Origin of the sequence: Cobetia sp. QF-1 (genome assembly GCF_002213105.1) — a bacterium.
In the GTDB taxonomy this organism is placed as follows: Bacteria; Pseudomonadota; Gammaproteobacteria; order Pseudomonadales; family Halomonadaceae; genus Cobetia; species Cobetia crustatorum.
This window is the reverse complement of sequence record NZ_NBVS01000002.1, coordinates 1-461,373: the sequence shown is the minus strand read 5'-3', so window position 1 is coordinate 461,373 and position 461,373 is coordinate 1. Positions and strand designations below refer to the sequence as shown.

Sequence of the window (461,373 nt, the reverse complement as noted above, 5' to 3'; positions counted from 1 at the left end):
TCGTTCCGCAAGGGTGCGACCAAACTGCACCTGACCCAGCCCTCCATCTCGGACCGCATCAATCGTCTGGAAGCGACCGTCGGCGAATCACTGCTGGAACGCTCTACACGTCCCATTCAGCCCACCTTGCGAGGGCGTGAATTCTTTGCGCATGCCGAGCGCCTGCTAAGTGGCCGTGAAGAAGCCATGCGCCTGTTTCAGGAAGAAGGTGCCTTTTCCGGCACCCTGCGTCTGGGCGTGATCGAGACGATCGCCAACAGCTGGTTTCCTGCCTTCATGCGCCAACTGGCAGAACGCTATCCCAAGTTGACGCTGGAAATGACCGTCGATATCTCGCCCTTCCTGCATCAGCGGCTGGCCGAGAACGATCTCGACATGCTGTTTGCAATGGATAGTGCTGCCATGGGGCCCTATGCCACTCAAGCGCCGTTGTGCACGTTCGAAATGGGCATGTTCGCCTCCCCTGTGCTGGCTCAGCAGCTAGCGGAAGGCACCAGTCGCTTTGCCAATACACCCTTCATTTCCTTCAGCAAGCAGGCACGCCCCTACAGTGAGCTGGTCAGTTATCTGTCGCAGCTAGGCATCAAGCAACCCAAGGTGCACTGCACCAGCACGCTGATGACGATTCTACGCATGAGCAGCGAAGGGCTAGGTATCGGCGTACTACCCGTGGCCACCGTCGAGGATGTCATCAGCCACGGCGAGCTGGTGCGCCTGCCGCTGGATACGCCACTCCCCCCGATGATCTACGAGGCTATCTGGCGCAATGCCAACTACCCTGATTTTTGCGCCAGCGTCGCTCGTCTGGGCCGTCAATGTGCCGAAACCTATGCCCAACAACATGCCATCGTGCCAGCAGAGCCATCTGCTGAAACATGACCATGGTGGCGTGTCGTGTTGACACATCACTTGCCGACCTTTGACACGCCATCCAATCTGCCAAGAGGCGGCAAATGACTCGTAAATCCACCAACAGCCTTATTCGACCAAGGTCTATAAATATCAACAAAGTCTTTCATTACCCACAGCAATGAAAGGTTTTAGCGATACTGTGAATCAGAATTAACGATTGGACTGAACCGGCTGTCGCTTGAAGAATGAAATTGTCTGCCGAGAACTTTCAATAATAATGAGGAACGAGACATGCGTAAGCCCAACTCTTTCGTATGGCTGGCCGCCGCGGGTGCACTGGCGTTCAGCGGCACTACTCTGGCTGCCCAGTGGAACCTCGCCACCCCCTATGGCGATGCCAGCTTCCACACCAAGAACACCAAGCAATTCGCTGAAGAGGTGACAAAAGCCACCGATGGTGAGTTGACCATTACCGTTCACAGCGGTGGTTCATTGATCTCCCACGGTGAAATCAAGCCTTCCGTGCGTCGCGGTACCGTCCAGGCCGGCGAGATCTTCCTGTCGATTCTCTCCAACGAATCGCCGATCTATGAGCTGGATACCCTGCCCGGGGTCGCTTCCAGCTATCCGGAAGCCATTGCGCTCTGGGAAGCCTCCAAGCCTGACATTACCAAGCTTTTCGCCAAGGAAGGTCTGTTGCCGTTGTACGCCGTCGCATGGCCAGCGCAGGGTATCTACACCGATTTTGATCTGACTGACGTGTCTCAGCTCAAGGGGCTGCGTATTCGCGCGCCCAACATCAATACCCAGCGCTTCGTCGAGAATGTCGGCGGCAAGCCCACCGAGACCGAAGAAGCCGATATCCCGACGGCCTTCAGCACCGGTCGCGTCGACGGCATGATCACCTCAAGCTCCACCGGCAAGTCCATGTCGGCGTGGGATTACGTCAAACATTACAACGACGCCAAACTGTGGCTGCCGAAGAACATCGTCTTCGTCAACAAGCGTGCCTTTGATCGTCTCGATGAGAGCAGCCAGCAGGCTGTGCTGGACGCCGCCAAGGCCGCCGAAACGCGTGGCTGGGAAGCCAGCAAGGCTGACGCGGCAGAAAGCGCCAAGATGCTGACGGAGAAGGGCTTCACCATCACCGAGCCGGATGCCAAGCTCGCTGAAGACCTCAAGGCCGCAGGCGACAAGCTGTTCCAGGATTGGAAATCACGTGCCGGCGAAGAAGGCCAGCAACTGCTTGAGCGCTATCAGGCCGACCTGAGCTCCTGATCGTCAGACGTTGAGCCTTGCCACTGGCAAGACAATGCTCGCGAGTCAGCAGTCTGTCCCTCTGTCTGTCCCCGCCACGCGGTAGCGGTTGCAAGTCACCCGTATCGCGTGGCCACCCTCACCTTCCCTGTGAGCGCCCGTCATGACCTACTTCTTCGACAAACTCTACCGCCTTGGTGCGTGGGGTGCGGCGGCCTGCATGCTACTGATCTGTGCTGTTGTCAGCCTGCAAGTCTTCCTGCGCCTGATTGATGCCATCCTGGTGACGTTCGGTGCCGAGCGTCTCGGCTTCGAAATCTCCGGTGTCTCGGAAATGGCTGCCTTCCTGCTGGTCGGTGCCACCTTCCTGAGCCTCGCTTACACCTTTACGCATCACGCCCATATCCGCGTGACGCTGGTCATCAACCGCCTGCCGGCTGCAGGCCGCGTATGGATCGAAAGCCTGGCGCTACTGATCGCGCTGGCATTGAGCGTATTGATCACCCATGAGCTGGTCGCCCTCGTCGGCGAAAGCCTTGAATATCACGATATTTCTTCCGGACTGCTGGCACTGCCGCTGTGGATTCCGCAGAGCGTGCTGGTGGCCGGTACCAGCCTGTTGTGCCTGGCGATTCTCGAGACACTGATCGCCACTCTGCGCACCGCCTTCACCGCGCCCTCACGCTACGTGGCGCCTGAGCCCGAAGACGGAGCCGAATGACATGCTGACACTCATCCTCGTCACCCTGCTGACCCTCGCCCTGCTGTTGGGCGGTGGCGTGTGGGTCGCCTTCTCGCTGATCGGTACCGGCTGGATCGTGCTGACCTTCTTCTCGACCTTCGATACCGGCCCGATCCTGGCCTCTGATTTCTGGGGCGCCAGCTATGGCTGGGACCTCACCGCTCTGCCGATGTTCGTGTGGATGGGCGAGATCCTGTTCCGCTCAGGACTGGCCGACAACATGTTCCGTGCCTTGGCACCGTGGCTCAATCGTATGCCGGGGCGTCTGCTGCACTCCAACATCATCGGCAGCGGTCTGTTCGCCGCCGTCTGTGGATCCTCTGCCGCCACCTGTGCCACCGTCGGCAAGATGACACTGCCAGAGCTTGAGCGGCGTGGTTACGACAGCAACCTGGCCATCGGCACCCTCGCCAGTGCCTCGACCCTTGGCCTGCTGATTCCGCCGTCGATCATGATGATCGTTTACGGCGTGGTCACCGAGCAGTCCATCTCGCGTCTGTTCATTGCTGGCGTATTGCCGGGCCTGCTGCTGCTGGCACTGTTCATGGGCTACCTGGCGATCTGGTCCAAGGTCATCGGCGAGCCACAGGGCCGCGCCGGGCATGATGAGCCGCACATGAGCTTCATGGCCAAGCTGCGCAACAGCGCTCAGCTGATTCCGCTACTGGCGTTGATCGGCGGTATTCTGGGCAGCATCTATGGCGGCCTGGCATCGCCGACCGAAGCGGCTGCTGTCGGCGTGGTGCTGTCACTGATCATTGCGCGCCTCAACGGCCACATGAGCCTCAGTACCTTCAAGACCTCGCTGTTCGCGGCGCTGCGCACCTCGTGCATGATCGCCTTCATCATTGCCGGTGCGTCGTTCCTGTCTTCCGCGATGAGCTTCACCCAGATTCCGATGCAGTTGGCAGAAGGCATTGCCGCGCTAGGACTGTCACCGACCATGCTGCTGGTGGTACTGACACTCTTCCTGCTGATCCTGGGCTGCTTCCTTGACGGTATCTCACTGATCCTGCTGGTGACGTCCATCATCATGCCGGTGATCCAGGCGGCCGGTTTCGACCTGATCTGGTTCGGTATCTATCTGATTATCGTGGTCGAGATGTCTCAGATCACGCCACCCGTTGGCTTCAACCTGTTCGTGATCCAGAGCCTGACCGGCAAGGACATCATCACCATCACCAAGGCAACACTGCCGTTCTTCCTGCTGATGATCTTCTCCATCGTGTTGATGCATATCTTCCCGGAGATCGTGCTGTATTTGCCGCAGGCCATGAATGGCAGCTAGGCCAAGCCTTGCTGTACTCGGCTGACAATATGAAATTCTCTTCAAGGCCTCCCACTCGGGAGGCCTTTTTTGTACCTTCACCTGACCGAGCCAAGTCGTTAGGCTTGTCGACAGCTCATAGCCCTCTCACCTCGCCGGACGACACCGTGCCCGATTCCCGCCCTGCTGCCTCATCGACTTCTCGCGCATCCCCCGAGATGACGGGCACCCTTACCTCGCCTGCCACTGCCTGGCGCCACCGTCAGCGCCAAGGCGCCAGATGGCTGTGGGTCATTGGTGTGCTGGTCGTGCTGGCCTGCCTGCTGGATATCAGTCAAGGCAGCGGCCAGTTGACGCTAGCACGCCTGCTACCAGCGTTATGGCAGCCGCAGGCCGCTGATCCGCTCGCACACGTCATCCTGTGGCAGTTGCGTCTGCCGATCGCGCTGATGGCGGTCGTGGTCGGTGCCGCGCTGGCGATGGCCGGTGCCCAGATGCAGACGCTGTTGCACAATCCGCTGGCCGATCCCTTCACGCTGGGTGTCTCAGCGGCGGCCAGCGTCGGTGCTGGGCTGGGGTTAATTCTACATTTCGACCTGATTCCTGCCGGTCTTGCACCGCTGACCTTCCTCAACGCCGCCGGGCTCGGCGTGACGCTGAATGCCTTCGTGTTCGCGCTCACCGCATCACTGATCCTGTGGAGCGCCCAGCGCCTACCGGGAGTGGGTGTGCAGACGCTGGTGCTGCTGGGTATCGCGCTGATGTTCTTCTTCAATGCGCTGCTCGGCGTACTGCAGTTCGTTGCCTCACCGGAGGCGTTACAGCAGTTGATCTTCTGGTCAATGGGCAGTCTGGAACGCAGTAGCTGGCCGCGTTTGGGCGTGCTATCGGCAGTGATCCTCGTGTGCGGAGTGATCTTTCATCGCCGTCGCAGCGAATTGACCGCACTGAGCCTCGGCGAAACACAGGCTCGCGCGCTGGGAGTGGATGTACGTCGCCTGCGCCTGACCGGCCTGCTGTGCACGGCACTGCTGACCGCCACCGCCGTCTCCTTCGTCGGTAGCGTCGGCTTCATCGGCCTGGTCGCACCGCATATCGCACGTCTACTGGTCGGCGAGCAGCAGCAACGCTTTCTGCCCCTCTCCGCGCTGCTCGGTGCACTGTTGTTGTCATTGACCTCGACTCTCAGCAAGTCGCTGATACCGGACGTACTGTTGCCGCTAGGCATGATCACTGCCCTGATCGGTCTGCCGTTCTTCGTCAGCCTGATACTCAAGCGCCGAGGACTGGACGGATGATTGAGGTGAACGCTGAAGGCCTTGAAATTCGCGACTTGAGCGTCAGCCGTGGACGTACTCGGATACTGGACAGTCTGCCCGAGCTACGTGCGAGACGTGGTGAGCTGACCGCGCTACTCGGCCCGAACGGTGCAGGAAAATCGACGCTGTTACAGGCGATTGCTGGGCTGTTACCGACTGACGGTGAACTATCTCTCGACGGCAAGAGGCTGAATGAGCTGTCCGCCCGACAGCGTGCCGCACGTATCGGCTATCTACCGCAGCTCAGTGAGGCGGGGGCAATGCTTGAGGTATTCGAGTCATTGCTGCTCGCACGCCGTCTGGCAGGCCATCACGATGACGATGCCAATCTGGCCCACTGCGAGCAGCTCGTCGAGGCACTCACCCTTGCGCCACTCGCCTCACAACGGCTGGGTCAGCTGTCGGGAGGACAGCGTCAGCGCGTGGCGATTGCCCAGGCACTGGTGCGCGAGCCGACACTATTGATGCTCGATGAGCCGACGAGCGCGCTGGACCTCCACTTTCAGCTATCCGTACTCGAGTGGTTGAGCCGCGAAGCCCGCGAGCATCAGCGCGTGGTGATCGTGGCGCTGCATGACCTGAGCTTGGCGGCCCGCCATGCTGCGCATGTCTGGCTGCTTCACACCGGGCGACTCGTGGCCTGCGGTAGCCCACGTGAGGTATTGACGCCCGCAAGATTGCGCGAGGTCTATGCCATCGAAGCACGTGTCGAGTGGCCGCTAGACGGCAGCCCACCGGCGATCATTGCACTGCATGCGCTCTAATCAGCCCCCTCCCAGTCATCTTGCAGACACAAAAAAGCCGCCCTCTACTCGAATCGAGCAAAAGGCGGCTTTTTCACTTCTCGCGAACCTGAATGGCGATCAGGAAATGCTGGCGACCTGTGCTGTGGCAGTGCTATCCAGCATGGCGTGCGGCTTTCCACCACCATGACCGCCGCCGTGCCCATGACCATGGCCGAACAGGCCACAACCACTCAGCGCCAAGGTAGCAGCCACGAGGACAATCGCAGGAATCAATGATGTTATACGCAAGACTTTCTCCTTGAAGTGGGTAAGGGCCGCTGTCTGTGGTCTGTCAGCAAGCCCTCACTATCAAACACCACTTTACTCCCGGGAAGCCTCAACGTTAATCCTGCATCCTCCCATTCCTTGTTTGCTGCACAGCTTGTCAAAGACTGGCGACAGGGACTGTCGTTGACCACGCTAGATGTCAGTACTGATCTCTAGCCCCGACTGCACCTCGTTCCCCGACGCATCCGGCTGGGTATGGTCCTTGCCAGCATCGGGATGATGATAAGGATCATTGGTCGCACTGATCGTGGGCTGGACGGACACCTCACGTCCCCCGCAACCTGACAGCACTACCAGGCTTCCCAACGCCAGGATGATCAATAGCTGCTGGTTCCCTCTGGATATGATACGTGAGGCATTCATCATCGAATTGTTCCTTATCAAGAGAGATGGTCAGTACTGACATCGACCCGGACTGGCACAGGCCAGTAGCAGCATAGTCACTTCAGAGGACACCCATTTCCAGCAAGCGCGACCCATTGGCCGCGCCAGACGCGCATGTGTCACCTCAACGCGTCTTGAGACCGCGCATGTGCGCCGGAATCACCATGCGCTCGAACAGCTCGAATAGAAGCTCTGCACAGATGGCGAGCAAGGCTGCCGGAATCGCGCCATACAGCACCAGATCATAGTCATTGAGCGACAGCCCCGTCACGATCGGCTCACCCAACCCGCCAGCACCGATAAAGGCCGCCAACGTCGCGGTACCGATATTGATGATGGCCGCCGTTTTGATACCGGTCAGCAGGTTCGGCGTCGCCAGCGGCAGGATGACGTGCCGCAGCTGCTCGCGGCGCGTCAGGCCCATGCCGCGCGCCACCTTGACCAACAGCGGGTCGACCGTCAGCAATGCCGTGATGGCAGAACGGATGATCGGCAGCAGCGAATAAACGAACAACGCGATCACCGCCGGTACCACACCGATGCCGAACAGCGGGATCATCAGCGCCAGTAGTGCAATCGACGGAATCGTCTGCAACAGACCGGTCACGTAGAGCACCACGCGCGACACCTTCGGGTTGCGATATACCAGCAGCGATAACGGCAAGCCGACCAGACATGCCAGTAGCAGTGCCGACAGCGTCAGCTGCAGATGCTCGATCAGATTGGTACCCAGCTTGTCCCACTTGGCGCCGCTGACCACGCGCTGCTCGCTCGTGATGCCCTGCTCCTGAATGAAGCGACTGGCCACCTGCGCGAAGCTCTTCTCATCGGTGGAGACCTCGGCATTCAGCGCCTGCATGCTGTCCTCATCCAGACTGCCCGCCAGCTGGTTGAGCGCCGCGACGGCCTTCTCGGGCAAGGCGGCATTCACGAAGGGCACCGCCAGATACTCCGGGAAGTAGCCCTTGTCATCTTCCAGCAGCACGAAGTCGAAACGCTTGATGTCGCCCTCGGTGGAGTAGGCGTCGGTGCCATCGATCTTGCTCTCGCGCAGCGCCTGATAGGCGATGCCGTGCTCGATACCTCGCGGCACCTGCGGCAAGTCATAGGCCGCCGCCAACCCCGGCCAGCCATCCGACCGCTTGACGAACTCATGTGACATCGCCAGTGACAATTCAGGATGCGCCGCCAGATCACCGATAGTGGCGATACCGAGCGACTCGGCCTGATCGCGGCGCATACTGATCGCATAAGTATTGTTGAAGCCCAGCGGCTTGAGCACCTTGAGGCCGCGTTCGCGACTCAGTGCATCCAGCTTCTCAAGTGAAGGCACGTTATCCAGCTTGAGAATGGCGTGCGCCAGCGTACCGGTGTACTCGGGATAGACATCCAGCTCGCCTTCCGCCAGGCCCTGATAGGTGATGATGGTCTGCCCCAGCCCCAAACGACGCTCGACCGTGTAGCCAGCGTCCTCCAGCACCTGCGCAAACATCTCGCCCAACAGATACCCCTCGCGATCCGCCTTGGAGCCGATCACGATGGGCTTGTCAGCCGGCCATTCGGCCACCTCTTCTGCGGCCATGGTAGCGGGGCTTGCCAGCAGCGTCCCCAGGCTTGCCATCAGCAGGCCGACGATCAGCAGCATATTGGTCAGTGCAGCGCGTGCACGCAGAGGAATCGAGGTCATCATGCGCGTGCCTCCAGCAGTCGGGCCACACGCTCATCCGCAGGCGCCTTGGCAATGATGTCGGGGCTGGCGGCCTGCAACACCACGCCGGGCGCCATCACCACCATGTGATCGGAGAGACTCAACGCCTCATTCATGTCATGCGTCACCATCACCACGCTGCGTGGCTCCTCCTGCTGCATGCGCTGGAACTGGGCATGCACCTCGATGCGCGTGATTGGGTCCACCGCCGAGAACGCCTCATCGAGCAGTAGCAACGGTGGCTCCAGCATCATGGCGCGGCACAGTCCGACACGTTGTGCCTGGCCACCGGAAATCTCATGGGGATAGCGGGTCAGTAGGGCCAGATCGAGATCCATCATCGCGAAGAGTCGCTCGATGCGTGCCTTGACCCGCGATTCCTCCCACTTCTCTCGATCAGCAAGAATGGCAATGTTGTCGCGCACGCTGAGGTGCGGAAACAAGCCAATCTGCTGCACGGCATAGCCTATCCGGCGCCGCATCACGGGCAGATTGGTGTAATCCACCGCCGCGCCGAACACCTCGACCTTGCCGGCGTCCGGGCGAATCAGCCCATTGATCAATTGCAGCAAGGTCGACTTGCCGCAACCACTGGCACCGACTAGTGCAGTAATGCGATCTCGCGGCAACTCAAGGTCAATGCCTTCAAACAGGCGCTGACCGGAAAAGCCCTTATGCAGGTCGCTAAAGCGAACCGCCGGGGCACTGTCATCACTCATCGGGAAGGTCCTTCTTGCAGGTGAGAGGCAGGCCGAGGGAGGAAAGATGCCTGAAGGTTGTTTTACGAACATGAACACCAGATTACCAGTCGACCGATTATCAGGCGAAAAAAGTGTACGTCATCATGACAACAACACAGCGTCTTCCATGACAACAGCATAGTGCCGTGCGACCTTGGTCAAAGCAGGCGACTATAACCTTTACGTTAACGTCAACTTTGACCTAGAGTAGATTAATGCACTGCACTATCGCCAAACCCTCAGCCTCTCAAGACAGGAATCCTGACCATGCACAGCCTCTACACGCCGCTGGACTTCGGACTCGACGAGACTCATACCATGCTGCGCGAGCAGGTCAACGCCTTCGCACGTGACGAGATTGCTCCGCGAGCGGCTGAGATTGATGCCAACAACGACTTCCCCGCGGACCTGTGGCAGAAGTTCGGTGACATGGGCCTGCTGGGAATCACTGTTCCAGACGAAGATGGCGGTAGCGGCATGGGTTATCTGGCCCATTGCATCGCCATGGAAGAAATCTCGCGGGCCAGCGCCTCGGTAGCCCTCTCTTACGGCGCGCACTCCAATCTGTGCGTCAATCAGATCAAGCTCAACGGCAGCGCGGAGCAGAAGGCTCGCTATCTGCCGAAACTGATGAGCGGTGAACATGTCGGTGCCCTGGCGATGTCCGAACCGGGCGCGGGGTCTGACGTCGTCTCCATGAAGCTCAAGGCCGAGAAGCGTGGTGATCACTACGTGCTCAACGGCAACAAGATGTGGATCACCAACGGCCCAGACGCCCACACCCTGGTGGTGTATGCCAAGACTGACCCGGATGCCGGCTCCAAGGGCATCACTGCTTTCATCGTCGAGCATGACTTCCCGGGCTTCTCCACCGCCCAGAAACTCGACAAGCTCGGCATGCGCGGCTCCAACACCTGTGAGCTGGTGTTCCAGGACTGTCAGGTGCCCGCCGAGAACGTGCTCGGCGAGGTCAACCGCGGCGTGAAAGTGCTGATGCGTGGACTGGACTTCGAACGCACCGTGCTGGCCGCTGGCCCCATCGGCATCATGCAAGCGTGCATGGATATCGTGGTGCCCTATCTGCATGAACGCCGTCAGTTCGGGCAGGCAATCGGTGAATTTCAGTTGGTGCAGGGCAAGGTGGCCGATATGTACACCACTCTGAATGCCTGCCGCGCCTATCTTTATGCCGTCGCCAATGCCTGTGACCGCGGCCAGACCTCACGCAAGGACTCCGCCGGCGTCATCCTATATTGCGCCGAAAAGGCGACCCAGATGGCACTGGATGCCATCCAGTTGCTGGGCGGCAACGGCTACATCAATGAGTACGCCACTGGCCGCCTGCTGCGTGATGCCAAACTTTATGAAATCGGTGCGGGCACCAGCGAGATTCGCCGCATGCTGATCGGACGTGAGCTATTCAACGAGAGTGCATGAGGCATCGCCTTGCCTCTCTCATGTCTGTTGTTCCCTTGATGTCCGACGGCTGGGCAGCCTCTCCTGCCCACCTGTTTCCCTGTTCACTTATTCCACTGAGGGAGCCGCCACATGGCCATTCTGACGTCCCTGATCAATCCGCGTAGCGACCAGTTCCGCGCCAACGACGCAGCGCTGCGGGCCGAGGTCGAGCGTCTGCATGCGCTGCTGGAAACTGTCGCGGCGGGCGGTGGCGACAAGGCCCGCGAACGTCACGAATCGCGCGGCAAGCTGTTCGTGCGCGAGCGTATCGATCACCTCATCGACGAGGGCTCTCCGTTTCTTGAGCTATCGGCACTGGCAGCACATGAGGTCTATGACAGCTCAGTGCCCGGTGCGGGATTGGTCACCGGTATCGGCCGCGTCAGTGGCATCGAATGCGTCATCGTCGCCAACGATGCCACCGTCAAGGGCGGCACCTACTTCCCGCTGACGGTGAAGAAGCACCTGCGCGCGCAAGAAGTGGCCCGCAAGCATCGCCTGCCGTGCATTTACCTGGTCGATTCCGGGGGCGCGCACCTGCCTCATCAGGATGAGGTCTTCCCGGACCGCGATCACTTCGGCCGCATCTTCTACAACCAGGCCACCCTGTCTGCCGAAGGCATTCCGCAGATCGCCGTGGTGATGGGCTCGTGTACCGCAGGCGGCGCCTACGTGCCAGCCATGGCCGATGAATCCATCATCGTGCGTGAGCAGGGCACCATCTTCCTCGCCGGCCCCCCGCTGGTGAAGGCCGCGACGGGTGAAGACATCAGTGCCGAAGCCCTTGGTGGTGCCGAGGTGCACTGCAAGATCAGCGGGGTGGCTGATCATCTGGCCGACAATGATGCCCACGCCCTGCAGCTGGCACGCCGCGCCGTGTCACGCCTCAACTGGCAGCGCAAGGGACAGCTCGCACTGCGGGAATCGCGGCCGCCACGGCTCGATCCGCGCGAGATCTACGGCATCGTCGGCACAGACCTCAAGAAGCCTTTTGATGTGCGTGAAATCATCGGTCGTGTTGTCGATGACTCCGATTTCGATGAGTTCAAGCGCTACTACGGTGAGACCCTCGTCACCGGCTTCGCCCACATTCATGGCCACCCAGTGGGCATCATCGCCAACAACGGCGTGCTGTTCTCCGAGAGCGCCGTCAAGGGTGCTCACTTCATCGAGCTATGTGCCCAGCGCAAGATTCCGCTGGTCTTCCTGCAAAACATCACCGGTTTCATGGTCGGCTCACGCCATGAGCACGAAGGTATCGCCAAGCACGGCGCCAAGCTGGTGACGGCGGTGGCCTGCGCCAAGGTGCCCAAGTTCACCATCCTGATCGGCGGCAGCTTCGGGGCTGGCAACTATGGCATGTGCGGACGCGCCTATGATCCGAATCTGCTGTTCATGTGGCCCAACGCACGCATCTCGGTCATGGGCGGTGAACAAGCCGCCAACGTGCTGGCACAGGTCAAGCGCGAGCAACACAGTCGCGAAGGACGCGAGTGGCCACAGCAGGCTGAGGAAGACTTCAAGGCGCCGGTGCGCGATCAATACGAGCGTCAAGGGCACCCCACCTATGCCAGTGCACGTTTATGGGATGACGGTGTGATCGACCCTCTGCAGACTCGCGACATCCTTGGCCTGTCACTGGCGGCCGCGATGAATGCCGAGATAGAAGAGAGCCGCTTCGGTGTATTCCGGATGTAACCAACCCCACGAAATACTAGTCGTTAAAATCGATCTATTTCTCTATCCATGATCTTTTTGCTAACAAGGTGGATAAAGTCGCGATGAATACCCACAGCCAGTTCAGCCGACTCGAGATCGATGCACGCGGTGTGGCGACACTGACGCTGACGCGCCCTGACGTGCATAACGCTTTCGATGACATTTTGATTGGCGAGCTGAATCGCCACCTCGAGACGCTGCATTCACTCGCCTTGTCAAACGAGGTACGCATCGTCGTGCTGGCCTCTGAAGGCAAGAGCTTCTCCGCCGGTGCCGACCTGCGCTGGATGCAACGCATGGTCGACTATTCGCTGGAAGATAATCTGGCTGACTCGCGTGAGCTGGCGCGCCTGATGCAGTTGCTCGACACCCTGCCTTGCCCGAGCGTGTGCCGTGTACAGGGGGCCACTTTCGGCGGTGCCGTCGGTCTCGCGGCCTGTTGCGACATCGTGTTGGCTGCCGAACGCGCCCGTTTCTGTCTTTCCGAGGTACGTATTGGCCTGGCACCGGCGGTAATCAGCCCCTATGTGCAACGCGCGATTGGCGTCCGCCAGATGCGCCGCTATGCGCTGACGGCTGAGGTCATCGACTCCGCGACCGCGCATCATCTCGGCCTGGTGCATGAGATCTGCGCGGGAGACACGCTCGATACACGTCTCGACGAGATGCTGAACACGCTATTGGCCACGTCGCCGCAGGCCAGCCGCGCCACCAAGGCGCTGCTGGCTGAGGTCGCGAGTGGGTCACATGACGATGATGGCGCCGCCCTACGCGAACGCTGCTGCCAGACGATCAGCCAGCTGCGTGTCAGCGAGACAGGGCAAGCGGGGCTGGCGGCATTCTTTGCTGGCACGCCAGCCCCCTGGACGTCGTCATGACGCCAAATGACCCGCTCGCTTCTTGACCGGCTTGATGACCTGAATTGATGGCGTTTTTGATCATCGCCTCTATCTATCGACTCTACCTTCACCTTCGCCACGGGATTTTGCCATGAACGCCAACCGCGACACTGAACAGCACCTGCCCACCGGTTGCGGCGCGATCCGCAAGCTACTGATTGCCAATCGTGGCGAGATTGCGGTGCGCGTGATACGCACTGCACGTGCCATGGGTATCAGCACCGTGGCGGTCTACTCCGACGCCGATGCCAATGCCCTGCACGTTCGCGAGGCGGATGAAGCAGTACGCCTTGGCCCGGCCAGCGCACGCGAGAGTTATCTTGATGTCGACAAGGTCATTGCAGCCGCGCGCTTGAGTGGTGCCGACGCCGTGCATCCCGGTTATGGATTTCTCTCCGAGAACGCCACCTTCGTACAGGCATTGCATGCCGCCGGCATCATCTTCGTTGGCCCGCCGGAAAGCGCGATTGCCGCGATGGGTGACAAGTCCGCCGCCAAGGCGCGCATGCAAGCCGCGAGCGTGCCACTGGTGCCGGGCTACCACGGTGACAATCAGGAAGATGGGCTGCTCAAGTCAGAAGCGGATCGCATGGGCTATCCGGTGTTGATCAAAGCCTGCGCCGGAGGAGGCGGCAAGGGCATGCGGGTGGTGGAAAACACCGTCGACTTCCAGGCCGCACTGGAGAGCTGCCGCCGTGAATCGCGCGCCGCCTTCGGTGACGACCGCATGCTGATCGAGAAATACCTGACGCAGCCGCGTCATGTCGAGGTGCAGGTGTTCTGCGATGCCTATGGCAGCGGCGTCTATCTATTCGAACGTGACTGCAGCGTGCAGCGTCGCCACCAGAAGGTGCTGGAAGAAGCGCCTGCCCCCGGCCTGACCTCGGCGCTACGTCGTGAAATGGGCGAGGCAGCTGTGCGTGCCGCACGTGAAATTGGCTATGTCGGTGCCGGTACCATCGAGTTTCTGCTCGATGCACCCGACGCAGGTAGCGAGCAGCACGGCGCCTTCTATTTCATGGAGATGAATACCCGCCTGCAGGTCGAGCACCCCGTCACCGAGATGATCACCGGCGAAGACCTCGTCGAATGGCAGCTACGTATCGCGCGGGGCGAACCCCTGCCTCGCCAGCAGGATGAGCTAAGACTCGAAGGCCATAGCTTCGAGGCGCGTCTTTACGCAGAAGATCCGGACAACGACTTCCTGCCGGCGACCGGATTGCTCGAACGCTTCCACCTGGATCTCGCCGGTGCTGGTCTTGATGCCAGCCAGGTGCGCCTCGATTCCGGTGTCGCCGAAGGCGATGAAGTCTCGATGCACTATGACCCGATGCTGGCCAAGTTGATCACCTTCGGGCCAACGCGTGAGCAGGCGCTGGAAGTTCTGCTGCGCGCATTGGCCGCGCTCGAGGTACGTGGCGTTACCACCAATCGCGCCTTCCTGACTCGCCTGGCGGCGCATGAAGATTTCCGCACTGCCAGACTGGATACCCGCTTCATCGAGCGTCACCACGCGAGCCTCTTCCCTGTCGCTGAGCTTGATCACATTACCGTGGCTTCCAGTGCGCTACTGGCACTTTCACGCCTCGCGGAACAAGCATCGAATGAAGGTCACAGCGAGCAACCCGCTAGCCCGTGGGCGCGCCGTGATGGCTGGCGTAATGGCACTCGCCAACAGATACGCCTCGCGCTGTGTCTGCCCAACGATGCGGATGCCGATGAGAACAGCGACAAGGTGGCTCACGTCATCGCACGACGCCCCTATGCCAGCGCAGCGTCTACTCCGCCAAGTCAGTGGCAGATTGAAGTGACCACTCACTTGTCCGGAGAGGCAACAACTACAACACATGAAGGTCATCTCGACCCTCTCTCGGGCAATGCGATTGCCGTAACACTGGATGGACATCGCCGCCGCCAGCAGGCCAGCCACGTATCTGCCACGGGTGGCGAGGTATTGGTGCTGGCAAGCCCGCACGGCGAATCACGCTTGCTGTGGCGCCGCGCCGATGCGGTCAATCACGCTCAACACGAGACCCAGGCCACCTTGAACGCGCCGATGAACGGCACTGTGGTCGCTCAGCTGGTTGAGGCCGGTGTCAGCGTGACGGCAGGCACGCCACTGATGGTGATGGAAGCGATGAAGATGGAACACACCATGAACGCGCCGGCCGATGGTCAGGTCGCACAGTTCCACTTCAGCGCCGGCGACAGCGTCACCCAAGGCGATGTACTGCTCGAATTCGTCGCTGATACAGATGCTGCTGATACAGATGCTGCTGACATCGACGCTACTGACAGGAGTAAGTGAGCATGCACTTCCCTGAAAACGTACGAATTGTCGAGGTAGGCGCGCGTGATGGCCTGCAGAATGAGCCAACCCCGGTCGATACCGCGACCAAGTTAGCGCTGATTCGCAAGCTCTCGGAGAGTGGCCTGCGTCATATCGAAGCCGCCAGCTTCGTATCGCCCAAGTGGGTGCCGCAGATGGCTGATCATCGCGAGATCATGCAGGCATTGGCGATAGAGGGCGAAAAGTCAGTAACCACTTACTCCGCCCTCACACCAAATTTGAAGGGACTTGAGGCTGCCCTGGAGTGCGGTGTTCGCGAGGTGGCGGTATTTGGTGCCGCCAGCGAGTCCTTCTCGCAGCGCAACATCAACTGCTCGATTGCCGAGTCGCTGGCACGCTTTGCGCCGGTGATGGAACGCGCGCTTGAGGCCGGCGTACGCGTACGCGGTTATGTCTCCTGCGTGATGGGCTGTCCCTATGAGGGAGAGATCTCGCCTTTGCAGGTCGCCGCTGTCGCGCGCGAACTGAGCGACATGGGCTGTTACGAAGTTTCGCTGGGCGACACCATCGGCACCGGCACGCCGCTCAAGGCCAAGCGCCTGCTGGAAGCCGTCACCCGTGAAGTGTCTGTTGAACGCCTCGCTGCACACTTTCATGACACCTATGGGCAAGCGCTCACTAACCTGTACACCGTTATGGAAGAAGGGATCGCGGTCATCGACAGTTCCGTAGCAGGCCTGGGGGGATGCCCTTACGCCAAAGGCGCCTCGGGCAACGTTGCGACCGAAGATGTGATCTACCTGCTGGAAGGATTGGGGATCGACAGTGGCGTGAATCTCGCTCAGCTTGCGCGCACCGGCGACTGGATCAGTCGTCAACTGGGCCGCGCCAATGGCTCGAAAGTCGGCCAGGCCCTGATGGCAAAGTACTGATGGCAAAGTACTGATGGCAAAGTGATGATGTCCCGGTATTGACGGCCACCGTTGCGACCAAGGGCCGCAGTCCATGGATGCTACCCGGCAATCGGTGTAGGCTTGCCGGCGTTCGCGCACCGCTTGAGCTCGATGCGTGCCTTCTTCCATTACGTCATCCGCCTCGGCGGACCGCCAAGGAAACCGTCATGAGCGCCCTCCCCCATTGCCCGGCCTGCAATTCCGAATTCACCTACGACGACGGCATGCAGTTCGTCTGCCCTGAGTGTGCCCACGAGTGGTCAAAGGAAGCCGTTGCCGAAGAGACGGGTCCGGTGTTCCGTGATGCCAATGGCAATGAGCTGGTCGATGGCGATACCGTCACCGTGATCAAGGATTTGAAGATCAAGGGCACCTCTTCCGTCGTCAAGGTTGGCACCAAGGTCAAGAACATCCGTCTGATCGAAGGGGATCACGATATCGACTGCAAGGTCGATGGCGTTGGCCCGATGAAGCTCAAGTCCATCTTCGTCAAGAAGGTCTGATTCGTCGCGAATTCACCTCTCAGCAGTACACTGAAAAGCGCCCCACCGGACATTGCCCGGCGGGGCGCTTTTCATTCTGACAGTTCCTGAACACACTCAGTCCAGACTTCACCTGAAACACGCACAAGGGCTCCCGCATGACACTCACGCACTCCCCTCGGAAAGTGGCCTACATCACCGGCGGCGCACAAGGCATCGGGCGCGGCATCAGCGACCACCTACTCGCCAACGGCTGGCAAGTGATGGTGGTGGATATCGACCATGAGGCTGGCGAGCAATACCTCGCCGATCAATGCAAGGCGCAGCAAGAAGACAGCAACACACGCCTGAGCTTTCAGACTGTCGATGTGTGCGATGAATCCGCCGTCGCGGCCAGTATCGCGCAGACGGTTGAGGTATTTGGCCGACTGGACGCCGTGATCAACAATGCCGCGATCGCCAATCCCTTTCAGGGCGCACTGGAAAGCCTGTCGCTCGACAGCTGGCACCGCGTGCTGGATACCAGCCTGACCAGCAGCTTTCTGACCGCCAAGCATGCGGCGCGTCATCTGCGCGAGCATGGCGGCAGCATCATCAACATGGCCTCCAGCCGCGCACTGCAATCAGAACCAGACAGCGAAGCCTACGCCGCCAGCAAAGGTGGCATCGTCGCCCTCACCCACGCCATGGCCATGAGCCTGGGGCCCGAGATTCGCGTCAATGCCGTCAGTCCCGGCTGGATTGACGTCTCAGACTGGCAGAAGACGGCACAGCCAGAGACGCTGAGCGCGCAGGACCACGCCCAGCATCCGGTGGGTCGCGTCGGTCATGTCGAGGACATCGCTGCGCTGGTCGCCTTCCTGATCTCGGACAAGGCCGGCTTCATCACTGGCCAGAATCACGTCGTCGATGGCGGCATGACACGCAAGATGATCTACCAGGAGTAATCAGGCCACTGCGAGGTGAGGTCTCCTCAGACAGTGTGCGGTGCCAGCCACTGCTTGAGCTGCCCTACCTGCATCACGCCGGCCTGACGTGCTAACTCCTGCCCCTTCTTCATCACCATCAGCGTCGGAATGCTACGGATGCCGAAACGACCCGCCAACGCCTGTTGGGCTTCGGTATCGATCTTGGCGAAGCGCATCCGGGTGCCCATTTCAGCGGCGACGCCATTGAAGATCGGTCCCATCGTCTTGCACGGACCACACCAGCTGGCCCAGAAGTCGATCACGATCGGCAGCTCGCTGCGCACGACCAGTGCCTCGTAATTGGCACTGGTCAGCTCCAGCGGCGCCTCAGGCAACATGGCACTGCTGCATTTCCCGCAACTGGGGTTGTCATTCAAACGCTCGGTGGCCACGCGATTGAGGGCAAGACACTGCGGGCAAGCCAGCACAAGAGATTTGGACATCATCGGACTCCAGGAGAAGAATAGGCACTGAGCGCTCCACTGATGGCACAGAGCGCCCCACTGAGAGAGCCGCCCCGACCACGCGTCAGGCGCAGGTTGAAGGTGATCATACGACTCGTGGGCCAGGAAGCAATTGACGCGGTGCATCGGGGTGATCAGCTCTCTATATGAGTACTTGCTGCGCCGTCTGTAGCCCCAATGAGACGAGCCCTGCCAATGATGGCAGGGCTCGTCTTGGCAACATCAATGGGATCAGATGCTCGCCAGTCCGAACTTGATGCACAGCGTGACCAGCACCAGCAGGAAGACGGTCTCGAGCACCATCAGGATGACGGGCTTCCAGCCCACCACTGCCAGCTTCTGAAACGACGTCTTGACGCCCAGCGCCGCAATGGCCGCGACCAGACACCAACGTGACATGTCAGTGAAGCCATCCACCACGACAGACGGCACCCAGCCGAGACTGTTGATCAATACCAGCACCACGAAGGCAATCAGGAAGGTGGGGAACATCGGCACCTTGCCACCTTCATCACCATTGGCCTGACGCGCATTGCGGAACAGCAGCATGAAGACCATCACCGCTGGCACTAGCGTCGCCACGCGCAGTAGCTTCACGAAGGTGGAGACATCGCCGGTGTGCTCGGAAATGATATAGCCCGCCCCGACTACCTGCGCCACATCATGAATGGTGCCGCCGAGGAAAATACCGGCTTCGGCATCGTCCAGCCCCAGCACTCTCACGATCAGCGGATAGGTGATCATCGCGATGGTCGACAGTGTCGTTACACCGACCACCGTCATGATGGTGTGACGCTCACTGGTGGCGTTGCGCGGCATCACCGCCGACAGCGCCAGTGCCGCAGAAGCGCCACAGATCGCGACCGAACCGCCCGTCAGCAGGCCCATCTCACGGTCCAGCCCCATCAGTCGCGCCAGCAGTGCCCCGAACATGATGGTGGCGACCACGCCAAGAATGACTGTGATGACGGGGCCCACACCGAGACTCGCCACCTGCTCAAGCGTGATGCGGACGCCCAATAGCGCCACGCCGATGCGCAGCACCGTCTTGGAGGCAAATTCGATGCCGGCGCGACATGGCCCGTCTTCGGATAGAAAGTGCAGCGACATGCCAAACAGCAGCGCATACAGCAGCGTGGGGCCGCCGTAGTGATCAGCAATGAAAGTGGTGGCAAGCGCAATGATGATGCAGATCAGCAAGCCGGGCATGACGGCCCGCACGCACGCTTCCAGCTTGCGCAGAGGCGCTGACGATGTGTCGGTCACCGTCGGCTTGTCGAGCAATGAAGATGAATTATCGTTATTGGCCACGCTAACACCTCATAAAAACCTGAATTCAGGAAGCAATGAACGCCTGATAGCGGCGCTGAATCGCGTTAGCTGGCTTTGGCCATCTCGAGCTGGGCAGCCTTGATCATGTCCGAGGCTTTCTCGGCGATCATGATGGTGGGCGCATTGGTATTGCCGGAGACGATGACCGGCATGATCGAGGCATCAACCACCCGCAGCCCTCTCAGTCCGTGCACGCGCAGTTCATCATCGACCACCGCCAGCGCATCATTGCCCATCTTGCAGGTGCCCGCCGGGTGATAGATGGTCTGGCTGAACTGGCGCGCGGCTTCCAACAGCTCTTCATCGCTCTGGTACTGGGCTCCAGGGACATACTCTTCACTGATGACCGCCGCCAGCGGCGCTGCCTGAGCGATACGACGTGCCACCTTGACGGCATCTACCACGACACGGCGGTCTTCCTCAGCGCTGAGGTAATTGGGCTGAATGGAGGGATACACGCTGGCATCGGCGCTGGTGATGCGCACATAACCACGGCTATGGGGACGCAGCTGGCACACCGAAGAGGTAAAGGCAGAGAAGGGATGCACGCCATCTGCCGGCTTGTCGGCACTCAATGGCTGCATGTGGAACTGGATATCCGGGCGTGTCAGTCCTTCACGTGACTGGGTAAAGGCACACACCTGACTGGCCGCCAACGTCAGCGGCCCCGTACGCGTGAAGAGGTACTGGGTGCCGACCGCCAGCTTCTTGAGCGGACTTCTCACCTCATCATTCAGCGTGCGGCATTGGGTCTTGAAGACCAGTCGCACCTGAAGGTGGTCTTGCAGATTCTCGCCAACCCCCGGCAACTCATGCAGACATTCGACCCCGACACTGGCCAGGTGCCTTGGATCACCGATGCCGGAGCACTGCAGAATCTGCGGGCTGCCAATGGCACCACTGGAGAGCACGACTTCACGCTGTGCCAGTGCGCGTGACACCTTGCCTTTCACTTCATACTCCACGCCGATGACATGCTTGCCCTCAAGCAGCACGCGTCGGCAATGGGCATGCTTGGCCAGCGTCAGGTTGCCGCGCGTCAGCGCTGGACGCAAAAACGCCTTGGCGGTGCTGCAACGCAGGCCCCTATGGGTCGTCTGCTGGAAATAGCCCACTCCCTCCTGACGCTCACCATTGACATCTTTATTGAGCGGAATACCCGTCTGAATGGCCGCCTCGATGAATCGTTCGGCGATCTCACGCTTGAGACGCAAATCCGATACATGCAGCGGCCCATCAGTGCCATGCCATTTATCAGCACCACGCGCCTGACATTCCGACTTGCGAAAATACGGCAGCACCGACTTGAAATCCCAACCCTGATTACCTGCCGCCGCCCAGTCATCGTAATCCTCGTGCTGACCGCGAATGTACAACAGGCCATTGAGTGAACTGGAACCCCCCAAGACCTTGCCGCGCGGCCATTGCAGGCGACGGCCATTGATTCCCGAATCAGGATCAGTGAGATAGCACCAGTCCGTCGCCGGATTGTGCATGGTCTTGAAATAGCCGACTGGCACATGAATCCATGGATTCCAGTCTGAACCACCCGCTTCAAGCAATAACACCTTGATTGACGGGTCTTCCGTAAGGCGATTGGCGACCACGCAGCCGGCAGAACCTGCACCGATCACGATGTAGTCGTAGGTGGCTGTGACGTCTTCGTTGGCATAACGTATTGTTTTCATTATTTTCTCAACCATATTGAGACATTTTGTCTCGTAATAATGGTATCGAAAACAAAATTCGTCAAATACGAAACGTATTGTCTCGATAATTTTGCCAAATCAAGATAACTGCCCTACATTGAGATTTGTCTCGTTGCTAAAGCGCGATGTACGGCTAGAGAGTTAGCCAAAAGTACACACGCATAGCACAGCTCGAAAACGCCAAGAAAAATGCTGAGACAACGCCCGTGACGTGACGCCACGGAGCATCAGCAAGACCTGCATCCCACCACAAAAGCAAACACAACACCGGGAGCACTACCATGCCTACGCCACTCAGCAAGCTGTCTCGCCGTGACTTTCTCAATATCTCTGGACGCTTCGGACTAACCTCGACCCTCTTGGCCGCATCAGGTCTCGGAGTGGGTCTGACCGCCTCCACACTGGCTCGCGCCGCAGATGAGCAGCAGCAGAAACGCTACAAGACCGCGCCCAAATTCCAGCTGCGCTTCGGTGCTTCAGGCTTCAACGAGCGCAACCTCGATATTCAGAAGTCTGGTCAGCTGTTCTTCGCGCGTGATCTGGAAGAGCGCACCAATGGCGCCATCCGTGTCGAATTCATGGGCAGCAACGAAGTCTGTAATCAGCTCGATTGCGTAGGCAAGACGCAGCAAGGCATCGTCGATATCTATTCAGCCTCGACCCAGAATTCCTCCGGCAGTGCGCCCTATCTGAATGTGCTCGATTTCGCGTACATGTTCCCGACCGTCGCCTCCATGTTCCACTTCTTCTATCACAAGAAAAGTGAGCAACTGCTACGCCAACCGCTGCGCGAGCGCCATAACCTGCAATTCCTGTTCACCCACTGTGATCTACGCGGCATCATGCTCGGCTTGAAGTGGCAAGACCGCCCGCTCGTCACCAGCATCGATCAGCTCAAAGGCACCAAGAACCGTGTGACCGGCACCCAGATGGGCCGTATCGCCATGGAGCAACTGGGCCTGAATCCGGTACCGGTCGCATGGGAAGAGACGCTGGATGGTCTGCGTCAGGGTCTGCTGGATGGCGCCGAAACCTGGATGAGCGCCGTGGCCTATGCCGGCATGGCACCGGTGGTGTCACAGGCTGTCGATTTGCGCTTCTTCGCGGGGACTGAGCACACCGGCATGAACCTGGACAAGTTCAATAGCCTGGGGGCAGAGCTGCAGGACCAGGTGATGGAATCCGCCTACTGTGCGCAGATCTTCACTCAAGGCATGAACGAGGCAGGTCGCTTTGAAATCGTCGGCGCCACCGAGCATCCTGCGGCTGGCACCGTGTTTGCCGAGAACAATGTACGTGTGGCGCCGCTTTCCGATGCTGAACGTGCACGCGCCGAACAGATGTGCGCGCCAGAATTCAATCCTGAACCGTGGGAGCAGTGGCGTGAACGCCTCAATGGCTGGTCGGGTGGGCTCGACATCTATAAAGAGATTCACAGCGTCGCGCGTGAAATCCCCCGCGACATGGCCGCCGTCAACGTCAAGCCGCAGCGCTGGTGGAGGGGGTAATGGGCAATACCACCATATTCAGCCGTCCCTCGACCAAGCCCTCCCTCAAGAAGGCTGCCCCCTGGGCACGTCCCTTCCTGTGGCTGGATGCCCATCTGGAACAGGTCATCATCCTGGTCGCCTATTCCGGCATGGCCGGCATCATCTTCGTCGAAGTCATTCGCCGCTTCTTCTTCGGCCTGCAGGCTCCCTGGAGCACCAGCATTCCCGTACTGCTGTTCCTGTGGCTGACCTGGTTCGGCGCCTCACTCAACGTCAAGAAGCGCACACACCTGAGTCTCAACGAGATCCGCATGAAGCTGCCGCGCGGCGGCCAGTTCGCCTGCCTAATTCTTGATGCCGTGCTGTGGATTGGCTTCGGCATGATGGTGATCTACTTCACCACCACTCAGGTCGAGCTGGCCTACAACAACTACGCGATCGTGCCGGGCACCGATAACGTCATGCAGTGGTGGTTCTACCTCGCCACGCCACTGGCCTGGATTCTGATCATCTATCGCGTGCTGCAAAACCTCTACGCCGACTGGTTGACGTATCGCCGTGGCGAGTCCTTCAACCTCCAACCGTCCATCATGGATTAAGGAGATCATCATGGCTGACAGTATCTGGATCTCCCTCATCACGGCAGGCGTGACGGCCTTCTTCCTGCTGGGCGTGCCTATCTTCCTCGTCATTGGCTTGTGGGTCGTTGGCGTCAGTCTTGTCATCGACTTCACCTTGGCCAACGTCGGCGTCACTCTCTTCCAGGGACTAAGCTTCTTCGGCTTGCTGGCCCTGCCACTGTTCATCCTCACCGGCGATTTGATCAACGCCGCAGGGATTGCCAAACGACTCTCCGACTTTTCCTACTCCACACTGAGCTGGATACGCGGTGGCATGGGCATGTCGACACTGGGGGCCTGTGGCCTATTCGCGGCGATTTCCGGCTCCAATGCCGGCACCACCGCCACCATCGGCTCGATCATGCAGCCGGAGATGGTCAAGAACGGTTATGACGAGCGCTTCGCGGCGGCGACGGCAGCTTCCGGCGGCACGGTGGGCATCATCATCCCGCCCAGTATCATCTTCATCGTCTATGGCTTCATGATGAACCTGTCGATCAGTGACCTGTTCATCGCTGGCATGCTGCCAGGTGCCATGATGGTGATCGCGATGATGGTGGCCTGCTATCTGGTGGCGCGTAAAAATGGCTGGGGGCAGGTTCAGCCCTTCAAGATGGGCGTCAGTGCCACGCTGGCACGCAAGGCTTATCTGGGCTTTGCCACCATTGGCGTGGTCATCTATGGCATCTATTCCGGCAAGTTCTCACCGACGGAAGCTGCCGCCATCACGGTCGGTTTCACCATGATCGCCGGGCTTTTGATCACGCGGGAAATCAGCCTGAAGAAACTGCCCACCATCATGCTTCGCTCGGGTCAGATTGCAGGAATGCTGGCACCGCTGATCGCCATTTCCGTCGTCATGCAGCAACTGCTATCAGTACTCGGTGCGGGTCAGGCACTCAGTGAACTGCTCAGCGGAATCGACAACTACTATCTGACGCTAGGCACCTGCATGCTGATCATCCTGCTGGCAGGTATGATCCTTGAGAGCCTGCCAGTAACGATCATTCTTGCGCCCATTCTTGCGCCTATCGCACAACAGGCAGGCGTTGACCCAATCCACTTCTCGGTCATCTTCCTGGTCGGTGCGGCGATTGGTTTCGTCACACCGCCCTTCGGACTGAACCTGTATGTTGCCAGTAGCATCACCGGCATCTCCTACGTGCGACTGGTGAAGTATGTCATTCCCTACTTCATCGCCCTGATGGCCTGTTGGCTGGCTATCTGCCTCATTCCATCCCTTTCCCTGTTCCTCGTAAACCTGTAACACTAGCGTTATCGACAGCCCCGCAAGGGGCTGTTTGCGTCCCCTCAGCAGCTTGCGTCTCGCCATTCTTGCGAGAACGATGAAAGAGGGAACGTCACCGAATTTGGCTACCCGGGCACTGATGCGTGACCTGGATGAACGACACTGATGAATCGATGCACTCAATGCCGCCCGATACCTGACGGCCTTGGATGTCCCGACAGGCAGGAAGAGGACACTTGATGAGCAAAGACACTCCCACGAATTCGACGCTCTTCCGTGCACTTGGCTTGCTGGAAGAGGTGGTCACGACTCCACACATGATCACCGCTGCTGATCTCGAGAAGCGTTTCGACATCCCCAAACCGACCATCCATCGTCTGCTCAAGCAGCTGGAAGAACAGCAGTTGATCAGTCGCGACCTGGACGGTCGTCACCTGCTGCCCGGTCAGCGTTTCCGGCGCATGTCGTTGGGTGCACTGGCCAACGAAGGCCTCAAGGCTCCGCGTCGCGTATTGCTGGAGCGACTGGCGAAGGAAGTCGGCGAGACCTGCAACCTGACCCTGCTCGATGGCCACGAAGTGATGTATTACGACCGCGTCGAGACCAACTGGCCGGTACGTATCCAGCTGGCACCCGGCTCGCATCTGCCATTGCACTGCACCGCCAGCGGCAAGCTGTTTCTGGCGCTGATGCCGTTGCATCGCCGCCGCGCGCTGCTGGCAAGCCTGGCACTTGAAGCGCATACCCCGTGCACGCTGACTTCTCAGACAGCACTGGAAGGTGCGCTCGGTGTCATCGCGCGCAATCAGCTCAGTACCGATGACGAGGAATTCATTCAGGGCATGGTGGCTATCGCCGTGCCAGTGTTTGATGAAGTCGGCCAGATTCAGGCTACCCTCGCCATTCACGCCCCGCGCCTGCGCCACTCCATCGAATCACTGCTGGAATGGGCACCCTTGATGCGCCAGATCGCTTCGGAGCTGGAAGGCACGCTTTAACGCCTCGTAGTGACAATATTCCGGACTCACTGCCGCTTGAGAACAGCGCTTGATAGAAGACGAAAAGCCCGCCTCAGCAGAAATACATCTCTGCTGAGGCGGGCTTTTTTGGGCTCAACCAAGTCTGATATCAGGGCGTGGGTACCACCACTACTGGAATGCTGGAACGCTTGATCACGCCCTTGGTGACCTTGCCCGCGTAGGACGCCACGAAGCCACGCTTGTTGGTCGCCATGATGATCATGTCGCAATCATGGCGGGTGGCGTAACGGATGATTTCCGAGGCCGGATAGCCTTCCACTACGTTCAATCCGGCAATGGCAGGACGTGGATCACCGTTATCATGTGTCTTCCAGAAGGTGTCCATCATGGACTCCAGATTGACCTTCGCCTGATCAATCCGCTGCTGTATCAATCCTTCCAGGGTCGGTTTGTGTCGGATATTGACCTTCAAGGTATTCATCACATCATCTGATAGCGACTTGACCGCGTGCAGCACATGCAGTTCTGCCCCTGTCGCACCCGCCAGCCAGACGGAACGTGCCAGTACCCGTTCGCAGTCACCGCGCAAGCCCACACAACACAGAATTCGTCTGACTTCCGGCATGGTCTTCTCCTCGAGCGTGTCGTCAGTAACCCATCAATCTGGGTAGCCACAGCGAGATTTCTGGCACGTAGGCAATCAGGAAGATAGCCGCGACCGAACCTGCTGCAAAGGGTAATGCCTTGACAGAAATCTCTTCGATGGAAGCCCCGCCAATTCCCGAAGCCACGAAAAGGTTTTCCCCCAATGGCGGCGTCTGGAAGCCAATCGCCAGCGCACATACGATGACAATACCCACATGCACGGGGTCCATCCCCAGCATATACATGATCGGCAACAGCACTGGTGTCAGAATCATTATCGCGGCCAGCGTCTCCATGAACATACCGACGAACAGCAGGAAGACGATGATCATCGCCCAGATAAGATAGAGGTTATCCGTCATCGCCAACATGCTTTCCGCGATATGCGCTGGCACGCGCTGCTCTACCAACAAGCGCCCGAATACTGTGGCAGTAAATAAAATCAGTAGTACGCGCCCAGTAATCCAGGTGGTGGTTTCCAGTGTGCGCAGCGTCGGCTTCCACTTGAGTTCCTTGTGCAGAAATATCCCGACGATCAATGTATAGACGATAGCGACGATGGCAGATTCCGTTGGGGTGAACAGGCCACTGTAGATCCCGCCCAGAATGATAAAGGGAGCCAACATCGACCAGACACCCTTCTTCAAGGTGGCGCGAATATGCGTCCATGACCAGCTATTGGTCAGTCCGCGATAACCACGTTTCTTCGAGATGACATAGTTGATCAACAGCAGGAAGCTGGCGATCACGATGCCCGGCATGACGCCTGCAATGAACAACTTGGGAATCGAGAGAGTCTGGAAGTCACCGTACATGGCCACGGCTTCAGGGGGTGGCTGAAGCCCCATGCCCGAAATGCCGAAGATCACCATCGGGATCGATGGCGGAATCACCACACCCAGACCACCAGAGGAGGCCGTGATGGCCGAGGCATAACCACGATCATAACCACGGTTGGCCATGGCCGGGATCATCAGCATTCCCACGGCTGCCGTGGTAGCAGGACCGGAGCCGGAAATCGCGCCGAAGAACATGCAGGCAAACACCGTGGCGGCGGCAAGTCCCCCGGTCACCGGGCCAGCAAAAGCTTCTGCAATATCGACCAGTCGTCGTGAAATCCCAGCGGCTTCCATCAACGCCCCCGCCAGAATGAAGGCCGGCAATGCCATCAGCGGAAAGGATCCCACCGAGGTAAAGGCGATCTGCACGAAGGCCATCGGATTTTCATCGATGCTCAGATAGGTCGCCAGTGCTGCCACCCCCAGAGACACCGTGATAGGCGCCCCCATGACCAACAACAGGAAAAATACGCCAAACAGGATATAGATGATGGTGGAGTCAATCATGGTGTCCCGCTCCCGCGCTTTTCGTCATCATTGACGGATGATCCTGCCTGCTTCAGCTCCTGCATGGCCTGGGAATCCGGGTCCACGATATCTTTCTTGCGCACGAACTTGAGGTAGTTGTTTTGCAGAATACGTACCGACATGGCGGTAAAGGCCAGCGGAAGAATCAGGTAGAAATACTTCATCGGTACGCCCAATGTCTGTGACTTCCAGAACAGATTCATCTTGTTGAAGACAAAATCGTAGCTGTAATAGATAAAGACGGCATTGAACGCAATCCAGATGATATCCGTCAGGACACCACATGACGTTTCCACCCAGCGTGGCAAGAACCTGAATTGGAATGTCACTCGGTTATGCGCCGACATGCGCGTGGCATATACCGCGCCTAGATAGGCGAACCAGATAAAGGCATAGGTGGCCAGTTCGTCTCCCCAGGGAATTGAATAACTGAAAATATTGCGCAGCATGATTTGCAAAAAAAGGATAATGACAAATAGCACCAGCAAGCACTGGCACATATAGTTTTCAACATTATCCAGAAACTTCCCCACTCCCTTCATGGATAACCCTTTCATGGACACGTCTCTCCTGACATCAACACGATTACCGAATCAGCACCCCGCCTTCCCTGCCCATTACATCAACAGGCAGGGAAGGTCGAGCGGGCATGAGAAGCCTCAGTAGATCAGTGCTGACTCAAGGTGCAGACGCTGGATCACGCCCCAGCACCTCGAGCACTTCGACCAGCTTGTCACGACCGCCAATGCTGTCGTAGAAGTCCGGCCAGATACTGGAGGCCTGAGCGATCCACTCTTTCTCGTCATTGGCAGGTTCAGTGATGGTCATGCCGTGGTCTTCCACCAGCGACTTCTTGATGGAATCTTCGGTGGCCAGCAGATAGTCATAGCTATGTGCGGTAGCCTCTTTGGCGGCGTCCAACACCAGCGTTTGATTGGCCTCACTCAGGTCCTGGAAGGCGCCTTCACCCATGATCAGCGGTTCCAGCGAGAAGACGTAACAGCTATCGGTCACGTGATTCTGTACTTCATAGAACTTCATCGCATCGATGGTGATGTAGGGATTGTCCTGACCATCCACGACACCCTGCTGCAGGGCAGTAAAGGTTTCGGACCAGGCAAGCGGGTTGGGATTGACGCCCCAGGCCTGATAAGAGGAAATCATGATTTCGTTCTTGGGCACGCGAATGACCATGCCTTTCAGGTCTTCCGGCGAGGCCACCGGCCCCTTGGAATTGGTCAGACGACGACAGCCGGAATAGGCCCAGCCCAGTATGCGAATACCGGCATCCCGCAGGGTATTGTCGCGCAGTTCATCACCAATCTTGCCGTGGGTAAGCGTCTTGGCATCTTGTGGGCCATGAATCACATACGGCAACGTCAGCACCCCAACGCTTGGCGAAAAAGGCGTCAGGTTATTGATGGCCACCACTGACAGGTCAACAAGCCCCATGTTGGCGTTGTTGACGGTGTCCTGCTCACTGCCCAGCTGGCCATTGGGAAACATCTCTACCTTGATGTCACCTGCGGATTTCTCTTCCACCAGACGGGCAAAGGTCTGGCCCAGTTCGTACTGGGTGCCGCCGGCTGCATCGCCCAGCGCCATCTTCCAGGTGGCTGCCGAGGCATGAGACACGAGGCCAAGACTGGTCGCCGCCATCGCGATCGCCAGCGAGCACTTGAGCCCTGAGCGATTGAAACCTGAGCGATTGAAACCTGAGTGCTTGAGTCCTGAATGTGCCAGCCCTGAATGCTTGAAGTCGATCATCGTGGTGTCCCGTGATTATTGTTGTAGCGGGCTTCTGACGATTGCGCGTGGAGTGCTTCTACGCCATCTCAGAAGAGGGGTCGAGCCGCGCTGTACTTGCGTTTTGCTTGCCTAGTCACTTTCTGCCCCTGTGTCAGCCATCGATAGAACCAGTCAGATGTCATCGATAGGTCCAGCTGAGCACGTCACTTGCCCTCCTCCTCGCGGTCTGCCTCAATGCAGGCATACTCTGCTTGAGTCGTCATATGCAGCCCGGGATAGCTAGCGCCAAAAAGAGCGCGCATTTCAGGCACATGAAGGCTTCAGGTATAACAATGCATTAAATACAAAAACATAACGCAGACATCCCCACCGGGAGCTGTCGTCACATATCTGCCGTTATATCCATCGAGAACATGCATGAGTCATCCGCTGTTTCACCTTGATTCCCGCCGCAAGGAAAGCCTGCAGTTCCAGATTCGCGAGCAAATATCACAGGCCATTCTGGCAGGCCATCTACCACACGACGTGGCGCTGCCTTCCAGTCGCAAGCTAGCGAAAGAGCTGAATGTGGCGCGCAATACCGTGATGCTCGCCTATGAACAGTTACTGGAAGACGGCTTTCTGATCGCCCGCGAACGTAGTGGCTATTTCATCAATCCCGAGATTCTCAAGGGCCGTGCCGACACGCCGGTACGTTTGAATGATATTGATGCCGATCGTCTCGATTGGGATGAACGGCTCGCGCTCAAGCCGTCTCGCCAGCGCGCCATCGACAAGCCGGGCGACTGGCATCAGTACGACTATCCCTTCCTTTATGGTCAGCTTGATCCGGAATTCTTTCCCACTCAGCACTGGCGCGAGTGCAGCCGCGATTCGATGAGCGTGCCGTCTATTCGCAGCTGGTCGGTAGACCACCTCAATAATGATGACCCGCTGCTGGTGGAGCAGATTCACCAGCGCCTGCTGCCTCGGCGTGGCGTGTGGGCCAGTCCTGAAGAGATCCTGATCACGGTCGGCGCTCAGCAGGCGCTGTGGATCAGCTGCATGTTGCTGCTCAAGCAGGGGCAGCGATTCGCAATGGAGAATCCCGGCTACGTCGACATGCATAACATCGCGCGCACCTTCACCGACAACATCCAGTTGATGCCAGTGGACGAGCAAGGCATGCAGCCCGATGCGTCGCTCAAGGACTGCCGGCTGGTCTATGTCACACCAAGTCATCAATCACCGACCAGTGTCACCCTGCCACTGGAGCGTCGCCGCCAGTTGCTTGACATGGCCGAGACAGACAACTTCCTGATCATCGAGGACGACTACGAGAGCGAGAGCAACTATGCCGATAATCCGACGCCTGCACTCAAGAGTCTTGATCGCCATCAGCGCGTCATCTATGTCGGCAGCCTCTCCAAGACCCTCGCCCCCGGCCTGCGACTGGGCTACATGGTCGCGCACCCCACGCTGATTCGAGAGGCGCGCGCCCTGCGCCGCCTGATGCTGCGCCATCCGCCGACCAACAATCAGCGTGCCGTGGGACTCTTCATCGCGCGGGGCTATCACGACAGCCTGCTCAGTCAGATGCACCAGGTGATGCAGCGCCGCTTTCTGATCATGCGCGAGGCCATCCTGCGCTATCTGCCCATGATGAGCACACCCTCGACCTACGGCGGTTCCTGCTTCTGGATGTACGGCCCTGACACCCTGGATGCAGAGATGCTAGCGAGCCTTGCGCGTGAACAGAGCATTCTGATCGAGGTGGGGGATCTGCACTTCTTCTGTGGCCGCGACGCGCATCGTCACTACTTCCGTCTCGGATTTTCAGCGCTGCCGGAATCACGTATCGAGGCTGGCATCATGAAACTGGCGGAGCTGGTTCCGCTGGCCATTCGCCAGCATGAAATCAGCTTAGGCAACGAAGTATAATCTATATAAATTATCTTTTAGATAATAATAACGCTCCTGCATCTGCCATTTATCGTTGGCAGATACAGGAGCGTTTGCATCGCGACGAAGCGATAGTCGTGACAGAGCAATCGTCGTCACGGAGCAATGGCGGGTGTCTTCCTTCGCCTTGTTACTTCGCCTCATCCTTCATCGCATACCAGCGGTACAGACAACGCTGCCCAGTCCGCCGGAACGGCGCGAAGATGGGTGACTCGATCTTCTCCAGCACATTGGGATACGGCAGGCGCGACTGGAAGATAGGCAACACCAGGTCCGCCGCATCCTTGGCGATCCACTGCGCCAGACGCTTGCCCGCCTGGGCGGAATACATCACGCCATTACCGCCATAACCCATCGCGTAGTAGATGCTCTGCTTCGGGTCCGGCTGATGGATACGCGGCATCATGTCGTGACTGACATCGACCCAGCCCCACCAGGAATAATCGACCTCGATACCGGTCAACGCCGGAAACTTGCGATGCAAGTCCGCGATCAGCTGGTTTTCGTATTGCGCCTTGGGGGCATCCTTGCCGGCCACGGCACTGCGACTGCCGATCTGCACGCGATTGTCTGGCAGCAGCCGATAGTAGTGGCGCAGCACACGGGTATCGGTCAGTACCTGAGTGGTGTGGAAGCGGGTTGCCTCTATCTCCTGCGGCGTCAGCGGACGTGTCACCAGCGAGTTGGACAGCACCGGCATCAGACGATTGCGCAACTCCGAATGCATCTTGCCGGAGGTATAGCCGCCAGTCGCCATGCCGACCGAACGCGCCTTGACCACGCCCCCTGGCGTCTTCAGATAATGCACGCCATTGCGGGTCTCCCAGCTTTCCACCGGGCTGGCAGGATGAATCTTCACCCCCAGACGCCGTGCCTTGCGCAGATAGCCGAAGGCCAACTTGCCGGGATGCACGCCGATGCCTTCCGGCTCGTGCAGCGCGCCGCAGGCCTCTTCATCACCGACCCATTCATTGCGCACCGTCGCGCCATCGAGAATGCGTGCATCGTAGTTGAAGGTCTCGCGCAGCAGGCGCGCTTCCTTCTCCAGCCCCGGCATCATGCGATCACGGTGCGCGATGTAGAGATGCCCTCCCGGCTGTGGATCACACTCGATATCCTTGATCAGCGCCTTGAAGTTCTCCATGCCCTCGACACATTCGCGGTGCAGGCCAAGCGCCGTCTGCAGGCCATAGCGCTCTATCCACTGCGAACGCTTGAGCCGCCCGGAAGCACACTGCGCCTGGCCGCCATTGCGCGTCGAGCAGCCCCAACTGACACGATTGGCTTCGAGAATGGTCGCCTTGATGCCGTACTTCTCGGCCAGCACGATGGCGGTGGTCAGGCCGGTAAAGCCCGAGCCGACGATCACCACGTCCGCATCGATATCGCCCATCACCGGGCCATCATCCTGCGGCGGCTCACCAGCGGTCGCCACCCAATAGGTCGGCGCATATTCACGGCCACGGCCAGGTGTTGCACTGACCAGCGGATCATAGGCCGGATCATACGGCTGGGACGGTGGTGTCGCCTGTTGCTGGCCAGACTCAGTACCTGCCGCGGTTGGCCGGGCGCCGTGTTGCACGAAAGCTTCCATCTCGAACACCTCCTCTCACCCCCAAGGCACAGGTTGCGCCGTAACACCTCGGGGCAAAGACAGCTTCAGAAACGTCTTTCCTCATCAACTCGCCAGTGGCGTTCAGACGTTGACGGGCGGACGGTTCTTGCGGAAGGCATTCTTGATCGCGATCTTGCCATCACGCAGCGTGAAGGCATCGATCATGCGCGCTTCGCTACGCGCGCCATCGGCGGTGGTGCCGGTGTAGGTGCTGATGACGAAGCCACGCTCGCCATCGGCGAAGATTTCCGCGTCGATCCACTGGGCATCCGGAGCATTCTTCCAGGCAGCGGAGAGTCCGGCGCGCACTTCATCCTGCCCGGCAAAGGTCTTGCCCTGCAGCTCGGTACCGCCGACGGCGAGGAATTCGCAGTCATCGGTCATCATTGCCAGACAGTCGTCGATGTCGTGACGGTTGAGGGCATCACAGAAGGCAGTCAGCAGTTCAATGGTGGCTTGGCTCATGGGTCGGGCTCCGCGGATGGATATTGTTGTTGGTCGTCTCGGTGTTGATCGTGCCGGGCTTCAGCAATCGCTGCGCCATGTCCCGAGACTACGCCCACACCCGCGCCACCCTTTAGCACCAGTTGGCAGCCGCCTATTGGGCCAGTTGATCCTATTGCTAGCTGACCCTGTTGCTAGCTGACCCTGTTGACAGCCGGTCTCGTCAACCGGCGAGCGCCGCCTTCCTCTCCACGCCCGGCGGCGTGAAGGCCTGAGCCGACATGAAGCTCTCGCGACCCAGCAGGAGGTCACTGAGCAGACGGGTGGCGGCGGGCGCCAGCACCAGGCCATTGCGGTAGTGGCCCGCATTCACGTAGAGGCCGTGAAGCCCCGGCACCGCGCCGATGAAGGGCGTGCCGTCCGGTGTGCCTGGGCGCAGGCCTGCCCAGTGATGCTCCGGCGCCAGCTCGCTGAGTGCTGGCAGAATGCTCGCGGCGCTGGCATGCAACGACTCGCGCGCCTCCGCAGTAGTGCTCTTGTCGAAGTCTTTATGCTCCAGCGTCGAGCCGATCAGAATCCGCCCATCGCCACGCGGAATCAGATAGCGGCCATCGCACAGCACCACGCGGGACAACAGCGGGTCTTCCACGCGGCAAAGCCCCGCCGCCACCGGATTGAACACCATCATCTGGCCCTTCACCGGACGTACCGGCAGCAGTACGCCGGCCTCGGCGAGCAGCTTGCCGCTCCAGGCACCGCCGCAGACCACGACTTGCCCTGCCTTGATGACGCCCTGGGCTGTCAGCGTACCTGCAACGCGCTGATCATCGCCGATCATCAGCCGCTGCACGTCACAGCCTTCGCGCACCTCGACACGCGGGTGCTGTATCAAGCAGGCACGCAGCGCCTGCCCGAGACGCGGATTACGAATGCTGCCCAGTGTCGGCATCCACAGCGCCTCGTGGTGACCCGTCGCCAGATGCGGCTCGCGTGCGTAGAGCGCCTCCTGCCCGATCACCTCCAGCGGCTTGTGCTGAGTACGCGCCCAATCCAGCGCCAGTGCCTCGTCCTCCACCCGCAGGTAGATCAAGCCCTTCTGGCGATATTCAGGGTCAATCCCTGTCGCCTCGATAAGCGCCTCGGCCAAGCGCGGATATTCACCTTCTGACCAACGCGACAGCGATGAGATGGCGGTTGAGTAGCGCCACGGATACAGCGGCGAGACGATACCGCCGCCGGCCCACGACGCCTCGAGCCCGCACTGGCCACGCTCCAGCAGCGTCACGCGTTGACCGGCATCTGCCAGTTGCCACGCCATCATCATGCCAATCACACCGCCACCAATGATCAGGGTGTCACTCATCTGCCTTGCTCCTGCCAGGGAATGAATAAACACAAATCTCATATTTCGGTACAATTTGCATTGTTTTTAGAAACAAGGCTATATTCGGAGCCTTACTGCTGCCCATGACACGGGGGCAACAGGGTCGATTCAATCGCCCCTCTTTTCAGAATGCCCGATGGAGATCACCACATGAGTGACGCCAGCCCGTTAGATTCTCGTCCGCTCGATCAAGACAGCGATCACGGCGCCCAGCCGCTGCCCGCCGGCCAGATGCAGCCGACCGAACTACGCGGCGTGCGCGAGCTGTTCGGCATCGACAGTGATCTCAAGGTGCCGGTCTTTCTGGAGCGCGACGCCCACGTGCCGGAAATCGATACGGCCTATCGCTTCAATCCCGATGTCACCCTCGCCATCCTCGCCGGCTTCACCAACAACCGCCGCGTGATGGTTCAGGGCCTGCATGGCACCGGCAAATCGACCCATATCGAGCAGATCGCCGCGCGCCTCAACTGGCCGTGCCTGCGCGTCAATCTCGATGGCCATGTCAGCCGGCTGGATCTGGTCGGCAAGGACGCCATCGTGATTCGTGACGGCGTGCAGGTCACCGAATTCCAGGAAGGCATCGTGCCCTGGTCACTGACTCGCCCCATCGCGCTGATCTTCGATGAGTACGATGCCGGCCGTCCGGACGTGATGTTCGTCATCCAGCGCATTCTGGAGCGCGATGGCCACTTCACCCTGCTGGACCAGAACCGCGTGATTCGCCCGCACCCGCAGTTCCGGCTGTTCGCCACCGCCAATACCGTCGGCCTTGGCAATCAGGATGGGCTCTATCACGGCACCCAGCTGCTCAACCATGCGCAGATCGACCGCTGGAACATCGTCGCCAAGCTGGATTACCTGCCGCGTGATGAGGAAGTGAAGATCGTGCTGGCCCGCGTGCCGGCCAAGGACAACGAGCGTGGCCAGGCGCTGATTCGCGCGATGGTCGCGGTGGCGGACCTCACCCGCAAGGGCTTCGCCAATGGTGATCTGTCGAGCCTGATGTCGCCGCGTACCGTGATCACCTGGGCGGAGAACTGCGAGATCTTCCGCAACCCGGCGCTGGCCTTCCGCCTCTCCTACCTCAACAAGTGCGATGAGCATGAGCGCCCGCTGGTCGCCGAGTTCTATCAGCGCTGCTTCGCCAAGGAGCTTGAGGAATCCGCGGCGCTGATGGAGAGCGATCTGATGAGTGAACAGGACATCGACAAGGGAGCCCGGGCATGAGTGCGGCCCAGCAGGTACGCCGTCGTCAGCAGTATCTCGAGGAGCTTGCGGCTGCGAGTCTCGGGGCACTCAGCGGTCAGGCCGGCTGGGCCTATCGGGGGCGGCGCCTGAGTCGGCATGCTCAGGCGCTGCCATTGCGCACGCCGCATCTGCGCCTTGAGGAGGATGACTGCACGCTCGACAACTATCGCGCGGTCAGCGATGCCATCGCGCTGCGCCTGCTCCACACCGACGAGACGCTGCATCTGACGGCGCGTCCGGCGCTGCCGGAAACCCGCCTGATCTATGACCTGCTGGAGCAGCTGCGCGTCGAGGCGCTGGTCGATCCTGACATGCCCGGCGTGAAGGAGAATCTGGCGCGGCGCTTCACCGACTGGTGCCTGGCCTTCTATCACGCGGGCCTGACCGAGACGAGCAGCGGCATCCTGATCTACAGCGTCATCCAGTCGTGCTGGTCGCGCCTGATGGCCTGTGCGGTGATCCACGAGACGGAAGATTACATCGAGACGACGCGCGCCTCCTTCTATCAGGCGCTGGGCGCTGACATGGCGGGGCTGAGACGCACGCGTTTCGATCAGGCGGCCTATCAGCAGCATGCGCTGAACATCAGCCTGTGGCTGGAGCAGGAACTGGCCGAATCGCTGGAGGAGCAGGACGGCGAGGAAGATGACGACTCCGATGCCAGACAACGCTTCGCGCTGTTTCTGGAAAACGAGGATGAGGAAGCGAGCCTGCTGGAGGAGCAGGCGGCATCGCCGCTGCCGAGTCACCGACGTGGCGCGCCGGAGGAATTGCTGCCCTATCAGGTGTTCACCACGGCCTATGACCGCGAGCTGGAACCGGCCAGGCGCATGCGCGCCGCGCTGCTCGATGAGTATCGTCAGGCGCTGGATACGCGTCTGGCGGAACAGAAGATCAACGTGCGACGCCTGGCACGTCAGCTGGCGCGGCATTTCAGCTCGCCACAGCGTGAGGGATGGCACTTCGGGGAGGAGGAAGGAATCATCGATGGCCGGCGGCTGAGTCAGGTGATTTCCTCGCCGGCCGAGCGGCGGGTCTTCCAGCGCGAGCGCTGGGTACCCGAGGCCAGTGCCCAGGTCAGTTTCCTGATCGACTGCTCCGGTTCGATGAAGGTGCATGGCGAGGCGGTGGCGATGCTGATCGAGATACTCACCCGCGCGCTCGACATGGCCGGTGTGCCCACCGAGGTGCTCGGCTTCACCACTGGCGCCTGGAATGGTGGCCGCGCGCTCAAGGACTGGCGACGCGCCGGCAAGGCCGCACGTCCGGGCCGCCTGAATGAAGTGCAGTATCTGATCTTCAAGCCCGCCTCACTGGCGTGGCGACGTGCGCGCCGCAACTTCGGCGCCCTGCTAAAGGCCGATCTCTACCGCGAAGGCGTGGATGGCGAAGCCGTGCAATGGGCCTGCTCACGTCTCGCCGACCATGCCTCTGCGGGGCCAACCGGAGCCTCTGCCGATAAAGGCGCACGCCGTCTGCTGGTCGTCATCTCCGATGGCAGCCCCTGTGACAGCGCCACCAACACCGCCAATGATGAGCACTACCTCGACAGCCACCTCAAGCAAGTCGTTGCGCAACAGACCCGCTCCGGCCGCCAGGCCATCCTCGGCCTCGGTGTCGGGCTGGACCTCAGCGCCTACTACCCCAACCAGCTGATCATCGACCTCGAACGCACCCTCGACAACGCCCTCGCCGATGAAATCGTCTATCACATGGCGCTGGCGTGTCGACATCAGGGGATGTGAATGTATAGCTCTGTTCTACATTCCCTTTAGCCCCCATATTAAAAATAAATTGAGATCCTTCAACTAAGGCACCAAGTTACTAGCTCATCAATATAATCTTTATCCCTTACTGCTTCATCTAACGATGTCGTGGTAATCTTTTGTTTGAATCTAAACCATTCACCTGTACTCTTAGCTTCCAAGCATAAATGCGGTTCTATTGCGCCAGAAGACCATATCCATATAGACCTTTCAATAAAGTAAGACCTTAAATCATCAATATAACGTTTAGATCTATCATCAGCCGCAAGGATTTCGAATATATCAGCTGCAGTAAAACCATTACCACCAGAGGGATTTCCACCATTTAAAACAAATTTATGCTCAGGCTGTATTTCGACCAATAAATTCAAGCAAGATTCAAGTGAGGGATGCTCCTTCTCAATCAGACGTTGTTTTTTAGCCACAGTGAAAGCAAAATCTAAATCTGCCAAAGCTTTAGCAGGTATATTCATCTCCCTCAGTATAGCCAGCATCCCGGGAATGTTATTAGATCCACTTGCAATGACTAGTGCAAGCTTTGACTCGCCTAGAGTTTTGCCTGAAAACTCTTTAAAGAGTGTAGGAAGTATCTGTTTCTCAGTATCGCCCTCTGCGATTATCACGGAGTTAGAAAAGAGTATTTGACCCAAATTATAAGTCTCAAATAGCAACCTAGCTTGAGCGTCATGATCTCCAATAACTTTATCAACTGCCTCTTTCAATCTAACTTCAACCTTAGTTCCTTCTTCCTTTTTCCTAACCACATTTGTAATAGGCATATCTTCCTGGTCGATCATAAATGGGGAGTGAGTGGAAAATATCACTTGATAACCACTACTTGACAACTGCTTTAACGAAGCCCTAACCAGCTCTATTGCTTGTGGATGTAAGAATAGTTCTGGTTCATCAATTAACAGTAGATTTGTTTTACCTTCTTTCGCAACATCTTTTGTTATCTCGGCCAAATGCCTAATCAAGGTCATTTGTATAGCTCGTTGCGCTCCATGCCCCATTTCCTTAAACTCTGATATTTGCTCTACACCTTCTTCCTTTACTTTAACTGTGCCTTGTTTGAAGAGATCAGAGATATCTGGAGTAGGTATATCTATATTGAGAGACAAGCCTGGGAAAAAGTCGCAGATTTTACTATTAACAGCATTATCAAAAGAAGAAAACTCTTCTAGTCTTTCAGCTCCGTTAAGATTAAGTTTCCTGCCAACACCTTCTAAGACTGCATTAATCTCTTCCCCCTTAACGCTTAGTATCTCTTTCTGCAGAACCTGTATTAACTTGCCTATTGTATTTCCAGCCTTGAATTTAGATACATCTTCCGCGGAATCTTCCATAGAATTTATAAAAGTAGGTTCTGGAAACAGAGTCGTAACGGCTTGTGACAAACCGTTAGGATTGCTCCACTCGCCTTGTGCATCAGAAGGTTTTCTTATACCTAACACGGCAGATTTAGAGCCAGCACCTGGCTTTTCTTGATAAAACCTAACTTGAAGGGCTCCATCTTCAATATACGGTAGCAAGCTAGTTTTTTGCTGAGCTGAAACATGAGCCAACGAATGATCATCTAAGCCTTCAAGTAAAGCTATTATTTCTATAGGCGCAGCTGGATCATTAAAAACAGATATATCTTGTGCCTTACCCCTAACCAGTATATCTATACATTTTAGTATGTTCGTCTTGCCAGCGTTGTTATACCCAACTAATGGTGTGAACGGTTCCAACTTGATAGTTGTTGAAACACAAGATCTAAAGTTGGCGATACTAAGTTCCGATAGCCTATGCATATAAACCTCCTTGTTAGCTATGCACTAAATATTTCATAGAAAAGATTCAAAAATCAAGTTAGCACATAATTAATTGCATATCCCGCCTACAAAGAACTATATTTTTAATGAGAATTACTGGCCCCTCAAAAACATATGCACAGATATTACCCAAGACCAATGGATAACTACCTATTGACTAAAGGCAGGCTTTCGCCTGCCCTATCCGCCGTGAGCGGCTAACAGAAGGAAAAGAAGGAGAAATCAGTCTTGCGGGGAGCGCTGCTGTGCCTGAACGACAGTGACCGCAATGACATTGAGGATGTCGGTGGTGGAGCAGCCGCGCGAGAGGTCGTTGGCGGGTTTGGCGAGGCCCTGGAGCAGCGGGCCGATGGCTTCGGCACCGCCGATGCGTTCGGCAAGCTTGTAGCCGATATTGCCGGCTTCCAGATTGGGAAACACCAGCACGTTGGAGGTGCCCTTGACCCGTGAGGTGGGCAGCTTGCGCTCGGCGATTTCCGCCACGATGGCGGCGTCGAGCTGCACGTCTTCATCGATGGCGATCTCCGGGCGTTGCTCCCGCACGCGATGCGCGGCCTGTACCACCTTGTCCACCGAGGCGTGATGCGCGCTGCCATTGGTGGAGAACGACAGCATCGCCACCCGTGGGTCTTCCCCGAGCAGGGCCTGGGCGCTGTCGGCGGCGGCCAGCGCGATCTGCGAAAGCTCTTCCGCGTCGGGGTCGATCACCAGCCCGCAGTCCGAGAAGATCATCCCGCCCTTCAGGTTATGGAACGGCTTGCACAGCATCATCAGAAAGAAGCTGGAGACCAGCTTGCTGCCCGGTGCCAGGCCCAGTAACTGGATGGCGCTGCGCACCACATCGGCGGTGGTATTCACGGCACCGGCAACCGAGCCATCCGCCAGTCCTTCACGCACCATCATGTTGGCGAACGTCAGCGGATCACGAATCTTCTCGGCGGCCTGCTCCACCGTCATGCCCTTGGCCGCGCGATGGGCGTGCAGTGCCTCGGCAAGCCTGGCGGTGTGCTCGGAGGTGGCGGGGTCGATCAGCTCACACCTTCCCAGCGAGCCATCCTCAAGCCCGGCTTCTCTGGCAGTGGCGGCGATGACGGTCGGATCACCGACCACAATCACCTTTGCCAGCCCTTGCTCAGCGGCCATCACGGCGGCCTGCAACACACGCACATCCTGCCCTTCGCAGAGCACGATACGTCGCGGGTCAGCCTTGGCCCGCGCCAGAATATTGTCGAGTGCCTTCATGGAGATCTCCTGGCGACCCTGATGAGTCGCCGACACACGGAAAAAGCCCCGGACATCGAGAATGACCGGGGCAAGGGAGAGACTTTCAGTCTTGCTTGCGCGTAGCGCTCTATACCCGCTCTACCACTTGTCTTTCAACAGCGGCCCAGCGATGGGCGTTACACGTAATCCTGATATTTCTCGAGCATGCGCACCGGCTTCTTGAGGGCGTCACGGCGGAACGGGTCGCCTAGTTCGCGGGTACACATCACCTCGATGACGCAGGTCTTGCCTTCGTTCATCTGCATGTCGACGGCTTTCTTGAGCGCCGGGCCCACATCTTCCAGACGGTCGACGGTGATGCCTTCAGCGCCCATGGAGCGTGCGATCTCGGCGAAGCTCTGGTTGTCCAGCTCACCGGCGACGAAGCGACGGTTGTAGAACTCGACCTGGTTCTTCTTCTCGGCGCCCCACTGACGGTTGTGGAAGACGACGGCAGTGACAGGAATTTCGTGACGCACGGCAGTCATGATTTCCATCAGGCTCATACCCCAGGCGCCGTCACCGGCGTAGGCGATGGCCGGACGTTCCGGCGCGGCGGTCTTGGCACCCATGATGGTGGGCAGGGCGTAACCGCAGTTGCCGAAGCTCATCGGGGCGAAGAAGCTGCGCGGCTTGTCAAAGCGCAGATAGCTGTGCGCCACGGAGTTGATGTTGCCGATGTCGGTGGACACCATGACATCTTCCGGCATGGCCTTTTCCAGCTCGCGCAGGACCTGACGCGGGTGCAGGTATTCGCCGCCGGAGAACGGCTTCTCGTCCTTGGCTTCATCGATGGCATCAAGGCTGAATGGGTCCTTTTCGTGGGTCCAGGCATCCAGTTCAGATTCCCAGGCAGCCTTCTCGTCACGAATCTGGGTCAGGCGCGCATCCTTGGAGGCGTCACATACCAGCGTGCGGCCGGTCAGGCGCTCGGTCAGGGCGACAGCGGCTTCACTGGCATCGCCACAGATACCGACGGAGATCTTCTTCACCAGCCCCAGCATCTTGTGGTCGGCATCAATCTGAATGATCTTGGCGTCCTTCGGCCAGTAGTCCATGCCGTGCTGCGGCAGGGTACCGAACGGCCCGAGGCGCGTGCCCAGCGCGATGACGACATCGGCCTGCGCGATCAGCTTCATGCCCGCCTTGGAGCCCTGATAGCCGAGCGGACCACACCACAGCGGGTGGCTGGCCGGGAAGGAATCATTGTGCTGGTAGCTGTTGACGACTGGCGCGCCGAGACGCTCTGCCAGTGCCTTGCACTGCTCAACGCCGTCTGCCATCACCACACCGCCACCGGAGACGATGACCGGGAACTTGGCGTTGGCGATCAGCTCAGCGGCTGCGTCGAGGCTCTTGCTGCCACCGGGGCCACGATCCACACGGGCCGGCAGCGGAATTTCGCATTCGATCTCACCGTAGAAGTAATCGCGCGGAATGTTGAGCTGGGTCGGACCCATTTCAGACATGGCGCGGTCAAAGCAACGACCGGTGTATTCCGCCATGCGTGACGGATGCGTCACGTGGCCCTGATACTTGGTGAATTCCTGGAACATCGGCAGCTGCTTGCATTCCTGGAAGCCGCCCAGGCCGATGCCGGTAGTGCCGGCTTCTGGCGTGATGATGACGACAGGGCTGTGTGCCCAGAAGGCCGCGGCGATGCCGGTCACGCAGTTGGAGATACCCGGACCATTCTGGCCGATGACCATGCCGTGACGACCGGAGACGCGAGCATAGCCGTCTGCCATATGAGCAGCGCCCTGCTCGTGAACGACAGGTACGAGGCGAATGCCGGCTGGCGCGAAGATGTCCATCGCGTCCATGAAGGCGGAGCCCATGATGCCGAACATGTCGGTGACGCCATTGGCGACCATGGTTTCCACGAAGGCTTCCGATGGGGTCATTTTCTGCATGCCCTGCACGACCTTGCGGTTGTCTGCGCTGTCTTGAGTGCTCATGGCGTCTCCGACTATCGAGTTATTTTGATTTATTGGTACATTTAGTTCCGATTACCGAAACATGTGACCAAAATTAGCCGTCATGAGACAGGCCGTCAAGCCTGATTTCAAAAAATGATAGAATTCACCTCTTTTTTAGAAACTTTGTGCTTTTGATAGCGTACTGTTAAGCCAAGCACTGCCGCCCCAGGGCTACGCAATGGAGAAATGCTGCATGAACAACGTCACAGACCAGGACATCCGCCTTCACGCCAGTGCGCTAGACAGCCGCGCCCAAGACAACGGCCCGCAGGATGTCAGTAAAGAGAGCAGCAAGGACGTCAGCAAAATAGAAGGCGATACGCCGGCGCAGCGCCTGCTCGCGCTATTGGAAGTCATCGCTGCGAAAGACCAGTTCTTCACGCTGCAGGGGTTGGTCGAAGAAACTGGCCTGCCCAAGCCGACCATGCATCGCATGCTGCAGCAGCTGGAAACCTCCGGCATGTTGCAGCGTGAGGCCGACAATCGGCATTACAGCAAGGGGGGGCGTCTGCGCCGTCTGGCAGAGAACCTGCTGCTCAACGATACCGTGCAGGGTGCACGTCACGGCGTGCTCAGTCGGCTGATGGAGGAGGTAGGCGAAAGCTGCAACATCACCGCGCTGTCGGGCAGCGAAGTGCTTTATCTGGATCGCGTCGAAACCCAGGCGCCGCTGCGCTTCTATCTGCATCCCGGTTCACGGGTGCCGGTGCATTGCTCCGCCAGCGGCAAGCTGTTTCTGGCCCAGATGCCGCCCGCCCAGCGCCGCCGCCTGCTCAAGGGCACACCGCTGAACGCGATGACGCGCAATACCCTGACCGACATCGACTCCGTCGAGGCCGAGATCGAGCAGGTCCGCCGGCAAGGCTACGCACTGGATGATGAGGAATTCCTGCCGGGGTTGGTGTGCATCGCGGTGCTGGCACCCAACCCGGATGGACCTTCCAATATCGGCGTGGCGATTCAAGCGCCCGTGATGCGCCAGTCGCGTGAAGACCTGCTCAAGTATCTGCCCGCACTGGAACAGGCCGCACGCGATATCGCCGCGATTCAGCGGGGTGCGATTCCAGGCTGAACCGCACATGAGCAAGACTGTGGGAGCATCAATTGAGAGAAGACGACGAGAAGGCACAAGATCGTGCTTCACGCCATGGGCGAGAGCGATTAGCCTGATAGCCCGTCTTTCTCTACCCAGTCGAGATCACCATGTCCCCCAGCGATGCCCTGCGTCTTGTTCTGCTTTCCACCCTGTGGGGCATGTCTTTCATCTTCATGAGGGTGGCAGCACCAGAGTTTGGCCCAGTCACGCTGATTCTGTTGCGGATGGGCATCGGGGCGCTGGTATTGGCGCCACTGCTGCTGAGGGCAGGCCGCCTCAAGATGGTGTGGGATCATAAAGGCGCGTTGATGATACTGGGCCTGACCAGTCAGGCACTGCCCTTCTGCCTGTTGGCACTGGCCACCACCCAGCTGGAGGCCGGCTTCACCTCGCTGATCAACGCGACCACGCCGCTGTTCACCGCACTGCTGGGCATGGCTTTCTTCGCCACGCCCATCCAGAAGCAACAATATCTGGGGCTGGCGCTGGCCTTCGGCGGTGTCTATGTGTTGTCGAGTGATCGCCTCGATTTCCAGCTCGGCGGCGATGGCTGGTTCATCCTGGCGGCACTGGGCGCGACCTTCTGCTACGGCTTCGCCTCCAATTTCTCACGGCAGCGCTTGAGCCATCTGCCCGCACCAGTCCTGGCGGCAGGCAGCTCCACGATGTCATCACTGGTGTTGCTGATTCCCGGCCTATGGCTGTGGCCAACCACCAGCGTCAGCCTGGAAGCCTGGGGCAGTGCGATTGCGCTGGCCGTACTCAGTACCAGCCTCGCCTTCCTGATCTTCTTCCGCCTGCTGGCCAGCGCCGGTGCCACCGCGACCACCTCTGTCACCTTCCTGGTGCCGGTCAGCGCCTTGCTGTGGGGCAATGTGCTGCTGGGTGAAGTGATCGACGCCCGTATCCTCACCGGCATGGGCATCACGCTGCTGGGTACCGCCATCGCGACACGTCTGATTCGCCTGCCAACGCGCAAGACGGCAAGCTAGCCCCTCTCACGCGCGGGTAATCTTGTCAGGCAGTGCTCAGCACGCGGGTTCTTCGGCGACATCCGCCAGCGCCTCAAAGACACGCGCAACCGCCTCTGCACCCGGGTCATTATGGCCAGCCAAGTGCTCTGCCGGTACGTAAGCGGAGCGCCCTGCGCGCCCTGTCGTCATCTCGGCAGTGGCATCCGCGCCCTGCCTGGCGGCCTGTGCCATGGCGGCCCAGTCAACACAGCCTGATGCGGTATCGAGGACATCCAACGCCGGTAGCAAGGCATCCAGCAGGGTACGATCACCGCGTGCGGCCCCTCCGTAATGCTGCATGCGTGCCACGCCGTGCGTCAGCGCCGCGTGCCAGCGCTGCTTGACCGGATGGCCATCGCCCTGCTCACGCCAGCGCGTAGCCGCTGCAGTAAACAGGATCGACAGCAGCACACCACTGGAACCGCCCATGCCACGCGCCAGCTGCTGTCCGATACAGTTCATCAACTGGCCAGCATCACCGCAGGCAAGTTCGCAGCATTCCATCGATTCAAGCACCGCGTTGGCACCACTGGCGAAGGTACTGCCGGTATCGCCGTCACCGCTGATGGCATCAAGCCTATCCAGCGCGTCTTCGCTGGCCAGTAGTGTTTCCAGCACGGCATTCAGCTTCTGCTCGACCTGCGCATCCCCCGGCAACACTGCATCTGCACGCTGACCGTCAGACACCGGACCATTGTCATCATCAGCCTTGGGGTCCGAGTGGGCCTGTGTTGCAGGCTGCACAGAAACCGGTGCAGAAGGCCGAGACTCAACATGCTCGAGATTCAGATAGCTCAAGGGCTTGACGCGCTGCACGCCCGGCCAGGCGACTGGCCCACACTCGGCAACCAGCGCCGATTCCAGCGACTCATCAAGCGGCAACAGCGTCAGCGAGAAGCCTTGCATGTCCAGCGATGTCATCAGTGGCTGCGGCCCCACCACGGCGTGAATGCCCAGCGCCTGCAACGAAGGATGTGCCAGTGCCTCCGACAGCAATACGCCACGTTCAAGGGCTGAACAGCCACCGAGATCATTGATCATCAGCAGATGACCATTGGCGGGAAGCTCGCGGGCGGCTTCCTTGCGGGCATGACCATCCAGCAGCGCCGTCACCACCATATCCATCATGCTGTGCGCCTCGCCGCCGGCAGGGATGGTGCTCATGTCGAGCATTCTGGCACCCGGCTCACCATGAATGCCCAGACCCAGTTCTGGCGCGCGCTGTTCACGTGCCTTACCGGGATGACGCCCGATGGTGAATGCCATGCCCAGTGTCGAGCAGCTGTCGGCGACACGACGCGCCACGGCCGCCACTTCCGTGAGGCTGGCACCGCGGGCCGCCAGCGCACCGGCAATCTTGTGCACCAGCAGTGTCCCGGCCAGCCCGCGCGGTTGCGGATTGTCAGGCAGCGCCACGTCATCCGCGACGATGACCATCTCGACCTTGAGCCCTTCCTGGCGCGCCCGTTCCGCTGCCAGCCCGAAGTTGAGGCGATCCCCAGTGTAATTCTTGACGATCAACAGCGCGCCCGCCTCGCCCGTGACCTCTCTGAGCGCTGTCAGCACGGCGTCTACCGTCGGTGAGGCGAACAGCTCACCACAGACAGCTGCCGTCAGCATGCCCGTACCCACGAATCCTGCATGCGCAGGTTCGTGGCCAGAGCCACCACCCGAAATCAGCGCGACATGTTCACGCCGCCAGTCATCACGGATGATCAGTCGCATGCCACTGGCGGGATCAGATAGCCGTACACCACTGCCATCCGGATGACAAAGCCGTGCATGACCTGCCAGCGCCTCCCCGACGATCTGGCGCGGCTGGTTGGTGAACTGTCGCATACCATCAGAGCTGAACATCCCTGTCTCCTTGAGGCTTGGTGCCCCGACTGATGAAAATTGTCATTCAAGAAATCGATTGGTAACCACCATGCCAGATTCGGATGACAAACGGTGGTGACAAACGGGGGTGACAACCGCTGATCACTTCTTGTCACCATGAATGTCGATATGACGCAGCGATGGATGACATCAATATAGAGTGTGGTGCATGCGACATGAAAAGACCCTCGGCGCCTGACGCTCGAGGGTCTTTTCATGGAGTTCATATCACTCGCGACAGTCACTTGCTGACAGTATCAATCTTCAGACCTGTGGGTGTCAGCGCCGAGACAAGTTTCGGCTCAGTCCCTCGTGAAGATGTCCGCTCGAGCTCCTGTAATGCCACTTCTGCATCACGGGACAATGGCACCGTATGCACCACGCGCTCATTGACCACTTCCTCTGACAGCGCTGACGCGCCAGGACGATGGAAGTTGACCCCATGCTTGCCATTGCGCTTGATGTAATACATGGCCTGATCGGCATGCTCTAGGGCGGTATTGAAACTGCCGTCGGCATCGCGCCCGAAACAGGCGCCAATACTCAGGCCGATACACACCAGCCCACCATTGATTTCAAGAGGTCGCTCGAAACGCTTCAGCCAGCGACGCGTGATCATCTCAACCCGCTCCGGGGTCATGCGCGGCAGCTGAAACAGGAATTCATCACCGCCATAACGGGCCGAAAGATGATGGTGAATACCCAGCTGGTGAAGCTCATCGTTCAGCCCATGCGCCAGCAGTACCAGCACTTCATCACCCGCGCGGTGGCCGAGCTGATCATTGACCTGCTTGAAGCCGTCCAGATCGATGAACAACAGCACGCTATCATCGGCCAGCGGCCGTTTGCGCCAGCCATTGATGGCTTGGCGATTGGCAAGCCCCGTCAGGGCATCGGTGCTGGCCAGCGCGTTGAGACGCGACTCGTAGTCCTTCTCATGGCTGATATCGACATGCGTACCCAGCAGGCGGAGGGCATTGCCGTTAGCGTCGCGTTCGACCACGCGGCCTCGGTCTGCCACCCAGGTAACACTGCCATCGCGGGCCAACATGCGATGCACCACCTGATAGACCTCGGTGCGGCCGCTGAGATGGTCGTCCAGATTGGCGAGTACTTCGTCGCGGTCTCCCGGGTGAAGATGATCACGCCAGACGTCGAACTGCGCATTCAGCTGGCCGGGCTGGTAGCCCAGCATGCGGCCCCAGCGGTAGTTGAAGATGGTGAGCTTGCCACTAGACACATCCAGTTGCCACAGGCGCAGACCGGTACCGTCGAGGGTCGCGGAGAGCTTTTCCTCCAGACCTGACAAGCGGCGCTCAAGGCGTGCCTTGTCGCGCTTCATCTGTTGGATGGTGGCCTCCAGCGATTGCTCGCGCAGACTCTTGCGTGTCATTGCCAACGCCCTCGGTGAACTCCTTGTCAAACATCCCTTTAAGCTCATCTACTCCAAAAATAAGCTCCGCTACAACTGGCCTGTTCAGACAGCTGCTGTCTGTTGTCAGCTTCCTGCTGACGACTCCCCATTAACCACTGCTTATTATCAACTATCCGCTAACGACCCCTGTCAACGACTGCCAGTGCTGCTCTCGATCAGCGACACTGACAACGCTGTTACATCGAAAATTCGCCGCCCTTGGCCACTGCCCGCTGGTAGGCCTCGCGCTCACGAATGCGCGCCAGCCAAGCTTGAGTGTTCGGATAACCGTCAAGGCCCTGACGTGATGCCATGACCTGAACCGGGAAACTCATCTGGATATCAGCGCCCGTGAGATGCTCGCCGCACAGCCAGTGACGCCCTTCAAGACAGGACTCCAGGTAGGCCTGATGTGACTTCAGCTCTGGCGTAATGAAGTTGCTGTTCACACCCTTGGCCAGCAGACGCGCAATCGGACGAATCAGCCACGGTACCGGCTTCTTGTCGAGACGCGAGAACACTAGTCGCATCAGCAGTGGCGTCATTGCGGAGCCTTCAGCGAAATGCAGCCAGAAGCGATAATCACGCTCTGCCTGGGTACCAGCAGCAGGCCGCAGGTGCGCTGTATTGCCTGCGCCCTGTGCGGCGTAGAGATCTACCAGATATTCGATGATGGCACCGGACTCGGCCACGACGACCGGCTCGGCACTCTCCCCCGCCAGCGTGGTGTCGGTGATGACGGGAGACTTGCCCAGCGGATGCACTTCGCGTAATGCCTTGGGCGCACGCATGCTGTTGGCATCACGCGCGTAAATCTCCAGCCGATATTCGAGATTCAGCTCTTCCAGTAACCACAGAATGCGCTGTGAACGCGAGTTTTCCAGATGGTGGACCGTGATCATATTGTGCTCCTGATAGCATGGCGCCAGTGAGTCGCGGCACGCCGATATCGCATATTGATACATGTCCCACGCGGATAACCCGCGCGAGATCGGCGATTTAGCGCGTAAAAATGCTATCACCCAGGTCGTCGATGGTCCGCCGTGCCTTGAGCAGGGTGAGCTCTACCGCGCCTTCTTCTGACGGTACGGTATCGGAGCGCTCAAAACGATGCTCCAGCATCTCACCGCCGCCCTGCGCAACATCGCTGCCATCAGACTGGTTGCTCTCCTCACTGCCATTCACTAGTAACGGCTTGCGAATCAGGCCAGATACCCGATATTGCCCGTCATGCTTTTGCGGCATTGGGACAATCAGGTAGCCATTATATTCGGTGGCTTCCGGTTCATTGACGGGCGCAGGTTCGCCTGCGGAAAACAACTTCTTGAGCATTCCCAACATGATGAATATCCCTTGCATGGCACGGTAACAGTGTCACCGGCAAAATCATTATGAAGATGGTGATAATAATAAGGAGTTGCTGTCTGACTGATGACGGCGAACAGGTTAAACGTTTGAACAATAATAGTGATCATCAGCATGGCACGCCCGAATGACCATGAAAAGCGACTCACCAACAAGACAAGTCGACTGCATGTCACCAATGCGAAGCACCCCACATTCGTCACACAGCACAGCACGGTATGCTAGATAGCATGACGCCGCCCCCTCCGGCAGCGGCAATGCTGAAAGAGGGGGCGGCGTCATGATGGCCCGATATGCTGGCTATCGAGTCAGATGAGCCCTCGCCATCGACTGGCCAGTCTCATCGCGCGGACAACCTGCGTTACCCGACGTCTTGCTCGACTGTCTTACTCGATGCCGCGGCCCTTGCTGGCTGCGATACGCAGACGCAGAGAGTTCAGCTTGATGAAGCCGGCAGCATCTTTCTGATCGTAGGCACCGGCGTCGTCTTCGAAAGTCGCGATGGACGCATCGAACAGTGAGTCTTCGGACTGACGGCCGACGACGATCACATTGCCCTTGTAGAGCTTGAGACGCACGACGCCGTTGACGACTTTCTGGGACTCATCGATGGCCGCCTGCAGCATGCGACGCTCCGGGCTCCACCAATAGCCGTTGTACACCAGCTCTGCGTACTTGGGCATCATCTCGTCTTTCAGGTGTGCGGCTTCGCGATCCAGAGTGATGGATTCAATAGCACGGTGAGCACGCATCATGATGGTGCCGCCCGGTGTTTCGTAGCAGCCACGCGACTTCATGCCGACATAACGGTTCTCGACGATGTCGAGACGACCGATACCGTTGGCGCCGCCAACCTTGTTGAGGTACTCGAGCACCTCGTGAGCCGCCATTTCCTTGCCGTCGATGGCAGAGATATCGCCCTTGACGTAGGTCAGGTCGATATAGGTCGCTTCGTTCGGCGCCTGCTCCGGGCTGACGCTCCAGCGCCACATCTCTTCTTCGCACTCGGTCCACGGGTCTTCCAGCACGCCACCTTCATAGGAGATGTGCAGAAGGTTCGCGTCCATGGAGTACGGAGACTTCTTCTTGTTCTTGGCGTAGTCGACTTCGATACCGTGCTCTTCACAGTATTCCATCAACTTCTCGCGGGAGTTGAGGTCCCATTCACGCCACGGTGCGATGACCTGGATGCCCGGCTTGAGTGCGTAGGCGCCCAGCTCGAAACGCACCTGGTCGTTGCCCTTGCCGGTCGCGCCGTGGGAGATGGCGTCGGCGCCAGTCTCGTTGGCGATCTCGACCAGACGACGCGCAATCAGCGGACGTGCGATGGAGGTGCCCAGCAGGTACTCGCCTTCATAGATGGCGTTGGCACGGAACATCGGGAAGACATAATCGCGAACGAAAATCTCGCGGAGATCCTCGACGTAGATTTCCTTCACACCTAGCGCTTGCGCCTTGGCGCGTGCCGGCTCGACTTCCTCACCCTGACCGAGGTCAGCAGTAAAGGTCACAACTTCACAGTTGTAGGTTTCCTGCAGCCACTTGACGATGACTGAAGTGTCCAGGCCGCCGGAGTAGGCGAGAACGACCTTTTTCACGTCGGACATGCTTGACTCCTGAGTTGATGCTTGTAATGCCCGTAGCAACCTCGTCAGAGATCACCGCAGGTGGGATGAGATCGTCCGGTCATGACAGACAGTCAGCACAATGCCACCACTGTCCATCCACCCGATTCACGATGTGGGGCCGATTATAGCGAGGCTGGCACCTCACCGATACTGCCCACTCGGGCGGATATTGGACAGCCATCCTCCATCAGCCCGCCTGTGCCGCCTGTTGTCGCATCGTCTGGTGGTGCCGTCGCCATCGCCCTGCTACCCACGCCCTGCTACAATTGCCCCCTTTGAGCGTCGACAACATGTACGGCGCAGCACGAGATGCAATGACAGGATTGGAGATCTTGATGACCCAGGCGAGCGAGCGCACGCAGATGGCACAGCGCTTCCGTGGCTATCTGCCGGTAGTGATCGACCTTGAGACGGGCGGTTTCAATGCTGCCGGTGATGCACTGCTCGAGATTGCTGCTGTCACGCTGACCATGGATGAACACGGCAACATGGTGCCGGATGCCACCTATGCCTTCCACGTGGCGCCCTTCGAAGGTGCCAACGTCGAGCAGTCAGCATTGGACTTCACCGGCATTGATCTGGACAACCCGGTACGCAAGCAGGTTGCCGTGGTCGAGAGCCAGGCACTGGGCGAGATCTTCAGTCCCGTCCGCAAGGCCATCAAGGCCCACGGCTGCACGCGTGCGATTCTGGTCGGCCACAATGCCGCCTTCGATCAGGGCTTTTTGAATGCGGCGGTGGAGCGCTGTGGCATCAAGCGCAATCCCTTCCACCCATTCTCCTGCTTCGATACTGCGTCACTGGCGGGTCTGGTCTATGGCCAGACAGTATTGGCACGCGCCTGTCGCGCGGCAGGTATCGAGTTCGACAATGCGGCGGCTCACTCGGCGCGTTATGACACAGAGCGCACTGCTGAGCTGTTCTGCTCAATGGTCAATCGCTTCAAGGACCTGGGCGGCTGGGATCTGGCGATGAAAGAACAGGGCATGAACGAGCCGGTCGTCGATAGCGAAACGCCTGCGCCCTGATGCTGCCAATGCCAGACGTAGTGCTACCAGCAGCATGAAATCAGCGACAAGAAAAACGCCCCCACAGCGATGCTGTGAGGGCGTTTTTGATTCTGCCATTGGAGCTTGTAGCCGTATGACAGTAGCAGCCGATTACTCGCTATCGGTCGCAGCCGCCTGGGCAGCCTGCTTGATCAGCGGTTCCAGCTCGCCGCTCTGGTACATCTCGACCACGATGTCACAGCCGCCGACTAGCTCGCCGTTGATCCACAGTTGCGGGAAGGTCGGCCAGTTGGCGTACTTCGGCAGTTCGGCACGGATATCCGGGTTGTCGAGAATGTTGACGAACGCGAAGCGCTCGCCACAGGACATCACGGCCTGAACTGTCTGGGCAGAGAAACCGCACTGCGGCAGCTGCGGAGAGCCTTTCATGTACAGCAGGATGGGGTTGTCGCCAATCTGCTTCTCGATCGATTCGATGGTGGTGCTCATGTGCAATCCTCGGACGGTGGGCGCATGCCCGTGAGTGTCATTCCCTCATTCTACTGGGGGTGAGCCATGAATTCAGCCCCCGATATTGCCTCAGGCAAAGATCGCTGTCTGCCCCCCATGCACCTGCACACCTCATGAAGGGAGACAAGATGGGGGATACAGCGTTGCGCGCGCCCGCTCAGCTGGCTAGGATGACTCTTTTGACAGGCAGCGCCAATCAGGGCGTCGTGAGAGTCGGTTATTGGTTTCCACCGACGCATGGCGCCTTTTTCGATGCCGCTGTCCGAGACCCTGACAGGAGCCCGCTCGATGGCCACCCGGCACTTTCTGACTTTGCTTGATCTTTCTCCGGAAGAACTCGACTACCTCATCCAGCGCGCGATCACCATCAAGGACGGGCTGAAGAAGGAAGGCCCGGTGTACACGCCGATGGCCAATCGTACTCTGGCGATGATCTTCGAGAAGTCCTCCACACGCACACGTGTGTCTTTCGAAACCGCCATGGCTCAATTTGGTGGCCACGCGCTATTTCTATCCTCACGCGATACCCAGCTGGGTCGCGGCGAGCCAATCGGTGACACGGCGCGCGTACTGTCCGAGATGGTGGATAGCGTGATGATCCGTACCTTCGCCCATTCCGACATTGAAGCCTTCGCCGATGCCTCAAGTGTGCCGGTCATCAATGCGCTGACCGATGACTATCACCCCTGCCAGCTGCTGGCCGACGTGATGACGTGGACCGAGTGTCGTGGCTCCGTCAAGGGCAAGACCGCCGTGTGGATCGGTGATGGCAACAATATGTGCCATTCGTGGATCAACGCCGCGCGTCAGTTCGACTTCACCCTGCGCATCTGCTGCCCGGAAGGCTACGAGCCGGACAGCGAAATCGTTGCCGCCGCGGGTGGCCGTGTCAGCATTCACCGTGACCCGCAGGAAGCCGTGCTAGGCGCGGACCTGGTCACCACCGATGTGTGGGCTTCCATGGGCCAGGAAGAAGAGCAGCTCAAGCGTGAAGCTGACTTCGCCGGGTATCAGGTCAATGAAGCCATGCTCGACAAGGCCTCTGATGATGTCATCTTCCTGCACTGCCTGCCGGCACACCGCGGTGAAGAGATCAGCATGGGGCTGCTGGATGATCCGCGCGCCGTGGTCTGGCAGGAAGCGGGCAACCGTCTGCATGCACAGAAAGCCCTGCTGGAATTCCTGATGCTGGGCCGTCAGGACTGACGCCTTCTGCACGGGAATCCACTGACATCCCGTGCCCGCGTCAGCGCTTCAATGCTGGAGCCAACGTAACCGTCTGCATCCCTGCCGGCGGTTACGTCGTATTGACCATGTACATGCTGCTGGCCGAACCTTCTCGTCAGCAGCATCGCGCCAGCGGCGCCTCCCCTGTCATCAGCGTCCGGATTGATTTGCCATCATGCAACCGCTTCTTCAGATCGACTCGCTGGAATGTCGTTACGACACTACCGTGGTGACGCGCGACATCAGCTTTTCCCTCAACAAGGGGGATATCGCCTGCCTGCTGGGCCCCTCTGGCTGCGGCAAGACTACACTGCTGCGTGCCATCGCTGGCTTCGAGCCGGTCGCGATCGGAGAGATACGCCTGGAGGGAGAAGTCCTCTCCAGCGCAACGCATCTCACGGCTCCCGAACAGCGTCAGGTCGGCATGGTCTTCCAGGACTATGCGTTGTTTCCTCACCTGAGTGTCGCAGACAACGTGGCTTTCGGGGTGCGTCGCATGCCCAAGGCAGCACGTCACGAGAAGGTCGCGGAACTGCTGGCGCTGGTCGGGCTTGGCCACCTTGGTGAGCGCTTCCCGCATGAGCTGTCCGGTGGACAGCAACAGCGTGTGGCACTGGCCCGCGCCTTGGCACCGGAGCCACGCATTCTGCTGCTGGATGAACCGTTCTCGAATCTGGACGTCGAGCTACGCCGCCAGCTGAGTCAGGAGGTGCGGCGCATCCTCAAGCACCTCGGCATCAGTGCGGTGTTGGTCACGCATGATCAGAACGAAGCCTTCGCGATGGCAGACCAGATCGGCGTCATCCATGCCGGACATCTGCAGCAGTGGGATACGCCATTCAACCTTTACCATGAGCCGGCCACCCGCTTCGTCGCCAACTTCATCGGTCAGGGCTATTTCATCCCCGGCACGCTGGCGGACAACGAGAGCGTCTCCACCGAGCTCGGGGTGATCCGCGGCAACCGTGCCTATCCGTATGAAGCCGGGACACCGGTGGACGTGCTGCTGCGTCCGGATGACCTGGTGCTGGCCGAAGGAGAGGCGGAAACCAGTGATCTCAAGGCGCGCGTCATCAGCGCGACCTTTGCGGGTACCAGCACCCTGTATCGCCTGGCCTTGCCGTCAGGTCGTGAGGTCGAGGCGGCCTTCAACAGCCATCACGACTATCACCCCGGTGAACATGTCAGCCTGCGCATCCAGGCCGATCATCTGATCCTGTTCGAACGCCTCGAAGAAAACGCGACGCTGGCCTGACACTTCAAGCGCGTCAAGCCAGCGGTCTGCAGAATAAAGACTGGCAAAGCAAAGATTGATAGAGATACGCGTCCCCTCCGCTGACTGGGCGAGGGGATTTTCTATTGCCAACACGCCTTTTCATGACCAGCACGTCGCGTCGTTCTCGTCAGTAGAGAAGATGTCGTGAGCACAAAAAAACGGCCACCCCGAAGGATGACCGTTTTCTAGAATTCTGGTGGAGCCTAGCGGGATCGAACCGCTGACCTCAACACTGCCAGTGTTGCGCTCTCCCAGCTGAGCTAAGGCCCCGAATCAAACTGCCTTTTCTGATATTTTCCTCAGAATACACGACAGCATTATCATGAATCAATCACGTCACTCGTATGGGTGATCGTGGTGGAGCCTAGCGGGATCGAACCGCTGACCTCAACACTGCCAGTGTTGCGCTCTCCCAGCTGAGCTAAGGCCCCTCTTCACAATGCAGCGCATGTTACAGAGCGCAGAATACGTCGTCAACCTCTTATTTTTGCTGCGCTTTGTGCATTTTGCACATGCTGGATAGCCGATAGACAAGCAGTCTCGCGCATGACTTCTCCCGAGGGAGTTCAAGGATAGACAACACCCTGGCTATCACACTTCAATGACAGCATTTCAATCATGTATCTCTTAAGGAGTGGTTATCTTGCATGCGACGCACGGGGTAACGGTGGGCATCGACAAGCCCATTCTCAATGGGTACATTAAAAGCCGAACTCACCCACTTGCTTGTTGACATCTTTACTGGAGCCGCCTTGATCAAGGTTCTTGTCGCTGACGACCACCATCTGGTGCGTACCAGCATCGTCCGTACCATTGAGCTCGAGGAAGGGCTCAAGGTGATTGCAGAAGCCTCGGATGGCGAAACCGCGATCAAACTCTGCCGCGAACACAGCCCGGATATCGTGCTGATGGATATTCGCATGCCTGGCGTTGATGGCCTGGAAGCCACACAGAAGATTGTGCGCAGCCTGCCGGATGTCAGAGTGATTGTGCTGACCGCCTATCTTGAGGAATCCTTCGCCAAGCGTCTGTTGGAAGCGGGAGCTTTCGGCTTCATCTCCAAGGGAACGCCCTTCGACGAGATGATTCGCGCTATCCGCCAGGTCGCCCGCGGAGAGCGCTATCTGTCACCCGAGATTGCTCAACGCCTTGTGTTTTCCGGCATGGATACCAAGTGCAACAATCCCTTCGACCAGTTATCCAGCCGAGAGCTTCAGGTGGCGACAATGATCGTCAACTGTCATCGCGTCAGCGAGATATCAGACCGTCTCCATCTGAGCCCCAAGACCGTCAACACCTATCGCTATCGCATCTTTGACAAACTCGCGGTGGCCAGTGATGTGGAGATGACGCATCTGGCGATGCGCCACAAGCTGCTGGACGACTATGCACTGGATCGCCCTAGCGATTCCTGAGCACAAGGCAGCAACTGAAAGCGGTGTAGAACATCTTTTGCAAGCGTCACACAACGCCACCCTTTTCAGGGTGGCGTTGTCGTTATGGCCTGACCGTTATGGCCTGACCGTTATGAACTGGCCGTCATGGCCCAGTCATCATGACCCGCATGACGAGATGCCCATCATCTTTGATAGACTCGTGGCATTGCCAGATGAGGAGCCACATGGCCAAGCAGCCCACCGATACCCGCCCGCCCGATGTCGTCAGCGACACTTCCCCCGATGTGTCTCACGATGCACATGAGGTCTCGCCCGCCGAGGACACTCTGCGTCAGCAGCATGACCGCGAGCGCAATGATGCCGCGCGGGTTTCCAGCCGTCTGATCACCAGTGATGCTGACAGCACGCTGCTGGAAGGCAGCGCAGCGACCGGTTTCGATTCACGCCATTTTCTCAAGCATGTCAGTGATGCGCCCGGTATCTATCGCATGCTGGATACGGCCGGTGAGGTGCTGTACGTCGGCAAGGCCAAACGGCTCAAGGCGCGTCTATCAAGCTACTTCCGTAATACTGGCTTGAATACCAAGACTCAGGCGCTGGTGGGGCGTATCGCCGATGTCCAGATCACGATTACCCGCAGCGAGACAGAAGCGTTGCTGTTGGAACAGACCCTGATCAAGGAGCTGCGCCCGCCCTACAACATTCTGCTGCGGGACGATAAGTCATACCCCTATGTCTTTATCAGCCACCATCACGACTATCCAGCGCTGGAGTTCAAGCGTGTCCGTCACAAGCGTAATGATGGTCGCTATTTTGGCCCTTATCCCAGCAGTGTCGCGGTGCGTGAGTCACTGACATTGATGCAGAAGATATTCCGACTGCGTAATTGTGAGGACTCGGTGTTTGCGCATCGCGAGCGTCCTTGCCTGCAATACCAGATCAATCGTTGTACCGCGCCCTGCGTCGATTACATCAGCAAGGACGATTATCGTCGTGACATGGAACATGCCGTGATGTGCCTGAATGGGCAAAGCGACAAGGTCACCGATGCACTGAGCCAGTCGATGGAAGACGCCGCCATGCGACTTGAATTTGAAGAGGCTGCACGCCTGCGTGATCAGGTCGCGCAACTCAGGCGCATGCAGGAAAAACAGTATGTCGATACCGGCACCGGCAATGCCGACATTCTGGCCCTCGCCGAGCGACCCGGCGGGCTGTGCATCAGCGTGGTCTCGGTACGTCAGGGCCGTATGCTCGGCGCGCGCCATTTCTCGCCAGGTAATGGTCTGGATCTGACCAGTGGCGAGCTGCTGACCAGTTTCGTCAGCCAGTACTATCTGGGGCAGGACAGGGAGATGCCGGATGAAGTGCTGACGTCTCTCGCGCTCGAGGATGCCGACCTGCTGGAAGGCGCCTTGAGCGAGAAAGCCGAGCGCCGGGTGCGGGTCGCCCATCAGGTGCGCGGGCATCGTGCCCAGTGGTTGACGCTTGCACAGACCAATGCCGAGCAGCATCTTGCCACTCAGCTAGCCAGCCGCCAGCAGCTTTCCAATCGCTTCCTGTCACTACGTGATGCGCTGGGACTGACGGAGGTCCCCAAGCGTCTTGAGTGCTTTGATATCTCTCACAGTCATGGTGAAGCGACAGTCGCCAGCTGCGTGGTCTTCGATCACGAAGGGCCGATCAAGTCCGATTATCGCCGCTTCAATATTGAAGGCGTGACGGCAGGCGACGATTACGCCGCGATGCAGCAGGCATTGACACGCCGCTTCAAGCGATTGCAGGACGGTGAAGGCAAACGGCCAGATATTTTGCTGGTGGATGGCGGCAAAGGGCAGCTCAACATGGCGCGCAACGTGTTCGAAACGCTGGGCGTGACCGGCATCATTTTACTGGGGGTCGCCAAGGGCACGACACGCAAGGCGGGTCTCGAGACACTCTTCATCGAGACGGTCCACGATACTCTGGATCTCGACAGCCACTCGCCAGCACTGCACCTCATTCAGCATATTCGCGATGAATCACACCGCTTTGCCATTGCTGGCCATCGCGCCAAGCGCGACAAGGCACGGCGCACTTCAAGTCTTGAAGGCATTGCCGGGGTTGGCCCCAAGCGTCGCCGCGAGCTGCTCAAATTCTTCGGTGGACTGCAAGGCGTGAAACAGGCCTCGAAACTGGAGCTGGCACGCGTACCTGGCATCAGTGAATCGCTTGCTGAGCAGATTCATCAGGCCCTGCACGGCTAGGCATCACCGCTCTGCACTGCGGATTGAGGTCAGTAATGACAACTTCATGACCGAATATCACACGCAATGGCATGGCTGAATGTGTCACCGGCAGGCTAGAATAGGCGACTTGTGCGGCGCTATCGGAGAGGCTCTCTTGCAACTTACTGCAATTACCCGTCCTTCATTTCGCCCAGCCACCTACGCTTCATGCAAGGACTCGTGCCGTCACGATGAGCATTCCCAATATCCTGACTCTGATCCGTATCCTCTTCATTCCGCTGCTGGTGGTGTGTTTCTATTTGCCCTACGCGTGGAGCCTGCCGATCACTGCACTGCTCTTCGCGCTAGCGGCGATCACTGACTGGTTTGACGGCTATCTTGCTCGCCGCTGGAATCAGACCACCCCGTTTGGTGCCTTCCTGGACCCCGTGGCTGACAAATTGATGGTCGCCGTGGCACTTGGCCTGCTGATCGAACGCTACGATAGCCTCTGGATGACCATTCCGAGCTTGATCATCATCGGCCGTGAGATTGTCATTTCTGCACTGCGTGAGTGGATGGCTGAGCTAGGCAAGCGTGGCAGCGTCGCCGTTTCCTGGGTCGGCAAGCTCAAGACCGCCGCTCAGATGCTCGCACTGTTCATGCTGCTGTTCTTTACGCCGGGAAGCGCGGGCGGAGACGCTGGCCTGTCACTCCTCTATATCTCAGCCGCACTCACGTTGTGGTCAATGATCAGCTATCTGCGTGCTGCCTGGCCGGAGTTGGTGCGTTCGGTCTAGCCCGCTCGCACACCGGTTTTTACACGACGCCCACAGCGCTTTCTGCCTGTGGGCGTTTTGGTGACGGTCTACCAAAATACCTCGTTATCGCTGACAGACGACCTTGCGAAAGGCAGCACTCCCTCTCACACCCGCAGCGACAATCTCGAGAGATGGATTTCCATTAACTGTTTGACAGCATGGGAATTATCCGTATAATTCGACCTCGAGTTCAGCGGGAATAGCTCAGTGGTAGAGCACAACCTTGCCAAGGTTGGGGTCGCGAGTTCGAATCTCGTTTCCCGCTCCAGTGAAACAGGTAATGTAACAAGATCAGCCAGAAGCTCTAGTTGATCTCGATTCATTCACTACTTCACGACTCATGTTTCTACGCAGTATCAGTAGAAACTCCTCGGATCAGACGGCAGCACAGCCTGTCATCATGATCATTGAGGCTGGATGGCAGAGTGGTCATGCAGCGGACTGCAACTCCGTGTACGCCGGTTCGATTCCGACTCCAGCCTCCATTTCAGATAACGAAACATCCTCTGTTTCGCTCTGGAATGGCATAGACACCCTTCCTTCATGGGTCGTCAATTTCCCACTGCTCTATAGATTCATTCCATTTGTTCTTCTAAATTACTGCACTTCATCCTTTTGGATATCTTTCACTTATCCACACCACTCCATCCGCTTGATTGCTGATGTTTCGTCGTGCCCAATGTTATTCAATCGTATTCTGCCAAGCGTCAAATATATTGCAGAACAACCAGTTAGCCTGTGCTTTCTGCGCATTAAAGTTGACCTTGATCTGAAATATGATAAGTTATGCGCCAGTCTGCGCGGCCATGGTGGAATCGGTAGACACCGGAGACTTAAAATCTCCTGCCTTCGGGCGTGCCGGTTCGAGTCCGGCTGGCCGCACCAGATAGTGTCAATATCGAGAGCACCAAATCGAGCAGCACCCAGATTCAAGAGCGCCGCCTCATCTCACGATGGAGCGGCGCTTTTTTATATACAAAATTTATCAACCAACCTGCACCAACACGCTTGCCATAAACCTTTCATTTAAATTCCTTTCCTCTGCCCCAACATGTGCTCTTCTAGAAAGACCTTCCACGCACCACTCACGAGAATAGAGAGAAAAGCTACATGCCCCCTTCCTCACAACGTCCCCCCGCGCAATTCATCGCATCACACGATGTCGCCCAGGAGATATGCAAGGAAGCATGCGAGCACATTCATACTCTCTCTGCCCCTCGGATCCTGGTGCTGGCCATACTCGGCGGCGCCTTCATCACCATGGGTGCATTGTTCTCGATACTGCTCTCGACCGGCGTCGAAACTCACGGACTGCAGCTTCTCTTGCAGGGGCTCGGGTTCTCGGTTGGCTTCTTCTTGGTCATTCTGACCGGAGCGGCCCTCTTTACTGAAGCCAATGTCCTCCTACCGGTCAGTGCACTCAATTGTTCGCGGACCGACATGCTACGGCGCGGAATCAAGTTCTGGGTACTGGCATGGGTGGGCAACCTGATCGGTACCATGCTGACCGGCTGGGTCGTCTCCCTCGCGCAGGTCTATTCGCCGGAACACTATGAGCTCCTGAGCAGCGTGGTGGCCAAGAAGATGCACTATCAACAAGTAGGGGGCGCCGAAGGCTGGTTCTCGCTGGTGCTGTCAGGAATGCTCGGCAATTGGATGGTCGGCATGGCTGCCTTCCTGGCCGTGATGGGCCGCACCATCATCGACAAGTTCGTGCCTATCTTTCTGGCGGTCAGCCTGTTCGTGGCCGGTAACTTCCAACATAGCCCCGCCAATATGGCTTACTTCTCGATGATCATGCCGACAGGTGCCGGTCCGGGCTGGTGGGACGCCATGCGTTGGAGCATCATCCCCGCCGGTATCGGCAATATTCTGGGCGGTAGCCTACTGGTCGCACTACCACTGTGGTACGGGCTACGTCCTTCACGCTGCGAATAACGCGCAGTCAGCATCTTGTTATGACCGACTTGCCAGAGCCGACCAACTGTCAGCGCGACAGACGACTACACTGAAGGGGTAGCGATGCGCTATCGCTGTCCCATTTATCAGGAGTAGGAGCCCATCCATGCTGACACTGCTCAAGAGTCCCGCTGATCACGTCGTGGCACTCCGTTTGGAAGGTAATATTGATCAGGCCTCGCTGACGCCCGTGATCAAGGAATGTGATGAGCGGCTCGCGCGTCATGGTCGCATCTCGCTACTGGTGGAAATCGAACGCTTCGGGCTTATCACTCCCGCCGCTCTTCTCAACGATATCGGCTATGCACTGCGCCATCTCGGTGATTTTGAGCGAGAAGCCATCATCAGCAAAGCCGACTGGCTGCGACATGTCACCGAGTTCAGCAAGCATTTGGTCCGCTCGATGGAGGTAAAGCACTTCTCACCCGCTGAGCGAGAAGCGGCCTATGCCTGGGTAGCAGAGCTGCCACGTAAAGGCGCTCCATCGGGCAAACCTGCGGCAGCGGAAAAGTCGACTCATTAGCCACACTGCAACATCGCTCTCGATCACCTCGCCAAACTGCCCTGCCGATCAAGGCAGGGTACGTGTCAGCACCAATCCCGCCAGTAACATCGCTCCCATCGCCATCGCCCATAGCGTCATCGCTCGCTCTACTGCGGGGCGTTCTGGTACTCGCAATAGCTGAAACACGGTAATGAGCGGCAGCATGTAGCGTGTCTCGATCAATTCTCGTGAGCAGATCATCAACGCAAGCATGAGCAGCAGCAGCCCGCCGTTCCCCAACCTGAGCGGTGCGCGCAACCACCATAGCGCCACACTTGAGCACAGCAACATGGTGACCCACAGCCCCGCAGGATGATCTCTCAGCCACAATAGCCAGCGATTGCGGATGGTCCAGAGCTGGAAGTTATAGTCATGAGTCACGCCGTAGGTGGTGGCGAGTATCAGTGTCATGCCCAGCAAAGCCACGAGGCACCATGGACGCTGACATACCAGCCGCCACTGACGGGGCAGATCTGCCAGCCATAGCGGCAGGAAGACCATGCCGATCACACTCAGGTAATAGCCGACATTTCCGGTATGCCAGCCCGCCTGATGTCGTGAGGTATCGCCCATCGCGATGCCACCATTCCACTCAAGGAAGACCAGGAAGGCGAGCACGGGGATCAATGCCACCCACCACCAACGCTGAGTCAGGGACCACCAGGTCGCCAATCTCCTCAGCGGCGAGTGAAAGGCCCCACAGCCGTCATCACTCAAGGCTGCCTGCCATGCTTGCTGATGAGTTAAAAACAGCAGCAGGCCACCCCACAGCCCCAGCAGCACGATGCTGTCTTGCCTTAGCCCCAAACCAGCGAATATCAATATCAGCAGCAGCACTCTGCGCTGCAGTATCAACATCGCCAGCTGCAACGCTACCAATGCGATGATCCACGGATCGGTATAGACCAACGCCAGATACGGAAATATGATCGGAAGCCAGACCCATTGCCAGCATTGCCGACTCGCCTCGCGACGTGCCTGGGGAAGAGGTAACGCATGATCCAGCCGCTGATAAGCGCTCGGCAATAGGCGCCATACCAATGATGCCAGCAACACAAAACCTGCCAGCGATACACCACGCGCCCAGTCGACAGAGGGCATTCCTGGCCAACGCCCATCGGGCAATGCCGCCGCCAGTGGCAAGTGCAGCCACTCGCCTAGCGTCTGCAAGCCGAGCAATACAAGAGTCAGCGTGGCGTGGTAAAGCGTCAGGGTGGTCAGCTTGGGGTGCTGATTCCAGTCACCCTCCAAGAACTGACGGATCTGAGCGAAATGCACACCTTCATCCACGAAGGGAAGAATCAGGAAATGACTGACCAACGCCAGCGAAACCATCAACACCACGCCCAAGACGCCGCAGAACAGCCACGTCAACCATCGTCCAGTCCGCTTATGCCGCCTTGCACCGTCCCGCTCGTCACTGCCCTGCACGTGCTCGTCATGAGAAAGTGCCGCGCGTCCCTCGCGGTGCCCGAATGACTGCATGAGTGATTCTCCTGATCCATTGCCATCCAGCCGGTGCGCTGAATCGCGCCGTAGGTAATACGCGTAACACCCTTAGCTTTTGCGCCTTTCACCATTATTGATAGGCGACTTTTGTGGTTACCTGACACCGCACTTTGCCCCTTAAAGGCTCGCGGCAGTACAATGCGCCTCAGTCTGCTTCGCCAATACGTCTTCACAAGGCGCACCGAAGCCCTGCCTGTTCATGTTCCGCCGCGGCGGAGCGTACCGATCAAAGCGACAAGTCGAGGGATCGCTGAGCCCATGCGTGCCAGTCAACTGCTGATTTCCACTCTCAAGGAAACCCCGTCCGACGCTGAAGTCATCAGCCACCAGCTGATGCTGCGTGCCGGCTTCATTCGTCGCCTGACCTCCGGCCTCTACACCTGGATGCCGCTGGGCCTGCGCACGCTGCGCAAGGTCGAACGCATCGTCCGTGAGGAAATGGACCGCTCTGGGGCTCAAGAAGTCTTGATGCCGGCCATCCAGCCTGCCGAACTGTGGCAGGAATCCGGCCGCTGGGAACAGTATGGACCGGAATTGCTGCGTGTCGTTGATCGTCATCAACGTGATTACTGTGTCGGCCCGACTCACGAAGAAGTCGTCACTGATCTCGCGCGCCGTGAATTGAACAGCTACAAGCAGCTGCCGGCCAATTTCTATCAGATCCAGACCAAGTTCCGTGACGAGATTCGTCCGCGCTTCGGTGTGATGCGCTCACGTGAGTTCATCATGAAGGATGCCTACTCCTTCCACCTCGGCGAAGCGTCCCTGAAAGAGACCTACCAGGTGATGTACGACACCTACGTGCGTATCTTCACGCGCCTGGGCCTCGACTTCCGCCCCGTCATCGCTGACAACGGCTCCATCGGCGGCGAAGGCTCTCACGAGTTCCACGTGCTGGCCGACTCTGGCGAAGATGCCATCGCCTTCTCTACTGGCTCCGATTTCGCCGCCAACATCGAGAAGTGTGCTGCACTGCCAGCACCGCTGGATGAAACACCTGAGCGCGCGGCTGCCACACAAGAGATGACGCTGGTCGATACTCCCAACGCCAAGACTATCGCTGCACTGGTCGAGCAACATGGCCTGGATATCGTGAAGACCGTCAAGACGTTGATCGTCAAGGCTGCCGAAGGCGTCGAAGGTGGGTTGATCGCGCTGATGGTGCGTGGCGATCACGAGCTGAACGAGATCAAGGCCGAGCACCTGCCGCAGGTGGCCGCACCACTGACCATGGCCAGTGATGAAGAAGTGCGCGCCGCCGTTGGCGCAGGCTTCGGCTCTCTCGGCCCGGTTGGCCTCAAGATGCCGATCATCATCGATCGCAGTGTCGCACTGATGAGCGACTTCGGTGCCGGCGCCAATATCGAAGGCAAGCACCACTTCGGCCTGAACTGGGAGCGTGATCTACCGCTACCGGAAATCGCCGACATCCGTAATGTCGTGGCTGGCGATCCGTCGCCGGATGGCCAGGGTGTCATCGACATCGCACGCGGTATCGAGGTGGGTCATATCTTCCAGCTTGGCACCAAGTACTCCGAAGCCATGAATGCCACCGTGCTCGACGAGAATGGCAAGGCACAGCCGCTCTCCATGGGTTGCTATGGTATCGGCGTGACACGTGTGGTGGCGGCCGCCATCGAACAAGGTAATGACAAGGGCGGCATCGTACTGCCGGAAGCCATCGCACCGTTCCAGGTCGCTATCGTGCCGATGAACGCTCACAAGTCCGTGCGCGTCAGTGAGACTGCCGAGCGTGTCTACCAGGAGCTGACCGCTGCGGGTTACGACGTGTTGCTGGATGACCGTGATCTGCGCCCGGGCAACAAGTTCGCCGATGGCGAGCTGCTGGGCATTCCGCATCGTCTAGTGATCGGCGACCGTGGCCTCGATAACGGCGAGTACGAGTACAAGGGCCGTCGTGATGCTGAAGCGACCATGATCCCCGTCGATACATTGATGGAATTCCTGGTCGAGCGCAGCACCCTCTAACGTCTCTGTTCGGATTTCTGCTCGCAAGAAGACGAATGGCTGTCAGCAGGTTCATGACGGTCGTAAAGACAGCCCGCCTCCTTCGTCGGAGGCGGGCTGTCGTCGTTGAGGGCTCACATGTCATTCATTTGAAGCACACTATTCAAAACCCTCAATAGTGCACGCCGAGTCATTAACGTCAACGCCACGGAAGCGGCATAATATGGCACTGACATACACGCAGGGACTGCGCATGACCTCATCAACGACTGCGGCGGACACTTTACCTCGTTCGCCTCACTCCACACTTCAGCAGCGTCGTGCTGACACTCCCTCAGCGCAGGGTACTGACGGAGGCCACCATGCTGCGCCCAGGGTCGCATGGCAACGCAGGCTGCGCACTGCACTGGGGGCTCTCTTGCTGCTAGTGGCTTGCCTGGCGGGCACGCTGCTCAGTGGGCCGGCACGCGCGGCGGCCGCGATTCCCGAAGAGGGGCTTTCACCCGCACTGCGTGACAGTCTGCGTGAGGCGCTGGAGGAGCCAGAAGGCTACGAAGATCCCATCGATACCCTGCACTGGGTGCTCAGCATGCAACAGCGTCTTGAGCGCTACATGCCAGACCGCGCAGCGCGTATCGACCTGCTACGTAAGGTACGCCGCGAAGCGACACGTACTGGACTTGCACCTGAGCTGATTCTGGCCGTCATCCAGGTGGAGAGCGCCTTTCGACCTGTCGCAGTGTCTCACGCTGGTGCACGCGGCCTGATGCAGGTAATGCCGTTCTGGAAGCGTGAGATTGGCGAGCCGAGCGACAACCTACTCGATCAGGACACCAGCCTGCGCTACGGAGCGACGATACTCGCCCACTACCTAAAGCGTGAGAAAGGCGATATTACCGACGCGCTCGCGCGCTATAACGGCAGCTTAGGCAAGACTTGGTATCCAGAGCGCGTCATGCGTGCCTGGACCACTCGCTGGTGGTATCAAGCGCCTGCCCCCTTTGTTGTTGAAGACGCTCACACCACTGAAAAACAGCGCTCAGCGGATGATGCACTCGATTCACCGGCTAGCCGCTCACTAGCCGTCGGGGGTAGTCCTTGAGAGCATCAGCGGTAAATATCTGCGCCATGCACACTAAAACGCCCCGTCCGGGTTTCCCGGACGGGGCGTTTTCATTCAAGTGACGCTGTTGCTACACGCATATCATGTGCGCATCAGACCAGTGTCGGGCCTGCGGCAACGATAGAAGCATCCACACCCGCAAACTTCTTGAAGTTCTCGACGAACTTGGCTGACAGATCACGTGCCTTGCCGTCATAGGCCGTGCGGTCCTGCCAGGTATCACGCGGATCGAGCAGCTTGGAATCAACGCCCGGCACACGCACCGGTACATCGAGATTCAGCACGTCAATGTGACGGGTCTCGATATCCGCCAGTGAGCCATTCTGGATCGCGCTGATGATGCTGCGTGTGGTCGGAATGGAGAAGCGCGAGCCGCCTTCGCCATAGGAGCCACCGGTCCAGCCGGTGTTAACCAGATAGACGCGTGAGCTGAACGCCTCGATACGCTTGATCAACAGGTCCGCGTACTCACGTGCCGGACGCGGGAAGAACGGTGCGCCGAAGCAGGTGGAGAAGGTTGCTTCAAGGCTAGAGGTAGAGCCCATCTCGGTAGAGCCGACCTTGGCTGTGTAACCAGACAGGAAGTGATACGCCGCTGCCTGCTTGCTCAGCACGGAAACCGGCGGCAACACGCCAGACATGTCACATGTCAGGAAGACGATGGCATTCGGCTCGCCAGCGCGGTTTTCCGGCACACGCTTCTCGATGTGCTCAAGCGGATAGGCGGCACGCGAGTTCTGACTCAGACGGTCATCGCCGTAATCAGCACCACGACGGTCATCCAGCACCACATTTTCAAGCACGGCACCGAACTTGATCGCGTCCCAGATGACGGGCTCGTTTTCCTGGGAGAGATCAATGCACTTGGCGTAGCAGCCGCCTTCGATGTTGAAGACAGTCCCTTCGCCCCAGCCATGCTCGTCATCACCGATCAGGTAACGCGACGGGTCAGCGGACAGCGTGGTCTTGCCAGTACCTGACAGACCGAAGAACAGCGTCGTCTCGCCGTCGTCACCGACGTTGGCAGAGCAGTGCATCGGCAGCACATCTTTTTCCGGCAGCAGGAAGTTCTGTACCGAGAACATGGCTTTCTTCATCTCGCCGGCGTAACGCATGCCGGCCAGCAGTACGCGACGGCGCGCGAAGTTGATCAGTACGATACCGTCAGAGTTGCTGCCATCACGCTCCGGTTCACAGACGAAATGCGGGGCATTGAGGATGGTCCACTCGCTCTTGTCCTTGGCGTTGAAGCTGTCCGGGCGCACGAACATGGTGCGTGCAAACAGATTGTGCCAAGCGGTCTCGGTGGTCACGCGGATAGGCAGGTAGTGCTCAAGATCTGCACCGACATGCAGCTCGGAGACGAAGCTAGTGCGCTCGCCGAGATAGTCCTCGACTCGCTCCCAGAGTGCATCGAAACGCTCTGGATTGAACGGACGATTGACGTTGCCCCAGTCGATGGCGTCAGACGTGGACGGCTCATCGACGATGAAGCGATCATTCGGCGAGCGGCCACTGCGCTCGCCTGTCTCGACGACCAGTGCGCCATTGTTGGCCAAACGACCTTCACTGCGGGCTACCGCCAGTTCGATCAACTCGGCGCTGCTGAGATTGGTGTGAGTGGTCACCGCACTATCTTGATGCTTGCTCATTCGCGTCTCCGCGGCTCAGGGCCGCCCTCTCTCTTGATGGCTGAAGCCAGGTGCCTGCAGTACATGCCGCAGGCTTATTTTATGTACCGACTGCTGCTGCTCGAATCCGGCATGGCTCAGCGCCATGTCACCACTCACAGAGCATCCGGCCCTGTGCTGGCAAGGCATTATCGCAAAAAGGCACTCAAGCGGAAACGCCCATTGATGCAACACTTTCTCGCAGGGGCCATCTCATCCTTCACGAGGAAATGTCAGACAAATCACTGCATCTGCGCCCGCTTGAGCCTTTATCCTCAATGCCTGCCACCTCCCCTTCAGTGAACGACCGGACTACCGGCGTCAGGGTCTTCGATGATGGACTCGATTTCGGCGGCACTGAACGAATACCGGGTGTGACAGAAGTGGCACTGAGTCGATAGCTCACCCTGGTCTGCGACAATCTGGCGCAGCTCTTCAGCCTGAATGCTGTGCAACGCGGCACCCAGACGCTCACGAGAGCAAGTGCAGCCGAAGCGTAGTGCCTTGGGGTCAAAGATACGCACCGTTTCTTCGTGATACAGGCGATGCAGTACATCCTGCTGATCGAGCGTCAGCAGCTCTTCTTCCTTGAGCGTCTCGGCCAGATGTGTCACACGCTCCCAGGCATCCGGGTCTTGATTGGAGGCATCATTGGGCAGCTGCTGCAGCATCACGCCACCGGCACGATGACCGTCCGCCATTAGCCACAGGCGCGTCGGCAGCTGCTCGGACTGGCTGAAATAGCTTTCCAGACAGCCAGCAAGATTGTCTTGATCAATCGCCACGATGCCTTGGTAACGCTTGCCGTCACGCGGGTCCAGCGTAATGACAATCTGGCCCTGACCAATCAATTCCATCAGCGACGCTTCGTCTGTCGGCAGCACGGCTTCATCGCTGAGACGCGCGATGGCACGCAGCTCGCCACCCGGATTGGACTCGGCCATCAGCTGGCGCACCACGCCATTGCCACGCACTTCTAGCGTGAGGGTGCCATCCAGCTTGATCGTTTCAGTCAGCAGCGCCGCGGCCGCCAGCATCTCACCCAGCTGGCGAGAGATCGCCTGCGGATAAGAGTGGCGGTCCAGCACTTCGGCATAGGCCTTGTCGAGCGCGACGATTTCACCGCGCACGTTGGTCGCATCAAACAGAAAGCGCTGAATCTGATCAAAAACGGGCACGTCAACCTGAGTGTCGGCATCTTGCTCGGTATCTTGCATGTCGGTGTCTTGCATATCGTGATCACTCATAAAGGGGTCCTCGAGCCAGTTGCCATCAGCCGTCAGTAACGACGAGTAACGATGCTCAATCTCTACCGGCAACGACGTATGCCTGACCCATCAAAGAGCTGAGAGGTCAGACACATCGCAATGAAATTGGGGGAAGTGGACGTATTACAACCGCACTAGTGCCTGCCATCTATCCAACGGTGCCAAACTAGCTGTCGGCATCCTGGCGCTGGAAGCGGTGAATGCTGCGGCGCTGCTTCTTGTCAGGACGCCCCGGCGGCGGACTCATGCCCTGATTACCGAGACGCCGCGTTTCCGCCTCACGCTCTCGACGAACACGAGAATCTTCCGTCTCCTGATAAAGCTTCTGCGCTTCCGATGCGCCGCGGCGCTGATCGCTCAGCGTCAGCACTTCGACAACGAGGCGATCCCAGCCCTGTGGAACCTCGACAAGAGCGCCAATCTCGACCATCTTCGACGTCTTCACCCGCCCGCCGTTATAGTGGATCTTGCCCCCTTCGATGGCCTTCTTGGCCAGTCCTCGTGTCTTGAAGAAACGGGCAGCCCACAGCCACTTGTCAATGCGTACCTGCTCGCTCATCCGTTCTCCTTGTTATCTCCGCCCAGCGTTTTCTCGATGCCGCCACCAGCCGTCAATACTGCAAAGCCATCAAGGCCGTGCACACGCTCGAAATCACGTGGCGGTTGTTTGGAATCCGGCTGACGCACACCCAACAGATGCGCAATACCGTAAGTATGGGCGCTGTTCAGCACCTGAGGGTTGTCATCGATGAACAAGGTGCGCGCTGGATCAAAAGGCTCGATCTCGTTGAGCTTGTGCCAGAAAGCCTGCTCTTCCTTGGCGTGGCCAAGGTCCGCTGACGACACCACCGCATCAAAATACTCACCCATACCGGTCAGCCCGAACTTGAGCTCGATACCGTGACGATCGGCATTGGTCGCCAGCACTACGCGCTGGGGTTGATCCCTCAGCCAGGCGAGGAAGGCTTCGGCCTCATGGCGATAACCGATGAGATGCTGCACTTCTCGCTTGAGCGCCACCACATCCAGCTCAAGCTCCCGACTCCAGTACTCCAGACTGTACCAGTTGAGTGTGCCGGATTCTCCGATGATCCGCGCCTTGAGATCGGCCTGCAGCGCAGCATCGAGACGGTGCAGTTCACAGTAGCGACGCGGTAGGTGCTCCAGCCAGAAATGGCTGTCGAAGTGCAGATCGAGCAACGTGCCGTCCATGTCGAGCAGCACGGTATCGATAGTGTTCCAGTCAATCATCAGTGTCAGTCAGCCGGAGGGGAAATGGGGGCTCATAGTGTAAAGCATGGCATGTGCCTGCGCATGTCTGGAGAGCATCGTTACCGTGCCCACACAGGCGCTACGCACCAGCCAGAGCTTGCGTGCCAACCTGATCAAAAGACATGATCTTCCCGTCTCAGGAAAAGCGCCTCATTTTCAGTGGAACAGCGATTGCTCCACCCTCGGAGGCCTGCCACGATAGACAGTAATGTCAGCATTTCTTTATTACTCGAGGACTCACGATGGACGATGCTTCGCGCTCCAATGGCTTGACGGGCGATGACCCGTTTGCTGCCAGTGACATGATTCCACCCCGTATTGATTCGCGGCGAGAAGTTGCACGCTCACGTCTATTTGCCGTCGAAGCACTGGAACTGACCTTCTCCAACGGTGCTACGCGTAGCTTCGAGCGCCTCAAGAGCGGCGGTCACGGCGCAGTGATGATCGTCGCCATGCCAGACCCGGACCACGTACTGCTGATACGTGAGTATGCTGCTGGCCCCGAGCAGTACGTGCTGACGCTCCCCAAAGGCTTGATCGACCCGGGTGAAGATCCCGTCACGGCAGCCAATCGTGAACTGATGGAAGAATGTGGATATGGTGCGCACGACATCGAGCCATTGGCCGAACTCAGCCTTGCGCCCAACTACATGGATCACCGCATGAACGTGATGCTGGCGCGTGATCTATATGAAAAGCGCCTACCGGGAGATGAGCCGGAGCCGCTGATCGTCGAGCGCCATCGCCTCGATGAACTGCCCGCCCTGCTGGCGCGCGAGGACTTCCATGAAGCACGTGCAATCGCTGCGCTATTCATGGCTCGCGAGCGACTCCTGGCCGGCGAAGAAACCCACAGTCCGCGTTGGTGGTAACGCTGGCGTTGATCGCTGATGCGAAGCCGCCTGTCTCTGCACATTCTACAGACCAAAACGCCAGCTCCCCGCAATGCGGAGAGCTGGCGTTTCACTGTAGAGCTAGAAAACCGAGTTGTACTGGCAACTCATGCCATTACCCAGCCCTACCGATCATCTTTACAGACAAACCTTCCCGAGGGAGGGATTTACTGCGTTTTCATACTGCCATCATCGGTGTTGGCAGAGCCAGACTCCGGGCTGACACCCATGTGGTCCTCATCTTTATCCATCACCTTGCCATGCTTGGCAGACTCTGACTCCGCAGAATTACCTTTCACCATCATGGAATCTTCTTTGGTGTTGGCAGAACCGCTATCAGTGTTCATCTGAGTATCGTCTTTCACCTTGCCACCTTCGTGACCAGCAGCAGCTCCTCCCTCTACCATGGTGGAATGAGCTTCGGTGTTGGCAGAGCCAGTGTTGCTGGACTCATGGTGTTCGGCATAGGCCGCAGCAGCCGGTAGCGTCAGTGCAGTCGCCAGCAATACAGTCGTTAGCTTCTTCATGATCCATTCTCCAGTTGCGGTCTAGTACAACAGGCCGGTAGATACTCTACCCGGCTGTTGATGATGAGCTTGGGTCTCTCCAACACTGACGTGCTTTTGTCAGTCAGGAACCGGCTCAGATAAAGTCAGGCAATACATCGCCTGCGCCTTTTCGTGATTCAGTAGCAGTTAAGATCAAAACGTAGTAGCGGAAAAAGCACTACCGAAGTTATATCTTCACCGTACATCGGTAGGCTTGGCAACACTCATTTCTGCTAACTCACCTCGATCTTCGCTGCGCTTGTGCTTAAAGATATGGAACCATCGACAGAGACTTTCAAGCGATCGCTTTGAAAATTCTTCATGGAACGCAAGAATACCTATACACAAATGACACAGAGCAGGCGCGTTTATCCAGCGCAAGCAATGGTGAATCCCGCAGCGTTCCTTGCGTGCGAGCATCTGAATAACAGGGAAGTGATCGTCATCTAACAAAAATTCGCTTGCGTTACTTTACCCAAAAAAACATATTGCAACAATAAGATACTAACGCAAAGCGGCAGCAGGTCTTTCCCCCTGCAAGACTCAATACTCAAAATGGCAGGAGAGCAACATGAATGAGGTCCTTATCGGTGGTCTTGCAGGGCAAGGCCCGCAAGGTCACGTCACGCTTGCTGGCCGACTCGCCAATCGTCATGGCCTGGTCGCAGGCGCTACCGGCACAGGCAAGACAGTCACCCTGCAAGTGCTAGCCGAAGGATTCTCGCGCATGGGAGTGCCTGTTTTCACAGCGGATGTGAAAGGCGACCTTTCCGGAATTGCAGTCGCAGGCACACCACATCCTCGTGTCGATGAACGACTCGCGAGTCTTGGTATCAATGATTGGCAGCCACAGGCCTCTCCCGTCCGATTGTGGGATCTTTACGGCGAGAGTGGCCATGCCGTACGCGCCAGCGTGGCTTCCATGGGCCCGGATCTCATGTCGTCGCTACTAGAGCTCAACGAGACGCAAGGTGGATTGATGCATCTCGCATTTGATCATGCCGAACGCGAAGGACTCGAGCTGATCGACCTCAAGGATCTCATCAGCCTGCTCAAGCACATCGAGCGTGAGCGCGACAGCTTCGAGGAGCGCTATGGCCGCGTCAGCCCACAAAGTCTGGGGGCCATGCTGAGACGCGTGCATGTACTGGCCACTCAGGGCGGCGAGCGTTTCTTCGCCGAGCCCGCTCTCGATATCAATGACATGCTGGCGACCGTGGGAGAAGGTGAGCACACGCGTGGCTTCATCAATCTACTCGACGGACGTGAGCTGATGCAGAGCCCGCGCCTTTATACGACCTTCCTGTTGTGGTTCCTGTCGACGCTATTTCGCGTCCTACCGGAACGCGGCGATGCCGAGAAGCCAGTATTAGTATTCTTCTTCGATGAGGCGCATTTGCTCTTTGATGCAGCGCCCAAGGCGCTATTGGAGCGACTCGAACAAACGGTGCGTCTGATTCGCTCCAAGGGTGTCGGCGTCTACTTCGTGACCCAGTCACCGGCAGATATTCCCGATGATGTACTCGGCCAGCTGGGTAATCGCATCCAGCACGCACTGCGTGCCTTTACTCCACGTGATCAAAAAGCCGTCAAGACAGCGGCTGACACTTTCCGTCCGAACCCCGCACTCGACACCGCACAGGTGATTACCGAGCTGGGCGTCGGTGAAGCGTTAGTCTCAGTATTGGATAACAAGGGTGTACCGACGCAGGTAGAGCGCACGTTGATCGCGCCACCACGCGGACGGATAGGTCCATTGACCGACACCGAACGGACAGAGGTTTTAGCCAGCTCTTCGCTGACTGGACGCTATGACGAGCGGATCGACCGTGACTCTGCTCATGAGCGCCTCGAAGCACGCCTGACTTCACAGGCCGCAGCCGTCAAGACAACGACCTCACCCATGCCTGAGGCAGCAGGCTCTTCTACCAGCGACTCAGCCTACACGGATGCATCGACCACTGTGCCAGGTCCCGTTACATCGCATGCCCCGCCATCGAACTCAGACTCCTCACGTTCCAAATCATCAAGTTCTGGCGGGCGCAAACGCCAGGGAGCGCTAGAGACACTGATCAAATCGGTCATGCGCGCGCTAGGTTCTCAGCTGGGGCGCTCATTGATTCGCAGCCTGATTCGCTCATTCACCAAGCGCTAACTCCCTCTACTTGATCTCAGGGAAAACACGAAAAAAAGCAGGACATCACCCATGAAAAAATAACCATGGGTGATGTCCTGCTTTCGCTATCTCTACACGCTGACATCAAGTCATCGTGCAATCCTCCCTCGCTGCTTCCTATAACACGCCATACTAATGCTTGCTGCTGATCAGCAGTGCACCATCACACTCACTGGTTTGCCAATACTCTTGGGGAGACTTGACGATGTGTATGAGCAATGAGGCGTTGGAACTCTGGGTGGACGATAACTGGTTCACCATCGAGTTGGCGCTGGAAGCACTCGACTCCGAAGAACAACCAGCCCTTTTGCTGGCTGAAGCCGCCTAAGCCTAGCCACTAGCGCTGAGATAGCTCGCATCAGGCTGCTCGTAACCGACATACGAACTACAGCAGCCAGCATGCGAGTGACGGTAGGTAGCGACTTCACGACTTCGCAGTAACAGCAACGGCCACCCCTGAGGGTGGCCGTTGTCGGTATGCATGCTGCTTGCCCTGCTGATTCAGCGTTCTCGAATCAGTCCAGCTTGCTCAGATCGCGCACTGCACCTTTATCGGCAGAGGTCGCCAGCAATGCATAGGCCTTGAGCGCCGCAGAGACACGGCGATTACGCTTGACCGCCGGCTTCCAGGCATCCTTGCCTCGTGCGTCCATCGCTTCACGACGAGCATGCAGATCAGCATCGGACAGCTGCACATTGATAGCCCGATTGGGAATGTCGATAAGAATGGTATCACCATGCTCGACCAGACCAATCGCGCCACCCGCTGCCGCTTCAGGCGAGGCGTGTCCAATGGATAGCCCAGAGGTACCACCGGAGAAGCGGCCATCAGTCAACAGCGCACATGCCTTGCCCAAGCCCTTGGATTTCAAGTAGGACGTCGGATAGAGCATTTCCTGCATGCCCGGCCCGCCCTTCGGCCCTTCATAACGAATGATGACGACATCACCCGCCTTGACCTTGTCTGCGAGCACGTCGGCTACCGCTTGATCCTGAGATTCACACACATAGGCGCTTCCCTCGAAGACCAGAATCGAGTCATCGACACCGGCGGTCTTCACCACACAACCATCCAGCGCGATGTTACCGTAAAGCACAGCCAAGCCGCCTTCGGTGGAGAAGCAGTGCGCATAGTCACGGATACAACCATTGGCACGATCACCATCCAGACTCGGCCAACGCGCACTCTGGGAGAAGGCCGTCTGGGTCGGAATACCACCAGGACCTGCCCGATAGAATTCGATCACCGCATCGGTAGGCGAGCGCATGATGTCCCACTCTTCGAGTGCGGCAGAGAGTGAATCGCCATAGACCGTCGGCACCGAGGTATCAATGACACCGGCACGATCCAGCTCACCAAGAATCCCCATGATGCCGCCGGCACGATGAACGTCTTCAATGTGGTACTTCTGCGTATTGGGCGCGACCTTGCACATCTGTGGCACTTGGTGGGACAGCTGATCGATATCAGACAGCGTGAAGTCGATCTCTGCCTCCTGCGCTGCTGCCAGCAGGTGCAGAATGGTGTTGGTGGAGCCACCCATCGCGATATCCAGCGTCATCGCATTGGTGAATGCGGCCCGCGAACCAATCGCGCGCGGCAACAGATGCGCTTCATTACCTTCGTAATAGCGACGTGCCAGCTCAACGATACGGTGGCCTGCATTCTCGAACAGGCGACGACGGTCAGAGTGGGTCGCAAGCACAGTACCGTTACCCGGCAATGCCAGACCCAGTGCTTCCATCAGACAGTTCATGGAGTTGGCAGTGAACATGCCCGAACAGCTACCACAGGTCGGGCAGGCGCTGCGCTCAATCTCGGCGACCGTTTCATCATCGACGCTGTCGTCGGCCGCGATAACCATGGCATCCACCAGATCAAGACCGTGATCCAGTAGCTTGGTCTTGCCGGCTTCCATCGGGCCACCGGAGACGAAGATGACCGGTACGTTGAGGCGCATGGCAGCCATCAACATCCCAGGGGTGATCTTGTCGCAGTTGGAGATGCACACCAGTGCATCAGCACAGTGAGCATTCACCATGTACTCGACGCTGTCAGCGATCAGGTCACGCGATGGCAATGAATACAGCATGCCATCGTGACCCATCGCGATACCGTCATCGACTGCGATGGTATTGAATTCCTTGGCGACACCGCCGGCTTTCTCGATTTCACGTGCGACCAGCTGGCCCATGTCCTTGAGATGGACATGGCCGGGTACGAACTGCGTGAAGGAGTTGGCCACCGCGATGATCGGCTTCTGGAAGTCGTCATCCTTCATGCCGGTGGCGCGCCACAGGGCGCGAGCGCCGGCCATGTTACGACCCGCGGTGGTAGTACGAGAGCGATACTCTGGCATGGTGTCCTCGTCAATGCTTGGCCGCTCTCCTGAAAAGGGAGGAACTGTCCCAACGGGAGCGGCTTCTGTTTTGGTCAGTCACTAGTGACTGGTGTCCAGTGGTGACTCGCGGCGCGAAGGCCAAGCGAGATCTACCTGATAGCAATTCTGTCACGCTACGCCCCTATTTGCCTACCAGAGAGCGCCATCAATGACACCTGAAATCTGCGTGGCTCATGACGCAACACAAGAATGATGGCCAGGATCGTTGAATCACTCGCTTGCAGCATCAAGTCGTGGCGATACGCTCTATACAGCGAATTCTTTCCTGCAGGCACATGCTTTCAGGCGCGGGGACGCCATATATTCCACAAGGAACAGGAGTCACACATGGCCGGAAAATTTGTCATCACGCGTGGCAAGGACAACAAGTTCTACTTTGCCCTCAAGGCCGGTAACGGCGAGCAGGTTCTCCAGAGCCAGGGCTACGCCGACAAGCGTGGCTGCCTGAACGGGGTGGAATCTGTGCGCAAGAATGCCATTGAAGAGAAACGCTTCACGAAAGAAATCGCCAAGGACGGACGCTTCTACTTCACGCTGCTGGCAGCCAACAGTCAGCAAATTGGTCGCAGTCAGATGTATAAGTCAGAATCAGGTCGCGATAACGGCATCGCCAGCGTCGGCCGCAATGCCGCCGATGCCGCGATACTGGAACAGCTAGATCCGGTCTAAGCTGTCCAAGCAAGCCCTGAAGCTTGAAGCACTTAAACATCTGAGACCTCGCTCGGCGCATCTCATGCTCCCGCTGATGATGCCTGTCGCGCCCAGACACACAAACCCCGCCAAATGGCGGGGTTTGTGTGTCTGGGCAGTTACGAGACGTCAGAGAGACACTTCGCATATCCGATCAGTGACGCATTCCGGTGGAAGCACCAGTATCAAAGGCTACCCGAGCGACATCTGCATAGCGGGCGGCGAAGTGCACGGTCATGCCTTCCTTCAGATAGTCCGGCAGCTCGTCATAGTCGCGCTGATTGGCCTGCGGCAGAATCAGTTCAAAGATATCGCTACGTCGTGCAGCAATCACCTTCTCGCGTATTCCTCCGACTGGCAGCACCTGCCCCGTCAGCGTCAGTTCGCCTGTCATGGCCAGTCCCTTGCGCGGCGCTTGATGCTTCGCCAGTGACATCAAGGCAGTCGTCATGGTCACGCCTGCACTCGGGCCATCCTTCGGTGTGGCGCCTTCAGGGACATGCAGATGGATGAAGGATTCATTGAAGAAACCAGGCTCAGCATCGTATGCCGCCAGATTAGCCAGTGCATAAGAATAGGCGATATTGGCCGATTCCTGCATCACTTCGCCCAACTTGCCGGTCAGCTTGAGGCCTCGTGTCAAACCGTGCACTCGCGTCGCTTCAATAGGCAAGGTGGCACCGCCCATACTGGTCCAGGCGAGACCAGTGACCACCCCTTCGCCCGCCATTACCTTTTCTTTACGGAATATCGGAGCACCAAGGAATTCCTCAAGATTCTTGACCGACACCTTGACGGTATCCAGCTCCTCCTCAAGCAACTTGACGGCGGCCTTGCGCACGATGCGGTGCAACTGTTTCTCCAGCTGACGCACCCCCGCCTCACGGGCGTAGCCTTCAATCACCTGACGCAGCGCTGCGTCGGAAAGATTGATGCGTTTCTTGGGGATGTTGTCGCGGGTCAGCAGTTTCGGCCACAGGTGATGCTTGGCAATCGCCACCTTCTCTTCAGCGATATAACCCGAGAGGCGGATCTGTTCCATGCGATCCAGCAAAGGGCTGGGAATGCTATCTAGCGTATTGGCAGTACACACGAACAGCACCTTGGAGAGATCCAGGCGGACATCAAGATAATGATCGAGGAAGTCGACATTCTGCTCAGAATCAAGCACCTCAAGCAACGCCGAAGCTGGATCGCCCTGGAAGGACTGACCGAGCTTGTCGATCTCATCAAGCATGATCACGGGATTCTCGACCTTCACTTCCTTGAGTGCTTGAACCAGCTTGCCCGGCATGGCACCGACATAGGTGCGACGATGGCCTTTGATCTCGGACTCATCACGCATCCCCCCTACCGAGAAGCGATAGAACTCACGACCCAGTGCTTGAGCGATGGATCGGCCAATGGAGGTCTTGCCAACCCCGGGCGGGCCGACCAGCAGCAGAATAGAACCGCCAACGTCGCCCTTGAAGGTTCCTTCAGCAAGAAATTCAATAATCCGCGATTTAACATCTTCCAGGCCATCGTGATCACGGTTAAGCACCGTGCGCGCATGAGCCAGGTTCAACTGATCGGTCGAGGTAATGCCCCACGGCAATGAGGTCAACCAATCGAGATAGTTACGCGTCGTACCATATTCCGGTGAGCCGGTTTCCAGCACCGACAGTTTGTCGAGTTCATCGTCAATTCGCGACTGCACCCGCTCCGGCACCTTCAATTCCTCGAGGCGACCGCGGAAGGTATCCACATCGTTCTCGCGATCATCCTTGGAGATGCCCAATTCGCGTTGGATAACCTTGAGCTGCTCGCGCAGGAAGAACTCACGCTGATGCTTCTCCATCTGTGCGTTCACTTGCTGAGAGATTTCGGTCTGTAATTGAGCGACCTCAATCTCCTTGCGCAGCAGTGGCAACACCTTCTGCATACGCTCCATCACCGGTAGGGATTCCAGTACCTCTTGTAGCTCCGCCCCTTTCGCGGAAGTGATGGCAGCAGCGAAGTCCGTCAGCGGACCCGGCTCATGTGGACTGAAGCGATTGAGATACTGCTTGAGCTCCTCACCGTAGAGCGGATTGATCGGCAACAATTCCTTGATGCCATTGATCATCGCCATCGCGTAAGCACGTGTCTCATCACTTTCGGTGTCCACCGCCTCACGCGGATAGGTCACTTCCACCAGATACGGCGGCTTGCGCGACAACCAGCGCGTGATACGGAAACGCCGCAATCCCTGGGCGATGAACTGTACCTGCTCCTGGCCGTCTTCAGGCTTGTGCACTCTGACTGCCGAGCCAATTTCGGGGAAGCTTTCGACCTCCAGCTCATCGACTTCAACATCGCCGACAAAGACGAGGCCCACGGCGTGATGCGGCGTGTTGCCGACCAATTGCATGGTCTCTGCCCAACGCTGCTTGTTGATGACCAGCGGCTGTACTTGAGCGGGAAAGAAGGGACGATTATGAATAGGCAGCAGATAGAGGCGCTCAGGTAACTGATCACCACTGGGCACCAGGCCGCCAGTCATCGGCTGGTCATGTTCCTCGGCCTGGCCATCATCTTCGAAGCCAGAGAGAATATCGTCGTGATCGGGAGTCTTTTCGTGACGTGACATGCAACCCTCTTGAAACCGGGCCTCGGCTGAGGCGATTAACGACTGCAATGCGGCCAACTGCATGCTTTATCAAGTCCATCCATAAATTGGGGATGCGGAAACGACGATGCCCGCCAAGAGGCGGGCATCGTCGTGATATCACACAGCGTGCTTGCTGAAAGGTTCTGACGACAGCATTGCTGCAGCCTCAAGACCAACTCAGCAGAGACTCAATAGATAGGTGTGCCATTGACGCTCAGCTTGTCACCTTCAATGGTCAGCACAACATTCTTGTCAGTCGCTTCCGGCGAGAGACCTGCCATCAATGCAAGCATCGGCGGCACATTGCGGAATTCGAAACGCCCACTCATGCGGTTGAGGAATGCCTGCTGACCTTGTGTGGTCTGCAACTCAGCAACACTCAAATCAGTGGCGTCTGTTCCGTCCAGGATCAGCTGGCCATCACCACTCATGTCGACCCCAAATACCTGGCTCTTGGCTTCGAATGATTCAAGCGTCAAGCGCGGAGAGGTACTCAGCATGGTGAACAGCGGCGCTTCAACCTTCTCAAGCATGGCGACCTGCTCACTCTCACTCAGCTCTTCAAACGGCTTGCCAGCTTCTTCCAACAGTCCCTGCAGCTGGGTGATGAGATCATAAACAGCCGCCCCCTGCAGACGGTCAATCGACAGTGCCAACTTGCCACTGGCCATTTGCTGATCACCTGCGCTCACGTCCTTGACAGCCAGCTTCATCAGATAACGCAGCTCCGTCGGATCAAGGCGCGTCTCACCGGCGTAGCTGATATCCGTCGCGACAACTGGCGGTTGACCCATACCATTGTCGATAGTCAGGGTATCGAGCGTAATGTTGTCATCCTGACGGAAATCATTATCCGCACCACGATAAAGCCCATTCAGGCTCAAGGTGCCGACACTGATCGTTTCCTTATCATTCATGATGTCAAAGGGTGTGATCTCGCCTTCCACCTTGATCTCAGGTGTGTCACTACCATCATGAGAAGCGGTCATTTCGCCGCCCTTGAAATCAAAGCGCGTGCCGCTCTCAGGATCCTGCCATTCAAAGGCCGGTAGTGTCAGGGTCGTGTCGCTGGCACCGCTGAAGTTATCGACACTGCCCTCAAAGGCGATCGCCTTGCCATCACCGACGACATCAGAGAGCACATCACGCGCCGGCTTACCCAGCAGCAGCTTGACGTTGCCCTTCATGCTGGTAGACAGCAGACCGTGACCGGCTTCATAAGGCAGTACCATGCGCACAGGGCCTTGCTCTGCGCCAGTCGCCAGCTCCATCTCAACGCGACCGGTAGAGTCGAACCAGCCACTCTCAACGTCGGTACGGCTCGCCTTGATATCAGAACTCTTGTCGAGCTCCGCCACCATGCGCGCCATTTCTTCGTCAAAACGCTGACTGGAGTAAGCCACACCACCAACATAACCAGCAGCACCGATCGCGACAACTACTGCCGCAGTTACAAGTCCCTTGCCCATCATTGTTATCCCTTGTGTATCGTTATTTAAGCATTGCACCGTCTACGCAGTGCGTCATATGTCGCGTAATGAAGCCATCAACGCCGATGAATCTGTCGGCAAAACCAGAGTCATCAGTGAAACCACAGCCAGAGGTGCATCGTCGACCAGGCAAAGATGCCCGCGAAGACATCATCCAGCATGATGCCGAATCCGCCGGCGACACGTCGGTCAGCCCAACGTATCGGCCACGGTTTCAAGATATCGAAGACTCGGAAAACGACAAAGCCCCACAAGGCAGCCTGCCATGAGAACGGTACGGCCACCATCGTAATCCAGTAACCGACAAACTCATCCCAGACGATACCCGAGTGATCGTGGACACCGAGATCCTTGGAAGTACGATCACAGATCCAGATACCGACAATGGACGCCACCAGCACTATTGCAAGATAGGGCCATAGACTGAGGCTGGCCATCATCCAGTAAAAGGGAATCGCAGCGAGTGTCCCGAAGGTACCCGGCGCAAAGGGTGCAGTACCGCTGCCTAACCCGAAGGCTAGAAAGTGGACGGGCCGCCGCCATACACTGGCAGGTGCACGATTCATGAAGACACCTCCGCAGTCGTGTTCGCCGGAAAATGCTGCCAGCTTTGTCCTGTCGCTATCTGCTCGACACCAGCCTTCAGCAACGACACACGATGAACCTCTTCCTGTGTCGTGTGCATACGGCCAATAACCGTCAAGGACAGATGACTGGCACGCAATACTGCTCTGGCAGCGTCAAGATTGGCCTCAGGAAGCGTCAGCAACAACTCATAGTCATCGCCACCATTGAGCACCGCCTGCTGCGCACCTTGCTCACCCAGTGCAGCGATCAACTCAGGCGCCAGCGGCAGCTGATGCAACTCGATAGCCGCCGACAACTGACTCGCACGACAGATATGTGACAGATCCCCCATCACGCCGTCGGAGACATCCAATGCGGCGCTCGCCAACTCACGTAGCGCCATTCCGGCATCGATACGCGGTTCAGGACGCAGGTAGGCGGCAAGGCAAGGATCAAGTACGTCACGCTGACCGGATTGCCATGCCTTCAGTCCCGCATGTGCCAGCCCCGGCTGTCCCGTGATGACGACAAGATCGTCCTCACTTGCGCCATCGCGACGTAGAATCGGCTGCGACACGCGATCAATGGTACTGGCAGCATTCAGCACTAAAGGCAGCTCTCCATGCACAGTAATCGTGATCGAAAGCGGCCCTCGCGTGACATCGCCACCCACCAGCGCAATGCCGTGTCGATCCGCCAGCGCGTGGAAACCGGCTGCAAATCCATGCAGCCAATCTTCATCGACGTCTGGCAGTGTCAGCGCCAACAGCGCCCAACGCGGCGTGGCGCCCATGGCGGCGAGATCAGACAGATTGACCGCCAATGCCCGATGACCGATGGCAGACGCCGGTGCATCTAGCGGAAAGTGCACACCCGCCACTGAGGTATCGACACTGACTGCCAGCTGCATGCCATCGCTGGGCGCGAGCAGTGCACAGTCGTCACCCGGCCCCAACAATACACCCGGCGCTGCGGATAGATCGCGATGGAAGTAGCGGGCAATCAGCTCGAATTCACCCGGCATGTCAGCGCAGGCGAGCCTGGGTAACCTCGGCACTGCGCAGCCTGACTGCCAGCTTGTCGAGGATACCGTTGACGTATTTGTGCCCATCGGTGGCACCAAACGTCTTGGCCAGTTCGACCCCTTCATTGATCGCCACGCGATACGGCACATCCATGCGCTTGGACAGCTCATAGGCACCAATGCGCAGAATGGCGAGCTCGATCTCGTCGAGATCCTGCAGGCGGCGATCAAGTAGCGGACTGATGCTGGCATCCAGTTCTTTCTGGAAGCGCGGCACGTTGTGCAGCAGCTCGTGGAAGAGTGCCTGGTCGGCGATTCGCATCACCTCGACCCAGTTCTCATGCAGCTCAACGTCGTCATCGATCTGCTGGCTACGGAACTCAGCCTCGATGGTCGTCATGTTCTTGCCAGTCATCTGCCACTGGTAGATGCCCTGCACTGCCAGCTCACGCGCGGCACGGCGTGCCTGTTGCTGCTTGGACGGCGCGCGCTCGTTCCGCTCTTTACGTTCGCTCACGCGTCACCTCCCAGAGCCTTGAGCAGCGAGACCATTTCCATCGCGGCCATGGCAGCTTCAGTACCCTTGTTGCCGGCTTTAGTGCCTGCACGTTCAATGGCCTGCTCGATGGAGTTGACCGTCAGTACGCCATTGGCAACCGGTGTATTGAATTCGAGCTGCAAACGCGACATGGCGGAATTGCATTCACCGGCCACATACTCAAAATGCGGCGTACCGCCACGAATCACGGCGCCCAGCGCAATGACAGCATGCGGCTTGACCTTGGCCAGCACCGCCTTGACGGCCAGCGGAATTTCCCAGGCACCCGGCACATGAATCAGATCAATGTTTTCCTCATCGACGCCGTGGCGCACCAGAGAATCGACCGCGCCTTCCACCAGGCTGTCGACAACATGGTGGTTGAAACGCCCGACGACGATGACGTAACGGCCATCGACATTGGTGAAAGTGCCTTCGAGTTGAGCAATCGGTTGCATGGTCAGTCCACAAAGCTAGCGCCCCGGAGGACCGGGGCGGGGATATCATTCATACCGGGAGTGACGGCCGGAACAAGGCTACCACCCCCGCCATTTGGGGGTCACCGGAGCGCTTACGCGCCCTCGGTCTCAACACCTGCATCAGTCGCCGCATCATCACTGCCGACCAGCTCGACCACTTCAAGGCCAAAGCCGGACAAGGCAGAGAACTTCCACGGTGAGCTGAGCAGACGCATCCGGCCCACACCAAGATCCCGAAGGATCTGAGCGCCAGTACCGGTCGTCAGATAGTTGCCCGCACCATCGGATTCGTTGGTGCGCGGCGCACGGCATCTTCCGAGGAAGACGTCGAGACGATCCTTGTAATCCATCTGGTCGCTGCCGGTATCCAGTAGGACCAGCACGCCAGCATCAGCGGCGGCGACTTCACTCAACGCATCATTGAGCGCCCAGCTACTGCTGCCCGGCTGACGCAGTGTCAGCAGGTCACGCATCGGGTCCTGCACATGAACGCGCACGGTGGTCAGTGCATCAGCGGTCGGCGTACCCTTGACCAGTGCCAGGTGGTGACGGCCCTGAATGCGATCACTGAAGCAATGCAGTGTCAGCGGACCAAAGGCCGTCTCGACCTCCTCGCTATCCTGCACTTCCACGGTCTGCTCGTTATGGATGCGGTACTCGATCAGATCGGCGATCGTGCCGACCTTGATGTCGTGCTGCACGGCGAACAGTTCGAGTTCTTCACGACGTGCCATGCTGCCGTCATCGTTCATGACCTCGCAGATAACGCCCGTCGGCCCAAAACCCGCCATCTCAGCCAGATCACACGCAGCTTCAGTGTGGCCTGCGCGACGCAGAACGCCACCCGGCTCTGCCATCAACGGGAAGATATGTCCCGGCTGCACGATATCCGCGGGACGCGCGTTACGTGCGGCAGCAGCCTGTACGGTGCGAGCGCGATCAGCGGCCGAAATACCCGTGGTCACGCCCTCAGTGGCCTCGATGGACAGCGTGAACTTGGTGCCAAAACCAGACCCGTTGGCCTGCACCATCAGCGGCAGCTTGAGCTGCTCGCAGTGTTCACGCGACATCGGCATGCAAATCAGACCACGTGCATGGCGAGCCATGAAGTTGATGTGCTCAGCAGTCACGGCCTCGGCGGCGACAATGATGTCACCTTCGTTCTCACGATCCTCATCATCCATGAGGATGACCATCTTGCCGTGCCGGATATCCTCGACGAGTGCTGCGATGCCTGATAGCGCCATGCTTGCTCCACTTTACGGGCCGCGCCGGCCCTTGGAAGGCCCACGCGTGTTATCAAAAAGTCGGGCGTCAGGGTACCCCGCCACCCCGTTTTGCGCCAGCACCCCGCGACGCCACTGTCGCCAGACAGCGGCAAGTGCATGCGTAGGCTGACAAAATCACTCGTTTATCATGTCACCAATCTTCAACTGATCAGCGCTCTGTTCTCGCATGGAGTCCAATGTTTCGTCAGCCATCTCAGCGGATGACGAGGCAACAGGAATCGCCGTGATACGCCAGTCGCGACCTATCGCACGAATCTCACGAATCTCAAGGCGACGCTGGTTAGCCATGTTGTCCAAGCCGGGCAACGCCAATAGCGGACGGGCATCACCGCCCAACAGGGTCGGCGCCATGAACAGCTGCATCTCATCGACCAGCCCTGCACTCAGCATGGCACCGGCCAGCACTGCACCGGTTTCCAGTAGCACTTCATTGGCTTGCTCATGTTCTGCCAGATATGCCATCAGTGCGGGAAGATCCACGCGTCCATCCTGCCCAGCGGGCAGCGCCAGTACTTCGGCACCTGCAGCTTCCAACAGTGTACGCCGCTCCTGAAGCGCCGGAGTCTCATCTGCGACACAGACCAGCAGCGTCCTGCCCGTCTGTTCAAGAATGCGCGCCGCCAGCGGCAGGCGCAGACGCGAATCCACCACCACACGCAGCGGCTGATGAGCGACCAGTGCCTCGATGCCCAGCGGATGATCCTCAAGACTGAGCTGATCAGCACGCACGCTGAGACGCGAATCATCGAAGATGACTGACTCAATGCCACTCATGACGACACTGGAGCGAGCGCGAAGTCGCTGGACGGCACTACGCGCTTCAGGGCCGGTAATCCATTGGGATTCGCCAGAGGCCATCGCGGTGCGTCCATCCAAGCTCATGGCCTGTTTGAGACGCACGAAAGGACGACCTCGCTCCATGCGTGATAGGAAACCGGGATTGAGCGCGCGCGCTTCTGTCTCCAGCACGCCAACCGTCACAGCGATACCGCCACCTTCAAGCAGCGCAATGCCTCGCCCCGCCACCTGCGGATTCGGATCGCGCATGGCGATCACGACGCGTGAAACGCCTGCTGCGATCAAGGCCTTGGCACAGGGGCCAGTGCGTCCTGTGTGCGAACAGGGTTCCAGCGTGACATAGGCCACTGATCCCAACGCTCGCTCACCGGCCGCCGCCAGTGCATTGACTTCAGCATGCCCTTCCCCGGCGCGCGCATGAAAGCCGGTCGCGATGACGCTATCCGTATCTGAATCCACCAGCACGCAACCGACGCGCGGATTCGGGTGAGTCGTGTAGCTACCTAACCGCGCAAGACGTAAAGCGTGCGACATATGGGCGATATCGCGGGATTCGATAGACATGCAAATCCTTGGAGACATGAACGAGGTCAGTAAAGGCCACCGGTGCGGCCGTACTAGTGAATGTCGCCCTTCAAAACTGGCTCTCAAGACCGACCTTAAAACTGAATATTCAGCCGCGATTCAGCATCAGGACTGATCCTCTTCGCCAGGCAAAAAGCTTGGCTCCTGAGCAAGACGATCAATCTCGGCGCGAAACTCATCGAGATCCTGAAAACGGCGATAGACGGAGGCAAAGCGGATATAAGCCACTTGATCAAGGCGCTTGAGCTGCTGCATGACCTCATCACCGATACGGCGTGCTTCTATCTCACGCTCGCCAGTCGCGCGCAGGCGCTGGCGAATACGCTCGACGGCTGCCTCGATAAGCTCCGACGACACCGGACGCTTTTCAAGAGCCCGCAACATGCCGGCGCGCAATTTGTGCTCATCAAAGCTCTCCCGTGAACCATCGCCCTTCACCACCCGAGGCATGACCAACTCGGCCGTCTCATAGGTCGTGAAACGCTCACCACAGGCTGCACACTGCCGACGCCTGCGCACCTGATCACCTTCGACCACCAGTCGTGAATCCGTGACCTTGGTTTCATGAGTTCCACAGAAGGGACAGTGCATTGTAAGGGGCCTGCTTGGGTGCGAGGCGGCTGCGTCCTGTACCGAGGGACAAAAAGACAATGGACAAAAGACAGCGATGCCGAGAGAACATGGAATGACGACTATTGTAACCGCTAAGACGCTTGCACGGGAGCCTATGTCGGTGAGATCACTTCTGCGCTAGCCTTGGAGAGCGAACTTGAAATTCGCCTGTCTGATCTAAAGATTGGATAGCTGGCGACAGGGTCTCACAAGGGCGATCGCCTTCAGCGTGAAAGACCTTCACGACCACGATACTCACGAATGACGCAAGGAGACGCGACATGGGAATCATTGCCTGGATCATATTTGGACTTATCGCCGGCATCATCGCCAAGGTGATCATGCCCGGCAAAGACCCCGGTGGCATTATCGTGACCAGCATCATAGGTATTCTGGGTGCTGTCATTGGTGGCTGGATCGGTACCCAGATGGGGTTTGGACAGGTGACGGGGTTCAATCTGGCCAGCTTCATCATCGCCGTGGCTGGTGCCATCATCCTGCTGATTCTATATCGGGTAATTCGCAAATAGTTGCTGACAGCCTGATGGCTGCTCCTCCTGTTCTGCTTGCCCTGTAAAAGCCTTCTCATGAAACAACGGCCAGTCGGCACATGCAGGCTGGCCGTTGTCTTGCATGGTCAAGTGACCTGCCCTGATGCTTTCGAGGATTGCTTATGCCCGATGCGCCGCCTGCGACTCATACTCCTGTCACCCACTCGACTGCGCTGCATTCTCTCTGCCAGCCACTATCACACGATGCCTTTCTTGAACATGCGCGCCAACTGCTCACTCGGCTGTATCCCGAGCGCTACGAAGAGGTGCTTCGGCGAATGGAGACACTGCTTGATTTCCATCGCCCGCAGCTCGCCCCTCGAATTCCTGCCGGAGAAGTACTCTGGAGCGAGCGCGATCAGTGGCTGATTACCTACGGCGACAGCCTGCAGCAACCTGATGAAGCGCCACTGGCCACCCTCAACGACTTTCTCGCCAGCCATTTGGGCGAATGCTTGTCCGGCGCTCACGTACTGCCCTTCTTCCCGTGGAGCAGTGACGATGGCTTCAGCGTGGTGCACTACCGCGAGGTCAATCCAGCGCTGGGAGGTTGGCAGGACATCCGCCGCCTGAGTGAGCAGCGTGATCTGATGGCTGACCTCGTCATCAACCACTGTTCTCGTGAATCATTGTGGTTTGCCGATTATCTGGCCGGTGTACAGCCTGGTCGTGACTATTTCATCGAGATGGACCCCGAGACCGATATCTCGGCAGTCGTGCGCCCACGCCCTTCTGCGCTGCTTACACCGGTGCATACTCGGCGCGGCCTGCGCCATCTGTGGGCGACCTTCTCGGATGACCAGATCGATCTCAACTTTGGCAATCCGGATGTGCTGCTGGAATTCATCGGCATCCTGCTTTACTACCTTGAGCAGGGCGCGCGCATGATCCGACTTGATGCGGTGGCTTTCCTATGGAAGCGCCTCGGCACCTCGTGCATTCATCTGGAAGAGACTCACGCCGTGGTGCGTCTGCTACGCGCCATCGTCGATCACCTCGCGCCTGGTAGCCTGTTGATCACCGAGACCAACGTGCCGCACACCGAAAACATGTCCTACTTCGGCCTGGACCGCCTTGTAGAGGCAGAACAAGAGGGTGGCAAGTCTGTTGCACAGGCGGATGAAGCCCACCTGATCTACCAGTTCACGTTACCGCCACTGACGCTGCACACCCTCACCTCGGGTGATGCCAGCGCTCTGACCGCCTGGGCCAACAGCCTGCCGACACTGCCAGCAGGCTGCAGCTACTTCAACTTCACTGCCAGCCATGACGGTATCGGAGTTCGTGCCTTGGAAGGACTATTGCCAGACCACGAACGCGACACGCTGGTGCGACTGGTGCATGACTTCGGCGGCTACGTCAGCATGCGTGCCAATCCGGGCCACCCCGACACACCCTACGAGCTCAACATCAGCTACTTCGATGCTCTCAAGGGCACGCGTCGTGGACGTGATCCGTGGCAGATCGAACGCTTCATCGCCAGCCAGACACTGATGCTGAGCCTGCAAGGTATCCCGGGGCTCTATATCCACTCATTGACGGCGACCCCCAATCACCAGGAAGGCGTCGAGCGCGACGGTCATCTGCGCGCCATCAACCGCCGCAAGTGGCATCGTGATGAGCTGGAGGCACTCCTTGCCAGCCCCAATACTGCAACGCACGAAGTCTTCCATGCCTTGAAGCGCCGCATGGAACTGCGCCGTGAAGAACCCTGCTTCCACCCGGATGCCCAGCAACACGTCTTCGACATGGGGCCAGACTTTTTTGTCTTCGAACGCGTCAACCATGAAGGCCGTCGTTTGCTGTTCGCCCTCAATGTGACCGATCAACCGCGCGTGTTGCCAGTGCCGGAGCATTGGCAGAACATGTCGCTGACCGACCACCTCTGCCATGACAAGGCCTTTGACCCCGACATGGCACGACGTCCCTATCAGGCTGCCTGGTTGATGGAGCAAACCGTACGCGCACCCGCCATTGAAGTCGTCTGACACTCACGAACAGACTCCTGACATCGATAAAAACGTGGCCTGATATCCACGAAAAAAGGGCTGCCAATGGCAGCCCTTTTTCATACCGCCATGAACTCATGCTTATCACATGACGCCTTGCCGCATATCTTCATCTCATGCCGAGTCGCTTACTGATTATCCAGTTCGACTGCCTCGTGCATACGCTCGAGCAAATCCGGCACGGCAGCCTGCACGCGGTTCCAGCTGGGGATAAACGGCTTGTCGCGTGGATTCTCGAGGAAGGCAGCCCCGGCATCCATGATATTGCCAGCGAATAGCTCCACAGCCGCCTCTTCACTGTGACGATCGACCGTCAGCCCATTCATCAGCGCATCGTTGTAGTAGGTCTCGATAAGATCCAGCGCGATGCGGTAGTAGGTCGCCTTGATGGTGCGGAAGGTTTCGCCATGAATCTCGACCCCCAACGTCGCCAGCTTGCGATACATCGCCTTGGCGATATCGAGGCTCATGCGATTGAGGCCGCCGAGGGCGTCCTCCTCCGACAATGGCTGGTGCTTGTGGTCATAGGCATCAGCGATATCGACCTGACACAGGCGCTTGGTGGAGTAATTGCGATGCACTTCCGAGAGCACACCGATCTCCAGCCCCCAATCGCTGGGGATGCGGATATCCGCCAGCACATCGGTACGCATCGAGAACTCACCCGACAGCGGATAGCGATAGCTGTCGAGATAATCGAGATAGGGTAGCGGCCCATAGACCTTCTTGAGCGCACGAATCAGCGGCGTCACCATCAGGCGTGCCACACGGCCATTCAGCTTGCCCTGGGCGATGCGCGAGTAATAGCCCTTGCAGAATTCATAGTGGAACTGTGGATGTGCGACCGGATAGATGAGGCGCGCCAGCAGGCTGCGGTCATAGGTCACGATGTCACAATCGTGCAATGCCACCGCCTCGGCAATACCGGAGGACTGTACATAACCAGAGCAGTACCAGACATTGCGTCCCTTGCCGGGTTCCATCGGCGCCAAGCCATGCTCGGCCAGCTCGTCATCGAGCGCGCGCAAACGCGGACCGTCATTCCACAGGATACGGTGATGCTGTGGCAGATGTGAGAAGAATTCCTTGGCATGTTCAAACTGGTCACGGTCGGCGCGGTCCAGCCCGATCACGATCTCGCTGAGATAAGGCACCTTGGCCAGCTCATCGACGATATGCTTGAGCGCCGGCCCTTCGAGCTCGGAGTAAAGCGACGGCAGGATGAGGCTCATCGGTCGCTTGCGCGAGAAGCGCATCAGGTCTGCCTCGAGGTCCTCTACCGGCCGATCGGTCAAGTTATGGAAGTTGGTGATGATGCCGTTCTGATAGAAATCGCTCATGTCAGCTCCTCGTGGCGTAGTCGTGATGCGTGAATCCATTCGCTAACCAGTGAGACAGCCCTTCGACCCATCCCGCAGGCCCCGGGGCGCTCGCGCGGTAGCAACGCCGCTCATCTTCCAGTCCGGGAAAAGCTGCCAGCTCGCAGTCACGCTGCGAGGTATCGCCAACGCCCGGAATCAACACGCCGTTATCCACCGCCGCCAACAGCGGCAAGTCATTGGCACCATCGCCAAATCCCAGCGTCCACGGGCGGGTGCGCTCACACAGCCGATAGCGGGCAATCAAATAGCGGGCTGCAACGCCCTTGTCTGTCAGGCCAGTGACATGATGAAAACGGCCGCCACGCGTCAGACGAAGATCATTGGCCGTCAGACGCGCCTTGAAAGCCTCTAGCCGCTCAGGAGTGTCGTTCCAGACCAGCGGCTCGCTGGCATCGCGACATGCAGCCAGAGCCCCCTCTTCTGGTGCCAGCCCCGTCAGCGCACAGATGCGTTCGACACTCATGGCAGCAAAGCCTTCGAAGGAAAATTCCGTCGCCAGCGTCTCAAGCACTTCCAGAATCGTGTTGCGTGGCGTCGCCACGGCCACACGGCACAGACCATGCTCGTCCGGTGCACTGGCCTCTTGCAGGGGATAGGCGGCAAGCCAATGTGCGGGCAATGCCACCACACCACCGTTTTCTGCAATCCACGGCTGACCGGCAAGCCCCAGAGACTTCATCAACGGCGCGAGCTCTGCTGCGGTCTTCGAGGTGTTCGGCACTACCCAAGCCCCGCGAGCGCGCAGACGTGTCAGCCAGGCACGCGCTGGGCCAGGCGAGTAATCGTGATGATCCAGCAATGAGCCATCCAGATCGGTCAGCAACAGCAAGGGCGGTTGTACCTCGGACATGAGTGCTCTCCTTATAAGGCGCCTCTGCATCTCAACCCCACATCTCATTTCGACATGCGTAGCGAGAACATTGCAGGGAATGTGCCACTCTGGTGCACCTGTAACGGTAGCCCACCTATATTATCCTCAGTAGCGCGAACATGACGCCCTGAACGCACCATCGTGATGCGTTAAAACACTGATTACTCATGCCGTGCAACATTACAGCGCAACCAAAAACGCCCTCGCGAGAGCGAAGGCGTTTTGAGTCAAGACTGACTATTCAATAAAGCCTGAATCAGTCAATAAGCACTAGACCAACCATAGCGATAACTGCGGCCACAGTAACAACAGCGCCAACACGCACAGCTGAATGGCGATGAATGGCAGCAGCGATACGAAGATATCCTTGAGGCTGATACCTTCGGGCGCCACACCTTTGAGATAGAAGGCGGCAGGCCCGAAGGGAGGCGACAGGAAGGACACCTGCATATTGACCGCAAACAGCACGCCGAACCACACCGGGTCGTAACCGAGCTGAATGATGATCGGCACGAAGATCGGCAAGGTCAGCATCGCGATGCCGATCCAGTCGAGGAACAGCCCCAGCAGCAGCAGGATCGCCATCATCACCATGATGATCGCCAACGGCGGAATATCGAGGCCGAGAATCATGCTCGACACGAAGCGATTGCCCCCCATCAGGTTGTAGACCCCGACCAGTGCCGCCGCCCCGATACCGATCCAGATGATCATGCCGCAGGTGTTCATGGTCTGGGACAGCGCACGCTGCATCAGCGTGATGGAGAATTCACCACGCAGCATCACCGCCACCAGCACGCCGAAGCTGCCCATCGCCGCCGCCTCCGTCACCGAGGCCACTCCGCCATAGATGGAGCCCAGCACCAGTCCCGCGATGATCGCCGGCACGCCGACGGCCTTGAGCAGCTCACGCTTGCTCTGGAAGCTGGCACGCCGCTCCTCCTCGGGCATCACCGGCCCCAGCGCGGGATTGCGCAGGCAGCGGATCAGCACATAGAGGATATAGCTTGCCATCAGCACAATAGCCGGGGTGATCGCGGCGGTGAACAGATCGGCAATCGACTGGTTGGCGATCAGGCCATAGATGATCAGCACGATGGAGGGCGGCATCATGGTGCCCAGTGAACCACCGGCACACACCACGCCGATGGCGATGTGCTTGTCATAGCCGAGCCGGAGCATCTGCGGCAGCGCCAGAATCCCCAGCAGCACGATCTCGCCGCCGATGATGCCGGACATCGCAGCCAGGAAGAACGCCACCACGATGGTCTGGATCGCCACGCCACCCGGCAGACGTCCGGCCATCACGCGCATGGCATTGAACAGGTCCTTGGCGATGCCGGAACGATCAAGCAGCGACGCCATCAGCACGAACATCGGCACCGCGACCAGCGAGTACTCAGTGATGAAGCCGTAGACACGACTGGTGACCAGCGGCAGTGCCATCGGTCCGAACCAGCCAAAGGTATAGCCCAGCGCCACCAGACCGGTGACGAACGCCAGTGGAAGGCCGGTAACCAGCAGCGCGAAGATCGCGCCTACCAGCAGCATCGTAGCCGTTGCGATATCCATCAGCGCTTCTCCTCATCAATGCGAACATCGCTGTGCGAGTCCGAACGCGGGAAGAAGGTCTGATAGAGATGCCACAGCGCCTGCAACGTCATCACCGCTAGCGCAAACAGGATCACGCCCTTGGTCATCGCCGGAAAGGGCGGATTCCATGAAGTGCCGGAGCGCTCCAGTTGCCACGCGCCCAGCGGGCTGTGCGATGCACGCCAGAACATGACCCACGCCGCGTAGCTCATCGCCACACAGAACACGAGTGTCATGATGTCGTTGAAGCGATCTAGCCACTGACGGAAGCGCTCGCCCACCATGTCGTACAACACGCGCACACGAATGTGGCGGTTGTTGGCCAATGCGGCAGGCCCGCCGAGCGCGAAGCTGGTCGCGACCAGGAAGATCACCGTCTCGTGGACCCACGAAGTCGGCGAATCCAGGCCATAGCGCATCACGACCTCGAAAACACTGATCCCCATCGCCAGCAGCACTATCCATGCCGCGGCACGTGTGCCCTTGCCGACCCAGCGATCAAGCGGCGTGCGGGTACCGAGATCGGGATCGTGGTCGTCTGACGCTTCCGGCAAGCCGGGTGACGCCACATCATGTTCTGCCATATCGAATTCCTTGCTGACTCACTGCAGTGATTACCGACGTCTTGTGAACGACGACCGGCGTGCCCTCAGAGCACACCGGTCGTCATTGCTGCGCCTTGAAATACAGAGGGGAGCGCATAGGGCAGGCTTACATCAGATTGCGCTCGGTCAAGAAGCTGACCACGGATTCGTAGACCTTGCCGGTCAGCTCGTTCTTCTCGGCCCACACCTTCCACTCTTGCTGAGCGATACGACGGAACTTGGCGCGCTCTTCCGGTGCCATGTCGATGACTTCGACATCCGGATTGGCACGTGCCGCACTGACAGCCTTGAGATCACGCGCCTTGAGCGTGAAGACCATGTCGTAGGCCATCGAGTCGGTGGCCGTTTCCATGATCGCCTTGAGATCCGCCGGTAGGCCGTCCCAGATTCCCTTGTTCATCGACACCGCCACCATCGGAAGCGAGTGGAAGCCCGGGTAAGACGGATACTTGGCGAAGCTGTGCAGGCCCTGATCATCGTTGGTCGCAAAGACGGTGTAATCAGCCGCATCGATCACGCCCTTCTCAAGCCCGGTATAGACCTCAGAACCCGGCAGATTGACGGGTGCGGCACCCGCCTTCTGGAAGATGTTGTAGACCATGCCTTCTGGCGCGCGCACCTTGAGACCCTTGAGATCATCGACAGTACGAATCGGACGCTTGGAGACAAACGACTCAAGGCCGGTCGCGCCCGCGCCGATCAGATGCACGCCGTAAGGCTCGACCAGCTCGTTGTAGAGCTCCTCGCCACCGCCATGCTGCATATACTCGAGATACTCAAGCGGATCGCCCCAGGCACCGACCAGATTGCCCAACATGCCAAAGGCCGGATTTTGTCCAGAGAAGTAGGATGGATCAGTCAGGTGGCCCTGCAAAATACCGGAGCTGACCGCATCCAGCGTCTGATTGGCTTGCACTACGGCATTGACCGGCAATATCTCGATGGCGATGCGGCCATCTGACATGGTCTTGATGTTGTCGGCCCAGGCCTTCTTGACCTCAAACTGCGGTTCACCCGCGGTTTCGGAGGTCTGGAAGGTCCACTCATACTCAGCGGCCCAACTTGGCGACGCCATCAGAGTGGCTGCTACAGCGGTCGACAACATTAGCGTGTTGAGAGAGAAACGTGACGGCATGGCGATGGAAAGCGGCATGGTGAAGCTCCTGGCTTGTTGTTATGACGTAGCATTTTGGAGTGCTGTTTGGGTGTTAGATATGCAGGTTCAGATTCAAGCTCGCACAGAGATTCAGCCTAGCGGGGCTGACAGACTGGGCAACTGACCGAAGCGGCGCAGTAGCTCAAGCGGCTCCTGGGCGCGCCCTGGATTAGTGATGCTCTCGGGCGATGCCAACCCCAAATCACGTGCAGTACGGTCCAGCACACTCAGTGTCGCGGCGTGTGCAGCTTCAGGCTGGCGTAAGCGAATCGCCTCCATCACCGCCCGGTGACGGCCGAGGCTATCGCCCAATTCCGAAGCATTGTGATTGGAGGTAGCGACCAGCAGGCTGATGGACGGTTTGAGCACATGACCCAGCTGCGCCCAGATGACGTTGTGCGTCGCGGCGAAGATGGCGTCATGAAAGGCGATGTCGGCGGTATCGAATTCGGCCATCGCACTGCCACCGCTGACGGCAGCAGCCATGCCGTTATAGGCCTGCTCGATGGCCGAGAGGTCTTGAGCGGTCGCTTCCGTTGCGGCCAGTGCGGCGACAAACGGTTCGATGGAGACACGAAAAGCATAGATATCGCGTGCCAGCTGCGGGTGCGGCATTGCGTAGCGTGTCATCCACCCCGTCACGCGCGGATCAAGAAGGTGCCACTCACTAAGTGGATTGACTCGTGTCCCCTGCCCCGTCGTGCGAGTGAGAATACCGGCGTTGACGAGGCTCTGGATGGCGGTGCGCACCGTGGCACGGCTCTGAGCATGTTGATCGCAGAGATCAAGCTCACGGGGGATCAGGCTGCCAGGCGGGTAGCGGTTCTCAAAGATGGCCTGAGCCAGCCACTCGGCAACATCGATGCGCGTGGCTGTCGGCGACTCCGTCGAATGCGGACGACTGGCGTCCGAGCGAGAAGAGGTCATGGTGTGGCATCCCTTGATGGCGTGGCGCGATTGTTGTTTGAAGTGGTCCTTACCCTCGAGGTTTTTACTCTCAAGGACTTTGCTCTCAAGGTCTTTGTTCTCAAGGTCTTTGATTCTCGAGAACTTCGCTTCAGCGCGCTCTTGTCCGTCAAGGAATAGCTCATGTCTGACATGACAACAAGTCAGCTTAGACCAACGACGGGCCCCGACTTTGGTCACGCATTTTTGCAACCGCATGTTGCAAAAGGGCTTTCTCAGAATTCATGCCAAGCGTTTTCATGGCCTCCTCTCTCCTCCTTTTACTGTCACTTGCCTCTATTCGGCTTGAACTCACAACATTTCACTCAATAATTCGCACAGCGATTGAAACCGAGTGATAGGAGTGCAGGATGCTTTCATGCCTGACGACAATGAGTCTTGTGTATATTTCAGGAAAGTGATTCAATCCTCGGCCAATATTTATTGCCAATGAGAAATAGAATAATGAATTCAAAATACACAGAATATAAAGTGTCGCATATTGCAGAAGGCGGTTGTGGCACCGTTATTTTAGGAGCTTCGGGTATTCCACTGAAGCGGCTGGAAGCGGAGCTTAATTTGCAAGCTGCGGATGGCTGGAATGTCGTTTTCCAACTCGTCGAGAAAAAGCGTTTCTGGTTGTTCTGGACACGCGAAGCTATCGTTATTACTTTTGGTCGTTGATCGTTTGAAAAAATTGATACTCTTTTTAATACAGCGTTATCGCACGACAGGCGGCAGCAAGCGGTGGTTCGGAATTGAATGTAATTTCGAACCCACGTGCTCACTTTACACATATCAAGCCATTGAAAGATTTGGGGTCTGGGCGGGCATCAAGATGGGGTTCAATAGAATAAAGTGCTGTAACCAAAGAGATATTGCCTGTAAACACCAAGATCCTGTACCCGAGGAATAGCCCTTTGCTCAACAAGGCAGCGGTATCACTGGAAGAAGAACGCCTACGCAGTGAAATCAATCAGCTTGATAGCGAGCAGCGGAAGGAATTCTACTCAAAGGCCAAAGAGCGCCTCAAGGATCCCGATACCTACGCAGTACTTAGCTGGAGTGCAGTGCTGGGGCTGCATCATTTCTATCTAGGGAAATGGCAGCGTGGCGTGTTTGACATATTAGCCATGTGTCTTGGTCTGTATCTTCTATTCTACCTTGAATCGTGGCTAGGGTTGGCGATCATTATCATTATTTTCATCTTCGAATTATGGCAGTTGTTCCGGTCCCAAGTCATCATTCGAGATTGGAATAACACGATATATAGACACATACTCATCGAGATACTCAACAAGCACACCAGCTCGCACACACTCAAGATAGATGAATAATTTACGCTCTGACGCAATTCACATCACCGTGCCTCATAAGGTGCTGTCGGTGGCCATCAAAGCGTCGATATTATGCAAATCGCACGCGCCCGACACTCACCAGATGTTCGGCGCCACTGTCAGCGACAACTGTCTTGACCAACTTTTCCCCCGCCTCACCGAAGCTGCTGGACAACTCAATCTGATTCACGCCCTGTGCGACTAGCTCGCTGACCAGCCGCTCAGCGGCCCTGAGTGAACTCAGCGTAGCCACTGACAGGCGCACTACACCGCTGCCCTGACTATTCAGGGAGGTATTGCCACTACTCTCGACCAGAATCAAGAACGCGTAATGCTGCATGCTGGCCATGGCAGCCTCCTTGCAAGAAGATAAAAAGTACTCAGTGTGAGACTAGCCTGTTGGGTAGCCAATGCAGGCTGACTTTTCTGAGCCAGCGGCCACGTGATAACTGATACAGAAGAAACGTACATCGCCCATGAAAAAACGCCTGCCGCGAAAGCGACAGGCGTTTTTTCATGCCTGACCTTGAATCCGCCCACGTGAATAATCAGGCGGACTCATGTCCACGCGTTTACGCGTAAACCGGCAGACGTGCACAGACGGTAGAAACCTTGGCCTGTACTTCAGCTTCGACAGCGGTGGAATCGCCCGCCACCATTGCGTCGAGGATGTCGCAGATCCAACCAGCCAGCTCCAGACACTCTTGCTCATTGAAGCCACGAGTCGTGACCGCCGGGGTACCGATACGCAGACCAGAAGTGACGAACGGCGACTGCGGATCACCCGGGACGGCATTCTTGTTGACGGTGATGTGGGCACGACCCAACGCAGCGTCAGCATCCTTACCCGTCAGGCCCTGCTTGACCAGCGACAGCAGGAACAGGTGGTCTTCGGTACCGCCGGAGACGACTTCGAAGCCACGTTCGATGAATACGGATGCCATCGCCTGAGCATTCTTGACGACCTGCTTCTGGTAGGTCGTGAAGGCCGGGTCCATCGCTTCCTTGAAGCAGATCGCCTTGGCCGCGATGACGTGCATCAGCGGGCCACCTTGGCCACCCGGGAAGACAGCAGAGTTCAGCTTCTTCTCGATAGCGGCATCACCTTCAGCCGACAGGATCAGACCGCCACGCGGACCGCGCAGAGTCTTGTGCGTAGTGGTGGTGACGACGTGCGCGTGGGGCAGCGGGCTCGGATAGATACCCGCCGCAACCAGACCGGCCACATGTGCCATGTCGACCAACAGGTAGGCACCGACTTCGTCAGCGATCTTGCGGAACTCGGCCCAATCGATGATCTGGGAATAGGCGGAGAAACCGGCGATGATCATCTTCGGCTTGTGCTCACGCGCCAGACTCGCCACTTCGGCGTAGTCGATCAGGCCGTTCTCACCCAGACCATACTGTACGGCGTTATAGTGCTTGCCGGAGAAGTTAGGGCGTGCGCCGTGAGTCAGGTGACCCCCCGCATCCAGACTCATGCCCAGAATGGTGTCGCCCGGCATGACCAGTGCCTGGAAAACAGCACTGTTGGCCTGGGAACCGGCGTGCGGCTGAACGTTGGCATAGGTGGCGCCGAACAGTTCGCAGGCACGATCAATGGCCAGCTGCTCGACCTTGTCGACGAACTCACAACCGCCGTAGTAACGCTTGCCCGGATAGCCTTCAGCGTACTTGTTGGTCAGCTGAGTGCCTTGTGCCTGCATGACCCTGGGGCTTGCGTAGTTCTCGGAGGCGATCAGCTCGATGTGAGCTTCCTGGCGAACGACTTCGTCGTCCATGGCGCTCAGGAGCGCATCATCAAAACCGGCAATCTGCATGTCACGGGTGAACATCGGGTGTCCTCGCCTGAAGGGTGATGACGACAGCGATTTCCGGCTCCGCCGGTTCGCTATCTAGGGATAAGATCAGGACCAGCATGATACCTCAGCCAGCGGTCTGATTCACATGAATCGGCATCATTGTTAATGCAAAGCGGCCTCACGAACAAAGGAACGTCCATGAGGCCGCAAGACAGGCTATTCACCCCTGCGCGAAGGTGTCATTCAAGGTGTCATTGCAAGGCGCGCAGACCCGCCATCGGGGGCTGACGCCGTACTTCGCGTGACAGCCAGAAACCCAGTCCACCGACCAGCAGTGCCCCCAGCAGTGGCAGGCTGATCCATAGCCACGGATGCAACGCCACCGGCAATCCCAACCAGCCGGAATAGAGCCCGACCGCCGCCCCTTCGGCCAGCATGGCCCCTAGTAGACCACTGAGCCCACCCAACAGCACGAATTCTGCGGCTTGAAGGCGAGCGAGCAAGCTCTGGCCTGCGCCAAACACCTTGTAAAGCGCACCTTCGTGCTCGCGCGCCGGACGGCTTGCCACCAGCGCGGCATACAGCACGCTGGCCCCTGCCAGCAGTACTAGCCCCAGAATCAGCTCCACCGCCCGTGAGACTTGGGCGATCAACTCCTGTACGCGTGTGAGAATCGCGTCGATATTGATCAGCGACACGCTGGGATAGTCACGCACCAGCGGTGCCAGCTTGCGCTCATCCTCGAGATGGAAGGCGGTCATGTAGCTGTGCGCAAAGTCATCCAATGCTCCCGGCGGGAAGATGACATAGAAGTTGGGCTGGAAGCTGTCCCAATCGACGAAGCGTGTATTGACCACTTGCGTCTTCACGACCTCACTGCCGACGGTAAATGACAGCGTATCGCCCAAGGTGAGCCCCATGCGCTCCGCGAGGTCCTCTTCCATCGAGACGGGTACGCCCTGCTCATCAGCAATGGCAGCACGCTGTGTCTGATTGGCATCCGCAAAGGTTTCCAGTGGCGTCCAATCACCAGTCGTCAGTCGGTTATGAGACGGCAGATCACGATGCCAGGTCAGGTTGAGTTCACGCTGAGGTACACCCTTGTCTCCATCGCCCTCGGCGCCTTCCTGCATGCCACCCGCCGCCTGCCCTTCGCTCCTTCCTTTGCCCTGCCCTTCACCCGCGGCAGCATTTTCCAGTGCACGCTGCTGTGAACGGCCCAGCAAGGAGTCTCCCTTGAGTGCCGTGATACGTCCTCGCACCATCGGGTAAAGCTCGTTCTGGCTGTCACCGGCCTGTTCGTCAACAAGAGTCGTCAGCTGCTCACCGAAGGCCTGCTGCTGACCCGGTTGAATGTTGATGGCGAAATGATTGGGTGCATTGACGGGAATCTGCGCCTGCCAACGGCTGATAAGATCTCCGCGCACCAGTGCGATCAAGGCTACCGCCGCAAAGGTCACGGCAAAGGCGACTAACTGACCGAGACTCGCGCCACGCCGTCTGGCCAACAGACCACCAGCAATGCGAATTGGGCGACTCCAGCCGCCCTGGCCTCGCATGCGCGCCACGATGCGCACCATCAGCGCCAGCAACAGATGACCCACGACCAGCAATACACCTAGCCCGATGATGCCACCGACCAGCAAGCCAGCCGCCAACACCAGGTCCCCTGAGTAGAGCCACATCAGCGCGCCGAACACCAGACTCGCCATCGCCACGACGATCCACGCCGAAGCCGGCATCGGCGCCAATTCACGCCGCAGCACCTTGAGCGCACTGACCTGACGCAAACGCAGCAGCATCGGGCCTGCAAAGCCCACCAGCACCGCTAGTGCCGTCAGAATGCCCAGCGCCAACGGCAGTGGGCCCGGTGCAGGCAGTTCCAGTGGCAAGAAGCGCTCCAACAGGGCCACCAGACCCATCTGGCCCAGCAGACCAAGCACGGCACCTGCAGTACTCGCCAGCAATGCCAGCCAGCCCAGCTGAGCGGCAAACAGACGTGACAGTTGACGCTGGGAGGCACCAAAGCAGCGCCATAGTGCGGCACTGTCCAGATGACGCTCGACATAGCGTCGCGTCGACATCGCCACCGCAACACCCGCCAACAACACTGCCACCAGACCCGCCAGGCTCAGATACTTGTCGGCGCGCTCCAGCGAGCGCCCTAGTCGTGGACGATCTTCACGCACATCCTTGAGACGCACCTCAGCGTTGTTGGCGCTCGCCAGCAGTGGCGCAATGGCCTCACGCGCCTGCTGCACCTGAGCCGGGTCACCGGCCGCCAACAGGCGATATTCCCTCCGCGAGCCAGGCTGGATCAGTCCGGTAGCATCGAGATCGGCCATATTGAACATCAGTCGCGGGCTGAACTCAGAGAAACCGCCCTGCTGGTCCGGCTCGCGCGTGATCAAACCAGTCAGTGTCAACTGCTTGCGGCCCACGGTGAGGGTATCGCCAAGCTCCAATGACAGCGCCATGGCAAGGCGCGGCACGACCCAGGCCTCACCTGGCGGTGGAATCGCCGCACGGGCATCTGATGCTTCATCGTTCGCCGCGTCTGTCTGACCAGCACCGGCATTCGGCTCGGCATCAGATTCCAGCTCGACATTGCCCATCAGAGGGTAGCCCGACGACACCGCCTTGAGACTGGAGAGCACGAAGTTGTCACCCTGCGAGGCCATCGAGACCATACCCAGCTGCGGCGACATGGTGAGCCCAGCCTCTTCAAAGGCTTGCGTAAAACGTGGATCGAGCGGATTGCTGGATTCCAGCACCAGATCACCGCCCAGCAACTGACCTGCCTGACGCGTCAGACCGCGATCAAGACGATCCAGAAAAAAGCCAATCATGGTGGTCGCGGCAACCGCCAGCATCAATGCCAGAAAGAGTGCGCGCACATCACTGGCACGCAGATCACGCATCAGACCCCGCAATGCCAACGGCAAGCGTGCAGCACGAGAACGTCGTGATCGAGTAGAAGACGTCGCAGTGGCTTCAGACATCCTGTCCTCCTTGCAATGGTGCGACAGCGGGCGCACTCGTACCGTCCTGCCACTCAACCAGATTGCCGGCTTCGAGATTCAGGCAACGATCACAACGCCGCGCCAGCGTCAGATCATGTGTGACCAGAATCAGTGTCGTGCCGCGTTCACGATTGAGCGTGAACAAAAGGTCCGCAATTCGATCACCCGTCGCGGTATCCAGATTACCGGTCGGCTCATCGGCAAACACCAGACCCGGCCCCGCGACGAAAGCCCGTGCGATCGCCACGCGCTGCTGCTCACCACCAGACAGATGGCGTGGCAGGTGGTCCATGCGCTCCGCCAGCCCGACACGACCCAGCCAGTCACGCGCCTTGGCCTCGATATCGCCCTGAGGGGCTAACTCCAGCGGCATCAGCACATTTTCCAGTGCGGTCAGAGTCGGTAGCAGCTGAAAATTCTGGAACACGAAGCCGACCTGCCCCGCGCGCAGCGCCGCACGTCCATCTTCATCGAGCCCGGCAAGCGAGGTGCCAAACAGGCGAATATCCCCTTCCGTCGGGCTATCCAGGCCCGCCAACAGTCCAAGCAACGTGGACTTGCCAGAGCCGCTGGCACCGATGATCGCCACGCTCTCACCGGCATTCACGCATAGCTCGAGCTGTTCAAGGATGGTCAAGCGACCTTCCCTACTGGCAACACGTTGCGCCAGCCCCGTGACTTCCAATACTGCCTTGGGCGCCGAAATATCCGCGCCTGACTGCGTGTCTGATGACGCATGATCCGACGTGAGCGGCACGTCGTTAATGGAGACGTTATGTGACATCGTGTCTGCTCGCTTATGGTAGAGAGCGAATCGGGCCTGGGCCCTGGCTCAAGAGATGATGATCGAAGATGGCAACCTGAAAGTGTATCTACCTACCTGCATACAATGTGTCTGAAAAGACAGCTCGGACAACGCCCGATGAAGACGGAGATGATCAATGCGAATACTGTTCGGATGGCACCTGGCCCGCGTGTACAGAAATACTCCCTCGCGCCGCCTTCTGCCGACGCTGAGAAAGACGCTCGCCCCCGCCATGTTGGCCAGCCTGTTGATGCTGAGCCCACAAGCCGCGTTTGCTACCGCTGAAGGTCCGTGGCTGGTGGTGGGCGATTCCATCTCGGCCGGGTATGGCATTGACAGCAGCCAAGGCTGGGTCGCACTGCTCGACGAGCGCCTCGACGAGGCTCTGGGCGAGGATGCACCGCAGGTCATCAATGCCAGCATCAGCGGCGACACCACCGAAGGTGGACTCAATCGTCTGCCAGCCCTGCTCGACAAACATCATCCGTCACTGGTGATGATCGAGCTGGGCGGCAACGATGGACTGCGCGGCCTACCTCCTACCCGCATGCAAGCCAATCTGGCCAGCATGCTGGAGTCGGTCAAGGATAGCGGCGCCCAACCGGTGCTACTGGGCATCGAGATACCGCCCAACTATGGCCCGGCCTATACCGATGCTTTCCGTCAGGTCTACCGCACGCTGGAAAGCGAATACTCGGTACCGCTGGTGCCCTTCATCCTCGAGGGCATTGCTACTGCGCCGGCCAGTCAAAAGCTGATGCAGCAAGACCGCATCCACCCCACCGCCAAGGCTCAACCGATGTTGCTGGATATCATCTGGCCAACACTGGAACCTCTCGCGGAATGATCATGCCTCATTGCCGAGCCGTCCATGCGCCATGCTGACAGCCTGCACGCACCAACCTTGCCGCGAGATGACAAGCAAGAGATGGCTATCTACTGCGTGTCGCGACCGTTTTGGCCTCCCCACCAGAGAGCAACGCCATGAGCAAAGCTGACAAGCACAAGAGCGACAAGAAAAACGACAAGAACACCAGCAACTCCAAGCAGAAAGACGTCCTCAAGGGCCCACGCATGACACTGGGGCCAGTCTCCAGTGATGCCTATCCCTATGACGAGCGCCTCAAACGCAAGCTCTACAAAGCCGAAAAGCGCGCGCTGCAGATCGAACTGCTCAAGGTCCAGCATTGGCTGCGCGACAGTGGTGAGCGACTGGCCATCGTCTTTGAAGGTCGTGATGCTGCGGGCAAGGGCGGCACTATCAAACGCTTCATGGAGTACCTCAATCCCCGCTTTGCGCGCATCGTCGCATTGGACAAACCCAATGAGACGGAAAAGGGTCAGTGGTACTTCCAGCGCTATGTGACGCGCTTTCCGACCAGTGGCGAGATCGTGCTGTTCGATCGCAGCTGGTACAACCGTGCCGGCGTCGAGACGGTGATGGACTTCGCCACACAAGAGGAAGTCGAGCGCTTCCTCGTACAGGTGCCTCAACAGGAGCGTCTGTGGGTCGAAGACGGCCTGCACCTGGTAAAACTGTACTTCTCGGTATCCCGCGAAGAGCAATCCAATCGTTTTGCCAAGCGCGCCGCAGACCCGCTGACCCATTGGAAGCTATCACCGATGGACGCCGTGGCGCAGGAGAAGTGGGATGAGTACACCAATGCCGCCGAGGCCATGTTCGCGCGCACCCACAGCCGACACGCGCCCTGGACACTGATTCGTTCCGACGACAAACGCCGCGCCCGCATCGGCGCACTACGTCATGTGCTCAGTCAACTCGACTACCCCGGCAAGGACAGTAAGCTGATCGGCACACCGGATCCGCTGATCGTGGTGGATGCCGAGCGACTGATCCTGCCAGACGACGACAAGAAAAATGGCTAGATCTCTAACGATGTAGCTCTAGACTTCTAGCGGTGCGGGCGTTTTCTGTAACTGTTGCAGACCCAATCCGGCAAGTATCAGTATCAATCCAGCAAGGGTCGAGGTGAGGATTGGCTCTCCGACGATGAAGTGCAGCAGCGTCAATGAGATGGGCGGTGACAGGAAGATCAGATTGGACACCTTCGCGGTGCGCGACACCTTGTGAACTGCCATTTGCCACAGCACGAAGGCGATGCCCATCTCACACAGCCCGACATAGACGCCCGCCGCCAGCGCCTGCGGATTAGCACTCTCGCCGATGAAATTACCGAACCCCGGCCCTATCGCGACCAACACTGTCAGCACTGGCACCGCGACGCTGAAGTTTTGCCACTGAGCCACCAACGGCGCGCGCGCATCACGCGCATTTAGTAGCCAGTAAAGTGCCCATAATAACGTCGAGCCCAGCGCTAACCCGACACCTAGCGGATCAGCGAAGGCCACGTTGAACACCTCGCCACGGGTGGCGATGGTCCACACACCGGCGTAAGCGATCAGCCCTGCTGCGACATCGATTCGCGTCAGCCGCTGCGCCAGAATCGGTACCGCGAGAAAGGCCATCGCCAGCGCCCAGGTATAATTCAGTGCCATGGCCTCTTGCCCCGGCAGGCGTGCATAGGCACCGAACAGCACCAGATAGTAGCCGACCGGATTCATCAACCCCGCCCATAGCGCCGTACGCCATCCTCCTCGCCACCCTGTCGTAAGCGCTTCACGCAACTTGCCCTGGCGCCACATCAGCACACCGATCAGCAGCCAGGAAACCAGCGCCGCCAACCACACCAGCTCCAGCGGCGTCATCTGCACCAATGCAAGCTTGAAGGCGGTCGCGACGGTCGACCACAAGCCAACCGCACCGAGCCCGTAAAGCATGGCTTCCCTGTCCTGACTCATGGCATCCTTCCTCACATTTCTGGTATTGCCTTCCTGGCAACGATAATGACAGCTGCCATGGCGCTCTGGCGACAAGCTCGAGCATGGCGCGCCCTGCCTACCGCTGCAAGCGGGGCCATTGAAAGGAATCTCGTGAATGACTCCTGTAACTGATCCGCAGGCACTACCTGCTCAAGACCCGCCCACTACAGCACTGGTTAGCGCCTATCGCCTCGATGGCAAGGGTGGCGGCACCTTGCTGGATGACGCAGAGTTACGCCGTGAATGGCAAAACCCCGAGGCCCTGATCTGGATGCACCTCGACTACACCCGTGGTGACGTCAACGACTACCTCGAGGGTATTGCCCAGTTGGATGACCCCAGCATCGAGGCGCTGACTGAACTGGATACCCGCCCTCGCGTGGCACGTTTCGGAGGAGGCATGGTCACGACGCTGCGCGGCATCAACCTCAATCCTGGTGCTGCACCGGAAGACTTACTCTCGCTGCGCCTGTGGATGAATCCAACACGACTGATCACCCTGCGTCGGCGCCCTTTTCAGTCAATCACCCAGGTACGTGAACAGCTGGAAGCGGGGCAAGGTGCCGAGAGTATCTCCTGGCTATTGGCGATGATCAGTGACGCACTGGTGGACCGCGTGGCTGAACTCAGCCATCGCCTCGATGAGCAGCTGGCCGTCATCGAGGAGGATCAGCTCAATGATGTGGATATTGATCCTGATGACATCACCCGCCTGCGCCGCCCGCTGATCACCTTGCGCCGTTTCATGGGCCCACAACGTGACTGCCTCGCCCAGCTCGCGCAGGGGCCGCTATGGATCGATGAGTCAGCACGGCTCGACCTTCGTGAGATTGCCAACCAGCTATCGCGCTATGTGGAAGATTTCCAGGCCATGCAAGAACGCGCGTTGATCATTCACGAGCAGCGCACGAGTGAACACAACGAGCAGCTCAACCAGCGCATGTATCTGCTGTCCGTCATCACTGCCGTCTTCCTGCCGCTGGGTTTTCTCACCGGCCTGCTAGGCGTCAATGTCGGCGGCATTCCCGGCAGCGATAGTCCGTGGGGCTTCACTATCTTCGCCGGCATGATTCTCGGCGTGGTGGCGATGCAGATGTGGCTGCTCAAGCGCAAGAAATGGTGGTGAAACCGTTCAAGACGAAGTGGTGCCCTGTTCGCGGCTGGCACGGTCGATATGACCGAGATCGCGTTCAGGGTCGAGTACATCGCGCACACGCTGCTTGAGATCACGACTGTCAGGGAAGCCTCCCTCGCGCTTGCGCTCCCACAGTACCTGCCACTCGGTATCGGGAGATGCCTGACAGAGCACTTCGAAATGGCCGCCATGACTGGGCGCGAGGGCAACCTCGCCAAGGTCCTCCCCGAAGGTGGAGAGTAGCTCCTGTGCATACCAGGCGGCCCTCAACAGCCAGTTGCAGCCAGTGCAATAGTGAATACGAATCTTGATAGTGGATGAGTGTTCCATGAGTGCATGCTTTCCTGTCGTTGGAAAATGGGGCGCTGCGCTCACTTCACTGCAGTGATACCGCAAGGTCAATGCCCAGTTGCCAGCCCTGCACTGGGCATTGATTGACTGACGCATGATAATGGCGTCTCAGCCGTCGATCTGCGGAGCCTCTCATGCAAGACCCCTCGCCTGTTTCTGCTTCTGCTTCTGCTTCTGCTTCATCAAGTGCCGCACAGAGTCGCTTTTTCGAGCGTATGACGGGCGATGAAGACTCGCGCATATGCAAGGATATTTCTGAAGATGCCTGCCATCAGCAATCCGGCAACTTCATGCGTCACCTGCTGGCCTCGCTGGGCACCAAACTCGCCGACGAGCTGGCTAGCGCACGTCTGGTACTGCCGTGGCTATTGGGCCTGATCGGTGCACCGATATGGATGGTCGGCCTGCTGGTACCGATTCGAGAAGCCGGTGCCCTTCTGCCGCAATTGCTGGTGGCGGGGTTTATCCGCCCACTGCCTCAGCGCAAATGGGTGTGGGCCGCAGGGGCTACGTTACAAGCATTGATGGCGCTTGGATTGGTCATTCTCACTCTGCTGGCCGAAGGTGACTCACCATCTCGTCATGGCCTGGACGGCACCTTGGCAGGCAGCCTGATGCTGGTACTGCTGGCCATACTGTCTCTGGGACGTGGTGTGGCCTCGATCGCGACCAAGGATGTGCTGGGCAAGACGATCGCCAAGCAGCGCCGTGGCCGCTTGATGGGCTGGAGCGGCAGCGTGGCCGGTGCAATGACACTGATTGCGGGTGGGTCACTGATGCTGATGGGGCAGCAGCCCGGACAACAGGTGCTAGCCATCCTGATGACCATCGCCGCGCTAGGCTGGACACTCAATGCCGTGTGCGCTGCGCTGATTCAGGAAGATAGCGGCGCGACGGGCGGCGGCGCCAATGCTTGGGATACCGTGCGCGAAGGATTCAGCCTGCTCAAGCATGATGCCGCTTTCCGTAACTTCAATCTGGCCCGCGCTCTGCTGCTGTCCAGCGCATTGGCGCTGCCCTACATCGCTCTGCTGGGCCAGAAGCAAAGTGGCGAGAGCCTCGGCGGGTTGGGCGTACTGGTCGTGGTCTCCGGCCTTGCTGGCATGGTCGCGAGCCCTATCTGGGGCAAGCTTGCCGACACTTCCAGCCGACGTGTGATGCGCAATGCGGGTGCAGGCGCCGCGGCCTGCTGCGCCGTGGCCGGCAGCATGATGTGGTGGCCTGACACACTGTCCAACAATGTCTGGAGCTACGCACTGGTGTATGGCGCACTGGTAGTGGCGCATTCTGGCATCCGACTCGGTCGCAAGACCTATGTGGTCGACCTCGCCAGCGCCGATAATCGCGCGCTATATGTTGCACTCTCCAACACCTTGACCGGCGTGCTGATGTTGGTACTGGGACTGATGATCGGCGGGCTGGCACAATGGCTGGGCAGTGAATGGCTACTACTGATTCTGGCGGGTGTCGCTGCCTGCGCCGCTCTCTATGCCCAACGATTACCCGAGGTGGAAGATGATTGAGCCTGGCCGCGGCGCGCACGCCTGACAACGCCATCACATTAGCGGCTGTGATTGCATAAGCCACTGAGCCCCGCCATAGTAAACCCATCAAGGTGCTGCAAGGTTCAAAAGCACGGACAAGCGCCCATTTATCCAGTTTTCTCAGGCTCGGTCCTGGTGGCCGGGTCCTTCTGCCGCAAGGATCAGAGTCAGATGAAAAGACCTCACATGATCAGCCCCGAGCTGCTCGAGAGAGTCGTGAATGCCTCGGATGATGGCATCGTGGTGGCCGAGCAGGAAGGCGACGAGAACATCCTGATCTACGTCAATCAGGGCTTCGAACGTCTCACCGGTTACAGCGCCGACGAAGTGCTCTATCGCGACTGCCGCTTCTTGCAAAATGATGATCGCGATCAGCCACAACTGGATCGCGTGCGTGATGCACTACGCGAAAAGCGCCCATGCCGAGAGATCCTGCGCAACTACCGCAAGGATGGCAGCCTGTTCTGGAACGAGCTTTCCATGACGCCCGTCTTCGATGAACACGACAATCTGCAATATTTTATCGGGGTGCAGAAGGATGTCACCGACCTGATGACCGCCCATGAGGAGCTTGAGCGCCTGCGCGCCGCTCAAGGCATCAGCGCCGACTGAACACGTAGGCATTACACGCAGGCATTGATATACGACAACGCCCACCCTTTGGTGGGCGTTGTCGTATCCACTCATCATGATCGAAGCCGATAGCGCATTTATAGCCGAGTCTGTACATGCGACGAGAACCCACATCTCACGTGAAAGACTTGTCATCGTCTGCCGTGGACGCTATATAGCGAATGAGCCCTCGGCACGATGCCGGCGGCGGTGTCTGACGACTGTCGTTGGGCAGCCTGTTTCATGATCGGGAGGTCCGCCCATGGCCCGCGAGCAATTCCTCGACGATATTGATGCTACCGCATTGTCCGAAGATGTCCCAAGTGAGGCCGATTTAGAGCTTCCCATCACCCGCGCTCAGAGCAAGTCCGCACGCAGCGACTCTCGCCAACGCCTGGAAGCACTGATGGAGGAGCGCGCATTGGCACGCGCCATCCGTGAAGGCTGGGATGAAGAAGCGGACGATGAAGAAGTGCTGGACGCCACTGATTGGGGCGAAGAGGAATAATTTCCTTTTCTGGCAGCGTTTGATGCGGTGCTTTCATCGATAAAGGCAAGTGATGAAGGGAATGACATACATGCTACTCGACTGGTCAAGCGTGTCGGCGGGCACTATCATCAGCGCGTCATTCCATTCTCCAACCTAATTGGAATTCCATGGCGCAATACGTCTATACCATGAACCGGGTGGGCAAGGTCGTCCCTCCGAAGCGCGAGATCCTCAAGGACATCTCGCTGTCCTTCTTCCCGGGTGCCAAGATCGGTGTACTCGGTCTCAACGGCTCCGGCAAGTCCTCGCTGCTGCGCATCATGGCCGGCGTCGATCAGGACTATAACGGTGAGGCTCGTCCCATGCCGGGCCTGAATGTCGGCTACCTGCCCCAGGAGCCGGAGCTCGATAATTCCAAGAACGTACGCGAGTGCGTCGAGGAATCGCTCGCTCACATCAAGAATGCCCAGAGCGAGCTTGATGAGGTCTATGCTGCCTACGCCGAACCGGACGCCGATTTTGATGTCCTCGCGTCGCGGCAGGCCAAGCTGGAAGATCTGATTCAGGCCTCCGACGCTCACAACCTCGAGCGCAAGCTGGAAGTGGCTGCAGAAGCGCTGCGCCTGCCACCGTGGGACGCCAATGTCGGCGTGCTGTCCGGGGGTGAGCGTCGTCGTGTTGCGCTGTGCCGCCTGTTACTTTCAAGCCCGGATATGCTGCTGCTGGATGAGCCGACCAACCACCTGGACGCCGAATCCGTCGCCTGGCTGGAACGCTTCCTCCACGACTACGCTGGCACCGTGGTCGCGATCACCCACGATCGCTACTTCCTCGACAACGTCGCAGGCTGGATTCTCGAGCTTGACCGTGGCCAAGGCATTCCCTTCGAAGGCAACTACTCCTCGTGGCTAGAGCAGAAGGATGCTCGTCTACAGCAGGAAGCCAAGCAGGAAGCTTCGCGCAACAAGGCTATCCAGCAGGAGCTCGAGTGGGTTCGCCAGAATGCCAAGGGCCGTCAGGCCAAGAGCAAGGCACGTCTCAATCGCTTCGAAGAAATGCAGTCCGGTGATTTCCAGAAGCGTAACGAGACCAACGAGATCTACATTCCGCCGGGACCGCGCCTCGGCGACAAGGTTATCGAGCTGCACAATGTCACCAAGCGTTTTGATGACAAGCTGCTGTTTGATGATCTGTCCTTCACCATTCCGCAGGGTGCCATTGTCGGGATCGTCGGCGGTAACGGTGCGGGTAAATCGACACTGTTCAAGCTGGTAACGGGCAAGGATACGCCGGACAGCGGTGAAGTCGTGTTGGGCGAAACCGTCAAGATTGCCTATGTCGAGCAGCTGCGTGATGGCCTGGAAGATAATCAGACGGTCTGGGAAGCGGTTTCCGGCGGTCAGGATATCCTCAACATCAACGGCCATGAAGTCTCGTCGCGCGCCTATGTAGGCCGCTTCAACTTCAAGGGGACTGATCAACAGAAACGCTTGTCTGATCTCTCCGGCGGTGAGCGCGGTCGCCTGCAGCTGGCCCAGACCCTCAAGCAAGCTGCCAACGTGCTGTTGCTGGATGAGCCGTCCAACGATCTGGACATCGAGACCCTGCGTGCACTGGAAGAGGCCCTGCTGGCCTTCCCGGGCTGTGCGCTGGTGATTTCGCACGATCGCTGGTTCCTGGATCGCATCGCGACCCACATCCTTGCCTATGAAGGTGAGTCCAATGTCGTGCTCTTCGAGGGCAGCTACTCGGACTACGAGGCGGACTACCATGCCCGTGTCGGTAACGATGCGCCCAAGCGCATGAAGTACAAGCGTATCGATGCCTGATCAGCAGGTTTGATCAGTTCATCTGAAAAACTCGCTTGATCTAGACGCCTCCACTGGCCTATCGGTGGGGGCGTCTTGCCATCCCGCGCCCTTGCAGTTGCCGACGTGACAGGTCATAACGGTCATAACATGCCCTATGGCGCCTCGTCTCAAGGAAGACTTCATGATCAGAAAGAGCTTATGACCAGGAAAAGCCCATGATCCGCTGGATACAGCAACCTCTCATGTGGGTACGTGCCTACACCACCAGCATTGCCTATTTGCCCAGCTTGCTGGCCACGCTTTACATCACATTGGGGCTATTGTCGGTATTGCCTGCGGGGCTACTCGACCCGTCCTCATTACCCGGCAGTGACTTGCTGAAGGCGCTGACCTTCAAGGAGCACGATACACCTCGTACCTTGCTGGCAGCATTGGTTGGCGGGCTCATCTCGCTGATGGTGTTCAGTTTTACCATGGTGATGAGTGTTCTCACTCAGGCTGGTGCGCAGTTCTCCCACAAGCTATTGCTAGGACTCGTCACTGAGCGTCATCATCAGCTGGTACTCGGCCATTATCTGGGCAGCCTGCTGTTCCTGTTGATCAATTTGATGGTGCCCAACGAAGGCGATGCTCCCACACTGTGGCGTTCACTGGCGGTCTACCTCGGCGTACTGATGATGGTCAACTGCCTGGGCATGTTCATCTATTTCATCCACCAAGCCTCACAGTCGGTGCAGATCAACGCTGTTGCGCGCCGGCTGGCCGGGCGCACTCGGGCCTCTCTCTCACGCCTACGTGAACGTAACCGCGGCAACGGTTATAGCGATCGTGAGGTCACTCGCAATGATGATCACTGCCAACTGCTGCGTGCCCGCCGCCGGGGTTATGTACAGCAAGTGGATTTCGCCGCCTTGCGCGCACTCGCCATCGAGCATGACATGGTGGTGCATCTGGACTTCGCACTCGGTGCCTTTATCGTCAGCGGCATGCCGTTAATGCGCATCGAATGGCCAAATGGCCTGCCGCAGGACTTACCACAAGGTAGTAGCGCCGGAGATGAACTCGATGAGGCTCAGCAGGCAGAGCTGATCAAGAAACTGCGCGCGGCGCTGGGCTATCTGGATGGCGAGTCCGTCGATGACCTTCACGAGCATGGCCTCACCCAGCTGATGGAAGTCGCCATCAAGGCGCTATCCCCCGGCATCAATGACCCTGGCACTGCCCGCCTGTGCCTGCATCAGCTTACCGAGCTGCTCAGCGAGCGCATGCTGTTGCCCTCTTGCAACTGCTGCGTCGATGATCAAAAGCGCGTCAGAGTCAGTTGGGCAATGGAGTCATTCGACAGCCTTCTCTATCGCTCTATCTCACCGATTCTGCACTATGGTCGCAATGATCTCTCGATCTGCCTGGCATTGCTGGAACTGCTCAAGACGCTGTCATTGCTAGGTGCAGAACCCGGCCATATCGCGCTACTGCAGCAACATGCCGACAAGGTAGTCGATGCCATTCTTGCCCAGGCAGATTTCGAGATAGACCAGCGTTTCATCGAGCAGAGCCTCAAGGCTGGCCATCATCAGCTATCGTTGCCTAGCACGCCTTGGTAAACAGCACATCTGGTTAGAACAGCCGCAACTGCAAACACGAACGCCCGCATCGGTTTATTACCGTATGCGGGCGTTCGTGTTACAGGGAAATCTGGATGGATCAGGGCTTGCGGCGTCCTTTAAAGAACGACACCAAGAACAGAATCAAGAAGATGACGAACAGTACCTTGGCAATGGTCGCCGCCGTGCCTGCGATACCGCCAAAGCCAAGAACCGCAGCAATGACAGCGACTATCAGGAAAATAATGGCATAGTTGAGCATGGCAATTCCTTATGTCATGTGAGCAGAAAAAAGCATTACTCACTCATAAGCGAGTAAGTGAAGCCTCATGTACAGATGGCTAATCACTACAATCCATGCATGTGAATATCGTAATAAAATGAAGCCTTGTCAAGGTAACGTTATACTCTCGTTAAGGATATGACCTACTTTTCACTCATAGGGTTGAAAGCATCCTTCGTAAGCCGCAGGTAGTGTAGTAGGCACGCGACAGGTTGCACTCGGTTGACCGCACGCATGCAAGCTCGGACAAGTGGCGTAACTTGTCGAGTGCCGCCCTCCAAGCAAAAAAGCCCCGACAGGCATCGCCTGTCGGGGCTTTTTCATGACAATGAAGACGTGAGTTACAGTGCCGCGATCAATGCCTCGGCATAGGCGATCAATTCCGGCTCACTCATTACTTCAACGCGGTTGAGGCCACTATCGCGACTGGCTGGCTGGCCGTTGCGCACCAGCAAAGTACGCGGATAGCCAGCACCACCAATACGCTCACTCAGTTGCGCATGGGCATCGCTCAGGTAGACATCGCGCACCTTCTGCACACACACCGTGACCAGCGGCAAACCACCACGCGCCAATGCAGCATCAAAGGCTGCCAGGGCAGGACGTTGACGCACTGTGCAGTCAGGGCACCATTCGGCAATCTGATTGAGTACGAAGTTATCCCCTGCCGCAAGACGTGCCTCGACGTCAGTTAGCGTAGCGCGGGAGGACAGATCAATAGACATGAATCACCTCAATACAGGGACGGATCGGTTTTTTCGGGGCGTGTCTTGAAGCGCCGGTGCAACCACAGATACTGCTCGGGATGCTTACGAATAGCCTCCTCGATAAACGCATTGATGCGCGTAGCATCTGCCACTTCATCACCGCTCGGGAAGTTTTCCAGCGCCGGCAGATACTCAAGTGTATAGGTCCGGTTATCCGGATTACGATGAAACATCAACGGCATGACAGGCGCTCCCGTCATGCGTGCAATCTTGGCCGTCAGCCTGATAGAGGCAGCATCGATACCAAAGAAAGGGGCAAAGACACTGACATCGCGCCCAAAATCCTGGTCCGGGGAATACCACACGTTGTGACCGCTCTTGATACGCCGCACCACGCCACGCAGGTCATGGCGATCAATGGCAGCGCCAAAGAAACTATTGCGCCCACGTGTCATGAAGCGCTCAAACAGCGGGTTATCATGCGGGCGATAGACAGCATCAGCGGGGAAGAATAGCGAGTGCAACGCCCCACCGATATCCAGCGTCGAGAAGTGGACACCAACGATCAGCGCTCCCTTGCCCTGCGCCATCGCGCGCTCCATGTGCTCCTGGCCCTTGAAGGTCACGCGATCTCGCATATGCTCAGGATCGCGACACCAGCCGGTGGCCGTCTCGAAGATACCGATGCCATTGGCATGGAAGGTCTTGCGTACCTGACGTTTACGCTCGGCCTCACTCCATTCGGGAAAACACAACTTCAGATTGGTATCAGCGATATGGCGGCGACTCTTGGCAAAGCGCCAGGCCAGCTCACCGATACCACGCCCCAGCCACAGCTTGGCACACCAGGGAAGAAAGGCGGATACCTTCATGGCCCCGATGCCTAGCCAGGCCGACCAGTAGCGGGGATGTGCGAAACTTTCGGGGTAAGTCTTCTTGGCCATGACTCTCTCGTTCAGCGGGCAACGGCCGCCATTGTAGACCGTGCAAGCCTCGCCGTCAGGTCAGGCGTGTGTACTACTGGCCTCGACACCACTCTCTGCGACCACGCTCAACCGGCCACCGTGATAGAACCTGGGCACTCGCGGCAACACGCCCGTCAACAGGGTATAGCTGATGGTATCGCAGCTGGCAGCGACGCGATTGACATCAAGCCCCATTCCCCACAACACCACGCGGGAGCCAACCTCCGCCTCAGGAATGCCGGTGATGTCCACTGTCATCATATCCATCGACACCTTGCCCGCCAGAACAGTCTCCTGCCCATCTACCAGTACTGGTGTGCCATCCACGGCATGGCGATCGTAGCCATCACCATAGCCACAGGCGATAACCCCAATACGCGTGGGGCGCTTGGCCACGAAACGGCCTGCATAGCCCACCGGCTCACCGATGGCGATCTCACGCACGGCGATGATGGCGGTAGACAGCGTCATGACGGGCTTGAGACGACGACTGGCTTCATTGGCCCCTTCCAGAGGATCAGCTCCATAGAGCATGATACCCGGTCGATTCCAGGCACCGTGAGCTTCTGGACAAGCCAGTGTCGCAGGAGAATTGGCCAGGCACAGCGGAAGCTCGAGTGACTCGGCAAGCCTCTGAACCGCTGCCAACTGCTGCCGGAAATAATCCGGCGTCAGACTATCGGCAGTCGCAAAATGCGTCATCAGATGCAAATCTCGCGCCTTACCGCTCGCTTCAAGACGCGCCTTGGCCTCAATTGCTTCCGGCGCAGTGAAACCCAGCCGGTGCATACCGGAGTCAAATTTTATCCAGCAGGACAGCGGCACAGACAACTCGGTCGCTTCCAGCGCGGCCAGCTGCCATTCACTGTGAATAGCACACCAGAAGTCATGCTGAGCTGCCAGCGTGTACTCTGCGGCCTCAAACACGCCTTCCAACAGTACCACCGGATGCGTAATCCCCCCTTCGCGCAGTGCTAGTGCCTCTTCGATGGTCGCCACGGCAAACGCTGGCGCGAGATCTGCCAATGCATGCGCACATGCTACCGCGCCATGGCCATAAGCATCTGCCTTGATAACAGCCAACGAGCGCGAGCGCGGCGCCAGATCACACGCGAGCTGATAATTGTGACGCAAGGCATCCAGATCAATATCGGCACGCAACGGGCGGGACATGGAGAACTCCTGGGCAAGAGGTAGGGAGGATAGGCAGTAACACCTGATGGCAACGCATGACGCCCGTAGAAACGTAGTGTCTTGCGGCACTCAATTATTTTCTATTGTTGCGCCAAGGTCACGCCATAAAAAACCAAACTAATACCAATAAGTACAACTAAAAAACTACTTTTATATACGAATACAATAATTTCAACTATTGACGCACCATGATACGAGAACGATGATCCCGGCGAGTGGAGCAACCCAAGGGAAACGCCAATACTCCCTCGGCTATCGAGCGCCGCAGAGTGGAAGCTCTCCAAACGCATGCTCCCCTGCAGGCAAGGCCAGCAGGGGAGCATGAGAATCAATCAACGTCATAAACTGCCGATAGTGACAGGCGCCGATCAGGGAGTGCTTTCCAGCTCTTCGCTGTCTTCATCATTCAGGACCAGTGACACCTGACGATCGCGCTTGAGGCTCTCGTTCAGATCACGTACGGCATTGACGTCGATGATACCCGCTGCCTGACGCAGATTGAGCAGGTCCAACACGTAGGTGTAACGCGAGGAAGCGTAGTCGGCCAGCGCCTGATACAGAGTCTGCTCAGCGTCCAGCACATCGACAATGTTACGTGTTCCGACTTCATAGCCTGAGCGCGTCGCTTCCAGGGCGCTACGGCTAGAGACAATCGCCTGCTTGCGCGCCTTGACCGTCAGGACATCGCTGCGTACCTGACTGTAGAGCGAACGCACGCTCTGGGTGGTGGAACGCTGCTGATCGAGCAGGTCAAACTGGCTCTGTTCCAGCAGGTGCGTGCTCTGGCGTACCTGCGCGGAAGTGCGTCCACCGGTATAGATCGGCAATGACGCCTGGATACCGATCTGGTTGTATTCCTGATACCCCCCGGAGGATGCGACGTCGGTTTCATCATAGGAGTAGGTCGCGAAGGCACCGACTTCCGGCAGATGCCCGGCACGCGAGGTATTGACGTCACCCTTGGCGACATCGATACCCTTCTGCGCGGCGCCGATCAAGGGGTTGTTGACCAACGCCATCTCGACCCACTTGCCACGACTGGCGGGCACCGGCGCTTCGATGGCGAGATCCTCTTCCAGCCCATCGATGGAATCGTACTGCTGCCCGGTCAGCTGCTGGAGTGCCTCGAAACTCACCTGCAGGTCTGCTTCAGCCGCAATGCGCTGAGCGCGTGCATCATCGTAGGAGGCCTTTGCTTCCTGAACATCCGTGATCGCAATCAGCCCGACTTCAAACTGCTGATTGGCCTGATCCATCTGACGGGAAAATGCCTTCTCCTGAGCGATACGCGCATCGAGAATGTCACGGTTGTTCAGAATGGTGAAATAGGCCGATGCCACGTCATACAGCAACTGCTGCTGGTCAGAATCCAGCAGCAGTTTCTGCTGCTCGGTACTGTCCTTGCTGGTCGCCAGCTCATACCAGTCGGCAGCGTCGAACAGCTGCTGATTCACGTTGAGCACGATGTTGCTGTCGGTGTAATCCCCTTCCACACCGCTCTGGGAATTGCCCGTGACATCGGTGCGTGACACGGTGCCGGTGGCCGAGATCTGTGGCAGCAGATCCGCAAGCTCGATCCGCTCGTTGTCCTCGACGCTCTGATACAGAGAGCGAGAGGACGATAGGCTGGCATTGTGGGTCAGCGCATCACGGGTAATGTCGAGCAGATCGGCAGCCTGGGCCTGGGTCGCGAAACCCATCGCCAGCACCAGTGGCAGTATGCGTATGTTGGCCATTTATGCGTATTCCTGATCGATGACAGTCGTGACCTGCATGATGCACAAAAGGCACCAGAGCAAGGTGAAAGAAAGTGTTTCACGAACCGGCTGATTACCTGCATCAGCCCTGCTCAAGCGGGTCGTGGAAAAAGTGAGCCTCAGTCTAATCGTCGCTCTGCAAGGCGTCCAGTTAGTTGGCTAACTTTATGCACGATACAGCGTTTCCATACGGACAACAGTGAGACGCGTGCTATCGCGCAGAAAACAGGACTGCCGCATGCCAAGTAGTAGTGACACTTGTCATGAATCAATTTTTGATACCAGTGACCTTACCTGAATAATAATCAGGAAATATGAAAACGGCCCGCCCAAGTTCAGGGCGGGCCGTTTCAATGATGGCCGTCACAGATTAGAAGGCAAAACATCACCGGTTCACTCGAAGATTGATTCCAGCGACAATCCTTGCTTCTCGAGCATGCGTCGCAATTTCTTGAGCGCCTCGACCTGAATCTGACGCACCCGCTCTCGCGTCAGACCAATCTCCTCGCCCACCTCTTCAAGCGTGGCTGCTTCGTGGCCACGAAGGCCAAAGCGGCGTACCACCACTTCCATCTGTTTTTCGGTCAGCTCCGCCAGCCACTCATCAACATGTGCCTTGACGTCGACATCGACCAGACTGGACTCGGGGCTGGTATCATTTTCGTCTGCAATGGTCTCAATCAGTGGCTTATCGCTTTCGCCACCCATAGGGTAATCGACCGAGGAGACACGCTCGTTAAGGCCCAACATTTTCTTGACCGTGGCCACTGGCTTGTCGAGAAAATCTGCAATCTCTTCGGCCGTCGCTTCGTGATCAAGCTTCTGAGTCAGCTGACGCGCTGCCCGCAGATAAATATTGAGTTCCTTGACGACATGGATAGGCAGGCGAATGGTACGCGTCTGATTCATCAATGCTCGCTCGATGGTCTGACGAATCCACCAGGTCGCATAGGTCGAGAAACGGAACCCGCGCTCGGGATCAAACTTCTCCACGGCACGAATCAACCCGAGGTTACCTTCCTCGATAAGATCAAGCAGCGACAAGCCTCTGTTCAGGTAGCGCCGCGCAATCTTGACCACCAGGCGCAGATTCGACTCGATCATGCGCTGACGACCGGCGGGGTCACCCGCCTGCGCCAGACGCCCGAAGTAGACTTCTTCCTCGGGCTTGAGCAACGGGGAGAAACCAATCTCATTGAGATAGATCTGAGTCGCGTCCAGGCTTTGGTAGTGCTTGCGCTCCTCACGGTTCAAGGCACGCTCAAATGCGGCCTCTTCCGCCTCAGCCTCAAGCGTATCGTCTGCCTCGACATCATCGAGAGACAACTCCGCCTCAGCCTGGTCGATATCCTTTTCCAGCATGCTCATGTCGATACCCCGTTGTCTCTGGTCTGATGCCAGGAACTTGTTGTTGTGGCAGCGGCGGGAATCAGCGGTTGGGCAAGAACTTCAGTGGGTCTTTCGGCTGCCCATCCTCGCGAATCTCAAAGTGCAGCTGCGCGCGCTCGGCGTCAGTCGCTCCCAAGGTGGCAATCACCTGTCCGGCCTCGACGACATCATTCTCCGATACTCGAAGACTGTCATTGTGGGCATAGGCACTCAGGTAACGGTTATTGTGCTTAAGGATGATGAGGTTACCGTAGCCGCGCACCCCACTGCCTGCGTAAACCACAATCCCCGGCCCTGCTGCCTTGACAGGTTGCCCCTTTTGACCAGCGATATCAATGCCACCCGTTACACTCTTGGACTCACCGAACTTGCCGATGATTTCGCCTTGCGTAGGCCACTGCCAGTTAACGTTTTTTACAGGAACATACGTTTTCTTGGCCGGAACAGCCTTGGGCGTGGCGCCAGCGACATTCGTACCTTTTTCAACCGTATCGTCGGTATTTTTCACGCTAGCAGCGGCCTTCTCACGCGCCGCTTGTGCGGATGCAGCAGCCTGATCTGTCTTTTCCTGTGCTGCCTTGCGCGCTGCGGCCTGAGCAACTGCTGCACTACTGCCGGCGCTGTTGGACACATTAGAGGCAGCAGAATCTGCAGCCGCTGTATTGGAAGCGACCGTGTTAGAGGCAGTAGAACTGGCCTGAGACACGGACTCATTAGCAGTGCGGGCAGTTTCTGCAAGCGCCTCTTCACTGCCTTCCTGATAGATCGGGCCTGGCGCCGTTCCCGCTGCTGCGGCAGCTCCTGTAGCTGCTGAAGAAACACCACCAGCACCCGTGGTCAATGACTGAGCCTGGCCTGAGCGTTGTTTCTGTTGAGCGATCGCGGATTCATCCGGCGCCAACCAATCCGGCACTTCCGTGCCTGTAATATTGCCGTTATCACCACTGCCTAACCCCGTTGCGACCACTCCGGTACCCGCCGCCACATTGGCGGTACTGGTACCACTAGCGTTCGCTGGCAATTGTGCCTTGGGATCCAGACGTAGCGTTTGACCCGGCTGCAGGGTGTAAGGCGGATTCAAGCCATTCATCCGCGCCACGTCACGGAAGTCCTGCCCACTCTGCCAAGCGATGCCATACAGCGTATCGCCACGCTGAACGGAATAGGTGTTAGACGTGATACGAGCATTGCCACCGGTAAGATCCTGAACCTGTGGCCGCGTGGTAGCCGTACTGCAAGCCGCCAAGGCTCCTAACGCCAGACCTGCCAGAGTCAGCCTGATTCCCTTGTTCATCCTGTCATGCATGTTCCTGCTCCTTGCGGGAATTCTTGGAAGAGTCATCTGGCCCGGAGCGCTCTCCGGCAAACCAGACCAGCAATATGCCAGCCAGCATCACAGCGAGCGCGGCCCATAATTGGGCAGGCTCTCCCGTGATGCTGGTATAGGTGTCCGGCATCATGAATTGATAGTCCAGCGGTACCTGCTCACCCTTTGGCCCAATACGATAATCGCTAATCGTGCGCCACGGCCAGAGTACCGGCAGCGACCCGAGGATAAAGCCGGTCAAGAGCATCAGTGTCGCGGTGTGATGGTGGCGAAACAACCATGACAATACACGCGAGAAGGTAAAGAGGCCTATGGCACAGCCACTGCCAAACAGCAGGATGAGCTGTACATCGAAACTTTTGATGCCCGTCATCACGGTGCCGTATAGGCCCATGGTCAATAGCAGGAAGCTACCGGACACACCTGGCAGCAGCATTGCACTGATGGCAATAGCGCCCCCTGCCACCAATACCCAGGAGCCATCAGTCGCGGCAGGCAGCAGGCTTGGCAGCTTGCTAGCCAGTACCAGCCCCAACGCCAACCAGATCAGATATCCCGCCTTGAATTCGGTAATGCGCCGCGCCACGATCACACCGGAACACACGACCAGCCCGAAGAAGAAGGCATTAAGCAGTAGCGGCTGAGTATCCATCAACCAGGTGACCAGGTGCGCCACCGTGATCAGACTGGCAAAGATACCGACGACCAATGGCAACAGAAATGCCAGATTCAGGTGTTGCCACAGCGCCTTGAAACCGTCCTTGCGCCATACGCCAATGGCAGAAGGCCCGAAGCGCTTGATGGTATCGATCAATTCTTCATAGATGCCGGTTACAAAAGCAATTGTGCCGCCGGATACCCCAGGAACCGCATCGGCGGCGCCCATGCCGACCCCCTTGAAGAACACACTCAATGCTCGTTTCACCTGATCACTCCTTCGAGCAACGGCACGAAACGTACTGCTTCGAGCCGCTGAATATCCTGAGTGTCGCCGACGTGGCGCACTCGTGTCAGCCATTGGCGATCACTATCATCTTCGGCCAATGGCACAATCATCACACCGTCCGGTGCCAACTGCTTCAACAACGCCTGAGGTAATATGGAGGCACATGCCGTCACCACTATCAGGTCAAAGCCTTCTGCCAGCCCTTCCCATCCGTGGCCACCATCGGCATGGCGCAGTTCCACGTTATCGAGCCCGAACCAGTCAAGCCGCTGCTGAGCGCGCAGGTGCAAGGCAGCAATACGTTCAAGCGATGCGACATGACCCAATAACCGCGCCAGCAGCAAGGTCTGATAACCCGAGCCAGTACCGACCTCAAGCACGCGGCATTCCTTTGATGGACGCGGCGAAGCAGCCAGTGCCAGCTCCGTCATGCGCGCATGCATATACGGCTGGGAGAGTGTCTGTCCTTGCCCCAGCGGCAACGCAGTGTCTTCATAGGCCCGGTGCGCCAGCGCCTCATCGAGAAACAGATGGCGTGGCTCTTTGGTCATCAGTGTCAGCACTCGCTCATCATGAATCCCGGCGTCTTCCAGACGCGCCACCATGCGATCGCGAGTCCGTTGCGACGTCATGCCAATACCGCTGAGCTGTGCCGTGTCCGGCCGCCTCAATCGCAGTACACCCTCACCGTCGAGCGAATGCCCTGGCATTGTGTCTGACTGCGAATGAGGAAAACCGTTCTGATACGCGTCCTTCATGGCATCCATTTACATCCTGTCGGCCGACGCCCTGGCGCCGGGTTCTCTGATCATTCTGTGGCCAAGTGCTCTTTATCGGCGCTAATCACTGCCCCTGCCAGCTAACCCTTTGCCGAAGCGGTTCAACAAAGCAACGCCTCAGGTCAGCGCTTCAAGCCACTGTTCAACGTCATGTCGCGCAGTATGAGAGGTCAGGTCCGTCATCAGTGGCGTGATGGAGACATAGCCGGCGGCCACCGCAGCGAAGTCAGTGTCATCGCCATCATCGATGCCCTCACCTGCCAGTGCTATCCAGTAACGCGTGCGCCCACGTGGATCATGCACGGCAATCGGTGCCCCTGCTGGCCCTCGGTGACCCTGTCGCGTGACGCGGAAGCCACGAATCTCGCTCCACGGCAGATCCGGCACATTGACGTTGAGCAGCGAGCGAGGCGGCAATGCCAATGTTTCGGAGGCACCGACCAGACTTGCCGCCACGCGCCCTGCCGTCTCGAAATGGGTCTTGCCGCACAGTGACATCGCAATCGCCGACATACCGAGCGAACGCCCTTCCATCGCGGCAGCCACGGTACCGGAATACAATACGTCGTCACCCAGATTGGCACCGTGATTGATCCCTGAGATCACGATATCCGGCTTTTCATCCCAGATACCATTGACCCCCAGATAGACACAGTCGGCCGGCGTGCCATCGACGCTATAAAAGCCATCATCCATCGCCGACAACATCAATGGACGACTGAGTGTCAGCGAGTTACTGGCCCCAGAGCGATCACGATCCGGGGCCACGACGCGAATACGCGCCTGCCCCACCAGCGCATCATGTAACGCCTTGAGGCCTGGGGCATGCACACCATCATCATTGGAAAGCAAAATCTTGCGCATCATCTCGCCCTTTGGTGATCGTATCGGTATCGATTGATCGTCACGAGGCCATCACGACTGATCGAGATAGCCTCGTGACTGATGCTACTGACTGACATTACAGCAACGGATGCGCGATCAGCTCACGTAGCAGACCGGTCGCAAAGCTACCGCGCGGCAGATCAAAGTACAGCCAGACACTGGCATCACTGCCGGCGTCACTGGCCTGAACAGGCGTCACATCCCATTCAAGGCGCGACTGACTCGGTATAAGACGCAGCGGACGGCGCTCCGTCTTGACCCCAGCCTGCTCAAGCCCGATACATAGTTGCGGCCAGCATTTCGGTAGCGCCTGTTCAAGCTCAGCTACCTGTGAGTGAGTCTCAAGACGCCCGGTGCCCCAAAGTGGCCCAGTGGGATGGATATCTCCACTCGCCAATCGCGCCGTCAACGTCTCGGCAGACTCACTACCGTCAGTCACGAAACGAGAGCCGGTACCGTTGAGCGAGAACACCTCGCCTGTCAGCGCCGTGGCCCAGCAGCGTGATTTTATCCGCGCGGCTAGTACCTCGTTGAACAGGAAGCTACGCGCGGTCGACAGCAGCATGCCGCTACGATCATCACGCTTGCGCCAGCCTCTCACCAGCACCGCTCGGGCGCGCCCGAGGTTATGGCCTTGATGGCCAAAGCGCTGCGGACCGAAATAATTAGGCACACCCTCACGAATCAAGGTCTCCCAGCGTGTGATGAAATCAGGATGCGCTATCGCCTCGCCACTGACTTTCAGCGCAAAGCGATTCCCACGATGCACGCCACGCTTGAGCTTGCGCGGGTGACGCACACTGGCAAGTACCCGTACACCGAGCTCAGCCAGAGCATCGGTGAGCGAAGCCGGCGCCTCACGCCCGGGCAACCATACCGATACCCACTGCTGCGTCACAGCCAGCTTGTCCTTGAGGCCCGCAATACCGATATCACGCGGCGCAACCTCACACAGATTCGCCAGGTGACGGCAAAGATCATCAGTGGTCAGACCGCGTTTCTCGACCCACAGCCACTGATGCTCACCGTGACCTTCAGGCACGAAATCCATCAGCTCGGTGACCTGGAAGTCCTCCGGCGATTGACGAAAATGTCCCGCGCCCAGCGGGCCACCATGAGCATGTGGCCAACGCTGCATCAGCTCAGCTTCCTTGACCCACGCCTCACTGCCTGCTGATTGAAGCTCGGCGAGTGCCTCCGTAAAGAGCGCCTCAGACATGCTGGCCTCCACGCTCAGTCGGCAGTAGACCCAACAGCACTACGGCCTCGGCAGCAATGCCTTCCTTACGCCCGGTGAATCCCAGCTGCTCGGTGGTAGTGGCCTTGACGTTGACCACCGCCAGTGGCACACGCAGATCTTCAGCGATCACTTCACGCATGGCCTGTATATGCGGCGCCATCTTGGGGGCCTGTGCCATCAATGTCAGATCGACATTACCCACACCGAATCCGGCCACATTGACGAGGCCGACCACGTGACGCAGCAAGCCGCGGCTGTCAGCCCCCGACCACTCACTGTCGGTATCCGGGAAATGCTTGCCGATATCTCCCATCGCACACGCACCCAGCAGGGCATCGCACAAGGCATGCAAAAGCACGTCACCATCGGAGTGCGCGACAAAGCCGTGCTCGTAGGCAATCTTCACACCGCCGATCATCAGGTGGTCGCCCTCGCCAAAGCGATGCACGTCAAAGCCATGCCCGATACGTAGCGCCATGGGTACATGGCCTGCATGCGTAGCAGGGATAGAGGATGGCTGTGCAGAGGGTGTCTTGGCAGAGTCAGTCATAGCGTTGCGGTCAGTCATGTCAGGCAGGCGTCCGGGAACTGTTGGCAAGTGCCTCACGCGCCGCCAACAGCAGGCGGGCCATGGCGAGGTCTTCTGGATGGGTGATCTTGAGATTGTCACGGGCACCAGCAACCAGCAGTGGCGACCGGCCACAGGCTTCAAGTGCTGATGCTTCATCGGTGATGAACGAAGGATTCGTGCTCAGGGCGTCGCGCAGCGCCGTGCGCAGCACTCCCAGCGAGAAAGCCTGTGGCGTCAGTGCATGCCATAGGTTTTCTCGTGATTCAGTGTGCGAGATGTGAGGGCTCTCTACTACCGTGCTGGCCACGGCACGCTTCATGGTATCGCTGGCTGGCGCCGCCAAAATGGCGCCGTCACGCGTCTCACGTGCGGCAGCCACCAGTGCACGAATATCCTCTTCACGCACACAGGGGCGCGCGACATCATGCACCAACACGAGATCGTCTTCGCTTGCGACCTCGCTCAAGCATTCAAGGCCTGACAACACACTGTCTGCACGCTCACTGCCGCCATCAGCGCGCAACCAGTCCTGCCACGGCACCATGGATGGCAAGAAATAGTCATCGTCTGCCCCCAACACCAGACACAGGCCGGCCTCGGGTAGCGCACGTTGCAGGGTGGCAAGCGTCGCCTCAAGCACGCAGCAGTCTGGTGCTAGTTCAAGATACTGCTTGGGCCGATCAGCCTGCATACGACTGCCAACCCCCGCGGCAGGTACCAGGTACCACACGCGCGCTACCGGAGCAGAGGCACTCAGCGTCATTGATTGAGCACCTTGGGCAACCCGTCTTCCAGTCCCTTGCCTTCCAGCGCGCCCTCAGCCACCTCATCAGGTGACGGTGCCTTGCGCTCGGGCACTGCAACATTGGGTACCCACAGGAACTGCTCGTCCTTGCGCACCATGCCGAGGTCGTTGCGCGAACGCTCCTCGATCGCCGCCAGACCATTCTTGAGGTCGACCACCTCGGCGCCCAAGCGCTGGTTGCGATTATCCAGCACCGCATCTTCCTTGGAGAGCTGTTGCACACGCGCCCGAATATCGAATAATTCGGTGATGCCATTTTCGCCCCACCACAACCGGTACTGAAGCAGCACCAGCAGTAATAGCAGTGAGATATTGATCCATTTGAGCATGGCAGTGTCCTTGGCCGTTGCAGCGGGCATTATGCCATCATCATGGGACGCGGCGTAGGCTCTGCTCGCGCAAGCATCACGATCATCCGCTCACGGTCTTGAGAGAGGAACCCGACATGTACAAGCTGGCTTTCTTTGTTCCCCAAGACGCATTGGAAAGCGTCAAGGAGGCGGTCTTTGCGACCGGTGCAGGACGCATTGGCGACTATGAAGCCTGCTGCTTTGAAACCTATGGCCACGGGCAGTTTCGCCCACTGGCGGACGCTAACCCACACATCGGCACTCGCGGTACATTGGAGCGCGTCACGGAGATCAAGGTAGAGCCGGTATGTGAAGATGACATTATCGCCACCGCCGTGGCCGCACTGCGCCTGGCGCATCCTTATGAGGAAGTCGCCTTCGATTGCTGGCGACTGGAAACCACCTTCTGACAAGCTTCCAAACCCGTCATTCTTCGCGGTTAAATCACGAAAACAGCTGCGACACATCAAGACTCAGGCAGATACGTGGTGGCGAAGAAACGCTCACGGGTTTCGAGATCGATCTGCTCGGTATGCATCGGATAAGTCGCTGCAGTACCTGTCGCACCCAGCGCTTCACGCGCTCGATCTTCAAAATAACGGCGTAACGTCACTTCCATGGTCGGAAAGGCCAGCGACTGCCAGGGAATTTCGTCTTCCGCAAACAAGGCAACTTCAAGGCTTTCAAAACCGGCAGAAAAGTCACTGATCAATGTGGCCCGAAACAGCATGTAAACCTGATTGATGTGCGGTAGATCAATCAAGGTATAGAGGCCCTTTAGTTCAACCTCGGCACCGGCTTCTTCACGGGTTTCGCGCGCGGCGGCTTCTGCTGTCGTCTCAGCATTTTCCATGAAGCCAGCAGGCAGCGTCCAATAACCCAAGCGCGGTTCTATGGCACGGCGACACAGCAGCACCTTGCCATCCCGCACCGGCAACGTCCCGGCGATGATACGGGGGTTCTGATAATGAATAGTGCCGCAGCTATCACATAGATAACGCAGGCGATCATCGCCTTGTGGTACTGCCAGACGCACCGTCTCGCCACAGTGACTGCAGTAATTCATCCGCTCTCCCGTGAAGCCCTTTGGCCTCTGCTGATGGTGTAGTGCTGGTCATGGTGACCATCATGACGCTGATCATCCTGCTGACCACGCTATCGGCCAAGATATCCACCATTATGAGGTATCCGCATTCGCCTTGACCGACGCGACGCTAGCGCCACAAGATGGAGACCACAGAGGAATCGACATGCTAGAAGCCCTGCGCCAGCGCTTGCAAGCTCATGACCCGCACATCTCGACGACCAACGACCAACCGCGTGCTGCAGTGCTGATCGCGCTGATCGATCGCCCAGAACCCACGCTGCTACTCACACGTCGTGCCAACCACCTTACCCAACACCCGGGCCAGGTCGCCTTCCCCGGCGGCAAAGCCGAGCCTCATGATATCAGCCTGATGGCGACTGCGCTGCGCGAGGCCGAGGAGGAAGTCGCGCTCCCGCCGAGTGAGGTCGATATCTTCGGCCAGCTCAGTGAGGTGATTTCTCTGCACGGCATGGCAGTCACGCCCTTCGTGGGACGCATTCCGGCAGACCTGCCACTGCGAGCTGACCCCGGCGAAATTGAACGAATTTTCGAGATGCCGCTGAGCATGCTGCTCAGGGATGAGCGAGAACACACTGATGTCATCACCGTGGGCAATGAAAAGTGGTACGTGCCCAGCTATCGGGTAGCTGACCAGGTGCTATGGGGGCTATCGGCGATGATGCTGGTAGAGCTGATGGCGATCGGCTTCGGTCATACCATCAGTCTGCAGGTACCGCCACCAGCCGGTGCACCGCTACGCCATCTACCACCGCGCCCTCAAGCCCCACTTGGCTAAGCCGCCGACCGTGGTCTAATTAGCGGGTAGTTGATAAATAGACGGCCCGCGCGTTGCGTAGATATGCGCGCTCCTCTATAACTCCTCGCCCATGCTATCCATCTTCGGAGCGCACAATGCCTGCCGCCCCCGCCTCTCTGCTGGACCCTATCGCGTTAAATTGTCTGATCGACGAGCTGGTCGAGCATGGCTATAGCGTGCGCCCGAATTTTTTGCCGGCGCACTTGACTCGTCAGTTGAACGGTGAACTGCTGGCACTGGAAACGCAGCAACGCTTGACCGCAGCGGGCATCGGCCGTGGGCACGAACATGATCTTCGACCTGACATTCGCGGCGATGCCATCCGCTGGCTAGATCGCGAGTCACGTGCGCAACGGGCCTATCTAGAGGCGATGAATGTACTCAAGGATGAACTGAATCGTGCCCTTTACATGGGTCTGTTCGAGTACGAGGCGCACTTCGCTCACTACCCCGTCGGCAGCTTCTATCGCAAGCACCTGGATAGCTTTCGCGGGCGTGGCAATCGCCTGATCTCGAGCGTGCTGTATCTGAACGAGCAATGGCCAGCCGATGGCGGTGGCGAGATAGTGCTGTATGACCCACAGGATGACAGCCGAGCACTTGCACGTGTCACGCCCGAGGCAGGCACCTTCGTATGCTTTCTATCGGAACAGATGCCCCACGAGGTGCTGCCTACTCACCAGTCACGCGCTAGCGTGACTGGCTGGTTCCGACGGAATGCATCGCAGGGCAATCTGGTCGATCCATCGCGCTAGTCCTGCAAATCAGTCACGCAAATCAGTCACGCAAAGACATCGTGGATTTTTCATGAGGCGTCTACCCCTTTTGAAGGTGCTGCTCATCAAGCGCCTGCTGGCCCTGCAGTACCTGTGCTTCCTTGACCTCGATCTCCTCAAGGCTGTCCAGCGATGTCTCGGTGATCAACTCCGGCATATCGGCCACTAGCTCACGCGTGACCTCAACCAACGGGTCATTCGCCTCAGCATCGCGCAGGTGCTCTTCGGCGGCTTCAAGCAACTCAGGCCCGACAGCAAGCTCGGTACCCAGCGGCGTCTGCGGCGCATGCGTCTCGAAAGGTGCCAATGGCTGGGGTGCCGGGCGCATCACTCGGCGCCAGACGAAGAAGGTCAACATCACACCACCCATCACCGCCAGACTCAGTGCCATGCCGGGCATCGCGCCCATTCCTGCCATCGGCAGCGAAACGATTGGCGGCGACAACGTCGAACCCACTGCATTGATCAACAGCAGCCCTTGGCTCATGCGTACCAATGCGCCTGCAGGCGCGCGGTCCGCGGCATGACTGACGGCGACCGGATAAAGCGTAAAGGCGGCACCACCCAGCATGAACAGGGTCACCAGTTGCGCACCACCTTCGCTTGCAGGCCCCATCAGTAGCCCTGCCAGTACCACGATGGCGACCGACAGGATGATCAACACCTGCTGACGATCATGACTATCTGACCAGCGGCCAATGGGGTATTGCAGCAACATTCCACCCAATACGACCAAGGCCATTCGCTGACCGATCTCAGCAGTCCCCAGCGCCACCTCTCCTGCCGCGACATCGCTCAGTGCCAGCGGCAGCAAGCTGTAAAGCACTGCCACTACCACTCCCGACGCCAGGCAGCCAAAGACCCCTGTCGGCGTGATACGAATCAGACGCCATGGACTCAACGGTTCGGACTGCTCGATCAAGGGTGAAACACGCGGCAACAGTACCAGCGGCAGCACCGAAGCGGCCGCCAGCATGGCGACCAACATGAAGGCAGACTCCAGACTCAGCACTGCCGTGACGCCCAGCAATAGCTGACCCAGTACGCCTGCGCCGTAGAGCACGATCATGTATAGCGCCAACAACCGGCCACGTACGGCAGGGTCTGATGCACTCAACAGCCAGCTTTCAATCACCAGATAGACACCCACCAGCGACCAGCCAATCATCATCCGTAGCAAGAACCACACGACAGGGTGATCACTCAAGCCCATCGCCAATGCCGCGACTGCGACCAACGAGGCAAAACAGGCATACGCACGGATATGACCGATGCGCAGGAGCAGGCGATCATTGATCAATGCTCCGAGACCAAGCCCCAGGTAATAGGCGGAACTGATAAGTCCGATCGCTTCACTGGACACCCCTCCTGCCGAGAGGCGCAGGGGCACCAGCGAGGTCAGCATGGCGTTGCCGATCCCCAGTAACGCAAGGCCAAGCAAGGGAGCGAGGGACATCAGTAGCAGGTGACGGGGCATGACCATTTCCTCGGCCGTACGCCGAAGCGCGGCCAACCTGTAACGCATTGCGCGAAAAACAACGGGAAGGTAAATCCACCCTACGAGAATACGTCAGGGCGCCGGCAATATAGAGACAGTCAGCGTCAAAAACCAAGCCTTTTTGCATCATTCTTGCCAAGCCCTATCGCAGCACCATCGCGTGCTGGCGACGCAATCACCTGGCATGCTCGTGCACCGGTCAGCACTGAAGGTCAGGAAGGCGGAAAATAGTGCAATCCGACGCGACCTGCTGATACTCCAGGCCGTGCTCGTTGGCTAACCACTGAAAGGTCGCCGGGCTGAACAAGCAGACGTGAGTCGGGTCACGTAGATAGTGCCAGCGCCTCAATGCCTCATGATCGTCAAAGGCCGGTTGCGTCATGACACCCAGCAAGCCACCGGGCTTGAGACACTTCAGCCATTGGCGAAATACTGCGCGTGGATCATAAAGGTGCTCAATGACCTCGGTGGCCACGATGAAGTCATGCTGGCGAGCCAAGGGCGTGGGATCAGCATGGTAATAGAGGTCGTACAGCGCCATCGGATGGCCCACCTCTACAAACATCCGGGCCAGTGCAGGCCCGGGACCACAACCGAAATCCAGCCCACTGGCCTCTTCCGGGAGACGCTCGCGCATCGGGGAAAATAGCCGAGTGAGAAAGCGACGATAACGCGGATCATCCGGATCATTTTCGTGCTGATCGTAAACATCCCGTTCAGCCTGAGCATCCAGCCGCTGCGACGGCGCAAGATAAAGCAGATGACATACATTGCAACGCAGATAATCTCTTTCATCTGCCGAGGGGCGCTTGCCCGTCAAGGGGCAGGGTTTGCGGCGCTGCACCAGATGCAGCACATGCTCGCTCGCCGTGTCATCACACAGCGGACAGCAGTGATCAGCAGCAGAAAGTGTGGCGTTAGGGGATGACATCAAGACTCCGCGGCGGTTACCAGAGATATCGACAGATAGGCTGTCAGACAAAAAGCACGAAAGATAAACGCCGGCGGGCAAGCCAAACGCGACCATTACAAGAGAGACAGCGACAAGAGAAACAATTGCAAAAGGGACACATAAGCGAATGCGCGTAAGCTGATAGCCATTCATCACTGATCACCACACGCGCTTTATCTAAATAATACTGCCTGCTGGAATTGCGCGCACGACTCGAGTCGCAGCGTATTGGCAATTCTGCTTTGTTGATGCCTGCAGCCCGCATTACCCTCTGGCACAATGGTTGCCATCGGGCAGCGAAATAGCCGCGGGTCTGATGCCACGGCTCAATGCTCTGCAGACTGACAAGCGCGATATATCACGCAAGACCACCGGAATCTCATGTGTGACGATGGAAAAAACTCTCAAGCGTTTTGAAAAGATCATGGAACAGCGCCTTTCACCTCTCAAGGCCAACGCCGTGGCGTGGCTCTGGAAGCGTCTTTCAGGTTTGACGACACCCCAGCTGTGGTGCATGGCACAGCCATTGGCACGTGTAGTTCAACTCCTCAATCCTCGTGAGCGCAGGGTTACGCGGCGCAATCTTGGCCAGGCATTCCCTGCTCTGGATAAAGGCGCTCGTGCACAACTTGTGACCGAGAGTCTTGCTCACTCCACTGCCACCATGCTCGAACTGGGCAAGGTGTGGCTGGGAGACGAAGACGCCGTACGTGACAGCATCCTCGAAGTGCACGGGCGCAATCTACTCGATGACGCACGCGCCGAAGGCCGTGGCGTAATCGTGTTGGCACCTCACTTCGGCAACTGGGAAGTCCTCAACTTCTGGCTTTCCAGCCACTTCCCGTTCACTGCCATGTATGAACCACCCAAGTTCGAACGCCTCGACCCTATCATTCGTCATGGCCGCGAACGGATGGGTGCCAGTCTAGTGCCTACCAACTCGCGCGGCGTAGCGGCTTTGCTCAAGGCGCTAAAGCGCACTGAAGCCATTGGCATCCTCCCTGACCAAGAACCCGGACGGGGCAGTGGCGTGTTCGCAGACTTCTATTGTCGGCCAGCCTATACCGCCACCTTGCTTCCCAAGCTGGTTGCTCGCACCGATGCGCGCGTCATCACGGGAGTTGCCCAGCGGCTTGAAGATGGTCACGGTTTTGCCATTCACTTCCTCGCGGCAGATGAAGGCGTGTATGACGAAGATGAGGCAACATCAGCGCGCGGTGTGAATGCTTCAGTGGAAGCTGCGATTGCTCTGGCACCTGCGCAGTATCAGTGGGAATACAAGCGCTGGCGCAAAAGCCCGGAAGAGATAGCAAAGCAGTCTGGCTGGCGCGAGAAGCGCTTCTATCCTCGCGATGACTCATGGCTATCTCTCAAAGGCTGGCGGCGTCATCTCAAACGGCGACGCCGCAACGCCTCCCAAGACTGATACCGCACTGGCGCGATGATCGGCGGGCTTCCAGACTGACCACGATACCGTGATGCCTTGAGGAGACTGGAATGCCGATAGATACACGCAAGCCCAACAACTTCGGGTCACTCACCAACCCATTGCCGAGTGGCCCGTTAACAAGTGCCCTACTGCTGAGTGCTTTGTTGATCAATGCTCTGTTGATCACCACGAGCGCGCTAGCTGACGCATCCTCACCGACTTCCTCGTTGACACTCCATACTGCCGTCGATGCCCCCGAGGGCTCTCCTTCCCTCAAGTTGCCAGCGGGCGCCAGGCTCAGTCACCTGGCCGCACTCGATGGCCCGCGCATGCTGCATATCACCGCGCAAGGTGAGCTGCTGATTGGCTCCAATGCTGGCCGGGTATATCGCGGCCAACTTGCCGATGATGGCAGCCTCTCATCACTGGAAACATTGGTGAGACTGTCCAGCTACCCTCACTCAGTCGTCGTACGTGACTCCACCTTGTATGTAGCCACCACGAATGCGTTGCTGGCAGCCGACTATGCGCCGCAACGCACGCTGTCTGCGCAGGATTTTCGTCACGTGATCGAGATCCCCGGGGGTGGCGGCCATAATTCGCGCACACTAAGCACCGGGCCAGATGGTGCGCTCTATCTGGCACTGGGCATACAGGGTAACTGTTCTGATCAATATCTCGCCGGTACCGCGCCTCACTACCCTTTCAGTGAGCGGCGTGGCGGTGTGATGCGCCTTGACGAGCACAGTAAGGACCAGCCCAGATGGCAGCCTTGGGCGAGTGGCCTGCGCAACCCGGTCGGCTTGGCCTGGCAAACACTACCCCGCGGCGAGACACGCTTGCTGGCCACCAACAATGGCCCGGACCACTGGGGATATGAGCACCCGCATGAATTGCTGGTCGCCGCCACCCAACAAAGCTTTCATGGAATGCCATGGTATCAATGGAAAGATGGCAAGCCGCAGCGCGATGCCTGCATCGAGAGTGTCTCGCCACAGCCGCTGCAAGAGATATCCCGACCTCTGGCCGAGATGCCAGCACGCAGCGCCCCGATGGGTATTGCAGTTGTTCCTGAAGGACACCCGCTCTCACCTAACATGGATGTCGTGATCGCCATTCATGGTAGCTGGGGAACGGCGCCTGACGGCAAGGCATGGGGTGATCCAGCCAGCCGCCGAGCACCGCGTCTGCTGGGAGTGAAGCTGGCATCTGGCAATGAGCAGACCCAGGAACAAGACCAAGAGCAACAACACTCCGCTCTGACACCCCTGCTGACAGGGCTGCAAGACAGTACCGATGGAGCGCGCTGGATTCGCCCACTGGATGTGGCGTTTGGCCCGAACGGTGATCTCTACATGACTTCCGATACCGGCGCATCAGGTCTGTATCGCATTACGTTCCCATCACCTCATTCTGCCAATTGATCACAGCCTCCTCACATGTAGAGAAACGAGGGTTCATGCACAGCGTTTATTGTTCGATGAAGCGTTGATCGAGCGTTCTACCGTTCTGCATCCAAGCTGCTGGCACTTGCGTATGCTGCATATACAACGCCATCGCCGGAGCCTGCGCCATGACCCAGCAGACACCCTCAAGCCTGACCTCAGCAGCGACCTCTTCCGCAAACGGAAGCCACTATCCGACACGTGCACCGTGGCTGAGTATCATCATGCCGGTGCATAACGAGGCTGAGGGTATCGTGCCGGCGCTTATCGCCTTGAGTCGTCTGCGTGCAGGAGGAGATTGCGAGGTCATCGTCGTGGATGGTGGCTCGACAGATAACACTCGTGCGATGGCGGCGCCGCTCTGTGATGCCTGCCTCAGCAGTGAATCGGGACGTGCGGTGCAAATGAATACCGGGGCAGCGAGAGCGCGTGGTAAATGGCTGCTATTCCTGCATGCCGATACTCGTCTGCCAGACAACGCGCTCGCAGTGTTAGCCAACGCAATTGCCACTCATCGCCGCTGTGATTGGGGTCGCTTCGATGTCGCGATAGAAGGAGAATCTGCTTGGCTGCCACTGATTGCGCGCATGATGAATCTGCGCTCTCGCCTCACCAGCATCAGTACCGGCGATCAAGGCCAGTTCGTGCAACGCTCGACCTTCGAGGCCATTGGCGGCTTTGCCGAAATCCCGCTGATGGAAGACATATGGCTGAGCGCACAGCTCAAGCTACTGACGCCGCCGTTGAATCTTGAGTCGCAGGTAAAGACCAGCGGACGGCGCTGGGAGACACAAGGCGTCTTGCGCACCATCGTCAAGATGTGGGGCTTGCGCCTGGCGGCATGGTGTGGCGTTTCTCCTACGAAGCTGGCACGCATATATGGCTATCGCGCAGCAGCGCTGGCCAGTGACCAGCGCCAACTGCCTCATGCTTGAGTTCATCCCGTCGTCGCTGCCTGCCAGTGAAGAGGCATCAACGATGTCACACGCCACAGCCTGCCAATCTGCATGCTCGTCATTGGCGCAACCGACACTGATCATCTTCGGACGCCTGCCGGTGCCCGGTCAGTGCAAGACCCGCCTGATTCCAGCACTGGGAGCACAGGGGGCAGCACGGCTTTATTCACGCATGCTGATGAGAATGCTCAAGGAAGCGCAAGCGGCACACCTGGGCAATATCGTGCTGATGCTCACTCCGCCTCCGCAGGCGGCGCGCCTGGAAACTTCTCTCGCACCACTGATGGCTGAACTGGATCACACGCTAGAACACGAATTGATGCATGACCCTCAAGCGGCCCGCATCAAACTTGAAGCCCAGCCCACAGGGACATTGGGCGAGCGCATGCAGCAAGCCATGGCCCGCTATCTATCCCATGGTCCAGTCATGCTGATGGGGTCGGACCTGCCAGCACTGGACCGCCAGCGACTCCGCGATGCGGCGCACGGATTGGCATCACATGATGCTGTCTTGCAACCGTCAAAAGATGGCGGCTATGGCTTGATCGGATTGAATCAGCCCTGCCCCGAAGCTTTCGCATTGACTCATTGGAGCCATGCGGATGTATGTGCTGAAACGCTCACTCAGCTCACTCATGCCAAGCGAACCACCCACTGCCTGCCGGTCAGTTGGGATGTCGATGAACCTGAAGACCTTGAACAACTCACACACGATCTCCCGGCACTTATGGCGCAACTCCCTCCTGTTTCGTTGACAAGTTAAGCCCGCCAGCAGCCTCCCAAAGTCGTATATAGATCATCGCCATTTCCCCTTCCCGTAAGACGTCAGACTGTTACACTCGAGCCATAGCTTGACGGGGTGCCGGTAAACCGGCTGAGATGTCATATGCAAATACCGATAGCACTTTCGGCCTTGCATGAATGACGAGCCCGCCGAACCTGATCCGGCTAGTACCGGCGTAGGAATCAAGCGAGAAGGAACGCCGCCCGTCTGCCAGTACCCACTGGATAACTGCTTCCTTCCCGCCTCCTTCCGGTATCAGCCCGCTTGAGCGAATGCACCGCAATCACCCACAAAGGGGTAGCGGAATGCTCACAGAGGGACACGTCGATGCCTAGCTTCAAAGACCTGACCAACGCCTGCGCTGATGAGTGGTACGACTACTTGCAGCACGATTTCGTGCGTCAACTGGGTAAAGGACGCCTGCCAGAAGATGCCTTCCGTCACTATCTGCAGCAGGACTATCTGTTCCTGATCCACTTTGCTCGCGCCTGGGCCTTGGCAGCCTACAAGAGCCGTAGTCTTTCCGAACTACGTCAGGCTACCGCTAGCCTCGATACCATTCTCAATACTGAGCTTACGCTGCATATTGGCTATTGTGCCGAATGGGGTATCAGTGAGGATGACCTGAGTGAGCTTCCCGAATCCCGTGCCACACTGGCCTATACACGTTACGTTCTCGACTGTGGTCAGCGCGGTGATCTGCTTGATCTGCATGTTGCTCTTGCTCCCTGCCTGATTGGCTACGGTGAAATTGCCGAGTGGTTGCTGGATCAAGACAGTACGCTGATCGAAGACAATCCTTACGCAGACTGGATCGCGATGTACTCAAGCGATGACTTCAAGGCTGCCATGGAGTCTGAACGCGAATGGCTGGACGCTCGCCTGTCAGAAGTTTCAGAGCGACGCTTCGGTGAGTTGGTCGATGTCTTCCGCGATGCGACACGTTTGGAAATCGATTTCTGGCAAATGGGACTTGATCAAGACTGAAGCATCCTTTGCTCCCAGAGATGCCAAGAACACGACGTGAATGTTGAGAAGAGCAATGAACAGGGTGTCAGTTCCTGAATGGCAAGGTGTCTTTCGCGCGCGAAAGCTCTCTTGGCATTGAATATCTGAAGACGCTTGACGGGGTGCCGGTGGAACCGGCTGAGATCCTGCATGCAACACCTCACTGCCCTGACGGGTGAGGGTTGTCAGCAAGGGGTCCCGTGGAACCTGAACCGGTTAGGACCGGCGTAGGAATCAAGCTGATGGCATGCCGCTCCATGCGGCGCTGTCGCCTCGTATCTCATGACAGTCTTTATGACAGGTACTGGGCTAAACAGTCGTCATCCCTTCCCTACGCACGGTCTTCCCATGATGACGTCCCATGACGTCGCCCCTATGAGGAGACCTGCATGAACACTGCCCAACCTACACAAGACAAGAACGCTTATGACAAAAGTGCACCCAAGGCTCGCGCTCGTGCTGGCCGCAAGGATGGCAGCCGTCACCTGGCGCGCGAAGCGCGTGTCGATGAAGCCGCCATTGCCCCTTTGAGTGGTTCGCGCAAGATCTATATAGAAGGCTCGCGTCCGGACATCCTCGTCCCCATGCGAGAAATTTCTTGCTCGCCAACCCAGACAGCCAACGGGCTGGAAGAGAATCCGGCGATCGTCGTCTATGACACCTCCGGCCCCTATACAGATCCGGCGGTCGACATCGACATTCGCCGCGGTCTGGCTCCCCTGCGTGAACACTGGATCGAAGAACGCGGCGATACCGAGCAGCTCACGCAATTGAGCAGTGAGTACGGCCGTGTTCGCCAAGCGGATTTGCGTCTGTCTTCACTGCGCTTCGAGCTAGATCACCATCCTCGCCGTGCGCTCCCGGGCAAGAATGTCACTCAGCTCCACTATGCACGCCAGGGCATCATCACTCCCGAGATGGAATACATCGCCATCCGCGAGAATCAGCGCCGTATTGCCATGCGTGAGGAATATCAAGGTAGCGAATCTGTGGAAGCAATTCTTGGCCACCAGCATCCCGGCCATAGCTTCGGCGCCAGCCTGCCTGAAGAAATAACGGCAGAGTTCGTACGCGAGGAAGTCGCTCGCGGGCGGGCGATCATTCCTGCCAACATCAATCATCCGGAAAGCGAGCCGATGATCATCGGGCGCAACTTCCTCGTGAAGATCAACGGCAACCTGGGCAACTCGGCAGTCACCTCTTCCATCGAGGAAGAAGTCGACAAGATGACCTGGGGTATTCGCTGGGGCTCCGATACCATCATGGATCTCTCTACCGGTGCCAACATTCACGAAACCCGTGAGTGGATACTGCGCAACTCACCGGTACCCATCGGAACGGTGCCCATGTATCAGGCACTGGAGAAGGTCGATGGCGTCGCGGAAAACCTCGACTGGGAAATCTTCCGCGATACCTTGATCGAGCAAGCCGAACAGGGAGTGGACTATTTCACCATCCATGCCGGCGTATTGCTGCGTTATGTGCCGATGACCGCCAGCCGTGTAACCGGAATCGTCTCGCGCGGCGGTTCGATCATGGCCAAATGGTGCCTCGCTCATCATGAGGAGAGCTTCCTCTACACCCACTTTGAAGATATCTGCGAGATCTGCAAGGTCTACGATATCAGCCTGTCACTGGGCGATGGTCTGCGCCCGGGCTCGGTGGCGGATGCCAACGATGCTGCCCAGTTCAGTGAGCTGGAAACGCTCGGCGAGTTGACGAAAATCGCCTGGCAGCACGATGTGCAGGTGATGATCGAAGGGCCGGGGCATGTGCCGATGCACCTGATAAAGGAAAACATGGACAAGCAGCTCACCGAGTGTGACGAGGCGCCGTTCTACACACTTGGCCCACTGACCACTGATATCGCACCGGGTTACGATCACATTACATCAGGCATCGGTGCCGCGATGATTGGTTGGTTCGGCTGCGCCATGCTCTGCTACGTCACGCCTAAAGAACACCTAGGCCTACCTAACAAGGATGACGTCAAGACGGGCATCATCACCTATAAAATAGCCGCACATGCTGCTGACCTGGCCAAAGGCCATCCAGGCGCGCAGCGTCGCGACAACGCGCTCTCCAAGGCACGTTTCGAATTCCGCTGGGAAGACCAGTTCAATCTTGGATTGGACCCAGATACCGCACGCAGCTTCCATGATGAAACGCTGCCCAAGGACTCTGCCAAGGTCGCACACTTCTGCTCCATGTGCGGGCCGAAGTTCTGCTCCATGAAGATTTCTCAGGAAGTCCGAGACTATGCCAATGAACATGGCCTGACCGGCGATGCAGATAGCGTGATGACTGGCATGCAGGAGCAGGCCGAAAAATTCAAGCGTGAAGGCAGTCAGCTATATCAAGAGGTCTGATGACCAGAGACTAAAGCGCTTTTCATAACGCAAAACGCCCTCGACCAATCATGGCCGAGGGCGTTTTGCTACTGTCTTGCCAACCAGTTACCAAAGGTCAAACGACCCAAGGATCAAGTGCGGCTGGTCACTTCCAGCAGGTGGTAACCGAACTGGGTCTTCACCGGGCCTTGCACGGTATTGATAGGGGCACTGAACACCACCTCATCAAATTCCTTGACCATCATGCCCGGACCGAAAGCTCCAAGATCGCCGCCGCTACGGCCGGACGGGCAAGAGGAATGCTCACTAGCGGCATCAGCAAAATCGCGACCGTTCTCGATTTCGGTCTTGAGAGCTGCACACTGTTCTTCACTGGAAACGAGAATATGACGTGCTGTGGCCTGTGCCATGACTATCACCTGTCACTGATCAAATGGTACCGCGCAAAGCGGCATGGCCTACCATTGTGGCGCAAGGTGGCGCTCGCCGCTAGCGTCCGGCACACACTCGACGCTGATATTGAAGCGCATCCAACGTGCCATTCCCGAGCAAGGCTGCCGTTGCTGCATTACATTCGGCCTCTGCCAACTGATCAGCACCCGACACCTCAGCCCATTGAATATTCCCCACGCTGGGGCGATAACCCAATGCTGCGTTACAGGTCATACGCGTGAGGCTAGCGTGGCGTTGTGAAGGCAAGGCAGGTGGATTAGCCGTCATTTCCTGACAGGATGCTGAAAATAGCTTACTGGCCGCCTGACTGCATCTTGTATGCAGCGTTGCGTTCTGGATTTTTTCAGCACATACCGAGTCATCGATCACTCGCCAATGGAGAGTATCAAAATCAACACTCTGCCCCTGATACTGCATTTCAATATGCTGACGCTGGAGTCCAGCGGTATCCGAAATATGGCTAGTAGCACCTTCACTCAATTGACCGCTCACCCCAGCCACCGTATCCATAAGCGCAGCAAAAACAGCACTGATAGGGTCCATTGCACACTCCCTGTGTCAAGACTCTCAGTATCAAGAAGACGCTTAATGTTAGCTCTTCTCATCAAATTCTGATCACGAGATGATACGTCTATTGGACAATAGCGTAGTCACTCAAATACCAGACACACAAACACCCACCCGGAAGACCGGATGGGTGTTTTATACAGCTCCCTCAATCGAGAGCTGTTGAGCAGATGTCGCTTACTTGGCGGACTTCTGCATGGCCTCAGAAGCGGACTTGGCATTGGTTTCAGCCATTTCCTGCCCTTTCTTGGCATTGGTTTCAGCCAGCTCTTGGCTCTTCTTGGCGAAATCCTGATTCAGTTCGACGACTTTCTGAGTGTCGTTCTGCAGGCGCTCACCAAGCGTCTTGACGGTTTCCTGCTGTTCCTTGACAAAGTTTTGCAGGCCTTCGCTGTCCTTGACTTCAAGCAAGGCACGCGCCTGTGCCATGGAGGCATCAGCATAAGACTTGGTCAGTTCCATCTGGGCGCCAATCAGCTTTTCGCTGTAATCAATGCTTAGAGCACTGAAAGCGCGCAGCGGGGACATGAACATATCATCGAACTGCTTGGTGGACTTATCGAAATTGGCATTGAACATGTGGCACCCTCCAGGGTTTTGGCATCACGCTGAAATGAATCCGGAGCTATGCTCCTTCGGCTATCAGGATTGAACCAAGCTTGTGCGCTATTGCGACCGAGCCATCACTATCAAGCCTTCACTGATAAATAGTGCTCTCGACCAGGTTCCATCCTCGCTGCAATGCAGCATAAGCCACTATTTGCTGCACCGCAACATTATGATGCCAGTATTTCTGTATCCGCGATGTTTCGTCTTCCCCTGATCTGATCCTTGCCAAGAATCAATGCCCTCCCTCATACCTGCTCGCGGCAACGCTCACATAGTAATCGTCCGTCCAACATCTCGTTCTGACCCGGTTGCTGGCATAGCGCGATGCTGTCATTGGACAGCCAGCGACGACACTCATCACAGCGCGGCAGTCCTTCAACATCCTGTGACGAATGTTGCAGATGCTTGGCATATGAATCAGCGCCCTCGAGGGCATCGATATCAGAATGAGAAGACTGCCGACAGCGCGCCGCTTGAAGCCCACGAGCCCCAAGGGGGTGCAGTTCAGCTGTTCTCGGTATCGATGAAGTAGGCTTGAGTGGAGATACCGGTGAACCTGCAAACTCTTGCCTGGGCTTGATGTCTCGATCGGCAGGCTGTGCCGCTACCGAGTCGCTACGTTCACTGGAAGGCTCATTCAAAGCAGCAGGCGTCCAACGATACTCAGAAGCCACATCATTAGCGCGCGGGCCAATCGAGGAGTGCTGCTGGTCTGGCGTCAAGCCAAGCCTCACCGGCCAATCAATCGTTGAGGCGACATGCTGGGCGGCAATCGCATGCCCCAGACGTCGTAAACGACGCTTATCAATACGATGCGTAAAACTACGCAAACGTGTGATAGGAGCCGTCCGGCCACTCACCTGCAGACACTGCTGCCTGAGGCGCGACAGCGACACCAGCGCACGGCTATCAACAATATCTTCTGGAGGACGACTTGCCTGAGCCTCTTCTGCGATCACGACCCGGTACAGCAGCTGAGGTTGGAGCGTCATTCCCATGCGTAACGGCAACAGACCGCACGCTTCCATCCAATCCCGAAAGACGCGACGCTGCTCTGCAATTGCCAGCAGTGGAGAAGGCGTTAAAAGTTGCTCCTGAGAGTCACTAGCAGCGTCTTCACCTTGACTCACCTCGTCATTACCTTCGGTGTGCGCCAGCAGCTCACCAAATGAGGTAATGGCAAGCTGAAGATCAAAGCACGATGCATCCAGCACCCAAGCCTGCATAAGGCAATTGACGAGCAGGTGATCGATCTCGATCACATTATCGCCATGCCCAAGCCTCAAATCATGTAATACGACCCAGTCATCGCGCGCCCCAAGCAGTGAATCCAGCTGCGTAGCAAGCGTACGGCGGCGAGTCTGACGAGCACGCATCATGCGTAGCGTCTGTAATACCTGACAGCGCTCACTGACAGTAAGGGCAGCATCCTGAGCCAGCACCTCAAGTACCAGGACGTCATACTCCCTTGAATCACATTCCTTGATCAGCATGGGAGCCTCTGAAATTAGAATATTAAGATATAACTCAGTATAGCTCCCCATCAGCAAACTTTCTTGCCTTGCAGCAGGCCGACAATATCGACTCGGCATTAGATGAATCGAGTCATGTCAGCGTACTGCCACCTCGATGCAAGGAAACTCAAGGGATAAAATCTTGATCTACGCTCGTTTTATCGAACCAACACTGCCCTTATCGACTAGCAACTCATCTTGTCGGTAAGGCAGCATATCGGTCACCTGCTGACGTGCCTTGGCTATCCAGCGCACTTCCTCTTCGACAGCTTCCGTCACTGCTTCTTGTAGGCCCGGGTGGGCCAGCCAGTGCAATGACCAGGTATCGTAGGCTGAAAAGCCACGACTTATCTTGTGCTCACCCTGCGTACCAGGATCAAAGCGCGTCAGCCCACGCTCCAGACAGAACTCAAGCCCCTGGTAGTAACAGACTTCAAAATGCAGACAGTCAGCCTGAACCTCACTGCCCCACCAACGCCCATACAAGCAATCACTGCCGATCAGACACAGCGCTGCGGCGACAGGTATCCGTGTTTCATCACGCGCCTGAATCAGCAACAGTGCCTCAGGCATGCTGCGTCTGAGTTGGTGGAAAAATTCAATAGGCAGATAGGGACGCTGCCCGCGCTCCATATATGTCATGCAGTAACAGCGATAGAAGGCTTCGAGATCAGCTTCGCTTATCTGCTCACCCTCAAGGCGCACCACTGAAAAGCCTTGATCGGCCACCTTGCGTCGTTCACGACGAATTTCCTTGCGACGCCGGGAACGCAAGCCATCCAGGAAAGCACTGAAGTCCTGCTCGCCCCGTGACTGCCAGTGATACTGCATGCCTGGACGCCGAATAAGATGCGGTACTGCTGCTTGCCAATCGTTGCACTCTTCCTGCTCGGCAAATAGCAGATGGAAGCCACTGTGCTCAAAGCGCCGCAAGGAACCGCCAACGTCAACCGAAGGCGCTGCACCAGCCTCAAGGTGCGGCCATAACCACTTCAACAGTGCACGCCGTGACGGCGCACCATCTCTCGTCACTAATCGCGGGCCAGCGCTCGGCGTAAAGGGAACAGCCGTCAGTTGCTTGGGATAGTAGCGTCCGCCAGCTCGCTCAAGCGCCTCAGCCCATTGTTGATCAAAGACATATTCACCGCGTGAGTGCAGCTTTAGATAGCGTAGCAATCCAGCCATCAGGCGCCCGCTTTCATCGCGTATCAACAGATGTGCCGGATGCCAACCTGTAGCAGCGATAGCCGCGCCACAGGCTTCAAGGGCCACAAGATACGCGTGTTGCAGAAAGGGGTAATCGCCACCGGCCAGGCTATTCCACTCCCGAGCAGAGATATCGCTGATAGAAGTCAGAATCTCTAGCCGCCAGCCACCCGTCTTCTCTGTGGAGTCATCAGATACCATCAAACTATCCGGCATTTCCCGCTGGGACGCATGCTTATCCACCCCATCCTCTGCTCGCCATTGCCCTGTCACCACACTCTCCTCTTGTTCTCCCTGGGGCAGACATGCCGCCCGTCCCAGGACATGCTAGTGTGTCGACATGATGCAGGACAACGAGACCGCCATGACAGACACATCGACGCCCCCCGAAGAATCATCTGCTGATCAAGCCACAAGACAGCCCTATACGCCCACACCACCCGCCCAGGATACCCATGCCCGGACCAATGCCATGGCACTGGTCGCGTTTGCATTGAGCGTACTGGGATGTTTGCTGGCGCCTGCGGCACTTGGAGCCGTTGTCTGTGGCCATATCGCACGCAGCCAGATTCGCAAGACCGGCGAAGCAGGCGACAGCTGGGCACTCGCAGGGCTAGTGCTTGGCTATCTGCTGATCGCTCTATCGCTGGCCGGCCTGCTGATATTCGGCGGGATGATGATGACCATGTTCGGTATCATGGCCTTTAGTAGCTGAGTGTCATTTGCTGACCGCGGGTTGCCAGATATCTGCGATTCAACAACCGTCTCAGCTCGTCAGCGAGCCCACCTAGCTTTCGACTCTATCTCCCGTGCCAACGGGACATGCTTGCCTTGAAGCAAGACCTGTCCCGTCAGCAATTCCGGTTCATCCGAGCCGCCTTACACTTGAGCGAGCCTCGATGTTGCACTCGATTCTCGATAACGACTTTTACAAGTTCACCATGCAAAATGCGGTGGTGAAGCTATTCCCCTATGCCCGTACCCGCTACGCCTTTATCAATCGAGGCGAGCACGCTTTTCCGCCAGGTTTTGGCGAAGCACTGCGTGTAGCAGTGGACAATATGGTCCATCTTGCACTGACAGCGGAAGAGAAAGCCTTTCTCGAGCTCCACTGCCCGTTTCTCGACCCCACCTATCGCGACTTCCTGGCCGGCTTCCGCTTTGACCCCGCCGAAATAACCATCACCCAGACCGGCGATGCGCTGGATGTGCATCTAGAAGGTTACTGGTATCGCACTATCTTGTGGGAAGTTCCGCTGATGGCACTGATCAGTGAGCTCTGGTACCAATTGGGTGGCGATCAACGTGATAACGACCAGGTGCTGCACGACAATACGCAGGCCAAGATAGAGCACTACAAGCGACTTGGTATCCGCGTCGCTGAATTCGGCACGCGTCGTCGGCACTCTTACGATGTGCACGACAAGGTTGTCGCCACACTCAAAGAGCAGGGTCGTGGCTGCTTTATCGGCACCAGCAATGTTCACATGGCACAGCGCCATGGAATCAAGCCGATTGGCACCCATGCCCATGAGTGGTTCATGTTCCATGCTGCGCGCTTCGGCTTCAAGATGGCCAATATTCTGGCGCTGGAAAATTGGGTCAAGGTCTACCGGGGAGATCTCGGTATCGCCCTATCGGATACCTTTACCAGCCGTGCCTTCTTCCGCAGCTTCGACAAGAAGTTTGCCAAACTGTTTGACGGCGTGCGCCATGACAGTGCCGATCCGATTGAATTCGCTGAAGCCACCATCCGTCACTATGAATCGCTAGGCATTGACCCCAAAACCAAGACCATCGTGTTCTCCGATGGATTGGATACTGACAAGGTCGATCGTATCGTGCGCTACTGTGCCGGACGCATCGGCATGTCTTTTGGCATCGGCACCAATTTCACTAATGATGTAGGACCGCAGCCAATGAACATGGTCATCAAGATGACCGAAGCACGCCCGGAAGGACAAGACTGGGTGCCCGTCATCAAGCTCTCCGATGTCTCCAGCAAGCATACCGGTGATCCAGATATGATTCGGCTTGCCCACCAAGTGCTCTCATTGAAAGAGCTGGACTGAATATCGATCTGGCCCTACCGATGCAAGCACGGTATATCGTGCCAAGTGCTTTACATAAACTTGAGCGTATCTACGTAAAAAGCCCACTCGGAGCAATACCGGGTGGGCTTTTGTCATTTCAAGACTCTGCCATCTACAACTCAGGCGCGCTCAGGGCTGCGGCGACGTCTTCGGAGACTTGAAGACTTCATTGAACAGGTTGAGCATCACCTGCCATGACGCTGCATCGGCTGCTGCATCATAGGCCAGCGGGAGATCGTACTTGGCTCCCTTGGCGTTGGACTCCGGATTGGTGAACGCATGCTTGGCGCCGGGATACTGAATCAGCGTTGCACGTGTATTCAGCGACTTGAAGGTCGCCAGCAAACTGTCCAATCCTTCTTGAGGTACAAGAGAATCAGCCTCGCCATTCTGAATGACGACACGGCCCGCGAAAGCCTTGGGGTCTTTCACCGCGATGCCAGGACTACCGTGGAAGCTGACAACAGCCTTGAGCGGTGCACCACTGAGCGCCATATTAAGCACTACCCCACCGCCGAAGCAGTATCCGATCGCGGCCATGCGCTCTCCATCCACCTCTGGACGTGAACGAAGCACTGCCAATGCTGAGTTGACGCTCGATTCTGCTTTGGGCCAATCGCCCATCACCGCACTGGAAAAAGCCTTGGCATCCTGCGGATGTTCCGCTGTACGGCCACCGCCATACATGTCTACCGCCATCACGACATACCCCAGTCCTGCCAACTGTTCGGCACGTTTGCGGGCATAGCTATTCAATCCCCACCACTCGTGCACAAGCAAGATGCCCGGACGACGCCCCTTTGCCTTGGCATCCCGCGCAATCAGACCGACGTGCTCTTCACCGTTAGCACGGTAGGTCACTGTTTCGGTGATGACTTGCGGGCCTTCCAGACGATTGATCAGTGGCTGATCTTCCGCAGCCAATGCCTGCCCTGCAGAAAACACCGATTGTGCAAACAGCAGAGTGCCGGCGCACCAGGTATGTAACATTCGCATCGCCTACTCCTTGTACGAGACTCTAAACACCGGCGACAGAACCCAAGTCAAGTATGCCGGCATTCCTCAATTGTCCTCGCTCCTTGCCTGCGATGCCAGTATCACCCGGTTGCGGCCACTGCGTTTGGCACTGTAAAGCGCCATATCAGCACGATGAAGATAGGCCTCACGGCTTTCTCCAGGCTCCGGCGATGCCACGCCCATACTGATGGTGCATCTCAGTTTCAGTGTCTTGAATCTGAATTCAAGGGCGGCAATTTGCTGACGCAGGCGCTCTGCCATGCTGACGCCGGTAGCAGTGCCGGCGTCAGCCAGCAATACGGCAAACTCCTCACCTCCCAACCGCGCAAAACAATCATCGCGGCGTAGCTGCTGACGACATGCCTCTCCCAGGTGCGTCAACACCTGGTCACCGGCAGCGTGGCCATGGCCGTCATTGATTCTCTTGAAGTGATCAATATCAAACAGAATCAATGCCAGCTGCTCTCGCGAGGACGAAGCCAGCAGCGTATCTAGCGTTTCGAAGAAACAGTCGCGTGTCATAGCTCCTGTCATGGCGTCGGTCATCGCTTCATGCTCTCGACGCTGCTCAATCAACTTACGCTCATGAATATTGCGTGAAACCGACAGCACCCGCTCGTAGCGCCCGGTGCCAGGGTCCATTGATGGTGTGGAGATCGACTCAAACCACAGGGTGTGGCCGTCCTTGTGCTGAATTCTAAAATCAACCCGAAATACTTCGCCAAGACAGGCCGATCGATGAACCTCCTTAGCGACACGCATCATGTCATCAGGATGAATCATCTTCTTTATCTCTTGCCCGCAAATTTCCTCGACACGGAATCCACACAGTTTTTCCACCGACGGACTGATGTATTGGCAGATTCCATCGGAGCCCTCGATGCTGACCAGATCACTCACTGAATTCAAAATGAAGCGATAACGCTCCTCGCTCAGCCGCAAGGCGCGCTCAATACGATGACGGGCCGTCACATCATCACAATAGCCATTCCAGGTGATACTGCCATCCGGTACATCCGTAGGCTGTGGCAATGCAACACAGGCCAGCCAGCGCTCTTGTCCATCGGGATGCTCATAGCGCAACTCCAACTCCATAGGAGATTGCTCACCTGCACTGCAACGTGCCGATGCCAATAGCTCAATGCGGTCCTGATCAGATATACGCGAAAGAAAGAGAGAGGGATCCGCGAGTACTGTCTCGACCTCCAGCCCTAACAATTGGGCCGCGACCGGCGACAGGTAGGTGTAGATAAAAACATCATCACGACTCAATTTGCACTGGAAGATGACACCGGGCATCTGTTGCATCAGATGCTCCAACTGACGTCGACTCGCTTCACCGCGACTGACATCACTAAGCTGGCCCAGTACCTCAGTTACCTCACCGTCTGAGGCATAGCTCAGATGCATATCATCCTGAAAATAACGCTGCCGACCATCCACATGACGGAAGGCATAACAGAAACTCAAACCGGTCAGCCGGTCACGAATCGCAGCAGCGAAACGCTCTCGGCAATCGTCAAGCTCATCCTGATCCATTCGCGTCTGCCAGATACGCGGACTGGCCAGCAATAGATCACGCGACAATCCCGTCAGGATCTCACTGCCAGCAGAGATGAACTGCAACTCTTCCGGCGGCCATTCTCCGCGAGTGGCATATCGCGTTCCAGGAGTATCATGGACCTGCTGAACAAGACGGCTCTGTTGACTGATAGCCTGCTCAAGACGCTGATGGACAGCACTGATATCGCGCGTCATGACGGCAACTTGCTGGACTCCATTGCTCGGGGATCGCCCCAGACTGATCAGCTGCACCGACAAACGACATTCCCCGCGTGGCAGTGACAGGCTGATATCACAATGCCGTGGTTCTGCACTATTCAGACAACGCATGACGTGCGTGAAATACAGACGATCCAGCGACTTCCCCGCATGAATATAGGCTGCATCGTGGTAGAGGTGCCAAGCAGGATTGGCATGCTGGAGGGCCAATGTCGTCTCATCCAATGACAGAATCGCCATGGGGTCACGGCTACGGATCATCATCAGCCGATAAGCCTTCAACTGTTGACGTTCTTCTTCAGCTTCCTGCTCACGCCGAGTAATGTCGGATGCCCTTCCGCAGACAGGGTGCCCATCACCGGATGCCCACAAGCACTCTTCAAACAGCAATACCTGCCCACTACGATCCCGTATCTGGTAGCTGATACGCTCAACCCTACCCACAGATGAACGAAAATGACTCAGCCGCTGACGATCTGCTATCGATACCAACGACAGCCACAACCCGGGCTGTTTAAGAAAATCACGTACCGAATATCCCAACAAGCGTTCAGCAGCAGCATTCAAGCCGATGAAGCGCTGACCATCAGCGCTCAACGTGAACATGATATCTGCGACGACAGCGTGATGATGCAGCAGCAGACGGCTGTCGGTGAATGACTCAGGCAACGTGAACCCCTTCTTCATGCGATTCTCTTCAGAATGCCCCATCCAGCACTCCCGCAGCCAGAAACATTCACCAACGTTGGCCGCTGATGATGCCATGCCGTGAGAAAACGACTACAAACACGAAAGCCCGGAGCAAGGCTCCGGGCTTTCATTATCGGCACTACCTAGGCATGGCCATCAAGCTGCATGTGCGATTCACATGGAATGAAGATCGGCCGCGGACTATCCCTGCGCAGAGCGCTGAATAGCGTCATCTGTCGTAGTAGAGGAAGCAACATCTTTCTGAACAGCATGCTGACTATCGCGTGAAGGCGTCGCCTGCCGGGAATCACTTCGTGCCTTTTCCTTCCCACGAGGATCCTTGGTACGCGAATCACTGGAGCGCTTGTGGCTGGTACTTTTATGACGGGAGTTCTTGTGATGGGAACTCATATCCGGAGTACTGCTATCCGGAGTACTGCTATCCAGAGTACCTCGCTGCGATGGAATGCCCATACGAGCACGGAGGTGCTCCATCAGCGCCCGAAAGTCATCGGGTTCCATCGCTATTCGTTCAGCAGCAGCGCTTTCCTGCCATAGAACATAGATAGCCGGCTGCTCACGTCCAAGATCCATGCCCACGACTTTCCCCTGACGTTGAGTACGCGGGTCTCGTAATGTGGCACCAATCAGTTCATGAGCTTCGCGGATGGCATCGTGCATCTGAGACAGCCTGCTATGGAAGTCGAAGATCTGCCGGATAATTAAGCGGCAGTGCGGCAATACCTTCCCTGCATTGCACACAAGACGTAAACACTCGCAGGCCGATACAAACTACCTGCATGAATCGACACTAAACACGCAAGCGACTCATTCTTGAGCATTGCGGCATGTCAAGGTCAAAGTGTAACACACCAGCGCAGATTCGCTAATCGTTGCACTTTGCTTTCGACGAAGCCTGCATGATGGTGATTATTAGCTGCATTTTGCCGCACGTTATACCACCTGACTTTCAAACCTGTCGCCATCTTCAGAAATCCCGTCGCACATAAACCACCCTTCTGGCGCCGGCTAGCGACATGTTTCGATAAAATGGTCAGGAATAGCGATATGTTCTCTTGCCACGTGCCACCCCTCAGGCGAAAAAAAACCTCCCCATAAGGGGAGGTTCAAAGAGTGGATGACGCGATGTCATTCCGAGCAGCATCGATAGCCGGTCTTGGCGCCAACCCTGACCGACAGCCGATTCAAAGGGGACGAATGGCATTGCCTTGTCCGTGGAGCCTATGCGCGACGCGAGAATCCTCGGGCCATTCGTCCTCACCTGTTGAGAGTGCCACCTCAAGGACGGCACTCTCCTTAATTCATGTTGCAGAGTCGCGTTAGTTTGCTGCTTGCATCGCCAGCGCAGTATCGAGCATGCGGTTGGAGAAGCCCCACTCGTTGTCATACCACGCCATGACCTTGACCAGACGGTCATTGCTGACACGAGTGTGATTGCTGTCAAAGGTAGAGGAATGCGCATCGTGATTGAAATCGATGGACACCAGCGGCAGCGAGTTGACAGCCAGCACACTGGAACCTTCAGCAGCACGTGCGACGATCGCATTGATCTCTTCAACAGTTGTATCGCGAGATGCCGTAAAGGTCAGGTCAACCAATGACACATTGATGACCGGCACACGAATCGCCAGACCATCCAGCTTGCCATTCAACTCCGGCAGCACCAGACCAACAGCTGCTGCAGCACCCGTTTTGGTCGGGATCATGGAGTGGGTAGCACTACGGGCGCGGTACGGGTCGGAGTGGTAAACATCCGACAAGTTCTGATCGTTGGTGTAAGCATGGATGGTCGTCATCAGACCATTCTCGATACCCACCTCAGCGTTCAATGCCTTGGCAACCGGCGCGAGGCAATTGGTGGTGCAAGAAGCATTGGACACGACCTGATGCTCAGCCGTCAGCACGTCTTCATTGACACCAAAAACGACAGTCGCATCAGCATCGCCACTCGGTGCGGAGATCAGCACACGCTTGGCACCCGCCTCAATGTGCTTGGCAGCAGCAGCACGCTTGGTGAACAGACCAGTACATTCCATGACCAGGTCAATATTCAAGCTCGCCCACGGCAGCTTGGACGGGTCACGCTCAGCCAGAATGCGGATCTTGTCGTCACCGACGAATAGATTCTCTTCGTCATAAGAGACTGTTTCTGCGAAACGACCATGCACGGTATCACGGCTCAACAGGTGAGCGTTGAGCTCCGGGGCGCCCAGATCATTGATGGCAACCACCTGGATACGATCGTTGTATTGGCCTTCATACAGCGCACGCAACACATTGCGACCGATGCGACCAAAACCGTTGATGGCGACGCGTAATGTCATGACTCAACTCCTGTGGCGTATGGCTCGTGCAGGACAGCACTTGGGATCAGAACGACGGGTAAACAAATGCGTTCCATGAAAGTATCCTACACGCTTTTGCCATAATTTGGCCGAAAGTCGTCCAGTCTTCAAGCAGTTTTTTTGCTAAATTTACCGAATATTCCGAACAAATGCGTTTTTTGGGGTCCATGAAGCGGTAATGTAGCCTGCTCCCGATAAGGTAGCGGTACCGAGAGACTTTACACCGCTGCCACCACTGGATAGCGTCGCTCAGAGTGAGCACGCTTACAGTGCGAAAAATGCCTATTTATTCGCCAGCCTCGGCGCCCTGCGCCGCCTGACCCATGAGGTAAGAGCATGTCAGTCAACCCGACCGTCGAGCGCGTGACTCAGCGCATCATTGAACGCTCCAGCGAGCGCCGTGCCGCCTACGAGCAGCTGATGGAAGCGCAGCAGCGACGTGGTGTGCACCGATCAGAGCTATCTTGCGGCAATCTGGCGCACGGCTTCGCGGCCTGTGGCGAGACCGACAAGAATCGTCTCAAGCTGATGAATTCTGCCAATCTGGGCATCATCTCGGCATATAACGACATGCTGTCGGCACATCAGCCTTTCGAGGACTATCCGCGCATCATCAAGGAAGCGGTACAGTTCATGGGCTCTACCGCCCAGTTTGCCGGCGGTGTTCCGGCGATGTGTGACGGCGTGACCCAAGGCCAGCCAGGCATGGAGCTGTCGCTATTCTCCCGCGACCTGATTGCCATGGCGGCAGCTGTCGGCCTGTCTCACAACATGTTCGATGGCGCACTGTTCCTTGGCGTTTGCGACAAGATTGTGCCGGGCCTGTTTATCGCAGCCGCGCGCTTTGGCCACCTACCTAGCCTCTTCGTGCCTGCTGGCCCGATGCCTTCCGGTCTTCCCAACAATGAGAAGGCACGTGTTCGTCAGCTGTTCGCTGAAGGCAAGGTGGATCGCGATGCGCTACTCGAGGCCGAATCTGCCTCCTACCATAGTGCGGGCACCTGTACCTTCTATGGCACCGCCAACTCCAACCAGTTGATGGTAGAGCTGATGGGTCTACACCTGCCGGGTGCCTCCTTCGTCAACCCGGGCACGCCGCTGCGCGAAGCTCTGACGCGCCATGCTGCTGAACAAACCATCCGCAACAGCGAAGTTGGTGGCGATTACCGCCCCTTCTATCGTCAGATCGATGCGCGCGCCATTGTCAATGCCATGGTTGGCCTACTGGCCTCCGGCGGCTCTACCAACCATACGCTGCACCTCGTTGCGATGGCGGGTGCTGCTGGCGTCACTATCACTTGGGATGACTTCACCGAGCTATCAGCAGTCATCCCGAGCCTGACGCGCATCTACCCGAATGGTCAGGCCGATATCAATCACTTCCAGGCAGCAGGCGGCATGAGCTTCTTGATTCGCGAATTGCTCAACGCTGGCATGTTGCATGACATCACCACTCAGGATGGCGGCACGCTCGCCAACTATATTCGCGAGCCCTTCCTTGAAAACGGCAAGCTGGTCTGGAAGGACGGCCCGACGGATAGCCTCGACGAAGATGTGCTACGTCCAGTGGCCAATCCGTTCGCCCCCACCGGTGGCTTGACCGTCTTGGATGGCAATATAGGCCGCGGCGTCATCAAGGTATCTGCCGTCAAGGCCGAGCATCGTATTGTCGAAGCGCCAGTTCGTCTGTTCAGTGATCAAGACGAAATGAAGGCAGCCTTTGAAGCCGGCGAGCTTGAACAGGACATGATCGCGGTCGTGCGCTATCAGGGACCGCGTGCCAATGGCATGCCAGAGCTGCACAAACTGACGCCGTATCTGGGCATCCTGCAAGACCGTGGCTACAAGGTGGCACTGGTCACCGATGGCCGTATGTCTGGCGCGTCCGGCAAGGTGCCTGCCGCTATCCATATGACACCGGAAGCACTCGATGGCGGACCACTGGCCCGTCTACGCGAAGGTGATGTTGTCCGCCTGGATGCCAATGCTGGCACACTTGAAGCGCTGGTCAGCGAGAGCGAATGGGCTAGCCGTGATGCTGAGCACGTTGCCCGTGACATCTACCATCATGGCTTGGGTCGCGAGCTATTCTCCGGCATGCGCTCCCTCGTAGGTGGCGCGGAGGAAGGCGCCTCCAGCTTCGCAGGCTACGGCGACCTACCGGGCAGTGGTCACGATCGCGACACGCACTAAAGGCGCCCGGCTCATGACTACTGAAACGCCGCGTCGCTTTGCTCTGGTCGGCGATATCGGTGGCACCAATGCCCGGTTGGCACTTGTCCAGCCGGGCAGCCACACGCTGCATGATATCCAGACGCTTGCCTGCGCCGATCATGTCGGCCTGGTGGATGCCATCCAGACTTATTATCAGTCGCTAGGCCTCACGCTGGAGGACCAGCCAACGGAAGCTTGTCTGGCTTTCGCTTGCCCCGTGCACAATGAGCACGTGCGGATGACCAATAATCACTGGGAATTCGGCAAGTCTGATGCACGCGCTGCACTCAGCCTTGAGCGCTTCAAGTGCATTAACGACTTCACCGCCATGGCGCTGGGCGTGCCGTATATCTCAGCCAATGAGCGCATCGCTATCGGCGCTGACATGACCGAAGGTAGCGGAGACGACGCTTCACCACGGCTGGTAATTGGCCCGGGGACGGGGCTTGGTGTGGCCGGACTGGTTCGCGGCGCTCACAACTGGATTCCACTGGCAACCGAAGGTGGGCATGCTGGCTTTGCGCCAACCGATGACGTCGAGGATGGTCTGCTGGCCATCTTCCGCCGTAAACATGGTCGCGTATCAGTCGAACGCCTGCTGTGTGGCCAGGGAATGCTAGAGATCTATCAGGCACTCGGCGAGCTACGCGGCTTGCCAACACCGCTTGAGAGCACTGCCTGCGTCAGCCGAGCAGCACATGCCCGACATCATCAAGGACAGCCGGATGACCCACTGGCCTTCGATGCGGTACTGCGCTTCATGAAGATCCTTGGCAACGTGGCCGGTGATGCTGCGTTGACATTAGGTGCTCGTGGTGGCGTTTATCTCTGCGGTGGCGTGTTACCACGTAATCTTGACCTGCTGACCCAGAGTGATTTCCGGCGCGCCTTCACCGACAAAAACCGTATGAGCCGTTACAATGCCGCGATCCCCACCTGGGTGGTAACCGCGCCGTGGACCGGCCTGCTGGGCGCCGCCGAGGCACTGCACAATGAAGAGGTGGCGTGACGCATTAGCGTCTGCCCCTCCTGAACCGTCGAGGTAGCCCGAGATGATTCCTGAAAGTCTGCGCGCATTGGTCGATGCCACCACCGGCCAACGCAATGTCGAGTGGCAGGGGCGCACCCTGCTCATCATCAACCAGCCCTGGGGTGAACTGGCCGTCTGCCATCAGGGCGCTCAGGTGTTGCACTATCAGCCAGCAGGCGACTCGCCATGGCTGTGGGTGACCGCAACACCTGCGGCACTGCCGGGCAGTATTCGCGGTGGCATCCCCTTGTGCTGGCCATGGTTTGCCGATGAGTATCCTGCAGGTGAAACTGAACTTCACGGCCCGGCACGCAAAGCTGGTTGGCGTATCGATGCCGTCGACGAAGATGAGGAAGGCGTCGAAGTGCATGCCTCTCCCGAGACAACGCTGCATACCGCACTCACACCTCGCGTGGTGATCTTTGCGGGCCGACGTTTCCTCAAGGTCGAACTGATCACCGAAAACAATGGTGATGCACCGATCAAGATGACAGCCGCCCTGCACACGTACTTTGCCGTGCCGGATGCTTTCGCGTGTCGTGTGACCGGCCTCGCCGGCGCCAGCTATCTGGACAAGCGACAAGACTTCTCGCGCTTTGATCAACAGGGCGAGCTGGGTGTGCGCGGACCACTGGACCGCATCTACCAGTCCAGCAAGATCCAAGTGCTGGAAGATGGTCAGCGCCGACTGCGTATCGCCAAGCAGGGCTCCGACTCGACCGTGGTATGGCATCCGGGCGATACGCCACCGGCCGACACCAGCGTTGAGGATGCGCGCGGCTTCCTGTGCGTCGAAACAGCCTGCACGCGTCTTGACCCGGTGTGGCTGCCGCCAGGTGCTCAGCATCTATTGGTTCAGCATATTTCGCCGCTGACGGATGATGAAACCAGCAACAACTGACTGTCTGCTTGCCATGCTATCCATACCGGCATGGCAGGTATCTTGGCTAACAGCTTGCTTGGCTGGTCATGGACTGAATCGTGTCATTCATTATCGTCACGTGAGTTAACGACACCTCGCCTGAAAACAAGGACGCGTTGCTTGGCCACAGAATGCCGCTCACGCCAACGATTGATATCCAACAACCAATACGATGGACACACCCATGCTGCAATTGACTCGTAGTGTTTCCTGGCAGGCGCTGACCCAATTGGGTGAAGTGACCCGCAACGACCGTATCCGCGACTATTTTACCGCGGACCCCAAGCGCTTCGAAAAGATGAGCCTGCGTGTCGGCGGTCTATTTCTCGACTATTCAAAGCACCATATTTCTGACGAGGTGCTCACAGCCTTGATCGAGCTGGCAGAGCATTCTGCTCTCGTCCAGCGGCGAGCTCAGATGTTCTCCGGCGACATCATCAACGTGACCGAAAATCGTCCGGTGCTGCACACCGCACTGCGCAGTCAGGCGAACATGCCAGTCATCGTCGATGGCAAGGACGTGACGCCAGAGATCCAGAAAACGCGCGAACAGATTCGCGCCTTCTCTGAAGCCGTGCGCAGTGGAGAATGGAAAGGCTATGACGGTCAGCGGATTCGTGACGTCGTCAATATCGGTATTGGCGGCTCAGACCTCGGCCCCAACATGGCATGCCGCGCCCTGCTGAAGCATCGTCATCCGGAGATCAACTTCCACTTTGTCTCCAATGTCGATGGCAACCACATCCAGAAAGTTCTCAAGCGCCTTGATCCGGCGACCACGCTGTTCATCGTCTCCACCAAGACCTTCTCCACCCAGGAAACCCTGCTGAACGCCAAGACGGCGCGTCGCTGGTTCCTGGAGCAGGCAGGTCAGGATGCCGATGTGGGGGCCCACTTCGTGGCCGCCTCGACCAATCGCAAGGCTGCCAAAGAATTTGGTATCCGCGAAGAGAACGTCTTCGAATTCTGGGCGTGGGTCGGCGGTCGTTATTCCATGTGGTCATCCATCGGTCTGCCCATCGCACTGTCCATCGGCTATGAAGGCTTCATGGACCTGCTCGAAGGCGCCTACGAGATGGACCAGCACTTCATCGATGCGCCGATGGAAAGCAACATGCCGGTCCTGATGGCGCTGATCGGCATCTGGTACATCAACTTCATGGGGGCTGAAACTCAGGCTATCGTGCCTTACGATCAGGCGCTGCATCAGCTGCCCGCCTTCCTGCAGCAGCTGGACATGGAATCCAATGGCAAGTCGGTCGATATCTTCGGTCGCCCTGTCGACTACAAGACTGGCCCGATCGTATGGGGCGAGACAGGCTCAAACGGTCAGCACGCCTTCTTCCAGTTGCTGCACCAAGGCACGCGCTATGTGCCGATCGACTTCATTGCCTCTCTGAAGCCGGAGCCGGGTACCGAAGAACATCACTTCGCGCTGATCACCAACATGCTGGCGCAGGCGAACGCCTTCATGGAAGGTAGCCAGGATGGCAGCAATCTTGATCCGCACTACAGCTGCCCGGGTAATCGTCCGTCGAGCACCCTGCTGCTGGATGAACTGACGCCGCGCAACCTGGGCGCCTTGATCGCACTCTATGAGCACAAGGTCTTCGTGCAGGGCGTGATCTGGAACATCAACTCCTTCGATCAGTGGGGCGTGCAGCTCGGCAAGCGTATTGCTGGAGAAATCAGTGCGCGTATCGACACCGACGTGCAGGCGTTCGATCCGTCCACTCAAGGACTACTGGCTCTGGTACGCGAATACTTCCCGGCCGGTGGCGAGAACTCCAAGCCTGATACTGTCTCCACGACAGGCGATGATGTCGCCAAGAATCGCAAGGGCGCGAAAGCCGCCACTTCCTCCAATACCAAGGGAGCCACCTCCTGATGACCCCTGTAATCGCGTTTGGTGAAGCGCTGGTCGACATGCTCTCCAACAAGCTTGGCAACCAATCCGTCGAGCAAGAGACCTTCACTCCTTACGCTGGCGGCGCGCCGGCCAACGTTGCCGTCGCCTGTGCACGCCTCGGCTTGCCCAGCTACTTCGTCGGCATGCTTGGCCAGGATAGCTTCGGTGATTTCCTTCACGAGGAGCTGACGGCACATGGTGTACGCATGGGATACGTCAAGCGCACCAGCGAAGCTCGCACCGCACTTGCTTTCGTCTCACGCGATGACGACGGCGAGCGCCGCTTTGACTTCTACCGCCCACCGGCTGCCGACCTGCTGTTTCGTCCGGAACATGCAGGTCCGGAACTCTTTGCGACGCCGGCGATCTTCCATCTATGCAGCAACAGTCTGACCGAAGCCCCCATCGCGGACACCAGCTTCGTGCTGGCAAGTCGAGCACGTGCGGCAGGCTCAATCGTCAGTGTCGATGCCAATCTTCGACACAACCTGTGGCCGAACCAGCAGATTGATGTAGCGCTGGTCACTCGCCTACTCGACAACGCCGACATCCTGAAGCTGTCGCAGGAAGAAGTGGATGCACTGACTCAAGGACAGGAAGAGTCAGCATGGCTACGAGCGCGCCTGACGGCGGGTGTGCGTCTTATTGTACTGACAGACGGCCCTGGTGCTATCCGCGCCCTGGTGCGCAAACAGAGCGGTGAGACACAGGCCGTCAGTGTCACTCCGCCCGTCGTCAAGGCAGTAGATACGACGGCCGGTGGCGATGCCTTTATCGGTGGCTTCCTATCCGCTATCAGTGAAGCAGCCATCAATGCAACACAGCTGGCAGACTGGTGTGAAGACGACGCCAACTTGCAGGCTGCTCTGTCACGCGCCGCAGCGTGTGGGGCTTTTACCGTGACACGCCCAGGTGCCTATGCTGCACTGCCGATGCGGGAAGATCTGGTTAATCTTATCTAGAAACCTGCCTGCTTTACGCAAAATGGCATGAACAAAAAGCCCCGATAATCGGATGATTATCGGGGCTTTTTGTTCTTTAGCGTCTGTCGGAAAGCATATACCTCAGTTCGCACAAACAGGAATAATAGTCCGAGGAACACGGCAATATGACGCCACAGGTAAAACTCATGACGTAAAAAAGCCGGCCCCTAAGGACCGGCTTTCGTTAGCTTGCTAGACGATAAGAGACGTCTTAGAAGCCGTAGTAGATGCCGACAGCAGCGCCGTCGCCATCATCGCCAGAACGATCGTACTGAGCGTATTCAATGTAGGTGTACATCGCAGAAGAGATGTTGTAAGTCACACCCAGGTTGAATTCATTGAAGCTGTCATCGCCGCCATTATCGGTAGCAACGGCAGAGTTAGACTCAGCATCGACATACTGGTAGGCACCGTAGACGTCGCCCATACCGTAGCCGTAACGTGCACCGACACCGTAGAAGTCGACGTCAGCATTGTCTGCATCTGCAGCATAACGCTCGGCCTTGACGGCAATGCGCAGTGCATCAACGGTGTACTGACCGGTGATACCATACTGCTCGCCGATGTCACCCTGGCCATTACCAGTACCGTCATCAAGACCGTCGAACTGGCCTAGGTCGTCATACACAGCAGCGATGGAGAAACCACCAATGGTGTACTTACCACCAGCGTAGAAGGACGCCTGGTTGGAATCAGTAACGTTCTCGCCTTCGGCATCACCTTCGAAGTTAGAACCAACAGCGAACTGCATGCCGCTCATGACCGGAGACATGTACTGCAGCTTATTGCCTTCACGAGTCTGGCTGTCGCCAATGATCTCGGAGCTGGAATCGCTCAGATCAAAGTATTCGTTGTTGGACAGCGGATCCTGGACCCAGTCATCAATCAGCTGATCCCAAGAACCGATGCGTGCGTCACCGAAGGAGCCTTTAGCACCGACGTAAGACTGATCACCGTCGTTCAAGCCGTTGCCGCCGCCCTTGGATTCGTCAGCGTCGTATTCCCACTCGGCCTTGAAGTAACCAACGATATCGTCGTTGATCTTGTGCTCGCCTTTGGCACCGAAAGTAGAACCGTTATCAGCCAGTTCACTTTGAGCATCGCCGCCCAGCTGGTCGATATAGGTGTATGCCAGCTGCACGTTACCGTACAGATCCAGCTTGGTGCCGTCCTGGTTGTAGACGGTAGCAGCAGATGCAGAAGTAGCAGCCAGAGCAGCAGCGCCGGCAATGGCAGTAGCCAGAAGTGTCTTTTTCATCGCGATAATTCCTTAACTAGCGTTAACTGTTCGATCGTGTCTGCCGGTGGCAGTGGCCGGGGTTCCGGGCGCTTGATGACGCCTCTAAAACCCTGTGGCCTTGTTATTATCCAATGCTCGCAGGGAAACCATATACCGGGCTTTCAGGATGTGCAACAGAAAAAAACACTGTTTTCGATCACTAGTCCTGAACCTATACGCCGGTCGATTGTCTGGCGTGCCTACACTTTAGCCCCGGAGAATGAAGGATTCATGACAACCACGGCTTTTCTCAAGGGTTCTCGATCCATCACATATGACAAATGCTTACCTTGCGACATTCGGTGGCAGAAACAGCTGATCACGACAAAAGTAGTACGTCATATAGCGATAAATCCATCACCTCATGAGCCGTAGATCATGAAACCTTTCCACATTCCTCCTTTCGACATTCACTTCTTTTGTTACTTAAGATTTTAACCGAGCGTATTTACCCTTTTTGATCTGCTTTCTCCTCACCTCAATGTCGCGCAAGAGCATATGAGAAATGACATTTGAGAGAGGGGCCTAACAAGAAGTCCCCCGACCGCTACATCAAGCGGCCGAGGTACGTACTTGGTGTTAAGGACTGAGATGTCACCTGGAACGAAAAAGTTGATCAGTCTGCTCTACTCAAAATGACGGCTAGCTGCTCAGTAAGTTGGGTAGAAACAGCGAAATAGATGGCACGTAGGTAATCAACACCAGGAACAGCAGTAGCAGTGACAACCAGGGCAGTGCAGCCCGTATGACCCACGTCATCGGTTTGCCGGTAATGCCGGCTGTCACAAAGAGATTGAGACCCACTGGGGGTGTCAGCATGCCGATCTCCATATTGACGACCATGATGATGCCCAGGTGGATGGGATCGATCCCTAGCTGAGTGGCAATCGGGAACAGGATAGGCGCCATGATAAGCAGGATGGCCGAGGGCTCCATGAAATTGCCTGCCGCCAGCAACAATAGATTCATCACAATCAGGAAGCCCCACGCCGGCAACCCCCAACCAATGATGGTCTCAGCGATAGTGTGAGGAATGCGCTCGGTCGTCAGCACGTGAGCAAACAGCATCGCGTTGGCAATGATGAAAAGCAGCATCATCGAGACTCTTGCACCATCCAACACGACCTTATTGACTTCTTTGTCCGTGAACGAGCCAATCAGCCCTGCCGGCACCTGCCAAAGGGCGCGCAGCCCCGCCACACTCCAAGCCTCACCCCCTCTTCGCCATGGCACGCCTTTCAATGGCCCCATGTCACGATATCCCACCACCGCAATGAACCAGGCGTAGACCGTTGCAACTGCGGCAGCCTCGGTCGGACTCGCTACGCCGCCGTAGATCGAACCCAGTACGATCACGATCAGCATCAGGCCACCAAGGGCTACGATGCCCGAGCGAGCCAGTGCACGACATCCCGGGAACGGTTGTGACGGCAGCTTCTTGATACGCGCCGCAATATAGATAGCTACCATCAAGATACCGCCCATCAGCAACCCCGGAATCAGGCCCGCCATGAACATCTTGGCCGCAGAGACTTCCGTGGCAGCCGAATACACCAGCATGACGATGGAAGGAGGAATCAGGATACCCAGCGTGCCAGCATTGGTAATCACACCAGCGGCGAATGACTCGCTATAGCCTTGGCGCACCATGCCCGCGATGACGATGGAACCAATGGCCGCGACCGTCGCCGGAGACGAGCCAGAGACAGCCGCAAACAGCATACACGCCAATACCGATGCCATTGCCAGACCACCACTCACGTGGCCAATGGCATCGGTGGCAAAAGTGATCAAACGACGCGCCACGCCACCGGTCGAGAGAAAGGTACTGGAGAGTATAAAGAAGGGAATTGCCAGCAAGGTGTAATGATGCGACAGCGCCTCGAACAACTTGATGGCCACCGAGCCCAGTGAGTCACTCGAGAACAGCAGAATGGTCGTGACGCTGGAGAAGCCCAGGGCAAAGGCGATCGGCATGCCGAGGAAAATACCGCCAAACAGCAGCGCAAATAGTGTGGCTATAGTCATCGCGGCGTTCCTTGATCACTGTCAACACTGCCTTGATCAGCAGCAACGTCCGTTTGAACCAGATGCATGCTGTCTTCACCTTCATCATGAAAACCAAAACCGCTAGCCTCACCGCGAATCACCTTCCAGCCCAGCACGGCGAAGCGCAGCATCAGCAACAGCAGTGCGATGGGAAGAATGATCAAGGCATACCATTTGGGGATCGGAATATCGTCCAGTTCAATACCTATCAACTGCATCAGCGAGATGTATTCATAGCTGCCCACCAGCAGCATCACGCAGTACGCCATGCACACCACCAGCGCAATCAGCGTCGTAATGCGCTGCCACAGCATCGGCATCAGTTTCACCACAACGTCCACGCCAATATGCGCGCCCTGCTTGACGCCCCACGACACACCGACCAGCACAAACCAGCCCGCGAGATACAGCGTGGCTTCCTGTGACCAGCTGATGCCGGTATTGAAAACGAAGCGCAACACCACCTCGACAAAGACCAGTAGCACCATCGCTACCAGCAGCAGGGAGAACAACGTCTCTTCTGCCTTGTGAAGCCATCTTAGTTTCATGGCACTGTCCTCATGCCGCCTCTCTCTCGACTAGACATCGGGAGAATGGCGTCACTTTCTATGTAGGTGCAGATGTAGGTACAGATAGAGGCGGACGAGACACGCCAGCCCTGTCCATCCGTCAAATACGATTACCCCACCTGAAAAGTACCTTTACATCGGTACCTCTCAGATGGGGCAAGCGGATTACTGGTTAGCGGCTTCGGCAGCGTCAACGATGTCCTGACCAATATCCTCAGCAAATTCACCCCACACCGGCTTCATGGCATCTACCCATTGCTGGCGCTGAGTATCGTCGAGCGTGACGATCTCGCTCTGTCCCGAATCGATGATGGCCTGCTTGGCCTCTTCGTTCTTGGCTTCAGAAAGCTCATTGCCATAGATGATGGCTTCATCAAGCGCAGACTTGACCTCACCCCGTACATCGTCCGGCAAGCCATCCCAGAAGCGCGCTGAGGAGACCACCATGTAATCCAGCACACCATGATTGGACTCGGTGATGTATGGCTGCACCTCGAAGAACTTCTGTGAATAGATATTGGAGTAGGTATTTTCCTGGCCATCGATGGCTCTGGTCTGCAGCAGGATAAAGACTTCCGAGAACGGCTTTTTCAACGAGATGGCATCAATGGCCTCAAACTGTGCCTCGAGCACATCAGAGGTCATGATGCGAAATTTCTTGCCATTGGCATCTTCCGGCACCTTGAGCGGCGAAGAGGCAGACAGCTGCTTCATGCCGTTATGCAGATAGCCCAGCCCGACAAGCCCCTTGGATTCAAGCGATGTCAGCAGTGATTGGCCCGTCTCGCTTGCCTGAAAGCTCTCCACTGCTGCCATGTCCTTGAACAGGAAGGGAAGGTCAAAGACTTGCAACTGATCGGTATATTTCTGGAACTTGGATAGTGACGGCGCGGCCAGCTGGACATCACCCAGCAGCATAGCTTCCAGTACCTTGTCATCACCATAAAGCTGAGAGCTGGGATACAGTTCGACATCCACCTTGTCGCCAAGACGCTCTTCTACCAGCTGCTGGAATTTTTTGGCCATCTGGCCCTTGGGCGTATTCTCGGCCACCACATGCGAGAACTTGATGGTGATCGGGTCAGCCATGACCGTCGTGGAGGCGAATAGAATGGCGGCGCTCAGTGCGGTCAAGGCAGGCTTTAAAAGACGCATGGCAGTTCCTCTTGGGCATTGTTGTTGATCTTGTCGTTATCCCGTCTGCGTGCTGGTCACTCTATACACCTTGCCTTCGCCATCCAGGACGGAGACAACGCGAGAGACCATGGCAGACCTGATGCGCGAGCATGGATACCCAACAGCAATGCGAGCACTACGCCACTTACACGCGGTTATTAACATTTACTTTTTAAATCAGTATGTTGCGGCGAAAAACGAATATTTCCTTTCCAGTGATACCCGCATGAATCGCCGCACTGTGTGGGTTTCCGCCCATTAACGACAAAGCCCCTGTGCGGAAATCCGCACAGGGGCTTTGCTCAATTCAGCGATTAGCGACTTGTCACTTGCTCGCAAGAAAAACCAGCAACAAGCGGGTAACCTGAATATCCATACTACGGCCGATTCTTGGCCATCAGCTCACTGAGCTTGTGACTGATACGCTGATCGGCTGCTTGCTCTTCACGTGCCTTCTGCTGACGAGTCAACTCATCCAGCTGCTGACGCGCATGCAATGCTTCGTCTTCTGTCACGGCACCGACAGACTGCCCTTCGAGGTCAACACGCTGAGTGCCCGCCCGCACCGCTTTGAGATAACGCGGCAAATGCACATAACCCGCCAACGCGCGACGTACTAGCTTGTCATCCCACTGCTCATTTTCCAGCAGTTCGACGTGAATACCGATCTTCAGTGGCCGTGTATGGCCCTTGAAGAAGGTATCCGGATAACGTCGATACCATTGTTTGAGCAGCGCCTGAGGTGACGGCTGCGTGCTGGAGGCCGGCGTGTCAGAAGGTGGCGTAGTCGTCGAAGGCGCCAAGTCTTCAGTAGACGCAGTGTCTTCTACTGTATGGCTAATGTCAGCGTTCTCGCTCGACGAATCTTCCTGCTGCGCTGAAGACTCCTGTTGCGAGGCCTGACTGACATGCTGAAGTGACTCTGGCGCCGGTGTCAGTTCCGTTTCAGTCGTCTGCGACATCACAGGCGATACAGACGCTTGGCCTACCGCCAGCTGCTCGGTAGCGGCTTCTACATCCGCCAGCGCACGTTGGTCAGTCTCGGCCTGTGCGCTGATGCGTGCGGTCTGTGCAGTTTGCAGCGCATCACGCAATTGCTCACCAAGTTCATGCAACTCAGCGTCACGTGCCAGCAATGACTCATGCAGACTACGCAGCTGAGTCTGCTGCTCCTGCACTTGCTGCCGAGCGCCTGACAGCTGCTCGTTCAGCGCTGCATACTCACTGCGCAACGCAGCAAGTTCGGCATCAGCCTCGCCTGCCAGCGATACCTGTTGCTCCAATCGCGCCAGCGACTCACGTAGCTGAGCATTTTCCGACTCCAGTGCCGCACGGGCCTGGCGATTACCGTCACGTTGCTGTCGCTGTGTGTCGGCTTCATTTTCAAGCGCAGAATACAGCGCTTCGAGGCGATCCATCGTCAAGGCCTGAGCCTCCCTTGCACGCTATGAGCAGTTCCGTTTGGCACCAGTCTGTGTCAGCACCCGCTGACTGTAAAGCGCCCGCAGAGCAACCATCGCTGTTAGACGTCGCTACGCTCGTAACGCACGAAGTCATAAGCTGGCATACCCTCGCCACTCTCACCCGGTACGCGCTGCGCTTCTTGCCAGTTCGCATCAAGCATCGGGAAGTGAGCGTCGCCTTCAATCTCGACCGCCACTTCAGTGAGATAAAGACGTGTCGCGATCGGCAGAGCCTGGGCATAAATCTGCCCACCGCCGATGACCATGATCTCATCGACACCTTCAATCATGGCGTGATTGTCTGCCATGTTCAGCGCTGCCGCCAAGTCATGACAGACACGCACACCATCATGAGCGAAATCAGTATCACGCGTCACGACGATGTTGAGGCGATTGGGTAAAGCACGACCGATGGACGCGAAGGTCTTGCGCCCCATGATCACCGGCTTGCCCTGAGTCACATACTTGAAGAACTTGAGATCTTCCGGCAGGTACCAAGGCAGTTGATTCTCGACGCCGATCACACGATTGACTGACATGGCAGCAATCATCGCCACCGGTACGACAGTGTCGGCACTTGCCCCAAGCGGTACGAAGGCTGAATTGCTCATACGGCCACCTTTGCCTTGATATGCGGATGGGATTCATAGCCTTCGATAGCAATGTCATCGAAGGTGAAATCGAACAGATCAGTGACATCAGGATTCAGCACCAGTTGCGGCAAGGCCAGCGTTTGACGACTGAGCTGCTCACGCGCCTGCTCCAGATGATTGCTGTAAAGGTGCGCATCGCCAAGCGTATGAATGAACTCGCCCGGCTTCAGGCCACACACCTGCGCGACCATCTGGGTCAACAGTGCGTAGCTTGCAATGTTGAATGGCACACCGAGGAAGATGTCAGCGCTGCGCTGATACAGCTGGCAGGATAGTCGTCCGTCTGCCACATAAAACTGGAACAGTGCATGACACGGCGGCAAGGCCATTTCATCGACCAGCGCCGGATTCCAGGCAGACACCATCAGACGGCGAGAATCGGGATTGGTCTTGATCTGCTCGATGACAGTGGTGATCTGATCGACACTGCCACCTTTCGGGTTCGGCCAGCTGCGCCACTGATAGCCATAGACCGGCCCGAGATCGCCATTCTCATCGGCCCACTCGTCCCAGATGCGCACACCATTTTCCTTGAGGTAGGCAATATTGGTATCGCCCTTCAGGAACCACAACAGCTCGTGGATGATCGAACGCAGATGCAGCTTCTTGGTCGTCACCAGCGGAAAGCCTTCCGCCAGGTCAAAGCGCATCTGGTGGCCGAAGACACTCAGGGTGCCGGTACCGGTGCGATCGCCCTTTTGCGTACCGTTTTCCAGCACGTGGCGCATCAGATCTAGATAGGGTTGCATGGTATCGGGTCCGTACGGCGTAACAGGCTTGCGCTGCAAATAGCACAGGCCTTCATGAATTCGGATTTATTTGCTCAGCGATATTTTCAGCCGCCAGATACGCAAAGACGCAGCCATTGGGCCGCGTCTTTGCGTATCTGGCGATGGAATTCTACACCACCGAATCGCCTTTTTCTTCATCCATTCACGAGGCGCCTATCACCGGCGGCTGCGCCACTTGCTGACTACGTGACCAAGCCATCAGGAACAGGCCGAACAGTACCATCGGTAGCGATAGCAGCTGGCCCATGGTCAGCCAGTCGAAAGCGATGAATCCGAGCTGGGAATCTGGCTGACGGAAAAATTCGGTGATGAATCGGAAGCAACCATAGAACAGCAGGAACAGACCAGAGATCAGCCCCTTCTGACGTGGCTCACGCGAGGCGAACCACAGGATGGTGAACAGCGCCACGCCTTCCAGCGCAAACTGATAGAGCTGCGACGGATGGCGCGGTTCTGGTCCGTACAGCGGATAGACCATCCCCCAGGACACATCGGTGATACGTCCCGGTAGCTCCTGATTGATGAAATTGCCCAGACGCCCGGCTCCGAGGCCAATCGGCACCATTGGCGCTATGAAATCAGTGAGTTGGAAGAATGTCAGCTGATGACGACGCGCGAATATCAGCATCGCGATCAACACCCCAAGCAGGCCGCCATGGAAACTCATGCCGCCGTCCCAGACCTTGAAGATCCACACCGGGTCAGCCAGCAGCTTGTCAAAGCCATAAAAGAGCGCATAGCCGAGACGTCCGCCCAGCACCACGCCCAACGCGCCAAAGAAGATCAGGTCACCGACGGCATCCTGACTCAGGCCAACCCGCCCACGTCGTGCGCGCGCCAGTCCCCAGGCAGCCGCAAAGCCAATCACATACATCAAGCCGTACCAATGGATCTTGAAAGGCCCGAGCGCCAGCGCCACGGGATCAATCTGAGGATATTGCAACATGTTGAAACCTTGAATGAAGAAGTCGATCAACGCTGAACAAGGCAGTGAGTCACTCGCAGTCAGCATACTAGTCCAAGCATACCAGTCAGAACATGAATGCCACCTGCCCACGGCAGTGTCAGTCAATTAGCCGAACAGAAAGCGCAAGCCGACAACGGCCAGAATCAGCGCAAACATTCGCTTAAGCAATAATACGGGTAGCGCATGCGCCAGACGCGCACCGACTCGTGCAAAAGGCACCGAGACCAGCACGATCCCGAGCCAAGCGCCCCAGTGAACGTATCCGAGGGTGTGCTCAGGCAAGCCTGGTGCCTGCCAGCCCACCACGATATTGGTCAGCGCTGCCACCAGTGCTATCGGAAATCCTGCAGCGGCGGCCGTACCTACCGCTTCGGTCATACGTGCCTGCCAACTCGTCAACATCGGCACCATCACTGTCCCACCACCAATACCGAACAGCGCTGACACCATGCCAACCGAGCCACCACCGACAAACTGGCCAATCCGTCCAGGCGCCTGCGCCATCTGACCAATGCGCAGATTCAATCCCATCTTGAGTGCTACCAGCAACACAAAGCATCCAAACAACAGCTCAAGCACTTCACCGCTCAGCGCACTGGCCAGCACCACACCCAGCCCCGTGCCGATCATCAGTCCTGGCAGTAATCGCTTGAGCCAGTCCAGCCGCACGGCACCTCGTTCATGATGTGCACGCGCCGACGAAAGAGAGGTCACCACGATAGTGGCCAGTGAAGTGCCGATAGCCAAATGCATCAGCACGTCAGGCGCGACGCCCTGCAACACAAAGGCCGCTGCCAGTACTGGCACAATGATCAACCCACCACCAATACCGAACAGCCCGGCAATCAAACCTGCCACTGCCCCCAGCAAGGGATACCACCACCACATGTTCAGCTCCTCATATTCGTCAGGTCACTATCCACACCTCTGGTCGTGACACTCTTCAGGCTGCTTGGCAGGCGTAGCATTCTGCTCTTACTGTCGCGGTGAAGCATCTTCATCCGGAGGAGTCTCACTGCCAGGCGATGCCAATGCGATAGGCGGTGTCAGCACTACATCCGGCAACCACATGTGTACCTTGTCGATCAGCGCCTGAGGGCGATAAGGCTTACCGAGGTAATCATCCAACCCCGCTGAGAAGAAGCGCTCGCGATCTGTCTCACTCGCATTGGCAGTCAGCGCAATGATGACACTGCGACGATCGCTGCCAGCCACTACCTCCCGTTCACGCCAGTACTGCGTAACGCTGACACCATCCATGCCCGGCATGAAGATATCCATGAACACCAGCGCATAGAAATGCTGCGTACGAGCCGTCAATGCCTCTTCACCACTACTGACGGTATCCACCGTAAGGCCCTGGCGTCCAAGCACAGTGCGCGCCAGCATGGCATTCACTGGCCCATCATCGACTACGAGTATGCGTACCTCGGCGGGATTACCCGGCCATGTCAGTGGCAGCATAATTTCCAGCGCTTCATCTTCGCCAAGGTTTATCTGGCGATAACTGCCGTCCAGTTCATCAACAAGACGCCGCGCCATGATGAGACAGGAAGGCGCCTTGCGTCCGATATCGAGTCCACAGTGAGCACTAAATTCCAATCTCAGACAGCATTGTGTCGCTTGACCCACCGGCTCTGCCTGGTCGACAGACGGCTGATCGGAGGACTGGCGAGATACCAGCACGCTATGCGGTTGCTCAATCACCTCGACAAACAATCGATGATGGCCGGCATTCTGACGACGGCAACCATCGTCTGACAGATGCTCGAAAAGCTGTGCAAGGCGCCGTACATCACCTTTCAAAGTGTCAGGTAGCGACCCCAGCTGCCATTCAAACGGTGAGCCACTATCGTGATAGCGCTGCTGCATATCATCCAGTAACGCGCTGAATGTCGTGGCAGGAGAGAAGGGGTTTTCCTCAAGCGGCGTGCGCACCACTTCATCACGCTCAGTCAGGGCATCCAGCAGCTGTGCCACGCTATCGAGGCGTCCTTGCAACAGGCTCAGTTCAGCATCTTCAAGGTGGCGCTCGCGGCGCAACTGACCCAGCTTACGTACCAGTCCTTGCAGCGGCGGCGTCAGCTCGGCATGCAACATGTCGAGATAGTCGCTCTTGAGGCGTGCCTCTTCACGGGCCCGATCACGCGCGACCAATAGCTGCTGGCTGGCCTGATCATGCTCCGACTCATCAATCATGACTCCCAGCACTTGGGCAGGGTCATTATTGAAGCGACACAATTCCAGTCGAATACGGCGCATGCGGCCTTCGGCATCATGTACGCGCAACTCGCGGCTACTGGGCACGTTGGGATTGGGTTCCAGCATCAGAAGGCTGCCGACCGAGCGACCCAATGCTTCGTGCAGCACCAAGCCAAACATCTTTTCAAAGGCCGGATTCGCCATGGCCAACAAGCCGTGACGCATCACGAAGGCTGGCAGTGGCAAGGCATCCAACTCATGACCACGTCCTCGCCGCAGTAGCGCCACTGCCGCCCGGTGACGCCGTAGCAGGTCATCAGCAGGATTCCACTGACGCCTTGAAGTCGGATACTCCTCCATGATTTCGCCACATTCGAGACGCTCACTCTGCCTCGCCAGCCACTCCAGTGGCTGCCCAAGACGCTGATACAGTCGACGCAAACGCCATTGCAAAATCAGCATGCTGACAGCAAACACCAGCAACAAGGCGCCGAGGCTCCCCATCAACAAGGCCTTCAAGGGGATCTCGCTTGGCACTTCGAGGCGTGTCTTGGCGATCAGGCGCCAGCCATTGATTGTTAGCGTGTCCCACACCACCACATCTCCGCGATCTCCCTGCAGACTCACGCCGCGCAATCCAGAATCCAGTACGCTCGCGACCTCGGCAGGCAACTGCCGTGGCTGACTATCGCTGGTGTTGGTACTCGCCGCCCATACATCGAGTCCGTTGCCGACCAGCCAATAGGATTCTGCTCGTCCATGCCCGGGCAGCACCAATCGTGACTCCATCTGCGGCAGAGCCAGATCGAGCCCCACACGCGCTTTTTCACCGCTATTGAGCGTGACTTCCACTAGCGCCGTGATCTGTGTCAGTCCCGCTGGCCCAGGGTGCGGTGGCAGCCAGACCACGCTGGGTGCACCACTGTCCATACTTCGAGACAGCTGACGCACCGTTTCGGGCAGCACTCCGGTATAAGGCATGTGCTTGGCACCCGGCGCGAAAACGTCCAGAACATTAAACCAGGGGTACAGCATGACCATGCTGTTATCGAGGCTGACAAATAAGCGTGAGATTAGCGGGTCTGATGAGTAGAGGTCCGACAGTAACCACTGCATCTGCATCAACCGCTGCCCGGCTTCACGATCATTCTCGGTCAATGCACGGTGGAATTCGCCATAAAGTGCGGCGCCTCCACGAGTAATCGGCCGAAACAGCTGGCCCTGTTCAGTCAACGTGAACTGGCTCAAGGGGCCATCATCGACCCCTTCGCCAAAATCAAGATGCCGTCGAGTGTAACGAGCGAGAATCTGTAGCCTGCGCTGCTGGGTCTCGAGACGCTCGCTGACTAACGCCGTGGCCAATGCATGCTGCTGACGCAACCCGCTCAATGCCGTATCCAGGGCGCCGTGACGCGCGCTATCCCAAATCACGATGGCACCAACCAGACAGCTGAGGGCTACCACCAGCTCCGCTAGCAATAGCGGACCAACGGTCAGACGAATCATTTGCCGCCAAACCTTATCCATTCCGCTGGCAGAACGCTCGCCATGGGTGCCGGATGACGGCTTAGCTGGTGACTCGACAGGAGGAACACGGCGCGAGAACATGATCTAAAAGCATCCTGTAGGTGAAGCCGTCGGTATGGAGTCAATGGTGGTGTTGCAGAGCGTGTCGCTTCATTGCCAAGTCACCATGACCGGATCTCGACTCCAACGACCGGCAGACACAAGTCGTCGAGAGAAAACAGCAGCATACGCAAGCCGCTGGCAGGCGTCATGCGACGCGTACATTACTCATCTCTGTATTTGACCCTGATATCCCTTGTCGACGGAGTCGCGATATGTGCCTGATGGCGTTTGACTGGCAGCCGATGGCTGCACAAGGCGAGTGCCTGATTCTGATTGGTAATCGGGATGAATTTCATCACCGCGCCACCACTGGCCTATGTCATTGGCCAGACGACACTCTGTGTGGCGGACGTGATTTGGTCGCGGGAGGTGGCTGGCTGGTCATGCATCGTAGTGGTGCACTGGCCACGCTGACCAACGTCCGTCAGCTGGACCGTCAATCACCCGCTGCCAGGCATAGCCGGGGACGACTAGTCACGGCGGCTGTGCGGCAAGCGATTCCTGGCGCTCCTGGCTTGGCACTGAAAGACTGGCTTGAAGCACTGGTGGCAGGAAAGGCTGTCTCGGCGGCATTGGAAGCGAATGATGCGCAGCAACGCTTCTCCATGACATTGGCCGAGCTGGACTGGTGCAATCTACTGGTCTGCGATGGTCATACTCTCTGGCAGCTGCATCATGGCCCTGAAGGTAACCAACTAATGTGTCTGCCAGCGGGTATCCATAGCCTTTCCAACGGGCATCCTGACACCGCGTGGCCCAAGCAACAGCGACTCAGCCAACGATTGGCTGAACTCAAGGCACGCAAGGCGCACGTCAGTGACAAGGAGTATCTGGATATTCTGAAGGATGAATGGCGCCCGGCTACCGCATTACTGCCAGCCACAGGCTTGGACTGTGCACGAGAAGCACTGCTCTCCAGTCCCTTTATCACCAGTCCTGAATACGGCACACGTGCCGCGACCCTGGTGCGCTGGCAGCGTGATGGCACTCAGCAAAGCCTCAAACTTCACGAGCGCCGCTTCAGTCCCGACGGTGACTGCGTTGCCAGCCGTATAGGCATTTCAAATCACTCTGACGCGACACAGGGCTGGCAACTGAGCTGAAGCAACGAGGAGCTGGATTGCTGAGCGACCAAACCGCCGAGGCATCGAGTCGCCGAAACGGTCAGGCTGAACTAGCGGCAGTCGGAATGACCGGTGCATGGTCGCGGGGCGGCAGAAGGTGTGCCAAGTCCCACGACTGCAAACGGCTTAGCAACAGTGCATGCACCTCACCCGCCGTCGGCTGGCACAACACCTCGCTGACCAGTCCTTGAGCGGCGGTCAGCGAGACGCGCCGGATGGCAGCCCTCACGCGGGGCAAGCTGGGCGCGTTCATCGACAGACTCTCGAACCCCATACCGAGCAACAACAATGCTCCCGCCGGATCACCCGCCAATTCACCGCAGACACTGACCGGCACGCCAAGGCGCAGGGAATCCTCCGCGAGACGCGCCAACGCCCTCAGTACCGCCGGATGACAGGCATCATACAGACTGGCCACACGCGGGTTATTGCGATCAACCGCCAGCAGATACTGGGTCAGATCATTGGAGCCTACCGAGAAGAAATCGACGCGAGTGGCCAGTGCCTCCAGCTGATAAAGCGCCGCGGGCACCTCGATCATCACCCCGACGCTCGGCCGCGAGACATTGACACCATCTTCTCCCAGCTCGATCAGAGCACGATTGATCAGCGCCAGCGTGGCATCTACCTCTTCTATCCCTGAAATCATCGGTAGCATGATACGTAAGTTGTCGAGACCTTCGGCGGCTCTCAGCATGGCCCTCAACTGCACCATCAACACTTCGGGGTGATCCAGCGTGACACGGATACCACGCCAGCCAAGGAAGGGATTAGCCTCCTTGATCGGAAAATACGGCAAATCCTTGTCACCACCGATATCCAGCGTGCGCATGGTCACGGGCAGTGGTGCAAAGCCGCTCAGCTGTTCACGGTACAGACGCGCCTGCTCCTGCTCACTGGGAAAGCGGTCACTCATCATGAAAGGCACTTCGGTGCGATACAGGCCCACTCCACCGACACGCGTCTTGAGCGAGGCCACGACATCCAGCGCAAGACCGGTATTCACCATCAATGGCATGACATGGCCGTCAGGCGTCACACTCGGTAAATCCTGCTCTTGCTCCAGCAGCGCACTCAAGGCATGTTCCTCCTCGATCTGCCGTGAATAGTGGGCGCTGAGTTCTGCTCCCGGACGTACCACCAATCGGCCGCGGTGGCCATCAAGAATGACCGGCGCACCGCCGAGCCGCGATAATGGTAGATCCACCATCCCCAGCACGGTGGGAATGCCCATCGCGCGCGCCAGGATGGCGACATGCGAGGTGCTGGAGCCACTGACCGCGACTAGCCCCTTGAGGCGCTCGCGAGGGACTTCTCCCAAGGTGGCCGGGCTGATCTCGTGCCCGATCAGGATGGTGTTTTCGGGATACTCGATCGGACCGCTGTCACCTTCTTCCTGAAGGTGTGACAACACGCGCCGCCCAAGATCACGAATATCCGCCGCGCGTTCGCGTAAATAATCATCATCGACACGCTCGAGATACTGAACATGTCGACGCACGATATCGGCTAGCGCAGCAGGAGCCCACTGCCCTTCACGAATGCGTTTCTCGACTTCCTGGCCAAGCGCTGCATCTCCCAGCATCTGCTGGTAAACCTCGAACAGCGCATGTTCCTGAGTGGAGATCCGGCTGGCGAGACGCTCCGCCGCAACGCGGATTTCCTCGCGCACCGCGTTGATCGCCTCCTTGAGGCGCGCGATCTCGAAATCGATATCGGTAGGAATCAGGTCTGGCACGGAATCCAGATCAGCCGGAGGCGACAGAACAAACGCCTTGCCGATGACCACTCCGGGAGAACCAGCCACGCCAGAGAAAATCGCCTGGCCACTCGTGCCCGCCAGCTTGCCCAGCGCACCCGTGGCCAGCGCATGCGCCAACACACCCGCCAACTGTGCTCCCAGCGTGACGAGAAACGCTTCCTCACCCTCATCAAAGCGACGCTTTTCGTGTTGCTGAACCACCAGCACACCCAGCACTCTGCGCTGATGGATGATGGGCACCCCGAGAAAGCTGGAGAAGCGCTCTTCGCCGGTTTCCTCGAAATAACGAAACTGGGGGTGTGCGGGGGCATCCTCGAGATTAAGCGGCTCCTCGCGCAGCGCCACCATACCGACCAACCCTTCACCGCGCGCCAGGCTAACCTGCCCTACTGAAGAAGAGCGCAGCCCTATGGTGTCCTTGAGCACGAAGCGATCGGTCTCAGGGGCCAATAGATAGACAGAACAGACGTCCGTCTTCATGGCCTTGCGAATACGCAGCACCATCGTCGCCAGCGCCGCGTCCAAAGAACGCGCGCCATTGACCTCCTGAACAATACGACGCAGTACCTCGAGCATGGGGGGCGCCCTTTGCAAGTGATGAAGCCCGGGCTCAGCCGGGAGAGTGGCGGTCGTACCCAGCGGCGGAGTCCGGCGCGCTGTCACATGGGCCGCGTGAATCACGTGAGTCGCGAGAGAAAGCCTCCTCCGGCGCCATGGGTATCATGTCATGCTCGGTATCTACCAGTCGCTGCAAACGAGGCGCCAGCTCACGTAGAGCGCGTCGATAGACCTCTCGCTTGAAAGCGACCACCTGTCCTAATGGATACCAGTAGCTTACCCAGCGCCAGCCATCGAATTCTGGCTTGGGCGTCGTATCTACACTTACGCGGCTATCCTGGCAGCGAATCTGTAGCAGGAACCACTTTTGCTTCTGACCAATACAGATTGGTCGGGAGTGCGTTCTAACCATGCGTCTGGGTAACCGGTAGCGCAGCCATCCTCGAGTGCAGGCCAGTATCTCGACATCTTCAGCTTTCAGGCCGATCTCTTCTTCGAGTTCGCGATACAACGCCTGTTGCGGTGTCTCGTTTGGCTTGATGCCCCCTTGAGGAAACTGCCACGCATTCTGTCCTACCCGGCGCGCCCAGAGCAGCTGGCCCTCACAGTTGGCAATGATGATGCCAACGTTGGGGCGAAAGCCGTCAGCGTCGATCACGGATGTCACCTTTGATTCGTTAATTGAAACCATTCTTCCACAAAGGCTGAAAGCGCTTCAATACACGGTTTGGCGGTGTGAAAGCCGGAGCACGTCTGCAATAATCGCATCTACCATCGTATTGCAGTGCAACACAGTCGCCGAAAAAACATCCTCGGCCTCCGTACACCCGCGTAAACACTGGGCTGGCACCATGCCACGCCAGATTGTCTGCGTCTGTTGCCCGCCGTTTACAGGCTGGGCAGAGCAAGGAGTTTTCCGTGAGTCTGGCCATCTTTGATCTCGACAATACCCTGATCGCCGGGGACAGTGATCATGCCTGGGGCGAATTTCTGGTCGAGCAGGGCGCTGTCGACGCCAAAATATACCGTGAAGCCAACGAGCGCTATTTCCAGCTTTACCAAAGCGGCGAGCTGGATATTCACGAATACCTGGCCTTCTCACTCAAGCCATTGGCCGAGAATAGCCCTGAACAACTCGCCGCTTGGCATCAGCAATTCATGGCTGCCAAGATCGAGCCGATCATCTTGCCACGCGCCGAAGAGCTACTGGCTCGCCATCGCGCCCGCGGCGACACGCTCCTGATCATCACAGCAACCAACCGCTTCATTACTGCGCCGATCGCCGAGCGCCTTGGCGTGGATGAACTGATCGCCATCGAGCCCGAAGTCATTGACGGGCGCTATACCGGCCGAGTCAGCGGTGTTCCCAGCTTTCAGGCGGGCAAGGTGACGCGTCTCGAGGAATGGCTGTCCGAACGTGACCATACACTCGACGGCAGCACCTTCTACAGCGACTCAATCAATGATTTACCGCTACTCGAGCGTGTCGATACTGCCATCGCAGTAGACCCAGATGAGCAACTACGCGCTGCGGCCCAAGAGCGCAACTGGCGAATCATCTCGCTAAGAGATCAATAACCTACTGTTTAATATGGATTTTATAGACATATAAGGCGATACAGACTCAGCTATAAGGTTTTCATGTGGTTACAAGCCTTCACCATAAAGTCGACCTTATTTGCTAAATCATTTCGCTGCAGATGTGTCTATAATGTTTATCCATCGAACCGTCGAGCCTGACGGGGCACATGTTGCCCTGCCACGGCAGGACGGCCCCCGGTAGCCCGGTCGGGCTTCGGGGGATGTCCCTCACCAACCTTGAGCGTGAGCAGCCATGTCCTCAACGACATACGATGTCCTGATTGTAGGTGGCGGCGTGTCCGGCACCGCCCTTCTCTATGAACTCGCCCGCTATACCGATCTCAAATCGGTTGGACTTGTGGAAAAATACGACCACGTCGCGATCGTCAACTCGCACGGCCGTAACAACTCCCAGACCATTCACTGCGGCGATATCGAGACCAACTACACGGTCGAGAAGGCGCGCGTGACCAAGCGCACCGCAGGGATGGTGGTCAATTTCTCCACCAAGCTTGCTGCTGAAAAGCGCGACCATATCGTCTACAAGTACCCGAAAATGGTACTGGCGGTCGGGGCCAAGGAATGCCAGTTCCTGCGCAAGCGCTTCGATACCTTCAAAGAACTGTTCCCGAACCTCAAACTACTTGAGCGCGACGATATCGCCGTGCAGGAACCGAAGGTGGTCGAGGGTCGTCGTCCGGACGAGGAAATCGTCGCACTGGGCTCTACCGACGAATATACCGCCGTCAACTACACCACTCTGTCTGAAGCCTTCGTCAGCGAAGGTGAGAAAGCAGCGGCAGACAAGGGCATGAACTTCGATGTACGCCTGTCTACCGCAGTGGAAGACATCCGCAAGGAAGGCGATGTCTATAAGGTCAAGACCGACAAGGGCGAACTCACCGCACGTTACGTCGTCGTCAGCGCCGGTGGCCACTCTCTGCTGTTCGCGCACAAGATGGGCTACGGGCTGGACAAGTCATGCCTGCCGATGGCGGGCTCCTTCTACTTCACACCGAAGGTGCTCAACGGCAAGGTCTATACCATCCAGAACGAGAACCTGCCGTTTGCTGCCGTTCATGGTGACCCGGATGTGCTGGTAGAAGGCAAGACTCGCTTCGGGCCGACCGCCTTGATGCTGCCGCTGCTTGAGCGCTACAACGGCAAGACCTTCTGGGAGTTTCTCAAGGTACTGCGTTTGGACCGTAACGTCGTCAAGGCCCTATGGGACCTGATGAAGGTGCGCGACATTCGCAACTACATCTTCAAGAACTTCATGTTTGAAGTGCCAATACTGCGTGAGCGCCTGTTCCACGGCGACATCAAGAAGATCGTACCGAGCCTGGAAGTCAAGGATGTCAGCTTCGCCAAGGGCTTCGGTGGCGTTCGTCCGCAGTTGATCGACAAGAGCAAGCAGAAGCTTGTCATGGGCGAAGCCAAGATCAACCCGGGCACCGGTATCGTCTTCAACATGACGCCGTCACCGGGGGGTACCAGCTGCTTGGGCAATGCCGAGAAGGACATGTTCCTCGCCCAGGAATTCCTGGGCTTCAATATCGACATGGAAGCCTTCGAGCGCGACCTGCTGACCGGCGAAATCGAGCTGACCGAGCTTGAACGTCCGGAAGCCTCCTCGCTGATGTAACTGTAGCTAGCGTTCGTCACGATGAGCACCATAAAAAAACCGCCAGCAAATGCTGGCGGTTTTTTTATAACTGCAAGGTACGCGCGAGACGCATGGCGCTGCGTATTGATGTCAGGCCACTGGCTGCTGACGCGTCTGGCATGCCGGTTCGTGTACAGCGTGCAGACGCTGAATCAGTTGGTCTTCCAGCGCGAAGCGCTCAGTCAGACCTTCCTGCAGTCGTGCCAGCCATTCCGGCAGACGTGCACGATAGTGCTGACAACGGGTCGGGCTAGAGAAATCCTCATCGAAGGACAGTACCAGCTCAGTGGAAGGCTCAAGACGCAGCATCAGCTTGTCAGCCACTGCCAGCGCATTCGTATCCTCAAACACGCGCCCCTCTTCCTTGAGCTGAGGATAAACCTCGAAATGTCCTGCCGAGATGTAATCCATCAACAGCTCAATGAAGCGATTGACGCGCGTCATGTCGAGCTGATCAAGGTCACTCACACAAGCCTCGTGCAGGTCCATGAAGCTGACCAGCATTTCGCGGCGCTGGTCCAGCCAGCGATCTATCAGCTGATGAACGCCACGAAAGCGTTCCGCCGCAGTGGTGCATTCCTCCAGCATGGGCGCCTCCTCTGGCATAACCCGATCAGGATAGGCCTGCCGCTCTCGGCCAGACCCGCTGCCAACCCACTATCCTCTATGCATTCAGCGCTGCCAACCCCCCACCATGATGTCAGGGTGTGTGGCTTCAACGGCGAAAGCTGCTCCACAGCATCGCCAGCGGCACCAGTGCTAATCCGCAGAAGCCCATCAGCGACCATTCGGGAATCGACAGCCCAAGTAGCTGACCACTGATTTGAGCGCATTCCCCGGAAGCATTCAACACCTGGGTAATCACATCCCAGACCGGCAACACTTCCAGCATGTAGTTCAGGCCCGGGCCACAGCTCGGCACTTGGTCCGGCGGCAGCGACTGCAACCAGACATGGCGGCCTGCCAGCACGATAGCGCCGATAGTCCCCGCGAGGGCACCTAGCGCGTAGATACGTGTGCCGATACGCCCGGGGCCATGCAATGCCCCCAGCAGGAAGAATGCGCCCGCGACGGCCACTGCAACGCGCTGGAAAATACACAGCGAACACGGCGCCATTCCAAAGGCAAACTGCAGCACGAAGGCGACACCGAGCAGCAACGCGCACCCCAGCGCTCCCAGCAGGCACCACTGACGCCCGTTCCAATGTGCCAGCCCTCCCTTGCTACCCGCCGCCTGCTGCCCTGAATCATGTTCCGTCTGTGCCATTTGCTGTCCTTGCTTGTCTGGACTCCGTCAGGAGTCGTGATGAATAAGAGAGAAACGAGAGATCTGATCAGTGTATCGGGACATTCTCAAGGCTGGATACGCTACCGGCGCCTCCAAAAGAAGGCGCCGGTAGCGGTACGTCCATGACCTGACACCAAGTCATGCCACCATCAACAGATACACCCCATCATGCCTTGGCCTGATGACCTGAACATGAATTGGCGTTGCGCCTGATAATCAAGCGGGTTGCGTGGCGTGAGCAGAGGCAAAGTACTCGGCCATGAAGGTATCGAAGTCCTGATGGTCACCTGCCTCGATATCCCCCTGCTGCTGCAGGGAGGTCTCAACCAGCTGGTCCAGCAGATAACCGCGCGCGCGCTCCATTGGCTCAGCCTTGAATTGCTCGGCCTGACCGCGCGCCAGCCCCATCACCTCATCGACGAAATTGCTGCCATTGTCGATCATGCTGGTCAGCAAGCGACCAGAGGGCGTGCTGTCCGGTTGATCGAAGCGCGGCGCCAGTGCCGCGAGAGCATCACGGTGCGCACTACCCGCCTTGTCATCGCCATCCAACAGGCCAGCGACTTCGCCCAGCTCATCCATGACATTGGCGGCAATCTCACGCAGCTTGCGCTCCTCGCCCTTGACGTTGAGAGTCAACGACGGATCACGACCCGCCTCGACAACACGACGCTTGCTGTTATCGAGATTCGCGCACTCTTCATCATCGATCCACGGACTTTCCGTCAGCAAACACCAGATGAGGAAGGTATCGAGGAAACGAATCTGAGTCTCATCGATGCCCAACGGCAGAAACGGGTTGAGATCCAGACAACGTACTTCGATGTACTCGACGCCACGCCCTTCCAACGCCTGACTCGGTGTCTCGTTCTGCTTGGTGACACGCTTGGGACGAATATCCGAGTAATATTCGTTCTCGATCTGAAGAATACTGCTGGAGAGCTGCGACCAGCTGCCATCTGTCTGCTTCACTCCCAGCTTCTCGTAATCCTTCCACGGCGTGACGATGGCGTGACGCAGCGTCCCGACGAAGTTGTCCAGAGAGTTGAAGCAGATCTTGAGCTGAGCCTGCACCTTGTTTTGATACCCGAGATCAGACATCCGCAAGCTGGTCGCGTATGCCGAGACCAGACTGCGGTCCGCCTGACGCTTGAGGCGATCATCGTTACCGCCATCGAGGAAACTCTCGTCAACCCCCGGTGAAGCACCAAACAGATAGAGCAGAATCCAGCTATGACGGCGGAAATTGCGTATCAACTCGAAGTAGCGACGCGAGCGAAAATCACGTGCATCCTCCCCCTCTGCACCTTCAAGGCGCTGTAGCAGCACCCAGAAATCATCCGGCAACGAGAAGTTGTAATGAATTCCGGCAATGGACTGCATGATGCGTCCGTAGCGGACATCCAGACCCTTGCGGTAGATATGTTTCATGGTGCCGCTATTGGAGGTGCCGTAGTCGGCAATCGGCACACTGTCGTTACCATTCAGACGCGGCGGCATGCTCGCTGGCCAGATCAGCTCATCACCCAGATTGCGGTAACTGAAGCGATGCAGGTCCGCCAGAAACTCCAGCGAATCCTTCGGGCGGGTAAACACTGGCGTGATGTATTCGAGCAATGACTCAGAATAATCCGTGGTGATATACGGGTGAGTCAGCTTGGAGCCTAGTGCACGCGGATGCGAAGTCTGGCTGATCTGACCGTCAGCGTTGACCCGCAAGCCTTCCTTCTCGATACCACGACGCAGGCGCCCGAAGAGTCCCTGACGGGCGGGGGCCTTGAGTCGCGCAATGGCGGACGCGAGTTGCTCGGACAAGGTATTAACCCTTTCGCATGGGGAGAAGCCCAGCCTCTCCGGTCGAATTGGATGACCATGGCTCGCGTCATGCGCTGTATGCCATGCAAGACGCGAACGGCAGTCACCGTTCGCGTCTGTCAGTATGCCCACATTATGGGCGCGTAAAAAATGCTTTCAAGGCTTATGATTTCGGTTTGCGAGCATTGAGCAGTGCGGCAGCCATTGCATTGTTGGCTGGTGCTGCTCCGCCACCAGCCTGATTACCGCCTGCATTTCCGCTGCGATTCTGGCCACCAGTCGTTTGGCGCCCACGACTACCATTTGCACCATCCCCTCCACGACGCCCTTCGTTACGGGATTCCTTGCTGCCTGGGGTATCACTCATGCGCATGCTCAATGCGATACGGGCACGCGGAATATCGACTTCCATCACCTTGACGGTGACGATGTCACCCGCCTTGACCACTTCACGTGGATCAGACACGAACTTCTCTGACAGCGCCGAAATATGTACCAGCCCATCCTGATGCACACCGATGTCGATAAAGGCACCGAAATGGGTAACGTTGGTCACAACACCCTCAAGCTTCATGCCCGGCTCAAGATCCTTGAGTTTCTCGACGCCATCCTTGAACTCGGCGAAGCGGAACTCAGGACGCGGATCACGCCCGGGCTTGTCCAGCTCGCGCAGGATATCGGTGACTGTCGGCAAGCCGAAATTTTCGTCGATGAATTCGGCAGGCTTCACGGTACGCAGGAAGGAGCTGTCGCCCAGCAGACTGGGCAGATCACGACCATGAATCTTGGCGATACGCTCGACCAGCGAATAGGCTTCGGGGTGAACGGCGCTGGCATCGAGAGGATTGTCTCCAGCGGCGATGCGCAGGAAGCCAGCACACTGCTCAAAGGTTCGCGGCCCGAGGCGGCTTACCTTCAGCAACTCCTTGCGTGAGCCAAAGCGGCCATTGGCATCACGGTGTGCGACGATATTCTCGGCAAGCGTCGTATTAAGGCCCGCCACACGAGATAGCAATGCACTGGACGCCATGTTGAGGTCAACACCGACGCCGTTGACGCAATCCTCGACGACTGCCTCCAGGCTACGTCCCAGCTGTACCTGGCTGACATCATGCTGATACTGACCGACCCCGATGGACTTGGGCTCAATCTTGACCAGCTCGCCGAGTGGGTCCTGCAAGCGGCGTGCGATGGAGACCGCGCCACGAATGGTCACATCCAGATCCGGGAACTCGCGCGCGGCATATTCTGATGCCGAGTAGATGGAGGCGCCCGCCTCATTGACAATCACCTTCTGCAAACGGCGCCCGGTCAGGCGCGTCAGTACATCTGCCGCCAGCTTGTCGGTCTCACGAGAGGCGGTACCGTTGCCGATCGCGAGTAGCTCGACGTCATGGCGCTCGACCAGACGCACCAATTCAGCCACTGAAGCATCCCAACGATTATGCGGCGGGTGGGGGTAGATGGTGGCCTGATCCACATACTTGCCGGTGGCATCCACTACCGCGATCTTGACACCGGTACGCAGGCCAGGATCCAGGCCCATCGTTGCCTTGGGCCCCGCAGGCGCAGCGAGCAGCAAGTCCTTGAGGTTATCGGCGAATACCTGAATGGCCTCCAGCTCAGCACGTTCACGCAGGCGACCGACCAACTCACTTTCCAGATGGGTATAGAGCTTGACGCGCCAGGTCCAGCGCACCACCTCTTTCAGCCAACGATCTGCTGCACGCCCGTGATCTTCGATAGTGAAGTGATGCGCAATAGCACCCTCCATCGGGTGGCGCGGCAGCTCATCTTCATCCGGCAACTTGAGTGCCAGGCTCAATATGCCTTCGTTACGCCCACGCAGCATGGCCAGCGCACGATGTGACGGTGCCTTGTGCAGCGCCTCATCATGCTCAAAGTAATCAGAGAACTTGGCGCCCTCCTGCTCCTTGCCCTTCATCATGCGTGCGCTAAGGATACCGTCATCCCACAACCGCTGACGCAGACGCCCGACCAGTGCGGCATCTTCCGCGAAGCGTTCCATCAGAACCTGCTTGGCACCGTCCAGCGCGGCCTTGGTATCAGCGACGTCTTTCCCTGCATCAACATACCTTGCGGCTTGCGCTTCGGGGTCAAGCGTCGGATCTGCCAACAGTGCATCAGCCAACGGCTCGAGCCCTGCCTCACGTGCAATCTGGGCCTTGGTGCGACGCTTCTTGCGATAAGGCAAATAGAGATCTTCCAGCCGCTGCTTGCTATCAGCTGCCAGGATATCGCGCTCCAGCACCGCATCCAGCTTGTTCTGCTCAGCAATGGACTCCAATACCACCTGACGGCGGTCTTCCAGCTCACGCAGATAGCGCAGCCGCTCTTCCAGAAGACGCATCTGGGTGTCATCAAGCCCGCCAGTCGCTTCTTTGCGGTAGCGAGAGATGAACGGCACGGTGGCACCGCCATCCAGCAGCTCGACAGTGGCACTGATCTGTTCTTCACGTACGCCAAGCTCGCCGGCCAGCGCTTGCTGGATACGACGGGCAGTGGTGGCAGGTGAAAGCGTCGGTGCAGGGCGGGAGGTAGTGGCGTCAGTAACGGTAGCGTCCATGAAACGTCGGTCCCTTCACAGCAGGATTCATTCGGCAAAAATGCAGACGGCCCGGTCGTCGAATCGACCGGGCCGTCTGCATCACGATGCTGTCACGTTACCACAAAGCGCCAATATTGCTTTAGCCACACACTCAGCGAGCGATTGGCATCGGATCAGGCCGGCACGAAACGCAGCGCTACGCCATTATTGCACCAGCGCAGCCCTGTCGGCTTCGGGCCATCGTCAAAGACATGACCTTGATGGCCACCGCAACGTGCACAGTGATATTCGGTACGCGGCCACACCAGGCCGTAGTCAGTCTTACTCAATAGATGACCATCAATATGAGTAAAGAAACTCGGCCAGCCGGTGCCCGATTCAAACTTGGCCGCGGACGTGAATAACGCGAGATCACAGCCGGCGCAATGGTATTCGCCCTCACGGTGCTCATTGTTGAGGGCACTGGAGCCTGAACGCTCAGTGCCCTCTTCACGCAGCACCCGATACTGCTCGGCACTCAAGCGCGAACGCCACTCTTCGTCACTCAGCGACAGCTCGGTGATATCGGCCGAGCGCTCGAGCTCAGGGTCAGGGCGTGCGGCTGCCAATTTCGGCAGCGCCAGCATCGCTCCCCCTCCCAGTATCAGCCCCATGAATTGGCGACGTTGCATGACGAGACTCCTTGTACGAAATGAACCGTGATACTCACCATACGCATTACAGCACTTTTCGGATGCATGACCGACCTCATCGTCCATCAAGCGCAATCATCTCGGCTGATGAAAGCATTGAGATGAGCTACACCGAAAACCCAAAAGCCTCCACGACCATGGAGGGTCGTGGAGGCTTTCAGATACCGCACTTTCGATTCATGTACCACGCAAAGCAGCCAGAATCGTGACGATCAGATGCGTAGACCGCCATCACACTCAATCACACGACCGGTGAAGTAGTCATTATCAAAGATGAACGCCACGCTGCTCGCAATATCTTCCGGACGCCCCAAGTCCCGCATCGGAATACCACTCTTGATCTTGTCGAGCATCTCCGGCTTCATGCCAGCCGTCATCTCGGTGGCAATGAAGCCCGGCGCCACGGCCCCGACACGTATCTTGTAACGCGCCAGTTCCTTGGCCCAGGTCACGCTCATGGCCGCCACACCGGCCTTGGCAGCAGTGTAGTTACTCTGCCCCATGTTACCGGCACGTGAAATGCTGGAGATATTGACAATCACCCCCGGCTGGCCGGCTTCGATCATCTGACTGGCGGCCTCACGGGTGCACAGAAAAACGCCCGTCAGGTTGACATCAATCACCTGCTGCCAGCTCGACAACGACATTGTCTTTTCCACCACTCCGTCACGTGCCTTGACCAACAGACCATCGCGAGTGATGCCAGCATTATTGACTAGCCCGCTTACCGGCCCCAAAGACCCCTTGATGGCCGAAAAGGCCGCCGTCACAGACGTCTCATCAGCCACATTGGCCACGAATCCCTGTGCCTTGACCCCTGCCGCCTCCAGACTCGCGACAGCGTCATCCAGTGCGCCTTGCTCAATATCCAGTAGTGCCAACAAGGCACCCTTGTTGCCCAAGTATCGCGCCATCGCCAGGCCCAACCCACGTGCACCGCCTGTAATCGCGATGACCTTGTCGTTAAGCTCCATTTCTCCTCTCCCCTGATTAGCTATCGACATGTCCAATGTGACTGCCGAAGGTGATCGCCGCATGCCGTGCGATGATCACATTGAGTGTCGATTGTCCCGAAATCATAAACGTGATCAATTTCGCCAATAATCACATGGTGCAGTGCAACAGGTTGGCGCGTGTCGTGCCTCAACGCTTGAAAAACTGACCAACGAAGAGACTCACTTTTCTCAACGTTGTGCCCTCGTCACGCTATTGGCACGCGCTCGTCACTCCATGCCGAGAGTGACACCAGGATATTTATGGTGCACCGCAGCATAGCATGGCACCCCACACCCTACTGCGCCAGCGTAGACCGCACTGAGCTCATCCTTATCAGGCCAGTAACCGCATTCTGCGACTGTTCCCCGCTCGGCGGCTGGTTTACCCTTATGGGATTGGCATGCACTGCCGCTTACGTGATCCGGGAGACATAATGCCCATACTGCTAGTGATTACCCTGTTCGGGTTGCTGGACTTTGTAGTGCTGTTCAGCCTCGGCAGCCAGATTGGACTATTACCCACGCTTGCCATGGTACTGATTACCGGTGCCGTCGGTTTGCACCTGATAAAGCGTGAAGGACGCGCCACGCTGATGCGCGCGCAAGAGCGTCTGCAACGCGGGGAAATGCCGTCTGGTGAGCTGATGGAAGGCGCAGCTCTCATCTTTGGTGGTGCGTTATTGATGGCGCCAGGCTTTCTGTCTGATGCACTCGGGCTGCTCTGCTTGCTACCCGCCTCGCGAAGCCTGCTGACACGCAGTTTGAGCGGTAATAGCCCGCTGGCGCGTTTCTTCAAGAAACGCTTCAAGGCATCGCGTCCGTCACAACAGACACATGCCAGCAGCTGGGGAGCGTCAGCAAGCGACTCCAGTGGCAGCACGTCTCATACAGAGCATGACAATCAGCGTACCGGCGACCAGCAAGGCCAAAATCACCACAGCGACGGCCAACCACTGGAAGGCGATTACATCAGCCGTGACGAGCCCCGCCTCTGATCCACTGCCAGTGCCTCTGGCCGTCTGCGAAATGATGCCAGTTCCAATGCCGATCTCGCCTCCCAAGCGAGCGAGCTTGTCTCATGACGACTTCTGCCAATGCCCTCTATCACCAGTGCAGATTAACGCTGCGCTGGTGATTTATGATGCAGTCGTGAACGGCATGATCGGCGACTGACTCTTGTACCAATGGACATTCTCTGCGCAGCACATCTGAATGATGTGATGGCTGCGCTCAGATACACTCAAGTCCTTGATTCATCATGAAGACCCACCTGATATTGTGTCGTCCTGCCAGGTGAGTAGCTTTTGTGCGACGCAGTAAACCTTCGAGTTTGAATTTTTTTTATGATCGCCTACTTGAAAGCTGTCATCTCGCCACCATAAATGCGAAGCAATGGATAACGGCCAAGCCTTGGCGGCGTGGCTGAACACTCGGTAGGCAACCCCATTGAACGTCAGATTGTCCGGCAAAGACCGGCTGCTGACGGGATTTACCATCAGGAGAACGTGAGCAATGAACATCCGTCCCTTGCACGATCGCGTCATAGTCCGTCGCGTGGAAGAAGAACAGAAGACTGCAGGTGGCATCGTTCTGCCCGGCAGCGCCCAAGAAAAGCCGACCCGTGGCGAAATCCTCGCTGCCGGTAACGGTCGCATCCTCGAAAACGGTGAAGTTCGCCCGCTAGACGTCAAAGTCGGCGACACCGTGATCTTCAAGGATGGCTACGGCGTCGAGAAGCAGAAAATCGACGGCGAAGAGGTGCTGATCATGAGCGAGAGCGACATCCTCGCCGTGGTGGAAGGCTGATTTCCGGCGTTTCCGGTTCAAACGCTTCGACTTACTGATTAAAGGTAGAGATAACAATGGCTGCAAAAGACGTTCGTTTCTCCGATGATGCCCGCAAGCGCATGGCGCGTGGTGTCAATGTCCTGGCTGATGCCGTCAAGACCACCCTCGGCCCGAAGGGTCGTAACGTGGTACTGGAAAAGTCCTTCGGTTCACCGACCGTGACCAAGGATGGCGTGTCTGTTGCCAAGGAAATCGAGCTGAAGGATCGCTTCGAGAACATGGGCGCACAGATGGTCAAGGAAGTCGCTTCCAAGACCTCTGACGTCGCAGGCGACGGTACTACCACTGCAACAGTGCTGGCTCAGTCCATCGTCAACGAAGGCCTGAAAGGCGTGATCGCCGGCATGAACCCGATGGATCTCAAGCGTGGCATCGACAAGGCTGTTATCGAAGCCGTCAAAGCCGTGCGTGCGCTGGCTGTGCCGTGCACCGACACCAAGGCCATCGCTCAGGTCGGTACCATCTCCGCCAACGGCGATGCGCGTATCGGCGAGATCATCGCTGAAGCGATGGAGAAAGTCGGCAAGGAAGGCGTCATCACTGTTGATGAAGGCCGTGGCTTTGAAGACGAGCTGGAAGTGGTCGAAGGCATGCAGTTCGACCGTGGCTACCTGTCTCCGTACTTTGTCACCAATCAGGACACCATGACGGTCGAGCTCGAAGACCCGTACATCCTGCTGGTTGACAAGAAAATCTCCAACATCCGCGAGCTACTGCCGGTGCTGGAAGGTGTTGCCAAGTCTGGCAAGCCGCTGGCGATCGTCGCTGAAGACATCGAAGGCGAAGCGCTGGCGACTCTCGTCGTCAACACCATGCGCGGTATCGTCAAGGTTGCTGCCGTCAAGGCGCCGGGCTTCGGTGATCGCCGCAAAGCCATGCTGCAGGACATCGCTGTTCTGACTGGCGGCACCGTGATTTCCGAAGAAGTCGGCCTCAGCCTCGAGCAAGCCAACCTGGATCATCTGGGCACCGCCAAGCGTGTGACCATGTCCAAGGAAAACACCACCATCATCGATGGCGCCGGCAACGAAGGCGATATCGAAGCACGTGTTTCCCAGATCCGCGCTCAGATCGAGGACACCTCCTCTGATTATGACCGCGAGAAGCTGCAGGAGCGTGTCGCCAAGCTGGCCGGTGGCGTTGCCGTCATCCGCGTCGGTGCTGCTACCGAAGTCGAGATGAAAGAGAAGAAAGCCCGCGTCGAAGATGCGCTGCACTCCACTCGTGCCGCTGTCGAAGAAGGCGTCGTGCCTGGTGGCGGTACCGCACTCGTGCGTATCCTGAACCAGCTCGTCGATCTCAAGGGCGACAACGAAGACCAGACTCACGGTATTGCCATCGCGCTGCGCGCCATGGAAGCACCGCTGCGTCAGATCGTTGCCAACGCTGGTGAAGAAGCCTCTGTCGTGCTCAACAACGTCAAGGCTGGCGAAGGTAACTACGGTTACAACGCTGCCACTGGCGAATACGGCGACATGTTTGCCATGGGCGTGCTGGACCCGGCCAAGGTCACGCGTACTGCACTGCAGTCCGCAGCTTCCATCGGTGGCCTGATGATCACCACCGAGTGCATGATCGCTGAAGACCCGGAAGACAAGTCTTCTGGTGGCGGCGGTGACATGGGCGGAATGGGTGGTATGGGCGGCATGATGTAAGCCAGCTCTACCCCACGACGTATTCGTCGTGGATCGAACCGCTCCTGCGCAAGCAGGGGCGGTTTTTTTGTGCCTGTCATCCCCTCCTCATGTGACCTGACGCATTCCTCGCGCCGCGCTACACTAGATGCCTTTTTTCCGGCACCGCGCCACATGGTCACTGCCGACCGATCACTGCTCGCCCAGGATTTCCCCATGACAGACACTCCTACCTCTCCTCAGGCCACCACCCTCCTCGACAATCTGCGCGTCGTGCTGGTACAGACCTTCCACCCCGGTAATATCGGCGCCACAGCACGTGCCATTCTGACCATGGGCATCAAGGATTTGGTGCTGGTCAATCCGCGCTGCTTCCCTGATGAAGAGGCGACGCGCATGGCCAGCGGCGCATCTGAGCTATTGGAGAACGCACGTGTCGTCGAAAGCCTTGAGGAAGCGGTCAGCGATTGCCAGCTGGTCGTCGGGGCCAGCGCTCGCCTGAGAAGCTTACCGCTGCCACACTTCGATGAGCCGCGCGAGATGGCCACACAAGCTATCGATACCGCGCGCGACGGCAAAGTCGCACTGGTCTTCGGGCGCGAGCGTTTCGGCCTCACCAACGAGGAAATCGCCTGCTGCACGCACCAGGTGTCGATTCCCACCAATCCGGACTACGGCATTCTGAACGTCTCTCAGGCGGTCCAAGTGCTAGTACACGAATGCCGCAGTGCATGGCGCCTGACAATCTCAGACACGCAGGAGCAGCCTACTGCGCGCCGTGAGGACGACCAGTTACCAACCCGTGAACAGTTGGGCTACTTCCATGAGCACCTCGGCCGCGCACTGCGTGGCTCCGGCTTCCTCAATCAACCGCACTCACAGACCGAAGAACGTCTGCGCGCCCTGTTTTCACGTGCTGAGCCGACGCGTCGTGAGCTATCAATCCTACGCGGAATGCTGGCTAACCTGGAGCGTCAGACCGCCGCGGCGCAGGATAACGACAGAAACGAAATCACGTCCGACAGCAACGATTGAGTCGAGAGCGCAATGTCATCTTCCTGACACGGATCAGGGCGCAGTCTTGAGACTCCGCTACGCTAGATGGGCAGTAACCTCTAGCTGAAGAAGTGACAGGTAAAGGCTCCCGAGCATGCAGGCACACGCGGCGTGCCAAGGCATAAGAGAAGAGCCAACCCTGATCCTACTCGTGTACACAAGATTCACGGAGCGCCTCACATGACTCAGAAAGCCACACACACCAGCCATACCGAACATCTCACTGAAGAGATAAAGCATCTTGAAGGGCGTCTTCAGCAGACAGATCCAAACCAGGATCCGACGCTGTATCGCAGCCTGTATTGCATGATTTCTCTGCGTCAGATGCAGATAATGGCCCATGCCAGCTCCCAGGCCGAGCAGCAGCGACGTCATGTTGGCTAGCACATGCTAGCTAGTCCACGCTGGAATCCGTGGAGTAGACACAAAAAACCGCCACCCCAAGGGGTAGCGGTTTTTTTCGTTCCTGTATATGGCCAAGGCCTCATGCAGGATACCGATTCGGAGACAGAGGTGCGCTAGACAACGTCTGACGCACCTCTGTAGATCCGGACAGCACTCTCACGAGGAGAGATGCTGTCTCGGGATCACTCCTGACCCAGCTGCTGCTTGATCAGGTCACCGATGGTCGTCGGGCCGTTGCTCTCGACTTCCTGGGTACGCGGCTTGGCTGCATCGCGACGCGGTGCTGCTTCAACCTGGTCCTTGGACTTGACGGACAGGTTGATCAGGCGACTCTTGCGATCCACACCAACGATCTTGGCTTCGACAGCATCGCCGACGCTCAGGACGTTGCGCGCGTCTTCGACACGGTCAGCGCTGATTTCAGAAGCCTTCAGGATAGCGATGACGTCAGTCGCCAGCTCTACCTGAACTTCCTTGGCATCGATGTCGACAACACGACCGGACACGATAGCGCCCTTGTCGTTGACAGCCAGGTACTCGGAGACCGGATCGCTCTCGAGCTGCTTGACGCCCAGAGAGATGCGCTCACGTTCCGGATCGATGGACAGGATGACCGCTTCAGCTTCTTCGCCCTTCTTGTAACGACGCACGGCTTCTTCGCCAGCTTCGTTCCAGGAAATGTCGGAGAGGTGAACCAGGCCGTCGATGCCGCCTTCCAGACCGATGAAGATACCGAAGTCAGTGATTGACTTGATGGTACCGGAGACACGATCGCCCTTGTTATGCTTGCCGCTGAAGTCTTCCCACGGGTTGGTGGTGCACTGCTTGATACCCAGGGAGATACGACGACGTTCTTCGTCGATATCCAGAATCATCACTTCCACGTCATCGCCGACATTGACGACTTTGGACGGGTGGATGTTCTTGTTGGTCCAATCCATTTCGGAGACGTGGACCAGACCTTCAACGCCCTCTTCCAGCTCGGCGAAGCAGCCGTAGTCGGTGAGGTTGGTGACGCGTGCGTTGATCTTGGCACCTTCCGGGTAGCGCGCCTTGATGTTGACCCACGGATCTTCGCCCAGCTGCTTGAGACCCAGAGACACACGGTTGCGCTCGCGGTCGAACTTCAGCACCTTGACATTGATCTCGTCGCCGACAGCAACGATCTCGGACGGATGCTTGATGCGCTTCCATGCCATATCGGTGATGTGCAGCAGGCCGTCAACGCCGCCGAGGTCGACGAAGGCGCCGTAGTCGGTCAGGTTCTTGACGATACCCTGAATCTGCTGACCTTCCTGCAGAGTGGCCAGGAGGGCTTCACGCTCAGCGCTGTTCTCGGCTTCGAGGACGGCACGACGAGACACGACAACGTTGTTGCGCTTGGCGTCGAGCTTGATGACCTTGAAGTCCAGTTCCTTGTTCTCGAGGTGGGCAGTGTCGCGCACAGGGCGGACATCGACCAGAGAACCCGGCAGGAAGGCGCGGATGGTGTTGATATCGACGGTAAAGCCACCTTTGACCTTGCCGTTGATCACGCCTTTGACGATCTCGTCTTTCTCGAAGGCTGCTTCCAGCTCTTTCCACGCTTCGGCACGCTTGGCCTTCTCGCGGGACAGGCGGGTCTCACCGAAGCCATCTTCGACGGCTTCCAGTGCGACCATGACTTCGTCGCCGATGCTGATGGACAGCTCGCCGTTTTCGTCACGGAACTGCTCAGACGGAATCTGACCTTCAGATTTCAGACCGGCATTGACAGTGATCCAGTCGCCATCGATGTCGACGATGGTAGCGGACACGATTGCGCCCGGCTCCATGTTGATGTCCTGGAGTGACTGTTCAAATAACTCAGCAAAGCTCTCGCTCATGGTATTCCTACAATGATCAACGTTTGGGGCGGCTTGCACCGCAGTCTCCGTACCACCAGCAAGCACGGGCCATATCTACATATCCCCGGGGGTGTTAACGCTGGTTCGAGATACACCGGCTTTCAGCTTGCCGCCAATGCACCCCATGACACCTGGCCGGGGGATTGATGGCACTAGCGCACCATCTGGGTTCAGCTATGTTCATTCGTTCACAAAGTGAACGAAATCTGCCACTGCTTAAGCCAGAAAGGCTTTCATGCAGCAGCAGATAGTCAGTCGATTGTCCTGACAGATTTTCAGTTTAGCGCGCGGCTACCAAGCCATATTCGACCAGTAGCTGCTGAATGCGTGCGACCACCTGACTGATATCAAGATCCGTCGTATCGAGGACCACGCCATCATCGGCAGGCTTGAGCGGAGCAATTGCCCGACCCATGTCACGTGCATCACGCGTCTGTATTTCTGTCAAAAGGCTCGAAATATTAGCATCGACACCCGCTTCCTGCAACTGGACGTGACGTCTGCGCGCCCGTTCCTCGGCTGATGCCGTGAGGAAAATCTTGAGCGGCGCTTCGGTAAATACCACCGTCCCCATGTCACGACCATCCGCCACTAGACCCGGCTCGCGCGCAAACGCGCGCTGACGTGCCAGCAGAGCAGCACGCACGCGCGGCTGAGACGCGATGATGGAAGCATTGTTGCCGACCGTCTCGAGGCGAATATCACGCGTAACATCCTCACCTTCAAGAATCACCCGCGTGGCATCACCCTCGGCATTGAACTGCACGTCTAGGTATTCGGCGATGGTCGCTACGGCATCTTCATCGTTCAGCGCCACGCCGTGACGCTCAGCTGCGAGTGCGGTCAACCGATACAGCGCACCAGAGTCCAACAGATGCCACCCAAGACCTGCGGCGACCAAACGACTGATGGTGCCCTTACCTGCCCCACCGGGACCATCAAGGGTCAATACCGGCGCGTTGCAGATCTGGCTGTGATGTGGCGTCGCTTCACCGCTCATGAAGCCTCCTGTCCGGGCGCCACGGCACCGAGACTCTCGACCTGCATACCCACTTCTGTCGCCAGCGCCACGAAGTTCGGGAAGGAAGTGGCCACATTGGCGCAGTCGTCGATCAGGATCTCGCCCTGAGCGCGCAGCGCAGCCACGCTGAAGGCCATCGCGATACGGTGATCACCATGGCTGTCGACCAGACCGCCACCGTAAGCACCACCACGGATGTCGATACCATCGGCGACGACTTCGTGCACGATACCCAGTTGCGCCAGACCGTCCGCCATCACCTGGATGCGGTCGGATTCCTTGACGCGCAGCTCTTCGGCGCCACGCAGACGTGTCATGCCTTCGGCGTTGGCGGCCGCGATGAACAGCGCCGGGAATTCATCAATCGCCAGCGGCACCTGATCTTGCGGGATGTCGATACCCTTGAGCGGAGCATAACGGATATGCAGGTCTGCCACCGGTTCGCCGCCGACTTCACGCTCATTGAAGACGGTCAGGTCTGCGCCCATCGCCTTGAGGATGTTGATCACACCGATACGCGTCGGGTTGATGCCGACGTGCTCAAGCACCAGATCAGCACTCGGCGTGATCGCAGCAGCGACCAGGAAGAACGTCGCGGAGGAAATGTCGGCCGGCACGTCGATCGGACAAGCGCTGAGGCTACCACCGCCGTTCAGCCATGCCTCGGCACCTTCGCGCTCGACCTTGTAGCCGAAGCCATTGAGCATGCGCTCGGTGTGGTCACGCGTCGGTGCCGGCTCAATGGCCCGTGTCTCACCTTCAGCGTAGAGACCGGCCAGCAGCACACAGGACTTGACCTGTGCGGACGCCATCGGCATCTCGTAACGAATACCCTTGAGCGGCTGGCTACCGTGGATGCGCAGCGGCGGACGGCCATTCTCGGCGGTATCAATCACGGCACCCATCTCACGCAGCGGATTGGCGACGCGGTCCATCGGACGCTTGGTGAGCGAAGCATCGCCCGTCAGCTCGCTATCGAAGGCCTGGCCAGCCAACAGACCCGCAAACAGGCGCATCGCCGTGCCGGAGTTGCCGACATACAGCGGACCCGGCGGCTGCTTGAGGCCATTGAGACCAACACCGTGAATGGTCACGCGCCCCTGGTGCGGGCCTTCAATGACCACGCCCATGTCACGGAAGGCCTGCAACGTCGCCAGACTGTCTTCACCTTCGAGGAAACCCTCGACTTCCGTCACGCCATTGGCGAGTGCGCCAAGCATGATGGAGCGATGCGACATTGATTTGTCACCCGGCACACGAATGCGCCCCTGAACCTGCCCGCCGGGCAGCGCACGGTACCGCACGTTCTGCTGTTCCATGGTCTGATAGCTCGTCTGTTTCAAAAGGGTATTGAAGTAGTGTCGGGCATGGCTGGCGCGGGTAAAGATGCCCAGCATCGCCTCGCCATCGCCCGTGGCCACGGCAGCACGCACGCGTGCGACCCCAGCTTCGAATTCATCCAGCGCCTCAAGCACCGCATCGCGGTTGGCCAGATAGACATCGCGCCACATCAGCGGGTCACTGCCCGCAATGCGCGTGAAGTCACGAAAACCTCCAGCGGCATAGCGGAAGATCTCCAGTCGCTCATCCTGACGCGCCAGACTGTCAACCAGCGAGAATGCCAGCAGATGCGGTAGATGGCTGGTACGCGCCAGTACCTCATCATGGCGCGTCACGCTCATCTCCAGAAGCTCAGCACCGCAGGCTGCCCACAAGGCGGAGACACGCGCTACCGCCTGCGGATCACTGTCCGGCTCAGGCGTCAGAATCACCTTGTGATCGCGATAGAGCTCAGGATTGGCCGCGGCCACCCCACTCTTCTCGGAGCCAGCAATGGGATGCCCCAGCACCAGCCAAGGTGGCATGCGACCAAACACCTGAATCGCCGCATCGCGAATCGCACCCTTGGTGCTGCCGACATCGGTCACGACAGCATCTTCATCGAGTAGCGGGGCCAGCTCTGCCATCACGCCCTGCATGGCCATCACGGGCACGCACAGCACCACGAGAGAGGCACCCGGCACCAGCGCCGCAAGACGCGTACTGCCGCCATCGATCAGCTTCATGCGCTGGCCGAGGCAGATCTCGTTGGAATCGCGATCACAGGCCAGTATCTCGCCACGATGACCCGCTGCACGCAGCGCCGCTGCCAATGAGCCACCGATCAAGCCTAATCCGACCAGCAGAATGCGCCGCTCGCTCGCAAGCAACGCGGGCTCAGCGAGAGGGGCAGCCTCACCCAGCTTCTGATCTTCAGCACTCACCAGAGCCTGGCTCACAATACACCGACGGGGTAAGACCCCAGCACCTTGACGTCCGCTGCACACTGGCGCAGCGATTCAAGCGTCTCACTGATGAGCGGATCATCACGATGACCGCGGAAATCGATGAAGAACACGTAATTCCAGGCACCTGAGCGAGACGGACGTGTCTCGACGCGCGTCAGGTCGATCTGATTCTTGTGGAATGGTGCCAGCAAGTCGTGAAGCGCGCCCGGCTGGTTACGCATTGCCACGACAATGGAGGTCTTGTCGTCGCCGGAGGCCGGTACTGAGCTATCACCGATGATCAAGAAGCGCGTGGAGTTATCGGGGCTGTCCTCGATCTTCTCCTCGACCTTCTCAAGCTCATAGAGCTTGGCCGCCATGTCACCGGCAATCGCTGCGCTGTGCCACTCGGTACGCACCTGACGCGCCGCCTCCGCATTTGAGGACACCGCAATGCGCTCGGCATGCGGGAAGTGTGCATCCAGCCACTTGCGGCACTGAGCCAGCGACTGCGCGTGGGAATAGATGCGTGAAATCTTCTCGCGACGGGTATTCGGCCCCACCAACAGATGATGGTGAATGCGCAGTACCACCTCACCGGAGATCTTGAGCTGAGAGCCCATGAACGAATCCAGCGTGTGATTGATGACGCCTTCGGTAGAGTTTTCCACCGGCACTACACCGTATTGCACAGCCCCCGCTTCCACTTCGCGGAACACTTCATCAATTGCCGCCATCGGCTTGGTGACGGCACTGTCACCGAAGTGCTTGATCGCAGCCTGCTGGGTAAACGTCCCTTCCGGACCAAGATAGGCCAGGCGGATCGGCTGCTCCAGCGCCAGACAGGCCGACATGATCTCGCGGAACAGGCGCGCCATCTCCTCCCCCTTCAGCGGGCCGGGGTTGCTCGCCATGATACGACGCAGCACCTGGGCTTCACGCTCGGGGCGATAGAACTGCACTTGGCCATCTTCACCCACATCGCCTGCTGCCAGCTTGACCTCAGCGACCTGCTGCGCACACCGCGCGCGCTCGCTGATCAGGTTCAAGAGTTCACAATCGATGGCATCGATACGCACGCGCAGATCATCCAGCGTGACCTGCCCCGCACTACCCCTGGAATCCGACATCTGCCCTCTCCCTTAGCCGTGACGGCGCGCGAAGTCGCCCATGAAATCGACCAATGCCGTGACCGCAGCTTCCGGCACTGCGTTATAGAGGCTGGCACGCATGCCTCCCACGCTGCGATGACCGGCCAGATTCAGCAGCCCCGCCGCTTCTGATTCGGCCAGGAAGGCCGCATCAAGACGATCATCAGCCAACACGAAGGGGACGTTCATGCGCGAGCGGTTCTCGATCACGATCGGATTGGAGTAGAAATCATTGCCGTCGATGGCGGCATACAATGCCTGCGCCTTGCGATCATTGATGGCGTTCATCGCTGCCAGACCGCCCACCTCATCCTTCAGCCACTCGAACACCAGGCCAGACAGATACCATGCGTAGGTCGGCGGCGTATTGAACATGGAATCGGCTTCAGCAGCCGTCTTCCAGTTCAACATGGTCGGGCAGTCCTTGCGGGCACGATCCAGCAGGTCTTCACGCACGATGACCAACGTCAAACCCGCCGGACCGATGTTCTTCTGAGCCCCGGCATAGATGACGCCAAAACGGCTGACATCCAGCGGGCCAGACAGGATGGAAGACGACATGTCACACACCAGCGGAACATCCGCCGGCACCTCGGGGATGTAATCGAACTCGAGGCCACCGATGGTCTCGTTGGCGGTGTAGTGCAGGTAGCCTGCATCACCGGACAACTGGATTGCATTCTGACGCGGCACGGCGATCAGACCATTGGATTCGCTGGAAGCAGCCACATGGCTGCCGACGGCCAGATGCTCGGCCTCCTTGATCGCCTTCTTGCCCCAGATACCGGTATACAGATAGTTGGCAGCACCGCCTGCGCCCAACAGGTTCAGCGGCACGCCCGCAAACTGGGTCGAGGCGCCACCCTGCATGAACAACACGCGATAATTGGCCGGAATATCCAGCAACGCGCGCAGGTCAGCCTCGGCCTTACTGGCGATGGCCACGAATTCGTCGGAGCGATGACTCATCTCCATGACGGACAATCCGCGTCCCTGATAATCCAGCATCTCGTCGCGAGCGCGTTCGAGGACAGCGGTCGGTAGTGCAGCAGGACCGGCGCAGAAATTGAACTTGCGTGTCATGTCGTCTTATTTCCCGAAAGTGAAGCGACCGCCCCGAAGGCGGTCGCAATCCAGCGTCTTATTCCGCGTCTGTCGGCGGTGTGTCCGTCGACTCAGCATCATCTACTGCGGCGGCATCATCTACACCACCACTGCCCGCCTGCACCTGTTCATCGGTGCTCTGCGAACCTTCTCCCCCCTCATAGGGGACGACATCTTCCTCGAAGATGACGACTTCATCTGGCTCGTCAACACGCACCGTGGTCACTAGACGCTCTTCTTCCGCAGTCCGGATCAGCGTCACGCCCTGGGTGTTACGCGATGTCGTGGACACCTCGGAAACACGGGTACGCACCAGCGTGCCACGATCGGTGATCAGCATCAGCTCATCTTTATCGCTGACCTGAACTGCGCTGACCAGATCACCGTTACGCTCACTTGTCTGCATCGCGATGACCCCCTGGCCACCACGACCGCGCAGCGGGAACTCTTCCAGACGCGTACGCTTGCCGAAGCCATTCACGGAAGCCGTCAGGATGTAGCATTGCGGCACCTCGACGGGGATGTTCTCAGCCTCACTCGACGCGATAGCGTCACCACTATCTACCGCAGTATCGGCGGTCGCATCCAACGTCTCATCGATAGCAGCATCCAGTGCTCCATCGATTTCAGCATCGCTATCGTTATCAATCGCCGTCGTACGCGGAATAATCAGGCTGATGACCTGTGCACCGCCCAGCAGACGCATGCCACGAACACCACGTGCGGTACGCCCCATGACACGCACGTTCTGCTCTTCGAAGCGGATCGCCTTGCCATTGGAGGACAGCATCATCACGTGATCAGAGCCAGACGTGATATCGGCGCCGATCAGACGGTCACCTTCATCAAGATCCAGTGCGATCAGACCCACGCTACGCGGACGCGAGAACTGGCTGAGCGCAGTACGCTTGACCGTACCGTTGGCGGTCGCAAAGAAGATGTAGCTGTCAGCAGCGTAATCGCGCACCGGCAGAATGGTCGTCACCCACTCGCCTTCCGCCAGCGGAATCAGGTTGACCAACGGCTTGCCACGCGAACCACGCGAAGCCTGCGGCATCTCGTAGACCTTGAGCCAGTACACCTTGCCCTTGTTGGAGAACAGCAGCACGGTGTCATGCGTCGAGGCAACCAGCAGGTGCTCGATGACATCTTCATCCTTCATCGCGGTCGCGGACTTGCCACGGCCACCGCGCTTCTGCGCCTGATAATCAGACAGCGGCTGCGTCTTGGCATACCCGGTCCGCGAAACCGTCACGACCATATCTTCCTCATTGATGAGGTCTTCAATGGTCAGGTCACGACGGCTGGTGTGAATCTCGGTGCGACGCTCATCAGCGTACTGGGCACGTACGTCACGCAGTTCTTCGCGGATCACTTCCATCAGCAGATCGGCAGAACCGAGAATCGCCATCAATTCAGCGATGCGCTCGAGAATGGTGGAGTATTCCGCCAACAGCTTCTCGGTCTCAAGACCAGTCAGGCGATGCAGACGCAACTCAAGGATGGCCTGCGCCTGCGCCGGTGACAGCCGATAGTTGCTGGCATCATCGGCCAGCCCGAGGCCGTCAGGCAGATCTTCCGGACGACAGGAGGTTGCACCGGCGCGCTCAAGCATGCCGACCACCTGGCCCGGCTGCCATTCACGCGAGATCAGCTTTTCCTTGGCTTCAGCAGCACTCGGCGATGCCTTGATCATCGCGATCACTTCGTCGATGTTCGAGATAGCCACTGCGAGGCCTTCAAGAATGTGACCACGTTCACGGGCCTTTCTGAGCTCGAATAGCGTACGACGAGTCACAACTTCGCGGCGATGGCGCACGAAGGACTCGAGGATCTGCTTGATGTTGAGGATTTTCGGCTGGCCGTCGTGCAGCGCGACCATGTTGATGCCGAATACCGTCTCCAACTGGGTCTGGGAGAAGAGGTTGTTGACGACCACTTCGCCGGACTCACCACGCTTGGTCTCGATGACCACGCGCAAGCCGTCCTTGTCAGACTCATCGCGCAGCTCAGCGATGCCTTCGATCTTCTTGTCTTTCACCAGCTCAGCGATCTTCTCGATCAACCGCGCCTTGTTCACCTGGTAAGGCAACTCGGTGATGATGATGTGATCACGGCCAGTCTTGTCGTGGTGCTCAATAGTGTGCACGGAACGCACATAGATGCGGCCACGGCCAGTGCGATAGGCTTCAATGATGCCAGCACGACCATTGATGATACCGGCGGTCGGGAAGTCCGGCCCCGGAATGAATTCCATCAATTCATCGATGGTCATGTCGCCGTTGTCGATCAGTGCCAGACAGCCGTCGATGACCTCGCCCATGTTATGGGGCGGGATGTTGGTGGCCATGCCCACCGCGATACCAGAAGAACCATTGACCAGCAGGTTCGGGGTCTTGGTCGGCAGCACGGCAGGAATGCGTTCGGTACCGTCGTAGTTATCGACCCAATCGACAGTCTCCTTCTCAAGATCGGCCAGCAACTCATGCGCCAGGCGCGCCATGCGCACCTCGGTGTAACGCATGGCGGCGGCGCTGTCACCGTCGATGGAACCGAAGTTACCCTGACCGTCTACCAGTACGTAACGCATGGAGAAGTGCTGGGCCATGCGAACGATGGTGTCGTAGACCGCGCTGTCACCGTGCGGGTGATACTTACCGATCACATCGCCGACGACACGGGCGGATTTCTTGTAGGCCTTGTTCCAGTCATTACTCAGTTCGTGCATCGCGAACAGCACGCGACGGTGAACCGGTTTGAGTCCATCGCGGACATCCGGCAAGGCACGCCCGATGATGACGCTCATCGCGTAATCGAGGTACGACTGTTTGAGCTCGTCCTCAATGTTGACTGGCAGTATCTCTCTGGCGATCTCACCCATGATTCGTCAAATCCTTGAACTCAACTGTTGGCGCCACTGCAACAGCGACCCTCTCGGGCCAGTGCTGCAGCGCGGCAGTGACGTAAAGCAGACACAGGGTGCCAGCTCCGCGGCACCGAAGTGGCGGGATTATACCACTTGCGGGCTCGCCTAGCAGCCCACACGGCATCGCAAAGAGACGCTGCGGAACACAGCGTCGCGATCCTGCGCCTGATCGGCGCTCAGACATTGCCCTCAACCACTAGCGGACGCAGTATCGCAGCAATATCTCCCTCCAGTGGCATGGCACGCCCACTGGTCGTGTTCATCAACACAAAGGTGAAGTCGGCTCGCGATACAAGGGCGCCAGAGCGCGGATGCACTTCACCCAAGCGATGTTCACCGAGGTGGATCTCCTGGTGCATGATCATCTTGCGACGCCCGACATGGGAAAGCTGGGTAGTGATCACCAGTTCATCATGCACCGTGGCCGGATAGTTCCAGTCCAGATTGACGTTCACCGCCACCATCGCAATCCCTTCACGCTTCAGATCGTCGAGATCGAGATACGCAAGCATGTAGCCCCAGCGCCCTTCCTCGTAAAACTCCAGATAACGGGCATTGTTGACGTGCCCATAACCATCCAGATGGAAGCCGCGCACTATCAGCGTTGCACGACTAATGGCTCCCGAAGCGGAACCCGAACTGGAATCCGATGCGGCTTCTGACGTGCTCATATCATTGTGCATCCTTGCCTCCTGATCATCATGACATCTGCAGCGGAGTGCAGATTGTCGATAATATAAAGCGCCGCACATGGCCTTCTTGCTCTGAAAACCCGTCATGCCCGCGCAAGGGAAACCTGCAGTAACAATGCGACAAGAATCTGATCTTATGCCTGCAGTTGACATAAAAACAAACGCTTGGCTGAAAGCGTTGGCGGGAGCCGTTACGTAAACTGCACCTCCTCAGGCATGCTTCTGATACACAGCATCATGCCGGTGACGGATGACCCGCCGCATGAGTTTCGCCATAATACGCGCCATTCAAACGGGCACGCCCGCTCATCGGACTCAAGGATTGGCCGCATGTGGTTCAAGCATCTCCAACTTTATCGCCTGCATGACAGCGCTCCGCTAGAAGAAGGCCGCCTGGCCGACGCCCTCCCCGAGCACCTGTTCCGCCCCGTTACCGGCGTCGAAGCCAAGCGTATTGGCTGGGTGGCACCGGGAGGCCGTAACAGCGACATGCTGGTTCACGAGATTCAGGGCCACTTCCTGATCAGCGCCCTACGTCAGGAGCGCGTATTGCCCGCGGCCGTGGTCAAGGAAGAACTGGAAGAACGTGTTGCCGAGCGCGAAATCGCCGAAGGCCGTCCACTACGTCGTCGTGAAAAGCTGACGCTCAAGGAGCAAATCTACGAAGAATTGCTGCCACGCGCCTTCACTCGCTCCTCGCGGACTGATCTATGGTGGGACAGCCGTCGCGGATTGATCGCCGTCAATGCCTCCACCGCCAAGCGTGCCGAGGAAATCCTCGACCTACTGCGCCAGACACTGGGGTCGCTCAAGGTCACACCGCTAGCCGTCGCACATCCGCCGTCACAGGTAATGACGACCTGGCTGCGCGATGTCACTTCACGCCCGGAAGAGCTGATCGTCGGTGATCAGGTCGAGCTCAAGGCGCCAGGCGGTGAAGAGGGTGTACTGCGCGCTCGCCAGTTCGATCTCGATGGCGAAGAAATCCAGACCGCGCTGAACCTGGGCCGTGTTGTCAGTAAGCTGGCACTCGAAATCGATGGCCGTGTTGCGCTGGTACTCGGCGAAGATACGTCACTCAAGAGCCTGAAGTTCGCCGATGCGGTCATTGACGAAGCCAATGCCCAAGACGACGCTGAAGACCCGATTTTACGTCTTGAAACCGACTTTGCCCTGATGGCTCAAGTGCTGTCTGGCGTGATTGAACAGATGACCGCCTGGTTGGGCGGTGAAGCCCAACCGGGTAGCTGAGCAACGCCGGCATGTCCGCTCTCCGAGTGAAGTGTTCACTGCCTGAGAAACGTGCCGGCCTGCCGCCCCTTTTTTTCAAAATGACAATACCGGATGACGCGCGTCGATGACTGACACAGCAACGCCTAGCCCTGCCACGACCGCCGAACAAGACCCGTTCGCCGATATTCGCCCTTACCACGATGACGAGGTAGCGGAGGTGCTGGTGCGCCTGGAGCAGGACCGCGAGCTGCTCGATACCTTGACTCGCTTCCGTTTACCAGGCCTGACCCAGCGCTTCCCATGGCTGGCACGCCAGATCGCACGACTGGCCATCAAGCGTGAAATGCGTGGCGTGAAAGATGTCGCCAGCTTCCAGAGCCGCATCGCCGGTTACATGGCGCGCATGATTCACACCACCACGACCAGCTTCGAGACAGCAGGACTTGAGCGCCTCTCCGAGGATACGCCCTACCTGTTTCTGTCCAACCATCGCGATATCTCACTGGACCCGGCCTTCGTCAACTACGCCCTCTATCGTCATGGGCGTAACACAGTGCGTATCGCGATTGGCGATAACTTACTGCAAAAGCCGTTCGTCACCGACGTGATGCGCCTCAACAAGAGCTTCATCGTGCCGCGCTCGGCCAAGGGCAAGCGCGCGATGCTAGCGGCCTATCAGGCGCTGTCAGGCTATATCCGCCATTCGCTGACGCACGACAAGCATTCCATCTGGCTGGCCCAACGTGAAGGTCGTGCCAAGGACGGCCGTGACGGCACCGAAACTGCCATCATCAAGATGCTGACCATGTCTGCACGCATGGCCGACAAGACCCGTCCGTTCAGTGAGACGGTCAGCGAGCTCAATATCGTGCCGGTCTCGATCAGCTACGAGTTCGACCCCTGCGATCTGCAGAAAGCACGTGAACTGGCCGCACTGGCCAATGAAGGTCGCTACGAAAAGGTGAAGTACGAGGACATCCAGTCCATCGCCGCCGGTATCAGCGGCCACAAGGGGCGGGTCAAGCTGGTCTTCGGAGAGCCGCTCAAGGGCGACTTCGAAACGCCGGAAGACGTGGTGGCTGAAGTCGACCGCCAGGTATTGGAGCACTACACCCTCTACCCGAGCCACCAGCTGGCGCTGGAGAAACTGGCCGCCAGTCGACCGCAGCTGCGCGAAGAACCGCGTCTGGCCTCAGCACTGGATGTCACGGCCATCAGTGGCGCTGAACGCGCCACCTTCGAGAATCGCCTTGCCGGTGTGCCCAGCGAGCTCAGGGACTGGTGGCTGGTGCAATACGCCAACCCGATCCTGAATCGCGAAGGCCTGAGCATTGATCTCGACGACAAGCTGGATGCCGCACAAGCGGCGGGAGCCGAGCAGGCAGCATCATAAGGGACGGATCCGTATCCCATGAAATACCGACCCTGAAATACCGACCCTGAAATGAAAAATGCCACCGTCAGCCGACGGTGGCATTTTTCATGATCGACGTTCTTCATGGCCACCATGATGAAGCGAGTTACTTACGCCAGAAACTGGGCGAGAACAGCACCAGCACGGTCAGTATCTCGAGACGTCCCATCAACATGCCAATGCACAGCAACCACTTGGCACTGTCAGGCAGCGTCGAAAAATTACCCGCCGGGCCAATGATGTCACCGAGCCCTGGACCCACATTGGTGACTGCTGTCGCGGCACCCGTAACGGCGGTGATCAAATCAAGCCCGATAAAGGACAGTGCCAGCGCCAGTCCGCCGATGGTGATGAAGAAGAAGAACGAGAATGCGATGACCGCGCGAACTACCTCATCCGGCAAGGCACGTCCGTTGTAGCGCTGCGAGAACACGCCATTGGCATGTATCAGTGAACGCAGATGATTGCCGAGCATGATCAGGCCGATCTGCAGGCGGAAGATCTTCATGCCACCACTGGTGGAGCCACTGCAGCCACCGACGAAGGTCAGATAGAAGAAGGCCACTACCGCAAACGGACCCCATGCACTGTAGTCATCACTGGCATAGCCGGTCGTCGTCACGACCGAAATGACATTGAACGTCACCTGCGTCAGCGCCGTGAATAGCGCCTCGCCATTGATGACGCGATAGAGTGTCAACGCCGCAATCACCCAGCCTAATAGACGCAAGAAGCCACGCACCTGAGCGTCGCACCACAGCACACCGGCACGGTCCTGCCAGGCGCGAATGAACAGCACAAAGGGGAGCGCCCCCAGCAGCATGAAGAAGGATGCCATCCACAACAGGTGCGGCCGGTCCGAGTAGACGCCCATCGAGCTGTCGTAATTGGCAAAGCCGCCGGTCGCCAGTGAGGTCATGCCGTGTACCACGGCGTCCAGCCCGTCCATTCCGCCTAGCCAGTAGGTCAGTATTGCCAGCAGGGTCAGGCCGACATAGACCAGCCCGATCGCCTTGGCCACGCCGCCAGCACGCGGCAATACCTTGTCAGACCAGTCAGACGACTCGGTCTGAAACAAACGCATTCCACCCACCTTCAGGAAGGGCAGGATGGCAATCGCCATCACGATGATGCCGATGCCCCCAATCCACTGCATCAAGCCACGCCACAGCTTCAGGCCATCCGAGAGGCCTTCAATGTTGCTCATCACGGTCGAGCCGGTCGTCGTGATCGCCGAGACCGATTCGAAGACCGCATCGGTCACCTCCAGATGCGGCGCGCCGAACACCAGCGGCAGACTGGAATACGCCGATACCAGCACCCAACTCAAGGTCGTCAGCACGAACATCGCGCGCGGCTTGAGCTCCAGCTCCACCTTGCGCGAGATCGCCAGCATCAGCACCGCCGAGCCGAGCGTGATACCCAGCGATATCAGGAAGGCCCTCGCATCACCGTCATCCTCCTTGAGCAGGATAAACAACGGCACGAGCATCATCACGGCGACTACACACAGCAGCAGACCGAGAATCCTGATCACCGGTAACCATTCATCAAGCTGCAGATGCCGTACAATCCGCATTTTTCGCCAGCCCACCGTCGACTCCAGCGGCGAACTCATGCCCTTGACCCGCGTATGATCAACGTCATGCTACGTCCTCATCTTTCGTTCCCATCACACTGGTGGCGCCTCATCTCGGCGCTTCACGTACTATTGTTTCTTTCCGACTTACGCAGGCGATAGTGTCTGGTGCACCAGCAATGCGGCGATACCCTACACCGTCGCCAGCGCCTGTCCAGTCTCGCCGACAATGACATCGCCCGGATGACAGGATTGTCCCTCTGACGCACGGGTAACAAGCGTGCTCTGGAGAGTGCAACCGCACGCCTGCTTGGGCTGTCGATCTCCCGTACGTTACACTGAGAACCCAATATGGCAACGATGCGTTCACGGACAGACACTTCATGCATCTGACTGACTGGCGAGCCTGGCAGGCGAGTGCGACCCGCACCGCACATGACAGCCGTGTCGAGATCACCCCTACCCCGCGTGCCGAGCAAGTGCCCGCCATGCTGCGCCGCCGACTGAGTTCGGTGGGCCAGGCATGCTGCACACTGCTATCTGCACTGGACCCGCACGCCAATCTGCCGGTGATTCACGCCTCGCGTCACGGCGACACCACCAGAATTCTCGCCCTGCTCGACGCTGCCACCCAGCCTGACGAGGCGTTGTCTCCTGCGCGCTTTTCGCTTTCGGTACACAACGCTATCCTCGGGTTGTACTCCATCGTCAGCCAGTCCCACCAGCCTCTCGAGGCCGTCGCTGCCTGCGGTGACGAATTCGAGGCCATGATGAGCGAAGCCCTCGGCTATCTGACTGAACGCGATGAAGTCATCGTGTTGTTCTCCGATATCGCCGCACCAGACGCCTTCATTCATCACGGCGACTATCCAGCACATGCCTCTGCAGTGGCGATGCGCCTGAGTCGCTCGACCGTCACAGGTGTCGGCAGCGCTGAGCTGTCCGCCAGCCCAGTCAGTCCGGCGGCCAGTCAGACAACTCACTCGCCCAACGCCCCAACACCGCTTGAAGTGATTCACTGGCTGGAGCAGGCCGAGCACCTTCCCGAGGCCACCCTCACCTGCCGCCGCCAGCACTGGCAGCTGGTGGCTCCTCACCCAGCACCTGATCACGACTGATGCACCTCACGCTCTCCTCACCTCCCGGACGCCTATGGCGTGGTATCGCCACCGCTGTCAGTTTCACCGCCTTCGGAATCGGTGGTGTGCTGCTGGGCGTGCTATTGCCGCTACTCACGTTACTGATTCGCGATGATGCACACTGCCAACGACTGGCACGTAGCGTCATTCATCACTGCATGCGCGGCTTCGTCGGCCTGATGCGCGGTCTTGGCGTGCTCGATTATCAGCTATCTGAATGCGAACGCCTCCAGCGCCCTGGCCTGCTGGTACTGGCCAATCATCCGACACTGATTGATGTCGTCTTTCTGCTGGCGCTGATCCCACATGCCGATTGCGTCGTTAAGGGAAGACTGGCACGCAATATCTTCACGCGCGGCCCCATTCGCGCCGCGGGTTATATCACCAACAGCGAGCCAGAAACCGTGCTCGACGCCGCGCGTGACAGCCTGGCACGCGGCAATGCTCTGATCCTGTTTCCTGAAGGTACCCGCAGTGTGCCTGGCCGAGCGCTCAAGTTTCGCCGTGGTGCCGCCAACATCGCGCTGCGCACGCCCAGCGATATCACGCCAGTGCTAATTGATTGCCAACCGAGCACCCTGACCAAGGGTGAGCCCTGGTACCACATTCCCAAGCGGCGCGTGATGCTGCGTTTCAAGGTGCTACCTGATATTTCATCAAACATGTCATCACGTACTGCATCAGAGGTGTCACCAGCAACATCACAGAACACAGCCAGCGCTAGCCCACCGACACCACTATCACGCGATGCCCGCCAGCTGACCCGCCAACTGGCCACACAATTCGCCAACGAGCTGACAATTTTCCAACGCTCGTAACCCACCGCCTTCGCATTAGCCGACCAGAGGATATTTCATGAGCGATACGCCGACGCTTGAACTTGAACTCAAGCAACTGATCATCGACACGTTGGAGCTTGAAGATATCACCGCCGACGATATCGTCGCCGACGAACCACTCTTCATTGACGGCCTTGGGCTCGACTCCATTGACGCCCTCGAACTGGGCCTTGCGCTGCAGAAGCACTACGGCATCACGTTGGATGCCGAGGCCGAAGACACACGCACCCACTTCGCAAGCCTGAATGCCCTGCGTGCACTGGTGGAGGCTCGTCGTGAGCGCTGAACACACTACCGTCACCCGTGACGATATTTACGCCCATGTACGCAGCACTCTGATCGAACTATTCGAGATCGAGGCCGACGACATCCATCCCGAAGCCCGTCTTTATGAAGACCTCGACATCGATAGCATTGATGCCGTCGATCTGGTGGTCGAGCTCAAGAAGTTCACCGGCCGACGCATTGAAGCCAACGACTTCAAAAGCGTGCGCACGCTGAATGATGTGGTCAACGCCGTCGAAAACCTGATGCAGCGCCAGGCATGAAGCCGCTGTCCACTGGCAATCACCGCCGCCGTCCCCTGCTGACCGTTCTGCTCAGCGCATTAGGGGTGGTGGCGGCGCTGTGCTGGCCATTGCTGGTCTATGCCCTGCTGTCACGACTGACAGCAACGTCCGCCATGGACTCAGCAACGGCCAGCTCAGCCACTGCCAGCGGACATGCCTCACCGTGGATCTGGGCGCTGATCGTCTTCGGTGCCGTGCTGATGCAGCGCCTGCCCATCGCCTGGCCTCTCAGGCTAGGGCTTGCAGGCCTGCTGGTCGGTGTCAGTGTCCTGAGCGAGGCCGAACTGGGCCTGCGCGCCTATCCGGTATTGGTCAATCTGGCCATGCTCAGCGTGTTCGCGACCAGTCTGTGGCACGGCATGCCGGTGATCGAGCGTCTCGCACGCCTGCAGGAGCCGGATCTTCCGCCAGCGGGCGTGCGCTATACCCGTCAGGTCACTCGCGTGTGGTGTGGCTTCTTCATCTTCAATGCCAGCATCGCCAGCTGGACGGCACTGTATGCCGACCTCGCGACCTGGACTCTTTACAACGGCCTGATCAGTTACGCCCTGATGGGCCTTCTGTTCAGCGGCGAATGGCTGGTTCGCCGCCGCCTGCGGAGCTCGCATCCCTGATGTCTTTCTTGCCTCACACGTCTGACGCTTGCCACCACACGCACCCGCTTAGTCAACTGAGCTGGCGCCGCCACGCACGCCAGGCGCCGGATGCCACGGCGTGTTGGCTGGCCACTCCCGGTCAGCCGCTGACCGCGCTGAGCCGTGCCGACCTGATGGCGCGCGTCGATGCTTGGCAGCAATGGCTTGACCGTCAGCCCGCGAGCCAGCCCGGCGCACGCTGGGTCCTGTTTCAGAGCACCACGTTAGGAGCCTGCGTTCAGCTGTTGGCCGTGTGGGAGCGCGGCATGCTCGCCGTACTACCCGGTGATGACCGCCCCGAGACACTGGCTCGGCTACGCGAGATCAGTGCGGGCCAGCTACCCACGACTACCGTGGATGGCTGGCCGCAGCAGGCTGATCAGTCCGGCAACCCGCCAAGCAAATCGCACATAGTCCCAACAGCTCATATACCGCTCGCCCCCGATCAACTGGCACTGGAACTGTGCACCTCCGGCTCGACGGGTGAACCGCTGCGTATCGCCAAGCGCTTCGACCAACTCGACGCCGAGCTGGCCATCCATCAGCAGCTGTGGCCATTGGCGGATACCGCCAATGGCCAGGTCAGTCTCAGTCAGGTCAGCCATCAGCATATCTACGGCCTGCTGACAGCACTGTTGCGTCCGCTATGTACAGGCGTGCCGTTTCTCAGTGAAGCCTGCCACTATCCAGAGCAGCTCAGTGCGGCCATCAGCCAGCTCGCAAGCCAAGGCTATCGTTGTCAGGTGATCAGTTCACCGGCGCAGCTGGCACGCCTACCGCAGATAACCACCGCTGAGGCTGGCCAGGTATTACGTGTATTCTCGTCAGGTGCACCGCTGCCTGAAGCCGCCGCCCGCCATGCTGAAATCAGTCTTCACGCGCCGATCATCGAGATTTACGGCAGCACCGAGACCGGTGGAATCGCCCAGCGTCGTCAACGTGACGGTGCAGAGTGGAGCCCCCTGCCGTGCGTGGAGCTGCGTTTTTCTGACGAGGGCCAAGAAAATATTTCCAGCCAAGAGGCACCGACGCCAGCCAGCAGCCTCTGGTTACGCTCACCGTTCCTCGATATGCCCACCGAATGGTGGCCACAGGCCGACAGAGCGGAAGTCTGCGAACAGAAGTACCAAGACGGCCAGCAGCGCTTTCGTCTACTCGGGCGCAGTGATCGACTGGTCAAGCTGGCCGGCAAACGTATCTCACTGAGCGCGGTGGAACGCTGCCTGAACGAGCAGTCGGATGTACTGGAAGTACGCTGCCTGCCGATGCCCACCCGCGAGCATCGTCTCGGCGCCGTGATCGTCATGGCACCGGACGCACTCCCGCACGATCACAACACCCGCCGCGCACTCATTGCGCATTTGCGACGTGCGCTGATGCCAGCCTTCGAGCGCATCGCGTTACCGCGCTACTGGCGTTTCGTCACTCGCTTGCCACTCAATGCTCAAGGCAAGTTCACCAGTGAGGCAATCGCACGCCTGTTTGCTGATCTCGACGATCACCGCCTGCCACGCTGGCTAGGCGAGCGCTCGAGTGGGCCAGAGCAACTGACGCTGGAGGCCGAGGTACCTGACAGCCTGATCTACCTCGAAGGCCATTTTGCACAACAGCCGTTGGTGCCCGGTGTGGTGATGCTCAAGTGGGCACGCGATCTCGGCAAACGTCTGCATCTCGATGGCCAGCAAGTCGACGAAGCGCGCTTAATTCGACTGGAACGCATCAAGTTCTCCAGCCTGTTGCTACCGGGCATGCGCTTCACGCTCGACGCCACATTGACTCATGATAGCCACGGGCTGCGCATCGACTTCCGCCTCGCCTCCAGCGCCGGGCTGCATGCCAGCGGTCGCTTGCGCTATAGCGTCAGTGGTGCATCGCCGCTATCTGAATCATCATTCAGGCAGTCACCGACATCTCTATCCTCCCAGCCGCCTGCACACTCACAGGAGGCGTCATGAGCCAGTCTCACGCGCCCTTGCCAGCCGAAGATGAATGCCTACGCCCCTGCGTGATCATTCCGGTCTACAACCATCCCGCTACCATCGCGAGAGTCTGTGCCGGTCTTGCACCGCTCGGGATGCCCATCGTGCTGATCGACGATGGCTGCAATGCGCCGTGTGCCGAGGTGCTGGATCAACTGGCTGCCGCAGGCCATCACCTGGTGCGTCGCAAGCACAATGGCGGCAAGGGCGCGGCGGTGCGTAGCGGCCTTGCCGCTGCCGAGCAGCTCGGCTTTACGCATGCCCTGCAGATAGATGCTGATGGCCAGCACGATGTCAGTGACCTGCCCGCCTTTCTGAAGGGTATGCAGGAAAATCCCGACTGCCTGCAGATCGGCTATCCCGAATACGATGCCAGCGTGCCGCGCATCCGCTTCTACGGCCGCTATGCCTCGCACGTCTGGGTGTGGATAAACACGCTGTCATTGGCGATCCGCGACACCATGTGCGGCGTGCGCCTTTATCCGATCGCCGCCACCAATCGCCTGCTGCTGAGGCATGACTGCGGTGACCGCATGTCCTTTGATACCGAGATACTGGTGCGCTGGTATTGGGCCGGTGGCGAGGTCGCCAACCTGCCGGTGCGGGTCAGCTATCCCACCGATGGCATCAGTCACTTCCGGCCCGGGCACGACAACCTGTTGATCAGCGCCATGCATACCCGGTTGTTCTTCGGCATGCTACTGCGCTCACCCAAGCTTGCGTGGCGTACGCTCAGCACACGTGGTGCATCAAACGACAGTCCCACTACTCCTTCAGAGAGGCACGAATGACGCATTGGTCACGCTTATCGGAGACCGGCTCGTTGAGCGGCATGCGTCTGATGGTGGTCATTCGCCGCCGACTGGGCGCCTGGCCGTTCCGCATCGCGCTATTTCCCGTCCTGGTGTGGTACTTCCTGTTACGCGGCAGTGCACGGCGTGCTTCCTTCGATTACTTGACGCGTCTCGAGCCCACACTCAGCGGCCTGCGTCTCTGGGCGCGTAGCTTCGCCCACTTCATGCAGTTCGGTGAGGCCGTGATGGACAAGGTGTCCGCCTGGAGTGGTGAGATTCCTCTCACCTCACTCGCCGGCACCGGCCCGGAAGACCTGCGCCAGGCAGCACTGCGTCGCGAAGGCGGTGTCATTCTTGTCGCCCACCACGGCAACCTCGATGTCATCAATGCGATCGGTGAGCGCAATGACATCGACCTGTGCGCACTGGTCCATACGCGCCATGCCGAGAAATTCAATCAATTGCTGGAGCAGGCCACCGGCCGCAAGCCGCCGCAGGTAATAGAAGTCAGTGATATCACGCCCGCCACGGCGATGGCCTTGGGTGATCGCGTCAATCGCGGTGGCTTCGTGGTGATCGCCGCCGACCGCGTGTCGATTCCACCCACCACCGGCACAGCGCCTGCTGATAAAAGCGCGGCTGACAAGGACGAGAGCGGTGAGGCCGCGGTTAACACAGCGGCCTCACCGCTCAAGCCACGCGTGCATCACTGTGACTTCCTGGGTGAGTCCGCTCCCTTCCCGGAAGGCCCTTTCATGCTGGCGGCGCTACTGCGCTGTAACGTCTATACCTTGGGCTGCGTGCGTGAACATGGCGGCGCTCACCCGCGCTTTCGGGTCGACTTTGCGCCCTTTGATGACAGCCGTGAGATCAAGCGCAGCGCACGCCAGGACTGGATTCGCCAGGCCATTCAGCGCCACGCCGAACATCTCGAAGCACGCGTGAAACGCCATCCACTGCAATGGTTCAACTTTTTCGATTTCTGGCATCAGGCGCCCAGCAATGAGCCCGCACCTGACAGCACTGACAGCACTGACAGCACTGACAGCACGCCAAGTACTGACAACAACGCCTGATCTCCGCCACTTTTTCTTTTCGTCTGGAACTCCGTCATGCCACAGCCTGTTACCGCCAGCTCATCGGCCCTGATTCTCGATGGTCGGGAGATCAGCCTCGAACAACTGATTGACGTCGCTGAAGGTCGCCTTGAGGTGTGCCTCAGTGATGACCCCACCTTCCGCGCACGTATCGAGGCCGGCCCGGCACTGCTGGAGCGGCTGCTGGAAGAAGAAGGCGTGGTCTACGGCGTGACGACCGGTTACGGCGATTCCGTGACGCGTGCCGTACAGGGTGCTGACGATCTCGAAGCGCTGCCGCGGCACCTGTATACCTTCCACGGCTGCGGCATGGGCGCGAATCTGGACGTGGTCAGCAGTCGCGCGGTCGTCATGGTGCGCCTCGTCTCGCTATGTCGTGGCGTCTCCGGCGTCAGCGTCGCCCTGCTGGAGCGCCTCACCTGGCTGCTGAATCACGACATACTGCCGCGTATTCCTGAAGAAGGCTCCGTCGGCGCCAGCGGTGATCTCACGCCGCTGTCTTACGTGGCTGCCGTGCTGTGTGGTGAACGCGAGGTGTGGATACGCCCAGCCGCCGATCAACCCCATGCGCTGCGACCGACTGCCGAGGTGTTCGCTGAACATGGGCTGACGCCCTACGTGCTGCGTCCCAAGGAGGGGCTGGCACTGATGAATGGCACCGCAGTGATGACAGCACTGGCCGCCCTCGCCTTCAGCCGTACCACCTACCTGAGTCGTCTGAGCAGCCGTATCACTGCACTGGTGGTACAAGCGCTGGAAGGCAATCCCTACCACTTCGACGCTGACCTGTTTGCCGCCAAACCACATCCCGGTCAGGCACGCGTGGCGCAGTGGTTGCGTGATGATCTCGCGCATCCGGCAGCGCCAGAAGTTGATGCCACACCGATCAACTCACCACGTCTGCAGGACCGCTACTCGACGCGCTGCGCGCCGCACGTCATCGGTGTGGTCGAAGACAGTCTCGACTGGTGGCGCAGCTTCCTCGAAACCGAACTCAACAGCGCCAACGACAATCCGCTGATTGACGTCGATGCTGGCAAGATCCTGCACGGCGGCCACTTCTACGGCGGCCATGTCGCCATGGTGATGGACAGTCTCAAGATAGCGGTCGCCAATCTGGCCGACCTGCTCGATCGCCAGCTGGCGCTATTGGTCGACAGTCGCTACAACCGCGGCCTGCCCAGCAATCTGAGTGGTGCCACACCGGAACGCGCAGCGCTCAACCATGGCTACAAGGCGGTGCAGATCGGTGCCTCGGCCTGGACGGCGGAAGCCCTCAAGCTGACCATGCCGGCCAGCGTCTTCTCACGCTCCACCGAGTGCCATAATCAGGACAAGGTCAGCATGGGAACCATCGCCGCGCGTGATGCACTGCGGGTACTGACGCTGGTCGAGCAGGTCGCCGCGGCCACTCTGCATGCCGCGATTCAAGGCACCGAGCAACGTGCTGCGCTAGCCGGAGAGACTGGCACGCCACCGGTGCTGGCCGCCTTTGTCGAGGCGCTACGCCACGACATCGCACGCCTTGAAGAAGACCATGGACTGGAAGCCGATCTGCGCCTGTTATGCGCGCGCATTCGTGAGCGCCACTGGGCACTAAGCACAGGCGAGGCCAACGCATGAACGAGCAGACAGCCCTGAGCGAGCAGACAGCCATGAACCAGCCCACGGAAACGCCGATGCCGACCGCCACGGTTGAGATGGAAGTGCCCTTCCACGACGTCGACATGATGGAAGTCGCCTGGCACGGCCATTACGTGCGCTATCTCGAGATCGCGCGCTGCAAGCTGCTCGACATGCTCGACTACAACTACTCGCAGATGCGCGAGTCTGGCTTCGCATGGCCGGTGATTGATCTGCGCCTGCGCTATGCAGGCCCGGCACGCTTCGGTCAGCGCATCGCGATCACTGCGCGCCTGCGTGAGTGGGAGAACCGCCTCAAGCTCGACTATGTGATTCGCGATGCCGAGAGCGGCAAGCGACTGACACGAGGTTACAGCGTGCAGGTCGCGGTGGGCCTTGAGGATGGCGAGATGCTGCTGGCTTCGCCGCGCGTGCTGGCCGACCGACTAATGAACTGGCAAGCGATTCAGCTATCTGAACAGCAATCGACAGAGATGTCTGAAGCACTGCCCAAAGTCGCGCCGGAGAAGGATGCCAACGGCCATACAGGAGTCTCTCACTCATGATGCTACGCCTGCTTCGCCTACCCGCCCTTGCGGCGGCTACCTGTCTCGTGATGCTCAGCGCATCGCTGCCATCTGCTTACGCTGCCGAATTTGACGCGCGCGCACTGACCGAACAACTGGCGCGCACCGCACCAACCTGTGGTGACTTCAAGCAGGTGCGCTGGCTGGAAGATGTCGGGGTCGATGTCAAAAGCCAAGGGCACTTTGCCCTACTGGGAGATCCCGTCTCGCCCGAAGGGCTGGTGTGGGAAACCACGTCCCCCATCGAAAACCGTCTCGAGATGCGCCCCGAATCAGGCCAGGGCCCGAACGGAGAAAAGCTGTCCGCGGACCAGCAAGCCATGGCAGAACTGTTGATCAATTTCTTCCACGGCGACTGGCAGGCACTTGAGGAGTACTTTGATCTCACGCTCACGGGCACGCCGGAGGATTGGCAGGCCACGCTCACGCCCAACAATGCCCAGCTGGCCGAGGCCATCGAGCACCTCGAGATTGACGGCAGCAGCTGGCTTGAACACCTGACACTGAACAGTACCGATGGTGATCGCCTCAACCTGACGCTGACGCCGCGCAGCCAGTGCGCTGAATGACGCCTTCGCCTCCCGAATCAGGCGCAGCCGCAGCTCCCAAGGGCCTTGATCGTCGCGGCTGGCGCTGGGGATGGGCCTGCGTACTGCTGCTGTGTGCCGTGCTGCTCGCCCTCAAGCTGGTGCCACAGAGCCCGTGGCGAGGTGCGATTGATACCCGTATTACCGCCATGCTGCCCCAGCAGGAGCGCAGTCCACTGGCCGCGCGCGCCGAATCCCTTGATGACACCGCCACTCGGCTGGTCATCCTGCTGGGGGCTGCTGACACTCGCCAAGCGTCAGTGGCCAGGCGCGACGCGGCGGCGAAAGCATTGCGCGACGCGCTGGCACCACTCACGACACTGGATGACGCCCGTAGCCTCGAAAGCCTGCGTCTGCCGGCCGAAGTACAACCGGCGCTGATCGCGCCTGATCTGCGCTCGCTGAATGATGAACAGTGGCAGTCGCGTGCGCTCAAGCAACTCTTCCAACCCGGCGGACAGCGTGATCTGGTGCGTGATCCGTTCGGGCTGGGCAGCGCCTGGCAGGCAATGCTGACGCCCGACAATCTGCGTCTGAGTGGCGGCCAGCTATTGCTGCGCGACCCTGATGCACAGGAAGGCACGCCAGCCAGTACCGGCTATCGCCTGATCAGCGCCACGCTGACCGGCAGCGCCTATGCCATGGAAGACCAGCAGCAACTGCAACAGGCGCTAAGCACCGTGACAGCGGCCTATCCCGAGGTACGTCTGCTGCGGTCAGGACTGGTGTTCCACGCCAGTGCCGGTGCACGTCAAGCCAAACACGAGATGTCGACCATTGGGCTAGGCTCGCTGATCGGCATCCTGCTACTGCTGTGGGCAGTGTTCCGCACGCCGCGTCGCCTGCCGCTATTGTTGTTGCCGGTCGCGACCGGCGTCCTGTTTGCCCTGCCGCTGACGTGGTGGGTCTTCGGCAGCCTGCATGTGCTGACACTGGCGTTCGGGGCCAGTCTGATCGGCATCTCCATCGACTATGTGCTGCACCAGGAATGCATGCGCCGTCTGGCGCCCGCGGGAAGTCTCGCACGACTGTGGCCGGGCCTGACATTGGGACTGCTGTCGAGTCTGGCCGCTTATCTGGCGATCACGCTGACGCCCATGCCCGGCCTGCGCCAGATGGGCATGTTCGCTGCGCTGGGATTGATTGGTGCCTGGCTGAGCGTGCGCCTGTGGTTGCCGCATCTTGCATTATCGGCACAGGCGACTCGCGAAGATTCGCCTGCCGCATGCTGTGCCGCATGGCTGGCGCGCTGCATCCCCGGCAAGCGCAGCTGGGCACTGCTGACGCTGGTGTTGGCCGCTGCACTGATCAGTCTTTATGGGCTGCGCAGTGACGACCGCCTCACCCAACTCAATCCGTCACCGCAAACGCTGATCGACCAGCAACGTGAGGTGCAGCGTCTGCTCGCCGAACCGGATGGCCTGCGCTATCTGATCGTGAGTGCTGACGATGGCCCCGCCCTGCTGGAGCGCCTGCATCAGCTGGAGCCAACCTTGACGCGACTTGCCGATGAAGGAGAACTTGGCCACTGGGCGAGCCTTGCTCAGCAGCTGCCGACGCTCGCCCAGCAAGAAGCCAATCTGAGTGCCCAGCGTGAGCGCACGACAACACTGTTGCCGGAAGTGCTCAGCAAGGCAGGCTTGCCGGTGGCACTGGTTGAGCGCGCAGAAAAAGCGCTGGAGAATGCACACCCACTGCTGCCTGCTGACTGGGTCGCGCTGCCGGCAGGCGAGATGGGCCAGCGGTTGTGGTTAAAGGAGCAGGATTCAGCCGTCGGCATCGTGCGCTTCGGCGCCGTCAATTCGGCCGCTGGTGATGCACTGGAGACACTTGCCGCTGGCGACCCAACCCTCGAATACGTCGATCAGGTCGCACGTCTCTCCCACACGCTGGGGCGAATTCGCAGCGAGATGGCGTGGTTGGTCGGCAGCGCCATCGTGCTGATCAGCTTGCTGTTGGCGCTGCGCTATCGCCGCGCCAGCTGGCGAGCACTGTTGCCACCACTGGGCGGACTGGTACTGACACTCTCGGTGCTGACGCTCGCTGGAATCGGCCTCAATCTGTTCCATCTGCTCGGGCTGCTATTGGTACTGGGGATTGGTCTTGATGCGGGCATTTTCTGTGCCGAGCACCCTGCGACGCCCCGACACAGCCCACGAACAGACGAAGCTGCTGCACAAGACAGTCGCCGCGCCTCACAGGCCAGCCTGCTGGCGATCTCACTATCGTGCGCTTCCAGCCTGCTAGCGTTTGGACTATTGAGCTTCAGCCAGACACCGGCATTGGCCGCATTGGGGCTGGCCTGCCTATTGGGCTTGACCGCCACCTGGTGTCTGGTGCCCTTCGCTCGCTCATGACAGCAACACGATAGCTCGCACACCATATAACAACAGGGGACGACGCCATGGATAAGGCACGCGACTCACACACCGATTTGAGCAGGCATCAAGCAAAAGAGGTCATCATCATCGGCGCAGGCCCGGCAGGCGCGGCAGCGGCAGCGTGGCTAGCACGGGCGGGCCATGCCGTACGCGTGCTGGAGCGCAGCCACTTCCCGCGCTTCTCGATTGGCGAGAGCCTGCTGCCACGCTGCATGCAACATCTAAAAGCCTGTGGACTGATGCCTTACGCCGAAGCAGGGGACTACCAGCCCAAGACTGGCGCGGCCTTCACGCGGCGTGGCGAACATCGTCACATCGACTTTCGCGACAAGTTCAGTGACGGGCCGGGCACCACCTGGCAAATCGAGCGTGCTGACTTTGACCAGCGCCTGATCGAGGGCGCACGCGAATACGGTGCCAAGGTCGAATTCGGTGTGACCGTCAACGGCTTTCGCGCCGCCGAGGGCAACGAGGGCCCACGCCTCACGCTTGAAGATGGCCGTGAGCTGGAAGCCGCCTTCGTGCTCGATGCCAGTGGCTATGGCCGCGTGCTGGCGCGTCTCGAATCCCTCGAACGCGACCCACGTCTGGAGCCACGCGTCGCGCTGTTCGGGCATGTCCATGACGGCATCGCAGGCCTCACGCCGCCTGCCGAAGGCTATCACCGCGACAATATCCTGATCGCCTCGCATCCCGTACATCCTGATGTCTGGTATTGGCTGATTCCGTTCACCCATGGCCGCGCCTCGCTGGGCGTGGTCGGTCCGCGTGAGCTGATCGACGCCGTTGCTGACAGCACAGATGGCAGCGATACGACAAGCAAGGAAGCGCGTCTCTGGCAATGGGTACGTGAAGAACCACGCTTGAACGAACTACTGCGTGACGCCACCTCCGCCAATGCCGTGCAAACGCTTGGGGGCTACAGCGCCGATGTCAGCCGCCTGCATGGGCCAGGCTATGCCCTGCTCGGCAATGCGGGAGAGTTTCTCGACCCCGTATTTTCGTCCGGTGTCACCATCGCGCTGGAATCAGCGCTGCGTGCGATGCCGCTGGTCGAGCGCGAACTGGCCTGCACCGATGAAAGCCAGCGCCCGGATTGGGCCAGCGAGTTCGAGCAACCGCTGCGCCGTGGCATCAACGTATTCCGTGAATTCGTCACGGCCTGGTATGACGGTCGTCTGCCCGACATCATCTACCACCCTGACCCGCATCTGCGTATTCGCCAGATGATCAGCGCCGTACTCGCCGGTTACGCCTGGGATGAAAAGAATCCCTTCGTCAGTGCCAGCCGTCGTCGCCTCACAGCCCTGGCAACGCTCTCTGCCAGTGCGCATGACACACGGCAGCCAGCAGCCAGAAAAGGTAAAATACCGTCATGAACTCCCTGCCTGTTTCCGCTGATACTGTCTCGACGCGCCCCCCTGATGCTGCGTGTAACTTGCGCACGCGCTGCCGACCGCTGCTCGCCGCTGGTCTGGGGCTTGCTGCCAGCCTATTGCTGAGCGGATGCAGCCTGTTCGCCCCACAACCGCTGAGCGCGCAAAGCCCGATGCCGGCACTCTCCAGCCTGCAAGACACGACGACACAACGTCTGAGTCTGCGGATGGAGCGTATGGATGAGAACGGCAAGGCCGTGATGGACGATGCCTCCCCCCGCCTGCCGCCATTGCTCGGAGTGCTGCGCCAATCGCCGGAGGCCATGCGACTGGTGTTGCTCAGCGTGCAGGGCCAGCGCCTGCTGACGCTGGTACATGACAACGACGGCAGCCGCTTCGAGAATGCGCGCCCCGACGTGCTGGAAAAGCTGCCCTTCACCGCTGACTGGCTAGCGCGCCGCATCAGCTGGGTGCATTGGCCGCAAGCCGCCATCGACAAGGCCTTCATGGGCACTGACTGGCAGCTGGTCCAGGCCGGCGACTGGCAGCACCCGAATCAGCCCGCGCGGCGCATCATCCGTCAGGGAAATGACGTCATCGCCGAGCTGGACCGCGACGCACAGGGCCGTGTCTCATTGAGCGATCCCGCATCGGGGCGAGTACTTGTGCTGACACCACTGCCCTCTGTTTCTTTCAACACTGATTCTCTCGACACTGATTCTCTCAATACCGTTTCTCTCAATACCGTTTCTCTCAATACCGTTTCTCTCAACACCGTTTCTCCTGAACTGGCCTCACTGGAACCGTCTACGCATGACTGATATCGCTTCATCCTCGGCTGCTGGCTCGACGGCGACCTCACCGGCTGGCTTGGGCGCTAATACCGCAAGCCCCCGCTCCGCCTGCCGTCTGTCACGCCCCGGTATCGTCTGCCCGCTAGGCGCCGATCACGGGCTGATTTCCAGCGCCCTGTTCAGCGCTAGCCGTGGGTTGCGTATCAGTGATGACTTCAGTCCCGGTACACCGCTGCCGCTGGGCCGCGTCACCACGCCGCTGGTGGATGACAGTGAGTGGCCGGCACCCATGCGCTCGCGCAACAATCGCCTGTTGGCAACGGCGTTTGAACAGCTGACACCAGAGCTTGATGCCCTGCGTCAGCAAGGCATCAAGCCGGAGCGCATCGGCGTGGTGCTCGGCACCAGTACCTCCGGCATCGGCGAAACGGAAGCCGCGATGGAGGCACACCGCGCCAGCGTGGCGCAGGGGACAGACAGCGCTGATAGTTGGCCGACGAGCTTTGAATATCGTCGTCAGGAGCTGGGCGCGCCCGCCGAGTGCGTCGCTTGGCTGAGTGGTGCGCGCGGGCCGGTCTACACCCTCTCCACTGCCTGTACGTCCAGCGCCAAGGCACTCGCCAGTGCACGCCGTTTATTGGCCTCTGGTCAGTGTGATGCGGTGATTGCTGGCGGTGCCGACAGTCTGTGCCACATGACCGTCAAGGGTTTCATGAGCTTGGAAGCCGTCAGTCGTAACGAATGCCTACCACTGGGCGCGGCGCGCGATGGCATCAATCTCGGCGAGGCGGCAGTGCTGTTCGTGGTCACGCGGGAATCCGGAGGCATACAGCTGACCGGCGTAGGCGAATCCAGCGATGCCCATCACATCTCGGCGCCCTGCCCCGAGGGTAGCGGTGCCGAGGCCGCGATGCGTGCCGCACTCACCAATGCCGGGCGTTCGCCCAGCGAGATCGACTACATCAATCTGCACGGCACGGCCACGCCGCTCAACGATGTGATGGAGAGCCTGGCCATCAGCCGCCTGTTTTCCCAAGACGCCGAAGGCGCAGAAAGCACAGATGACGCTCACACGCTGATGCCCGCCGTCAGCTCGACCAAGGCACTGACCGGCCACACGCTGGGAGCCTGTGGTGCGCTGGAAGCCGCCTTCTGCTGGCTGACGCTGCAACACGGCCGACTGCCGCCCCATGCCACGCCGCGTCAGGCGCTCGACCCTGCGCTGGCCGCGCTGAACATCGTCTACCGTGATCGCCCCGAGACCCCGCCGCTGCGGGTGATGAGCAATGCCTTCGCCTTCGGCGGCAACAATATCTCGCTGGTGCTGGAACGCCATCCAGTCTCGACAGAACGGTTTACGGAGCCATCTGCCAAGCTGACCAAGGAGCCTTCTACATGCTGACATCGCCCTCGGATAGCTGGCCGACCCTGCCCTGTGACATTGGCCCCTATGTTCCGCATGAGATGGGCATGTGCCTGCTGGACCGCATACTGGCCTGCGATGATACCTCGCTGAGTGCCGATATCTGCCCCACTGCGGATGATCTGTTCGCCGAACCTGACGCCGACGGCCAGTCCGTGATTCCCGGCTGGGTGGGACTTGAGTGGATGGCACAGGCCATCGCTGCGTGGTCTGGCATGCAGGCCGCGCGTAGCGGGCAGCCACCACGCGTCGGCTTTCTGCTCGGCAGCCGCCGTTTCAATAGTGAGGTCGCCGCTTTCGCCTGCGCGCATCGCTGGCAGATTCATGTTCAGCTCGACTATCGCGCCAATAACGGTCTGGGTGCCTTCACGGCACAGATCAGCGATGACAACGGTATCCGTGTCGCCAATGCCGGAGTCAATGTCTTCGAACCAAGCGACGCTGCCGACAGCTCCACTGACAGCTCAACCAACAACGATTCCAACGCTCCCCTTTCCTCACCCGGACAGCAGGATGCTGCCGGTGCCTCATTGCAAGGAAATTCCTGATGTCTGCCATGCCCTCTTCTGACGCCATCCCTGATAGCAGCCCTGACGCCAGCCCTGTCACCCACAGTCGCGAGTGGATTCTGGTCACCGGCTCCAGTCGCGGTATCGGCCGCGCTATCGCACTGCGTCTCGCCCGCGACGGCTACAACCTCGTGCTGCACTGCCGCTCACGACGTGACGCTGCCGAAGCGGTCGCCCGCGAGATCACCACGCTGGGCGGCGAATCGCGCATCCTGTGCTTTGACGTCGCAGACCGCGCCGCGGCCAAGCTGGCGCTTGAAAGCGATATCGAGACACACGGCTGCTATTACGGCGTCATCTGCAACGCCGGCATTCATGCCGACAACGCCTTTCCCGCGCTGACTGATGAAGACTGGGACAGCGTGATTCGCACCAACCTCGATGGCTTCTACAACGTGGTCAAACCGCTGGCAATGCCGCTGGTGCGCCGCCGCAAGCCGGGCCGTATCATCGTGATGTCGTCCGTCTCCGGCATGATGGGCAACCGGGGCCAGGTCAATTATTCCGCCGCCAAGGCGGGACTGATCGGTGCCGTCAAGGCACTGGCGGTGGAGCTGGCCAAGCGCCGTATCACCGTCAACGCGGTCGCGCCAGGCGTGATCAATACCGAGATGACCGACGGTGTCGAGATGGAAGAGGCGCTGAAGATGATTCCGATGCGCCGTGCCGGTGAGGCAGAAGAAGTCGCTGCCACCGTGGCCTTCCTGTGTTCGAAGGATGCCGGCTACATCACGCGTCAGACCATCGCCGTCAATGGAGGCATGTTCTGATGACAGCAACATCTTCCATACGCGGCCACCGCGTCGTCGTCACCGGCATGCATGGCTTCTCGCCGATCGGCAATGACTGGCCGACGCTGCGCGCCAACCTCAAGGCAGGCCATACCGGCATTCGCTATATCGAGGAGTGGGACAAGTACGACGGCCTGAACACGCGTCTCGGCGCGCCCGTCAGTGACTTCACGCTCCCCAAGCACTATAACCGCCGCGCACTACGCAGCATGGGCCGCGTTGCACAGCTGGCGACGCGTTCCAGTGAGTTGGCGCTTGAGGCAGCGGGGCTGGCAGACAGCTCGCTCAAGGAGAGCGGCCAGATGGGCATCGCCTATGGGGCCTCTGCCGGTGAGCCAGACGCGGTAGCGGACTTCGGCAACATGCTGATCAACCACTCCACCGATGGCCTCAACGCCAACTCCTATATCCGCATGATGGCGCACACTGCGCCGGTCAATATCGGCGTCTTCCTGGGTATCAAGGGGCGGATTCACACCACCTCCAGCGCCTGCACTTCCGGCAGCCAGGGCATCGGCTATGCCTATGAGGCCATCCGCTTCGGTCGCCAGACCGCGATGGTGGCCGGTGGCTGTGAAGAACTCTCTGCCGCCGATGCCGCCGTGTTCGACACCCTGTTCGCGACCAGCACCTGCAATGACCATCCAGAGCGCTCACCTCGCCCCTTCGATGCCGAACGTGATGGGCTGGTGATCGGCGAAGGCGCCGGCACGCTGATTCTGGAAGAGCTGGAGCACGCCCGCGCGCGCGGCGCGACCATCCACGCCGAGATTCTCGGCTTTGGCACCAACTCCGATGGCCGCCACGTCACTCAGCCTGACGCCAACATGATGGAAGCCGCCATGCGCATGGCGCTGGAAGATGCCGGTGTCTCGGCTTCTGATATCGGCTATGTCAGCGCCCACGGCACCGCCACCGAGCGCGGCGATATCGCCGAGAGTCACGCGACTCATGCCGTATTCGGTGATGGCACGCCCATCAGCGCCTTCAAGAGTTTTACCGGCCATACGCTGGGCGCCTGTGGCGCACTTGAAGCCTGGATCGCCATCGAGATGATGCGCGATGGCTGGTTCCACGGCACCGCCAATCTGGAGAACGTAGACCCGCGCTGCGCTGCACTGGATTATCTGCGCGCCGATGGACGCGAGATCGAGACAGATACCGTGATGAGCAACAACTTCGCCTTCGGTGGCATCAACACCTCGCTGATTCTGCGCCGCTGGCAAGGCGACTGATCAGCGTTTGAGGGCGTAGGAAAGGTGTCGCGACTGGACGACTTTGCAGCGAGCAAGTTCTGGCGCAAGATACGCGCCCGCTGCATGGGCTAAGGTATGACAAGCACCACCATTGCTCCGCAGCCGTCCGCGATTCGTGCCTTTCCGCTCACACTGCCGTTCATAGATTCATGAGGAGATTCAGATGGTGTCATTCGTTCATCAGCAGTTCTCGTCCCTGTCGCGCATCGCGCGCGCAGTACGCTCGGCCCGTGTGCTGGCGCTGGGCGCCGCCATGCTGATCGGTTCGGCAGGCCTGCTGGCCTCTGCACCGGCGGCAGCGCGGGATACGCAACACTTCCTGCCGATCATGCCCGTGATGGCCAGCACCGCGGCCAGCCAGCGACTGGGGAATGATGTCGCTTTCTTCTTCGGTGAAAACAAGCCCTACGAACGCATCGAGAAACGTGGCTGGGCGCGGGCGAATCCCAAGACCAACTCGACCAACAAAAGCGATGCAGAAGCCTGCCGCTGGGTGTTCCTCTCTGCACTGCGTGAGCTGCAGGACAAGGCGCGTGAATATGGTGCCAATGCGGTGATCAACATTCGCAGCGATTACGACAACGTGCCCTACACCAGCGCCGAGAAGTACGAATGCCACGCGGGCAATATCGTCTCTGGCGTCGCGTTGCGCGGTGATCTGGTGATCCTGCATCCCAAGAACTAATCAACGCTGATGATGACGAGGGCGACCAGTGACGTGAGCGGGGCAAGTGAGGCAGACAAGGCAAGCCAGCCATCGGCCCGACCGACGGATCACCCCGCCTACCGCTGTGTGGTGCTGGGCCGTGGTGCATCTGAAGACTCTGGCTCACTGAGCGCCGAGCCACTGATCTCGCATGATCCCCACGCCCTCGCCGCCTCGCTGGCGGCAAGCGGCGCGCCGTCTACATCGCTATCAGCATCAGGCCCAGCCTCTGCTTCACCCTCTCGGCCAGCCCGCCTGTGGCTGGCCGAGGCGTGTGTACTGATCCCGCCTGCTGCCCCCAAGCGCTCGGCCACGCCATCATTGGGCGAGCGACAAGCGGCTGTGGATAACACGGTCATCACTGAGTCACATCCGCCAACTGACGCATCATCCTCGCATGTGCCCGTCAGCCGGCCATCGCCCGCCAAGGCCCGCCGTCGCCAGCAACGCGAAGCCGAATCCCATCTCGCCCGTGTGCTGCTGTGTGAACTCGCCGCGGCTCAGGGTATCCAGCTTCCGCTCGACGACTGGTCGCCGCGTGGCCAGGCACCCCACCACCCCGCGCTGCCTGCAGAATTCTACGTCTCCATCGCCCACCGCCACGGCCATGTGCTCGTCGGCCTCGCCACCGCCCCACTCGGGCTGGACCTCGAATACCGCAACCCCCGCCACGCCCACGACCTCGATGCCCGCATCGCCATGCTGCCTCTGGACGCACGCGAACGCCTCGCCGAGGTAACACACCTCAGCGAGACAGAACGACTGGACGGGTTTTATCGGGAATGGGTGCGGTATGAAGCGGAGATCAAATCAGGACTGAGGATTGCATTCTATTACATTTAAGAAAATTATAATGATAAACCGTTTTTTTTAAAGAATTCTAGCCCAGTCCCTGGTACCGGATAAAACTTGACATGTCGTGAGGACATATATATTTTCTCTATCTCAGTATATATGTATTTATTATCAACCACAAACTGATTATGTTCACCTTCAATCACTCTCCCTACTTCTACCTCTGTACCATCTTCAAGTGTAATACGCGGATAGTGAAGTTCATCATATATATCCGACAGACAATTATCATTTAAAATAACTCTATTTTTGTTCGCGATAGAGGTGAAGAACTTCTTATCTGGAAGAGCCCCATGGTCTGGCATGAATTTTAACCCTAGTGAAAATTCGTAATCATTCAGACCCTGGTCTTGACTAATACCTAATATCACCTCATAAAAATAAACAATAGCCTTAAATGGCTCACTCTTCAAAAGGTTTTTTAAAATATTCGATTCAACATCACTACAAACATCTAAATACTCATATATATGGAGAGTTGTTAAGAAAAATATCACCTGTCTAGACATACCACGGCACATATCCATACATAAATCAGCACCGACTTCCCTATTTTGAAACCTCTTCACATAATACTTTGATATTCCACTCAGACTAAAACCTGACACATCGAGAGAGAATCGAGACAAGGCAGAAATAAACCTCAATTCTTCCTCAAATTCAAAGAGTTCCTTGAAGTGGGTATTGACAATATTTAAAAGAAGCGAATATTCTAACGAACTATCATCATTTATGAGCTCTGAATATTCAGTCTTCATCAGCCTCAAAGATATAAACCCATCTTCAGAGTTACCGAAGCCCGTTGATTTTGCTAAATACTCTTCAGCGGTGGCATGTGCTTCTAATAAAGAAAGCATACTTAATGGCACACGACATATCTCTTCACTCCCACAATAATAAATTATTACTATAATGGGACCATAATCCTCGTGATTAGTTAGACCATGCTTTAAAGTAGTGTAATCTTTTACACTTCTCCCAGCAACTCTACTACTAACATAATTGTGTGAAACAATTTCTGACTGGTTAAGCATAAACACCTCAAACTTAGATCTAAAGTCTTCGAGGCCACGACTTTCATACATATTAACTTTTCTGAGAGTATACTCAACACCCCAGTTTGTAGTAGCTAAATCCATCAAATGAGTAAGCTCATGAACAACTATCGACTTCAACTTCACAGCCGAACTATCAACAATTTTACCAGAAAAAACATCACAAAAATATTGATAATCCCTTAATGCATATCCATTTATCTTAACAACACCAGAAATAAAACTTAAGTTTCCTGCTTCTCCGGGAGTTTTAAGTATACTAGTCATAATCAACCTTTAAAATTAAAAAAACCCGCCAGAGGAATCTCTGGCGGGTTTAGAAAAACCACACTACGCGTTACTTCACCGCGGCGACAACGGTAATTTCACACAGCAGTTCCGGGCTGGCCATGGCGGCTTGTACGCAGGCGCGGGCGGGGGCGTGGCCTTGTGGCACCCAGCTGTCCCAGATGTCGTTGAAGGTCTTGAAGTCGTCCATTGACTTGAGATAGACGGTGGCGGAGAGCAGGTGCTCGCGGTCGCTGCCGACTTCTTCAAGCAAAGTGTCTACACGGGCCAGCATACTTTCAGCCTGGTCGGTGATGGTGCAGAAGCGGTGTTCCGGGCCAGGCACCTGACCACACAGGTAGATGGTGTTGTTGTGGATGACGGCGCGGCTCATGCGTGGCTTGGTGTCATGACGCTGGATATTCATTGAGAGTGTCCTTGTACAGTTCTTTTTAGGCGTGAAGTAACAGGTGCAGCATAACGATGATGCCTTGGTACATCAGCAAGACATCACATTCTGGTGATTGCGAGTTTGCCACAAGTGCTAGCATTTTTGATGGCAAAATGCCCATCAGGCTCGTCATATTCACTCGTTGACCCGCAGAGATCAGTCCCATCAGCGTTTCAGATTCCGACGATGGGCGCAACGCGACCTGCGGGGTACTGAGCGCCGTAAACGAGGGTTTCGTGGTTGCGGTGTCTGCTCTGACATTGCGCGGGAGATTGGCTCCTCTTCTGCCTTCTGTTCTCCCCCCCTACAACGACAGATGCCGCGTCCCTTGCCCATGAAGGGCAGGAGACGCGGCATCTGTGTCACCCCGTACAGTGTGGTGCGTTTGCGTCAGACCAACACGGCGTTATCTCAATATCAGCAGCGGCACGGTGGCGTGACGAATCATGTCAGTGGTGGTGCTGCCGACCAGCAACTGGCGAATCCGCGAGTGGCCGTAGGCGCCCATCACTTGCATGTCGATGGCGTGCTCGGTGGAGTATTCCCGCAGACAGGTTTCTACCTGCCCAGCCTTGAGGCTCGTCTTGACGTCAAAGCCTGCCGCTTGCAGTTCATCACGTGCGGCATTGAGCGGTGCCTGATTCTCGACCGAATCCGCGCCGATCATCACCAGATGCAGCTCTGCGCCTTCCAGCAACGGGCTGGCCGCCAGCACCTGCACCGCACGACGAATGGTGGCACTGCCATCAAAGGCGATCAGCACCTTGGTCGGCGCGGTGAAGACACCAGGCACGACCAGCACCGGACGATGCAGGCTGCGAATCACGCGTTCAAGATTGGTACCGAGGTGCTCACTGGCCTGATCGCCACTCTCGCCGCGCTTGCCCAACACCAGCAGGCGGATTTCATCTTCCAGTTCCGTCAGTGTCTCGACCAACCCGCCATTGCGCTGACGCGGACGCGGCGATTCGACACCCCCTTGTGCGGCACGCTCACAGGCGGCCTCCAGCATCAGGCGGCCTTGCTCCTGGGCGATACGTCCACGTTGCTCATCAAGGCTTGCGAGTTCTTCCAGCAGGTGCTCACGCGCGCCAAGCCCGATACTGCCGGAGAGGTCTCCCATGGTGGCCTCACCGACCGTCTCGTGGCGGTCAATCACGTGCAGAATGCTTAACGGTGCCTTGAGCTTCAGACTGACCCATACGGCAGCATCACAGACGGGGACGGCAAAGGCGGAGCCGTCAATGCAGGCAGTGACCTTGTCACTTTCTGTCGAGGCGACTGCAGACGATTCGCTCATGGCATGCTTCCTTTGTCTTGGCGGATGGCGTGGCGTCATCCGGTGAAAAGCGTTTCTTGGTGTGATTTCAGACTACCACTGCAACACGGCGGGCAGCCAGTGACCTGACTGCCCGCCGTGGGGGGATTACCGCTGTCTTGCAGTGCTGAAAAGAATCAGTGACTCATCAGTTTCTCGACGGCATCCGGCTTGTCGTGCACCGCAAAACGATCCACCAGCGTGGCGCTGGCTTCGTTCAGGCCGAGAATCTCGACCTTGGTGCCTTCACGACGGAACTTGACCACGACGGTATCCAGCGCACCGATGGCAGTGATGTCCCAGAAGTGCGCGCGGCTGACGTCAATCACCACGCTCTCGACCGTTTCCTTGAGGTCAAAACCGGCGGTGAATTGCTCGCTGGAGGCGAAGAACACCTGACCCACGATACGGTATTCACGCGTGCGGCCATCGGCATTCATGTCGCTACCGATATGCAGCACCTGACCGATCTTGTTGGCGAAGAACAGCGCCGACAGCAGCACGCCGACCAGCACACCGATCGCCAGGTTGTGCGTCGCGACCACGACGGCCACGGTCGCCAGCATGACGATGTTGGTGGACATCGGGTGACTCTTGAGATCACGAATCGACTGCCAGGAGAAGGTGCCGATGGAAACCATGATCATCACCGCAACCAGTGCGGCCATCGGAATCTGCGACACCCACGGGCCGAGGAACACGACCATGATCAGCAACACGACACCGGCCACCATGGTGGAGAGACGCGTACGTCCACCGGATTTCACGTTGATCATCGTCTGGCCGATCATCGCGCAACCCGCCATGCCACCGAAGAAACCGGTGACGAAGTTGGCGGCGCCCTGCCCCTTGCACTCACGGTTCTTGTCGGAGGAGGTATCGGTCAGGTCATCGACCAGTGTGGCGGTCATCAGGGATTCAAGCAGGCCGACCAGCGCCAGCGGCAGCGAGTACGGCAGGATGATCCACAGCGTTTCAAGATTGAAGGGGATGTCCGGAATCAGGAATACCGGCAGGCTGTCCGGCAGTTCGCCCATGTCACCGACGGTACGGATATCAAGACCGACAATCATCGCGAAGAGGGTCAGCACGACGATGCAGACCAGCGGTGACGGCAGGATCTTGCCGATCTTCGGCACCAGCGGCAGCAGGTAGATGATGCCGAGGCCCGCCGCCGTCATGGCATAGACGTGCCAGGTGACGTTGGTCAGCTCCGGCAACTGGGCCATGAAAATCAGGATTGCCAAGGCATTCACGAAGCCGGTGACGACCGAACGAGACACGAAACGCATCAGCGAACCGAGTTTCAGATAACCGAAGACGATCTGAATCACCCCCGTCATCACCGTGGCGGCCAGCAGGTATTCAAGTCCGTGGTCCTTGACCAGATCGACCATCAACAGCGCCATCGCGCCGGTGGCGGCAGAAATCATGCCCGGACGACCGCCCGCAATGGCCGTGACCACTGCGATCGAGAAGGAGGCATACAGGCCGACCTTGGGGTCGACACCGGCAATGATGGAGAAAGCGATCGCTTCGGGAATCAGGGCCAACGCCACCACGAGCCCCGACAGAATGTCGGGCCGGAGGTTGGAAAGCCACTGCTGTTTGAGGCTGCTTGTCATCGGGTCATCCGCAACAAAGGGTGGAGAATAGGGTGTAGGCCGGTCTACAGACCGGATGCGATACGTCACATGAAATAGGCCGTGGCACTTCGACTGACCGCCCGAACCAAGATCGCGTATCACTGTGACAGCGCGTGTCTTGCGAGAGCCTTTCGAGCATCTCTCAAGCGTCTGCCGCGTGTCTTTCGCAAGCCGTAGCTGCTTTTTTAGCCATGAGCTATTCGCTCCGGGCGCCGTGTGCGGGCGTCCAGAGGGCTGTCATTAGACAGTAGAGAAACTCAGGGAGGCGGCCATTCTATCAGCTGGGCAGCGTCGACGCATCCGTCGCGTGGCGTCGTAGGCGACGATCTATCAGGCTTTTGACCAGCATTGCACCCAGCACCAGCCCACCGCCCAGCCAACCACGCGAGGTGAGTGCCTCATCCAGCACCCACCACACCCACAGAATGCCGAACACGCTTTCGAGCAGCATCAGCAGCGCGACCTCGGCAGAGGGCAGATAGAGCGGCCCGCGCTGAATGAAGGTAAAGCCCAGCGGTAACAGCCCCAGACACAGCAATGCCAGCCAGCCAGCGCGCTGGGCGAAGTCAGCGGAATCCGCTGGCCACAACTGCTGGAGAACGCTCTCACTACCGTGGGCGGCGAACCATACGCAGGTCAGCAGACCACACAGGCCGGTCAGCAGCCCCGACAGCATCAGCATCGGACTCATGTCGATACCGGGCCGTGTTCGGCACAGCGTGAAGTTGGCAGCCAACGAGAGACTGCAGCCCAACGCCAGCAGATTGCCTGCCAGCGAGCCGCTACCCGCCTCGTCCATTACCAGCAAGGCGATGCCCGCCAGCGACGCCAGAATGGCCGCCCAGACATGCAGCCGTTGGCGTTCTCTCAACCATACGCGTGACATCAGCGCCGCAAACAGCGGACTGGCGGCGAGGATGATCAGCACATTACCGGCACGGGTGTATTGATTGGCAAGCACGAAACCCAGTGTCGAGCCGGTAAACAGCAGCGCCACCCACAGCCCTGTTCGTCCACAACGCCGTACCGTCGCAATGCATTCCGCCACACTACCGCGATGCGTCAGCAACACGATGCAGGCGAAGCCCAGCGCGGTCAGTACGCCGCGCCAGAACACTAGCGGCCCATCCGCGACATCCGCCAATCTGAGCAACAAGGCATCCGGTGAGATCAGCAACACGCCCATCGCCGTCAATGTCACACCGCGTGAACGCAGTGCAGCACTCGACACACCTGACGGAGCTGGCACGGCGATGTTGGATGATGAGGGCGTGGGAGCAGACATGAGCGTCAGGCCAACTGACGCGACAAGCGCCAATCGACTACCGGCCAACCACGCGATTCCGCCAATGCGCGCAGCGGCGCATCCGGCTGGGTCGCATGCGGATGATCGACACGCTCCAGCAACGGCAGGTCATTGTGGGAATCAGAGTAGCCCCACAGCGTCTGCGGCATACGGTGATTGCGGTCGGCACTGGCCAGCCAGGCATCCAGCGCCGCCAGCTTGCCTTCACGGAAGGTGACAATACCGGTGGTGGCACCCGTGAAGCAGCCGTTATCGTCAAAGGCGGGATGCGTGGCGAGCGCGCCATCAGCGGTCAGGCGGCTGGCGATCGGCCCGACGAGGTGATGCATCGACGCAGAGATGATCAATGTGCGATGCCCGGCTTCGCCATGCTCGGCCAGCCGTGAGATCCCCCCTTCCAGCAAGCGCGGCATCACCATTTCCTCGACGAAATCGTCCACCTCGTGACGCACCTCATCGCGGTGACGGCCAATCAGTGGGCTGAGCAGATGCGCGACATGAGCATGGATATCCAACGTACCGGCGTGATACTCGGCCTGTTGCTGCTCGCCCAGTGCCATGAACGCCTCGACATCCTCAATCCAGCCGCAAGCGGCCATCCAGCGCATCCACATGCCGCTGCAATCGCCGTCGAGCAAGGTATCGTCGAGATCGAAGACCGCCAGTGGCGCATCCAGCTCACAGACGTGGCGCAGATAGCCTTCGCCCGGCGGCAGTAGCGGTGGCAACAGAGTCACGGCATCGCAGTCAGCGCAGAGGTCTGCCAGCGGTGTACGGCAGGCCTCCACATCCGGGGCGGCATTCAATGCGCGGGGAGCGCGAGGCGTTGGCAAGGGTCGAGTCACGACTGGCTCCGAGTGGACAAGGGGGCGGACGGCATCCTGCCGTTCCATGCGTGACCCTCGCATGCAGCGCCGCGCTGGGCAAGCGCCAGTATGCAGTAGACATCGATCATGCAGCAGACATCGATCAGAGCGCCTGCATTGGCAACGCCATCATTGGTGCGTCAGTCGTGCCAAGGCCAGGCTGGCGATGGCGGTATCCTGCACGCCGGTACCGGTGAGGTCGGCCACGGTGATGAACTGCTGACCATCTTCCTCGTCATTGGCTTGCTCGCGCAGTCGATGCCCCGCTGCCAGTAACGCGCCCAGCTCATGCACCTCGAACGAGGGAGCCTCTTCCAGCCCCTTGAGCTCACCATTGATTTCCGACTGGCTGCGGCTGTCGCACACGAAGTGATTGCAGCCGGTCAGCACGTCGGAATCAAGCTCGCGTTTCTCGGGGCTATCGGACCCCATGGCTGTGACATGCACCCCGGCGGGCAACATCGAGAGTTCCAGCAACGGCGAGCGTGATGGCGTGGCCGTGACGATGATGTCGGCGTTCTCGCAGACGGCGTGCAGGCTGTCATGACTGCGTACCGTCAGGCCCAGGCGCTCTTCTGTCTCACGAGCGAAATGCTCGGCACGCTCCTTGTCCCGCGCCCAGACATCGACACTCTCGATATCACGCACCAGCCGTAGTGCTTCCAGCTGCAAGCCTGCCTGCTCGCCTGCGCCAATCAGCGCGACACGTTTGCTGTCAGGACGTGACAGACACTCTGCCGCCACCGCGCCGGCCAGTGCCGTGCGGATGGCAGTGAGGTAGCCGCCATCATTCAATAGCGCCTCAGCGACCCCTGTCTCAGCGGAGAACACCACCATCAGGCCATTGAGGCTCGGCAGACCGCGCGCGGGATTATTGAAGAAACCGGGGCTGACCTTGATCGCGAAATGCTTGAGACCGCGAATATGCGCCGTCTTGACGTCAACTTCACCATTGGCCTCCTCAAGCGCCATCGACAGAATCGGCGGCTGGACCACTTCGCCACGCCCCAACGCCGTGAAGGCGTCGCGGATAACCCCGAGCGCCGTGTCATCCAGCCCCACGACCTGCTCAATCTGTTCGCGTGTATAAATCTGCATGCGTATTCCTCCTTCAAATCGCGCCTTTCAAACCGGCAAGGCCTTTCACGCTCACTGCGTCCTTCATGTCAGCAACGCACGCGCCTGATCGAGCGTTTCCAGGCTGACGCCATTGCCACTGATGATGAGCGCGACGCGCGTGCCACGAATCGACTCGGCCAGCTGTGGGTCTGTCTCACCGCGACGAGACGCCTCCAGTGCTGCCAGACCTACCACCGCCGCGCCTTCCACCAGCAGCTTTTCCTCTTCCAGCAGCATCAGCATGGCGCGTGCGATGGCACGCTCGCTGATCTGATGATGCTCATCCATCACGCGATGCACCAGCGGCAGCGTGGTGTGGTTGTCCAGGCCAATACCGCCACCCAGCGAGTCCGCGAGACTAGCGACTTCTTCGACCTCCACCGGCTTGCCTGCTTGCAGGCTTTCCCACATCGCTGCGCCGTGAGTCAGGCTGACGCCATGCACCTGTGTGGCCGGCCGAATCGCCTTGAGCGCCGCACCGATACCGCCCAGCAGTCCACCGCCAGATAACCCGATGAGCACATGGTCGAGCTGCGGGCAGTCTTCCAATAACTCAAGGCCGATGGTGCCTTGCCCGGCAGCGATCAGCGGATCATCAAAGGGCGGCACCGCAAGCATGCCCTCCTCCTCGACCAGCCGATTGACCTCATGAAAGGCCTCATCCTGACTGCGCCCGATACGCCGCACCTCGACACTGCCCTGGCCTGAACCTGAACCAGACACCTCGCCCAGCGCTTCGATGGCGCGCACCTTGTTGGCGGGTACCTGCTCGGAAAGACAGATGATGGCGCGCAGACCGCGACGCATCGCGGCATAGGCCAGTGCCCTGCCGTGATTGCCGGTGGAAGCGGTCGTGACGCCGCGCGCCAACCGTTCAGCTGCGTCACCCGACGTCATTTCTGCCACCGCGGCCAGCAGATTGGTGGCGCCGCGCAGCTTGAAGGCGCCCGTCGGTTGACGAGTCTCCAACTTGAGAAAGATCTCGGCATCGAAGCGCGCGGATAGCGCCGGCGATGGCACCAGCGCCGTACGCTCGACACCTGTCGCGACAGCGCCATGCAACAGCCGCTGACGTGCTGCGTAGATATCGGCCAGCGCCAACGGCCCTATCCCGTTAGAGATAAGGCCGCTGGCGTTGGTGCTGCTGTCTTGTCGCATGGAGGACGCAGAAAGCAGCGGGGGCAATATCAATGCCATGGCTTACAGATCACCGCTGGCGATCAGCTCCTGATGCACCTTGTCTACTGCGCGACGGGCACGTGCCACGATGTCATCAATCTCTTGCGGCGTGACAATCAGCGGCGGCGCAAACCCGAGGATGTCGCCCTGTGGCATACCCCGTGCGATCAGATCTTCTTCCAATGCGGCGGCCGAGATACGCGGACCGACCTTGAGTGCGGGGTCGAAGTGACGACGTGCAGCGGGTTCCGGCGAGAATTCGAGTGCCGCCAGCAGGCCGATACCGCGCACGTCGCCGACGATGGGGTGCCCTGCGAAGGCGTCCTGCATGGCATTCTGCAGATAGGCACCTGTCTCGCGGGCGTTCTCCACCAGTCGCTCACGACGGATGATCTCCAGGTTGGCAACACCGGCGGCAGCCCCCAGCGCGTGACCGGAATATGTCCAACCGTGGCCGATCGCGCCGAATTCACCGGTGCCCTGCTCCAACACCTTCCACACGCGGTCGCCGACAATCACGCCGGACAGCGGCTGGTAGGCACTGGTCAGGCCCTTGGCGATGGTGATCAGGTCTGGCTTGATGCCAAAGTGCTGAAAACCGAACTGACTACCGATGCGCCCGAAACCACACACCACCTCATCACAGATCAACAGGATGTCGTGACGCTTGAGCACGGCCTGAATGGCGTCCCAATAGCCTTCCGGCGGCGGCACGATGCCCCCCGTGCCGAGTACCGGTTCGCCAATGAAGGCACCGACGGTCTCAGGCCCTTCAGCCTGAATCATGGCTTCGAGCTTGTCGGCACACCAGGCGGAGAATTCCTTCTCGCTCATCTCGGCGCATTCGTCCGGACGGCGGTAATAGCACGGCGCTTCGGTATGCAGAATGCCGGCAATCGGTAGATCGAAGTGATCATGGAAAGCCGCCAGCCCGGTCAGTGAACCAGACGCGATGCCGGAACCGTGATAACCGCGCCAGCGCGAGATGACCTTCTTCTTCTCGGGCTTGCCGATCACGTTGTGGTAGTAGCGCACCAGCTTGAGCTGAGTCTCGTTGGCATCACTGCCGGACATGCCGTAGTAGACCTTGGACATCTCGGGGCCGGCTAGCTCGAGAATTTTCTCGGACAGCGCTATCTGCGGCTCATTCGAGTGGCCGACATAGGTGTGGTAATAGCTGAGTTTGAGCGCCTGCGCGTGAATGGCATCGGCCACCTCGGTACGCCCGTAGCCGATGTTGACGCAATAGAGGCCAGCGAAACCATCAATCATCTCGCGGCCATCACGCTCACGGATACGAATACCTTCGCCACCGGTGATGACACGCCCCGGCGCATCACCATGAGCGAAATCACGCAGATGAGTGGAGGCGTGGAAGGTCACCTTGCGATCACGACGGATCAGTTCTTCAGTGCTGGTGGAGCTATCAAAGCTGGCGGCTTGGCTTAGTGTGTTATCGGTGGTCATGAAGATCTCCTGAAATGTTTAACAGATGGCTATCGCCAAGTGACAGTGAACAATGTCTGACTCAACTGCCGGAGGCACTCGCCAACCCACCCAGGCAGTAGTACTTGATATCCAGATACTCATCGAGCCCCTGACGGCCGCCTTCGCGACCTAGCCCGGACTGCTTGACGCCCCCGAAGGGAATCGGCGCGCCGGTCATCTTCACCGAGTTGACCGAGACCATGCCGAAGCGCAAACCGCGCATCAGTTGCCAGATGCGGCGAATGTCGTGGGTATAGACATAAGCGGCCAGCCCGTATTCGGTATCATTGGCCATCTCGATCACCTCTTCCTCGTCATGCCAGGCGGTCACGCCGGCCACGGGAGAGAAGTTTTCCTCGCGCCATGCCTTCATTGTCGGCGTCACGTCAGCCAACAGTACCGGCATGAAGAAGTTGGGGCCTGGTGCCATGCTCTGATCACCATGGATCAGACGTGCGCCCTGCTCGACGGCGTCATCGACAATGGTCTGCGCCTTGGCGACGGCATCGCGGTGGATCAGCGGACCGAGATCGATGTCCGAGACCAGGCCATTACCGACCTTGAGCTGCTTCATCAGCCTCACGAAGTGGGTCAGGAAATCCTCATACAGGCTGTCGTGAACCAGAATGCGGTTGGCGGCCAGACAGTCCTGACCAGAGGTCTGGAACTTGGCATCCACTGCGGCGCGCGCCGCTTCCTCGGGGTCCATGTCGGGCCCGACGATGAAAGGCGCATTACCGCCGAGCTCCAGCGAGACACGCTTGACGCTGTTGGCGCACTGGGACAGCAGCAGGCGCCCGACCCGCGTGGAGCCGGTAAAGGACAGCGCCGCAACGCGTGAGTCATCGCATAGCTGCTTGGAAACTTCTGCTGCTTCGCCAGTGATGACACTGAACACGCCTGCGGGAATGCCCGCACGTTCAGCCAATTCCGCCAGCGCCAACGCCGAGAACGGCGTCTCACCCGCAGGCTTGACCAGCACTGTGCAGCCCGCGGCCAACGCGGCGGCAGCCTTGCGGGTAATCATCGCCAGCGGGAAGTTCCACGGCGTGATCAGTGCGGCCACGCCGATGGGCTCGCGCAGAGTGCCCAGGGCGGCACCGGGAATATGACTGGGGATGGTCTCGCCATAGGCACGGCTGCCCTCTTCAGCGAACCAGTGAATGAAGCTGGCACCGTATTCGACCTCACCACGGGCATCCGCCAGCGTCTTGCCCTGCTCCCGCGTCATCAGCATGGCGAGATCTTCCTTATTCTCACGGATCAGCCGATACCAGGCATCCAGCAGCTCGCCACGCTCATCGGCACGTAACAGACGCCACGCACGCTGAGCCTTGTCTGCCGACGCAATGGCGGCCTCGATCTGATGGGACTCAAGCCACGGCACCTGCCCGAGACACTCGCCGGTAGCGGGGTCAAAAACAGCCTCTTCACGACCGCCTTCGCCATATACCCAGCAGCCATCGACATAGGCGAGCTGGCGGAACAGGCGCGGATCTTCGAGTGCCATGCCATCGCTGGCGCTGGCCCACTGACGGGTAAGGGATTGAACACTCATGGGCTGCCTCCACGGCCGAAAGGCCGTCATCGAATATCACGAGCAAAACAGAACCCGCCGTGATGACGGGGGCTGTGTGATGACTTCAGTGTGGAGGATGTAAAGCGAAGAGACTTTCGGTACTGAGCGCTACGGCATAGCGTTTTTTCTGTATATGCCGTGCGAGGTTGAGGTTTTTTCTGTGCGGCGAAAATCGGTCTACCAAGACTGAGCGATACGACCTCTATCAAGCGCACGCATCAAGCAGTTTCCACATCGCTTTCGGTCAGCTCAGCATAGAGCTCTGGATAGGCCTCCTGGAGACGCTCAAGCTCTGCGCGCGCATGAGGAATGGCGTTAGTGAGCTGCTGCCACTCTTCATCATTGAGCAGATCGCGCATCAGCGGGAACAGCTCCTGACGCTCGGCACGCAGATAGTCACGATGAGACTCCACATAGTCGTGAAGGTCTGCATTGAACTGCTCCATCGGGATGACCTGGTCCATCAGGATACTGTCGAGATTGTCAGACAACTTGGACAGACTCGCGTGCAAGGTGTGGTACTGCTCGATAAGTCGCTTGCATAGGGGCCCGGCTTCAGTAGAACGCTCACACAGCATCTGGCTGCATTCGCGTTCCAGCGGAATGATGAAGCCCTGCATGTAATCAAGAATGTAATCCACGACTTCACGCATCATGCGAAAGTCCGGACGCTCACCACTGACCAACGTTTTATGGCGGTGCGAGAGCACATGCAGCAGGCGAGCCATATTGGCGTGATCCTGGCGCAGCTGAGTCACATTAGGCATGACTTCCTCCTCCTGACGGAACAGGTGGCCGATGCTGGCAGACAGCGCTGCCGCCTCGGGCATTACCACCGGATGTGGCAATGTCGTCATGCTCAAGTGTAGAACACATCACCCGAACGCTCGTTAGACGTTGGGTGGGATTGCCTTTATCAGAATGACATGCTGTCAAAAAAACCTGACAGATCTGCCGCATTCACTGCTGATTTGTACAGGATCATATGATCAGCGATGATGACAGCCTCCTCTACTCGTCATGCCTGCCGGAGCCTGAATCACTGATGGATCTCTTTGCCGATACTGTCTCGAACGCTCATGCGCCACTGGCCTTTCGCATGCGCCCGCGCACGCTGGATGACTACATCGGTCAGTCGGCGCTGGTCGGGGCGGACATGCCACTGCGTCAGATGGTCGCGACGGGGGTAGTGCGTTCGATGATCCTGTGGGGCCCACCGGGCGTTGGCAAGACAACGCTGGCCGAGATTCTGGCCCACGGGTGTGATGCACACCTGGAGCAGCTGTCGGCGGTGATGGCAGGCGTCAAGGATATCCGTGAGGTAGTCGAGCGCGCACGTCACCACCAGGCCAGTGATCGCCAGACAGTGATGTTTCTCGATGAGATTCACCGCCTCAACAAGAGCCAGCAGGACGCACTGTTGCCGCACGTGGAGTCCGGCCTGCTGACGCTGATCGGCGCGACCACCGAGAATCCGTCGTTTGAGGTCAACTCGGCCCTGCTGTCGCGGGCACGGGTGTATGTGCTCAAGGCGCTGGAGGTGGATGATTTGATCGAGGTGCTGACGCGGGCGCTGAGCGATGAAGAAAATGGCCTCGGGGCACGCGCGATCGAGGCCAGTCGCGAGACGCTGACGCGTATCGCGAGAGCGGCCTCCGGTGATGCGCGTCGCGCGTTGGGCCTGCTGGAGACGGCCTGCGACTTCGTGCGCCGCGAGCCTGCTGCCGACGGTGCGACGCGTGAGATTCTCGAGGATAGCTCACTGGAAGCGGTGCTCGGCCATCAGGCCTCAAGCTTCGACAAGCAAGGCGACGACTACTACGACCTGCTGTCAGCCATTCACAAGTCGGTACGCTCCTCGCGCCCGGATGCGGCACTGCTGTACATGGCGCGCTTCATGGATGGCGGTGGTGATCCGCTCGACGTGGTACGCCGACTGGCGGCAGTGGCCTCCGAGGATGTCGGCAATGCCGATCCTCGCGCCCTGCCGCTGACCATCGCCGCATGGGACGCCTACCTGCGCCTCGGCGATTATGAGGGCCAGCGGGCGATTGCCCACGCCGCGATTCATCTCTCCATCGCACCGAAGAGCAATGCCATCGATGTCGCCTGGAAAGAGGCCAAAGCCTTCGTGCGCCAGCAGCCGCACTTCGGGGTGCCGGTCTATTTGCGTAACGCGCCAACGACACTGATGAAGGAGCTGGGCATGGGGGAAGGCTATCGCTATGCCCACAACGAGCCCAATGGCTACCCTGCCGGCAGTGCGCATAATGCCTGGCCACAGGAGCTGCCCACGCAGCAGTTCTATCGCCCGACCCAGTATGGCGGCGAGAAGCGCTTTGCGGAGGTCGAGCGTTGGCGGCGTGAGCTGGATGACTACGCTGATCAGAATGAGCCGCCGCAGTCGCGCTGAGCTGATGCCTTGCGGCCCAGGCCTTCGGACACAAATCTCTCGAACACCTGCCTCTCAAACACCTGTCCCTCAAACACAAATGCCCGGACCAATGGTCCGGGCATTTGTGTTTGTTCAGCTGGCGAGTGCTTTATGGCCAGCGATGCACGTCTAGCGATGCACGTCTAGCGATGCACGTCTAGCGATGCATAGTTAACGATTGTCTGCTGTCTGCTCACGAATGACATCTGCGCCTTGCGGAATCTTGAACACGAAGCGACTAGCCTCCAGCGTCGGATTGAACTCGACGTTGTTGAAGTCGATCGCGGTGCGCTGGCCCGTCGAATCTGCCATCTGCAGCATATCGAGACGCTCATTATCGAAGGTCAGCTTGAGACTCTCGAACAGGGTATCAGCTTGCTTGGGCGTCAGCGTAAAGGTCTCGCGGGCGCCCTGCTGCTGACGCTCCACCTCGTAGTTGGCGGTCAGCTCACTGGCACGCCCGGACAACAGTAACGCGGGAGTGTGAGTGACGCGCTCATCCAGCGGCTGCACGGTGACCTGCTCGAGGTCCGGGTCGTGCAGATAGACTTCCTTGCCATCAGAAACCACTTCCTGACGATATGGCGCATCGACGCTCCAACGGAACTTGCCCGGACGCGACAACCACATCTTGCCGTGCGCTTCCTGCAATCGCTGGCCCGAACCATCGAGAATCTGCTGATCGAAATCTGCCGCGTAGGTCTTGAGCGGCTCCAATAGACGTGACAGGCGGTCACCCGCGGCCTGATCAGCATGCGCCGGCAGGCTGGCAACGCCAAAGCTGATGCCCAGCGCAAGCGCTGCACCCAAGGCTTTTAACTTACGAGTCGGCAGGGCAGTCGCCACTGCATTCAACAGGGACAGAGTTTTCATGCGGCTCCTTGCGATGAGGAAGGTACCGTTCGTTGACGACGCGCCGTAGCGCTCACATCAACGGCAATATATTCATCATCTTGGCTATTCGGGTGGGTCACGCCAGTCGTTCACAAGATGCCCTTGAACGACTGGCGTGATATCTGGAGGCTTTGACAGGGGCGGAGGCAAAAAGCTCCCCACCCCGAGATGCCCCTCAACCGTTGGCGTTGGGCGCAATCACTTCGCGCGAGCCATTGGTGCCCATCGAGGACACCACACCGGCCATTTCCATCGCTTCGACCAGACGCGCAGCGCGGTTGTAGCCGATCTTGAAGCGTCGCTGTACGGCCGAGATGGAGGCACGACGTGATTCGATCACATAGGCCACCGCCTCGTCATAGATGGCGTCCTGTTCGGCATCGCTATCTTCACCTTCGGCTTCAAGCCCTGCCAGTGCGTCGGCCTGCACGCCACCGGTGAGGATTTCCTCGATGTATTCCGGCGAACCACGACGCTTCCAGTCATCGACCACGCGGTGAACCTCGTCATCATCAACGAAGGCACCGTGGATACGGGTCGGAATACCGGCGCCCGCAGGCAGGTACAGCATGTCACCATGCCCCAGCAGGTGCTCGGCACCGCCCTGATCGAGGATGGTGCGTGAGTCGATACGCGAGGACACCTGGAAAGCCATACGCGTCGGAATGTTCGCCTTGATCAAGCCCGTCACCACGTCCACCGAGGGACGCTGGGTGGCGAGAATCAGGTGAATACCGGCAGCACGCGCCTTCTGTGCCAAGCGAGCGATCAGCTCCTCGACCTTCTTGCCGACGATCATGAACATGTCGGCAAACTCGTCGATCACCACCACGATGTAGGGCAGCTTCTTCAGCACGGGCGGATGCTGATGCATCTCCCAGGGCTGCGGCTCCCACAGTGGATCAGCAATCTGCGCACCATGAGCCTCGGCTTCATCAATCTTGGCATTGAAGCCTGCCAGATTACGCACGCCCATGGCCGCCATCAGCTTGTAGCGACGCTCCATCTCGGCGACACACCAGCGCAGTGCGTTGGCGGCCTCCTTCATGTCGGTGACCACCGGCGCCAACAGATGCGGAATGCCATCGTAGACCGACAATTCCAACATCTTCGGATCGACCATGATCATGCGTACTTCTTCCGGCGTCGCCTTGAGCAACATCGAGATCAGCATCGAGTTGATACCGACCGACTTGCCCGAACCGGTAGTCCCGGCGACCAGCAGGTGCGGCATCTTGCCGAGGTTGGCGACGACAGGCTTGCCGCCGATGTCCTGACCCAGCGCCAGCGTGACCGGCGATTCCGCCAACTGATAGGCATCGGAATCAAACACTTCACGCAGACGGATCATGGCGCGGTTGGGATTGGGAATCTCGATCCCGACCGTCGGACGGCCCGGAATGACTTCCACCACACGCACGCTCTTGACCAGCAACGAACGCGCCAGATCCTTGGCGAGGTTGGAAATCTTCGATGCCTTCACACCCGCAGCAGGCCGAATCTCGAAGCGCGTGATGACCGGCCCCGGCCAGATATCAGCGACTTCAGCCTTGACGCCATACTCACGCAGACGCGTCTCGAGCAGCTCGGCCATGTCGGCCAGCTCCTGCTCGGTGTAGTTGGGCTTCTGCTCATCCGGCGGTGTCAGCAGGCTCAACGGCGGCAGATCCCCTTCGGGCTCTTCCTCGTGGTCCATGCCATCGCTACGCTGGCTTTGCAGATGTTCTACCGTCCAGAGCGTCGGGCCGCTGGGATCAACCGCGGCTGCCTGAGCATCCGCAGCGGTCGCGAGACGACCCGCCGAAGGGTCCATGCCCGCTTCATCACCTGCATGTGCCCATGCTGGGGGCACAGCTGGCGCCTCAGGGCTAGTCGGCTGCACTGGTGCGGGCTCTGACACCGACTCGGGGGCTGCTACCGGAGCAGCTGGACGTGATTCACTAACCGACACTTGATTAGCCAGCGCCGGATCAGTCGATGCTTGACCAGCGGGCGGCGCCTTACCAGCGGGAGCCTCAAAGGCATCATCCCAGGATACGGCCGCCTTGCGCACCGAAGTGCCGGTCGCTGGGGTGCCAGCCGCAGCAATGCCTGATGCCACCACACCGGCACCTGCCGCAATACCAGCCGCTGCCGTACCGAATGAAGCACTCGCAGTGGACAGCGGTGCATCATCCTCATCCTTGGGCTCTGGCGGCTGATTGCTGCTGTCTTCGGAAATTTCGGGGCGATGCAAACGCGAGCGCAAGGTTGCCGCCGATTCAGCCGCCTCACTTGACTCAGACCTCGTCGGTGCAGAGCTAGTCGGTGCAGAGCTAGTCGCCATCGGTGCAGCAGGCACGGCATTCGAGGAAGCAGCAGGTGCCCTCTCTGTCTGAGGCGCTTGCTCTGTCGGAGGTGCTTTCTCTGCCTGAGGTGCTGTCATGGCCTCATGTGCGACGACCGTTTCCTGGCGAGCCGACGGCGCAAAGGCGGATGCCGCATCCCATTCTTTCGGGGCGTCAGTGGCCCCCGACTCAACAGCAGGCTGAGTCGCCGTCGACACCGATGCTTCAGCCGTTGTCGCATGCCGCTGACGCTCGGCCTCGATAGCCGCACCTTCCGGCAAACGCGAGCGAGTCACATCAGCACGCGCGGTACGCGGCGCTGCCGCCATCTCAGAGGCGACGGCAGTCTTGAGCGCTGCCGCCAGATCAACCCCTTCAATGCTCACGTTCGCGCTTTGCACAGTCATGCGTTCGGTATAAGCGGCGCCCGGCACCTTGGCTGACGGCGTTGTCTCAGCAGTCTGCCAGGGAATGTTCGTACTGCGGTCGGTGGCGAAGTCGTCATCACGCGCGGTGATAGCCGGTGCTTCTTCTTCGCCAAGCGAAGGTTCGACGCGACGCGTGCCACGCGACTCTGCAGCGATACTCGCGTCACCCTGCCTGGTACCGAAGAGAATTTCGTCGTTATCTTCATCCCACTCGCCATTATTGTCATGGCGACGGCCAGGTATCAGACGCTGCCACCAACTCAGTGCCGGGGCATCGCTCCCATCCTGCGTCTCATCACTTTCTTCATGGCTCAGACTTTCTTCGGCATAGGCTGCTTCGTCATCGCTGTCATCACGATGGCTGTTGAAGCGTTCGTTGAACCAGGCAATCAGGCGTGTACAGCCATTGCCCAGCTCATCCATGACAGTCAGCCACGACATGCCAGTAAACAGCGTGAAGCCGAACAGGAAGCTGGCCAGCGAGACCAGCACAGTACCGCCCATCCCAATCAACAATGTCAGGGCACCCGCGATACCTTTGCCCAGAATGCCACCGGCGCCGTTGGTCAGCTGGCTATCAGGGCTGTAGAACTGGATATCACCGATGACGCAGGTCGCCATGATCAGCAGGAACAGCCCGCCGGCACGCACCGCAAGAGCTGTCGGGTCCCACACCAGTTCAGTGCTGGGTTGGCGCATCAGACGCCAGGCACCAAAGCCCAGCATTGCCGGCCACCACAGCGCACTGCCGCCAAAGAGTGCATACAGCACGTCAGATAGCCAGGCACCAATGCTGCCCATCCAGTTGCTGAGCGTGACTTCAGGTCCGCTATACGACCACCCGGGATCTGTCGGTGCATAGCTGAACAGCGCCAATAGCATGAAGACGCACAGGCTAAGCATGACAATGACCGCCCCTTCACGACCAACGCCCTGTAGCGTGGTTGTCAGGCGTGACGGCGGGCGAGCTGCCACTTCCGCGCGACGTTCAGCACGAATCTCCTGGCGCTCGGCACGTTCAGCCTGTCGGTCAGCACGGCGCTGAGCTGCGGCACTGTCTTTAAGACCGGTCTCCTTGCCCACCTCCTTGCTGGTAGGCTTGCCTGACACCTTAGGTGTCTTGCGAGCCGGGCTCGCCTTGGCAGCCGGTGCGCCGCGCAGACGCGCGAAGAAACCCGGCGAGTCCGCTTTCTGGCGGGCACGCTTTCTCGGTGTTGCTGCCGCTCTGCGGCTACGGGCCTCAGGCTTTGCCTGGTCCCGACTTGTCTTTCTGGCACTCTTGGCAGTCAAGTCGCCATCCCCCTTGCACCTTGTGGGCGATTTTCCATGTACCTTCAGCCGGTTATCATAACCATTCGATGGCAGTGACGTCACAATTGCCGATTCACGTCTGCTCATGACACAAAGGCGTCATGGGTTCGTTGCTCCGTGCATGTTCACGAACCGACAAGAGATTGCCGATGCTGCCCTGGCTCCCCCCTGCTCCCGTCCGCTTCCCGCACGCTTCCTCAGCCTTGAACGAGCCTGATGGCTTGCTGTGTGCTGGTGGTGATCTCAGTCCCGAGTGGCTGCTGGCCGCCTACCCACGCGGCATCTTCCCGTGGTTTAGTCCGGGTGACCCTATTCTGTGGTGGTCACCGGACCCACGCATGGTGCTGATTCCCAGCGAAATACGCGTGCGTCGCAGTCTGTCCAAGCGCCTGCGCAATGCTGGCATGCACTTCAGTATGGACCGCGACTTTACCGGCGTGATCAATGCCTGCGCCAGCATTCCTCGCGATGGCCAGGCTGGCACGTGGATATTGCCAGAAATGCGTGAGGCCTACATCGCCCTGCATGATATGGGACACGCCCATAGCGTCGAAGTCTGGCAGGACGATGTCCTGGTGGGCGGCCTGTACGGAGTCGCCTGTGGTCGCGTGTTCTTTGGCGAATCGATGTTCTCGCGATTACCAGACGCCTCCAAACTAGCGCTGGTGATCCTGTGTCGTGAACTCGAGGCGCGTGATTTTCAATTGATCGACTGCCAAATGCATACCTCGCACCTGGAAAGTCTTGGCGCCTGCAGCATCGCCCGCAACGACTTCATCAGCTATCTTGACCAGTATGCCATTGGCCAAGGGCGTGAAGGCAAGTGGTCACTGACGTGTAGCCCCCCAAAAGACGGCTCATGAGGCTCACATGGTCACGTTATCGAGACGAAAACTCCCAGGGGAGTCTAACGGCACCCCTCTATATGAGGAGAGGCATTCTAACAGTCTCGGTAATTCAGCGAGGGAGACGAGGCAAAGGTGAGCAGTAATACCCCTAAACAACCACAACGCGATCTGCGCTTCTTCCTGACCGTGCCACATGCCTGCAGCTACCTTGAAGGGCGGCAGGCGACGACACTGTTTCTCGATCCTCAGGAAGCACCGCATTCCGGCGTCTATGATGCACTTGCCCTGCTTGGCTTTCGCCGCAGCGGCTCTCATCTCTATCGCCCTCACTGCGGTGATTGTCGTGCCTGCGTTTCGGTACGCGTGCCAATTGGCGACTTTACCGCCGGTCGTACCCAGAAAAAACTGATGAAGCGCAATGCTGATCTCATCATTGAGGAAGGTCCTGCGCTTTTCGATCCGGAGCATTATCGGCTTTACGCGCATTACATTCGCAGCCGCCATGCCGACGGCGACATGTTTCCGCCCAGCCACGAGCAGTACCGCACTTTCCTGACCTCGCGGGATGAGTACGCTCGCCTAGTCAGCTTTCGCCTTGATGGCCGTCTGGTGGCAGTCGCCGCGATGGATCGCATGAGCCATGGCCTCTCGGCCATCTATACGTTCTATGATCCTGATGAAGCATTTCAGCACCGTTCGCTAGGCACCTATGCCGTGCTCTGGCAGATAGAACAGGCACACCGTGAAGGCCTGGCACATCTTTATCTGGGTTACTGGATACGTGATTGCCGCAAGATGAACTACAAACAGCATTTTCAGCCACTTGAATATCTCGATGGCAGCCACTGGCGGCGGCACATCCCGACAGGTCTCAGCGACGGCAATCTGCCGTTGAGTCTCGTCAAACCGCATGATTCTCACAGTATTGAATAACTCGCCTAACAGCGATGAACCTCGCGTTTCCGCTGACTCCTCCTGCCTCGCCAAATACCCACCTGGTTAGTGATTCACACCTGTCGCCAAGCTTCGCTTGCGAGGCACAAGAGGCAGGTGCCGTGCGCTGGATACATTTTTATCTTTCTCTCAAGCTGCCCACAAGCGCTCAAGGAGCGTACAATCGCGCTTCGACTTTGCCTTGCTGCCGTCCTTACGGCACAATATCGCGTATCGAAGTCCCGAATCCGGCGTTTTTTGTGCTTACACGGCTCGGAACAACCTGCTTTATTCCCAGCATCAGATGAGGATCAGCCTATATGGCGCGTGAAGATCATATTGAAATGGAAGGCGTCATCGTCGACACCCTTCCGAACACCACTTTCCGGGTCGAACTGGAAAACGGTCACATCGTGACTGCCCACATCTCCGGCAAAATGCGCAAGAACTACATCCGCATTCTGACCGGCGACAAGGTCAAGGTTGAGCTAACTCCATACGACCTGTCCAAGGGCCGTATCGTCTACCGTTCGCGCTAAGCACGGTCAGACTGCCCCGCCGGTGCCATGAAAACGATCGATATGCGAGTACTTGACCCGCAAACGCTCAACATGAAACCGGCAGGCTAAACCGGTCGTCCCTGGCATTTCAGGTGTATGTGTCATCCCCGCCTGATCCCTCCGCCCGGACCCGGACCATCGAGATCGCATGACGTGCCATTCAATGTCATGAGTATGACTATCTCGATGTGATACGCCTCAGCATTCCGGTGATGCCGCTTTCCCAAAGGATGAGTTCGAGTCCGAACGCCAGCCATGGCCTTCGCTCCCATCCCTATGGTGCAAGCGGCTCATCCCTTGGGATGCCCCGCATTTATTATATTCTCGATACTGCTTCTCCCAGCAGTAGCTTTCGTGTGGATACGATTTGTCATTCGGCATCGTACGAGGATGACGCGCACAAAAAAGCGGCCAGTGCCGAAGCACTGACCGCCTATTATCGCTCTTCAGACATTGCTGCCTTCAGGGAAAGCAGCTCTGCCTATCAAGCCATCTCAGCCTCGGTTTCCAGATGCAGCTCACCGTTATCGACGGTGACATGCACGATACCGCCAGACTCTGACAGATCGCCAAACAGGATCATCTCAGCCAGCGGCTTCTTGAGTTTCTCCTGAATGACGCGCGCCATCGGACGAGCCCCCATTGCCGGGTCGTACCCCAGCGTTGCCAGCAGATCACGTGCTTCATCATCAACATCCAACTGGACACGCTTCTCATCGAGCTGCGCCTGTAGTTCGACCAGGAACTTGTCGACCACATTGCGCACGACGGAGAGATCCAGCGAACCGAACTGGATGATGCTGTCCAGACGATTGCGGAACTCCGGCGAGAAGGTCTTGCGAATGACTTCCATCGCATCAGTGGAATGATCCTGATGCTTGAAGCCAATCGAGCGACGCGCGACCTGCTCGGCACCTGCGTTGGAAGTCATCACCAGGATGACGTTGCGGAAGTCCGCCTCACGTCCGTTGTTGTCGGTCAGACGGCCGTGGTCCATGACCTGCAACAGCAGATTGAAGACTTCAGGGTGCGCCTTCTCGATTTCATCCAGCAACAGCACACAATGTGGCTGCTTGGTGATGGCTTCAGTCAGCAGCCCCCCCTGGTCATAGCCGACATACCCCGGCGGCGCCCCGATCAGGCGAGACACGGTATGACGCTCCATGTACTCGGACATGTCGAAGCGTACCAGCTCGATACCCATCAACGCGGCCAGCTGCTTGGCGACCTCCGTCTTGCCGACGCCTGTCGGGCCAGCAAACAGGAAGCTGCCCACTGGCTTGTCAGGTGCCTTCAGACCAGCACGCGACAGCTTGATGGCCGCAGACAACCCGGTAATGGCATCGTCCTGCCCGAACACCAGCATCTTGAGGTCACGCTCGATGTTGGAGAGCAGCTTCTTGTCGGAGCTGGACACTGTCTTCGGCGGAATGCGCGCAATGGATGCGACGATCGCCTCGACCTGTTCGACGTCGATAGTATCCACGCGAATGGCTTCAGGCAGCAGACGCTGATGCGCACCGGCCTCATCGATCACGTCAATCGCCTTGTCCGGCAGCTGACGGTCGTTGATGTAACGGTCTGCCAGACGCACGGCGGTCTCAAGCGACGCATCGGTGTACTTGATGGCGTGATGCTCTTCGAAGCGACTACGCAGTCCCTTGAGAATCTGGATGGTGTCCTCAACCGAGGGCTCCATCACATCGACTTTCTGGAAGCGACGCGCCAAGGCGCGGTCTTTTTCAAAGATGCCACGGAATTCCTGGAACGTGGTGGAACCGATACAGCGCAACTCACCGGAAGACAGCAGTGGTTTGAGCAGGTTGGAAGCATCCATCACGCCACCAGAAGCGGCACCCGCTCCGATCACGGTATGAATCTCATCGATGAACAGAATCGAGTTCGGTTCTTTGCGCAATTCGGCCAGCAGGGCCTTGAGACGCTTCTCGAAGTCACCGCGATACTTGGTGCCAGCGAGCAGTGCACCAAGGTCCAAGGAATACACCACGGCTTCCTTGATGACGTCTGGCACATCGTCTTCGACGATACGCTTGGCCAGACCTTCCGCGATGGCGGTCTTGCCGACACCAGCCTCACCGACCAGCAGCGGATTGTTCTTGCGGCGACGCACCAGAATCTGCACCACACGCTCAAGTTCACTGTCCCGCCCGATCAGCGGATCAATCTTGCCGAGGCGCGCTTGCTCATTGAGGTTGGTGGCGTAGTTGGTCAGCGGATTGTTGCCGCCTTCACTACTGGCCTCTTCACTCTCTTCGCTCTCGATGGAGGCTTGAGGCGCTTGAGTGTGGCCTGCCACCTTGGAGATGCCGTGGGCGATGTAGTTGACCGCATCTACACGGGCTACATTCTGCTGCTTGAGGAAGTAGACCGCCTGGCTTTCCTGCTCGGAGAAGATGGCGACCAGCACATTGGCACCGGTCACTTCACTCTTGCCAGAAGACTGCACGTGGAATACGGCACGCTGAAGCACGCGCTGGAAGCCCAGCGTCGGTTGTGTCTCGCGGTCTTCCTGTTCTTCCGGAATCAGCGGCGTGGTTGAATTGATGAAGTCCTGGAGATCGACTCGCAGCTTGTCCAGATTGGCACCACAGGCGCGCAGGACATCAGAAGCCGAGGCATTGTCGAGCAGTGCCAGCAGGAGGTGTTCCACGGTCATGAATTCGTGGCGCTTGGAACGTGCCACGGTGAAGGCCGTGTTCAGGGTCAGTTCAAGTTCTTTGCTCAACATGGCAAGTCCCCTCTAGGCCGCGTCTTGGTCGGATTACTCCGCCCGGTCGATGTCGCACAGCAGCGGATGCTGGCACTCTCGAGCATATTGATTCACTTGGTGGCATTTCGTTTCCGCGATGTCGCGACTGAAGATGCCACAGGTTCCTTTACCCTGATGATGGACAGCGAGCATGATCTGAACTGCTTGCTCCTGATCCTTGTTGAAAAAGGCGGTCAGCACCTCCACGACGAAATCCATTGGCGTGAAGTCATCATTGTGCAGAACAACCTTGTACATGGGCGGTGGTGCCAGTTCGGGTTCAGCAGTGGCGAACGCCAGATCGCCATCTTGATCTTCCTGATGCGTCGGCTCTTGAGCCAACGGAACCTGATTCCTGATCAGCAGCGCCTCCCGTGAGGGAGGTCTGCCGCGTGATGTCTCTATCTTGAACATAAGGGGCTGATCCGGTGAACACAAGCAGTGGCGAAGCAGATTGCCTCAACGCGCCGCAACAGGAGCAATCTCCTGCCGCCACACATTGGTGTTGGTGTGATAAAGAAAAGATGAGGGCATCTCGGGCATGTTGCAAGCGTTGCTCACGGATACCGCCTCATATAAGCCGATTGATGTGCATCTGACCAAGCATCTGACTGTTTGTCGCAGGCATTGATATCGAGAAAGCTGCCCCAGACGCAAGAAGGCCCCCGGACATGTCCGGGGGCCTTCTGCTGAAACTTTTGCATACGCCTGATGCTGAAAATTCAGCATTTCAGACTAACGCAGAGTTTCAGGCATCCATGTTGTCAGCAACAGCCTGACCGAACTCGGAGCACTTCAGCAGCTTGGCATCGTCCATCAGGCGATGGAAGTCATAGGTGACTTCGCCCTTGGCGATAGCCTTCTCGACGCCTTTCAGCACGAGATCAGCCGCTTCAACCCAACCCATGTGACGCAGCATCATCTCGGCAGAGAGGATGAGCGAGCCCGGGTTGACCTTGTCCTGACCGGCATACTTCGGTGCAGTACCGTGAGTTGCCTCGAACATGGCCACGTTATCGGACAGGTTTGCACCCGGCGCGATACCGATACCACCCACTTCCGCCGCCAGAGCGTCGGAGAGGTAATCACCGTTCAGGTTCAGGGTGGCGATGACATCGTATTCTGCCGGACGCAGCAGAATCTGCTGCAGCATGGCATCAGCGATGACGTCTTTAACCACGATGTCCTTGCCGGTATTCGGGTTCTTGAAGCTCATCCACGGGCCGCCGTCGAGCAGCTCGCCGCCAAATTCTTCCTTGACGACTTCGTAGCCCCAGTCCTTGAAGGCACCTTCGGTGAACTTCATGATGTTGCCCTTGTGCACCAGGGTCAGCGACGCGCGGTCGTTGTCGATGGTGTACTGGACAGCCTGGCGAACCAGACGCTTGGTACCTTCCTGAGACACCGGCTTGACACCGATACCGCAGTTCTCCGGGAAGCGGATGTTGGTGACACCCATCTCTTCACGCAGGAACTTGATGACCTTATCGGCCTCCGCAGACCCTGCCTTCCACTCAATACCGGCATAGATGTCTTCGGAGTTTTCGCGGAAGATGACCATGTCGACATCAGCCGGCTTCTTCACCGGGCTCGGCACACCTGTGAACCAGCGCACTGGGCGCAGGCAGGTGTACAGATCAAGTTTCTGACGCAGTGCGACGTTCAGAGAGCGAATACCGCCGCCCACTGGTGTCGTCAGAGGGCCCTTGATGGAAACGACATAATCCTTGACAGCCTCGAGAGTCTCTTCCGGCAGCCAGGTATCCGCATCATAAACGTGAGTCGCTTTTTCACCGGCGTAGACTTCCATCCAGTGAATCTTGCGCTCACCGCCATAAGCCTTGTCAACGGCGGAGTCGATGGCAATCTTCATTGCCGGAGTCACGTCCACACCGATACCATCGCCTTCGATGAACGGGATGACCGGATTACTCGGAACGTTGAGGGTATTGTCGGAATTGACGGTAATCTTCTGGCCGCCTTCCGGAACGACAATCTTCTGGAACCCCATTGATAACTCCCCTGTCATGGATTCAGTGGAGGCGCGAGTATAGCACCCGTGCCGCTTCTCACAGTAGGCTTATACGGCAGCCGCGACAAAAGTCTAAACCATGTCTCTCATATATCTGCTACACAAGCCCTACCGCGTTCTAACGCAGTTTACTGACCGCGACAAGCAGCGCCAGACGCTCGCCGACTTCATCGAGGTACCGGACATCTATGCTGCCGGACGCCTCGACTATGATTCGGAGGGATTGCTGCTATTGACCAGTGATGGCGCGCTCTCCCACCAGATTGCCCATCCGAAAAAGAAGCAACCCAAGACCTACTGGGTACAGGTAGAGGGTGCCCCTGATGAGCAGGCGATTGCCCAACTAAGCGCCGGTGTAGAGCTCAAGGATGGCATGACTCGCCCTGCCAAGGTGAAGCATATTGACCCGCCCACGTTGCCAGACAGGCAACCCCCTGTGCGCTTTCGCGCGAGCATTCCGACCCACTGGCTGGAGATCGTGATCAGCGAAGGGCGCAATCGTCAGGTGCGCAGGATGACTGCCCACGTCGGTTTGCCCACGCTGCGACTTATTCGCGCCGCTATCGGACCATGGAAGCTCGATGGCCTGGCGCCGGGCGAATGGCGTAGTGAGGAAGTCGAGCTGCCCGCGGCATCACGTGACGAACGTTCACGTAACGAACGCCCACCTGCTCGCCACAAGGCCGGTGCTGGCAAAGTGAGCTCTGGAAAGACGGGTTCCGCCAAACGTACTGCTGGAAAGCCGCACGCCAATGGCCGCCGCTCAACCACTCCGCCCAAGGGAAGGAAGTCCTGATGACCACTCGTTGGACACCGAATGCCACCGTCGCTTGTGTCGTGGAACGTGCGGGAAGCTACCTGATCGTTGAAGAAGACAAGGGCGGCCCCTACACCCTATTCAATCAGCCTGCCGGCCATATCGAGCCAAACGAGCGCATCATCGACGCCGTGCAGCGTGAGGTTCGCGAGGAAACGGCCTGGCGTGTATTGCTGACCGGCTACCTCGGCCTCTACGTGCATGTCGCGGATGATGGCACGCACTATCACTCCCACAGCTTTGAGGCCGCCGCGCTCGAGTTTCTGTGCACGCCACTGGACCCTGACATCACCAGGACGCACTGGCTGACGCTTGAGGAGATAGAGCAGCTGGAAGCGATGGGCCGCTTGCGCAGCCCGCTGGTGACACGTCGTATTCGCGACAGTCAGCGCGGCAAACGCTTTCCGTTGGATGTCATCCACGACTGACCACCCTCCCCAAAAGCGCGCAAGGCCGAGCGCCAGACACGACTGACCGCACATCAATGCGCCAGTGCTTGGCCATTGCGCAGCAAGGGACACGGTCTGCGGGGTGAATCCCACCCCCGCCTTCAGGTATAATCCCGCCCAATTACGCGACGCCTGCCTCACGCAAGGTCCGCCGCCTCACCTGTTTGTGACAACCCGCGGCCGCGCGGGTGACGAGAGAACTGATGACCGCTGAAACCGGTACCGGAACCAAGGTCATCGTCGGCATGTCCGGCGGTGTCGACTCCTCCGTCTCTGCCCTGTTGTTGATGGAGCAGGGCTACCACGTCGAAGGCCTGTTCATGAAGAACTGGGACGAAGACGACGGTAGCGAATACTGCACCGCCATCGAAGACCTGGCCGATGCTCAAGCTGTCTGCGACAAGCTGGGCATCAAGCTGCATACCGCCAACTTTGCCTCGGAATACTGGGACAACGTCTTCGAGCACTTCCTGGCCGAATACAAGGCGGGCCGCACGCCGAACCCTGACATCCTTTGCAACCGCGAAATCAAGTTCAAGGTCTTCCTTGAATACGCAGAGATGCTGGGTGCCAAGCTGATCGCGACGGGCCACTACGTGCGTGGTGGCGAGCGCGACGGCCGTCCGCGCCTGCTCAAGGGGCTGGATGCCAACAAGGATCAAAGCTACTTCCTGCACGCCGTGCCACAAGCGGCCATCGAACGCACGCTGTTCCCGGTCGGCGAGCTGGAGAAACACGAAGTGCGCACCATCGCCGAGAAGCACGCGCTGATCACCGCGCGCAAGAAGGATTCCACCGGCATCTGCTTCATCGGCGAGCGTCGCTTTGCCGATTTCCTGAAGCAGTACCTGCCCGCCCAGCCCGGCAAGATCGAAACGCCTGACGGTGACGTGATCGGCGAGCACATGGGCCTGATGTACTACACCCTCGGTCAGCGCCAGGGTTTGGGCATCGGCGGTCTCAAGCGCTATCCCGATGCGCCGTGGTTCGTGTGCGCCAAGGACCTTGAGCGCAATGTGCTGATCGCCGTACAAGGCAAGCATCATGACTTGCTCTATACCCAGGCGCTGAGTACCGAAGCCGTCGACTGGGTGGCGGGGGAACCGCCGCAGGCCGACGCCAATGGCGAACTGCGCATCCGCTGCAAGAATCGTTATCGCCAGGAAGATCAAGGCGCGACGCTGATCATCAACGACGGTCAGCATGTCGAAGTGCGCTTTGACGAGCCACAACGCGCCGTGACACCCGGCCAGTCTGCCGTGTTCTATCTCGGTGACATCTGTCTGGGCGGCGGCGTGATCGATGCTGCCTGGAAACTCGTGGCAGAAGCCTCTGTCCCGACCTCCGGCCCCCAGGAGTCCGCCGCGCAATGACCAGCGTGCCGATCCGTCCCGTCAGTGATACCACCACCCGCCAGGCACTTTCGCTGGCCGGTGTCTTTCAGGCTGCTGCACTGGTCGATGAACTGGCGCGTAATGGCCAGTGCGACGAGCGCGCCTGGGAAACGCTCATCAAGGCGACGCTAGACACCAATCCGCCCAGCTTCGAGGCCATTTATGGCGGCCACCATAACCATCTGCGTCTTGGCATCGACACCGTCAGCGCCGTGATGGACCGCCGTCAGGTCTCACCGGTGGTAATGCGCTACGGCTTCTCGCTAGTGATGCTGATGAGCAAGCTCAAGAAGAACCCGGACATGCTCGACGCGCTGGGCACTGGCCTGACGCGCATCCAGGGCCAGGCTGAGCACTTCGGTCCGACGCACGAGAATGTGGTCGCAAGCCTGGGTGAGCTTTATCAGCAGACGCTTTCCACCTTCCGCTATCGGATCGTGGTGCAGGGTGACCCGGGTCTGCTGCAACAGCGCATGATGCCGGAGCGCATCCGCTGTGCGCTGCTGGCTGGCGTGCGCTTTGCCCTACTGTGGGAGCAACAGGGCGGACGCCGCTGGAAGCTGGTCTTCCAACGCAGCGCCCTGAAGAAGTCTCTGCTTCAGCTCGATTGAGCCGGAGGCTGCGCGGTCGCAGCCTCCGGTACTGCCCCGAATTCGCTTCAACAACGCTGGTGCCACTTGCCGGGCACCGAGACACTTGAACTGGCAGCGTCATCGCCCTGCCATCATCGGAAGATCTTCATCATGCAGCTGTCCGCCCTCACCGCCCTGTCTCCTGTCGATGGCCGCTACGGCGCCAAGACCGAGGCCCTGCGCGAGCACTTCAGTGAATTCGGCCTGATCCGTGCTCGTGTCATCGTCGAGGTGCGCTGGCTGCAACGCCTGGCCACCCACGCCGAGATCGCTGAAGTGCCGGCCTTCTCCGCACAAGCCAACGCGGTGCTGGACGCCATCGTCAGTGATTTCAGTGTCGAGGATGCCCAGCGCATCAAAGACATCGAGCGCACTACCAATCACGACGTGAAAGCGGTCGAGTACTTCCTGAAGGAAAAAGTGGCTGACAATGCTGAGCTGAATGCCGTCACCGAATTCATTCACTTCGCCTGCACCAGCGAGGACATCAACAACCTGTCTCACGCGCTGATGCTGCGCGGCGGTCTGGACAACGTGCTGCTGCCGCAGATGCATGAAGTCACCGAGGCCATCGTCAAGCTGGCCCACCAGCACGCCGAACAACCGATGCTGTCACGCACGCACGGCCAGACTGCCAGCCCGACCACTCTCGGCAAGGAAATGGCCAACGTCGCAGCACGTCTGCGTCGTCAGCTGGTCCAGATCGAACGCGTCGAGATGCTCGGCAAGATCAATGGTGCCGTGGGTAACTACAACGCCCACCTCACCACCTATCCGGCCATCGACTGGGCGGCCAATGCTGAAACCTTCGTCGAGAGCCTCGGGCTGACCTTCAACCCGTACACCACCCAGATTGAGCCGCACGACTACATCGCCGAGCTGTTCGATGCCGTATGCCGCTTCAATACCATCCTGATCGATTTCAATCGCGATGTGTGGGGCTACATCTCACTGGGTTACTTCAAGCAGCGCACCGTGGCGGGCGAAATCGGCTCTTCCACCATGCCGCACAAGGTCAACCCGATCGACTTCGAGAACTCCGAAGGCAATCTCGGTATCGCCAACGCCGTACTGGGCCATCTGGCGCAGAAACTGCCAATCTCCCGCTGGCAGCGTGACCTGACCGACTCCACCGTACTGCGCAATCTCGGTACGGGCCTGGCGCAAGGCTTGATCGCCTATCAGTCTGCCCTCAAAGGCATCAGCAAGCTGGAAGCCAATCCGGAGCGTCTGAACGCTGATCTCGACAACAGCTGGGAAGTGCTGGCTGAGCCGATCCAGACTGTCATGCGTCGCTACGGCATCGAGAAGCCCTACGAGAAGCTCAAGGAACTGACCCGTGGAAAGCGCATCGATCAAGCCGGTTTCGCCGCCTTCATCGAAACGCTGGAGCTGCCGGAAGACGTCAAGGCTGAGCTGAAAGCCCTCAGCCCAGCAAGCTACATCGGTAATGCCATCGCCCAGGCCAAGGCGCTGTAAGCCAGCCTGATCGCAGCATGCCAGACGACGCCGGGGCCTGTGCTCCGGCGTCGTGCATTATGCTTTTCGCCATAGCTCCAACACCGAATTCACTACCGCTGCCGTGCCCGCATGGGCAGTGGTGAGATCAAGAATGTGCACATCACGCCGTGTACACGTCTGAATCGCATCGCCGTCTGCCTTCGAGTGGCGGCTTCACCGACGTTATCGTGAGACAAGTGGTCGCCTGACTGGCCGCTGCTCGCGTTCGAGAGGTTCTGCATGAGCACATCCCCCGCCCCCCGCAACACCGACACGCCACTGGCGCTGTTGGGCGGCCTGAGCATCCGTGAATTCCTGCGCGACTACTGGCAGCAGAAGCCGCTGCTGATCCGCGGCGCCTTTGCAGACTTTGAGATGCCGCTGGAAGCCGACGAACTGGCCGGCCTAGCCTGCGAAGACGGTATCGAGGCACGTCTCGTCGAAGAGAATGGCCCTGACAAGGCATGGCAGGTCAGCCACGGCCCCTTCGATGACGCCACCTTTACGCGTCTCGATGCCAAGGCCGACAGCCAGTGGAGCCTGCTGGTACAAGCCGTGGACCACTATGTGCCGGACGTTGCGGCATTGTTCGAGCCGTTCACCTTCCTGCCGCGCTGGCGTCTCGATGACATCATGATCAGCTACGCGCCGACCGGTGGCAGTGTCGGCCCGCACCTCGACAACTACGATGTCTTCCTGCTGCAAGCCCAAGGTCAGCGTCACTGGCAGCTGGGCGGCATGCTGGGAGAAGATGCCGAGATCATCGACGGTATCGACCTGCGCATCCTCAGGCACTTCGAGGTCACGCCGGGCGATGACTGGGTGCTGGAGCCGGGCGACATGCTCTATGTCCCGCCGCGCCTGGCACACCACGGTGTCAGCCAGTCCGATGATTGCATGACCATCTCCGTCGGCTTCCGCGCGCCTTCTGCCGATGAAGTCATCACCTCCTACGCTGACTATCTAGGTGCCAGCCTGCCGGAATCGCTGCGCTATCGCGATGCTGGCATGGCGCCGGTCGCCGATGCTGGCGAGCTGGACGATGCAGCACTGGAGCGTGTGCGTGAGCTGCTGCTCAACACTCTCGACAACCCTGCCCAGCTGGCCCAGTGGTTCGGGCGCTACATGACCCAGCCCAAGTACCTTGAGCAGCTCGCCACGCGTGAACCAGCGCTCAAGCCGAAAGAGCTAGTGGAATATCTGGAAGACGAGGGTGTGCTAGTGCGTACCCTGGGTTCACGCTTCGCCTTCCGCCATGCAGACGACGGCAGCAGCACATTATTCGTTGATGGCGACGGTATTCCAGCCACTCAGGCGCTTGCCGAGACACTTTCCTCCGGTGAGAAGCTCACAGCGGTGTTGCTTGACTACACCACTGCCGACCTTGATCGAGCCGCCGTGGTCAGCCTGCTGACGGCATTGATCAATCGTGGCAGCCTGATACTGGAATGTGACCTGCAGGACGAAGAGGACTGAGTGCCATGAGTGATGCAATGATCAGTCTGGAGCGCGGCGACTGGCAGACCCTGTCCAGTGACGCCAGCGAGATTCGTCGCATCGTCTTCATCGAAGAGCAGCATGTCCCGCAGAGTGAGGAGTGGGACGGCCGCGACGATGATTGCGAACACTTCCTCGTGCGTCTCGAAGGCCGTGCAGTCGGCACTGCACGCCTGCTACCGGATGGCCATGTTGGCCGTGTTGCCGTGCTCTCTGAAGCCCGTGGCTTAGGCCTTGGCCAGCGGCTGATGGAAGCCTGTATCCATACAGCGTGTCAGCTTGGCCATGCCGAGGTTGTGCTCGATGCCCAGACCCACGCACTGGATTTTTATCAACGCCTGGGCTTCACGGCCTTCGGTGACGAGTTTATCGATGCCGGCATACCGCACCGCAGCATGCGCTTGATTCTGAACTGAATTTTAGCGCTGATTAGCAAAAAAACCGACTCCCTTGGGGGTCGGTTTTTTTGTGCCTTCAATAATCTTGTAGTCGAACTACAACGCAGTTCATGACCAAGTCATCATTCCATACTGCCCATGAACACTGGCATCATGGCGATATTGAAGCGAATTAAAACAACCGTTTCACTGTACGTTTTTCAGCAGCGTTGAAACCAGAATAAAACAAACGTTTTAATACGACCAAGGAATGAAAGACAACGGATGATTTCAGGCGGATGCTAGAGGCCAAGAATATTACGCTGCACTGCCGCATAACGTATCGCCTCGTTTGGCGCCGCGCCGTTCAGGAGACTCCCATGTCCAACACAGACTCACGAATGCAGGTCACATCGCTCGTTAGCATGGTTGGGCAGCCCGTAGATGCGGCACTGGCCGAGCAGTGGCAGTGCCCTGAAATACGCGCTCGTGTCATGAAACTGGTGCGGCCGATGCTGGATTTACTACCCCCGCAGTCGCCGGAGCCGATGGCAGCGCAGGCAAAGACAATCTGCCACCTGAGTCGCGACAAGCGCTGGCAGTTACCTGGGACTGACTGGCAGATCACCCAACGTATGCAGGGTTGGCATATGGCACGCCGCTCGGCAGCACAGCCTTCAACAACGCAACGTTCAACAGACATCGAGAAGAATGCAGAACAGCACACAGCACTGACACTCAATGGGCTGTCACATGACGTCGCAGGGATGAGCATCGGCAAACGCCCTCTCCCGCTGGCCTTTTGGACACTGGCCGCCGCGCGGCATCGCGGTGAACGTCATGCAGAACTCGCTATCGAGCAGATCAGCAGCGTGCGGGAAGCTCTGTGCTGGGGAGAGCTGATTGGGCGCCTTCGGGCACCGGATGGCCACCCTCCCCGAGTAGCACTCACCTTGAGTGATTGTGAGGTATCCACACTGGAAGCAAGCCTCTACTTCCTGCTGCCGTGGCTCGATAGCATCACACTAATACCAGCTACAGCGGCCGAAGCAGACTGCCTTGGCATACTCGAAGAACGCTTTCAACTGACTCCAGAGTCTGGAGAGAGAAAAGAGATGCACGACGTCATGTGCCGTTATGCCTGACGTTGAGTAAGGGAGAGAAAGCTCAATTTATAACAATAACTTAGAAATAAAATAACTCAGAAGTACTCAGTATCGATAGAAGTTAGCAAAGACACTACAAGAACAATCAATCGTGACCCGCAGCTATCGGCTGCCCTTGTCAGCAAAGCACCGCGACACCTTTCAAAAGACACAGATTGCAAAAGACACAGATTGCAAAAGACACAGACACGAAACAACAAACAGACACGACAAGCCAGGGGCCACGGCCCTACGACGAAGCCATCAGGAGATGCCATCATGAGTCAATCACGTGCCGATCAGATTGCCGCAATCGAAAAGGACTGGGCCGAGAATCCGCGTTGGAAGGACGTTACTCGCCCTTACTCCGCCGAAGATGTCGTGCGGCTGCGCGGTTCTGTACCTGAAGCTAATACCCTGGCGACTCGCGGTGCCGAAAAACTGTGGAGGCTGGTGAATGGTGATGCCAAGAAAGGCTACGTCAACTGCCTGGGCGCACTGACCGGTGGCCAAGCCATGCAACAGGTCAAGGCAGGTATCGAAGCTATCTACCTTTCCGGTTGGCAGGTTGCCGCTGATAACAACACCAGCGAAGCCATGTACCCCGATCAATCACTGTATCCGGTTGATTCCGTGCCTACTGTGGTCAAGCGCATCAACAACACCTTCCGTCGTGCTGACCAGATTCAGTGGCACAAGGGTGGCAACCCGGGCGATGCAGGCTTCGTCGATTACTTCGCGCCGATCGTGGCTGACGCTGAAGCAGGCTTCGGTGGTGTGCTGAACGGCTACGAGCTGATGACGGCGATGATTAGGGCTGGTGCCTCCGGCGTACATTTCGAAGATCAGCTGGCCTCAGTCAAGAAATGCGGCCACATGGGCGGCAAGGTATTGGTACCGACACAGGAAGCCGTGCAGAAGCTGGTCGCCGCGCGTCTCGCTGCTGACGTCGCCGGTGTGCCGACGCTGGTGATCGCGCGTACCGACGCCAACGCTGCCGACCTGATCACCTCTGACGTGGATGATTACGACAAGCCCTTCCTGACCGGTGAGCGCTCCAACGAAGGCTTCTACCGCGTCAATGCCGGTCTCGATCAGGCCATCTCTCGCGGACTGGCCTACGCCCCGTACTCTGACCTTATCTGGTGTGAAACTGCCAAGCCGGATCTTGAAGAAGCACGTCGATTCGCCGACGCGATCAAAAAGGAATACCCGGACCAGCTGCTGGCCTACAACTGCTCTCCTTCCTTCAACTGGAAGAAGAACCTCGACGACGCCACCATCGCCAAGTTCCAACAGGAACTGTCCGATATGGGCTACAAGTACCAATTCATCACGCTGGCCGGCATTCACAACATGTGGTTCGGCATGTTCGATCTCGCTTATGACTACGCACGTGGCGAAGGCATGAAGCACTATGTCGAGAAAGTGCAAGAAGCTGAATTCGCGGCCGCCGAGAAGGGCTACACCTTCGTGGCGCACCAGCAGGAAGTCGGTACCGGCTACTTCGATGACATGACCAACGTCATTCAGGGCGGCAACTCTTCTGTCACCGCACTGACAGGCTCTACTGAAGAAGATCAGTTTTAAACATCGCTGCACGCCAATGCTCCACAGAAGCCCGCTCACGCGGGCTTTTTCGTGTCAGCGAGATGCTCATTTTCAGTCGCGGCATGCAAGAGCCTAATAGCCGGATATCAGCGAGAATGTGCACACGAGGCAAGCGAGTATTTGCCAGGCAAGGCATGGGTACATGCAGCGCGACGCAGCAACCTCAAGAACGCGTCCTATCAGCGTTTCACAATAGGGAACCCGTCATGGACCGAGTGGTCTATACTGTTAGGAAACAGTGTTCTTGCACTGTCTGACGGTCAATGAATGACGTCAGTCCCGCGCGAGCACTCTGGCTGTCAATGGATGTGCCAGCCCAATACTCTCACCACCATCTCAAGCACATCATTTTTGCGAGGAGACATACCATGACCCTTACGCTTCCCTCACTTCGAAGCTCACGGCGCTGGCTACCCGTCATCGCTATCGGCGTGCTGACGCTGGGCGGCTGCGCCAATAGTGATGTCTATTCCGGCAATGTCTACTCCGGAGATCAGGCTAAACGCGCCCAATCCGTCAGCTACGGCACCATCACTTCGCTGCGCCCGGTACAGATTCAGGCTACCGATGAAGGCAGCGGTGTACTCGGTGGCTTGGGTGGCGCAGTGATCGGCGGCTTGCTTGGTAGCCAGATAGGTGGCGGCTCTGGTCGTACTATCGCGGCTGCAGCCGGCGCCATCGGCGGTAGCGTCGCTGGTAAATCGATCGCCGACAATGTGGATCAAGTCGACGCCTACGAGATCGAAGTCCGCCGTGATGCAGGCGACAGTCTCATCGTTGTTCAAAAGGCCGATACCGCCTTCTCCGTCGGCCAGCGTGTCCGCCTGGTCGGCTACGGCGCCAACCTGAGTGTCGCACCTTATTGAATGAAGTAGTACAGACTGCCATCTCAATCGAGATGGCAGCACTGGATATCACATTATGGCAATAAAGATTCATACTTTTTCGGTAATAAGGAAAGCTCTCCCCATCCTAGATCTTCAATACAAAGACCGAGGCCACTAGCAGTAACCTTCCCAAACATTAGAATAATTCTGCCAGTAGAGTCATCACTTATACCTTTCTCCTCCTGAAAACTACTCTTGAGCTTTAAGCAAAAGTCTACTGACTCTCTTCTTTTTAAATCTCGCGTATACTCGAAATAGGTCATACGGTAGTTATAAGAATGCATACCCATATTTTTAGAGCTTATCACTTTACCATAATATAGCTTTGGGATTTCATCTTCAGAATCAACCACATCAACATTAATTAAAATATCCTGTAGTTGTACAGCATATTGAAAGCCAGGAAGAAAGAAGTATTTTATTAAGTTTTCCTCAAAATTAGTACATATACCACGAATCGTTTTAATTTTACTTGGTAGATTTAAAACCTGACCATTATGTCTTCCAATGGGAACAGCTGATAGAGGACCATTTCTATCTTCCACCGCACTGCCTTCATATTCACCGCTCTCAACATTTAGAGAGTCTGGCTGCTCTTTTAAAAAACTTGAAACTATTACTAATTCTTTATTCTCGATTGCTCTATTTGCTTCTTCCTCAGTATCATATAACTTACCCTGCTTTGGCTTTGAACGAAGATTACAGTCTAATCTCTCTCCTTTTATATGAAAAAAACATGCAGCCCGGCCATTCGAAAAATAGTTTTTCTCAGCTGGAGATTTTGCTAATCTCCCTAAACAACTAGGACACAATATTTTTCCTTTCATGTGAATAGAAAAATCTCTCACCAGAATTTTTTCAGATTTTTCGTGAATAAAATTATTACTAACGCCTGCTAAATCACCATTATAATACAATGCATATTTTATCCTGCTAATCATATCCACCTCTATTATTAATAAAGTAGAGTGACATCTTAAAAATATAAAATGTAATGCGTACGCATATAACAATTATAATCAACCATATCATTACATCTAAAGTATTAAAAACATCGTTTTATAAGCCAATTATTATATATTGGCTTATGTTTTTTAATTAGCCTCCTATGCAAATGCATTTTTTTGTGCAAGGTTATACACCTACGGCTTTACTAGACTCTGTGTACAACTTTCCGCCCTAGGAGTTGCCATGCGTCCCACTGCTGTCTGTGCTTTGCTCTCGTCATCGTCGGTCACCTGCCCTGCTTCGGGTAACGATAGTGCTACTTCATCCGCTGCTGGCGCTTCGTCGTGCTCGCTCCCTCTTGGTTTATCCGCTACCCATGCATTGAGCCCTGTCTCGCAACTGCCTTTCACAACCCGTCAGCTGGTATTGGCGTTGGTGATGTTGGGTGCAGTGGCGCTGGCCCCCATCGTGGAGGCTGCGGATTCCGAGACACATTCCGGCGGCGTGCTGTCATTCAAGTTGGAAAACGACATTCTCTCCAGTGGCGATGACGGGCACTACACCAATGGCTTTGCGCTGAGTTACACCTTCGAGACACCACATCAGCACTGGTCACGCTCACTGGCAGATTGGGTGCCAGGCTTTAGCGCAGCCCGTTTGGATGCCACTGCCTATCGATTTGGTCAGCAGATTTACACGCCGACCAATATCGATCGCAAGCAACCCGATAGTGATGATCGGCCTTATGCGGGCTACCTGTTCGGTGGTGTATCGCTATTTGCAGAAGAGAGTGGGCAGAAAGGAGAAAATAGATGGCGGCGTGTCGACACCTTCAATCTTGATCTAGGCATTGTTGGCCCGGCATCTGGCGCGAAAAGCACTCAGCAAGCTGCCCATAACATCACTGGCAGCGATGACCCTGAGGGGTGGGACCATCAGTTGAATAACGAACCAGTGGTCAATGCCGGCTGGCAGACACAGTTATGGCTACCCGCCCAGATGGGGAGTCTGGAAATGGAGTACGGCCCATCAGCCTCCGCTGCGCTGGGGAATCTATACACCTATGCCGGTGTGGGGGGAGGTATCCGCATTGGTCAGGGGCTATCACGCAGCTATGGCATTCCAACGGTGGCGCCATCCCAGAGTGGCCGCCAGTATTTCGTGCCTGATGGTGATTTCGCCTGGTACCTGTTTGCCAATCTCGAAGGACGTGCCGTAGCACGCAATATGTTGTTGGATGGCAATAGCTTCGAGGACAGTGCGTCGGTAGACCGTCGCCCGCTGGTGGGAGATATACAGCTAGGCTTTGCGCTGAGCTGGCAACGCTGGCAACTGGCCTTCGTCAATGTCTGGCGTACGCATGAATTCGAAACTCAGCGTGAGAGCGATCAGTTCGGCTCGCTGACACTTTCCACCTGGCTCTAGGGCGCGCGGCGTCAGATACAGCACTGAACCGCCACTCCGATACCAGCAAGCCAGAAACGCAACAGGCCGAGCATTTGCCCGGCCTGTTGCGTTTCAGGTGCACACCTTATACAGCGTGCGTCAGCATAAAATCAGTGCATCTTGACCTTGCTCATGCCCCAGCAGATCAGCTTGCCACCAATGACGACAATCAGCGTCAGCATGATCAGCGCCATCAGCATGGAGATAGGATTGACGATGAAGGTAGCGCCCAATACGGCCAGCGCCCCGCCCCAGACGTAACGGTCACCGTTATCGATACTGAGGGCTTCGGGCAGAATACGCTTGACGGTGGCACCTAGCGAGCCGTCCCAGCGGTTCAAGCACAGCATGAAGATCGCAGCGAAGCTCACCAGCCAGATCAATGTCACGGTCATCGAAATTCTCTCCTGAAAATAGGGGTCGCATGGAGCATGTGATTGCCATTCCCCGTCAGTGGCCACGGGGCAGAACATGCGGAGCGAGAGTTGTCATTGACATCTCGCGTCAGAAATCCGCGATGTCCGAGTAGGCAGAGTAACCACACCCCGATGCCCTCGCAAGCCGGCGCGCAAAACCTTCCCACGCGGATAGACACAAGACCCTGATGCGGTAGGCAGATTACCTGCCCAGAAATACCGCATCGTCTGTCGTATCAGTGCATTTCACCTCCACTGACATGCGCCGACTGGATGCTCTGCACCGCGCACAAGAAAAATTCCACGTTCAGGGTTGAAAAGTACGCTTGCGAGCGTCACCTACTATTTCAAGACAAGATATCGTGCGCTGGACCGCCCTCGTGGTGGTGTTATCAGCGGGCCGGAAGCCACGTGATACGCGGGTTTTTTCCGCCATCCCCCCTGACAGTCACCTCAGGGGCACGCTATTATTAACGTTCATATACCTATCGAAAGGCCCCTAACCATGCAAATCGCCCAGAATGCTGTTGTCTCTTTCCACTACACCCTCACCAACAATGAAGGGGAAGTGCTGGACACCTCTGAAGGCCGTGAGCCGCTAGCTTACATCCACGGCGCCGGCAACATCGTTCCGGGCCTCGAGAAAGAACTCGACGGCAAGAAGTCCGGTGACGAGCTGAAAGTCGCTGTGACTCCGGAAGAAGGTTACGGTGAAGTCCAGGAAGCACTGGTCCAGGAAGTGCCGCGTGATGCATTCCAAGGTGTCGAAGACATCGAAGCAGGCATGCAGTTCCAGGCTCAGACCCAGGGCGGCCCGCTGATGGTCACCGTCACCAAGGTTGAAGGCGATACTGTTGTTGTCGATGGCAACCACCCGCTCGCTGGCGAAACCCTGAACTTCGACGTCCAGATCACCGAAGTGCGTGAAGCTTCTTCCGAAGAACTGGAACACGGTCACGTTCACGGTGAAGGCGGCGTGGAGCACTAAGCTCCGCCTCCTCCCTCGCGAGATGACACTGTCGTCTCGCGGGTGCTTCATACAGCGAGTGTGAAGCCTGAACCGAAAGCCCCGCCACTGAGCAATCAGTCGCGGGGCTTTTTTGTGTCTATCTATTTATTCTCAACCGATTGACCGACTAGCCATTGCACTGCGGCGGTGTCGCATCGCTTGAGAGGCTGAGGCCACGAAAATACGCTGTGGCATCCCCCCCTGCATTATCGCCATCTGCCATCAAGGCAAGTCCGGCAATCTCGCTCGGCTTGCTACCAAACAGACGCGAATAGTCAGCACGCAGATCGCGGACCTCTGGCACCCACTGCCCCACCTTGTCTGCCCCCGACTCTACCGCCAGCAAAACGGCGCGGTCAGTAAAGGCATTGTCCCAATGACTGTCCTTGGGCTCGTTGCTGGACCAGACGTAATTGATCGCCTCGACCTGCCACGGCAGGATGCCGGTCTTGTTGACCACGTACAGGCGCGCCGGATAGTCGTCACCATTCTTGGTTTTCTCATCCAGTGCCGGATAGATGCTTTCCACCTGCCAGCACCACTTCAGATAGGGCGTATCATCCAGAGAAATATCTTCTTCAAGAAAGCGTGCCGAGGCCTGGCCTTGAGCCTTGGCTTCCAGAGCAGGAGCCCCGTCACGCTCGACCACACGATACGCGGTATGACCTTCGAAGGTCTTCTCTCCCCACGCCAGAATCTGCGCGGGCGTGTAAACCTTGTCAGCAGCAGTGGCAACAGGGGACAACGACGCAGCCATCAGACCACCAGCGAGCAGCAGAGCAGTCGGCACTGAGCCATGAGACACCGAGATGGCAGAGCTAAGACGAGTAATCAGCGACATGGACAGACTCCGTAAAGACAGCAGGCGAAGGCATTGGCGCCGGCCGTGATGAATGCGATTCCACCGTCAGGCGAAGACCATGTTTCAGTCTTGCGCCCGCAAGGTGACATACCCTCCCCATACGCGCGTTAGCGTGGTCAGGATGCAAGCTGCGGCAAATATCCACGCCAGTAGTGCGAAGTGATGAGGCATCAAACAGACCAAGACGAAGAAGCCGATGGTTTCAGTGCCTTCGGTCAGACCGTCCAGATAGTAGAAGGCCTTGCGGGTGAAATTTGGCCGCTCTATCTGGTGCTTGGCCGCCATGATGGCAAAGGCCAGAAAGCTGGAACCCGTGCCAACAAACGCAAACAACAACACTACCGCGGCCATTGCATTGGCGGTGGGATCAGCCAGCGCAAAACCGACGACCACACCGGCGTAGAACAGGAAATCGAGACAGATATCCAGGAAACCACCGGCATCAGAGCTCAATCCGGCATGACGCGCCAGCGCACCATCCAGCCCATCCACCACGCGATTGATCAGGATAGTGATCAGTGCCAGCCCGAAATGTCCGAAGGCGAGCAGCGGCAAAGCAGTGATGCCGATCACGAAGCCGGCAATCGTCAGCTGGTCAGGGTGCAGACCGCGCGCTGCCGCGCTACGCGCCAGACGTTTCAATGGCGGCTGTACCCAGCGTGAGGTCCACTTATCCAGCATGCTCCGCTCCCATGTTAGTGAATCGATGAATCTGACAATGGATCATTGGCGGATCAGGTCTTTGCACCACGTCGTTGTGCAATACAGGGGGCTGCACCACGTCAGCCACGTGTCGGTGTCACGGCGCGGCCTGCGGGCACCCAGCGCGCCAGTAAGAAGATCAACAACGGCAAGCAAGCTTGCAGGCAGGCAGCGACTGCCGTCAGACGAGGATCAGCGCCTGTCGCCAATGCCAACGTCTCGGTAGTCAGTGTCGGGACGCGTCCACCGCCTAGCACCACTGTGGGTACGTACTGGGCAATGCTGACGGCGAAGGCAACGGCCCAACTGATTGCCAATGGCCGCAGCATCAAGCGCAGGCGAATGCCGATCAGGACCTCAAGTCGCGAACTGCCCAACAGGCGCGCTGCCTGCTCCAACCGAACATCAAAGCGTGCCCATGGACCCGCCAGCGTCAGCCAGGCATAGGGCAGCGCAAATAGCAGGTGACCGATCACCACGCCCGGCCAGCCGGGGTTAGCCCCCAGACTCAACCAACCGACCTGAAACCCGAACAGAAAGCTTGCCTGCGGCAATAGCAGCGGCAGATAGAGGCAGACGATAAAGCCACGCAAGCGCCCGCTCTCCCGTTCACGCTCGAATACCGCGATACTGAGAATGACGGACAAGGTGGCGACCAGAACTGCCAGCCACAGACTATTGGTGAAAGCATCGCCCAGCCCAGCCAGGGCCTGCTGCCAGCTCTCCAGCCCCCAGCGAGTAGGTAGCAGTGATGGAAAGAACCAGACTCTGGCCAGCGATTGCAGTGCAATCACCGCAAAGGCCAGCAGCGATATCGCCGTCACGATGCCCAGCATCACGCGAATTGCGCGCCCAATACTGTCTAGGCGTGCTGAACCGGATGAACCAGGTACGTCAGGCATCCCAGGTGGGGGGGTATTCAGCGTCCAGTCACGATGCCAATTCAGCAGCTGACGCCCTAGCGCGGCCCCCAGGGCCATCGTCACAATTACCAACAGCGCCAAGACGAGCGCACCAACACTAGCTGGCAAGCGCGCGGTCGGATCACTGTCGCGCCATAGCTCTACCAAGCGCACTGCCAGTGTCGGGGTACGCGTTGGGCCAAGCACTTGCGCGACATCCACTACCGCCAGCGAATAGGCCAGTACCGCGCCGATAGGCAAGGCAATCGCACGCATGACTTGGGGCATGAGGATGCGCCAGCGCAGCTGCGGGAGACTGTAACCGAGCGCCTGACCAGCCTGCATCTGAGCCGTTACCGGCAAGCGTGACAGCGTCGTCTGGGCCATCAGCATCAGAAATGGGGCTTCTTTCAAGGCCAACCCGATCGCCAGCGTAATGCCGTGAGCATCGGGGAGTGGGAATTGAGGGGGTACCAGCACCTCGAAGGGTGCCAGCAACAAGCGCATCAGTACGCCACTCGGCGCAGCCAGCCACAGCAAGCCCAGCGCCAGCGCCAAGTGCGGCATTGCCAACACCGGTGCCAACAGTCGTTCGAGTCGCTCTCCAAAGGGCGTACCCGCAGCAGCGGATAGCCACCCCAGCGTCAGCAATATCGCCAGCAGGGTTCCGCCGATTCCGCTGATCAATGTCAGGCGAAAACCATCAGCCAAGCCAGGCAAAGCCCACCATCGCTGCCAGGCAACGCCGGAAATATTCTCGAACCCAAGCGTCGGCCATAGACCAAAGGCAGGCGCGACCAATCCGGCCAACCCCAATGCCGTGGGACCGAGCAGCAGCAGCAGTACCAGCCAGCGCAGTACGCGGGCCGGTGTCAGCGATAGCGATGCTGTACCGGACTCAGCGCGTCGCCTGCCGGTAATCAGCTGTATCAGTTGCGATAGCGTCGCGCCCACTCGGCCTCCAGCGCATCAGTCCAGCTGGGGTGAGGTTCACTCAATGGCGTGCCTAGTGCCTCGGGGCTCATGCTACCCGGCAGGCTGGGCAGTTCATCGAAGGCCATGCGCTGCTCAGCAGGCAGGCGCGCGACATCAAGCACCGTTTCATCACCCCAGCGCGCAGGATCAGCCTTGGCGGCTTGCGCAGATGCAGACATCAGTTGATTGATCCATACCAGCGCTGCTGCCTTGTGCTGCGCCGTAGCCGGAATCGCCAGGTAGTGCACATTCCCCAAGGTGCCGCCGTCGTGGATGTAGGGCTCTACTGTGGGCGGCAAGCGTCCTTCCTTGCGACCATTGGCGACTTCTTGCGGCACGAAGCTCAGTGCGACCCACACACTGCGCTGTGCGAGCAGTTTCATTTGCTCTTCGGCACCGGCTGGCTGGCGCTCGCCCTGTGCCCACATCAATGGATGCAAGGCATCTAGATACTTCCACAGCGGCGCAGTGATATGCGCAAACTGCGCATCGTCTGTCACAGATGTGATCAGAACATCACGCTGCCCAGCGGGCATCAACTCAATCAATGCCTGCTTGAGAAAGGTAGTGCCATGAAAACTGGGTGGCTGTGGGTAAGTCACACGTCCCGGGTTCGCGCGCGCCACCTCCAGCAGTGCCGACATGGAACGCGGCGGCGTTTCCAACAGAGCCGTGTCATACATGAAAATCAGCTGGGCACGGCCCCATGGCGCCTCCATGCCGTCTGTTGCTAGCCCAAAATCACGCGCCCCGATCTCTTCCAACAGATATTCGCTGTTAGGCAAGCGGGAGACGAAAGGCCCCCACATCAACTCGGCCTGCTTCAAGGCACGGAAGTTCTCACCGTTGATCCAGATGGCATCAATGCTGCCGTCGCTACGGCCTGCGGCCTTCTCAGCCAGCAGGGTCGAGACGCTTTCAGCGGTATCGGCAATCTTGATGTGCCTAACTTCAATCCCATGATGTTTGGCCGCAATCTCAGCCTGATCCCGCAGATAAGAATTGGTCGCCTGACTACCGCCCCACGCATGGAAATCGATGCGTTGGCCACGAGCCTTTTCCGTGATGGCATTCCATTCCAGCGCAGCCAGTGCAGGTACCGCTTTTCCCTTGCCCGCATCACTGGCGTATGCAATTGAAGCGGCCCAAGGGCTCACGCTCGCTCCCGCGATCAGTAACAGCGACCCACCCATCAGCGCCAACACACGACGGCGGTCCGGCAAATGGTCAGTCTTCATGAGAGGTGTCTCCGGCAGGAAAATGCCGCGACCCTGAACAATCAGGCCGCGGCATTGTGTTATGGATTACTGCTTATCCGTCACCGAGGTATCAGAAGACGACGGTGCCTCAGCTGCGCCAGAAGCAGCCGGTGCAGTGAGCGTCTTGGTGGGCTCGAAGCGCCCATTGCGTCGCCAGGTGAAGTAACGATCCAGCACCTTGAGAACACCCTCGGGCTTATGAGCATTCTTCCACATACCTGCGGCGGCCTTGTTGGCCTCCGAGAGCGTCGGATACGGGTGGATGGTGGACAACACCTTGTTGAGACCGATGTTGTTCTTCATCGCCATGGTGAATTCTGCCAGCCACTCGCCAGCGGACGCGCCGACCAGCGTGACGCCAAGAATGCGATCGCGGCCCTTCTCGGTCAGCACCTTGACGAAGCCTTCGGTCGCACGCTCAGCCAGCGCACGGTCGCTCTCGCCCATCTCGTAATGCGTCACTTCGTACTCATAACCCTGCGCAATGGCCTCGCTTTCATTGAGGCCAACACGTGCAACTTCTGGCTCGGTGTAGGTCACCATCGGCATGATGCGATAGTCGACCTTGAAGGTCTTCAGACCACCAAACAACGCATTGACTGCCGCGTGCCACGCCTGATGACCAGCAGCGTGAGTGAACTGATATGGGCCAGCCACATCACCACAGGCCCAGATGTTCGGCTGCAATGTCTGCAGGGATTCAGAGACATCAATGGTGCCGCGCTCGGAGACTGCGATACCCAGTGCTTCAAGGCCAAAGCCTTCAACATTGGCTTCACGACCGATAGCGACCAGCAGTTCATCGAACTCGACCCAGCTTTCCTCACCCTCGGGAGAGCTGACGACCAGATGACGCATCGGCTGGCTGTCTTTGCCGGTCAATACTTCAATGCGTGTAGCGGTAGAGTTAACGCGCAGATCAACACCTTCACCGGCCAGTTGCTCATGCATCAGCGCGCTGACGTCTTCGTCCTCACGCGGCATCACACGAGGTGCGCCTTCGATGATGGTGACGTGGCTGCCGAGACGCGCAAAGCTCTGACCCAATTCCATGCCGATCGGGCCGGAACCCAGCACTACCAGACGCTTGGGCTGTACTTTCAGGTCCCACAGGTTATCGGAAGTCAGCGGAGTGATCAGATCAATCCCCGGAATAGCCGGCACACGTGGACGTGCACCGGTAGCGATCACGATGTTACGTGTTGTCATCACACGACCATCGACCACGACTTCCCAAGGGGTCTGCAGCATGGCTTGGCCGGTATGCACTTCAACGCCCAGGCTTTCATAACGTTCGATGCTGTCATGCGGCTCAACACTTTTCACCACGTCATGCACGTGGCCCATCACCTTGGAAAAATCGATTTCCGGTTCATTGGCCTTGATACCAAAGCGCTCGGAGTGGCGAATTTCATGGGCAGCACGACCCGCACGAATCAATGCCTTGGAAGGGACACAGCCCGTATTGAGGCAATCCCCCCCCATCTTGTGGCGCTCGATCAGCGCCACTCGCGCATTGACCGCAGAAGCGATGTAGCTGGTAACCAGACCGGCAGAACCGGCGCCGATCACGACCATGTCATAGTCAAAGGTCTTCGGCTTGGTGAAACCCGCCTGCTGCTTGCGCTTGCGCATCAAACCGACGATACGATTGGCAATCAACGGGAATAGGCCCAAGGCGATGAACGAGGCGATCAGCCCCGGCGACAGAATGTCAGACAACGATTCCAGCTGGCCCAGTTCACGCCCAGCGTTCACGTAAATGGCGGTACCGGCCAGCATGCCCAGCTGGCTGGCAACATAGAAGGTGACCACGCGCATGCGGGTCAGACCCATCACCAGATTAACGACGAAGAACGGGAATACCGGTACCAGACGCAGGGTAAACAGATAAAAGCCGCCTTCACGCTCGACGCCGCGATTGAGGGATTCCAGCTGACGACGGAAGCGCTTCTCGATGCTCTCACGCAACAGTGTACGAGAGATCAGGAAAGCCAACGTGGCACCGATCGTGCTGGCAAAGGAGATCAACAACAGACCCCAGCCAAAGCCGAACAGCGCGCCGCCAAGCAGTGTCAGCAATGCCGCACCGGGCAGTGATAGCGCTGCCATGGTGATATAAACCGCAAAGAAACCGCCTGCGACCAGCAGTGGTGATTCATCAAAGAGTACCTGGAAGTCCGCCTGCTGAGCCTTGAGACTCTGTAGAGTGAAGTACTCCTGCGCACCACTGGCAAAGAAAATGACGATGGCAGCGATGATCGCTACCAGTAATAAAAGCTTGGGCTTGTTCACTCGCGATATCCTTGTACGGTTCCTGTCGAGCATGTGGTGACATGCCGGCGGCTATCTTGATCCTTGATTACGTAAGCCAAGGCCTATCGGATGCAGTTCTTTTCTTTTAAAGCCACGATCTTGTCGCCATAAGACGCACCTTGAGGCATGGCATACCCGCTATATCGGCCTATCTACCCTAACAGTTCGTTCCATCAGGCGGAGGAAACTACTCCCATAGAGTGGCATCCGGATCTCATCAGAGTGCGTAGAAACATTGAGAGATGTCATGTTCCATCTCACGATACTCTATGAGAATTCGACTTATCGTATCCATTTCACTCCTGCCACAGCACAACTGTCACAGGGGTGGTGTCACAAGCTCAGGCGACAATGGCAGGCCACAATCGTGTGGCCACCAGCCTTGCCTCGGAGGCAACAATGACTCGACACACAACTCTTCCTATCCGATCGCTGCGCCGTGCGCTGAACGTGTTGGGTCTATGCACCGGCCTGCTACTGGCGGGACATGCCAGCGCCTTCGAGCCGACACAGGCACCTCAGGGGGTTGGTGATGGTGTCAAGCCCGGCCAGGAGGTGGCTATCTTTGCCGGTGGCTGTTTCTGGTGCATGGAAGGTCCTTTCGACAAGCTGCAAGGGGTGGTTTCCACTACCTCCGGCTACACCGCAGGTGAAACGGACAATCCGACCTACAAGGAAGTGTCTGCCGGCGGCACAGGTCATACCGAAGCGGTCAAGGTCGTATTTGATCCCGAGCAGGTCAGCTATGCCGCCCTGCTGGACGTGTTCTGGCACAACATTGACCCTGTCGCTGTCGATCGTCAGTTCTGTGATGCTGGCACTCAGTACCGCAGCGGTATTTACACATTGGATGACGCGCAACGCAAAGCTGCTGACGCCAGCCGCGCAGCCTTGAAAGACAAGTTCCCGCAGGGGATAGCGACCGAGATTGAAGCGGCTGGCCCTTATTATGCCGCCGAGAAATATCATCAGGATTTCTACAAGAAGAATCCGGTACGCTACCGCTTCTATCGCTCGGGCTGTGGTCGTGATGACCGTCTCGAGGAAATCTGGGGCGATGATGCACCTGCACACTAGAACTAGAGCTTGAGCTTGAGATTGAGCTTCACGACTTCCGGGGTACGCACCTCTGAGTCATAAGGCTATTTAGCTTCTTGATACAAAAACGGCTCGCCAAATGGCGAGCCGTTTTGTTTGCGCTGACTCAGCCCGATGACTGAGTCGTGGCGACGCTTCGCCAACAATAAACTGCCAGCCCGAGCGTTATCAGCAACACCAGCACTCCACCGACAACGACCCCTGGCCAGCCAGCCGCTTGCCAGAAGGGTTCTAGCCAGAAGCCGCCAAGACTTGCCCCAAGATAATATGCCGTTAGATACAGTGCACTGGCACTCGCCCGCGCTCCCTCTGCATTACGCCCGACCCATGCTGAGGCGGTGGCATGCGCCAAAAAGAATCCAAAGGCATTGATGCTCAGCCCGATCATCATGCTGATCAGCGAGTGACTCAACGTCAGTAACGTGCCGACGATCAACAGACTGGTGCCCAGCATCATGGTCAGCGCCTGCCCCGTGCGGTGCATTGCTGCCAAGCTCTGTTCACTGTTCTGTTCACTGCTCTGCTCGCCTTCCTGCTGATTCCCCTTTACACCGCCTTTCTCTCGGTCTTTCACACCATCTCGCCATGCCTGCTGCAGGCGAGCCAGTCGTTGCGCCAACTTTCCAGATTGTGACGCACCGAAGGTGCCGGCCAGATAGGTCAAGAACAACAGGCCCAACCACTGACTACCAAGCGACCACGGCACGGCACTAAGCCGGAAAGTCATGTAACTGTACAGATTGACGAAGATGAAGAAATTCAGACCACCGAACAGAAAAACCGGCCACAGTCGCGGATTACGCAGGTGACGGCCCAGCCCTGCCAGCATGCTGGCCAGGTTAAGTGGCTGAGCCACGAAACGTCGCTGACGTGGTAGCCACTGCCATAGCGCACCTAACGCTAGCAGACTGAACACTCCGACGACGGCAAAACTGGCCTGCCATCCCCAGTGCTCCGCCACGAAGCCACCGGCTACACGTCCGGTGATACCGCCTAGCGAGTTGGCGCTGATATAAAGCCCCACGGCCGCCATCAGCGCGGGCTGCTCCATCTCGTCGCTCATGTAGGCCACCGCTACCGCGGGCAGCCCGCCAAGCAAGAAGCCCTGCAACGCACGCACGGTCAACAATGACCAGAAACCATCGGCCAATAGCGCAAGGCCCGAACAGGCAACACCACCGGCCAACGTCCACAGCAGGATGCGCCGTCGCCCCAGCGCATCAGATAACGGACCAAACACCAATAACGCCACTGCCAGCATCAGAGTACTGACAGAGAGCGTCAGACTGGCCTGAAGCGAGCTAAGCCTTAGATCACTCGCCAATAGCGGCAGTATCGGCTGCACAAGATAGAGATTGATAAAGACCAGAAAGGAGCCAAGGCACAGCGCTTGCGTCATGCGCCGCCAATCACGCCCATAAGCTTTTATCGCATCGGGCAGCGGAGCGTCATGCTCCGCCAGTGACGTTACAGCAAGGGGAGATGCCATCAGGTACCTGCGAACAGAATTATCATGGGGAATGCAGCCAGTCTGACGCTCCCGTTATCATCAGTAAAATAGCTCGACATGATACCGCCCATCAGCAAAAGTGATGACTGGCCAACTTATGGATATATCCCTCATGAAACTGCCTTTCGATTTGCGTGCTCTCGAACTATTTGTCAGCGTCATCGAGCACGGCAGCTTCACAGCGGCGGCTCAATCCCTGAATCTCGCCCAGTCTGCGGTCAGCCAATCAATAGCGGGATTAGAGACACGGCTAGGCAAACCGTTACTTGTGCGAGGATCGCGTGGCCTACGCCTGACACCAGCGGGAGACACGCTGCTGGAACATGCCAAGCCACTATTGGAACAAGCACAGAGAGCAGCCCTGGCGATGGCCGAGCTTGATGGCATCGTAAAAGGTGAAGTCCGTATCGGCGTCTCTTCGATGCTGGGCTCCTACTACTTCCCGCCATTGCTGATGGCCTTCAAGGCGCGCTACCCGGACCTCAAGCTCAGCGTCATCGAGGGCGGCACCTTGAGACTGCGTCAGATGATCGACAGTGGTGAGTTGGACCTTGGCGTTGTCGTCGAAGAACAGGCAGGTGCAGAGACAACGGGGTTAGTCAGCCGACACTTCCTACGCGAAGAAATGGTGGTCTGTCTCTCCAATGACCATCCGCTCGCCAAGCGCCACCAGATAAGCGTCGAGGAATTCTTTGCTGAGGAGCTGGTTGTATTCAAGCGCGGCTACTTTCACCGAGACTTCGTTGAACGACTGGCCAGCCAGCATGGACTGACCGCCAGCATTGGCTTCGAATCCAACCTGATTGCGCTGAACAAGGCCATTGTCGCTCGAGGGTTCGGTATCACCACCTTCCTGAAGCGCGTGGTGGAGGATGATCGCGAGGCAAACAACCTTACCGCCATTTCCTTTAGTCAGCCGGCCTGGCTGGAGCTGTCACTGGCTTGGCGTCAGGAACGTGGACTGTCACGGGCTGAACAGGCCTTCGTCGATTTCGTGATCGAGCATTCTTCCGACAATCATCAAAACTACCGCTCATAAAACAAGAACACCCGGCCGAGGCCGGGTGTTCTTGTTTAGCATTAGCGCGATTGGCTTATTGCGTTACTGACTCCGCATCGCCAGTTTCATCTGCATCGCTTCATACGGCATCGGACGGCGTGATTGCCAGTAATGCTGCGCCCAATAGACATTGTCCAGCCGCGATAGCTTCACGCCACGTGAGGTGGAAGCATGCAGGAAGTAGCCATTGCCGACATAGACACCGACGTGGTTATAGCGACGCGAAGGACGGAAGAACACCAGGTCACCCGGCTTCAGCTGCGACTTGTCGATACGCTTGCCACGCTTTACCTGCTGTGTGGTGGTACGCGGTAGCTCAATGCCAAAACCATCACTGAATACATGTTGCATCAACGCCGAGCAATCAATGCCGCCAGTGTTGGTACCTCCCAGTCGATAAGGAGTCCCCGCCCAGCGGTCATGCTCATCCATCAGGACTTCGCGAATGCTGGGCCCTGAATACGACGCGAACTGCGAGTCCTCGGCACTCTGCTGCTCCCCTCCCTGCTGCCGATAGCGCTTTAGCTTGGGCAGTTCCGGCAGATCAACGTCGTAATAAGCCATATCACTGGGTGGGGTCGAATTGCTTGCACACCCCGCCATACCCAACGGCAGTATCAAAAAGCAGCACAATAACGCATGGCGCATCCAGCATTCCTCGTCGTGGGCCCGGCACTGTAATGATGACGGTAGTCAGTGCTTGCGGACGGCGATAACAGATGGTGCATGACAAAAACGTAAAGCAGGCAAGTACTCCATTGTGGTGGAACATCTGCCTGCCTAAAATGCGAATCAAAAAACCAGCGACACACCTTACCTCTGGCATGACAACGAAAGGTCGTTCGCACGATGGTAGTGCATGTTTACGCAATCCGTATGCCATTGCCTGCAATGATAGACTAAAGCATCAGGCAAAATCTCATCGAGGGGACTGTCTATCCCCTCGAATGCATTTCATGGATCACTGGCAGCTGAACCAACTGCCCATGCCAATAAGCATCAACCCATCAGGCTCAATGCAACGTACGGGCATCACCGCTCAGGATATCCAAATGCAGTGCAGGCCAGTGACCAGGCCGAGCACCCGGGAAATCGAGACTCGACCATGCACCCGCCAACGGCGGTGCAGCGGTCAGCCACTGAATCAAAGCATCACGGAAGCCGCGCAGGAAGCTGTCACGCTGGTCGGTATCCCCCATGAAGAAGGCATAGCCAGCGAACAGGCCACGTGCGTATTCCTTCCAGCTACCGTAGTGATCACGCGCCATGTCGTAGGCAGTGTCGAGATATGCCGTGAAGGCAACTTCGTCCAGCCATCCCAACTGACGACCTGCAATCGCGAGATCAACCATCTGAGCGATATCCCACGCGGCCATATCCAGTTCGTTGCAACGCGCTTCATTGTCTCTGACCCGCCGCAGACGATCCAGATGGACCTGCTCGTCATCGCCTCTCTCGGCGCTTTCAAGCACCGCAATCTCATTATCGAGGCGCGAGCGGTTAAGCGTGTAAGGCCCGTAATTGATCAGATATTCGTCACGATCACCGGCATCACGCAGGAAATCGAGAAAGCCCGTCAACATCTCCGCATTGCCGAGACCATAGTGACCTTCCAACCAGCCGCTAAGTTCCTCGATACCGCGCCCATACTCCACCATCGGCTCACCCCAGCAGGGTGTATTGAGCGGCCCGCTGAGTGCCAGGGAGGTAAAGCGGTCGAGACTCGGGCGTAGCCCTGGCTCCTCCCATGCACGCGGATGCCAGTCGAGCCAATGGAACAGGCTACCGGGGTCCTCGAGGTGCCAACGGATCTCATTGGCGAGCGGATGATCCTCAAGTTCTGGCACCGCCGACTCCCATACTGCCCAGGCCTCCAGCAGGCGCCGCGCATCTGGGTAGAAGCGACACAGCACACTGCGCAGGCGCTCGGCACACTCAGCCAGCTCCTCGACGACAAAGTCAGTCGTGTCCTGCACCATCAACAGATAAAAGGCGTATTTCTCCGCCATCACGATGGTGGCCGGATGGCGGTGGCATATCGCGAGTCGCTGACGGCGCTCAAGCTCAACACTGTCAGCACGGCCAAACGGTGTCTGAGCATCAGGCAAGGCACCACGTGCGGCATCTGCCGCCAGCTGATTAAGATGGTGTGCCTGCGCAGGTAGCCAAAAGCGCGCCATGCCCTGCGCGCCATCACGGGTGTCCAGTGCCAGTGTCTCATTGAGATATTGGCGAGCTTCTTCGCGGCGAGGCTCGTCAATATCAGACGACAATCCCTGACGATACAGAATATCGGGCTCACGGATACTGGCGATGGCCAGCACCCAGTGGCGACTATCACTACGCCAGCGACGGATCGCTGTCCGTGAACGCTCACGCAGGTGATCAGGCAGCAGTGCATGCAGCTGACAGCGCAGCGGTGTCAGCGGTGAAGACACCAGCGGACGCCAATCACTGTCAGTGTCGTGCATCAGGTCAGCGCCTTCGAACAAGCCTCGCCCGCGCTGGTAGGCGCGTGCTACCCCCTGCCAGTCAGCATAGCGACGCACCAGCAAGTCGACACCGTGGGCAGCGAAATCCTCGCCTTCCTCGCGACTCAGCCAACCAGCACAGAGTCCGGCAAAGGACAGATCGACCAGTCGTAGCCAGTCCCATGCAGCAAACTCCAGTGGCTCACCGCGATCCATATAATTTAGCAACAACTCACCATAGGCCACCGGTGACGGGCCCTGTTCGAGTGCGCTATCGGCGAGTTCTGCACTGGCGGCAGCATGCGCGGGCGGCCCCTTATTACCTTCTGCCTTGCGTGCAGCCGCTTCTTCGACAGCGTCATTTTCCAGCTCACTGAGCCACGCTGCACGCTCACTTCCGCTAGCACCGAGCAGACGTGCGCTATCGATATCCCAGCCATAACGATGGCCTTGAGCAGCCAGCCACAGCAATAGACGGATCAACTCGTCACGCCCGGTGATTGCCCAGGTATCGCTCAACCAACGCTGCACATCCGGCCAATGCGCCTCGGCAGAGAAGCCGCTTTCAGCCGCTTCGCAAAGTCCGCTCGCGTCACGCACCACGTCGTGTCCGCCGACCCAGGGCGAGAAGATGGCGCGCGCCATCCACACCCGATCACGCTCGCCCTGCGGCCACAGTTCAGTGGCAGGCACAGTGGAGATGTCTTCGAGCGCTGTCTGCAGTCGCGACCAGGTAACGCCGGCGTCTTCATGCTCAAGCTGCGAGAGCGCCAGGCTGGCTTCAAAGAAGCCATCGTCGCCGCGTGTCCAGCCGGCGTCACTACGGGAATGCGCGAGTGCCTTCAGCCAATCATCAAGCGAACTGAAGTGCCCGGCGATTGCCGTGAGCAGCCGCAGCTGCCAGCCGCGCGTACGCGCAGCAGACAGCCAACCGGCGGTGCGGGCCAGCGCCAGTAATTCCAACGCCTCCAACTGGTGCAGTGGGTCCGGCGTGTCATTCGGGAAGGCTTCAAGCAAACGCCATCCCAGTTCGCCTGCATCAGGAACTTCCATTGCCGTCAGACGCGCACGCGCCTCCTCGGGCGTCCACACCGTTTCCGGTGCGGCACTGAAACCCCAACCGCACAACACCAACTGCTGCCCCCACCAGGCACTCAGGGGTTCGACCAAGGCACACCTCACGACTCGACAGGATTCGACAAATACATCGATTCAGAAAGGTCGCATATAGCGACCAGCGGCGCATAGTGTAACGGAAAGGCGCTTCTGGCGATGCCCCCTAACGCGAACCTGACACGGTTCATTGTCGTGTCAACAAGCGAGAGAATTGGCAAATTCTTTCCGCATTCACCATAACGCCCGAGGACAGCAGCACTGTCATCGGGCGTCGATGAATCAACAAACGTCAGAAGTCACAGGTTTGTCACTAGACCACTGATACCGCGGGCTTGCTGGTTGGAATGCGGAACAACGCGCAATACGCCACCGGCAGCACGACCAATGTCAGTAACGTGGCCACCCCAAGACCGAAGACAATGACCACCGCCATGCTGGAGAAGAAGGCATCCGGGAATAGCGGGATCATGCCCAGCATGGTGGTAATGGCCGCCATCGAGACAGGTCGTACACGGCTGACTGCCGCCTGCACCACTGCCTGGAAGCGATCCTCCTGCTCAGCCAACTGCACATTGATCTCTTCCACCAGTACGATGGCATTCTTGAGCACCATACCGACCAGACTCAACGTTCCGAGCAGTGCCATGAAGGTGAACGGTGCACCGAACACGATCAAGCCGCTGATGATTCCGATCAGCGTCAACGGCACGATAGACCAGATGGCGAGCGCCTGACGCAGGTTGGAGAACAGCAGCACAGTGATCACGAACATACCCAGCAGCCCCATCGGCAACGAGGAGAACAGCGATTTCTGAGCATCGGCTGAGGTCTCGAACTCCCCTCCCCACTCGAGGTGATAACCCTCAGGCAGCTCGATGGCTTCGACCTTGGGGCGAATACGCCCCAGCACACTGGCCGCCGTCTCGCCGGAGAGTGGCATCGGTTCGGCATATACCGCCAGCATGCGCTCACGATTACGTCGCTTGATCAGTGGATCACGCAGCTCGGTCTTGAGTGGCCCCATCACTGAGCCAGCCGGCACATAGGTGTCCTGCTCCTCGCTCCACACGTTGAGACTGGCCAATGTATCCAGATCAAAGCGTTGTTCCTCTTCGCCGCGCAGCAGGATCGGGATCAACTCCGAGCCTTCACGATAGACGCCGACACTTTCACCATCGCTATTGATCAACAGCGCTTGATGCAGTGCATCACGGGTCACCCCGACCCGACGCGCCTGGTCGTCGAGGAATTCAGGCTCCAGACGATTGACGCGATTACGCCACGACAGACGGATGCTGTCTGCCAGCGGCTCATCCTCAAACACACCACGTACCTTGGCAGCCAGCTGCCGCAGTACAGCCGGGTCTTCGCCATAGAGACGCGCCTCAAGACTGGCCTTGGCCGAAGGACCCACCTGCAGCGCCTGCACCTTGTACTCCACATCGGGGTACTGGCTACGCAGCAGATGGATCACTTCCTCCATTCGTGCCTCGCGACTATCACGGTCTTGTGTCTCGACAATCAGCTGACCGAAGCTCGCGTAGCTGTCCTCCGGCGAGTAGGTCAGCGTGAAGCGCTGAGCGCCTCCCCCTGTGATACTGGTGACGTGATTGACCTTTTCCATTTTCAGCACCTGCTGTTCCAGGCGCATCATCCGCTGCTTGGTCTCGAGTACGTCGGTACCTTCCGGCGTCCAGACATCGACGAAGAACAGCGGTGTGGAGGCATCGGGGAAGAAGGCATTCTTGACCTGACCGAAACTCATCACGGCTACCACCAGTAGCGCTAGCACCCCGCCCAATGTCAGCCAGCGCAGACGAATAGCCCAGCCCAGCAAACTGCGGAAGACGCGGAAAATCACGCCACGGTAGGGATCTTCCTGTGCATCCTGTACCTCTTCCGGTGCGCGTTCACGCGCCTCACGAAAGAACATGTCGAAGAAGAACGGAGTCAGCGTCAGCGCGGTGATCCAGCTCAGCAGCAGCGAGTAACACAGCACCCAGAACAGCGAACCGACGAATTCCCCCGTGGCATCTGGCGACAGTCCGATCGGCGCGAAAGCCGTAATCGCAATCACTGTGGCACCCAACAACGGTAGACGATTCTGGCTAACCACCTCATGCGCCGCTTGGCGCTTGGTCTTGCCACGCTGCAAGCCAATCAACATGCCTTCGGTGACCACGATGGCGTTATCCACCAACATGCCCAGCGCGATGATCAGCGCTCCCAGCGAGATCTTCTGCAACTCGATGCCATGCAACGACATCATCACGAAGGTACCGAGGATGGTGATCAGTAGCACCAATCCCATCAGCACGCCGCTCTTGAGCCCCATGAAGAGCAACAGCACCAGAATCACGATGCCGACGGCCTCCGCCAGGTTGATCAGGAAACCCGAGACGGCCTCATCTACCACCTGTGGCTGGTGATATACCGTGGTCAGCTCCATCCCTAGCGGCATGCGTGTTTCCAGCGTGGCAAGGTGCTGATCGACACGCTCACCGACCTCAACGACGTTGACGCCGGAGGCAAACGAGATACCCATCGATAGCGCTGTCTTGCCATCAGCGTGATAGGTCCGCGAGGGAGACTCGGTGTATTCACGGCTCACCGAGGCAATATCGCCGAGATGCACCAGGCCACCATTACCGGGACGACCAACCACCAATTGCTCGAGATCACGTACGCTGGTGAACTCGCCGCTGGGCTGTAGCTCAAGCGACAGGCCATTCTGGCGAATACGACCAGCGTTCCCGATCACGTTCTGTGCATTGAGCAGATTGGCAAGCTGATCGGGTGAGATATTCAGTGCCTGCATGCGATCACGATCGAGTGCCACGATGACCTGTTCACTGCGTGCGCCAACGATGGTGACCTTCTTCACACCTTCCACCAGTGTCAGCTCACGCTGCAAAAGATCAGCCTGATCTTCCAGATCATGTGGTGAATACCCCTGCCCACTCAGGTTGTATAACAACCCGAACACATCACCGAAATCGTCATTGACGATAGAGGCACTACTGCCCGGCGGCAGACTGGACTGAGCGTCATTGATCTTGCGACGCAACAGGTCCCAGTACTGCTGCATCTCATCAGCGCGAACCTTGCTCTCCAGCTCCAGCGTAATCTGCGACAGCCCGGAACTATTGACCGAACTGACACGCTTGAGATTGGGTATCTGCTGAATCGCTTTCTCCAGTGGCAGCGTGACCTCTTCTTCCACCTGTTGCGGTGTTGCACCCGGATACTGAGTCACCACCACTGCATTGCGAATGGTGAACTCAGGGAATTCCAGCTGGCCGAGACCGAAGAATGACATCACACCGCCGACTGACAGCAGCAGCACAACCATCCAGCTGATGACCTTGTGCCTCAGGAAATAATCGACCATGGATTAGAGCCCCGCTTCCTTGACCCAGGGACGCACACGCTCCCCAGCTGTCATGCGGCTTGCGCCCGCGGTGACCAGACGGTCACCGGCGCTGAGTTCGCCACTGATGACCATCCCCTTGCCCGTCGCCTGCAGCACTTTCACCTTGATGATCTCTACCGTGCCCTGCTCATCATCCGATTGCCCTCCGTCAGTGGCCGAAGCGCTATCGTTCACCTTGGGCACATAACGCCAGACCACTGCTTGATCGGGAGCTGAATCACGCATCACGACAGCCTCCATCGGCACTCGCCACTGTCCCTTCACTGCACCGGTCAGCTGCTGCATATCCAACTCTACAGTGGCACTCATGCCCGACAGCACAGTGATGTTCTGCGGCTCAGGTAGCGTCAGGGTGACCTGATAGCTCAGTGAGCCTTCGCTGGCGCTGGCGTCATGTTCCTTGTAGCGAGCCGGATAGCGCTGCTTGCCACTTCCGAAGTGCACCCAGGCCAGTGCCTCATCTCCGCGACGGCCAGCAGCGGCACGCTCACGATTAATGCCACGCACCTGACGTTCTGGCATATTGAAGGTGACATCGATCTGACCTGGCTGCTGAAGCACCGCAATGGTCTCTTGAGCGGCAACAACCTGATAGTTATCCACCGGCACACGGGCGATCACGCCAGCATAAGGCGCCTTCAACTTGGTATAACTGAGCTGGTCTTGCGCACGCGAAAACTGCGCCTGCGCCGACTGGAATTCAGCTTTCGCCTCATCGAAGCGTGCACGGCTGATGGCCCCCTTATCTACCGAATACTTCATGCGCTTATAGGTCGCCTGAGCCAGGTTGAAGCTGGAGCGGGCATTATTGAGTTCACTGTTGGCATCACGATCATCCAACAGTGCAATCAGTTCGCCCTTCTCGACGTCCTGGCCCGCTTGTACCGACAGCGTGCGCAGCTCACCGCCAATTCGGAATGACAGATTGGAGCGCTCAGAGGCTTCCACGACACCGGGATAGCGCTGGATGACACCGCCTCCCTCATCGGACAGCGCAATCAGCTTGACCGGATACACCTGCTGACGAGACAGCGGTGCTTCTGGCTCGCTACAAGCCGCCAGTCCACCAGCGAGAAACAGACTGAAAAGCATCTTGAGCGCAGCACCACCACGCCATGTGGCGGGTGACGATGCACGACGCAACGCACGGGACGAGACATTCATCGGTGAGCCCTTGAGTAATCGATGGTTCAAAAGGTGGCAGTGCAAGCAAGCTGCATGAAGCCGCAAGGCAAGGTCTGATAATGGCCGGTATATCGTGATGTCGAGTGCTTCAACGTGGGTAACATGCCCCATCTGGCATCTCTTGGCGTCTAAGGACGCTGCGCAATCGCATCCCAGGCCATTTCAAAGGCCTGATCAAAGCTTTCATCACTGATGGGCGGAATCTGACAACCTTCTCCCTGCAGCAAGCTATAAATCGTGCGGAACAGGAATATCTCGATCAGCACGAGATCAATCTGCTTCAAGATGCCGCTCTGCTTGCCCATGGCGAAGGCATCCAACAGAACGGCGGCTTTCTCCTGATTGGCGATCTTGAGCGACTCATGCATATGGGAAGAATGCAGAAATTGATCGTGGAAGCGGAACAGTGCCGGCTCGCGATGCCCCAGACTGACCAAAGCTCGCCAGACGCGCCCGAGAGCAGACTTGAGTTGATGCGTCGCAGCACCTAGCGTTTCTTCACTGGAAGCCTGGCTCATCATCATTTCGAGGCTGACAATGTAATCAGGCGCGTCAGAGGGTTGAAAGGCTTCAGAAGATTGAGAAGCTTCAGAGGAAAGCGGGGCTGAAAACGCCTCGATCGCTACATCGATGATACGTCGGGCGACTTCCATGAAAGTCGCTTCCAGTAATGCTTCCTTGTCGCGGTAATAGAGATAGACCGTACCAGGAGACATGCCAGCCGCCTTGGCGATACGCGCGACGGAAGTGACGGCAAAGCCGTGCTCGGACACCTCTGTCAACGTGGCCTCAAGTAACGCCTGCTGCTTGTGCTCATCGCGATGACGCATGGCGTGGGGCCTTTTGAAGTCGAGGAAGGTGAAAGATATTGAAAAAGGAAAAAGTGAAGAATAGCAGACGCCGCATAAAATAAATGAACGTTCATTTATTTACAAGTAACAACGTCACCTGCAGCAAAAATCAGCAGGTTAAAGGCTTCCATGGAGAGACTGATGAAGAATCAAAAACACAAAAAAGCGCAGCCATGGCTGCGCTTTTTAAATCTCACGAATGTTGGTCAATCACCTTACCGCAAGTTCTGGCATCTCAACTCTCGGGATCAATGATCGCAATGATGTGGTCTTCCAGATCCTGTTGACGCACCGAGGCTTCCGAGACCGCAAAACGTGAGACGGAAACACCAGCACGCCTGACACTTTTCGCATCCCCCGTCAGCAGCGGATGCCATTCCGGCAGCTCACGCCCTTCATTGAGACGACGATAGCCGCAGGTTTCCGGCAGCCAGCGCAGTCGTGCCACTGTCTCGACATCCAGCGGAATACAGCCCGGCACGCGAGTCGAACGATTGGCATAATCACGACAGCTGACCTTGTTCACATCCAGCAGACGGCAGGCCACATCCAGTACCGCGATATCACCATTATCCTCGTCTTCAAACTTGAGCAGGCAACATTGGCCACAACCATCGCATAACGCTTCCCACTCCGCGGTATTCAATGCCGTCAGTGCATGATGCTCCCAAAAACGCTCACGCAATTCGCCGTCAGGTGGCGTGACATTGCTCATCGTGCTCTCCTCGCCCTGCCGGGCGGCAGGTCTGTCTAGTCTGGTCGGGCCGGAGTTTCAGGACACTGGCCTCTCAATATCAGTAATGCGTTTCCGGCGGTGTCACGCCCAGCTCTTTCAGGAGATTTTCCTTGGCCGGCGGCATCTGCAGGTAGAAGCCCTGCTCACGGATCTTCTCCAGCACGGTCACACTATCCACGCGCGCCAACGGCTTGTTGGCACGAATCAATATCGTCATGAGTGCAGTCGGCTTGCCGAAGATTCCCAATAGGAATTCTGGCACGTCCTTCAGTCCACGCGTCTTTTCGACGTAGAGATACATCTCGTCCTTTTGGGTGCTCTTGTATATCTCGCAGATCATCTTGTCATCAGTCATGGTGCTATCCATCGTCTGGCATCGCTTGCGCGCATCAGCATCACTCCCGGTCGCGGGCACAACCGGAGAGAACGCTATCGGGTCTTCCTCATCAAGCCTTCTTCACCAAGCCACGCAATGACTATACCGCCAGCGCCTTGGCCAGGCGCTCGGCCAATAGATCACCACGCCAGCCGCTGGGCAATGGCAATGCTTCGCCATCATGATCGGCGATTACCAGCGCTTCCATGTCACGACGTCTGCCGAGAATTTCCGGCTTGACGCCTTGTGCTTCGGCGACGGCATTCACCTCTCGCTTGAGACGCTTCATGCGATTCTTCCACTCTGGCGCCAGTGGTGAAGGCGGCACACGCGGCAATTGACTGTCATCAATCATGGCCACGTCCTTGAGAATCGCAAGCACGGTATCGCCTTCACGCTTGATCTGCGGCGGACGCATGCCTTCCACCTTGGCCATATCGAAGCGATTGATCGGTAAGCGCTCACAGATACCAAACAGCTGCGCATCGGCCAGCAAGCGTGAACGTGGTACATCACGCTTGCGAATCTGTACTTCACGCCATTCACACAGCGCCTGCCAGGATGCCAGGCCCCGCGGACTCAGCTTCCACAGGCTACGATGACGCTTCCAGTACTCCGGATCAGGTATCGAGCCACCACTGCTACCCGGTGCGCTGCAGTCCTCTTTCAGCCAGTCCATACGTTCTAGCTTTTGCAGCGCAGCGCGCTGTTCTGTCCATACTTGCGGCAGGAACAGCACATCCAGCGCAGCATAATCACACTGGCCCTGTGTCAGCGGACGCTTGAGCCAGTTGGAGCGCGTCTCTTCCTTGGGCACGGTGATACCGGCAACACGCTCGACCAGACGCTGATAGCCCATCGAAGCTTCACCACCGGTCAGGCCTTCAGCAATCTGGGTATCGATCAATGGTGTCGGCGCGACGCCTGCCCAACGCAGAAATACTTCCATATCCTCGCCACAGGCATGCAGCAACTTGAGCGGGCCTTCAGCCCCCAGCAGGCGCTTGAGTGCATCACTGGCCGGCACGACGGTCGGGTCAATCAGGAAGATACGCGGCGTAGTGCCGTCTTCTCCTGGTAGCTGACCATCACGGGCCGCCATCAACTGCACCAACGCCGGAATCGGGAAGAAGGTGGACTCACGGATGAATTCGGTGTCCAGCGCCAACCAGTCGGCGCCCTCAAGCTCGGCACAGGCAGTCGCCAAGGCTTCGGGAGTCTCGACCCAGATAGCGTCGAAATCTAGCTCTGACAACAATGCAGCGGAAGCGGGAAGTTGGTCGCTCATCAGGGTAGGAATCTCGCGGTGACAGGCTTGCCCGGGCAAGCGGAAAAATGAAGGTGACGGGCACTTGCCAGACACCGGGCGGCAAACGACAACGGGCGTGGCGGCTTATGACCACCACGCCCGCAGGCGTACTGCTATGTCACGGCAAGCGCCGTAACCGTCAAATCTCGCCGAGGTTAAACGGCAAACGACCGCTGAAGGCGCGACTCAGGGTCCCACCATCAACATACTCGAGTTCACCCCCCATCGGCACGCCGTAGGCCAGACGCGTCATCTTGAGCAACTGCCCGCCATGATTGACGTCGCGAAGCTGCTCGGCAATGTAGTGCGCCGTGGCCTCGCCCTCGACCGTAGGGTTGGTGGCCAGCACCAGCTCCTCGATCTGGCTCTCACGCACACGGGTTTCCAGCGCATCGAGGCCGATATCTTCAGGCCCGATACCATCCAGCGGTGAAAGATGGCCGTGCAGCACGAAATAGCGCCCCACATAGCCACCCGCACCTTCGATGGCGAGCTGATCCGCGGGGGATTCCACCACGCACAGCACGCGCTCGTCACGCCGCGGGCTCAGACACAGCTGACAGATCTCTTCCTCGGTCAGCGTGCGACAGCGTGCACAGTAGCCTACACGCTCCAGCGCTTCGCCCAGCACACCGACCAAGCGGTCGGCGCCCATGCGGTCACGCTCGAGCAGATGCAGTGCCATGCGCTGCGCGGTCCGCGGCCCCACGCCTGGCAATACCCGTAGCGCTTCAAGCAGCTGATCAACCAGCGGCGAAAAGCCCATTAGAAGGGCATCTTGAAGCCAGCCGGAAGATTCATGCCGGCAGTCGCCTCTTCCATCTGCTTCTTGGAAGCGACTTCGACCTTGCGCACTGCGTCATTGACGGCGGCAGCCAGCAAGTCTTCCAGCAGTTCCTTGTCTTCTTCCATCAGGCTCGGATCGATCTCGACGCGCGACACATCGTGACGTCCGTTCATGGTGATCTTGACCATGCCTGCGCCAGATTCACCCTGAACTTCAGCTTTGGCCGCTTCTTCCTGGACCTGCTGCATGCGCTCCTGCATTTCCTGCGCCTGCTTCATGATGTTACCCATACCGCCTTTTCCACCAAACATGACTCACCTCATCAATAATCTGTTGAATATGAAATATGCATCGGAAGCCGCGTCAAACCGTGACAGGGCTTCCTGATGACCGGTGCCGCTTCAATGCCTCACCGGCCCCTGTGCTGTTCATCTGACTGACAACATCAGAAGTTGTCTGGCTCGAAGGAGTTGACGCTGTCTTCGAGCAGACGCGCACCCAACTCCTGCTCCAGTAACTGAATATGCGGGTCAGCACGCAAGGCTTCAACCGCACGCACGTGGCGTTCGCCCAACATGCGAATACGACGACTATGTGGCGTCTCCAATCCCTCTGGCAGCGGTGCAACATTCACCTCAAGCACGCGCTCCACTCCCTGCCCCGCCAACGCCTTGTGAATACGCTCGCGGTGCACATCCGCCATCATCGCCGACTGAGCGGGATCGAGGCGTAGCTTCAGGTGCGTGCCATCATCGTGCTCGACCAGACAATGCGCACCGATATTGCGTGTGATGCCACCGAGGCCCAACGCGGGGAACAGCTCCAGCCACGCAGCATGATTCAGGCGTCCATCTGCCGTCGATGCCTGCGGCGTAGTCACGGGCGTACTCGCGACCGGCGCAGACTCATTTGCAACAGCGGGCTCAGGTGCTTCCACTGGCGCAACAGCAGGTGCTGCAACGGCGATAGGCTCTGCAGCAGGTGCTGATGATACTGACTCAGCTTCTACTGATTCATGTGCGACGGCTGGTGTTGCGACGGGCTCTGTAACAGGTACTGCTACTGGCTCGGCTTCCACCGTCGTCTCAGCGCCGCTACCGAAGGCAGCACTCAAGCGCGCCATCGCCGAGCTGGCCACCTGACTACCAACCACAGGCTCTGGCGCCGAGACTGACTCTGCCTCAGACACTGAGGCAGAAGTTGGCTCCAAAGCGGGCTCAGCAACCCTTTCAGGTGGCGACACTGCCTGGTGCGCTGGCTGAGCAACCGGCTGGGTGGCTTGTGACACGGGCTGTGAAACTGATGAAGACTCACTACTGTCTAGTGCGTGAAAGCCGGCATCCTGGGCGTCGTAAGGTACGTCCTCCGTTGCCCAGGGCGGCGGCTCTTCCGCCATCGGTGCTGTCGGTTCGGCAGCCGGTTGAACCGGGGTCTGCTGAACTGGGGCTTGTTCAGCGGGGACTTGCTGAACCGGTACTTGCGGAGCTGATGCCGGCGCTTCAGTACTGGAGGCGGTCGGCTGATTGGCAACCGGCTGTCCTGTCATCGGCAGCGGCGTCTGCGCCGGGCGCGGCACGCCTTGCGGACGGAAAGCCAGCATGCGCAGTAGCGTCATTTCCAGCGCAGTTCGCGCATCGGGCGCATTGCCCATGTCACCGCGCCCCTGCAAAGCGATCTGATAATAAAGCTGCACGTCTTCGCCGGTGAAACGACAGGCCAGCGCCAACAGCGCTTCACGGTCGCCATGGCCGTTGTCCAGTGCGCTCGGCACCATCTGGGCAATCGCCAGACGGTGGAACACGGACGCCATGTCATCCAGCACGCCGCCATAATCCGGGCCTTGCTCGGCCAGCATCGCGACTTCAGCCAACAGGCTTGCCGCATCCAGCGAGGCCAGACATTCAAGCAGCGCCAGCACATGACGATGATCGAGCGTACCGAGCATCGCAGCGACATCTTCGCGACGCACGCTGCCATGGCCGAAGGCGATCGCCTGATCAGTCAGACTCATGGCGTCACGCATCGAGCCATCGGCCGCCTTGCCCAGCAGCCACAGGGCATCTTCCTCGAAGCTGACTTCCTCGCGAGCGAGAATGTCCTTGAGGTGGTCAACCACGCGTACCGGCGGCATGTTCTTGAGCGTGAACTGCAGGCAACGCGACAGAATGGTGACCGGCAGCTTCTGCGGATCGGTCGTCGCCAGCAGGAATTTGACGTGGGGCGGCGGCTCTTCCAGCGTCTTGAGCAGCGCATTGAAACTGTGCGTCGACAGCATGTGCACCTCATCGATGAGGTACACCTTGTAGCGGCCCTGGGTCGGTGCGTACTGGACGTTGTCCAGCAGTTCTCGCGTGTCCTCGACCTTGGTCCGCGAGGCGGCGTCGACTTCGATCAGGTCGACGAAGCGCCCTTCGTCGATTTCGCGACAGGTACCGCACACGCCACACGGCGTGGAGCTGACGCCCTCTTCGCAGTTCAGGCACTTGGCGAGAATGCGTGCCAGCGTCGTCTTGCCGACACCGCGGGTCCCGGTGAACAGATAGGCATGGTGCAAGCGCCCCTGATCGAGGGCATTGACCAACGCACGGCTGACATGCTCCTGACCGATCAGTTCGTGAAAATTGCGCGGGCGCCACTTGCGCGCCAATACCTGATAGCTCATTGAGCGGGGCATTCCTTGGGTGACCTGGGGACCTGTGCGACGTGGTTGAACTCACCACCAGCAATCGACAGGCGGAGACCCTGCTTGAGGTCTCACTGAGAATGCGCTCATTCTAGCGACTTGCCGAGTGGCTTCAAAGCACGTTGCCACATCCAGATAAGGATTAAGCCGCACGTCCCCAAACGCCAGACACGACGAAACGCCCTGAAGGGCACTGCAAAGGGGTATCACAAGATATTAAGAGGTATCACAAGAAATGCTTGGTGTTCGAAAAAGCGGGCATTTCAGAAAAGTAGGGGGGAGTACGAGGGGAAATCATTTCGGTGAACACGAGACTTTCATGTTGCCAATGAAAGTTTTAGAGCCCTGAAATGGAGGCGGCCCCTATCAGCCACATCCCGGCACACACGTCAGCCGCTACCGTTGCTCCCTTCCGGGCCTGGCGGAGTTTGCAGCCTAGCATTGCGAGAGGACCAACAAGGGCCACCACAACATGATCATCACTCAAGGAGTGACCTGCCCAACCGCTTGAACTTCAAGCACTTGGCGTGATCAAGGCGCACACTATAACAGCGCATTCCGTCCCTCACAAGAGGCGATACCACTACCGCTTAGTGTGCCTTATCTTGAGGAGACCGCGGCCGGAAGTGACGTACCATCACGGGCAGCATCAACATCAAGACAATCATCCGCAGTAGATGGTGGAACGCGACGAAAATCGGATCCAACCCCAGTGCAACAGCCAACAACGCCATCTCCCCGATCCCTCCCGGTGCCAGCGCCAGAAAGGCAACATCACGCGGCACCCCCATCAGCTGATGGATGAGCTCGGCAAACACACCCAATACCGCCAACGCAATCAGCGTTGCGACACCTGACTGTGCCATCAGGCCGGCCAGCACTCGCGGCGCCAGCCCCTTGAAGCGCGCACCAATCGCGCAGCCCAGCACTAGCTGCATCACATCGGTGCCCCACACCGGCGGTGAAAAGCGCGCCACATCACCCAGCGAGAACGCCATCGCGACCAACAGTGGCGCCAACAATGCCGCATTGGGCAGTCTCAGACGCTTGCCTAGTGGCAGCAGCACTGGCAGCAATAACACCAACCACAGCCCGCCAATGACGACCTTCTCATTATCCGCTGTCGAGGTACCACCCTCCAACAACCAATACAGCGGCGGTAGAATCAGGATGACCAGCAGCACACGCAACGACTGAGCCACCGCAATGCGCTGCGGATCGCCACCGCTACGCTCACCGACGACCACCATCGCCGTCAGTACACCAGGCACCGACGCGAACCAGGCGCTAGTGGCATCGAAACCGCAGCGCCGATACCAGGCGGCACAGGCCAGCGTCGATACCCACACCCCCAGTAACAACAACAGGCCAGAAAGCCACCAACTGGAGAGGTGCGACATCAGTTCGGGCGAAACGCGCGCACCTAATGTCAGCCCCAACACACCGATGAATAGACTGCGTAGTCGATCGGGGACGGCCAGCGCCAGCCCTGCCATCGCCCCTAGCAAATTGGCGACCAACGGCCCCAGCATCCAGGCCAGCGGCATGCCACTGAGCTGAAATACTCCGCCGCCTATCAATCCTAGTGCCAGCGACTTGCCTAGCGGCAATTGAGCCATCACTCGCGTAAGGCAGAATTTCCATCCCCGACGCATAACATCAAGCGACATGAGGCATCCTTATCGACGACACGAAATGAAGAGGCAATGATACGCTGGAGTACGCCATGATGACTGCTGCCTGTATCCTGAAAAGTACCTGCCGCCGCGAGCACAGACCTTGCCTGCGTGGATGGTTGACCCGCCTTTGCCCGGAGCCCGGATGACTCACCCTGACCCGACGCCCTCTCCCTCTAGCTCCAGCGCGCCTGTCGAGACGACTCGGCTGCTACTGGTAGAGGATGATGCTCTGCTGTCCAGCACCCTATGCAGCGTCTTTGAGGGCGATGGCCTCAGCGTGACTCACCTGGCCAATGGCAGCGCGGCGCTAACGCTGCTGGCTGACGAGGAACAACACGGTTTCGCACTGATCTTGCTGGACCTCAACCTGCCTGGCGCCTCAGGTCTCGAGATACTGGCGGCACTACGTCAGCACGACCGTCACACGCCAGTACTGATTCTGACCGCACGTGGTGCCATCGAGGACCGTGTGCGTGGACTGGACCTCGGGGCCGATGACTATCTCGCCAAGCCCTTCGCACTCGACGAGCTGGAGGCCCGCGTACGCGCCCTGCTACGCCGTCATGCCAGTCTGCAGCCCATCGGCCACAGTCCTCGGACGGCGGCGCGATTGGTGATTGGCAGCCTCGCCTTCGAGCCCCTCAATGCGCGCTTTTTACTGGCGGATACACCGCTGGCACTGCCACCGCGTGAGCAGCGTCTACTCGGTTGCCTTATTCAACATGCCGGTGAGCCGGTCGACAAGGCACGTCTGACCGAGGAGGCTTTCGGCAGTCATGCGGCCGTCGGCGATAACGCCATCGAGGTCTATGTGCACCGCTTGCGCAAACGTCTGGAAGGCAGTGATGTCCGGCTGCGGACGGTACGCGGGCTGGGTTATTTGCTGGAAAATACTTCCCCCCCATCGGCTGCACAGGCCGGCGCGCCAGCAATGGACTCACCAGAGTGAATGCTGCTGACAACTCAGAGGGCGCTATCAACGAGCCTTCCGCATCGACGTCCAACAGGTCTATCAGCCTTTATCGCCGCCTGCTGAGCTGGCTGCTGATACCGCTATTGGCGCTAGGTACGGTATTGCTGGTACAAGCGTTTCTCTCGGCACGCGATGCAGCAGACCGCGCCTATGACCGGCTACTGGAGGCCTCTTTGGTCACCATCGCCGAACAGGTCAAATGGCAAGACGGTCAGCTATGGCTCGACCTACCACCGGCAGCGTTGGAAATGCTGGCGACCGATGCCCAGGAACGCGTGTTCTACAGTTTGGTAGATGCCGATGGAGAACAGGTCACTGGCAACACGCGTCTACCGGATGCCAATACACTCGCAGCTGGGCCTCACGCCTCACAAGAGGCGCTGGGGCGTAGTGGCGAACTCGCCTTTCGCGACATCGCCTGGCAAGGACAGGCGCTGCGGCTTGGCAGTCTCGAGACTCGCCTTGGGGGCTGGGGTGATGATCCCCGTCATGGTCAGCGCTTCAGCATCCGCGTCGCCCACACCCGCGAAGGTCGCGAGGCACTGACGCGCGAACTGTTCAGCGGCTCGCTGATACGCATTGCTGGCATGGCCGTGCTGGCACTGTTGGTCGTGTTGATCGGTGTGCGTTTGGCACTGTCACCACTGATACGCCTCAGACGTGCTATCCGCGAGCGTGATCCCCGCAGTCTTGCCCCGCTCAACCTCTCACTCCCACGTGAGCTGGAAGAACTTCGTAACACTCTCAACGAGCTGCTGGCACGCATGCGACGAGTACGCGTCAATCAGGAGCGCTTTATTGGCGACGCCTCACATCAGCTGCGTACCCCGCTGGCCGGTCTCTCGGCGCATGCTGAGCTCGCGCTGCGCAACGAAGACCCTGCCGCTTGGCACGCTGCACTGAAGCAAATGCAGGCTACCGCCAGTCATACCGCGCACCTCGCCAGTCAACTGCTCTCGCTGACACGACTCAACAACCCTGAGGTACAGCCTGAGCGTGTGCCATTGGAACTATCGGCGCTCGCCCGCGCCACTGTCAGTCGTCACTTCCTGCGTTGTGATCGCGCGGGTGTCGATCTCGGCCTCGAGATAGCGGCTGAAATCGACAACACTGCCTGGACACTCGGCGTAGCGTGGCAACTTGAAGAGGGGCTGGCCAATCTGATCGACAATGCCTGCAAGCATGGCGCGCACATCGTCACGCTAACGCTGGCCCGAGTCGCCACTACCAGTGATGACGAGACACCTGAGTCATTGGCGGGACGCCTGATACTTGGCGTGGAGGATGATGGTCCCGGCATTCAGGCTGAACGCCGCCTGCTGGTGCTACGTCCCTTTCATCGCCACGCTCAGCCAGACAGTGAATCGGCCCCTGCCACGCGTGGAGGCGCTGGGCTAGGACTGGCAATTGTTGATGGGATTGCCCGCCATCACGATGCACGCCTGACACTGAGCGATGCCAACATTCATACCAACGCCAATACCCACTCCGGCGCCCATGCTGACGCTGAGACTGTTGCTGTGGCTGGCACGGAGACAGGTATCACGGACACGCCACGGCGCGGACTGCGCGTCAGCCTGTATCTTGAACCCTGCCCGCCACCGGCCAGTGATGACATCGAAGGAGGCACTGCATGCTAGTCACCCGCGGCCGGCGCGCCAGATCAAGAACCCGGCGTTCCTCACTGCTGTTACCAGTACTGCTGCTGTCGAGCCTATTGCTGACACAGGTGGCATCCGCTGCTGATACCTATCCCGGCTTCGATCCACAAAGTGATGAACATCAGACACTGTGGCTGCGTAATGGCCAGCCGCTTAAGCGGCTCGATACGACCGCTGACAGTATGCGCGATAGCACGGCGACCGATGCCAACATGTCACACAGGGCCGATCTCGAGATTCATGCCGCGCTGGATCTCCCCGAGATACGCCCACTGCTGGTGCGCTACAGCCGCAAGCACCCAGATCTCCTCATGCACTACGTCAATCGCTCCGCCCTATCGCTGGAGGCGACCTATCTCAAGGCTCCGCTCAAGACGCGCGCTGACCTGATGATCTCCTCCGCCATGGGTCTGCAGTACCGACTGGCCAATCAAGGTCATGCCCGGGCGCTGGACACGCCGAATCTATTGGCCTGGCCTGACAACTCGCGCTGGCGTAACGAGCTATACGCCATGAGCTTCGAACCCATCGTGATGGTGGCACGCCGTGATGCCATGCAGCGACTGGCAGACCTCGATGGCCTGCGCAATCCACGTGATGTACTGCGCAGTCATCGTGATCTCTGGCATCTGCTGGAGACACGTCGTGACGTGCTACGAGGACGCATCATCACCTATGACCCACGTGCCAGCGGTTCCGGCTTCACCTACGCAGTATCGGATGCCCGCCAGTCGCCGCGTTACTGGACACTGGTGCGCGCCATGGGCCAGGCCGATGCCAGACTGGTCAACACCACTGGCGCGATGCTCGAGGCACTGGCGGAGGGCAAGGTGGATATCGCCTACAACCTTGTCGGCCCCTATGCCGTGACCTTCGCGCGTACGCATCCTGAGCTTGAGGTCATCGTGCCGGAAGACTACGTGCTGATTCAGCGCCGGTTGGCCTTTGTGCCTCGCCAGGCACCACACCCCGAGGCAGGTGAAGCCTTTCTCGATTGGTGGTTGAGCTCAGAAGGCCAACAGCGTGTCGCAAATGAAAGCGAGCTCGGCGCATTGCACCCCGAGGTGCGAGGCGAAGGCAGTGCGCATGACCTGCGGGAGCGGCTAGGCGACGCTCTACGCCCCATCGATATCGGCCCCGGTCTGCTCGCGACGCTTGACCGTCTCAAGCAAGCCAGCTTCCTGAGCCGCTGGACCTTGGAGTTTCAGGCACCGCCGCCGGTGATACAGGAAAAGTAGCGTCATAGGGCGTATTTCAAAACACACAAGGCGCCCCGCAGGGCGCCTTGTGTGTTTTGCATGACATCATGCCAGGCGGGCTAGCGCCCTCCTGCATCGCCACCGCCGCCATCACCGTCCTGTGCATCGGGCGTTGATTCGCGCAGTCCGGCATCTTCACGCCCCGCCAGCGCATCATTGGTTGGCTTGCGACGCGCAATCAGTGCACCGCCTTCAAGGTGCTCGCTACTCTCCGGCGAACCACTGGCAGGTCGCTGCATCTGCGGCATCATATCGCGCTGCTCTACCAGACGCTCGGTGCCATCTTGACGATGCAGCCAGACATCCATCTGCTGGAAGGCGACCTTGATGCCATGTTCACGGAAGCGTGCATCGATCAGTCGATTGATCTCATCCGTCGCGTATAGACGGTCAGTAAGGTCATTGACATAGATACGTAGTTCAAAGCCGAAGTTGTCCTTGTTATAGGTCAGACAGAACACCAGCGGCTCCGGGTCCTTGAGCACCCGCTTGTTCTCTTGCGCGGCCTGCAACAACAGGCGATGCGCCAGATCCAGATCACTGCCATGCGCAACACCGAAGTTGAGCACCACCCGTGTGACGTTGTCAGACAGCGACCAGTTGATCAGCTGATCAGTGACGAACACCTTGTTGGGGATGATGATTTCCTTGCGGTCGAAGTCGGTCACCGTGGTGGCACGGATCCGGATACGATTGATCGTACCGTGCAAGTTACCCACCGTGATGGTGTCGCCGATGCGCACCGGACGCTCGAACAGAATGATCAGGCCCGAGATGAAGTTGGCAAAGATCTCCTGCAAGCCAAACCCCAACCCGACACCCAGCGCCGCCACCAACCACTGCAGCTTGTCCCAACTGACCCCCATGCTCCCCAGCGTCATCACGAAGCCGGTCGCCATGATCACGTAGGACAGCAATGAGGTAATCGCGTAGCTGGAGCCCTGCTTGAGCTCAAGACGCGACAGGATCGACACCTCCAGCAAGCCCGGCAAGTTACGCGCCATCATCACCGCCACGCCGAGAGTGACCATCGCCGCGATCAAATCCGCCAGTGAGATGGGGGTCGCCGGGTCCCCCTCAACCGATGCCGCGATGTCCCACACGACAACACTGTCGAGATAGCTCAGTACATTGAGCAGGTCCGCCCACACCACATAGAAGATGAACAGGAAGCTGATGACGAGGATCAGCTTCGACAGTCGCAGTGACTGGGAATTGACCTGCTCCATGTCCAGTGGTGGCTCTTCCACCACCTCGGCACTGCCTTCAGCTCCGTCCTGTACCTGCGCACGACGCCGAGCAATGGCGCGACGATAGGCCAGCCGCCGTGCAGCCACCGCGAGCCCTCGAATCACCGTGGCTTCCACCAGAATCCAGGCACCAAACAGATAAAGCGTGGTAATGAAGCGCCCGCTCAGACGTAGCGCAGTATACTCATAGCCCAGGCAGATCAGCACACCCAACGCCACCGGCACCATCGCCAGCGCGAGGCCGAGAATCAGGCGGAACAGCTTGAGCCCGAAGAACGGCACATGCGCCAGAATCAATCGTGACAGGTAGACGCTCATCGCGACCAACCCACCGAACAGAATCAACAGGCCCAACGGGCGCTCAAGCAGATTGAGATCGGCCTCGCTGATGATATTGGTGACCAGAATGACCGGCAGCAGCGCACACCCAATCCACCACAGCTGACGACGTAGTTCCGCCACATAGGTCGCCGGCCATTGGAAGTGACGCTCCGCCACACCGTCCTTGACCAGCAGTCGCCGGAAGATGCCAAAGATGCCCCAGGCCAGTGACAGCTTGAGCAAGGCCTGCCCCAGCGCCCATAGCATGATGCCTTCGCCCAGCGACAACACTCCGCCAACCAGCGCGAGGGCCAATGCCCCCGGAATCGCCAACAACACGTTCAACAGGATGGCGCGCGGCGTATGTAGCTGGGTGTCCTGTTTGAGACGTCCGATCTGAGCATGCAGGTCCGCCAGCCGAGCGCGAATGCGTGAGCGCTTCCAGGTGATGAAGATCAGTAACAACAAGCCTGGTAGCCCGAACCACATATCCGTCAACTGGAAGCCCTTGGATAGGCCCGCCATCACGGCGCGCCATACGGTCGGTTTGAGTTCCTCGGACAGCATCTCGGGGGAACGCATGAGCCAGTCCAGGTCCAGCGGCTTGCCATTGGCCACCCAGAACAGCTGCTCTTCGATGGTCTGGCGTAAACGTCCCGACACTTCAAGCAACTGTTGTTGATTGAGCTGAAGATCAATGGCGCGCGCCAGCAGGCTGTCGTATTCCTTGTCGAGCTTGTCGACCAACTCCTTGCGTGCATCCAGCTGACGAATCAGTGCCTGACGCAGCTCGTCACTGACCTCTGCATTATCGCTATTACCGCCTGGGCGCTCCAACGCTGCCGATTCGCTCAGCACCTGGCTTTTCAGGTAATGGGGAATATCGGTGAGTTGCTCACGCACCTTGTTAAGCTCGAATTGCCTGAGGCGTAGATCAGCGATCTCTTCTTTCAAGTCCTGGCGTACATCCACCTTGGGCAAGCGGCTCTGCTGCTCACGCAGAATACGTGCCAGCAACACGCTGCCCTTGATGGCTTCGATCTGCTCACTCATCGTGCGCTCAACCTGAGTCACCCGATCCAACTGGGTGCGCACTTCCAGACCATCACGAATCACTGCATTGACACGATCGGTAATCGCCAATAACTGACTGCTGAGTTCACGGTTGCGGTTCAGTACCTGCTTGAAAATGGGGTTGTCGGCCAACGCCGCATTCTCACCGCTGGTCGCATCCGCAATCGTCTTCTCGGACTGGTTACGCCGCTTGTCATTCACCAGATTCTGAATCTGCTGAAGATCTTTCTCGAGGGTCTCGATATGGCGGCTATAAAATGTCTTGCGAACCTGAGCCAGCGCGCGCAGTTGAGAGCTCGAATTGAGCTCGGCATGGCTCAATTCGCCACGCGTATCCGCCAGCGCCAAACGCGCCTCAAGCAAATCACGTCCAGTTCCACTCAACTCCTGATCATCATTGCTGGAGAGCTGAGTCTCCAGCCGCTGTACCTGCTGCTGCGCATCGGCCAGCGTGGAGCGCGAACGCTCTGGCAAACTTTGGGCATCGATGAGGCGACGGTTGGTATCGGCCAGCTTGTCCTGCAATGCCTGAAGCTCATCGAGAATGGCCGTCATGCGCTTGTCCAGCGCATCAACCGACTCACCATCAAGTGTCTTTTCGTCTAGCGCAGTATATTCCTGCGGCAGCCGTGACAGCTCAGCCTGCACCTCGACCAAGTCTGCCGGGGCCGACTTGATCTCGGCCTTGAGACTACGCAGATTGCTTGTCGCCTCGCTGAAGTCATCCAGTACCGTCAACGTTTCCTTGAGATCGGCTATTCGTTGACGTGTATCAGCGTCAGGTTTTTCAACGCTTTGCAGGTCCTCAAGCTGGCTCTGAACATTAGACCTTTCAGGGGCTGCAGCGCTGGCTATTTCCGATACACCACACAACAGCACCATCAGTATCAGGGCGCCTGTCAGTAGCATCAGTCTCAAGGGGTTATTGCCTGTCACATCCATCTCCTCAACCGCGCCATCGTTCTTGTGCGGCGTCCACACGGCCCGCAGTGTCTGCATTGTCGACTGCGCCTGCAACGCGCGCAATCACTGCCATGAAAACCTTGTCGCGCCACGCAGTGACTTACCCTCCCAAGAGTCGGAGTGTCATGGAGTAGCGACAGCCTCTGTCGGCATCAACGTGCTGGAACAAGGCACCTGACAGCCAGTAGAATGGCAGACTTGTCATGATCATTGCTCCATACTCCGCAGCTCGGCTCCCGCGGCGTTACCCCACCAGGATATCCTCATGCCCTTCCGTCTCATCTCTACCGGATTCCGGCCAGCCACCGCGTGCCTATCCGGTTTGCTGGCGACGGCCCTGCTGACCCTCGCGGCATCAGCCAGCGCTGCCGTGCCCTATACCATGGATACCCAGGGTCGCATGGTGCTGGCCAATGGTCAGCGCTTCACTCCCCAGGAATTGGGCATGACACCCGCACAAGCACGTGCTGGCGCCAAGAACAGTGATGTTCGACGCACGCCAACCTACTCGCCGCCTGCGTCCAAGAGCACGCGGGCAGAGCAGAGTTTTGTCCCTGTCGGTGAGACGATTCCCACGAAAATGACGGGGACTGATGCTGATGCCGAGCAGGAAAATCGCTCCAGCGATAGCCCGGCTCAGCTTCGCGCACAGGAACGTGTTGCGCTTGAGGACAATGCCGAGAGCAATCCACTGGCGATCACCGCCTATAAGCGCAACTACCTGCTGCCTTGGGCCTACAACTCGACGCCCAATGCCGAAAGTTTCAATCAGGTGACACGCGAAGGCGATGTGGACAAGACCGAAGTCAAATATCAGCTCAGCTTCAAGGTCGAGCTGATGGACGACGTCTTTGGCGACAACGGAGATGTCTTCTTTGCTTATACTCAGCGCAGCTGGTGGCAGGCGTACAACTCCGATGCTTCATCTCCGTTCCGCGAAACCAATTACGAGCCGGAAGCCTTTATCCAGTTCGATAATCGCTTCGAGCTGTTCGGGTGGACCAACACACGCAATCGCCTTGGCTTTGCACACCAGTCCAATGGCCGCTCCGATCCGTTATCGCGCAGCTGGAATCGCGTCTACGCCGACATGATGTTCCAGAACGGTGACTGGGCCGTGGCCGTCACACCGCATTGGCGGGTGCCGGAAGAGTCCGATGACGATGACAACCCGGATCTCTACAACTACATCGGCTACGGCGATATCACCGTGGGCTATACCGTGGATCAACATGAATTTACCTGGATGGTGCGTGGCAACCCCTCCAAAGGGAATTTCGGCAACCAGCTGGATTATTCCTTCCCGCTATTCGGCAAGGTACGTGGCTACGTGCAGTACTATCACGGCTATGGCGAAAGCTTGATCGATTATGATCACAGCGTGAATCGCTTCGGTCTCGGGTTCTCGATCAACACCTTCTTCGCCGGACTACCCGAAACCTGATGGCAGATCATCCACGGTTATGACAGAACCGGATATCACGCAAAACGGACAGCCTTGGCTGTCCGTTTTGCCGAGCGGCGCCTGTTACGCAGACCCGCCGAGCGGTTTCTGCCCAATAACCTTGCAGAACTGATCCAGGTCATTCTATCTGCCCAATCTCCGACGATCTTGCGGTCTCTTGCCCATCTGCCCTTGTGTTTATTCCGAGCGGCCCCAACGCTTCATATATGGCCCCACGAAACGCCCTGCGTTGAAGTGAGGGCTTTGTAGCAACATCCATAGCAACACAAGGTCATGCCCTGCCGCCTGCGGCGCCCCAGGGAAGATGACATTCGAGAGTCATGAGCACTGCCCAAGGCTGTGCTTGCTATTCACGAAGTCTCATTCGACACACGGGAAGGAATTACATCATGGCTATGCAAAAGATCGGTGATCACACGACGTCAGCTACCAATGCCAACACCGAACAGCTGAAGGATGATCTGCGCCATCTATCCCAGACCGTCGAGGACCTGATACATGCCTCGGCTGAAGATTCCCGCGACAGCATGAAAGAAGCACGTGCACGCGCCCAGACTCGTCTGGAAGCGACTCGTGCTCGCCTCAGCGAACAAGGTGATCGTATCGCTGCCAGCGCACGCCAGTCCGCTGATTGTGCCGATCGCTATGTCCACGACAATCCGTGGACCAGCATCGGTATCGGCGCCGCCGCTGGCGTTGTCTTCGGCATTCTGCTCGGCCGCCGCTAATGCAGGAACAAGGGCCGGTTGAACGCGTACTTGGCGCCATCCGCCGCCTGACAGCAAGCCTTGTGGAAAGCGGCGAGACGCGTCTGCGTCTCGCCGTGCTGGAGCTGGAGGAAGAGCGCGAGCGATTGTTCGTGCTCCTGCTGCTGTCTGGAATCGCCCTGATGCTGATCTGCTTCGGCATCGGCATGGCCATTCTGCTGGTGGTCGCGGCGTACTGGGATACTCATCGTCTGCTCGCTATCGCCTTATGTGGCGGTACGCTGCTGATACTGGGAGGAGTGATTGCCTGGCGCGTCAAGGCCATCGCCTCACGGCGGAGCTTGCTGCGTTCCACACTTAGCCACCTGAGCACCGACAGCGAAAGCCTCAAGGGTGTGCGTGCCGAGGCGCTGGCTCGCCAACGTCAGCGCGAACACAATTGATGATGTGTGCAGGTGATGCTCGTGCATCAACTCCACCAGGAGTGATACACGAGCTCGTCGCCAGGGAGGCCGTATGAGCCCTTCAAGACAACCAGCCTTGCAGCGTGATCCGTCTTCGCCTGGTTCTCTCAAGACGAGAGGTGGGCAATCGCATCCGCGTGATGTGCGACGCGCTGAGCTCGAAGCACGTATCACTCAACAGCGCCTCGACATCAGCCACGCCATGCAGGATCTCGAAACCGCCACGGCGCCGATTGATCGTGGCTGGGCCAAGATTCAGCAATACCGTGGCCCGCTCGTCTTGCTAGGCGGTCTTATCGCCGCGCGTGGTGGATTCAAGCCGAAGAAAGGTTTGAGTCTCGTGAAACGTGGTCTGATGGGGTGGGTGATGATTCGGCGCTTGCGAGTACTGTTCAACAAATAACTCGCAATGAATCGGCAAGACCGTTTTGCGCGATAGTCGTATCACGCTCAGCGATACAACGAAAAGCCCCACGATCTGGCATTCAGGTCGTGGGGCTTTTTTCATTTTCACAACATTCAATCGCTTACGCCGCTCGACTGGTCTGCTTGAGCAGATGAGCAGCCAGATAGAGCACCGCAAAGATCAGCCCCAACACCGCGGCAAAACCGAACACCTCGCGACCGCCGCCGGGCAAGAACTCCAGGAAGGAGGTCAGGAACTGACCGAGAAAGATGGCCATGGTCAGATAGGAAAGGTTACGTCCGCGAACGGCGACGTGACTGCGCTCTACCGTCATGTGATTCAGCAGGGGAATGGAGAAGCCAAAGCCCATGCCAGCCAGCACGGCTCCCAGGCTCATCACGACCATGCTCTCGGCCTGCTGGAAAACGAACAGGCTAGCGGAATACAGCACGAAGGCCAGCACCAGCGTCGGCATTTCACGCAAGGTACGGGATACCCAGGGCATCAGCATCGCAGCAATCACGGCCACCAGCGAGATACCTGCCAGGAAGATCCCAGTGGCAGCCTCATCAAGGCCGAGCATGTTCAAGCGTTCCGGCAACATGACGATGGCAGTGAAGAACAACGTCAATGAAATTGCCGCCGCCAGATAGACGCTATTGAGTGAGGACGCCACTGCACCTGCCGCACCATCGGTAGCTTCGCTCTCCAACGCAACCGGTGACTGCTTGGGCACCATCATCCACAACATGGCCAACAGCACCCAGGCCAGCAGGTACAGACCAAAGGACAACTGCCAGGCGATGCCTGCCAACACGCCACTGACGAACAGGAAGATCACCCCACCCAGTTCAATTGACATGCCTTGCAGGGCAATCATCTTGAGTCGCGCATGGCCGTGATACCACTCGGAAATCAACGTGGTCCCCCCCGCCATGACGACAGCCGTGACACCGCCCAGCAGAATGCGATCGGCAAACACCATCACCGTGCCTTCCAGCAGCGCACCGCCCGCCCCCAGCAAGCCATAGAGAAACAGCCCTCCGATCAGCACGCGATAGGCACCGAGACGATCGATCATGCGCCCGGCGATTGGCGCGAACAGCACCGCCCCCAGCGAGGGCAAGGTAATCAACCAGCTGGCGTAGCTTCCCACCTTCAAGGCAGATGCAATATTCAAAAGCCCCGGCGCGACGACGGTACCGACCATGATGGTCAGACAGGCGATGGCCAGTAGCGTAAAGCGACCGCCGGAAGACAGCGACCGTGATGCCCCGCGTTCTTGATGAGAGGCGGCTTGGGAAGACGAGGTATTCATTTAGGCTCCACACAGGTTCAGGACCATCGCACGCGCTTGCCCATGAGCGAATGAGCACATGAGTGAGCGAGAGAATGGCAGGCCGTCAGCCTAACGAGCAGAAACTTATAATAGAAATGATAAGATATGATATGACTCATGCCGATAGGGCATCAATCACCTACAAGAGCCCGCCATGGAACTACGTACTCTGAAAACCTTCGTAGCAGTGGCGACGCTGAAAAGTTTCTCTGCCGCCGCGCGCGAGCTACATACTGTGCAGCCCGCCATCAGTCGCCAGATTGCCGATCTCGAAGCCGAACTGGGCGTCAGTCTGCTGTGGAGGAATACGCGTGAAGTGAGGGTGACTGCCCCAGGCGAGGCCTTGCTGGAAGAAGCCAACCGCATGCTGGCGCTGGAGGCACAGGCACGCAAGCGCGTGGCGATGGCCGCCAGCGGCCAGACCGGCACGCTGCGTATCGGCTACATGAGCTCGGCCTGCGCGAGCTTCGTACCGGGCCTGATGCGCGAATTTTCCGTACAGCACCCCGATGTCACGCTCGTATTGCACGAGATGACTGCTCAACAACAACTGGATGCCTTTGCGCGCGAGGAGATCGATGTCGGCCTGTCACGTCCGCTACCCATGGAGCTGCGCGAGACACTGGCAGCCTTGCCGATGTATGACGATGAGTTGATGGTGGTGGTGCCAGAAGGCCATAGGCTGGCCCGGCGCAAGCGGCTTGCCTTGCGTGAACTGAGCCATGAAGACTTCGTGCTGTTTCAGCGTGATCAGGCGACGGGGCTGTTCGATCACATCATCAGTGCCTGTGGCGACGCCGGCTTCTCTCCGCGCATTACACGTCAACCAGCAATGATGCAGACGCTGCTCAGCGAGGTCGCCGCCGGACTCGGGCTTGCGATCACACCGGCCTGTATCCGACGTCTGCAATGCGATGGCTGTCACTTCATCACGCTGCGTCCCGCACTAGGAGCGGTGCCGCTGGAGCTCCACTACCCCAGCACACCATCGCGTCCGGTCATCGAAGCCTTCGTCACGTTGGTCGAGACCGCTATTCCTGCCATACGCGCGCAGATGGCGTGATGCATGATTGAGCCATGCAACACTCACGATCCAACGGCTCTCAACTATTCAGGCCACAGGCGACCGCTGATGACCACGCCCACTGGAAGTTGTAGCCGCCCAACTCGCCGGTCACGTCGAGCACCTCGCCAATGAAGGCCAGCTGCGGCAGATCGCGCACACTGAAATCCTTCTGGGAGATGGCATCGGTAACCACACCGCCCATCGTCACCTCGGCCGTGCGCCAGCCTTCGGTACCGGCAGGCTTGAGCTGCCAATGATTCAGCGACTGCGCTAGCTGCTCGATACGCGCATTGGAGAGCTCCGCCAGGCTGCGCTCACTCAGGCGCCCAGCATCAGCGTCCTGCCACTCTATCAGCGCTTGGGCGAGACGCTTGGGCAGTCGCTCACCTAGCCACGGGCCAACCTGGCGCTTGGGATGTTGCTCACGCAGCGCGATCAGCTCGTCATAGGCGTTCACGCCCGGCAAGAGGTCGATGCTCAGCGGCTGGCCTGGCGTCCACCAAGAGGAGGCCTGCAGCATCGCCGGACCCGACAGGCCACGGTGGGTGATCAACATCGGCTCGCGATACTGACCCTTGCCAGCGGTCACGCTGACATCACAGGACAACCCCGAAAGCGGCGACAGGCGCTCCTTCCACTGCGAGGTCAGCGTGAACGGCACCAGCGCCGCGTAGGTCTCGGTGACCTCAAGCCCGAACTGACGTGCGATGTCATAGCCAAAGCCGCTGGCACCCAACGTCGGAATCGATAGCCCGCCCGTGGCGACCACGACACGTCCGGCCGTGTGCGTGCCGTTGCTGGTCGCGACGCGCATGCCCTCTCCCGCCTGTTCAATCGCGGTGATGCGGGTATTGAGACGGATCTCCGCCCCGGCCCACTCGCATTCCGTCATCAGGATCGCCAGCAGATCCTTGGCAGAATCAGCGCAGAACAGCTGCCCCGGCTTCTTCTCGACGTGATCCAACCCATGACGCTCCACCAGCTCCAGAAAGTGGTGCGGCGTATAGCGCTTGAGCGCCGAGATGCAGAAGTGCGGATTGCGCGAGAAGAAGTTGGACGGCCCGGCATCCAGGTTGGTGAAATTGCAGCGCCCGCCACCTGACATCAGGATCTTCTTGCCGGCCTTGTTGGCGTGGTCCAGCACCAGCACGCGCTTGCCCTGATAGCCCGCCGTGGCGGCGCACATCAGGCCTGCCGCGCCTGCGCCGATGATGATGACGTCGTATGTGGCCATGCTGGAAACCTCGTGCAACAAGAAGAGAAAGACGGTGCTGAAACGCCGAGTGCTCGAGTAGAGGCACCGTGGTGGCCCGACTGTGCCAGACACCGGCCGCGCAGTTTACCAGAAGCCACGCTCGGTTTCGGGCTCCCGCTGTGCCCTGGCAACATGCGGAACGCGGATTGGCCCATCAAAAAGAGCGCTGCGGATATCCACAGCGCTCTTTTTCAGCTCGCACGTCAGCTGACTTCAGACGTTACATTCCGGCGTGCAGCCCCAACCCCAGAGCCGCCGACAGACCGATACCGGCCGCCATGAGAAGGCCACCCAAGGGGCGTCGGCGTTTCATCTGCCACCACATCCACAGGCCAGTCAGCCCCCACAGCACCATCACGCAGGCCATGACATCCACGACCACTGCCCATACCCACTCCAGCACGCTGCTCTTGTAGCCATGTTGCTTGTGCAGGTGCGTCAGGGTTTCGCCAAGCCCCGCGCCGGGTTGGATCTGCCCGACGGGCTGGCCCTTCAGCTTGCCTGAATACAGGTCCAACTGGGCATTGAAGCGCTGACCGCTGCCGTCCTCCAGCGTGAAGTCGAGCGTCCCCTTGCCATTGAGTGGCTGACGTTCACTGGCGCCGATCGCCTCACGAAGACGGGTCTGCTGACTGACCAGTGGCACCGCCAGTGGCGAAGTGTCAGGAAGCGTCAGGATCTGGCCGGCCAGCGGCATGCGAGCAGGACGAGCCGACGCATTTCCCGCGGCATTTTCCTGCATGGCAATACGCCGCCCCTCACCGTGGGAAAGATCCACCATGTAGCGCTGACGCATGTCCGCTCCCCGGGAGTCCAGCAGCAGAGACAACGGCGCGCCCTTGAGCGCCTGTGGGTCAATCAGCGTGAATTCGTGACGCCCCGAGGAGACACGGTTCATTTCCGCCACGCTGGCCACGGCCAGTGCCTGGGCATCCACCGGGCCCAACGCGGCGCGTTGCAACGCCTCGGAAGACAACGGTGTCTGCTGGATGTCGCGATAAAGGCCGGGATGGTTCATCAGGAAGGCGCTCACGCCATACAACAGCACGAAGGGCACCAGCGCGACGCCGCAATACAGATGCAGAGAGCGAATCCAGGGGTTGAGTCGCTGCGCCAGGGTCTTGCGCCGCCCCCGCTGACGGGGGGTGTCCTGGAGCGTGGACGTGGCGCGCGAGGCAAGCCGTTGAGCGGGGGCACCGGGTGCAACATCTGACATGATGACTCTGTTCCTGGGGTGAGCGACGACGACAAGGTGAATGCACACGCCTTCGCGCGGGTGCGATCAAGAGGCGCAGATGATAAGGCAAATACACCTCATCGGCGAATGATTCTCACATGCAGTCACATCACGCAATCGAATGGCGCGAATCGTCGACGCCAGATGGCAGATCGCCCCCGCTGCCAGAGGCAACGGGGGCGATCAGAACGGCGATTTCACCACAAGGAGCAGACGTACACGCTCAGACGATGACGCCCTGGCTACGCAGGTAGTCGTCGTAGGTGCCGCTGAAGTCGACAACACCATCTGCACTCAGCTCGATGATGCGTGTCGCCAGTGAGCCCACGAATTCGCGGTCATGGCTGACGAAGATCAATGTGCCAGGGTAGTTTTCCAGCGCAAGGTTAAGCGCCTCGATGGACTCCATGTCCAGGTGGTTGGTCGGCTCATCCATCACCAGCACGTTGGGTTGCTTGAGGATCAGCTTGCCGAACAGCATGCGCCCCTGTTCACCCCCGGAGATGACCTTGACCGACTTGAGGATATCGTCGTTGGAGAACAGCATGCGACCCAGCGTGCCACGCACGACCTGCTCGCCGCCGCTGGTCCACTGCGCCATCCAGTCATAGAGCGTCATGTCGGTGGCGAAATCGTGAGCATGATCCTGCGCGTAGTAGCCCACGTCAGCGGCATCAGTCCACTTGATGCTACCGGCATCTGGATGCATTTCACCCACCAACGTGCGCAGCAATGTGGTCTTGCCGATACCGTTAGGACCAATGATCGCGACACGCTCACCAGCAGCCACCGTAAAGCTGAAGTTCTCAAACAGGGTATTACCGTCAAAGCCCTTGGCCAGCTTGTCGACCAATACGGCGTTATTATGCACCTTCTTGGTCTGCTCGAAACGAATGAACGGACTGATACGCGAAGACGGCTTGATCTCGCTGAGCTGGATCTTGTCGATCTGCTTGGCGCGCGAAGTTGCCTGCTTGGCCTTGGAGGCATTGGCAGAGAAGCGGCTGACGAACGACTGCAGCTCGGCAATCTGCGCCTTCTTCTTGGCGTTGTCAGATTGCAGTTGTTCACGCGCCTGGGTCGCGGCGGTCATGTACTCGTCGTAGTTGCCCGGGAACAGACGCAGTTCACGGTAGTCCAGGTCGGCCATGTGCGTGCAGACACTGTTCAGGAAGTGACGATCGTGAGAAATGATGATCATGGTACTGGAGCGCGACGTCAGCACGTCTTCCAGCCAACGGATAGTGTTGATATCCAGGTGGTTGGTCGGCTCATCCAGCAGCAGCAGGTCAGGATCAGAGAACAGTGCCTGTGCCAGCAATACACGCAGCTTCCAGCCCGGCGCTATTTCGCTCATCGGCCCAAGGTGCTGATCAATGGGAATATCGAGGCCCATCAGCAATTCACCGGCACGCGCTTCAGCGGTATAGCCGTCGAGTTCAGCGAATTCGACTTCAAGCTCCGCGACCTTCATGCCATCGTCTTCGCTCATGTCCGGCAGCGAGTAGATACGGTCACGCTCAGCCTTGACCACGGCCAGACGCTCATGACCCATGATCACGGTGTCGAGCACCGTGTATTCCTCATAGGCGAACTGGTCCTGACGCAGCTTGCCCAAGCGGATATTGGGTTCGAGCATGACGTGACCGCCGGACGACTCCAGATCGCCACCGAGGATCTTCATCATGGTCGACTTGCCGCAGCCGTTGGCACCGATCAGGCCGTAGCGATGGCCACGCCCAAACTTGGCAGAGACGTCTTCAAACAGCGGCTTGGCACCGAACTGCATGGTGAGATTAGCGGTAGAGATCACGAGGGAGTATCCGTTTGGAATGAAAAGATGGGCGGTGACGAAGCGTCACGCTGGCGCCGGATGATACGGGGTCTGGAATCGCGGTCCGTCAGGCATCAGCCACGGAAGAAGACTTCCAGCAGGTGATAGCCGAACTTGCTCTTCAGCGGCCCCTGCAGGGTATTGAGCGGGCCCTTGAAGATGGCGCGATCAATGCCGCCGACCATCTGGCCGGGGCGCACTTCGCCCAGGTCACCGCCCCGCTTGCTGGAAGGACAGGTGGAGTGCTTCTTCGCCAGCTTCTCGAACGGCTGGCCGCGCTCCAGTGACTGCTTGAGACGCTGCGCCTCGGCCTCGGTCTTCACCAGAATGTGGCGTGCCATGGCAATACGAGCCATCTCATGTCCTCTTGCAAGCGAATGCGTGCCTGTCTTCTCCCGGTTCGCGTTCTGTCCCTCCGAGGTGCTGTCCTGTCAGCGACAACCTGCGACAACAGGCGCATGACGAGGGACGTGGCGGGAGGCCAGACGAAAGATGAGAGAGACAACAGGCAACAAGGTGAATCTGAAGGCGGGCATGATAACAGCTCAGGAAGACAGACGCTGCAGTGCGTGTTCGCAGCCGCTTCTGACAGGCGAGCATCCGGCACAGCCAGACGCATGCGGGGACATCAAGAGCCTTCTCGAGCTATCAGGTGTTGCCGGGGGATCTCGGAGAGTCACACCGAAAGAAGGAGGGGGGGAACTGGCGACACACAGATGCCTGGCAGGACATGCGCGTCAGAGACTCACGCATGTCCTGCCAGGCATCTACGCGGGCCGGGAAAGGCAAGACTCCAGCACATGCCATGTTCCCGGCCACTTGCTCACGCATTCCCCGTCATCTTGCGCCGTCTTTCTAGAGCAGACCGGCCTGGACATCATCCTGTATGCCCTGAAGGCCGACATCGTCGCTCATCGGTGCCTCCTCATCATTGGAGACCGGAATCGCGCCGCCGTCCTCGAGCATGCTCATCATCGCGAGTGCATTCGGTGAGCCAGCCGGAGCCACATCCGGATCACGAGTGATCTGGAAGGACGCCAGATCCTGTGAACCGCCATTGAAGGTGATACGCAACACCTGCACCCCCTCCTCCAGGTCCAGCGTCAGCGAGGGGCCATCGACATAGACTCCCCAGGCGCCGGAATTGGGCAGCGTGCCACTGGCCTCGTCATAGAACTCGCCATTCTTCTCCACCGAGGCCATGATGCTGCGCCCATTGTCAGGAGCGGAGGTGACGAATGACAGCGTGTGAGCGCCGGCCTGCTCGACATCGATGGTGTACTCAAGCCATTCACCATCCTCTACCCAGCCTATCGCTTCCCCCTCGCCGACGATATCCACCGGTGTATCGCGATAGTTCGAGCCGAACTGAGCGCTGGAGAGCTCGTTGTAGGCCTCCCCTTGCCCGCCTTCATCAAAGTTGACGGCATCGAGGCTGAGTCCCTCATCCGCCTGCACCTGCCAGGGGATGCCTCCCGCATTGAAGGCCTGCTGACCATCAAGGGAGAGCGAGAACCCCTGCAGGTCCATGGAACCGCCATTGAAGGTCAGTCGCAGCACCTGCTCTCCAGCCTCCAGGGTCACCTGGGCGGTCTCGGTACCCACGAAACTGGTCCAGCTACCGGTCGGTGAGACCCCTACCGGTGTGGCGCTGGCGTACGGGGCGTCGGCCTCCTTGGCAAAGGTTGCGGTAATGCTGCGCTGCCCTCCCCCCGTGACTCCCAGGGAAGCCAGGAAGGCCATATTGTAGGTACCGGCCTGTTCGACGTTCAAGGTGTACTCCACCCATTCGCCATCCTCGATCCAGCCGATGGCGCTGCCGCCGCTGGCCATGTCCACGCCCTCACCGCGAACATCGCCCCCCTCCTGCACCTCGCTGGAATCGTTGTAGGCGACATCCTGTCCGCCCTCATCGTAATTCACCGCCTCAAGGCTGAAGTCACTGCCTACCTGCCAGGGCTGACCATCGTCGGTGTACGCCTGCTGGCCATCGTCCACCGGCGCCACCAGCGTCAGATTCAGAGAGGCCAGATCCAGCTGTCCGCCGTTGAAGGTCAATCTGAGCACCTGCTCACCTTCCTCCAGCGTGAAGGTCAAGGGACCCACATCGGTGAAGTTGGTGAAACCGTCGGTGTCCGGTACCGCCACCGCCTGCCCCTCGGTATAGAAGCTGCCGTCCTGCTCGAAGGCGGCGGTGATCGACTTGCCGTCGGAAGTCGCCGAGGCGGAGAAGTTCAGTGCATAGGTGCCCGCCGTCTCGACATTCAGGGTGTACTCGAGCCACTCACCGTCGGCCACATAGCCGATGGCCAGACTGCCATTGGAGATATCCACCGCTTCGTCGGAACGGAAGCCATCGCCCTGGTGGGCCTGCGTGGTGTCGTTGTAGGCGACGCCCTGGCCACCGTTGTCGAACAGGCGCGCCTCCAGTGTCAGGCCATCGCTTCCCACCGCCCAGGCAGTCTCGCCGGCATTGAAGGCGCTCTGTCCCACCGGCTCGGGATTGTCGAGGAAGTTCGGCACACCGTCGTTGTCATCGTCGTCGTACAGATCCACTCGTCCATTGCCGTCAGCATCTTCCGCCCCTGCGGGATCGTAGGTAGTGACGTTCTCCACCAGGAAGATGTTGTCGTTGTAGTCGTAGTTCACCCCCGCGTAATCCTGGATCACGATATAGGTATCCGGGATTTCGTTGCCGGCGGCGTCCCTGGCCACATACACACGGATCAGGTGGCCATCATTCTCGTCCCAGTTGAGATTGTTGCCGGGAGTGCCGATGGCATCGACGGTGTCCTCATGGAGGTTGGCGTCGGGATCGGACCAGGAAATATAGCCCTGGCGGCCCGATATCTCAGCGAAGAAACCAAAGGGCGCATCCCGATCCAGGGTGGTGGTGGTCAGCAGATCTCCCTCATTGAGCGTGCGCGGCAGCAACGTCTGACCATCGGCCTCGTCGTGGGCCAGCACCTCGTCGATATCACGGCTGTCGACGTCGTGGATGAACAGTCGTGCCACGTCGCCCTGGGTATGGTAAGCCGCCAGCTGAGTGATCTTGATCGGCGAGCCTCCATCGGCGCGCTGGAAGTACGGAGACAGGATCTCATCGCCGTTGGCCTCCACCAGCCCTCCCTGGTTCATCTGCCCTTCGGCAACATTGGTCGAGTAGCCGAAGGCATCGATGATCTCCTGCACTCCCGGTTCCTGGCCGCTTTCTGAGCGATTCTGGGCCAGGCCGGCAAGCTCGATGACCTTCTCTCCCTCATCCGCATCACTTGAGGTGATGATCAGGCTGGACTCGTAGAGGCTGCCATCGTTGGGGTCGTCGGCGATGAAGCGCACGATCACATCGACTGACTCACCCGGCTCCAGCGTCACCGCAGTGAAGGCCTCCGTCAGCTCGAACAGCGTCGCATCACTGACCTCGACACGACTGATGTCGAGACTCTCGAAGCCATCGTTTCTCAGCGTGACGGTCACCTCGTCATGCACCTCCTGCGCGGCATTGGCCGGATTCTCGATGCGCGACATCACCAGGCGATCGTTGGAAGGCACGCCGTCATTGTTGATGACCGTCAGCTCACCACCAGACACCGGTGTCACGCCCTCGATGAGGAACATGTTGTCGTTGTAGTCATAGTTGATCCCGGTGTAATCCATGATCCCCAGGTAGGTGTCGGGGATCACGTTGCCCTCGGCATCGAGTGCCCGGAACATGCGCACGGTATAGCCGCGCTCGATACCCTCGGCATCGGCCGGCGGGGTGCCGCCTCCGGTCGGGTTGAGTGACGGGTCCGTGGACAGATTGGCCACTTCGATACCGAACACGCCACTTCCGGCCCACCCGGCCGGGATATCATCGAGACCGAAGGTCGCGGTGGCGAAGTTGCCGTTGCCCAATACCGGCAGGATCGACTGGTTATTGTCGCCCGCGTGATTGGAGAAGATCACGTCCTGCCCCTTGTCGCCGGGGTTGTGGATACCCAGCGTCGCCCCGCCACCGCCGTGATAGGCCGCCAGCTGGGTGATCCTGGCCTCGCCAGCCCCCTCGGCCAGAGACCAGTAACGCGATAGCACCTCGTCATCATTGACCGGGCGATACAGATCGAAGTCGTTGAGTACCGAATTCTCTCCGCCACCGACGGTCGACAAGCCTTCGATACGGTTACCGAAGCCGAACACCTCCCACACCTCGTTGACGTTGGGCTCCCAGCCACCCTCGTCACGCGCCTGCCAGAAGCCTGCCATGTGGATCTCGGCGATCGGAGAGTCGGCATCGTTGGTGGTGAGACGGATACGGCCCTCGAAGACCCCATCACCGGCATTGTTGGACGGTGCGGTATAGCTGTCCCGGTCGAACAGCACCGTGACCTCGAGGGATTGCCCCGCGGCCAGCGTCAGGCCATCAAACACCCCGGGATCCGCCAGCGTGAAGGGGCCGTCGATGTCGGCATCGAGCACTTCCAGCACATCGCTGCCGGTGTTGGAAATGGTGACCGTGGCACTTTCCTTGAAGTCACGATCGGGATTCGAGCCGCTGTTATCGTCCAGATAGCTGAAGTGCAGGCGATCGGAGTAATAGGCGGCATCACCGCTCTCTACCTCGATATCGGCGTCGTCGCTGCCGACCACCGGCGTCACATCGAGATAGTCGAGATCATCGGCACCATCGGCGGTGGACACCGCACGCAGGTTGTACTCCACCCCGGCCTCGAGCTCGACATAGGTGCCCTCTTCACCAGCGTCACCCACTCCCGGATAGGCCAGCAGTTTCACCGACTGCCCGTTGAGCGTCAGGGCCAGGCCCTGGCCATCATCGGCGCCCGCATTCGCGGCCAGATCCAGACGATAGAGTCCGCTGCTGTCCACGCTGAAGTAGAAGTCGGCGGTCAGCTCGTTGAGGGTGCGTGCGCTGTCACCGCTCTCGAGCTCGATGCGCGACCCGTTCGAGACATCGGCATATACCGGGATGAAGCTGTCGGACGGTGCATTCGGCACCTGCAGCAGATCGATGTTCGGCCCCACTGCTCCAGGCGCGGTCAGGGTGATGGTGTTGCTGCCCTGCTGCAGAGCGACCAGCGTGTTCTGGAAGAACCAGTCGCTCTCGTCAGCGTTGCTCTGGCCTTCGAAGTTCAACATCCCAAGGTCGACACCATTGATCGCAAGCCCCAGGGGACGGTCATCCTTGGTCGCGGCAAGCGCGTAGCGGAAGGCGATGTCATAGCTTCCCGTCTCGGCGACATCGAGTGTCCAGGTAATGGTCTGATCACCCGTTCCCGCGAAGTCGACGTACCCATCACCGGACGCGTTGCGATCATCATCGCTTGTCAGTACCACCACGGCGCCATCGAGCACTGCCCCCTCGGCCTCGTACTCATCGACGCCAGGCGTGGTATCCGGCGCTTCCTGCAGGATCTCCAGCTGGTCGATATTGGGGCCGGTGCCGGCGGTGGCCTGCAGGCGCACCGTGTTCTGACCACTGACCAGCGTCGCCGCCACGGCCTCGGTCAACCACTCGGCCCAGGCTGCATCCCCCGTCAGGCCGTCGAGCGGACTGAAGTCAAACACCCCGACACTGACATTGTTGACGAACACTTCCAGCGGGCGATCGGCATTGCCGCCGTTGGCATAGCGCAGATGCAACACCGAGTCGCCAGCCTGCTCGGCATCCAGCTCGAACGTGAAGGTGAGGAAGTCGGCATTGGTAGACCCGAAGTCCGCATAGCCACCTGGCGTGCCGTCGGTGTCGTCGGTATTGCCATCGAGCCCGAAGGCACCGGGGCGCAGGCCATTGGGCAGGTCCGGCTGGTTGGTCTCGGGGTTGTCGATGTCGCGAATCTGGATCTCGGCGTCCGTCCCCGTCGCGAGAGTCACGGCGGTGCCGTCGTCAGGCGTCCTGTCCTCGGCCTGAATGACCAGCAGCGAGACCAGCTCATCCGTCGGGTCGACAGGGTCCACGGGGTCGACCGGATCCACCACCCCGCCCGGTGCCGGGTCGAGGCGAATGATCTGGCTCTGGCCATTGCCGCGATTCAGGGTCAGCAGATAAAGCTGGCCGGTGACCGGATTCTCGATGATGTCCAGTGGGTCGACGTAACTGATGACGTTGCCCTCAGGATCACGCAGTACGTCATCGCCAATCACGTTGCCGTTGGCATCCAGCGTGATCGAGCGCACGTCGTCACCACCGGAGTACTCGGTGAACAGCACGTTGCCCTGCAGATTGCCGCCGAAGACATCACTGGTGTATTCCACTGCGCCGTTGGGCGAGCGATTCTCGCCGAGCGAATAGACACCCGAGATATCGTAGGTGCCCTCGGGGTTGGTGCCTGTCGGATACTTGTCGACCTGATTGGGGTCGGTGGCACTGGTCGGATTGCCGCCGTTCAGGATGTACTCGTCGCGCAGCGGGTTGGGATGCCCGTAATAGCCTCCCTCGACGATCTTGAACAGATAGTCATCCTGTTTCTCGACACTGGTGTAGCGCTCGTCCTCCGGCGTCGACGGGTCGTCCGGCACGTTGCCGCCTGCCGCCGAACCGTTGGTTGGCACGTACAGGAAGCCATTGGAATGCCACACCAGGTCGTAGGCGTTGCGCGCCCCGGTGGCAAAGATCGTCAGCACCGCGTCGCTGGCGTAGGGGTCGTAGTAGGACTCGAGCACGTTGCCGGACTCGTCCTGCACCGTGGCGACACCACGCTCATCGAACACCAGGAACTCGCCATTGCCCATCGGGATCGGGTCGTCCTTGGGATGGCCATCCGGGTCATCGAAGCGAGTATTCTGGCCGTTGTCGGGAAGCGGCTCGGTAGTGACATCGAAGCCGCCGGGAGGCGCATCACGGGTCGGGTCGATCTCCATCACCGCGGCATTCAACAGACGCTCCGGACGATTGCCCCAGGCGCTGTCCGGCTCGCCCATGGCAGAGTTGGAGCCCTGGATCAGATACAGCAGATGACTCGGGACATCGGGATTGGTCTCGGCGTCGTAATCCGGATTCGCGCGGAACTCCAGGCTATTGGTCACATGATCGCCATTGGAGCGTGGCAGGCCAGTGATGTAGGGCTCGGCGGTGCCCGAGAACTCGCTACCGCCCTCCAGGGTGATCTTGGTGATCCGACCACTGAAGTCAGGCACGCCGTTGTCACGGCCAGACAGCGGGATCGGATAGTTGTCGGTGATCCACAGCACGTCGGGATCGGTGGGGTCGATCACCAGCCCGATGATCCCGCGGCGATCATTGCTGGCATCGGCCCCGTCCTGATGGAAGTAATCGCTCGGCAGCGAAAGCTCCTGGCGGTTGCCGAGGGAGCCATCGACGGGGTCGATGTCGTAGCGCAGGATCTGCCCCCCAATGGTCGCGATGTACATCGTCGAGCCATCGGCGGTGATCTCCAGCGAGGTGAAACCGAAGGCGTTGTCAGAGGCACCGTCGAGTTCCACCACGTCATTGAAGGCCACATCGCGAGCGACGATCTCCGGGGCTTCGCCGGTGATGAAGGTGTTGGTGTACTTCTGGAACTCACGGGTCGGCGCGTCCAGGTCGTCGTTGGCGCCACGATCCTGGAAGCCGTCGATGATCAGCGTATAGCTGGTGAACTCCTTGAGCGTCTGGCTCGGCGAGATGGTCAGGGAATCGAAGCCACCGGTGGTGTTGGCGTTGAAGCTGACCTCCTCTCCGGTCAGCGTCTCGATCAGCCGGATCGAACCGTCAGCCAGGCTCTCGAGCAGTGCCCCGCCGCGACCGTCCACCACCGAGATGCCGACGAAGATGTCGGACGTCGGGTCGACCCCGCTCGGCAGGCCGCCGTCGTCGGGGTCCAGATCGACTTCCACCTCGTTGTCACCGACCCCAGCGATGGCGCGCGCATCAGTGAAGAAGGCGTAATCCTCGGCGGCGATGCGATCATCTTCCGGCGTCAGGTCCGGCAGTGCCTGGATCTCGAGGTACTGGATCTCGGTGTTCTCGTTGTCGAGCCCCAGGGAATCCAGTGTCAATCGCCCATCACTGACCTGCACGATGCGGGTGACCAGATCCGAGCGGAAGCCATCGGTATCATCTGACGGATTGCCGTCCGCCGGGAAATCATCGGGCCGGAACGGGGTGAAGGGATCATTGAACAGCTCGCCCTCGGCATTGAGCACGTTGCGACTGTCGTAGGGCCCGGAGGTATCCCCGATGGAGACGGTGACCTCGTAGTAGCCATCGTCCAGCTCGATCTCCCAGCCGGCGCGCACATAGGCGCTTCCCGGCTGGTCGAAGTGGGCGTAGGTCCCCTGGCGCGGATCGAGCCCGGCGATGTCATCGGTGCGGTCATTCACCGCCACGCTGGTCAGCGCGCTGATGTCCAGCGGCTCGGTGCCGGGCTCTCCGTCGTAGATCGACGCCTCGGTGATCCAGCCGTACTGATGGGTCTGGCCGTCTACGGTCACCGATTGGGTGCCGAAGGCCTTGCCGTTGTCGGCGATGTAGCCATCCGGCACCGCGGTGCCTTCGGGCTGGAAGTTGATCTTGACCGAGAAGCGCTCACCCGGCTCCACCGGACGCTCCGGCACCACGCCATCACGGCTCACCGTCAGGCTGTCGATGTTGGGGCCGGCGTTGCCCAGGTTGGCAAGGCGAATGGTGTTGTCGCCGGCTTCGAGCTCCACCTCGAGAGTCGTGGTGGTCCAGTTCTCCCAGCCGGCGGCGTCGGTCCCCGTGGAGGCAAAGGCCAGATTCCCCTGACTCAGCCCGTCCACCAGGATGTCCATGGGGCGATTCGCGCCGTTGGAACCGGCATTGGTATAGCGAACCTCCAGGGTGTAGGTACCGGCCTCATCGACCGCCACCTGGAACTCGGCGGCGTCACCGGCGTCGGCTCCCATGTCCAGATAACCGGTGCCGGTAAAGTCATCCCACAGCCCATCTGGCCCGGAGGCGACATTGGTTTCCGGATTGTCGGCATCGCGCACCTGGGTATCACCGTCGGTATCGATGATGGTCAGCGCCTCGCCCTCGATGGCGAAGTTGAATGCAGGCGTGCCGTCGCCCTCCGCGAAGCTGACCACCTCGCTGGCGCTGGCCTCGTTGCCGGTGGCATCGGTGACGAACAGCGAGACGGCGAGATCACCGCTCTGATCATCGAGCTGGCCGCTCAGATCCAGCGTGATGTTGCCATCGGCGTCCGGCGTCACTGCCTCACGGGTCGCGCCGCCGTCGAAGGACACGGCAACGCTGATCACGTCATCATCGATGCCGGAGACGTTGAAGACTGCCGCCGCCAGCTGACTGGCATCGAGAGTGTCGTCAGCCGCGACAATGGCGAGATCGCCGTCCTCATCGGCACTCACATCCTCCGGGATCGGGCCGCTGCCGGCGTCGGTCACTTCGATGCGATCGATGTTGGGGCCGGTGGTAGCGCCAGCGGGAATCGCCAGCACGATGGAGTTGCTGCCCGCCTCCAGGCTGACGGTGAAGGTCTCGAAGACCCAGTGGTCGAAGCCTTCTTCCCCGCCGCTGCCGTCCGGGTCCGTGCTGGCCATGGCCAGCATCAGCGGATCGCCGCCATTGATCACCAGATCCAGCGGACGATCGGTATTGGTGGCGTAACGCACACTGATGTCGTACTGACCGGCCTGGGCCACCTCGATCTGCCAGGCGACGTTATCGCCAGCCGTGTCGCCGAAGTCCAGATAGCCGGTACCGGAGAAGCCCGGCCGCAGACCGTTCTCCAGATTCGCATTGTCTTCGGGATTGTCGGCATCGCGCACTACGGTATCCGTCGCGTTGGCGCCGTCATCGAAGCTCGTCACCGTGCCGTCTTCGGCCTGCAGACGCAGGGGCGAGAACGGCGCTTCATCGACATCATTCACGGTGACCGAGAGCTGCGCGGTGGTGGAGAGGTCGCCGTCACTGACGCTGACCTCGACGTCATAGACGCCATCTTCGTCATCATCGACCGCCAGCTCGAAATCGCGGGCACTGGTGAAGCTCAGCACGCCGGTGGTGGCGTCAATGGTGAACAGCGGAGAGTCGGCCCCGCCAGTGATGGCGAATACCGGCGCGTTGAGGCCGAGAGTCCCCCCGTCTTCATCGACGAGCGGGATCGCGCCAATCTCGGTCAGGTTCTCATCCACTGCAAACGCGGTCTGGTCGATGGCGATGCTCTCATTGAGATCTGCCACGGTGATCAGGGTGTCCTGTGACACGCTGTCCTCGCCATCGGTCACCGTCACGGTCAGCTCGTAGATACCATCTTCATCGCTGTCGGCGGCCAGTTCCGCGTCCGGTGGATTGAGGAAGGCGATTCCTCCACTCGCCACGTCGTAGGTGAAGAGCGCGGCATCGGCACCGGACAGCGTCACCGTCAGGCTGTCGCCATCGGCATCCTCAAGCACCAGACTCGCCACGCCAGCACTGTTCTCGTCGACACTGATCGCGGCACCGAGTCCCGCAAGGGTCGGGGCAGTATTGACCGGCTCATCGATACGCTCGAATTCAAGCGAGTCGATACGCATCAGCTCGCCACCGGCACCACGCAGTTCGAGGCTTGCCAGATCACCGGCGGTGACCTCGAAGGGCGTCTCGAAGAGGATTTCCTTGCGGTTGCCGCTCTGGCCTGCATTTCCGCGCGCGCCACTGCCGACGAAGGTGCCGAAGTCGTCGTTCAATACCACGTCGGCGCTCAGGCTATCGGTTGTCGTGTTGCGCGCTTCAAGCACGGTGTCACCGATGGTCAGGGTCAAGGTGCCTTCACCGTCGGTTTCATCGAACACATAGAGGCGTGCGATGTACCAGCCCGGCTCCACACCGCCCGCCGAGAGATCAGTGCCGATCGTCGCCGGGGCATTGCTGGTCAGACGAATCAGCTGTTCGTTGGACGCCGACGCACTGCCGGTGACGATCAGGTTACCGGCGTCGAGATCCGTGAAATCTTCCGCCTCGATCGTGATGCTATCGCCAACCTGGGTGCCTTCGATGATGAAGCTCAGCGACTGGGTCGCTGACAGACCACTCGGGTCGGTGGCGCGCACGACAACATCGAAGGTGCCCCCTTCACTTGGCGTGCCTTGAATGACGCCATCGATCACCTCGAGTCCGGCAGGCAGATCCTCGGCCGTCAATGACAGGCTGTCGCCATCGGCATCGGAGAACAGCGAGGCGAAGTCCGCCAGCGGAATCTGGAGGAAGCTCTCGCCCACCTCTCCAAAGTAGGGCTCGAGAGCGGCAGGCTCCGCCACCGGGGCGTCATTGACGTTCTCGATGCTCAAGGCGAAGTCGGTATCGGTACTGGCGGTGCCATCATCGGCGGTCACCGTGATGGTGTAATCGCCCGGCACCAGACCAGCGAGGCTCCCGGACAGCACATTGTCGCTGACACTCAGCCCGTCCACGGTGACCGGCAGGCCATCGCCATCGGTGACTCGGAAGCTGAAGGCGAGGTCATCGCCATCGTCATCGACGAAGGGCAGGTCAACCTCGAGGTTCGCGCCTTCGTCGAGGCTCAGATCAGCGATACCCCCCCCCACCACGCGCGGTGCGCTGTTGGTGTCATCGACATCGGCTTCTGACAGGCTTACGCCACTGAAGCTCGCACTACCCTTGGCGCCCACATCATCGTCGTTGACGAAGACCAGCGAATCGAGGGTGATGCCCGCATGCGCCGAGAGATCGATGGTGAAGCGCAGGGTGCCATCGCCATTGTCGATGCCCTGACCACGCAGATCGACAAAGCCACCCTGCGTCTGGCTGCCGCCCAGCTGATAGACGCTGTTTCCGCCATTGAACGGATTGGAATCGGCATCGAAGCCGATGGCAACGATCTCGGGGACCGGCGAATCGGATATGGCCACATCCAGGGTCAGGATGCTGCCACTGGTGATCGTGTAGTCCTCCGGCAGGGCTGCCCGCTTCCAGACATTGTCGTTCAACGTCAGAGTGCCACCGTCGTCTTCCACCACCGCCCCCGTGCCAACGGAGGGATTGTCCTGGGTCGTGTTGTAGGCGCTGATCGTGGCGTCATCGAAGGTGACATCCAGCGTCACGCTGCCGACGACGGCCAGCGTGACCGCCTCCGCGACACTCGCCTCATTGCCGGCGGCATCGGTCACGATCAGGGTCACGATCACATCGCCCGGGGCCTGTGTGGAGAGATCGACCGTCAAGGTGTCGCCATCGCTGACAACGGACTGACGGGTCACGCCGCCGTCGAAGCTGATCTCGAGAGTCGAGCCGTCATCGATTCCCGCGACACCGAATACCACGCTGGCGCTGTCATCCGCCTCGATGGCATCTTGCGGGCCTTCGAGTGCCAGGTCGCCCCCCTCATCGGCGGTGGTATCCAGCGTCAGTGCCAGGCTCTGTTCGGCACGGTTGCCGAAGGCATCCATGGCGATCAGCGTGACCGACAGATCGCCATCAGCGAATCCCGACAGATCCAGCGTGAAGCTGCCATCCGGGTTCGGCACCACCTCCTGGACCGTGATTCCCTCATCGAAGGTCACGCCGACGAAGGTGATGTCGGCATCCAGTCCGCTGACGCTGAAGCCCGCTTCACCGACGGTCGCGCCATTGAGGAGGGGGTCTACGGCGGTAAAGATCAGCACAGAGGCATCGGCATCCGCCACGACATCCCCTACCAGGCCCGTGCCCGCCGTGGTGACCTCCAGGCGATCGACATTGGGCCCATTGCTGCGCCCATCAGGGATCGTCAGCGTGACGGTGTTGTCACCGACCTCCAGACTCGTCGTCAGGGTGTGGTAGCTCCAGACATCGAAGCCCTCAGGGTCGACGTTGCCGGCGTTGGGGTCAGTCCCGACAAAGGCGAGCTCGGAGGACTCGCCGTCATTGATCGAGAGAGCCAACGGACGCGCGCCATTGCTGGCATAGCGGAAGTTGAGGTCGTAGTCGCCCGCCTCGGCCACATTGACGGTGAAGGTGAGGCTGTCACCCGGCGCACTGCCGAAATCCACGTAACCGGTGCCGGAAAAGTCCGGGCGCAGTCCGACAAAGCCACCGGCCTCGGGATTCGCGGCGTCGCGCACCACGGTGGCGGCCCCGTTGTCGACGCCCAGCACGGCATCCTCTGCCTGCATCACGACTGGCGCAATCACCGGATCGACAGGCTCCACCGCAGCGGCCTCCAGAAGCGCCACCTCGATCTTGTCGATGTTCGGCCCGTTGGTCGCGCCGCCCAGACGCAGGGTATTGCTGCCCGCGGCCAGCGTGATCTCCAGCGTCTCGGTCGACCAGCCCTCCCACGCGGAAGGCCCGCCATTGCCTGGCTGGTTGTCCGCGGGCACATCATCGACATCATCGGGGTAGTAATTCGGCGCAGTCACCGCTGCGAACTGGAAGGTACCAATCTGGCCTGGCGTCCCCTCATCGATGAGAAAGAGGCCAATGGGACGCGCCGAGCTGCTGGCATAGGTCACGGTGACGCTGTACGTGCCGGCGGTAGCCACCTCGAGAGTGAAGTCACCGTAGGCCTCGGCATTGCCCGATGCCCAGTCGAGATAGCTGGCGCCTTCGGCGCCGACCCGGAAGGTTTCCCTGCCATTGGTGAAGCTGGCGATATTGTCGAGAGTCACCACACGATTGGTGCCAGCGTCGGCGACATCAGACGTCGAGCCGATATCGAGATCCTCACCCTGAATGACGAAGACGTCCGGGTCCGGCGCACGCACTTCCAGATAGTCGACGTTGGGGCCACTGGCCCCGTTGGAGGTGAAGGACACCGTGTTCTCGCCCGCCTGCAGCTGAACGCGAATGGTACGCTCGCCGAACTCACTGAAATCAGTGGCGTCGCCGGTCAGGGTCGTGCTCGGCAGATCAAACATTCGATCCTGAAGTTCGCCATTGACGTCCAGGCGCAATGGGCGGTTGCGATCAGACCCATCGCCATTCTGGCTAAGCGCATACCCCAGCGCGAGTTCATATTCACCGGCCTCGGTGACGCTGAAGGTGAAGGTCAGCGTCTCGCCGGTCGCGCCGCCGAAGTCCACGTAGGCAGTGCCTGATGCATTGGCGGTATTGGACGGATTATCCCCCCCTGTCACCACCTCGATACCGGCCCCACCGATGGAGGATGCATTGCCATCTCCGTCGTCATCGCTGAGGTCTTCGGCCTCGATACGAAGGGTAGTGAAGCTTTCCGGTGCGATGAGCGCCGCCGTGGCCAGAGGGGCAGGTTCGGCCAGCAAGGCAGGTCCTGTGCCCGCAGCAGGTTCATCACTACTGGTCAGTAGCGCCTGGGCGGCTTGCGGCGTGTCCTCCTGGTCACTCACCTCCTGGTCACTCACCTCCTCGGCGACGACATCCGGTGACTCGATCTCGAAGCCGAACTGCTCACCAGACCCAGGCAGCACCTCGCCTCTTTCGTCCAACGCTTCGATCATCATCTTGAGCTTGCCTGATAGGGGGGTAGGCAGATGATCAAAGACAAAGGGACGCTCAAAGCGCTCAAATACCGACAGTCGATCCTGCGCATCCTCGAATGTCATTCGCATTGACTTGATGGAATTTCCCCACACTGAGGGAAATGGCGTGACCATTATTTCGTGATCCTGGAACGTCTTTTCATCAAGACGATCACCACTCCTGATACGTGATGCCATGGACTCAAGACGACTCGATACGAATGACATGGAATACATTTTCCCTACCCCTCGAATAATTTTTAGTGGCGATTTCTACGCCATCTTGAGACCTCACGACACGACGCCCTCACCGGCAATGAATCCCCGGTGACTTTCCACTCTCCAACGCTTTCTCAAAGAGTTCTAACATGACCGGCCAAAGACTCTTAACCCCGTCAAAAACGAGTCTAGACACGGCCTATCGCAAGACAAGAGATTTTTCTATTCACCCTCAGAATTGCAATATGCAACTGATCTTCATATCAAAATAAAATCAATAAAAACAACATATTTACTGTTTTAAAATAGTAAAATATCACCCCTATAAACCCTCGGAACGACTTGGATGATGAGAAAAACAATACTGAATACCAGAGAAGATAATCTTGCAGAAAGCCAGAACTATCATGCTTTTTAAAAACGTAAATCATATGGATATTCAACATCAGACATGAGCAAAATAAACAGCAAAAACTAGAAAAATAAAGCCTTGGAATTTTTTTATTGATCATTGAAATATTCACTTGCTCGCCGATCAATCAGCAGCAATATTTCAACAGTAAACCAGAGAAACAAAACAGAATAATCTAATAAATAGATGGGCAATATTAACCACAGAGCAATGGCGTCTACTCCATAGCCAAGCAAGACAACGTGAAAAATCCGAGCTCAGGGCAGCCGTCAACGACGGTGACTTGGATAAAAAGAACAACAACGACGCTAGGGAACGACACCATGGCCATCTCCCGGGAAGGTAATGACCTGCAAAAGGTCCTGGACCACTGTCGGCACAGCTTTGTCTACGTCGGACTCTTCAGCTTGTTCATCAATCTGCTGATGCTGGTGCCGCCGCTCTACATGCTGCAGGTCTATGATCGAGTCATCACGACACGTAGCCAGGAAACACTGCTGATGCTGACTCTGGTGGTCGTGTTCCTCTTCATGGTGATGGGGGCTCTTGAACTGATTCGCTCAAGAATCCTGGTCCGAGTCGGGAATCGACTGGATGTACTGATCAGCCCGAGACTTTACAGTGCCATGTTCAAGCACTCCCTGATGACGCCGGGCAAGCCCTCCGCACAGCCGCTGAACGACCTCACCACCCTTCGCCAATTCCTTTCCGGCAACGGCCTGTTCGCTTTCTTTGACGCGCCCTGGGTGCCGATATACATCGGCGTGCTGGCACTGTTTCATCCATGGTTTGGTCTGTTCGCCCTGGGCGCGGGCCTTGTTCTGACCCTCATTGCGCTGATCAACGAGAAGACCACCAAGAAGCTGCTGAGCGATGCCAACGGCCAACATGTCCTGTCCCAGGATCTTGCCAACAGCAATCTGCGCAACGCCGAAGTGCTCCACGCCATGGGCATGCTGCCGGGCATCCAGAATCGGTGGGAGGCGCGCCACCGCGAGTATCTGGTGCTGCAGTCCAAGGCAAGCGACCGCGCAGGTCTCTTGACCAACACCTCCAAGGTACTGCGCTTGATGTTCCAGTCATTGATCCTCGGTCTTGGCGCCTATCTGGTGCTGACCGGCGACCTGACGCCCGGCATGATGATTGCCGGCTCGATCCTGATGGGGCGGGCGCTGGCGCCGATCGATCAGATGATCACCGGCTGGAAAGGCTTCAGCGGTGCACGCACCTCACGAGCCCGCCTCGAGGAGCTACTCGAGGCCGTGCCTGCCGATGCACCCACAATGCCACTACCGGCCCCCAAAGGCCGACTGACACTCGAGGCAGTCAACGCCGCGCCGCCAGGCGAGCGGCTATCGACACTCAAGGACATCACTCTGACACTTGCCAAGGGTGAGCACATCGCCGTGGTAGGCCCCAGCGCCGCCGGCAAATCCACCCTGGCACGGGTGATACTCGGCCTATGGCCAGTACAGCTGGGGTGCGTACGACTCGATGGCGTGGACGTCAGTCAGTGGAAGCGGACCGCGCTAGGGCCTCATCTTGGCTACCTGCCGCAGGATATCGAGCTGTTCGATGGCTCCATCGCCGATAATATCGCTCGCTTCCAAGAGGTCGAAGCGCAACTCGTGGTGCAAGCCGCCCAGAGCGCCGGTGTCCACGAAATGATCCTTCGCCTGCCGCAAGGCTATGACACCTGGCTGTCCCACGGTGGAGCCGCCCTTTCCGCGGGTCAGCGACAACGTATCGGCCTGGCACGGGCACTCTATGGAAAACCGGTGCTGGTAGTGCTCGATGAACCGGACGCCAACCTGGATGAAAGTGGTGAGCAGGCGTTGGCCCAGTGTCTGATGCAACTGCGCCAGGCAGGCACCACGGCCATCATCATCACCCATCGTCAACGTCTTCTGCAGCAGGTCGACCGCATCCTGGCCCTCAAGGATGGCCAGGTGGCTTCACTGTCCCCGCCGACGCGAGGACGACCCATTGCACGGGCCGTGGCAGGGAGAGGGCACTCGACTCCGTCCATGAACGCTCAGCGTGTCACCGAGCTGAAACCTAGTGCCAGAGGCCGCCATGAAGGCGGTGAGGAGAGCCCGAGATGACCACCTCCCAATCCACGAATGGCGGCTTTGACAGTGAGCTTCCGCTACGCGACCACAATTATCGACGCCTGGGCCTGGCCGTACTGCTCATCGCAGTCGGCGGATTCGGCAGCTGGTCAGTCATGGCGAACCTGGCAATTTCCGTGGTGGCACCGGGATCGGTATCGGTAGAGAGCTTCACGAAGACCATCCAACACCTCGAGGGAGGCATCGTGGAGTCGATTCGCGTGGAGGATGGCGATCATGTCGAGGCCGGCGACGTGCTCATCGTCTTCGATGACACCCAGGCACGCTCTCAGCAGAAGATCGTCGAGGCTGAATACCTGATTGCCAGAGCCAGTGAGATACGCCTGCTTGCCGAGTACAGCAACGCCGACACCCTGACCTTCCCGGAATCATTGAGACAGTCGACCAATCCTCGTGTGCTGGAGGTCCTTGAAGTACAGCAGCGGCTCTTTGAGGTACGTCGTCAATCGCTGAACGGTGCCATGGCAGCCCTGGATGAGCAGGTCGTGCAGATGAACGAGCAGATCGCAGGTCTCGAAAATACCCAAGCTATCACAAAGCGACGCATCAACTCTCTCAATGATGACGTTGCCAACCATCGCAAGCTGTTCCGAAATGGTCTGATCAATAACCAGCGATTGCGTGAAATGGAGCGTGAGAGTCTCGAATACCAGAGCGACAATGCCGGCCAATTTGCCGAGGTCGCACGGCTGCGTTCCCAGATCAGCGAAAACGAGCTGCAGAAACAGATTCGCCTGCAGGAATTTCAGCAACAGATCGGCGAGTCTCTACGTCAGGTTCAGGCAGAAGTCACCGATGCGGAAGAACGACTGGTCGCGCTCAATGACAACCTCAGGCGTACAGAGGTCATCGCACCGGTGGCCGGCACCGTGGTCGGCCTGAAGGTCCATACGCTGGGCGCGGTGATTCGTAGTGGCGACCCCCTGCTCGATATCGTGCCCGCCGGCGACGGCTTCATCGTCGAGGCCAGGGTCCCGGACCATGATATTGACCACCTCTACCTCGGTCAGCCCGCAGAGATTCGCTTCAGCGCATTCAATCAGCGGTTATCCAACATCATCGATGGTGAGGTCACTCACGTGAGTGCCAACAGCTTCGAGGATGAAGCGACTCGTGCCCGTTATTACAAGGCGCGGATTCGTGTCACCAGGACCGGCCAGAGCAACATGACCGAGAGCATGCGATTGCTTTCCGGCATGCCTGCCGAAGTGATGATCCGTACCGGTGAGCGCAGCTTCGCCAGTTATGTCGGCAAGCCTGTCGTGGATATGCTGGCGCGAGCAATGAGGGAGGAATGACAGGAGACTGAGGCGCCAGTAGACGAAGGGAATCACGAGAGGGACAGGCAATTCGACCATACCCCCCCCCTCAGAAACGCGAAAAGCCCGCATCCTAGGATGCGGGCTTTTCTTAATCTGGTGGAGGAGGAGGGATTCGAACCCTCGAAGCCTTGCGACTTACACACTTTCCAGGCGTGCTCCTTCGACCACTCGGACACTCCTCCAGATCAGTATTCTCACGAGTGACTCGGCTGCGCCGTGTTTCCCTTGAGAACGCGGCGTATATTATCGAGCCGCTGGATGCATTGCAATACTTTTCCAAAATCTTTCATATAGATAGCGTCAATCTCTCTCATTCACCGCTACCTCCATTCATGCTGATGGTGCCAGCACCACGTAGTCACCTTGCGCCTCGAAGCACAGTGTCGGCAACGCTGATTCTTCAGCCTGACACCACAGCTGCTGGACCAACGTCAGGCGCGCACGCCGTCCTGCCACAAGCCGTTCACTGACTCCGACAAGCGCCTGCTCATCAAGCGGAGCACAGCTCAGTCGATACTCTCCACTAACGGGCGCCAGAAATTGCTGACTGGCACGTGAGACGACGATATCGCGCTGGATACCGCGTGCGCGTAGCCACAGCGTCAGCCAACTCCAACCACACAGTGTCGCTTCAAGGCTCATAGCACCGCCAAACGCCGTGCCCTTGTCATTGAGGTTAGGCGCCAGCATTAGCTGCCAGTCGAGCCGCCCTTCAGATTGCTGTGGCTGCGACCAGCACATGCTCTTGAGCCCGAGCTGACCAGCGAGTGGAATCGCACACGTCAGCCAGTCGCGAAACTGCTCCAGGTCTTCGGTAACGGGTGCCATCACACGCCCCAGCTGACCGTCGGAGCCGCAAGGCAGCGCCAGCGGTGGAAAAGCCTCTCCGCCTTGACGACTCATGCTACTGCCAGCGCTCGACAAAATCGGCACTGACACGTGAGGCCAGTGGCTTCAAGCGCCCACCCGGCGTGCCGAGATACAGGAAGCCAACCAACTCGTCGTGTTCTTCCATGCCAAGCCCAGCATGCACGGTGGCATCAAAAGCATAACCACCAGTGCGCCACATACCGCCCAATCCTTGCGCCTGTGCGGCATACAGCATGGCATGTGCCGCGCAACCAGCACTGACAACCTGTTCAACTCTTGGCACCTTGGGATGCTCCGGCGTCACCTTGGCGATCACTGCCACCACCATCGGTGCACGCAATGGCTTCTTGGCTGCCGATGCCTGAGCAGCCTCATCGCCAGCGGGAGACTTTGTACGCTCGGCCTTGGCAAAAAGCTCGCCCAGGCGCTCCAGGCCCGCTCCCGTGAACTCAATAAAGCGCCACGGTGTCAGCTCGGCGTGGTCCGGGGCGCGCAGCGCAGCCTGATACAAGGCTTCCATCTGTTCGGCATCCGGAGCCGGCGCCATCAGCTTGCCCATTGAATTGCGTTCATGCAGTAACGTCAGCGCGTCCATTGGCTCTCCCCTCGCACAGATCAGATAAGAATGATTCTCATATTATCACGCAGTGCATTACTGACGCGACAAGCGCAACGGCAGGCTGGCACGCGCTTCGCCTTCGAGATCAGCAGTGGCACGCCACGGGCTGATGTCCAATCCGCCGCGCCGCACATAGCGCGCCATCACCAGTAGCGATTCAGGCTTCACGCGCGCCATCAGATCCACGAATAGATGCTCGACGCAGTGCTCATGAAAATCCTGATGCTGGCGATAGCTGATCAGGTAGGCCAGCAGACGCTCGCGGTCGATACGCGGACCACGATAGCGAATCCAGACACTGCCCCAGTCCGGCTGACCGGTGACCGGGCAGTTGGACTTGAGCAGATGGCTGTGCAGGTCTTCGCTGACGATATCGTCTTCATCTGCCGCGAGTAGTTCAGGCGACGGCGTGTAGTGCTCGACGGTGACCGGCAAGTCATCGAGGCACTCCCCCGGCAGACGCCCCACATTAAGCTCGGCATCATTCAGTTCCAGCAGATGCACCTCGACCGGCGCGCCCGCCGCGGCGGCAAGATCCCGCTCCAACGTCGCCTGCACGGCCGCCTGATCGGCGAAGCGGCTCTGATTGAGGCTGTTGAGATAGAGCTTCCAGGATTTGGACTCGATCAGATTCGGAGAGGCCGCCGGCAGGCGGAAACGGGCCACACGCACCCACGGCTTGCCGGATTCATCCAGCCAGGAGACCTCAAAGGCGTGCCATTCATCCTCACCGACGAACGGCAGTGCCGTGTCACTGATACCGATCGGGCCACGATTGGCCGCGCGCGCAATCGGAAACAGTAGACTGGCATCGTATTGCTCAGGATAGGCAGACTCGCGACCGAGCGGTGCATCCTTGAGAGTCTCGGGACGTACCTCGTCAGGTACATTGACGGCAGTGGGATGAGCCATGACAGCACTCCAGGAGTAAAAGACGGAAATAGGATGAGCACGCGTGAAAACGCGTGGCGCAGACAGCGAAACGCCGGCAATGAGCCGGCGTTTCGTGCACTGGCGCGATGGCGCGCATATTACCATCTTCTGCGACTTTTCATCTTCAGCTACGAATGCCCTTGCCGCGCTCCAGCAGCCACAGCGCAAAGCTGAACATGCCGATGATAAAGGCCGCGATGGCAGCCAGTGCCGGCCCTACACTGATATCAGACACCCCCAGAATACCGTAGCGGAAGGTATTGACCATATAGAGGATCGGGTTCGCCAACGATACGTTCTGCCAGAACTCCGGCAGCATGTTGATGGAATAGAACACCCCACCCAGATAGGTCAGCGGCGTGAGGATAAAGGTCGGCACGATGGAAATATCATCGAACTTGCGCGCAAACAGTGCGTTGATGAAACCGCCGATCGAGAACAGCAGTGCCGTCAGCACCACGACAGCAATAGTCAGCAATGGGTGATGAATATCGAGATCAGTGAACAGGAAAGCTACCGCCGTCACGATGACACCTACGCCCAAACCACGCGCTGCACCACCAATGATATAGCCAAGCAGAATGATCCACGATGGCAACGGTGACACCATCAGCTCCTCGATGCTGCGTTGGAACTTGTTGGAGAAGAATGACGAGGCCACGTTGGAGTAAGAGTTGGTGATCACCGACATCATGATCAAGCCCGGTACGATGTAGTCCATGTACTTGATGCCATCCATGGTGCCAATCCGCGAGCCAATCAGATTACCGAAGATCACGAAGTACAACGTCATGGTGATGGACGGCGGCAACAGGGTTTGCGGCCAGATACGCGTGAAGCGACGGATTTCCTTGACGATGATGGTGGTTAGCGCCACCCACAACTGACGGGGATTCACTGCGCGATCTCCTTGGCGACGTTAGAGGCAATACCGCTTTCAGCGTTGGAGCGTTCGACCAGATTGACGAACAGCTCCTCAAGTCGATTGGCACGGTTACGCATCGAGACAACCGTGATGCCTGCAGCACTGAGGGCAGCAAAGGCGTCATTGATCGATTGTCCTTTGCGCACGGATAGCGACAGCTGATTCGACTCGCTGAGCGACACCTCAAAGCCTTCAATGGCCGGCACCACCGAGAGCGGCTCACGCGTATCGAGCAGGAAAGTTTCAATATCCAGCTGCTTGAGTAGCTTGCGCATACTGGTGTTATGCACAATTTCACCATGATTGATGATGGCGATATTGCGACACAGGCTCTCGGCCTCTTCCAGATAATGCGTGGTGAGAATGATGGTGGTGCCTTCCTCACGATTGATACGGCGCATGAAGTCCCACATCGAGCGACGCAGTTCAATATCGACGCCTGCGGTCGGCTCGTCGAGGATCAGCAGGCGCGGCTTGTGAATCAGCGCGCGAGCGATCATCAGACGACGCTTCATGCCACCCGAGAGCGTGCGAGAAGCCGTATCGCGCTTGTCCCACAACCCGAGATCCTTGAGCAGGCGCTCGGCACGCGGCCGCGCTTCCTTCATGGGCATGCCGTAATAACCCGCCTGGGTCATCACGATGTCCTGGACCTTCTCGAATTGATTGAAGTTGAACTCCTGCGGCACCACGCCGAGGTGATACTTGGCCTTCGAGAAGTCCTTGTCGATATCAATCCCGAAGACCTCGACCTTGCCCGCCGTTTTTTGCACCAGCGAACACACCACACCGAGTGTCGTGGACTTTCCGGCTCCGTTAGGGCCGAGCAACGCGAAGAAATCGCCCTCGGGCACATCAAGATCTATTCCCTTGAGCGCCTCGAAACCGTTGTCGTAAACCTTGGTCAGACCACGGATGGACAAGGCAGGTCGTGACATCAGACACCTATTTTATCAATGTGCACTGTCATGAAAAGACAGTCAGAAGAAGCATGCCTGCCAGCCACGAAGGCGACAGAAAAGGCACGCAGAATGAGAGGTGCATGGTAACGCATCCAACACACCGGTATCAGACCTGTTGCTGGCATGGCATTGGTGCAAAGAGAGAAACAGAGCGACATGACAGTCGATGACGCAGAAGTCGTGGAGCAAGACACATCAGAAGTCGTCAGAAAAAGCCGAGTACTGCGGGGATATCAGGGGAAATACAGACACAAAAAAATCGCCGATGACGAGAACACGATAAACACTGTGTCTGTCAGGCGATGGCATGCTGCTATATCAATCTTCACTTCACATACGACTGGAGCGGGAAACGAGATTCGAACTCGCGACCCCAACCTTGGCAAGGTTGTGCTCTACCACTGAGCTATTCCCGCCTGTCGAAAAACTGTGCTGCAAAACAGAATGGCGTCCCATAGGGGGTTCGAACCCCTGTTACCGCCGTGAAAGGGCGGTGTCCTAGACCACTAGACGAATGGGACGTACTGGAGCGGGAAACGAGATTCGAACTCGCGACCCCAACCTTGGCAAGGTTGTGCTCTACCACTGAGCTATTCCCGCACCGGGTGTCATGAACCTGCGCTCATAACATCTGTCTTACTGCTGGCATGCCACGCCTACATGTTCTACATGGCGTCCCATAGGGGGTTCGAACCCCTGTTACCGCCGTGAAAGGGCGGTGTCCTAGACCACTAGACGAATGGGACGTACTGGAGCGGGAAACGAGATTCGAACTCGCGACCCCAACCTTGGCAAGGTTGTGCTCTACCACTGAGCTATTCCCGCAACACAAGCAGATCATGCAACCACACAAGACCGAAAATGGCGTCCCATAGGGGGTTCGAACCCCTGTTACCGCCGTGAAAGGGCGGTGTCCTGGACCACTAGACGAATGGGACGTACTGGAGCGGGAAACGAGATTCGAACTCGCGACCCCAACCTTGGCAAGGTTGTGCTCTACCACTGAGCTATTCCCGCACTCCGGTCTCTACGTTGCAAAAAAGTGGCGTCCCATAGGGGGTTCGAACCCCTGTTACCGCCGTGAAAGGGCGGTGTCCTAGACCACTAGACGAATGGGACGTAACGTTCTTGCCTCGTTGAGGTGGCGCGTATATTACAAAGCGCCCTCCCTTTCGTCAACCCCCTGCTTCGACAGGATTTTTCCCATATTGGATACATGGCTTGTGGTCACGTCCTTGCGCCCGCATTCTTAAGACATATGTTGTCACCCATGACGACATCCACCTATTTCGGTCCCATCCTCCTAAACACGGAAGTCCGGTACATGATGGTCAGACCCGAAATATATCTTTCGAGAAGGATTCCCCATGAACGAGCACGACTCCCAGAATCAACCGTCTAGCGCTGATCAGGCACAAGACAAACTGACTCGTAGTGAAGATGAATGGCGCGCCCGCCTGACGCCTGAACAGTATCGCGTCGCCCGCGAAGCCGGTACCGAGCGTCCCTTCACGGGCGATCATGAAGTCAGCCCGACCGCTGGCACCTATCACTGCATCGGCTGTGACGCGACGCTCTTCGACAACGACACCAAATTCGATGCTGGCTGCGGTTGGCCGAGCTTTGATCGCCCCTATCAGGACGCTGCCATCGAAGAACACTTCGACACCAGCATGGGCATGCGTCGCGTCGAGGTGCGCTGCCGTCGTTGTGAATCCCATCTAGGCCACGTATTCCCGGACGGTCCGACCGAGACCGGCCAGCGTTATTGCATCAACTCCATCTCGCTACGCTTCAAGCCCGTTCGCGATTGAAGTACTGATACCAAGCCATGGCACCGCGGATCATGGACATGCGTCGCCCAACCCATGAGATGGCGGCCTCTGGTAGAATGCGTCGCCATACGCGTCTCTGCACCATCTTCCTTACATCAGGGGAAGGGGCAGGACAGAGGTTACAGGACAGCCGTCTTTTCCCATGACGGCAGGAGAGAAACAACATGCTGGGCTGGTACCCGGGGCACATGCATAAGGCACGTCGTCAGATAAAGGACGCCTTGCCGGAGATCGACGTGGTGATCGAGGTACTCGACGCCCGCCTCCCCTACTCCAGCACCAATCCTGTGCTGGCTGAGCTAACCCGCCACAAGCCGGTGCTCAAGCTACTATCACGCGCTGACCTTGCGGACCCGATACGTACACGCGAATGGGTCGAGTACTTTGACGCCCTGCCCAATACTCGCGCGTTGGCAATCACGACACTGGATGCCCGAGACCTCAAGCAGATCCCCAGGCTATGTCGCGAGATGGCCGGCCATATCCGTGTCGACCGCGATGCGCGCGTGATGGTGATGGGCATTCCCAATGTCGGTAAATCGACGCTGATCAATGGCCTTGCGGGACGCAAGATCGCCAAGACCGGCAACGAGCCCGCCGTCACCAAGCGTCAACAGAAGATTCGTATCGATGGGGGCATTGCACTGATCGATACCCCCGGGGTGATGTGGCCCAAGATAGAAGATCAGGCGAGTGCCTATCGCCTTGCCGGTAGCGGCGCCATTCGCGACACCGCCATCGACTACACCGATGTGGCGGTGATCGTGGCCGCTGAGCTGGCCAAGCGCTACCCGACCGAGCTGACCGCGCGCTACAAACTGAAGTCGTTGCCGGCCTACACCGCTCATCCGGATGCTGAGCGTGTCGAGAGTGATGGACCGCGCAAGTTGGACCTGATGGCACTGTCAGGCTTCAATGGTGTGGCCATTCTGGAAGAGATTGCCAGCAAGCGTGGTGGTCTGCGCGCGGGCGGGAGCCTTGACCTGCATCGTGGAGCTGAAGTGCTGCTACATGAGCTGCGCGACGGCAAGCTGGGCCGCATGACACTTGAAACCCCGGCTGACATCCCGGCCGAGCCAACTCCTGAAGCTAACGGTGAGCTGGAAGAAGGGCTTGCCCAGGCAGGCAGCCCTGAAAATGACGGTAGCCCGGCACAATAAGGCAATGAAAACAGCGCGCTAATCATCACGGTGCTCCATCTCACCTCATTCGAGGTGCCTTAAAGCCAGTGAATAATCCTGCCAGGCAACCTCTGGCAGGATTTTTTTCTGCCTGAATATTTCAAACCACAAATTTAACCACGCTATTACCCCTTTGCCGTGGCGCTACGGGCGGGCACCACGATATGCTGGGCGCTCGCCCCTACACCTTACGTGACGGAGATCTACGGAAAGCATCATGGATACCGAGCAAAGAAAGCCCCGCGAAATTCGCAAGTCTCACAAGCTGGACAATGTCTGTTACGACATTCGTGGCCCGGTACTTGAGCACGCCAAGCGTCTCGAAGATGAAGGTCATCGCATTCTCAAGCTCAACATCGGCAATCCTGCGCCGTTTGGCTTCGAGGCGCCGGAAGAGATTCTTCAAGATGTGATGCGTAACCTGCCAACGGCGCAAGGCTACTGTGACTCCAAAGGGCTTTACTCGGCACGCAAGGCGATCATGCAGGAATGTCAGCGCAAGGACATTCAAGGTGTCGGTATCGAAGATATCTACATCGGCAACGGCGTGTCGGAGCTGATCGTGCTGGCGATGCAGGCACTGCTGGATGACGGTGATGAGCTGCTGGTGCCAGCACCGGATTATCCGCTGTGGACCGCTGCTGCCAATCTGGCGGGTGGCCGTGCCGTACATTATCTGTGTGATGAAGCACAGGACTGGGCCCCCTCCATCGAGGATATCCGCGCCAAGGTGACGACCCACACCAAGGGCATCGTGCTGATCAACCCGAACAACCCCACGGGCGCGGTCTACCCACCGTCAGTGGTGAAAGACATCCTGCAGGTCGCGCGCGAGTATGGCCTGGTGGTGTTCTCCGACGAGATTTACGACAAGATTCTCTATGACGACGTCGAGCACGTCTCGACTGGCGCGCTGGCTGATGATCTGCTGGTCGTGACCATGAACGGCCTTTCCAAGAGCTATCGCTGCGCAGGATTCCGCTCCGGCTGGATGATTCTTTCCGGTGACAAACGCCCTGCCGCTGACTTCATCTCCGGGCTCGACATGCTGGCCAGCATGCGCCTGTGCGCCAATGTCCCTGCCCAGCATGCCATCCAGACCGCACTTGGAGGCTATCAGTCCGTCAATGACTTGGTGCTGCCGGGCGGCCGCTTGTTGGCTCAACGCGACGTGGCCTGGAAGAAACTCAATGAGATTCCCGGCGTCAGCTGCGTGAAGCCCAAGGGAGCGCTTTACATGTTCCCGCGTCTCGACCCTGAAATGTATCCCATCGAGGATGATCAACAGCTGGTGCTGGAACTGCTGTTGGAAGAAAAGATGCTGCTGGTACAGGGCTCTGCCTTCAACTGGCCGACCCCTGATCACCTGCGTATCGTCACCCTGCCCTACGCTGACCAGCTGGAAGAGGCGATTGATCGTCTGGCGCGCTTCCTTGCCCGTCGTCGCAAGGCCTGAGCGAGTCTTCGGCACGACCTGAACGCCTGCCTCTCCCGCGAGTAGCGATTGGCGCACTGTTCGATATACGCTTTCCTGGCCGCCACACTGGCAGTGATTCATATCACTGTCAGCCTGACGGGCAGATAATTGCGCCTTACCGAACCCTTGGCACTGGAGACCTGACCCCATGATGCGGATAGCCCTCTTCCTGATCACCAACCTGGCGGTGGTACTGCTGGCTAGCATCACGCTGCGCCTGCTGGGCTTCGATGGTTATATGGAAGCCAATGGCATCAACTACACCGCACTGCTGATCTTCTGCTTCATCATCGGCATGGCGGGCTCGGTGATTTCGCTGTTTCTATCCAAGAGAATGGCCAAGTCATCAACCGGCACCAAAGTGATCGAACAACCGCAGAACGATGCCGAGCGCTGGTTGCTCGATACCGTGGCAGAACTGGCGCGTGATGCAGGCATCAAGATGCCGGAAGTCGGCATTTTCCCGGCACAACAGTCCAATGCCTTCGCGACGGGCTGGAATCGCAACGACGCGCTGGTCGCGGTCTCCGCGGGCCTGCTCAATGGTATGCGCCCGGAAGAAATACGTGCGGTACTCGCTCACGAGATCGGTCACGTCGCCAATGGTGACATGGTGACCCTGACGCTGATTCAGGGGGTGGTGAATACCTTCGTGATGTTCTTCGCGCGTATAGCAGCACACGCCATCGACGCCTTCCTGAAACGGGGCAATAACAATGGCGGGTTAGGCATGTTCGGCTATATGGCAGTGGTGTTCGTACTGGAAATGGTGCTGGGCCTGGCTGCCTCGATGATCGTGGCCTGGTTCTCGCGCTGGCGTGAATACCGTGCCGATGCCGCCGGCGCGAGTCTGGCGGGCAGTGGGGCGATGATCAATGCTCTGGCACGCCTCAAGCAGGAACACTCGCTACCCGACCAGATGCCAGACAGCATGACTGCGCTCGCCATCACGACGGGGCAGAGCCGCAAGCTGATGGAGAAGCTGTTCGCGAGTCATCCGCCACTGGATGATCGTATCGCAGCCCTCAAGGCGGCAGCTGACAAGTAAATATTGTGTTCATCGCCGGAAAACGAAAAAGCCCGCCACGTGATGCACGTGCCGGGCTTTTTTCATGTGCCGAAGGAACAATCGACTCAGCGCATCTCTGTCACCGGCTCATGCGGCGTCTCCAACACCAGCGACTCTGCCAGCGACGTCGGCTCCACCTCCTCTTCAAGCTCACCTTCCTCGAGGCGCTCCAGCTTGAAACCGACCATGGCGTAGATGATGGCCAGCGCCAGATTGATCAGGTTGAACAGCGCAAACGGCAGATAGCTCAGGGTCGCGACACCGAGGGTGGCCGCCATGTAAGCACCGCAGCTATTCCACGGAATCAGCGGCGAGGTGATGGTGCCCGAATCTTCCAGTGCACGTGACAGGTTGACCGGCGCCAGGCCACGACGACGGAACTCGGCACGATACATGCGCCCGGGCAGAATGACGGAGATGTACTGATCGCCCGTCACCACGTTGGAAGCTAGACAGGTGCCCAATGTCGTGATGATCAGTGAGCCGGCATTGCGCGTAGCCCCCAGCAGGCTCTGCACCAGTCGCTCCAGCAGGCCGAGACGCTCTATCACACCGCCAAAGGTCATCGCCGAAAGGATCAGCCACACGGTATTGAGCATGCTGCTCATGCCACCCTTGGTGAGCAGTGAATCAATCACCTCATCGCCACTCGCCGACACGTAGCCATCAAACATCGACATCCATACGCCCTTGAGCAATGCCATGGCAGTCGACATGTCCGCCACATTGGCCAGCCCTACCACTGCCTGCGGCTGGAACACTACTGCAAAGATACCGCCCAGCACTGCACCAAGAAAGATGGTCGGGAAGGCCGGCATCTGACGCACGGCCATGACTAGCAACACCAGCAGCGGAATCAGCAGGTGCAGCCCGATATTGAACTGCTCGGCCAGCTGGAGACGCAGCGTCTCGACCTGCTCAGGTGTCTGCAGGCTTGCGACAGCGTCATGGCCAAGCCACAGGAAGCCCAGCATCGCCAGCACCAGACTCGGTACCGTCGTCCACAGCATGTGCCTGATATGGGCGAATAGCGTCGTGCCTGCGGCAGCAGGCGCGAGATTGGTGGTATCGGACAGTGGAGAGAGCTTGTCGCCAAAGTAGGCGCCCGAAATCACCGCGCCTGCCGTAATGGCCTCTGACAGCCCCAGGCCATCCGCAATACCGATCAAGCCGATGCCGATGGTGCCTGCCACCGTCCACGAGCTACCCACCGACAGTGCGACCAGTGCGCACAGCAGACAGGCAGACGCATAGAAATACTGTGGCGCGATGACATCCAGCCCGTAGTAGATCATCGCCGGCACGGTACCCCCGAGAATCCAGGTACCAATCATGGCACCCACGGCAAGCAGGATCAGAATCGCGCCCAGCGATATCTGAATACCCTTGTTGATACCGTCTTCGATGTCACTCCAGCGATAGCCATTCTTGAGGCCTATCAAGCCCGCAATCATGCCACCACTGAGCAGCGCGACCTGATTCGGGCCCCACGACGCATCTGCACCGAACAGCACCACCGCCAGCACCAGCATGGCAATGACCAGTACGATGGGAATCAGGGCATCCAGCAGAGAAGGAGGCCGGCAGACGCTGCCCTCGCCGGTCTTATCGGATTGTTGTTGCATGCAAGGAACCATCTTCAGAAAAAAGGAATACCGTCACGCACCGTCTGGACAAACATGAGGGCAGGCGGAAGGAATAGGATACGGGGACAGGCACAGCATGACTTGCCCGCAAGGTCGCTCAAATTATGCTCAGGCGTCGCCTTGCAGTATTTCGGGAACAGTCACTGCAGACCAGCATCGACCTTTGTCGCACATTGCGCGCCATTATATCGACCAAGGTCGCGGACCGAAACGTCTAGCGTAACGACCATTTCTCGCGGCCAAAACGCAAACGCCCCTGCCGGCATGACCGACAGGGGCGAATGACACAAGGGTAGCGCCGAGACGAACAGACACTGAAGACCGAGGGCAATGCTCAGCCCATCATTTGGTCACCAGCTTGACGCGCGAGAAGCCGAAACCTTCGAGAACATCGCGCAGTTCACGTGCGTTCTTCTTCAGCTCAACACGCAACGTCGAAAACTCACGACGCAGCGGATATTCGCGACGATAGCGCACAAAGCCTTCGGCAGTACCGAAGCGACGCTGATAACGACGTAGGCCCAACACATCACGGCGCACGTCGTAACAGGCCCGTACGCACAGACCCAGTGCTTCTTCGGGCGGTGCCCAGCCCGTCAACACCAGCTTGCGCAACCACGGATCAGGTTTGAGCTGACCCAATTTGCGACGTGCCGGCAAGCCGAAATAGCGGCAGGCCTGTTGATAGATGATCTCAGTACCCTGCATCTTGCCATCCAGGCTGTGACCCGCAATATGCGGAGTGGCGATATCCACCAGCGAGGCAAGCTCGGCATCGATATCCGGCTCGTTTTCCCACACATCAAGTACGGTCAGCAGATCACCACGCTCCTGCAGGCGCTGCTTGAGCGCAGCAGTATCGACGCAGCCTCCGCGCCCGGCACTCAACAGTACGCTGCCAGGCTTGAGAGCATGGATGCGCTCCGCATTCATCAGATGATGTGTCTGGTGCTCGCCAGTAGTGATCATCGGCGTATGCACACAGATGACATCACACTCCGCGACCAGCTGATCGATATCAACGAAGCGGGGCGCATTCTTGCTCTCATCGCCCTGCCCTTCGGCCTCAGTACGAGGCGGGTCGCAGACCAGTACCTCAGCACCGAGGGACTCGAGCCGCTTGATCAGCCGCGACCCCACCTGACCGGCACCGATGACGCCAAAGCGGCGGTTGAGCTGTAGATCAAAGCCTTCCTGCTCGGCCAGATGCCACAACGACGACAGCACGTAATCCACCACCGAATCGGCGTTACAACCTGGTGCGTTGGTGAAATGGATTCCCGCAGACTCGAGCCAGTCGAGGTCAACGTGATCGGTGCCGATGATCGGTGAACCAACGAAGCGTACGCGAGTACCCGCCAGTAACGCCTCATCCACTCGAAGCGTGGAACGGCAGATCAACATGTCGGCATCCTTGAGGACGGCGTTGTTGATCTCACTGGTGGGCAGACAGGTCACTTCACCCAATTCGGAGAAGAATTCATCTGCCAAGGGGACGTTATCATCCACGATGATGTGCATCTGTTGCCTTTTCCTTCCTGTGGCAATGGGTTGCGCTGCGGGCATATTACACTGACGTATCGGCTTTTATTGCCTCATACCTTGTCGCAAAGCTCGCGAAGATTACAATGGTATGATTTCCTGCCCGCCGCCGTGCCATCTTAGGCGCACGTCGTGGGCGTCACAAGCTTGCGACAATCGTCAGGCCATCACAGTCTCGCTTCGGGAGTCACGCGTGATCATCCGCTGGGAAAGCCACCACGATTACGTTCTGGTCCATGTGCATCAGGACATGTTCGGCGACTGGATCGTCAGCCGCTCCTGGGGCCAGATTGGCACCCAGTTCGGCGGGCTGAAACATGACCTTGCCGAGAACTACGAACAAGCCATGACCTGGGTCAGCGATCTTGCGCATATCCAGGCTTCACGCGGCTTCACCAAGGTACTTGAGGCAACCGCCGACAGTCCCGAGGCTGAAGACGCCATGCATCAGATGTCGCTATTGGAAGGCTAGACTTCTCAGCATAAACATACTGGCGTGCGCCATATATCAAACGCTACATACCAAAAGACCGCTCGTGCATGATTGCATGGGCGGTCTTTTGATGTGCGGCACCTCTCTCAGCCGAGGACTCGACCTCAGTTGAGAAAACGGCGTCCATTGCGCATGACAGCCGTCCTGGAGACGAGTGCATCTTGTGGTGGCGCCAATGCCAACCCTGGCACGGATAGCTCGACACCTTGCATGGTCAGCCACTCCGACAGCGTCTGGGAAGTGTCTGCAAGAGAATATTCCTCGCCTGCAGACGTCCTCAGCACCGGAATACGGGTGGCATAACGCGCTACCCGCGCTGCGTCATCCGCAATCTCGACCTTCTCCAGCATCACCTGCGCACCTGACTGCACAAGCATTGCCTCGAGCTGCCCGCACAGATGGCAGCCTGCAGTGGTGAAAAGCTGCAGTGGCACCAAAGCACCCATTATTTAGCCCTTCACGTCGTTAACACGACGAATGCGGTAAACGTGATGGATATCCGGACGACGCTTGAAGTCAGGATCCAGCAGCTTACGCGATAGATTTTCCACTACCAGGTGCTCGCTCACGCTGTCATCCAGCACGAAACGACGATGGTTATTGGAGAAAATCAGCGTGCCGCCGGGTGCCAGACTCGCTACCGCCAAGTCAATCAACCGTGCGTGGTCGCGCTGAATATCCAGGGTGCCTTCCATCTTCTTGGAGTTGGAGAACGTCGGCGGATCCATGAAAATCAGGTCGAATTGCTCGCGAGAGCGCTCCAGCCACTTGAGGCAGTCACCCCGTACGAGCTGGTGGCGCTTCTCATTGATGCCGTTGAGCTTGAAGTTCTCACGCCCCCAATCCAGGTAAGTATTGGACATGTCGACGCTGATACTCTCACTGGCCCCGCCCAATGCCGCGTGCACACTGGCCGTCGCGGTATAGCAGAACAGGTTGAGGAAGCGCTTGCCTTCCGCTTCACGCGCCAGCAGCTTGCGTACCGGACGATGATCCAGAAACAACCCGGTATCCAGATAGTCCTTGAGATTCACCCATAGCTTGGCATCGCCTTCCTGCATCTCGATGCGCTGACCAGAGGTATCCTGACGCGTGTACTGTGCCTTGCCCGCCTGACGGGTACGCTGCTTGATGTGAATGTCATTCGGCGAGCAACCCAGCACACCGGGAATCGCGGCCAGGGCATCCATCAGGCGCCGCTGCGCTTGGCTTGCATCCACGGACTTGGGCGGCGTGTATTCCTGCACGTGCACGTGACGGCCATAGATATCGATGGCCAGCGCGTATTCCGGCATGTCGGCATCGTAGAGACGATAGCAGGTGGTATTGCTTTGCTTGAGCCAGCGGGCCAGAGCCTTCTGATTTTTCTTCAGGCGATTGGCAAACATCTGACCGCCTTCGCTCAGCGCAGGCTGACTTCGGGCATCTTCGACCACACTGTCTTCATCAGCCGCACGCTCACGCATGGTCACGTCAATCATGAGCAGCTTGCATTCGAGCTGACCATTGCGGAAAGCATACTGACGATGAGCACGCAGTCCCAGGCGGTGACCCAGATCAGGGTTACCGGTGAACATCGCCAGCGTCCAGCCGCCGAAATGACGCTTCATACGCTCGCCCAGGCTCGCGTAGAGCGGCACCAACGCCGGCAACTCACCCAAGCGCTCACCATAAGGCGGATTGGTGATCACCAGGCCAGCCGTGGCGCCTTCAGGGCAGGTCAGTTCCGCGACGGAAGCACCTTCAAATTCGATCAATGCAGGAATGCCAGCACGCATGGCGTTGGCACGTGCTGCCGAAATCGCCTGCGGGCTGTAATCACGTCCAAAGAGACGCGCCGTAACCTGACGACGCCCGGCAATGGCACGCTGCTCCATCTCTTCACGCAGCGCCGTCCAGATACGCTCGTCGTGGCGGCCCCAGTGACGGCAGGCAAACTGCTCGCACAGCGCTTGCGGTGCGATATCAGCCGCCATCAGTGCCGCTTCGATCAATAGCGTACCGGAACCACACATCGGGTCGACCAGGCTTTCGCCACGTGCCGCACGTGCCGGCCAATCAGCGCGCATCAACAGGGCCGCGGCCAAGTTTTCCTTGAGCGGTGCGTGAGCAATATCCGGGCGATAGCCGCGCTGATGCAAGCTACGCCCGACCAGGTCAATACCCAGCGTGATGTAACCGTTATGCAGATGGGCATAGATACGCAGATCAGCGCCCTTGCCATCGACCGTCGGCTTGTTGCGCCCTTCCTCGAACATCGCCTCGACGATGCCATCCTTGACGGTCTGAGCGCCAAAGAAAGTATGCCGGATGTCTTTCCACGTTCCGTGGAAATCGACGGCGATAGAGGCACGATCAGGCAATTCCATCGCCCAATCGACCCCAGCACTTGCCTTGCGCAATTGCTCACCGGTATCCACACCACCGACGCGAGTCAGCAAGCGAATGATGCGGTTAGCCAGGCGTGACCACAGGATGGTGCGATAGGCCATTTCCTGACTGCCATTGAAATGCACACCAGCGACGGTAGTTCCAGTCACCTCGGCACCCAAGGCAGTCAGCTCGTCAGCCAGCAGCGTTTCAATGCCACGCGGGCAGGTCGCAAACCAGGTGGATAGCGGGTTGCTGGGCGCACGGGGCGAGGTCGCAGAGGTTGTGTCAGTCATGAATCTCTCACCGGCAAATGCCGGACTTATTCCTGTGAGTTGGCTTCTGGCACTAGCGATATTCCTATACGGCTGTCGACAAGCCAGAGGCAGTGTTCTAAAAACTATAGGTGTAGCTACGAATTCGGACAGGTAACACGCCATGCGAAATCGAGGGTCAAGGAGCGAAACCCTCATTCGGGCAATTTTCCAAACCCGCACAGGTATCAATAGTGTCGGTACAGGAGAATAGTGACCTTTCCATCATCACACTCGAGCGTATTCAAGCAAGACTCTCAATCATCTCACACCCGCGACCTTTTCCGACATGACTGGTCAACAGAACGAGATGATGAAGCATGAGGCGAAGGTGCCTGTCAGGGCATCGGCCTACTCTCTCAATCGGCGCATCGTGCTGCATCTGGCGTCTGCGATCAGGCCACGCCTCATCGAGACATCATTGCAGGCAGTGACTCACAGCGCCGATGGGTTCTCACATAGAGGTCATCCATGAAGAGACAGAAACGTGATCGCTTTCAGCGTGCCTATGTTCACGGCTACAAGGCCGGAGTAACTGGCCGCTCCCGTGACGAATGTCCCAGTATCGATGTAAATATGCGTGAATTCTGGATGAGTGGCTGGCGTGAAGGACGTGGAGACCAGTGGTCTGGTATGACCGGCGTTTCTGGCATACACAAGAATCCGATGGTGCTGTCCTAAGGTACTGTTCCCTGCCAAGCAAGATGGAGTCGACGTAATACACCGGAGTCATATACAGAATCATCACATGATGGATATGACTCCGGCATGATGGCGCATCGCGCCATTCACCCCGCCCACGCAGCCTGATGCGCTGCGCAAGCGGATTCCGGCATCACGCCACCGGCAAACCTCTCACCAGGCCCCGGTAGGCACGTATAGAGAGGACTCGAGGTGTTCACGGTGAGTCGGCCAATACCGACTTCACCCGGAAAAATCCCAAGGATGTCGCAGTGCGACAAGCCTGACCACCAGGGAGGTAACGCCTTATTTCTACCTTGATGACGCACGGCACAGACAGGATGACTGAGATGTAGGCAATGGGGCCTGCACCTGTAGTTACCTTGATGGCCGCGATGTTGGCGCCCGTGTCACGGCACTTGCCATCATGCTCTATCAACAAGCGCGGCAGGCGACGGCCTGCGGGGGCGACGGTCCAGCGCGGAGTACGGCACGGGTATACGTTCACTTGACTGCATCCGCAGGTTCGTCAGAAGCTGCAATACGCTTCACGCCTGCATTCACTAACCACGGCCCGATGAGCTCAATGGGTCTTACCCAAGCCGTCATCCTTGGCGGAAAAGCGCTTCGCATCGTGCACGCTGGCTGGACATGGCAGCCAACACGGCGCTGACAGATCACGAAAATATACTGTCATCGCCATTTCATCTTCACGCCGGTACCGAGGCCGCCTCCTGCTGATAACAGGGGGCGGCTTTTCTATTATATGTCTGCTTTTGTGCCCAGCTGACACGATGATCTTATCTGGCTATCACCTGGGCCGTTACACCCGAATCAGAGTATCAGCCTTATCCAGCGCGCGTACGCACTCACCGACCAGTGACGGGCCACGATAAATCAAGCCGGAGTAAAGCTGGACCAGATCAGCACCCGCAGTAATCTTCTCGCGCGCACTCTCACCATCGGTGATTCCTCCTACACCGATAATCGGCATCTGCGGCAACGCATCACGCAGGCCACGAATCACGCGGGTAGACGACTCACGTACCGGTGCTCCTGACAGCCCACCGGCCTCATTGGCATGAACATTACCCGCCACTGCAGTGCGCTCGATGGTGGTATTGGTGGCAATCACACCATCAATGCCATTGTCAGCCAGGGCGCGAGCCACGAAGAGAATTTCGTCGCTATCCATGTCCGGTGCAATCTTGATCACCAGCGGCACCTTCTTGCCACGGCTAGCATCCAGCTGATCGCAGCGCTGACGTAAACCCGCCAACAACTCACTCAAGTGATCACCGAACTGAAGATTGCGCAGCCCGGGAGTATTGGGCGATGAGATGTTGGCGGTGATGTAGTCGGCGTGAGCATGTACGGCGTCCAGACACAGCAGGTAATCACTCAACGCATCATCGACAGCGGTCGTCAGATTCTTGCCGATATTGATGCCCAATACGCCCTGGTATCGGGATTTTCCGGACTGCTGCGCTGCCTTGACGCGCTCGACCAGATGCTCAACACCTGCATTGTTGAAGCCCATGCGGTTGATGATCGCCTGATGCGCCGGCAGCCGGAAAAGACGCGGCTTGGGATTACCAGACTGCCCTTTCGGTGTCACCGTACCGACTTCAACAAACCCGAAACCGAGCGCGCCAAGAGCCTCAAGATGATCGGCATTCTTGTCGAGCCCTGCGGCGAGCCCAACACGATTGGGGAATGTGAGTCCCATCAGTGTGATGGGATCTTGCGGGGCTTCTCCGCCAAGTCCACGTGCCATCCCTAGACGATGCGCCATATCGAGCGCACTGAGTGTCACACTGTGGGCCGTTTCCGGATCGAGTCTGAACAGTAGAGAACGAGCGAGCGAGTACATGGCAATCTCCAGGCGGCAGACGGGGTCATGGCAGCAAGACTAGGCCACGAGCAAGACTGGGCGCGGATTATACCCGAAGCCTCGTACAACAGACACCGCAGGACAGATTGCCCTCCCAATATGAGCATAAAAAAGGACGACCCCGTATAGGGGCCGTCCTTGATCTATCCGGTGAGGACTTCCGTTAGCGAGAAGCTTTCCAGAATGGCCTCCTTGTCCAGATCACTTCACGTCAAGCTGCTGCACACGAACGGTGTAGTTATTGACACCCTCCATGGACGTACCGTACTTGCGACCACTGACCCATACGGTATAACGGCCCGGCTCAAGCACTGTCTTGAGATGGAAGTCTCCCTGGAAGCCTTTGCCCTTGTCGCTAGCGACTGCATTGCCGCTGGCATCCAGCAAGCGCATCTCCAGCTTGTAGGTACCTTCGCTACCCGGGAAGGTTTCACTATCGATGGTCACGGTGCCGCGCTCGCCGACATCGAAGGTCAAGACCTCACCCTTCTCGTTGATACGCACATCGGTAACGATCTCGTCGAAGCGACGATCCTGCGGTTCGGCTTCTGACTGAGTAACGGCTGCGCTGCCGGTGGCGGCCGCTGTCTGACCAGCATCAGCGGCATCAGCAGCACCTTCAGTCGCCCCCATGGCACCTGATGCCGCTGCACTGCCTGTCTCGGCAGTCTTGCTCTCACGTGCCGCTTGCTCTGCTGCTGCGACGGTCGCCGGCTTGATGGTAGCGACTTCATCATCAGCATTGACGAAGGCGGTACGACGGCCATCACCATCAGTATCGAGGAAGACCAGTCCATCGCCAGTCTCGATACCACTGTCCTCGGCAGACAGCTTCTCACCGCTCTCGTTGAGACCTACCACATTCACTTCATAGGTGTTGCCACCTGACTTGCCTGCACTCAGCTTGTCGCCACGCACACGCAGTTTGTAAGTGCCCGGCTGAAGTTCGGTGCTGATCTTCAAGCCATCAGAAGCACGATTACCCTCTGCTGACACGACGGTCGCACCCTGCTCGTCTTCAAGAGTCGCCTTGAGCGTATAGGGATCTGTCACGTCAAAGTTGGCATTGCCGTCAATCTCGTAACGGCCCGCTTCCTTGATGGTGAACTGATGCACGCTGGTGCCACCGAACTGGAAGTTCTGGCTGTGGGCATCGCTGCGTGGCTTGAGGAACTTGGAGACATCAAGCTTGCCCGCAGCCGCTTCAGCGCGCTGCTGAGCAGGGCTACCGTCTGCCAGCGCAACCTGGAAAGTCAATGTGGAAAGGCCGAGCGCAAGGGCGCAGGCAAGGGGTAACGCACGATGTGACATGGTGTCTCTGCCTTGTTGTACTGGAGCTTTGAAAACATCTGCCTTTGAGTGTTGCCGCAGCAACCCTCAAGACGTGTCATTAAGGTCTACACAAGCTGTGGCTTCAGCATACCAGACCGCTGGCGACAGTTACCTTACTGCATGCTTTGGCAAACTACATTTTTCTGATGCATGACGATAAAAAAAGCCCTCACGGGAGGTGAGGGCTTTTCATGTCACCCCACCGCCTTCGCAAAGGCAGCGGGATCAGGGCGATTGATCATCGCCCTGTCATTTCCAGCAATCAGGCTTCGCGCTTGGATTCCGCCAGGTCCACCAGCTCACGCAGTGCAACAGCAAACAGCGGGAAGCTTAGCGGAGCACCACTCTTCATTTCACCGAGCAGTGCACACCAGCGACCCACCAGGTGCTCATGGCTCGTCATCCAGCGATCGACACGCTCATCGATCTCACGCGGTGCATTGTCCTGCTTGAGCACACTGACGGTGAGTGCCAACTGCTGGCGATCGAGGTCATCGCGGAAGCTCTCACGTGCCTGGGCCTGCCAGCTGTCCTGTACGTCCAGACCGCTGATCTTGTCACCGACCCACGGTAGCTCGAGGCGATGGCCGATACCATAGAAGGTTTCTGCCACACGATTGATCTTCTCACCCGTCACCTTGGCAGCCTCGATGATACCGAGACCGGCATACAGGCTTGAGGTCGCCGCGATAGTGCTCGCCAGCGCTTCCGGCACGCCTGCTTCGACATAGCTGTCACGACGAGCTTCCCAGCTCTCGCGGGCTTCGCCCTTGAGGCGTTCGCCAATGCTTTCCGACAACTGTGCCAGACGCGGCGCGAAGTGACCGATGCACTCCTTGACGCTCATGGCGCTGCGCTGACGCAGGAACCAGCGAGTCGAACGACGCATCAGACGCATCAGATCACTCATCATGCGGTACTGCAGTTCTGCCGGCACCTGGTGATCCAGCGCTTCGATCTGCACCCACAGCGCTTCAAGGTTGAAGCTGTCACGCGCCACGATGTAGGCACGTGCAATCTCGGCCTTGCCTGCACCGGTAGTGTCTTCAAGACGACGTACGAAGGCGATACCCATGTGATCGACCAGGTCATTGGCGATCTGGGTCGCGGCAATCTCACGCTTCAAGCGGTGCTGATACATCTCTTGCGGGAAGCGCTCCATCAGGACGCGCGGGAAGGCACGTTCCAGATGTTGCTGCACATAGCTATCGTCCGGCACATCAGAAGCGATCAAGCTGGTCTTGAGATCGCTCTTGGCATAGGACACCAGCACGGACAGTTCCGGCAGCGTTAGCGCTTCATCAGCATTGCCACGCTCGATCAGCGCTTCATCAGAGGGCAGGAACTCGAGTTCACGGTCCAGCGTGCCCGCTGCTTCCAACTCATTGATGAAGCGACGGAAGACGCCCATGCCTTCCTTGGACTGAAGCTCGGAGAGCGACAGTGCCTGGGTCTGGCGATAGTTGTCCTTGATCACCAGCTCGCCGACTTCATCTGTCATCTCGGCCAGCTGCTGATTGCGCTGCTTGTCGGTCAGATCACCGCGGGCGACGATATCGTCCAGCAGGATCTTGATGTTGACCTCGTGATCCGAGCAGTTAACACCACCGGCATTGTCGATGAAGTCAGTGTTGACGCGCACGCCACGCTTGGATGCCGCTTCCATACGGCCACGCTGGGTCAGCCCCAGGTTGCCACCCTCGCCTACCACCTTGCAGCGCAGGTCACGACCATCGATGCGCAGGCCATCATTGGCCTTGTCACCGACATCGGCATGTGTCTCGGCGGAGGACTTGACGTAAGTCCCGATACCGCCGTTCCAGACCAGATCAACCTGCGCCTTGAGCATCGCATTGATCAACTCATTCGGTGTCAGATGGTCTTCGCTGAGTCCAAAGACGGCTTTCATCTGGGCACTGATGGCGATGGTCTTGGCATCGCGTGAGAAGAGACCGCCGCCTTCGCTGATCAGGCTCTTGTCGTAGTCATCCCAGCTGGAACGCGGCAGACGGAACAGGCGCTCACGCTCGGCAAAGCTCTTCGCGATGTCCGGAGTCGGATCGACGAAGATATTGCGGTGGTTGAAGGCGCCGACCAGGCGAATTTTCTCGGACAATAACATGCCGTTACCGAAGACGTCACCAGCCATATCACCGATACCGACCACGCTGAACTCGTCTTCCTGGATGTTGATACCCATCTCACGGAAGTGGCGTTGCACACCGACCCAGGCACCCTTGGCGGTGATGCCCATGCCCTTGTGGTCGTAACCATTCGCGCCGCCAGAAGCAAAGGCGTCGCCCAGCCAGAAGCCATACTCGTTGGAGATGGCATTGGCAATGTCGGAGAAGGTCGCAGTGCCTTTATCGGCAGCGACCACCATGTAGGGGTCGTCTTCGTCGTAACGTACGACGGACGGTGGCGGCATGACGTCACCACCCGACAGGTTGTCGGTGATATCGAGCAGTGCGCGGATGAAGATCTGGTAGCAGGCGATACCCTCTTTCTGGATCACATCACGATCATTGGTTTCTGGCATACGCTTGCAGACGAAACCGCCCTTGGCACCGACCGGCACGATGACTGCGTTCTTGACCTGCTGCGCCTTGACCAGACCCAGCACCTCGGTGCGGAAATCTTCGTGGCGATCAGACCAACGCAGGCCACCACGTGCGACCTTGCCACCGCGCAGGTGCACGCCTTCGACGCGCGGCGAGTAGACGAAGATCTCGAACATCGGGCGCGGCTTCGGCACGTCAGGAATCTTGCGCGTGTCGAGCTTGAAGCTGATGTAGTCCTTGGCCTGACCATCGGCAGCCGGCTGGAAGAAGTTGGTACGCAGCGTAGCCATCATCAGGTCTACGTAGCGACGCAGCAGGCGGTCATCATTCAGGCTGGAGACCTGATCAAGTAGACCATTGATGCGCTCACGACAGGCGCTGACATCGTCTTCAACACCTTGGCCCTGCGGGTCAAAGCGCAGGTTGAAGAGCTGCACTAGCTCGCGGGTGATGTCCGGATGGCTACCCAGCGCATTGGCGATGTAGGCCTGAGACAGACCAAAACGGATCTGCTTCAGGTAGCGCGCGTAGGCACGCAGCATCGCCACTTCACGCCAATCAAGGCCGGAGCCGATGATCAGGCGGTTGAAGGCATCGGATTCCGCGTCGCCAGACCAGATCTTCTTGAAGGCTTCGATGAAACCCTCGCGCACTTCAGAAAGCTCAACTGCGCCCTTGCCGTGATGTTCAAGATCGAAATCATGCACCCAGCAATTGGCATCAGTACGCGCGATCTCGTAAGGACGCTCGCCAATGACGCGCAGGCCCAGATTCTCGAGCACCGGCAACACATCAGACAGCGGAATCGGCTTGTGCTTGTGGAACAGCTTGAGGTTGACGCCAGAATTGTCGTCTTCCACCAGACGGTAGGTACTCAGACCCACTGCATCCCCCTCGTCCAGCGCACGCAGGTGACCCACGTCATAGACGGCGGTGCGCGGCGAGAAATCGTCACGGTAACTGCCCGGGAAGGCGTCACGGTAGCGTGTCATCAGCTCATTGGCCTGCTCTTCACCAAAGCCTTCGACCATCGCTTCATGCAGCTCGTCACGCCAGCTACGTGCCAGCTGAGCAATCTTGTTCTCCAGCGCGCGCATGTCGTATTGACCCGGTTCATCACCCTTGAAGCGCAGGATGAACTGGATACGCGTCAATACTGACTCGGAGAGGTACGGCGTAAAGTCACCGAAGGTGGCATCCAACTCTTCGCAGAGTAGATTCTGGATGCGGACACGCAAATCGGTGGAGTAGACATCGCGTGGCACGAAGACCAGCACGGAGAAGAACTTGCCGAAGCGGTCTTCACGCACGATCAGGCGTACGCGACGACGCTCACGAATGTTGAGGATACTGGTCGCGGTACGCGTCAGTTCATCGGTGGAGATCTGGAAGAGGTCATCGCGCGGATAGACTTCCAGAATCTGCAACAGATGCTTGCCGTTGTGGCCCTTCGGGTTCACACCGGCGGCTTCCATGACAGCCTGCACCTTGCGGCGCAGAATCGGCACGTTGCGCGGGCTCTGGTTGTACACCGTAGAGGTGTAGAGGCCCAGGAAGCGGCGCTCACCGATCACACGGCCTTCAGCGTCGAAGCGTTCGACGGTGATGTAGTCAGGATATGCCGGACGATGCACACGGGCGTGGAAGGCGCTCTTGGCGAACGACAGTAGTTCGGGAATCAGCACGTACTGATCGCTGTTGACGCTCTTCTGGTGACGGGACTGCTCGTGGTAACGCTCCAGATCCAGCTTCAGCACACCCAGCTCTGAGCCCTCGACCTTGCTCAGTACGCGGGTGCCATCTTCCTGTTCGTCGACGGTGTACTCGTCATAGCCCAGGAAGGTGAAGTGGTCGTTACCCATCCACGTCATGAAGTCACAGGCTTCCTGATGGTCAGCCTCGGAGACGGTCGGCGGACGATTGTCGCGCAGCTCCTGCAGCGCCTGGGCACCTTGACCACGCATGGCTTCAAAATCGGCCACGGCGACGCGCACTTCTGCCAGCACTTCGCGCAGGCTGGCTTCGAGATCTTCCAGCGCCGCTTGATCAGTGTGGCGATCCACCTCGATGTAGATCAGTGACTCACGTGTCTCGGGGGCTTTGTCAGCGCGCGGTGATGTGACACGTTCAAGCTTGCCAGCCGCATCACGCACGACAGACAGCACAGCGTTGTGGATGGCGTGAACGGTGATGCCACGGCGATTGAGCTCAATGCGGACCGAATCGACCAAGAACGGCATGTCGGTGTGCAGCACTTCGATAATGGTATGAGTCGACTGCCAACCATGCTTCTCGAAGTCAGGATTGTATGCACGCACCTTGGGAGCATCGTGGCTCTGCAGGAAGTGCCATACGGCCAGAGTGGAACCGTAAAGATCATCCAGCTTGCGCTCGGCCATGTCCTCGAAGGAAGCCGTCGCGTGGTAATCGCGCGCAAAGGCCGCGATTTCCTGCACCTTGTCCTTGGGAAGTCGCTTGTTCAGCTGCTCTTCAAGCTGCGCAAGGAATTCCTGCTTGCCGTCCGTTGCCACGTGTAGCATCGATCACCTCGACTGACCTGATGGAAGTATCAGGAAGAATAGTCATAGAGAATCCGCGTCCGCCTGTTAATCAGGCATCACACTATAGATTCATTCAGTGCAACACAGACTAGCGCAGTCTGTGCCTCTGCTACATGCCTGTTCCATATTGGTCATGCAGCATTACATCTGTGCATCGGGTATTGACTTGCACGCCAGCACATGAAACGAAAGTCTAATGCGGATAAAAAGTACCCACGAAAAAGCCCCGCTACCGATCACCTGTTAGGCAGATGGCAACGAGGCTCCTTGATTTCAAGCACCAAGCTAAGTGGTCGAACTGCTTATTTCTTGACCAGGTAAACGCCACATTCCAGATGATCGGTGTAGGGGAACTGATCAAACAGCGCAAAGCGTTCGATGCGGTGAGTGCGGCACAGCACTTCTAGATTGTTGAACAGCGTCTGCGGATTGCAGGAAATATAGACAATACGCTCGTAGCGAGCGGTCTGTTCGCAGCTGTCATCGTCAAGACCCGCACGCGGCGGGTCTACCAGCACGGTGCGGAAGTCGTGATTCTCGAGGTCCATCTCCGCCACACGACGGCCGTCCTTCTCACCCGCCAGCGCCAACGAGAAATCTTCCGCTGACATGCGCGCTACCTGAGCATTATCGATGCCATTGGCAGCCAGATTGATTTGCGCCGATGCCACCGAGGTGCGCGAGATTTCAGTCGCCAGCACGCGGCGGAAATTCTCGGCTAGCGCGATGGTGAAGTTGCCATTGCCACAATAAAGCTCAACCAGGTCGCCTTGCTCTCGGCCTTCCTCGATCGCCTTGGCTGGATGGGTCACGTCGCGTGCCCAACTGAGCATCGAGCAGCAGATCTCGGCATTGGGCTGAGTGAAGCTGTTCTCGACCTGCTGGTAGACATACTCCTTGCCATCAACTTCAAGGCGCTCGAAAACGTGATCTTGGGTCAACACGATGTGCTGCTTGCGCGAGCGACCGATGATCATGATGCCGAGATCTTTCTCCAGCGCACGCGCTTCGACTTCCCAGTCTTCTTCGAGCTTGCGGTGATAGATCAGTGTGATCAGCGCCTCGCCACTCAGCGTAGTAAGGAAATCACATTGGAATAGACGCTCACGCAGCACCGGGCTTGCCTTGATGCGCTCAAGCAGCAGCGGCATCAGTGCATTGATGCGCTGACTGGCCACCGGAAACTGATCCATGCGGACGACGGTCTTCTGCTTCTCGCCCTCAGAGTCGATCTCGACCTCGAACATTGCATAGAAGAGATCATCGTCTTCGTGCCAGATACGAAATTCGCAGCGCATGCGGTAGTGGCTCGACGGCGACGCAAACACCTCAAGTTCCGGCGTATCAAAGGCCGAAAAACGCGCCTTGATCTGCTCAGCCTTTTCGGCAAGCTGGCTCTCGTACTGACTTGAATCGACGACGGGTATGGCCACACTAACTCCTGCCTGCGGGCATACCGCAGCACTGAAACGATGAATAAAGGTACGCAAGTCAGCGTCATCGAATGACGCACCAGACACGTCCATTTAGAGGTTGGGCGCGCTAGCCTACCACCGGCAGCGCGAAGCTCAAGTGCGAGATGAGAGGAATACAGACAATACGTGCTGATCGTCGCTAGCGGGCCAATCACACTAACGCTATACAGCATTTTCCAATATCAGCGCTCGCGCTGGCGCAAAGCCTTGGCTGGCCAGTGCGATGGACAGTCCCGCTTGCCCCGTATCTGTGGCCAATGCGATACCCGTGGCAGTCTGCTCATGCGTATCAGCTGCCAACACTTTCAGCGCCAACACCTCGGCGACACGCCGCGCAATCGCGGCGCCGGAATCTATCAGTGCCACACGAACCTGGTCTCCTTGCACCCCTTGAGCCCCTTTGGTCAGTGCCGCGGAGATATCTGCACTCAGTAGCGGAAAGTGCGTGCAGCCGAGAATGACCACTTCCAGATCTTCCACTGCGGCTAAATCCGCCAGGCTATCAGTGACCACCTGTGGGCGTGATACCTCCCCCCGCAGGCGTCGTTCTGCCTCCGCGACCAGCGGATCAGCGGCGACGCGAATCACTCGGCAGTCGGATGCAAAATCATGGATCAGCTGCTCGGTATAGCTGCGCCTCACGGTGGCGGAAGTTGCCAGCAGTGCAAATACCGGCGGCGCTCCCTGCTGACGACGTATATCGCTTTGACGAACACGCGCCAGCGCCGCGGCTGGCTTTATCGCCGGCACGGTACCGATCACGGGAATCTTCAGCACTTTACGCAGTGAGGTCAGCGCCAGTGTACTGGCGGTATTGCAGGCGACGACAAGGGCACGTGCGCCACTGGCCTTTACCGCGGCCACGCAGACCTCAGTAATTCGCGTCACCAGCCAGTCGTCCGCCTTGGTGCCGTAAGGCAATGCCGCGTTATCGCAGACATAGGCCAGTGACAGGGCTGGCCAGTGACGACGAATTTCCGCCGCGACCGACAAGCCCCCTACGCCGGAATCAAAGACCAGCACGGGAGCTTCTGGCTGGCCATCCCCCCCCTCGGACAGAGTGACAGCATGAGCAATGTGGGCGGTAGAAAACGCCATGATGTTGAAATCTCGCAGCACGGAGGAAGAAGGCTGACATGAACAGCGAGCTATTTTACCTGCTTGGTGACGATGTAGGTGAAATAGCGATCAATCCCCAGCTCCGAGATCAACCAGCGATCGATCAATCGCTGATAGGCGTCGATGCTCGCCGTCTCAAGTCGCAACAGATAATCCACACCGCCGCCGACCGCGACACACTCGATCACCTCATCCGCCTCGCGCATGGCCTTCTCGAAGCGCTGAAAGCTTGCGGCATCATGGTGCTTGAGATGAATCTCGACCCACACCGGCGTGCGGGGTGCTGCTGCCAGCGGGCCCTCTCCTGCTAACAGCGACTGATTGATGCGCGCCGCATAACCTTCAATGATGCCAGCCTGTTCCAGACGCTTGACGCGCTCCCAACACGGGCTGACCGAGAGATTGATCTCCTCCGCCAACCGCGACTTGGTGATGCGGCCATCCCGTTCGAGAATTGCCAGAATCTTGAGATCAAACGCATCGAGTTTCGGTGCAGGCAGCATGCGGGGGTGACTCGCGCTCATGTGGCATCACGCGCGAGGTTATCCACCACCTCCGCGATCACTGCCAGCGTATCACCCAACGCGACCTGGGCAGGGAAACGACGCGCGACCAGCACACCCTCACGTTCGGCACGATACTCCACCGCCGGTTGCCCAGCTCGGCCCAAGGGATAAACCCGTGCCACGCACTGGCCTGCCACGACTTGCTCACCGAGCGCCACACACAGTTCCAGCAGCCCCTCATGCTCACTCTGCACATAGCAACTGGCGTCCGGCATGTCGATCAGCAGAGGGGATGCCGTCTGGCTCGCCCGCTGACCTTCAAGCTCTTCTTCAAGGTCAGCGCGACTGCGTGTGCGTAGCACACCACTGAAGGTGAGGAAGTTATCGACGCCGCGGTCCGCTATCGCCTGACGCTCCGGTGTGGTCGAACCTCCACCACCCAGTTCCGTCGTGACGAAAATCTTGCCCTGCCGCTCGACGGCGGTGTCGTAGAGCGCCTCGGCATCCAGCTCGAACATCATCATCGCGGAAGGCGCACCGAAAGCCAGCGCGCCAGCGAGACTCTCCGCCTCCTGATGACGACACTGCTCGACGCCCAACGATTCCTCGAGGTAGTCAAGACGATGCGCCGCGGCAAACGGCAGGATATCCAGCGTGCGCCCGCCAGAGTGGAGGTCCAGCGCGAAGTCACACTGCGGCACCAGCACGCGAGTGAAGTAGTCTGCGATCTGCTGCGTGGGGCCGCCGCCCGGGGCGCCGGGGAAGCTACGGTTCAGGTTGCCGCCATCCAGCGGTGAGCAGCGACGACCCGCCTTCGCCGCCAGCGCATTCATGGTCGGCACGATGATCACCCGACCTTGCACTTCCTCCACTGTCAGGCGCGCCGCCAGCTTGTAAAGCGCAGTGATGCCTTCGTATTCATCCCCATGATTGCCGCCGGTCAGCAGCACCGTCGGCCCTTCGCCGTTGGCAATCACGCTGATCGGGGTCATGACGGCGCCCCACGCCGAGTCATCGGTGGAAATCGGCAATTTGAAGAAGCCGTGTCGAACACCATCGGCGTTCAGATCAATGGTCAGACTGATGGGAGATTCACGCATACAGGGCCTCCTTGGCCGGACGGGCTGCTCGCGCTGCAAACGTTACTTCACGAGTGACTTCACAAGCCGCAAGTGCCACTTGATGAACGGACGGCACTATTTTAATCAAAGAACGCCTCGGCACTACTTACTTGACGAACAGCTGGCGCGGCACGTCACACAGCGGCTCGGCACCATTTTCAGTAATCAGGATCGACTCGGTGATCTCAAGCCCCCAGTCATCCATCCACATGCCTGGCATGAAGTGGAAAGTCATGCCTGGCTCCAGCACTGTCTCGTCACTCGGGCGCAGACTCATGGTGCGCTCACCCCAGTCGGGGGGATAACTCAAGCCGATGGGATAACCACAGCGCGCGCCACCACGGTCGAAACCGTACTTGTCCATCGCAGCACCCAGTGCCAATGCGATATCACAGCATCGATTGCCAGGTTTGGCGATGGCCAGGCCGCTCTCGATGCCTTCCAGCAACGCAGACTCACCACGCACGAAATCGCGTGGCGGGCGGCCGAGGAATACCGTGCGCGACAGGGGGGCGTGATAGCGTTTATAGCAGCCGGCAATCTCGAAGAAGGTGCCTTCTCCCTCACGAAAGGGAGTGTCGTCCCAGGTCAGATGCGGTGCTGCCGCGTCACTGCCAGTGGGCAGCAGCGGCACGATGGCAGGATAATCACCGCCGAGAATTTCGCCCTGCGGCCCGATCACCCCTTCGACGCCGACGCGATAGATCTCCGCCACCAGCGCACTCTTGGGCAGACCCGGCTCGATCAGCTCAAGGATGCGTGAGTGCATGCGCTCGACGATGCGTCCGGCCACGCGCATGTAGGCGATTTCCTGCTCGGACTTGATCGCGCGACACCAATTGACCAGTGAATTGGCATCCACCAACCGTGCGTGCGGTAACTCCTTGACCAGGGCCAAGTGCGCTCGCGCCGAGTAGTAGTAGTTGTCGAGCTCAACGCCGATCACACCATCGTGCCAGCCACGCTGGGGCAGAATGGACTGGGCCAGAAACTCCATCGGGTGCATGTCCGGATTCTGCACGTAGTAATCCGGATACCACTGAATGTTGTCTTCCGCCATCCAGCAAGTGCGTAGTGCGCCATTGCCATCCTGACGACGTCCGTACCACACCGGCTCACCGCTGAGCCCCAGCAGCACACATTGGTGAACATAGAAGGACCAACCGTCATAGCCAGTCAGCCACGCCATGTTGGAGGGATCAGAAATTACCATCACATCGAGCCCAGCACGCGCCATGGCCTCGCGTACCCGCTGAATGCGAGAACGGTACTCACCAATGGTGAAAGCCTGGCGTCCGGCTGACAGCGCACGTGGCGTCCAACCGTCAGGATCACCCTGTGCCTCGTTGGCCGGCAGAGTATTGAGTCCGGCGAAAGGAGGCTGGATAACGTGCGAATGGGACGGGAATTGGCTCATGCAGCGCTCCTGTTCAATCAGGCCTAGAGGCAAGCAGCACGTCGGGGCGGAGCAATACGCACTGCGCAGACAATCAGCACAGGCAGCGTATATGCGTACATACGAATTCCCCTCTTGATTCGAGTCTGTCACTCTGCTGTCAGCGGGTCAAAGACTGCTCTGGCACTGTCACCTTTCGCCGAAGCCCTTGCAAGGCCTGCGCCTGCTCACGGTCGCTTTTGGACATCAACGACGCCCCAAAGTCCAGTCACCTACACGGGAGAACAACATGCGAATACTGGTTCATCATGAGCGCGCCGAGCGCTGGTGCGATGCGCTGCGTCAACGTCTGGGCGGCACAGCTCTGGACAAGGAAAGCATCGAGATCGTAGCCGATGACGGCGAACAGCTGGGCGACATACTGGTGGTATGGACGCCACCCGCAACTCTGTTTGAGCGCCACCGCGATCACGACGTGAAAGCCATCCTCAATCTGGGCGCTGGTGTCGATGGCCTGCTCAGCAATCCGGCGCTGCCCAAGGATGTCCCGATCCTGAAGCTGAGTGATGCCGGCATGGCTGATTACATGATTGATTACGTACGTTACGGCTTATTGCACTTCCGCCGCGACTTCGATCGTTATGCCGTGCAACAAGACAGTCACGACTGGGCGCCACATCGCGTAGTACGCCCCAGCCAGTATCCCGTCGCGATATTGGGGTTGGGCGCGATCGGTGCACAGATCGCTCAAAGCCTGGCGGAAGACGGTTATCCGGTGCATGGTTTCAGCCGCAGCGCCCGTCAGCTTGAGGGCATCACCTGTCATCATGAGCAAGGCGAAGATGGCCGTACGTTGCATGACGTGCTTGGCGACAGCACGCTCGGCCTCAAGGCGGTGATCAACCTGCTACCCAACACCCCAGCGACACGCGATGTATTGAATGCAGCGGTGTTCGCGGCGCTACCTGATGATGCCGTGTTGATCAATCCGGGACGTGGCAGCAGCGTGGTGGAGACGGATCTGGTGGCAGCGCTTGAGGCCAACCAGCTACGTGGCGCGTTACTCGATGTTTTCCAACATGAGCCGCTAGCGCCACAAAGCCCACTTTGGAGCCATCCGCGCGTCATCATCACGCCACATTCGGCAGCGCCTACACCAATTTCCGAAGCTGCTGATCAGCTGGCGGAGAACATTCGGCGAGTGCAACGTGGCGAGACGCTCACTGGTATCAGCCGCGAGAATGGCTACTGAGCGATCCGGACGGCATGACTCGAGTGACATAACCCCGTCAGTGCGAACGCGACCCCATCAACGCGACAATCATATCGGGAGCGCCGTCGTCGACTTGATGCGTTCCATCGCGAAACGCGCCGACACATCGCTCAGGCCTTCGATGGAATTCACCAACCGCTTGTAAACATGGTCGTAGGCATTCATGTCTGCGACCTGCACCTTGAGCAGGTAGTCGTAATCGCCTGCCATGCGATAGAACTCGGTGACCTCTTCAAAGCTCTCGATGATGGCCACAAAGCGCTCGAACCAATCGCGAGAATGGTCGCAAGTCTTGAGCTGTACGAAAGCCGTCAATCCTAGCCCGACGCGTTCAGCATCGAGCAACGCTACCCGCGCGGTAATCACGCCACACTCCTCCAGCCGCTTGAGACGCTTCCAGCACGGCGAAGTCGTCAGGTGCACCGCCTCCGCCAGCGCCGCCAAGGACAGACTGGCATCACGCTGTAGCAATCTCAGCAGGGCACGATCGGTAGCGTCGAGCATAATTTTCTCCACATTCCGCTCCTTGCAATAATCTCTTGCTTTGAAACATGGCCTTAAGCATCCCAACTGGCAAGTTTTGCTTTGGCACTCGCCGTACCATTGAGACTCTCCCCAGCAACGGAAAGCGCTCAGATGACGTCAATTGATGCCCCCTCCCCTAGTGTCACGCCGTCATCGCACGCTCAATCAGCCGATTACGCTGCACAGACATCACTACGCGTCTGGCAACAGTGCAGCCTGATGACATTGGCCGCCCTCAAGGCAGCCACGCCGCGGACACCGCTGAGAGTGCTCGCTTTGCCGGGCTTCGCCGAGGCTCACGTATTGATCAAGGACGAGCGCGCCCATGCCAGTGGCTCACTCAAGCATCGGCTGGCCATGTCTCTGTTCGAGCAAGCATTGGTCGAGGGCTGGCTGAAACCGGGACGGCCAGTCATAGAGGCTTCGTCAGGTTCCACAGCGGTATCTGAGGCCTGGTTGGCGCGCCAGCTGGGGCTTGAGTTCATCGCTGTGATACCCACAACTACCGCTCCCGACAAGCTGGCAGCGATTCGTGCCGAAGGTGGGAAGGTCGTGAAAGTCGATGACGCCGCACTGCTATGTCAGCACGCTCAGCGACTGGCCGATGTCAGCGGTGGCCACTTCATTGATCAATTCCGTCATGCCGCCACCGCCAGCGACTGGCGCAGCACCACAAGCCTACCCGGAGAATGCTTGAGCCAACTTGCATCACACGGATTACCACCGCTGGAGGCAGTATTTCTGGGCGCTGGCACCGGCGGCAGTGCTGCCACCTTCGCGCGTCATCTACGCCTCAAGGGGGAGCGCGCCAAGGTAATCGGTGTCGATCCGGAACACTCCGTCTATACCGCTTGCTGGCAGCACTTTCAGACTCATGGCGTGCGTCATACCGCGCTGACACCGCCGTGTGCCAGCAATCCCATTGAGGGCATCGGGCGGCCCTGCGTACTGGAAGCTTTCCGCCCAGAGGACTTCGATGACTATCTCTCTATCGAAGACAGCCGCAGTCAGGCGGCAGCACTGTGGCTAGCGGAGCATGCAGAACGTACCGAACAGGAGGAGTTGGCGGCCGGGCCCTCCACCGGCACCGCGTTCGCCGGATTGCTACAGACACTGGAAGCGCGTCGCATGCGCGGTGAGTCTCTTCGCGGTAGCTGGTTGATACTGGCCTGCGACTCGGCCAGTCGTTACGCCTCTACTTTCGGTAATCAGGCATGGCATGAACAACATCAAGTACGCCTCGCGCCGCATCGTCAGTGGCTGAAGTCGTTGACTGCTCGCTCCTGAACCTTGCCTTGAAACGACAACACCCCGCCGATAGGCAGGGTGTTGTGCAATGACCGCTATATCATGCCGCTACTACATCATGCAGCCACTACGCGAGTGGCATGCAATGCATCAGACCAGCAGGGCATTGAATTGACGCAGCCATTCAGGATGCGCCGGCCAGGCAGGTGCCGTGACCAGCTTGCCAGAAGTGATTGCGTCGGTGACCTCGAGCGAGACAAACTCGCCGCCAGCCAGCGTGACTTCTGGCGCGCAAGCCGGATAGGCGCTGACACGATGGCCAGCCAGCGACATCGCCGCTGCCAATAGCTGTGGCCCATGACAGACCGCCGCTATCGGCTTGTCAGCGTCGACGAAATGACGCACCAACGTCAGTACACGTTCATCCAGCCGCAGGTACTCTGGCGCACGTCCACCAGGAATCAATAGCGCATCATAGCTTGCGGCATCGATGTCAACGAAGCTGGCATTGAGCGCGAAGTTGTGACCCGGTTTTTCGGTATAGGTCTGATCGCCCTCAAAGTCGTGAATCGCCGTCTTGACGATATCGCCTTCGCGCTTGTCCGGGCACACCACATCTACACGGTGCCCCATCGCCTGCAGTGCCTGAAAAGGCACCATCAGTTCATAATCCTCTACAAAATCTCCGGCAATAATGACAATGCTGGCCATGATGATCTCCTGATTAATCAAATGAGGGAGTAGAGCACTACGCGGCGCTTGAAGAAGGTGCGCGGCTCCTGGGAAACAAGTGCAGGTCACGAACAGGGCTTCTACAGGTTACCTACCCATTTCGCATGAGCAAGCGCTGAAATACCGTCTTGGCGCAAATAGGCAGTCTCAAGGGAACCTTGCAGGGCTTTATGCTTCCAAATCATCACCCCTTTCTATCACGACACCCCATTCATCCTGCCGGTCACGGATTTGACCACCGGTCACAGGAGTTACCATGCTTGCGAACCCTCCTGTCTTGCCTTGTCAGCCTCGACTGCGCCGCGCCGTCAGTTTCAAACTTCCAGGTCTTACAAACCTCAGCGTCAAAGGCCTTGGCAGAGCTTGGCTAGCCGCACTGATGTTGATGACGGGCGTTGTCCACGCCGACGACAGCACTCTCGCGTCGTCACTCATGCCTCCCGTCCCCTTTACCGCGCAATACACTCTGGCGCTGGATGGCTGGCCTGATGTGCCGATCACCCAGCGTGTCAGCCAGAGTGGTGAACTGTTCATTGCCAGCATGGAGGCCTCCATCAAGGTCGCCAGCGGTTACGAACAGGGCCGCTTCACGCTCAACGATGACACGATTGTGCCGGCAGGTTATCGCTCAGGCTATCGCCTGGCCGGCATCGGCAAGGACTACACGCGTGAAGCACCGAACGCGCAGGAAATGGTGCCACCAGATCGCCAGACCCTGCTTGTTGCCCTGGGCCAGCAGGCGGATGCGCAGTGGGCGCAAGGCCAGTGCACGCAAGCCGTGCCCTGCTCCATCGACTACCTGGACCACAAGGGCCGCACGCGCACTCTGGTCTACGAAGTTCAAGCCGAAGAATCGCTGCAGGCCGCCGATCAGACCTTCCGCACCTTGCGACTCGATGCCTGGCGTGAACATCGTGATCAAAAACACTATCGGATATGGCTGGCTCCTCGCTGGCCGGGGCTGATGGTGGCGCTGGATTACCTTGACTACGAAGACAGCCCTGCCGATGAGGAGCCGGAGGTATCCGCTCACCTGGTGCTCAATCAACTGAGTAGCTCACGTCGCTAGCACCGCCATAAGTATCGCTAATCCGTCATCACCAGAACTGTCTCCCTAACATGGCGCCGGGGATACCCTCTATCTCCGGCAATCGCTACAGTAGGCCCTCCTGCGGCCAATACCGCTTATCGATGTCTTGCGGCCCACCGGGCCAGTCTTACCAAGGAAGGGTCATGCTTTCGGGTCTTGTCTTTATTTTGCTGCCACTGATTCTCGGCTATCTGGTTCATGTCGAGCAGCCTGCCCGGTTGGCGATGATCAATCACACCGTCAACGCCTCGATCTACGTCATCTTGTTCCTGATGGGCATGGGGCTGGCAGCGCTGGAGCATCTCGGTGCTGGTATGGCCGCCATGAGCCGTCAGGCGCTAATTCTGTTTGCCATCATCACGCCGCTGAATCTGCTAGCGCTGTGGTGGCTGTCAAAATACAGCTCACTACGCGCAGACCCTTCTCGTGTGGTCGAAGGCGCACCGATGACGCGCTGGCAGGCACTGTCCGGCTCACTGACACTCGCTGCGGTCGTGGCGCTTGGGGTAGGCGGTGGTGTGCTGCTGAACATGATGGACATACAACTCGACACCGACACTCTCGCCGAGTGGGCGCTTTACGTGCTGCTGGCGCTGATCGGTTGTCAGCTGAGAAGCTCGGGCATGAGCCTGCGTCAGATTCTACTCAATCGTCATGGCCTGTTCATCGCGCTGACGGTGATGGCCAGCTCGCTGCTGGGGGGCGTACTGGCGGCGCCACTGCTTGAACTCGACTGGAATCAGGGCATGGCCATGTCTGCCGGCTTTGGTTGGTATTCGCTGTCAGGGATTCTCGTCGGCGACCAGCTCGGCCCGATTCTGGGCGGTGCAGCCTTCTTCAATGACCTTGGCCGCGAGCTGCTGGCCTTCTTACTGATTCCACTGACCATTCACCGCTTCACGCCGCTGGCCATTGGTTTCGGCGGCGCGACCTCCATGGACTTCACCCTGCCGGTGATCCAGCAAACCGGTGGCGTGGCGTGCGTGCCGGTCGCCGTGGTTTCGGGCTTCCTGCTCTCGCTGGCCTCCCCCCCCATGATCATATTCCTGCTTTCCTTAAGCGGCACCTAACCGGCGCGCAGTGAAAGTGCCGGCGGCTTGCGATGAGTCGTCGGCTTGCTCATGAGCATCATTACCGGTAACACTCATGCCATCTTTCCCAGCCGCACGAGCGACCATGCCGCCTCTGCCCAGTAAATCACCACGCCTCAAACGCGTGACACTCGCCGACATTGCCGCCCGTCTGGGCGTGACCAAGGTTACGGTGTCGCGCGCACTCAATCAGCCCGAGAAGGTCTCCGACGTCATGCGCGAGCGGGTGCGCGAGTGCGCCCATGAATTGGGTTACATGCCCAATCGACAGGCAGGCAGCCTCGCCAGCGGCCGCTCGCAGCTGATCGCGCTACTGATCCCTTCGCTATCGAATGCGGTGTTCTCGGAGCTGCATCGCGGCCTGGAAGCTCCGTTAGCTGCCCGAGGCTATCAGCTACTGATTGGCCACACCGGCTATTCAATGGAAGAGGAGGAGCGCCTGATCGAGACCTGGCTATCGTTCGGCGTGGATGGGCTGGTGCTCTGCGGCAGCCGTCATAGCAAGCGCGCCATTGAAATGATTGCCCGCTCAGGCTGTGCAGTAGTGGAATGTATGGAAAAGCGTGAGGCACCGCTCGACATGGCAGTAGGACTGGACCAGCACGCCGCCGGCCGCGCCATGACAGAGGCCATGATCACGCGTGGACATCAGCGTATTGGCTTGATGGCAGCACGTATGGACCAGCGCGTTGAGCAACGCCTTGGCGGCTGGCAATCAGCGCTTGAGGCAGCCGGTCTCACTCAGGATTACCTGATGACGACGACAGCGCCGTCGAGCGTCCAGCTAGGCAGCGAGCTACTGGCCGAGATGCTCCAACGCTGGCCAGAACTGGACGCCATCTTCTGCTGCAACGATGACCTGGCGGCCGGTGCTCTGTTCGAATGCCAGCGCCGTCATATCGCCGTACCTGCAGATATTGCGCTGGCGGGCTTCAATGGACTGGAAATGACGCGTAGCACCTGCCCACCGCTGGCAAGCGTGGTGACACCGCGGCGAGACATCGGTGCCCGCGCTGCCGCGCTCATGCTGGCGCGCCTTGAGGGCGATGCTGACGCCACGCCCAGCGGACACTGGGAAGACTTGGGATTCAGCCTGCAGACCGGCGGAAGCCTCTAGCCTCCCGTTGCATATAGCGCAAAGTGCAACGTACGAAGTGCAGCTTACGCATCCACCACCGTGTGAGACTGAGCCCGGATACGCGCGTCGAGCTGCACGACCAGTTCATCTGGGCTAGCACTGATATCCACCTGATAGAGACGCTCCTCCTCACCATTCGGTGCCTCGAGGGTCGCCAACTGGCTATCCAGCATCGAGGCACCACGGAAGAAGTGGTCCTGACGCGCTTCCAGGCGTTCAAGCAACAGCTCCCGCGAGCCATCAAGAAACACAAAGCCCAGCGCATCATCCCCACCACGCAACTGGTCGCGATAGCGACGCTTGAGCGATGAGCAAGCCAGTACCAGGCTGCGCTTCTCGCATCGGGCATCCTCGATCAGTTCGGCCAGCCGCGCCAGCCAGCCATGACGATCATCGTCATCCAATGGGATACCTCGCGCCATCTTGGCCACATTTTCCTCGCCGTGATAATCATCGCCATCGATGAATTCCGCCTCCAGTTGTGCCGCCAGCTGCTGGCCGATATGCGACTTCCCACAGCCGGAGACGCCCATCACGATCAATCGCACACCCTCTGCGGGCAAACGATCACGCTCAGACATCGATGAGAGGGATGATGATGGGTCTACTTGCGGCTGCATGTAACGAGCTCTCCCTGAGAGGGTTCCATGCCCTTCGATGAGGGCAATACCATGGGTCATACGTGAGAATAACGCAGATCGAGAATCATCCATGCCGTTTGCTTACAGCGACATGCACCTTTCGGATCATTGCGCAGGCGCTTATGTTACCGGTAACTTTCATCCTGCACGATGAAACACGCCTTCCACAATACGCCTTTGGGCAGTGACCACTTCCCGGGTCATTGCCAGCCGCAAGAGTTCGCCATCATGTCCCCAGATAGCACCCTCGTCCTGGCCGCCCTCGGCGGCATTCTACTGCTGCTGTATCTCGTCATGCGCTTGCGCCTGCACGCCTTTGTGGCACTGCTGGTCGTCAGTCTTGGCGTCGGCCTTGCTACCGGCATGCAGCCGGAAGCCATCATTGATTCCGTGACCAACGGCATGGGCAATACTCTCGGCTTTGTTGCCACCGTGGTCGGCCTTGGCGCCATGTTCGGCAAGATGCTGGAAGTCTCAGGCGGCGTCGACCGCATGGCCAACACCCTGCTGGGCCGCTTCGGCACTTCGCGCTCGCAGTGGGCGCTGGCGCTGACCGGCTTTCTGGTCGCAATCCCCGTCTTCCTCGATGTCGCTTTCATCATTCTTGTGCCACTGGTCTATGCACTGGCGCGTCGCAGTGGGCGCTCGTTGCTCTATTACGGTATCCCGCTGTTGGCTGGCCTGGCCGTCACTCACTCTTTCATCCCGCCGACACCGGGGCCGATCGCGGTCGCCAAGCTGATCGGCGCTGATCTCGGCTACGTCATCCTGTTCGGCGCCCTGTGCGGCCTGCCCGCAATGATCGTGGCCGGCCCGATCTTCGGCCGCTTCATCGCGGCGCGTATCGATGCCAAGATCCCCGAATACATGGAGAACACCGGCAGCGCGATGAGCGATGAAGACATCGAGACCCGCGCGCCTGGCTTCGGACTGATTCTCTCCATCGTGCTGCTACCGCTGGCATTGATCGTACTCAATACCGTGTCGGGCGCCATCTTCGGTGAAGACAGCCCACTGGTCGGCTGGCTGGGCTTTCTCGGCCATCCCTTCGTGGCACTGAGCCTGGCGACCTTGATGGCCTTTACTCTGCTCGGCACCCGTCGCGGCATGACACGTGAACAGGTAATGGAAGTCGCCACCAAGGCGCTCGAGCCGGCCGGCATCATCATCCTCGTCACCGGTGCCGGTGGTGTCTTCAAGCAGATGCTGATCGACTCTGGCGTCGGTGATGTACTCGGCAACCTGATGGCCGACAGCAACCTGCCACCTATCCTGTTGGCCTTCCTGATCGCCACTGCCGTCCGTGTGATCCAGGGCTCTGCGACCGTGGCAATGATTACTGCTGCAGGCTTGATGGCACCGGTGATCAGTACGCTGGGTCTGTCCGGCCCTGTATTGGGCCTGGTGGTGATCGCGATCGCCAGCGGCGCGACAGTCCTTAGCCACGTCAATGACTCCGGCTTCTGGCTGGTCAGTCGTTACTTCGGACTGACTGAAAAGGAAACATTGAAGAGCTGGACAGTGATGGAAACCCTGATCGGGGTGATCGGCGTCTCGATGGCACTACTGATCGGGCTATTCGTATAAATTTCTAGCACCTTCAGCAGTCTTCAGGCACTCCCATCGGGTATCCAAAGATCGCCTGGGCTCAACTAAAGTCCGCCTGAACTCTTCCCAAAAGACTGTCACCTTGCGTGGCAGTCTTTTGGTTTCAATCAACGACAATCCCTCGCTTCCTCCCTTCCTTTGCTTCCTCTTTTCTGCCTTCATGAAAGGCATGCTTTCATATGTTGCACGCTATTTCCCTGATTAAAACGACAAGATAATGGCATCATGGCACCCTTCATTATTCCGCCTGTTTCCTTTCGCATGATCGCCTGCCTCTGTGCGCTCGATAAGTGCGCATATGGGTCCTGGCCCTTTTCTGTCCGGAGTCCGCATGGACACTAGCCCTGAACCGTCTACGCCTTCTTCACCGCCCGTCTCTGCCGAAAAGACACCCCCCACATCGCGGCGTCTCATGTGGCTGCGCCTGCTAGCCGTGATCATTCTCGCACTGGCCGTGGCGCTCGCTGGCTGGTGGATGACGCATAGCCCCAGCGCGCCAAAGCGCGCAGCCGTCGAGGCACCTGTCCCGACGGTTGAGGTAGTGACGGTGAACCATCAGTCGAGCGCCCCGCTGCTTGAAGGCTATGGTCGGGTCATTGCAGACCGCGAAACCACGGTCTCGACCCGAGTCAGCGGTCGCCTTGCCCCCTTCGCAGACGGTGTAGAAGCGGGACGAGAAGTGAAAAAGGGGCAGTTGCTGGCCAGCCTCGACAAGCTGGATTACCAGCTGGCACTGCGACAGGCAGAGGCAGATCTCACCACCGCAGAGGCAAGTCTGGCGTCCGAACGCGGTGAACAGATCCGCGCTGCATCCGAGTACAAGACCTTCGGCCGCTCACTCCCTGCGGCGCAAAAAGCGCTGGTACTGCGCGAGCCACAGCTCAAGGCAGCCGTGGCAGCCGTGGAAAGTGCTCGCGCCAATCGTGATCAAACGAAAGCCAATCTGGAGCGCACCGATATTCGCGCGCCTTTCGATGGCTTGATCAGTGAGCGGCTGGTAGGTGAAGGCAGTGATCTCAACGCCTTCACTGACTTGTTGACGCTGGTCGCCTCAGACCGTTTCTGGGTGCGCCTCAACTTGCCGCAGGACGACATGGAATGGCTCTCGACTCACGCGCGTGATGGTCAGGGCACGCCAGTACTGATCTCCAGCAAGGCATGGCCCGAGGGACAGCATCGACTCGGCGAGGTCTGGAGCGTACTGCCGTCATTGGAAGACAATGGTCTGCTGACCCAGGTGATGGTGGCCGTAGATGACCCGCTGGCCCTGAGAGTTTCTGATGAGGCACGTACCAGCACCCCAGCACTGCGTATTGGCGATGTTGTCGAAGCCAGTCTAAGCCCGACACGCACAGCGTCATTGATCGAACTGCCGATCAGCGCGCTGCGCAGCAATCGTGAAGTCTGGGTGCTGACACCTGACGACCATCTCGAGAAGCGCAGTATTCAACTGCGCCATCTCGGCAATGACAGCCTGTTGGTCGCCGACGGCCTTACAGACGGCGAGCGCGTCATCACCAGTGCGCTGAGTAGTGTCGAGGCAGGTATGGCGCTGCGTGCCCGTGGTGATGAGAAGAAAGACCCCGAGCCCACACCGGACGCTGATCAACAAACCAGCAAGCGAGCCGAGAATCCGGTGGGTGGCCAGTCAGCCACCACCTCGACCACAGGAAGCGAGTCATGACGGTACCGTCTCGCCTCAAGGGCCCGATCAGCTGGATGCACGACCACGGTGTCGCCGCCAACCTGTTGATGCTATGCCTGATCCTCGGTGGTCTTCTGATGTCGAGTCAGATCAAGAAAGAGGTTTTCCCCTCCTTCGAACTCGAGATCATCAACGTCAGTGTCAGCTATTCCGGCGCGACGCCGGATGAGGTTTCCGAAAGCCTGCTGCAGGCCATGGAGTCCGCAGTTCAGGACGTGGAAGGTATCGATGAGATCACCGCCACGGCCCAGGAGGGCCTGGGTTCGCTGTCCATTGAGCTTCAGGACGGCATCGAGACCATGCGCGCCTATCAGGACATTCAGCAGGCCATCGACAGCATCACTACCCTGCCGGATGAATCTGATCCGCCGGTCTACTCACTCGCTGGCCGCTCACGTAGCGTGATGGAGCTGAAGCTGCATGGCCAGACTGATGATCAGACACTGCGCAATGTAGCAGAGCGCCTGCGTCTGAGCCTGCTCGACAGCAGTGATATCACCAAGGTAGAACTGACGGGCATCCGTGATCGTGAAGTTCATGTCGCGCTTGATGAAGGCGCGTTACGTCGCTACGGCCTGTCGCATCAGGAGGTTGCCAGCCTGATCGGCAATCAGGCCCTGAACCTGGCCGGCGGCAGTCTGGACACCCAGCAGGGCGAGTACCTGGTGCGCTATGAAGCACGTCGCGACGGTGCGGTCGAGTTTTCGCAGCTGCCCGTCATTTCGAGCCAGGAAGGTAATGTCATTCGACTGGGCGATATCGCCATCGTCAGTGACGGCTTTTCCGATAGCGATAAAGAAGTGCTCTACGACGGTGAACCCGCCATTGGCCTCGACATCTATCAGGTCGGCAAGCAGACCCCCACCTCGCTCTCCGAGGCGACCATGGCCATGTTGCCGGAGCTGACTACCAGCCTGCCGCGCGGACTGACCTTAAGCGTCGAGGACGATGACTCGCTGATCTATCAGGATCGTCTGGAACTGCTGCTCAAGAATGCCTGGATGGGACTGGCACTGGTGCTGGTGCTGCTAGGGCTGTTCCTGGAAGCGCGCCTGGCCTTCTGGGTAACACTGGGTATTCCGACCGCCTTCCTTGGTGCGATGCTGTTCCTGCCACTGGTGGGCGTCTCCATCAACATGATCTCAATGTTCGCCTTCATCATCGCGCTGGGCATCGTGGTGGATGACGCGATCATCGTCGGTGAGAACATTCACTCGCATCGTGAACGTGGCGCGAGCATGCGTGAGGCCGCCATCTTGGGAGCGCGTGAGATTGCGGTACCGCTGGCCTTTTCGATTCTTTCCAACATCGTGGCCTTCATTCCGCTGCTGTTCCTGCCTGGCTTCCTCGGGTTGGTGTTCGGCATCATCCCGCTGGTGGTCATCAGCATTTTCGCGCTGAGCTGGATCGAGGCCATCTTCATCCTGCCGGCGCATCTGGGGCACACCAGTGAGAAACCGATTCGCTGGTTGGCACCGCTCGATCGCGTTCGCCACGGCGTACAGCGGCGCCTGGAGCACTTCACTCGCCATCGCTTCCAACCGTTTCTGGAGCGCTGTCTCGACTATCGTGGCTTGACCGCTATCTGCGGACTGGCACTCCTGATTTTGGCGCTCGCGTGGATGGCCAGTGGACGACTCGGCTTCTCACTGATGCCGCGCGTAGAGTCCAATCGTGCCGGTGTCACCGCCAACCTCCCGGTCGGCAGTCCAATCAATCAGGACCGCGAAGTTCGCACCTTGCTGCTCTCTGCACTTGATCGCGTACGTGCTCGTGAAGACAGTCCCGACATCTATTCCACCAGTGCCGAGATCGAAGGCAACTCGCTGAGCATCATTGCCAATCTGGACACCACGGTAGAAGGCAACTGGTCGCCCTCGCAGGTGATTTCAGCATGGCGCAAGGAAGCCGGCGCCATCGCCAATACCGACTCGCTACTGTTCGAGTCCGATATCGGTGGCCCCGGCCGTGGGGCCGGGCTGACGATTCGCGTGTCTTCCACCGACGACACTGTCTTGATGGATGCAGCACACGCGCTGAGCGTGGCGCTGGGTGACTACAGCTCACTCTCTGATATCGATAGTGGCCTGGATGATGGCAAGCGCGAGATCTATCTCAAGCTCAATGCCTATGGTCGCTCACTGGGACTGGATGGTGCGACGCTGTCTCAGCAGCTGCGTGGCCCGCTCTCAGGGGCCACTGCGCTCAAACAGCAACAGGGCCGCAATGAGGTGGAAGTCAAGGTGCTGCTGCCAGAAGCACAGCGTGCCAGCCTGGCTCAGCTCGAGAGCTTCGGTATCCAGACAGGCGATGGCGTCAGCGTGCCGCTGGGGCTGGTCGCTGATATACAGCAGGGCCGAGCGGCCTCCAGCATCTTGCGTATCGACGGACGCCGCGTGATCGAAGTCACTGCCAACGTCACCCCCTCGGATGCCGTCAGTCAGGTAATTACCAGTCTGGAGCAGGAAGTGTATCCGCAGCTGGAAAGCCAGTATCCGAGCCTGAGCATCGGCTATGGTGGTCGCCAGGAAGAGACTGCCGATAATCTGGGGTCACTCAAGATCTCGCTGCTGCTGACACTGGCGGCGCTCTACCTGCTGCTGGCATTGCCCTTCCGCAGCTATCTGCAGCCATTGCTAGTCATGTCCGCCATTCCATTTGGCTTGATCGGCGCCGTCATTGGTCATCAGTTGATGGGGTATGGCCTGTCGGTGATCAGCTTGATGGGCATGCTGGCGTTGTCCGGCATCGTCATCAATGACGCGCTGGTATTGATCGACTATGCCAACCGACAACGTCTCGCAGGGGCCAGCCCTCGTGAGGCGATCCTACAGGCCGCGACGCGACGGCTGCGTCCTATCCTGCTGACTACCCTGACGACTTTCTTCGGATTGGCGCCGATGATCTTTGAAACCTCGCGTCAGGCGCGCTTCATGATTCCCATGGCGGTTTCCATTGGCTTCGGGATTCTCTTCGCGACAGTGATTCTGCTGATACTGGTGCCGTCGCTGTACCTGCTGCTTGAAGATGCACAGAACATGTTGCGGCGCCTGCTGGGACTGGCGCCACGTACTGATCGGCAGGAGGAGCACTCCACATGATTCAACGCCTGGCTTCGATGCGTTCGCGCCTGTCGATACGTCTTTTCGTCACACTCTTGATCGCCAATGCCGTGATCGGTACCAGCATCTACATGTTTGTTTCGCACAGCATGGACAAGGGTTTCGTGGATTATCTGAAACGCACTCAGAAGGAGCGCGTCGAGGTCGTCTCCAATGAGCTCATCAACAATTACCGCTTGTCAGGTGACTGGCAGTGGGTGAAGGACCGCCAGGCCTGGAGACGCATCATCCATTCCGAGGCGACGATGCCCATGCCACCTCCTGCCGCGGAAGATGTCGGTCGGCCGCAGGATTACATGCTGCTGAATGCTAATGGCAAGCACCTGAATGGCCCACCTCGGCCCTTGCCCGGCATGCGCTTCGTCCCGCTGAAGGTCAATGGCCAGAAGGTCGGCGAGCTGGGCTATCTTCCGATCGGCGTGGTACTGAGGCGTAGCAAGGACGAATACCTTGATCGTCAATCGCGTAATCTGGCGATCATCATGCTGTCCTCCACCTTCGCTTCTCTGCTGGCCGCAGCTGGCATCGCCTGGTGGCTGGGGCATCGCGTACGAGACCTGGCGAGTGGTGCCAGCCGCCTGACCGCGGGGGATTACGCCACGCGTATACCAGTGCGTGGACGGGATGAGCTGTCGCGCCTGGCAGGCGACTTCAATGCCTTGGCCGCGACACTTGAGTCCAATCGCGACTCACGGCAGCGTTGGGTCAGCGATATCTCGCATGAGCTGCGCACGCCGCTGGCGGTACTCAAGGGCGAGATCGAGGCCATGCAGGATGGCTTCCGTCCGATGAGTCAAAGTAGCCTCGGGTCACTTGTTCAAGAAGTCGATGCTCTCAATCGACTGGTCTCTGATCTACGCCTGCTAGCGCAGAGCGATGCTGGCACTCTTAATGCGTGGCGGGAGCCGTTAGCGCTCGACAGCCAGCTCGTCGATAGTCTCGACGATTTAAGTGGCTGGCTGGATGATGCCGGCATTCACCTCGAGACCGACATCAACCTGCCGCTGCAGATAAACGGTGACCTACAACGCCTGCATCAACTGTGGAGCAATCTGGCCAGTAATACCCGCGCCTATACCGATGCCCCAGGGGTGCTGAAGGTCAGCCTGCACCGCGAATCCGCGCGTACTGCAGATGGCGAAGGCCATCCGGGCTGGGCGGTGGTGCGCTGGGAGGATTCAAGCCCCGGTGTACCAGCGGCGGAACTCTCTCACCTGACTGAGCGCCTATACCGCGTCGAGAACTCGCGCAATCGCACCAGCGGCGGTTCAGGACTGGGACTATCGATCGCCAGTGCGTTGGTAGCAGCACATGATGGACAGCTCATCCCGGGCCAGTCATCACTGGGCGGACTGCGCTGGGATATTCGCTTGCCGCTACTGGCCAGCTGATCACCGCTGCTTCCCACGCCCCGTCATTTTTTATCTTCAAGGATTCCTGAGCATGAGCGACGTTCACACCGACACCCACGATGCCCAGTCACAGACTCAGAAACCATTGGTTCTGGTGGTCGAAGATGAGCCCAAGATCGCCAGTCTGCTCTGCGACTATCTCAATGGCAGCGGCTATCTCACGCGTCACATCGATGATGGCAATGCCGTCATCGCTGCCGTCCGTGAAGAGACACCTGCGCTGGTGCTGCTTGACCTGATGCTGCCGGGCACTGATGGCCTGACGCTGTGTCGCCAACTGCGCGCTGAAAACAGCCTGCTGCCCATTATCATGTTGACGGCACGTGTCGAGGAAGTTGACCGCCTGCTGGGATTGGAGTTGGGCGCAGATGACTATATCTGCAAACCGTTCAGCCCGCGTGAAGTCGTCGCCCGCATCAAGGCTGTCCTGCGTCGCAGCCAGGCACTCGATCAAACCCTGTCCGACACTTCCGACAAAGGCCAGCTGCGCCTCAATGAAGATGGCTGGCAAGCATTGGCCGATGATCAGGACCTGGGCTTGACCGCCGTCGAATTCCAGCTACTCAAGGTAATGATGCAGTCGCCAGGGCGTATCTTCTCCCGCGACCAACTGATGGACCACATGTACCGTGACCATCGCATCGTCTCCGAGCGTACGGTGGATTCCCACATCAAGAAACTGCGCCGCAAGATTGCCAGCATCTGGCCGGAACGTGACGTCATCCGCTCCATCTATGCCGTTGGCTACAAGTTTGAACCTGACGTGCTGGAGTGATCGCACCGTTACCAACACCTTGACGCTGGAGAGTTGGGTCACGAGCATTTGACCAACAACCTTGCAGAAACATGACAACTGGCGTCTGTGACCACAGACGCCAGTTGCGTTTTTGTTGCACCTGCAGTGCCGATTTCGTACCTGTTGTGTAGAGATACTGACGTCACTGCCGCAACACAGCGGCCATCCCGCCAAGAGGACAGCACGATCCTCCTCAAGGCTTCTGTAAAAAGTACTGGCACGACATCACGCTACGAAGTTCGTCACATCACTGCACGATTTCTCTCTATTTACGTACGACAGTGACATGACTGAATGATGCTCGGCCTTTGACTTTCGACACACGGAGTACGCTATGAACCGCATCTCTCGCAAGCTCATCGTTTCAGGTCTTCTCACCGCTCTGGCACTGCCGATGACCGCTATGGCCGCCAGCAATGCAAAGACATCCGAGCACGACGCCTCCAGCCGTAAAGCAGGCATGGAAAAGATTCTAGCCAGCTGGAACCTCAGCGACGAACAGCAGCAACAGCTTGATGAGCTCCAGCAGCAGCGCATGGAAAGCCGCAAGCAGATTGAAAACCAGACATTTGATTCTCGTGAAGATCGTCGCGCCGCCATCAAGGCACAACGCGACCAGAGTGCCGCTGAAATGGCCAAGATTCTCGACGAGAATCAGATGACGGTGCTCACTGCCTACTGGAATGCCGGCAAGCACGACGGTAAACATGGCGGCGGTAAGCACGATGGCAAGCAGCAGGGCCACAAGAAAGACGGCGGCAAGGCCGGTGGCAAGCATATGGTCGACAACGACGGACAACGTATGGCGCTGATGGGGGCACTGTTTGACAGCTGGAACCTGGATGACAGCCAGCGCGACAGCCTGAAGGATTCCTTCACGTCCATGCGCGAGGATATGAAGGCGCTCAAGGACACTGATTTCGACTCACGTGAAGCACGCAAGGCTGCCTTCAAGACACTTCGCGATACTCAGCATGAGCGCTTGAGCAAGGTACTCAACGACGACCAGATCAAGGTGCTGGATCTCATGCACCAGCGCGACAAGCGCGGGCCGAAGATGGCAGAGCGTCAGCAGAAAGAAGGTATGAAGGCGCTGCTGGCTAGCTGGAACCTGAGCGATGAGCAGCAGCAAGCGCTCAAGGACATTCGTGATGAAATGCGCGACGACATGCGTGACAGCATGAAGCAGGCACGCGCTGACATGCAGGAAGCCAAGCAGGCGGGTGAAGTGGCCGAAGGTCGCAAGGCTCAGCATGAAAAGATGCGTAAAGCCGGTCTTGAACTACGCAAGGAAGGCCGTGACAAACTGGCCGATGTCCTGTCTTCCGAGCAGCTGGATGCACTGGAAGCCTTCATGGATAACGGCATGCGCCATCACGCTGGACAGAAGCATTCAAATGGCGGGCATGCTACCCAGTCAGTAGAGCAGGCACCTGAAGCCTGAGTCGCTATCTTACGCGACTCGATATCGAGTGCATCTCGAGTAAGCGACTCGCGTTCCAACAGCAGACATGACGGCATGATCTGAAAAGTCGAGCGCTATTTCGCCTAACCCACGACGCCCCGAGCACATTTTTTGTGCTCGGGGCGTCGTCGTTTTCAGTGATCATCTCACAAACCTCATCCGTCACTTGAAGGCACTGCCCAAAAGCCGCTGTCATGCGGGTTATAGACTATTTTTACTTGCGGTAATCACGCTTTTTACTCGGACAGGAATTGCATTGAAAACGACATATATATAAGAAAAACCAACATGCAACCCTACACATTTCCACCCAAGGGGTTATATTTTCATTGAACAATCAATTAAAATAATTCTGCGAGGCCTTGAGCATTACGCAATGTGATAGTGGAGTCACGCTTTCCTGACTGCTGAGCCCCTGGTAGACAGGTAGATGGGCAGGTGCATGCAACCGTCACAGGAAAGCGGACCCAGAATGCTGTATATGTCGTTTTCCATCTGGCAAGCGTACACATTCTGAAGCTCGACAGCTTTCCAATGCGCCTCTCTCTGCAGCAAGACGCAGTGAGCCGTAACGAAAAGCATAGAGACGTCCAATAACACTTGCGGAGCGTTCAAGGTAACGGGCCTGGCTACTTCCCCACAGCCACGTGATAGCGGCGCTACTTCTGCTTTCCAGCGTTTCGACGCTGCCCGCGAATTGCTCATCATTTGCAGTTCTCGCTTACCGATACGTCATGCAGACATGCCGCATCGGTCGCCACCACCGTCGTTTCGCGTTCGGCCACAGCCTGAGCGAAGCACGGTGCGTGCCGTTCGTGTCCGTCTTTTTTTGGCGTTTTCCAGACAACGATGTCATTGGAAGAACGATCAAAAAAGCACTACGCACGAGTGAAACTTCCCTCTGACAGGAGTTCCTCATGCAGAAACCTGCTTCCGCCGAGAACGCATCTCCGTCCTCGAGTCGCATCAACCCTACCGTCTTCTACGGCTCCATCATCGGTATTCTGGGCTTTCTCGCCTTCGCGATGTTGTTCACCGAGCAAGCGGACAAGTGGATCGGCAGCGCACTGGTCTGGACCATCGACACCTTCGGTTGGTTCTACATGCTGGCCATCGTCGCCTATCTGGTATTTGGCGTATTGATTGCCTGCTCACGCTTCGGACGGATACGCCTGGGGCCGGATGACTCGCGCCCCGAGTTTTCGCTGATGTCCTGGGCAGCGATGCTGTTTGCCGCCGGTATCGGTATCGACATCCTATTCTATTGCATCGCGGAGCCGCTCTCCCATTACGTTGCGCCAGTCACCGGAGACCCGATGACCCAGGTCGCGATTCGCAATGCGATGGTCGAGACCTTCTTCCACTGGGGTCTCTCCGGCTGGGGCATCTATGTGCTTGCCGGTATGTCACTGGCCTACTTCAGCTATCGCCATCGCCTGCCGCTGGCCATTCGCTCGGCTTTCTATCCACTGCTCGGGAACCGCATCAATGGCCCGATCGGTAACGCCGTCGATATCTTCGCGATCATTTCCACCGTGTTCGGCATCGCCACCTCGCTGGGCATCGGCGTCATCCAGCTGAACTACGGTCTCAAGTTCATGCTGGGCATCCCCGAGAACATCGCCGTCCAGGCCGCTCTGATCGTGGGCGTGATGGTACTGGCAACCATTTCGGTGGTTACCGGTGTCGAGAAAGGCATCCGTCTGCTGTCTGAATTCAACATGCTGCTCGCCACCGCGTTGTTGATTTTCGTACTGGCTGTCAGCGATACCTCCCAGCTACTCAATGCGCTGGTACTGAACATAGGCGACTACTTCACCCAGTTCGTCAGCAAGAGCTTCGACACCTACGCCTACACGCCGGATACCGATGAGTGGATGAGTTCCTGGACCCTGTTCTTCTGGGGCTGGTGGATCGCATGGACACCGTTTGTCGGCCTGTTCCTCGCACGCATCTCACGTGGTCGTACCATTCGCCAGTTCGTCTTCGGTGCACTGCTGATTCCGCTGAGCTTCATGATGGTCTGGATGAGCGTGTTCGGTAACGCCAGCATCGACATGGTCGCTAACCAAGGCGTCACCTCACTGGCCACCGAAGCACTGAATGCACCGCAGAACACCATCTATACCTTCCTGGAGCAGCTGCCGCTGTCAGGCATCACCACCGCAGTCGTGGCGATTCTGGGCATCGTATTCTTCGTGACATCAGCTGATTCTGGTGCGCTGGTACTGGCTAACTTCACCTCCATTCTCAAGGATGTGAACCACGATGCGCCGATCTGGCTGCGTATCTTCTGGTCCGCCATCATCGGTCTGCTGACGCTCGCTCTGCTGATGGTCGGAGGTCTCGGGGCGCTGCAAAGTGCCGTGGTCATCACCGCCGTACCCTTCTCCATCGTGTTGATCTTCATGATGATCGGGATGTACAAGGCACTGATGATCGAAGACCGCAAGGAAAACGTGCGCCAGGACAACAGCTGCGTCTATGAAGGTGTCGACTGGCATGAACGTCTGGATCACGTGCTGGACTTCGCCCAGAGCGGCAGCGCTGAAGCGACACTCAAGCGCTCTGTCCGTCCGGCACTCAACCAGCTGGCCGAAGAGCTCACCCGACGTGGCCAGGTGTCGACCGTCACGGAAGAGCAAAGTGACGATGAACCGCTGCCGCGTGTGATGCTGGAAGTCGAGTTCGAGGACGCCTCCAACTTCGTCTATCAGGTGCGCTCCATACGTCAGCAGACACCGAGCTTCATCGATGCCAATGACGACTACTACCTGCGTCTGGCAGTCCACCTTTCCGAAGGGGGTAGCGGTCAGGAACTCAACGGCCTGTCGCGCGCTCAGGTACTGGATGAAGTGGTTACTGCCTACCAGCAGCATCTGGCCTTCGTGCGTCACGATACGGTCAATGAAGCACCTGTAATGCCGGGCGTGATCGGCAAGCAGTCCTGATAAGGACTGCGCTACCTGAGAGCCCACAGGGGAAACCTCTGCGGGCTCTCAGACACTAAAAAGCCCCGCTCGGGTAACCGAGCGGGGCTTTTTAGTGTTCAGCTGCAAGCACCCTTCTCAGCTCACGGCAGCCGTCTCGACCTGCTGTGCGCCCTTCTTGAGCATGGCATAACCGATGCCGGTAATCAGGGTGCCGGCCACGATGGCTCCCAGATACAGCAACGGCACATTGATGGCATTGGGGATCAGCAGTACAAACAGGCCGCCATGCGGTGCGACCAGCTTGGCACCGACCAGCATCGACAGCGCGCCAGTCACTGCACCACCGGCCATGCAGGACGGAATCACGCGCAACGGGTCCTTGGCAGCGAAGGGAATCGCACCCTCAGAGATGAAGCACAGCCCAAGCACGAAACTGGCCTTGCCAGCTTCACGCTCCGGCACGGCAAACTTGTTGCGCGCGATGAAACTGGCCAGCCCCATGCCGAGTGCCGGCACCATGCCTGCCGCCATGATGGCCGCCATCGGCGCGTAGGTTTCGCTGGCCAGCAGGCCCACACCGAACGCGTAGGCAGCCTTGTTGACCGGTCCGCCCAGATCAAAGCACATCATCGCACCCAGCAGGATGCCCAGCAGCACGGCATTCGCCGAACCCATCGATTCCAGATAATTCGTCAGTGCCGACATCAAGCCTGCCACGGGCGTCCCGACGACATAGATCATCACCAGACCGGTGATCAAGCTCGCCACCAGCGGGATGATCAGAATCGGTTTGAGCGATTCGATCGACTGCGGCAGCTTGACGTAACGGCTCAGGCCGAGCGCGGTATAGCCCGCCAGAAAACCAGCGATGATGCCGCCGAGGAAGCCGGCATCCAACGTGGAGGCCAGCAAGCCGCCAATCATGCCGGGTGTGATGCCCGGACGGTCAGCGATGGAATAGGCGATATAGCCGGCCAGTACCGGAATCATCAACTTGAAGGCTGCACCACCGCCAATCTGCATCAGTGCTGCCGCCAGTGTCCCTTCCTCCTCGAAGGCCTTGATACCGAAGATGAAGGACAGCGCAATCATCAAGCCGCCCGCCACTACCATCGGCAGCATGAAGGACACGCCAGTGAGCAGATGCTTATAAGGGCCGCGCTTCTCGCCCTGTTGCTGACCACTGCCCTGCTTTTCACCGCCTGCCGGCTGTACCTGTGCGCCTTCGAAGGCCTCTTCAATGGTATCGCGCGGCTTCTTGAGCGCCGTGCTGGTAGAGGTGCGCCAGACGCGTTTACCGGCAAAACGGGTCGGATCGACCTCGATATCGCAGGCCAGAATCACGACATCGGCGTCCGCAATTTCCTGCTCGGTGAGCGCGTCCTGTGCACCAACTGAGCCCTGGGTCTCGACGCGCGTCGGATAGCCCAATGCACGCCCTGCCTCGCTCAACGCCTCTGCCGCCATGAAGGTATGCGCTACCCCCGTCGGGCAGGCCGTCACGGCCACGATGGACGGCACGGACTTGGCGGCTGTCTGAGTAGTCGTCCCTACATTTTCAGGCACGGCGCTGCTCAGACCAGATTTCGTCAGATCAGTACTGCCCAGATCCGCGCTTTCCAGCCGACGAGCACGCGACTCCGCCATCGCGAGGAAGGCTTCGGGGTCCGGCAAGGCCTCCTCGATGGAGGCAACATGCACCTGCATACCCACGAAGCGCTCAAGCCCGGCACTCGCGACAGGCGACGCTGCCACGATCACCAGCTCGGCGGCGTCCAGCTGAGACTCGCTCAGCGTGATGCCAGCCTCAAGCTCGGAATGCATGTCGATGACAGGATTCCAACCATGACGACGCGCGGCCTGTTCCAGACGGCGCGCTGCCAGGAAGGTAGTCGCCATGCCACTCGGGCAGGCGGTGACGATAATGACGTTCATTGGCGTGACTCTCCGGCTGTCTCGACATCGGCAGGCGCCAGTGTCTCGATGCTGGTGTGTTGTTGGAGGAATTCAAGCTGGGAAGCGAGCGGATTGCCCGGCCCCGGGTGCGTCACTGCTTCGGCCGACAAGGCCGTCGCAAAGCGCAGTATCCGTTCGCGCGTGGCGGGCGAGGCCACGGGATGACACAGCACGCCATGCAGCATGGCTGCCAGCAGTGTATCGCCAGCGCACACGGTACTGACTACCTGCATGCGTGGCGGACGGGCACGTAGCGTTACCGCATTGGGGCGGGTCCACAGCACGCCTTCTGGCCCAGCGGAAATCAGTGCTTCACGAATGCCGTGATCGACAAGCTGCATCAGGGCACGCTCACGGGCGGCGTCGCTGTCCAATGGCTCACCTGCCCACAACGCTAGCTCCTGCTCGTTGGGCTTGACCGCCGTCGGGCATGCCGCAAGACCCGCTTCCAGCGCCGCACCACTGGTATCGAGCCAGCAATCAACTGACTGAGCGCGTACACGACTCACCAGCGACGCCAACTGCATATGCGTAATACCCGGCGGCAGGCTGCCCGCGATGACCACTGCAACGCCATCAACACTGTCTCGTTGAGCGATCCACTCATCAATGCGGGCTTCAAGACGCGCGAATGCATCAGCATCAACCTGCATGCCGGCCCCATTGATATCGGTGACACGCCCACTGGTTTCACCGAGTTTGACGTTGATACGCGTTGCGCCTGACACACGTTCGAAAGCGTCTGTCAGGCCCCAGGTCGAGAAGGCGGCAGTGAAATCGGCCTGATTGTCGCGGCCCAGAAAGCCGGTCAGCGTGATCGGATGCCCGAGAGAAGCCAGTACCCGTGCCACATTGATGCCCTTGCCGGCAGCTTCCAACTGATTACCATCTGCGCGATTGACCTTGCCCAGCGTCAGACTGCTCAGTGTGATGGTCAGGTCCAATGCCGGATTGAGCGTCACGCACAGCACCGGACAGCTGCCCGCATCACGTACCAGCTTGTCTGTCAGTTCACCTGTCAACTCATCTACTGCACCTGTCAGTGAAGCCGTGCCATTGCTCATGTTCTTCGCTGCACCAGCCATCACACCGACTCCTGATTGAGAGTATCCAGTGACGTGCCCTGTGCGGTGTCAGCATGATCGAGCAGCGCATCCAGCGCACTGCGCACGTCTTCGGAGGTCGGTTGAATCAGCGCGACACGCGCCTGCTCACGCGCGGTGGCCAAATCCAGCTCGCGGACACGTGCCTTGACCAGCGGAATCTGGCGACTGGATACCGACAACTCATCCACGCCCAGCCCCACCAACACCCCCACCGCCTGATCATCGCTTGCCAGCTCACCACAGACGCCTACCCAGGCGCCGTGGGCATGGGCAGCGTTGACGGTCATCTCGATCAGACGCAGCACTGCGGGATGCAAGCCATCGGCCTGTGCTGACAACGTGGCGTGGCCACGGTCGATCGCCAAGGTGTACTGAGTCAGGTCATTGGTGCCAACGGAGAAGAAATCGACTTCCGGCGCGATGCTCGCCGCCGTCAAGGCAGCGGAGGGGATCTCGATCATCACCCCCACTTGCACATCACGCTGAGGCGGCTGACCATGCTCGGCCTCATGTGCCGCGTCCAGCTCATCCCGCACGCGATCAACGATCACACGAGCAGCACGTAGCTCGGCGAGGTCTTTTACCATCGGGAACATCAGCCGGATCGGACGCGAACCCGCCGCTGTCAACAGCGCCCGCACTTGTGTCTCGAGCACTTCAGGGCGAGTCAGCGCTAGGCGAATGCCGCGCAGACCCAGGAAAGGATTGTCTTCACGCGGCAGCGGCCAGTAGGACAGCGGCTTGTCGCCACCCACATCCAGCGTGCGTGCCACCAGCGGACGACCGTCAAGCGCATCCAACGCCTCGCCGTATTGAGTGATCTGAGTCGCGAGATCCGGCGCTTGCGGGTGCGCCATGAACACGAACTCGGTACGTAGCAGACCCACCCCTTCTGCGCCGCGTTCAACCGCATCACCGGCATGCGCGGTGTTGCCAAGGTTGGCCACGACCTCGACATGATGACCATCACGTGTCATTGCCGGCGCCATGCGGGATTCCCACGCGGCGGCCTGACGCTGCTCACGGCCAGCGATGGCCTCTTCAGCCCGGGCGCGGCGACTGGCAGAAGGCGCGACGCTGACACGACCCCGCTCACCGTCGACGATCAATTCAGTACCATCGGCAATCGCCAGCACGCTCTGCCCTGCCCCGACCACCGCCGGAATGCCCAGTGAACGCGCCAGGATCGCACTATGCGAGGTCGCGCCGCCCAATGCCGTCACCAACCCGCGCACGCGCGTGGTGTCCAACCGTGCAACATCGGAGGGGCCGATATCTTCCGTCACCAGCACGTGCGGCGTTTCCGGCGCGCTCGGCAACGGGGTTTCTGTCAGCACGCCCAGTACGCGACGCCCGACATCCCGCAAGTCAGCGGCACGTTCGGCCAGCAGCCGGTCTGCCAGGTTTTCCTGCGCGCGGGCGGCACTGTCGATGGCCGACCACCAGGCCGCTTCCGCACTGCTGCCTTCTTCAAGGCTTTCACGCGCGGCGACGAACAGCTCAGGGTCACCGAGCATCTCTTCGTGCATCGAGAGGATCTCGGCCATCTCGGCACCTTCAGCACGATTGACCAACGCCTGCAGCTGCAGGCGAGCCTCCTGGATTCCGACCTCAAGGCGCGCGACCTCATTGTCAGCGCCCGCGTCACTGCGCGCAGAGTAATCAAAGCGCGGTAGACGCATCACCCAGCAAGGGGCAATCGCCATGCCCGGCGATGCGGCCACCGCAGGCACTACACTATCCGCAGTCGGTGCCTCGACATCAGACGTCTGCCCTGCTGACTCAATCACGGAAGTGCCTGCCGTCGGGCGCTGGTCGGCCAATGGCTCGACCGCTTCTCCCAATCCGGCCTGTACAGCCGCCACCATCATGGCCAGTGCTGCCTCGGCCTTGGCCTGATCCTCAGTCGCGGCACTGAATACCAACGCCTGACCACGACGCGCCCCTAGCCCCAACACCTTGGTCAAGCTCGCAGCACTGACGACACCATCACCACCCTCTTCAAGGCGCAGCGAGGGAATGACACCGTGCCGTTCACCGGCATCTCGCGCAGCCTGTACCAACTGCTTGGCGGGCCGCGCATGCAGTCCATGCGCGTTAAGCAGCGTCACGCGCACCACCTGTGCCGTAGCTGATTCTCCCGACAGGCGGGCCAACAGTGCAGCGGTAGAGAGGCCCGGCAGGCGGTCACCGCCGCCGTCTTCCAACAAGATCAACAAGCGTTCGAGCAGCGGCCTGTGGTGTTGCCCTTGTGAAGGCACACGCGCCAGACAGGCCAGTGCATTGATACGCCCGTGGCGCGTTTCCAGCGATTTCTCGGGCGTCACCACAGCAAGCCCAGCCTGCGACACGTCCTGATCTGACTGTACCAGCCAGATGCCCTGACCCAGTGCACGCGGCTCAGCCGATAACATGGCGCTGATGAAACCATCGCCGACACAGCCGGCCTGACGCAGTCGTGCCGCCGCCGCCAGTACCAGCTCATCACGATCACGCGCAGGGAAGCCTGTCAGCACGGTATCGGCATCAAGTCGCGCCGGCTTCACCTCTTGGCCCAGCTCGGCGAGAATCTGCTCCGGCTCACTGGCGGTCGCCAGACGTTCACTGACGCCGTCACGATCAAGTACACGCGTCAGAGCACGCAGGATGTCGAGATGCTCATCGGATTGCGCCGCGATCGTGACCAGCAGAAAGACACGATTGCCATCGTGCCACTCAACGCCGTCGGGAAACTGCAGCACACGTACTCCGGTGGACAACACCGCATCACGACTGTCCGGCGTACCGTGAGGAATCGCGATTCCCTGTCCTAGATAGGTCGAAGACTGCGCTTCGCGAGCCAACAGGCCTTCACGATAGGCCACTGTTGCACGCCCACCCGCCACCAGCGCATCGGCAGCCTGCTGCAAGGCATCACGCCAGTCAGTGGCATGGGCGGCGAGGAGAATATCCTCTCGATCGAGGCTGAGCATGGCAGGCTCCTTGAGGCCCCTCTCACAGACGGGCGCTAATGGGGTGGCGTGAATCGCGCATGATGGTGACAACTAGATGAATCGTGTCACCTAATAGATTTCATGCTGGAGGGTTTACGACATTTTATCAAGTAGAAAGCCGCTAGAACCCGCTATTCTCATACTATACATTGGCCGTAGACCCGCCTGTGGTGGGGGATGGCGCCAATGATTTGCACCAAGCCTCACAAATACGCATCATCTTGTGAACGGTGTCGCGGCAGGCGACCCACTTTCCCAGCAAGGATAGCGGCATGACCCTGGCAGAAATCGCTCGTCTCGCAGGCGTCTCAAGAACCACCGCCAGCTACGTGGTCAATGGACAGGCACAGGCCCGACGTATCAGCCCACAAACGGTGGAGCGAGTCATGGCCGTGGTGCAGCGCCATCACTATCGTATTGATGCGCAAGCAGCGGCGCTACGACGTGGTGCAAGCCGCACACTGGGCTTCATGCTGCCAGACCTGGAAAACGCAAGTTACGCACGCTTGGCCAAGCTGCTGGAGCGTGGCGCACGCGAGCGTGATTACCAGCTATTCATCGTCTGCTCTGATGATATGCCGGACACCGAACGCGAATTGGCACGCATGCTCAAGGCACGTCGAGTGGATGCTCTGATCACGGCCAGCTGCCTGGCACCGGATGATCCCTTCTATCGTGAACTAGGACTGGATGGCTTCCCGGTCATCGGCGTTGACCGTGCACTGGATACGCGTCACTTCGCCAGCGTCGTCAGCAACAATGAAGACGCCGCACGTCAGCTGACCGCTGCCGTACTGGAGCACTCTCCCGAGCGACTATTGTGGCTGGACGCACTGCCGGACATGGAGATTTCAAAGGAGCGGGCCCGAGGTATGCAAGCGGCTCTCAAGACCTACCGTGAGGCAGAAGGTGCGGAGATAACAGAAACGACGCTACATGCCGCGCGCTATGAACGCGATGCCGGCGCCAAGGCTTTGGAAGCCTATCTTGAGCATTCGCCAATGCCGGAGGCTATCGTGACGGCTTCTTATACGCTGATGGATGGCGCACTCGATGTACTGTTCAGCCACGGCACACCGGCTAACCCGCCCAAGGCGATGGCCAGCTTTGGCGATGACCGCTTGCTGGACTTCCTACCGCTGCCAATCCACTCGCTTCCCCAGTGCCATCAACGCATTGCCGATACCACACTGACGCTCGCACTGCAGGCCATCAAAGGAAAAACCACGCCTGGCGTGACTCTGGTCGAGCGTGAGCTACGCAGACGCCAGGCCGTCACGTGACAAGGCCACCAACGCCAATCGCGTCAAGGGGTTAGTGAGCATCAGGCATTGTCCATCACACGGTGATCACGAATCTCGGCCAGCAAGGCAGTGGCGGCAGCCTCGATACGTGCACGTGGTGCATGCACGGCGAGCTGCTGCTCCAATAGCTGGGCTGCATCGCTCAGAAGCCCGTAACCCAAGGTGGCTGCACTCCCTTTCAGCAAATGTGCTTCATGACGAAGCTGGGCGAGATCCATGCCATCCAGTGCACGTCGGAGTCGCCCTATTTGCTGATCCAGCTGCTCGCTAAAGGCCTTTTCCAGCGCTGCGATGCTATCGGCATCCAGCTCATCATGCAGCCCCCCAGCAGGTGAGGTGCTCATATTTCTCTGGTGCGGCAAGGCTGTGTACGGCGCTGCCGCTGTCTTGGCCTTGCTCAAGATGGGTGAGGCTTTCTCAAAAGATTCTACCCTCGGAAATCCTTTCTCAAAGCGACCCACTGTCGAACTCTCTTCCTCCCAGTGTCCTGTCTCGTAACGCCAGGCTTCCAAGCCCTCTTTCTCGAAATACCTTGCTGCATAACGTTCGGTCTCGAATGGCTCAACCCGCCAGACTCCCGGCTCATTACCAGCAGCCTGCCAACGTACCAGCATGTTGGCGAGCTGCTGACGCCGCATGGGCTTGGACAAGAAATCGTTCATACCCGAGGCCAGACAACGGGCACGCTCACCTGCTTCGACATTCGCCGTCATGGCGACAATCAAGCTAGGCGGGCGTTCTTCGCTACGCTCCAATGCGCGCCAGCGACGCGCGACCGCAAAGCCATCCAGCTCGGGCATGCGCAGGTCGAGCAATATCAACACGACGTCAGGGTGGCTTGCGTACCAGGCCAACGCCGCTTTTCCACTATCAACCGCAGCCACCGAATAGCCCAATCCGGCGAGCATTGCACGCGCCACTTCGCGATTGATGTGGTTGTCATCCACTACCAGCACCTGCTCGCCGTGACTACTCGACAACGTGCTTGAATCATCCAGCTGCTTGAGAATACTTGACGTCCGCGTCAACGGTAGCTCGAACCAGAAACAAGCCCCTCTGCCAGTGCGCCGCTTGACGCCCAGCCGGCCTCCCATCAGCTCAACCAATCGACGTGAAATTGACAACCCAAGCCCGGTACCGCCAAAGCGTCGTGCCGTCGACAAGTCACCCTGCGTGAAGGGCTCAAACAGATGAATGGCTTGCTCATCACTGATACCGATGCCCGTATCATTCACCTCAAAGCGAATACGACCCGCAGGCAATGCCTCGATCTTCAGGCTGACCTGGCCTTGCTCGGTAAACTTGAAGGCATTCGAGAGCAGATTGAGCAATACCTGGCGCAGACGCACCGAGTCACCCATCACGTGCTCTGGCAGCAGAGGAGAACGACGATCAACAAAGACCACTCGCGTGTCATCCATCTGCGGTAGCAGCAGATCAATCACGCCATTGATCGCCAGGTGGAGATCAAATGGCCGTCGCTCGATACTCAGCTTGCCGGCTTCAATCTTGGAGAAATCCAGCACGTCATCGACCAGCCCCATCAAGACTTCACCACTATCACGCAAGCTATTAGCGTAACGACGCGCACTGGGTTGCAACGGCTCGGCAAGCAACAGCTCACTCATGCCGATCACCCCATTGAGAGGTGTGCGAATCTCATGACTCATGGTGGCCAGGAAATCTGATTTGGCACGACTGGCCTGCTCGGCGCGCGCCGCTTCGTGCTTGAGAGCAGAAGACAGCATCAACAACTGTTGGCGAGACTCCTCACGTCCACGCGCCTGCAACCAGACCTGCCGACTGACCATCAACGTAGCCAGCAGCATCAGGCCCAGCAATAGCAACATCAATCGGATAAGCTGGTCACGCCCATGGCGCTCGGCAGTCAGCTCCTCAGCCAATCGCGCTCGCACGCGCAGCAGGAGGGATTGAGTGGAACGGCTGACAGCATCGCTTAGTACCTGCAAGTCCTTGACGCTGGCCGTATCGGGCTCGGCATCAGCACCACGCCAAGGGGCCAGCCGCGTATCGATATAATCGATCTGGCTCATCACCTCGTCGGCCAATAGCGGCACCGCCGGTAACGTCAGTAGATGGCGCTGGAAGTCACCGCGTCGGAAAATATAGGTGCGACTGTAGAGCAGCTCGTAGGTCTGTAATACCTGCTGCCAGATCAACGTACGCTCAGGCTCCGTGGCGCGAGGATAACGGGATATCGTCGATGCCAGACTCATGGCTTCCCGATCCAGCTTGTAGATGGTCCAGACGGCGTCATCGCGCGTGCGATCTTCCAGCCGCACCTGGTTATGCAAGATGATGCTGCCCACCCCCAACGCGGCCAGCAGGAAGGCAATGCTGATGGCCATGCCCAGCCAGAGGGGCCAGCGCGCGGGGGCAGGAGACGTCAAGACATCCGTGGCATCAGGTGATGACGCGGTATGTGACGCCTCCTTTTGCTGATCAGGTAAAGGTAATGATGAGTCCGGCTGCCGCTTCACTGCATGACTCCCGGTTCAAGGGCTAGCTGACAAGCACGCCTGCGACAACACTGCAGCGTCTTGCGGCGGAGTGCTGAAGGGAAATGGCATCGAATGGAAAAGAGGCTCTAGTGCTCTCATTTGAGACTTAACTCATTGACCTGCCAAACACTACGGAAGCGCACCTGCTCATTGAGCAGTTCAGGGTGAGCATCGAAAGGATAAAGAATGAACAGCGGGCCGAGATCACGCACTGCCATGCGCTGACCATCACGCTGCGTGGCGAGCAAGACGTCATAGTCTTCAATATCACTGATCGGAATATCGGCGGAAAAATCATTGAGTGCACTGACAGTCAGCAAGGTGACGTTACCGGCCACACGGTGAATCAACTCACGTACCAATGGGCCAGTGAAAGTGACACGTCCCTGTGTCCAGGGAGTGTGAGTGGCCATCACGCGAGATGGCAAGGCATCCAGCATGTCCATGTCGAAATGTGCCTGGGGCAAGTCAACAGTCCCGGCATTGCCACAAATAACGGCGCCTTTGATTGTCAGTACGACGGCCCCCTTGGGAGCCGGCAAACAATCATTACCCGCAAGAGAGTGGCGCTCACCGGGCATGAAGGTCGTCTCGGCAGCAGCTGTCTGACTTATCATCCCGGCCAGCATGACCATCCCGAATGTGAAAACACGCCATGCGCATGTCTGGCGCAGACAGCCTTGAACAAACTCGCTCCACGCTAGTGGCGGGTAACCTGTCGACTGCTCATTCATGCCTTTTTCCCATGCTATTCTGCGAACGCCAAGCCCGCATGCTGCGCCAACTTTACGCTAGCAGGCCTGCATGTTGCGAGTATGTGCCGCGAAGCAGTAAAAGAAGATTCGCCAGCACCTTCTCGTCAATCTTCTGATGCTGATAGCACAGCACTCATGCTCGCTCACGCTGTCCATGTCTCTAACTCCCCCACTATCGTCGTGCTTACCCTTGCCATCAGCCGAGTCCGTTTCATCAATGCCTGATTCTTACACTCCTCTCGAGACAAAAGACACCCTGCCCCGTGTACTGGCTGGACCAATACTGCGGCGTGTCACACCTGAAGGGGTCATGCTCTGGCTGGTGACATCACACCCACAACAAGCGCGCGTCTGGCTATTGCCCGAACATGACGATGAGCCACTGCACCTGGGGGGAAATCATCTCCCCAGGCGTGCGAGCTGCACGCTGACAGAGCATCTAGCGATGCCGCTTGGGGCACATGCCTGGCTGATGCTGATCGAAGCGCACCCTGCCACTCCCTTGCCAGTAGACACGGCCATCGCCTACGAACTGGCATTGGCCGAGCGCGCATCGGATACCGTCTCAACAACGCTCGATTGGCACGGCATCGCCGACTGGGGGCCCGATATCTGCTACCCCGGCGAGCCGCTGCCACGCTTTCGACTGCCAGCCACACTGTCACGCATTGCACATGGCAGCTGCCGCAAGCCACATCATGGCCTGACCGAGAAAGAAGCTCGCCAGCAGACGGACAATGGCCATCCTGATACCCCCGGCAATGAGTCCGAAAGCGTCGATGGCCCGGCAGGCGATGGCTTGGTGGCACTGGATAACTGGCTGGCCAAGCGCCGCGATGACACTCGCGAATGGCCAGAGGTGATGCTCTTCACGGGGGATCAGATCTATGCCGACGATGTCGCCGGCCCGATGCTGGGCGCCATCGACCAGCTGATTGCCGGGCTCGGCCTGCCAGAAGAGACGCTGATGGGCGCCGAAGTGTCGGATACTCGTGAGCTGCGCCAGCATCCCTCGCACCTCTACCACCGTCCGCAGTTGCTGCCCGACATGCCTGCCAACGAGGGGCTGGCCGCCAGCTTCTTCGGTGCCAAGCGCAAGCCCATCTTCACCTCTACCGGTGCTGACAATCATCTGATTGGCCTGTCGGAAATGATCGCCATGTACCTGCTGGTGTGGTCTGACGTGCCGTGGAAGGCATTGAGCATCGAACTGGAAGACCCGAAGGCACTGGAAGGTCACGCCGAGGCCACCCGTCAGCGACATGCGCAGGAGGCCAGCCATCTGCGGCGCTTCCGCGCCGGACTTGGTCAGGTGCGTCGCCTGCTGGCCAATGTCCCCAGCCTGATGATCTTCGATGATCACGACGTGACCGATGACTGGAATCTCAGCGCCGCCTGGGAAGAAGCCGCCTATGGCCATCCTTTCTCGCGGCGTATCATCGGCAACGCCCTCACCGGCTATCTGCTGTGTCAGGGGGCGGGCAACGGCCCTGAACCCTTGCGTGACCTGCTGGAGGAGGCGACGGCACTGTTTAACGACGCCTTGCTCACGCCGGCGGAGTACGCTCTGACACCGTCAACATCTGCCATCGGCTCGACAGAGGAACATCATTTCGATGCAGACCGTCAGGATGCGCTGATCACGAAGCTGGAGCGCTGTGAGCGCTGGGACTATCAGTTGGATACCACGCCCGCGCTGATCGTGGCGGACACTCGCACCCGTCGCTGGCGCAGCGAGCGCAACCTCGCCAATCCATCCGGACTGATGGACTGGGAGGCACTGTGCGACCTGCAACAACGCCTGGTGGAGCATCGCGCCGTGGTACTGGTGTCAGCGGCGCCCATGTTCGGCGTCAAGTTGATCGAATCCATCCAGAAACTGTTCACGCTCGCTGGCAAGCCACTGATGGTCGATGCAGAGAACTGGATGGCGCACCGAGGTGCGGCCAGCGTGATGCTCAACATCTTCCGCCATTCACGCACGCCGCAGCACTTCGTGATTCTCTCCGGCGATGTGCATTACTCCTTCGCCTACGACGTGCGCCTCAAGCATCGTCGTTCGAGCCCGCACGTCTGGCAGATCACCAGCAGCGGCATCCGAAATCGCTTTCCCGTTGGCCTGCTCGACGTGCTCGATCGCCTCAACCGCTGGCTGTATGCGCCCCGCTCTCCCCTCAATCTGCTGACGCGGCGGCGCAACATGCGAATCACGCCACGTCGTCATGATGCCGCCAGTCACGGTGAGAGACTGCTGAATGCCTGCGGTATCGGGCTGGTGGATCTCGACGCCGACGGACGGCCAACGGCGATCCGCCAGCTCACGACCAGCGGTGAGGAAATTCACTTCCTCGCACGGCGCTGATCCATCCTGCAATGATCAACGTCTCACTGGCCAACTTTTACTGCCCGACTGCGAGAGATCTGAATGACCACGACTCCCCAGCCTTGCCTGACACCACGCTCGGCGTCGTTTCCAGACGTGGCAGGCTGCCCGCCACTGGCGCTGATTCATCATCCCGGTTACCGGATTGCACTGCCGGAGAAGCATCCCTTCCCGATGGACAAGTTCAGCGTGCTCAAGCGCCTGCTGGATCACCAGCTGGCCGGATACCCGCAGGCCGTAGAGTGGGTGACACCAGAGCCGGCTGATGAGGATGACCTGCTACAGGTGCATACCCGTCGCTACGTGCACGAATTCCTGACCGGCACGCTGAGTACACAGGCCCAGCGCCGCAGTGGCTTCGTGTGGAATGAGGCACTGCGTGAGCGCAGCGTGCTGGCCGTCGGCGGTACGCTGGCCACCGTACGTGAAGCGCTCGCGCGTGGGCTGGCCTGCAACACGGCCGGTGGCACGCATCACGCACACCCTGAAGCGGCCAGTGGTTATTGCCTGCTCAATGACATTGGCGTCGCGGCATGTCAGGCACTCGATGAAGGGGTACGTCAGGTATTGGTGGTCGATCTTGATGTCCATCAGGGCGACGGCACCGCACTGATCTTCGCTGACGAACCGCGTGTGTTCACGCTGTCGCTGCACGCCGGCAGCAACTTCCCGGCACGCAAGCAGAAGAGTGACCTGGATGTACCTCTGCCGAAAGGCATGGGAGATGAGGCCTATCTGGAGGTACTGGCACGTACGCTGGAGGAGGTGCTGGCTCGCGTACGCCCTGAGCTGGTGATCTTCGATGCGGGTGTCGACCCTCATGCGGCCGACCGCCTTGGCCATCTGGAACTGACGAATGCTGGTCTTTATCGACGCGAACGCCACGTCATCGAGCGCTGTCGCGCCACCGGTGCTGCCGTGGCTTGCGTGATTGGTGGGGGCTACGACCGCGATATCGAGGCGCTCGCCTGGCGCCATAGCCAGCTGCACCGCGCGGCATTGGACGTCTGGCGCGAAGCCCACGGTGAACCGGCACTATTCGGGCCGCCTGCCTGAAGCACTCCTTCTTGGCCATTCTGTCTGAGCCATGCACAAAAAAATGCCCATCACCTCACGATGACGGGCGTTTGCATGTTCAGCGTACAGGGGCCTGCTAGGCCATCACTTCCACGTCATCACCAACGTGCAGCGTGTTGCGGCCCTCTGTGGGGTCCAGCGCGACCAGGTTATAACCGAAGTGCACCTGACCATCCTCGAAACGACGCACACGCGCCAGTGTCGTCAGCGGTTCCTTGTCGTCACGCTTGAGGCCGGTAGCAGGGTCTACATTGACCATCGCGCACCGCGTGCAGGATGACACCAGCCGGAAGCGGACCTCGCCGACACGCACTTCCTTCCAGTGGTCTTCTGCCCAGGCCTCAGCACCGCTGATCACCAGATTGGGCCGGAACTGGTTCATGCCATGATCGGCCGTTGGCGTGTCAGTATTCAGCGCTGCCAGCGACGATTCACTGGCCAGCAACAACGGGAAGGCATCAGCCGCGCTGACACGCTGGTCAATCACCTCACGGTAGCGAGTGGATTGCTCACCCAGCCAGAGCAATCTCACGGGCATGCCCACCTGCTCGCTCAACCAGGCATCCGCCTCATCACTGACACTCAATGCCGTGAACTGATCTGCCCATACCTGGATATCGAGACGCTCAGCCTGAAGGTCTGTCGCGAAGGCTATCTCGCCATATTCGGGACGATCGAGGTGCGCGAGCTGCCAGTGCCCTGCCGCTTGCTCACGAAGGCTCAGGCGCTGCAGTTGCGGATGCGTGCGTGCCGTCACGAACTTGCCCCGTGCGGCGACCACGACGAAGCGACGGTCTTGCTCCAGCCCTTCTTCACCAACCACGGCCGACGCGAGTGCCTCACCAGCACCGGACTTCATCGGATAGCGCCACAGATGGGTCAATCGCATGGAGATCTTCCTTGTAAGAGAGGGGCTGACGAAGCATGCCAGAAAGATGATCGTCCGACACGCCGTCCGCCTCAGCGGTTTTTTGTATCTGGCGCAGAAGGCTTTGCAGTCAAGGATGAGTCAGTACTGGAGTCAGATGCGGTGTTGGAAACGGCCTGAGCAGCAGAGCCGGAAGACGGCTCCGGCGCATCAGCAGACGCATCCAGACTGATCACGTCAGGCCCGGACAACGCGACACTGGAGATCAGTGCCTTGACGCCCAGCCCGACCTTTAGCCCCAACTCCTGACAGACCAGCCGGTCCACGCGGGCCCGCACACGCTGGCCAGCAATCCCCAGCACCAGCTCGGCACTCGCATGGCCGCGCTCGGTTTCTATCTCGTGAATCACCGCGGGCAACACATTGCGCAGGCTGGTGTGTTCAGGAGTCTTGAGCGCGATGCTGATATCACGCGCACGCAGGCGCAGGCGTACTCGCCGCCCGACCGGCATTGCCAGTCGCGCCAGCTGCAGGCTGAGCCCGGCCCCCAATCCAAGCCGCGTCAGCTGCCAGTCATCATCGTGAGACAACACTTCAGCACTGAGCAGTGATCCTGCCTCATAACGGCCGGTCTGAGGCGCCAGATCCAGCCGTGACAGCATGTCACCGATCTCACCACTGGCCGTGATACGGCCGTTATCCACCAGCGCCAGCCTGTCTGCCACCGCAAACAGCTCGCGGGTATCATGGCTGACAAACAGGATCGGAATCTCGATCTCACGTGCCAGCCGACTGATGTACTGCAGCAGCTCCTGCTTGCGGGCACCGTCAAGCCCAGTCAACGGCTCATCGAGCAACAGCATCCGCGGGCGCGACAACAGCGCACGACCAATGGCGACACGGCGTGCCTCGCCTCCCGACAGCTGTCCTGGCATGCGCGCAAGCAGGTCCTCTATTCCCAGCAGCGTCACCATCTCGTGCAGGCGATTGCGATTTTCCTGGCGCTTGCCGGGCGTGAGCGCGCGCGGCATGCCATAGCAAAGATTGCCGCGCACGGTGTAATGGGGGAAGAGGCGCGGCTCCTGGAAAACCACGCCTAGCTGACGCCGATGCGCGGGGACGAAGACATTGTCTTCGCCCCCCGCCAGACATTCACCGGCCAGCCGCAGGTGGCCGTGATCCAGACGTTCCAGTCCGGCGATCAGCCTCAGGATGCTGGTCTTGCCACTGCCAGAGCGCCCAAACAGTGCGGTAACACCGCGCGCAGGCACCTTGAGCGTAGCGTCCAGCTGGAAGGTGCCCTGCAAGCGATTGAGGTGGAAATCAAGCATCACGCCCCTCCATGCGCATCCGCGCACGCCGCGCCAGCCATTCAGATGCCAGCAGTGAAATCATCGCGATCACCACGGCGATGGCGCACAGCCGGGCAGCCGCATTCTCCTGCCCCGGCGTCTGGATCAAGGTATAGAGCGCCAATGGCAAGGTGCGAGTCTCACCGGGAATGTTGGCTGCGAAGGTGATGGTGGCGCCGAATTCTGACAACGCACGCGCGAAGGCCAGAGTGCCCCCCGCGAGAATGCCCGGCAGTGACAACGGCAGCGTCACGGTCAGCAGCACACGCAGCGGATTGGCGCCCAGCGTGCGGGCGGCAGCCTCAAGCCCGGGATCAATCGCCTCCAGTGACAGGCGCATGGCGCGCACCATCAGCGGAAATGCCATCACGGCAGCGGCTACGGCAGCCCCCTGCCAGGTGAAAGGCAGCACGATGTCTATCTTGGCCAGCCACTGGCCAATGGCACCGTTGCGCCCGAAGGTGATCAGCAGCAGATAGCCGACCACCACCGGTGGCAATACCAGCGGCAGATGCAACAGACCATCGACCAGCGCCTTGCCACGAAAGTCACGGCGCGCCAGCCACCAGGCGGCGGCAAAGCCGGGAATCAGGCTCACACCGACGGCCACGCAAGCCACCTTGAGGCTCAGACTCAGGGCTTCCCATTCCAGGGCACTCAGCATCGGCTCTCCTCGAACATGATGATGGTCATCTCCCGCAGGCGACTGCACATCAGTGCAGATGCTGCTGGCCACCGTGCGGCAGTCAACTCGTGGCATCAGTGTATCTGTCGCCCGTGACGGCGTCATGGTGAGGCGATCACGATGAGGGCGACTCTATCCGACACTCATGCCAGTGCGCGCGTTCCCACGAGCTGATTAAAAAGATGTATTGCTGGCATACGTAGAAGCTTCAAGAAGAGGTGTCAGCGTTGGCCACCGGCACAAGCTTGGCGCCTTGCAGAGTCGTGAAGCCGAAGCGGTGGAAGATGGCGCTGGCTTCGTTGGTGCTCAGCCAGTCGCGAAAGGCTTCAGCCTCGGGACTTGGCGATTCGCCGCCTCGGCTGATCAATGCCGCAGGATAGTGGATGGGATCGTGACTGGAATCCGGCAACAGTCCTATCTGATGCACGCGATGACTGACCGAGGCATCAGTGGCATAGACGATGCCCAACGGCGCCTCACCATGCTCGACCAGCGCCAGCGCCGCACGCACGTCTTCTGCACTCGCCAGATGCGAGCGTAACGCCTCCCACTGCCCCAGTGATTCCAGTGACTGACGGGCATAGATGCCGGCAGGCACATGGTCCGGATCACCCACGGCCAGGCGCGTGTCATCGCCAGTGGCGGCCAGGCGCTCTGCGATATTGGTGACATCCGCGCCATTGCTTAGCGTAGGATCAAGCTCACTGGGACCCGGGGCGACCAGCGACAGGCGATTGCCCAGCAGATCATGACGCCCCGTCACAACGATGCCGGGCTGCTGCTCAAGCCAGTCCATCCAGCGCTCATTGGCGGACAGATACAGCTGTGCTGGTGCACCACTGGCCAGCTGGCGCGCCAGGGTCGACGACGACGCATACACCGGCATGATGTCGACGTCGGCCAGACGCTCATAGCGGGCTTCGATGGCATCCATCGCATCGTGCAGTGACGCAGCGGCCATCACGCGGATCTGAGCATGCTCAGCAGCGTGCACTGGCGTCAGCGACAGGCTGGCCACCATCGCCACCACACCACTGGCCATCCAGCGCGTAAACGGGACTCCGTGGAATGAGAAAAGAGAGCGTGTCGTAGAAGGGAATCGAAACATCGTGCCGTCCTTGGTCATGAAACGGATAAAGGGAGCCTGTCCAAACCAATGGAGAGAGAGAACGGCGGCCCATGATGCCGTGCCAGCGCCGCCGCTGCATCCCCTGACCTGCGCTCAGAGCTCTATCACTCAGGATTGCTGACCGAACAGATGGCGACGCGCTTCCTCATCCATGGCGACATTGGCCGCGGGATTGATCTCATCGATACGTGCCATCGCGCGCACGAAACCCTCGCGCTCACTCAAACGCGTGCGATAAGCGGCAACTGCCGGGAATTGCGTCAAGTCAATTTCTTGCTTCTCGGCCTTGAGCCACGGCCAGATCGCCATATCAGCGATGCTCAAGCTGTCGCCAGCCACGAAATCTCGCCCTGCCAGCTGACGCTCCAGCACGCCATAGAGACGCTCGCCTTCCTTGTGATAGCGCGCGATGGCGTACTCGACCGGCTGTGGCGCGTAGTGCTTGAAGTGATGTACCTGACCCAGCATCGGCCCCAGGCCGCCCATCTGCCAGTGCAGCCACTGCAACACATCATTGCGCGCTCGTGTCTTCTGCGACAGGAACTGTCCTGTCTTGTCGGCCAGATACTCAAGAATCGCACCGGACTCAAACACGGGGATCGGCTCGCCGCCATCAGCGGGCGCATGATCGACGATAGCCGGCATGCGGTTGTTAGGCGAGATGGTCAGAAACTCAGGCGCGAACTGCTCGCCCTTGCTGATGTTCACCGGAATGAGGCGATACTCGAGACCAGCCTCTTCCAGAAATATCGTGATCTTGTGGCCGTTGGGCGTGGTCCAGTAATACAGATCAATCATCATGAACTCCTATTGGCGGAACACCATAAAAAGGCCCGGATGCCCTTGAGCATCCGAGCCTTTTTATGCCGTCAGTGGCGATGGTGACGAGTTATTCGGGAATGTCGCTAGCACGCGTGGCGTTGCGCGCCATGCCATCGTGAAGATCGAGCATCCGCTCGCGCCACTGCACCATCGGGTCAGCAGCATCTTCCTCATCACCGAAGGGCGAGGTATCAGAGACGATGCGCGCCCAGATGAAGAAGCCGAATACCAGATAGTCAGCGGCTGCCGGTGCATCGCCGTCGAGGAACGGCTGATTGCCAAGCACACCGCGAAGCGGCTTGAAGGCGCTGTCCAGAATGCCGCGCGCGATCTCGACGTTATTGAAGACCTCGAATGACATGCCAAAGCGCGCCTCACGGGCGCTCTGGAAGTATTCGCGATCGTCCGGATGGATAGCCTTGACCAGATCCAGCGCGACGAGGCGGAAGAAGCCTATCGCCATGACCTGCTCGGCATAGGCCTTGACGAAATTCAGGCGCGACTCAGCCAGTGAATCTCCTATCAGCGGCCCCATGCCTGCCTCTGGGTAGTGCTTGTCCAGATGTTTGAAGATGTCGTAACTGTCAGTCGCCAGACCGAAATCATCCTTGAAGACAGGCACGCTGAATGCGTCACAGAACTCAATCGGGCTCTTGTCGGTAAACAGAACCGGTGACAGTTCAGCTTCCAGGCCCTTGTGGGCCAGTGCGAAGCGGGCACGCCAACAGAAAGGAGAGAACCGCAGGCGATCGTCACGGCCGCGTAGTTCATAAAGTACTGGGGTCATGCAGACATCCTCTAGTGTCAATGGTCGATCGACAAGACGTATTCATCCTCTGCACACACCTTGCCCTGAACAATGTTGTGAACGTAGTTGCGCCTAAATGCAAGTAGAATGAGCACTCATTCAACCATAAGAGAACGCTGTCTTTATCTGCAAGTAAGGGCCTGCTTTTTCCTTCGCGATGAGGCTGTCTTACCCTACATGACGTGCCCCGTGAGACTCACACGACTTCGCCCACCCTTGCAGTGATGCACAGCAGGACCCATTGAAAGAGGAATACTGCCTTTTTTGTGGCAAGCGTCCGAGCATTGCTCAAGGGATATTGATGGCACCCACGCCTGACAGCGCGAATAATGACGGGCTGGGGACCACCGTCAGCCCGCTGTCGGACATCTTCTAGCAAGGTGCCGCGCCCATTTTTTCGGCGGGTGTCGAGATGACACCCGCCTTTTCGTTACGGTCCTTATCTTTTCCCGACCAAGGAGTCCCGATGTCCGTCGAAGACCTGCATTTAAACCTGCGCAATCTACAGGAATCAGACTATCCCCAGCTGAAGTGCCTGATGGATGGCATCTATGACGACATTGGTGGCGCCTGGCCTGAGCACACCATCAATCGTCTGATCGCTGAATTCCCCGATGGACAGCTGGTGATCGAGGATGGCGACAAGCTGATCGGTGTCGCATTGACGGCGTTGGTGGATTACGACGCTTTCTCCAACCCGCACAAATACGATGATCTGATCGGTCATCGCGAAGTCATCCTCAACAAGGCTGACGGTGATGCGCTCTATGGCCTGGATGCGCTGATCGACAAGGCCTACCGCGGCTATCGTCTCGGCCGACGCCTCTATGAAGCGCGCAAGGAGCTATGTCGCTCCATGAATCTGCGCTCCATCCTGGCCGGTGGACGTATTCCGCAGTACCACGAATACGCGGCTGAGCTCTCGCCGACCGAGTACATCGACAAGGTAGAGCGCCGCGAGATTCACGATCCCATCCTGTCGTTCCAGCTTGCCAACGGTTTCCTGGTCAAGCGCCTGTTGCGCCAGTATCTGCCGGAAGACGAGGACTCCCAGGGCTACGCCACCCTGCTCGAGTGGAACAACATTCTCTTCGAGCCGGCCGAGCGCGTACTGGAAAGCCGCAAGACGATGATTCGTGTCGGTGCCGTGCAGTGGCAGATGCGCGAGTTCGCGTCGGTCGAGGCGGTACTCAAGCAGGTCGAGTACTACGTCGATGCGCTGTCGGACTACCAGAGTGACTTTGCCGTCTTCCCGGAGCTGTTCAACACGCCGCTGATCGGTCTGCTGGAAGACCAGAGTGACCCGGTGCGTTGCATCCGCTTCCTCGCCGGCTTCACCGAGCGCTTCAAGCAGGAAATCTCGCGCATGGCGGTGGCCTACAACATCAACATCGTGGCCGGTTCCATGGTGGAGGTGGGTGAGGACAATGAGCTCTACAACGTCACCTACCTTTGCCACCGCGATGGCGAGATCGATCGTCAGGCCAAGCTGCACATCACCCCGCAGGAGCGCCGCGACTGGATCATCAAGGGCGGCGATGAACTGGCCGTGTTCGAGACCGATGCCGGTCGTATCGGCATGCTGATCTGCTACGACGTGGAGTTCCCGGAGCTGTCACGCCTGCTGGCCGATCAGGACATGGACATCCTGATGGTGCCGTTCTGGACCGACACCAAGAACAGCTATCTGCGCGTGCGCCACTGCGCACAGGCGCGAGCGATCGAAAACGAGTGCTACGTGGTGGTCTGCGGTAGCGTCGGCAATCTGCCGTCCATCGAAAGCCTCGACATCCAATACGCCCAGTCGGCGGTGTTCTCGCCGTCCGATTTCGCCTTCCCGCATGATGCAGTGATGGCGGAAACCACGCCGAATACCGAGATGATCATGTTCTCGGATCTGGATCTGGAGCGCCTCAAGGTGCTGCGCAGCGAAGGCTCGGTCACCAATCTCAAGGACCGCCGCAAGGATCTCTTCGACCTGCGCCTACGCGACTGGTCCTGGAAGTCCGGCAGCCGTCAGGACTGAGCCGGTGACGCGCTGGTGGCAACAGCTTTGGCGACCAGTCTCTGAAGAGCAGTCGCCATCCTCCTCACACGCTGAGGAGGATGGCCTGTGGCAGGCTGTGATGCAGCGTCTGCCTATCCTCGAGGGATTGGATGAGCCGTCGTTGGCCCGTCTGGAGCGACGCGCGCGTCATCAGCTACACGACTGGAAACTGACCAGTGCCGAACCACTGGATGCCGTCGAGGCACTGGCCTTGGCCACACAGGCCATGCTGTTGCTCAACGGCTGGCCCGAGGCTGAGCGCTGGCGCGATGCCGGCGCTCGCGTGCATGAGATCATGCTGCCCGCGCAGGCCGTGACGCGAGAGGTCGAGGAAATCGATGATGCCGGTGTCGTGCATATCTTCCAGGATACGCGGGCCGGTGAAACCTGGTATCAGGGACCCGTGGTCATCAGCCAGGAGGAACTGGCCGCCAGCGGTGATTGGAGCGGCTTCAACGTGGTCATTCACGAGTTCGCCCATAAGCTCGACATGGCCAACGCCACCGATGCTGATGGCTTTCCACCGTTACGCGCAGGCATCACCCCTGACGAATGGCATACCACTTTTACTGCGGTATGGGATGACCTGAACGCCCGCCTTGAGCGTGGCGAGATCACTCCCATCGACGAGTACGCCGCCAGTCACCCCGCCGAATGCTTCGCCGTGTGCTGCGAGTATTTCTTCACCGCACCGGACACCCTCGAAGTCGCCTATCCCGAGCTGTATGCCCTGCTGGAACGCTTCTTCTGTCAATCGACGCTCAAGCGCTCAGTACCGCACTAGATCGGTAGATGCTGTGTCGCGAGCAGGAAATCCCACAATTTCCGAGCCGTGGGACGCAGAGGACGTGCGCGCGAACGCACCAGCCAGAAGTGTTGCTCAGCAGGCACCGCCAGTGGAAAAACCTGCTCAAGCCCACGATTGCCAGAAGCGCACCAGCGCGCGAACAAGCCATCATGTACCAATGCCACCCCCATCCCCAGTCGCGCCATCTCAAGCGTCATCACCTGAGTGTCGCAAGTAATGGTGCGCGTCGCGTTTTCAAGCGCCAGCTGGTCTGCCGCCATCAACCAGCGCCGCCAGCCTACCGCAAAACCTGCGGCATGCAGCAAAGTGACTCCGGATAGCTCTGCCGGTGTGTGCAGGTTGCTGGCGAGGGCTGGTGCGGCGACCGCAATCATGCACTCTTCAGTGTTACCGACCTGAATGGCTTCGGCCTCTGGCCAATCGCCCTGGCCATAGCGCAGCTCGATATCAACATCGGCATCATCGAAATCGCTCTGCCAGTAGGCACTGACCAGTCGCAGCGCAATGTCCGGCTCTGCTTGATGGAAGGTTGCCAATCGCGGCAGTAGCCATGCCTGCTGGCTCATCGGCGTGGCACGCAAACTGACGGGCGCAGCGCGCGAAGGGCCGAACACCTCAAGCGTGCCTTCGTGCAAGCGCTGAAAACCACTCTGCAATGCGGGCAGCCAGGCTTGTCCGGCAGGCGTCAGGCTCAAACTGCGAGCATGGCGCACAAACAGCGGCTGGCCGAGGCGATCCTCCAACTGACGAAGGCGCTGACTGATGGCCGACTGGGTGACGTTGAGCTCCTCTCCCGCAAGGGTAAAGCTCAGATGCCGTGCCGCGGCCTCAAAGGCCTGTAGCCAGGCGAGTGGCGGCAACGGCTTGGACGAGGTGTCAAGAGGTTCATCGGGAGTGTCATTCATTGCGGACTCTTCATAGCAGATGCTTCATGGCAGACTTTTCACGACAAGCAGTCTCTCAACACGATTCGCTTGTAGCGCGCCAGCCTGACACATTAGCTCAGCTTGGTCATGGCCCTCATATTCCGCGTTGGTCAGCGGTAGTGATGTGCGAGAAGATGGCCTTGTTCTCCCCTCCTGCAAACAGGAGGTTCACCGGTACAAGGACTGCATTCATGACTGAGATCGCGACGCCCGCTACGGACTCTCTCTCCCGCACACCGTGGGATATGAAAGAGTATCAGCCGCATCACACTGGCACGCCGCTGATACAGGGAGACTATGACGCGTCGTTGGCTACACTTGTCTGGGCAAACGGTGAGCAGGCCAGCTTCCCGCTGATCTGGTTGCGCGATCACTGTGCCTGCGATAGCTGCCGCCACCCTCAGACGTTTGAGCGCACCTTCATGTTGCTCGACGATGCCGCCCTCACCGTGCAGCAGCTGTCTCTCGAGTCAGGGAATCTCATGATCGAGTGGAGCGATAGCCACCTCAGTCGCTTCGATGCCGGCTGGCTCCATCAGCGTCGCCCGAGCGATGCCCTGCCTGAGACACCTGTGCCACAAAGCCGTGCATGGCAGTTGTCACATCAGACACATGTCACGTCCTTTGGTGACTACATGGCGGGTGGTAAAGCACGTCTTGGCTGGCTGGAAGCATTATGTCGTGACGGTTTTGCCGTGCTGGATGACGGCCCTAGTGAAGGTGGAGAAATCGATCAGATCGCCGCGACCATCGGCCCCATCCGTGCCACAAACTTCGGTGGCCGTTTCGAGGTCTACTCCAAGAAGGCGCCCAACAATGCCGCCTACACGCCCATCGCGCTGGAACTGCACACGGATCTGCCCAACTGGCATCAGCCGCCGGACATCCAGATGCTCTACTGTCTGGCCAATGATGCAGACGGTGGCGAATCGATCTTCGGTGATGGCATGGCCGTGGCCGAAGAGCTGCGTCAGCGCAATCCGCAGGCATTTCAATTGCTGGCCGAGACGCCGGTGGACTTTCGCTTCGCGGATGAGCGGACCGATCTCGTGGTGCGCGAACCGGTCATCCATCTGGATGCCAGCGGCAAGGTCATCGAGGTGCGTTTCAACAACTGGATCCGCGACAGTCTGCGCCTGCCGCTGGAACGGATGCAGGCCTGGTACGCTGCCTATCGCCAGTTCTGGAGCATCCTGCGTGAGCCGGCCTTCCGCCTGCACCTCAAGCTCGAGGCCGGTCAGATGGTGGCCTTCGACAACCGCCGCGTGATGCATGGGCGCCAGTCCTTCGACCCGACCACCGGGCGTCGGCACCTGCAAGGCTGCTACGTCGATTACGACATGGTGGAATCGGCATTGCGCGTCACAGCGCGTGAGCTGGCCCACAGCGATAGCCACGCGCTCGATGCAGGGGCAAACGAAGCAATCAGTGCTGCGTGAATGACGACTCAATGAACGATCGCTGAATGGGTAAACGTTGAACCACGACCTCCTCTGCGCCGTGGTTCATTCCGGCAGACCACGCAAGGCAATGGCATCCTGTTAGCTTGGCTATTCAGGAATCGCGTCATGAACCCCATCACTCTTTGCTTTCTCGATACCTCTCTCGAGCGGCGCTATCGGCGGCACCAGCTCGAATCCATCCGCCAGATCAGCCGTCTGACCATACCTCTGAGCTGTTTGATGTTCGCCGCCTACGGCGTCATCGAACTATTCACGCATGACGACTGCAGCCTGCTCCATACGGTACGCCTCGTGGTATTGGTACTCGTACTCGGTCTCTTCAGACTGACGTGGCAGCCTCATCTTATGGTCTACAGCAACCAGATCTTCAGCCTGATCACACTGATCAGTGCTGGCGGTGTACTGACGATGTATTACCTCGAGATAGACCATCGTCCCAACGCCTACTTCATCACCCTGATCATGATGTTGTTCTGGTGCTACACCCTGATCGGGCTGCAGTACGTCTACGCTCTTGCCTGTGGCATGTTGATCTGGCTGGGATTCAGCCTGACCAGCAACTTCGATAAAAATCAGGAGCTTGTCGTACTGATTGATCAACACTTCTTTCTGCTGATCGCCAATATTCTGGCTGCTCTGGGCGCTTTCGCCCGCGAACGTCAGAGCCGCCTGCTATTTCTGCGTGAATGCCACATCACTGGCGAACGCGACAGCCTGCGTGACCACGCCATGCGCGACTCCCTCACGGGTTTGCTCAACCGACGCGCCCTGATGGAGCATCTCGATCAGGTGCTCGACATCCAGGCACCCGGCGTCGTGCAGGCTGCGCTGTTCATCGACCTGGATGGCTTCAAACCCATCAATGATCGACATGGTCATCAGATTGGCGACCAAGTGCTCAGCTTCATCGCGGGGCGCCTGAGCAACACTTTACGCGGAAACGATATTGTCGGCCGTCTTGGTGGCGATGAATTTCTCGTGCTGATCAGTCGTGAAGGTGATGGCCGCAAGGGACCCGAACAGCTCGCCCGTCGCCTGGTGGATGCGATCAGCAGGCCCATCCACCTCGAGGTCGACGGCGAGCCGCTGATCATCGGTGTCAGCGCCAGCGTGGGCGTCTGTCTGTTCCCCTTCTCCGGTGCCACGCCGGAAACCATCATCGCGCGTGCGGACGGTGCCATGTATGAAGCCAAGCAACGTGGCCGCGGGCGAGTGGTCGCGGCCAACCCGCTGCGCCTGGTGCTGTGAGCCTCCACCACGAATGATGCCCCCTCCCTCTTGAGGCAACCGCAGACGCCCCAATGAGAGAAGGATGCCTGTGCATCCTTTCATCACGTAACGACGCCCCGCGACGATTCGCCGGGGCGTCCTGTCTCATGGAGCCCGCCAATGACACGCCTGCCGCATCTCGCCCTCTCGCTCGCTGGCCTCAGCCTCCTTGGCGGCTGTGCCGGTGTCCCGTCCGGCACCCAGCCCGTCGGGGGGTTCCAGCTCGAACGCTACTACGGGCAATGGCACGAGATCGCCCGCCTGCCCAACAGCTTCGAGGAGGGACTGAGCTGCGTCACCGCCGATTACTCGCCCCGCGAGGACGGCGGCGTGCGCGTCATCAATCGCGGCCTTGATGCCGACAAGGGCGAATGGAGTCAGGCCGAAGGGCGAGCCTACTTCACGCAGGGCAGCGAGACCGCGGCCCTCAAGGTCAGCTTCTTCGGCCCCTTCTATGGTGGCTACAACGTGCTGGCACTGGATGACGACTATCAGTGGTCGCTGGTGGCCGGTGCCGATCGCGACTACCTGTGGATACTGGCGCGCGAGCCGCAGCTGGACGACGGCACCTATCAGGCGCTGGTCGATCAGGCTGCCGAGCTCGGCTTCGCCACCGATTCACTGATCAAGGTCGAGCAGGGTGAGGCATGTCCCGTCGCTGACGGCGAGAGCTGATGACGCAGGCGCTTGCTCAGGGCGCAGGCTCCACCCAAGGTCTAAACCGACACGTGACGTTTACATGGTGCGGACAGCCGCTTTCATCCAACCGACCTTGCCTCTTGCCACGCGCCAGCGGCTCGCCAATGGTGAGCTGACAATCTGCCGAGGCAGCGTCTCGCCGAGTGCGCTGCCCTGCTGCCAATCGCCAAATGCCGTCGCCCAGTGCCAGTGACACCTCGCTGCACTGGGCAACTCAGTTCAGAGGGAGCTCGTGCCATGGATATCCAGCAGTTCTTCAGCGACCTGTGGGATGATTACGTCGCCATGACGCCCCAGGCCCAACAGATCCAAGATGCCTTCGTGGCTGACGGCGAGACCATCGTCAACGACCACGTGGCCTTCCGGACCTTCGACCGCGGGCCGATCACCCTGAGCGCGCTGGAACCTCATCTGCTGGCGCTCGGCTATACCCGCTTTGCTCCCTATGATTTCGCTGAGAAGAAACTGCGCGCTTTCGGCTATCTGCCGCCGTCTCCCGACATGCCGCGCGTCTTCCTCTCCGAGCTGAAATGCCATGAGCTTTCCGAGCGCGCCCAGTCGATCATCGATGGTCTGGTCAGCCAGATCTCGCCGGATGCCGCCACCCAGCCCTCCGTGCTGTGGTCAGGTCGCCTGTGGGACGCGCCGACCTTCGAGCAGTATCAGCGTCTGATGGAGGAGAGCGAATACGCGGCCTGGCTGTCGATCATTGGCCTACGTGCCAATCACTTCACCATCAGCGTCAATGCACTTACCCGTCATGACACGCTCGACAAGGTACTGGAGCGCGTCGAAGCACTTGGCCTGGGCATCAACCCTGCCGGTGGTCGCATCAAGGGCTCTGCCGATGTGCTGTTGGAGCAGGCCTCTACACTCGCCGACCGCCAGACCTTCACCTTCGCCGGTGGTGAGCAACACGAGATTTCCACCTGCTACTACGAATTTGCGCGCCGTTACCCAGATGCCAACGGTCAGCTGTATCAAGGCTTCGTGGCCGCCAGCGCTGACAAGATATTCGAATCCACCAACGCCACTCCCCGGGAGCACACCCCCTCGTGATTGCCGACTGGCTTGACCTGACACTTGAAGGCCACGCCAGCGCGCGGGGCATGGGACGCATCCCCAGCGGACGCTACGAAATCGTGGCACCTGGCGTACTCGAGATATGCCCTGATGACAGTGGGCCGCACGCGCGCCCCGTAGTGATCTCCGCGGGTATCCACGGTAACGAGACTGCTCCTATCGAGCTGATGGGTGAGCTGATCGCCGGTCTCGAGAGCGGCCACCTGATCGCCGGTGCCCCGCTGCTGCTGATTCTGGGCAACCTGCCCGCCATCCGCACCGGTGAGCGCTTCCATGCGACCAACCTCAATCGGCTGTTCCGACGTACCGAGACGGCGACCGCCATCTCGGTGGACGCCGGCAACGCTGCTGCCGGCAAGGCCAATGACTGTCCAGCCGATGATGAGCCGGCACGCGCCCGCCAGCTGATGGCGGCAGTGGATGACTTCTACGCCCGCTTCCCGCCGGCCGATGGCACGCGACGCCTGCACTACGACATGCATACCGCGATCCGCGACAGCCACTACCCGCGCTTTGCCGTGGTGCCGTTCAGTGAAGGCGCAGCCATCAGCTCTACCCAGTGGTCACATCTCAGTGCCGCTGGGCTGCAGGCTGTACTGCATCAACATCAACACAGCTGGACCTTTTCGCATTACTCGCGCCATTACCATGATGCCGATGCCTTCACGCTCGAGCTGGGGCAGGTACACCCTTTCGGCGAGAATGACATGGTGGCACTAGCCCCAATGTCTCAGCTGCTGGCGGCACTGGCGATGGGCATCGAAGCACCGAGTGCAGCACCGGAGAGAATGGCCTACTTCAAGGTTGAGATAGAGCTGATGCGGCGCTCTACCGACTTTCGCCTGTGCTTCAATGACGACGTCGCCAACTTCACCACCTTCACACCAGGCACAGTGGTAGCTGAAGATGGTGAAGCAGGCCCATGCACCGTCGGCGACACGCCGCTCAGCGTGGTCTTCCCAAATGCACGAGTCGAGATCGGGGCACGTGCCGCGCTACTGCTCGCCGCTTGCGAGCCGCCGCAGGTCGCTCTTGCATCAGATCACACCTCCTCCGAATGATCACGACACCGTCGCGTACTGCTCACGCGACGGTGTTGCAATGCCCTATCCCTGATTCATCTGTACTGATTCATCTGCCACATCCCATAACGATAACAGGCAACCCTCATGACTCTTTCGATTGTCCGCACCACTGAGTGCAAACCTCTCCCGCCCTCCTTCCTCTCCGTGTCATTTCCCGCTTGTCAGAGCTCCGTCGGCTGTCACAGCTCATCACCTCAACCAAAGTTGTACTTGGAGACACTCGCCGACAGCAGTTAACCCTGCGTTGAGCTGGTAGAATCGGCCCCCTTTCCCGATCGCGACCCTGATGCCAGAGCTAGTACGGCACGCGTCACGGACGGCCGATATTCCCCCGACGCCGCCTCGCGCCGCGTTGACCACGAACAAGTACCCCCTGAGTCATGCCTCGATACGGCAGACTCAAGGCGCAAGAAGGCAACCACCACAATGTCGGTGGTGCGGGACTTGTGCATGGACCGGAGTGACAGCATGACCATGAATTCCCCCGCGACCGAGAGCACGAGCAGCGAGGTGCTGCCTCTCGAGGTCCGCAATATCACCAAGTCCTTCGGCACCAATCAGGTGTTAAAAGGCTTGTCGCTTGAAGCACGCAAGGGTGATGTCATTACCCTGATCGGCGCCTCTGGCTCCGGCAAGAGCACCTTCCTGCGCTGCATGAACCTGCTCGAGCAACCCGATGGCGGCGATATCCTCGTCCACGGTGAGCAAATTGGCTTCAAGAACACCCGCCGTGGCCGCGAGCCCACTGACTGGCGTCAGGTCGAACGCATGCGTGCCCGCCTCTCGATGGTCTTCCAGAGCTTCAACCTGTGGTCGCACATGACCCTGCTGGAAAATGTCATCGAGGCGCCGATTCACGTATTGGGCAAGCCGAAGAAGGAAGCCATCGCGCATGCCCGCAGTCTGCTGGATCGCGTTGGCCTATTGGAACGTGCCGACTACTACCCCGCCCAGATGTCCGGCGGCCAGCAGCAACGCGGAGCGATCGCCCGTGCACTGGCAATGGAGCCGGAAGTGATGCTGTTCGATGAGCCGACTTCGGCACTCGACCCGGAACTGGTCGGCGATGTCCTCAAGGTCATGCGTGACCTGGCCGAAGAAGGCCGCACCATGGTGGTGGTGACACATGAAATGAGCTTCGCTCGCGATGTCTCGAGCCAAGTGATCTACCTGCATCAGGGACTTGTCGAGGAGTCCGGCAAGCCGGCCGACGTGCTGGAGAATCCCCAATCCGAGCGCCTCAAGCAGTTCCTTGCGCCCAAATACTGATCTATCCACTCTGCCGACCGGCATCCTCTCTGGCACGGCGATCCCGTGACCGGCACATGATTCATCACCACGAGTGCATCTGCTACAGCAGGCCTCGGGGCGGACAAGACTTCAGGAATGACAAGTGATGAAAAAGTACGTAACACGTTCTCTGATGGGCATCACCCTCGGCCTTTCTACTCTCGCGATGACCGCAACCTCCGTGCAGGCTGCCGATGTGCCCGACCCGCTGCGGCTCGGTATCGACATGCCCTATGCCCCCTTCGGTTACAAGCTGCCAAGCGGTGAGCTGACTGGCTTCGAGATTGAGCTAGGCAATGCCCTGTGCAAGCAGCTCGCTACTCACTGCCAGTGGGTCGAGCAGGACTTTGACGGCATCGTTCCGGGTCTGTTGGCACGCAAGTACGACGTCATCATGTCGGCACTGACCATCAATCCGGAACGTGAGCGTCAGGTGCTATTCTCCGCGCCGTATTTCACGCCGCCGTCCGGCTGGTTCGTCAAGGCCGATAGTCCGTTGGCCAAGGTCACCGGCGCGCTCGACAGCGAAGCACTCAAGGGCAAGGTGATCGGCGTGCAGCGCGGTAACCTGCAGGACCATTACGTGACCGATCTCTATGGCCAGGTGGCAGAAGTGCGTCGCTATACCAAGCTGGATGACCTGGTACTGGACATGGATAGCGGTCGCGTTGACGCCGCTTTCCTCGACCAGCCGGTCGGACAGGACACGCTGGTGAATGCCAATGATGGCAACTTCGTCAACACCGGTACCGCCATCAGTGAACCGAAGAAATACTTCGGTGACGGCTTCGGCATCGCCATGAAACAGCGTGATCGCGCACTCAAGAAATCCATCGATTCTGCGCTGGAACAGCTAAAAGCCGATGGCACTCTCAAGCGCCTGAACGCCAAGTATTTTGCAGCGGAAAAAACCACGACTACCAGCCAGTAAGTCTCCTGGCGGCAGTGATATCACTACCGCTGTGACCTGCTGAATACCTGACGGATAGCATTTGCGCTGATACTGCCTGCCAAGGCCCAATTGTGGGCAACCGTATGGCCTCTCGTATCAGCGCTTCACGGGAGACTTCCCATGATCGACCTTCAAGGCTATGGCCCAAGCCTGCTGGCGGGTGCCTGGGTCACGGTGCAGCTAGCCGTGCTCGCACAGCTGCTGGCCATCATGCTGGGGCTATTGACCGCCACGGCCAAAATGTCGCGTTCTACACCGCTGCGCTGGATCGCGACGCTCTACACCACCGTCATCCGTGGCGTACCGGACATCGTGCTGATGATGCTGCTGTTCTTCGGTGGCCAGATCGGTATCAACATGGTCACCGACTGGCTGTACGAGAGCTATGGCTTCGATGTCTTCGTCAATGTCGACGAGTTCACCGCAGGTGTCATCACTATCGGCTTCATCTTTGGCGCCTACATGGGCGAGACCTTCCGCGGTGCCTTCATGGCAGTGGATGCCGGCCAGGTAGAGGCCGGACGCGCCTATGGCATGAGCGACTGGAAGGTATTCAAGCGCATTCGCTTCCCGTTGATGATGCGCCACGCCCTGCCGGGGCTAGGCAACAACTGGATGGTGCTGCTCAAGACTACCGCACTGGTGTCGGTAATAGGCCTGGTCGACATGGTGCGCGTGGCCAGTGAGGCCGCCAAGGCGACTCACGAGCCCTTCACTTTCCTGTTGCCGGTGGCCGCAGGCTATCTGTTGATTGCCACCGTGTCCGAGTGGGGGCTGGCACGCCTCAAGGTGCGCTATAACACCGGCTTCGGGGAGGCCAGCGCATGGAACAATTAAACGACGTGGCCCAGTCAGGCTTCATCGCTCAGCTCGGTCAGATGATCAACGATGTGTTGAGTCAGAACTACATCTTCACCGCGACCACTCTCTGGCACTACTGGGATGGTCTGGTCACGACCGTACAGCTAGTCTTCCTGTCGCTGATCATCGGCCTGATACTGGCGGTGCCACTGGCGATTCTGCGCGGCTCGCGCCGTCGCTGGATCAAGATGCCGGTCTATCTGTACACCTATGTGTTTCGCGGAACACCGCTGTTGATCCAGCTCTACCTGATCTACTACGGCGTGGTGTTCTTTGACGGCTTCGATGTCTCCTACGGACTGGGTAGCGTGCATATCCCAAGCATCCAGCAGACCTGGCTTTGGGATTACTTCCGCGATCCCTTCGTGCCGGCCATGCTGGCCTTCGTGCTCAACACCGCGGCCTACACCACCGAGATTTTCCACGGTGCCATCCAGTCTACGCCCAAGGGCGAAATGGAGGCAGCCCGCGCCTATGGCATGTCACGCGGCAAGATGATGCGTCGTATCATCATGCCCAGCGCTTTTCGACGTGCGCTACCGGCCTACGGTAATGAAGTCATCTTCATGCTACATGCCAGCGCCATCTGTAGTGTGGTCACGCTGCTGGACCTCACCGGTGCTGCGCGTGATATCTATGCACGCTTCTACGCGCCCTTCGAGGCCTTCCTGTTCGTGGCGGCCATCTACCTGTGTCTGACCTTCACGATCATCGCGATTTTCAGACAGTTAGAAAAACGCCTGCTAGCGCACCTGAGACCATTAAGCTGAACTGGGAAAGCGCTCAATATGGAGCGCTTTCCTTTACTCATTGCTAGTTTGGCCGAAATAAATCTCGTTTAACGATCGTTTGAATCCGACCATTTACCCTCTTCACGACAGCGCCAGTCTGGGCTAGTGTGGGGTGGACTATTCTGACAGCGGCACTGGGTAGTCTCATAAGCCAGACTCATTACACCTGCGCTGATCAGCAAGAACGACAAACAACAATGATGGAAGGGAACAACATGAAGAAGCTGCTGGGAATTTCCCTACTGGGTGCTGCCCTGATGGCCGGTGGCGCACAGGCCGCCGATGCATTGCGTATCGGTGTTGACGTGCCTTACGAGCCGATGGAATACAAGACGCCGGACGGCGAACTGACCGGCTTCGACATCGAGCTGGGTAACGCTATCTGCGCCAGGATCGACCGCGAATGCGAGTGGGTCATTCAAGCATGGGACGGCATCATCCCGGGCCTGATGGCGCGCAAGTACGACGCGATCATGTCGTCGATGACCATCAACGACGAGCGTCGCGAAAAGGTACTGTTCTCTGATACCTACATCACACCGCCGTCTGCCTGGTTCGCGCCGGCCAAAAGCACGCTGAGCGAAGCCTCGCAAGAAACACTCGAAGGCAAAGCCATTGGCGTGCAGCGCGGTACGCTGCAGGATAACTACGTCAGCGATCTGTACAGCAAGTCATCTGACGTCAAGCGCTACACCACTGCCGATGATCTGGTACTCGACATGGATGCCGGTCGTCTCGACATCGCATTCCTAGATTTCCCGGTCGGCAAGTCAACGCTGATTGATGGCGGCAATGGCAACTACAAGGCCGTGGGCGAAGTCGTGACTGAACCCAAGAAGTACTTCGGTGACGGCTTCGGCATTGCCATGCGCAAGCGTGACAAGGATTTGGCCGAGCAGATCAACGGCGCCCTGGCTGATCTGAAGTCCGATGGCACCTACGACACCATCCACACCAAATATTTCGGTGAAAAGAAATAAGCACTCCGACTTCTCATGAATGAACGCGTCAATGAGCAAGTGAGGCATCAACAGCGAAGATTGCGTTTCTACCTTTGATGCTTGAGTGCCATGCAAGACAACAAGCCCCGCCGGCTATCGCCGCGGGGCTTTTGCGTTGAGACAGGGTCTTATTCCGGTTAAACCCACCAACAGAGCAACACGATATAAGACGCCGTCAGACCCCAGTAGCTCATCTGACGTAGATAAAAATCTTCGTCGTGCACAATTGGTGCAAATTTAGAACCAAAGCAGTGTGCCTGAGAGGACTTATCCCGAACCGTTCAGCTCTCTAGGATTCCCTACCATTCCTCCCTGCAACGGTAGATTCCCATGTCGAGACTGAACTTACGTCCGGCGCGCCTTTCTCGTATCGCCTCTTCCCTGCTGCTGACTCTCGGCGGCCTACTGGCGCTCAGCGCCTGCAGTGACGGCGATAATGAAGAAGCGGCTAGCGCTCAACAAACTCCGCCGCCCATGGAAGTGGTCGCTGCCAAGGCACAGTCCGTCGCGGCCTGGCACACCTACACCACGCGCCTGGAATCACCCCAGCGTGTTCAGCTGCGCCCGCGTGTCAGCGGTGAAGTGGAAGAAGTGCTGTTCACTGAAGGCAGTCAGGTCACTGCTGGCACACCCTTGGTACGTCTCGACAAACGTCCTTTCGAGGCCGAGGTCAAGCGTCTTGAAGCCGAGGTCGCACGTGGTCAGGCGCTGCTGACCAACGCGCGCAGTGAATCCGGTCGCGCCGCCAGCCTGGTCAAGCGCAACCTGATCTCTCGCGAAGAAGCCGACTCCCGCAGCTCCAATGCCGCTGGCCTCAGCGCCCAACTCAAGGCAGCTCAGGCTCAACTGGCCCGCGCACGCCTGGATCTTGATTACGCGCTGATTCGTGCTCCCATCGACGGACGCCTGTCAGATGCGCGCATCACGCGCGGCAATATCGTCGAAGCTGGGCAGAGCATATTGACCACGCTGGTAGAAACTCGCCAGCTGGATGCCTATGTCGACATCAGCGAGCTGACCTGGAATCGTGACTTCGCCGACGTTGCTGCCGGTGATCATCTGCCGGTAGAGCTGCAGCTGGCCGGTCAGGATGACTTCCCCTTTCGCGGTGAGCTCGACTTCATCGACAACAGCGTGGATATCGACACCGGCACCCTGCGTGTCGGGGCAACCTTCAATGCCGATAGCCCTGCGCTACGACCGGGGGCCTTTGCCCGTCTGCGCATCGCCTCACCTGAAATTCATGAGGCGGTGCTGATTCCAGAACGTGCCATCGGGACTGACCTGGATCGCGAATTCGTGCTGGTGGTGGGCGAGGACAACACCTTGACCTACCGTGGCATCACCACTGGCCCACGCTTTGGCCCACTGCGTGCGGTCATTGGGGGACTAGCGGCGGGCGATCGTGTATTGGCGAGCGGCCCTGCCAAGGCAGGCCCGGGCATGCCGATCACACCCAAGCTCGTCGAGATGCAAGATGACGGTGAGCTCAAGGCACTCGCTGAGCGTATTTCACGCCTCAAGATGAGCGAAACAAATAAAATCAGCCAGAGCAACGATCAGGACGCTGATCCACTGGCCGAGGCTGACCGCCAAGCTGCTGGAGGCCGTACGTGAACATCTCCAGCTTTTTCATCAAGCGGCCGGTCTTTGCCGCGGTACTGTCAATTCTGATCGTGATCTCGGGAATGCTGTCGCTGTTTCAGCTGCCGATCTCCGAGTATCCCGAAGTCGTACCACCGACCGTAGTGGTGCGCGCCAACTATCCGGGTGCCAACCCGGAAGTCATCGGTAGCACCGTGGCTACGCCATTGGAGCAGGAAATTACCGGCGTCGAGAGCATGCTGTACATGGACTCCCAGGCGACCGCCGACGGCAATCTGACGTTGACCGTGACCTTCGCGCTGGGCACCGATCTCGATAAGGCACAGGTACAGGTGCAAAACCGTGTGGCACGTGCCACACCTCGCCTGCCTCAGGAAGTTCAGCAGCTCGGCATCACCACCGAGAAGGCCTCACCCAATCTGACGATGGTGGTTCACCTGACATCGCCGGATGGTCGCTATGACCAGCTGTGGCTCTCCAACTACGCGCGTCTCAACATCAAGGACAATCTCGCCCGTCTCGATGGTGTCGGCGATGCCCGCCTGTTCGGTGCTGGCGAATACGCCATGCGCGTGTGGCTGGACCCTGACGCCGTCGCCGCTCGCGGCCTGTCTGCCGGTGACGTAATCAGCTCGCTACGCGCCCAGAACCAGCAGGTCGCCGCCGGTTCACTCGGTGCGCAGCCTTCTCCGAATGCCAACCAGTTCCAGCGTCTGCTCAATGTGCGTGGTCGTCTGGAAAGCGTCGATGAGTTCCAGGATATCGTCATCCGCGTCGATGATAATGGCCGCATCACCCGCCTCGGCGACGTGGCACGTGTCGAACTCGGGGCTGATAGCTACTCGCTGCGTGCTCAGCTCGATGGCAAGGATGCTGTCGCCTTGCCGATATTCCAGCGCCCTGGCTCCAACGCCATCGCGCTATCGGATTCCGTACGCGCCCGCATGAGTGAGCTGTCCGAGAACTTCCCCGAAGGCGTCAGCTACGACATCGTCTATGATCCGACCGTGTTCGTGCGTGGCTCCATCGAGGCGGTCATCGATACGCTGTTTGAGGCCATCCTGCTGGTCGTGATCGTGGTGATCCTGTTCCTGCAGACCTGGCGTGCCTCGATCATCCCGCTGATCGCCGTACCGGTCTCGCTGATCGGGACGTTTGCGGTCATGCAGCTGATGGGCGTGTCCATCAACACCCTGTCACTGTTCGGGTTGGTATTGGCCATCGGCATCGTGGTCGATGATGCCATCGTGGTGGTCGAGAACGTCGAGCGAAACATCGAGTTGGGCCATGCCCCCATCGAGGCCACCCAGATCGCCATGCGTGAGGTGACCGGCCCGATCATCGCCATCGCATTGGTGCTGACAGCCGTCTTCGTACCGACCGCCTTCATCAGCGGCCTTAGCGGCCAGTTCTACAAGCAGTTCGCACTGACCATCACCATCTCGACGATTATCTCGGCCTTCAACTCACTGACGCTGTCACCGGCACTGGCCGCCCTGTTGCTCAAGCCGCACGGCAGCAAACCTGACTGGTTGACGCGCGCCATCGATGGCCTGTTCGGGCGCTGGCTGTTTGCTCCGTTCAACCGTGCCTTCAATGCCATGTCCAACGGCTACACTGGTCTGATCAAGAAACTGCTGCGCTTCGGCCTCGTGGTTGGCCTGCTCTACGTCGTGCTGCTCGGCGCGACCGGCAAGCTGTTCGATAGCGTGCCTGGCGGCTTCATTCCGGGGCAAGACAAGCAATATCTGGTTGCCATGGCCCAATTACCGGACGCCGCCAGCCTCGACCGCACCAGTGAAGTCGTCGACGAGATGCAGAAACTGGCACTGGAAACACCAGGCGTCGCACACACTGTCGCCTTCCCGGGCCTATCGGTGAACGGCTTCGTCAACACGTCCAACTCGGGCATTGTCTTCACGCCACTGGACAGCTTCGAAGACCGCCAATCACCGGAGCTTTCAGCACAGGCCATCGCCGCCGAGCTGAACCGCAAGTTCTCGGGCATCGATGAAGCTTTCGTGGCCGTGTTCCCACCGCCGCCGATTCTGGGACTAGGTACCACCGGTGGCTTCAAGCTGCAGCTGGAAGACCGTGGCAACAAGGGCTTCGAAGCGCTGTTTGGTGCCGTGCAGACCATTACTGCCAAAGGCAACGCCGACCCGAGCCTGAGTAGCGTCTACTCCAGCTTCCGTATCCAGGTGCCGCAGTTCGACATTGATATCGACCGCGAACAGGCGATGATCATGGGCATCCCATTGGAACGCGCCTTCGAGACGCTGCAGGTCTACATGGGTTCGCTGTACGTGAATGATTTCAACCGCTTCGGGCGAACCTATCAGGTGCGTGCTCAGGCCGAGCCGACCGCTCGCCTCGACCCGGACGATATCCGCAATCTCAAGGTACGTAGTGAAAACGGTCGCATGATCCCGTTGGGTAGTTTCGTCAAGGTGACGCCGACCACCGGGCCGGACCGCGTGATGCACTACAACACCTATATCAGTGCGGACATCAATGGCTCACCGGCACCGGGCATCTCGACCGATCAGGCCAAGACCGCGATGGAGAAGGTGCTGGCCAGTAACCTGCCACAGGGCATCGGCTACGAATGGACAGAAGTGACCTACCAGCAGGTGTTGGCCGGCAATACCATGATCTATATCTTCCCGCTGGTGGTGCTACTGGTATTCCTGGTACTGGCGGCGCAGTACGAAAGCTGGTCTTTGCCGCTGGCAATCATCCTGATCGTGCCGATGACGTTGCTATCAGCACTCGCAGGCGTCTGGCTGACGGGGGGCGACAACAATATCTTCACGCGGATCGGATTGATTGTGCTGGTAGCATTGGCCTGCAAGAACGCCATCCTGCTGGTCGAGTTCGCCCGTGAGCAGCAACATGAAGGTCAGAGTCGCCTGGATGCCGTACTGACAGCATGTCGTCTGCGCCTACGCCCCATCCTGATGACCTCGGTCGCCTTTACCGCCGGTGTGATTCCGCTGGTACTCGCCTCTGGCGCAGGCAGTGAAATGCGTCAAGCAATGGGTGTGGCGGTATTCTCCGGCATGATCGGCGTCACTTTCTTCGGACTGTTGTTGACGCCACTGTTCTATGTCGGCATCCGAAAGATGGTCGAGAAGCGTACAGAGAGTCAGGGCAATATTGACGATGAAGTCACGACCGACACCAAGGTGATGACTAAGTAGCAGATCATTGCCTTCAGACGCGGGCGTCATCGGAGCAACAGGTGCTCTGACATTGACTCCCCACTGGCAACACTGCCATGCCAGTCACGGGATATTTCTCGTGACTGGCACTCGGCATAATGCCAATCATTCTTTCCCCAACACTCGGGAGCAGGTGCCATGTACGCCGATGCCTTCAACGATCTGGCCCTTGAGGCTGAACTTGAGAACTTCGCTCATCGCTGGTTCTCCCTGCTCAATCGCCTGGCGCCCTCCGTGGAACTGGCTGAACTACTCAGTGATGACGCCTGCATTCAGCTGCTGGACGAATCACTGTCCAGCAGCGACTTCCTGGCCAACTGGGAACAGCGTCGTGGCGACCTGCTGGTCAACAGTCACGGCCTCGGCTGGGTGCGAGCGCAGCGCGATAGTCTGAACTGCGCAACACTGCGCATGGGTGGTGAACATCGCGCCGCACTGCGTGATGGTAGCCTGTTGCACACGCACTTCGACGCGGAATGGGTTCTCGACCTGAGCTGGGGCGAACCGCGCATTCAGCGTATCCAGTTGCTGGATGTGCGCACGATATAGGTCATCTGTCGTTGATGACTCGCCATGTTCGACGCTAGACGAAAAATGCCCTGTCACGATGAAGTGACAGGGCATTTTTTGTTGAGAGTGCTCGCATCAAGGCACTCACATTGAAGACATGCGTGCGGTCGCTATTCGTAAAGCCCCGCCAGCATTGCGGGCGTATCGACATCACGATGAATGCCGGCATCACAGACAGCCACCTCATGCAGGCAGTCACGGTGACAGGCAATCACCTCTCGCGCCCCATCTCCACATTCAAGCATGGCCAGTTCAGGCCAGAAGCGCCGCCCGAACACTACCGGATGGCCAGGAGCACCCTCAAATACCGGTCGCACGATGCACTCTTCACTCGCGTGAGCCCGCAATGTCTGTACCGTCGTTACCGCCACCGCCGGCATATCCGCCAGCCATACCGTTGCCGATTGTATATGCTCCAGTGAGTCATTTTCTGCCAACTGCCGAAAGGCATCTCCCAAACTTGCGCCCAATCCCAGTGCAGCATGTGGCGCACGCCAGATGCTCGACCCATGAGTACGGGCAAAGCGCTCTCCCAACAATGCCTTCACATCATCGTCTTCGCGCAGTACCAATCGCCACGGCATCTCGAGAGACATGACACGCGCCAGCGTCGCCGCGAGCAGGCTCGTATCGCTTGAGTCCGAGCCACGCGGCAAGCGCGCGAGGCGCTTGTCACTGCCGAAACGCCGGCTCTGACCGGCCGCCATCACTAGAATCAGCGCTGTCGCCTGAGTCTCTCGTGCATCACTCACAGCGCGTGACGCTCACGGCCACGGCGTATGCGCACGATATCGGCCATCACCGCCAGCGCGATCTCGGCCGGTGTCTTGCTCCCCAGGTTAAGTCCGATTGGCATCACGATACGACCGATCTCTTCATCGCTGAGTCCGCCACTGCGCGACAGGCGTCCCGCGCGTGCCTGCGAGGTACGCTGCGAGCCCATCACGCCAATGTAGAAGGCTGGCTGGCGTACCGCCTCGATCATCGCCAGATCATCGATACGCGGATCATGCGTCAATGCCACCACTGCTGTCGCGGCATGGCAGCCCCCCGCCGCAATGAAGCGCGAGGGTAGCTCGCGGCGCAGAGTGACACCGGCAATCGGCGTGTTGCGTGCATCCCAGCTCGCCAGCATTTCCTCACGCGGCTCGCAGATGATGACCTCGAAACCGAGGCTGACGGCAAAGGCGGCACAGGCTTCCGCCACTGGCGACAGACCCGCCAGCAAGAGACGCGCCACCGGCCCGACGCGTAGCTGATAGCCCGTCATCTTGCCATCACTGTCGGTCTGACGCTCTACCCGCTCACCCAGCCCGCTATCCTCTTCCAGCACGCGTCGCGACGCTTCACCCAGCGTGATATGGCGCAGGCGCGGCGAGCGACCTTCAAGTGCTGCACGCAGCGCTTTGAGATGCATGATGTCTTCGTCACATGACGTGAAGCGCTCGATCAGCACCTCCAGTAGCCCACCACACGGCAGCTCGATACCCGCCCCCTGATGACCACCCTCGCCATAGCGGATGACTTGCGCTGCCGTGGTGAATTCACCGGCCATGAGACGCACCAGAAAGTCGTCCTCGACACAGCCACCGGACAACGAACCACGGTGTAGACCGTCACTTCGCGCCGCGAGCCAAGCCCCCGGCTCACGTGGCGAAGAACCAAACGTCGAGAGTACCGTGCACAACCAGACTGGCTCATCGAAAGCGCCTGAAACAGGCTTTTCCAACCAGTCAATCGCCTGACAGATCACTTCAAGATCAAGATGTTGCATCGGGAATCTCTCATATCAGAAGAATACCCCGTCTCAAAAGACAGAAAACCCGCCAGCCCAAGTGTCTCGGAGTGGCGGGCTATGCCATTGTGGGCATCAGACGCGATTAGATCTCAGTAAGCGCCGCCTTCAACTTGGCAGGCCGCATCGGAAGATCACGCAGACGTACGCCAACCGCATGCTGGATGGCATTGGCGAGTGCCGGTGCCACCACGGTGGTGCCCGGCTCACCGAGACCGACCGGCATCTCGGTGCTGTCGATGAATTCAAGATCCATCTTCGGCACCTGGTGCATGCGCAACGGCTGGTAGGCACCCAGATTCTGGGCCACGGGGCCGCCATCACGATATTCGGTGCCTTCATGCAACGCCATCGAAACGCCCCACAACAGCGAGCCTTCCAGCTGTGCCATGGCGCCATCAGGATGCGCCAGCGTACCGGCATCGACCACCGTGGTCAGCTGCTCGATCTTGACCTCGCCAGAGGCGCGATCGACCTTCACCCGCGCCACGCAAGCGACCCAGGTCGGCATGTTGCGTTCCTGACCAAAGCTCAGCGCCACGCCCATGCCGGTATCTTCCGGTAGGCTGTCACGCTCGCTCCAGCCTGATTTTTCCATCACGCGCTTGAGAACAGTGCGCAGACGCTCGGCACCGCCCGTGCTGACCGGCGACTTGCCTGCGTTGCGGCCTTCGGCGTCCAGCAGCGAGAGGCGGAATTCAGCGGGATCCTGCTTGGCCGCCAGTGCCAGCTCATCGATATGCTGCTCGACCGCCCATAGCGTCCAGCCCGGTGCGACGGAGCGCAGATACCCCGGCACGAAGGCCTCATGAGCGACCTTGTTCTGCTGCGCCCAGACACGCTGGGTGCCCACGTTGTACCAGTGGTCCGCGCCACTGATGGAGAAGGAATCCAGCTTGCCACCGCCTTCCACGGCTTCGGCGAGGAAGCTCGGCATCAGCGCGGCAGTCGGCCAGCCTGCCGCGGCGGCGTGCTCGGAGGCCACGACACGGCCATCGGCATCAAGTCCGGAACGCACACGCTGCACCGAGGGCGAGCGCACGCAATCGAAACGGCTATCGTCCGGGCGCGTGAAGATCATCTTGACCGGACGCCCCAGCGCCTTGGCCGCCAGTGCCGCCGGCACGGCGTAGTCACCGTGGAGACGACGACCGAAGCCACCGCCCAGATACAGCTGGTGGTGAGTGATCTTGCCATCCTCGACTTCCAGCGCCTTGGCGACGAGGGGAATCAGCAATGACTGCTGCTGGTTGCCGCAGTGGACATGCCAATGCCCCTCCTCCTCATAGGCCAGTGCATTGGCCGGCTCCAGAGTGAAGTGCAGGACGCTTGAGGTGGTGAAGGTGGACTCCACCGTGGTCGCCGCACCTTCGATCAGCGCGGAAGGGTCACCCTGATCCACCATCAGCGAGCCATTGTCACGACTCGGGGTGCTGACCAGTCGCTGGCCTTCTGCCTGGATTGCCGCCTCATCGATGTGATAGCTGTCGCCCTTGCTCCATTCCACCTTGAGCAGGTCGGTGGCACGCATGGCCGCCGAGAAGTTGTCGGCGATGACCGCCAACCACCCCTGACACATGCCGGACGGATCCTTGAGCTCGATGGTCTGGCGGTAGCCGATGACCTTGCTGGCCTCGCTGTCATCCACGGCCGTGACCTTGCAGCCGAAGCGACTCGGCGGCAGCACCGGGCGCGCATGCAGCGTCTTGCCGACACGGGCTTCCACCTCGGCAGGCAGGGTGTAATCGATGCCGTAGACCGCCTGACCATTGGTCTTGGGCGGCACATCCAGCGCATTGCCCTTGGTGCCGAGCACGCGGCGCTCGGAGGCCGGCTTGAGCTCGATGGCCGCAAGCTCATCTTCCGTGAAGCTGCGCTCAAGGCCCGCGGCGACGATCTCGCCATAGCCCAGCGACTGCTCACCGCTGATGACGCGTCCCTGACGCGCCTTGCAGCTCTCGACGGACACGCCCATCTGTCTGGCGCCCGCTTCGATCAACGCGATACGCCCGGCAGCCCCTGCCTGCGACAGCGGCTGGTAGCTGTGATTCACCGACCAGCTGCCGCCGGTGATCATGTAGCCCCACTTGGGATCGCTGTCGACGTAGACGATCTCGACGGAGGCCAGATCGGCCTCGAGTTCCTCGATCACCAGACGCGCCAGGCTGGTGGCGACGTGCTGGCCCATCTCGGCCTTGGTGATATGGATGGTGATGGTGCCGTCAGTGCCGATGGCATACCACATGGTCGGCTCGAAGGCGCCGGCGGAAAGCGTCTCGCTTGCCGACGCCTTGTTGCTGGTCGCGGCGGCCAGAGATGCGCCTGACACACCAAAGGCAAGCATGGCAGACCCCGCCACGCTACCGATCAGAAAACCACGGCGAGAAATGCCGCTCTTTTCGTCAGTGTTGGCACGCTGCTGGGCTGCCAGATGATCTTCAAACCTTGCCATGAGAAGACTCCTCGGTGGCGGTGCGAGCGACAGAAACACCAGCACGTGGATCAAAACTGCCGACACCGGCAGTCGCGGCGCTGGCTTCAGTCTGCTGACCACTCATCTGAGCAGTCGCCTCTGCCTGCTGGCCCACCATGTCGGCTGCACGCTTCACGGCACGATGAATGCGTACGTAAGCCATGCAGCGGCAGAGGTTACCGGCCATGGCGGCAGTGATCTGCTCGTCAGTCGGGTTCGGGGTGTGCTTGAGGAAATTGGCCGCCTGCATGATCTGGCCCGATTGGCAGTAACCGCACTGCGGCACCTGCTCTTCGACCCAGGCCTGTTGCAGCGGGTGATCATCATTCTCGGCCAGCCCCTCGATGGTGACGATGTCACCGCCTTCGGCCGCCAGCACTGGCAATACACAGGTACGTGCTGCCGTGCCGTTCAGGTGGACGGTACAGGCGCCACACTGGGCGATGCCGCAACCGAACTTGGTACCGGTCAGGCCGAGATGCTCGCGCAGCACCCACAGCAAAGGGGTTTGCGGATCGACCTCGAGACTGACGGACTTGCCGTTCAGAGTGAAGTTGGCCAAGGGGCTTCTCCTCAGGAGCATGAAACAAAAACGTGAAATCAGGCAGCCACATCGTCCGCGCGACTTTTCGCAGTCAGAGATGTACCCGGGCAGACATGGGAAGCAAAACGGTCATATCTCGATCATGGCGTCAGCGAGCATACAGGCATCAAAGCGCGTATCGAGACTATCGAGCTGCTGAGCATCCGGTGTCAGGAAACCGACAACGCACAGCATGTCCATTCATTCAGGCAACACCTTCGGCAGCGGGATTCTACAGACCCTCGACTGCCGCTAGGGATGCGTGACAGGCAACAGTGTGGTGCCTGCCGAGCAGAATACTCAACGCAAGACGCCACCTCGCTGTTCCGCGAGATGGCGTCTTGCGTCTCAGGCCTCACAGTATAGCGGCTGAGGCGAGCGAACATGTAGAAGTCGTACAAGAAACTGCGTAAAAAACACGGTAAATCGAGGCAATATCCCGCTTACCGTCGAGACTGTCAGTAGGTCAGACACCTCGTCCAGCCGTTTCTGGCCCCAGAATCAAGCGCTAGAAGTTCTGTCCAGCCAATAGTGCATGAAGGCCAGCAGCCAATGCGTCATCACCACGCTGTCTGGCTCGACACTCAACGAGGCTTCTCCCTCGCGTACGCGGTGTTCACCGATACGCTCACGGCGCAGCTGCATCAGATCACGTGAGTAGCCGGGACTGAATTCCGGATGCCCCTGCACGCCCAGACAACTGCCGACTTCCAGCAGGTAATAGGCACAGAAGCTGCTGTCGGCGAGTACCTGGGCGCCCTCGGGCAGCTCTGCCACCTGATCCTGATGGCTGACGACCAGATCCAGACCCGGCTGCGGCGGCTGCATCCACGGGCGCTGCTCACGTACGCGATTGAACGACAAGCCAACCCCCCAGCCACGCGCATGCTGCTCCACGCGGCCGCCCAGCGCCTTGGCAATCAGCTGGTGTCCAAAGCAGATCCCCACCAGTGGTCTCTGCGCCGCATGCACCTGCCGTACGAATCCACATAATCCCTCAACCCAGTCGAGGCCATCATTGACCCCGAACTGCGACCCGGTGGTCAGCCAGCCATCACAGGCGGCAACATCATCCGGCAACTCACCCTCCAGACAACGCCACACACTGAGGCGAATCGACGGATCCACTCGCTTGAGCAGCGTCTCGAACATGGCTGGATAGTTGCCGTGACGCTCGATCAATACCGGGTTCACGTCATCGCATTGCAACAAGCCAATATGCATCGACACCTCCATGACAGATATTCAGACAACGGTCTGGAACGCGCATTACAAGCGCCCTTCCACCGCGGCGACGAAGATACGCTGATAATCAGCTGCGCCATAAGGAATCGGATTGGTGCCACCGGACGGGTCTTCAGCGGCCATGCGCGCCACGCGTTCTGCCTGAGCGATATCGATGTTCAGCGCACTCAAGGTATGCGGAATGCCCAGCGATTCACGCAGGTCCAGCACCCAGTCGATGAGCGTCGAGGTACCCGGCTGAGCAAGGCCTAGATAACGCGTCAGACGCACCGACTGCTCTCCGATCGCCGAGGCATTGGCGCGCAAGACGTAGGGCATCAGGATGGCATTGAGCATGCCGTGATGCGCGTCATACAACGCACCCAGCGGATGGGCCAGCGCATGCATGCCGCCCAACCCACGCTGGAAGGCAGTCGCGCCCATCATCGAGGCCGTCAACATCTGCTGGCGTGCTTCAAGATCCTGACCATCAGCGACGGCGCGCGGCAGGAAGTCACGCACCAGACGAATGCCTTCCGCGGCAATGCCTTCAGCCATCGGATGATAGAGCGGAGAACACCAGGCTTCGAGGTTGTGCGAGAGCGCATCCATGCCAGTGGCCGCCGTCACGCTCGCGGGCAAACCCACGGTTAGTGCCGGGTCCAGAATCACGCTCTGCGGCACCATGCCGGGATGGAAGATGATGCGCTTGACCTCGGCCTCGCTGTCGGTGATGACGGAGGCGCGCCCAACTTCAGACCCCGTGCCCGCCGTCGTGGGCACCGCCACCACCGGCACGATGCCGGCAGGGTCTGCGTTGCGCCAGTTGTCACCGACATCTTCCAGCGCCCACAGCGACAGGTCCTTGCGCTGATTGGCCATCAGCGCGACGGCCTTGGCGGCGTCCAACGCAGAGCCGCCCCCGAAGGCGATCACACCATCATGGTCACCGGCGCGAAAGGCATCACACCCGTCGCTTACGTTGGCGCCGTTCGGGTTGGCCTTGATGCCAGAGAAGCACGCCACGCGCAGTCCAGCGGCGCGACAGCTCGTCAGTGCAGCCTCCACCATCGGTAACGCGGCAAGCCCGGGATCAGTGATCAACAGCGGCGCCTTCATGCCCAATGACTGACAGGCCTCAGCCAGCTCATCGATACGACCGACGCCGGTACGGATGGCCGCGGGATAATTCCATTGAGTGGTGTAATGATCCATGTTCAGGCTCTCGTATTGTTGTAGATGCTGCGTCCAGCGTGCTGGATCAGGCGTGTTTCAGGTGGAAGGATTTCGGGCGCGTGAGGACGTCATAACCCAGGCGTGACAGCGAGCATCCCCGCCCGGAATCCTTGACGCCGGTCCAGGCAAGCTCCGGGTCCAGATAGTCGCAGCGATTGGTAAACACGGTGCCGGCATCAAGTTGCTCGGCGATGCGCTGCCCTGCCTCGAGATCGCGCGTGAAGACCGCAGCGGTCAGCCCGAAGTTACTGTCATTCATCAGGCGTATGGCTTCCTCGTCGGAGTCCACTGCCATGATGCCGACCACAGGCCCGAAGCTTTCCTCGCGCATCACGGCCATGTCGTGAGTGACGTCCACCAGCACCTGAGGTGCCAGATAGGCACTGCCGGGGCGTGACAGGGGATAGTCGGCGGGGTCTATCAGCGCACGCGCGCCCTGTGCGACAGCGTCTTCAATCTGCCCGCGCACGAAATCTGCACCGCTGGCACGCGACAGCGGCCCAAGCGTGGTGGCGGGATCGGTGGGGTCTCCCAGCCGCAGCTGACGGACCCAAGCCACCGCTCGCTCGACGAAGGCGGCGTGGATGTCGCGCGCGACATAAATACGCTCGATGCCACAGCAGCTCTGGCCGGAGTTGAACATCGCGCCATCCATCACGCCGTCTACGGCAGCGTCGATATCCACATCGGCGCGAATATAGGCGGGGTCCTTGCCGCCCAGCTCCAGTCCAGTCGGGATGAAGCGACCCGCCGCAGAGCGCTCCACCATTGCCCCGCCCGCCACCGAGCCGGTAAAAGACACATAGTCGATACGCTTGTCAGCGATCAGCGCCTCGGTATCGGCATGTGACAGGTGAAGATGCTGGAAGACGCCAGCGGGCAGACCGGCAGCATCGCAGGCTTGCTGAATGCGCTCGGCACATAGCGGAGTCTGAGCCGAGTGCTTGAGCAGCACGCAGTTACCGGCCATCAGTGCAGGCACGATGGCATTCACTGCCGTCATGTAAGGGAAATTCCACGGCGCGATGATCAACGCGGTACCCAGCGGTTCACGCGTGATATAGCGGGTAAAGCCGGGCTTGTCGGCAAGCGTCAGTGGCGCAAGCGCCGACTCAGCCAACGCGATCATGGTGCGGGCACGCTCCTCGAAGCCGCCAATCTCGCCAGCGGCCTGGCTGATCGGGCGGCCCATCTGCCAGGTCAGCTCGCTGGCCAGCTCATCACGACGCGCCACGAATGCCTCGACCATCTTCAAGCACAGCGCCGCACGCTCATTCAGCGGCGTGGCCTTCCAGGCCACCTGCGCCTCACGACTCTGCATCACGGCCTGCTCAATACTGGCCGGACTCGCCAACTCACGGCTGACGTAGACACTGCCGTCTACCGGCGAAAGGGTCTGCTGAAGACTCATGGCCACTCTCTCTGTTGATCACTGAAAGGGAAACACCGCATACCAGAACTGCTTACCGAAAATGACTATTGAATGAGACAGACCGCTAGATGATCTCGAAGTACCGGTCCATCTCCCAGTCGGTGATGTGCTTGCGGAACTCGCGCTCTTCCCATTCACGGGTGGCGGCGAAGTGCTCAACGAACGCATCGCCGAACATCTCACGCGCCGCATCAGAGGCCTTGAAACGCTGGGCGGCGTCCCACAGGGTGCGCGGCAGTGCAGCACTTTCCGGATGATCTATCTCGTAGGCGTTGCCGGTGACTTCGCCCTCAAGCTCAAGCTTGTAGCGGATGCCATAGAGACCCGCCGCGACGGCGGCGGCCAATGCCAGATAAGGGTTGGCATCGGCACTACCAAGGCGATATTCGACCCGCTGACTCTTGTCGCCGCCGGGAATCACGCGCAGCGCACAGGTGCGGTTCTCAACACCCCAGGTAGCTTCAGTCGGCGCCCAGAAGCCCGGAATCAAGCGGGTATAGCTGTTGATGGTGGGCGCAAACATGGCCAGAAACTCAGGCATCAGCTTCTGCTGACCGGCCACGAAGTGACGCTGAACGGCGCTCATGCTATGCGGGGCATCGGCCTCGAAGAAGGCGGAGGTATCGTCATCCAGATTGCGCAGCGATAGATGAATATGGCCGCTCTGGCCCGGGTAATCCGGCGACCACTTGGCCATGAAGGTAGCCATCAGCCCGCGTCGCTGCGCCCAGACTTTGGTGAAGGTCTTGAACAGTGCGCCCTTGTCGCCGGCACTACGCGCATCGTCCACGCCAATGGCAGCTTCCAGCACACCAGGCCCCGTCTCGGTATGCAGCCCTTCGATGGGGAAATCCATTGCCTCGGACAGCTCCATCAGCTCGTGATACAGCTCGCTGTGCACGCTAGAGCGCAGCATCGAATAGCCCATCATATCGGGTGTCAGCGGCTTGAGATTGCGATACCCCTTCTCGCGCACGGATTCTGGCGTTTCCTTGAAGACGAAGAACTCATATTCCAGTGCCCCGAAGGCCTTGTAGCCCATCTCCTCGCCAGCAGTCAGTACGCGATCAAGCAGGCGTCGTGGACAGATTTCGGCGGCCTTGCCCTCAAATTCCGACAGAAACAACAGCATGTCGCCTTCACACGGCACATCACGGCAGGTATGCGGCAGAATGCGCAACGGTGCATCAGGATAGCCGGTGTGCCAACCGGTGAACTTGGTGTTGTCGTAGAGCTCATCCTTGCTATCCCAGCCCAACACGACATCGCAGAAGGCAAAGCCGTCTTCGAGAGAGGACAGGAACTTGTCCTTGTGCATGTACTTGCCAAGCATTACACCGTCGATGTCGAACATGCCGACCTTGACGTGACTCAGACCACGTTGCTCGACGATACGCCGTGCATCCTTGATGCTCTTTACGTCGCGTGCCTTGAGGGTTTTGGTCTTGTGTTTACCGGGTGCCTGCTGCATCGCATTCATGAGTCATCTTCCTGAAGGTATTGATATTGTTGTTGATATGTCATCGCGCCTGTCCGTCGGCACGATTCACCGTCAGCCCAGCTCGCGCTCGGCGCGGGCAATGGCCTCAAACTCTTCTTCGGGTGCCTGTGCGACCAGATGATGACGGCTGTAAAGGCCGAACCAGGCAATCATCGCGAGGTAAAACACACCAGACCACAGTGCCGCTTCCAGGCTGACCACAAAGGTCGAAAGGAAGGCGACAATGGCGAGTACAAAGGCGATACCGGAGGTCAGCGTACCGCCCGGCGTGCGATAAGGGCGTTCGAGGTCAGGCTCGCGGCGGCGCAGCAGAATGTGGGAGAGCGTCATCAAGGCGTAGGAAAGCGTGGCACCGAAGACCGCCATGGTGATCATCAGGTCACCCTCGCCGGTCAGCGACAGCAAGAAGCCGATGATGCCGGGCACGATGAGTGCCATGAACGGCACCTTGCGCGAATTGGTCACCGAGAGACTGCGCGGCAGATAGCCGGCGCGTGACAACGCGAAGACCTGCCGTGAGTAGCCGTAGATGATCGAGAAGAATGAGGCGATGAGGCCAGCCAGACCGACCAGGTTGACGAAGCCAGCCGCCCAGGAAGACTCACCGTAAACGGCCTGCAGCGCGCCCACCAACGGTGCCGCGTGGTCTTTCATGGCCTCGGCGCCGGCAGCACCGGGGGCCAGCAGCAATACACAGGCGGCGAAGATAAGCAGGATGACCATCGCGGTGATGATGCCACGCGGCATGTCACGCGCCGGGTCATCTGCCTCTTCGGCGGCCAGCGGCACGCCTTCCACGGCCAGAAACAGCCACATGGCGAATGGCAGCGCGCTCCAGATCCCCAGGTAGCCTTCCGGCAGGAAGGTCGAGGCACCCGCAGCATCGCTGCTGACGGCAATATCGAATAGACGATCCGCGGAGAAGTGTGGAATCAGGCCGACGATGAAGACGATGATCGCCACCACGGCCAGCGCCGTGATGCACATCATGATCTTGAGCGCCTCACCGGCTCCCCACAGATGGATACCGACGAAGATGGCGTAGAAGGCGGCGTAGACCCAGGGCCCATCCAGCCCGACCAGTTCATTGACATAACCACCGATGAAGACGGCAATGGCAGCGGGCGCAATCGCATATTCCAACAGGATGGCCGCGCCGGTCAGATAACCGCCCCACGGACCCATGGCGCGCCGCGCGAAGCTGTACCCCCCGCCTGCCGAGGGCATCGAGGAGGACATTTCCGCCAGCGACAGCACCATGCAGGTGTACATCAAGCCCATCAGGCAGGTGGCGATCAACATGCCGCCAAACCCGCCAGCCGCCAGTCCGAAATTCCATCCGGCATAGTCGCCGGAAATCACATAGGACACGCCAAGGCTCGCCAACAATACCCAGCCAGCCACGCCCTTCTTCAACTTGCGTCGTTCGAGATAGTCATTGCCGACACTGTCGTACTCGACAGCGGCAGTCCCCGTCTTGGCACTCGCCATTGCTGGCCTCCGGTGATCATCTTGTTGTTATTGGATCATCCTGTCGGCGCATCATTGTCTGCATGTCGCCGCGCGTGGCTGATGAGATCAGCCATTACGAATATGCGCAGGGAATCCAGATGGCGCCAGCATGCATCACGGATACGGCAGCCATCAGTATAGGTAAAACCGATAGTGAGCCATGTCGGTGCAATATCTGCCCTCAATGAGCCATCGGCACTGTTGATGCACCTGTAAGCGATGGCGAGCGAATGACGATGTGTTCCATCAGCCAAGGTAGCTCGCGCGCGATCAGCGCCAGGTAGTCACGGCGTAGCACTTCACGCGCTTCTTCAGCGAGTTGCCGCGGCAGATCCCCCAGCTCGTCTCGCCGTGCCACCAGACTGAGATGGCGCTGCATGATGCCGGGCACTGTGGCGACAGTCGGTAATGGCAGCACCGTGAGCCCAAGATGCCGGATGCCTGCCTGATGCAGACACAAGGGAGTGGTAATGGTCCAGCCAGCACCATCGGCGACCATGCGCAGCACCGCAAAGGTGTTATCCAGCGCGAGTCGCTGTGGGAGCTCGCAACCCACCAGCCGTAGATAGCGCTCGATGGCCTGACCGATCAGCGCCTGAGGGGTATAGCGGACGAAATCCAACTGGCGGGCCAGCGTGGCAAGACTGTCGATCTGCGTGTGTGAATCCCAGTGCGGAGGTAACACCAGCACGAAGGGTTCACAGAGAATGTCGTGGCGTTCGAGGCTGTCGTAATCTTCAAGGCGGTCATCAGAGATGATGATGTCGACGTGACGTGTCAGCAGCGAATGGCCATGCATGTGAGACAGGCCAGTGGTGAGGGTGTAGTCAGCAGTGTGACGACGGATGGCTTGCAGCATCGGCTTGCCGACGGCACTTGCCAGCGAATCGACCAGTGCGAGGCGTACCTGATGCAGGCGATTGAAGCTGCCACTGGCCAACTCACTGTGAGTACGGCGCGCCTCCTCTAGCAAGGTGTGCGCTCGATCGAGAAAGAAGCGCCCTGCAGCGGTAGGCTCCAACGGACGCCGATTACGCACGAATAGCAAGGCACCGACGCCTTCTTCCAGCGTCGCCAGCGCCTGACTGACGGAGGACTGCTTGATACCAAGGTACTCCGCTGCTGCCGTTTGACTGCCGCGCTCGAGCGTCTCGACAAAGATTTCCATGCTGCGCAGATCGAATCCAAAACGGCCCGCCATTATCTATCTCCTGTGCAGCGCAGCAACAGCTCGGCCCGCTATCAGCCCAGCTTTGACCGGACATCAATCAGGTCTCAAAGTCACCATAACGGCAGATCAGGTCCGAAAGCCCTAAAGCTTTTAGATATGAGCACCCCTTAATATGCCTTTCAGGCTGCCGTAACGCGTAACAGGTCACAAGCCGACTTCCGAGGTATATCGCTTTTTGATACCGCACGGTTGCGGTGATGCGCATACTTGCACCCAAAGCGACAAGAACAATCAAAACAATAGCAACGACAAGCAGGGAATGGGCATGCAACTGAACTGGAAGGCGGCGATTGCGCTAGCGGCGCTGATACTGGCCATCAATACCGGCGCACGGCAGGCACTCGGATTTCTTTTACCGCCGATGGCGACGACGCTGGAATGGGGCATGGGCAGCCTGTCGCTGGCGCTGGCAGTGCAGAATCTTGTCTTCGGATTGACTGCCCCACTGGCCAGCAAGCTATCTGATCGCTTTGGCACGCTGAGTGTCTTTCTGGTCGGCAGCCTATGCTACACAGCTGGCATGGGGATGACGGCGCTATGGCCGACAACGCTAAGCTGGATGCTCGGGGCCGGGGTGTTGGCAGGCATCGGCATCGGGGCCACCACCTTCCCGCTGGTGCTGGCGGCGGTCTCACGCGTCGTGCCACCGGCACATCGAGGGCTGGGACTCGGCATCGCCTCGGCGGGTGGCTCGATGGGTCAGCTGATCTATTCATTGATCACGCCGCTGCTGGTATTGATCGACTGGCAAACCGCGCTACTGGCATTGGCAGCCAGCTGTCTGTTGCTGATTCCGCTGGCATTGCCGCTGCTACGACGCCCTGCTGTCGAGAATGACATACCCGAGGAGGTACCGACGATCACGTGCCCGCTATGGCAAGATCGCCGCTTTCTGGCCTTGGCGGGCGGCTTCTTTGTCTGCGGGGTGCATGTCGCCTTCATCGCCACTCACTTGCCCAATTTCGTGGTCGCCTGTGGCCTGCCACTGAACGTGGCGGGCAACACGCTGGCCATCATCGGGGCACTCAATATCGCCGGCACCATCGCTTTTGGGGCGTGGGGCGGTCGCCGCCATCCGCCGCAACTGCTGATGCTGATCTATCTGTGCCGCGCAGCCCTGGTGATGGCGATGGTGGTGCTACCGCCGACCAGCACCCTGCTGTACACATTCGGGGCGATCATGGGCATGTTGTGGCTGTCCACCGTACCGCTGACCAACCAGGCCGTTGGCCTCTACTTTGGCCAGAAGCGTCAGGCCTTCGTGTTCGGCATGGTGCTGGCTGCGCATCAGCTCGGTGCCTTCCTCGGCGCCTGGGGTGGCGGCGTGGTCTATCAGATGACCGGTAGCTACGATCTGCTGTGGATCACCAGTGCCGTGTTCGGTGTGCTGGCCGCACTCGTCCACTGGCCGGTGCGCCGTGAGCCCAAGCGTGCCTCGCAGCCACAGCTGGCCTGAACAAAGTGGATCAGTCACTCAGGCGCTGAAACGACACAGGCCCTGCCGGTTTCCCGACAGGGCCTGTTCTTGTGGCATGTACCTGTTGCGGCTTGTCTATCTAATGCTCACTTGCCGATGGCCCGCTTGCCTACTGCTGGAAGGCGTAGACATTGCCGACCTTGAGCAGACGCGTCAGCTCGTCCAGTGCGGTGAGCGTTTCCTCTGCAAGCTTTGGGTCTGCCAGGTCGGCCGGTGTCAGATGGTCACGGTAATGACGCTTCACCCACTCCCCCAGCTCACCATGCAGACCGTCATTCATGATAACGCGGCCTGACAGCGCGGTGCGTTCAGCCTCACTCAGCACCACTCGCAGACGCAGGCAAGCAGGGCCACCGCCGTTGCGCATGCTCTGCTTGACGTCCTTGACCAGCACTTCGCCGATTGGGTTGGGGCCGGCCAGAATCGCGTTCTGTAGCGCGTTCCACACCGCCTCGTTCTCCTGGCATTCTCCCGGCACCACCAGCGTCATGCTGCCATCGTCGTTGGACAATAGCTGAGAATTGAACAAATAGGATGACACGGCATCTTCAAGGCTGACGGCTTCCAACGGCACACGAATCGGGATCAGTGGCGTGGACAGCTTGGCGCGAATCTCGTCGAGCACCGCTTCTTCATCGCGGAAGGCCAGCTCGTGATAGAACAATACCGGCCCATTGCCCACCGCGATGACATCGTTGTGGAAGACACCGGCATCGATGGCCTCCGGATGTTGCTGAGCGAATACGACCTGATCAGCACTCAAGCCATGCTGACGTGCCACCGCCTGGCTAGCTTCCAACGTCTGACGGGCCGGATACCGCTGTGGCTCAACGCCATCGCCACCGAAGGCCTGACGGCCATAGACGTAGAGATGTACGCCCGGCCCGCCATGCCCATCGCACAGCCGCGTGTGATTGGCCGCGCCTTCATCGGAGAACGCCGGCGTGGCAGGCAGTGCCGGATGATGCGCGAAGTACGTCTCGTCACGGAAGATGGACGTGAGGATGCGCCCCGTCGTCGCGGGCTCCAGATAACGGTGAAAGCTCGACTGCAGGTTGGCTGGCGTGAAGTGCACGCGGGCATCCGACGTGTCTCGCGAAGGCGTGACGGTGGCGGCATTCGCCGTCCACATGCTGGAAGCGGAGCACACCGCGCGCAACAGCTGTGGCGCCTGCTCACTGGCGGCCTTGAGCACCTCGGCATTGCTACCACTGAAGCCCAGCTCACGCAGTGCACCGATATCCGGCCGTTGCTGCGGCAGCAGAACCCCCTGTGCATAACCCAAGTCCGCCAGCGACTTCATCTTGTCGAGGCCCTGCAACGCGGCTTCACGCGGATTGGAGGCCAGGCCGCCGTGGCGCATCGAAGCAACATTACCGTGGGCGAGCCCGGCATAGTTATGCGTCGGGCCGACCAGGCCGTCGAAATTGACCTCGCGATGGTCCGTAATGCCGGAGGGTGAACTGGACATGAGCAACTCCTGACACGACGCAACAGCGTCATGCTGAAAATAGGGGAAACAGGGTGCGGCGCACTTCATTCGATCGACATGCGCCGCCCGCGAGCCAGACGCTACAGTCGAATGCCTGCCGGTAGCGTCGCCGGTAGCACCAGGCTGTCAGCCTCCATCGAGGCCACTGGATAGCTGACGTAATCGGCTGCGTAATAGGCGCTGGGACGGTGGTTGCCACTGTCACCGATGCCACCGAAGGGCGCATCGCCGGAGGCGCCGGTAGTCTGACGATTCCAGTTGACGATGCCAGCACGAATACGCAGCAGAAAGTCATCCCAGTCGGCGCGCTCCCCCCCGATCAGACCCGCCGACAGGCCGTAACGTGTGTCATTGGCCAACGCGATGGCATCATCCCAGTCAGCATAACGGTGAATCTTGAGCAGCGGACCAAAGAACTCCTCATCCTCAAGCGTGAGGCCGGTGACATCGATCAGCGCCGGACTGAGTAGACTGGTGCCTTCCTCGACGCGTTGCATGCGCACGATGACGTTGCCACCCAGCGCCTCGAGATCATCCTGCGCCTTGAGCAGGCCATCAGCGGCCGCCACGCTGGCCAGACCGCTATAGAAAGGTGCATCTTCATCAAACTGGCCCGCCACACGTAGCTCGCGCAGTGCACTCGCCAATGCCTCGATCAGGCGATCACCCACCTCGCCCTGCGGCACCATCAGGCGGCGTGCACAGGTGCAGCGCTGGCCACCGGAAGCAAACGCCGACTGCACAATGGCCAGCACGGCTGCTGTCTGGTCTGGCACATCACGCACCACCAGCGGATTGTTGCCGCCCAGCTCCAGCGCCAGAAGTTTGCCGACCTGTCCGGCGAACTGACGGTGCAGCAACTTGCCGACCTTGGCGCTACCAGTGAACAACAGGCCATCGATACCTTCGGACTGGGACAGTGCCTGACCCACTTCTGCCGCACCTTGCACCAGATTGATCACACCCGCCGGCAAGCCCGCGTCTGCCCAGCATTGCAGGGTCAGATCAGCGGTCGCCGGTGTCAGCTCGGACGGCTTGAACACACAGGTATTGCCCGCCAGCAGTGCTGGCACCATGTGTCCGTTGGGCAGGTGGCCCGGGAAGTTGTAGGGGCCAAACACCGCCATCACGCCATGCGGACGATGGCGCAGCACCGCTTGAGTACCCGCGACATCTTTTGAACGCTCACCGGTACGCTCGTGATAGGCCTTCACCGAGATGGCAATCTTGCCGATCATCGCGCCAACTTCGGTGCGCGCCTCCCACAGCGGCTTGCCCGTCTCGCTGGCAATACTCGTCGCCAGGGCTTCACGGTGTTGCTCCAACTGATCACGGAAGCGCTCTACCACGGCCAATCGTGCCTCAAAGCTCTGCATTGCCCACGCCGGAAACGCCTGCCGCGCTGCAGCGACGGCATGCTCGACCTGAGCAGTACTCGCCGCGCCAGCTTCCCATAGCGGTGCGTGAGAGACGGGATCGGTCTTGGCAAAGTGTGCCGCTTCACCGTTCAGCCATTCACCGCCGATATAGAGCTGTTGACGCACCTTGAGCGTGGCGGAAGTCGGAGTCGTATCGGTCATGGCATGCCTCATGGAGATGGCGCGCCGCAGTCGCGACGCAAACGAAAAGGAATGGAACAGTTGGCGTACTGCCCCGTGATGATGGGGACGAAAATCACCGTGATAGTCACAAGATGCGAAGGCACGCCTTATTAGCCTGCCAGCACGCGCAGCGAATCGCCTGCGCTGACCCCTAGTCGCTCGGCCTCATCACGATAGAGACACACGACAGACTCGCCCTCGTCCGGCCCTTCGCTGACCTGAGTAACAGCATGGCTAATCCAGCTAGCCCGGAAGTCGGCCATTGAGAGAGTGGAGGCCATGATGGAGGGTCGGTCAGTGACGGGAGCATTGCCCTCAATCAGCTCGACGCGGGCCAGCTGACTATCGCGCACGGCACGTACGTCATCGATATAGGCCTCCACTGTCGGGCCACCATCAAAGATGTCGACGTAGCCTTCCCAGCGCAGCCCTTCCTTCTTGAGCATCGCCACTGCCGGTCGAGTGTGCTCGTGTACCTGACCAATAGCGGCACGTGCTGATTCGGACAAGAACGGCGTGTAAATCGGGAACTTGGGCATCAGCTCGCCGATGAAGCTCTTCTGACCCATACCAGTGAGACGGTCGGCCTCATCGAAGTCCATCGGGAAGAAGTGGCTGCCCAGACACTCCCAGAACGGGCTACGCCCTTCGGGAGTGAAGACACCGCGCATCTCGGCCAGTACCTTGTCCGGAAATGCCTCACGGAATTGCGCCATGAACAACCAGCGCACCTTGGAGAGCAGTGCACCGTTGCGGTCACGTCGCCAGTCTTCACGCAGAAACAGTGAGCAGACCTCGGCGTCACCCGTGTGGTCTGAGCACAGGGTCAGGGTGTCCAGGGTGCGATGTAGATTCAGCTGCACCGAAGAGTGTGCCAATGACCCCAATCGATAGTGATAGAACGGCGCATCGGTACCGACACAGGCTTCAACAGCACAACACCCGGCGATACTGCCGTCGCTATCATCTTCCAGTACGAAGAAATAAAGTCGGTCTTCGCTCTGCTCGCGCGACTCGAAAGCAGCCAGCGTGCGTTCTATCTTGGCGATCAGAAACTCATGGTTATCAGGCAGAGAGGTAAAACCGACGCCAGTCTCGCGCGCCAGTACCTTCAGCCCTTCGATATCATGACGGGCAATCGGACGAATACGCATCAAAGCTCTCCTTCGTCGACAGCCGGCAGCGGCATCGGCACTGCCAATACGGCACGCCCTTCTTCCACACCCAGTACTTCGGCTTGCTCCGGGGTCAGCATCAACTGACCCGTCGGCGTCAGTGCATAACGCGCCAACACGCAGCGGAAGCCACCCAGGCGCTGGTTGGCGACCATCGCCGGCACGGCGTCTGGCAGACTTTCAGCGGGACGAATGCGTACCGGATGCCAGCCACAGTTGGCAAAGGTGTGCAGACGCTCACGCTCGGCCAGCAACAAGGGGCCAGCATCAAAGATGTCGACATGGCGTGAGCGCGAGAAGCCCTCAGCCAGCATTTCCTGCATGGCATATTCGTGACGCTGGTTCTCACGCCCGATGGCGGCGCGCGCCTGAGGCGTGAGCAGCGGCAGGTATAGCGGGAACGGCGGCATGACTTCAGCGATGAAACTCTTGGAGCGCACGCCTGCCATCTGATTGATTTCATTGAAATCGCGATCAAAGAAGTGCTGGCCGACGCTGTCCCAGAATGGACTGACCACGTGCTCATCACGCACTTCCAGATAGCCCGGGAACGCGACCGCCAACTCATTGGCGAAACGCTCGGGATACTGAGCAATGAACATCAAGCGCGCACGCCGCAGCAGGCTATCGGCATCTGTCTCGCGATAGCGGGTATCCAACGACAAGGCGCACAGCAACGTGGCCTCCGAGACTTCATGGGACAGCGCCAGCGTCTGCACTTCATGGCGGACATTGAGCTGCTGAGACGCGTGGATCAGCGTCTCCTGCCGATAGGTATAATAGGCTTCCCGCGCGCCAGCCTCGGCACGCAGGGAGGCAGTCCCTACCACTTCTTGCGTTTCAAGATCTTCCAACACGAAACAGTAGATTTCGTCGCCGGGGAAATCGATCTCGGCACGCAGGCTACGTTGGGAGCGCGTAATGCGCTCCTCAAGGCGATCGCGGTGTGGCGGCAGATTCGTCAGGCGTGGCGTAGCCGTCGCCGCGAGCCGCTCGAGAGCGAGCAGATCGCGGCTTTCGGCAGGACGCACCACCAGCATCGGCGCGCTGCTCATGGCACTGCTCATGCGGACGCAGAGGCGGCGACGAAGCTCGCCACGGCACGATCAAGCTTGTCGAGGCCACTCTGGATCTCGGCTTCGCTGATCACCAGCGACGGTGCTAGGCGCAATACGTCAGGCCCGGCCACCAGTACCATCAGGCCTTCTTCCATCGCCAGATTGAGGATGTCCTTGGCGCGACCAGCATAGCCAGGCGCCATCTCGGCACCGATCAAAAGACCCATGCCACGCACTTCCTGGAAGACGCCGTGACGCTGGCCAATGCCTTCCAGGCCATTGCGCAACAATTGGTGACGATAAGCGACGCCTTCAAGGACTTCCGGCGTATCGATGGTTTCCAATGCCGCAAGACCAACGGCACAGGCTAGCGGGTTACCGCCATAGGTAGAGCCATGCGTCCCGATAGCCATCGCCGGCGCGATACGATCGGTAGTGAGCATGACCCCCAGCGGGAAGCCGCCACCGATGCCTTTGGCGGTGGTCAGGATGTCCGGCACCACGCCAAAGTGCTCATAAGCATAAAGATGCCCGGTACGACCGGCACCGCTCTGCACTTCGTCGAAAATCAACAGAGCATTGTGCTGATCACACAGAGCACGCAGTCCTTCGAGGAAGGATTGTTCGCCCGGGATGATGCCACCTTCACCCTGCAGCGGCTCGACGATGATCGCGCAGGTGTCATCGCCCATCAGCTCGCGCACGGAATCGAGATTGTTGAATTCGGCGTGCAGGATGCCGCCCGGGATCGGACCGAAGCCCTGAGAGTACTTGGGCTGTCCGCCGACGCTAACGGTGAAGAAGGTGCGGCCATGGAAGGACTGACGGAAGGAGATGATCTTGTCCTTCTTCTCGCCATGTTCGTTGTAGGCGAAGCGGCGGGCCAGCTTGAGGGCGGCTTCGTTGGCTTCCCCACCGGAGGAACAGAAGTAGACCTTGTCGGCGAAGGTGCGCTCGGTCAGCGCCTTGGCTAGCGCCAGCGCTGGCTCATTGGTATAGACGTTGGACAGGTGCCAGACCTTGTCGGCCTGATCCTTGAGCGCCTTGACCAGCGCCGGATGGCAGTGGCCCAGAGAGGTGACGGCGATGCCACCCGCAAAATCGATGTACTCGCGACCTTCCTGATCCCACAGACGGCTCCCCTCACCGCGCACCGGAATGGCAGCCTGGGGTGCGTAGTTAGGCACCATGGCATGGTCGAAATCGGCACGGGTCAGCTGGGTCATCATCTCTTCCTCATCGCAGGGTCGGACCGAGGCGCTGGTGACACACAGCGATCCCTCGGGCTATGACTATCGAGTATAGGGAGACAACGTGACAATGACTTTCAGGGAAAGGACGACGACTTATGTCAGGTGACGGCTTTTACCTGCAAGACGGCCAATCAGCCGTGCTGAATGAGACGTTCGTCGCGGGGACTGCGACCGAAATGGTTACGGAAGGCAGTGGAGAAATGGGCTGCACTGGAGAAGCCTGTCGCCAGCGCGATCTCACCGATAGGCTGATCACTCTCACGCAATAGCTGGCGCGAGCGGGCAAGACGCAGATCGAGATAATAGCGACTGGGCACGGATTGTAGGTGCTTCTTGAACAGCCGTTCCAGTTGACGCCGTGAGATACCGAGATGCTCGCCGATCTCGTGCGTGGTCAACGGCTCCTCAATATTGGCCTCCATCAGGGTGACTGCCTCCACCAGAGGCTGCGGCGCGTGCGCAAAGCGGTTTTTGAGCGGCACATGCTGAGGCTCGTCCGCCAGCCGAATACGCTCACAGACAAAGTGCTCAGAGACCTTCTCGGCCAGCTTGCGGCCATGCTGCTGCGCGATCATCGTCATCATCATGTCCATTGCGGCAGTACCACCACCACAGCTCAAGCGGTCTCGATCCAGCTCATAAAGCTGATGGGACACTCGTACCTGAGGGAAGTCACGCCGAAACGACTCAGACCGCTGCCAATGCACGGTAACGCGATAACCGTCGAGCAAACCGGCGCGTGCCAGCTCTCTTGTACCGGTAGAGATACCACCCAATATCACGCCACGCTCGGCCAGGCGCTTCAGCCATGTCAACAAGGCGGGATCAGAAGCCATGCCAAGCTGACTGCTCTCACCAGCCGGCTGACCGCCGCACACGAATAGGGCATCCAGATGACGGGCATCACTGGCCACCAGGCTATCCGGCGCCAATGAGAGCCCCGCGGCCGAGGCAACACCTCGTCCGTCGAGCGCGAAGGTAACGGCACGATAGAGGGTCTGCCCCGCGAGCTGATTGGCCACCTGAAGAGGCTCCAGCGCGCAAGCTTGAGACAGTAATGAGAAACCGGGCAGCAGAACGAAGCCAATCTGGCGTTGCTGCGCCCTGGGAGAAACCAGTGCATCCACAGGCATGGGAATCAGACAGTGTCCGTCAGAGGCTGTTATAGGAAAGATGCCATATTGTGCCATGCCTTACGTACTCTGCGCGTCGCCTACACATCAAAATCCTCGATGCCGTAACGAAAACGCCACCCCGAAGGGTGGCGTTTCATCCAGCGAATCTCACGTCACATGACGCCTGTTCGCTATCGCTATATGTCCATCATCTTTATCGCTATGCGGCTTACATCTGCACCACATCGAATTCGACATCGGTGGCGACATCGGCATCGTAGTCGACATCGTCACGCGTGAAGCCGAACAACTTGAGGAATTGCTGCTTGTAGCTCGCGTAATCGGTGATGTCGAACAGGTTGTCGCTGGTGACCTTCGGCCACAGCTCCTGACAAGCCTGCTGAACATCATCACGCAGCTCCCAATCGTCCAAGCGCAGACGGCCGGATTCGTCGGTAGCGATCTCGCCTTCGCCGTAGAAGCGCTCGGCGTAGAAGCGGTTGAGCTGTTCGATGGTGCCTTCGTGCAGGCCCTTCTCCTTCATGATCTTGTAGACCATGGAGATGTAGAGCGGCATGACCGGGATCGCGGCGCTCGCCTGGGTGACCACGGACTTGAGCACGGCCACGTGGGCACGACCGCCACGGGCGGACAGCGTGTCGTGAATGCTGCCAGCGGCGCGGTCAAGATCTTCCTTGGCACGACCCAGTGCACCGTGCCAGTAGATCGGCCAGGTGATCTCGGTACCGATGTAACTGAAGGCCACGGAGCGAGCGCCTTCGGCCAGCACGCCAGCCTCGTCGAGCGCCTGCATCCACAGTTCCCAATCCTGACCGCCCATCACGGTGACGGTATCGTCGATTTCCTGCTCGGTGGCCGGCTCGACTTCCGCTTCGATGATGACGTCCTTGTTGGTGTCGATGGCCGTGGCGCGGTAGGTCTCGCCAATCGGCTTGAGCACGGAGCGCTTGAGTTCACCGCTGTCCGGCATCTTGCGCACTGGCGAGGCCAGCGAGTAGATGACCAGGTCAACTTCGCCCATGTTGGCCTTGATAAGCTCGATGGCCTTGGCACGTGTCTCATGGGAGAAGGCATCACCATTGATCGCCTGGCTATAGAGGCCTTCTTCCTTGGCGAACTTGTCGAAGGCGGCAGAGTTGTACCAGCCCGCGGTGCCGGCCTTCTTCTCGGTGCCCGGCTTCTCGAAGAAGACACCCAGGGTGTCTGCGCCGTAACCGAACGCTGCCGTGATACGCGCCGCGAGGCCGTAACCACTGGAGGCACCAATCACCAGCACCTTCTTCGGACCACCGTCACGCTTGTCACCGACGGTCTTGCGGGTGATGGCGATCTGTTCGGCAACGTTCTGCTCGCAGCCCTTGGGATGAGTAGTGGTGCAGATGAAGCCGCGAACCTTGGGTTTGATGATCACGTAAAAACCTCGTTTGCTGTTGGCCCGGCGTGTACCCGCCGATGCTGATACCCGCTCCGCGATAGCGGCAACTCATGGCTGCCTACCGGTATCGGAGCGTATCGTGAGTATGGCGTTCGAATCGGATAAAACCGGCATTGAAACCAGCTTCTGGGCGCTATTCTAGCGATTGTCGGCCACGCTGTCCGCCCCGGACACCGTATCTGTCTCGGTTCGGGGGGACAACTGGAGCCATGCAGGGCCACTGCCGTATCATGACGCCCTTCTCTTCATATTCGTCTGACGTCCATTCGTGCCCCTGCATGCTGGACCCCGACTTCAGGATGTCCCGCCATGAACGATCATCTCGCGCCCGATGTCGCCGCTCTGCTCGAACGCCGCCAGGATGTCTGGCTGGCGTTGTCGCCACTCTGGCTGGAACGCGATCCACGTGAAGCCGATTATCAGCACATGGCAGAGGTCGTCGAGGCGCAAGGCATCGGCTTTCGCGAACTCGAGCAACTTTATCGACTGGAAATGGCACCGGTGCTGGTACGTGAACAGGTCGGCATGACGCCAAACTTCAAGGGCTTCGATGACAGCCGCCTACTCTCACGCCTCCTGCAGCACACTCATCGTCTGAGTCGTGGCCGCCGCCTGTTCTGGCTGCTGTTCTCGGGACTGGCCACCATGCCTAGCCGCCATCGTTACGGCAACCTGCTTGAAATCCTCTATCTGCGTGGCAATACGCCAGAATAACTGTTGTTGAAGCAAACCCCGCAGTGATATGCCGGCTACTGCTTTTTGACGCTCTTACATACAACAGCCGAAACGCACAGCGCCCCGTGGCCATAAAGGCCACGGGGCGCTGTGCGTTTCGCCATATTCGTCACTGAAAATAGCAACGACCTACTTCAAGGACGCTTGTGCAACGGGGCTCTGAGCACACCATCTTCTCGGCGCTTCTGCCAATCGGTCAAACTTGATAGCCCTCGGCTGTCACTGATCCGCTCACCGCCTTCAAGTTGCTTGCTCATCCATAGTGCACTGCCATTGAAGCTGTAGATCGGCAGTAAATCTGTCCGCTCGCTGGCCGGCAAGATAGAGCTATTCAGATTATCGAGTACATCTGGATTGCGTGTATTCGCCGCCTGATAGGTCACGACCATATGAAACTGGTTGAGGCGCAATGCCTTGACGTAATGCAGTCGGAGCGACTGCTCGGGCACACCCAATTGACGCAGCGTCAGGTATTTCGCCATCGCAAAGTCATCGCAATCACCAGCACCAGCTCCCAGAAACTCCTGCGGCGTAGCCCAGTAATCCTCCTTGCCCCACACGCTGATGTCATCGGTGAAGCGCAGGCGATTGAAGAAATCATTGACCTCTCTCAACTGACGCCTCACCGGCACACTCTCAAGACGCGTCAGCAACTGCTGCCACTGCTGCACGCGGGTCCAGCCACCAGAGCCATAGACCTCAATGAAGCGTCGAGCATCGAGCGCCTGCGCTAGACCCACTCCTACCAAAAGAGGCAGCAGCAACCCGGCCACCAGTCCCTTCCACCAGCGACGATGAGTCATGACGAGGCATCCTTTGCCACTCAGCTAGACTTTCTTTCCATGACATCAACAGCAGGCGATACGTAACCCTGATAGCCATCAGCACCGACAGACATGACACGCGCTTGGTCCTCTGCAGACTCCACACGCGTGACAATGACCTTGGACTCAACCTGATGCGCTGTCATGCACAGACTCTGCAGTAGCTCGGTATCGATATCTTCACGCTTGAAGAATGCCTGATCGATCTTGACGTAATCCGGACGTAGTGCAGACAGATAACTCAGCTCCTTCAGCTCACGCGCAAAGCGATCGATACCGCCACGTCCACCCAGTTGACGAGCACGACGGAACAGCGTCTTGACGCGCTCTTGATACCGCAACGCAATACTCTCTGACACTTCGATATCGAGGCGCTGACAGATACTCGGATGCGCACTCAACCAGTTGATCAGCCCCGCAAAACTCGCTTCGTCATCAAAGGTTTCTCGCGTCAGATTGAGTGCTAGACGTGGCACCTGAATCTTGTCGATGTTCATCGCCAGCCATTCCAATGCTCTCAGATCAAAGCGCGCCCCAATACGGAAGTGACGGATAACCGGCAGGAAATCACCAGCCCGATGTAGTTCGTCTCCTTCACGTAGGCGTGCAAACAACTCTCTGTGCAACTCACTGCCATCATTGAGCAATACAGGCTGCGCCACGAAATCCAGGCCATTGTTATCACCCAAGGCCTTTTCGATGACTTTACGCCACTCGCCACGTGGACGAGCCTGGCCACCTTCCGGTGCCAACCCTACTTCACTGCCCTGCTCGATAGTCTGCAGTAGCGTGGCATCGGCAATCGTGAACATCTGAGTCCGCTGCATGCCCGGCTCACGGCGAACCGCGCCGATTGCACAACTGATATACGGAATCTCAGCCAATGGGTTGGCGTCCATTAGGCTATCAATGTTGTCAGCCAATTCACCCAGGAAAGCTAGCAGAGTCACTTCATCCACTTCCGGCAACAGCAGCCCAAAATCATAGTTGCCCAAACGGGCCGCTACTATCGGCTCACCCTCGAGCTCACGCTGCTCAAGCGTTTGGGCAATCGCACGAATCAAGGCATCACGTCCTTTATGACCTTGTTCGCGATAGACCTCTTCAAGATGCCCAGCGCGAAGCAATACAAAGCTTCCCCCCAGCGGCTCGCTTAACCATTCATCGACGGCACGGTTAAGATAGCCACGATTGCCGAGTCCAGACACAGTATCCTGCTCTGCCTGACGCTGAAGACGCGCCAGCTGAGCGGCTTGCGCCTCAAACTGGGTCTGCAGTCTCTGCCCAAGTCGATTGACCGCTGAGGTAATCCCCTTGAGCTCCTCGACACTTGTTTCTTCCAGCGGTGCATCGAAGCGCTGGGTTTCCATCTCATTGAGACGACCGGATAAACGATCAAGTGGGCGCAGCAAACGTCTCATCACCAATGAGGCGATCAGCAGACAAAGCAGTCCACCCACCAACAGCCACAACCCGAGACGCTTGGCTAGCGCCCAGAGTTGATCGTGCCCTTGAGCCGGCTCTCCCGTCAGACTGATTGTTCCCAGCGATGCCCAACCACCAGGCAGCTCCCGGCTCACCGTTTCTACCGAGATGGGAATCAGCTCACGAAACCATGCAGGCGCGTGACTCTCACGCTCAATACCGAAAGAAATGGGCGCTGGTATCGCAACACTTTCCAGTCGAACATCTCTGACATACCCACCGTCTACCGTGGCACGAATCAATGTTTCTGCGCTGGCTGCATCGCCAAGCTCCACATGTGGCACCAACGCGAGACTCAAGCTCTGGGCAAGGTTCGAGAGTTCGACTCGCTGTCGTTCGGCCAGTGAATCACGGGTGTTGTTGACCTGAATGAAGAAGATACCGAAGGAAAATACCAACAGTAGCAACAACATCAAGGTAAACAGGCGGCGCGAAAGACTCATCTGATTTCCTCATCAGCCGTCAGCATGGCCACGGTGCCACTGAGGGTAGTGACACCGTGGGTCACTCAGCCCTGTTGTTGGACTGGTACGGAAACACTCATTGAATCCAGCAATGCGCCTGTCGCAGACAACAGACGATAGTTGGCTGTTTCTAGATCAAATCGGGCGCGAATCAAATTCTGTTGCGAAGTGAAGAGCTCACTCTCGCTGTCCAGAAGATCCAACAGTGTGCGACGACCGATATCGAATTGCTTGCGATAGCTCTCACGCGTATCCGTCGCTGCACGTACGTAGCTTTCGAGATAATCGATCTGACGTTTGAGGTTCTCGCGGGCATTCCAGGCCAGACGAATTTCATCACGCACGTCACGTACGACACGATCATTATCGTGTTCGACGGTTTCCAGTGCGGCCTGACGACCTCGTATTTCGGACTGATCACGCCCACCACGATAGAGGTTGTAACGCATGACCAGTTCAACACTCCAGTCATCATCGCTGCTATCATCCTGATCATAATTATCCGTCAGCGAACGGTTACCTTCGAGACTGAACTCTGGGTAATAATCACCCTTTTCAGCGTTCACTTCGTGACGCGCGGCATCGATAGACACGCGCGCGGAGGCCAGTAGCGGATTACGCTGATTGGCTTGCACGTAGGCACTGTCAACATCAGCGCTGATCAGGCTGGTATCGATAGTTGGCAGACGCAACTCGGACGGCTGCTCACCGACCAGACGCAAATAAGCAGAACGAGAATCTTCTAGATTGTTCTGTGCCGATAGCACGCTGGCTTCAGCATTCGCCAGACGGCCATCAACCTGACGCACATCACTGCGCGCCCCAAGACCAGAATCAGCACGACGCCCTATATCATTGGAAATGCGCAAGTGGGCATCAAGATTGGCTTGTGCATACTTGAGGATTAGCTCGTCGCGCATCACCTGCAGATAGGCACCCGAAGTATCCAATGCAACATCATTGGCTTCTGCGGCCACCTGAAGGCGCTGATAGTCGGCTTCAGTTTCTGCCTGACGAATCCGCTCCAGCGTAGTATCGCCATCCCATAGCAGTTGGCGAATGGTGACATCAAGGCGGCGATAGTCATGCCAATTATCATCGTCTTCTACATTGTCGCTTTCTGAATCAAACCTGCCATAGCCGAGACGTCCAGTCAGATCAACCGTCGGACGATAGGCACCGCGCTGAGTTTCAGCTTCTTCAAGACGCTGAATATGACGTGAGACTTGAAGACGTGTACGCGGGTTTTCCATTACTGCTTTCGATACAGATTCTTCCAGTGTCAATGCCGACGCATGAACGCTAACGCTAATCCCTGCTATAACGCTGAGCGCCAAGAGTGATTTTTTCATTATGAATTATCCTTGAGTACATCTTGCCCTTGATCAACGTTCACGCAAGGCACCTTGCCTGGCGCGCAAAATTGGTTTCATCAGATATTGCAGTACTGTTTGCTCACCAGTGATGACATCTACACTCGACTGCATGCCCGGGATAATCGTCAGAGGGTCTGCATCGGTTCCAAGGTGGTTAAGCTCCGTCAACACCTTGACTTCATAAAAGCTATTACCCTCTTCATCCTGCACGGTATCAGCACTTATCTGCTCAACCTTACCTTCAAGCCCACCGTAAATAGTGAAATCATAGGCCGATAGCTTGACGACTGCAGGCTGCCCAACCCTCAGGAAACCAATATCTTTAGGGACCACCCGAACTTGAACCAGCAACTGATCTTCGATAGGAACGATTTCCATCAAATCTTCGCCAGGTTCAATGACTCCGCCAATAGTATTGATATTCAAGGTTTTAATGGCGCCCTGAACCGGAGATGTCACTAAAGTACGATCAAGACGGTCCTGAAGACTGGTACGCCCTTCACGCAAACGCCCAAGATCTGCCTGAGTTTTGGCAAGTTCATCTGCCGCGCGCGAACGAAATTCCTGTGCAACCCCGACACGATTGGAAATCGATTCATCCAGTTCGGACTGCTTGCCAGGTACCGCAAGGCGTGCTGATTCCAAGTCTCCACGCAGGTCATTCACTTCACGCTGAATCTTGAGCAGATCGACTTGAGAGACAATCCCTTCACGTACCAATGGCGCTGTCATGCCAAGTTCACGGCGTGACAATTGATAACTACGATCAAGACTATTGATGCGGGATTTCAATTCTCTCAGCTCCTGCTCTTTCTGCAGAATCTGCTCTCGTGCACCATTCAAGCCACTATTCAATTGATTGAGATGCGTGCGATACGCTGTCATGGCACGAGAAACAAGCGCTGGGCTACGCGCTTTGAAATCATCATCGAAGGGTAATGCCGCACTATTAACTGTTACCTGACTCTTCCAGTCAGCAGCCGATGCCTCGACCTCGATAGAAGAAAGCTCAGTATCGTATTGCATGATGGTGGCTTGCAGACCATCCAGTGTCGAGACTCGTTCACGCAAATCAGAGCCAGCACTCGTATCATCGATACGCAGCAGCGGCTCTCCCGGCGAGACGATCTGACCTTCCTTGACGTATATCTCACGCACGATGCCACCCTCAAGGTTTTGCACAACCTGAAGGTGTGTTGATGGCACTACCTTGCCGGAGCCACGTGTCACGACCTCCAGGCTGGCCTGACTTGACCAGATGATAAATGCGACGATAAACGCCAACACCATCCAGATCAGGATGCGTGACTTCCACGGGGTGGCAAGCAAGACAGCCGAACTGACATCATCCAGATGGTGAAGGTCGCGCTGTTCAATCGATGCCTTATCAGCCACGTTTCACCTCCTGAGGACGTCCAGCGACACGCCCTTCGTTCAGTGCATTGAGCACCTTGTCCTTGGGTCCATCAGCAACGATGCGTCCGCCTTCCATCACGATTACGCGATCTACCACTTCAAGCATGCTGCTCTTGTGCGTCACTAGTACCACCGTCTGACTGCGTGGCAGTGATTTGAGCATGCGCCGCAGACGATGCTCGGCACGGTTATCCATATGGGAACCCGGCTCATCCAGTAGCAGCAACGGCGGACGCATCAACAGCGCACGTGCCAGCAATACTGTTTGACGCTGTCCACTGGAGAGCATGCGCCCACCCTCACCGACCTGACGGTCCAGACCTTCAGGGTGATGGCGGGTGAACTCGGTAACACCTGCAGCATCAGCTGCGAGATCAATTTGGATCTCACTGGAATGCGGCTGCCCTAGCGTGATGTTGTCGCGAATAGAGCCAAAGAACAGCGCGCTATCCTGTCCCGCATGCCCAATATGGCGGCGCACATCAGCAGGATGCAGCTGATTGAGATCCAGCCCATCGACTCTCACACTTCCCGCTGTAGCGCGATACAGGCCACAGATCAGCCGCTGCAAAGTACTCTTGCCTGCACCGATTCGACCGATGATTGCCACTCGCTCTCCAGGCTCAATAGTCAGCGAGATATCCGTGACAGCCGGGGGAGTATTGGGTGCATAGGCAAAACCGACACGATCAAACTCGATGCGCATCTGTAGCTGCTCGCGATGCACATAGCGTCGATCTTCCGCCTCTTCCGGTAATGACATGATCTGCTCAAGTGCACTCATGGCGCTGCGCGTCTGACCAATGCGGGTAATCAGCAATGCTAGCTGCCCCAGCGGCTGTAGAGCACGCCCTGACAACATGACCGCGGCAATCAGCCCGCCGACAGATAAGCGTGCATCGGCAATCAGGTAGACCCCGAAAACAACCAGGGCAACCGTGGTCGCCTGAGTCAACGTCATGCTTAATGAGCTAACCGATGTTGTCAGATTGCGACTTTTCACACCCCAATGGGCAATCTGCCCGACTGCACGCTCATAACGTCGCTGGGTTTCTCCCTGAGCATTGGCTAGCTTGAGGCTCTCAAGACCAGACACTGCTTCTACGAGGCGAGCATTACGCTCTGTCGCCAGCCGTGAGCCCTTCTCGATACTGCTTCGCAAAGGTTTCTGTATCGCCAAGCTATAGATCAGCAAGATAGTCAAAGCCGCCAACGGCACCAGTACCAACGGGCCCGCCACGATCCAGATAACCAGCAGGAAAAGCAGTGCAAAGGGAAGGTCAACTAGAGTGGACAGCGTTGCGGAAGTGAAAAACTCTCGAATCGAGTCAAATTCTTGCAGGTGCTTGACGTAACCACCCACCGATCCGGGGCGCGATTCCATACGTAAATTCATGGTCTTGGCAAACAGCTTGGAAGTCAGCAACACCTCGGACTTCTTGCCGGCGGTATCCATGAAATAGGCACGCGTCTGCCGCATCACGAAATCGAATACCATGATGATCGCCATGCCCGTCGCCATGACCCACAAGGTGTTGAACGCCAGATTGGGCACCACCTTGTCATAGGCATTCATCACGAACAGTGGCGATGCAATGGCAAACATATTGATCAGAACAGAGGCAAGGATCACATCGCGATAGATCGGAGCCGACAGTTTTAGAGTCGACCAGAACCAGTGCCCATCGCTTTGCTTGAGTGTCTCAGGCGCACGCTCATCGAAGCGATGTTCTTGCTTCATATAGACGACGCGACCATCGTGACGCGAAGCCAGTGTCTCGATGTCCACTAGCTCGTCGCCTTCAGCCTCCGGCTGGTGAATACGCGCTTTACCAGCGTCGACGTCAACCTCAAGCAATACAACGGCGCGCCCCTCATTCAGCATCAAGATACACGGCATCAACATATCGCTGATGGCCGTGATCTTTTGACTGACCAGCTTGGCGCTAAGGTTAGCTCGCGCTGCGGCACGATCGATAAGCGCCAAGGGCAAACGCCCTTCCTCCATCGGTAGGCCATCGACAAGCACAGCGGCAGACCTTGGATTCCCGTGGTAACGCGCCATGAAGACCAACGCGTTCAGAAGGGGATCTCCCTCCTTTTCTCCAACGGGGTCTGGTCTCAGTGGCGTGGGCTGATCACTCAACCTGTCCTCCTTAGTGGGGCACTTCGTAGGCAGCTATACGGTAAAGTCTAATGCAGGAAAGGGAGATAGCCTAAGCCATCTCCCCTAGTTCCTCATATTTAGCCGTCAATACTGGTCTTGAGGCTGTTGCTATCAAGCAACGACTGGATGATCTGAGTATCAGTATCTCCACCAGAAGTCAGGTCCACATCACTCAAGTTGATTTCCTGAGTCACATTATCCCCATCCGTACCATCAGCACTGATCGAGATGTTGGTACCACCAGCGCCGTCTGACTCGAAGTGCAGGAAGCTGGAAAGGCTATTGGCATCCTCGTCTTCCTGGAGAAGGTCAGACAGATCCAGTACATCGCCTCCAGCAACACTGAAATCAGTGATGGTGTCAGTCGCGGTACCGCCCAAGCTATTGGCATCATCCCCATTCATCCACATGAAGATATCGGCACCATCGCCACCGGTCAGAATATCATTGTCCGTTCCGCCGATGAGGGTGTCATTACCGGCACCACCCTGAAGGTTGTCATTACCAGAACCACCCTCCAAACGATCATCCCCAGAACCGCCAACCAACGTGTCATTCCCAGCAAGCCCACGAAGGGTGTCATTACCGGACAGACCAACAATCTGATCAGAAATACCAGTTCCAGAGAGCGAGTCAGACCCAGTGGTACCGATCAAGACATCCTGTTGATCCAAATCAATGAGGAAGTAGGAACTCTCACTATCCCCATCACCATCCGCTACCGTGAAATCAAAGCGTTCTTGTTCCGTCTGTGTAAGACCTGCTGGGGCGGCGTAATTGAAACTGCCATCCTGGAAGCTGAATTCGAGACTCCCACCCAGGTCGGTTGCTACGGTCAGTTGCAGAGTGCTTGCATCAAAGCTCCAATCCCCAGCTGCTGCCTGTACCTCACCAGATTCAGGATCAAACGAGTAAGTCACACCATCCACGACCAGTTCAGAAAGATAACCACCGTCGGCAAGACCAATTTCGCCATCCAGTACCGAGGAGCCAGCAACACCACCCTGCACACTCTGCGTCACTGTATTAGCAATGTATTCATCAATCTGCGCGAATCCATCGAAGACCACACCACCAATGTTTTCGCCAGTCACCCCGTCATAAGCGATAGGATCCAGGTTATCCGTGCTGGCAGTGCCAAGGCCAATTGCATAAGACTTGACGCCATTTTCCGACAGGAAACTCGTCCAGATAGCCTCTTCAGCCCCTCCTATCCCTGTATCAGGATTATTTATAGAAAGAGCAGAATTACTAAAAGCATTAGTTAGTGTATTGGTATTCCCATCAGAGCCATAAGGCGTGCCATCCGAGACGAAGTAAGACACGTACTGACCATTCGTCAGCGCGCCTGGCTGATTGAAGTTATCCATCATTTGCGCCAAGGCTGCATCATAGTTAGTGACGCCGCCTTGCCTATTACGCAGCGTCTCAAGCGCTGACAATGCTTCGTCTGCCGTCGCCCAACCTTCCAGGCGCACTGCTGTGGTCGAGAAGGCCACCAAATTGACTCTTACTTCACCGTATTGATCATATGCCTCTATCAATGTCTTCAGTGAGTCAATAGCACTGTCCAGTCGCGTCTCACCTGTCGTGGTATCGATCGTGGCCATTGATCCAGAGATATCAAGTACCAAGGATAGGTTGGTATCCACGAAAGCAAGGCTATAACTCGTCGGATCTACTGCCAGAGGTGCATCATCTTCGATGCCGATGGTCAGCGTAGCGGTCGAGCTAGCACCTTCGGCATCCGTCGCAAGCACGCCGAAGTCCAGCGACAGAACATCCTCACCATTTTCTGAGTGATCAACCGCCTGACTCAGCGTGAAGGTGTAGGCACCACTATCATCGATAGTCACCGTCGCGACTTCATTGCCATCGGAATCGGTTGCCGTCAGTAACTGAGTGCCATTACCGCTCCAGGTCACGGCACTGCCGCCAGAAGTAATCGTCGTGGCCGGCTCTGTCAACACCAGTGACACGCTGTCACTGTCGACATCCGTGACTGTGACCGTGCCAGTGACTGTCGTGGAATCTGTAGTATCGGTAAAGCCATCAGCCGCAGCACTATCCGCGATGCCACCCAGTAGCCCTTCCTCGCTGACTCGTCCCGAAGCATCGGTAACGACAGGTGCGTCATTCGTTCCCACGATGGTGATGACGACATCCTGGGTATCGGTAGCACCGTCTGTATCCGTGACGGTGACGGTGTAGGTCAGAGTCAGCGATTCACCTGCCGAGAGATAATCGAAGCTGTCGTCCACCGAGCTGCTATCAAATGTCCAGTTGAGCGTCCCTTCGTCACTACCGCCCGCAATGATCGAACCGGCATCCACACCCAGCAGGGAGAGCAGATCGTCATTGCTGAGAGCATCGGTATTACCCACGCTGGAAACACTGGTCACACTCGGCGTCACGGTATTACTGAGATCCACATCGGAGACAGTCAAGGTACCGCTGGCAGTCAGTGCTGAATTGGTTTCCGTCAGACTGGCAGATGCGCTATCGCCACTGCTGACGGTAATGTCAGGAGCATCGTTGCGGCCGTTGATGGTGATGGTCAGCGTGGTGCTGGAGGTATCACCGTCAGCATCCGTGATCACGTAGGTATAGACGTCCGTGACCGACTCGCCCAACGCCAGGAACTGCACGTCGTCGAATGCGGACTGATAGCTGTAGGAACCATCCGCTTCAAGGGTCAGTTCACCATATTCACCCGTCACCACGGCTGCCGAGCCAACACTCACCGCAGCGGTATCTGTGCCGGAACTGACAGAGGTCACGCTCACGGCATCAGCACCCAGGGTGTCCGCCGTCGCAGATGAGCCGTCCACCACGTTGCCGGTAACGGCAGCACTGCGATTCTCGTTCATGCTGCGGGTATCGGCGTTGGCCGTCGGCGCGGTATCCAGGACAGTGACATCCAGGCTATCGGCACTGCTCTGACCGGCAAGGTCAGTCACCACGACCGCGAAGCTGTCGATGACGTCGCCTTCGGAATGATCCGCCGCAGTACCATCCTCAACGTAGCTGTAGGAGACGGTCCCCGCCTCGGCATCGTAGCCACTGACCGTCAGCGTGCCTTCATCATTGGAAAACACCACCGGTGTGGTGCTTGCCTCGGTGATATCGATACCCGCGATGGTCACGGCGGCAATGCCTGCCGCAGCGGCGACCGCGAAGGAATCCGTCACGGCCGTCCCTGTTGCCTCAGTCACTTTCTTGTCTTCAAGCGTGATGACCGGCACAGCATCATCAGTACCCGTGATGACAATATCCACTGTCGTAGTGGAACCATCACTGAGCTGCACGACGTACTGCTCAGTAATGGTGTCGTCTGATGTCAGGCCCTGCACAGCGGCGGTATCGTTATCCAGCGTATAGGTCCAGTTGCCATCCGCATCGACTGCGAAGGAACCGTAGATACTGCTGTCATCGGTAGCAGCCGTGAACGTCGGCGCATCATTATCGATATCAGTCGCTGTCAAAGTACCGCTGGCTTCCGTCATACCATCTTCGACAACAGCACCATCATCGGCACTGATGACGGTGGGATCATCAATCGCGGTGACATCCTGGAAGCTGAGGATCGCTTCATCAGATTCAGTGCCATCCGTGATCACATAGGTGGTATCAGGCACCGGGCCGTTGTAGTTCTCTCCCGGCGTAAAGATGAAGCTGCCATCGGTATTGATGACCAAGGTACCGACATCACCAAGGTCTGCGACGTCTCCCGCGGTGTACGTTGTGCCATTGGTAGTGAAGCTGACAACGGTCAATTCATCACCGTCAGAATCAACGTCATTCGTCAGCACATTGCCGTTCACCGGCGTGTCTTCTTCCACCAGAATCGGGCCGTCATCATAGGCCACCGGCTTGTCGTTCAGCCCCTGTACATTGATGGTGATGACCGCGACACCCGAGTCGCCATCAGCATCGGTGATGGTGTACTCGAACTCTTCCTTGGCCAGATCGCCAGCCCCCAACGCCTGCGCGCGCACGTCGTCCAGGTCATAGCTGAAGGAGCCATTGGTGTTGATGGTCAGGCTGCCGTAGGCACCATCGACAGTGACGCTGCCGTCATTATCGGCAAGAGAGATACCATCAAGCTGCGTGATGGTGACAGTATCTGCACCGAGTACATCTTGCCCCCCGCCCAGTACGCTCGAAATGACGTTAGTGCTGATAACTGCCTCACCATCAGGAGAGGTGTCATCTTCACGAATGGTGTAGGTATCGTCGTTGGCCGTTGGTGCTGTATCCAGAATCGTGACATCGAAACTATCCGTCGCCGTCGCACCGGTAACATCCGTCACCACGACCGTGAAGCTGTCGATCACGCTGTCATCACCGGCAGAGTGATCTGCCGCCGTACCGTCTTCCACATAACTGTAAGAGACAGTGCCGGTATCGGCGTCGTAGCCAGTGATGGTCAGGGTACCTTCACCACTGACAATCTTGACCGGCGTAGTGCTGGCATTGGTGATGTCCTGGCCATCCACCGTCACCGTGGCGATGCCTGTATCAGCATCGACAGTGAAGGTGTCCGTGATGGTCGTGCCACTCCCCTCGATGACCGACTGATCATCCAGAGTGCTGATGGTTGGTTCACCATCGTCTGCACCGGTAATGGTGATATCGACGGTGGTGCTGGTGCCATCAGACAGCTGCACGACGTACTGCTCGGTGATGGTCTGACCTTCGGTCAGCCCCTGTACTTCAGCACTGTCATTGTCGAGCGTGTAGGTCCAGCTGCCATCGGTGTTGACGTCGAAGCTGCCGTAGACACTGCTGTCATCGGTGGCGGCGACAAAGGTCGGCGCGTCGCCGTCTACATCCGTCGCTTCCAATGTGCCGGTGGCCGTCAGTACGTTGTCTTCACTCACGGCGCCAGTATCTGCGGTGAGTACCGGCAGATCGTCAGACCCCGTGATATTGATGGTCAGCGTGGTGGTTGAAGTATCTCCATCGCTGTCTTCCAGCACATAGGTGAAGACATCTTCTGCCTGCGCACCATCAGCCAGTGACTGAGTCTTGGTGGTATCCAGGACATAGGTGTAGCTACCGTCGCTGTTGAGCGTCAGCGTGCCGTAGTCGCCCGTAACGGTGGCGCTGCCTCCGTCCGCAATCCCTTTATCGTCCAGCTTGCACACCATGAATGGCGTATCGGCGCCCAGCGTATCGGCGGTGTCATTGGCGCCGTCGATCACATTGCCCGTCAGCTCACCAGATGCATCTTCATCAATGGTGCGCTCATCCGGATTGGCCGTCGGCGCAGTATCCAGAATCTTTACGTCGAGACTATCCGTGGCCGTCGCACCGGTAATATCCGTCACCACCACCGTGAAGCTGTCGACCACGCTGTCATCACCAGCAGAGTGATCTGCCGCAGTACCGTCTTCTACATAGCTGTAAGAGACAGTGCCCGTGTCAGCGTCGTAGCCGGTCACGGTCAGGGTACCTTCACCACTGACGATCACGACCGGAGTAGTACTTGAACCGGTGATGTCCTGACCATCCACCGTCACTGCAGCGATACCCGTATCGGCCTCGACAGTAAAGGTGTCAGTAATGGTCGCACCCGTCGCTTCGGTCACTTCCTTGTCTTCCAGCGTGACAGCCGGAGCAGCGTCGTCAGCACCGGTAATGATGATATCGACCGTGGTGCTGGTGCCATCAGACAGCTGCACGACGTACTGCTCGGTGACAGTCTGACCTGCGGTCAGCCCCTGTACTTCAGCAGTGTCATTGTCGAGCGTGTAGGACCAGCTGCCGTCCGCGTTGACGTCGAAGCTGCCGTAGACACTGCTGTCATCAGTCTCGGCGATGAAGGTCGGCGCAGTACCATCCACATCGGTGGCTTCCAGCGTACCGCTGGCACTCAGCACGTTGTCTTCGCTCACAGCGCCAGTATCTGCGGTGAGTATCGGCAGATCGTCAGATCCCGTGATGTTGATGGTCAGCGTGGTGCTGGAGGTGTCGCCATCGGCGTCGGTGAGGGTGTAGCTGAAGACGTCTTCCGCCTGCGCACCATCAGCCAGCGACTGAGTCTTGGTGGTGTCGAGCACATAGCTGTAGCTGCCATCACTGTTGAGCGTCAGCGTGCCGTAGTCGCCGGTGACGACTGCAGCGGCATCGGCCGTGATGGCGGACGCACTCCCGCCGTCCGGCGTGACGCTGGTCACGCTGGTGGCGTCCGCGCCCAGGGTGTCGGCGGTATCGTTGGCGCCGTCGATGACGTTGCCGTCGAGGGCCGCGGTGGTGTCTTCGCCGAGGTTGCGCGTATCGGCGTTGGCGACCGGGGCGGTATCGAGGATCGCGATGTCCAGGCTGTCAGTGCTGCTCTGCCCGGTGATGTCGGTGACCACGACGCTGAAGCTGTCGGTGATGTCGCCGTCAGTGTGGTCTTCGCTCGCGCCATCTTCGACGTAGCTGTAGCTGACCTCACCGGTGCCGGCGTCGTAGCCGGTCACGGTCAGGGTGCCTTCGTCGGTGGTGATCTCGACCGGCGTGGTGCTGGCGTCGCTGATGTCGATGCCACCGATGGTGACGGTATCGATGCCCGCTTGTGCCGCGACCGTGAAGCTGCCGGTGACGGTGTCGCCGGTGGCTTCGGTGACGCTGTTGTCGGCGTCACCACTGATGTCGGTGATGGTCGGCACGCCGTCGGTGGAGCCGTCGACGGTGATGGTCAGCGTGGTGCTGGAGGTGTCGCCATCGGCGTCGGTGATCGTGTAGCTGAATGCGTCAGCCAGGCTCTCGCCATCATCCAGCGACTGCACGGCCGGATTGGTGGTGTCGAGCACATAGCTGTAGCTGCCGTCGGCTTCGAGCGTCAGCGTGCCGTAGTCGCCGGTGACGACTGCCGCGGCATCTGCGGTGACGGTGCTGCCATCGACGGCAGTGACCGTGGTGGCGTCCGCACCCAGGGTGTCAGCGGTGTCATTGGCGCCGTCGATGACGTTGCCGTCGAG

362 protein-coding genes, 14 tRNA genes, 1 other RNA gene, 2 pseudogenes and 2 riboswitches (1 of these 381 only partly in view) are annotated in these 461,373 nt (G+C 58.6%); of the genes and pseudogenes, 165 read left to right on the top strand and 214 right to left on the bottom strand.

From position 1 onward, the window contains the following. The 6 genes from CFN46_RS05300 to CFN46_RS05275 all read left to right on the top strand — a co-directional run. Window positions 1-879: the 3' portion of a LysR family transcriptional regulator gene (locus CFN46_RS05300; RefSeq protein ID WP_088742891.1), read on the top strand. The gene continues 51 nt to the left of window position 1, outside the view; the window shows 879 of its 930 coding nt (coding positions 52-930); its start codon lies beyond the left edge, outside the window; it ends in the stop codon at window positions 877-879. A gap of 264 nt (window positions 880-1,143) precedes the next feature. Next, window positions 1,144-2,130 (top strand): TRAP transporter substrate-binding protein, encoded by a 987-nt coding sequence (locus CFN46_RS05295; RefSeq protein ID WP_024951877.1) that lies wholly within the window; start codon window positions 1,144-1,146, stop codon window positions 2,128-2,130. Window positions 2,131-2,272: 142 nt separating this feature from the next. After that, on the top strand, window positions 2,273-2,830 hold the full coding sequence (locus CFN46_RS05290; protein ID WP_088742890.1) for a TRAP transporter small permease: 558 nt from the start codon (window positions 2,273-2,275) through the stop codon (window positions 2,828-2,830). Between the two features lies 1 nt (window position 2,831). Beyond that, window positions 2,832-4,139, top strand: a complete 1,308-nt coding sequence (locus CFN46_RS05285; RefSeq protein WP_024951876.1) for a TRAP transporter large permease — start codon at window positions 2,832-2,834, stop codon at window positions 4,137-4,139. A 146-nt stretch (window positions 4,140-4,285) separates the two neighbouring features. Beyond that, a complete protein-coding gene (locus tag CFN46_RS05280; RefSeq protein ID WP_246116504.1) occupies window positions 4,286-5,416 on the top strand; it encodes an iron ABC transporter permease in 1,131 nt (376 codons plus the stop codon). Next, window positions 5,413-6,201 (top strand): ABC transporter ATP-binding protein, encoded by a 789-nt coding sequence (locus tag CFN46_RS05275; protein ID WP_088742889.1) that lies wholly within the window; start codon window positions 5,413-5,415, stop codon window positions 6,199-6,201. Before CFN46_RS05280 ends, CFN46_RS05275 begins: the two co-directional genes overlap by 4 nt. 99 nt (window positions 6,202-6,300) lie before the next feature. On the opposite strand, the gene CFN46_RS17555 is transcribed toward CFN46_RS05275, so the two are convergent. From CFN46_RS17555 to CFN46_RS05260, 4 genes are all read right to left on the bottom strand, one after another. Next, a complete protein-coding gene (locus tag CFN46_RS17555) occupies window positions 6,301-6,471 on the bottom strand; it encodes a hypothetical protein (protein ID WP_169734515.1) in 171 nt (56 codons plus the stop codon). A 171-nt stretch (window positions 6,472-6,642) separates the two neighbouring features. Further along, the gene (locus CFN46_RS05270; protein WP_024951874.1) at window positions 6,643-6,876 is read right to left on the bottom strand and encodes a hypothetical protein; all 234 of its coding nucleotides are present in this window, start codon (window positions 6,874-6,876) and stop codon (window positions 6,643-6,645) included. Between the two features lie 142 nt (window positions 6,877-7,018). Further along, on the bottom strand, window positions 7,019-8,584 hold the full coding sequence (locus CFN46_RS05265; protein WP_217897781.1) for a glycine betaine ABC transporter substrate-binding protein: 1,566 nt from the start codon (window positions 8,582-8,584) through the stop codon (window positions 7,019-7,021). Beyond that, window positions 8,581-9,321 carry an ATP-binding cassette domain-containing protein gene (locus CFN46_RS05260; protein WP_024951872.1) on the bottom strand — a complete coding sequence of 247 codons (741 nt, stop codon included), beginning with the start codon at window positions 9,319-9,321 and terminating at the stop codon, window positions 8,581-8,583. Before CFN46_RS05260 ends, CFN46_RS05265 begins: the two co-directional genes overlap by 4 nt. A gap of 288 nt (window positions 9,322-9,609) precedes the next feature. Between CFN46_RS05260 and CFN46_RS05255 the strand changes: the two genes are divergently transcribed. The 7 genes from CFN46_RS05255 (at window position 9,610) to CFN46_RS05225 (ending at window position 18,090) form a co-directional block, all read left to right on the top strand. Further along, window positions 9,610-10,779, top strand: coding sequence for an isovaleryl-CoA dehydrogenase (locus tag CFN46_RS05255; RefSeq protein ID WP_024951871.1), 1,170 nt, complete (start codon window positions 9,610-9,612; stop codon window positions 10,777-10,779). Window positions 10,780-10,890: 111 nt separating this feature from the next. Next, on the top strand, window positions 10,891-12,498 hold the full coding sequence (locus tag CFN46_RS05250; protein ID WP_024951870.1) for a carboxyl transferase domain-containing protein: 1,608 nt from the start codon (window positions 10,891-10,893) through the stop codon (window positions 12,496-12,498). A gap of 83 nt (window positions 12,499-12,581) precedes the next feature. After that, a complete protein-coding gene (locus CFN46_RS05245; protein ID WP_024951869.1) occupies window positions 12,582-13,397 on the top strand; it encodes an enoyl-CoA hydratase-related protein in 816 nt (271 codons plus the stop codon). Between the two features lie 112 nt (window positions 13,398-13,509). Further along, complete coding sequence (locus CFN46_RS05240) at window positions 13,510-15,726, top strand: acetyl/propionyl/methylcrotonyl-CoA carboxylase subunit alpha (RefSeq protein WP_088742888.1); 2,217 nt, start codon at window positions 13,510-13,512, stop codon at window positions 15,724-15,726. Window positions 15,727-15,728: 2 nt separating this feature from the next. After that, window positions 15,729-16,640 carry a hydroxymethylglutaryl-CoA lyase gene (locus CFN46_RS05235; RefSeq protein ID WP_088742887.1) on the top strand — a complete coding sequence of 304 codons (912 nt, stop codon included), beginning with the start codon at window positions 15,729-15,731 and terminating at the stop codon, window positions 16,638-16,640. A gap of 188 nt (window positions 16,641-16,828) precedes the next feature. Further along, window positions 16,829-17,164: a zinc ribbon domain-containing protein YjdM gene (locus CFN46_RS05230; protein ID WP_024951866.1), complete on the top strand. Its 336-nt coding sequence runs from the start codon at window positions 16,829-16,831 to the stop codon at window positions 17,162-17,164. Between the two features lie 137 nt (window positions 17,165-17,301). Then, window positions 17,302-18,090: an SDR family oxidoreductase gene (locus CFN46_RS05225; protein ID WP_088742886.1), complete on the top strand. Its 789-nt coding sequence runs from the start codon at window positions 17,302-17,304 to the stop codon at window positions 18,088-18,090. Window positions 18,091-18,116: 26 nt separating this feature from the next. Here the strand turns inward: CFN46_RS05225 and trxC are convergent, their stop codons facing one another. The 3 genes from trxC to CFN46_RS05210 form a co-directional block, all read right to left on the bottom strand. Next, window positions 18,117-18,554, bottom strand: coding sequence for a thioredoxin TrxC (trxC, locus tag CFN46_RS05220; RefSeq protein WP_088742885.1), 438 nt, complete (start codon window positions 18,552-18,554; stop codon window positions 18,117-18,119). A 252-nt stretch (window positions 18,555-18,806) separates the two neighbouring features. Then, on the bottom strand, window positions 18,807-19,886 hold the full coding sequence (locus CFN46_RS05215; RefSeq protein ID WP_254918416.1) for a YeiH family protein: 1,080 nt from the start codon (window positions 19,884-19,886) through the stop codon (window positions 18,807-18,809). A gap of 65 nt (window positions 19,887-19,951) precedes the next feature. Next, entirely contained in the window at window positions 19,952-21,595 is a 1,644-nt protein-coding gene (locus CFN46_RS05210) for a GMC family oxidoreductase (RefSeq protein WP_088742884.1), read from the bottom strand. A 302-nt stretch (window positions 21,596-21,897) separates the two neighbouring features. Here CFN46_RS05210 and CFN46_RS05205 point away from each other — a divergent pair, with 302 nt between their 5' ends. The 4 genes from CFN46_RS05205 (at window position 21,898) to CFN46_RS05190 (ending at window position 25,973) form a co-directional block, all read left to right on the top strand. Then, window positions 21,898-23,124 (top strand): TRAP transporter substrate-binding protein, encoded by a 1,227-nt coding sequence (locus CFN46_RS05205; RefSeq protein ID WP_024951861.1) that lies wholly within the window; start codon window positions 21,898-21,900, stop codon window positions 23,122-23,124. Beyond that, window positions 23,124-23,705, top strand: coding sequence for a TRAP transporter small permease (locus CFN46_RS05200; RefSeq protein WP_088742883.1), 582 nt, complete (start codon window positions 23,124-23,126; stop codon window positions 23,703-23,705). Before CFN46_RS05205 ends, CFN46_RS05200 begins: the two co-directional genes overlap by 1 nt. A 10-nt stretch (window positions 23,706-23,715) precedes the next feature. Continuing rightward, the gene (locus tag CFN46_RS05195) at window positions 23,716-24,993 is read left to right on the top strand and encodes a TRAP transporter large permease (RefSeq protein WP_024951859.1); all 1,278 of its coding nucleotides are present in this window, start codon (window positions 23,716-23,718) and stop codon (window positions 24,991-24,993) included. Between the two features lie 221 nt (window positions 24,994-25,214). Then, window positions 25,215-25,973, top strand: coding sequence for an IclR family transcriptional regulator (locus tag CFN46_RS05190; protein ID WP_176426414.1), 759 nt, complete (start codon window positions 25,215-25,217; stop codon window positions 25,971-25,973). 130 nt (window positions 25,974-26,103) lie between these two features. On the opposite strand, the gene CFN46_RS05185 is transcribed toward CFN46_RS05190, so the two are convergent. The 4 genes from CFN46_RS05185 to CFN46_RS05170 all read right to left on the bottom strand — a co-directional run bounded on the left by CFN46_RS05185 (window position 26,104) and on the right by CFN46_RS05170 (window position 29,734). Beyond that, complete coding sequence (locus tag CFN46_RS05185) at window positions 26,104-26,580, bottom strand: universal stress protein (protein ID WP_024951857.1); 477 nt, start codon at window positions 26,578-26,580, stop codon at window positions 26,104-26,106. Window positions 26,581-26,602: 22 nt separating this feature from the next. Then, window positions 26,603-27,946: a TRAP transporter large permease gene (locus CFN46_RS05180; protein WP_211242411.1), complete on the bottom strand. Its 1,344-nt coding sequence runs from the start codon at window positions 27,944-27,946 to the stop codon at window positions 26,603-26,605. Beyond that, window positions 27,943-28,524, bottom strand: a complete 582-nt coding sequence (locus CFN46_RS05175; RefSeq protein ID WP_035159603.1) for a TRAP transporter small permease — start codon at window positions 28,522-28,524, stop codon at window positions 27,943-27,945. The genes CFN46_RS05180 and CFN46_RS05175 overlap by 4 nt, the downstream gene beginning before the upstream one ends. A 121-nt stretch (window positions 28,525-28,645) precedes the next feature. Then, window positions 28,646-29,734 (bottom strand): TRAP transporter substrate-binding protein, encoded by a 1,089-nt coding sequence (locus CFN46_RS05170; RefSeq protein ID WP_254918415.1) that lies wholly within the window; start codon window positions 29,732-29,734, stop codon window positions 28,646-28,648. Window positions 29,735-30,133: 399 nt separating this feature from the next. Here CFN46_RS05170 and CFN46_RS05165 point away from each other — a divergent pair, with 399 nt between their 5' ends. Next, the gene (locus CFN46_RS05165; protein WP_024951853.1) at window positions 30,134-31,636 is read left to right on the top strand and encodes a PLP-dependent aminotransferase family protein; all 1,503 of its coding nucleotides are present in this window, start codon (window positions 30,134-30,136) and stop codon (window positions 31,634-31,636) included. Window positions 31,637-31,787: 151 nt separating this feature from the next. On the opposite strand, the gene CFN46_RS05160 is transcribed toward CFN46_RS05165, so the two are convergent. The 3 genes from CFN46_RS05160 to thiO all read right to left on the bottom strand — a co-directional run bounded on the left by CFN46_RS05160 (window position 31,788) and on the right by thiO (window position 35,079). Beyond that, window positions 31,788-33,251: an FAD-binding oxidoreductase gene (locus CFN46_RS05160; RefSeq protein WP_088742881.1), complete on the bottom strand. Its 1,464-nt coding sequence runs from the start codon at window positions 33,249-33,251 to the stop codon at window positions 31,788-31,790. Window positions 33,252-33,353: 102 nt separating this feature from the next. Beyond that, window positions 33,354-33,737 (bottom strand): nuclear transport factor 2 family protein, encoded by a 384-nt coding sequence (locus CFN46_RS05155; RefSeq protein WP_088742880.1) that lies wholly within the window; start codon window positions 33,735-33,737, stop codon window positions 33,354-33,356. A gap of 202 nt (window positions 33,738-33,939) precedes the next feature. Beyond that, window positions 33,940-35,079 (bottom strand): glycine oxidase ThiO, encoded by a 1,140-nt coding sequence (gene thiO, locus CFN46_RS05150; RefSeq protein WP_088742879.1) that lies wholly within the window; start codon window positions 35,077-35,079, stop codon window positions 33,940-33,942. 171 nt (window positions 35,080-35,250) lie between these two features. On the opposite strand from thiO, the gene CFN46_RS05145 reads away from it, so the two are divergent. Together CFN46_RS05145 and CFN46_RS05140 are read left to right on the top strand one after the other, a co-directional pair. After that, on the top strand, window positions 35,251-36,330 hold the full coding sequence (locus CFN46_RS05145; protein WP_254918414.1) for an AAA family ATPase: 1,080 nt from the start codon (window positions 35,251-35,253) through the stop codon (window positions 36,328-36,330). Further along, entirely contained in the window at window positions 36,327-38,096 is a 1,770-nt protein-coding gene (locus CFN46_RS05140) for a cobalt chelatase (protein WP_088742878.1), read from the top strand. Before CFN46_RS05145 ends, CFN46_RS05140 begins: the two co-directional genes overlap by 4 nt. Window positions 38,097-38,155: 59 nt before the next feature. Here the strand turns inward: CFN46_RS05140 and CFN46_RS05135 are convergent, their stop codons facing one another. From CFN46_RS05135 to xsc, 3 genes are all read right to left on the bottom strand, one after another. Beyond that, window positions 38,156-39,913, bottom strand: a complete 1,758-nt coding sequence (locus CFN46_RS05135) for an ATP-dependent endonuclease (RefSeq protein ID WP_088742877.1) — start codon at window positions 39,911-39,913, stop codon at window positions 38,156-38,158. A gap of 243 nt (window positions 39,914-40,156) precedes the next feature. Continuing rightward, complete coding sequence (gene pta, locus CFN46_RS05130) at window positions 40,157-41,176, bottom strand: phosphate acetyltransferase (RefSeq protein WP_088742876.1); 1,020 nt, start codon at window positions 41,174-41,176, stop codon at window positions 40,157-40,159. 158 nt (window positions 41,177-41,334) lie between these two features. Beyond that, window positions 41,335-43,155, bottom strand: a complete 1,821-nt coding sequence (xsc, locus tag CFN46_RS05125) for a sulfoacetaldehyde acetyltransferase (RefSeq protein ID WP_088742875.1) — start codon at window positions 43,153-43,155, stop codon at window positions 41,335-41,337. A gap of 214 nt (window positions 43,156-43,369) precedes the next feature. Here xsc and CFN46_RS05120 point away from each other — a divergent pair, with 214 nt between their 5' ends. Next, a complete protein-coding gene (locus tag CFN46_RS05120) occupies window positions 43,370-44,248 on the top strand; it encodes an IclR family transcriptional regulator (RefSeq protein ID WP_024952546.1) in 879 nt (292 codons plus the stop codon). 131 nt (window positions 44,249-44,379) lie between these two features. Beyond that, window positions 44,380-45,264, top strand: a complete 885-nt coding sequence (locus CFN46_RS05115) for a DMT family transporter (RefSeq protein WP_088742874.1) — start codon at window positions 44,380-44,382, stop codon at window positions 45,262-45,264. Between the two features lie 36 nt (window positions 45,265-45,300). On the opposite strand, the gene CFN46_RS05110 is transcribed toward CFN46_RS05115, so the two are convergent. The 5 genes from CFN46_RS05110 to CFN46_RS05090 all read right to left on the bottom strand — a co-directional run bounded on the left by CFN46_RS05110 (window position 45,301) and on the right by CFN46_RS05090 (window position 51,588). Continuing rightward, window positions 45,301-47,142 carry a dihydroxyacetone kinase subunit DhaK gene (locus CFN46_RS05110; protein WP_254918413.1) on the bottom strand — a complete coding sequence of 614 codons (1,842 nt, stop codon included), beginning with the start codon at window positions 47,140-47,142 and terminating at the stop codon, window positions 45,301-45,303. 262 nt (window positions 47,143-47,404) lie between these two features. Further along, window positions 47,405-48,556, bottom strand: a complete 1,152-nt coding sequence (locus tag CFN46_RS05105) for a sensor domain-containing diguanylate cyclase (protein WP_217897780.1) — start codon at window positions 48,554-48,556, stop codon at window positions 47,405-47,407. A gap of 218 nt (window positions 48,557-48,774) precedes the next feature. Beyond that, a complete protein-coding gene (locus CFN46_RS05100) occupies window positions 48,775-49,479 on the bottom strand; it encodes a glutathione S-transferase (RefSeq protein WP_088742873.1) in 705 nt (234 codons plus the stop codon). 97 nt (window positions 49,480-49,576) lie between these two features. Beyond that, complete coding sequence (locus CFN46_RS05095; protein ID WP_246116500.1) at window positions 49,577-49,918, bottom strand: HlyU family transcriptional regulator; 342 nt, start codon at window positions 49,916-49,918, stop codon at window positions 49,577-49,579. Window positions 49,919-50,328: 410 nt separating this feature from the next. Then, complete coding sequence (locus CFN46_RS05090; protein ID WP_254918412.1) at window positions 50,329-51,588, bottom strand: argininosuccinate synthase; 1,260 nt, start codon at window positions 51,586-51,588, stop codon at window positions 50,329-50,331. A 317-nt stretch (window positions 51,589-51,905) separates the two neighbouring features. Between CFN46_RS05090 and rnt the strand changes: the two genes are divergently transcribed. Then, complete coding sequence (gene rnt / locus CFN46_RS05085) at window positions 51,906-52,598, top strand: ribonuclease T (RefSeq protein ID WP_024952552.1); 693 nt, start codon at window positions 51,906-51,908, stop codon at window positions 52,596-52,598. A gap of 132 nt (window positions 52,599-52,730) precedes the next feature. Here the strand turns inward: rnt and grxD are convergent, their stop codons facing one another. Beyond that, window positions 52,731-53,069, bottom strand: a complete 339-nt coding sequence (gene grxD, locus CFN46_RS05080) for a Grx4 family monothiol glutaredoxin (protein ID WP_024952553.1) — start codon at window positions 53,067-53,069, stop codon at window positions 52,731-52,733. Between the two features lie 309 nt (window positions 53,070-53,378). On the opposite strand from grxD, the gene argF reads away from it, so the two are divergent. Beyond that, window positions 53,379-54,296 carry an ornithine carbamoyltransferase gene (gene argF / locus CFN46_RS05075; protein WP_088742871.1) on the top strand — a complete coding sequence of 306 codons (918 nt, stop codon included), beginning with the start codon at window positions 53,379-53,381 and terminating at the stop codon, window positions 54,294-54,296. 196 nt (window positions 54,297-54,492) lie between these two features. After that, on the top strand, window positions 54,493-55,572 hold the full coding sequence (locus tag CFN46_RS05070) for an ABC transporter ATP-binding protein (RefSeq protein WP_217897779.1): 1,080 nt from the start codon (window positions 54,493-54,495) through the stop codon (window positions 55,570-55,572). Window positions 55,573-55,787: 215 nt separating this feature from the next. Here CFN46_RS05070 and CFN46_RS05065 read toward each other — a convergent pair. Together CFN46_RS05065 and CFN46_RS05060 are read right to left on the bottom strand one after the other, a co-directional pair. Next, a tRNA-Ala gene (locus CFN46_RS05065) sits at window positions 55,788-55,863 on the bottom strand. 85 nt (window positions 55,864-55,948) lie between these two features. Next, window positions 55,949-56,024, bottom strand: a tRNA-Ala gene (locus CFN46_RS05060). Window positions 56,025-56,345: 321 nt separating this feature from the next. Here CFN46_RS05060 and uvrY point away from each other — a divergent pair. The 8 genes from uvrY to CFN46_RS05020 all read left to right on the top strand — a co-directional run bounded on the left by uvrY (window position 56,346) and on the right by CFN46_RS05020 (window position 62,500). After that, complete coding sequence (gene uvrY / locus CFN46_RS05055; protein WP_024951188.1) at window positions 56,346-57,008, top strand: UvrY/SirA/GacA family response regulator transcription factor; 663 nt, start codon at window positions 56,346-56,348, stop codon at window positions 57,006-57,008. 206 nt (window positions 57,009-57,214) lie between these two features. Then, window positions 57,215-59,236, top strand: a complete 2,022-nt coding sequence (gene uvrC, locus CFN46_RS05050; protein ID WP_088742869.1) for an excinuclease ABC subunit UvrC — start codon at window positions 57,215-57,217, stop codon at window positions 59,234-59,236. 212 nt (window positions 59,237-59,448) lie between these two features. Further along, window positions 59,449-59,997: a CDP-diacylglycerol--glycerol-3-phosphate 3-phosphatidyltransferase gene (gene pgsA, locus CFN46_RS05045; RefSeq protein WP_024951187.1), complete on the top strand. Its 549-nt coding sequence runs from the start codon at window positions 59,449-59,451 to the stop codon at window positions 59,995-59,997. Window positions 59,998-60,211: 214 nt separating this feature from the next. Next, window positions 60,212-60,286, top strand: a tRNA-Gly gene (locus CFN46_RS05040). Between the two features lie 143 nt (window positions 60,287-60,429). Next, window positions 60,430-60,503, top strand: a tRNA-Cys gene (locus tag CFN46_RS05035). A gap of 315 nt (window positions 60,504-60,818) precedes the next feature. Beyond that, window positions 60,819-60,903 (top strand) — tRNA-Leu (locus CFN46_RS05030). Between the two features lie 225 nt (window positions 60,904-61,128). Next, complete coding sequence (locus CFN46_RS05025) at window positions 61,129-61,956, top strand: formate/nitrite transporter family protein (RefSeq protein WP_088742868.1); 828 nt, start codon at window positions 61,129-61,131, stop codon at window positions 61,954-61,956. Between the two features lie 127 nt (window positions 61,957-62,083). Beyond that, window positions 62,084-62,500, top strand: coding sequence for an STAS/SEC14 domain-containing protein (locus CFN46_RS05020; protein ID WP_024951186.1), 417 nt, complete (start codon window positions 62,084-62,086; stop codon window positions 62,498-62,500). A 48-nt stretch (window positions 62,501-62,548) separates the two neighbouring features. Here the strand turns inward: CFN46_RS05020 and CFN46_RS05015 are convergent, their stop codons facing one another. Continuing rightward, the gene (locus tag CFN46_RS05015; protein WP_088742867.1) at window positions 62,549-64,006 is read right to left on the bottom strand and encodes a hypothetical protein; all 1,458 of its coding nucleotides are present in this window, start codon (window positions 64,004-64,006) and stop codon (window positions 62,549-62,551) included. A gap of 282 nt (window positions 64,007-64,288) precedes the next feature. Between CFN46_RS05015 and CFN46_RS05010 the strand changes: the two genes are divergently transcribed. Both CFN46_RS05010 and CFN46_RS17850 read left to right on the top strand, forming a co-directional pair. Beyond that, window positions 64,289-66,019, top strand: coding sequence for a proline--tRNA ligase (locus CFN46_RS05010; protein ID WP_088742866.1), 1,731 nt, complete (start codon window positions 64,289-64,291; stop codon window positions 66,017-66,019). Between the two features lie 232 nt (window positions 66,020-66,251). Next, window positions 66,252-67,100 carry a lytic transglycosylase domain-containing protein gene (locus CFN46_RS17850; protein WP_084487971.1) on the top strand — a complete coding sequence of 283 codons (849 nt, stop codon included), beginning with the start codon at window positions 66,252-66,254 and terminating at the stop codon, window positions 67,098-67,100. A gap of 113 nt (window positions 67,101-67,213) precedes the next feature. Here CFN46_RS17850 and CFN46_RS05000 read toward each other — a convergent pair whose 3' ends face one another. From CFN46_RS05000 to CFN46_RS04985, 4 genes are all read right to left on the bottom strand, one after another. Next, window positions 67,214-68,773 carry a phosphoenolpyruvate carboxykinase gene (locus CFN46_RS05000; RefSeq protein ID WP_024951182.1) on the bottom strand — a complete coding sequence of 520 codons (1,560 nt, stop codon included), beginning with the start codon at window positions 68,771-68,773 and terminating at the stop codon, window positions 67,214-67,216. Window positions 68,774-69,087: 314 nt separating this feature from the next. Further along, the gene (gene hslO, locus CFN46_RS04995) at window positions 69,088-70,008 is read right to left on the bottom strand and encodes an Hsp33 family molecular chaperone HslO (protein ID WP_088743037.1); all 921 of its coding nucleotides are present in this window, start codon (window positions 70,006-70,008) and stop codon (window positions 69,088-69,090) included. A 217-nt stretch (window positions 70,009-70,225) separates the two neighbouring features. Next, complete coding sequence (locus CFN46_RS04990; protein ID WP_024951180.1) at window positions 70,226-70,618, bottom strand: RNA-binding S4 domain-containing protein; 393 nt, start codon at window positions 70,616-70,618, stop codon at window positions 70,226-70,228. Then, the gene (locus CFN46_RS04985; protein ID WP_024951179.1) at window positions 70,615-71,310 is read right to left on the bottom strand and encodes an HAD-IA family hydrolase; all 696 of its coding nucleotides are present in this window, start codon (window positions 71,308-71,310) and stop codon (window positions 70,615-70,617) included. The genes CFN46_RS04990 and CFN46_RS04985 overlap by 4 nt, the downstream gene beginning before the upstream one ends. A gap of 323 nt (window positions 71,311-71,633) precedes the next feature. Between CFN46_RS04985 and nudE the strand changes: the two genes are divergently transcribed. Beyond that, a complete protein-coding gene (gene nudE / locus CFN46_RS04980) occupies window positions 71,634-72,203 on the top strand; it encodes an ADP compounds hydrolase NudE (protein WP_035159013.1) in 570 nt (189 codons plus the stop codon). Window positions 72,204-72,391: 188 nt separating this feature from the next. On the opposite strand, the gene CFN46_RS04975 is transcribed toward nudE, so the two are convergent. Next, on the bottom strand, window positions 72,392-72,751 hold the full coding sequence (locus tag CFN46_RS04975; RefSeq protein WP_024951177.1) for a protein YbgS: 360 nt from the start codon (window positions 72,749-72,751) through the stop codon (window positions 72,392-72,394). A gap of 592 nt (window positions 72,752-73,343) precedes the next feature. Here CFN46_RS04975 and CFN46_RS04970 point away from each other — a divergent pair. Continuing rightward, on the top strand, window positions 73,344-74,927 hold the full coding sequence (locus tag CFN46_RS04970; RefSeq protein ID WP_088742865.1) for a helicase HerA-like domain-containing protein: 1,584 nt from the start codon (window positions 73,344-73,346) through the stop codon (window positions 74,925-74,927). A 226-nt stretch (window positions 74,928-75,153) separates the two neighbouring features. After that, a complete protein-coding gene (locus CFN46_RS17710) occupies window positions 75,154-75,276 on the top strand; it encodes a hypothetical protein (protein WP_254918411.1) in 123 nt (40 codons plus the stop codon). A 187-nt stretch (window positions 75,277-75,463) separates the two neighbouring features. Here the strand turns inward: CFN46_RS17710 and ilvD are convergent, their stop codons facing one another. Beyond that, window positions 75,464-77,308 (bottom strand): dihydroxy-acid dehydratase, encoded by a 1,845-nt coding sequence (ilvD, locus tag CFN46_RS04965; protein WP_088742864.1) that lies wholly within the window; start codon window positions 77,306-77,308, stop codon window positions 75,464-75,466. A gap of 369 nt (window positions 77,309-77,677) precedes the next feature. Here ilvD and CFN46_RS04960 point away from each other — a divergent pair, with 369 nt between their 5' ends. Continuing rightward, window positions 77,678-78,019 (top strand): YegP family protein, encoded by a 342-nt coding sequence (locus tag CFN46_RS04960; RefSeq protein WP_088742863.1) that lies wholly within the window; start codon window positions 77,678-77,680, stop codon window positions 78,017-78,019. A gap of 175 nt (window positions 78,020-78,194) precedes the next feature. Here CFN46_RS04960 and lon read toward each other — a convergent pair whose 3' ends face one another. The 9 genes from lon to nrdR form a co-directional block, all read right to left on the bottom strand. Next, on the bottom strand, window positions 78,195-80,651 hold the full coding sequence (lon, locus tag CFN46_RS04955; protein WP_024951173.1) for an endopeptidase La: 2,457 nt from the start codon (window positions 80,649-80,651) through the stop codon (window positions 78,195-78,197). 209 nt (window positions 80,652-80,860) lie between these two features. Further along, on the bottom strand, window positions 80,861-82,141 hold the full coding sequence (locus tag CFN46_RS04950) for a DUF945 family protein (RefSeq protein WP_024951172.1): 1,281 nt from the start codon (window positions 82,139-82,141) through the stop codon (window positions 80,861-80,863). A 113-nt stretch (window positions 82,142-82,254) separates the two neighbouring features. Continuing rightward, on the bottom strand, window positions 82,255-82,728 hold the full coding sequence (locus CFN46_RS04945) for a phosphatidylglycerophosphatase A (RefSeq protein WP_024951171.1): 474 nt from the start codon (window positions 82,726-82,728) through the stop codon (window positions 82,255-82,257). Beyond that, window positions 82,725-83,753: a thiamine-phosphate kinase gene (gene thiL, locus CFN46_RS04940; RefSeq protein WP_088742862.1), complete on the bottom strand. Its 1,029-nt coding sequence runs from the start codon at window positions 83,751-83,753 to the stop codon at window positions 82,725-82,727. Before thiL ends, CFN46_RS04945 begins: the two co-directional genes overlap by 4 nt. 1 nt (window position 83,754) lies before the next feature. Beyond that, window positions 83,755-84,270 (bottom strand): transcription antitermination factor NusB, encoded by a 516-nt coding sequence (gene nusB / locus CFN46_RS04935; protein WP_024951169.1) that lies wholly within the window; start codon window positions 84,268-84,270, stop codon window positions 83,755-83,757. Then, window positions 84,267-84,749: a 6,7-dimethyl-8-ribityllumazine synthase gene (gene ribE / locus CFN46_RS04930; protein WP_024951168.1), complete on the bottom strand. Its 483-nt coding sequence runs from the start codon at window positions 84,747-84,749 to the stop codon at window positions 84,267-84,269. The genes nusB and ribE overlap by 4 nt, the downstream gene beginning before the upstream one ends. A 113-nt stretch (window positions 84,750-84,862) precedes the next feature. Further along, complete coding sequence (gene ribBA / locus CFN46_RS04925) at window positions 84,863-86,017, bottom strand: bifunctional 3,4-dihydroxy-2-butanone-4-phosphate synthase/GTP cyclohydrolase II (RefSeq protein ID WP_024951167.1); 1,155 nt, start codon at window positions 86,015-86,017, stop codon at window positions 84,863-84,865. A gap of 156 nt (window positions 86,018-86,173) precedes the next feature. After that, the gene (gene ribD, locus CFN46_RS04920) at window positions 86,174-87,421 is read right to left on the bottom strand and encodes a bifunctional diaminohydroxyphosphoribosylaminopyrimidine deaminase/5-amino-6-(5-phosphoribosylamino)uracil reductase RibD (RefSeq protein ID WP_088742861.1); all 1,248 of its coding nucleotides are present in this window, start codon (window positions 87,419-87,421) and stop codon (window positions 86,174-86,176) included. 126 nt (window positions 87,422-87,547) lie between these two features. After that, entirely contained in the window at window positions 87,548-88,033 is a 486-nt protein-coding gene (gene nrdR / locus CFN46_RS04915) for a transcriptional regulator NrdR (RefSeq protein ID WP_088742860.1), read from the bottom strand. 302 nt (window positions 88,034-88,335) lie between these two features. Between nrdR and CFN46_RS04910 the strand changes: the two genes are divergently transcribed. Next, window positions 88,336-88,584 carry a GlsB/YeaQ/YmgE family stress response membrane protein gene (locus CFN46_RS04910; RefSeq protein WP_088742859.1) on the top strand — a complete coding sequence of 83 codons (249 nt, stop codon included), beginning with the start codon at window positions 88,336-88,338 and terminating at the stop codon, window positions 88,582-88,584. 143 nt (window positions 88,585-88,727) lie between these two features. Continuing rightward, on the top strand, window positions 88,728-90,593 hold the full coding sequence (locus CFN46_RS04905; RefSeq protein WP_088742858.1) for a sugar phosphorylase: 1,866 nt from the start codon (window positions 88,728-88,730) through the stop codon (window positions 90,591-90,593). A 149-nt stretch (window positions 90,594-90,742) separates the two neighbouring features. Here the strand turns inward: CFN46_RS04905 and CFN46_RS04900 are convergent, their stop codons facing one another. From CFN46_RS04900 to CFN46_RS04875, 6 genes are all read right to left on the bottom strand, one after another. Next, window positions 90,743-91,954, bottom strand: a complete 1,212-nt coding sequence (locus CFN46_RS04900; protein ID WP_024951162.1) for a glycosyl transferase — start codon at window positions 91,952-91,954, stop codon at window positions 90,743-90,745. A gap of 1 nt (window position 91,955) precedes the next feature. Next, the gene (locus CFN46_RS04895; RefSeq protein ID WP_176426413.1) at window positions 91,956-92,846 is read right to left on the bottom strand and encodes a mannosyl-3-phosphoglycerate phosphatase; all 891 of its coding nucleotides are present in this window, start codon (window positions 92,844-92,846) and stop codon (window positions 91,956-91,958) included. Between the two features lie 291 nt (window positions 92,847-93,137). Next, complete coding sequence (locus CFN46_RS04890; protein WP_088742856.1) at window positions 93,138-94,439, bottom strand: TRAP transporter large permease subunit; 1,302 nt, start codon at window positions 94,437-94,439, stop codon at window positions 93,138-93,140. Further along, window positions 94,439-95,044: a TRAP transporter small permease subunit gene (locus CFN46_RS04885; protein ID WP_088742855.1), complete on the bottom strand. Its 606-nt coding sequence runs from the start codon at window positions 95,042-95,044 to the stop codon at window positions 94,439-94,441. The genes CFN46_RS04890 and CFN46_RS04885 overlap by 1 nt, the downstream gene beginning before the upstream one ends. Before the next feature lie 127 nt (window positions 95,045-95,171). Next, window positions 95,172-96,170 carry a TRAP transporter substrate-binding protein gene (locus CFN46_RS04880; protein ID WP_248623618.1) on the bottom strand — a complete coding sequence of 333 codons (999 nt, stop codon included), beginning with the start codon at window positions 96,168-96,170 and terminating at the stop codon, window positions 95,172-95,174. Between the two features lie 141 nt (window positions 96,171-96,311). Next, window positions 96,312-97,148, bottom strand: a complete 837-nt coding sequence (locus CFN46_RS04875) for a FadR/GntR family transcriptional regulator (RefSeq protein WP_088742854.1) — start codon at window positions 97,146-97,148, stop codon at window positions 96,312-96,314. Window positions 97,149-97,151: 3 nt separating this feature from the next. Between CFN46_RS04875 and CFN46_RS17550 the strand changes: the two genes are divergently transcribed. The 4 genes from CFN46_RS17550 to CFN46_RS04860 all read left to right on the top strand — a co-directional run bounded on the left by CFN46_RS17550 (window position 97,152) and on the right by CFN46_RS04860 (window position 98,503). After that, on the top strand, window positions 97,152-97,307 hold the full coding sequence (locus tag CFN46_RS17550; protein WP_176426412.1) for a hypothetical protein: 156 nt from the start codon (window positions 97,152-97,154) through the stop codon (window positions 97,305-97,307). A gap of 324 nt (window positions 97,308-97,631) precedes the next feature. Further along, a complete protein-coding gene (locus CFN46_RS04870) occupies window positions 97,632-97,850 on the top strand; it encodes a DUF4177 domain-containing protein (protein ID WP_024951156.1) in 219 nt (72 codons plus the stop codon). Continuing rightward, the gene (yidD, locus tag CFN46_RS17845) at window positions 97,759-98,082 is read left to right on the top strand and encodes a membrane protein insertion efficiency factor YidD (protein WP_369343278.1); all 324 of its coding nucleotides are present in this window, start codon (window positions 97,759-97,761) and stop codon (window positions 98,080-98,082) included. The genes CFN46_RS04870 and yidD overlap by 92 nt, the downstream gene beginning before the upstream one ends. Window positions 98,083-98,086: 4 nt before the next feature. Next, window positions 98,087-98,503 (top strand): hypothetical protein, encoded by a 417-nt coding sequence (locus CFN46_RS04860; RefSeq protein WP_024951155.1) that lies wholly within the window; start codon window positions 98,087-98,089, stop codon window positions 98,501-98,503. 70 nt (window positions 98,504-98,573) lie between these two features. On the opposite strand, the gene CFN46_RS04855 is transcribed toward CFN46_RS04860, so the two are convergent. The 4 genes from CFN46_RS04855 to CFN46_RS04840 all read right to left on the bottom strand — a co-directional run bounded on the left by CFN46_RS04855 (window position 98,574) and on the right by CFN46_RS04840 (window position 104,112). Then, complete coding sequence (locus CFN46_RS04855; protein ID WP_024951154.1) at window positions 98,574-98,852, bottom strand: DUF6506 family protein; 279 nt, start codon at window positions 98,850-98,852, stop codon at window positions 98,574-98,576. 223 nt (window positions 98,853-99,075) lie between these two features. Then, window positions 99,076-100,338 (bottom strand): serine hydroxymethyltransferase, encoded by a 1,263-nt coding sequence (gene glyA, locus CFN46_RS04850; RefSeq protein WP_024951153.1) that lies wholly within the window; start codon window positions 100,336-100,338, stop codon window positions 99,076-99,078. A 218-nt stretch (window positions 100,339-100,556) separates the two neighbouring features. Next, window positions 100,557-103,307 carry an ABC transporter permease gene (locus tag CFN46_RS04845; RefSeq protein WP_088742853.1) on the bottom strand — a complete coding sequence of 917 codons (2,751 nt, stop codon included), beginning with the start codon at window positions 103,305-103,307 and terminating at the stop codon, window positions 100,557-100,559. Then, entirely contained in the window at window positions 103,300-104,112 is an 813-nt protein-coding gene (locus tag CFN46_RS04840) for an ABC transporter ATP-binding protein (RefSeq protein WP_088742852.1), read from the bottom strand. The genes CFN46_RS04845 and CFN46_RS04840 overlap by 8 nt, the downstream gene beginning before the upstream one ends. Window positions 104,113-104,269: 157 nt before the next feature. On the opposite strand from CFN46_RS04840, the gene CFN46_RS04835 reads away from it, so the two are divergent. Then, window positions 104,270-104,980, top strand: a complete 711-nt coding sequence (locus CFN46_RS04835) for an arylesterase (protein WP_088742851.1) — start codon at window positions 104,270-104,272, stop codon at window positions 104,978-104,980. 137 nt (window positions 104,981-105,117) lie between these two features. Further along, window positions 105,118-106,020 carry a polyphosphate kinase 2 gene (gene ppk2 / locus CFN46_RS04830; protein WP_024951150.1) on the top strand — a complete coding sequence of 301 codons (903 nt, stop codon included), beginning with the start codon at window positions 105,118-105,120 and terminating at the stop codon, window positions 106,018-106,020. 18 nt (window positions 106,021-106,038) lie between these two features. On the opposite strand, the gene CFN46_RS04825 is transcribed toward ppk2, so the two are convergent. Then, a complete protein-coding gene (locus CFN46_RS04825; RefSeq protein ID WP_088742850.1) occupies window positions 106,039-106,953 on the bottom strand; it encodes a DMT family transporter in 915 nt (304 codons plus the stop codon). Between the two features lie 136 nt (window positions 106,954-107,089). Here CFN46_RS04825 and CFN46_RS04820 point away from each other — a divergent pair, with 136 nt between their 5' ends. After that, complete coding sequence (locus CFN46_RS04820; protein WP_024951149.1) at window positions 107,090-108,100, top strand: zinc transporter ZntB; 1,011 nt, start codon at window positions 107,090-107,092, stop codon at window positions 108,098-108,100. A 6-nt stretch (window positions 108,101-108,106) separates the two neighbouring features. Here CFN46_RS04820 and CFN46_RS04815 read toward each other — a convergent pair whose 3' ends face one another. Next, on the bottom strand, window positions 108,107-108,439 hold the full coding sequence (locus CFN46_RS04815; RefSeq protein ID WP_088742849.1) for a SelT/SelW/SelH family protein: 333 nt from the start codon (window positions 108,437-108,439) through the stop codon (window positions 108,107-108,109). A 155-nt stretch (window positions 108,440-108,594) separates the two neighbouring features. On the opposite strand from CFN46_RS04815, the gene CFN46_RS04810 reads away from it, so the two are divergent. The 5 genes from CFN46_RS04810 to CFN46_RS04790 all read left to right on the top strand — a co-directional run bounded on the left by CFN46_RS04810 (window position 108,595) and on the right by CFN46_RS04790 (window position 114,521). Continuing rightward, complete coding sequence (locus CFN46_RS04810; RefSeq protein ID WP_088742848.1) at window positions 108,595-109,983, top strand: MFS transporter; 1,389 nt, start codon at window positions 108,595-108,597, stop codon at window positions 109,981-109,983. A gap of 192 nt (window positions 109,984-110,175) precedes the next feature. Then, complete coding sequence (locus CFN46_RS04805) at window positions 110,176-110,616, top strand: PAS sensor domain-containing protein (protein WP_024951146.1); 441 nt, start codon at window positions 110,176-110,178, stop codon at window positions 110,614-110,616. Window positions 110,617-110,878: 262 nt separating this feature from the next. Beyond that, window positions 110,879-111,124 carry a PA3496 family putative envelope integrity protein gene (locus tag CFN46_RS04800; protein WP_024951145.1) on the top strand — a complete coding sequence of 82 codons (246 nt, stop codon included), beginning with the start codon at window positions 110,879-110,881 and terminating at the stop codon, window positions 111,122-111,124. A 149-nt stretch (window positions 111,125-111,273) separates the two neighbouring features. After that, window positions 111,274-112,935 carry an energy-dependent translational throttle protein EttA gene (gene ettA, locus CFN46_RS04795; protein WP_088742847.1) on the top strand — a complete coding sequence of 554 codons (1,662 nt, stop codon included), beginning with the start codon at window positions 111,274-111,276 and terminating at the stop codon, window positions 112,933-112,935. Window positions 112,936-113,132: 197 nt separating this feature from the next. Then, window positions 113,133-114,521: a DUF2254 domain-containing protein gene (locus CFN46_RS04790; RefSeq protein WP_024951136.1), complete on the top strand. Its 1,389-nt coding sequence runs from the start codon at window positions 113,133-113,135 to the stop codon at window positions 114,519-114,521. A 100-nt stretch (window positions 114,522-114,621) separates the two neighbouring features. Here CFN46_RS04790 and CFN46_RS04785 read toward each other — a convergent pair whose 3' ends face one another. From CFN46_RS04785 to ftsB, 14 genes are all read right to left on the bottom strand, one after another. Further along, on the bottom strand, window positions 114,622-114,783 hold the full coding sequence (locus tag CFN46_RS04785; protein WP_024951135.1) for a DUF1328 domain-containing protein: 162 nt from the start codon (window positions 114,781-114,783) through the stop codon (window positions 114,622-114,624). Window positions 114,784-115,145: 362 nt separating this feature from the next. Further along, the gene (locus CFN46_RS04780; protein ID WP_088742846.1) at window positions 115,146-115,529 is read right to left on the bottom strand and encodes a hypothetical protein; all 384 of its coding nucleotides are present in this window, start codon (window positions 115,527-115,529) and stop codon (window positions 115,146-115,148) included. Window positions 115,530-115,537: 8 nt separating this feature from the next. Next, window positions 115,538-116,455, bottom strand: a complete 918-nt coding sequence (lpxL, locus tag CFN46_RS04775) for an LpxL/LpxP family Kdo(2)-lipid IV(A) lauroyl/palmitoleoyl acyltransferase (RefSeq protein WP_088742845.1) — start codon at window positions 116,453-116,455, stop codon at window positions 115,538-115,540. A 60-nt stretch (window positions 116,456-116,515) separates the two neighbouring features. Beyond that, window positions 116,516-117,649, bottom strand: coding sequence for an alanine racemase (gene alr / locus CFN46_RS04770; RefSeq protein WP_088742844.1), 1,134 nt, complete (start codon window positions 117,647-117,649; stop codon window positions 116,516-116,518). Between the two features lie 389 nt (window positions 117,650-118,038). Next, the gene (locus CFN46_RS04765; protein WP_088742843.1) at window positions 118,039-119,406 is read right to left on the bottom strand and encodes a TolC family outer membrane protein; all 1,368 of its coding nucleotides are present in this window, start codon (window positions 119,404-119,406) and stop codon (window positions 118,039-118,041) included. A gap of 414 nt (window positions 119,407-119,820) precedes the next feature. Continuing rightward, the gene (rpoS, locus tag CFN46_RS04760; RefSeq protein ID WP_024951130.1) at window positions 119,821-120,795 is read right to left on the bottom strand and encodes an RNA polymerase sigma factor RpoS; all 975 of its coding nucleotides are present in this window, start codon (window positions 120,793-120,795) and stop codon (window positions 119,821-119,823) included. Window positions 120,796-120,856: 61 nt separating this feature from the next. After that, the gene (locus tag CFN46_RS04755; RefSeq protein WP_254918409.1) at window positions 120,857-122,122 is read right to left on the bottom strand and encodes a peptidoglycan DD-metalloendopeptidase family protein; all 1,266 of its coding nucleotides are present in this window, start codon (window positions 122,120-122,122) and stop codon (window positions 120,857-120,859) included. Beyond that, window positions 122,115-123,068: a DUF368 domain-containing protein gene (locus tag CFN46_RS04750; protein ID WP_088742842.1), complete on the bottom strand. Its 954-nt coding sequence runs from the start codon at window positions 123,066-123,068 to the stop codon at window positions 122,115-122,117. The genes CFN46_RS04755 and CFN46_RS04750 overlap by 8 nt, the downstream gene beginning before the upstream one ends. Next, on the bottom strand, window positions 123,065-123,721 hold the full coding sequence (locus tag CFN46_RS04745) for a protein-L-isoaspartate(D-aspartate) O-methyltransferase (RefSeq protein ID WP_254918426.1): 657 nt from the start codon (window positions 123,719-123,721) through the stop codon (window positions 123,065-123,067). Before CFN46_RS04745 ends, CFN46_RS04750 begins: the two co-directional genes overlap by 4 nt. Window positions 123,722-123,985: 264 nt before the next feature. Further along, window positions 123,986-124,732, bottom strand: a complete 747-nt coding sequence (gene surE, locus CFN46_RS04740) for a 5'/3'-nucleotidase SurE (protein WP_088742841.1) — start codon at window positions 124,730-124,732, stop codon at window positions 123,986-123,988. 97 nt (window positions 124,733-124,829) lie between these two features. Beyond that, window positions 124,830-125,972 carry a tRNA pseudouridine(13) synthase TruD gene (gene truD / locus CFN46_RS04735; protein ID WP_254918408.1) on the bottom strand — a complete coding sequence of 381 codons (1,143 nt, stop codon included), beginning with the start codon at window positions 125,970-125,972 and terminating at the stop codon, window positions 124,830-124,832. After that, window positions 125,965-126,471, bottom strand: coding sequence for a 2-C-methyl-D-erythritol 2,4-cyclodiphosphate synthase (gene ispF / locus CFN46_RS04730; RefSeq protein WP_088743033.1), 507 nt, complete (start codon window positions 126,469-126,471; stop codon window positions 125,965-125,967). The genes truD and ispF overlap by 8 nt, the downstream gene beginning before the upstream one ends. A gap of 91 nt (window positions 126,472-126,562) precedes the next feature. Next, the gene (gene ispD / locus CFN46_RS04725) at window positions 126,563-127,327 is read right to left on the bottom strand and encodes a 2-C-methyl-D-erythritol 4-phosphate cytidylyltransferase (RefSeq protein WP_088742840.1); all 765 of its coding nucleotides are present in this window, start codon (window positions 127,325-127,327) and stop codon (window positions 126,563-126,565) included. Next, entirely contained in the window at window positions 127,324-127,728 is a 405-nt protein-coding gene (gene ftsB / locus CFN46_RS04720; protein ID WP_254918407.1) for a cell division protein FtsB, read from the bottom strand. The genes ispD and ftsB overlap by 4 nt, the downstream gene beginning before the upstream one ends. 86 nt (window positions 127,729-127,814) lie before the next feature. On the opposite strand from ftsB, the gene CFN46_RS04715 reads away from it, so the two are divergent. Beyond that, a complete protein-coding gene (locus tag CFN46_RS04715; protein WP_088742838.1) occupies window positions 127,815-128,129 on the top strand; it encodes an NGG1p interacting factor NIF3 in 315 nt (104 codons plus the stop codon). A gap of 56 nt (window positions 128,130-128,185) precedes the next feature. On the opposite strand, the gene CFN46_RS04710 is transcribed toward CFN46_RS04715, so the two are convergent. Beyond that, window positions 128,186-128,785, bottom strand: a complete 600-nt coding sequence (locus CFN46_RS04710; RefSeq protein ID WP_088742837.1) for a zinc ribbon domain-containing protein — start codon at window positions 128,783-128,785, stop codon at window positions 128,186-128,188. A gap of 184 nt (window positions 128,786-128,969) precedes the next feature. On the opposite strand from CFN46_RS04710, the gene CFN46_RS04705 reads away from it, so the two are divergent. Then, window positions 128,970-129,602 carry a CoA pyrophosphatase gene (locus CFN46_RS04705; RefSeq protein ID WP_088742836.1) on the top strand — a complete coding sequence of 211 codons (633 nt, stop codon included), beginning with the start codon at window positions 128,970-128,972 and terminating at the stop codon, window positions 129,600-129,602. A gap of 116 nt (window positions 129,603-129,718) precedes the next feature. Continuing rightward, entirely contained in the window at window positions 129,719-130,378 is a 660-nt protein-coding gene (locus tag CFN46_RS04700; protein WP_088742835.1) for a 2OG-Fe(II) oxygenase, read from the top strand. Window positions 130,379-130,439: 61 nt separating this feature from the next. Here the strand turns inward: CFN46_RS04700 and CFN46_RS04695 are convergent, their stop codons facing one another. Continuing rightward, complete coding sequence (locus tag CFN46_RS04695) at window positions 130,440-131,876, bottom strand: MFS transporter (protein WP_024951117.1); 1,437 nt, start codon at window positions 131,874-131,876, stop codon at window positions 130,440-130,442. A gap of 220 nt (window positions 131,877-132,096) precedes the next feature. Next, window positions 132,097-132,828, bottom strand: a complete 732-nt coding sequence (locus tag CFN46_RS04690; protein WP_024951116.1) for a class I SAM-dependent methyltransferase — start codon at window positions 132,826-132,828, stop codon at window positions 132,097-132,099. 412 nt (window positions 132,829-133,240) lie between these two features. On the opposite strand from CFN46_RS04690, the gene CFN46_RS04685 reads away from it, so the two are divergent. From CFN46_RS04685 to thiC, 6 genes are all read left to right on the top strand, one after another. Continuing rightward, window positions 133,241-134,275 carry a lysophospholipid acyltransferase family protein gene (locus CFN46_RS04685; RefSeq protein WP_246116562.1) on the top strand — a complete coding sequence of 345 codons (1,035 nt, stop codon included), beginning with the start codon at window positions 133,241-133,243 and terminating at the stop codon, window positions 134,273-134,275. Window positions 134,276-134,346: 71 nt separating this feature from the next. Beyond that, window positions 134,347-135,702 (top strand): sorbosone dehydrogenase family protein, encoded by a 1,356-nt coding sequence (locus CFN46_RS04680; protein ID WP_088742833.1) that lies wholly within the window; start codon window positions 134,347-134,349, stop codon window positions 135,700-135,702. A gap of 149 nt (window positions 135,703-135,851) precedes the next feature. Beyond that, window positions 135,852-136,658 (top strand): TIGR04283 family arsenosugar biosynthesis glycosyltransferase, encoded by an 807-nt coding sequence (locus CFN46_RS04675; protein WP_084487960.1) that lies wholly within the window; start codon window positions 135,852-135,854, stop codon window positions 136,656-136,658. Between the two features lie 43 nt (window positions 136,659-136,701). Continuing rightward, window positions 136,702-137,442 (top strand): TIGR04282 family arsenosugar biosynthesis glycosyltransferase, encoded by a 741-nt coding sequence (locus CFN46_RS04670; RefSeq protein ID WP_169734504.1) that lies wholly within the window; start codon window positions 136,702-136,704, stop codon window positions 137,440-137,442. A gap of 82 nt (window positions 137,443-137,524) precedes the next feature. Continuing rightward, window positions 137,525-137,662, top strand: a riboswitch (TPP riboswitch). Between the two features lie 128 nt (window positions 137,663-137,790). After that, window positions 137,791-138,450 (top strand): thiaminase II, encoded by a 660-nt coding sequence (tenA, locus tag CFN46_RS04665; protein ID WP_088742832.1) that lies wholly within the window; start codon window positions 137,791-137,793, stop codon window positions 138,448-138,450. 129 nt (window positions 138,451-138,579) lie between these two features. Continuing rightward, window positions 138,580-138,722, top strand: a riboswitch (TPP riboswitch). Between the two features lie 138 nt (window positions 138,723-138,860). Continuing rightward, on the top strand, window positions 138,861-140,840 hold the full coding sequence (gene thiC, locus CFN46_RS04660) for a phosphomethylpyrimidine synthase ThiC (protein WP_088742831.1): 1,980 nt from the start codon (window positions 138,861-138,863) through the stop codon (window positions 140,838-140,840). A 113-nt stretch (window positions 140,841-140,953) separates the two neighbouring features. On the opposite strand, the gene CFN46_RS04655 is transcribed toward thiC, so the two are convergent. The 5 genes from CFN46_RS04655 to CFN46_RS04635 form a co-directional block, all read right to left on the bottom strand. Then, window positions 140,954-141,232, bottom strand: a complete 279-nt coding sequence (locus tag CFN46_RS04655; protein WP_024951109.1) for a peptidylprolyl isomerase — start codon at window positions 141,230-141,232, stop codon at window positions 140,954-140,956. 79 nt (window positions 141,233-141,311) lie between these two features. Beyond that, window positions 141,312-141,818 (bottom strand): hypothetical protein, encoded by a 507-nt coding sequence (locus CFN46_RS04650; RefSeq protein ID WP_024951108.1) that lies wholly within the window; start codon window positions 141,816-141,818, stop codon window positions 141,312-141,314. A gap of 201 nt (window positions 141,819-142,019) precedes the next feature. Further along, on the bottom strand, window positions 142,020-142,421 hold the full coding sequence (locus CFN46_RS04645) for a phasin family protein (protein ID WP_024951107.1): 402 nt from the start codon (window positions 142,419-142,421) through the stop codon (window positions 142,020-142,022). A gap of 275 nt (window positions 142,422-142,696) precedes the next feature. After that, window positions 142,697-143,944, bottom strand: a complete 1,248-nt coding sequence (locus CFN46_RS04640) for a nuclease-related domain-containing protein (protein WP_024951106.1) — start codon at window positions 143,942-143,944, stop codon at window positions 142,697-142,699. Window positions 143,945-144,112: 168 nt separating this feature from the next. Further along, complete coding sequence (locus CFN46_RS04635) at window positions 144,113-145,444, bottom strand: GNAT family N-acetyltransferase (RefSeq protein ID WP_246116563.1); 1,332 nt, start codon at window positions 145,442-145,444, stop codon at window positions 144,113-144,115. A gap of 91 nt (window positions 145,445-145,535) precedes the next feature. Here CFN46_RS04635 and CFN46_RS04630 point away from each other — a divergent pair, with 91 nt between their 5' ends. Both CFN46_RS04630 and pncB read left to right on the top strand, forming a co-directional pair. Continuing rightward, window positions 145,536-145,886, top strand: coding sequence for a DUF4190 domain-containing protein (locus tag CFN46_RS04630; RefSeq protein ID WP_246116564.1), 351 nt, complete (start codon window positions 145,536-145,538; stop codon window positions 145,884-145,886). A 184-nt stretch (window positions 145,887-146,070) separates the two neighbouring features. Continuing rightward, window positions 146,071-147,243 (top strand): nicotinate phosphoribosyltransferase, encoded by a 1,173-nt coding sequence (gene pncB, locus CFN46_RS04625; RefSeq protein WP_024951103.1) that lies wholly within the window; start codon window positions 146,071-146,073, stop codon window positions 147,241-147,243. A 150-nt stretch (window positions 147,244-147,393) separates the two neighbouring features. On the opposite strand, the gene CFN46_RS04620 is transcribed toward pncB, so the two are convergent. The 4 genes from CFN46_RS04620 to gap form a co-directional block, all read right to left on the bottom strand. Beyond that, a complete protein-coding gene (locus CFN46_RS04620) occupies window positions 147,394-148,260 on the bottom strand; it encodes a dienelactone hydrolase family protein (RefSeq protein ID WP_024951102.1) in 867 nt (288 codons plus the stop codon). Between the two features lie 66 nt (window positions 148,261-148,326). Next, the gene (locus tag CFN46_RS04615; protein ID WP_024951101.1) at window positions 148,327-150,774 is read right to left on the bottom strand and encodes a diguanylate cyclase; all 2,448 of its coding nucleotides are present in this window, start codon (window positions 150,772-150,774) and stop codon (window positions 148,327-148,329) included. Window positions 150,775-150,954: 180 nt separating this feature from the next. Beyond that, window positions 150,955-151,434 (bottom strand): hypothetical protein, encoded by a 480-nt coding sequence (locus CFN46_RS04610; protein WP_024951100.1) that lies wholly within the window; start codon window positions 151,432-151,434, stop codon window positions 150,955-150,957. Window positions 151,435-152,093: 659 nt separating this feature from the next. Further along, complete coding sequence (gap, locus tag CFN46_RS04605) at window positions 152,094-153,098, bottom strand: type I glyceraldehyde-3-phosphate dehydrogenase (RefSeq protein ID WP_024951098.1); 1,005 nt, start codon at window positions 153,096-153,098, stop codon at window positions 152,094-152,096. 357 nt (window positions 153,099-153,455) lie between these two features. Between gap and edd the strand changes: the two genes are divergently transcribed. The 5 genes from edd to CFN46_RS04580 all read left to right on the top strand — a co-directional run bounded on the left by edd (window position 153,456) and on the right by CFN46_RS04580 (window position 160,156). Beyond that, entirely contained in the window at window positions 153,456-155,312 is a 1,857-nt protein-coding gene (gene edd / locus CFN46_RS04600) for a phosphogluconate dehydratase (protein WP_088742830.1), read from the top strand. A 13-nt stretch (window positions 155,313-155,325) separates the two neighbouring features. After that, on the top strand, window positions 155,326-156,342 hold the full coding sequence (gene glk / locus CFN46_RS04595) for a glucokinase (protein WP_024951096.1): 1,017 nt from the start codon (window positions 155,326-155,328) through the stop codon (window positions 156,340-156,342). Between the two features lie 43 nt (window positions 156,343-156,385). After that, window positions 156,386-157,264 carry a D-hexose-6-phosphate mutarotase gene (locus CFN46_RS04590; RefSeq protein ID WP_088742829.1) on the top strand — a complete coding sequence of 293 codons (879 nt, stop codon included), beginning with the start codon at window positions 156,386-156,388 and terminating at the stop codon, window positions 157,262-157,264. A 205-nt stretch (window positions 157,265-157,469) separates the two neighbouring features. After that, window positions 157,470-159,173 (top strand): glucose-6-phosphate isomerase, encoded by a 1,704-nt coding sequence (pgi, locus tag CFN46_RS04585; protein ID WP_088742828.1) that lies wholly within the window; start codon window positions 157,470-157,472, stop codon window positions 159,171-159,173. After that, entirely contained in the window at window positions 159,173-160,156 is a 984-nt protein-coding gene (locus CFN46_RS04580) for a carbohydrate kinase (protein WP_088742827.1), read from the top strand. The genes pgi and CFN46_RS04580 overlap by 1 nt, the downstream gene beginning before the upstream one ends. A gap of 232 nt (window positions 160,157-160,388) precedes the next feature. Here the strand turns inward: CFN46_RS04580 and CFN46_RS04575 are convergent, their stop codons facing one another. The 10 genes from CFN46_RS04575 to CFN46_RS04530 form a co-directional block, all read right to left on the bottom strand. Then, window positions 160,389-161,435: a porin gene (locus CFN46_RS04575; protein ID WP_088742826.1), complete on the bottom strand. Its 1,047-nt coding sequence runs from the start codon at window positions 161,433-161,435 to the stop codon at window positions 160,389-160,391. Window positions 161,436-162,098: 663 nt separating this feature from the next. Beyond that, the gene (locus tag CFN46_RS04570; RefSeq protein ID WP_088742825.1) at window positions 162,099-163,484 is read right to left on the bottom strand and encodes a TRAP transporter large permease; all 1,386 of its coding nucleotides are present in this window, start codon (window positions 163,482-163,484) and stop codon (window positions 162,099-162,101) included. After that, window positions 163,481-164,053 carry a TRAP transporter small permease gene (locus CFN46_RS04565; RefSeq protein WP_088742824.1) on the bottom strand — a complete coding sequence of 191 codons (573 nt, stop codon included), beginning with the start codon at window positions 164,051-164,053 and terminating at the stop codon, window positions 163,481-163,483. Before CFN46_RS04565 ends, CFN46_RS04570 begins: the two co-directional genes overlap by 4 nt. Before the next feature lie 186 nt (window positions 164,054-164,239). After that, window positions 164,240-165,229: a TRAP transporter substrate-binding protein gene (locus CFN46_RS04560; RefSeq protein WP_024951089.1), complete on the bottom strand. Its 990-nt coding sequence runs from the start codon at window positions 165,227-165,229 to the stop codon at window positions 164,240-164,242. A 398-nt stretch (window positions 165,230-165,627) separates the two neighbouring features. Beyond that, window positions 165,628-166,668: a ProQ/FINO family protein gene (locus tag CFN46_RS17705; protein WP_246116575.1), complete on the bottom strand. Its 1,041-nt coding sequence runs from the start codon at window positions 166,666-166,668 to the stop codon at window positions 165,628-165,630. 104 nt (window positions 166,669-166,772) lie between these two features. Beyond that, entirely contained in the window at window positions 166,773-167,324 is a 552-nt protein-coding gene (locus CFN46_RS04550; RefSeq protein ID WP_024951087.1) for a dihydrofolate reductase, read from the bottom strand. Beyond that, window positions 167,321-168,115 carry a thymidylate synthase gene (locus CFN46_RS04545; RefSeq protein WP_088742823.1) on the bottom strand — a complete coding sequence of 265 codons (795 nt, stop codon included), beginning with the start codon at window positions 168,113-168,115 and terminating at the stop codon, window positions 167,321-167,323. The genes CFN46_RS04550 and CFN46_RS04545 overlap by 4 nt, the downstream gene beginning before the upstream one ends. Window positions 168,116-168,299: 184 nt before the next feature. Further along, complete coding sequence (gene lgt, locus CFN46_RS04540; protein ID WP_088743030.1) at window positions 168,300-169,103, bottom strand: prolipoprotein diacylglyceryl transferase; 804 nt, start codon at window positions 169,101-169,103, stop codon at window positions 168,300-168,302. A gap of 126 nt (window positions 169,104-169,229) precedes the next feature. Then, the gene (locus tag CFN46_RS04535; RefSeq protein ID WP_088742822.1) at window positions 169,230-170,012 is read right to left on the bottom strand and encodes a sulfite exporter TauE/SafE family protein; all 783 of its coding nucleotides are present in this window, start codon (window positions 170,010-170,012) and stop codon (window positions 169,230-169,232) included. Window positions 170,013-170,099: 87 nt separating this feature from the next. Further along, window positions 170,100-172,832 carry a response regulator gene (locus CFN46_RS04530; RefSeq protein WP_176426411.1) on the bottom strand — a complete coding sequence of 911 codons (2,733 nt, stop codon included), beginning with the start codon at window positions 172,830-172,832 and terminating at the stop codon, window positions 170,100-170,102. A 335-nt stretch (window positions 172,833-173,167) separates the two neighbouring features. Between CFN46_RS04530 and CFN46_RS04525 the strand changes: the two genes are divergently transcribed. After that, window positions 173,168-174,058 (top strand): NRDE family protein, encoded by an 891-nt coding sequence (locus CFN46_RS04525; protein ID WP_088742820.1) that lies wholly within the window; start codon window positions 173,168-173,170, stop codon window positions 174,056-174,058. A 61-nt stretch (window positions 174,059-174,119) separates the two neighbouring features. Here CFN46_RS04525 and ptsP (CFN46_RS04520) read toward each other — a convergent pair whose 3' ends face one another. Next, a complete protein-coding gene (gene ptsP / locus CFN46_RS04520; protein ID WP_024951081.1) occupies window positions 174,120-176,417 on the bottom strand; it encodes a phosphoenolpyruvate--protein phosphotransferase in 2,298 nt (765 codons plus the stop codon). Window positions 176,418-176,592: 175 nt separating this feature from the next. Beyond that, window positions 176,593-177,057: pseudogene (locus CFN46_RS04515) on the bottom strand (RNA pyrophosphohydrolase); the annotation flags it as partial. Between the two features lie 260 nt (window positions 177,058-177,317). On the opposite strand from CFN46_RS04515, the gene CFN46_RS04510 reads away from it, so the two are divergent. Both CFN46_RS04510 and CFN46_RS04505 read left to right on the top strand, forming a co-directional pair. Then, window positions 177,318-177,977 carry an HAD family phosphatase gene (locus CFN46_RS04510; RefSeq protein ID WP_024951079.1) on the top strand — a complete coding sequence of 220 codons (660 nt, stop codon included), beginning with the start codon at window positions 177,318-177,320 and terminating at the stop codon, window positions 177,975-177,977. A gap of 256 nt (window positions 177,978-178,233) precedes the next feature. Further along, window positions 178,234-179,625 (top strand): FAD-dependent oxidoreductase, encoded by a 1,392-nt coding sequence (locus tag CFN46_RS04505; protein WP_024951078.1) that lies wholly within the window; start codon window positions 178,234-178,236, stop codon window positions 179,623-179,625. Window positions 179,626-179,736: 111 nt separating this feature from the next. On the opposite strand, the gene rsd is transcribed toward CFN46_RS04505, so the two are convergent. The 6 genes from rsd to CFN46_RS04475 all read right to left on the bottom strand — a co-directional run bounded on the left by rsd (window position 179,737) and on the right by CFN46_RS04475 (window position 186,984). Continuing rightward, a complete protein-coding gene (rsd, locus tag CFN46_RS04500) occupies window positions 179,737-180,234 on the bottom strand; it encodes a sigma D regulator (RefSeq protein ID WP_024951077.1) in 498 nt (165 codons plus the stop codon). Between the two features lie 127 nt (window positions 180,235-180,361). Continuing rightward, a complete protein-coding gene (locus CFN46_RS04495) occupies window positions 180,362-180,913 on the bottom strand; it encodes a disulfide bond formation protein B (protein ID WP_084487957.1) in 552 nt (183 codons plus the stop codon). Between the two features lie 237 nt (window positions 180,914-181,150). Beyond that, window positions 181,151-182,749: a glutamate--cysteine ligase gene (gshA, locus tag CFN46_RS04490; RefSeq protein ID WP_084487956.1), complete on the bottom strand. Its 1,599-nt coding sequence runs from the start codon at window positions 182,747-182,749 to the stop codon at window positions 181,151-181,153. A gap of 163 nt (window positions 182,750-182,912) precedes the next feature. Next, the gene (locus CFN46_RS04485; protein WP_088742818.1) at window positions 182,913-185,336 is read right to left on the bottom strand and encodes a Tex family protein; all 2,424 of its coding nucleotides are present in this window, start codon (window positions 185,334-185,336) and stop codon (window positions 182,913-182,915) included. A gap of 155 nt (window positions 185,337-185,491) precedes the next feature. After that, on the bottom strand, window positions 185,492-185,989 hold the full coding sequence (msrB, locus tag CFN46_RS04480; protein WP_024951074.1) for a peptide-methionine (R)-S-oxide reductase MsrB: 498 nt from the start codon (window positions 185,987-185,989) through the stop codon (window positions 185,492-185,494). A 233-nt stretch (window positions 185,990-186,222) separates the two neighbouring features. Then, window positions 186,223-186,984 (bottom strand): SDR family oxidoreductase, encoded by a 762-nt coding sequence (locus CFN46_RS04475; protein ID WP_088742817.1) that lies wholly within the window; start codon window positions 186,982-186,984, stop codon window positions 186,223-186,225. 455 nt (window positions 186,985-187,439) lie between these two features. Here CFN46_RS04475 and CFN46_RS04470 point away from each other — a divergent pair, with 455 nt between their 5' ends. From CFN46_RS04470 to CFN46_RS04450, 5 genes are all read left to right on the top strand, one after another. Further along, complete coding sequence (locus CFN46_RS04470) at window positions 187,440-188,000, top strand: FxsA family protein (protein WP_088742816.1); 561 nt, start codon at window positions 187,440-187,442, stop codon at window positions 187,998-188,000. 517 nt (window positions 188,001-188,517) lie between these two features. Further along, a complete protein-coding gene (locus CFN46_RS04465; RefSeq protein WP_024951071.1) occupies window positions 188,518-188,811 on the top strand; it encodes a co-chaperone GroES in 294 nt (97 codons plus the stop codon). Window positions 188,812-188,867: 56 nt separating this feature from the next. Further along, window positions 188,868-190,508: a chaperonin GroEL gene (groL, locus tag CFN46_RS04460; protein WP_024951070.1), complete on the top strand. Its 1,641-nt coding sequence runs from the start codon at window positions 188,868-188,870 to the stop codon at window positions 190,506-190,508. A 195-nt stretch (window positions 190,509-190,703) separates the two neighbouring features. After that, on the top strand, window positions 190,704-191,522 hold the full coding sequence (locus tag CFN46_RS04455) for an RNA methyltransferase (protein WP_088742815.1): 819 nt from the start codon (window positions 190,704-190,706) through the stop codon (window positions 191,520-191,522). Between the two features lie 201 nt (window positions 191,523-191,723). Further along, on the top strand, window positions 191,724-191,927 hold the full coding sequence (locus CFN46_RS04450; RefSeq protein WP_088742814.1) for a hypothetical protein: 204 nt from the start codon (window positions 191,724-191,726) through the stop codon (window positions 191,925-191,927). Between the two features lie 203 nt (window positions 191,928-192,130). Here CFN46_RS04450 and rpsA read toward each other — a convergent pair whose 3' ends face one another. From rpsA to CFN46_RS04415, 7 genes are all read right to left on the bottom strand, one after another. Beyond that, window positions 192,131-193,813: a 30S ribosomal protein S1 gene (gene rpsA, locus CFN46_RS04445; protein ID WP_024951067.1), complete on the bottom strand. Its 1,683-nt coding sequence runs from the start codon at window positions 193,811-193,813 to the stop codon at window positions 192,131-192,133. Between the two features lie 301 nt (window positions 193,814-194,114). Further along, window positions 194,115-194,834 (bottom strand): (d)CMP kinase, encoded by a 720-nt coding sequence (gene cmk, locus CFN46_RS04440; protein ID WP_088742813.1) that lies wholly within the window; start codon window positions 194,832-194,834, stop codon window positions 194,115-194,117. Then, window positions 194,831-197,065, bottom strand: coding sequence for a bifunctional prephenate dehydrogenase/3-phosphoshikimate 1-carboxyvinyltransferase (locus tag CFN46_RS04435; protein WP_088743029.1), 2,235 nt, complete (start codon window positions 197,063-197,065; stop codon window positions 194,831-194,833). The genes cmk and CFN46_RS04435 overlap by 4 nt, the downstream gene beginning before the upstream one ends. A gap of 65 nt (window positions 197,066-197,130) precedes the next feature. Beyond that, on the bottom strand, window positions 197,131-198,252 hold the full coding sequence (gene pheA, locus CFN46_RS04430) for a prephenate dehydratase (protein WP_024951064.1): 1,122 nt from the start codon (window positions 198,250-198,252) through the stop codon (window positions 197,131-197,133). Window positions 198,253-198,264: 12 nt separating this feature from the next. Continuing rightward, window positions 198,265-199,356: a 3-phosphoserine/phosphohydroxythreonine transaminase gene (gene serC, locus CFN46_RS04425; RefSeq protein ID WP_088742812.1), complete on the bottom strand. Its 1,092-nt coding sequence runs from the start codon at window positions 199,354-199,356 to the stop codon at window positions 198,265-198,267. Between the two features lie 58 nt (window positions 199,357-199,414). After that, window positions 199,415-202,258 carry a DNA gyrase subunit A gene (gyrA, locus tag CFN46_RS04420; protein ID WP_088742811.1) on the bottom strand — a complete coding sequence of 948 codons (2,844 nt, stop codon included), beginning with the start codon at window positions 202,256-202,258 and terminating at the stop codon, window positions 199,415-199,417. Between the two features lie 221 nt (window positions 202,259-202,479). After that, window positions 202,480-202,986, bottom strand: coding sequence for a thioesterase family protein (locus CFN46_RS04415; RefSeq protein ID WP_024951063.1), 507 nt, complete (start codon window positions 202,984-202,986; stop codon window positions 202,480-202,482). Between the two features lie 339 nt (window positions 202,987-203,325). Between CFN46_RS04415 and CFN46_RS04410 the strand changes: the two genes are divergently transcribed. Together CFN46_RS04410 and CFN46_RS04405 are read left to right on the top strand one after the other, a co-directional pair. Continuing rightward, window positions 203,326-204,246: a recombination-associated protein RdgC gene (locus tag CFN46_RS04410; protein ID WP_088742810.1), complete on the top strand. Its 921-nt coding sequence runs from the start codon at window positions 203,326-203,328 to the stop codon at window positions 204,244-204,246. 106 nt (window positions 204,247-204,352) lie between these two features. Continuing rightward, a complete protein-coding gene (locus tag CFN46_RS04405; protein ID WP_024951062.1) occupies window positions 204,353-205,621 on the top strand; it encodes a 1-acyl-sn-glycerol-3-phosphate acyltransferase in 1,269 nt (422 codons plus the stop codon). 127 nt (window positions 205,622-205,748) lie between these two features. Here CFN46_RS04405 and CFN46_RS04400 read toward each other — a convergent pair whose 3' ends face one another. Then, window positions 205,749-207,221 carry a TrkH family potassium uptake protein gene (locus CFN46_RS04400; protein WP_088742809.1) on the bottom strand — a complete coding sequence of 491 codons (1,473 nt, stop codon included), beginning with the start codon at window positions 207,219-207,221 and terminating at the stop codon, window positions 205,749-205,751. A 383-nt stretch (window positions 207,222-207,604) separates the two neighbouring features. On the opposite strand from CFN46_RS04400, the gene CFN46_RS04395 reads away from it, so the two are divergent. From CFN46_RS04395 to CFN46_RS04300, 20 genes are all read left to right on the top strand, one after another. Beyond that, on the top strand, window positions 207,605-208,339 hold the full coding sequence (locus CFN46_RS04395) for a beta-ketoacyl synthase chain length factor (protein WP_024951061.1): 735 nt from the start codon (window positions 207,605-207,607) through the stop codon (window positions 208,337-208,339). Next, window positions 208,339-209,178 carry a 1-acyl-sn-glycerol-3-phosphate acyltransferase gene (locus tag CFN46_RS04390; protein WP_088742808.1) on the top strand — a complete coding sequence of 280 codons (840 nt, stop codon included), beginning with the start codon at window positions 208,339-208,341 and terminating at the stop codon, window positions 209,176-209,178. The genes CFN46_RS04395 and CFN46_RS04390 overlap by 1 nt, the downstream gene beginning before the upstream one ends. 37 nt (window positions 209,179-209,215) lie before the next feature. Next, complete coding sequence (locus CFN46_RS04385; RefSeq protein ID WP_024951059.1) at window positions 209,216-209,485, top strand: phosphopantetheine-binding protein; 270 nt, start codon at window positions 209,216-209,218, stop codon at window positions 209,483-209,485. After that, complete coding sequence (locus CFN46_RS04380) at window positions 209,475-209,747, top strand: acyl carrier protein (RefSeq protein WP_024951058.1); 273 nt, start codon at window positions 209,475-209,477, stop codon at window positions 209,745-209,747. The genes CFN46_RS04385 and CFN46_RS04380 overlap by 11 nt, the downstream gene beginning before the upstream one ends. Then, on the top strand, window positions 209,744-210,382 hold the full coding sequence (locus CFN46_RS04375; protein WP_254918404.1) for a hypothetical protein: 639 nt from the start codon (window positions 209,744-209,746) through the stop codon (window positions 210,380-210,382). Before CFN46_RS04380 ends, CFN46_RS04375 begins: the two co-directional genes overlap by 4 nt. Continuing rightward, a complete protein-coding gene (locus CFN46_RS04370; protein WP_254918403.1) occupies window positions 210,382-212,358 on the top strand; it encodes an AMP-binding protein in 1,977 nt (658 codons plus the stop codon). The genes CFN46_RS04375 and CFN46_RS04370 overlap by 1 nt, the downstream gene beginning before the upstream one ends. Continuing rightward, a complete protein-coding gene (locus CFN46_RS04365) occupies window positions 212,355-213,173 on the top strand; it encodes a glycosyltransferase family 2 protein (protein WP_088742807.1) in 819 nt (272 codons plus the stop codon). The genes CFN46_RS04370 and CFN46_RS04365 overlap by 4 nt, the downstream gene beginning before the upstream one ends. Continuing rightward, window positions 213,170-214,252 carry a glycosyl transferase gene (locus CFN46_RS04360; RefSeq protein ID WP_176426410.1) on the top strand — a complete coding sequence of 361 codons (1,083 nt, stop codon included), beginning with the start codon at window positions 213,170-213,172 and terminating at the stop codon, window positions 214,250-214,252. The genes CFN46_RS04365 and CFN46_RS04360 overlap by 4 nt, the downstream gene beginning before the upstream one ends. A gap of 36 nt (window positions 214,253-214,288) precedes the next feature. After that, entirely contained in the window at window positions 214,289-215,896 is a 1,608-nt protein-coding gene (hutH, locus tag CFN46_RS04355; protein WP_088742806.1) for a histidine ammonia-lyase, read from the top strand. Next, complete coding sequence (locus CFN46_RS04350) at window positions 215,893-216,462, top strand: acyl-CoA thioesterase (RefSeq protein ID WP_342778941.1); 570 nt, start codon at window positions 215,893-215,895, stop codon at window positions 216,460-216,462. The genes hutH and CFN46_RS04350 overlap by 4 nt, the downstream gene beginning before the upstream one ends. Next, complete coding sequence (locus CFN46_RS04345) at window positions 216,459-217,052, top strand: LolA-related protein (protein ID WP_088742805.1); 594 nt, start codon at window positions 216,459-216,461, stop codon at window positions 217,050-217,052. Before CFN46_RS04350 ends, CFN46_RS04345 begins: the two co-directional genes overlap by 4 nt. Next, window positions 217,049-219,427: an MMPL family transporter gene (locus tag CFN46_RS04340; RefSeq protein ID WP_176426409.1), complete on the top strand. Its 2,379-nt coding sequence runs from the start codon at window positions 217,049-217,051 to the stop codon at window positions 219,425-219,427. The genes CFN46_RS04345 and CFN46_RS04340 overlap by 4 nt, the downstream gene beginning before the upstream one ends. A gap of 47 nt (window positions 219,428-219,474) precedes the next feature. Further along, the gene (locus CFN46_RS04335) at window positions 219,475-220,830 is read left to right on the top strand and encodes an NAD(P)/FAD-dependent oxidoreductase (protein WP_088742804.1); all 1,356 of its coding nucleotides are present in this window, start codon (window positions 219,475-219,477) and stop codon (window positions 220,828-220,830) included. Further along, complete coding sequence (locus CFN46_RS04330; RefSeq protein WP_088742803.1) at window positions 220,827-221,648, top strand: DUF3261 domain-containing protein; 822 nt, start codon at window positions 220,827-220,829, stop codon at window positions 221,646-221,648. The genes CFN46_RS04335 and CFN46_RS04330 overlap by 4 nt, the downstream gene beginning before the upstream one ends. Continuing rightward, window positions 221,641-223,023, top strand: coding sequence for a beta-ketoacyl-ACP synthase (locus CFN46_RS04325; RefSeq protein WP_088742802.1), 1,383 nt, complete (start codon window positions 221,641-221,643; stop codon window positions 223,021-223,023). Before CFN46_RS04330 ends, CFN46_RS04325 begins: the two co-directional genes overlap by 8 nt. Further along, entirely contained in the window at window positions 223,017-223,592 is a 576-nt protein-coding gene (locus CFN46_RS04320; RefSeq protein WP_176426408.1) for a hypothetical protein, read from the top strand. The genes CFN46_RS04325 and CFN46_RS04320 overlap by 7 nt, the downstream gene beginning before the upstream one ends. Continuing rightward, on the top strand, window positions 223,592-224,383 hold the full coding sequence (gene fabG / locus CFN46_RS04315) for a 3-oxoacyl-ACP reductase FabG (RefSeq protein ID WP_369597140.1): 792 nt from the start codon (window positions 223,592-223,594) through the stop codon (window positions 224,381-224,383). The genes CFN46_RS04320 and fabG overlap by 1 nt, the downstream gene beginning before the upstream one ends. Beyond that, a complete protein-coding gene (locus CFN46_RS04310; protein WP_024951045.1) occupies window positions 224,383-225,639 on the top strand; it encodes a beta-ketoacyl-ACP synthase in 1,257 nt (418 codons plus the stop codon). The genes fabG and CFN46_RS04310 overlap by 1 nt, the downstream gene beginning before the upstream one ends. 184 nt (window positions 225,640-225,823) lie before the next feature. Then, window positions 225,824-226,345: a heavy metal-binding domain-containing protein gene (locus tag CFN46_RS04305; RefSeq protein WP_024951044.1), complete on the top strand. Its 522-nt coding sequence runs from the start codon at window positions 225,824-225,826 to the stop codon at window positions 226,343-226,345. A 33-nt stretch (window positions 226,346-226,378) separates the two neighbouring features. Beyond that, window positions 226,379-227,209, top strand: coding sequence for a 4'-phosphopantetheinyl transferase superfamily protein (locus tag CFN46_RS04300; protein ID WP_141103629.1), 831 nt, complete (start codon window positions 226,379-226,381; stop codon window positions 227,207-227,209). A gap of 5 nt (window positions 227,210-227,214) precedes the next feature. On the opposite strand, the gene CFN46_RS04295 is transcribed toward CFN46_RS04300, so the two are convergent. The 11 genes from CFN46_RS04295 to CFN46_RS04245 form a co-directional block, all read right to left on the bottom strand. Continuing rightward, complete coding sequence (locus CFN46_RS04295) at window positions 227,215-228,543, bottom strand: hypothetical protein (protein ID WP_141103628.1); 1,329 nt, start codon at window positions 228,541-228,543, stop codon at window positions 227,215-227,217. 70 nt (window positions 228,544-228,613) lie between these two features. Next, window positions 228,614-228,970: a RidA family protein gene (locus CFN46_RS04290; RefSeq protein WP_088742799.1), complete on the bottom strand. Its 357-nt coding sequence runs from the start codon at window positions 228,968-228,970 to the stop codon at window positions 228,614-228,616. Window positions 228,971-229,400: 430 nt separating this feature from the next. Then, a complete protein-coding gene (locus CFN46_RS04285) occupies window positions 229,401-230,294 on the bottom strand; it encodes a universal stress protein (RefSeq protein ID WP_024953368.1) in 894 nt (297 codons plus the stop codon). Window positions 230,295-230,449: 155 nt separating this feature from the next. Further along, window positions 230,450-231,937 (bottom strand): SulP family inorganic anion transporter, encoded by a 1,488-nt coding sequence (locus tag CFN46_RS04280; protein ID WP_088742798.1) that lies wholly within the window; start codon window positions 231,935-231,937, stop codon window positions 230,450-230,452. Window positions 231,938-232,235: 298 nt separating this feature from the next. Beyond that, window positions 232,236-233,243: a DMT family transporter gene (locus CFN46_RS04275; RefSeq protein WP_024953366.1), complete on the bottom strand. Its 1,008-nt coding sequence runs from the start codon at window positions 233,241-233,243 to the stop codon at window positions 232,236-232,238. A gap of 5 nt (window positions 233,244-233,248) precedes the next feature. Next, window positions 233,249-234,109 carry an HAD family phosphatase gene (locus tag CFN46_RS04270; protein ID WP_176426407.1) on the bottom strand — a complete coding sequence of 287 codons (861 nt, stop codon included), beginning with the start codon at window positions 234,107-234,109 and terminating at the stop codon, window positions 233,249-233,251. A 150-nt stretch (window positions 234,110-234,259) separates the two neighbouring features. Continuing rightward, the gene (locus tag CFN46_RS04265; protein ID WP_088742796.1) at window positions 234,260-235,228 is read right to left on the bottom strand and encodes a cyclodeaminase; all 969 of its coding nucleotides are present in this window, start codon (window positions 235,226-235,228) and stop codon (window positions 234,260-234,262) included. 63 nt (window positions 235,229-235,291) lie between these two features. Next, window positions 235,292-236,407 (bottom strand): pyridoxal-phosphate dependent enzyme, encoded by a 1,116-nt coding sequence (locus tag CFN46_RS04260; RefSeq protein WP_051511148.1) that lies wholly within the window; start codon window positions 236,405-236,407, stop codon window positions 235,292-235,294. A gap of 42 nt (window positions 236,408-236,449) precedes the next feature. Beyond that, a complete protein-coding gene (locus CFN46_RS04255) occupies window positions 236,450-237,895 on the bottom strand; it encodes an aminotransferase (protein WP_051511143.1) in 1,446 nt (481 codons plus the stop codon). Window positions 237,896-237,956: 61 nt separating this feature from the next. Continuing rightward, complete coding sequence (locus tag CFN46_RS04250) at window positions 237,957-239,426, bottom strand: NAD-dependent succinate-semialdehyde dehydrogenase (RefSeq protein WP_088743025.1); 1,470 nt, start codon at window positions 239,424-239,426, stop codon at window positions 237,957-237,959. Between the two features lie 287 nt (window positions 239,427-239,713). Further along, window positions 239,714-240,352 (bottom strand): hemerythrin domain-containing protein, encoded by a 639-nt coding sequence (locus tag CFN46_RS04245; RefSeq protein ID WP_339379009.1) that lies wholly within the window; start codon window positions 240,350-240,352, stop codon window positions 239,714-239,716. A gap of 188 nt (window positions 240,353-240,540) precedes the next feature. Between CFN46_RS04245 and CFN46_RS04240 the strand changes: the two genes are divergently transcribed. Then, the gene (locus tag CFN46_RS04240) at window positions 240,541-241,908 is read left to right on the top strand and encodes a replication-associated recombination protein A (RefSeq protein WP_024953363.1); all 1,368 of its coding nucleotides are present in this window, start codon (window positions 240,541-240,543) and stop codon (window positions 241,906-241,908) included. Between the two features lie 192 nt (window positions 241,909-242,100). Here CFN46_RS04240 and lolA read toward each other — a convergent pair whose 3' ends face one another. Further along, the gene (lolA, locus tag CFN46_RS04235; RefSeq protein WP_088742795.1) at window positions 242,101-242,802 is read right to left on the bottom strand and encodes an outer membrane lipoprotein chaperone LolA; all 702 of its coding nucleotides are present in this window, start codon (window positions 242,800-242,802) and stop codon (window positions 242,101-242,103) included. A gap of 196 nt (window positions 242,803-242,998) precedes the next feature. Then, window positions 242,999-246,868 carry a DNA translocase FtsK 4TM domain-containing protein gene (locus tag CFN46_RS17805; protein WP_303395868.1) on the bottom strand — a complete coding sequence of 1,290 codons (3,870 nt, stop codon included), beginning with the start codon at window positions 246,866-246,868 and terminating at the stop codon, window positions 242,999-243,001. A gap of 170 nt (window positions 246,869-247,038) precedes the next feature. On the opposite strand from CFN46_RS17805, the gene aat reads away from it, so the two are divergent. From aat to infA, 3 genes are all read left to right on the top strand, one after another. Beyond that, window positions 247,039-247,752 carry a leucyl/phenylalanyl-tRNA--protein transferase gene (gene aat, locus CFN46_RS04225; RefSeq protein WP_088742794.1) on the top strand — a complete coding sequence of 238 codons (714 nt, stop codon included), beginning with the start codon at window positions 247,039-247,041 and terminating at the stop codon, window positions 247,750-247,752. A 117-nt stretch (window positions 247,753-247,869) separates the two neighbouring features. Next, entirely contained in the window at window positions 247,870-248,670 is an 801-nt protein-coding gene (locus CFN46_RS04220) for an arginyltransferase (RefSeq protein ID WP_024953360.1), read from the top strand. A gap of 320 nt (window positions 248,671-248,990) precedes the next feature. After that, entirely contained in the window at window positions 248,991-249,209 is a 219-nt protein-coding gene (gene infA / locus CFN46_RS04215) for a translation initiation factor IF-1 (RefSeq protein WP_024953359.1), read from the top strand. 505 nt (window positions 249,210-249,714) lie between these two features. On the opposite strand, the gene clpA is transcribed toward infA, so the two are convergent. The 3 genes from clpA to icd form a co-directional block, all read right to left on the bottom strand. Further along, complete coding sequence (gene clpA / locus CFN46_RS04210; RefSeq protein ID WP_024953358.1) at window positions 249,715-251,979, bottom strand: ATP-dependent Clp protease ATP-binding subunit ClpA; 2,265 nt, start codon at window positions 251,977-251,979, stop codon at window positions 249,715-249,717. Between the two features lie 33 nt (window positions 251,980-252,012). Then, the gene (clpS, locus tag CFN46_RS04205) at window positions 252,013-252,360 is read right to left on the bottom strand and encodes an ATP-dependent Clp protease adapter ClpS (RefSeq protein ID WP_339379010.1); all 348 of its coding nucleotides are present in this window, start codon (window positions 252,358-252,360) and stop codon (window positions 252,013-252,015) included. A gap of 388 nt (window positions 252,361-252,748) precedes the next feature. Then, complete coding sequence (gene icd / locus CFN46_RS04200; RefSeq protein ID WP_024951213.1) at window positions 252,749-254,011, bottom strand: NADP-dependent isocitrate dehydrogenase; 1,263 nt, start codon at window positions 254,009-254,011, stop codon at window positions 252,749-252,751. Between the two features lie 100 nt (window positions 254,012-254,111). Between icd and CFN46_RS04195 the strand changes: the two genes are divergently transcribed. The 10 genes from CFN46_RS04195 (at window position 254,112) to CFN46_RS04150 (ending at window position 264,320) form a co-directional block, all read left to right on the top strand. Further along, entirely contained in the window at window positions 254,112-254,828 is a 717-nt protein-coding gene (locus CFN46_RS04195; RefSeq protein WP_088742793.1) for a pseudouridine synthase, read from the top strand. After that, a complete protein-coding gene (locus CFN46_RS04190) occupies window positions 254,828-255,277 on the top strand; it encodes an NUDIX domain-containing protein (RefSeq protein WP_024951211.1) in 450 nt (149 codons plus the stop codon). The genes CFN46_RS04195 and CFN46_RS04190 overlap by 1 nt, the downstream gene beginning before the upstream one ends. Window positions 255,278-255,501: 224 nt before the next feature. Further along, window positions 255,502-256,671, top strand: coding sequence for a tRNA 2-thiouridine(34) synthase MnmA (mnmA, locus tag CFN46_RS04185; protein ID WP_088742792.1), 1,170 nt, complete (start codon window positions 255,502-255,504; stop codon window positions 256,669-256,671). Then, a complete protein-coding gene (gene hflD, locus CFN46_RS04180; protein WP_024951209.1) occupies window positions 256,668-257,303 on the top strand; it encodes a high frequency lysogenization protein HflD in 636 nt (211 codons plus the stop codon). The genes mnmA and hflD overlap by 4 nt, the downstream gene beginning before the upstream one ends. A 132-nt stretch (window positions 257,304-257,435) precedes the next feature. Next, entirely contained in the window at window positions 257,436-258,803 is a 1,368-nt protein-coding gene (gene purB, locus CFN46_RS04175) for an adenylosuccinate lyase (protein ID WP_024951208.1), read from the top strand. Window positions 258,804-259,064: 261 nt separating this feature from the next. Next, window positions 259,065-260,300 carry a cupin domain-containing protein gene (locus CFN46_RS04170; RefSeq protein WP_024951207.1) on the top strand — a complete coding sequence of 412 codons (1,236 nt, stop codon included), beginning with the start codon at window positions 259,065-259,067 and terminating at the stop codon, window positions 260,298-260,300. 5 nt (window positions 260,301-260,305) lie between these two features. Beyond that, window positions 260,306-260,737: a GNAT family N-acetyltransferase gene (locus CFN46_RS04165; protein ID WP_024951206.1), complete on the top strand. Its 432-nt coding sequence runs from the start codon at window positions 260,306-260,308 to the stop codon at window positions 260,735-260,737. A gap of 341 nt (window positions 260,738-261,078) precedes the next feature. Further along, window positions 261,079-261,843, top strand: coding sequence for a hypothetical protein (locus CFN46_RS04160; protein ID WP_088742791.1), 765 nt, complete (start codon window positions 261,079-261,081; stop codon window positions 261,841-261,843). A gap of 279 nt (window positions 261,844-262,122) precedes the next feature. Next, complete coding sequence (aceA, locus tag CFN46_RS04155) at window positions 262,123-263,433, top strand: isocitrate lyase (protein WP_024951204.1); 1,311 nt, start codon at window positions 262,123-262,125, stop codon at window positions 263,431-263,433. A gap of 389 nt (window positions 263,434-263,822) precedes the next feature. Beyond that, window positions 263,823-264,320 carry a glycine zipper 2TM domain-containing protein gene (locus CFN46_RS04150; protein WP_088742790.1) on the top strand — a complete coding sequence of 166 codons (498 nt, stop codon included), beginning with the start codon at window positions 263,823-263,825 and terminating at the stop codon, window positions 264,318-264,320. A 53-nt stretch (window positions 264,321-264,373) separates the two neighbouring features. Here the strand turns inward: CFN46_RS04150 and CFN46_RS17420 are convergent, their stop codons facing one another. Continuing rightward, on the bottom strand, window positions 264,374-265,282 hold the full coding sequence (locus tag CFN46_RS17420; RefSeq protein ID WP_141103627.1) for a hypothetical protein: 909 nt from the start codon (window positions 265,280-265,282) through the stop codon (window positions 264,374-264,376). Window positions 265,283-265,532: 250 nt separating this feature from the next. On the opposite strand from CFN46_RS17420, the gene CFN46_RS04145 reads away from it, so the two are divergent. Further along, window positions 265,533-266,714 (top strand): lipid A deacylase LpxR family protein, encoded by a 1,182-nt coding sequence (locus CFN46_RS04145; protein WP_217897778.1) that lies wholly within the window; start codon window positions 265,533-265,535, stop codon window positions 266,712-266,714. A gap of 131 nt (window positions 266,715-266,845) precedes the next feature. On the opposite strand, the gene CFN46_RS04140 is transcribed toward CFN46_RS04145, so the two are convergent. Then, the gene (locus CFN46_RS04140) at window positions 266,846-267,130 is read right to left on the bottom strand and encodes a hypothetical protein (RefSeq protein WP_024951201.1); all 285 of its coding nucleotides are present in this window, start codon (window positions 267,128-267,130) and stop codon (window positions 266,846-266,848) included. A gap of 526 nt (window positions 267,131-267,656) precedes the next feature. On the opposite strand from CFN46_RS04140, the gene CFN46_RS04135 reads away from it, so the two are divergent. After that, on the top strand, window positions 267,657-268,139 hold the full coding sequence (locus CFN46_RS04135) for a peptidylprolyl isomerase (RefSeq protein WP_024951200.1): 483 nt from the start codon (window positions 267,657-267,659) through the stop codon (window positions 268,137-268,139). A 148-nt stretch (window positions 268,140-268,287) separates the two neighbouring features. Here CFN46_RS04135 and CFN46_RS04130 read toward each other — a convergent pair whose 3' ends face one another. The 5 genes from CFN46_RS04130 to CFN46_RS04110 form a co-directional block, all read right to left on the bottom strand. Further along, window positions 268,288-269,001, bottom strand: coding sequence for a DUF3047 domain-containing protein (locus CFN46_RS04130; protein WP_024951199.1), 714 nt, complete (start codon window positions 268,999-269,001; stop codon window positions 268,288-268,290). Between the two features lie 84 nt (window positions 269,002-269,085). Next, on the bottom strand, window positions 269,086-269,703 hold the full coding sequence (locus CFN46_RS04125; protein WP_088742788.1) for a CDP-alcohol phosphatidyltransferase family protein: 618 nt from the start codon (window positions 269,701-269,703) through the stop codon (window positions 269,086-269,088). Between the two features lie 101 nt (window positions 269,704-269,804). After that, on the bottom strand, window positions 269,805-271,580 hold the full coding sequence (locus tag CFN46_RS04120) for an ABC transporter permease (protein WP_088742787.1): 1,776 nt from the start codon (window positions 271,578-271,580) through the stop codon (window positions 269,805-269,807). Then, the gene (locus CFN46_RS04115; RefSeq protein WP_088742786.1) at window positions 271,556-272,839 is read right to left on the bottom strand and encodes an ABC transporter substrate-binding protein; all 1,284 of its coding nucleotides are present in this window, start codon (window positions 272,837-272,839) and stop codon (window positions 271,556-271,558) included. Before CFN46_RS04115 ends, CFN46_RS04120 begins: the two co-directional genes overlap by 25 nt. 66 nt (window positions 272,840-272,905) lie before the next feature. Then, complete coding sequence (locus CFN46_RS04110; protein WP_088742785.1) at window positions 272,906-275,155, bottom strand: FAD-dependent oxidoreductase; 2,250 nt, start codon at window positions 275,153-275,155, stop codon at window positions 272,906-272,908. Window positions 275,156-275,575: 420 nt separating this feature from the next. On the opposite strand from CFN46_RS04110, the gene msrA reads away from it, so the two are divergent. Beyond that, window positions 275,576-276,253, top strand: coding sequence for a peptide-methionine (S)-S-oxide reductase MsrA (gene msrA / locus CFN46_RS04105; RefSeq protein ID WP_088743023.1), 678 nt, complete (start codon window positions 275,576-275,578; stop codon window positions 276,251-276,253). A gap of 127 nt (window positions 276,254-276,380) precedes the next feature. On the opposite strand, the gene CFN46_RS04100 is transcribed toward msrA, so the two are convergent. After that, window positions 276,381-277,763, bottom strand: a complete 1,383-nt coding sequence (locus tag CFN46_RS04100) for an MFS transporter (protein ID WP_088742784.1) — start codon at window positions 277,761-277,763, stop codon at window positions 276,381-276,383. Window positions 277,764-277,896: 133 nt separating this feature from the next. Between CFN46_RS04100 and CFN46_RS04095 the strand changes: the two genes are divergently transcribed. Continuing rightward, entirely contained in the window at window positions 277,897-278,823 is a 927-nt protein-coding gene (locus CFN46_RS04095; protein WP_024951192.1) for a LysR family transcriptional regulator, read from the top strand. A gap of 63 nt (window positions 278,824-278,886) precedes the next feature. On the opposite strand, the gene CFN46_RS04090 is transcribed toward CFN46_RS04095, so the two are convergent. From CFN46_RS04090 to CFN46_RS04030, 13 genes are all read right to left on the bottom strand, one after another. After that, window positions 278,887-279,492 carry a C40 family peptidase gene (locus CFN46_RS04090; protein WP_088742783.1) on the bottom strand — a complete coding sequence of 202 codons (606 nt, stop codon included), beginning with the start codon at window positions 279,490-279,492 and terminating at the stop codon, window positions 278,887-278,889. 365 nt (window positions 279,493-279,857) lie between these two features. Continuing rightward, window positions 279,858-282,485 (bottom strand): YbeU/YbeR family protein, encoded by a 2,628-nt coding sequence (locus CFN46_RS04085; protein ID WP_088742782.1) that lies wholly within the window; start codon window positions 282,483-282,485, stop codon window positions 279,858-279,860. Between the two features lie 256 nt (window positions 282,486-282,741). Beyond that, on the bottom strand, window positions 282,742-285,822 hold the full coding sequence (locus tag CFN46_RS04080; protein WP_088742781.1) for an efflux RND transporter permease subunit: 3,081 nt from the start codon (window positions 285,820-285,822) through the stop codon (window positions 282,742-282,744). Window positions 285,823-285,825: 3 nt separating this feature from the next. Then, window positions 285,826-287,028 carry an efflux RND transporter periplasmic adaptor subunit gene (locus CFN46_RS04075; RefSeq protein WP_088742780.1) on the bottom strand — a complete coding sequence of 401 codons (1,203 nt, stop codon included), beginning with the start codon at window positions 287,026-287,028 and terminating at the stop codon, window positions 285,826-285,828. A 149-nt stretch (window positions 287,029-287,177) separates the two neighbouring features. Next, a complete protein-coding gene (locus CFN46_RS04070) occupies window positions 287,178-287,879 on the bottom strand; it encodes a TetR/AcrR family transcriptional regulator (RefSeq protein ID WP_088742779.1) in 702 nt (233 codons plus the stop codon). Window positions 287,880-288,135: 256 nt separating this feature from the next. Next, window positions 288,136-288,615, bottom strand: coding sequence for a YcgN family cysteine cluster protein (locus CFN46_RS04065; protein ID WP_035160496.1), 480 nt, complete (start codon window positions 288,613-288,615; stop codon window positions 288,136-288,138). Between the two features lie 79 nt (window positions 288,616-288,694). Further along, window positions 288,695-288,991 carry a YcgL domain-containing protein gene (locus CFN46_RS04060; RefSeq protein WP_024953263.1) on the bottom strand — a complete coding sequence of 99 codons (297 nt, stop codon included), beginning with the start codon at window positions 288,989-288,991 and terminating at the stop codon, window positions 288,695-288,697. A 121-nt stretch (window positions 288,992-289,112) separates the two neighbouring features. Beyond that, entirely contained in the window at window positions 289,113-290,300 is a 1,188-nt protein-coding gene (rnd, locus tag CFN46_RS04055; protein WP_051511117.1) for a ribonuclease D, read from the bottom strand. Window positions 290,301-290,460: 160 nt separating this feature from the next. Further along, window positions 290,461-291,087 (bottom strand): recombination mediator RecR, encoded by a 627-nt coding sequence (gene recR, locus CFN46_RS04050; protein WP_024953265.1) that lies wholly within the window; start codon window positions 291,085-291,087, stop codon window positions 290,461-290,463. Continuing rightward, window positions 291,087-291,419 carry a YbaB/EbfC family nucleoid-associated protein gene (locus CFN46_RS04045; RefSeq protein WP_024953266.1) on the bottom strand — a complete coding sequence of 111 codons (333 nt, stop codon included), beginning with the start codon at window positions 291,417-291,419 and terminating at the stop codon, window positions 291,087-291,089. Before CFN46_RS04045 ends, recR begins: the two co-directional genes overlap by 1 nt. Before the next feature lie 134 nt (window positions 291,420-291,553). Next, entirely contained in the window at window positions 291,554-293,770 is a 2,217-nt protein-coding gene (gene dnaX, locus CFN46_RS04040) for a DNA polymerase III subunit gamma/tau (protein ID WP_088742778.1), read from the bottom strand. Between the two features lie 382 nt (window positions 293,771-294,152). Further along, an RNA gene (gene ffs, locus CFN46_RS04035) (signal recognition particle sRNA small type) lies at window positions 294,153-294,249 on the bottom strand. Window positions 294,250-294,381: 132 nt separating this feature from the next. Then, window positions 294,382-295,461, bottom strand: a complete 1,080-nt coding sequence (locus CFN46_RS04030) for an AbrB family transcriptional regulator (RefSeq protein ID WP_254918401.1) — start codon at window positions 295,459-295,461, stop codon at window positions 294,382-294,384. Between the two features lie 151 nt (window positions 295,462-295,612). Here CFN46_RS04030 and CFN46_RS04025 point away from each other — a divergent pair, with 151 nt between their 5' ends. Genes CFN46_RS04025 through CFN46_RS04015 form a run of 3 tightly spaced genes read left to right on the top strand, consistent with a single transcriptional unit; the run spans window position 295,613 to window position 299,342 of the window. Continuing rightward, window positions 295,613-296,419: a response regulator transcription factor gene (locus CFN46_RS04025; protein ID WP_024953269.1), complete on the top strand. Its 807-nt coding sequence runs from the start codon at window positions 295,613-295,615 to the stop codon at window positions 296,417-296,419. Continuing rightward, entirely contained in the window at window positions 296,416-298,083 is a 1,668-nt protein-coding gene (locus CFN46_RS04020; protein ID WP_254918399.1) for a sensor histidine kinase, read from the top strand. Before CFN46_RS04025 ends, CFN46_RS04020 begins: the two co-directional genes overlap by 4 nt. After that, window positions 298,077-299,342 carry an ABC transporter substrate-binding protein gene (locus tag CFN46_RS04015; protein WP_088742776.1) on the top strand — a complete coding sequence of 422 codons (1,266 nt, stop codon included), beginning with the start codon at window positions 298,077-298,079 and terminating at the stop codon, window positions 299,340-299,342. The genes CFN46_RS04020 and CFN46_RS04015 overlap by 7 nt, the downstream gene beginning before the upstream one ends. A gap of 80 nt (window positions 299,343-299,422) precedes the next feature. Here CFN46_RS04015 and mscK read toward each other — a convergent pair whose 3' ends face one another. Then, the gene (gene mscK, locus CFN46_RS04010; RefSeq protein ID WP_246116571.1) at window positions 299,423-303,007 is read right to left on the bottom strand and encodes a mechanosensitive channel MscK; all 3,585 of its coding nucleotides are present in this window, start codon (window positions 303,005-303,007) and stop codon (window positions 299,423-299,425) included. A 229-nt stretch (window positions 303,008-303,236) separates the two neighbouring features. Between mscK and CFN46_RS04005 the strand changes: the two genes are divergently transcribed. From CFN46_RS04005 to CFN46_RS03990, 4 genes are all read left to right on the top strand, one after another. Next, window positions 303,237-304,415, top strand: coding sequence for a phospholipase A (locus CFN46_RS04005; protein WP_254918398.1), 1,179 nt, complete (start codon window positions 303,237-303,239; stop codon window positions 304,413-304,415). Between the two features lie 410 nt (window positions 304,416-304,825). Next, the gene (locus tag CFN46_RS04000; RefSeq protein ID WP_088742775.1) at window positions 304,826-305,164 is read left to right on the top strand and encodes a YqjD family protein; all 339 of its coding nucleotides are present in this window, start codon (window positions 304,826-304,828) and stop codon (window positions 305,162-305,164) included. After that, on the top strand, window positions 305,164-305,586 hold the full coding sequence (locus CFN46_RS03995; protein ID WP_088742774.1) for a phage holin family protein: 423 nt from the start codon (window positions 305,164-305,166) through the stop codon (window positions 305,584-305,586). Before CFN46_RS04000 ends, CFN46_RS03995 begins: the two co-directional genes overlap by 1 nt. A gap of 73 nt (window positions 305,587-305,659) precedes the next feature. Next, window positions 305,660-306,010, top strand: coding sequence for a YqjK-like family protein (locus CFN46_RS03990; RefSeq protein ID WP_088742773.1), 351 nt, complete (start codon window positions 305,660-305,662; stop codon window positions 306,008-306,010). Window positions 306,011-306,134: 124 nt separating this feature from the next. Here the strand turns inward: CFN46_RS03990 and CFN46_RS03985 are convergent, their stop codons facing one another. Next, window positions 306,135-307,331: an MFS transporter gene (locus CFN46_RS03985; RefSeq protein ID WP_088742772.1), complete on the bottom strand. Its 1,197-nt coding sequence runs from the start codon at window positions 307,329-307,331 to the stop codon at window positions 306,135-306,137. Between the two features lie 175 nt (window positions 307,332-307,506). Between CFN46_RS03985 and CFN46_RS03980 the strand changes: the two genes are divergently transcribed. Then, window positions 307,507-308,415, top strand: a complete 909-nt coding sequence (locus CFN46_RS03980) for a LysR family transcriptional regulator (protein WP_088742771.1) — start codon at window positions 307,507-307,509, stop codon at window positions 308,413-308,415. Between the two features lie 40 nt (window positions 308,416-308,455). Here CFN46_RS03980 and CFN46_RS03975 read toward each other — a convergent pair whose 3' ends face one another. The 5 genes from CFN46_RS03975 to CFN46_RS03955 all read right to left on the bottom strand — a co-directional run bounded on the left by CFN46_RS03975 (window position 308,456) and on the right by CFN46_RS03955 (window position 327,369). After that, window positions 308,456-309,652: an NAD(P)/FAD-dependent oxidoreductase gene (locus tag CFN46_RS03975; protein ID WP_088742770.1), complete on the bottom strand. Its 1,197-nt coding sequence runs from the start codon at window positions 309,650-309,652 to the stop codon at window positions 308,456-308,458. Between the two features lie 241 nt (window positions 309,653-309,893). Next, window positions 309,894-310,889 (bottom strand): PepSY domain-containing protein, encoded by a 996-nt coding sequence (locus tag CFN46_RS03970; protein ID WP_088742769.1) that lies wholly within the window; start codon window positions 310,887-310,889, stop codon window positions 309,894-309,896. Between the two features lie 244 nt (window positions 310,890-311,133). Continuing rightward, window positions 311,134-312,723 carry an ABC-F family ATPase gene (locus CFN46_RS03965; protein ID WP_088742768.1) on the bottom strand — a complete coding sequence of 530 codons (1,590 nt, stop codon included), beginning with the start codon at window positions 312,721-312,723 and terminating at the stop codon, window positions 311,134-311,136. Window positions 312,724-312,818: 95 nt separating this feature from the next. After that, window positions 312,819-313,100, bottom strand: coding sequence for a peptidylprolyl isomerase (locus CFN46_RS03960; RefSeq protein WP_035160499.1), 282 nt, complete (start codon window positions 313,098-313,100; stop codon window positions 312,819-312,821). Window positions 313,101-313,599: 499 nt separating this feature from the next. Continuing rightward, window positions 313,600-327,369: a carbohydrate-binding protein gene (locus tag CFN46_RS03955; RefSeq protein ID WP_254918397.1), complete on the bottom strand. Its 13,770-nt coding sequence runs from the start codon at window positions 327,367-327,369 to the stop codon at window positions 313,600-313,602. A 726-nt stretch (window positions 327,370-328,095) separates the two neighbouring features. On the opposite strand from CFN46_RS03955, the gene CFN46_RS03950 reads away from it, so the two are divergent. Together CFN46_RS03950 and CFN46_RS03945 are read left to right on the top strand one after the other, a co-directional pair. Continuing rightward, window positions 328,096-329,877, top strand: a complete 1,782-nt coding sequence (locus CFN46_RS03950; RefSeq protein ID WP_088742767.1) for a type I secretion system permease/ATPase — start codon at window positions 328,096-328,098, stop codon at window positions 329,875-329,877. Further along, window positions 329,874-331,202 (top strand): HlyD family type I secretion periplasmic adaptor subunit, encoded by a 1,329-nt coding sequence (locus tag CFN46_RS03945; protein WP_024953422.1) that lies wholly within the window; start codon window positions 329,874-329,876, stop codon window positions 331,200-331,202. The genes CFN46_RS03950 and CFN46_RS03945 overlap by 4 nt, the downstream gene beginning before the upstream one ends. 118 nt (window positions 331,203-331,320) lie before the next feature. Here the strand turns inward: CFN46_RS03945 and CFN46_RS03940 are convergent. The 14 genes from CFN46_RS03940 to CFN46_RS03875 form a co-directional block, all read right to left on the bottom strand. Then, window positions 331,321-331,408: transfer RNA gene (locus tag CFN46_RS03940), tRNA-Ser, on the bottom strand. A 148-nt stretch (window positions 331,409-331,556) separates the two neighbouring features. Continuing rightward, window positions 331,557-332,129 (bottom strand): YiiD C-terminal domain-containing protein, encoded by a 573-nt coding sequence (locus CFN46_RS03935; protein WP_024953423.1) that lies wholly within the window; start codon window positions 332,127-332,129, stop codon window positions 331,557-331,559. A 1-nt stretch (window position 332,130) separates the two neighbouring features. Then, window positions 332,131-332,691, bottom strand: a complete 561-nt coding sequence (locus CFN46_RS03930) for a nitroreductase family protein (RefSeq protein WP_088742766.1) — start codon at window positions 332,689-332,691, stop codon at window positions 332,131-332,133. Window positions 332,692-332,748: 57 nt separating this feature from the next. Next, entirely contained in the window at window positions 332,749-333,627 is an 879-nt protein-coding gene (queF, locus tag CFN46_RS03925) for an NADPH-dependent 7-cyano-7-deazaguanine reductase QueF (protein WP_088742765.1), read from the bottom strand. A gap of 145 nt (window positions 333,628-333,772) precedes the next feature. Continuing rightward, window positions 333,773-334,546 carry an ABC transporter permease gene (locus tag CFN46_RS03920; RefSeq protein ID WP_088742764.1) on the bottom strand — a complete coding sequence of 258 codons (774 nt, stop codon included), beginning with the start codon at window positions 334,544-334,546 and terminating at the stop codon, window positions 333,773-333,775. Next, on the bottom strand, window positions 334,543-335,511 hold the full coding sequence (locus CFN46_RS03915; protein ID WP_024953427.1) for an ABC transporter ATP-binding protein: 969 nt from the start codon (window positions 335,509-335,511) through the stop codon (window positions 334,543-334,545). The genes CFN46_RS03920 and CFN46_RS03915 overlap by 4 nt, the downstream gene beginning before the upstream one ends. 365 nt (window positions 335,512-335,876) lie before the next feature. Next, window positions 335,877-335,951, bottom strand: a tRNA-Gly gene (locus tag CFN46_RS03910). 29 nt (window positions 335,952-335,980) lie between these two features. Then, a tRNA-Glu gene (locus CFN46_RS03905) sits at window positions 335,981-336,056 on the bottom strand. Between the two features lie 4 nt (window positions 336,057-336,060). Further along, window positions 336,061-336,135: transfer RNA gene (locus tag CFN46_RS03900), tRNA-Gly, on the bottom strand. Window positions 336,136-336,205: 70 nt separating this feature from the next. Next, window positions 336,206-336,281, bottom strand: a tRNA-Glu gene (locus CFN46_RS03895). A 4-nt stretch (window positions 336,282-336,285) separates the two neighbouring features. Next, a tRNA-Gly gene (locus CFN46_RS03890) sits at window positions 336,286-336,360 on the bottom strand. Window positions 336,361-336,397: 37 nt separating this feature from the next. Continuing rightward, a tRNA-Glu gene (locus CFN46_RS03885) sits at window positions 336,398-336,473 on the bottom strand. Window positions 336,474-336,477: 4 nt separating this feature from the next. After that, window positions 336,478-336,552: transfer RNA gene (locus CFN46_RS03880), tRNA-Gly, on the bottom strand. Between the two features lie 26 nt (window positions 336,553-336,578). Then, window positions 336,579-336,654 (bottom strand) — tRNA-Glu (locus tag CFN46_RS03875). A 248-nt stretch (window positions 336,655-336,902) separates the two neighbouring features. On the opposite strand from CFN46_RS03875, the gene msrB (CFN46_RS03870) reads away from it, so the two are divergent. The 4 genes from msrB (CFN46_RS03870) to htpX all read left to right on the top strand — a co-directional run bounded on the left by msrB (CFN46_RS03870) (window position 336,903) and on the right by htpX (window position 341,076). After that, entirely contained in the window at window positions 336,903-337,349 is a 447-nt protein-coding gene (msrB, locus tag CFN46_RS03870; protein ID WP_024953143.1) for a peptide-methionine (R)-S-oxide reductase MsrB, read from the top strand. Between the two features lie 185 nt (window positions 337,350-337,534). After that, window positions 337,535-338,530, top strand: coding sequence for a ribosome biogenesis GTPase YlqF (gene ylqF / locus CFN46_RS03865; RefSeq protein ID WP_024953142.1), 996 nt, complete (start codon window positions 337,535-337,537; stop codon window positions 338,528-338,530). A gap of 238 nt (window positions 338,531-338,768) precedes the next feature. After that, a complete protein-coding gene (locus CFN46_RS03860; protein WP_024953141.1) occupies window positions 338,769-340,007 on the top strand; it encodes a pyridoxal phosphate-dependent aminotransferase in 1,239 nt (412 codons plus the stop codon). Window positions 340,008-340,176: 169 nt separating this feature from the next. Continuing rightward, on the top strand, window positions 340,177-341,076 hold the full coding sequence (htpX, locus tag CFN46_RS03855) for a protease HtpX (RefSeq protein ID WP_088742763.1): 900 nt from the start codon (window positions 340,177-340,179) through the stop codon (window positions 341,074-341,076). Window positions 341,077-341,162: 86 nt separating this feature from the next. Here htpX and nhaC read toward each other — a convergent pair whose 3' ends face one another. Continuing rightward, window positions 341,163-342,722, bottom strand: a complete 1,560-nt coding sequence (gene nhaC / locus CFN46_RS03850) for a Na+/H+ antiporter NhaC (protein WP_024953140.1) — start codon at window positions 342,720-342,722, stop codon at window positions 341,163-341,165. A 363-nt stretch (window positions 342,723-343,085) separates the two neighbouring features. Then, window positions 343,086-344,264 (bottom strand): 4-phosphoerythronate dehydrogenase PdxB, encoded by a 1,179-nt coding sequence (gene pdxB / locus CFN46_RS03845; RefSeq protein WP_088742762.1) that lies wholly within the window; start codon window positions 344,262-344,264, stop codon window positions 343,086-343,088. A 214-nt stretch (window positions 344,265-344,478) separates the two neighbouring features. On the opposite strand from pdxB, the gene CFN46_RS03840 reads away from it, so the two are divergent. Next, the gene (locus CFN46_RS03840) at window positions 344,479-344,757 is read left to right on the top strand and encodes a WGR domain-containing protein (RefSeq protein ID WP_024953138.1); all 279 of its coding nucleotides are present in this window, start codon (window positions 344,479-344,481) and stop codon (window positions 344,755-344,757) included. A 125-nt stretch (window positions 344,758-344,882) separates the two neighbouring features. Here the strand turns inward: CFN46_RS03840 and CFN46_RS03835 are convergent, their stop codons facing one another. Together CFN46_RS03835 and rlmKL are read right to left on the bottom strand one after the other, a co-directional pair. Then, a complete protein-coding gene (locus tag CFN46_RS03835; RefSeq protein WP_169734544.1) occupies window positions 344,883-345,212 on the bottom strand; it encodes a glutaredoxin family protein in 330 nt (109 codons plus the stop codon). Between the two features lie 15 nt (window positions 345,213-345,227). Continuing rightward, window positions 345,228-347,444 (bottom strand): bifunctional 23S rRNA (guanine(2069)-N(7))-methyltransferase RlmK/23S rRNA (guanine(2445)-N(2))-methyltransferase RlmL, encoded by a 2,217-nt coding sequence (rlmKL, locus tag CFN46_RS03830; RefSeq protein ID WP_088742761.1) that lies wholly within the window; start codon window positions 347,442-347,444, stop codon window positions 345,228-345,230. Window positions 347,445-347,933: 489 nt separating this feature from the next. Here rlmKL and rmf point away from each other — a divergent pair, with 489 nt between their 5' ends. Next, window positions 347,934-348,143, top strand: a complete 210-nt coding sequence (gene rmf / locus CFN46_RS03820; protein ID WP_024953135.1) for a ribosome modulation factor — start codon at window positions 347,934-347,936, stop codon at window positions 348,141-348,143. Between the two features lie 217 nt (window positions 348,144-348,360). Here rmf and CFN46_RS17415 read toward each other — a convergent pair whose 3' ends face one another. The 9 genes from CFN46_RS17415 to doeA form a co-directional block, all read right to left on the bottom strand. After that, the gene (locus CFN46_RS17415) at window positions 348,361-348,651 is read right to left on the bottom strand and encodes a hypothetical protein (RefSeq protein WP_141103625.1); all 291 of its coding nucleotides are present in this window, start codon (window positions 348,649-348,651) and stop codon (window positions 348,361-348,363) included. Between the two features lie 315 nt (window positions 348,652-348,966). Continuing rightward, a complete protein-coding gene (locus CFN46_RS03815; protein ID WP_088742759.1) occupies window positions 348,967-350,016 on the bottom strand; it encodes a quinone-dependent dihydroorotate dehydrogenase in 1,050 nt (349 codons plus the stop codon). Between the two features lie 222 nt (window positions 350,017-350,238). Further along, complete coding sequence (locus CFN46_RS03810; RefSeq protein WP_024953133.1) at window positions 350,239-351,348, bottom strand: hypothetical protein; 1,110 nt, start codon at window positions 351,346-351,348, stop codon at window positions 350,239-350,241. A 283-nt stretch (window positions 351,349-351,631) separates the two neighbouring features. Next, the gene (locus CFN46_RS03805) at window positions 351,632-356,470 is read right to left on the bottom strand and encodes an NAD-glutamate dehydrogenase (protein ID WP_088742758.1); all 4,839 of its coding nucleotides are present in this window, start codon (window positions 356,468-356,470) and stop codon (window positions 351,632-351,634) included. Window positions 356,471-356,793: 323 nt separating this feature from the next. Next, the gene (gene trmA / locus CFN46_RS03800) at window positions 356,794-357,924 is read right to left on the bottom strand and encodes a tRNA (uridine(54)-C5)-methyltransferase TrmA (protein ID WP_088742757.1); all 1,131 of its coding nucleotides are present in this window, start codon (window positions 357,922-357,924) and stop codon (window positions 356,794-356,796) included. A gap of 204 nt (window positions 357,925-358,128) precedes the next feature. After that, window positions 358,129-359,064 carry a glutamate racemase gene (gene murI / locus CFN46_RS03795; protein ID WP_088742756.1) on the bottom strand — a complete coding sequence of 312 codons (936 nt, stop codon included), beginning with the start codon at window positions 359,062-359,064 and terminating at the stop codon, window positions 358,129-358,131. 50 nt (window positions 359,065-359,114) lie between these two features. After that, the gene (locus tag CFN46_RS03790; protein ID WP_248623741.1) at window positions 359,115-359,609 is read right to left on the bottom strand and encodes an Lrp/AsnC family transcriptional regulator; all 495 of its coding nucleotides are present in this window, start codon (window positions 359,607-359,609) and stop codon (window positions 359,115-359,117) included. After that, the gene (gene doeB, locus CFN46_RS03785; RefSeq protein WP_088742755.1) at window positions 359,606-360,691 is read right to left on the bottom strand and encodes a N(2)-acetyl-L-2,4-diaminobutanoate deacetylase DoeB; all 1,086 of its coding nucleotides are present in this window, start codon (window positions 360,689-360,691) and stop codon (window positions 359,606-359,608) included. The genes CFN46_RS03790 and doeB overlap by 4 nt, the downstream gene beginning before the upstream one ends. Window positions 360,692-360,818: 127 nt before the next feature. After that, on the bottom strand, window positions 360,819-362,129 hold the full coding sequence (doeA, locus tag CFN46_RS03780; RefSeq protein WP_024953129.1) for an ectoine hydrolase DoeA: 1,311 nt from the start codon (window positions 362,127-362,129) through the stop codon (window positions 360,819-360,821). A 268-nt stretch (window positions 362,130-362,397) separates the two neighbouring features. Between doeA and CFN46_RS03775 the strand changes: the two genes are divergently transcribed. Further along, entirely contained in the window at window positions 362,398-363,360 is a 963-nt protein-coding gene (locus tag CFN46_RS03775) for a glyoxylate/hydroxypyruvate reductase A (protein ID WP_024953128.1), read from the top strand. Between the two features lie 69 nt (window positions 363,361-363,429). On the opposite strand, the gene CFN46_RS03770 is transcribed toward CFN46_RS03775, so the two are convergent. Further along, window positions 363,430-363,897, bottom strand: a complete 468-nt coding sequence (locus tag CFN46_RS03770) for an Lrp/AsnC family transcriptional regulator (protein ID WP_369597139.1) — start codon at window positions 363,895-363,897, stop codon at window positions 363,430-363,432. 120 nt (window positions 363,898-364,017) lie between these two features. On the opposite strand from CFN46_RS03770, the gene CFN46_RS03765 reads away from it, so the two are divergent. Further along, window positions 364,018-365,193 (top strand): PLP-dependent cysteine synthase family protein, encoded by a 1,176-nt coding sequence (locus CFN46_RS03765; RefSeq protein ID WP_024953126.1) that lies wholly within the window; start codon window positions 364,018-364,020, stop codon window positions 365,191-365,193. A 111-nt stretch (window positions 365,194-365,304) separates the two neighbouring features. On the opposite strand, the gene CFN46_RS03760 is transcribed toward CFN46_RS03765, so the two are convergent. After that, entirely contained in the window at window positions 365,305-365,865 is a 561-nt protein-coding gene (locus CFN46_RS03760; protein WP_024953125.1) for a DJ-1/PfpI family protein, read from the bottom strand. 277 nt (window positions 365,866-366,142) lie between these two features. Here CFN46_RS03760 and CFN46_RS03755 point away from each other — a divergent pair, with 277 nt between their 5' ends. The 3 genes from CFN46_RS03755 to CFN46_RS03745 all read left to right on the top strand — a co-directional run bounded on the left by CFN46_RS03755 (window position 366,143) and on the right by CFN46_RS03745 (window position 369,184). Beyond that, on the top strand, window positions 366,143-366,955 hold the full coding sequence (locus CFN46_RS03755) for a hypothetical protein (protein WP_088742753.1): 813 nt from the start codon (window positions 366,143-366,145) through the stop codon (window positions 366,953-366,955). A 164-nt stretch (window positions 366,956-367,119) separates the two neighbouring features. Further along, entirely contained in the window at window positions 367,120-368,046 is a 927-nt protein-coding gene (locus CFN46_RS03750; RefSeq protein ID WP_024953123.1) for a lysine exporter LysO family protein, read from the top strand. A gap of 106 nt (window positions 368,047-368,152) precedes the next feature. Beyond that, a complete protein-coding gene (locus CFN46_RS03745) occupies window positions 368,153-369,184 on the top strand; it encodes a LacI family DNA-binding transcriptional regulator (protein WP_176426406.1) in 1,032 nt (343 codons plus the stop codon). A 44-nt stretch (window positions 369,185-369,228) separates the two neighbouring features. On the opposite strand, the gene CFN46_RS03740 is transcribed toward CFN46_RS03745, so the two are convergent. After that, entirely contained in the window at window positions 369,229-369,825 is a 597-nt protein-coding gene (locus CFN46_RS03740; RefSeq protein ID WP_339378978.1) for a gluconokinase, read from the bottom strand. A 249-nt stretch (window positions 369,826-370,074) separates the two neighbouring features. On the opposite strand from CFN46_RS03740, the gene CFN46_RS03735 reads away from it, so the two are divergent. The 7 genes from CFN46_RS03735 to betT all read left to right on the top strand — a co-directional run bounded on the left by CFN46_RS03735 (window position 370,075) and on the right by betT (window position 382,905). Then, window positions 370,075-371,433 carry a GntP family permease gene (locus CFN46_RS03735; protein WP_088742751.1) on the top strand — a complete coding sequence of 453 codons (1,359 nt, stop codon included), beginning with the start codon at window positions 370,075-370,077 and terminating at the stop codon, window positions 371,431-371,433. A gap of 352 nt (window positions 371,434-371,785) precedes the next feature. Further along, window positions 371,786-373,138, top strand: a complete 1,353-nt coding sequence (locus CFN46_RS03730; RefSeq protein ID WP_169734542.1) for an efflux RND transporter periplasmic adaptor subunit — start codon at window positions 371,786-371,788, stop codon at window positions 373,136-373,138. After that, a complete protein-coding gene (locus tag CFN46_RS03725; protein ID WP_088742750.1) occupies window positions 373,135-376,260 on the top strand; it encodes an efflux RND transporter permease subunit in 3,126 nt (1,041 codons plus the stop codon). The genes CFN46_RS03730 and CFN46_RS03725 overlap by 4 nt, the downstream gene beginning before the upstream one ends. After that, on the top strand, window positions 376,257-377,672 hold the full coding sequence (locus tag CFN46_RS03720) for an ATP-binding protein (RefSeq protein WP_024953119.1): 1,416 nt from the start codon (window positions 376,257-376,259) through the stop codon (window positions 377,670-377,672). Before CFN46_RS03725 ends, CFN46_RS03720 begins: the two co-directional genes overlap by 4 nt. Window positions 377,673-377,724: 52 nt before the next feature. Next, window positions 377,725-378,468, top strand: coding sequence for a response regulator (locus CFN46_RS03715; protein WP_024953118.1), 744 nt, complete (start codon window positions 377,725-377,727; stop codon window positions 378,466-378,468). A gap of 355 nt (window positions 378,469-378,823) precedes the next feature. Further along, window positions 378,824-379,933, top strand: a complete 1,110-nt coding sequence (locus tag CFN46_RS03710; protein WP_088742749.1) for a Spy/CpxP family protein refolding chaperone — start codon at window positions 378,824-378,826, stop codon at window positions 379,931-379,933. A gap of 938 nt (window positions 379,934-380,871) precedes the next feature. Then, window positions 380,872-382,905, top strand: coding sequence for a choline BCCT transporter BetT (gene betT / locus CFN46_RS03700; protein WP_024953115.1), 2,034 nt, complete (start codon window positions 380,872-380,874; stop codon window positions 382,903-382,905). Window positions 382,906-383,022: 117 nt separating this feature from the next. Here the strand turns inward: betT and CFN46_RS03695 are convergent, their stop codons facing one another. Genes CFN46_RS03695 through ptsP (CFN46_RS03685) form a run of 3 tightly spaced genes read right to left on the bottom strand, consistent with a single transcriptional unit; the run spans window position 383,023 to window position 388,921 of the window. Next, window positions 383,023-384,822: a PTS fructose-like transporter subunit IIB gene (locus tag CFN46_RS03695; RefSeq protein ID WP_088742748.1), complete on the bottom strand. Its 1,800-nt coding sequence runs from the start codon at window positions 384,820-384,822 to the stop codon at window positions 383,023-383,025. After that, window positions 384,819-385,928: a 1-phosphofructokinase family hexose kinase gene (locus tag CFN46_RS03690; RefSeq protein WP_024953113.1), complete on the bottom strand. Its 1,110-nt coding sequence runs from the start codon at window positions 385,926-385,928 to the stop codon at window positions 384,819-384,821. The genes CFN46_RS03695 and CFN46_RS03690 overlap by 4 nt, the downstream gene beginning before the upstream one ends. After that, the gene (gene ptsP / locus CFN46_RS03685; protein ID WP_088742747.1) at window positions 385,928-388,921 is read right to left on the bottom strand and encodes a phosphoenolpyruvate--protein phosphotransferase; all 2,994 of its coding nucleotides are present in this window, start codon (window positions 388,919-388,921) and stop codon (window positions 385,928-385,930) included. The genes CFN46_RS03690 and ptsP (CFN46_RS03685) overlap by 1 nt, the downstream gene beginning before the upstream one ends. Window positions 388,922-389,214: 293 nt before the next feature. Between ptsP (CFN46_RS03685) and cra the strand changes: the two genes are divergently transcribed. Then, entirely contained in the window at window positions 389,215-390,225 is a 1,011-nt protein-coding gene (gene cra, locus CFN46_RS03680; RefSeq protein ID WP_024953111.1) for a catabolite repressor/activator, read from the top strand. A gap of 41 nt (window positions 390,226-390,266) precedes the next feature. Here cra and CFN46_RS03675 read toward each other — a convergent pair whose 3' ends face one another. Together CFN46_RS03675 and CFN46_RS03670 are read right to left on the bottom strand one after the other, a co-directional pair. After that, window positions 390,267-392,657: an ATP-binding protein gene (locus CFN46_RS03675; RefSeq protein WP_176426405.1), complete on the bottom strand. Its 2,391-nt coding sequence runs from the start codon at window positions 392,655-392,657 to the stop codon at window positions 390,267-390,269. A 206-nt stretch (window positions 392,658-392,863) separates the two neighbouring features. After that, a complete protein-coding gene (locus CFN46_RS03670) occupies window positions 392,864-393,502 on the bottom strand; it encodes an oxidoreductase (RefSeq protein ID WP_246116612.1) in 639 nt (212 codons plus the stop codon). A 238-nt stretch (window positions 393,503-393,740) separates the two neighbouring features. Between CFN46_RS03670 and CFN46_RS03665 the strand changes: the two genes are divergently transcribed. Beyond that, window positions 393,741-395,885, top strand: coding sequence for a hypothetical protein (locus CFN46_RS03665; protein WP_088742745.1), 2,145 nt, complete (start codon window positions 393,741-393,743; stop codon window positions 395,883-395,885). A 63-nt stretch (window positions 395,886-395,948) separates the two neighbouring features. Further along, window positions 395,949-396,962 carry a histone deacetylase gene (locus tag CFN46_RS03660; RefSeq protein ID WP_088742744.1) on the top strand — a complete coding sequence of 338 codons (1,014 nt, stop codon included), beginning with the start codon at window positions 395,949-395,951 and terminating at the stop codon, window positions 396,960-396,962. Window positions 396,963-397,059: 97 nt separating this feature from the next. Here CFN46_RS03660 and CFN46_RS03655 read toward each other — a convergent pair whose 3' ends face one another. The 6 genes from CFN46_RS03655 to CFN46_RS03630 form a co-directional block, all read right to left on the bottom strand. Beyond that, window positions 397,060-397,872 carry an MOSC domain-containing protein gene (locus tag CFN46_RS03655; RefSeq protein WP_088742743.1) on the bottom strand — a complete coding sequence of 271 codons (813 nt, stop codon included), beginning with the start codon at window positions 397,870-397,872 and terminating at the stop codon, window positions 397,060-397,062. A 71-nt stretch (window positions 397,873-397,943) separates the two neighbouring features. Continuing rightward, the gene (modC, locus tag CFN46_RS03650; protein ID WP_088742742.1) at window positions 397,944-399,182 is read right to left on the bottom strand and encodes a molybdenum ABC transporter ATP-binding protein; all 1,239 of its coding nucleotides are present in this window, start codon (window positions 399,180-399,182) and stop codon (window positions 397,944-397,946) included. Further along, entirely contained in the window at window positions 399,175-399,867 is a 693-nt protein-coding gene (gene modB, locus CFN46_RS03645; protein ID WP_024953104.1) for a molybdate ABC transporter permease subunit, read from the bottom strand. Before modB ends, modC begins: the two co-directional genes overlap by 8 nt. Window positions 399,868-400,096: 229 nt before the next feature. Beyond that, window positions 400,097-400,996 (bottom strand): molybdate ABC transporter substrate-binding protein, encoded by a 900-nt coding sequence (gene modA, locus CFN46_RS03640; protein WP_254918393.1) that lies wholly within the window; start codon window positions 400,994-400,996, stop codon window positions 400,097-400,099. A gap of 129 nt (window positions 400,997-401,125) precedes the next feature. Next, a complete protein-coding gene (locus CFN46_RS03635) occupies window positions 401,126-401,815 on the bottom strand; it encodes a glutathione S-transferase C-terminal domain-containing protein (RefSeq protein WP_088742740.1) in 690 nt (229 codons plus the stop codon). A gap of 91 nt (window positions 401,816-401,906) precedes the next feature. Further along, on the bottom strand, window positions 401,907-402,626 hold the full coding sequence (locus CFN46_RS03630) for a glutathione S-transferase N-terminal domain-containing protein (RefSeq protein ID WP_024953101.1): 720 nt from the start codon (window positions 402,624-402,626) through the stop codon (window positions 401,907-401,909). Between the two features lie 487 nt (window positions 402,627-403,113). Here CFN46_RS03630 and CFN46_RS03625 point away from each other — a divergent pair, with 487 nt between their 5' ends. Both CFN46_RS03625 and CFN46_RS03620 read left to right on the top strand, forming a co-directional pair. Then, window positions 403,114-404,673, top strand: a complete 1,560-nt coding sequence (locus tag CFN46_RS03625; protein WP_088742739.1) for a carbon-nitrogen hydrolase family protein — start codon at window positions 403,114-403,116, stop codon at window positions 404,671-404,673. Between the two features lie 4 nt (window positions 404,674-404,677). Next, window positions 404,678-405,478, top strand: coding sequence for a zinc-dependent peptidase (locus CFN46_RS03620; protein WP_088742738.1), 801 nt, complete (start codon window positions 404,678-404,680; stop codon window positions 405,476-405,478). Here CFN46_RS03620 and CFN46_RS03615 read toward each other — a convergent pair. After that, a complete protein-coding gene (locus tag CFN46_RS03615; protein WP_024953099.1) occupies window positions 405,475-406,407 on the bottom strand; it encodes a LysR family transcriptional regulator in 933 nt (310 codons plus the stop codon). The two genes, CFN46_RS03620 and CFN46_RS03615, sit on opposite strands and share 4 nt — an antisense overlap. A gap of 212 nt (window positions 406,408-406,619) precedes the next feature. Here CFN46_RS03615 and CFN46_RS03610 point away from each other — a divergent pair, with 212 nt between their 5' ends. The 13 genes from CFN46_RS03610 (at window position 406,620) to CFN46_RS03550 (ending at window position 422,300) form a co-directional block, all read left to right on the top strand. Continuing rightward, window positions 406,620-407,867, top strand: coding sequence for a TauD/TfdA family dioxygenase (locus tag CFN46_RS03610; RefSeq protein ID WP_088742737.1), 1,248 nt, complete (start codon window positions 406,620-406,622; stop codon window positions 407,865-407,867). 129 nt (window positions 407,868-407,996) lie between these two features. Next, window positions 407,997-409,139, top strand: coding sequence for a GGDEF domain-containing protein (locus tag CFN46_RS03605; RefSeq protein WP_088742736.1), 1,143 nt, complete (start codon window positions 407,997-407,999; stop codon window positions 409,137-409,139). A gap of 141 nt (window positions 409,140-409,280) precedes the next feature. Then, window positions 409,281-409,835: a lipocalin family protein gene (locus CFN46_RS03600; RefSeq protein WP_088742735.1), complete on the top strand. Its 555-nt coding sequence runs from the start codon at window positions 409,281-409,283 to the stop codon at window positions 409,833-409,835. A gap of 261 nt (window positions 409,836-410,096) precedes the next feature. Further along, window positions 410,097-410,918, top strand: a complete 822-nt coding sequence (locus tag CFN46_RS03595) for a DUF1338 domain-containing protein (protein WP_088742734.1) — start codon at window positions 410,097-410,099, stop codon at window positions 410,916-410,918. Then, entirely contained in the window at window positions 410,915-412,003 is a 1,089-nt protein-coding gene (locus CFN46_RS03590; RefSeq protein ID WP_088742733.1) for a succinylglutamate desuccinylase, read from the top strand. Before CFN46_RS03595 ends, CFN46_RS03590 begins: the two co-directional genes overlap by 4 nt. Before the next feature lie 498 nt (window positions 412,004-412,501). Next, entirely contained in the window at window positions 412,502-413,296 is a 795-nt protein-coding gene (locus CFN46_RS03585; protein WP_051511085.1) for an ABC transporter ATP-binding protein, read from the top strand. A 127-nt stretch (window positions 413,297-413,423) separates the two neighbouring features. Continuing rightward, window positions 413,424-414,248 (top strand): transporter substrate-binding domain-containing protein, encoded by an 825-nt coding sequence (locus CFN46_RS03580; RefSeq protein WP_088742732.1) that lies wholly within the window; start codon window positions 413,424-413,426, stop codon window positions 414,246-414,248. Window positions 414,249-414,389: 141 nt separating this feature from the next. Continuing rightward, window positions 414,390-415,106: an ABC transporter permease gene (locus tag CFN46_RS03575; RefSeq protein ID WP_024953092.1), complete on the top strand. Its 717-nt coding sequence runs from the start codon at window positions 414,390-414,392 to the stop codon at window positions 415,104-415,106. A 41-nt stretch (window positions 415,107-415,147) separates the two neighbouring features. Further along, on the top strand, window positions 415,148-415,900 hold the full coding sequence (locus CFN46_RS03570; RefSeq protein WP_035160365.1) for an ABC transporter permease: 753 nt from the start codon (window positions 415,148-415,150) through the stop codon (window positions 415,898-415,900). Between the two features lie 236 nt (window positions 415,901-416,136). Then, the gene (locus tag CFN46_RS03565) at window positions 416,137-416,901 is read left to right on the top strand and encodes a transporter substrate-binding domain-containing protein (protein ID WP_024953090.1); all 765 of its coding nucleotides are present in this window, start codon (window positions 416,137-416,139) and stop codon (window positions 416,899-416,901) included. A gap of 351 nt (window positions 416,902-417,252) precedes the next feature. Then, the gene (locus tag CFN46_RS03560; RefSeq protein WP_088742731.1) at window positions 417,253-418,539 is read left to right on the top strand and encodes an efflux RND transporter periplasmic adaptor subunit; all 1,287 of its coding nucleotides are present in this window, start codon (window positions 417,253-417,255) and stop codon (window positions 418,537-418,539) included. Continuing rightward, entirely contained in the window at window positions 418,536-421,730 is a 3,195-nt protein-coding gene (locus CFN46_RS03555; RefSeq protein WP_024951625.1) for an efflux RND transporter permease subunit, read from the top strand. The genes CFN46_RS03560 and CFN46_RS03555 overlap by 4 nt, the downstream gene beginning before the upstream one ends. Before the next feature lie 159 nt (window positions 421,731-421,889). Then, window positions 421,890-422,300 carry a hypothetical protein gene (locus CFN46_RS03550; RefSeq protein WP_088742730.1) on the top strand — a complete coding sequence of 137 codons (411 nt, stop codon included), beginning with the start codon at window positions 421,890-421,892 and terminating at the stop codon, window positions 422,298-422,300. Between the two features lie 131 nt (window positions 422,301-422,431). Here the strand turns inward: CFN46_RS03550 and CFN46_RS03545 are convergent, their stop codons facing one another. From CFN46_RS03545 to CFN46_RS03500, 10 genes and pseudogenes are all read right to left on the bottom strand, one after another. Next, window positions 422,432-423,073, bottom strand: a complete 642-nt coding sequence (locus CFN46_RS03545) for an NTP transferase domain-containing protein (protein WP_024951623.1) — start codon at window positions 423,071-423,073, stop codon at window positions 422,432-422,434. Beyond that, window positions 423,070-424,095: an XdhC family protein gene (locus tag CFN46_RS03540; RefSeq protein ID WP_088742729.1), complete on the bottom strand. Its 1,026-nt coding sequence runs from the start codon at window positions 424,093-424,095 to the stop codon at window positions 423,070-423,072. Before CFN46_RS03540 ends, CFN46_RS03545 begins: the two co-directional genes overlap by 4 nt. A 106-nt stretch (window positions 424,096-424,201) precedes the next feature. Next, the gene (locus CFN46_RS03535; RefSeq protein ID WP_088742728.1) at window positions 424,202-426,568 is read right to left on the bottom strand and encodes a xanthine dehydrogenase family protein molybdopterin-binding subunit; all 2,367 of its coding nucleotides are present in this window, start codon (window positions 426,566-426,568) and stop codon (window positions 424,202-424,204) included. Window positions 426,569-426,698: 130 nt separating this feature from the next. Then, window positions 426,699-427,172: pseudogene (locus tag CFN46_RS03530) on the bottom strand ((2Fe-2S)-binding protein); the annotation flags it as partial. 501 nt (window positions 427,173-427,673) lie between these two features. After that, a complete protein-coding gene (locus CFN46_RS03525; protein WP_088742726.1) occupies window positions 427,674-428,396 on the bottom strand; it encodes a gamma-glutamyl-gamma-aminobutyrate hydrolase family protein in 723 nt (240 codons plus the stop codon). A gap of 45 nt (window positions 428,397-428,441) precedes the next feature. Further along, window positions 428,442-429,611, bottom strand: a complete 1,170-nt coding sequence (locus CFN46_RS03520) for an iron-containing alcohol dehydrogenase (protein WP_088742725.1) — start codon at window positions 429,609-429,611, stop codon at window positions 428,442-428,444. Between the two features lie 46 nt (window positions 429,612-429,657). After that, complete coding sequence (locus CFN46_RS03515; RefSeq protein ID WP_088742724.1) at window positions 429,658-431,043, bottom strand: aldehyde dehydrogenase family protein; 1,386 nt, start codon at window positions 431,041-431,043, stop codon at window positions 429,658-429,660. A gap of 85 nt (window positions 431,044-431,128) precedes the next feature. Beyond that, a complete protein-coding gene (locus CFN46_RS03510; RefSeq protein ID WP_024951617.1) occupies window positions 431,129-432,544 on the bottom strand; it encodes a glutamine synthetase family protein in 1,416 nt (471 codons plus the stop codon). 72 nt (window positions 432,545-432,616) lie between these two features. After that, window positions 432,617-434,056 carry an ethanolamine permease gene (gene eat / locus CFN46_RS03505; RefSeq protein ID WP_088742723.1) on the bottom strand — a complete coding sequence of 480 codons (1,440 nt, stop codon included), beginning with the start codon at window positions 434,054-434,056 and terminating at the stop codon, window positions 432,617-432,619. 202 nt (window positions 434,057-434,258) lie between these two features. After that, window positions 434,259-435,278 carry a LysR family transcriptional regulator gene (locus CFN46_RS03500; RefSeq protein ID WP_088742722.1) on the bottom strand — a complete coding sequence of 340 codons (1,020 nt, stop codon included), beginning with the start codon at window positions 435,276-435,278 and terminating at the stop codon, window positions 434,259-434,261. A 295-nt stretch (window positions 435,279-435,573) separates the two neighbouring features. On the opposite strand from CFN46_RS03500, the gene CFN46_RS03495 reads away from it, so the two are divergent. Continuing rightward, a complete protein-coding gene (locus tag CFN46_RS03495; RefSeq protein WP_176426403.1) occupies window positions 435,574-436,764 on the top strand; it encodes an MFS transporter in 1,191 nt (396 codons plus the stop codon). Between the two features lie 130 nt (window positions 436,765-436,894). On the opposite strand, the gene astB is transcribed toward CFN46_RS03495, so the two are convergent. The 7 genes from astB to fabV form a co-directional block, all read right to left on the bottom strand. Then, window positions 436,895-438,256 carry an N-succinylarginine dihydrolase gene (gene astB / locus CFN46_RS03490; protein ID WP_024951615.1) on the bottom strand — a complete coding sequence of 454 codons (1,362 nt, stop codon included), beginning with the start codon at window positions 438,254-438,256 and terminating at the stop codon, window positions 436,895-436,897. A gap of 101 nt (window positions 438,257-438,357) precedes the next feature. Next, window positions 438,358-439,857 (bottom strand): succinylglutamate-semialdehyde dehydrogenase, encoded by a 1,500-nt coding sequence (gene astD / locus CFN46_RS03485; protein WP_088742720.1) that lies wholly within the window; start codon window positions 439,855-439,857, stop codon window positions 438,358-438,360. A gap of 131 nt (window positions 439,858-439,988) precedes the next feature. Continuing rightward, on the bottom strand, window positions 439,989-441,032 hold the full coding sequence (astA, locus tag CFN46_RS03480) for an arginine N-succinyltransferase (protein WP_024951613.1): 1,044 nt from the start codon (window positions 441,030-441,032) through the stop codon (window positions 439,989-439,991). After that, window positions 441,032-442,093, bottom strand: coding sequence for an arginine N-succinyltransferase (locus CFN46_RS03475; protein ID WP_024951612.1), 1,062 nt, complete (start codon window positions 442,091-442,093; stop codon window positions 441,032-441,034). Before CFN46_RS03475 ends, astA begins: the two co-directional genes overlap by 1 nt. Window positions 442,094-442,116: 23 nt before the next feature. After that, on the bottom strand, window positions 442,117-443,340 hold the full coding sequence (locus CFN46_RS03470) for an aspartate aminotransferase family protein (protein WP_024951611.1): 1,224 nt from the start codon (window positions 443,338-443,340) through the stop codon (window positions 442,117-442,119). 155 nt (window positions 443,341-443,495) lie between these two features. Continuing rightward, window positions 443,496-444,497 (bottom strand): GlxA family transcriptional regulator, encoded by a 1,002-nt coding sequence (locus tag CFN46_RS03465; protein WP_024951610.1) that lies wholly within the window; start codon window positions 444,495-444,497, stop codon window positions 443,496-443,498. A gap of 211 nt (window positions 444,498-444,708) precedes the next feature. Continuing rightward, window positions 444,709-445,911: an enoyl-ACP reductase FabV gene (gene fabV / locus CFN46_RS03460; RefSeq protein ID WP_088742719.1), complete on the bottom strand. Its 1,203-nt coding sequence runs from the start codon at window positions 445,909-445,911 to the stop codon at window positions 444,709-444,711. Between the two features lie 333 nt (window positions 445,912-446,244). Here fabV and CFN46_RS03455 point away from each other — a divergent pair, with 333 nt between their 5' ends. After that, the gene (locus tag CFN46_RS03455) at window positions 446,245-446,649 is read left to right on the top strand and encodes a hypothetical protein (protein WP_088742718.1); all 405 of its coding nucleotides are present in this window, start codon (window positions 446,245-446,247) and stop codon (window positions 446,647-446,649) included. A 155-nt stretch (window positions 446,650-446,804) separates the two neighbouring features. Here the strand turns inward: CFN46_RS03455 and CFN46_RS03450 are convergent, their stop codons facing one another. The 6 genes from CFN46_RS03450 to CFN46_RS03425 all read right to left on the bottom strand — a co-directional run. Then, entirely contained in the window at window positions 446,805-447,473 is a 669-nt protein-coding gene (locus tag CFN46_RS03450; protein WP_088742717.1) for a transglutaminase-like cysteine peptidase, read from the bottom strand. A gap of 20 nt (window positions 447,474-447,493) precedes the next feature. Beyond that, complete coding sequence (locus CFN46_RS03445) at window positions 447,494-449,422, bottom strand: EAL domain-containing protein (RefSeq protein WP_088742716.1); 1,929 nt, start codon at window positions 449,420-449,422, stop codon at window positions 447,494-447,496. Window positions 449,423-449,487: 65 nt separating this feature from the next. Then, window positions 449,488-450,795 carry a TolC family outer membrane protein gene (locus CFN46_RS03440; protein ID WP_088742715.1) on the bottom strand — a complete coding sequence of 436 codons (1,308 nt, stop codon included), beginning with the start codon at window positions 450,793-450,795 and terminating at the stop codon, window positions 449,488-449,490. Between the two features lie 33 nt (window positions 450,796-450,828). After that, window positions 450,829-452,214 carry an HlyD family type I secretion periplasmic adaptor subunit gene (locus CFN46_RS03435; protein WP_024951603.1) on the bottom strand — a complete coding sequence of 462 codons (1,386 nt, stop codon included), beginning with the start codon at window positions 452,212-452,214 and terminating at the stop codon, window positions 450,829-450,831. Continuing rightward, on the bottom strand, window positions 452,207-454,381 hold the full coding sequence (locus CFN46_RS03430) for a type I secretion system permease/ATPase (RefSeq protein WP_246116609.1): 2,175 nt from the start codon (window positions 454,379-454,381) through the stop codon (window positions 452,207-452,209). The genes CFN46_RS03435 and CFN46_RS03430 overlap by 8 nt, the downstream gene beginning before the upstream one ends. A 98-nt stretch (window positions 454,382-454,479) precedes the next feature. Continuing rightward, window positions 454,480-461,373: VCBS domain-containing protein (locus CFN46_RS03425; protein WP_088742714.1), on the bottom strand; the 6,894-nt coding region annotated here is incomplete at its 5' end.

Excerpts from the sequence above, each read along its gene's own strand:
- CFN46_RS04505 (WP_024951078.1), top strand. The coding sequence starts at position 178,234 with ATGTCCTCAACGACATACGATGTCCTGATTGTAGGTGGCGGCGTGTCC.
- CFN46_RS05100 (WP_088742873.1), bottom strand. The coding sequence starts at position 49,479 with ATGATCACGGTCCACCATCTGGAAAACTCGCGTTCACAGCGCATTCTG.
- CFN46_RS04100 (WP_088742784.1), bottom strand. The coding sequence starts at position 277,763 with ATGGCATCTCCCCTTGCTGTAACGTCACTGGCGGAGCATGACGCTCCG.
- ptsP (WP_088742747.1), bottom strand. The coding sequence starts at position 388,921 with ATGCTCAGCCTCGATCGAGAGGATATTCTCCTCGCCGCCCATGCCACT.
- CFN46_RS04975 (WP_024951177.1), bottom strand. The coding sequence starts at position 72,751 with ATGAAGAAGCTAACGACTGTATTGCTGGCGACTGCACTGACGCTACCG.
- CFN46_RS04530 (WP_176426411.1), bottom strand. The coding sequence starts at position 172,832 with ATGATTCGTCTGACCGTTGGTCCGCTATTGCTAGCGGAGCTGGTGGTA.
- CFN46_RS04630 (WP_246116564.1), top strand. The coding sequence starts at position 145,536 with ATGACAGACACATCGACGCCCCCCGAAGAATCATCTGCTGATCAAGCC.
- cmk (WP_088742813.1), bottom strand. The coding sequence starts at position 194,834 with ATGAGCGGTGAAGCGACGCCACATCACAGCCAGATCTGCAACGCGCCG.
- CFN46_RS03810 (WP_024953133.1), bottom strand. The coding sequence starts at position 351,348 with ATGTCACATCGTGCGTTACCCCTTGCCTGCGCCCTTGCGCTCGGCCTT.
- CFN46_RS03440 (WP_088742715.1), bottom strand. The coding sequence starts at position 450,795 with ATGAAAAAATCACTCTTGGCGCTCAGCGTTATAGCAGGGATTAGCGTT.
- CFN46_RS03455 (WP_088742718.1), top strand. The coding sequence starts at position 446,245 with ATGAACGATCATCTCGCGCCCGATGTCGCCGCTCTGCTCGAACGCCGC.
- aceA (WP_024951204.1), top strand. The coding sequence starts at position 262,123 with ATGAGTCAATCACGTGCCGATCAGATTGCCGCAATCGAAAAGGACTGG.
- CFN46_RS03710 (WP_088742749.1), top strand. The coding sequence starts at position 378,824 with ATGAACCGCATCTCTCGCAAGCTCATCGTTTCAGGTCTTCTCACCGCT.
- CFN46_RS04465 (WP_024951071.1), top strand. The coding sequence starts at position 188,518 with ATGAACATCCGTCCCTTGCACGATCGCGTCATAGTCCGTCGCGTGGAA.
- CFN46_RS03500 (WP_088742722.1), bottom strand. The coding sequence starts at position 435,278 with ATGGCGGGCCGTTTTGGATTCGATCTGCGCAGCATGGAAATCTTTGTC.
- glk (WP_024951096.1), top strand. The coding sequence starts at position 155,326 with ATGACTACTGAAACGCCGCGTCGCTTTGCTCTGGTCGGCGATATCGGT.
- doeA (WP_024953129.1), bottom strand. The coding sequence starts at position 362,129 with ATGAGCCAATTCCCGTCCCATTCGCACGTTATCCAGCCTCCTTTCGCC.
- CFN46_RS03715 (WP_024953118.1), top strand. The coding sequence starts at position 377,725 with ATGAGCGACGTTCACACCGACACCCACGATGCCCAGTCACAGACTCAG.
- CFN46_RS05175 (WP_035159603.1), bottom strand. The coding sequence starts at position 28,524 with ATGAAAGGGTTATCCATGAAGGGAGTGGGGAAGTTTCTGGATAATGTT.
- CFN46_RS04565 (WP_088742824.1), bottom strand. The coding sequence starts at position 164,053 with ATGAAACTAAGATGGCTTCACAAGGCAGAAGAGACGTTGTTCTCCCTG.
- ilvD (WP_088742864.1), bottom strand. The coding sequence starts at position 77,308 with ATGCCAGAGTATCGCTCTCGTACTACCACCGCGGGTCGTAACATGGCC.
- argF (WP_088742871.1), top strand. The coding sequence starts at position 53,379 with ATGGCCACCCGGCACTTTCTGACTTTGCTTGATCTTTCTCCGGAAGAA.
- CFN46_RS04370 (WP_254918403.1), top strand. The coding sequence starts at position 210,382 with ATGTCTTTCTTGCCTCACACGTCTGACGCTTGCCACCACACGCACCCG.
- CFN46_RS05135 (WP_088742877.1), bottom strand. The coding sequence starts at position 39,913 with ATGCATAGGCTATCGGAACTTAGTATCGCCAACTTTAGATCTTGTGTT.
- CFN46_RS04840 (WP_088742852.1), bottom strand. The coding sequence starts at position 104,112 with ATGTCACATAACGTCTCCATTAACGACGTGCCGCTCACGTCGGATCAT.
- CFN46_RS04475 (WP_088742817.1), bottom strand. The coding sequence starts at position 186,984 with ATGGAGCTTAACGACAAGGTCATCGCGATTACAGGCGGTGCACGTGGG.
- nhaC (WP_024953140.1), bottom strand. The coding sequence starts at position 342,722 with ATGCAACAACAATCCGATAAGACCGGCGAGGGCAGCGTCTGCCGGCCT.
- CFN46_RS04195 (WP_088742793.1), top strand. The coding sequence starts at position 254,112 with ATGTCTCTCATATATCTGCTACACAAGCCCTACCGCGTTCTAACGCAG.
- CFN46_RS03560 (WP_088742731.1), top strand. The coding sequence starts at position 417,253 with ATGTCGAGACTGAACTTACGTCCGGCGCGCCTTTCTCGTATCGCCTCT.
- CFN46_RS04815 (WP_088742849.1), bottom strand. The coding sequence starts at position 108,439 with ATGGAACACTCATCCACTATCAAGATTCGTATTCACTATTGCACTGGC.
- CFN46_RS03735 (WP_088742751.1), top strand. The coding sequence starts at position 370,075 with ATGTCCCCAGATAGCACCCTCGTCCTGGCCGCCCTCGGCGGCATTCTA.
- CFN46_RS05250 (WP_024951870.1), top strand. The coding sequence starts at position 10,891 with ATGGCCATTCTGACGTCCCTGATCAATCCGCGTAGCGACCAGTTCCGC.
- hflD (WP_024951209.1), top strand. The coding sequence starts at position 256,668 with ATGACCAGCGTGCCGATCCGTCCCGTCAGTGATACCACCACCCGCCAG.
- rnt (WP_024952552.1), top strand. The coding sequence starts at position 51,906 with ATGACCCAGGCGAGCGAGCGCACGCAGATGGCACAGCGCTTCCGTGGC.
- CFN46_RS03540 (WP_088742729.1), bottom strand. The coding sequence starts at position 424,095 with ATGCAACATCTTGATCTTGAAGTGATCTGTCAGGCGATTGACTGGTTG.
- CFN46_RS04095 (WP_024951192.1), top strand. The coding sequence starts at position 277,897 with ATGAAACTGCCTTTCGATTTGCGTGCTCTCGAACTATTTGTCAGCGTC.
- CFN46_RS03630 (WP_024953101.1), bottom strand. The coding sequence starts at position 402,626 with ATGACCCCAGTACTTTATGAACTACGCGGCCGTGACGATCGCCTGCGG.
- CFN46_RS04810 (WP_088742848.1), top strand. The coding sequence starts at position 108,595 with ATGCAAGACCCCTCGCCTGTTTCTGCTTCTGCTTCTGCTTCTGCTTCA.
- ribBA (WP_024951167.1), bottom strand. The coding sequence starts at position 86,017 with ATGGCGCTATCAGGCATCGCAGCACTCGTCGAGGATATCCGGCACGGC.
- thiL (WP_088742862.1), bottom strand. The coding sequence starts at position 83,753 with ATGCCGGGTGAATTCGAGCTGATTGCCCGCTACTTCCATCGCGATCTA.
- CFN46_RS04535 (WP_088742822.1), bottom strand. The coding sequence starts at position 170,012 with ATGTGGTGGTGGTATCCCTTGCTGGGGGCAGTGGCAGGTTTGATTGCC.
- astA (WP_024951613.1), bottom strand. The coding sequence starts at position 441,032 with ATGCGTATTCGTCCGATTGCCCGTCATGATATCGAAGGGCTGAAGGTA.
- trxC (WP_088742885.1), bottom strand. The coding sequence starts at position 18,554 with ATGTCCAAATCTCTTGTGCTGGCTTGCCCGCAGTGTCTTGCCCTCAAT.
- CFN46_RS05235 (WP_088742887.1), top strand. The coding sequence starts at position 15,729 with ATGCACTTCCCTGAAAACGTACGAATTGTCGAGGTAGGCGCGCGTGAT.
- CFN46_RS04170 (WP_024951207.1), top strand. The coding sequence starts at position 259,065 with ATGAGCACATCCCCCGCCCCCCGCAACACCGACACGCCACTGGCGCTG.
- CFN46_RS04145 (WP_217897778.1), top strand. The coding sequence starts at position 265,533 with ATGCGTCCCACTGCTGTCTGTGCTTTGCTCTCGTCATCGTCGGTCACC.
- CFN46_RS03955 (WP_254918397.1), bottom strand. The coding sequence starts at position 327,369 with ATGTCATTCGTATCGAGTCGTCTTGAGTCCATGGCATCACGTATCAGG.
- modB (WP_024953104.1), bottom strand. The coding sequence starts at position 399,867 with ATGCTGAGTGCCCTGGAATGGGAAGCCCTGAGTCTGAGCCTCAAGGTG.
- CFN46_RS04675 (WP_084487960.1), top strand. The coding sequence starts at position 135,852 with ATGACCCAGCAGACACCCTCAAGCCTGACCTCAGCAGCGACCTCTTCC.
- CFN46_RS03725 (WP_088742750.1), top strand. The coding sequence starts at position 373,135 with ATGACGGTACCGTCTCGCCTCAAGGGCCCGATCAGCTGGATGCACGAC.
- CFN46_RS04700 (WP_088742835.1), top strand. The coding sequence starts at position 129,719 with ATGCCTGCCGCCCCCGCCTCTCTGCTGGACCCTATCGCGTTAAATTGT.
- CFN46_RS04060 (WP_024953263.1), bottom strand. The coding sequence starts at position 288,991 with ATGACTGATGACAAGATGATCTGCGAGATATACAAGAGCACCCAAAAG.
- CFN46_RS05290 (WP_088742890.1), top strand. The coding sequence starts at position 2,273 with ATGACCTACTTCTTCGACAAACTCTACCGCCTTGGTGCGTGGGGTGCG.
- pta (WP_088742876.1), bottom strand. The coding sequence starts at position 41,176 with ATGAAGGCACTCGACAATATTCTGGCGCGGGCCAAGGCTGACCCGCGA.
- ispF (WP_088743033.1), bottom strand. The coding sequence starts at position 126,471 with ATGGCGCTACGTATCGGGCATGGCTTTGACGTGCATCGCTTTGGCGAG.
- CFN46_RS04390 (WP_088742808.1), top strand. The coding sequence starts at position 208,339 with ATGCACCTCACGCTCTCCTCACCTCCCGGACGCCTATGGCGTGGTATC.
- groL (WP_024951070.1), top strand. The coding sequence starts at position 188,868 with ATGGCTGCAAAAGACGTTCGTTTCTCCGATGATGCCCGCAAGCGCATG.
- CFN46_RS04405 (WP_024951062.1), top strand. The coding sequence starts at position 204,353 with ATGACTGACACAGCAACGCCTAGCCCTGCCACGACCGCCGAACAAGAC.
- pdxB (WP_088742762.1), bottom strand. The coding sequence starts at position 344,264 with ATGCACATCATCGTGGATGATAACGTCCCCTTGGCAGATGAATTCTTC.
- murI (WP_088742756.1), bottom strand. The coding sequence starts at position 359,064 with ATGGCGTTTTCTACCGCCCACATTGCTCATGCTGTCACTCTGTCCGAG.
- CFN46_RS03565 (WP_024953090.1), top strand. The coding sequence starts at position 416,137 with ATGAAGAAGCTGCTGGGAATTTCCCTACTGGGTGCTGCCCTGATGGCC.
- rmf (WP_024953135.1), top strand. The coding sequence starts at position 347,934 with ATGAAGAGACAGAAACGTGATCGCTTTCAGCGTGCCTATGTTCACGGC.
- fabG (WP_369597140.1), top strand. The coding sequence starts at position 223,592 with ATGTCTGCCATGCCCTCTTCTGACGCCATCCCTGATAGCAGCCCTGAC.
- ftsB (WP_254918407.1), bottom strand. The coding sequence starts at position 127,728 with ATGCCCGCTGCAACGGCCAAGGACACTGCCATGCTCAAATGGATCAAT.
- CFN46_RS03860 (WP_024953141.1), top strand. The coding sequence starts at position 338,769 with ATGGATACCGAGCAAAGAAAGCCCCGCGAAATTCGCAAGTCTCACAAG.
- CFN46_RS04905 (WP_088742858.1), top strand. The coding sequence starts at position 88,728 with ATGCCCGATGCGCCGCCTGCGACTCATACTCCTGTCACCCACTCGACT.
- CFN46_RS04375 (WP_254918404.1), top strand. The coding sequence starts at position 209,744 with ATGAAGCCGCTGTCCACTGGCAATCACCGCCGCCGTCCCCTGCTGACC.
- CFN46_RS04000 (WP_088742775.1), top strand. The coding sequence starts at position 304,826 with ATGGCTATGCAAAAGATCGGTGATCACACGACGTCAGCTACCAATGCC.
- lpxL (WP_088742845.1), bottom strand. The coding sequence starts at position 116,455 with ATGGCCAAGAAGACTTACCCCGAAAGTTTCGCACATCCCCGCTACTGG.
- CFN46_RS17850 (WP_084487971.1), top strand. The coding sequence starts at position 66,252 with ATGACCTCATCAACGACTGCGGCGGACACTTTACCTCGTTCGCCTCAC.
- modC (WP_088742742.1), bottom strand. The coding sequence starts at position 399,182 with ATGCTTGATTTCCACCTCAATCGCTTGCAGGGCACCTTCCAGCTGGAC.
- CFN46_RS04690 (WP_024951116.1), bottom strand. The coding sequence starts at position 132,828 with ATGTCATCCCCTAACGCCACACTTTCTGCTGCTGATCACTGCTGTCCG.
- CFN46_RS04650 (WP_024951108.1), bottom strand. The coding sequence starts at position 141,818 with ATGGACCCTATCAGTGCTGTTTTTGCTGCGCTTATGGATACGGTGGCT.
- CFN46_RS05245 (WP_024951869.1), top strand. The coding sequence starts at position 12,582 with ATGAATACCCACAGCCAGTTCAGCCGACTCGAGATCGATGCACGCGGT.
- pheA (WP_024951064.1), bottom strand. The coding sequence starts at position 198,252 with ATGTCGGATTCCAGGGGTAGTGCGGGGCAGGTCACGCTGGATGATCTG.
- CFN46_RS03815 (WP_088742759.1), bottom strand. The coding sequence starts at position 350,016 with ATGTACTCGCTCGCTCGTTCTCTACTGTTCAGACTCGATCCGGAAACG.
- CFN46_RS04125 (WP_088742788.1), bottom strand. The coding sequence starts at position 269,703 with ATGCTGGATAAGTGGACCTCACGCTGGGTACAGCCGCCATTGAAACGT.
- CFN46_RS04005 (WP_254918398.1), top strand. The coding sequence starts at position 303,237 with ATGCCCTTCCGTCTCATCTCTACCGGATTCCGGCCAGCCACCGCGTGC.
- CFN46_RS04890 (WP_088742856.1), bottom strand. The coding sequence starts at position 94,439 with ATGGATATCGCAACGGCTACGATGCTGCTGGTAGGCGCGATCTTCGCG.
- CFN46_RS04320 (WP_176426408.1), top strand. The coding sequence starts at position 223,017 with ATGCTGACATCGCCCTCGGATAGCTGGCCGACCCTGCCCTGTGACATT.
- CFN46_RS05170 (WP_254918415.1), bottom strand. The coding sequence starts at position 29,734 with ATGATCGACTTCAAGCATTCAGGGCTGGCACATTCAGGACTCAAGCAC.
- mnmA (WP_088742792.1), top strand. The coding sequence starts at position 255,502 with ATGACCGCTGAAACCGGTACCGGAACCAAGGTCATCGTCGGCATGTCC.
- CFN46_RS04820 (WP_024951149.1), top strand. The coding sequence starts at position 107,090 with ATGACTCCTGTAACTGATCCGCAGGCACTACCTGCTCAAGACCCGCCC.
- CFN46_RS03450 (WP_088742717.1), bottom strand. The coding sequence starts at position 447,473 with ATGACTCATCGTCGCTGGTGGAAGGGACTGGTGGCCGGGTTGCTGCTG.
- CFN46_RS04115 (WP_088742786.1), bottom strand. The coding sequence starts at position 272,839 with ATGAAGACTGACCATTTGCCGGACCGCCGTCGTGTGTTGGCGCTGATG.
- uvrC (WP_088742869.1), top strand. The coding sequence starts at position 57,215 with ATGGCCAAGCAGCCCACCGATACCCGCCCGCCCGATGTCGTCAGCGAC.
- gyrA (WP_088742811.1), bottom strand. The coding sequence starts at position 202,258 with ATGGGTGAGATCGCCAGAGAGATACTGCCAGTCAACATTGAGGACGAG.
- CFN46_RS05000 (WP_024951182.1), bottom strand. The coding sequence starts at position 68,773 with ATGAGCAAGCATCAAGATAGTGCGGTGACCACTCACACCAATCTCAGC.
- CFN46_RS05145 (WP_254918414.1), top strand. The coding sequence starts at position 35,251 with ATGAGTGACGCCAGCCCGTTAGATTCTCGTCCGCTCGATCAAGACAGC.
- dnaX (WP_088742778.1), bottom strand. The coding sequence starts at position 293,770 with ATGAGCTATCAGGTATTGGCGCGCAAGTGGCGCCCGCGCAATTTTCAC.
- CFN46_RS04970 (WP_088742865.1), top strand. The coding sequence starts at position 73,344 with ATGAATGAGGTCCTTATCGGTGGTCTTGCAGGGCAAGGCCCGCAAGGT.
- CFN46_RS04350 (WP_342778941.1), top strand. The coding sequence starts at position 215,893 with ATGAACGAGCAGACAGCCCTGAGCGAGCAGACAGCCATGAACCAGCCC.
- CFN46_RS04070 (WP_088742779.1), bottom strand. The coding sequence starts at position 287,879 with ATGCGTCATCGCGATGAGCACAAGCAGCAGGCGTTACTTGAGGCCACG.
- ppk2 (WP_024951150.1), top strand. The coding sequence starts at position 105,118 with ATGAGCAAAGCTGACAAGCACAAGAGCGACAAGAAAAACGACAAGAAC.
- CFN46_RS04075 (WP_088742780.1), bottom strand. The coding sequence starts at position 287,028 with ATGAATGTCTCGTCCCGTGCGTTGCGTCGTGCATCGTCACCCGCCACA.
- CFN46_RS03745 (WP_176426406.1), top strand. The coding sequence starts at position 368,153 with ATGCCGCCTCTGCCCAGTAAATCACCACGCCTCAAACGCGTGACACTC.
- CFN46_RS04345 (WP_088742805.1), top strand. The coding sequence starts at position 216,459 with ATGATGCTACGCCTGCTTCGCCTACCCGCCCTTGCGGCGGCTACCTGT.
- CFN46_RS03760 (WP_024953125.1), bottom strand. The coding sequence starts at position 365,865 with ATGGCCAGCATTGTCATTATTGCCGGAGATTTTGTAGAGGATTATGAA.
- modA (WP_254918393.1), bottom strand. The coding sequence starts at position 400,996 with ATGTTTCGATTCCCTTCTACGACACGCTCTCTTTTCTCATTCCACGGA.
- CFN46_RS04685 (WP_246116562.1), top strand. The coding sequence starts at position 133,241 with ATGGAAAAAACTCTCAAGCGTTTTGAAAAGATCATGGAACAGCGCCTT.
- CFN46_RS04065 (WP_035160496.1), bottom strand. The coding sequence starts at position 288,615 with ATGAGCAATGTCACGCCACCTGACGGCGAATTGCGTGAGCGTTTTTGG.
- CFN46_RS04755 (WP_254918409.1), bottom strand. The coding sequence starts at position 122,122 with ATGCATGACAGGATGAACAAGGGAATCAGGCTGACTCTGGCAGGTCTG.
- purB (WP_024951208.1), top strand. The coding sequence starts at position 257,436 with ATGCAGCTGTCCGCCCTCACCGCCCTGTCTCCTGTCGATGGCCGCTAC.
- CFN46_RS03690 (WP_024953113.1), bottom strand. The coding sequence starts at position 385,928 with ATGGCTGGTGCAGCGAAGAACATGAGCAATGGCACGGCTTCACTGACA.
- CFN46_RS04695 (WP_024951117.1), bottom strand. The coding sequence starts at position 131,876 with ATGCCCCGTCACCTGCTACTGATGTCCCTCGCTCCCTTGCTTGGCCTT.
- CFN46_RS03665 (WP_088742745.1), top strand. The coding sequence starts at position 393,741 with ATGCCTGATTCTTACACTCCTCTCGAGACAAAAGACACCCTGCCCCGT.
- aat (WP_088742794.1), top strand. The coding sequence starts at position 247,039 with ATGCTGCCCTGGCTCCCCCCTGCTCCCGTCCGCTTCCCGCACGCTTCC.
- CFN46_RS04885 (WP_088742855.1), bottom strand. The coding sequence starts at position 95,044 with ATGGCAGAACATGATGTGGCGTCACCCGGCTTGCCGGAAGCGTCAGAC.
- CFN46_RS04655 (WP_024951109.1), bottom strand. The coding sequence starts at position 141,232 with ATGGCACAGGCCACAGCACGTCATATTCTCGTTTCCAGTGAAGAACAG.
- CFN46_RS03635 (WP_088742740.1), bottom strand. The coding sequence starts at position 401,815 with ATGATTGATCTGTATTACTGGACCACGCCCAACGGCCACAAGATCACG.
- CFN46_RS04670 (WP_169734504.1), top strand. The coding sequence starts at position 136,702 with ATGTCACACGCCACAGCCTGCCAATCTGCATGCTCGTCATTGGCGCAA.
- CFN46_RS05020 (WP_024951186.1), top strand. The coding sequence starts at position 62,084 with ATGCTGACACTGCTCAAGAGTCCCGCTGATCACGTCGTGGCACTCCGT.
- CFN46_RS17705 (WP_246116575.1), bottom strand. The coding sequence starts at position 166,668 with ATGGATCGCCTCGAAGCGCTGTATTCTGCGCTTGAAAATGAAGCCGAC.
- CFN46_RS04400 (WP_088742809.1), bottom strand. The coding sequence starts at position 207,221 with ATGCGGATTGTACGGCATCTGCAGCTTGATGAATGGTTACCGGTGATC.
- CFN46_RS05180 (WP_211242411.1), bottom strand. The coding sequence starts at position 27,946 with ATGATTGACTCCACCATCATCTATATCCTGTTTGGCGTATTTTTCCTG.
- CFN46_RS03775 (WP_024953128.1), top strand. The coding sequence starts at position 362,398 with ATGCGAATACTGGTTCATCATGAGCGCGCCGAGCGCTGGTGCGATGCG.
- CFN46_RS05155 (WP_088742880.1), bottom strand. The coding sequence starts at position 33,737 with ATGAGCCAAGCCACCATTGAACTGCTGACTGCCTTCTGTGATGCCCTC.
- CFN46_RS05185 (WP_024951857.1), bottom strand. The coding sequence starts at position 26,580 with ATGCCGGAAGTCAGACGAATTCTGTGTTGTGTGGGCTTGCGCGGTGAC.
- CFN46_RS05265 (WP_217897781.1), bottom strand. The coding sequence starts at position 8,584 with ATGATGACCTCGATTCCTCTGCGTGCACGCGCTGCACTGACCAATATG.
- CFN46_RS04325 (WP_088742802.1), top strand. The coding sequence starts at position 221,641 with ATGACTGATATCGCTTCATCCTCGGCTGCTGGCTCGACGGCGACCTCA.
- CFN46_RS03535 (WP_088742728.1), bottom strand. The coding sequence starts at position 426,568 with ATGGCAAGGTTTGAAGATCATCTGGCAGCCCAGCAGCGTGCCAACACT.
- CFN46_RS04470 (WP_088742816.1), top strand. The coding sequence starts at position 187,440 with ATGCCCATACTGCTAGTGATTACCCTGTTCGGGTTGCTGGACTTTGTA.
- CFN46_RS04895 (WP_176426413.1), bottom strand. The coding sequence starts at position 92,846 with ATGTCCGAGGTACAACCGCCCTTGCTGTTGCTGACCGATCTGGATGGC.
- CFN46_RS05105 (WP_217897780.1), bottom strand. The coding sequence starts at position 48,556 with ATGACACGCAAGAGTCTGCGCGAGCAATCGCTGGAGGCCACCATCCAA.
- CFN46_RS04745 (WP_254918426.1), bottom strand. The coding sequence starts at position 123,721 with ATGACGTCGCAACGGACTCGCGATCGCATGGTGGCGCGTCTGGAAGAC.
- CFN46_RS03970 (WP_088742769.1), bottom strand. The coding sequence starts at position 310,889 with ATGTCAGATGTTGCACCCGGTGCCCCCGCTCAACGGCTTGCCTCGCGC.
- CFN46_RS05225 (WP_088742886.1), top strand. The coding sequence starts at position 17,302 with ATGACACTCACGCACTCCCCTCGGAAAGTGGCCTACATCACCGGCGGC.
- CFN46_RS05160 (WP_088742881.1), bottom strand. The coding sequence starts at position 33,251 with ATGGAAGCTTTCGTGCAACACGGCGCCCGGCCAACCGCGGCAGGTACT.
- CFN46_RS04250 (WP_088743025.1), bottom strand. The coding sequence starts at position 239,426 with ATGGCACTCGAAGATCCGCGCCTGTTCCGCCAGCTCGCCTATGTCGAT.
- CFN46_RS04395 (WP_024951061.1), top strand. The coding sequence starts at position 207,605 with ATGCATCTGACTGACTGGCGAGCCTGGCAGGCGAGTGCGACCCGCACC.
- CFN46_RS04045 (WP_024953266.1), bottom strand. The coding sequence starts at position 291,419 with ATGTTTGGTGGAAAAGGCGGTATGGGTAACATCATGAAGCAGGCGCAG.
- lolA (WP_088742795.1), bottom strand. The coding sequence starts at position 242,802 with ATGAAAACTCTGTCCCTGTTGAATGCAGTGGCGACTGCCCTGCCGACT.
- lon (WP_024951173.1), bottom strand. The coding sequence starts at position 80,651 with ATGTCACGTCACGAAAAGACTCCCGATCACGACGATATTCTCTCTGGC.
- CFN46_RS03805 (WP_088742758.1), bottom strand. The coding sequence starts at position 356,470 with ATGCTACACGTGGCAACGGACGGCAAGCAGGAATTCCTTGCGCAGCTT.
- CFN46_RS04870 (WP_024951156.1), top strand. The coding sequence starts at position 97,632 with ATGAATTCAAAATACACAGAATATAAAGTGTCGCATATTGCAGAAGGC.
- CFN46_RS04575 (WP_088742826.1), bottom strand. The coding sequence starts at position 161,435 with ATGAAAAAGACACTTCTGGCTACTGCCATTGCCGGCGCTGCTGCTCTG.
- rlmKL (WP_088742761.1), bottom strand. The coding sequence starts at position 347,444 with ATGACTGACACAACCTCTGCGACCTCGCCCCGTGCGCCCAGCAACCCG.
- CFN46_RS04620 (WP_024951102.1), bottom strand. The coding sequence starts at position 148,260 with ATGCGAATGTTACATACCTGGTGCGCCGGCACTCTGCTGTTTGCACAA.
- CFN46_RS04590 (WP_088742829.1), top strand. The coding sequence starts at position 156,386 with ATGATTCCTGAAAGTCTGCGCGCATTGGTCGATGCCACCACCGGCCAA.
- CFN46_RS03990 (WP_088742773.1), top strand. The coding sequence starts at position 305,660 with ATGAGCCCTTCAAGACAACCAGCCTTGCAGCGTGATCCGTCTTCGCCT.
- CFN46_RS03465 (WP_024951610.1), bottom strand. The coding sequence starts at position 444,497 with ATGCCTGTGGATGCACTGGTTTCTCCCAGGGCGCAGCAACGCCAGATT.
- CFN46_RS04945 (WP_024951171.1), bottom strand. The coding sequence starts at position 82,728 with ATGAATCGTGCACCTGCCAGTGTATGGCGGCGGCCCGTCCACTTTCTA.
- CFN46_RS04025 (WP_024953269.1), top strand. The coding sequence starts at position 295,613 with ATGACTCACCCTGACCCGACGCCCTCTCCCTCTAGCTCCAGCGCGCCT.
- glyA (WP_024951153.1), bottom strand. The coding sequence starts at position 100,338 with ATGTTCACCCGTGACATGCAGATTGCCGGTTTTGATGATGCGCTCCTG.
- CFN46_RS04705 (WP_088742836.1), top strand. The coding sequence starts at position 128,970 with ATGCTAGAAGCCCTGCGCCAGCGCTTGCAAGCTCATGACCCGCACATC.
- CFN46_RS04950 (WP_024951172.1), bottom strand. The coding sequence starts at position 82,141 with ATGGGCAAGGGACTTGTAACTGCGGCAGTAGTTGTCGCGATCGGTGCT.
- CFN46_RS04130 (WP_024951199.1), bottom strand. The coding sequence starts at position 269,001 with ATGTCGCTGATTACTCGTCTTAGCTCTGCCATCTCGGTGTCTCATGGC.
- CFN46_RS04330 (WP_088742803.1), top strand. The coding sequence starts at position 220,827 with ATGAACTCCCTGCCTGTTTCCGCTGATACTGTCTCGACGCGCCCCCCT.
- CFN46_RS05205 (WP_024951861.1), top strand. The coding sequence starts at position 21,898 with ATGCCTACGCCACTCAGCAAGCTGTCTCGCCGTGACTTTCTCAATATC.
- msrA (WP_088743023.1), top strand. The coding sequence starts at position 275,576 with ATGACTCGACACACAACTCTTCCTATCCGATCGCTGCGCCGTGCGCTG.
- CFN46_RS17420 (WP_141103627.1), bottom strand. The coding sequence starts at position 265,282 with ATGATTAGCAGGATAAAATATGCATTGTATTATAATGGTGATTTAGCA.
- truD (WP_254918408.1), bottom strand. The coding sequence starts at position 125,972 with ATGTCTGAGGCGCTCTTTACGGAGGCACTCGCCGAGCTTCAATCAGCA.
- CFN46_RS04550 (WP_024951087.1), bottom strand. The coding sequence starts at position 167,324 with ATGAGCAATTCAGCCTTCGTACCGCTTGGGGCAAGTGCCGACACTGTC.
- CFN46_RS03510 (WP_024951617.1), bottom strand. The coding sequence starts at position 432,544 with ATGAATGCGATGCAGCAGGCACCCGGTAAACACAAGACCAAAACCCTC.
- CFN46_RS04710 (WP_088742837.1), bottom strand. The coding sequence starts at position 128,785 with ATGAATTACTGCAGTCACTGTGGCGAGACGGTGCGTCTGGCAGTACCA.
- CFN46_RS05140 (WP_088742878.1), top strand. The coding sequence starts at position 36,327 with ATGAGTGCGGCCCAGCAGGTACGCCGTCGTCAGCAGTATCTCGAGGAG.
- CFN46_RS03470 (WP_024951611.1), bottom strand. The coding sequence starts at position 443,340 with ATGATGACCCAGCTGACCCGTGCCGATTTCGACCATGCCATGGTGCCT.
- CFN46_RS04335 (WP_088742804.1), top strand. The coding sequence starts at position 219,475 with ATGGATAAGGCACGCGACTCACACACCGATTTGAGCAGGCATCAAGCA.
- CFN46_RS03985 (WP_088742772.1), bottom strand. The coding sequence starts at position 307,331 with ATGAATACCTCGTCTTCCCAAGCCGCCTCTCATCAAGAACGCGGGGCA.
- CFN46_RS04080 (WP_088742781.1), bottom strand. The coding sequence starts at position 285,822 with ATGGTCGATTATTTCCTGAGGCACAAGGTCATCAGCTGGATGGTTGTG.
- CFN46_RS05070 (WP_217897779.1), top strand. The coding sequence starts at position 54,493 with ATGCAACCGCTTCTTCAGATCGACTCGCTGGAATGTCGTTACGACACT.
- CFN46_RS03765 (WP_024953126.1), top strand. The coding sequence starts at position 364,018 with ATGACGTCAATTGATGCCCCCTCCCCTAGTGTCACGCCGTCATCGCAC.
- CFN46_RS04765 (WP_088742843.1), bottom strand. The coding sequence starts at position 119,406 with ATGGCCAACATACGCATACTGCCACTGGTGCTGGCGATGGGTTTCGCG.
- CFN46_RS04800 (WP_024951145.1), top strand. The coding sequence starts at position 110,879 with ATGGCCCGCGAGCAATTCCTCGACGATATTGATGCTACCGCATTGTCC.
- recR (WP_024953265.1), bottom strand. The coding sequence starts at position 291,087 with ATGGGCTTTTCGCCGCTGGTTGATCAGCTGCTTGAAGCGCTACGGGTA.
- hutH (WP_088742806.1), top strand. The coding sequence starts at position 214,289 with ATGCCACAGCCTGTTACCGCCAGCTCATCGGCCCTGATTCTCGATGGT.
- CFN46_RS04135 (WP_024951200.1), top strand. The coding sequence starts at position 267,657 with ATGCAAATCGCCCAGAATGCTGTTGTCTCTTTCCACTACACCCTCACC.
- CFN46_RS04275 (WP_024953366.1), bottom strand. The coding sequence starts at position 233,243 with ATGTCTGCTCCCACGCCCTCATCATCCAACATCGCCGTGCCAGCTCCG.
- CFN46_RS05200 (WP_088742883.1), top strand. The coding sequence starts at position 23,124 with ATGGGCAATACCACCATATTCAGCCGTCCCTCGACCAAGCCCTCCCTC.
- CFN46_RS05010 (WP_088742866.1), top strand. The coding sequence starts at position 64,289 with ATGCGTGCCAGTCAACTGCTGATTTCCACTCTCAAGGAAACCCCGTCC.
- CFN46_RS03975 (WP_088742770.1), bottom strand. The coding sequence starts at position 309,652 with ATGGCCACATACGACGTCATCATCATCGGCGCAGGCGCGGCAGGCCTG.
- CFN46_RS04410 (WP_088742810.1), top strand. The coding sequence starts at position 203,326 with ATGTGGTTCAAGCATCTCCAACTTTATCGCCTGCATGACAGCGCTCCG.
- CFN46_RS03730 (WP_169734542.1), top strand. The coding sequence starts at position 371,786 with ATGGACACTAGCCCTGAACCGTCTACGCCTTCTTCACCGCCCGTCTCT.
- CFN46_RS05095 (WP_246116500.1), bottom strand. The coding sequence starts at position 49,918 with ATGTTGGGAATGCTCAAGAAGTTGTTTTCCGCAGGCGAACCTGCGCCC.
- CFN46_RS04615 (WP_024951101.1), bottom strand. The coding sequence starts at position 150,774 with ATGGGGCATTCTGAAGAGAATCGCATGAAGAAGGGGTTCACGTTGCCT.
- CFN46_RS04875 (WP_088742854.1), bottom strand. The coding sequence starts at position 97,148 with ATGACCTCTTCTCGCTCGGACGCCAGTCGTCCGCATTCGACGGAGTCG.
- CFN46_RS04610 (WP_024951100.1), bottom strand. The coding sequence starts at position 151,434 with ATGCACGATGCCATCCGCGAAGCTCATGAACTGATTGGTGCCACATTA.
- CFN46_RS03930 (WP_088742766.1), bottom strand. The coding sequence starts at position 332,691 with ATGGACGCGCTGACGTTACTGCATGAACGCAATTCAATGGGCAAGCTG.
- CFN46_RS03475 (WP_024951612.1), bottom strand. The coding sequence starts at position 442,093 with ATGCTGGTGGTGCGTCCTGCCGAAAGCCGCGATCTGCTCGCTCTCGAG.
- mscK (WP_246116571.1), bottom strand. The coding sequence starts at position 303,007 with ATGCAGACACTGCGGGCCGTGTGGACGCCGCACAAGAACGATGGCGCG.
- CFN46_RS04485 (WP_088742818.1), bottom strand. The coding sequence starts at position 185,336 with ATGGACGCTACCGTTACTGACGCCACTACCTCCCGCCCTGCACCGACG.
- CFN46_RS03495 (WP_176426403.1), top strand. The coding sequence starts at position 435,574 with ATGCAACTGAACTGGAAGGCGGCGATTGCGCTAGCGGCGCTGATACTG.
- CFN46_RS04835 (WP_088742851.1), top strand. The coding sequence starts at position 104,270 with ATGCGAATACTGTTCGGATGGCACCTGGCCCGCGTGTACAGAAATACT.
- CFN46_RS04310 (WP_024951045.1), top strand. The coding sequence starts at position 224,383 with ATGACAGCAACATCTTCCATACGCGGCCACCGCGTCGTCGTCACCGGC.
- clpA (WP_024953358.1), bottom strand. The coding sequence starts at position 251,979 with ATGTTGAGCAAAGAACTTGAACTGACCCTGAACACGGCCTTCACCGTG.
- CFN46_RS03695 (WP_088742748.1), bottom strand. The coding sequence starts at position 384,822 with ATGAACGTCATTATCGTCACCGCCTGCCCGAGTGGCATGGCGACTACC.
- CFN46_RS03610 (WP_088742737.1), top strand. The coding sequence starts at position 406,620 with ATGACTGAGATCGCGACGCCCGCTACGGACTCTCTCTCCCGCACACCG.
- CFN46_RS04255 (WP_051511143.1), bottom strand. The coding sequence starts at position 237,895 with ATGACCACCGATAACACACTAAGCCAAGCCGCCAGCTTTGATAGCTCC.
- CFN46_RS05115 (WP_088742874.1), top strand. The coding sequence starts at position 44,380 with ATGTCCCCCAGCGATGCCCTGCGTCTTGTTCTGCTTTCCACCCTGTGG.
- CFN46_RS03625 (WP_088742739.1), top strand. The coding sequence starts at position 403,114 with ATGTCCGTCGAAGACCTGCATTTAAACCTGCGCAATCTACAGGAATCA.
- cra (WP_024953111.1), top strand. The coding sequence starts at position 389,215 with ATGACCCTGGCAGAAATCGCTCGTCTCGCAGGCGTCTCAAGAACCACC.
- CFN46_RS03950 (WP_088742767.1), top strand. The coding sequence starts at position 328,096 with ATGGCCATCTCCCGGGAAGGTAATGACCTGCAAAAGGTCCTGGACCAC.
- CFN46_RS04160 (WP_088742791.1), top strand. The coding sequence starts at position 261,079 with ATGTCCAACACAGACTCACGAATGCAGGTCACATCGCTCGTTAGCATG.
- CFN46_RS03600 (WP_088742735.1), top strand. The coding sequence starts at position 409,281 with ATGACACGCCTGCCGCATCTCGCCCTCTCGCTCGCTGGCCTCAGCCTC.
- CFN46_RS03670 (WP_246116612.1), bottom strand. The coding sequence starts at position 393,502 with ATGAATGAGCAGTCGACAGGTTACCCGCCACTAGCGTGGAGCGAGTTT.
- CFN46_RS03750 (WP_024953123.1), top strand. The coding sequence starts at position 367,120 with ATGCTTTCGGGTCTTGTCTTTATTTTGCTGCCACTGATTCTCGGCTAT.
- CFN46_RS05295 (WP_024951877.1), top strand. The coding sequence starts at position 1,144 with ATGCGTAAGCCCAACTCTTTCGTATGGCTGGCCGCCGCGGGTGCACTG.
- msrB (WP_024953143.1), top strand. The coding sequence starts at position 336,903 with ATGAACGAGCACGACTCCCAGAATCAACCGTCTAGCGCTGATCAGGCA.
- CFN46_RS03960 (WP_035160499.1), bottom strand. The coding sequence starts at position 313,100 with ATGGCTCGTATTGCCATGGCACGCCACATTCTGGTGAAGACCGAGGCC.
- rsd (WP_024951077.1), bottom strand. The coding sequence starts at position 180,234 with ATGCTGGAGGAATGCACCACTGCGGCGGAACGCTTTCGTGGCGTTCAT.
- CFN46_RS05255 (WP_024951871.1), top strand. The coding sequence starts at position 9,610 with ATGCACAGCCTCTACACGCCGCTGGACTTCGGACTCGACGAGACTCAT.
- CFN46_RS05120 (WP_024952546.1), top strand. The coding sequence starts at position 43,370 with ATGAACAACGTCACAGACCAGGACATCCGCCTTCACGCCAGTGCGCTA.
- nudE (WP_035159013.1), top strand. The coding sequence starts at position 71,634 with ATGATTCCACCCCGTATTGATTCGCGGCGAGAAGTTGCACGCTCACGT.
- pgi (WP_088742828.1), top strand. The coding sequence starts at position 157,470 with ATGCTGCAATTGACTCGTAGTGTTTCCTGGCAGGCGCTGACCCAATTG.
- CFN46_RS03660 (WP_088742744.1), top strand. The coding sequence starts at position 395,949 with ATGACCACGACTCCCCAGCCTTGCCTGACACCACGCTCGGCGTCGTTT.
- CFN46_RS04785 (WP_024951135.1), bottom strand. The coding sequence starts at position 114,783 with ATGCTCAACTATGCCATTATTTTCCTGATAGTCGCTGTCATTGCTGCG.
- rpoS (WP_024951130.1), bottom strand. The coding sequence starts at position 120,795 with ATGAGCATGCTGGAAAAGGATATCGACCAGGCTGAGGCGGAGTTGTCT.
- betT (WP_024953115.1), top strand. The coding sequence starts at position 380,872 with ATGCAGAAACCTGCTTCCGCCGAGAACGCATCTCCGTCCTCGAGTCGC.
- alr (WP_088742844.1), bottom strand. The coding sequence starts at position 117,649 with ATGTCCCGCCCGTTGCGTGCCGATATTGATCTGGATGCCTTGCGTCAC.
- xsc (WP_088742875.1), bottom strand. The coding sequence starts at position 43,155 with ATGAGCACTCAAGACAGCGCAGACAACCGCAAGGTCGTGCAGGGCATG.
- CFN46_RS04910 (WP_088742859.1), top strand. The coding sequence starts at position 88,336 with ATGGGAATCATTGCCTGGATCATATTTGGACTTATCGCCGGCATCATC.
- surE (WP_088742841.1), bottom strand. The coding sequence starts at position 124,732 with ATGCGCAAGATTTTGCTTTCCAATGATGATGGTGTGCATGCCCCAGGC.
- CFN46_RS04190 (WP_024951211.1), top strand. The coding sequence starts at position 254,828 with ATGACCACTCGTTGGACACCGAATGCCACCGTCGCTTGTGTCGTGGAA.
- CFN46_RS04640 (WP_024951106.1), bottom strand. The coding sequence starts at position 143,944 with ATGCTGATCAAGGAATGTGATTCAAGGGAGTATGACGTCCTGGTACTT.
- CFN46_RS04900 (WP_024951162.1), bottom strand. The coding sequence starts at position 91,954 with ATGAGCGATTTCTATCAGAACGGCATCATCACCAACTTCCATAACTTG.
- CFN46_RS04260 (WP_051511148.1), bottom strand. The coding sequence starts at position 236,407 with ATGCGACAAGACAGCAGCACCAACGCCAGCGGCCTTATCTCTAACGGG.
- CFN46_RS04495 (WP_084487957.1), bottom strand. The coding sequence starts at position 180,913 with ATGGCACAGACGGAACATGATTCAGGGCAGCAGGCGGCGGGTAGCAAG.
- CFN46_RS04805 (WP_024951146.1), top strand. The coding sequence starts at position 110,176 with ATGAAAAGACCTCACATGATCAGCCCCGAGCTGCTCGAGAGAGTCGTG.
- CFN46_RS04570 (WP_088742825.1), bottom strand. The coding sequence starts at position 163,484 with ATGACTATAGCCACACTATTTGCGCTGCTGTTTGGCGGTATTTTCCTC.
- icd (WP_024951213.1), bottom strand. The coding sequence starts at position 254,011 with ATGGGGTTCCAGAAGATTGTCGTTCCGGAAGGCGGCCAGAAGATTACC.
- CFN46_RS04340 (WP_176426409.1), top strand. The coding sequence starts at position 217,049 with ATGACGCCTTCGCCTCCCGAATCAGGCGCAGCCGCAGCTCCCAAGGGC.
- tenA (WP_088742832.1), top strand. The coding sequence starts at position 137,791 with ATGCCTAGCTTCAAAGACCTGACCAACGCCTGCGCTGATGAGTGGTAC.
- CFN46_RS04845 (WP_088742853.1), bottom strand. The coding sequence starts at position 103,307 with ATGTCTGAAGCCACTGCGACGTCTTCTACTCGATCACGACGTTCTCGT.
- serC (WP_088742812.1), bottom strand. The coding sequence starts at position 199,356 with ATGACACGCAAGTTCAATTTCTGCGCCGGTCCTGCTGCACTACCGACC.
- ribD (WP_088742861.1), bottom strand. The coding sequence starts at position 87,421 with ATGTCTATCGAATCCCGCGATATCGCCCATATGTCGCACGCTTTACGT.
- CFN46_RS04880 (WP_248623618.1), bottom strand. The coding sequence starts at position 96,170 with ATGTTGTCGACCGCTGTAGCAGCCACTCTGATGGCGTCGCCAAGTTGG.
- CFN46_RS05275 (WP_088742889.1), top strand. The coding sequence starts at position 5,413 with ATGATTGAGGTGAACGCTGAAGGCCTTGAAATTCGCGACTTGAGCGTC.
- CFN46_RS04360 (WP_176426410.1), top strand. The coding sequence starts at position 213,170 with ATGACGCATTGGTCACGCTTATCGGAGACCGGCTCGTTGAGCGGCATG.
- CFN46_RS03720 (WP_024953119.1), top strand. The coding sequence starts at position 376,257 with ATGATTCAACGCCTGGCTTCGATGCGTTCGCGCCTGTCGATACGTCTT.
- CFN46_RS03995 (WP_088742774.1), top strand. The coding sequence starts at position 305,164 with ATGCAGGAACAAGGGCCGGTTGAACGCGTACTTGGCGCCATCCGCCGC.
- CFN46_RS04305 (WP_024951044.1), top strand. The coding sequence starts at position 225,824 with ATGGTGTCATTCGTTCATCAGCAGTTCTCGTCCCTGTCGCGCATCGCG.
- rnd (WP_051511117.1), bottom strand. The coding sequence starts at position 290,300 with ATGAGCGACCAACTTCCCGCTTCCGCTGCATTGTTGTCAGAGCTAGAT.
- htpX (WP_088742763.1), top strand. The coding sequence starts at position 340,177 with ATGATGCGGATAGCCCTCTTCCTGATCACCAACCTGGCGGTGGTACTG.
- CFN46_RS05025 (WP_088742868.1), top strand. The coding sequence starts at position 61,129 with ATGCCCCCTTCCTCACAACGTCCCCCCGCGCAATTCATCGCATCACAC.
- CFN46_RS03740 (WP_339378978.1), bottom strand. The coding sequence starts at position 369,825 with ATGCAGCCGCAAGTAGACCCATCATCATCCCTCTCATCGATGTCTGAG.
- CFN46_RS05015 (WP_088742867.1), bottom strand. The coding sequence starts at position 64,006 with ATGCAGTCATTCGGGCACCGCGAGGGACGCGCGGCACTTTCTCATGAC.
- CFN46_RS04680 (WP_088742833.1), top strand. The coding sequence starts at position 134,347 with ATGCCGATAGATACACGCAAGCCCAACAACTTCGGGTCACTCACCAAC.
- CFN46_RS03550 (WP_088742730.1), top strand. The coding sequence starts at position 421,890 with ATGTACGCCGATGCCTTCAACGATCTGGCCCTTGAGGCTGAACTTGAG.
- ylqF (WP_024953142.1), top strand. The coding sequence starts at position 337,535 with ATGCTGGGCTGGTACCCGGGGCACATGCATAAGGCACGTCGTCAGATA.
- gap (WP_024951098.1), bottom strand. The coding sequence starts at position 153,098 with ATGACATTACGCGTCGCCATCAACGGTTTTGGTCGCATCGGTCGCAAT.
- CFN46_RS05195 (WP_024951859.1), top strand. The coding sequence starts at position 23,716 with ATGGCTGACAGTATCTGGATCTCCCTCATCACGGCAGGCGTGACGGCC.
- CFN46_RS04290 (WP_088742799.1), bottom strand. The coding sequence starts at position 228,970 with ATGAATATCCAGCGTCATGACACCAAGCCACGCATGAGCCGCGCCGTC.
- CFN46_RS05285 (WP_024951876.1), top strand. The coding sequence starts at position 2,832 with ATGCTGACACTCATCCTCGTCACCCTGCTGACCCTCGCCCTGCTGTTG.
- CFN46_RS03615 (WP_024953099.1), bottom strand. The coding sequence starts at position 406,407 with ATGAATGACACTCCCGATGAACCTCTTGACACCTCGTCCAAGCCGTTG.
- CFN46_RS04265 (WP_088742796.1), bottom strand. The coding sequence starts at position 235,228 with ATGCAGATTTATACACGCGAACAGATTGAGCAGGTCGTGGGGCTGGAT.
- CFN46_RS04015 (WP_088742776.1), top strand. The coding sequence starts at position 298,077 with ATGCTAGTCACCCGCGGCCGGCGCGCCAGATCAAGAACCCGGCGTTCC.
- grxD (WP_024952553.1), bottom strand. The coding sequence starts at position 53,069 with ATGAGCACCACCATCGAATCGATCGAGAAGCAGATTGGCGACAACCCC.
- nrdR (WP_088742860.1), bottom strand. The coding sequence starts at position 88,033 with ATGCACTGTCCCTTCTGTGGAACTCATGAAACCAAGGTCACGGATTCA.
- astB (WP_024951615.1), bottom strand. The coding sequence starts at position 438,256 with ATGTCCAGTTCACCCTCCGGCATTACGGACCATCGCGAGGTCAATTTC.
- CFN46_RS05165 (WP_024951853.1), top strand. The coding sequence starts at position 30,134 with ATGAGTCATCCGCTGTTTCACCTTGATTCCCGCCGCAAGGAAAGCCTG.
- pgsA (WP_024951187.1), top strand. The coding sequence starts at position 59,449 with ATGAGCATTCCCAATATCCTGACTCTGATCCGTATCCTCTTCATTCCG.
- CFN46_RS03655 (WP_088742743.1), bottom strand. The coding sequence starts at position 397,872 with ATGCGATTGACCCATCTGTGGCGCTATCCGATGAAGTCCGGTGCTGGT.
- CFN46_RS04985 (WP_024951179.1), bottom strand. The coding sequence starts at position 71,310 with ATGATTGACTGGAACACTATCGATACCGTGCTGCTCGACATGGACGGC.
- infA (WP_024953359.1), top strand. The coding sequence starts at position 248,991 with ATGGCGCGTGAAGATCATATTGAAATGGAAGGCGTCATCGTCGACACC.
- CFN46_RS04450 (WP_088742814.1), top strand. The coding sequence starts at position 191,724 with ATGACTCAGAAAGCCACACACACCAGCCATACCGAACATCTCACTGAA.
- CFN46_RS05210 (WP_088742884.1), bottom strand. The coding sequence starts at position 21,595 with ATGAAAACAATACGTTATGCCAACGAAGACGTCACAGCCACCTACGAC.
- CFN46_RS03445 (WP_088742716.1), bottom strand. The coding sequence starts at position 449,422 with ATGAGTCTTTCGCGCCGCCTGTTTACCTTGATGTTGTTGCTACTGTTG.
- CFN46_RS04990 (WP_024951180.1), bottom strand. The coding sequence starts at position 70,618 with ATGAGCGAGCAGGTACGCATTGACAAGTGGCTGTGGGCTGCCCGTTTC.
- yidD (WP_369343278.1), top strand. The coding sequence starts at position 97,759 with ATGGCTGGAATGTCGTTTTCCAACTCGTCGAGAAAAAGCGTTTCTGGT.
- thiC (WP_088742831.1), top strand. The coding sequence starts at position 138,861 with ATGAACACTGCCCAACCTACACAAGACAAGAACGCTTATGACAAAAGT.
- CFN46_RS04580 (WP_088742827.1), top strand. The coding sequence starts at position 159,173 with ATGACCCCTGTAATCGCGTTTGGTGAAGCGCTGGTCGACATGCTCTCC.
- rpsA (WP_024951067.1), bottom strand. The coding sequence starts at position 193,813 with ATGAGCGAGAGCTTTGCTGAGTTATTTGAACAGTCACTCCAGGACATC.
- CFN46_RS03570 (WP_035160365.1), top strand. The coding sequence starts at position 415,148 with ATGATCAACGATGTGTTGAGTCAGAACTACATCTTCACCGCGACCACT.
- eat (WP_088742723.1), bottom strand. The coding sequence starts at position 434,056 with ATGGCGAGTGCCAAGACGGGGACTGCCGCTGTCGAGTACGACAGTGTC.
- CFN46_RS03580 (WP_088742732.1), top strand. The coding sequence starts at position 413,424 with ATGAAAAAGTACGTAACACGTTCTCTGATGGGCATCACCCTCGGCCTT.
- CFN46_RS04715 (WP_088742838.1), top strand. The coding sequence starts at position 127,815 with ATGTACAAGCTGGCTTTCTTTGTTCCCCAAGACGCATTGGAAAGCGTC.
- CFN46_RS04090 (WP_088742783.1), bottom strand. The coding sequence starts at position 279,492 with ATGCGCCATGCGTTATTGTGCTGCTTTTTGATACTGCCGTTGGGTATG.
- CFN46_RS03935 (WP_024953423.1), bottom strand. The coding sequence starts at position 332,129 with ATGAGTCGTCAAGGCGGAGAGGCTTTTCCACCGCTGGCGCTGCCTTGC.
- CFN46_RS05190 (WP_176426414.1), top strand. The coding sequence starts at position 25,215 with ATGAGCAAAGACACTCCCACGAATTCGACGCTCTTCCGTGCACTTGGC.
- CFN46_RS05270 (WP_024951874.1), bottom strand. The coding sequence starts at position 6,876 with ATGATGAATGCCTCACGTATCATATCCAGAGGGAACCAGCAGCTATTG.
- ettA (WP_088742847.1), top strand. The coding sequence starts at position 111,274 with ATGGCGCAATACGTCTATACCATGAACCGGGTGGGCAAGGTCGTCCCT.
- hslO (WP_088743037.1), bottom strand. The coding sequence starts at position 70,008 with ATGCAAGATACCGAGCAAGATGCCGACACTCAGGTTGACGTGCCCGTT.
- CFN46_RS03585 (WP_051511085.1), top strand. The coding sequence starts at position 412,502 with ATGAATTCCCCCGCGACCGAGAGCACGAGCAGCGAGGTGCTGCCTCTC.
- CFN46_RS04415 (WP_024951063.1), bottom strand. The coding sequence starts at position 202,986 with ATGCACAATGATATGAGCACGTCAGAAGCCGCATCGGATTCCAGTTCG.
- ispD (WP_088742840.1), bottom strand. The coding sequence starts at position 127,327 with ATGACGCTGAGTGCCTCTGCTCCGGTAGCGCGCGTGTGGTACCTGGTA.
- ptsP (WP_024951081.1), bottom strand. The coding sequence starts at position 176,417 with ATGCTCGAGGTACTGCGTCGTATTGTTCAGGAGGTCAATGGCGCGCGT.
- CFN46_RS04645 (WP_024951107.1), bottom strand. The coding sequence starts at position 142,421 with ATGTTCAATGCCAATTTCGATAAGTCCACCAAGCAGTTCGATGATATG.
- CFN46_RS04140 (WP_024951201.1), bottom strand. The coding sequence starts at position 267,130 with ATGACCGTGACATTGATCTGGCTGGTGAGCTTCGCTGCGATCTTCATG.
- ribE (WP_024951168.1), bottom strand. The coding sequence starts at position 84,749 with ATGCAACCGATTGCTCAACTCGAAGGCACTTTCACCAATGTCGATGGC.
- CFN46_RS05110 (WP_254918413.1), bottom strand. The coding sequence starts at position 47,142 with ATGTTCAGCTCTGATGGTATGCGACAGTTCACCAACCAGCCGCGCCAG.
- CFN46_RS03945 (WP_024953422.1), top strand. The coding sequence starts at position 329,874 with ATGACCACCTCCCAATCCACGAATGGCGGCTTTGACAGTGAGCTTCCG.
- CFN46_RS04240 (WP_024953363.1), top strand. The coding sequence starts at position 240,541 with ATGGATCTCTTTGCCGATACTGTCTCGAACGCTCATGCGCCACTGGCC.
- thiO (WP_088742879.1), bottom strand. The coding sequence starts at position 35,079 with ATGAGTGACACCCTGATCATTGGTGGCGGTGTGATTGGCATGATGATG.
- CFN46_RS04545 (WP_088742823.1), bottom strand. The coding sequence starts at position 168,115 with ATGCAACCCTATCTAGATCTGATGCGCCACGTGCTGGAAAACGGTACG.
- CFN46_RS04525 (WP_088742820.1), top strand. The coding sequence starts at position 173,168 with ATGTGCCTGATGGCGTTTGACTGGCAGCCGATGGCTGCACAAGGCGAG.
- CFN46_RS04245 (WP_339379009.1), bottom strand. The coding sequence starts at position 240,352 with ATGACGACATTGCCACATCCGGTGGTAATGCCCGAGGCGGCAGCGCTG.
- CFN46_RS04285 (WP_024953368.1), bottom strand. The coding sequence starts at position 230,294 with ATGAGCGAATCGTCTGCAGTCGCCTCGACAGAAAGTGACAAGGTCACT.
- CFN46_RS03915 (WP_024953427.1), bottom strand. The coding sequence starts at position 335,511 with ATGTCACGACCTGCCTTGTCCATCCGTGGTCTGACCAAGGTTTACGAC.
- CFN46_RS17710 (WP_254918411.1), top strand. The coding sequence starts at position 75,154 with ATGTGTATGAGCAATGAGGCGTTGGAACTCTGGGTGGACGATAACTGG.
- CFN46_RS04150 (WP_088742790.1), top strand. The coding sequence starts at position 263,823 with ATGACCCTTACGCTTCCCTCACTTCGAAGCTCACGGCGCTGGCTACCC.
- CFN46_RS04790 (WP_024951136.1), top strand. The coding sequence starts at position 113,133 with ATGATCCGCTGGATACAGCAACCTCTCATGTGGGTACGTGCCTACACC.
- lgt (WP_088743030.1), bottom strand. The coding sequence starts at position 169,103 with ATGTTGCAATATCCTCAGATTGATCCCGTGGCGCTGGCGCTCGGGCCT.
- CFN46_RS03790 (WP_248623741.1), bottom strand. The coding sequence starts at position 359,609 with ATGAGCGCGAGTCACCCCCGCATGCTGCCTGCACCGAAACTCGATGCG.
- CFN46_RS05230 (WP_024951866.1), top strand. The coding sequence starts at position 16,829 with ATGAGCGCCCTCCCCCATTGCCCGGCCTGCAATTCCGAATTCACCTAC.
- CFN46_RS03605 (WP_088742736.1), top strand. The coding sequence starts at position 407,997 with ATGAACCCCATCACTCTTTGCTTTCTCGATACCTCTCTCGAGCGGCGC.
- CFN46_RS03520 (WP_088742725.1), bottom strand. The coding sequence starts at position 429,611 with ATGGATCATTACACCACTCAATGGAATTATCCCGCGGCCATCCGTACC.
- CFN46_RS04165 (WP_024951206.1), top strand. The coding sequence starts at position 260,306 with ATGAGTGATGCAATGATCAGTCTGGAGCGCGGCGACTGGCAGACCCTG.
- CFN46_RS04825 (WP_088742850.1), bottom strand. The coding sequence starts at position 106,953 with ATGAGTCAGGACAGGGAAGCCATGCTTTACGGGCTCGGTGCGGTTGGC.
- CFN46_RS04365 (WP_088742807.1), top strand. The coding sequence starts at position 212,355 with ATGAGCCAGTCTCACGCGCCCTTGCCAGCCGAAGATGAATGCCTACGC.
- CFN46_RS04385 (WP_024951059.1), top strand. The coding sequence starts at position 209,216 with ATGAGCGATACGCCGACGCTTGAACTTGAACTCAAGCAACTGATCATC.
- queF (WP_088742765.1), bottom strand. The coding sequence starts at position 333,627 with ATGGCTCATCCCACTGCCGTCAATGTACCTGACGAGGTACGTCCCGAG.
- CFN46_RS05260 (WP_024951872.1), bottom strand. The coding sequence starts at position 9,321 with ATGAGTGATGACAGTGCCCCGGCGGTTCGCTTTAGCGACCTGCATAAG.
- pncB (WP_024951103.1), top strand. The coding sequence starts at position 146,071 with ATGTTGCACTCGATTCTCGATAACGACTTTTACAAGTTCACCATGCAA.
- CFN46_RS04455 (WP_088742815.1), top strand. The coding sequence starts at position 190,704 with ATGACAGACACTCCTACCTCTCCTCAGGCCACCACCCTCCTCGACAAT.
- CFN46_RS04280 (WP_088742798.1), bottom strand. The coding sequence starts at position 231,937 with ATGACAAGCAGCCTCAAACAGCAGTGGCTTTCCAACCTCCGGCCCGAC.
- CFN46_RS04560 (WP_024951089.1), bottom strand. The coding sequence starts at position 165,229 with ATGCGTCTTTTAAAGCCTGCCTTGACCGCACTGAGCGCCGCCATTCTA.
- astD (WP_088742720.1), bottom strand. The coding sequence starts at position 439,857 with ATGACCGATACGACTCCGACTTCCGCCACGCTCAAGGTGCGTCAACAG.
- CFN46_RS03755 (WP_088742753.1), top strand. The coding sequence starts at position 366,143 with ATGCTTGCGAACCCTCCTGTCTTGCCTTGTCAGCCTCGACTGCGCCGC.
- CFN46_RS03980 (WP_088742771.1), top strand. The coding sequence starts at position 307,507 with ATGGAACTACGTACTCTGAAAACCTTCGTAGCAGTGGCGACGCTGAAA.
- CFN46_RS05240 (WP_088742888.1), top strand. The coding sequence starts at position 13,510 with ATGAACGCCAACCGCGACACTGAACAGCACCTGCCCACCGGTTGCGGC.
- CFN46_RS03525 (WP_088742726.1), bottom strand. The coding sequence starts at position 428,396 with ATGCATATTGGCTTGTTGCAATGCGATGACGTGAACCCGGTATTGATC.
- CFN46_RS03575 (WP_024953092.1), top strand. The coding sequence starts at position 414,390 with ATGATCGACCTTCAAGGCTATGGCCCAAGCCTGCTGGCGGGTGCCTGG.
- edd (WP_088742830.1), top strand. The coding sequence starts at position 153,456 with ATGTCAGTCAACCCGACCGTCGAGCGCGTGACTCAGCGCATCATTGAA.
- CFN46_RS04780 (WP_088742846.1), bottom strand. The coding sequence starts at position 115,529 with ATGTCTATTGATCTGTCCTCCCGCGCTACGCTAACTGACGTCGAGGCA.
- CFN46_RS04295 (WP_141103628.1), bottom strand. The coding sequence starts at position 228,543 with ATGACTAGTATACTTAAAACTCCCGGAGAAGCAGGAAACTTAAGTTTT.
- CFN46_RS04030 (WP_254918401.1), bottom strand. The coding sequence starts at position 295,461 with ATGTCGCTTGATGTTATGCGTCGGGGATGGAAATTCTGCCTTACGCGA.
- doeB (WP_088742755.1), bottom strand. The coding sequence starts at position 360,691 with ATGCGTGAATCTCCCATCAGTCTGACCATTGATCTGAACGCCGATGGT.
- CFN46_RS03515 (WP_088742724.1), bottom strand. The coding sequence starts at position 431,043 with ATGAGTCTTCAGCAGACCCTTTCGCCGGTAGACGGCAGTGTCTACGTC.
- msrB (WP_024951074.1), bottom strand. The coding sequence starts at position 185,989 with ATGCAACGTCGCCAATTCATGGGGCTGATACTGGGAGGGGGAGCGATG.
- CFN46_RS03595 (WP_088742734.1), top strand. The coding sequence starts at position 410,097 with ATGGATATCCAGCAGTTCTTCAGCGACCTGTGGGATGATTACGTCGCC.
- CFN46_RS04960 (WP_088742863.1), top strand. The coding sequence starts at position 77,678 with ATGGCCGGAAAATTTGTCATCACGCGTGGCAAGGACAACAAGTTCTAC.
- CFN46_RS04855 (WP_024951154.1), bottom strand. The coding sequence starts at position 98,852 with ATGGCCAGCATGCAGCATTACGCGTTCTTGATTCTGGTCGAGAGTAGT.